At 61.9% G+C, this 342,332-nt stretch carries 291 protein-coding genes, 1 tRNA gene, 1 other RNA gene, 5 pseudogenes and 1 riboswitch; of the genes and pseudogenes, 144 read left to right on the forward strand and 154 right to left on the reverse strand.

Annotated features, from left to right (window positions below):
• Positions 1 to 92 precede the first annotated feature (92 nt).
• The 8 genes from JMY24_RS17720 to JMY24_RS17755 form a co-directional block, all read right to left on the reverse strand.
• Entirely contained in the window at positions 93 to 1,073 is a 981-nt protein-coding gene (locus tag JMY24_RS17720) for a phospholipase D-like domain-containing protein (RefSeq protein ID WP_201702583.1), read from the reverse strand.
• 325 nt (positions 1,074 to 1,398) lie between these two features.
• Positions 1,399 to 1,677: a glutathione S-transferase C-terminal domain-containing protein gene (locus tag JMY24_RS17725; RefSeq protein WP_236597437.1), complete on the reverse strand. Its 279-nt coding sequence runs from the start codon at positions 1,675 to 1,677 to the stop codon at positions 1,399 to 1,401.
• Positions 1,661 to 2,407 carry an SDR family NAD(P)-dependent oxidoreductase gene (locus tag JMY24_RS17730; RefSeq protein ID WP_128591309.1) on the reverse strand — a complete coding sequence of 249 codons (747 nt, stop codon included), beginning with the start codon at positions 2,405 to 2,407 and terminating at the stop codon, positions 1,661 to 1,663. The genes JMY24_RS17725 and JMY24_RS17730 overlap by 17 nt, the downstream gene beginning before the upstream one ends.
• Before the next feature lie 51 nt (positions 2,408 to 2,458).
• Positions 2,459 to 3,325 carry an alpha/beta fold hydrolase gene (locus JMY24_RS17735; protein ID WP_201702584.1) on the reverse strand — a complete coding sequence of 289 codons (867 nt, stop codon included), beginning with the start codon at positions 3,323 to 3,325 and terminating at the stop codon, positions 2,459 to 2,461.
• 207 nt (positions 3,326 to 3,532) lie between these two features.
• A complete protein-coding gene (locus JMY24_RS17740) occupies positions 3,533 to 4,276 on the reverse strand; it encodes an SDR family NAD(P)-dependent oxidoreductase (RefSeq protein ID WP_128596240.1) in 744 nt (247 codons plus the stop codon).
• A 9-nt stretch (positions 4,277 to 4,285) separates the two neighbouring features.
• Positions 4,286 to 4,684, reverse strand: coding sequence for a DUF427 domain-containing protein (locus JMY24_RS17745; protein ID WP_128596241.1), 399 nt, complete (start codon positions 4,682 to 4,684; stop codon positions 4,286 to 4,288).
• Positions 4,685 to 4,699: 15 nt separating this feature from the next.
• Entirely contained in the window at positions 4,700 to 5,197 is a 498-nt protein-coding gene (locus tag JMY24_RS17750) for an oxidoreductase (RefSeq protein ID WP_128592549.1), read from the reverse strand.
• Between the two features lie 55 nt (positions 5,198 to 5,252).
• On the reverse strand, positions 5,253 to 5,999 hold the full coding sequence (locus tag JMY24_RS17755) for an SDR family NAD(P)-dependent oxidoreductase (RefSeq protein WP_201702585.1): 747 nt from the start codon (positions 5,997 to 5,999) through the stop codon (positions 5,253 to 5,255).
• A gap of 204 nt (positions 6,000 to 6,203) precedes the next feature.
• On the opposite strand from JMY24_RS17755, the gene JMY24_RS17760 reads away from it, so the two are divergent.
• The 4 genes from JMY24_RS17760 to JMY24_RS17775 all read left to right on the forward strand — a co-directional run bounded on the left by JMY24_RS17760 (position 6,204) and on the right by JMY24_RS17775 (position 10,441).
• Complete coding sequence (locus JMY24_RS17760) at positions 6,204 to 7,085, forward strand: LysR substrate-binding domain-containing protein (RefSeq protein WP_128588034.1); 882 nt, start codon at positions 6,204 to 6,206, stop codon at positions 7,083 to 7,085.
• 268 nt (positions 7,086 to 7,353) lie between these two features.
• A complete protein-coding gene (locus tag JMY24_RS17765; protein ID WP_128594527.1) occupies positions 7,354 to 8,169 on the forward strand; it encodes an IclR family transcriptional regulator in 816 nt (271 codons plus the stop codon).
• A 165-nt stretch (positions 8,170 to 8,334) separates the two neighbouring features.
• Positions 8,335 to 9,699, forward strand: a complete 1,365-nt coding sequence (locus JMY24_RS17770) for an MFS transporter (protein WP_128588030.1) — start codon at positions 8,335 to 8,337, stop codon at positions 9,697 to 9,699.
• The gene (locus tag JMY24_RS17775; RefSeq protein ID WP_236597438.1) at positions 9,662 to 10,441 is read left to right on the forward strand and encodes a DUF4286 family protein; all 780 of its coding nucleotides are present in this window, start codon (positions 9,662 to 9,664) and stop codon (positions 10,439 to 10,441) included. The genes JMY24_RS17770 and JMY24_RS17775 overlap by 38 nt, the downstream gene beginning before the upstream one ends.
• Positions 10,442 to 10,751: 310 nt before the next feature.
• Here the strand turns inward: JMY24_RS17775 and JMY24_RS17780 are convergent, their stop codons facing one another.
• Complete coding sequence (locus JMY24_RS17780; RefSeq protein WP_128594525.1) at positions 10,752 to 11,813, reverse strand: class I SAM-dependent methyltransferase; 1,062 nt, start codon at positions 11,811 to 11,813, stop codon at positions 10,752 to 10,754.
• A gap of 383 nt (positions 11,814 to 12,196) precedes the next feature.
• On the opposite strand from JMY24_RS17780, the gene JMY24_RS17785 reads away from it, so the two are divergent.
• Positions 12,197 to 13,129, forward strand: a complete 933-nt coding sequence (locus JMY24_RS17785) for a LysR family transcriptional regulator (RefSeq protein WP_128594523.1) — start codon at positions 12,197 to 12,199, stop codon at positions 13,127 to 13,129.
• On the opposite strand, the pseudogene JMY24_RS17790 reads toward JMY24_RS17785, so the two are convergent.
• The 11 genes and pseudogenes from JMY24_RS17790 to hemC all read right to left on the reverse strand — a co-directional run.
• A pseudogene (locus JMY24_RS17790) lies at positions 13,106 to 13,210 on the reverse strand (SDR family oxidoreductase); the annotation flags it as partial. The gene JMY24_RS17785 and the pseudogene JMY24_RS17790 sit on opposite strands and share 24 nt — an antisense overlap.
• 117 nt (positions 13,211 to 13,327) lie before the next feature.
• A complete protein-coding gene (locus JMY24_RS17795) occupies positions 13,328 to 13,999 on the reverse strand; it encodes a peroxiredoxin-like family protein (protein WP_201702586.1) in 672 nt (223 codons plus the stop codon).
• A 54-nt stretch (positions 14,000 to 14,053) separates the two neighbouring features.
• Positions 14,054 to 14,242 carry a hypothetical protein gene (locus JMY24_RS17800; protein ID WP_193424997.1) on the reverse strand — a complete coding sequence of 63 codons (189 nt, stop codon included), beginning with the start codon at positions 14,240 to 14,242 and terminating at the stop codon, positions 14,054 to 14,056.
• A gap of 53 nt (positions 14,243 to 14,295) precedes the next feature.
• The gene (locus JMY24_RS17805) at positions 14,296 to 14,862 is read right to left on the reverse strand and encodes a carboxymuconolactone decarboxylase family protein (protein WP_128594522.1); all 567 of its coding nucleotides are present in this window, start codon (positions 14,860 to 14,862) and stop codon (positions 14,296 to 14,298) included.
• Between the two features lie 237 nt (positions 14,863 to 15,099).
• Complete coding sequence (locus JMY24_RS17810; protein ID WP_128594521.1) at positions 15,100 to 15,816, reverse strand: O-methyltransferase; 717 nt, start codon at positions 15,814 to 15,816, stop codon at positions 15,100 to 15,102.
• A gap of 103 nt (positions 15,817 to 15,919) precedes the next feature.
• On the reverse strand, positions 15,920 to 16,216 hold the full coding sequence (locus JMY24_RS17815; protein WP_128594520.1) for a 4Fe-4S dicluster domain-containing protein: 297 nt from the start codon (positions 16,214 to 16,216) through the stop codon (positions 15,920 to 15,922).
• Between the two features lie 2 nt (positions 16,217 to 16,218).
• A complete protein-coding gene (locus JMY24_RS17820; protein ID WP_128588015.1) occupies positions 16,219 to 16,527 on the reverse strand; it encodes a hypothetical protein in 309 nt (102 codons plus the stop codon).
• A 12-nt stretch (positions 16,528 to 16,539) separates the two neighbouring features.
• Positions 16,540 to 17,121, reverse strand: a complete 582-nt coding sequence (locus tag JMY24_RS17825; protein ID WP_193424994.1) for a sigma-70 family RNA polymerase sigma factor — start codon at positions 17,119 to 17,121, stop codon at positions 16,540 to 16,542.
• A 224-nt stretch (positions 17,122 to 17,345) separates the two neighbouring features.
• Positions 17,346 to 18,536, reverse strand: coding sequence for a heme biosynthesis protein HemY (locus tag JMY24_RS17830; RefSeq protein ID WP_128594518.1), 1,191 nt, complete (start codon positions 18,534 to 18,536; stop codon positions 17,346 to 17,348).
• Between the two features lie 2 nt (positions 18,537 to 18,538).
• Positions 18,539 to 20,557 (reverse strand): fused uroporphyrinogen-III synthase HemD/membrane protein HemX, encoded by a 2,019-nt coding sequence (hemDX, locus tag JMY24_RS17835; RefSeq protein ID WP_128594517.1) that lies wholly within the window; start codon positions 20,555 to 20,557, stop codon positions 18,539 to 18,541.
• Entirely contained in the window at positions 20,557 to 21,582 is a 1,026-nt protein-coding gene (gene hemC / locus JMY24_RS17840) for a hydroxymethylbilane synthase (protein ID WP_201702590.1), read from the reverse strand. Before hemC ends, hemDX begins: the two co-directional genes overlap by 1 nt.
• A gap of 422 nt (positions 21,583 to 22,004) precedes the next feature.
• On the opposite strand from hemC, the gene ppc reads away from it, so the two are divergent.
• Both ppc and JMY24_RS17850 read left to right on the forward strand, forming a co-directional pair.
• Positions 22,005 to 25,208 (forward strand): phosphoenolpyruvate carboxylase, encoded by a 3,204-nt coding sequence (ppc, locus tag JMY24_RS17845; RefSeq protein WP_201702592.1) that lies wholly within the window; start codon positions 22,005 to 22,007, stop codon positions 25,206 to 25,208.
• A 325-nt stretch (positions 25,209 to 25,533) separates the two neighbouring features.
• On the forward strand, positions 25,534 to 26,013 hold the full coding sequence (locus JMY24_RS17850; RefSeq protein WP_128594513.1) for an OmpA family protein: 480 nt from the start codon (positions 25,534 to 25,536) through the stop codon (positions 26,011 to 26,013).
• Between the two features lie 83 nt (positions 26,014 to 26,096).
• Here the strand turns inward: JMY24_RS17850 and JMY24_RS17855 are convergent, their stop codons facing one another.
• Positions 26,097 to 26,849 carry a class I SAM-dependent methyltransferase gene (locus JMY24_RS17855; protein WP_201702594.1) on the reverse strand — a complete coding sequence of 251 codons (753 nt, stop codon included), beginning with the start codon at positions 26,847 to 26,849 and terminating at the stop codon, positions 26,097 to 26,099.
• Between the two features lie 173 nt (positions 26,850 to 27,022).
• On the opposite strand from JMY24_RS17855, the gene JMY24_RS17860 reads away from it, so the two are divergent.
• The 5 genes from JMY24_RS17860 (at position 27,023) to JMY24_RS17880 (ending at position 32,293) form a co-directional block, all read left to right on the forward strand.
• Complete coding sequence (locus tag JMY24_RS17860) at positions 27,023 to 27,847, forward strand: helix-turn-helix transcriptional regulator (RefSeq protein ID WP_201702598.1); 825 nt, start codon at positions 27,023 to 27,025, stop codon at positions 27,845 to 27,847.
• Positions 27,848 to 28,114: 267 nt separating this feature from the next.
• On the forward strand, positions 28,115 to 29,521 hold the full coding sequence (gene argH / locus JMY24_RS17865; RefSeq protein WP_128594512.1) for an argininosuccinate lyase: 1,407 nt from the start codon (positions 28,115 to 28,117) through the stop codon (positions 29,519 to 29,521).
• A gap of 188 nt (positions 29,522 to 29,709) precedes the next feature.
• The gene (locus tag JMY24_RS17870; protein WP_128594511.1) at positions 29,710 to 30,246 is read left to right on the forward strand and encodes an energy transducer TonB family protein; all 537 of its coding nucleotides are present in this window, start codon (positions 29,710 to 29,712) and stop codon (positions 30,244 to 30,246) included.
• A 408-nt stretch (positions 30,247 to 30,654) separates the two neighbouring features.
• Positions 30,655 to 31,962: an MFS transporter gene (locus JMY24_RS17875; protein ID WP_128588480.1), complete on the forward strand. Its 1,308-nt coding sequence runs from the start codon at positions 30,655 to 30,657 to the stop codon at positions 31,960 to 31,962.
• A gap of 151 nt (positions 31,963 to 32,113) precedes the next feature.
• Positions 32,114 to 32,293 (forward strand): hypothetical protein, encoded by a 180-nt coding sequence (locus JMY24_RS17880; RefSeq protein ID WP_020065217.1) that lies wholly within the window; start codon positions 32,114 to 32,116, stop codon positions 32,291 to 32,293.
• A 46-nt stretch (positions 32,294 to 32,339) separates the two neighbouring features.
• On the opposite strand, the gene JMY24_RS17885 is transcribed toward JMY24_RS17880, so the two are convergent.
• Together JMY24_RS17885 and waaC (JMY24_RS17890) are read right to left on the reverse strand one after the other, a co-directional pair.
• A complete protein-coding gene (locus JMY24_RS17885; RefSeq protein ID WP_164701812.1) occupies positions 32,340 to 32,477 on the reverse strand; it encodes a hypothetical protein in 138 nt (45 codons plus the stop codon).
• 550 nt (positions 32,478 to 33,027) lie between these two features.
• The gene (gene waaC, locus JMY24_RS17890) at positions 33,028 to 34,029 is read right to left on the reverse strand and encodes a lipopolysaccharide heptosyltransferase I (RefSeq protein WP_128588478.1); all 1,002 of its coding nucleotides are present in this window, start codon (positions 34,027 to 34,029) and stop codon (positions 33,028 to 33,030) included.
• Positions 34,030 to 34,238: 209 nt separating this feature from the next.
• Between waaC (JMY24_RS17890) and JMY24_RS17895 the strand changes: the two genes are divergently transcribed.
• Positions 34,239 to 35,756, forward strand: coding sequence for a chloride channel protein (locus JMY24_RS17895; RefSeq protein WP_236597440.1), 1,518 nt, complete (start codon positions 34,239 to 34,241; stop codon positions 35,754 to 35,756).
• 74 nt (positions 35,757 to 35,830) lie between these two features.
• Here JMY24_RS17895 and minE read toward each other — a convergent pair whose 3' ends face one another.
• The 10 genes from minE to JMY24_RS17945 all read right to left on the reverse strand — a co-directional run bounded on the left by minE (position 35,831) and on the right by JMY24_RS17945 (position 43,486).
• On the reverse strand, positions 35,831 to 36,088 hold the full coding sequence (gene minE, locus JMY24_RS17900) for a cell division topological specificity factor MinE (protein WP_020065213.1): 258 nt from the start codon (positions 36,086 to 36,088) through the stop codon (positions 35,831 to 35,833).
• Between the two features lie 14 nt (positions 36,089 to 36,102).
• Positions 36,103 to 36,918: a septum site-determining protein MinD gene (gene minD, locus JMY24_RS17905; RefSeq protein WP_027799748.1), complete on the reverse strand. Its 816-nt coding sequence runs from the start codon at positions 36,916 to 36,918 to the stop codon at positions 36,103 to 36,105.
• A 102-nt stretch (positions 36,919 to 37,020) separates the two neighbouring features.
• Entirely contained in the window at positions 37,021 to 37,851 is an 831-nt protein-coding gene (gene minC / locus JMY24_RS17910; protein WP_128594509.1) for a septum site-determining protein MinC, read from the reverse strand.
• Positions 37,852 to 38,079: 228 nt separating this feature from the next.
• Positions 38,080 to 38,613: a GNAT family N-acetyltransferase gene (locus JMY24_RS17915; protein WP_128594508.1), complete on the reverse strand. Its 534-nt coding sequence runs from the start codon at positions 38,611 to 38,613 to the stop codon at positions 38,080 to 38,082.
• Positions 38,614 to 38,793: 180 nt separating this feature from the next.
• Positions 38,794 to 39,579, reverse strand: coding sequence for a type I methionyl aminopeptidase (gene map, locus JMY24_RS17920; protein ID WP_128591960.1), 786 nt, complete (start codon positions 39,577 to 39,579; stop codon positions 38,794 to 38,796).
• Between the two features lie 235 nt (positions 39,580 to 39,814).
• The gene (locus JMY24_RS17925; RefSeq protein WP_128594507.1) at positions 39,815 to 40,219 is read right to left on the reverse strand and encodes a type II toxin-antitoxin system death-on-curing family toxin; all 405 of its coding nucleotides are present in this window, start codon (positions 40,217 to 40,219) and stop codon (positions 39,815 to 39,817) included.
• Positions 40,220 to 40,399, reverse strand: a complete 180-nt coding sequence (locus JMY24_RS17930; protein WP_201702599.1) for a hypothetical protein — start codon at positions 40,397 to 40,399, stop codon at positions 40,220 to 40,222. It abuts the gene before it with no gap.
• Between the two features lie 157 nt (positions 40,400 to 40,556).
• Positions 40,557 to 40,646 (reverse strand) — tRNA-Ser (locus JMY24_RS17935).
• 167 nt (positions 40,647 to 40,813) lie between these two features.
• Positions 40,814 to 42,109, reverse strand: coding sequence for a serine--tRNA ligase (serS, locus tag JMY24_RS17940; protein WP_128594506.1), 1,296 nt, complete (start codon positions 42,107 to 42,109; stop codon positions 40,814 to 40,816).
• Between the two features lie 63 nt (positions 42,110 to 42,172).
• Positions 42,173 to 43,486 carry a replication-associated recombination protein A gene (locus tag JMY24_RS17945; RefSeq protein ID WP_128591958.1) on the reverse strand — a complete coding sequence of 438 codons (1,314 nt, stop codon included), beginning with the start codon at positions 43,484 to 43,486 and terminating at the stop codon, positions 42,173 to 42,175.
• Between the two features lie 265 nt (positions 43,487 to 43,751).
• On the opposite strand from JMY24_RS17945, the gene cytX reads away from it, so the two are divergent.
• Positions 43,752 to 45,068, forward strand: coding sequence for a putative hydroxymethylpyrimidine transporter CytX (cytX, locus tag JMY24_RS17950; RefSeq protein ID WP_201702601.1), 1,317 nt, complete (start codon positions 43,752 to 43,754; stop codon positions 45,066 to 45,068).
• Between the two features lie 97 nt (positions 45,069 to 45,165).
• Here cytX and speB read toward each other — a convergent pair whose 3' ends face one another.
• Positions 45,166 to 46,155: an agmatinase gene (gene speB, locus JMY24_RS17955; protein WP_128594504.1), complete on the reverse strand. Its 990-nt coding sequence runs from the start codon at positions 46,153 to 46,155 to the stop codon at positions 45,166 to 45,168.
• 191 nt (positions 46,156 to 46,346) lie between these two features.
• Between speB and JMY24_RS17960 the strand changes: the two genes are divergently transcribed.
• Positions 46,347 to 47,258 carry a LysR family transcriptional regulator gene (locus tag JMY24_RS17960; RefSeq protein ID WP_128594503.1) on the forward strand — a complete coding sequence of 304 codons (912 nt, stop codon included), beginning with the start codon at positions 46,347 to 46,349 and terminating at the stop codon, positions 47,256 to 47,258.
• 83 nt (positions 47,259 to 47,341) lie between these two features.
• Here JMY24_RS17960 and lolA read toward each other — a convergent pair whose 3' ends face one another.
• From lolA to JMY24_RS17975, 3 genes are all read right to left on the reverse strand, one after another.
• A complete protein-coding gene (gene lolA, locus JMY24_RS17965; protein WP_128594502.1) occupies positions 47,342 to 48,070 on the reverse strand; it encodes an outer membrane lipoprotein chaperone LolA in 729 nt (242 codons plus the stop codon).
• 422 nt (positions 48,071 to 48,492) lie between these two features.
• A complete protein-coding gene (locus JMY24_RS17970) occupies positions 48,493 to 50,808 on the reverse strand; it encodes a DNA translocase FtsK (RefSeq protein WP_128594501.1) in 2,316 nt (771 codons plus the stop codon).
• Positions 50,741 to 51,160: a hypothetical protein gene (locus JMY24_RS17975; RefSeq protein ID WP_128594500.1), complete on the reverse strand. Its 420-nt coding sequence runs from the start codon at positions 51,158 to 51,160 to the stop codon at positions 50,741 to 50,743. Before JMY24_RS17975 ends, JMY24_RS17970 begins: the two co-directional genes overlap by 68 nt.
• On the opposite strand from JMY24_RS17975, the gene trxB reads away from it, so the two are divergent.
• The 5 genes from trxB to JMY24_RS18000 all read left to right on the forward strand — a co-directional run bounded on the left by trxB (position 51,159) and on the right by JMY24_RS18000 (position 55,574).
• The gene (trxB, locus tag JMY24_RS17980; protein ID WP_128590067.1) at positions 51,159 to 52,160 is read left to right on the forward strand and encodes a thioredoxin-disulfide reductase; all 1,002 of its coding nucleotides are present in this window, start codon (positions 51,159 to 51,161) and stop codon (positions 52,158 to 52,160) included. The two genes, JMY24_RS17975 and trxB, sit on opposite strands and share 2 nt — an antisense overlap.
• A 193-nt stretch (positions 52,161 to 52,353) precedes the next feature.
• Positions 52,354 to 53,127 carry a Smr/MutS family protein gene (locus JMY24_RS17985; RefSeq protein ID WP_201702605.1) on the forward strand — a complete coding sequence of 258 codons (774 nt, stop codon included), beginning with the start codon at positions 52,354 to 52,356 and terminating at the stop codon, positions 53,125 to 53,127.
• Entirely contained in the window at positions 53,127 to 53,747 is a 621-nt protein-coding gene (locus JMY24_RS17990; RefSeq protein ID WP_128594499.1) for a trimeric intracellular cation channel family protein, read from the forward strand. Before JMY24_RS17985 ends, JMY24_RS17990 begins: the two co-directional genes overlap by 1 nt.
• A gap of 143 nt (positions 53,748 to 53,890) precedes the next feature.
• The gene (locus JMY24_RS17995; RefSeq protein ID WP_128594497.1) at positions 53,891 to 54,550 is read left to right on the forward strand and encodes a glutathione S-transferase family protein; all 660 of its coding nucleotides are present in this window, start codon (positions 53,891 to 53,893) and stop codon (positions 54,548 to 54,550) included.
• Positions 54,551 to 54,656: 106 nt separating this feature from the next.
• Entirely contained in the window at positions 54,657 to 55,574 is a 918-nt protein-coding gene (locus tag JMY24_RS18000; protein WP_128594496.1) for a LysR family transcriptional regulator, read from the forward strand.
• 88 nt (positions 55,575 to 55,662) lie between these two features.
• On the opposite strand, the gene JMY24_RS18005 is transcribed toward JMY24_RS18000, so the two are convergent.
• The 4 genes from JMY24_RS18005 to JMY24_RS18020 all read right to left on the reverse strand — a co-directional run bounded on the left by JMY24_RS18005 (position 55,663) and on the right by JMY24_RS18020 (position 60,169).
• On the reverse strand, positions 55,663 to 56,778 hold the full coding sequence (locus JMY24_RS18005) for an ABC transporter ATP-binding protein (protein ID WP_020065197.1): 1,116 nt from the start codon (positions 56,776 to 56,778) through the stop codon (positions 55,663 to 55,665).
• Between the two features lie 112 nt (positions 56,779 to 56,890).
• Positions 56,891 to 57,748, reverse strand: coding sequence for a carbohydrate ABC transporter permease (locus JMY24_RS18010; protein ID WP_128594495.1), 858 nt, complete (start codon positions 57,746 to 57,748; stop codon positions 56,891 to 56,893).
• Positions 57,738 to 58,676 carry a carbohydrate ABC transporter permease gene (locus tag JMY24_RS18015; protein ID WP_027775665.1) on the reverse strand — a complete coding sequence of 313 codons (939 nt, stop codon included), beginning with the start codon at positions 58,674 to 58,676 and terminating at the stop codon, positions 57,738 to 57,740. Before JMY24_RS18015 ends, JMY24_RS18010 begins: the two co-directional genes overlap by 11 nt.
• Positions 58,677 to 58,921: 245 nt before the next feature.
• Positions 58,922 to 60,169: an ABC transporter substrate-binding protein gene (locus JMY24_RS18020; RefSeq protein WP_128594494.1), complete on the reverse strand. Its 1,248-nt coding sequence runs from the start codon at positions 60,167 to 60,169 to the stop codon at positions 58,922 to 58,924.
• A gap of 552 nt (positions 60,170 to 60,721) precedes the next feature.
• Between JMY24_RS18020 and zwf the strand changes: the two genes are divergently transcribed.
• From zwf to JMY24_RS18040, 4 genes are all read left to right on the forward strand, one after another.
• Entirely contained in the window at positions 60,722 to 62,185 is a 1,464-nt protein-coding gene (gene zwf / locus JMY24_RS18025) for a glucose-6-phosphate dehydrogenase (RefSeq protein WP_201702607.1), read from the forward strand.
• A gap of 49 nt (positions 62,186 to 62,234) precedes the next feature.
• Complete coding sequence (pgl, locus tag JMY24_RS18030) at positions 62,235 to 62,981, forward strand: 6-phosphogluconolactonase (protein ID WP_201702613.1); 747 nt, start codon at positions 62,235 to 62,237, stop codon at positions 62,979 to 62,981.
• On the forward strand, positions 62,959 to 64,875 hold the full coding sequence (locus JMY24_RS18035; protein ID WP_201702614.1) for a bifunctional transcriptional regulator/glucokinase: 1,917 nt from the start codon (positions 62,959 to 62,961) through the stop codon (positions 64,873 to 64,875). The genes pgl and JMY24_RS18035 overlap by 23 nt, the downstream gene beginning before the upstream one ends.
• A gap of 150 nt (positions 64,876 to 65,025) precedes the next feature.
• On the forward strand, positions 65,026 to 65,952 hold the full coding sequence (locus JMY24_RS18040) for a bestrophin family protein (protein WP_201702616.1): 927 nt from the start codon (positions 65,026 to 65,028) through the stop codon (positions 65,950 to 65,952).
• 36 nt (positions 65,953 to 65,988) lie between these two features.
• Here JMY24_RS18040 and JMY24_RS18045 read toward each other — a convergent pair whose 3' ends face one another.
• The 5 genes from JMY24_RS18045 to apbC all read right to left on the reverse strand — a co-directional run bounded on the left by JMY24_RS18045 (position 65,989) and on the right by apbC (position 71,828).
• A complete protein-coding gene (locus tag JMY24_RS18045) occupies positions 65,989 to 66,669 on the reverse strand; it encodes a lysozyme inhibitor LprI family protein (protein ID WP_201702617.1) in 681 nt (226 codons plus the stop codon).
• A 116-nt stretch (positions 66,670 to 66,785) separates the two neighbouring features.
• Positions 66,786 to 69,071: an arginine/lysine/ornithine decarboxylase gene (locus JMY24_RS18050; protein WP_128594492.1), complete on the reverse strand. Its 2,286-nt coding sequence runs from the start codon at positions 69,069 to 69,071 to the stop codon at positions 66,786 to 66,788.
• Between the two features lie 87 nt (positions 69,072 to 69,158).
• Positions 69,159 to 69,728 (reverse strand): dCTP deaminase, encoded by a 570-nt coding sequence (gene dcd / locus JMY24_RS18055; protein ID WP_006048517.1) that lies wholly within the window; start codon positions 69,726 to 69,728, stop codon positions 69,159 to 69,161.
• A 347-nt stretch (positions 69,729 to 70,075) separates the two neighbouring features.
• Positions 70,076 to 70,609: a superoxide dismutase family protein gene (locus tag JMY24_RS18060; protein ID WP_128591577.1), complete on the reverse strand. Its 534-nt coding sequence runs from the start codon at positions 70,607 to 70,609 to the stop codon at positions 70,076 to 70,078.
• Between the two features lie 130 nt (positions 70,610 to 70,739).
• A complete protein-coding gene (apbC, locus tag JMY24_RS18065; RefSeq protein WP_128594491.1) occupies positions 70,740 to 71,828 on the reverse strand; it encodes an iron-sulfur cluster carrier protein ApbC in 1,089 nt (362 codons plus the stop codon).
• 404 nt (positions 71,829 to 72,232) lie between these two features.
• On the opposite strand from apbC, the gene JMY24_RS18070 reads away from it, so the two are divergent.
• A complete protein-coding gene (locus JMY24_RS18070; RefSeq protein WP_201702618.1) occupies positions 72,233 to 72,886 on the forward strand; it encodes an OmpA family protein in 654 nt (217 codons plus the stop codon).
• 406 nt (positions 72,887 to 73,292) lie between these two features.
• A complete protein-coding gene (gene metG, locus JMY24_RS18075) occupies positions 73,293 to 75,440 on the forward strand; it encodes a methionine--tRNA ligase (RefSeq protein ID WP_128594489.1) in 2,148 nt (715 codons plus the stop codon).
• A gap of 135 nt (positions 75,441 to 75,575) precedes the next feature.
• On the opposite strand, the gene JMY24_RS18080 is transcribed toward metG, so the two are convergent.
• Both JMY24_RS18080 and JMY24_RS18085 read right to left on the reverse strand, forming a co-directional pair.
• Positions 75,576 to 79,919, reverse strand: coding sequence for a translocation/assembly module TamB domain-containing protein (locus JMY24_RS18080; RefSeq protein ID WP_201702620.1), 4,344 nt, complete (start codon positions 79,917 to 79,919; stop codon positions 75,576 to 75,578).
• A 28-nt stretch (positions 79,920 to 79,947) separates the two neighbouring features.
• Entirely contained in the window at positions 79,948 to 81,783 is a 1,836-nt protein-coding gene (locus JMY24_RS18085; RefSeq protein ID WP_201702621.1) for an autotransporter assembly complex protein TamA, read from the reverse strand.
• 360 nt (positions 81,784 to 82,143) lie between these two features.
• On the opposite strand from JMY24_RS18085, the gene JMY24_RS18090 reads away from it, so the two are divergent.
• From JMY24_RS18090 to panD, 4 genes are all read left to right on the forward strand, one after another.
• Positions 82,144 to 82,329 (forward strand): DUF3460 family protein, encoded by a 186-nt coding sequence (locus JMY24_RS18090; protein WP_128592479.1) that lies wholly within the window; start codon positions 82,144 to 82,146, stop codon positions 82,327 to 82,329.
• A 16-nt stretch (positions 82,330 to 82,345) separates the two neighbouring features.
• Positions 82,346 to 83,221 carry a segregation and condensation protein A gene (locus JMY24_RS18095; protein WP_128592480.1) on the forward strand — a complete coding sequence of 292 codons (876 nt, stop codon included), beginning with the start codon at positions 82,346 to 82,348 and terminating at the stop codon, positions 83,219 to 83,221.
• Between the two features lie 205 nt (positions 83,222 to 83,426).
• A complete protein-coding gene (gene panC, locus JMY24_RS18100; protein ID WP_201702622.1) occupies positions 83,427 to 84,260 on the forward strand; it encodes a pantoate--beta-alanine ligase in 834 nt (277 codons plus the stop codon).
• Between the two features lie 53 nt (positions 84,261 to 84,313).
• The gene (gene panD, locus JMY24_RS18105) at positions 84,314 to 84,700 is read left to right on the forward strand and encodes an aspartate 1-decarboxylase (RefSeq protein ID WP_128594487.1); all 387 of its coding nucleotides are present in this window, start codon (positions 84,314 to 84,316) and stop codon (positions 84,698 to 84,700) included.
• Positions 84,701 to 85,095: 395 nt separating this feature from the next.
• Here the strand turns inward: panD and JMY24_RS18110 are convergent, their stop codons facing one another.
• The gene (locus JMY24_RS18110) at positions 85,096 to 85,734 is read right to left on the reverse strand and encodes a ParA family protein (protein WP_128594486.1); all 639 of its coding nucleotides are present in this window, start codon (positions 85,732 to 85,734) and stop codon (positions 85,096 to 85,098) included.
• Between the two features lie 233 nt (positions 85,735 to 85,967).
• Between JMY24_RS18110 and JMY24_RS18115 the strand changes: the two genes are divergently transcribed.
• Positions 85,968 to 86,387, forward strand: a complete 420-nt coding sequence (locus JMY24_RS18115; protein ID WP_128594485.1) for a PaaI family thioesterase — start codon at positions 85,968 to 85,970, stop codon at positions 86,385 to 86,387.
• 96 nt (positions 86,388 to 86,483) lie between these two features.
• Here JMY24_RS18115 and JMY24_RS18120 read toward each other — a convergent pair whose 3' ends face one another.
• Positions 86,484 to 87,944, reverse strand: coding sequence for a cobyric acid synthase (locus tag JMY24_RS18120; protein ID WP_236597452.1), 1,461 nt, complete (start codon positions 87,942 to 87,944; stop codon positions 86,484 to 86,486).
• 145 nt (positions 87,945 to 88,089) lie between these two features.
• Here JMY24_RS18120 and cobU point away from each other — a divergent pair, with 145 nt between their 5' ends.
• From cobU to JMY24_RS18140, 4 genes are all read left to right on the forward strand, one after another.
• Complete coding sequence (cobU, locus tag JMY24_RS18125; protein ID WP_128594483.1) at positions 88,090 to 88,644, forward strand: bifunctional adenosylcobinamide kinase/adenosylcobinamide-phosphate guanylyltransferase; 555 nt, start codon at positions 88,090 to 88,092, stop codon at positions 88,642 to 88,644.
• Positions 88,644 to 89,579 (forward strand): adenosylcobinamide-phosphate synthase CbiB, encoded by a 936-nt coding sequence (gene cbiB, locus JMY24_RS18130; protein ID WP_201702626.1) that lies wholly within the window; start codon positions 88,644 to 88,646, stop codon positions 89,577 to 89,579. The genes cobU and cbiB overlap by 1 nt, the downstream gene beginning before the upstream one ends.
• The gene (cobD, locus tag JMY24_RS18135; RefSeq protein ID WP_236597441.1) at positions 89,572 to 90,675 is read left to right on the forward strand and encodes a threonine-phosphate decarboxylase CobD; all 1,104 of its coding nucleotides are present in this window, start codon (positions 89,572 to 89,574) and stop codon (positions 90,673 to 90,675) included. The genes cbiB and cobD overlap by 8 nt, the downstream gene beginning before the upstream one ends.
• A gap of 90 nt (positions 90,676 to 90,765) precedes the next feature.
• Positions 90,766 to 91,686, forward strand: a complete 921-nt coding sequence (locus JMY24_RS18140) for a cobalamin-binding protein (RefSeq protein ID WP_164853415.1) — start codon at positions 90,766 to 90,768, stop codon at positions 91,684 to 91,686.
• A 26-nt stretch (positions 91,687 to 91,712) separates the two neighbouring features.
• Here JMY24_RS18140 and cobC read toward each other — a convergent pair whose 3' ends face one another.
• The 6 genes from cobC to JMY24_RS18170 are packed head-to-tail and all read right to left on the reverse strand — an operon-like array spanning position 91,713 to position 98,084.
• The gene (gene cobC / locus JMY24_RS18145) at positions 91,713 to 92,303 is read right to left on the reverse strand and encodes an alpha-ribazole phosphatase (protein WP_128594481.1); all 591 of its coding nucleotides are present in this window, start codon (positions 92,301 to 92,303) and stop codon (positions 91,713 to 91,715) included.
• Positions 92,288 to 93,073: an adenosylcobinamide-GDP ribazoletransferase gene (locus tag JMY24_RS18150; RefSeq protein ID WP_128594480.1), complete on the reverse strand. Its 786-nt coding sequence runs from the start codon at positions 93,071 to 93,073 to the stop codon at positions 92,288 to 92,290. The genes cobC and JMY24_RS18150 overlap by 16 nt, the downstream gene beginning before the upstream one ends.
• A gap of 46 nt (positions 93,074 to 93,119) precedes the next feature.
• Positions 93,120 to 94,181: a nicotinate-nucleotide--dimethylbenzimidazole phosphoribosyltransferase gene (gene cobT, locus JMY24_RS18155; protein WP_128594479.1), complete on the reverse strand. Its 1,062-nt coding sequence runs from the start codon at positions 94,179 to 94,181 to the stop codon at positions 93,120 to 93,122.
• A gap of 37 nt (positions 94,182 to 94,218) precedes the next feature.
• The gene (locus tag JMY24_RS18160) at positions 94,219 to 95,058 is read right to left on the reverse strand and encodes an ABC transporter ATP-binding protein (RefSeq protein WP_128594478.1); all 840 of its coding nucleotides are present in this window, start codon (positions 95,056 to 95,058) and stop codon (positions 94,219 to 94,221) included.
• Positions 95,055 to 96,113: a FecCD family ABC transporter permease gene (locus JMY24_RS18165; protein WP_201702631.1), complete on the reverse strand. Its 1,059-nt coding sequence runs from the start codon at positions 96,111 to 96,113 to the stop codon at positions 95,055 to 95,057. Before JMY24_RS18165 ends, JMY24_RS18160 begins: the two co-directional genes overlap by 4 nt.
• 27 nt (positions 96,114 to 96,140) lie before the next feature.
• Positions 96,141 to 98,084 (reverse strand): TonB-dependent receptor domain-containing protein, encoded by a 1,944-nt coding sequence (locus JMY24_RS18170; protein WP_128594477.1) that lies wholly within the window; start codon positions 98,082 to 98,084, stop codon positions 96,141 to 96,143.
• A 95-nt stretch (positions 98,085 to 98,179) separates the two neighbouring features.
• A riboswitch (cobalamin riboswitch) is annotated at positions 98,180 to 98,447 on the reverse strand.
• 217 nt (positions 98,448 to 98,664) lie between these two features.
• Between JMY24_RS18170 and JMY24_RS18175 the strand changes: the two genes are divergently transcribed.
• From JMY24_RS18175 to JMY24_RS18195, 5 genes are all read left to right on the forward strand, one after another.
• Entirely contained in the window at positions 98,665 to 99,021 is a 357-nt protein-coding gene (locus JMY24_RS18175) for an ATPase (protein ID WP_027775693.1), read from the forward strand.
• Positions 99,018 to 99,332 carry a cell division protein ZapA gene (locus tag JMY24_RS18180; protein WP_020065163.1) on the forward strand — a complete coding sequence of 105 codons (315 nt, stop codon included), beginning with the start codon at positions 99,018 to 99,020 and terminating at the stop codon, positions 99,330 to 99,332. Before JMY24_RS18175 ends, JMY24_RS18180 begins: the two co-directional genes overlap by 4 nt.
• Before the next feature lie 152 nt (positions 99,333 to 99,484).
• Positions 99,485 to 99,666: non-coding RNA, 6S RNA (gene ssrS / locus JMY24_RS18185), on the forward strand.
• Positions 99,667 to 99,749: 83 nt separating this feature from the next.
• Positions 99,750 to 100,208 carry an EVE domain-containing protein gene (locus JMY24_RS18190; RefSeq protein ID WP_128588571.1) on the forward strand — a complete coding sequence of 153 codons (459 nt, stop codon included), beginning with the start codon at positions 99,750 to 99,752 and terminating at the stop codon, positions 100,206 to 100,208.
• Between the two features lie 203 nt (positions 100,209 to 100,411).
• A complete protein-coding gene (locus JMY24_RS18195) occupies positions 100,412 to 101,140 on the forward strand; it encodes an SIMPL domain-containing protein (protein WP_128594476.1) in 729 nt (242 codons plus the stop codon).
• 93 nt (positions 101,141 to 101,233) lie between these two features.
• Here JMY24_RS18195 and lgt read toward each other — a convergent pair whose 3' ends face one another.
• The gene (gene lgt / locus JMY24_RS18200; protein ID WP_128588567.1) at positions 101,234 to 102,133 is read right to left on the reverse strand and encodes a prolipoprotein diacylglyceryl transferase; all 900 of its coding nucleotides are present in this window, start codon (positions 102,131 to 102,133) and stop codon (positions 101,234 to 101,236) included.
• Positions 102,134 to 102,242: 109 nt separating this feature from the next.
• Entirely contained in the window at positions 102,243 to 103,247 is a 1,005-nt protein-coding gene (locus JMY24_RS18205; protein WP_201702633.1) for a LysR family transcriptional regulator, read from the reverse strand.
• Positions 103,248 to 103,378: 131 nt separating this feature from the next.
• On the opposite strand from JMY24_RS18205, the gene ilvD reads away from it, so the two are divergent.
• A complete protein-coding gene (ilvD, locus tag JMY24_RS18210) occupies positions 103,379 to 105,052 on the forward strand; it encodes a dihydroxy-acid dehydratase (RefSeq protein ID WP_128594474.1) in 1,674 nt (557 codons plus the stop codon).
• Positions 105,053 to 105,220: 168 nt separating this feature from the next.
• The gene (locus tag JMY24_RS18215; protein WP_128594473.1) at positions 105,221 to 105,562 is read left to right on the forward strand and encodes a c-type cytochrome; all 342 of its coding nucleotides are present in this window, start codon (positions 105,221 to 105,223) and stop codon (positions 105,560 to 105,562) included.
• Between the two features lie 93 nt (positions 105,563 to 105,655).
• Here JMY24_RS18215 and JMY24_RS18220 read toward each other — a convergent pair whose 3' ends face one another.
• The 3 genes from JMY24_RS18220 to JMY24_RS18230 all read right to left on the reverse strand — a co-directional run bounded on the left by JMY24_RS18220 (position 105,656) and on the right by JMY24_RS18230 (position 108,503).
• Positions 105,656 to 106,423, reverse strand: coding sequence for a DUF2486 family protein (locus tag JMY24_RS18220; RefSeq protein WP_128594472.1), 768 nt, complete (start codon positions 106,421 to 106,423; stop codon positions 105,656 to 105,658).
• A 90-nt stretch (positions 106,424 to 106,513) separates the two neighbouring features.
• Positions 106,514 to 106,930, reverse strand: a complete 417-nt coding sequence (locus JMY24_RS18225; protein ID WP_020065155.1) for a DNA polymerase III subunit chi — start codon at positions 106,928 to 106,930, stop codon at positions 106,514 to 106,516.
• Positions 106,931 to 106,991: 61 nt separating this feature from the next.
• The gene (locus JMY24_RS18230; protein ID WP_128594471.1) at positions 106,992 to 108,503 is read right to left on the reverse strand and encodes a leucyl aminopeptidase; all 1,512 of its coding nucleotides are present in this window, start codon (positions 108,501 to 108,503) and stop codon (positions 106,992 to 106,994) included.
• 137 nt (positions 108,504 to 108,640) lie between these two features.
• On the opposite strand from JMY24_RS18230, the gene lptF reads away from it, so the two are divergent.
• The 8 genes from lptF to JMY24_RS18270 all read left to right on the forward strand — a co-directional run bounded on the left by lptF (position 108,641) and on the right by JMY24_RS18270 (position 118,141).
• A complete protein-coding gene (gene lptF / locus JMY24_RS18235) occupies positions 108,641 to 109,738 on the forward strand; it encodes an LPS export ABC transporter permease LptF (RefSeq protein ID WP_128586255.1) in 1,098 nt (365 codons plus the stop codon).
• Positions 109,739 to 109,741: 3 nt separating this feature from the next.
• Positions 109,742 to 110,890, forward strand: coding sequence for an LPS export ABC transporter permease LptG (lptG, locus tag JMY24_RS18240; protein WP_027775703.1), 1,149 nt, complete (start codon positions 109,742 to 109,744; stop codon positions 110,888 to 110,890).
• Positions 110,891 to 110,901: 11 nt separating this feature from the next.
• Positions 110,902 to 111,282 (forward strand): sirohydrochlorin chelatase, encoded by a 381-nt coding sequence (locus JMY24_RS18245; protein WP_128594470.1) that lies wholly within the window; start codon positions 110,902 to 110,904, stop codon positions 111,280 to 111,282.
• A 518-nt stretch (positions 111,283 to 111,800) separates the two neighbouring features.
• Positions 111,801 to 114,443, forward strand: coding sequence for a type VI secretion system Vgr family protein (locus JMY24_RS18250; protein ID WP_236597442.1), 2,643 nt, complete (start codon positions 111,801 to 111,803; stop codon positions 114,441 to 114,443).
• Between the two features lie 32 nt (positions 114,444 to 114,475).
• A complete protein-coding gene (locus JMY24_RS18255; RefSeq protein ID WP_201702635.1) occupies positions 114,476 to 115,387 on the forward strand; it encodes a hypothetical protein in 912 nt (303 codons plus the stop codon).
• Positions 115,388 to 115,393: 6 nt separating this feature from the next.
• Positions 115,394 to 115,912 carry a hypothetical protein gene (locus tag JMY24_RS18260; protein ID WP_164853414.1) on the forward strand — a complete coding sequence of 173 codons (519 nt, stop codon included), beginning with the start codon at positions 115,394 to 115,396 and terminating at the stop codon, positions 115,910 to 115,912.
• 11 nt (positions 115,913 to 115,923) lie between these two features.
• Entirely contained in the window at positions 115,924 to 116,886 is a 963-nt protein-coding gene (locus JMY24_RS18265) for a hypothetical protein (RefSeq protein WP_164853413.1), read from the forward strand.
• 493 nt (positions 116,887 to 117,379) lie between these two features.
• Positions 117,380 to 118,141, forward strand: a complete 762-nt coding sequence (locus JMY24_RS18270) for a hypothetical protein (RefSeq protein WP_201702636.1) — start codon at positions 117,380 to 117,382, stop codon at positions 118,139 to 118,141.
• Between the two features lie 225 nt (positions 118,142 to 118,366).
• On the opposite strand, the gene cobA is transcribed toward JMY24_RS18270, so the two are convergent.
• The 6 genes from cobA to JMY24_RS18300 all read right to left on the reverse strand — a co-directional run bounded on the left by cobA (position 118,367) and on the right by JMY24_RS18300 (position 124,596).
• Complete coding sequence (cobA, locus tag JMY24_RS18275) at positions 118,367 to 119,122, reverse strand: uroporphyrinogen-III C-methyltransferase (protein WP_128594464.1); 756 nt, start codon at positions 119,120 to 119,122, stop codon at positions 118,367 to 118,369.
• A 53-nt stretch (positions 119,123 to 119,175) separates the two neighbouring features.
• Complete coding sequence (locus tag JMY24_RS18280) at positions 119,176 to 120,492, reverse strand: sulfate adenylyltransferase subunit 1 (protein ID WP_128594463.1); 1,317 nt, start codon at positions 120,490 to 120,492, stop codon at positions 119,176 to 119,178.
• A 17-nt stretch (positions 120,493 to 120,509) separates the two neighbouring features.
• On the reverse strand, positions 120,510 to 121,472 hold the full coding sequence (gene cysD, locus JMY24_RS18285) for a sulfate adenylyltransferase subunit CysD (RefSeq protein WP_128586259.1): 963 nt from the start codon (positions 121,470 to 121,472) through the stop codon (positions 120,510 to 120,512).
• Between the two features lie 124 nt (positions 121,473 to 121,596).
• Positions 121,597 to 122,349: a phosphoadenylyl-sulfate reductase gene (locus JMY24_RS18290; protein WP_128594462.1), complete on the reverse strand. Its 753-nt coding sequence runs from the start codon at positions 122,347 to 122,349 to the stop codon at positions 121,597 to 121,599.
• On the reverse strand, positions 122,346 to 122,894 hold the full coding sequence (locus JMY24_RS18295; RefSeq protein ID WP_128594461.1) for a DUF934 domain-containing protein: 549 nt from the start codon (positions 122,892 to 122,894) through the stop codon (positions 122,346 to 122,348). Before JMY24_RS18295 ends, JMY24_RS18290 begins: the two co-directional genes overlap by 4 nt.
• 22 nt (positions 122,895 to 122,916) lie before the next feature.
• Positions 122,917 to 124,596, reverse strand: a complete 1,680-nt coding sequence (locus JMY24_RS18300) for a nitrite/sulfite reductase (RefSeq protein ID WP_128586261.1) — start codon at positions 124,594 to 124,596, stop codon at positions 122,917 to 122,919.
• A 242-nt stretch (positions 124,597 to 124,838) separates the two neighbouring features.
• On the opposite strand from JMY24_RS18300, the gene JMY24_RS18305 reads away from it, so the two are divergent.
• Positions 124,839 to 125,780 (forward strand): CysB family HTH-type transcriptional regulator, encoded by a 942-nt coding sequence (locus tag JMY24_RS18305; RefSeq protein WP_128594460.1) that lies wholly within the window; start codon positions 124,839 to 124,841, stop codon positions 125,778 to 125,780.
• A gap of 42 nt (positions 125,781 to 125,822) precedes the next feature.
• On the forward strand, positions 125,823 to 126,983 hold the full coding sequence (locus JMY24_RS18310; RefSeq protein WP_128594459.1) for an ABC transporter substrate-binding protein: 1,161 nt from the start codon (positions 125,823 to 125,825) through the stop codon (positions 126,981 to 126,983).
• Between the two features lie 111 nt (positions 126,984 to 127,094).
• Here JMY24_RS18310 and JMY24_RS39885 read toward each other — a convergent pair whose 3' ends face one another.
• Positions 127,095 to 127,595, reverse strand: a complete 501-nt coding sequence (locus JMY24_RS39885) for a hypothetical protein (RefSeq protein WP_236597443.1) — start codon at positions 127,593 to 127,595, stop codon at positions 127,095 to 127,097.
• Positions 127,596 to 127,691: 96 nt separating this feature from the next.
• Here JMY24_RS39885 and JMY24_RS39600 point away from each other — a divergent pair.
• Both JMY24_RS39600 and JMY24_RS18325 read left to right on the forward strand, forming a co-directional pair.
• Positions 127,692 to 127,874 (forward strand): annotated as a pseudogene (locus JMY24_RS39600) (efflux RND transporter permease subunit); the annotation flags it as partial.
• A 62-nt stretch (positions 127,875 to 127,936) separates the two neighbouring features.
• Positions 127,937 to 128,197, forward strand: a complete 261-nt coding sequence (locus JMY24_RS18325; RefSeq protein WP_128586262.1) for a hypothetical protein — start codon at positions 127,937 to 127,939, stop codon at positions 128,195 to 128,197.
• A 32-nt stretch (positions 128,198 to 128,229) separates the two neighbouring features.
• Here the strand turns inward: JMY24_RS18325 and JMY24_RS18330 are convergent, their stop codons facing one another.
• The 6 genes from JMY24_RS18330 to JMY24_RS18355 all read right to left on the reverse strand — a co-directional run bounded on the left by JMY24_RS18330 (position 128,230) and on the right by JMY24_RS18355 (position 135,163).
• Positions 128,230 to 129,381 carry a Gfo/Idh/MocA family protein gene (locus JMY24_RS18330; RefSeq protein WP_128594457.1) on the reverse strand — a complete coding sequence of 384 codons (1,152 nt, stop codon included), beginning with the start codon at positions 129,379 to 129,381 and terminating at the stop codon, positions 128,230 to 128,232.
• A gap of 53 nt (positions 129,382 to 129,434) precedes the next feature.
• Positions 129,435 to 130,484: a sugar phosphate isomerase/epimerase family protein gene (locus JMY24_RS18335; protein WP_128586264.1), complete on the reverse strand. Its 1,050-nt coding sequence runs from the start codon at positions 130,482 to 130,484 to the stop codon at positions 129,435 to 129,437.
• Positions 130,485 to 130,552: 68 nt separating this feature from the next.
• Complete coding sequence (locus JMY24_RS18340; RefSeq protein ID WP_128594456.1) at positions 130,553 to 131,515, reverse strand: substrate-binding domain-containing protein; 963 nt, start codon at positions 131,513 to 131,515, stop codon at positions 130,553 to 130,555.
• Positions 131,516 to 131,589: 74 nt separating this feature from the next.
• Positions 131,590 to 132,603 carry an ABC transporter permease gene (locus JMY24_RS18345; protein ID WP_128589514.1) on the reverse strand — a complete coding sequence of 338 codons (1,014 nt, stop codon included), beginning with the start codon at positions 132,601 to 132,603 and terminating at the stop codon, positions 131,590 to 131,592.
• The gene (locus tag JMY24_RS18350; protein ID WP_128594455.1) at positions 132,584 to 134,071 is read right to left on the reverse strand and encodes a sugar ABC transporter ATP-binding protein; all 1,488 of its coding nucleotides are present in this window, start codon (positions 134,069 to 134,071) and stop codon (positions 132,584 to 132,586) included. The genes JMY24_RS18345 and JMY24_RS18350 overlap by 20 nt, the downstream gene beginning before the upstream one ends.
• A gap of 3 nt (positions 134,072 to 134,074) precedes the next feature.
• Positions 134,075 to 135,163, reverse strand: coding sequence for a LacI family DNA-binding transcriptional regulator (locus JMY24_RS18355; protein ID WP_201702639.1), 1,089 nt, complete (start codon positions 135,161 to 135,163; stop codon positions 134,075 to 134,077).
• A 383-nt stretch (positions 135,164 to 135,546) separates the two neighbouring features.
• Between JMY24_RS18355 and JMY24_RS18360 the strand changes: the two genes are divergently transcribed.
• From JMY24_RS18360 to JMY24_RS18370, 3 genes and pseudogenes are all read left to right on the forward strand, one after another.
• Positions 135,547 to 136,200: a protein-L-isoaspartate O-methyltransferase family protein gene (locus tag JMY24_RS18360; protein ID WP_128589520.1), complete on the forward strand. Its 654-nt coding sequence runs from the start codon at positions 135,547 to 135,549 to the stop codon at positions 136,198 to 136,200.
• A gap of 59 nt (positions 136,201 to 136,259) precedes the next feature.
• Positions 136,260 to 136,583, forward strand: coding sequence for a rhodanese-like domain-containing protein (locus JMY24_RS18365; RefSeq protein ID WP_020065131.1), 324 nt, complete (start codon positions 136,260 to 136,262; stop codon positions 136,581 to 136,583).
• 74 nt (positions 136,584 to 136,657) lie between these two features.
• Positions 136,658 to 137,191: pseudogene (locus JMY24_RS18370) on the forward strand (TolC family protein); the annotation flags it as partial.
• Here JMY24_RS18370 and JMY24_RS18375 read toward each other — a convergent pair.
• Positions 137,117 to 137,425: a hypothetical protein gene (locus JMY24_RS18375; protein ID WP_201702701.1), complete on the reverse strand. Its 309-nt coding sequence runs from the start codon at positions 137,423 to 137,425 to the stop codon at positions 137,117 to 137,119. The pseudogene JMY24_RS18370 and the gene JMY24_RS18375 sit on opposite strands and share 75 nt — an antisense overlap.
• Before the next feature lie 98 nt (positions 137,426 to 137,523).
• Here JMY24_RS18375 and JMY24_RS18380 point away from each other — a divergent pair.
• Positions 137,524 to 137,718: pseudogene (locus JMY24_RS18380) on the forward strand (TolC family protein); the annotation flags it as partial.
• A gap of 263 nt (positions 137,719 to 137,981) precedes the next feature.
• The gene (locus JMY24_RS18385) at positions 137,982 to 139,937 is read left to right on the forward strand and encodes an acid phosphatase (protein WP_128594452.1); all 1,956 of its coding nucleotides are present in this window, start codon (positions 137,982 to 137,984) and stop codon (positions 139,935 to 139,937) included.
• 73 nt (positions 139,938 to 140,010) lie between these two features.
• Here JMY24_RS18385 and JMY24_RS18390 read toward each other — a convergent pair whose 3' ends face one another.
• Entirely contained in the window at positions 140,011 to 140,847 is an 837-nt protein-coding gene (locus JMY24_RS18390; protein ID WP_128592563.1) for an alpha/beta fold hydrolase, read from the reverse strand.
• A gap of 314 nt (positions 140,848 to 141,161) precedes the next feature.
• Between JMY24_RS18390 and JMY24_RS18395 the strand changes: the two genes are divergently transcribed.
• The 4 genes from JMY24_RS18395 (at position 141,162) to JMY24_RS18410 (ending at position 145,172) form a co-directional block, all read left to right on the forward strand.
• Positions 141,162 to 141,647: a DUF2844 domain-containing protein gene (locus tag JMY24_RS18395; RefSeq protein WP_201702642.1), complete on the forward strand. Its 486-nt coding sequence runs from the start codon at positions 141,162 to 141,164 to the stop codon at positions 141,645 to 141,647.
• A gap of 27 nt (positions 141,648 to 141,674) precedes the next feature.
• The gene (locus JMY24_RS18400; RefSeq protein ID WP_128594449.1) at positions 141,675 to 142,985 is read left to right on the forward strand and encodes a DUF3443 domain-containing protein; all 1,311 of its coding nucleotides are present in this window, start codon (positions 141,675 to 141,677) and stop codon (positions 142,983 to 142,985) included.
• Positions 142,986 to 143,127: 142 nt separating this feature from the next.
• Positions 143,128 to 143,580: a DUF2844 domain-containing protein gene (locus JMY24_RS18405; protein ID WP_128592376.1), complete on the forward strand. Its 453-nt coding sequence runs from the start codon at positions 143,128 to 143,130 to the stop codon at positions 143,578 to 143,580.
• Between the two features lie 32 nt (positions 143,581 to 143,612).
• A complete protein-coding gene (locus JMY24_RS18410) occupies positions 143,613 to 145,172 on the forward strand; it encodes a DUF3443 domain-containing protein (protein ID WP_201702643.1) in 1,560 nt (519 codons plus the stop codon).
• Positions 145,173 to 145,368: 196 nt separating this feature from the next.
• Here JMY24_RS18410 and aptA read toward each other — a convergent pair whose 3' ends face one another.
• A complete protein-coding gene (aptA, locus tag JMY24_RS18415) occupies positions 145,369 to 146,700 on the reverse strand; it encodes an omega-aminotransferase AptA (RefSeq protein WP_128594435.1) in 1,332 nt (443 codons plus the stop codon).
• A gap of 453 nt (positions 146,701 to 147,153) precedes the next feature.
• On the opposite strand from aptA, the gene urtA reads away from it, so the two are divergent.
• From urtA to ureG, 14 genes are all read left to right on the forward strand, one after another.
• Positions 147,154 to 148,452 (forward strand): urea ABC transporter substrate-binding protein, encoded by a 1,299-nt coding sequence (gene urtA / locus JMY24_RS18420; protein WP_128594434.1) that lies wholly within the window; start codon positions 147,154 to 147,156, stop codon positions 148,450 to 148,452.
• A gap of 324 nt (positions 148,453 to 148,776) precedes the next feature.
• Positions 148,777 to 150,423 carry an urea ABC transporter permease subunit UrtB gene (urtB, locus tag JMY24_RS18425; RefSeq protein ID WP_128594433.1) on the forward strand — a complete coding sequence of 549 codons (1,647 nt, stop codon included), beginning with the start codon at positions 148,777 to 148,779 and terminating at the stop codon, positions 150,421 to 150,423.
• A 1-nt stretch (position 150,424) separates the two neighbouring features.
• Entirely contained in the window at positions 150,425 to 151,630 is a 1,206-nt protein-coding gene (urtC, locus tag JMY24_RS18430) for an urea ABC transporter permease subunit UrtC (RefSeq protein ID WP_128594432.1), read from the forward strand.
• Positions 151,627 to 152,490 (forward strand): urea ABC transporter ATP-binding protein UrtD, encoded by an 864-nt coding sequence (gene urtD / locus JMY24_RS18435; RefSeq protein ID WP_128585060.1) that lies wholly within the window; start codon positions 151,627 to 151,629, stop codon positions 152,488 to 152,490. Before urtC ends, urtD begins: the two co-directional genes overlap by 4 nt.
• Positions 152,491 to 152,519: 29 nt before the next feature.
• Positions 152,520 to 153,212, forward strand: coding sequence for an urea ABC transporter ATP-binding subunit UrtE (urtE, locus tag JMY24_RS18440; protein WP_020065119.1), 693 nt, complete (start codon positions 152,520 to 152,522; stop codon positions 153,210 to 153,212).
• Positions 153,213 to 153,328: 116 nt separating this feature from the next.
• Complete coding sequence (locus JMY24_RS18445) at positions 153,329 to 154,222, forward strand: urease accessory protein UreD (protein ID WP_128594431.1); 894 nt, start codon at positions 153,329 to 153,331, stop codon at positions 154,220 to 154,222.
• Positions 154,223 to 154,722: 500 nt separating this feature from the next.
• On the forward strand, positions 154,723 to 155,025 hold the full coding sequence (locus JMY24_RS18450) for a hypothetical protein (RefSeq protein WP_128594430.1): 303 nt from the start codon (positions 154,723 to 154,725) through the stop codon (positions 155,023 to 155,025).
• A 362-nt stretch (positions 155,026 to 155,387) separates the two neighbouring features.
• Positions 155,388 to 156,191: a transporter substrate-binding domain-containing protein gene (locus JMY24_RS18455; RefSeq protein ID WP_128594429.1), complete on the forward strand. Its 804-nt coding sequence runs from the start codon at positions 155,388 to 155,390 to the stop codon at positions 156,189 to 156,191.
• A gap of 132 nt (positions 156,192 to 156,323) precedes the next feature.
• Positions 156,324 to 156,626, forward strand: coding sequence for an urease subunit gamma (gene ureA, locus JMY24_RS18460; RefSeq protein ID WP_006048588.1), 303 nt, complete (start codon positions 156,324 to 156,326; stop codon positions 156,624 to 156,626).
• A gap of 36 nt (positions 156,627 to 156,662) precedes the next feature.
• A complete protein-coding gene (locus JMY24_RS18465) occupies positions 156,663 to 156,968 on the forward strand; it encodes an urease subunit beta (RefSeq protein WP_020065115.1) in 306 nt (101 codons plus the stop codon).
• 55 nt (positions 156,969 to 157,023) lie between these two features.
• Complete coding sequence (ureC, locus tag JMY24_RS18470) at positions 157,024 to 158,730, forward strand: urease subunit alpha (RefSeq protein WP_128594428.1); 1,707 nt, start codon at positions 157,024 to 157,026, stop codon at positions 158,728 to 158,730.
• Positions 158,731 to 158,732: 2 nt separating this feature from the next.
• Positions 158,733 to 159,383, forward strand: a complete 651-nt coding sequence (gene ureE / locus JMY24_RS18475) for an urease accessory protein UreE (protein WP_128594427.1) — start codon at positions 158,733 to 158,735, stop codon at positions 159,381 to 159,383.
• Positions 159,370 to 160,050: an urease accessory protein UreF gene (locus JMY24_RS18480; protein ID WP_128594440.1), complete on the forward strand. Its 681-nt coding sequence runs from the start codon at positions 159,370 to 159,372 to the stop codon at positions 160,048 to 160,050. Before ureE ends, JMY24_RS18480 begins: the two co-directional genes overlap by 14 nt.
• 11 nt (positions 160,051 to 160,061) lie before the next feature.
• On the forward strand, positions 160,062 to 160,715 hold the full coding sequence (gene ureG / locus JMY24_RS18485) for an urease accessory protein UreG (RefSeq protein ID WP_128594426.1): 654 nt from the start codon (positions 160,062 to 160,064) through the stop codon (positions 160,713 to 160,715).
• Between the two features lie 33 nt (positions 160,716 to 160,748).
• Here the strand turns inward: ureG and waaA are convergent, their stop codons facing one another.
• The 4 genes from waaA to JMY24_RS18505 all read right to left on the reverse strand — a co-directional run bounded on the left by waaA (position 160,749) and on the right by JMY24_RS18505 (position 165,774).
• A complete protein-coding gene (gene waaA, locus JMY24_RS18490; protein ID WP_128585064.1) occupies positions 160,749 to 162,056 on the reverse strand; it encodes a lipid IV(A) 3-deoxy-D-manno-octulosonic acid transferase in 1,308 nt (435 codons plus the stop codon).
• A 139-nt stretch (positions 162,057 to 162,195) separates the two neighbouring features.
• Positions 162,196 to 163,080 (reverse strand): Kdo hydroxylase family protein, encoded by an 885-nt coding sequence (locus tag JMY24_RS18495; RefSeq protein WP_128585065.1) that lies wholly within the window; start codon positions 163,078 to 163,080, stop codon positions 162,196 to 162,198.
• 49 nt (positions 163,081 to 163,129) lie between these two features.
• The gene (waaC, locus tag JMY24_RS18500) at positions 163,130 to 164,131 is read right to left on the reverse strand and encodes a lipopolysaccharide heptosyltransferase I (protein WP_328809224.1); all 1,002 of its coding nucleotides are present in this window, start codon (positions 164,129 to 164,131) and stop codon (positions 163,130 to 163,132) included.
• Positions 164,132 to 164,379: 248 nt separating this feature from the next.
• Positions 164,380 to 165,774: a phosphomannomutase/phosphoglucomutase gene (locus JMY24_RS18505; protein ID WP_128594425.1), complete on the reverse strand. Its 1,395-nt coding sequence runs from the start codon at positions 165,772 to 165,774 to the stop codon at positions 164,380 to 164,382.
• 263 nt (positions 165,775 to 166,037) lie between these two features.
• Between JMY24_RS18505 and JMY24_RS18510 the strand changes: the two genes are divergently transcribed.
• The 9 genes from JMY24_RS18510 (at position 166,038) to JMY24_RS18545 (ending at position 175,856) form a co-directional block, all read left to right on the forward strand.
• Entirely contained in the window at positions 166,038 to 167,300 is a 1,263-nt protein-coding gene (locus tag JMY24_RS18510) for an oligosaccharide flippase family protein (RefSeq protein WP_128594439.1), read from the forward strand.
• Positions 167,297 to 168,130: a glycosyltransferase gene (locus tag JMY24_RS18515; protein WP_128594424.1), complete on the forward strand. Its 834-nt coding sequence runs from the start codon at positions 167,297 to 167,299 to the stop codon at positions 168,128 to 168,130. Before JMY24_RS18510 ends, JMY24_RS18515 begins: the two co-directional genes overlap by 4 nt.
• A 53-nt stretch (positions 168,131 to 168,183) precedes the next feature.
• Positions 168,184 to 169,332, forward strand: a complete 1,149-nt coding sequence (locus tag JMY24_RS18520) for a glycosyltransferase family 4 protein (RefSeq protein ID WP_128594423.1) — start codon at positions 168,184 to 168,186, stop codon at positions 169,330 to 169,332.
• Between the two features lie 12 nt (positions 169,333 to 169,344).
• Positions 169,345 to 170,367: a UDP-glucose 4-epimerase GalE gene (galE, locus tag JMY24_RS18525; RefSeq protein ID WP_128594422.1), complete on the forward strand. Its 1,023-nt coding sequence runs from the start codon at positions 169,345 to 169,347 to the stop codon at positions 170,365 to 170,367.
• A gap of 300 nt (positions 170,368 to 170,667) precedes the next feature.
• Positions 170,668 to 170,793 carry a hypothetical protein gene (locus JMY24_RS39250; RefSeq protein ID WP_268960796.1) on the forward strand — a complete coding sequence of 42 codons (126 nt, stop codon included), beginning with the start codon at positions 170,668 to 170,670 and terminating at the stop codon, positions 170,791 to 170,793.
• Positions 170,794 to 172,545: 1,752 nt separating this feature from the next.
• Positions 172,546 to 173,364, forward strand: coding sequence for an integrase domain-containing protein (locus JMY24_RS18530; RefSeq protein WP_236597444.1), 819 nt, complete (start codon positions 172,546 to 172,548; stop codon positions 173,362 to 173,364).
• A gap of 128 nt (positions 173,365 to 173,492) precedes the next feature.
• A complete protein-coding gene (locus JMY24_RS18535) occupies positions 173,493 to 173,900 on the forward strand; it encodes a hypothetical protein (protein WP_128594421.1) in 408 nt (135 codons plus the stop codon).
• A gap of 261 nt (positions 173,901 to 174,161) precedes the next feature.
• Positions 174,162 to 174,989 carry a hypothetical protein gene (locus tag JMY24_RS18540; protein ID WP_201702649.1) on the forward strand — a complete coding sequence of 276 codons (828 nt, stop codon included), beginning with the start codon at positions 174,162 to 174,164 and terminating at the stop codon, positions 174,987 to 174,989.
• A gap of 177 nt (positions 174,990 to 175,166) precedes the next feature.
• Complete coding sequence (locus JMY24_RS18545) at positions 175,167 to 175,856, forward strand: hypothetical protein (protein WP_201702650.1); 690 nt, start codon at positions 175,167 to 175,169, stop codon at positions 175,854 to 175,856.
• A gap of 739 nt (positions 175,857 to 176,595) precedes the next feature.
• Here the strand turns inward: JMY24_RS18545 and JMY24_RS18550 are convergent.
• The 7 genes from JMY24_RS18550 to JMY24_RS18580 form a co-directional block, all read right to left on the reverse strand.
• A complete protein-coding gene (locus JMY24_RS18550) occupies positions 176,596 to 178,542 on the reverse strand; it encodes an AAA family ATPase (RefSeq protein WP_201702652.1) in 1,947 nt (648 codons plus the stop codon).
• An 84-nt stretch (positions 178,543 to 178,626) separates the two neighbouring features.
• Positions 178,627 to 178,971 (reverse strand): hypothetical protein, encoded by a 345-nt coding sequence (locus JMY24_RS18555; protein ID WP_128594417.1) that lies wholly within the window; start codon positions 178,969 to 178,971, stop codon positions 178,627 to 178,629.
• Between the two features lie 132 nt (positions 178,972 to 179,103).
• Positions 179,104 to 179,391 carry a hypothetical protein gene (locus JMY24_RS18560; RefSeq protein WP_164853410.1) on the reverse strand — a complete coding sequence of 96 codons (288 nt, stop codon included), beginning with the start codon at positions 179,389 to 179,391 and terminating at the stop codon, positions 179,104 to 179,106.
• A 317-nt stretch (positions 179,392 to 179,708) separates the two neighbouring features.
• Positions 179,709 to 180,089 carry a hypothetical protein gene (locus JMY24_RS18565; protein WP_128594416.1) on the reverse strand — a complete coding sequence of 127 codons (381 nt, stop codon included), beginning with the start codon at positions 180,087 to 180,089 and terminating at the stop codon, positions 179,709 to 179,711.
• A gap of 525 nt (positions 180,090 to 180,614) precedes the next feature.
• A complete protein-coding gene (locus JMY24_RS18570; protein ID WP_193424987.1) occupies positions 180,615 to 180,914 on the reverse strand; it encodes a hypothetical protein in 300 nt (99 codons plus the stop codon).
• Positions 180,915 to 182,420: 1,506 nt separating this feature from the next.
• Entirely contained in the window at positions 182,421 to 182,777 is a 357-nt protein-coding gene (locus JMY24_RS18575) for a hypothetical protein (protein ID WP_128594415.1), read from the reverse strand.
• Positions 182,778 to 183,573: 796 nt separating this feature from the next.
• Complete coding sequence (locus JMY24_RS18580) at positions 183,574 to 185,223, reverse strand: methyl-accepting chemotaxis protein (RefSeq protein WP_128594414.1); 1,650 nt, start codon at positions 185,221 to 185,223, stop codon at positions 183,574 to 183,576.
• Positions 185,224 to 185,475: 252 nt separating this feature from the next.
• On the opposite strand from JMY24_RS18580, the gene JMY24_RS18585 reads away from it, so the two are divergent.
• The gene (locus JMY24_RS18585) at positions 185,476 to 186,600 is read left to right on the forward strand and encodes an MraY family glycosyltransferase (protein WP_128594413.1); all 1,125 of its coding nucleotides are present in this window, start codon (positions 185,476 to 185,478) and stop codon (positions 186,598 to 186,600) included.
• Between the two features lie 180 nt (positions 186,601 to 186,780).
• Here the strand turns inward: JMY24_RS18585 and JMY24_RS18590 are convergent, their stop codons facing one another.
• Both JMY24_RS18590 and JMY24_RS18595 read right to left on the reverse strand, forming a co-directional pair.
• The gene (locus JMY24_RS18590; RefSeq protein ID WP_236597445.1) at positions 186,781 to 187,173 is read right to left on the reverse strand and encodes a hypothetical protein; all 393 of its coding nucleotides are present in this window, start codon (positions 187,171 to 187,173) and stop codon (positions 186,781 to 186,783) included.
• A 610-nt stretch (positions 187,174 to 187,783) separates the two neighbouring features.
• A complete protein-coding gene (locus JMY24_RS18595; protein ID WP_128594412.1) occupies positions 187,784 to 188,098 on the reverse strand; it encodes a transposase in 315 nt (104 codons plus the stop codon).
• Between the two features lie 646 nt (positions 188,099 to 188,744).
• On the opposite strand from JMY24_RS18595, the gene JMY24_RS18600 reads away from it, so the two are divergent.
• Positions 188,745 to 189,812: a DMT family transporter gene (locus tag JMY24_RS18600; protein WP_201702653.1), complete on the forward strand. Its 1,068-nt coding sequence runs from the start codon at positions 188,745 to 188,747 to the stop codon at positions 189,810 to 189,812.
• On the opposite strand, the gene JMY24_RS18605 is transcribed toward JMY24_RS18600, so the two are convergent.
• Genes JMY24_RS18605 through JMY24_RS18620 form a run of 4 tightly spaced genes read right to left on the reverse strand, consistent with a single transcriptional unit; the run spans position 189,721 to position 194,438 of the window.
• The gene (locus tag JMY24_RS18605) at positions 189,721 to 191,598 is read right to left on the reverse strand and encodes a polysaccharide biosynthesis protein (RefSeq protein WP_128594411.1); all 1,878 of its coding nucleotides are present in this window, start codon (positions 191,596 to 191,598) and stop codon (positions 189,721 to 189,723) included. The genes JMY24_RS18600 and JMY24_RS18605 overlap by 92 nt on opposite strands.
• A gap of 12 nt (positions 191,599 to 191,610) precedes the next feature.
• The gene (locus JMY24_RS18610) at positions 191,611 to 192,630 is read right to left on the reverse strand and encodes an MraY family glycosyltransferase (protein ID WP_128594410.1); all 1,020 of its coding nucleotides are present in this window, start codon (positions 192,628 to 192,630) and stop codon (positions 191,611 to 191,613) included.
• A gap of 9 nt (positions 192,631 to 192,639) precedes the next feature.
• The gene (locus JMY24_RS18615; RefSeq protein WP_128594409.1) at positions 192,640 to 193,596 is read right to left on the reverse strand and encodes a UDP-glucose 4-epimerase family protein; all 957 of its coding nucleotides are present in this window, start codon (positions 193,594 to 193,596) and stop codon (positions 192,640 to 192,642) included.
• On the reverse strand, positions 193,593 to 194,438 hold the full coding sequence (locus JMY24_RS18620) for a glycosyltransferase family 2 protein (protein ID WP_128594437.1): 846 nt from the start codon (positions 194,436 to 194,438) through the stop codon (positions 193,593 to 193,595). The genes JMY24_RS18615 and JMY24_RS18620 overlap by 4 nt, the downstream gene beginning before the upstream one ends.
• Positions 194,439 to 195,133: 695 nt before the next feature.
• On the opposite strand from JMY24_RS18620, the gene rfbF reads away from it, so the two are divergent.
• From rfbF to JMY24_RS18725, 21 genes are all read left to right on the forward strand, one after another.
• The gene (gene rfbF, locus JMY24_RS18625) at positions 195,134 to 195,904 is read left to right on the forward strand and encodes a glucose-1-phosphate cytidylyltransferase (protein WP_128594408.1); all 771 of its coding nucleotides are present in this window, start codon (positions 195,134 to 195,136) and stop codon (positions 195,902 to 195,904) included.
• The gene (gene rfbG / locus JMY24_RS18630; protein WP_193424982.1) at positions 195,901 to 196,968 is read left to right on the forward strand and encodes a CDP-glucose 4,6-dehydratase; all 1,068 of its coding nucleotides are present in this window, start codon (positions 195,901 to 195,903) and stop codon (positions 196,966 to 196,968) included. Before rfbF ends, rfbG begins: the two co-directional genes overlap by 4 nt.
• Positions 196,965 to 198,287 (forward strand): lipopolysaccharide biosynthesis protein RfbH, encoded by a 1,323-nt coding sequence (gene rfbH / locus JMY24_RS18635; protein ID WP_128594407.1) that lies wholly within the window; start codon positions 196,965 to 196,967, stop codon positions 198,285 to 198,287. The genes rfbG and rfbH overlap by 4 nt, the downstream gene beginning before the upstream one ends.
• Positions 198,288 to 198,335: 48 nt before the next feature.
• Positions 198,336 to 198,767 (forward strand): GtrA family protein, encoded by a 432-nt coding sequence (locus JMY24_RS18640; RefSeq protein ID WP_201702654.1) that lies wholly within the window; start codon positions 198,336 to 198,338, stop codon positions 198,765 to 198,767.
• Positions 198,764 to 199,705, forward strand: coding sequence for a glycosyltransferase family 2 protein (locus JMY24_RS18645; protein WP_201702656.1), 942 nt, complete (start codon positions 198,764 to 198,766; stop codon positions 199,703 to 199,705). Before JMY24_RS18640 ends, JMY24_RS18645 begins: the two co-directional genes overlap by 4 nt.
• Positions 199,706 to 199,712: 7 nt before the next feature.
• Positions 199,713 to 200,792 carry an NAD-dependent epimerase/dehydratase family protein gene (locus tag JMY24_RS18650; RefSeq protein WP_201702659.1) on the forward strand — a complete coding sequence of 360 codons (1,080 nt, stop codon included), beginning with the start codon at positions 199,713 to 199,715 and terminating at the stop codon, positions 200,790 to 200,792.
• 101 nt (positions 200,793 to 200,893) lie between these two features.
• Positions 200,894 to 202,690 (forward strand): thiamine pyrophosphate-binding protein, encoded by a 1,797-nt coding sequence (locus JMY24_RS18655; protein WP_128594404.1) that lies wholly within the window; start codon positions 200,894 to 200,896, stop codon positions 202,688 to 202,690.
• A 230-nt stretch (positions 202,691 to 202,920) separates the two neighbouring features.
• Entirely contained in the window at positions 202,921 to 204,177 is a 1,257-nt protein-coding gene (locus tag JMY24_RS18660; protein WP_201702661.1) for an acyltransferase family protein, read from the forward strand.
• An 81-nt stretch (positions 204,178 to 204,258) separates the two neighbouring features.
• Positions 204,259 to 205,263, forward strand: coding sequence for an NAD-dependent 4,6-dehydratase LegB (locus JMY24_RS18665; RefSeq protein WP_128594402.1), 1,005 nt, complete (start codon positions 204,259 to 204,261; stop codon positions 205,261 to 205,263).
• 16 nt (positions 205,264 to 205,279) lie between these two features.
• Positions 205,280 to 206,434: a LegC family aminotransferase gene (locus JMY24_RS18670; protein ID WP_128594401.1), complete on the forward strand. Its 1,155-nt coding sequence runs from the start codon at positions 205,280 to 205,282 to the stop codon at positions 206,432 to 206,434.
• A gap of 2 nt (positions 206,435 to 206,436) precedes the next feature.
• The gene (locus tag JMY24_RS18675) at positions 206,437 to 207,057 is read left to right on the forward strand and encodes an acetyltransferase (RefSeq protein ID WP_201702663.1); all 621 of its coding nucleotides are present in this window, start codon (positions 206,437 to 206,439) and stop codon (positions 207,055 to 207,057) included.
• Entirely contained in the window at positions 207,054 to 208,058 is a 1,005-nt protein-coding gene (gene neuB, locus JMY24_RS18680) for an N-acetylneuraminate synthase (RefSeq protein ID WP_128594399.1), read from the forward strand. Before JMY24_RS18675 ends, neuB begins: the two co-directional genes overlap by 4 nt.
• A gap of 84 nt (positions 208,059 to 208,142) precedes the next feature.
• Positions 208,143 to 209,057 carry a Gfo/Idh/MocA family protein gene (locus tag JMY24_RS18685; protein WP_128594398.1) on the forward strand — a complete coding sequence of 305 codons (915 nt, stop codon included), beginning with the start codon at positions 208,143 to 208,145 and terminating at the stop codon, positions 209,055 to 209,057.
• Positions 209,058 to 209,079: 22 nt separating this feature from the next.
• Positions 209,080 to 209,883 (forward strand): SDR family oxidoreductase, encoded by an 804-nt coding sequence (locus JMY24_RS18690; protein WP_128594397.1) that lies wholly within the window; start codon positions 209,080 to 209,082, stop codon positions 209,881 to 209,883.
• 57 nt (positions 209,884 to 209,940) lie between these two features.
• Positions 209,941 to 211,998, forward strand: coding sequence for a hypothetical protein (locus JMY24_RS18695; RefSeq protein WP_201702665.1), 2,058 nt, complete (start codon positions 209,941 to 209,943; stop codon positions 211,996 to 211,998).
• A 28-nt stretch (positions 211,999 to 212,026) separates the two neighbouring features.
• Positions 212,027 to 213,229: a UDP-N-acetylglucosamine 2-epimerase gene (gene neuC / locus JMY24_RS18700; protein WP_128594394.1), complete on the forward strand. Its 1,203-nt coding sequence runs from the start codon at positions 212,027 to 212,029 to the stop codon at positions 213,227 to 213,229.
• A 204-nt stretch (positions 213,230 to 213,433) separates the two neighbouring features.
• Positions 213,434 to 214,507: a nucleotidyltransferase family protein gene (locus tag JMY24_RS18705; RefSeq protein ID WP_128594393.1), complete on the forward strand. Its 1,074-nt coding sequence runs from the start codon at positions 213,434 to 213,436 to the stop codon at positions 214,505 to 214,507.
• A 45-nt stretch (positions 214,508 to 214,552) separates the two neighbouring features.
• Complete coding sequence (locus JMY24_RS18710) at positions 214,553 to 215,887, forward strand: hypothetical protein (RefSeq protein ID WP_128594392.1); 1,335 nt, start codon at positions 214,553 to 214,555, stop codon at positions 215,885 to 215,887.
• Positions 215,884 to 216,924: a glycosyltransferase family 2 protein gene (locus tag JMY24_RS18715; protein WP_128594391.1), complete on the forward strand. Its 1,041-nt coding sequence runs from the start codon at positions 215,884 to 215,886 to the stop codon at positions 216,922 to 216,924. The genes JMY24_RS18710 and JMY24_RS18715 overlap by 4 nt, the downstream gene beginning before the upstream one ends.
• A gap of 89 nt (positions 216,925 to 217,013) precedes the next feature.
• A complete protein-coding gene (locus tag JMY24_RS18720; protein ID WP_164853408.1) occupies positions 217,014 to 218,255 on the forward strand; it encodes an acyltransferase family protein in 1,242 nt (413 codons plus the stop codon).
• Positions 218,252 to 219,061 carry an ankyrin repeat domain-containing protein gene (locus JMY24_RS18725; RefSeq protein ID WP_128594389.1) on the forward strand — a complete coding sequence of 270 codons (810 nt, stop codon included), beginning with the start codon at positions 218,252 to 218,254 and terminating at the stop codon, positions 219,059 to 219,061. The genes JMY24_RS18720 and JMY24_RS18725 overlap by 4 nt, the downstream gene beginning before the upstream one ends.
• Positions 219,062 to 219,083: 22 nt before the next feature.
• On the opposite strand, the gene JMY24_RS18730 is transcribed toward JMY24_RS18725, so the two are convergent.
• The 6 genes from JMY24_RS18730 to JMY24_RS18755 all read right to left on the reverse strand — a co-directional run bounded on the left by JMY24_RS18730 (position 219,084) and on the right by JMY24_RS18755 (position 224,213).
• The gene (locus tag JMY24_RS18730) at positions 219,084 to 219,665 is read right to left on the reverse strand and encodes an NUDIX domain-containing protein (RefSeq protein ID WP_128594388.1); all 582 of its coding nucleotides are present in this window, start codon (positions 219,663 to 219,665) and stop codon (positions 219,084 to 219,086) included.
• A gap of 63 nt (positions 219,666 to 219,728) precedes the next feature.
• Entirely contained in the window at positions 219,729 to 220,625 is an 897-nt protein-coding gene (gene rfbD / locus JMY24_RS18735; protein WP_201702667.1) for a dTDP-4-dehydrorhamnose reductase, read from the reverse strand.
• 11 nt (positions 220,626 to 220,636) lie between these two features.
• Complete coding sequence (gene rfbC, locus JMY24_RS18740; RefSeq protein ID WP_128594387.1) at positions 220,637 to 221,188, reverse strand: dTDP-4-dehydrorhamnose 3,5-epimerase; 552 nt, start codon at positions 221,186 to 221,188, stop codon at positions 220,637 to 220,639.
• Complete coding sequence (gene rfbA / locus JMY24_RS18745; protein WP_128594386.1) at positions 221,185 to 222,066, reverse strand: glucose-1-phosphate thymidylyltransferase RfbA; 882 nt, start codon at positions 222,064 to 222,066, stop codon at positions 221,185 to 221,187. Before rfbA ends, rfbC begins: the two co-directional genes overlap by 4 nt.
• A gap of 10 nt (positions 222,067 to 222,076) precedes the next feature.
• Positions 222,077 to 223,138: a dTDP-glucose 4,6-dehydratase gene (rfbB, locus tag JMY24_RS18750; RefSeq protein ID WP_128594385.1), complete on the reverse strand. Its 1,062-nt coding sequence runs from the start codon at positions 223,136 to 223,138 to the stop codon at positions 222,077 to 222,079.
• 163 nt (positions 223,139 to 223,301) lie between these two features.
• Positions 223,302 to 224,213, reverse strand: coding sequence for a GDP-mannose 4,6-dehydratase (locus tag JMY24_RS18755; RefSeq protein ID WP_128594384.1), 912 nt, complete (start codon positions 224,211 to 224,213; stop codon positions 223,302 to 223,304).
• Between the two features lie 203 nt (positions 224,214 to 224,416).
• Between JMY24_RS18755 and JMY24_RS18760 the strand changes: the two genes are divergently transcribed.
• Entirely contained in the window at positions 224,417 to 225,301 is an 885-nt protein-coding gene (locus JMY24_RS18760; protein ID WP_201702669.1) for a symmetrical bis(5'-nucleosyl)-tetraphosphatase, read from the forward strand.
• A 12-nt stretch (positions 225,302 to 225,313) separates the two neighbouring features.
• Here JMY24_RS18760 and JMY24_RS18765 read toward each other — a convergent pair whose 3' ends face one another.
• From JMY24_RS18765 to JMY24_RS18800, 8 genes are all read right to left on the reverse strand, one after another.
• Positions 225,314 to 226,153, reverse strand: a complete 840-nt coding sequence (locus JMY24_RS18765) for a lysophospholipid acyltransferase family protein (protein WP_128594383.1) — start codon at positions 226,151 to 226,153, stop codon at positions 225,314 to 225,316.
• A gap of 69 nt (positions 226,154 to 226,222) precedes the next feature.
• Positions 226,223 to 227,503 (reverse strand): dihydroorotase, encoded by a 1,281-nt coding sequence (locus JMY24_RS18770; RefSeq protein ID WP_201702674.1) that lies wholly within the window; start codon positions 227,501 to 227,503, stop codon positions 226,223 to 226,225.
• Between the two features lie 93 nt (positions 227,504 to 227,596).
• Positions 227,597 to 228,622 (reverse strand): aspartate carbamoyltransferase catalytic subunit, encoded by a 1,026-nt coding sequence (locus JMY24_RS18775; protein ID WP_020069825.1) that lies wholly within the window; start codon positions 228,620 to 228,622, stop codon positions 227,597 to 227,599.
• Between the two features lie 87 nt (positions 228,623 to 228,709).
• A complete protein-coding gene (gene pyrR, locus JMY24_RS18780; protein ID WP_201702675.1) occupies positions 228,710 to 229,249 on the reverse strand; it encodes a bifunctional pyr operon transcriptional regulator/uracil phosphoribosyltransferase PyrR in 540 nt (179 codons plus the stop codon).
• Complete coding sequence (gene ruvX / locus JMY24_RS18785; protein WP_128594376.1) at positions 229,236 to 229,676, reverse strand: Holliday junction resolvase RuvX; 441 nt, start codon at positions 229,674 to 229,676, stop codon at positions 229,236 to 229,238. Before ruvX ends, pyrR begins: the two co-directional genes overlap by 14 nt.
• 10 nt (positions 229,677 to 229,686) lie before the next feature.
• Complete coding sequence (locus tag JMY24_RS18790; RefSeq protein ID WP_020069822.1) at positions 229,687 to 230,265, reverse strand: YqgE/AlgH family protein; 579 nt, start codon at positions 230,263 to 230,265, stop codon at positions 229,687 to 229,689.
• A 228-nt stretch (positions 230,266 to 230,493) separates the two neighbouring features.
• Positions 230,494 to 231,903: a hypothetical protein gene (locus tag JMY24_RS18795; RefSeq protein WP_201702676.1), complete on the reverse strand. Its 1,410-nt coding sequence runs from the start codon at positions 231,901 to 231,903 to the stop codon at positions 230,494 to 230,496.
• A gap of 244 nt (positions 231,904 to 232,147) precedes the next feature.
• Entirely contained in the window at positions 232,148 to 232,318 is a 171-nt protein-coding gene (locus JMY24_RS18800) for a rubredoxin (RefSeq protein WP_006047743.1), read from the reverse strand.
• 285 nt (positions 232,319 to 232,603) lie between these two features.
• On the opposite strand from JMY24_RS18800, the gene JMY24_RS18805 reads away from it, so the two are divergent.
• From JMY24_RS18805 to JMY24_RS18820, 4 genes are all read left to right on the forward strand, one after another.
• Positions 232,604 to 233,464: a hydroxymethylpyrimidine/phosphomethylpyrimidine kinase gene (locus tag JMY24_RS18805; RefSeq protein ID WP_128586236.1), complete on the forward strand. Its 861-nt coding sequence runs from the start codon at positions 232,604 to 232,606 to the stop codon at positions 233,462 to 233,464.
• Between the two features lie 429 nt (positions 233,465 to 233,893).
• On the forward strand, positions 233,894 to 234,505 hold the full coding sequence (gene cysC / locus JMY24_RS18810) for an adenylyl-sulfate kinase (protein WP_128596444.1): 612 nt from the start codon (positions 233,894 to 233,896) through the stop codon (positions 234,503 to 234,505).
• A 1,956-nt stretch (positions 234,506 to 236,461) separates the two neighbouring features.
• Positions 236,462 to 238,027: a hypothetical protein gene (locus JMY24_RS18815; RefSeq protein WP_128596443.1), complete on the forward strand. Its 1,566-nt coding sequence runs from the start codon at positions 236,462 to 236,464 to the stop codon at positions 238,025 to 238,027.
• 754 nt (positions 238,028 to 238,781) lie between these two features.
• On the forward strand, positions 238,782 to 239,729 hold the full coding sequence (locus tag JMY24_RS18820) for an FkbM family methyltransferase (protein WP_128586239.1): 948 nt from the start codon (positions 238,782 to 238,784) through the stop codon (positions 239,727 to 239,729).
• 193 nt (positions 239,730 to 239,922) lie between these two features.
• Here JMY24_RS18820 and groL read toward each other — a convergent pair whose 3' ends face one another.
• The 3 genes from groL to JMY24_RS18835 form a co-directional block, all read right to left on the reverse strand.
• Positions 239,923 to 241,563 (reverse strand): chaperonin GroEL, encoded by a 1,641-nt coding sequence (gene groL, locus JMY24_RS18825; protein WP_027801988.1) that lies wholly within the window; start codon positions 241,561 to 241,563, stop codon positions 239,923 to 239,925.
• Between the two features lie 50 nt (positions 241,564 to 241,613).
• Positions 241,614 to 241,904: a co-chaperone GroES gene (gene groES, locus JMY24_RS18830; protein WP_008923887.1), complete on the reverse strand. Its 291-nt coding sequence runs from the start codon at positions 241,902 to 241,904 to the stop codon at positions 241,614 to 241,616.
• A 918-nt stretch (positions 241,905 to 242,822) separates the two neighbouring features.
• A complete protein-coding gene (locus JMY24_RS18835; RefSeq protein ID WP_128596442.1) occupies positions 242,823 to 244,238 on the reverse strand; it encodes a UbiA family prenyltransferase in 1,416 nt (471 codons plus the stop codon).
• Between the two features lie 780 nt (positions 244,239 to 245,018).
• Between JMY24_RS18835 and JMY24_RS18840 the strand changes: the two genes are divergently transcribed.
• The 3 genes from JMY24_RS18840 (at position 245,019) to JMY24_RS18850 (ending at position 249,352) form a co-directional block, all read left to right on the forward strand.
• Complete coding sequence (locus JMY24_RS18840; RefSeq protein ID WP_128596441.1) at positions 245,019 to 246,629, forward strand: hypothetical protein; 1,611 nt, start codon at positions 245,019 to 245,021, stop codon at positions 246,627 to 246,629.
• Positions 246,630 to 246,824: 195 nt separating this feature from the next.
• The gene (locus JMY24_RS18845) at positions 246,825 to 248,261 is read left to right on the forward strand and encodes a hypothetical protein (RefSeq protein WP_128596440.1); all 1,437 of its coding nucleotides are present in this window, start codon (positions 246,825 to 246,827) and stop codon (positions 248,259 to 248,261) included.
• Between the two features lie 455 nt (positions 248,262 to 248,716).
• Positions 248,717 to 249,352, forward strand: a complete 636-nt coding sequence (locus JMY24_RS18850) for an FMN-binding negative transcriptional regulator (RefSeq protein WP_128596439.1) — start codon at positions 248,717 to 248,719, stop codon at positions 249,350 to 249,352.
• Positions 249,353 to 249,861: 509 nt separating this feature from the next.
• On the opposite strand, the gene JMY24_RS18855 is transcribed toward JMY24_RS18850, so the two are convergent.
• From JMY24_RS18855 to JMY24_RS18870, 4 genes are all read right to left on the reverse strand, one after another.
• The gene (locus JMY24_RS18855) at positions 249,862 to 251,769 is read right to left on the reverse strand and encodes an RICIN domain-containing protein (protein ID WP_236597453.1); all 1,908 of its coding nucleotides are present in this window, start codon (positions 251,767 to 251,769) and stop codon (positions 249,862 to 249,864) included.
• A gap of 76 nt (positions 251,770 to 251,845) precedes the next feature.
• Positions 251,846 to 252,445 (reverse strand): SCO family protein, encoded by a 600-nt coding sequence (locus tag JMY24_RS18860; protein WP_236597447.1) that lies wholly within the window; start codon positions 252,443 to 252,445, stop codon positions 251,846 to 251,848.
• A gap of 388 nt (positions 252,446 to 252,833) precedes the next feature.
• The gene (locus tag JMY24_RS18865; protein ID WP_128596435.1) at positions 252,834 to 254,501 is read right to left on the reverse strand and encodes a right-handed parallel beta-helix repeat-containing protein; all 1,668 of its coding nucleotides are present in this window, start codon (positions 254,499 to 254,501) and stop codon (positions 252,834 to 252,836) included.
• A 238-nt stretch (positions 254,502 to 254,739) separates the two neighbouring features.
• The gene (locus JMY24_RS18870; protein WP_128596434.1) at positions 254,740 to 255,669 is read right to left on the reverse strand and encodes a polysaccharide deacetylase family protein; all 930 of its coding nucleotides are present in this window, start codon (positions 255,667 to 255,669) and stop codon (positions 254,740 to 254,742) included.
• A 604-nt stretch (positions 255,670 to 256,273) separates the two neighbouring features.
• Here JMY24_RS18870 and JMY24_RS18875 point away from each other — a divergent pair.
• The 3 genes from JMY24_RS18875 to JMY24_RS18885 all read left to right on the forward strand — a co-directional run bounded on the left by JMY24_RS18875 (position 256,274) and on the right by JMY24_RS18885 (position 261,025).
• On the forward strand, positions 256,274 to 258,526 hold the full coding sequence (locus JMY24_RS18875) for a polysaccharide biosynthesis tyrosine autokinase (protein WP_128596433.1): 2,253 nt from the start codon (positions 256,274 to 256,276) through the stop codon (positions 258,524 to 258,526).
• 62 nt (positions 258,527 to 258,588) lie between these two features.
• Complete coding sequence (locus JMY24_RS18880; protein WP_236597448.1) at positions 258,589 to 259,860, forward strand: lipopolysaccharide biosynthesis protein; 1,272 nt, start codon at positions 258,589 to 258,591, stop codon at positions 259,858 to 259,860.
• A gap of 10 nt (positions 259,861 to 259,870) precedes the next feature.
• Complete coding sequence (locus tag JMY24_RS18885; RefSeq protein WP_236597449.1) at positions 259,871 to 261,025, forward strand: hypothetical protein; 1,155 nt, start codon at positions 259,871 to 259,873, stop codon at positions 261,023 to 261,025.
• Here the strand turns inward: JMY24_RS18885 and JMY24_RS18890 are convergent.
• The 4 genes from JMY24_RS18890 to JMY24_RS18905 all read right to left on the reverse strand — a co-directional run bounded on the left by JMY24_RS18890 (position 261,019) and on the right by JMY24_RS18905 (position 267,827).
• Positions 261,019 to 261,951, reverse strand: coding sequence for a glycosyltransferase (locus JMY24_RS18890; protein ID WP_128596429.1), 933 nt, complete (start codon positions 261,949 to 261,951; stop codon positions 261,019 to 261,021). The genes JMY24_RS18885 and JMY24_RS18890 overlap by 7 nt on opposite strands.
• A 74-nt stretch (positions 261,952 to 262,025) precedes the next feature.
• Positions 262,026 to 262,967: a glycosyltransferase gene (locus JMY24_RS18895; protein WP_201702677.1), complete on the reverse strand. Its 942-nt coding sequence runs from the start codon at positions 262,965 to 262,967 to the stop codon at positions 262,026 to 262,028.
• Between the two features lie 58 nt (positions 262,968 to 263,025).
• Entirely contained in the window at positions 263,026 to 264,180 is a 1,155-nt protein-coding gene (locus JMY24_RS18900; protein WP_128596427.1) for a glycosyltransferase, read from the reverse strand.
• A gap of 1,289 nt (positions 264,181 to 265,469) precedes the next feature.
• Positions 265,470 to 267,827 (reverse strand): glycoside hydrolase family protein, encoded by a 2,358-nt coding sequence (locus JMY24_RS18905; RefSeq protein WP_201702678.1) that lies wholly within the window; start codon positions 267,825 to 267,827, stop codon positions 265,470 to 265,472.
• Positions 267,828 to 268,772: 945 nt separating this feature from the next.
• Here JMY24_RS18905 and JMY24_RS18910 point away from each other — a divergent pair.
• Both JMY24_RS18910 and JMY24_RS18915 read left to right on the forward strand, forming a co-directional pair.
• Entirely contained in the window at positions 268,773 to 269,417 is a 645-nt protein-coding gene (locus tag JMY24_RS18910; RefSeq protein WP_201702679.1) for a hypothetical protein, read from the forward strand.
• 266 nt (positions 269,418 to 269,683) lie between these two features.
• Positions 269,684 to 270,574, forward strand: a complete 891-nt coding sequence (locus tag JMY24_RS18915; protein ID WP_236597451.1) for a hypothetical protein — start codon at positions 269,684 to 269,686, stop codon at positions 270,572 to 270,574.
• A gap of 19 nt (positions 270,575 to 270,593) precedes the next feature.
• On the opposite strand, the gene JMY24_RS18920 is transcribed toward JMY24_RS18915, so the two are convergent.
• Complete coding sequence (locus tag JMY24_RS18920; RefSeq protein ID WP_128594366.1) at positions 270,594 to 271,667, reverse strand: glycosyltransferase; 1,074 nt, start codon at positions 271,665 to 271,667, stop codon at positions 270,594 to 270,596.
• A complete protein-coding gene (locus JMY24_RS18925; RefSeq protein ID WP_128594364.1) occupies positions 271,667 to 272,920 on the reverse strand; it encodes an oligosaccharide flippase family protein in 1,254 nt (417 codons plus the stop codon). The genes JMY24_RS18920 and JMY24_RS18925 overlap by 1 nt, the downstream gene beginning before the upstream one ends.
• A gap of 371 nt (positions 272,921 to 273,291) precedes the next feature.
• Between JMY24_RS18925 and JMY24_RS18930 the strand changes: the two genes are divergently transcribed.
• Positions 273,292 to 274,494, forward strand: coding sequence for a glycosyltransferase (locus JMY24_RS18930; RefSeq protein WP_201702699.1), 1,203 nt, complete (start codon positions 273,292 to 273,294; stop codon positions 274,492 to 274,494).
• Positions 274,495 to 274,554: 60 nt separating this feature from the next.
• On the opposite strand, the gene JMY24_RS18935 is transcribed toward JMY24_RS18930, so the two are convergent.
• Positions 274,555 to 275,703 (reverse strand): acyltransferase family protein, encoded by a 1,149-nt coding sequence (locus tag JMY24_RS18935; protein ID WP_128594363.1) that lies wholly within the window; start codon positions 275,701 to 275,703, stop codon positions 274,555 to 274,557.
• 278 nt (positions 275,704 to 275,981) lie between these two features.
• On the opposite strand from JMY24_RS18935, the gene JMY24_RS18940 reads away from it, so the two are divergent.
• The gene (locus JMY24_RS18940) at positions 275,982 to 277,424 is read left to right on the forward strand and encodes a hypothetical protein (RefSeq protein ID WP_128594362.1); all 1,443 of its coding nucleotides are present in this window, start codon (positions 275,982 to 275,984) and stop codon (positions 277,422 to 277,424) included.
• Positions 277,421 to 278,638: a glycosyltransferase gene (locus tag JMY24_RS18945; protein WP_128594361.1), complete on the forward strand. Its 1,218-nt coding sequence runs from the start codon at positions 277,421 to 277,423 to the stop codon at positions 278,636 to 278,638. Before JMY24_RS18940 ends, JMY24_RS18945 begins: the two co-directional genes overlap by 4 nt.
• 97 nt (positions 278,639 to 278,735) lie before the next feature.
• Here the strand turns inward: JMY24_RS18945 and JMY24_RS18950 are convergent, their stop codons facing one another.
• A complete protein-coding gene (locus JMY24_RS18950) occupies positions 278,736 to 280,469 on the reverse strand; it encodes an FAD-dependent oxidoreductase (protein WP_201702681.1) in 1,734 nt (577 codons plus the stop codon).
• A 170-nt stretch (positions 280,470 to 280,639) separates the two neighbouring features.
• The gene (locus JMY24_RS18955; protein ID WP_201702683.1) at positions 280,640 to 281,254 is read right to left on the reverse strand and encodes a DapH/DapD/GlmU-related protein; all 615 of its coding nucleotides are present in this window, start codon (positions 281,252 to 281,254) and stop codon (positions 280,640 to 280,642) included.
• Positions 281,255 to 281,438: 184 nt separating this feature from the next.
• Between JMY24_RS18955 and JMY24_RS18960 the strand changes: the two genes are divergently transcribed.
• Positions 281,439 to 281,933, forward strand: coding sequence for a hypothetical protein (locus JMY24_RS18960; protein ID WP_201702684.1), 495 nt, complete (start codon positions 281,439 to 281,441; stop codon positions 281,931 to 281,933).
• 31 nt (positions 281,934 to 281,964) lie between these two features.
• Here the strand turns inward: JMY24_RS18960 and JMY24_RS18965 are convergent, their stop codons facing one another.
• The 9 genes from JMY24_RS18965 to JMY24_RS19005 all read right to left on the reverse strand — a co-directional run bounded on the left by JMY24_RS18965 (position 281,965) and on the right by JMY24_RS19005 (position 294,218).
• A complete protein-coding gene (locus JMY24_RS18965) occupies positions 281,965 to 283,296 on the reverse strand; it encodes a glycosyltransferase WbuB (protein WP_128594358.1) in 1,332 nt (443 codons plus the stop codon).
• Between the two features lie 63 nt (positions 283,297 to 283,359).
• Positions 283,360 to 284,502, reverse strand: coding sequence for a glycosyltransferase family 4 protein (locus tag JMY24_RS18970; protein ID WP_128594357.1), 1,143 nt, complete (start codon positions 284,500 to 284,502; stop codon positions 283,360 to 283,362).
• Between the two features lie 25 nt (positions 284,503 to 284,527).
• Positions 284,528 to 285,484 carry a GDP-L-fucose synthase family protein gene (locus tag JMY24_RS18975; protein ID WP_128594356.1) on the reverse strand — a complete coding sequence of 319 codons (957 nt, stop codon included), beginning with the start codon at positions 285,482 to 285,484 and terminating at the stop codon, positions 284,528 to 284,530.
• Positions 285,485 to 285,489: 5 nt separating this feature from the next.
• Positions 285,490 to 286,608: a GDP-mannose 4,6-dehydratase gene (gene gmd, locus JMY24_RS18980; protein ID WP_110402741.1), complete on the reverse strand. Its 1,119-nt coding sequence runs from the start codon at positions 286,606 to 286,608 to the stop codon at positions 285,490 to 285,492.
• Positions 286,609 to 286,669: 61 nt separating this feature from the next.
• Positions 286,670 to 288,904: a polysaccharide biosynthesis tyrosine autokinase gene (locus JMY24_RS18985; protein WP_128594355.1), complete on the reverse strand. Its 2,235-nt coding sequence runs from the start codon at positions 288,902 to 288,904 to the stop codon at positions 286,670 to 286,672.
• A gap of 49 nt (positions 288,905 to 288,953) precedes the next feature.
• Positions 288,954 to 290,093 (reverse strand): polysaccharide biosynthesis/export family protein, encoded by a 1,140-nt coding sequence (locus JMY24_RS18990; RefSeq protein WP_193424976.1) that lies wholly within the window; start codon positions 290,091 to 290,093, stop codon positions 288,954 to 288,956.
• 68 nt (positions 290,094 to 290,161) lie between these two features.
• The gene (locus tag JMY24_RS18995) at positions 290,162 to 291,547 is read right to left on the reverse strand and encodes an undecaprenyl-phosphate glucose phosphotransferase (RefSeq protein WP_201702685.1); all 1,386 of its coding nucleotides are present in this window, start codon (positions 291,545 to 291,547) and stop codon (positions 290,162 to 290,164) included.
• A gap of 52 nt (positions 291,548 to 291,599) precedes the next feature.
• Positions 291,600 to 293,147 (reverse strand): mannose-1-phosphate guanylyltransferase/mannose-6-phosphate isomerase, encoded by a 1,548-nt coding sequence (locus tag JMY24_RS19000; RefSeq protein ID WP_128594353.1) that lies wholly within the window; start codon positions 293,145 to 293,147, stop codon positions 291,600 to 291,602.
• An 87-nt stretch (positions 293,148 to 293,234) separates the two neighbouring features.
• A complete protein-coding gene (locus tag JMY24_RS19005; protein WP_128594352.1) occupies positions 293,235 to 294,218 on the reverse strand; it encodes a helix-turn-helix domain-containing protein in 984 nt (327 codons plus the stop codon).
• A gap of 856 nt (positions 294,219 to 295,074) precedes the next feature.
• On the opposite strand from JMY24_RS19005, the gene JMY24_RS19010 reads away from it, so the two are divergent.
• From JMY24_RS19010 to JMY24_RS19025, 4 genes are all read left to right on the forward strand, one after another.
• Positions 295,075 to 297,009 (forward strand): hypothetical protein, encoded by a 1,935-nt coding sequence (locus JMY24_RS19010; protein ID WP_413231254.1) that lies wholly within the window; start codon positions 295,075 to 295,077, stop codon positions 297,007 to 297,009.
• A 134-nt stretch (positions 297,010 to 297,143) separates the two neighbouring features.
• On the forward strand, positions 297,144 to 297,305 hold the full coding sequence (locus JMY24_RS19015; protein ID WP_164853405.1) for a hypothetical protein: 162 nt from the start codon (positions 297,144 to 297,146) through the stop codon (positions 297,303 to 297,305).
• A 54-nt stretch (positions 297,306 to 297,359) separates the two neighbouring features.
• Positions 297,360 to 297,812, forward strand: coding sequence for a GDP-mannose mannosyl hydrolase (locus tag JMY24_RS19020; RefSeq protein ID WP_128594350.1), 453 nt, complete (start codon positions 297,360 to 297,362; stop codon positions 297,810 to 297,812).
• A gap of 121 nt (positions 297,813 to 297,933) precedes the next feature.
• Positions 297,934 to 300,330 (forward strand): RICIN domain-containing protein, encoded by a 2,397-nt coding sequence (locus tag JMY24_RS19025; protein ID WP_201702686.1) that lies wholly within the window; start codon positions 297,934 to 297,936, stop codon positions 300,328 to 300,330.
• 35 nt (positions 300,331 to 300,365) lie between these two features.
• On the opposite strand, the gene JMY24_RS19030 is transcribed toward JMY24_RS19025, so the two are convergent.
• From JMY24_RS19030 to JMY24_RS19050, 5 genes are all read right to left on the reverse strand, one after another.
• Entirely contained in the window at positions 300,366 to 301,451 is a 1,086-nt protein-coding gene (locus JMY24_RS19030) for a glycosyltransferase family 4 protein (protein WP_128594348.1), read from the reverse strand.
• A gap of 417 nt (positions 301,452 to 301,868) precedes the next feature.
• Complete coding sequence (locus JMY24_RS19035; RefSeq protein WP_201702687.1) at positions 301,869 to 303,350, reverse strand: MFS transporter; 1,482 nt, start codon at positions 303,348 to 303,350, stop codon at positions 301,869 to 301,871.
• A 62-nt stretch (positions 303,351 to 303,412) separates the two neighbouring features.
• Positions 303,413 to 304,651 carry a CaiB/BaiF CoA transferase family protein gene (locus tag JMY24_RS19040; RefSeq protein ID WP_128594347.1) on the reverse strand — a complete coding sequence of 413 codons (1,239 nt, stop codon included), beginning with the start codon at positions 304,649 to 304,651 and terminating at the stop codon, positions 303,413 to 303,415.
• The gene (locus tag JMY24_RS19045) at positions 304,648 to 305,631 is read right to left on the reverse strand and encodes a hydroxymethylglutaryl-CoA lyase (RefSeq protein WP_128594346.1); all 984 of its coding nucleotides are present in this window, start codon (positions 305,629 to 305,631) and stop codon (positions 304,648 to 304,650) included. The genes JMY24_RS19040 and JMY24_RS19045 overlap by 4 nt, the downstream gene beginning before the upstream one ends.
• Before the next feature lie 295 nt (positions 305,632 to 305,926).
• A complete protein-coding gene (locus JMY24_RS19050; RefSeq protein WP_201702688.1) occupies positions 305,927 to 306,820 on the reverse strand; it encodes a LysR substrate-binding domain-containing protein in 894 nt (297 codons plus the stop codon).
• Positions 306,821 to 307,087: 267 nt separating this feature from the next.
• On the opposite strand from JMY24_RS19050, the gene JMY24_RS19055 reads away from it, so the two are divergent.
• Entirely contained in the window at positions 307,088 to 307,753 is a 666-nt protein-coding gene (locus JMY24_RS19055; RefSeq protein ID WP_128594345.1) for a LysE family translocator, read from the forward strand.
• Between the two features lie 199 nt (positions 307,754 to 307,952).
• Positions 307,953 to 308,741, forward strand: coding sequence for a sulfite exporter TauE/SafE family protein (locus tag JMY24_RS19060; RefSeq protein ID WP_201702689.1), 789 nt, complete (start codon positions 307,953 to 307,955; stop codon positions 308,739 to 308,741).
• Between the two features lie 88 nt (positions 308,742 to 308,829).
• Here JMY24_RS19060 and JMY24_RS19065 read toward each other — a convergent pair whose 3' ends face one another.
• Both JMY24_RS19065 and JMY24_RS19070 read right to left on the reverse strand, forming a co-directional pair.
• On the reverse strand, positions 308,830 to 309,078 hold the full coding sequence (locus tag JMY24_RS19065) for a hypothetical protein (protein ID WP_128584372.1): 249 nt from the start codon (positions 309,076 to 309,078) through the stop codon (positions 308,830 to 308,832).
• 379 nt (positions 309,079 to 309,457) lie between these two features.
• Positions 309,458 to 309,811 carry a BON domain-containing protein gene (locus tag JMY24_RS19070; protein ID WP_128594344.1) on the reverse strand — a complete coding sequence of 118 codons (354 nt, stop codon included), beginning with the start codon at positions 309,809 to 309,811 and terminating at the stop codon, positions 309,458 to 309,460.
• 707 nt (positions 309,812 to 310,518) lie between these two features.
• Here JMY24_RS19070 and JMY24_RS19075 point away from each other — a divergent pair.
• The 3 genes from JMY24_RS19075 to JMY24_RS19085 all read left to right on the forward strand — a co-directional run bounded on the left by JMY24_RS19075 (position 310,519) and on the right by JMY24_RS19085 (position 313,932).
• Positions 310,519 to 312,045: a TAXI family TRAP transporter solute-binding subunit gene (locus JMY24_RS19075; protein ID WP_128594343.1), complete on the forward strand. Its 1,527-nt coding sequence runs from the start codon at positions 310,519 to 310,521 to the stop codon at positions 312,043 to 312,045.
• Between the two features lie 71 nt (positions 312,046 to 312,116).
• Positions 312,117 to 312,761, forward strand: coding sequence for a 2-hydroxychromene-2-carboxylate isomerase (locus JMY24_RS19080; RefSeq protein WP_128584370.1), 645 nt, complete (start codon positions 312,117 to 312,119; stop codon positions 312,759 to 312,761).
• A gap of 205 nt (positions 312,762 to 312,966) precedes the next feature.
• Positions 312,967 to 313,932, forward strand: a complete 966-nt coding sequence (locus JMY24_RS19085) for a LysR substrate-binding domain-containing protein (RefSeq protein ID WP_201702691.1) — start codon at positions 312,967 to 312,969, stop codon at positions 313,930 to 313,932.
• 170 nt (positions 313,933 to 314,102) lie between these two features.
• Here the strand turns inward: JMY24_RS19085 and xdhC are convergent, their stop codons facing one another.
• Genes xdhC through xdhA form a run of 3 tightly spaced genes read right to left on the reverse strand, consistent with a single transcriptional unit; the run spans position 314,103 to position 318,673 of the window.
• Entirely contained in the window at positions 314,103 to 314,693 is a 591-nt protein-coding gene (gene xdhC, locus JMY24_RS19090; RefSeq protein ID WP_128594342.1) for a xanthine dehydrogenase accessory protein XdhC, read from the reverse strand.
• Positions 314,694 to 314,710: 17 nt separating this feature from the next.
• Positions 314,711 to 317,074, reverse strand: coding sequence for a xanthine dehydrogenase molybdopterin binding subunit (gene xdhB / locus JMY24_RS19095; RefSeq protein ID WP_201702693.1), 2,364 nt, complete (start codon positions 317,072 to 317,074; stop codon positions 314,711 to 314,713).
• Between the two features lie 45 nt (positions 317,075 to 317,119).
• The gene (gene xdhA / locus JMY24_RS19100; RefSeq protein WP_201702695.1) at positions 317,120 to 318,673 is read right to left on the reverse strand and encodes a xanthine dehydrogenase small subunit; all 1,554 of its coding nucleotides are present in this window, start codon (positions 318,671 to 318,673) and stop codon (positions 317,120 to 317,122) included.
• 375 nt (positions 318,674 to 319,048) lie between these two features.
• On the opposite strand from xdhA, the gene JMY24_RS19105 reads away from it, so the two are divergent.
• A complete protein-coding gene (locus JMY24_RS19105) occupies positions 319,049 to 320,260 on the forward strand; it encodes an MFS transporter (RefSeq protein ID WP_128594341.1) in 1,212 nt (403 codons plus the stop codon).
• 101 nt (positions 320,261 to 320,361) lie between these two features.
• Here JMY24_RS19105 and JMY24_RS19110 read toward each other — a convergent pair whose 3' ends face one another.
• The 4 genes and pseudogenes from JMY24_RS19110 to aspT (JMY24_RS19125) all read right to left on the reverse strand — a co-directional run bounded on the left by JMY24_RS19110 (position 320,362) and on the right by aspT (JMY24_RS19125) (position 326,966).
• Positions 320,362 to 321,585 (reverse strand): pyridoxal-phosphate-dependent aminotransferase family protein, encoded by a 1,224-nt coding sequence (locus JMY24_RS19110; protein WP_128594340.1) that lies wholly within the window; start codon positions 321,583 to 321,585, stop codon positions 320,362 to 320,364.
• Between the two features lie 191 nt (positions 321,586 to 321,776).
• Entirely contained in the window at positions 321,777 to 323,441 is a 1,665-nt protein-coding gene (locus JMY24_RS19115) for a bifunctional aspartate transaminase/aspartate 4-decarboxylase (RefSeq protein ID WP_128594339.1), read from the reverse strand.
• 92 nt (positions 323,442 to 323,533) lie between these two features.
• Complete coding sequence (gene aspT / locus JMY24_RS19120) at positions 323,534 to 325,216, reverse strand: aspartate-alanine antiporter (RefSeq protein WP_128584363.1); 1,683 nt, start codon at positions 325,214 to 325,216, stop codon at positions 323,534 to 323,536.
• Positions 325,217 to 325,302: 86 nt separating this feature from the next.
• A pseudogene (gene aspT, locus JMY24_RS19125) lies at positions 325,303 to 326,966 on the reverse strand (aspartate-alanine antiporter).
• Positions 326,967 to 327,490: 524 nt separating this feature from the next.
• Between aspT (JMY24_RS19125) and JMY24_RS19130 the strand changes: the two are divergent.
• Positions 327,491 to 328,498, forward strand: a complete 1,008-nt coding sequence (locus JMY24_RS19130) for a 2-hydroxyacid dehydrogenase (protein ID WP_128594338.1) — start codon at positions 327,491 to 327,493, stop codon at positions 328,496 to 328,498.
• On the opposite strand, the gene JMY24_RS19135 is transcribed toward JMY24_RS19130, so the two are convergent.
• A complete protein-coding gene (locus JMY24_RS19135) occupies positions 328,495 to 329,109 on the reverse strand; it encodes a plasmid fertility inhibition factor family protein (RefSeq protein ID WP_128594337.1) in 615 nt (204 codons plus the stop codon). The genes JMY24_RS19130 and JMY24_RS19135 overlap by 4 nt on opposite strands.
• Positions 329,110 to 329,206: 97 nt before the next feature.
• Between JMY24_RS19135 and JMY24_RS19140 the strand changes: the two genes are divergently transcribed.
• Positions 329,207 to 330,031, forward strand: coding sequence for a crotonase/enoyl-CoA hydratase family protein (locus tag JMY24_RS19140; RefSeq protein ID WP_128594336.1), 825 nt, complete (start codon positions 329,207 to 329,209; stop codon positions 330,029 to 330,031).
• 252 nt (positions 330,032 to 330,283) lie between these two features.
• Positions 330,284 to 331,450: an MFS transporter gene (locus tag JMY24_RS19145; RefSeq protein WP_201702700.1), complete on the forward strand. Its 1,167-nt coding sequence runs from the start codon at positions 330,284 to 330,286 to the stop codon at positions 331,448 to 331,450.
• 67 nt (positions 331,451 to 331,517) lie between these two features.
• Here the strand turns inward: JMY24_RS19145 and fahA are convergent, their stop codons facing one another.
• From fahA to JMY24_RS19160, 3 genes are read right to left on the reverse strand one after another with little or no spacing between them, the layout of a single operon-like run.
• Positions 331,518 to 332,819 carry a fumarylacetoacetase gene (fahA, locus tag JMY24_RS19150; protein WP_128594335.1) on the reverse strand — a complete coding sequence of 434 codons (1,302 nt, stop codon included), beginning with the start codon at positions 332,817 to 332,819 and terminating at the stop codon, positions 331,518 to 331,520.
• Positions 332,816 to 334,162 (reverse strand): homogentisate 1,2-dioxygenase, encoded by a 1,347-nt coding sequence (hmgA, locus tag JMY24_RS19155; RefSeq protein WP_128587972.1) that lies wholly within the window; start codon positions 334,160 to 334,162, stop codon positions 332,816 to 332,818. The genes fahA and hmgA overlap by 4 nt, the downstream gene beginning before the upstream one ends.
• 31 nt (positions 334,163 to 334,193) lie before the next feature.
• Positions 334,194 to 335,558, reverse strand: a complete 1,365-nt coding sequence (locus JMY24_RS19160; protein WP_128594334.1) for an MFS transporter — start codon at positions 335,556 to 335,558, stop codon at positions 334,194 to 334,196.
• 317 nt (positions 335,559 to 335,875) lie between these two features.
• On the opposite strand from JMY24_RS19160, the gene JMY24_RS19165 reads away from it, so the two are divergent.
• Positions 335,876 to 336,709, forward strand: coding sequence for an EAL domain-containing protein (locus JMY24_RS19165; protein ID WP_128594333.1), 834 nt, complete (start codon positions 335,876 to 335,878; stop codon positions 336,707 to 336,709).
• 220 nt (positions 336,710 to 336,929) lie between these two features.
• Here JMY24_RS19165 and JMY24_RS19170 read toward each other — a convergent pair whose 3' ends face one another.
• Complete coding sequence (locus JMY24_RS19170) at positions 336,930 to 337,715, reverse strand: IclR family transcriptional regulator (RefSeq protein ID WP_128594332.1); 786 nt, start codon at positions 337,713 to 337,715, stop codon at positions 336,930 to 336,932.
• A 94-nt stretch (positions 337,716 to 337,809) separates the two neighbouring features.
• On the opposite strand from JMY24_RS19170, the gene JMY24_RS19175 reads away from it, so the two are divergent.
• The gene (locus JMY24_RS19175; protein ID WP_128587980.1) at positions 337,810 to 339,000 is read left to right on the forward strand and encodes an acyl-CoA dehydrogenase; all 1,191 of its coding nucleotides are present in this window, start codon (positions 337,810 to 337,812) and stop codon (positions 338,998 to 339,000) included.
• A gap of 155 nt (positions 339,001 to 339,155) precedes the next feature.
• Here the strand turns inward: JMY24_RS19175 and JMY24_RS19180 are convergent, their stop codons facing one another.
• Complete coding sequence (locus JMY24_RS19180; RefSeq protein WP_128587982.1) at positions 339,156 to 339,794, reverse strand: peroxiredoxin; 639 nt, start codon at positions 339,792 to 339,794, stop codon at positions 339,156 to 339,158.
• Between the two features lie 340 nt (positions 339,795 to 340,134).
• Between JMY24_RS19180 and JMY24_RS19185 the strand changes: the two genes are divergently transcribed.
• The 3 genes from JMY24_RS19185 (at position 340,135) to JMY24_RS19195 (ending at position 341,610) form a co-directional block, all read left to right on the forward strand.
• On the forward strand, positions 340,135 to 340,437 hold the full coding sequence (locus JMY24_RS19185) for an ElaB/YgaM/YqjD family protein (protein ID WP_006047848.1): 303 nt from the start codon (positions 340,135 to 340,137) through the stop codon (positions 340,435 to 340,437).
• 138 nt (positions 340,438 to 340,575) lie between these two features.
• Positions 340,576 to 340,962, forward strand: coding sequence for a phage holin family protein (locus JMY24_RS19190; RefSeq protein ID WP_128587984.1), 387 nt, complete (start codon positions 340,576 to 340,578; stop codon positions 340,960 to 340,962).
• A gap of 183 nt (positions 340,963 to 341,145) precedes the next feature.
• The gene (locus tag JMY24_RS19195) at positions 341,146 to 341,610 is read left to right on the forward strand and encodes a DUF3318 domain-containing protein (RefSeq protein WP_128594331.1); all 465 of its coding nucleotides are present in this window, start codon (positions 341,146 to 341,148) and stop codon (positions 341,608 to 341,610) included.
• Positions 341,611 to 341,762: 152 nt separating this feature from the next.
• On the opposite strand, the gene JMY24_RS19200 is transcribed toward JMY24_RS19195, so the two are convergent.
• The gene (locus JMY24_RS19200; protein ID WP_128594330.1) at positions 341,763 to 342,194 is read right to left on the reverse strand and encodes a type IV pilin protein; all 432 of its coding nucleotides are present in this window, start codon (positions 342,192 to 342,194) and stop codon (positions 341,763 to 341,765) included.
• Positions 342,195 to 342,332: the final 138 nt, after the last annotated feature.

Below are 342,332 nucleotides of genomic sequence, written 5' to 3' on the forward strand. Positions count from 1 at the left end.
TTATCACTCCGTTCTCCTGCTTGGCGTCCAAGCAGGCAGTTGAACATGTGGGTCAATTTTCGATGCAAATTTCTAGCGGAAGTGGGTCAGTTCTATGCGCGTATCAACAGTACGACGCTCGTCTCAGACGGCGCCTGGCGCAAAGCTTTCGCCGGGTCGTCGCTGACCATCTGCGTTCTCGCCCATTCCAGCGATAGCGTGCCATCAAGCAGTTGCTGCACGATCGGCGCATCACGCATGGCGTCCAGGTAGGCGGCGGCCGTCGAGTCGCTTTCGATCGTACGGGCTTTCCGGTTCAGTTCATCCGGCTTGTCAGCGCCGGCACGGCGGACGATAAGGTCGACCGGATATGACGACTCACTTGCCCAATAACGGTCGAATTCATCTGCGACATCGATTGAAATTGTGCCTATAGCCAGTACATCGAGATCGGCGAAGACAATCCCGTCGGTGGCGCCGAAGTACTCGTCGCCGATATTGCGTCCACCGACGATTGTTGCGGCGCCGTCGGCGGTGAATGACTTGTTATGCATGCGACGGTTGGTACGCGAAAAATCCGTCAGGAAGCCGATGAACTTCGGACTGCGGATGACGAACGGGTTGAACAACCGGACCTCGACATTCGGATGTGTCTGAAGCGCGGCCAGCGTGTCATCGAGCGATGACGAACCGTAGTCGTCCAGCAACAGGCGCACTCGTACGCCACGATCAGCGGCCGCACGCAGTGCATCGAGCAGGAGCGTGCCCGTGCGATCGTTTCGCCAGATGTAATATTGGACGTCGAGCGTACGCTCAGCCGTGCGGGCCAGCTCCATGCGCGCAGCGAAGGCTGCACGCGGATCCGCCAACGGATAGATACCGGCCATATCGTGGTGAGCCGCCAGGTCGTGAGCGGCCGACCGCCCAAGCGTCGTGGTCCGCGCCTCTGCTGCGCTTATTGCCACCGATGGCGTGCGGCTTTCAAGCGGTGGCAGCGCGCAGCCGGACAGCGCAGCCGCGCAGACCGCAATCGATGCAACGACGATAACCGATCTTTTCAGGAGGTCGGGTGCAACGTATCTCAGCGTTGGCATGGCTTAACCGGGCTCTGCGAACAATCAAAGGGTCGGCCTCAGGTTGCTCTCCAGGATGCTTTCCGCGCCACGCCGTCAGCTGTTTCTCGCAAGCGTGCGTGAAGCGTAGTCTAAGCCGAACCGGTCTCGGCGTGACCGTGTGATGACGCAGCGGGCGGTGGGGATTGCAGCACCGAATAGCGGCGCCCGTGTTCCGCCAGGCGTAAAGTCTCGTCGCGTGCCGCGAAGCCCGGATCGTTCGACTGTTGTCTTTCCGGGTTACATGCGAATTTTTAGCGGAATAGCGATGACCGAACATTGGGAATCGCTCCCAATGTTCGGTCTCTTATGCCTTCGATGAAGCACGGTCCGATACCTTGCCGTACCAGGCTTGTAATGCGTCGAATGCAGTGGGAATGTTCATCTTCATACCGCCCGCCGCGAAGTCGACGGTCACAAATGTCGTAATGTCGGCCACCGAGAACTCGTCCCCTGCCACGAAGGGAACCGTCTTCAGGCGCTCGTTGAAGTCAGCGAAGAAGTTTTTCGTCCACAACATCTGAACGATTACGCACGCCGCTATCCAAGGCGGCGCGAGCGTGAGCGCGTCAGAGCTTCGATCCACCGTCGACACGCAACGTGTCGCCCGTGACCCAGCGTGCGTCATCGGACGCGAGGAACACGGCTGCGCCCGCGATGTCGTCGGGCTGCGCGACACGCTTGAGCGCCTGCATGCCCAGCGTGAAGTCGCGGCCCGCGTCTGTCTTTGCGAAGTTCGACATATCCGTTTCGACCACGCCCGGAGCGATCGCATTGACGCGGATGCCACGCTCGCCGAGTGCGGACGCGAAGTGGCGCACGAGCGTGTCAACGGCGCCCTTGGTCGCCGCGTAGGCGGACAGGTTGTTGACGGACGCCCGCGCGGCCAGCGACGACAGCAACACGACGCTGCTGCCAACGCCCAGCACCGGCAGCAATTGCTGCACGAGGAAGAACGGCGCGCGCACGTTGACGGCGAACAGGTCGTCGAAGTCTTCGACGGTCGTGTCCTCGATTGAAGCGGCCTTCGAGATGCCCGCATTCGCGACGAGAATGTCGAGCCGTTCGCCCGTCAACGATCGCACGCGCTTGGCCAGTTCATGCGGCCCGTTTGCGTCGCGCAGATCGGCCGCGACCTTGTCGGCCCGTCCGCCTGCCGCGCGGATCGTTTCGACGACATCGTCCGCGGCCTGCGCCGCATTGCTGTAGTGAACCAGCACACGCGCGCCCGCTTTCGCCAGCGCGATGGCGGTTGCGCGGCCGATGCCGCGAGATGCGCCCGTCACGAGCGCGGTCTTGCCTGTCAGTGAGGTCATGATGAGATTCCAGTGTGAGAAGTCGTGTGATTAGTCGTGTGAGACTGCGCGTTACGCAGCCGTTGCCTTTGCTTCCGAAAGAAACTGATCGACATGCGCGACAAAGCGCGCGGGGTACTGATACAGCGAGCCGTGATTCGCATCCGGATAGATGATCAGTTGCGAATTCGGGATGTGCTGTTGAAGGGTCCACGAGTTGATCGAATAGATGATCACGTCGTTGTCGCCATTGACCACGAGCGTCGGCTGTTTGAGCGCGGCGAGGTAGTCGTACGGGTTGTCACGCGGCGCGCCCCACTTGGCGAGTGCCGCGAGTTGCGCGGGCGCGACGTTGTCGTTGGCTTCGGGATCTCGGTTATGGGTGCGCAGACGGAAGCGCTCGATGAAGCCGCGGCCCGCCGCCTGGCTCGCTTCGGACGGCGCGAAATGCACGCGCAGCCACAAATGATCGGGATGCGCATACGACGCGCTAAAAATCTCCTGTGCTTCCGGCGTGAGCGTCGTCATGCCTTCGCCGCTGCGCGGGCCTGTGCCGACGAGAATCACTTTGCGCACCAGTTGCGGCTTCGTGATTGCCAGTTCCTGCGCGATCAGTCCGCCCATCGAAAAGCCGAGCACGTCGACCTGCTTCAAGCCGAGCGCTCCGATGAACGCAGCCGCATTGGCGGTCATCTCTTCGATAGACTCCGGCACCTCGCCTGAGCTGCTCGAAATGCCAGCGTTGTTGAACAGAATCACCTCGCGGTGTTGCGCGAGACCGTCGGTGACGGCCGGGTCCCAGTGATCCATCGTGCCGGTGAAGTGAATGTTCATCACGAGCGGCACGCCCGTGGGATTGCCGAAGCGGCGGTAAGCGAAGCGGATGCCGTTGGCCTCGACGAACTGGGTCGGCGCGGTGTGGTGAGTATGGCGTGTCATGGCGGTTGTCCTTTCCGGAAGTCCTTGAGGGTTGTGCGGTGCGCTATAGCTGAAACGTATGGCGAGGCTGGTTGCTGTGTTTCGCCTCGTCTGCTTGCGCTTCGTATGGCGCCATCCTGGAACGTAATTTAGGCGCGGCGCGTCGTGAGCGGAAAGACTTTGTATGTTGTGTGGCATGCCTGGAATGCATGCCCCCGTAAGCAGGCTTCATGAGGCCGTGCGGCCTCCGTTCACGCGCAGCACTTCGCCCGTCATGAAACTGGCGGACGCCACGTACACGATCGCTTCGGCGATTTCATCCGGCGTGCCCGCGCGCTTGAGCGGCACGGTGTCGAGGAACGCCGCCTTGCGTTCGGGCGTCTGCGTGAGCCGGTCGAGCATCGGCGTTTGCACCGGACCCGGTGCGACCGCGTTGACGCGCACGCCGAAAGCAGCGGCTTCGAGCGCCGCCGACTTCGTCAGCCCTTCGACGGCATGCTTGCTGGCGACGTAGAGCGCTGCACCGGCCGCGCCGCGCGCGCCCATCGTCGACGACACATTGACGATGCTGCCGCTGCGTTGCGCCGACATCGCGCGCAATTGATGCTTTATTGCGAGCAGGGTGCCTAGCACGTTGGCATCGAAAACGTCCGCGTAACGTGCGGCTGTCTGATCGACGACGGGAGCCGATTCGCCTTCCGTGCCCGCCGCGTTCACGGCGATATCGAGCCTTCTGAAATGTGCGACGGTGCGCTCGATCAGCGCCTGAACCTCGTCTTCGATGCGCACATCGGCGGGGATGAACTCTGCCTCTGAGCCGAGCGCGCGGAGCGTGTCCGCGAGCGCCAGGCCTTCGTCCATGCGCCTGCCCGAGATCACGACGCGGGCCTTCGCGCGCGCAAAAGCAAGGGCGGCTGCGCGACCGATGCCGCTCAATGCGCCCGTCACGAGCACGACTGTCTGTTCGTTCATGCTGGTTCCTTACTGGTGTTGTTCGATCGAATCGACACGGTCGGTGTAGAACGCGAGGTGGGCGCGGATCGGCTCGACTGCGGGATACGGCGACTCGTAAGTCCAGATCGCATTGACGGCGCGCTCGCCGCCCGAAGGGATCGAGAAGTACGCGGCGTCGCCCTTGTACGGGCAGTAAGTCGAATGACTGGTGCGTTCGAGCAGCGCCATGTCGACATCCTTGCGTGGGATGTAGAAGACAGGCGGATACTGCGCTTCATGAAGTGTCAGTGCATTGCGCGTGTCGGCGACGATGCGGCCCGCGACCTTGACCACGACGCGCGAAGCATTGGGCTCGATCGTGATCGGGTGATCGGGGCCGGGCGTTTTCACGCTGCGCGCCGCGTTGGGAGCATGGCTGGTGGACATGAGTGCATTCCCCGATCAGGCAGGTTGGTCGGCAGACGGTTCGACGGCAACGGTATCGCTGCTCGCGTTGTCGTAGGCGGGAAAGTCGATGTACGCGCGTTCGTCGCCGCCCCAGAACGCGTCGCGTTGGTACGGCGCAAGCGGCAGAGCTCGGCGCAGGCGCTCGGGCAAATCCGGGTTCGACGAAAACCAGCGGCCGAAGGCGACCAGATCGGCGTCGCCTCGTTGCAGGATTTGCTTCGCACCTGCGCGATCGAAACCACCGGCTGCGGCGTCCGTGTAGATGCCGGGCGCGCCGAGATAGCCACGGCTGTCGTACGAAGGATGCGCGCTTTCGGTAATCAGCAGACCGCCTTGCGACGCGCGCTGGCGGTAATACTCGACCATCATCGCGCTCGGGCTGTCGTCGGCAGCGGAGCGCAGGCGCGTCATCGGCGCGTGCACAACGCGGTGCGATAGTTGTAGCGGGCCGATCCGGGTCGAAGAGAATAGTTTGAGGTGCGAGCCTGACATTCTGGATGCCTTATTAATCGATAGAGATGGAATACGCTGCGATTGCGTGTGTCGGTCAGAGCTTCGAGCCGCCGTCGACGAGCAGTGTGTCACCCGTGATCCAGCCGGCGTTGTCGGACGCAAGAAACGTCACCGCGCCGGCGATGTCGTCGGGTTGCGCGACGCGCTTCAACGCCTGCAGGGAGAGCGTGTAGTCGCGGCCTTCGTCGGTTGTCGCGAAGCTCGACATGTCGGTCGCGACGACGCCGGGCGCCACCGCGTTCACGCGCACGCTGCGCTCTCCGAGCGCCGATGCGAAATGCCGCACGAGGGTATCGACGGCGCCTTTCGTCGCGGCATACGCGGCCAGTTCGCCAACCGCGGCGCGTGCCGCCAGCGACGACAGCAGCACGACACTGCTGCCTTTGCAGAGCATCGGCAGAAGCTGCTGGACGAGGAAGAACGGCGCCCGCACGTTGACGGCAAAGAGATCGTCGAAATCATCCACAGTCGTGTCTTCGATGCTCGCGGCCTTGGCGATGCCCGCGTTCGCCACCAGCACGTCGAGCCGTCCGCCGACGACGGCGCGCACGCGCTTAGCGAGCGTGTGCGGGCCGTCGGCCGCGAGCAGATTGGCAGCGATCTTCTGCGCGTGCCCGCCGCTCGCGACGATCGCTGCGACGGTCGAATCGGCCGCTGCTTCGTTGCTGCTGTAGTGCACGAGCACCTGCGCGCCCGCGCGTCCGAGCGCAAGCGCGATGGCGCGGCCGATGCCGCGTGATGCGCCCGTTACGAGCGCGGTTTTTCCAGAAAGGTCGTTCATGGCGAAGCTCCGTTTGTGGTGTGCGGCACCGCTCAGCGATAGCCGCTGGGTATGACTGCGCGACTGTTTCTGCGGCGTCCGCACTGCTCAATGTGACTGTCGGCTCGTAATCTAGCCCTCGCTTGCGCAAAGAAAAAAGACTTTGTAGGCTGGCAGGCATGCCTCGAAAGCATGGGGGAACGACAAGGCCAAACAGGAGAAGACATGGAGCTGCGCCATCTGCGCTATTTCGTTGCGGTAGCGGAAACAGGCAGCCTCACGGTCGCCGCCGAGCAGCGGCTGTTCACGTCCCAGCCGTCGCTCAGCCGGCAGATTCGCGATTTGGAAGACGAAGTGCGCGCGGAACTGTTCAGCCGCAGCGCGCGGGGCGTCGAGCTGACGGCGTCGGGCAAGGCGTTTCTGGACCATGCACGGCTCGCGCTCGCCCAGGTCGATGCTGCCGTCGAGGCCGCGCGCCGCGCCTCGCGTCCTGCCAAACAGGTGTTCGCGCTCGGTTTTTTGACGGGTCAGGAAATGACCTGGTTGCCGCGCGCGATGCAAGTCTTGCGCGACGAGCTGCCGAATATCGACGTGACAGTGTCGAGCGGCTATTCGCCCGATCTCGCCGACGCCGTCGCGCGCGGCAAGCTAGACCTCGCGTTCGTGCGCTGCGAGCCGGGGCTGGATCTCGATTACCGCGTGGTCCATCGCGAGAAACTGATCGTGCTGATGCCCAGCGACCATCGGCTGACAGCGAAAGAAGCGATCTCGCCTTCAGACCTGGAGGGCGAGACGTTTGTCATGGCGTCGAACAAGGCCCGCGTGCTGCACGATGTGGTCGAGCGATATCTGCGGGAGAACGGGCTCGATCCCAAGCCCGAACATGGCGTCGACAACCTGGCGATGGCGATGTCGCTGGTCGCTTCCACGCGCGGGCTGTCGCTGATGCCCGAGTACGCGAACAATCTGCTGCCGTGGTCGGTGGTGAGCCGCCCGCTGGAAGGCGAAGCGCCGACCGTCGATCTCGCGATCGGCTACAGTCGGTCGAATGCATCGCCCGTGCTTAAATTTTTTCTGTCCAGAGCGGATGAACTGATGGCTGCCTGAGTGACGCTGAGCGGCGACGCTGTGCCCGGGTTGGCACAGCGTCCCTAAGAAGGAGGCTTAGCATCGGCCAGGACCCGCCTGTTGAGGCCGTCAATGTCCATTGGGAGATGCGCTCAGACCGGACACCGGCTACTTTCGCGACTGCGTATCCATTAACCCACGGAAGAATTAAGCCCTCCCCTCGATCAATTTTTGAAAAGTGTTTGCATTTTGGAAACGCTTTCCACTATGATGGCACACGTCGAACGACTCAACTTGGGTAGTCATCATGAGCGCTGTCGCCGAACGCATCCTTCGTGTACTGGAAGAGCTCGCCAGTGCGCCAGAAGGCAAAACGCTTTCAGAACTTTCCGCCAAGCTCGATTTGCCAGTTAGCGCTACTCATCGTCTTCTCGCGGATCTGTTCGAGCAGGGTTATGTGCGCAAGGACGAACGGCGCGGCGAATTTTCGCTGACCATGAAACTTCCTTCGCTGGGACTGCGATTTCTCAGCGCAGGTGGGGTCGTTGACGTCGCCCAGCCCATTCTGGAACGACTTGCGGCTACTTCGGGCGAATTGGTTCGGCTTGCGATCGTCGATGGCGAGCAGTTGATTTACGTGGCCAAGGCGCAAGGCGCGCGACAAGGTATCCGCTACGACCCGGAGATGGGCCGGGCGGTGACTCTTTCATGCAGTGCAGCAGGCATGATCTGGCTCGCTGGCAAGAGCGAAGAAGACGCGATCCGGCTTGTGTCGAAACAGGGCTTTGGCATGCCGTCGGACTTTGGTCCGCTTGCGCCGACCACGTTCAAAGCTCTACTGCCAATGATCGAGCACGCGCGCAAGAATGGCTACGCAACGACGCAAGACATGTTTCTGCCCGCCATGAGTTCTATGGCCACGCCTGTGCATATGAGCAATGGCGAAGTGCGCGCAATTCTGATCATCGCGGGACCGATGTCACGGTTGACTGAAGAGAGAATGAAAGAGCTCGCTCCGGCGCTCATGGCGACGGCAACTGAATTGTCCGATGCAAGCGGTGTGTCCCCCATGCTTAAGCAGGCAATGCAAGGCGCCAGCCGCACCGCAGGCGCTGAGCGCTAGGCCAAGGCGTCCGTTGCTGGACGTTATCCGTTCGTGACTTGATGTGGTGACATGGCGAATTGAAATTCGCCACTACTTCAGATCGGATATTTAGCAGTAGAAATTAAAAATAAGCGATTGACGCAAGAGCAGCACAGACTCTTTTAAAGACAGCAGGAGACACGCATGAACCATGTTTCAGAGCAACCTACCTCACATTCCATGGCCAACAGGGCGGTGAGCGCCGCCACGCTTGGCACCGCACTTGAATGGTTTGACTTTACGCTCTACGGATCAGTCGCAGCCACCGTGTTACCAAAGTTGTTCTTCCCGGCGATGGATTCGAGTTCCGCCATGCTTGCCTCGTTGGCAACTTTCAGCGTCGGACTGGCCGCCCGACCACTCGGCGCGATCATCTGCGGATACTTCGGCGACAAGATTGGACGTCGCAATCTCATGCTCGGTACGGTGTCGGTGATGGGTCTCACATCGGTACTGATGGGTTTGCTGCCCACTTATGCGCAGATTGGAATTTATGCGCCTCTGCTGCTTGTCATTCTTCGCATTGTTCAGGGTTTCGCACTTGGCGGCGAATCTACTGGTGGCCAACTGATGGCGCTGGAGCATGCTCCAGCAGACCGGCGAGGCAAATACTCCGGTCTGATCGGCATGTGCGCTCCACTGAGCCAGATCGTTGCTAACGCGGTGCTTCTACTACTTTCCTCTACGATGAGCGCGAATGCCTTCATCAGCTATGGCTGGCGGATTCCGTTCGTGCTGAGCTTCGTGCTGGTGTTCGTCGGCATTTACATCCGACTGCGCGTTGCCGAGACTCCGGCTTTCGTCAAGATGCAGCAGTCCACTGTGGCCAAGGTCGGAAGCCCTCTAAGGGATGCGTTCCGCCTTCACTACAAGACGATCATTCGCATGATGCTGTTCTTCTGCGGACCGACTGCCCTTTTCTATCTCGCCGTCGTATTCACCTTGAGCTATCTGACGAATACGCTCGGCGTGCCCAAGCAGACCGGCTTCATGTTGCTGATGATCGCCAATGCCTGCGCCATCGCAGGTTCGATCCTTGGCGGCCTGCTGAGTGACCGGATTGGCCGTAAGCGCGCATTGCTGCTCGCGTCCGCCGCTACCTTCGTGATCATGCTGTTTTATTTTCCGGTCCTGGCTACTCGAAGCTTCGTACCGATGGCGGTAGCTATGGGGCTTTTCATGGCATTCACGCAGGTCCAAACGGGGATTCAACCGGTCGCGTTCGCTGAGGCGTTTCCAACCAATGTTCGCTATTCCGGTTCGGCCCTCGCATTCACCGGTGCGAGCCTGTTCGCTGGTGGGCCGATTCCGGTGGTCGCCGCCTGGTTATTACACCTCGGCAACGGATCGCCGTGGCCGCTCGTCGCATTGGTTGGAGCACTCAATATCCTGTCGTTCTGCATGATTGCGATCGGACCAGAGACCGCGGGCATCGACATGAACCGCCTCGACTCAGCGGCCGAGATCGCCGGTGAGCATCAACGTGTCTCTGGGCAGGCCACCTATTGATCTCGCGCTGTGCCTTCGTTTTGCACCGGAAGAAGCACAGCCTTTGAGCACTCGAAAGCAGATGGAGCACACACAATTGGACACCGCAAACACTGGCCTTCTCGCGATCTGGAGCACGATCGCGACCGAATCGGAAACTGACTACATGCACTGGCTCACCCGGGAACACATTTTTGAACGGGTAGGCGTACCGGGTTTTCGGTCAGGGCGGGTCTTCAAGCGACGCGACAAGCGGCCCTCGGAGTACATGATGCTGTACGAACTGGACAACGCGGACGTGATGGCGAGTTCTGGCTATCTGGAAAGGTTGAATAACCCGACTGCGTGGACCCGCCGGATCATGCCGACGCTCGAGCAGTTTCGCCGCGGCGGCGGAACTATTCTCGCCCGCGGTGCGAACTCAACCGGATACGGCGGTCACCTCGCCATCGCACGATTTGAAGACGCACTACCGGAATGCCTGACAGCCCAGCAAGGGCAGGCAATCGTCGATGCACTCGCGAAAGGCGACTGGGTTGTGAACGCGCAGATCATGGCCGTGAAAAACGAGGCGACAGCGATTGCCACGCAGGAAAAGTCGATGCGGCGAAGTTCAGAAGGTGAATTCGCGGGATTACTTCTCGTGGAGTCGCTCGATAATGGCTCGCTTGACCGGGCAACGATGCAGGCGAGCAAGGCAGCCGGGATCAATCCTGATTTGTTCGATTCATACGACCTCGTCTTCGTCTGCCATTCCGAATAGGCATTTGATGTCTGGAATAACTTAGAGAGAGGCGGTCCGACCACTTTAGGACGTTTGCCGTCGTGGCCTGAATCGTCGGCACATCTTCAAGGCCAGGTTCAGTGGTTACGTCGTCCGCCACCTTTTGCGGTCACATCTGATGCCGCACGAGTGAGGTCGCCATGACGTGCATCTTGCCATCCCGTGCCGCTATCTCCGCGTGATGTTTGGCGCTCAGTTGGCACGCATCTCTTCCACATTGACGATTGCCGTCCGCGCTCCCGACGACTTTTGTGCGTCGCTCGCGCGGTTTCCGGCAAGAGAACCAGGTTCACGCCTGCGCCTGAAAAACCAGATTGAACGGCGTTTGCGTTGCACGCCTGAAGCGCGTGAAGCCGCCAGCAGTCACGACTTCTCTGAGCCGCGCTTCGCCCGCCTGAGCGCCGAGCGCTCTTCTGCCTTCCTGTGATAACGATGCGCCTGTGCAAATCATCGTCGAGGCAGAATAGAACACCCGTCCGACAGGATTGATATTGTCTTCGAGGCGGTCATTCGCGAACGGTTCTACGATCATCCACGATCCATTGGGTCGCAGCGTTTGCAGGACGTGTGCTGCTGCGCCCGTCGGGTCGCCCATATCGTGCAGGCAATCGAAGAAGGCGACGAGGTCGTAGTCCTTCCCGGGATATTGCTGCGCGGTTGCGACTTCAAACGTGACGCGGTCGCCGAGGCCCGCGCCGTCGGCAAGTTCACGTGCTCTTTGTACGGACGGCTCGTGATAATCGAAGCCGACGAAAGCCGCGTTCGGGTATGCCTGAGCCATCAATATCGTCGATGCGCCGTGGCCACAGCCGACATCCGCGACTTTCGCGCCACGCCCCTTGAGAATCTCTTGTACTCCGTCGAGCGCGGGGATCCATTCATTGACAAGATGCGCTGCATAGCCCGGACGAAAGAATCGTTCAGTACCCCGGAACAGCGATGGATGATGCTGATGCCAACCGACGCCCAAACCCGTGCGAAACGCGGCTTCGAGTTTCGGCAAGCTGCGGAACATCGCTTCAGCGCAGTCACAGAAGCCGGGGATAAAAGTCGGGCTCGTTTCTTCGGCAAAGCACATCGCCATTTCATTGGCGAGCTGATAGCGGGCAGTCGAAGGCTCATAGTCAATGAAACCGGATGCAGCTTGCGCGGCGAGCCATTCGCGCACGTATCGTTCGGCGAGACCGGCACGTTCCGCGACCTGCTCCGAGGTCATCCAGCCCTGCTCGCTCATCGCTTTGTAGAGGCCGAGCCGGTCGCCGAGCGCGATCAGCGGCGCGCACGCCACTGCGCCGAACTCTCCAACCATCCGCCCCATGAAGTCTTCCACTTTCTGTTGGTCGTATTGCATGTGCCACCTCACGCTACGAAGGCAGAATACATCTGACGAAAAAGCGCTGTCGTTCCTTGCAGCAGGCTAACGTTGCCCATGAAGAGTATAGGTAGGCAATAGCAGAATGAAACGACAATGCATGGCGCCATTGCGTCGCCGACGCCAGTGCAGGACGCGCCACCAGTCGTCTTCGGTACCGGCCATTTAAGGGAGGTACCGGCTTGTCGTGAGGCGAACTTTGCGGGGCATTTAACATCCGGTGAAGTCCGGCCGGAAGTGATAAGCGCTATTCCGGCAAGGATGACCAATGACGCTCGACGTGTTCTGACACGCTAGACTTCCGCCTTAACACATCTCAGCCACGATACGGACTTCACGGTCCCTCAAGGAGAAGCAGCGGCATGGACCGGATGGCAGCAATGGAAACGTACGTCAGCGTCGTGGAGGCGGGCTCGTTCTCGGCAGCCGCCAAGCGACTCAAACTCGGGCAACCGGCAGTCTCGAAGTCGATCGCGCAACTCGAAGAGCGACTCGGCGTACGACTCCTTTTGCGCTCGACACGCGGTCTGACGCCCACCGATGCCGGTCAGCGTTTCTATGAGCACGCGAGGCGCGCAATCGAAGAAGTGGAACTTGCCGAACATGTCGCGCGCGACGCGTCTACTGGGCTGTCCGGCGTGCTGCGCATCAGCGCCGCCGTGACCTTCGCGCGGCTGCATATCCTCCCCGCGCTCAAGACGTTTCTCGATCGGCACCCTGATTTGCAGATCGATATCGTGCTGGACGACCGCACCATCGATCTGCTCGAAAAGGGCGTGGACGTTGCCCTGCGCATGGGATCGCTCGACGATTCGACAATGACCGCGCGCCGCATTGCGCAAAGCCGTCGGCTGGTCGTCGGAACGCCTGCATACCTCGCCGAAGCAGGCGTGCCGAAAACGCCTGCGGACCTCAGTCAGCATCAGGTGATCGTGTATTCGTTGCGAGGCGGCGGCGAGTCGTGGGCGTTCAGCCAGCACGGCAAGGAAGTGGCGGTGGTCGTGTCCGGCCGCGTCAGCGTGAGCGCCGCCGAAGGCATGCGTACGACGGTGCTTGGTGGATTGGGCCTTGCGATCGCGTCGGAATGGATGTTCTCGCCGGAACTTGCCGATGGCTCGGTTCAAGCGGTACTGACCGACTGGGAATTGCCCTCGATCGACCTGTGGGCGGTCTTCCCGGCCGGACGCCTGGTAAGTGCGAAGGCGCGAGCGTTCATCGCCTTCGTCGAAGAGGTACTCGGTGCCGCCGGCAGCGCCAACAGCGGCCCGTCCTCAGAAAGCGAGCTTACCGATTGATGCTCCGCCGTCGACGTAAAGCGTCTGACCGGTTATGAAAGCCGCCGCATCAGAAAGCAGAAACTCAATTGGTCGCGCCAGTTACGAGAAATGTACGCTGCGTCATCAAATGTCCTTTACGAACCGGAAGGAATCGAAATGCCGCGACGGGTTCTCCGGCGCGGCGATCTGTGCGCGTTGAGCGTTGAACGGTCAGGCTCAGGCGTTGGCCGTCGCTTTTTCCAGAACCGGGAACATGTCCGACGGGTCCGGACGACGCGTGTAATCGGGGTTGACCTCCGAATAGAGCACGATGCCGTCCTGACCGACGACATAGCGAGCGGGCATCGGCAACGTCCAGCTCGGGTCGTTATTGAACGCCGGCAGATCGTTTTTCAGGTTTTGGTACAGCTCGACCAGATAGTCGGGCAACGCGAAACGCAGTCCGAAGTCGGCACCCGTCTGACCGTTCTCGTCGCTCAGCACCGGAAAGTCCAATTCGTTGGTGCGCACGGACTTGCGGCTATTGACCGGCGTCTGCGGCGAGATCGCCACGACGTTCGCGCCGTAGGCCTGAATCTCAGGCAGCACTTCGTTGATCGCCTGCAATTCGATATTGCAGTATGGGCACCAGACGCCGCGATAAAACGTCACCACCAGCGGGCCCTTCACCAGCAACGCAGCGGAAGACACGTCGTTGCCATCCTGATCTTTCAGTTGGAAATGCGGCGCGCGGTCGCCGGCCTTGATCGCGCGGCCCGCTTGCCCGCTCGCAATCAGTTCTGCCGTGGCGCGTTCCATCACCGGATGAATTTCTGGCGGTGCGTTGAACGGCGGTTTGCCAGCCTTGAAGTCGGCCCGGAATGCGTCGAGTTTGTCTTGCAGTGACATGAGTGTTCTCCTTCGAGAGGAATAGAGGAATGAGGAATCAACGAGTCAGTAGGTTCAGGCTGCGTTTTGCGCTGAGGCAATGCGTGCCGCTTCGGCCGCAGTGACGCCTTGGAGCGCCAGGCCGTAGCCGATGCCTTCGTCGATCACGCGACCCAATCGCTCGGTGATTCCGATGCGGGTGTATTTGGTGGTGAGCGGCGGCTGCTTTGCGATAGTCGCGGCGATGGCATGCGCACGTTCCACCGGGTTTGACGGGAGCCGCGAGGGCTTCCGCAGACGGCTTAAGGAGCGACAGCTTAAGCAGCGACAGCGACCGGCTTAGTCCACTCGTTACCGGTCATGAAGCCGTCGAGTTCGGTGTGAACGATGTGGTTCGTGTAGTTGCTCATCACCTTGGTTGCCACGCCAAGAATCACTTCGAGGACGTTTTGACGGGTGTAGCCAGCGGCGAGAAACGCGTCGACATCGGCGTCCGGGACGAAGCCACGCTCACGCACCACGAGCGTCGTGAAGCGATGCAGCGCTTCGAGCTTTGCATCGGGCAGCGGCGTGCCCGCGCGCAGCGCGGCGATCACGCCCGCGTCCATCTTGAGCATCTTTGCCAGCGTGCTGTGACCGGCCATGCAGTAGTGGCAGTTGTTCTCGAAGTTCGAGGTGAGGTAGACGACCTGCTGCTCGTGCGGCGTCAGTGTGCTTTTCGAGAACAGATCCCACAGCGCCGAGTAGCCGGCCAACAGCGCAGGCGATTCCGCCATATGCGCCTGCAAGTTGGGGACGAAGCCGAAGGCGCGCTTCGTGTCTTCGAGGCTGGCCTTCGACGCGGCCGGTGCGTTATCGATCGTATAGGTTTGGAAGTTGCTCATCGTTTTGCTCCTGTTGGTTGACGGTGAGCAAATGATGAAGGTCAGCGCCCAGCCGAAGAAGGCAGGCGTCGTTGATAACAGTCATTCCTGGCAGGCATAAAGCGACGGCAGTGCCGTTGGCGTGCACGCGCCGCGTGCGCGTTCGCGGGAGCGGGTTTCGCCCTGGCAATCATCCAGCCGCGCAAGTGATGTACTTCGCCTTACCGGACGCGTTTGCTTAGCGCGCTCTTCACCGGCTTAAGAAACGACGACTGTAAATTCGAGCCCTGACTCAAAGTCCAGCGTCGTTGTCGAAAATCGCGGATCGTCGTCAAGATAGTGCTTGTAGGGACGAACGGCGTCCTCGGCCGTGTACATGTTGTCGGCAAGAACGATAGAGCCCGGGCGCAGCAGGCGCTCAGTTTGCTTGAACAGATCCAGGTAGGTGTTGGCCCACACGTCGATAAACACCATATCGAAAGTGCCTTCCAGTTCGGAAACGGTCTGGAATGCATCGCCTTCCCGCAGGTCAACATAAGCATCTACGCCCGCCGCTTTGACGTTGGCCTGAAGATGTGCGCACTTAACCGCGTCGGATTCAGTCGCGACAACCATTCCACTGCCCAACGTGCGCAAGGCCTCGGCGAGATACAGCGTGGACACGCCGCAGGAACTGCCGAGTTCGAGGATTCGAGCCGGTTTGTGCGAAAGCACCATGTTGTGTAAAAACCTTCCCGTTTTCTCTGACACGGCTAACGATAGAGGAGTGCCTTGCGACGATTCGAAATCTTCACTAGATAGTCCGAGCGTTTCGAGAAACCGGCCGCGCAGTCGAGGTGCGAGCGTGTCATATTCCTCCGCGAGAGTCAGAAACTCCTCGCTCGATCCGTCAAACTGCGCCTGTGCGCGGGCGATTACTTCTGTCTGGCTCTGTTCGTGAAGCCGCCGCAAAAGAACTGTGCTTGACGACACCATGTGCTCTCCTTGACGAGATCGGTAGTGTTGATGAAGTCTCCAGCGACTGACCGCTACCTGGCAGCCTGCGATGTCGTAACGCCATCAGCAAAGACGTTTGACGCTATGCCGTTCTGGCCAGCTTGATCGCGCGTTCAGGACACGCGGTCACGCAAAGACCGCATGACCGGCAGGCGTCCGCATTCGGCGTGTAGGCGACTTTCATTCCATGCACGCGTAGCTTAAGGCGATGCATCAAACCGAGACTCAGATAATCGACCTCGTCGATGCGCCGGATCTCAAACACGTTCTCGGGACAAACATCCAGGCAATCGCCCTTACCTTCGCAACGTTTCAGGTCGACGAGTGGCGCAATCACGCCCGGCTTCTGTTTGCAGTCGGCCGTTGATTTCTCGCGCATGTTCAATCTCCCGCGCGCCCGGCGCGGCCCGATCGCCATGCCGACTGGAAATGCTCCCGTTCCTCAGGCGTCATGGCTTCCCATTTGCGCCAATGACGCCGTTCGCGCCAGCCGCCGTGTCCGCGGAATCCGCCAAACAGGATGCGGCTCAAAACCAGCAAGCCCAACGCATGCGCGAAGTCGATCGCACGGGCGCCGACGAATATCGCCGGAATCACCCAGTTCCATAGAGTCATGACCACCCACCCGAGCACGCCTATGCCGACCACCACAAGCAGCACTTTGCCCACACATCTGATTCGATATTTCATCCGTCGACTCCTCTAAATACCCAGTTCGTCATAAATGGCCTGCAGTCGGGCGCGCAGATGCAAGACCGCGTAGCGTTTGCGCGCGAGCAGCGTATTCAGCGCGACGCCGCTTTCCGCCACCATGTCTTTGAAGGGCCGCCCTTCGAGTTCGTGTCCGATAAACACCTCGCGCTGATTCGGCGGCAACTCATCGAGCGCGTCCTGCAAGGCTTTGAGCAATAGAGCACGAGCGTAGAGCGCTTCAGGACCAGCATCGTGCGCCGGTAGGGCGAGGTCGAGGCGATACTCACTGCTGGTGTCATCCTCATCCTCTGACAGATCTGTCAGAGGCTGCTCTCTTTTCTTGCGAAAGCGATCGATGATGCGGTTGCGCGCGGCCCGGAAAAGCCACGCGCTCGCCTGCTCGATCGGAGCGGGCAGCCGGTAGGCCTGCACAAATTCATGGAACACGTCCTGCAGAATGTCCTCGGCATCGTCTGGATCGCGTATTCGTCGCCGAATAAAATTGACGAGCCTCGTGCGCTCACGCACCACGGTCGCGGTGATGTCGTTGTCCCGTTCGGTCATCGTCTGCGAGGTGGGTGGCGGTTCCATGCGTCTGAAGACGTTTCAGGAGCGCAAATATTGTGGCGAGCGTGAAAATTCTTTCCCGTAGCTACTGCAGGTTCGCTTGAGGCAGTGCGTGAAGGGGTTGTGATCATTAAGTCACTGATCAAACCAAGTCGAAAAACAAATGGCCGCAGCGTGAGCTGCGGCCATCAGGCAAAGCAAACAAAGGCGCGTGCAATTCAACGAATCGCCACCACGCCAACAGCAACTCACACGATATTCATCGCCAACGCACTCTCACGATAATGCTGGCTCGCCTTCTCGGTATCCCCCAATTGCTCATGCAGCCGAGCCAATGCACGGTGCGAACGAATCTTCAGCGTCTCATTGTCAGCAAGCTTCAGCGCACGCTCAAGGAACGACTGCGCCTTGCCCCACAACTGCTGATGCAGACACAACCGCCCCAACGCGAACAGCAAGTCCGCATCGTCCGGACGATCCTTCTGCCATGCTTCGGCCTTCTGAATCAGCGGCAACGCATCGCCGCCAGTAGTATCCGGGTAACGACGCAGCAACCGCGCATCCCAATTCTGCGCGAGCGCGTCCTCGACAATTTTCCGCGCCTCCTGCGGACGATTCAGCGCAACCAGCAGTTCCGCGGCAAGATCGGCGAGACGCGGCGAATGACGCTCCGTCGGCGTCAGTGAATTCCACAGTTCGAGCAGCGCATCGGCGTTATGCCGACGATCGCGCAGCAGATTCTCCGCCGCCAGTTGCCGCAAGCGCACCGCCACCGCCGGATGAATCGCCTCGCGCTTTTCCAGCGTCTTGACGAGCTTGAGCACCTCGCCCCAGTTCTTCAATTGCTGCTGCGCGCGCAACATGATCTGCTGCGCGTGAATGCGCCGCGCGCCCTGCGATTGCATTTCGGTGAGCGCGGTAAGCGCGCCATCCGCGTCGCGGCCGTCGGCTCGCATGTCGGCGGTGGCCATGAGACGCGCGTCCTGCCAGTCGGTTTCGTCGATCTGCGCGAGCCATTCGTCGCGCCGCGCATATTCATGCATGCGATGCGCCGCGGTGGCCGCGATCAAGCCGGCCGCGCCCTTGTTGTCGCCGTTCGCAAGTGCGTCTTTCGCAGCCTTTTCCGCGCGCGAAAAGCGTCCGGCGTACAGGTTGCCGATCGCGTCACGCAGCGCGGCGTGCGCCTTCGCGACGCGCGAGCGCGCACGGTAGGCCGCCACACGCTGCGGCATGCGCCAGATATTGCGCACGATGCGCAGGAGCGCATACAGCAGAACAAACAGCACCACGAGCCCGACCACGAACAAATTGAGCGACATGTCGACGCGGTACGGCGGATACACCAACATCACCTGCCCCATGTCGAAGCGTCCGACCACCGCGAGCGCAACCGCCACGGTGAAGAGCAGCGCGAGCCATAGAAGTCCCCGGATCGCCATGATTAACCCCGGCCCCGGTATTGATTGACAGCCTGCAGGCTCGTGTTCAGATTCGGCAATTCGACCGCGGCCGACCCGGCCTCCACCTGCTTGACGAGATCGACTACGTTCTGTGTTTTCTTCGACGACATATCGAAGTAACGCGTCAGCGCCGTTTGCGCGCCCTGCAGATCAGACTTCAGCGTGGTCTGGTTGCGCGAGAGCAGCGCAAGACGCGCCGACAGCAAACGCAGCTTCACGTTCTCACGCACGAAGTAGCCCTGGTCGGGCGCGACCATCATCGCGTCCGCGTTGTCGATGCGGCGCACCTGCACGAGGCTCGTCAACTGCTGGCCGATGCCGCTCGTCAACTGGTTCCACCACACTTTCCAGCGCGGCTCGCCGGTGGCCGCGGATACCTTGGCCGTGTCCGCCCATGTCGCCGCATGCGGCGTGGCATGGGCAATCGGCGCTTCGCCGGAAAGCGGCAAGCTGTCGATCTGATCGACCGCGTTGTCGAGCTTGATCGCGAGACCCGTCAGGTCGGTGGAAGGCGCGGCCTTCAGCTTGTCGATGTCCTGCGCGATGGCCTTGCGCACCGCGACCGCCTGCGGGCTATCCGACGCCGCGAGCCGCGTGTCGGCGCTTTGCAGCGCGAAGAGCGCAAGCTGCGTGTTGCCGGTCAACTGCAATTGCTGGCTCGCGGCAGACAGCATCTGCCCGACTTCTGCGAGCGTCCAGTCGTCGCGGTTGCGCGCGAGATCCGCGTACTGTTGCTGCAGCGCCTGCTGCGCGGCTTGCGCATCGGCGAGCTTGCCCTCAAGTTGCGCGACCTGCGAGTCGGACTGACGCACCGTGGCAAGCGCCTGCTCGGTCTTGATGCGCAGTTCGTTGGTTTGCGTGTCGTTCGCCTGCTGACGTTGCGCGATTTGCTGCTCGGTGCGCTCCACCTTGCGATTGAGCGCATAGCCGCCCACGCCCGCGGCGCAAGCAAGAACCACCACGACAAACCACAGCAGCGGTCCGCTCGCGCTGCGACGCTTTTGCGCTTCGTAGGGCGTGAAGGGTTGATTCGGCGGCAACGCTGCGGTCGCGGCCGGCTGGGGTGAAGCGTTCGTGGATGCGTTCGTTTCAGTCATGCGTGATTTAGCCGGTGAATGAGCCGGATTGGACGGTACCGGTTGAACTACGGTCGGCAGGGCGGCGAGTAAGGCGTGTGCGATGCGCTCGTCGCCCGCGCCGGACACCGTAATCCTATCAAAACCCAATGCCCGCGCGGTCTGAGCAATACGGGGATGAGGCGTGACGAGCGTGGCGCGCTTGAGCTGCGCGAGTTCGTCGGCGGTGAGATGCTCTTGCGCGAGTTCGTGCAGATTGCGCACGCCTTCGGAACTGGTGAGAAGCCAGGCATGCGGTTCGCCCGCAAGCAGTCGATGCACACGAGCCCACGCGCCGATCGACGGTTCTGGCACGAGCCGCCGGTACGCGGCGACCGTCTCCACCTCAGCGCCGGCCTCGCGTAGACGCTCGGCGAGCCACTCGCGGCCGCCGTCGCCGCGCACGATCAGAACACGCTTGCCTTCGAGACTCGCCTCGCCGAGCGCCGAGTCGATCGCGGCGAAGAGGCCTTCGGAGTCGAAGCGTCCGTTGTCGTCGTCCGCGTCGGATGCTGGACTGATGACCCGGTGAGCCGGTGCACTGACGCCGTGGCGCGCGAGCGCCCGCACGCTGCCCGGCCCGACTACGCCGACCGGCAATGCGTGCGGCCAGATCGCGCCGCTCTGCGCAAACGCGTGATCGATTGCGTTCGGCGACACGAATACGACGAGCACATAGCGTTCGAGAGAAGCGAGCGCGGCGCGCAACGGCGCGTCGTCGGCGACAGGCGCAATGTCGATCAGCGGGAAGTCGAGCGTCGCAATGCCGGCCGCGAAAAGGCGTTCTATCAGTTCGCTCGACTGACCGGCCGGTCGCGTAATCACGACAGTGAACGCCGCCTTGCCGGCGGATGGCGATGCGTTGCCGGGAATGTCGGCCGCCATCAGTCGCCGGACACCGCGCTGTCTGCCGCGCCGGAGCCCGCACCCGCTCCCGGCGCCGCGGGACCGCTCGCCGTGCTGAGCGCGCGGACGATGTCCATGGCGCCTTGCTGTTCGAGCGCGCTCGCCACTTCGCTGCCCAAGGCGATTGCGCGTTCGACGGTCGGCGCGGGCGCCGACGCCTGCGCACTCAGAACGCGCTGGCCATCGGGCGTCGCCACGATGCCGCGCAGATGCAGCGCGCCGTCATGCCATGTCGCGTACGCGGCGAGCGGCACTTCGCAACTGCCGCCGAGCGAACGCGACACCATGCGCTCGGCTTCGACGGCTGCCGCGGTATGTTCGTGATGCAGCGGCGCGAGCCATGCCGCGAGGTCCGCGCGATCGGCGCGAATCTCGATGCCGAGCGCGCCCTGCCCCGCAGCAGGCAAGCTGTCCTCCGGATCCAGCAGCGCACGGATACGGTCACCCAGGCCGAGGCGCTTGAGGCCTGCCGCAGCGAGAATGATCGCCGCGTAATCGCCGCGATCGAGTTTGGTGAGGCGCGTATCCAGATTGCCGCGCAGCGGCCGCACTTCGAGATGCGGATAGCGCATGCGCAGCATCGCTTCGCGGCGCAGGCTCGATGTGCCCACCACCGCACCGGCCGGCAGCGCGGCTAGCGAGTCGTAATCGTTCGATACGAGTGCGTCGCGCGGATCTTCGCGCTCCATGATCGTGGAGAGCGCGAAGCCCGCGGGCAGTTCCATCGGCACGTCTTTGAGCGAGTGCACCGCGAGATCGGCGCGGCCATCGGCGAGCGCCGCTTCGAGTTCTTTGACGAACAGCCCCTTACCACCCACCTTCGACAAAGTGCGATCGAGAATTTGATCGCCACGTGTCGTCATTCCGAGGATTTTTACGTCACAAGATGGATATAATTTGTGCAGCGCACATCGCACATGCTCCGCCTGCCACATGGCGAGGCGGCTTTCTCGCGACGCAATCACAAGCGTGTGGGGTGGCGCGGCAAACGTCTCGGTGTTCATTAGCTTGTCGATTGAATGACGGGATGGAATAACAAACAATGTTAGCACGCGCCCTTGCGTTGACTCCCCGGTTCGCCCGCCTGTCGCCCTTACGGGGCAAGGCTCGAATCGAGGCGCGGCGGGGCGCCGTGCCGACGCGGTATCGGCGGAGGAGACGGGCTTCGCGCCATGCGCGGCTGTCCCATTGCGGCCTGTTCACGCACGGTCGTTCGCGCATCGCGCCGCTGCATGCGCGATGATCCAATGCGGCGCAACATGCGCCGCATGCAGAGCTTGTGCGGTCGCGCGGCCTTCCTCCTCGGCGTATCGCCATCGGTGCATACCGCTTCAATGCAGTTCACGTTGCAGTTCCAGTGCAGTTTTGAGTTCCGCAGTAGCAGTTCATCACTTAACAGACCCTGGCTTCCCTGAGGAAACCCATCGTGACGTCTTCCGGATCGGCGCGCCCTGCCCGCCGCAACACTGCATCGCCCAACGCTTCCACTGTCGACGCCGACGCGTCCACAGCTTCCGCATCGTCTAAAGCAAGCACTGCCCAGCCGGGCAAAGCCAAACGGGCGACCACCGGCGCGAAGGCTGCCAACGCCGCGAAAGCCATCAAGGCCGATAGAACCGCCGCGCCGGTCAAGCCGCAAAAAGCCGTAAAGACTTCGAAGGCGGACAAGCCGGCCAAAGCCGCGTCCGCCACGAACAAGGCGAAGACGGAGGCAAAGACGAACTCTAAAGCGCAAGCGAAGAACAAGGCGGAAGACAAAGCGCCGAAGCTGCAAGCCGTCTCCGAAGACACCGTCGTCGCCGCGCCCAAAACCAACGGCCGCACGCGCGACGACAAGGACCATCCGCTCTTCCAGGACATCCGCTATCTGGGGCGGCTCCTCGGCGACGTGCTCCGGGAACAGGAAGGCGACGCGGTGTTCGACGTCGTCGAAACAATCCGTCAGACGGCCGTGCGTTTTCGCCGCGAAGACGACAACGCCGCCGTGCAGACGCTCGACAAAAAGCTGCGCTCGCTGAGTCCCGAACAGACGGTCAGCGTGGTGCGCGCGTTCAGCTACTTCTCGCATCTCGCGAATATCGCCGAAGACCGCCACCGCAATCGCCGTCACCGTATTCACGCGCTCGCAGGCTCCGCCGCGCAGCCGGGCACCATTGCCCATGCGCTGGAGCGGCTCGTCGAAGCGGGCGCCGCCGCCACGCCCGTGTTGCAGCAGTTTTTCAACGACGCGCTCATCGTGCCTGTGCTCACCGCGCACCCAACGGAAGTGCAGCGCAAGAGCATTCTCGACGCGGAGCACGACGTCGCGCACCTGCTCGCCGAACGCGATCAGCAGTTGACCGACCGCGAACGCGCGCATAACGAAGCAATGCTGCGCGCGCGCGTCACGTCGCTGTGGCAAACGCGGATGCTGCGCGACTCGCGGCTCACCGTCGCCGATGAAATCGAAAACGCGCTGTCGTACTACCGCGCTACCTTCCTCGAAGAAATCCCCGCGCTTTACGCCGATATCGAAGAGGCGCTCAAGGAGCACGGCCTCGAAGCGCGTCTGCCACCGTTCTTCCAGATGGGCAGTTGGATCGGCGGCGACCGCGACGGCAATCCGAACGTCACGGCTGAAACGCTCGAACATGCAATCGCGCGCCAGGCCGAGGTGATCTTCGAACACTACCTCGAGCAGGTGCACAAGCTCGGCGCGGAATTGTCCGTGTCGAATCTGCTCGCCGGCGCGAGCGACGAACTCAAAGCGCTCGCGGAAATCTCGCCTGACCGCTCGCCGCATCGTACGGACGAGCCTTATCGCCGTGCGCTGATCGGCATGTACACGCGGCTCGCGGCAAGCGCGCGCGTGCGTCTCGGCGAAGGCAGCGTGCCGCTGCGCAGTGCGGGCCGCGGCGCAGCGCCGATTCGCGCGACCCCCTACGACGACGCCTCCGAATTCGTGCGCGACCTGCATGTGCTGATCGATTCGCTCGCCGCGCATCATGGCGCTCCGCTCGCCGCGCCGCGTCTCGCGCCGCTCGCGCGTGCGGCCGAAGTGTTCGGCTTTCATCTCGCGAGCATCGACTTGCGCCAGAGCTCGGACATCCACGAAGCGGTGATCGCCGAACTGCTGAAGCGCGCGGGCGTTCATGACGACTACGCCGCGCTCGCAGAAAGCGAGAAGCTGGAAGTGCTGCTTGCGGAACTTGCGCAGCCGCGCCCGTTGCGCCTGCCGTATGGCGAGTACTCCGATCTCGTGAAGAGCGAACTCGGCGTGCTGGAAGAAGCGCGTGTCACGCGTGAGAAATTCGGCGCGCGCGCGGTTCGCAACTACATCATTTCGCATACGGAAACGGTCAGCGATCTGGTCGAGGTGATGCTGCTGCAAAAAGAGACCGGCCTTCTACAAGGGCGGCTCGGTGACGCGAATGATCCGGCCAAGGCCGCGCTGATGGTGATCCCGCTCTTCGAGACGATCCCCGACTTGCGCAACGCGCCGCACATCATGCGCGATCTCCTTGCGCTGCCGGGCGTCGACTCGATCATCGAACATCAGGGCAACGAGCAGGAAGTGATGCTCGGCTATTCGGACAGCAACAAGGACGGCGGCTTCCTCACGTCGAACTGGGAGTTGTACCGCGCCGAACTCGCGCTCGTGTCGCTCTTCAACGAACGCGGCATCACGCTGCGCCTTTTCCACGGACGCGGCGGCACCGTCGGCCGTGGAGGCGGCCCGACTTATCAGGCGATTCTGTCGCAGCCGCCCGGCACCGTCGACGGTCAGATCCGTTTGACGGAACAAGGCGAAGTGATCGCGAGCAAGTTCGGCAATCCGGAAATTGGCCGGCGGAATCTGGAAACGGTGGTGGCTGCGACCCTCGAAGCGTCGTTGCTGCCGCATGGCACGGCACCCGCGGAGCTGCCGGTTTTCGAAGCGACGATGCAGCAATTGTCCGACGCGGCCATGGCCTCGTATCGCGCGCTCGTGTATGAAACGCCCGGTTTCAAGGAGTATTTCTTCGAGTCCACGCCGATCTCGGAGATCGCCGAACTGAACATCGGCAGCCGTCCGGCGTCGCGCAAGTTGCAGGATCCGAAGCAACGCAAGATCGAAGATTTGCGCGCGATTCCGTGGGGTTTCTCGTGGGGCCAATGCCGGCTGTTGCTGACCGGCTGGTATGGGTTCGGCAGTGCGGTTGCCGCGTATCTCGACGGCGCGCCGAGCGACGCCGAGCGCGGGCGCCGTCTCGCGCAGCTGAAGAAAATGCACAAGAGCTGGCCATTCTTCTCGACGCTGCTCTCGAACATGGACATGGTGCTGGCGAAGACCGACCTCGCGGTGGCCTCGCGCTACGCGGCGCTCGTCACGGACAAGAAGCTGCGCAAGCATGTGTTCGAGCGGATCGTCGCGGAATGGGAGCGCACGTCCAAAGTGTTGTCGGAGATCACCGGCAAGAGCGAACGGCTCGCGGAAAATCCGTTGCTCGCGCGTTCGATCAAGAACCGCTTCCCTTATCTCGATCCGCTCAATCACCTGCAGGTCGAATTGCTCAAGCGTTACCGCGCGGGCGACACCAACGCGCGCGTGCGGCGCGGGATTCATTTGAGCATCAACGGGATCGCGGCGGGGTTGCGGAATACGGGCTGACGGTGGCGGATGGCAGTGGCGTTTGCAGGCGCCGCTGCCCATGTAGTTGGAGATAAAGCCGGACGTGCATCTATTGGTCGCGTTCGGCTTTATTGTTTGCCGGAACGGTTTCTGGTGCATTGGTGACGCGTTTTGCAAGCTGTGCTTGAGCCGCATTACGTACACGGCAGTATGAGGTCACAGTCAAGGGCTGCAAGGTGTTGACACTGATTCACGAGTGCACCCACATCGGGTTGTCGTTCTGGGCGCAGTCCAACCCGCATCAGGCAATTCGCAATGCTGACAGCTTGGCGTGTTACGTGGGATTCGACGAATAAGGCACAAGATGAAAAGATTTATAACGTCATCCAAGGTGACGTTTTTAGCGCTGTCCATTCTCATTGCGGCGAGTCAGGCTAGTGCGTGCACGGTCTCCGAAAACATGGAAGACAGCTTACCGCTCAACTCTGCCGAGATTCCCAATTCTGACCGGCTGAGAATTACGGAAATGGTAATAGCCGCTCGCCAATGGCCGAACGTTGAGATCAGGGGAATCATATACGCAGGTGGATATGCGATCGAACGCGATCCCCTCGCGCTTGCAGGGCAGAGAGGATCAGCATTACGCGCGTATCTGATCCAACTCGGAATCAAGGAAAGCAATATCTGGATGGATACGCGAGAGATCAAACGCCCGGACATCGACAGCAAGGGAAACAAGGCGTTGAATCAGATTGCCGTGACGCTAGTCCCAATATGCGAAGGCGGCTGCGAACGCCTTTGTAGCGATCCACGGGTAACGCCGACAACGAGGGCGATCCAGTAGCCCAACTGCACAGCCTGGAGCCGCGTGCCCTGAAACAGCAAGCACGGCTCCGGCAGATCGGTTCAAGTTCCGCAGACGCCTTCTCAACCCGCTTCGACCATTAACGCATCCAGCTTGAAAGAGCCGTCTTCCTTCACATCGAAGTATTGCCGCACTTCGTCCGGCGAATTGCGCCACAGCGACTGGATCGCCACCACTCGCGGCTCGGGCGTGCGCATGCGCGCCACCCACGAGCCGAACTCGATGTCGATGCGCCAGCGCTCGCGAATCGAGGCCTTGAAACCCGCAGCTTCGAAGAGCGCGATCCATTCGTCGGCGCGGTAATCGCGAATATGCGAGCCGTCACGTAACAGTTCGATTGCCTGAATATGCGTGTCCAGCAACGGATGGTCGATGCCGGCGATGTCGATGAACAGCACCCGGCCGCCCGGCTTCAGCACGCGCCGAACTTCGGCGAGCGCCGGCGCCACGTCGTGCCAGTGATGCGCGCTCATCCGGCTGATGACCCAGTCGAACGTGTGATCGGCGAACGGCAATTTTTCGGCCGCGCCCTGCCGCGTGCGAATGTTGGCGAAGCCGCGATCCTTTGCGGCGCCTTCAACGGTGGCGAGCATCGGCGCGGCGATGTCATAGGCGATCACTTCTTTCGCGTGCGGCGCGACGGCAAAACTCGCGTGGCCCGCGCCGCAGCCCATGTCGAGCACCGTCGCGTCCGGCGTCGCCGCGATCGACTCAGCCAGCGTCCGCAAATCGGCGCCGGTTGCGTGGGTCGGACTCGTCAAATAGGCGGCGGCCGTCGAGCCGAAGGCGTCGGCGACCTGATCGTGATGCTTCATGATAGCTCCGGTTGTCTGCGTGGACTGTGTCGTGTGGATCCGCGTTTCTGGTGCTGGCAGCGCGGCCTGCCGTTCGAGCCGCTACGCCGCTACAATAGAGCCCGCCGTGTACCAGTACAAGTTAAGCAATTATTCTGGTATCTATACCACCCTCCTCACGCCGCACCAAACGAATGACCACGCGAACGAGCACGCCCTCTTCCGCCGACAACCCGCCGCCGCTCGATGCCACGCCCGCCCGGGCGCTGGGCGACTTCATCCGCGCGCACCGCGAACGGCTGTCGCCGCAAGCTGTCGGCCTGCCGCCGGGCCCGCGCCGCCGCACGCCCGGCTTGCGGCGCGAGGAAGTCGCGCAGCTGTGCGGCGTGAGTCCGACCTGGTACACATGGATCGAGCAAGGGCGTCCGGTTTCCGCTTCCGCCGACGCGCTCGCACGTATCGCCGTCGCGCTGCAACTGTCGCGGGCCGAGCGGGCGTACCTGTTCGAGCTGGCCGCCCAGCGCGATCCGGCCGAACCCGACCCGGCCGCCGCCGACGCGCCCGCCACACTGCTCCAGACCGTGCAACTCGTGAACGCGCCCGCCTATGTGCTCGACCGGCAATGGAATGCGCTCGCCTGGAACCAACGCGCGGCCGATCTTTTCGTCGGCTGGCTCGACGGTTCGCATGACCGCAATCTGCTGCGCTACACGTTCACGGAGCCGGCGGCGCGCGAGTTGATCGTCGACTGGGACACGCGCGCGCGTCGTCTAGCCGCCGAGTTTCGCGCGGATTCGATCCGTCATCTGAACGACGCGCCAACGCGTGCGTTGATCGATTCGCTCACCGCCGCGAGCGACGCGTTTGCGCGCTTCTGGGCTTCGCAAGACGTCGGAGGCCGCGAAGGCGGGCGTCGCGAATTCAATCATCCGCGCGACGGCCGGCTCGTCTACGATCAGATTACGTTCAAGCCCGCGCATCGCGAGGATCTGAAGCTGGTAGTGCTGGTCCGCGAATAAGCAGCTGCACGAGCCGCCATTGCGGGCCGCAAGCCAGCATGCTGTATGAGCGGCCGTGCAAGCCCCGGTTAGCCGACGCGCTCGGCCTCGCCTACGCGGCGCGGTCCGGTCGTCGGCGCGGCGTTGTGCCAGTGTTAAAATCCCTGTCTTTCCATGCTTCGGCAGCGCGCTCGCAGTCATGCCAGGCGCATCCGCGCCGTCAGCTTCTTACCGCTCGCCCGATCGCCACTTAACTGCTGCATAACTGCCGCTTAACTGTCCAAAACCATGACGTCCCAACTGCACAAAAAAGGCGAAGCCTGGTCGGCTCGCTTCTCGGAGCCGATGTCGGAGCTCGTCAAACGCTACACGTCGTCGGTATTCTTCGACAAGCGTCTGGCGCTCGTCGACATTGAAGGGTCGCTCGCGCACGCCTCGATGCTGGGCGCGCAGAAGATCATCGCCGCCGAAGACCTCGCCGCGATCCAACGCGGCATGGCGCAGATCAAGGGCGAAATCGAGCGAGGCGAGTTCGAGTGGCAACTCGACCTGGAAGACGTTCACCTGAACATCGAAGCGCGCCTCACCGCGCTCATCGGCGACGCCGGCAAGCGCCTGCACACGGGCCGCTCGCGTAACGACCAGGTCGCGACCGACATCCGCCTGTGGCTGCGCGGCGAGATCGACCGCATCGGCGCGTTGTTGAAGGAACTGCGCACGGCGCTGCTCGACATGGCGGAGAAGAACGCGTCGACCATCATGCCCGGCTTCACGCATTTGCAGGTCGCGCAGCCGGTCACGTTCGGCCATCACCTGCTCGCCTACGTCGAAATGTTTTCTCGCGACGCCGAGCGCATGCTCGATTGCCGCAAACGCGTGAATCGTCTGCCGCTGGGCGCGGCGGCACTGGCCGGCACGAGCTATCCGATCGACCGCCACGCGGTGGCAAAGACACTCGGCTTCGACGGCATCTGCGCGAACTCGCTCGATGCGGTGTCCGACCGCGACTTCGCGATCGAATTCACGGCGGCGTCGGCGCTCGTCATGACGCACATCTCGCGCTTCTCCGAAGAACTCGTGCTGTGGATGAGCCCGCGCGTCGGCTTCATCGATCTGGCCGACCGCTTCTGCACGGGTTCGTCGATCATGCCGCAGAAAAAGAATCCTGACGTGCCCGAACTCGCGCGCGGCAAGACCGGCCGTGTGAACGGTCATCTGATGGCGCTGCTCACGCTGATGAAAGGCCAGCCGCTCGCGTACAACAAGGACAATCAGGAAGACAAGGAACCGCTGTTTGACACGGTGGACACCGTCGCCGATACACTGCGCATCTTCGCGGAAATGGTCGCGGGCATTTCGGTGAAGCCACAAGCCATGCGCGACGCCGCGTTGCAAGGGTTCTCTACCGCAACCGATCTCGCCGACTACCTCGTCAAGCGCGGACTGGCGTTTCGCGACGCGCACGAAGCCGTTGCGCTGGCTGTGCGCATCTGCGCGGATCGCGGCTGCGATCTCGCGGACCTCGCGCTCGAGGAAATGCGCGCGGAATTGCCGAACGTCGCACATTTGATCGGCGACGACGTGTTCTCGTACCTGACGCTCGAAGGCTCGGTTGCCAGCCGCAATCATCCGGGCGGCACAGCACCCGAGCAGGTGCTGGCCGCGGTCAAAGCGGCACGGCAAGCGTTGAACTGACACGCGTTGAACTTGCGCGAATGCGCCGGCATCGGCGCGTTCATGCATAACGGATTGCGAAGGCGAACTCGTTGGCGAGTTCGCCTTTTTTCTGGCGCCTTCGCCGACATACCTGGGCGAACGCGGATTGAAACGCGGCGGTTTTTGACTACCATCAAAACAGGTTCTGCCCTCGTTAGTGGTTCATCATGCTTACCCGCACGCGCCTCCTTCGCCCCATGACTGAATGCAGCGCTCGCCGCGGCAGCGCATGGTCCCTATCTCTACGCGGCAGCGCAATCATGGCGTTGCTCGCACTCGGCATCGCCGGCTGCACGATCACACCGCCGCCAAAGGCGGTCGTCGCGACGCCGCCCGCCGCAGTCAACAGCGCGACGCTCGATCAGTATCGCGAGGCCGTCGCGCAACGCATCGTCGAGCGCAATCCTTCGTATGTGCTGCGCGGCAAGCCGCAAGCAATGCTGCGCTCGCTCGTCGTCGTGTCGTTCACCGTGGATCGCAACGGGCACGTTGTCGCGTCGTCGGTGTATCGCACGAACGGTGACGACGAAGCGGAAAGTACCGCGCTCGCCACCCTGCGGCGTGCGTCACCGCTGCCATTGCCGCCGGGCAAATTGTTGAACGGCCGCGGCCAGCTCGAACTGTTCGAAGATTGGCTGTTCAACGACGACGGTAAGTTCCAGCTGCGCGAACTGGCCTCGCCGCAATCGCTGACCATCGACTGAGCGCGGCCTGGCCGATCGGCCAGCCGCCTTGCTGCGCAAGCGCCGCGCTCGCTATAATTTTCCGATTCCTCGCCGGAGCCTCCGGCACGGTGCAGGCCGCCCGCTCATCCGCGGGCGCGGCTTGCTGCCACCTATCGCGGCGCCGCGTCATCCACGCGCGCCACGCAAACGCCTTTGCTGCGTCGCGGCGTCAACGCCATGCACGCGCAGAGGGCCGCATTCGCGCGCGAGTCCCTACGGCCGACGTTGTATGCTGCGGGTTCGTCGCCCGTCAGCCGCATCGCCGACGCGAGTTCGACTCAAGCGCACGAACCTGAACAAAGATGCCGATTGACCGCGCCGCTGCGCAGTCTCACTGCGCCGCTATCGAGCGAGGCAACGCGGCATCACGATACATGGAGACCCTGCATGTCCACATCGCCGATTTCCGCGGCCGAGCCCAATGCGGCCGGACACACCAAAAGCGCGCGGATCATCTTCGCGAGCTTCATCGGCACCGCGATCGAGTTCTACGATTTCTACGTCTACGCGACCGCCGCGGCGCTCGTCATCGGCCCAGTGTTTTTTCCGCATGGCTCGGCAACGGCTCAGGCGCTGTCGGCTTTCGTCACGTTCGGCATTGCGTTCGTCGCGCGGCCAATCGGCTCGTTCCTGTTCGGCCATTTCGGCGATCGCATCGGCCGTAAATCGACGCTCGTCGCGTCTTTGCTCGTGATGGGCGTCTCCACCACGCTGATCGGCTTCGTGCCAGGCTACGACTCGATCGGCAGTCTTGCACCGATCCTTCTGTGCATCTTGCGTTTTGGCCAGGGCATTGGCCTGGGCGGTGAATGGGGCGGCGCGGCGCTGCTCGCCACCGAAAATGCGCCTGCCGGCAAGCGCGGCTGGTTCGGCATGTTCCCGCAACTCGGACCGTCTATTGGCTTTCTCGCGTCCAACGGCCTCTTCTTCGCTCTTGCGATGTCGTTGAGCGACGCGCAGTTCCGTAGCTGGGGCTGGCGCGTGCCGTTCCTCGTGAGCGCGGTGCTGGTCGCGCTCGGGCTTTACGTGCGGCTGAAGATCGCGGAGACGCCGGCCTTCCAGGCCGCCATCGAGCGTCAGGAGCGCGTGAAGGTGCCCATCGCGACACTGCTGTCGCGGCATTGGATGCCCACGCTGCTGGGCGCGCTGGCGATGGTGGTCTGCTACACGCTGTTCTATAACGCGACCACGTTCTCGCTGTCCTATGGCGTGTCGGTGCTGCACATTCCGCGGCAGACGTTCCTCGGGCTGCTGTGCATTGCCGTGGTGTTCATGGCGCTCGCCACGCCGCTGTCCGCATGGGCAAGCGACCGCTATGGCCGCAAGCCGGTGCTGATCGTGGGCATCGTCGCAGCGGTCCTGTCGGGCTTCACCATGGCGCCGCTCCTCGGCAGCGGACAAACGCCGCTCGTGCTGCTGTTCCTCATCATTGAACTGTTCCTGATGGGCGTGACGTTCGCGCCGATGGGCGCGCTGCTGCCCGAACTGTTTCCCACCAACGTGCGTTATACCGGCGCGGGCGTGTCGTACAACCTGGGCGGGATTCTCGGCGCATCGGTTGCGCCGTACATCGCGCAAATGCTGGCCGCGCGCGGCGGGCTGCCGTGGGTGGGGGCGTATGTGTCGATCGCAGCGGCCGTCAGCATGATCGGCGTGCTGTGCATGCGCGAGACGCGCGACTCGCGCTTGATGTGACGCGTTGATCCGCAGGCGGGGAACTCCGGCGGGTTTATCGCTGAAGTCCCTGCCTGGCGGGGGTTTCGCTGAGTGAATCCCCCGCCTTGCGCGCCTTTTTGACTTGCCTATACTCGACCTGAATGACCCCATGGCAAGCAGGGAGGCCCGGATGAACCTTCATCTACATAATGCCGACGTCGTGACGATCATCGCGCTCGCGCTGTTGTGTTCGCTGCTGCTGGCGCTGCGTTTTCGTCCCGCCACCTGGAAAGGCATTGTTGTCGAGGCACTGGCGGCGAACGCGGCGGCCATTACGGCTGTCATCGCGTTCGAGATGCTGGTCGCCTGACGCTCGGACCGCGCCTCGCGGGCCGGCTTTGCGCCAGGCCGCCAGCTCAACGATAGTAATAGCCGTGATGGTGGTAGTAGCCTCCACCGCCGTAGTAATAGCCCGGCGCCGGCGCGACAACGCAGCCGCCAAGCAGGGTTGCGAGCACGGTGCCGGCGATCAGAGTCAGGAGCAGGCGTTTCATGTTGTTCTCCGTCGAGTCAGGTTCGTTCGAGAAAATCTCGAATGACTCGATTGAACACGACGCGCGGCTGCCAGAACGTTGCCAGTTGTAAGGGAAGATCACGCGTGTGTTACACACGTTCGCCGACTCGCGCGACTCGACCGGACACATGGCAACGCACGCTCACGCCAGATGAAAACACCGCCTATACTGACTTGAACATGTCGGCCGGTGATGCGCCTTGAGGGTGTTGCCTTGTGGCCCTCCTTAAGACAGGCGCGGCGTCGGTCCAGCGCGGTTTGCGAGCGGCACTCACGCCCACATTCACCAACTACCGGGGCGCGCGCAGCAGGCGCGACCGCTCCGGCAACCAACGAAAAGCGACAGATTTAACAACCGTGTAATGGGCGATTCATGCGTCGCATGGTTGCGCAGCAAGCCGAATCCTCTTCGCCCGACGTTCCCCGACGCGGGCGTTTCCAGGGGCGTCACGTAACAGTGCCGGTTGCATAGGCACTCTGCGCGTGACGCCCTTTTCTTTTGAGCAAACGATTGCCGGCAGAAGCTGCGCTCAAGCCGCAGCGGAGCCCTGCCCAGCGGCGGCGGGCGGCTTGCTGTGCACGTAGTCGATGGCATCGAGCACGGCGCTGATGGGCGGCACCGAAAGGCCGTCGCCGACCGAGATCGAGCGAAACGGTGCTTCCACGCCGCAATGCTCCGGCGACGTCGCCACGAAAACCATCACAGTGCGCTTCAGCAGTGCATGTGCGAGGTGGACGAAACCGGTGTCCGCGCCGACCACCAGCGAGCATGCGTCGATCATTTGCGCGATTTCGGTCACGGTCATCTTCGGCAGAACTTTCGAGCCTGGCACTTGCGCGGCGATCTGCTCGGCCTCGATGCGCTCGCCTTCCGAACCCCAGGGCAAGACCACGCGGAAGCCGCGTTGGGAGAGCTCGGTGCCGACCACCGCCCAGTGCGAGACCGGCCATTTCTTGTCGTCTTTCGACGTCGCATGAAAAAGCGCGGCGACTGGCGCGCGCTCGCCTTCGAACGGCGGTCTTACGGGCTCCGGCAACTTCAGGTCGTAGACAGGCGGGCCCTCTACTTCGTAGCCCAGGGCCTCGCCCGCGCTGATACGCATGCCGTGCCACGCATTGCATTGCGGACGCGGACCGAAGCGCCCCGTGTACGCAAACGCGGCGCCGCGCTCGCCCAGGTCCTGAGACTGATAGCCGATGCAACGCGACGAGCGGGCCAGAAACGCGATGATCGCGCTTTTGTACACGCCGTGAATGTCGATGATGTAATCGTAGCGATACGCACGCAGCTCCGCGATGGACGCCGCGATCGCCTTCAAGTCGGCCCACCGGCGCGCTTTCTTGAAGCGCCGCAGCGGCGCGAACAGCACGCGGTCGATGCCCTTGCACCATTGCGCCACTTCGGCGAATGCTTCGTCTGCGGCCCAATCCACTTGAACGCCAGGAAACGCGCGTTTGATGTCCGCCACGACGGGCAGCGCTTGCACGATATCGCCGAGTGAGGTGACCTTGACGATAAGGACTCGCTTCATTGAGGACCTTTGGTTGTTCAACGTCAAGGTATTTTAGCCGACGAAAGGAATAGTCTTTGCTGAACCGGGCAGTGCGACCGCCGGAAAACAATACGGCGTCTTACATCGTGCGCCTTACAACATGCCTTTTTACTCTATTTCACAAGGCTTTCATACGGTTTTACGTTTTCCGCACGCTTTATACTTCACCCTTTGCACATCCAGATCTCATGTCGCGAGCGCAACCTCTTCTTTCATCCGGGATCGTGCGTCGCGCGAGACGTCTTTGGCGCCAGTACGGCATTTTCTGGCTCGGCGCGATCGCGGTCGGGCTCGTGGCGGTGCTCTATGCGCGGCTCATAGACTGGGGCTACGAGGAATTCCGGGCGGTGCAGCGCGAGCATGTATGGGCGCCGCTCATCATTACACCCGCGGTGGCCGCGCTCGCCGTGTGGCTCACGCGCAAGTTCTTTCGCGGCGCCGAGGGCAGCGGGATTCCTCAGGTGATCGCCACGCTTCATTCCAAACCCGGCGAATATGGCGCGCGGCTGCTGTCGTTCCGCATTCTGGTCGGCAAGATCGCGGTGTCTTTTCTGGCGATTCTCGGCGGATTTACGATCGGCCGCGAAGGGCCGACCGTGCAAGTGGGCGCGGCCCTCATGTTCAATCTGCGCAGGCTTTATCCGCGTTCGAATGCGCTGATCGAGCGGCAACTGGTGCTGGCCGGCGCGGCGGCGGGTTTGTCGGCGGCGTTCAATACGCCGCTCGCCGGTATCGTGTTCGCCATCGAGGAGTTGACGCGCAGTTTCGAAGCCCGCGCGAGCGGCGTGCTGATTACTGCCATCATCATTGCCGGTGTGATTGCGCTCGGACTGAACGGCAACTATACGTACTTCGGCACCATTCAGATCGGCGCGCACTTTCCCAATCTGCTTGCGCTCGCGGTGCTGCTTACGGCCATCATTACGGGTATTGCGGGCGGCGTGTTCTGCTGGCTGCTGCTGAACACCGCGCGCTGGATTCCCGCGCCGCTGCGTCAATTGCACGGCGAGCGGCCTGTCGTGTTCGCCGCGCTGTGCGGCTTCGTGATTGCGGGAGTCGGCTTGGTTTCAGGCGGCACCACGTTCGGCAGCGGCTATGCGGAAGCACGCGGATTGCTCGACGGACACGAACAGCTGTCGGTGTTCTATCCGTTCCTCAAAATGATTTCGATGGTCGGCTCATATCTGCCCGGCATTCCGGGCGGCATCTTCGCGCCATCGCTGTCGATCGGCGCAGGCTTCGGCAATCTGCTGCACATGGTGTTCGGCTCCATGCAACTGCCGATGCTGATCGCCCTCGCCATGGTCGGCTATCTGGCCGCGGTCACGCAATCGCCGATCACGTCTTTTGTGATCGTGATGGAGATGATCAACGGTCACGCGCTCGTGATTTCGCTAATGGCCACCGCGCTCATTGCGAGCCGCGTGTCGCGCTTTTTCGCGCCGCCGCTTTATGAGGCGCTTTCCGAGCGCTACATGGCGCCGCTGCCGGGCCCGGCGCCCGCTCCGGTGCCGGAAGTGCCCGCGGTGGATGCGCCCGAAGTCGACGCATCGGAGCCGGTGGCGGAAGTGATCGACGCGGATCGCTCCAACGAGCCGTCTGCGGACAGTTCTGCTGATACCTCCGCTCGCACTTCAGCTGACAAGCCAACTGATAGACCAGCTGATAGACCAACTGAAGGCGGCTCGCCCACACCTCGTCCCTGACCTGAGCTCGCCGACGTTCGTTCGCGGCGCGCTTCAACACGCGCCGAGCCCACCTCGCCCAGCGAGCAGCGGGCTTATAAGGTCTGCGGAATCTCTATCTTGACCTCGAGAACCTCGAGGTCGTCCTGGCGCTCGAGACTCACGCGGATGTCGTCGTCCGAAATCCGCACGTACTTCGAAATCACGGCTACCAGTTCGCGTTGCAACGCAGGCAGATAATCGGCGGGAGCATGACCGCCGGCGCGCTCGTGCGCGATGATCAACTGCAGGCGTTCCTTCGCTACCGACGCGGATTTCTTCTTCTCGCCCAGCAAAAACGAAAGAATCGACATAACGTGCGCTCCCCTTACTTGGTGCCGAAGAGGCGCTGCAGCAGCCCGGGCTTCTGGTAATCGGTAAAGCGAAGCGATTTCTGCTCGCCGAGAAAACGCGATACGACGTCTTTATAAGCTTCGGCCACGTCGGTGCCGTCGAGATGCACAGCCGGCAGACCCTGATTCGACGCGTGCAGCACCGCTTCGGATTCCGGGATCACGCCGATCAGGTCAATGCGCAGGATTTCCTGGATGTCGGTCAGCGACAGCATCTCGCCTTCGCTCACGCGCTTCGGGTTGTAGCGCGTGATCAGCAGGTGTTCCTTGATCGGCTCCTTGCTTTCGATCGCGCGCTTGGTTTTCGATGACAGGATGCCGAGAATGCGGTCCGAGTCGCGCACCGACGACACTTCCGGGTTCGTCACGATCAGCGCTTCGTCAGCAAAGTGCATGGCGAGGAGCGCGCCCGATTCGATACCGGCCGGCGAGTCGCACACGATGTATTCGAAGTCCATCGCGATCAGGTCGTTGATGACCTTCTCGACGCCTTCCATGGTCAGCGCATCTTTGTCACGCGTTTGCGAGGCCGGCAGGATGAAGAGGTTCTCGCACTTCTTGTCCTTGATCAGCGCCTGGTTCAGATTGGCTTCGCCCTGAATCACGTTGATCAGGTCGTACACGACGCGGCGCTCACAGCCCATGATGAGATCGAGGTTGCGCAGGCCGACGTCGAAGTCGATCACGGCGGTCTTGCTGCCACGCAATGCGAGGGCCGATGCAAAACTCGCGCTCGTGGTCGTCTTGCCCACGCCACCCTTGCCCGATGTCACCACAATGATTTTTGCCATTACCCTTACCTTGTGTTCGTCAAATTCGTCAATTATGTGCGGCCATATTTCGCCCCGGACGCCGCGCGCCGTCAACGTTCAGCGCAGCGGATCCGACAGCGCTTACGTGAGCCGCAATGGTTCGATCATCAACTTTTCTTCTTCGAGCCAGATCTGCACCGCCTTGCCGAGTACGTCGGCCGGCAGCGGGTTCTCGGTCGTCCGATAGATGCCCGCGATCGAGATGAGTTCCGGTTCGAGACACGTGCAGAAAATGCGCGCGTCGTGATTGCCTTGCACGCCCGCGAGCGCACGGCCGCGCAACGGCGCGTAGATATGGATATTGCCTTCAGCGATGACTTCCGCACCGTAGCTCACGAGCCCAAGCACGACGAGATCGCCCTTTGCGTAGATGCGCTGGCCCGAGCGCAGCGGCTTTTCCACCACCATGGTTTGCGAAGACGTGGCAAGGCGCACGGGCTCGGCGGCTGCCGCAGGCGCGGTCTCAACCGATGCGGCTGCGGCCGCCTGATTTGCAGGCGCTGCGCTTGCGCCTGAGTTGGAGTTTGCTGCGTCGGCCATGTCTGCCGCCGATGCACCCGCCGCTTCTTCGTCAGCCGATTTCGCGGACGCGCCGCGGCGGTCGCGCGCTTCGAGCAACGGCAGCGCCGACTCCGCCGCCCATGACTGCTGCGTGTCGGCGACCACGCCGACCGGACGCATGCGCACGCTCTCGAGCAACTGTGCGATCTCGGCGAGCGGCAGGCGTTCGTTGCCGGCGAGCCGGCGCACGTCGATAGCGACGACGTCGTTAGCGAAAAATTCGGGGGTCGCCTCGAAGCGCCGGGTCAGCTCGGCACGCATGGCATCGAGGTCGGTTGTCTTGACCACAAACAGGAGCGTGTCGACGGAACCGCTGCGGAGTTCGAAAAAGGGCGATTTCTTGGGCGACATAACGTTCGGCAAAAATTTTGCGTATTTTACAGGCGTCCGCGCGCGCGGCGAGATTTTTTGCCGGACAACGAGCGGCTGGATATTCACATGCGCTCGCGCGGAAACGATCGGAGCGCGCCGCACATGAACGGGCGAGGCGGGAACGCTGCTGAGGATGCGAAGGGGATACGGATGGAGATGCCGATGGAGATGCAAAACGGGCGGCAGACTGTTGCGCCGCTCGATAGATCACCGGTCAACTGCTGGCGACGTGGACGGCACGTGGCGAACAAGCAGACTTTCGACCTGCTCGGGCGCACGCACGACGCGCCGATGTTCGCCTGTAGGCCCGAAACCGAGCGCTTCGTAAAAGCGCATCGCGTTGCGATTCGAGTCGGCGACCCAGGCGTAGATCTCGTCCGCGCCTTCCTTGGCGAGCCAGCCGCTAGCCGTATCGACCAGTAACTCACCGCCGCGCAGATGCCGGACCGCAGGCGCCACCCACAGTTCGCACACGAATGCGCGGCGCTCCGCCGCTTCTTCGAAGTGCGCTTCGACCAGTCCGGCCGGATGACCCTCGGTGTAGAGAATGAAAGTGCTGATGGCGAGAGAAACCGCGTGTTCTGCGGCGACGACGTCGAAGCTGGCGGCGTCCGCGGACAACGCGTCTTCTAGCGTTGCGCCGAACGCATAGGGCGCCTCACGCAGGGACGCGGTACGGAGTTCGCGAAAAACGGCGCCCTGATCAGCGGCGATACGGCGAACGGTCAGTGACGGACTCATGCAGACGAAAACCCCTTGAAACCTTAAGCCGTAGCTTTAACCGAACCAGCGCGAGAGTCAATTCATTCTTTGCCGGGCGATCTTATCGCGCAAGCTGGTTCACGCAAAGCGCGCAGGGAACCCTGAGCATGTCGCGCGCCCGGCGCCGTGCGCGTCGACGTCATGCGAAGCGTGTTTGCCTCACGGTGCTGCGTAACTGCCGGTGCCGTCCGGCCAGGGCGTGAGGAGTTCGTAGCCGTCTTCGGTGACGGCGATCATGTGTTCCCACTGCGCCGACAGCGAGCGGTCCTTCGTGACCACCGTCCAGCCGTCGCGCAACACCGTGGTGCCGGCGCGGCCCGCGTTGATCATCGGCTCGATCGTGAAGACCATGCCGGGCTTCAGACGCACGCCTTGCCCCGGCTGGCCGTAATGCAAAACCTGCGGGTCTTCGTGATAAACCTTGCCGATGCCGTGGCCACAATAGTCGCGCACGATCGAAAAGCCGTCGCGCTGCGCGACCTTCTGGATCGCGTGGCCGACATCGCCAAGCGTAGCCCCCGGCTTCACTTCGCGGATGCCCGCGAGCATCGCCTCATAGGTCGTGTCGACCAGTTGACGCGCCACCGTGCTCGGCTGGCCGACGCAATACATGCGGCTCGTGTCGCCGAAGTAGCCGTCTTTGATGATCGCCACGTCGATATTGATGATGTCGCCGTCTTTCAGCACTTCGCTGCGGTTCGGAATGCCGTGGCAAACCACCTGATTGACCGATGTGCACACCGTCTTTGGAAAACCCAGATAACCGACGTTGGCCGGAATCGACTTTTGCGTGTTGACGATGTAGTCGTTGCACAGTGCGTCCAACTCGTCGGTGGAGACACCGGCCTTCACGTGCTCGCCGATCATGGCCAGCACGTCGGCCGCGAGGCGGCCCGAGATACGCAGCTTGGCAATGTCGTCAGGAGTCTTGTAGGTAATGGCCATGTATGCGGTCGATGGGTTCGAAGGGAGGTCGATGTTCAATCGAACGGCCAATTGTACAGAGGATCGGCGTGGGGGCCGGGTAAAGCGGGGGGGGGTGGAGAACTCGTCGTGCGAAGACAATCGTATGGCGTGCGAGCAGAGCAAATTAGCAGAGCGTATCGAAGCACTCAAGAAGCACTCAAAGATGGCTGAAGAATTCGCCCCTTGCGCTGGCTCACCGAGCACAATAGCAGCGCTATTCTTCCAGTTGCGGGGAACAACGGTTCGACAAACCCCATATGGAGCTCAGATACGAAGCGAAAATCTCGTAGTCGATAGTGTCGTCTGCGATCGCAACCATGGCTTCCTCGAGCTCTGGCGTCCGAGGAATTTCGAAGCCTTCACGCTCGAGATAGGTCAAGCAGCAGGTAAGTCCAGTGCGTTTGTTTGCGTCGTTGAACACGTGGCCTTTGGCAATTGCCACAGCGTACATGGCGGCGATGCCGAACACGTCGTCGAGACCATTGTAGTGTGCGTGATTCTCGATGCGCTGCAGAGCCGCCTCTACTCCGCCCCGCCCGCCTGCGGCATAACCCGCCAGGCCGCCTAGCTCCGCGAGAATTTCATCGTGAATGGTGATGACGTAATCGAGGTCGAGCACTCACCGATCCTTTAGCGCTATCAGGACCTCGCGGTGCTCCGAGATGACCCTGCGTGCGGAGCGCAGCACGTCCGTTTTTTCCTTTTCAGTGGCGACGCTGACCGATGCTTTCGGACGCACCATTACTCGCGGCGCTAACTGAACGCCGTACAACTCGGTAATATGTTTTTTCTCGGCCATGTTGCACCTCCAGAGCCCATTAATCGGTGCAGCGAATCTCGGAATCGCTAGCTTGGCGTCCGTACTAATGGCGAAAACCGCACTTGGTTTCAGCAGCAAGCTTAGCACTTGCGATATAGAAACGAAAACAGGCCCCGAAGGGCCTGTTTTCTGAATTTGGCGGAAAGGGTGAGATTCGAACTCACGGTACCCCTAAAGGTACACCGGATTTCGAGTCCGGCGCATTCGACCACTCTGCCACCTTTCCGTGTTTTCCGACTTGCCACAACGAGGCGGTTTTGTCAGATCCAAGCGGGTCGCTGCTTGGGAGAGAAAGATTATAGAACAGCTGAATTGGATTTCCAAGTACCTCGCCAAAAAAATTTCGACGAGACCCGGCGATCAAACCATGCTGTTGCGTCCGCCCAAAGCGAATCAGGCCGCCGGGACTTCCAGCCGCTCGACGCCGCCAAGGTACGGCCGCAGTGCCGCCGGCACCGTAACGGAGCCATCGGCGTTCTGGAAGTTCTCGAGCACGGCCACGAGCGTGCGACCCACCGCAAGACCCGAACCGTTCAGCGTATGTACGAGTTCCGGCTTGCCTTGCGCGTTCCGGTAGCGCGCCTGCATCCGGCGAGCCTGGAACGACTCCGTGTTCGAACAACTCGAAATTTCGCGATAGGTGTTCTGCGCCGGCAGCCAGACTTCGAGGTCATAAGTCTTTGTCGCTGAGAAGCCCATGTCACCCGTGCACAGCGTGATCACGCGGTACGGCAATTCGAGCTTTTGCAGAATCGTCTCGGCGTGGCCGACCATCTGTTCCAACGCGTCATACGACGTTTCCGGCGCCACGATTTGCACCATTTCAACCTTGTCGAACTGATGCTGACGGATCATGCCGCGCGTGTCGCGTCCATACGAACCCGCTTCCGAGCGAAAGCACGGCGAATGTGCGGTCAGCTTGATCGGCAACGCGCCGGCTTCGACGATGCTGTCGCGCACCGTGTTGGTCAGCGAAATTTCCGACGTGGAGATCAGATACTGCGTGACCGTGTTTTCGCCGCCGCCCTTCTCGACGCGGAACATGTCGTCCGCGAACTTCGGCAGTTGGCCGGTGCCGTACAGAATTTCCGGATTCACGATATACGGCGTGTAAATCTCCGTATAACCATGCTGCTGCGTGTGCGTGTCGATCATGAACTGCGCGAGCGCGCGATGCAGCCGCGCAATCTGCCCGCGCAGCATCGTAAAGCGCGCGCCCGACAGCTTGGCGCCGGTCTCGAAATCGAGGCCGAGCGGCGTGCCCACATCCACGTGATCCTTCACTTCGAAATCGAACTGACGCGGCGTGCCCCAGCGGCGCACCTCCACATTGTCCGTTTCGTCGCGTCCTGCCGGCACGCTCTCATGCGGCAGATTCGGCACGCCGAGCAGAAGATCTGACAGACGTTTTTGAATGTCGTCCAGCTTCGCCGCCGACGCCTTCATCTCGTCGCCGATGCCGCCAACTTCCGCCATCAGGGCCGAAGTGTCCTCGCCCCGCCCTTTCATCGCGCCGATCTGCTTCGACAGGCTGTTGCGGCGCGCCTGCATTTCTTCGGTGCGGGTCTGGGTGTCGCGGCGTTCCGCTTCGAGCGCGGTGAAGGCCGCCACGTCAAGGGTATAGCCGCGGTCGGCGAGGCGTTTCGCGACGCCGTCGAGGTCTTTGCGCAGCAACTGGATGTCGAGCATGGGATGGGGCGGTATTCGTTGTATGAAGGTGGGATTTTAGCGCACCGGCGGCACCGGCCAGGCTCAACCCTTCTTGGGCTTGTTCTCGTTGCGCCACTGCGCGTCGAGTTCGGCAAGACGCGCCATCTTGTCGCCGATCTTGCCTTCGAGGCCGCGCGGCGTCGGCGTGTACCAATGCGGATCGCGCATGTTCTCGGGCAGATACGTCTCGCCGGCCGCGTATGCATCCGGTTCGTCGTGTGCGTAGCGATACTCGTGGCCGTAGCCGAGTTCCTTCATGAGCTTCGTCGGCGCGTTTCGCAGATGCACCGGCACGCCACGCGACTTGTCCTTGCTCACGAAGCGGCGCGCTTCGTTGTACGCGTTGTAGCCGGCATTCGACTTCGGCGCGACGGCCAGATAGATGATCGCCTGCGCAAGCGCAAGCTCGCCCTCGGGCGTGCCGAGTCGCTCGTAGGTCTCGGCGGCGTCGAGCGCGATACGCGCGGCACGCGGGTCGGCAAGACCAATGTCCTCCCACGCCATCCGGACGATGCGGCGCGCCAGATAGCGCGGGTCCGCGCCGCCGTCGAGCATGCGGCAGAACCAGTAGAGCGCGCCGTCCGGGCTGCTGCCGCGCACCGATTTATGCAACGCGCTGATCTGGTCGTAGAACGCATCGCCACCCTTGTCGAAGCGGCGCAGATTCTCGGCGAGCGCGCTGCCGAGCAACGGGCCGTCGATCTCCGTGGTCTTCTGCTGGGAAGCCGCGCGCGCGACGATTTCCAGGTTGTTCAGCAGCTTGCGGCCGTCGCCGTCGGCGGAACCGATCAGCGCATCGCGCGCTTCGTCGGTAAACGTGAGGCCGCCGAGTTCCTGTTGCGCGCGCTCGAGCAGCTCGCCCAATTCTTCCTCGGTGAGACTTTTGAGCACGTACACCGCGGCGCGCGACAGCAACGCGCTGTTCACCTCGAACGACGGATTCTCCGTGGTCGCGCCTATGAATACGAAGAGCCCCGACTCCACATGCGGCAAGAACGCGTCTTGCTGACTCTTGTTGAAGCGATGCACTTCGTCGACGAACACGAGCGTCTGATGTCCGTTCGCGCGATGAATCTGCGCGGTCTCGACCGCCTCGCGGATATCCTTCACGCCGGACAGCACCGCCGACAACGCGATGAACTCCGCGTGGAACGCGTCGGCCATGAGCCGCGCGAGCGTGGTCTTGCCGACGCCCGGCGGGCCCCAGAGGATCATCGAATGCGCTTCGCCGGATTCGAATGCGACCCGCAGCGGCTTGTTCGGGCCGAGCAGATGCTTCTGGCCGATCACTTCGTCGATATTGCGGGGCCGCAGGCGTTCGGCGAGCGGGACATTGGCACGGGTTTCTTCGAACATGACGTTTTGGGGATAATCTCGGCTTTTCCGGACGCGGTCCGCGCGATGGTCCGTGTGTTGGTCGGCCTGGAGGCGGCATGCTGCCGGACGAGAGCGCAAAACCCGCACGCGCAAGGCGCGAGGCGTGGGAAACGTCCTGCATTATGACAGTGACCGAGCGAGAACGAGCGCGGCGCATCTTGAACACGCACGCGAACTCGCATACAAGAGCAACCGAAACAGCAACAGCAACAGCAACAGCAACACGACTCAGGGACAACACCCGATGGCACAAGATCCACTCGCCGGCGACGCCGGTTCCACCTACGCGCCGCTCACGCCGGTGCCCGACGCGCGCCGCGCCTTCCGTACCGGCGACGCGTTCGCGCTCTGGTTCTCGCTCGGCATCGGCCTGCTGGTCGCGCAAGCCGGCGCGCTGCTAGTGCCGGGACTGTCGCTGCCGCACGCGTTGCTGGCCATCGTGATCGGCAGCGCGATCGGCGTGGTTCTGCTGGCTCTCGCGGGCGTGATCGGCACGGACACCGGGCTCGCGGCGATGTCCTCGCTGCGTCCGACGCTCGGCGTGCGCGGCGCGTCGGTGCCGGCTGTGCTGAACGCCGTGCAACTGGTCGGCTGGGGTTCGTTCGAAGTGATCGTCATGCGCGATTCCGCCGATGCGCTCGCCAAGCAGGCGTTCGGTCTTTCGATGCCGCTCGTCTGGACCGTCGTCTTCGGCTTGCTCGCGACGCTGCTCGCGATCAGCGGTCCGCTGTCGTTCGTGCGGCGCTTTCTGCGCACGTGGGGCATCTGGCTGCTGCTCGCAGGCGCGGCATGGCTCACATGGAGTCTGCTCGCGCAGCACGACCTGAGCGCGATGATGCGCCGCCCCGGCACTGGCGAGATGTCGTTCGGCGGCGCGATCGACCTGGTGGTGGCGATGCCGCTTTCCTGGCTGCCGTTGATCGCGGACTACACGCGCTTCGGCCGCCGCGCCGGCGACACGTTTCGCGGCACGCTACTCGGCTACGGCATTGCGAACATCTGGTTCTATGCATTGGGCGCGATCTACGGTCTGGCCGCCGGTGGCGGCGACGCGCTACTCACAAGCGCGCTCGCGCAAGCCGGCGGCGGGCTCGCATTGCTGCTCATTCTGATCGACGAAGTGGACAACGCATTCGCCGACATTCATTCGGCAGCGGTGTCGACGGGCACCTTCTGGGCGCGCGGCAGTGTGCCGATGCTGTCGGCGGCATTCGGCGCGCTGTGCACGTTGATCGCGCTGCTTATACCGATGGCGAAGTATCAGAACTTCCTTTTGCTGATCGGCTCGGTGTTCGCGCCGCTTTTCGGCGTGGTGCTGGTCGATCACTTCATCGTGCGCAAGCGCCGTATAGAAGCCGCCGTGCTCGCCGACGTGCGCGGCCGTTACGGCTTTTCGGGCGGCTGGCATCTGAGCGCGTTCATTGCGTGGGCGATCGGCATCGCCGCTTACCAGGCGATCAACCAATGGCTGCCGAACCTCGGTGCGACGCTGCCCGCGCTGGTGATCGGCGCGGTGTGCTATCTCGCGTTCGTGTCGACGCGCAAAACCGCTTACGCGTGAGCGGGTCAATTCGCCGTCGTTAAAGAAAAGGCCTGCATTTGCAGGCCTTTTTTGTTGTGGCCGCCGCGCCTCGCATCGCAGCGGATGGCGACAAAGCTCAGCGAGCAGCAGTCCGGTACTCGACGCCCGGCAGCACGCACAACAACTCGAACGCGAGGTTCGCGGCGAGCAGCGCCGTCGTGCCGAACGGATCGTACGGTGGCGCCACTTCCACCAGATCGCATCCGACGATATTCAAGCCGCGCGCGCCGCGAATGATTTCGAGCGCCTGCGGAACAGTCAGCCCGGCGATTTCAGGCGTGCCGGTGCCGGGCGCAAAGGCCGGATCGATACCGTCGATGTCGAACGTGATATAGACCGGGCCGTCGCCCATGCGCTCGCGCACGCGTGCCATCAGCGGCGCAAGCGACTGGTTCCAGCATGCCTCGGCCTGCACGACCTCGAAGCCCTGATCGCGGCACCAGTCGAAATCTTCTGCCGCATAGCCCGTGCCGCGCAGACCGATTTGCACAACGCGCTCGCAGTCGAGCAGCCCCTCTTCCACCGCGCGACGAAACGGCGTGCCGTGTGCGATCTTCTCGCCCATCATCGTGTCGTTGACGTCGGCGTGGGCGTCGACGTGAATCAGGCCGACCTTGCCGTGTTTGCGATGGATCGCCCGCAGAATAGGCAACGCGATGGTGTGATCGCCGCCGAGCGTGACCGGCTTGCAATCGTGCTGAAGTATCTCGTCGTAAGCCGTTTCGATCCGCGCGATCGAATCGTGCAGGTTGTACGGATTGATCGCGACGTCGCCGAGATCGGCCACACGCAGAGAATCGAATGGCGCCGCGCGCGTTGCCATGTTGTAAGGGCGCAGCAGCACCGATTCGCTGCGAATCTGGCGCGGCCCGAAGCGCGCGCCAGTGCGGTTGGACGTGCCCAGATCGAACGGCACGCCGACGAAACATGCGTCGAATCCCTCCGCCGAGCCCACGTTCGGTAGCCGCATCATCGTGGCAATGCCGCCGCAGCGCGGCATTGCATTGCCGGACAGCGGCTGCGGCCGCTCACCGGCTTCAGGAGAAATGAAAGAGGAAGTATTCATCGTGACTCGGCAATGAAAGAAAACGCAGCAGTTGGAAATCTGCAAACCGGCTCGATAGATGCGTTGATGCATTCCGCAGGCACTCGGAACGCCTGCATGCCGGGTGAATCTCCATTCTTGAGCAGTTCTCGTCGACTTAAAATAGCCGCGCAATAACCTTTACATCGATTCACAGCGATGTATCCTGACGCATGTTCTCCCAACTCACCGACCTCGATTTGCGGCTCATCCGCGTGTTTCTGGCCATTGTGGACGCGGGCGGCGTCTCGTCGGCCCAGGCCGCGCTCAACGTCGGCCAGTCGACCATCAGCACGCAACTCGCCACACTCGAAACGCGCCTGGGGTATCGGCTGTGCGAACGCGGCCGCGGCGGGTTTCGACTGAGCGCGCGCGGCGAACAGTTCGCCGAGGCTGCTCGCGCGCTGCTCAGTGCTGTCGACAGTTTCGGCATGCAGGCGCGCAATGTGGGCCGCAAGCTCGTTGGCACGCTCGACATCGGCATGATCGGGCACACGCCCGTATCGGCGAGTGCGCGCATTAGCAACGCAATCGGCCGGTTCCGCTCGCGCGATCAGTCGGTCCGATTTTCAATTCTGGTGCGCTCGCCTGGCGAGCTCGAAGAGTTGCTGCTCAATGGCCGGATTCAGGTGGGCATCGGCTATTTCTGGCATCGCGTGCCGTCGCTCGAATACACCGAAGTGTTTGCCGAAGATCAGTTCGCGTATTGCGCGAAAGGTCATCCGCTGTTTGGTTCAGCCGGCGGCGTGTCGCCGGAGCAAGCTGCGACGCACGAATGGGCGTGGCGCAGCTATCCGTTGCCCGAAGCCGAAAGTTCGACAACGCCGCGCAACGTCACCGCGGTCGCAGACAACATGGAAGCGGTCGCCATGCTCGTGCTGTCCGGGCATCACCTCGGCTATCTGCCGGGACACTTCGCGGCGCCGTTCGTCGAGCAAGGACTGCTCGCCGCGTTGAACCCTGCGCTGATGCGCTATCGCGTCGCGTTTCATATGGTTACGCGGACACGGCAGCATCGAACGGATATCGTCGAAGCGTTCATCGACGACATGAAGGCCGCCCATGCCGTCGAAGCAAAAGCGTAACGCCCGCACCGCGTTGTACCGGCGATAAAAAAGCCGCGCATTCAGCGCGGCTTCTCTCGCAAATATCAATACACGGCAGAGGCTTAGCCGTTGATCACGTCAGCGCCTTTCGGCACGGTGAACTTGAACGCGTCGGCGGGCAGCGGCGGATTCTTCTGGATGTTCGAGAAGGTCAGCAACGTCACGTTGCCGAACACGTCGTGCAGTTCCATTGCTTGCAGATTGCCGTCTTTGAAGCCGATGCCCACGCGCTGAAATTGCGTGTCTTTCGCTTTCGGCGTGAGTTCGAGCCAGTCGATGCCGGCCTTCACTCCCGCATCGCGCAACGTGAAGTTCTTGTCCAGATCGTTACTGCCGAACAGGATTGCCGCCGGGCTCGCGCCGAGCGCGCCGCCGAGGCTTCGCACCGTCACCTGGTTCAGATCCTTGTCGTACACGTAGAGCTTGTCGCCGTCCGCCTGCAGCAATTGCGCGTAGGGTTTTTCGTATTGCCAGATGAACTTGCCGGGACGCGCGAACGTGAATGTTCCGCTCGACGTACCGTTCTTGCCGCCGCCCGTGGTGGACAGCACGCCGCTTGCGCCGCTCGCCGCTTGTGCCTTGCTGGGCGCGCGCACTTCCTGCTGCACGAAGGTGCCGCGCGCCGAGTGAACTTGCGCGACGAACGCCTTCAACTGCTCGGTGCCGCTCGCGAACGCCTGCGAAGCGACGAGCATCGACGCGCCGATCGCTGCTGTGGCGACGCTGCGCGCGATTGCGCGGGCGAACCGGCCGACGCTGCTGGATGCATGCTGCTGCACAAATAGCTGCATATGATTTTTCTCCCTTGATTTGAATTCGTTGAGCGACCGCTATGTTTGCGGCGCATCGACATGAGCGGTGATTGCCGGTGGCCGTGAGCACAGCGTGAGGCTTGCTGTGCGAGGCTCGGGGCGAACGGGTGAGCTTCGATCCTTGCGGTCTGCTGCGCCGGGCCTACTACCGAGCTTAGGCAGGCAGTCTTAAACGAGCCTTAGAAACTGGCATGGAAGCGGACCCTGAACCTGGATCTTCGCAGCGGAGCTTCACGGCGGACCTTTGAAGCGGACGTTAAAGCGGACCTTTGAAGCGGACGTTCAAAGCCAACCGTGAAGCAGGCAGTAGAAGCCGTTGGGAGCAAGCTTTAAAAGCCCCCCCTGAACCACGCCCCGCAAGCGGCAAAGAAACACTCGCCGTTCGCCTCACACCATAACGCCTACTCCGCCTCTCGCGCCGGTGCCAGAATTTCTCGATTGCCGTTCGACGACATCGCCGACACCACGCCGGAATTTTCCATTTGTTCCAGCAGACGCGCCGCGCGGTTGTAACCGATGCGCAAATGCCGCTGCACGAGCGAAATCGACGCGCGCTTGTTTTTCAGCACCACGTCCACTGCCTGATCGTAAAGCGGATCCGACTCGCCATCGCCTGAGCCGCCCGCTCCGGCCCCCGCTGAGCCCTCGTCGCCCTCGCCGGTCACGCCGCCTTCGAGGATGCCTTCGATATAGTTCGGCTCGCCCTGCTCCTTGAGCTTGTCGACGACGCGGTGTACTTCCTCGTCCGACACGAACGCCCCGTGCACGCGCACCGGCAAGCCGCTGCCCGGCGGCAGGTAGAGCATGTCGCCCATGCCGAGCAGCGATTCCGCGCCCTGCTGGTCGAGAATCGTGCGCGAGTCGATTTTGGACGACACCTGGAACGCCATCCGCGTCGGCACGTTAGCCTTGATCAGCCCGGTAATCACGTCGACCGACGGACGCTGCGTGGCGAGAATCAAATGAATGCCGGCCGCGCGCGCCTTCTGCGCGATCCGCGCGATCAGTTCCTCGACCTTCTTGCCTACCACCATCATCAGGTCTGCAAGTTCGTCGATCACGACCACGATGTTCGGCAAACGCGTGAGCGGTTCCGGCTCGTCCGGCGTGAGGCTGAACGGGTTCGGCAGCTTTTCTTCGCGCTTGGCGGCTTCGTCGATCTTGTTGTTGTAGCCGGCGAGGTTACGCACGCCGAGCTTGCTCATCAGCTTGTAGCGCCGCTCCATTTCGGCGACTGCCCAATTCAGCGCATGACCGGCCTGGCGCATGTCCGTCACGACCGGACACAGCAGATGCGGAATGCCTTCGTAGACGCTCATTTCGAGCATCTTGGGATCGATCAGGATCATGCGGACCTGGTCGGCGCTCGCCTTGTAGAGCAGCGACAGGATCATCGCGTTGATACCGACCGACTTGCCCGAACCGGTCGTGCCCGCGACCAGCAGGTGAGGCATCTTCGCGAGATCCGCGCACACCGGTTTGCCGCCGATATCCTTGCCGAGGCCCATGGTGAGCGGCGACGCGGCGTCCGCATACACCGCCGAGCCGAGAATCTCGGACAGGCTCACGGTCTGGCGGCGCTGATTCGGCAGTTCGAGCGCCATGAAATTTTTGCCCGGAATCGTTTCGACGACGCGGATCGACACGAGCGACAGCGAACGCGCGAGGTCTTTTGCCAGATTCACGATCTGGCTGCCCTTTACGCCGGTGGCCGGCTCGATCTCGTAGCGCGTGACGACCGGACCCGGATACGCGGCGACGACGCTCACCTCCACGCCGAAGTCCTTGAGCTTTTTCTCGATCAGACGCGAGGTGAATTCGAGCGTATCCGCCGAGATGGTTTCCTGCGCGGCGGGCGCCGGATCGAGCAGCGAGATAGGCGGCAGTGTGGAATCGCCGGGCAGATCGGTGAAGAGCGGCACTTGCCGTTCTTTCTCGACGCGCTCCGACTTGGCCGGTGTGACGACCGGCGGCACGATCACGACGGGCTCGTGCTCCTCGATGCGCACGCGGCCCTTCTCGACCTTGCCTTCGCGCTTCACCGCCGCGGCTTCGCCCAGTTTGCGGTCGCGGCCCGCCTCGCGGCGCAGCTTCGCAAAGGTCACAGCCGAAATGATCGATTCGCCGACCTTCTCCGACACCGACAGCCACGAAAACCGGAAATACAACGACAGGCCAATGCCGAGCACGATCAGCAACGCGAGCGTGCCGCCCGTGAAACCGAGCGCATGCGACACGCCGCGCGCGATCGCTTCGCCGATCACGCCGCCAGGCGCGCGCGGCAATTGCACCTTGAGCGACCACATGCGCAGCGCCTCGATGCCGTCGCAGGCAAGCAGCACGAGCATGAACGCAAAGGCGTCCGCGAGCCAGCTGGCATCGCGCGGCGCGTCTTCCTGCAAGTCCTCGTGACGGGTGATGCGCTTGTAGTTCGCGGAGATATGGCGGCCGAGCAGCACGATCCACCAGTAGGCGGAGAGGCCGAACAGCAGCAGCAGAATGTCCGAGGTCCACGCGCCCACGCGGCCTGCCCAGTTGGCGATGTGATCCACCTGCGCGGCGTGCGTCCAGCTCGGATCGCGCCGGCTGTAGCTGACGAGCGCCATCAGCAGGAAAACGCCGAGCGCGACCTGCAGAATCCAGCGGATTTCAGTGAAGAGACGCGACATGCGGTGCGGCAATGCCTGCGCGCTCGCGGAATAGGGAGCTTTTGCCATTGATCCTGTTGCTTGTGTGGCCGATCCGGTGTGCCGGGTCGCAGCCGCGCCGGGCGCGGCTGCGGGCGCAACACCGGCAACCCGAAACTTCGATCCGGCCTATTGTAAACGCAGTGCCCCGCGTGAGGCTGTAAATGACGGTAACCTGGCCGACTGGCCACGCGCAGGCGTCGAATCGGAGCGCGATCAGCACGACAGGCACGCGCCATGGGCTATCGCCGCGATCGGAAACCTTCATGGAGCAGCCCGCCGCCCCGCCCTTTATAATGCCCGACTGATACCCATCTACAGTTTCAGCCAAGTCGCGCAGCCTCGCATGGGCGAGCAGCGCGCCGTAAAAGGATTCGATCATGCCCGCAACTTCCACGAAACACGCCAAGGTTCTGATTCTCGGTTCCGGTCCCGCCGGCTACACGGCAGCGGTCTACGCGGCGCGCGCCAACCTCGCGCCGGTGCTCGTCACGGGTCTCGCGCAAGGCGGCCAGCTGATGACCACGACCGACGTGGAGAACTGGCCCGCCGACGCCAACGGCGTGCAAGGCCCGGAACTGATGGCGCGCTTCCTGGAGCACGCTGAGCGCTTCAACACCGAAATCATCTTCGACCACATTCACACGGCGAAGCTGAACGAAAAGCCGATCCGTCTGATCGGCGATTCGGGCGAATACACCTGCGACTCGCTGATCATCTCGACGGGCGCGTCGGCGCAATACCTCGGCCTGCCGTCGGAAGAAGCGTTCATGGGCAAGGGCGTGTCGGCCTGCGCCACCTGCGACGGCTTCTTCTACAAGCAGCAACATGTGGCCGTGATCGGCGGCGGCAATACCGCCGTTGAAGAAGCGCTGTACCTGTCGGGCATCGCGAAGAAGGTCACGGTGATCCATCGCCGCGACAAGTTCCGCGCCGAGCCGATCCTGATCGACCGCCTGCTCGCCAAAGAGAAGGAAGGCGTCGTCGAAATCAAGTGGAACCATACGCTCGACGAAGTCACGGGCGACCAGTCCGGCGTGACCGGTTTGCGCGTCAAGCACACGCAAACCGGCGAGACGACCGACATTGCGTTGCAAGGCCTGTTCGTCGCGATCGGCCACAAACCGAACACGGACATCTTCGAAGGCCAACTGGAGATGAAGAACGGCTACATCATCACGAAGGGCGGCCTGAACGGCTTCGCGACCGCCACCAGCGTGCCGGGCGTGTTCGCCGCCGGCGACGTGCAGGACCACGTGTACCGTCAGGCGATCACGAGCGCGGGCACCGGTTGTATGGCAGCGCTCGACGCGCAGCGCTATCTGGAAACCATCAACGAAATGGCCGGCGAGCACGCGATGAGCCAGGAAGCCGAGCGTTGATCGGCCGCGGCTCTTCACGAACGCAACGGTAAAATAGCGGCTGGGCGTTGCCCGGCCGCTCGCTCGATAAAAGGCCGCGGCTTGCACGCCCGCGGCCTTTTGCATTCAGACGTGCGTCACGGCCACGCAAGGCGCCGCTTGATCGACTCTTGATCGGCTGTTGATCGACTCATTTTCCGCATGTATCACCGCTATGCCCAAGAACCAGCCTCACCCGAACGAGCCCAAGCGTGCCAGCGCCGCCGCGCGACCCGCGCCGGAACCGGCTGCCCCCGCCGCCAGGCCGGCAATCGAGCCGGCTGCGGGTCTGGCGGGCTTGGGCGCGCTGCGCGATGCGTTGAAGGCCGACGGAGAGCGGCGCGAGCGCGAACGCGTAACCGCGGCGGCCGCACAGCGCGAAGCGGCTGCAGACGCCAATCTGTTTCGCCGCGAGATCGGCGAAGTCGCACCGCTCGCGGTGCCGCCGCGCGCATCGTTGCCGCGCAATCCTCCGCCGCCGCTGCCGGTGCAAACGCGGCTCGACGAAGAAGCCGTGCTGCATGAAGCGATCTCCGACGAGTTCGATCCCGAGGTGCTGCTCGACACCGACGAAACGCTCTCCTATTGCCGCCCAGGCGTGAGCCAGGAAGTCGTGCGAAAACTGCGGCGCGGCGACTGGATCGTGCAGGCGCAGATCGACCTGCACGGCATGCGCCGCGAGGAAGCGCGCGAGGCTCTGGCTGAATTCATCCGCGAATCGGTGAAACGCGGCATGCGCTGCCTGCGCGTGATTCACGGCAAGGGTTTGGGGTCCGTCGGCAAGGAACCCGTGCTCAAGGGCAAGGTGCGCGCATGGCTCGTGCAGAAGAGCGAGGTGATCGCGTTTTGCCAGGCACGTCCGCATGACGGCGGCGCGGGCGCTGTCGTCGTGCTGCTGCAGCCGGCCGCAACGCCGGCTCATACGAGAACTTTGGCGGAGCCACGGTGATCCATCCCAGGCTGACGCTCGCGCTGACTTTCATGGAGGCGCTGGCGATTTTCGCGTACGCCATTTCCGGCTTCATCGAGGCCAAGACGCGCCGGCTCGACGCCGTGGGCACCTTTCTCGTTGCAATCGCCACGGCGTTTGGAGGCGGCACGCTGCGCGACGTTCTGCTCGAGCGCCGTCCGTTCTATTGGGTCGAGCATCAGGAATATCTGATCGCGATCTTCGCGATGTCGCTGTTCGCGCCCACACTGCTGAAAGCCACCTCGCGCCTTCTGTCCGAGCGCGTGCTGCTGGTGGCCGACGCAATCGGCCTCGGGCTTTTCAGCATTGCGGGAACCTCGATCGCGCATGACGCGCAGATGCCGTGGTTCACGTCCGTGATGATGGGCGTGGCAACGGGCGTGTTCGGCGGCGTGATCCGTGACGTGCTGTGCAACGAGGTGCCGTTGATCCTGCGCGATTCGCGGCCGTACGCGACCTGCGCTTTCGTCGGCTGCTGGCTGTATGTGCTGCTGGATTACGTGAATTTCGACACCGTGTATAGCGTGCTGATCGCCACCGCCTTCATTCTGCTCGCGCGGCTCGCGACGTTCAGGTTCAACGTACGATTGCCGCATTAGCGGGCTTTGACATCGGGGCGGTCCGCTCGCGCGGACTGGCGGCTTGACTTGTCGATTTGCGGCGCACTCGTTCGTCGTGAGTTAACTGGCTCTGCGGCCCTGCGGGGCCGCTACACCCGCCCCCACCAATCAAGGTGATCACGATGAGTCTGAAGCTATACGCCCACCCCTTCTCCTCATATTGTCAGAAGGCCCTCACGGCGCTCTACGAGAACGGCACGCCATTCGAGTTTCGCCTGCTCGCACACGACGATCCACGGATCATGGCCGAATTCGCGACGCTGTGGCCGATCAAGCGCTTTCCAGTGCTGGTCGACGGCGACCGGACGGTGACGGAGGCGAGCATCATCATCGAATATCTGGGCTTGTATCATCCCGGACCGGTGCCGCTTTTACCGGCCGACGCGCGCGCGGCGCTCGAGGTGCGCAGCATGGATCGATTCTTCGACAACTATATTTCGACGCCGCAGCAAAGAATCGTCGCCGACAGCCTGCGTCCCCCAGCGGAGCGCGACGCGCACGGTGTCCGCGAAGCCCGTGCAATGCTCGACACCGCATACGCGTGGCTCGACAAGACGATGGCGGGGCGCGAATGGGCCGTGGGCGACACCTTCAGCCTCGCCGATTGCGGCGCCGCACCGTTTCTCTTCTACGCCGACTGGACGCACGCGATCGACCCGGCGTTTGCGCATGTGCGCGCTTATCGCGAACGGCTGCTGGCGCGTCCGTCATTCGCACGCGCGGTCGACGAAGCGCGGCCGTATCGGCCGCTGTTCCCGCTCGGCGCGCCCGACCGGGACTGAGCGGGATAAAGCACGGCCGCGCGCCACACCCGATGCGGACAACATCAATTCGAGCCTATACACTTCACGTCGAACCTATTTCCGCCAATCACTCACAAGGCCAAACATGGACCGTTTCGAAGCGATGGAGATATTTACGCGTGTGGTGGAGGCCAACAGCTTCACCAAAGTATCCGAATCGCTCGACCTGCCGCGCGCCAAAGTCAGCCGGACGATTCAGGCGCTGGAAGAACACGTCGGCGTACGGCTGTTGAACCGCTCGACGCGCCAGGTCAGCGTTACCGAAGACGGCGCGCTCTTTTACGACCGCTGTGTGCGCATTCTGGCCGAGGTCGCCGACGCAGAGTCGTCGCTGTCGAACAAGCGCGAAAATCCGGTGGGCACGATTCGCGTCGATACGTCCGGCACGCTCGCCCGCGCGCTGCTGTTGCCCGCGCTCGACGATTTCTACCAGCGCTACCCCGAAATCGACGTGCGGCTCGGTCTCGCCGACCGCAACATCGACCTGATCCAGGACGCGGTGGATTGCGTGATCCGCATGGGCACGCCGGAAGAGTCGAGTCTCGTCGCGCGGCGTATCGGCCAGGCGCGGATCGTCACGTGCGCGTCGCCGGCGTATCTGGAGAAATACGGCACGCCCACCACGCTCGACGAGTTGAGCGGACACCGCGCGGTCAACTATGTGTCGGCGCGAACCGGCAAGACGTTTCCGTTCGAATACGAAGTGAACGGCGAGATCGCAAAGGTCGCGATGAAAAGCGTGCTCGCGGTGAACGACGGCTCCGTCTACATTCGCGCGGGCGCGCTCGGCCACGGCATCATCCAGCCGTCGCGCTTCATGGTCGCGCACCTCATCAAGAGCGGCGTGCTCAAGGAAATCCTCACCGACTACACGAGTCCCAGCACACCGCTGTCCATCCTTTACGCGCATCGCCGCAATCTGAGTTCGCGGCTGCGCGCATTCACCGAATGGGTGACGGAGCTCGTGCGCAACAACCCGGATCTGCGCATACCGGACGCTTGACGCGCTTCAGCGAAAGGAAAAGCCCCTTGCGTCTCGCGACACAAGGGGCTTTTCTTCATTCGGACCAACAGCGGCGGTCGGATCCGGCTCAGGCGATCCGCTCTTCATTCGACGGATCGAACAATACCGCCTTCGACGTATCGAACAGCAGTGTCGTGTTCGTCAACGGCTGCGGGTTCGAAGCCGGGTGCACGCGGCTCACCACGCGCTTGCCGTTGACTTGCGCGAACACGAGCGTGTCCGGGCCGGTCGGCTCGATCACATCGACCTTCACTTCGATCTGTTGCAGCCGGGCGTGGTCGCCGTGCGCGCCGCGCGCATCGGTGATGCGTTCCGGGCGCAAGCCGAGAATCACTTCACGGCCGACGTGCGACTTGACCTTCGCCGAATCGAACGGCAGATTCAGCGCCGTGCGAGTGACGCCGGTATCCAGTTCGATGCCGACGCCCGCGCCCTGCTCGACGAGCTTGCCCTGAATGAAGTTCATTGGCGGTGCGCCGATAAAGCCGGCCACGAACAGGTTCGACGGCGAGTCGTAGATTTCCTGCGGCGCGCCGAACTGCTGCACGATGCCGTCCTTCATCACCGCGATACGATCGCCGAGCGTCATTGCTTCGATCTGATCGTGCGTCACGTAGACGATCGTCGTGCCGAGGCGCTGATGCAGCAGCTTGATTTCCGAACGCATTTCGATACGCAGCTTGGCGTCGAGGTTCGACAACGGTTCGTCGAACAGGAACATCACCGGGTCACGCGCGAGAGCACGGCCCATTGCCACGCGCTGGCGCTGGCCGCCGGACAACTGGCCGGGCTTGCGGTCCAGCAGGTGCGTGATCTGCAGCGTGTTCGACACGCGATCGACGATCTGCGCCTGTTCCTGCTTCGGCACCTTGCGAATGTTCAGGCCGAACGAGATGTTCTCGCGCACCGTCATCGACGGATAGAGCGCGTATGACTGGAACACCATCGCGATGTCGCGATCTTTTGGCGACAGGTTGTTCACCGTCTTGCCGTCGATCTGAATCTCGCCCTTGGTCACGGTTTCGAGACCGGCGATCATGTTGAGCAGCGTCGACTTACCGCAGCCCGAACCGCCGACGAGAATCAGGAACTGGCCGTCTTCGATGTCGATGTTGACACCCTTCAGAACCGGCACCCCGTTCGGGTAAGTCTTGTACACGTCACGGATGGAAAGGCTTGCCATGCTGTGAATCCTCTTGTCTCTGGTACTGCTTGAAAACGTCTTGTCGGTGACGGCGGCGCCTGGTGCTTTCATGCACGAAGCGGCCGCCGCGCTCGGTTGGTCTAGCCTGGGTTCAGCCCTTCACCGCGCCTGCCGTCAGGCCGCGCACGAAATAGCGTCCGGCGACGATGTAGACCAGCAAGGTCGGCAACGCCGCGATGATCGCGCCGGCCATGTCCACGTTGTATTCCTTCACGCCGGTCGAGGTGTTCACGAGGTTGTTCAGCGCCACCGTGATCGGCATCGAATCCACGCCGGAGAACACAATCCCGAACAGGAAGTCATTCCAGATCTGCGTGAATTGCCAGATCAGGCACACCATGAAAATCGGCAGCGACACGGGCAGCAGAATCTTCGTGAAAATCGTGAAGAAACCTGCGCCGTCGATACGCGCCGCCTTCACGAGTTCAGCCGGAATGCTGACGTAGAAGTTGCGGAAGAACATGGTAGTGAACGCGATACCGTAGATCACGTGCACGACCACCAGACCGGTTGTGGTGTTCGAGAGGCCGAGAAAGCCTTCGAAACGCGCCATCGGCAAAAGGATCGCCTGAAACGGAATGAAGCAGCCGACCAGCAGCAACGTGAAGATCGGATCGGCGCCGCGAAAACGCCAGTGCGTGAGCACATAACCGTTGAACGCGCCGACGATCGACGAGATCAGCACGGCCGGAATCACCATGCGCACCGAGTTCATGAAGAACGGTTGCATGCCGTCGCAACGCACGCCGGTACACGCACCGCTCCATGCCTTGATCCACGGATCGACGGTCCAGTGCGAAGGCGGCGTAAGCAGGTTGCCGGTGCGCAACTGGTCGATGTCCTTGAACGACGTCGACAGCATCACGTACAGCGGAAACAGGAAGTACAAAGCAAACAGGACCAGAGCCGCGTAAATGACGGCGCGGCTGATCGTCATCTTAGGCTGCATTGCGGGTGCTCCTCGATTCCAGATACATGAGCGGCACGAGCACGGCCACGACGGTTGCGAGCATCATCATCGACGATGCCGCGCCGACGCCGAGCTGCCCGCGATTGAACGAAAACGTGTACATGAAAATAGCCGGCAGCGACGACGACGTGCCAGGACCGCCCGCCGTCAACGCGACGACCAGGTCGAACGTCTTGATCGTGATATGGCAGAGAATCAGCAGCACGGAGAAAAACACCGGACGCATGCTCGGAATCACAATCTTGCGGTAGATGGTGGGCAGGTTCGCGCCGTCCATCTGCGCGGCCTTGAAGATCTCACCGTCGACACCGCGCAGACCCGCGAGGAAGAGCGCCATGACGAAGCCGGTGGATTGCCACACCGCCGCGATCACGACACAGAAAATCGCCTTGTCCGGATCGCCGAGCCAACTGAACGAGAAGCTCGTCCAGCCCCAGTCGTGGAACACCTTTTCGAGGCCGATGCTCGGCGTCATGATCCATTGCCACGCCGTGCCGGTCACGATGAACGACAGCGCCATCGGATAAAGGAACACGGCGCGCAGCGCGCCTTCATTGCGGATCTGCTGATCGAGCAGGATCGCGAGAAAGAGACCGAGGCCGATACAGATACCGATGAACGGGATGCCGAACCAGCCGAGATTCGCTGCCGACGTCCAGAACACGTCGTTATCGAACAGTTCGCGATAACGGTCGAGACCGACAAATTCATAACGAGGCATCAGTCGCGAATTGGACAGCGACAGATAGCCCGTAATGGCGATGAAACCATAGACGAATACCAGGCTGATCACGACGCTGGGTGCGAGCACCAGCTTCGGAATCCAGCGATCGGCAAGGGCCGCCATGGGCGACACGCGGCGGGCGGCGCTAGCCGTTTTCCCGTTTCCGCTGATAGAAGCAGTCACTACTCGACTCCTGCTGAAACTGTACCGCCCGGCCACTCACGTCGACGCACACGACCAACCGGCAACGTGAGAACGTGACAAACGCGAAGCCGCAACGGCATAGGTGTGACTCTATAAAACCCAGGGTGAAGCCGCTTGCATCGGGGCGTGCGTCGGGCAAAGCGCACATCGCGCGACGCGATCCAGCACCCTCAGCGGCGCGAAGCGGCGCGTCCGATCCCGGACGCGCCGCTTCGCTACTTCACTTACTTGGTCTTCGCTGCCTTCGCGAGCGCCGCAACCGCGCTCTTCGAATCCTGCTGCGAGTTCATGAACTTCGTGACCACGTCGGAGATCGCGCCGGCTGCTGCATCGGGTTGAGCCATGCCGTGTGCGAGCGACGGCACATAGCCGCCCGACTTGATCGCGACCTGTTCATCCGCGTACGACTTCTTCGCGCAGTCGTCGAACTTGGCCATCGACACGCCCAGACGAACCGGAATCGAACCCTTGTTCAGGCTGAACTGCTCCTGGAATTCCGGCGACATGATGGTCTTTGCGAGCGCCAGTTGACCCGGCGTTGCTGCCTTCTGACCTTTCTGCTGGAAGAACACGAACGAGTCCACGTTGAACGTGTAAGCCTTTTCCGTGCCCGGCACCGCGGCACACACGTAGTCCGAGCCCGACTTCTTGCCGGCGTTGGCGAATTCGCCCTTCGCCCAGTCGCCCATGAACTGCATGCCGGCCTTGCCGTTGATGACCATTGCCGTAGCAAGGTTCCAGTCACGGCCCGTGCGGCCCGCGTCGAAGTAACCCTGGATCTTGCGGACGGTGTCGAACACGCCAACCATCTTGTCTGAAGTCAGCGTCTTTTCGTCGAGGTCGACCAGCGCCTTCTTGTAGAAGTCCGAGCCTTGCGACAGAACGACGTCTTCCCACAGCGTCAGGTCTTGCCACGGCTGCCCGCCCATCGCGATCGGCTGGATGCCTGCGGCCTTCATCTTGTCGGCCACCGCGAAGAATTCAGGCCACGTGGTCGGCACCTTGCCGCCTGCCTTGTCGAGCGCTGCCTTGTTGATGTACAGCCAGTTCACGCGATGCACCGAGAACGGCGCCGCGACGTAGTGACCGTCCGCGTGCATGATCTTGTCGATTTCCGGCGGCAGATTCTTCTTCCAGTCGCCGGCGACGGAGTCGATCGGCACCAGCACGCCTTGCGAAGCCCAGTCCTGAATCAGCGGGCCCTTGATCTGCGCAGCGCTCGGTGCGTTGCCCGAGATCACCTGCGTCTTGAGTGCCGTCATGGCAGCCGCGCCCGCGCCACCCGCAACCGCAAAGTCCTTCCACGTGTAACCCTGCTTCGTCATGTCGTCCTTGAGGACGCCGACGGCTTTCGATTCGCCGCCCGAGGTCCACCAGTGCAACACTTCGACCGACTCGGCAGCCTGCACGGCCGAGACGCCACACATCAGACCTGCGGCGCACAAAGCGCCCATGATCGCGCGAAATTTCATTGCTTATCTCCTCCAGACACCTGAACAAAAAACAAATGGCCCCTGATGTCGCCAGGGTGCTGTGGTTGGTTCAAACAGGCAAAACACTGGGCGATCGAGCACGGTCGGGCGCATGCGCGAGGCATGTGCCGGCGGACCGATGTCCGGCCGCTGGAAGCTCAAGAGATGAGTGGTTCGGGATGCAACTGACTGTCTCCTCTTTTGATTTTTGCCTGCCCGCTTCGCGCGGCAGACTCGAGGTGCCTTGCACGTCAACCGAGGCAATCGGCTTGCCGGCCCCGCGCTCCCCCGGCTTTCCGTAACGGCTGCCGGGACAGGCTGGCCTATGCCGGCACGCAATGTCCGTTAACATGCAGGGACGCCTGCCGATTCGCGAAAACGCGCAACTGACCTGACAGCGCACGCTTTTTTCATCGAATTAGCGCTACCTCTTGATTTGGATTGTAGTTAAACTACAATTCAGTGTCAAAAAATATTTTATCGGACTACGGTCGCCCTTTTCACGAGCAGTGAACGGTCAGCGCGGCGGCCCCAGGACATCGACGGAGACTCATGGAAACCGATTCAAGCTTCACCTTCGTTCTCTTCGGCGGAACCGGCGATCTGTCGATGCGCAAGATTCTCCCCGCACTGTTTGAAGCGCACCGTGCGGGCGGCATGCTGGCCGACAGCGGCAAGATCGTCGCGGTGGCGCGCCATGCTGCGGATCGCGGCGAGTACATCCAATGGGTCAACGAGCACGTCAAGCCGCATGTGTCGAAGAACGGTGTCGACGAAACGGCATGGTCGAGCTTTCTCGAACGCATCGAGTTCGTGAAGATCGACCTGGGCAATCCGGAAGACTTCGCCCTGTTGCGCGATGCGGTGAAAGACCTGCCTGGCATCCGCGTGTTTTATCTGGCTACCGGCCCGTCGCTGTTCGTGCCGATCTGCCGCGCGCTCGCGTCGGTGGGCCTTAACGAAAACGCGCGCATCGTGCTGGAAAAGCCGCTCGGCTACGACCTCAAGTCGTCGAATGCGATCAACGACGCGGTCGGCGAAATCTTCGCTGAAGAACAGATCTACCGTATCGACCACTACCTCGGCAAAGAACCCGTGCAGAACCTGCTGGCGCTGCGCTTCGGCAATGCGCTGTTCGAGCCGCTGTGGCGTCGCGAGTGGGTGGAAAGCATTCAGATCACGATCGCCGAGGAACTCGGTGTCGAAGCGCGCGGTGATTTCTACGACAATACCGGCGCGCTGCGCGACATGGTGCAAAACCATTTGCTGCAACTGCTTTCGATCGTCGCAATGGAACCGCCGCATTCAATGGATTCCGACTCGGTGCGCGACGAAAAGCTGCGCGTACTGCGCGCGCTGAAGCCAATCGATCCGCTGAACATCGGCAAGGTCGCGGTGCGCGGTCAGTATCATTCGGGCGTGATTCGCGGCACCGCGGTCCCCGCATATGCGACGGAACCGGGCGTGAAGCCGAACAGCACGACCGAAACCTTCGTTGCGTTGAAAGTCGAGATAGAAAACTGGCGTTGGGCCGGCGTGCCGTTTTTCCTGCGCACGGGCAAACGGCTTGCGGACCGCGTCGCGGAAATCGTCGTGAATTTTCGCGCGGTGCCGCATTCGGCGTTGGGTGTTTCGGCGTTGCGCGCCGGCGCCAATCGTCTGGTGATCCGCTTGCAGCCGAACGAAACCATTCGTCTGTACTGTCTCGCGAAGCAGCCCGGCGAAGGCATGAATCTCGCAAGCGTCCACCTGGATCTCGCGTTCGACCAGTTCTTCCGCGAAGGGCAGATGGAAGCGTACCAACGCCTGCTGCTCGACGTGATCAACGGCCGTCTCGCACTCTTCGTGCGGCGCGACGAACAGGAAGCCGCGTGGCGCTGGGTCGAACCGATTCTGAACGAATGGAAGGCTTCGAACAAACCGCCGAAGCCTTATGCTGCGGGCACATGGGGTCCTGCCGCCGCGAGCGCGATGCTCGCGCAGCACGGCACCTGCTGGCTCGAAGAAGAGAACTGATTCGCGGCGGATTTTCGCAGCTCTAACAAAAAAGCAGCACGGAGGAGAAGTGATCGAGCTACACGCTTTCGACGATCAACGCGCCCAATCCGACGCGTTGGCGAAGGCCGTTGGCGACGCGTTACATGCATCGCTGGCCGCACAGACGGCGACGTCAGACGCCGGTATATCCGGCGCGTCCACAGCCGGTACGTCCACAGCCGGCCCGCCCCCGGCCCTGCTCGCCGTGTCCGGCGGCAGCAGTCCGCGCCCGTTCCTGCAGACGTTATCCACCCAAAGCTTCGACTGGCCGCGCATCGCGGTGACACTCGTCGACGACCGCTGGGTGCCTGAGACGGACAGCGCAAGCAACTCGCAACTCGTGCACGCCACGTTGCTGCAGAACGCCGCGAAGAACGCGACGTTCTGGCCGCTCGTCGACACCACGCAGGATCTGCACTCCCATGTCGCCGCGCTGAACGCCGACCCGCGTTTCGCCAGCGTGCCCGACGTCGCGATTCTCGGCATGGGCGAAGACGGCCACACCGCGTCGATCTTCGCCGATGCGCCCGAATGGGATTACGCCATTAGCACGACTGAGCGCTTCGTCGCCGTTCATCCCGGCAGCGCGCCGCATGCGCGCGTGAGCTGGTCGCTCTCGGCGCTCAAAGAAGTGAAGCACCTGTTTTTGCTGATTGCCGGACCGCGCAAGATGGACGTGCTGAACGCCGCCGCATCTTCGCTACAAAAAAATGCCATCTCGCAGTTGGCGAACGACAAGGGAGTGAGACTCGATGTCTACTGGTGTGCAAACTAAGGCTGCTCCGGGCGCGGGCCAGCACGCCGATGGACCGAGGCTGCTGGCCGACATCGGCGGCACGAATGCGCGCTTTGCGCTGGAAACCGGACCGGGCGAGATCGGCTCGGTGCACGTCTACCCGTGCGCGGATTACCCCGGCGTCGCTGAAGTTATCAAGAAGTATCTGAAGGACACGAAGATCGGCCGCGTGAATCACGCGGCGATTGCGATTGCGAACCCGGTCGACGGCGATCAGGTCAGCATGACGAATCACGACTGGAGCTTTTCAATCGAAGCCACGCGCCGTGCGCTCGGCTTCGACACGCTGCTCGTCGTGAACGACTTCACCGCGCTCGCCATGGCCCTGCCCGGCCTGACGGATGCGCAACGCGTGCAGGTCGGCGGCGGTACGCGCCGCCCGAACAGCGTGATCGGCCTGCTCGGTCCGGGCACCGGTATGGGTGTCTCGGGCCTGATTCCTGCCGACGACCGCTGGATTGCGCTCGGCAGCGAAGGCGGTCACGCCACGTTCGCGCCGGCCGACGAGCGCGAAGACATCGTGCTGCAATACGCGCGCAAGAAATGGTCGCATGTATCGTTCGAACGCGTGGCCGCGGGGCCCGGCATCGAAGTGATCTACCGTGCGCTGGCGGGCCGCGACAAGAAGCGCGTAGCGGCAAACGTCGACACTGTCGAGATCGTCAAACGCGCGTTGGACGGCGAGCCGCTCGCGGCTGAATCCGTCGACGTGTTCTGCGGCATTCTCGGCACCTTCGCGGGCAATATCGCCGTGACGCTCGGCGCGCTCGGCGGCATCTATATCGGCGGCGGCGTCGTACCGCGGCTCGGCGAGTTCTTTGCGCGCTCGTCGTTTCGCAAACGCTTCGAGGCGAAAGGCCGCTTCGAGGCCTATTTGCAGAACGTGCCGACTTACGTGATCACCGCGGAATATCCGGCGTTTCTCGGCGTGTCCGCGATCCTCGCCGAGCAGTTGTCGAATCGCGCGGGCGGCAGTTCGTCGGCGGTATTCGAGCGGATCCGGCAGATGCGCGACGCGCTGACGCCCGCCGAGCGACGCGTCGCCGATCTCGCGCTGAACCATCCGCGCTCGATCATCAACGACCCGATCGTGGACATTGCCCGCAAGGCCGACGTGAGTCAGCCGACCGTGATCCGCTTTTGCCGCTCGCTCGGTTGCCAGGGTTTGTCGGACTTCAAGCTGAAGCTTGCGACCGGTTTGACCGGCACGATTCCGGTGAGCCACAGCCAGGTGCATCTCGGCGATACGGCGACGGACTTCGGCGCGAAGGTGCTCGACAACACCGTGTCGGCCATTCTGCAATTGCGCGAGCATCTGAACTTCGACCAGGTGGAACGCGCGATCGATCTGTTGAACGGCGCACGGCGCATCGAGTTCTACGGACTCGGCAATTCGAACATCGTCGCGCAGGACGCGCACTACAAGTTTTTCCGCTTCGGCATTCCGACCATTGCCTATGGCGATCTATACATGCAGGCCGCTTCGGCTGCGTTGCTCGGCAAGGGCGACGTGATCGTCGCCGTGTCGAAGTCGGGCCGCGCGCCCGAACTGCTGCGCGTGCTCGACGTAGCGATGCAGGCAGGCGCGAAGGTGATCGCGATCACGTCGAGCAACACGCCGCTCGCCAAGCGCGCGACGGTCGCGCTCGAAACCGATCACATCGAAATTCGCGAGTCGCAACTCTCCATGATTTCGCGGATTCTGCATCTGGTGATGATCGACATTCTCGCGGTCGGCGTGGCAATTCGTCGCGCGGTGCCGAGCGCGGACGTCGCGGAGACGGTGGCAAAAGCACGTCAAGGCGCCGACGACGACGCGACCGCGGTGCTCGACTGGCTCAGTCACGGCGCGGCTTCATCGGCGCGCGATTGATGTCTGTACGAAGGCCACGCTACGGCGTGGCCTTCATACATCTCCTGAAAATGCGGACAGAAGCATTGCCTGTGCGAGTACGCGCTTCAATAGCGCGACCCGGACAACAAGCGATAATAGAAACTCCATCGCTCACGGCAAAGCACACCGATGATCATCCGTCCGCATCTCCATTGGTTCCGCATGCTGCTCGCCTGGCGCGGCTCGGTGCTTCCGCAGTTGCTTCCCCGGCTCTTCCTCATTTTCGCGATCTCGGTCATTGCGGTCGCAGCGCACGATCATCTGCTGCCAATCTCGCTGAACCTCAACACGACTGCGCCGTTCTCGCTCATCGGCATCGCTCTCGCGGTATTTCTCGGCTTTCGCAACAACGCCAGTTATGACCGCTGGTGGGAAGCGCGCAAGCTCTGGGGCCAATTGTTGAATGACGCGCGTTCGCTTACTCGCCAGGCGCTGACCTTGCGAACCTCGCAGTTGCCGAAAGAAGAAGTGGCCGAGTTTTGCGCCGCGTTGGGCGCGTTGCCGCACGCGCTGCGCCATCAGCTTCGCAGAAGCGATCCGCGCGACGACCTCGCCGCACGCCTGCCGCCTGCGTTGTTCGAACGCGTTATGGCGTCGCGCTACAAACCGGCGACGCTAATGCTGGTTCTCGGCGAATGGGTGCAGCGCCAGGCGCAAAACGGCTCGATCGATCCGATGGGTGTACTCGCGTTCGACCGGAATCTGAATGGCTTGTCGGATGTGATCGGCGGATGCGAGCGCATCGTGTCGACGCCGTTGCCGTTTGCCTACTCGGTGATGATTCACCGCACGGTGTATTTCTTTTGCGCGTCGCTGCCGTTTGGACTCGTCGACAGCATCGGCATTTTTACGCCGGTGTTCGCGGTGTTCGTTGCGTACACCTTCATGGCGCACGAAGCGATCGCGTCGCAAATCGAGGAGCCGTTCGGCACCGACGACAACGACCTCGCGCTGCACACCATGTCCCTCATCATTGAAGACGCACTGTGCGATCTGCGCGGCGAACCCGCGGTCGCGCTGCCCGACCCGCAAGGCGAAAGCTACGCGCTGACCTGAACCTCTCGATGAGGCAGCGCCTGCCTGCTCGCAGGTCTAGTCGTTGCCGACCGTTTCCGACAAACGCTTGAGCGTCGCCACACGCGCACCGATGATGTCGATGCGGCCGCGCTCGTCGACGAGCGGCGTGGTCGCGTTCAGGTAGGCGGTCCACGCCTTTTGTGCGCGCGTCAGCGTGGGACGCGAGCGCGCCGGCATCTTTGCGTGCAGACGGCGATAGTAGCGATTCAGGTCGAACATCGCGTGTTCGCAGCGCGCGTCCGCACGGCAAGCACGCGGACGGCCCGCAGGATCGCCGCCGCCGGCACTCGCCTTCGCCACCGCGCTGCGCAGCGCGAGCGCCCGGTCACGCACCGGCTGCAATTGCATATCGGCTTCGGCGAGCACATACATCGTGCCGCGCGTGGTGGCGAACACCGCCGCGAGCAGTTGCGTTTCGGCATCACGTGAAGCCTGCCAGCTCGCCTGACTCTTCTGCCACTCCTTGCGCCGCGCCGGCGGCAACTCCGGCTGCAACTGCTGCCATGCGTTGTCCAAAGCGGTCTTCCAGCCGATGCGCGCAGTCTCCATGCACTGCACCTGCCCCGCCGTCGACGACATATCGCTGCGTGCCAGACACGTGCGCATCGCCGCGTCGATCGGATCGGCTGCGGCGACTTCAGCGCGCGCGGCGAGCGGCGCGACACCGATTAGCAGTGCGCACGTGAACGTACGCATCAGCGCGCCTGCAAGTGCACGCACAAGTGCGCTCTGTGCCGCGCGCACCGAAGCCGGCGCGCGCAACCGGCGCCGCAAGCCTCGGTTGCTTCCGAGGAACGTCATGAAGCGCATTGTCAGACGCGCACGCAATCGACGAAATATTCGATGCGTCCGTTGATCATCTCGCCGACGAGACCGTGAATGTCCGTGTGGAAACCCGGGAAACGCTCGTTGAATTCACGCGCGAAACGCAGATAGTTGACGATGGTCTTGTTAAAGCGCTCGCCCGGAATGAGCAGCGGAATGCCCGGCGGATACGGCGTCAACAGAATCGACGTGACGCGGCCTTCGAGTTCGTCGATGGGCACGCGGTCGATCTCACGGTGCGCGAGCTTCGCGAACGCGTCGGACGGCTTCATCGCCGGTTCCATGCTCGACAGGTACATCTCGGTCGTGAGCCGCGCAATGTCGTTCGCGCGGTAGACGCTGTGGATCTGCTGGCACAGGTCGCGCAAACCGACGCGCTCATACGTCGGATGCAGCGCGACGAAGTCCGGCAACACGCGCCACAACGGCTGGTTGTTGTCGTAGTCGTCCTTGAACTGCTGGAGTTCGGTCACCATCGAATTCCAGCGGCCCTTCGTGATGCCGATCGTGAACATGATGAAGAACGAATACAGCCCGGTCTTCTCGACGATGATGCCGTGCTCGGCCAGATACTTGGTCACGATCGCGGCCGGAATGCCCGTCTCGCCGAAACCGCCGTCCATGTCCAGACCCGGCGTGACGATAGTCGCCTTGATCGGATCGAGCATGTTGAAGCCTTCGGCAAGCGGTCCGAAACCGTGCCACGAATCGTTCGGGCGAAGCATCCAGTCTTCGCGCGAACCGATGCCTTCGTCGGCGAACTGGTCCGGGCCCCAGACCTTGAAGAACCAGTCGTCGCCGTATTCCGTATCGACCTTGGTCATAGCACGGCGGAAGTCCAGCGCTTCCGCAATCGACTCTTCGACCAGAGCTGTGCCGCCGGGCGCTTCCATCATGGCCGCGGCCACATCGCACGACGCGATGATCGCGTATTGCGGGCTCGTCGACGTATGCATCAGATACGCCTCGTTGAAGCGGTGCTTGTCGAAGCGGCTGTTCTTCGAATCCTGCACGACGATCTGCGAAGCCTGCGAGATGCCGGCCAGCAGCTTGTGCGTGGAGTGCGTGGCAAAGACCATTGCGCCGATGCGCGGACGGCCCGCGCCGATCGCGTGCATGTCCTGATAGAACTCGTGGAATTCGGCATGCGGCAGCCACGCTTCGTCGAAGTGGAGCGTGTCGAGCCATTCGCCCAACATTTCCTTGATCATCTCGACGTTGTAGATCACGCCGTCGTACGTGCTTTGGGTGATCGTCAGAATGCGCGGCTTCAGGTTCGGGTTCTTCGCGAGCGCTTCGCGGGCGAACGGATTCGCCTCGATCTTCTTGCGGATGTTTTCCGGCTCGAACTCCGAACGCGGAATCGGACCGATGATGCCGAAGTTGTTGCGCGTCGGCGTGAGGAACACCGGAATCGCGCCGGTCATCGTGATCGCGTGCAGGATCGACTTGTGGCAGTTGCGGTCCACCAGCACGATGTCGCCCGGCGCGACCGTGCCGTGCCAGACGATCTTGTTCGAGGTCGACGTGCCGTTGGTCACGAAGAACACATGGTCCGCGCTGAAGATGCGCGCGGCGTTGCGCTCGGAAGCCGCAACGGGGCCGGTGTGATCGAGCAGTTGCCCGAGTTCGTCGACGGCGTTGCAGACGTCCGCGCGCAGCATGTTCTCGCCGAAGAACTGATGGAACATCTGACCGAGCGGGCTCTTCAGGAACGCGACGCCCCCCGAGTGCCCCGGACAGTGCCACGAGTACGAGCCTTCTTCGGCGTACTGCACCAGTTCCTTGAAGAACGGCGGCGCGAGCGAATCCAGATAAACCTTCGTTTCGCGGATGATATGGCGCGCGACGAACTCCGGCGTGTCCTCGAACATGTGGATGAAGCCGTGCAATTCACGCAGGATGTCGTTCGGCAAGTGGCGAGAAGTACGCGTTTCGCCGTACAGGAAGATCGGAATGTCGGCGTTGCGGCGGCGCACTTCCGTCACGAACGCGCGCAGCGCGACGATGGCGGCCGCCAGTTCCGGCGTTTCCCCTTCGACCACGACGTTTTCGACGTAGGGCAGCAGTTCGTCGTCGTCGATCGAAAGGATGAAGCACGACGCGCGGCTCGACTGCTGCGCGAACGAAGTCAGATCGCCGTAGCTCGTCAACCCGAGCACTTCCGCGCCTTCTTTCTCGATTGCTTCGGCCAAAGCCCGAATGCCGGAACCCGAGATGTTCTCGGAGCGGAAATCTTCGTCGATGATGACGACGGGAAAACGGAACTTCATGGGCGATTCTCCAAAAAGAACGACCGCTGCACTGGATAGATTGCAGCGGTCACCCTGTGTACCTGGTGGGTCAATGCACTGCCGACGTCACGTCTTCGGCAACGTGACCCCGTGCTGTCCTTGATATTTGCCGCCGCGATCCGCGTACGACGTTTCACAAATCTCGTCGCTTTCGAAAAACAGCACCTGGGCGACGCCTTCGTTCGCGTAGATTTTCGCAGGCAAAGGTGTCGTATTCGAGAATTCGAGCGTGACGTGACCTTCCCATTCCGGCTCGAACGGCGTGACGTTCACGATGATGCCGCAGCGCGCGTAAGTGGACTTGCCGAGACACACGGTCAGCACCGAGCGCGGAATGCGGAAATACTCGACCGTGCGAGCGAGCGCGAACGAATTAGGCGGGATGATGCAGACGTCGCCCTTGAAGTCCACGAACGATTTCTCGTCGAAATTTTTCGGGTCGACAATGGTCGAGTTGATGTTCGTGAAGATCTTGAATTCGTCGGCGCAGCGAATGTCGTAGCCGTAGCTCGATGTGCCGTAACTGACAATCTTCCGGCCGTCTTCGGAGACGCGAACCTGATCGGGCACGAACGGCTCGATCATTTTGTGCGACTCGGCCATGCGCCGGATCCACTTGTCGGATTTGATGGTCATAGGTGAACGCTGCTCGACGTGAATAACAGGTGTGTGACGGATAACAACCCGGCGCGTGCCGGGCACGTTGCGACCGGTTGTCCCACTTCTTAGGACCGGCTTTTGCCGGTGCGCCCGCAAGAAGCTGCCCGGGGCAGCATTGGCGATGACGCCGGCCGGCCGCCGCCGCGAAAGGCGCTTATTTTACGCGATCACGAGGATGCTGCCGCACATGGGGGCCACTGCTGAGCGCTGGGAAGCCGCTTGGGTCTGCTTTGGTCTGCTTTGGGCTGCTTTCGTCTGCTCCTGGTCCGCTTCTGGCCGCTCGGCCACAGGTAGGAGCAACAGGCCAACCACGCGGTTATTGCTCATTGACGGATCAGACCGCACGCAAGCGCGGGACCCGCACCATGCGGCGGATACGCGTAGGGATCGGTTGCGTCGTGATGCAGCAGCACCGCGCGTTGCAGAACCGAACGGATACCGTCGAGCGAAACGTCCGGAGCGACGATGAAGCCGGTCGCCACGCCGTTCGCGTCCGCATGAATGTTGCCGAGATCGCCTTCGACGCGCGCGCCCGCTTTCAGACGCTCGGCAGCCGGCGAGAACACCTGGCCGGCGCTGGAGCCGTCGGTGGCATTGCAGTCGCCGCGCTCGTGAACTTGCAGCGCGTGATCGCTGTTGGCCGGCAGGCCCGCGAGATTGTAGGTGACCTGCACGCCGTCCGAGCGTTCGATGAACGTAACGAGGCCTCGCGCCTGATTGCCCACGGTGGGCAGCAACTGCGCGTCGGCGCGCTTTTCCTGTGGTCTCAGGAAGGCGCTGCAGCCGCATAACAGCATACTGCTGGCAGTCAGGACGATGAAGGCATGCACCGCCTGCCAGTCGATTCGTTTTCCCATGCGATCCTCGTGCCGGCTGGCAGCCGCCCCTGCGGTCGCCGAGCCGAACCTGTGAAGTCGACATGATACCGCGAGACCAGGCGCGAATAGACGCCTGGGCCCCCCTTCCAACCGTCGTTTGAACGGCTCGTCAGGTGTTCTGCACGACGATGTTGGGAAATTTGGAAGTCATGTCGCGGGCACGCTCGGCGATATGAACCGCCACCTTGCGCGCGATGGTGCGGTAAATCTCCGCGATGCGCCCTTGCGGATCAGCCACTACCGTCGGACGGCCGGAGTCGGCCTGCTCGCGGATCGCAATGTCGAGCGGCAGACTGCCGAGCACGTCGACGCCATATTCCTTGCCCATGCGCTCGCCGCCGCCCGAGCCGAAGATATGCTCTTCGTGGCCGCAGTTCGAGCAGATATGCATCGCCATATTCTCGACGATGCCGAGAATCGGAATGCCGACTTTCTCGAACATTTTCAGGCCCTTGCGGGCGTCGAGCAGCGCAATGTCCTGCGGCGTGGTGACGATCACGGCGCCGGTCACGGGCACGCGTTGTGACAGCGTCAACTGGATGTCCCCGGTGCCCGGCGGCATATCGACGATCAGGTAATCGAGATCGCGCCAGTTGGTCTGCCGCAGCAGCTGTTCGAGCGCCGACGTGGCCATCGGGCCGCGCCACACCATCGGGTTGTCCTGCTCGATCAGAAAGCCGATGGAGTTGGCCTGCAGACCGTGGCCCGTCATCGGGTTCATGGTCTTTTCGTCCGGCGATTCGGGGCGCCCTTCGATGCCCAGCATCAGGGGCAGCGAGGGTCCGTAGATATCGGCGTCGAGTATGCCGACCGACGCACCCTCGCTCGCAAGCGCCAGCGCGAGGTTCACGGCGGTCGTGCTCTTGCCGACGCCACCCTTGCCCGACGCGACGGCCACGATATTTTTAACGTTCGGCAAGAGTTTCACGCCGCGCTGCACCGTGTGCGCGGCGATTTCCTGCGACAACTGGATGTGCGTCTGCACCACGCCTGGCACGGCCTGCAACGCGTCGGCAAACTGCTTGCGGATCGCCTCGAACTGGCGCATGGCCGGATAGCCGAGTACCACCGCGACGCTAACCGTGTCACCCTCCACGGCGACGTTTTTAATGTTCCTGGCAGCGGCATACGGCCGGCCGGTGTTGGGGTCAGTGACGGCTGCGAGGGCAGCGTCGACCAAAGCCCGATCGATACTCATTGACACTCCAAGGGAACACATGCAGCGCAGCGGAATCGAAGTCACGCCACGCGCCGGAATTGCAAGAAATTGTTAGACAGCATTGCGAAAACCAGGCGTGCCGGGCACCCTTTGGGCCGGCGGACCGCCATGGGGCCGCATCGCTGCGTACGCCAGGCTTTATTGTAGTGGCTCACGTCGAGCGCTGCCGGAAGACCCTTCTTCATTGTCGGACCGGGACTGAAGAACGCGTTTGGTCTTTACGCCTCGCTCGCGTGGCCCCCTCGGCTTGTCCGTATTGTCGAGCAGTCTGTTCTGGTGCCGTGACGTTCGCCACGCAGGCTCTAGCGCCACGGACGCTTCACCCGCGCGTGTTATTCGCGCGCTTTATTCGCGTCATTCGCTTTACTCGAAAGGAATCAGAAATGAATGCAAAAATCATGACTCGCCTCGCCGTTCTCGCCGTTTCCGGCTCCTTGCTGGCAGGTTGCGCCAGCCAACAGGGCACTAACACGGCCGTGGGTACGGGCGTAGGCGCCGGCACCGGCGCGGCGCTGGGCGCCATTTTCGGCGGCGGCAAGGGCGCGGCGATTGGCGCCGGTGTCGGCGCAGCGGTGGGCGGCATCACCGGCTACAACTGGCAATCCATTCACAACAAGCTGTCGGGCGCCACCAAGGGCACCGGCACGCAGATCACCGAGCAGCCGGACGGCTCGCTCAAGCTGAACATTCCGAGCTCGGTCACGTTCGACACCAACAGCTATGCGATCAAGCCGTCGTTCGCGCCGGTGCTGGATCAGCTGACGCAAACGCTGCAGCAGAACCCGGAAGTGATCGCGCAAGTAATCGGCTACACGGACAGCACCGGTCAGCCGGCGTATAACCAGACGCTGTCGGTCAATCGCGCGCAAAGCGTGACGGGCTTCCTGGCGCAACGCGGCGTCGCGCCGCAGCGTTTGTCGGCACAAGGCATGGGCCAGAACCAGCCGATCGCCGACAACAACACCGAAGCCGGCCGTGCAGCAAACCGTCGCGTGGAAATCTATCTGCGCGCCACGGCTCAGCACACCACGCAATAACGGTAACCCGCGACCGCAAAGGGAAATTAGGGGCCGGAGGCGCGCAGCACCGGCCTGCCGGGCTGACCGGCGTCGCCGGTTCGCTTATCGCGTGGCCGGCGGCCTGATGCTGATCGAGCCGTAAGAAATGCAGCGCGGGAAATCTTTCACGAGGGCGAAAAAATTTCGAACTCTCCCGAAATTCCGCTGTCTGTCTTTACGGTACGTGGCTGGCGAAGCCGCCGCGTCACCATTCTCCTCTTGTCGTTGTTGCTCCGGGGTTAATCGCCCCGGTTTTTTTTGGGCGCTCGCTTTTCGCAGTGCCCAATGCAGCGCGGCAAGCTGCGCGCCCGCGCGGGCCCGCGCCCGCGGGCGTCTGCCCTGCTAGAATCGACCTTTCGTCCCACCGCAGGCTCCCACCATCCTTATGTCAGCACCCGCAACCGATCTCACTGCAGGCGCGCCGTCGGCCCGCCGCCAGATTCTCGTCACGTCGGCCCTTCCTTATGCGAACGGGCAAATTCATATTGGCCATCTGGTCGAATATATCCAGACGGACATCTGGGTCCGCACGCTGCGAATGCACGGGCACGAGGTCTATTACGTGGGCGCCGACGACACGCACGGCACGCCGGTCATGCTGCGCGCGGAACTGGAAGGTTTGACGCCGAAGCACCTGATCGACCGCGTCTGGCAGGAGCACAAGCGCGACTTCGACAGCTTCGGCATCTCGTTCGACAACTATTATTCGACCGATTCCGAAGAGAACCGCGTCCTGAGCGAGAACGTCTATCTCGCGCTGAAGGAAGCAGGCTTGATCGACGCGCGCGAGATCGAACAGGCGTACGACCCGGTCAAGGAAATGTTCTTGCCGGACCGCTTCATCAAGGGCGAATGCCCGAAGTGCGGCGCGAAAGACCAGTACGGCGACAGCTGCGAAGTGTGCGGCTCGACCTATCAGCCCACCGAACTCGTCAATCCGTACTCGGTGGTGTCGGGCGCCACGCCGATTCGCAAAACATCGACGCATTACTTCTTCCGCCTGTCCGACCCGCGCTGCGAGAACTTCCTGCGCGCGTGGGTGGGCGGCCTCGCCCAGCCGGAAGCGACCAACAAGATGCGCGAGTGGCTGGGCGACGCCGGTGAAGCCAAGCTCGCCGACTGGGATATTTCGCGTGACGCACCGTATTTCGGCTTCGAGATCCCAGGCGCGCCGGGCAAATACTTCTACGTGTGGCTGGATGCGCCGGTCGGCTACTACGCGAGCTTCAAGAACCTCGCCGAAAAGCGCGGGCTCGACTTCGACGCGTGGGTTCGCCCGGGCTCGAAGGCTGAGCAGTATCACTTTATCGGCAAAGACATTCTGTATTTCCACACGTTGTTCTGGCCGGCCATGCTCGAATTTTCGGGCCACCGCACGCCGACCAACGTGTTCGCGCACGGCTTCCTGACCGTGGACGGCGCGAAAATGTCGAAGTCGCGCGGCACTTTCATCACCGCGCAAAGCGTGATCGACACCGGCCTGAACCCGGAATGGCTGCGCTATTACTTCGCGGCCAAGCTGAACAGCACGATGGAAGACCTCGACCTGAATCTCGACGACTTCCAGGCGCGCGTGAACAGTGATCTGGTCGGCAAGTACGTGAACATTGCGAGCCGCGCCGCCGGCTTCCTGATCAAGCGCTTCGACGGCCGCGTGCAGGACAGCGCGATGCAGCACCCGCTGCTCGCGTCGCTGCGCGCCGCCGTGCCGCAAATCGCCGCGAACTACGAAGCGCGCGAGTACAACCGCGCGCTGCGTCACACCATGGATCTGGCCGATGCGGTGAACGCTTACGTCGACACGGCCAAGCCCTGGGATCAGGCGAAGGACCCGGCCAATGCCGTCGCGCTGCACGAAACCTGCAGCGTGAGCATCGAGGCGTTCCGCCTGCTGTCGCTTGCGCTCAAGCCCGTGCTGCCGAAGCTCGCGGAAGCGGTCGAAGCGTTCCTCGGCATCGAGCCGCTCGTATGGGCCGACGCCAACGTACCGCTCAGTTCGGCGCGTCCGATCAACGCGTACAAGCATCTGATGACGCGCGTCGACCCGAAGCAGATCGAAGCCTTGCTGGCGGCCAATCGCGACTCGCTGCAAGCCACGCCGGAAACGGGTGCGCCGGCCGCGGACGCGAAGGCGAAGTCGAAAGCGGCAAAGACCGCCGCCGCGGACAAGGACGACAAGGACGTCACGCCCGAAGTCATCTCGATCGACGACTTCGCGAAGATCGATCTGCGTGTCGCAAAGATCGTCGACTGCAAGGCGGTCGAAGGTTCGGACAAGCTGCTGCAACTCACGCTGGACGTCGGCGAAGGGAAAACGCGCAACGTCTTCTCCGGCATCAAGTCCGCGTATCAGCCGGAGCAACTGATCGGCAAGCTTACGGTGATGGTCGCGAACCTCGCACCGCGCAAAATGAAGTTCGGCCTGTCGGAAGGCATGGTGCTGGCGGCGTCGGCGGCCGACGAGAAAGCCGAACCTGGCCTCTACGTGCTCGAGCCGCACAGCGGCGCCAAGCCGGGCATGCGCGTGAAGTAACGCGCGAGCGCACACGCACGGTTAGCTGCAACAAGCAAAACGGCACGCTGTAAAAGGCGTGCCGTTTTTTTTCGCCTGCTTTTCTATGGGCGAGGCATGGCGTTCTTCAGGACAGCGCGAGCGGCCAGAAGAACATCACCACCACTTGATCCGGTCATAGCGCCGCGTATAAAGCAACTCGATTCCGTCGAACGTGCCGCCATAGGCCGCGACGGACCAGTAGCGCGTCAGGTTGACGGTCGCCTTGACCGCGTTGCTCGCCGACTGCAACCCCTGCTCATAGCCGATCACGAGCCATTCGTTGATCGCCTTCGACACCATCACGACCTGCGGATCGGTCAATCCGACTTCGCTGCGGCCAATCGAGAACTCGTCGAGACCGAAGGTCTGCGCAATCCGCTTGCCGCTCGCGCTACCGAGCAACGCGAGCGCGGTGGTCATCGTGCTCTGCTGGCCAAGGTTGTTGCCCTGATCGGTGCCATGGCCAAAGAGCAGCCACGAGAGCTTTTCGGTATCCGGCACGTTCGGCTCCGACACGAGCTTCGCGACCGGGAAGTTCACGGTGCCCGTAACCGAGACGCCCGCCTCCACCTGCTGATTGCGGCGCATCGCCAGGATATTGATGCCGGGGTTGGCGACCGGTCCGTTAAACGTGAAGAAGCCGTTTTCGATATTGAGCTTGCGGCCGAATGTGGTGTAGGTCGAGCCCTGCGTCACGCGCACGTTGCCGACCGCGCGCAGCGGCAGATTCGGCGCGCTCATCGCCGTAATCGTGCCGGTCAGGCCGAGGTCGGCCCCTTGTCCGCGAAACCGGAAGTTGTTGCCAAGGTTGATGTCGATGTTCGCGCGCGGTGCAAACGGACCGATCGGCTTATTGCTGCCCGGCACCGGCCGCGGCCGCTCGCCCGCCACCGTGCCGTCCGGGCGTACGACCACCACGTCGTCGCCGAGCTTGGGCGCGGATTGCTCCGGCATGTCGAACAGCGCGTGGTCGACGACGAATTTGCCGTTGATCGCCATACCGCCTTGCGCGCCGGCGTTGGCGACGCTGGCGCTGCCCGTGAGCGACAGATTACGATCCGGCGCGGCAAAGAGTTCGAGTTTGTCTGCGACGATGCTCGCAGTCAGGTCCGGTTCCGCGCCGTCCAGACGTACCCGGCCGGTTGCGCGCAAGGTGCCGCTCGCGCCGTGGAACTCGACCTGCTGGAACTCGACGAGGTTGTGCGACAGCGCGACCCGCACGATGCCGTCCTTCAACTGCACACCCTGGTCGACGAGCGTGGCGGAGAGCTCGTCGCCGAGCAGCGAGCCCGTCAGGTTAGGCTTGGCGACGGTGCCGCCGAGCGCGAGCTTCAACGCGATGTGGCCGTCGAGCAGATAGCTCGGCCCGAACAGCCCGCCGGTCGTTTTCAGCGACGGCACATTCGCGTTGACATTGCCGGTGAGCGCACCCTCCTCGTTGACGGTGAGGAAGCCGTCGCGCGCAACCAGCGTGGTGTGCGCATCGGCGTCGATCACGCCGATGCGGCTCGCCTGCGCATGCACCGTCGCGTTCAGGCGATTGCCGCCGCTGAACTCGGCGCGCGCGGAGATATCCGAAATACCCAGCGACGCCAGCCCGCGGCCGATCTCGACCGTGACGTCGCCGCTGCGGCGCTGCAACTGGATATGGCCGCTCGCCGTGCTGCCGAGCGCGAAGTCCCAGTCGCCGTCGAATATGAGATCGGTCTTGACGGCCGGCGGCGTGCCGGTGATCTCGCGCCGCAAGTCCTGCAGACGCGCCACGGAAATGCCGGTCAGGCTGCCCGCCGACTGAGCCTTGCCGTGGTCGAAAGAGAATGACTTCAGGCTCAACACCGCGCCTTCTAGCGTGAGCCGTGTCGCGCCGAGCGTCAGCCGGCGCGGCCCGGCGCTCACGGCAAGCGGCGACTCGAGATTCAAAGCGGGCGTGCCGCGGTTTTGCAGACGCGTCACCGTGCCGTCCCAGCGGGTGCCGTCGCGCGCCTCGGTAAGCTTGCCGTTGGCCGCGAGCGTCAGATCCAGTGGGCGATCCTGCAGCTTGCCGGTAGCCGCGGCTTCGAGCGAATGACTGGCGCGCGTGCCGGTCAGACGCGCGGTGAGCGTGGTGAGATCGACGCCGCCCGCGCTTACGTTGCGTGCGTCCGTCGTGAAGACGAGCGCGCCGTTCGCGCCGTCGCGTAGTTCGGCATGACCTTCCGCATGGCCGATGCGGTTGCTGCTCAACACGACGCTGTCGGCCTTGTAGTTCAGCACCACGTTCGGATGCTCGAATGAGCCGGTCAGGTCGCCGTCGGCGGCGACGAGCCCGGCGAGGCCGAAGCCGAGGCGCTCGAGCGCCGGTGCGTCGATATGAAAGCGCAAGCGGTCGCCGCGTGCGCCGAAGCTGCCCTGCAGATCCACCTGGTTGCCCGCCACCGACAGGTTCGCGCGGCTCGGCAGAATCCGCGAGCCCGCAAGTTGCACGGTGCCGCCGCCGGTCAGCGGCAGGCCGTCGTAGACGCTCGGGCCCAGCTTGAACTCGGCCTTGGTGGTGAAAACGGGTGCCAGCGTGCCGGTCGCGGACAGCGTGCCGTTGACTTTCGCCTCGATCTTGCGCGCTGGCGGCCCGGCGCGTTTCGGCGCGGGTGCCTTGCGCTCGATCACCTCTTTTTTGACGACGGCCTTGCCGGTGTTCTTGACGGCCGCCGCGGCCTTATCCGCAGGGGCTGCGCTTTTGGCGCCGGAGGTGCTGCCCGCTTGCGCCCCGGCCTGCGCCGACAGCCTGCCTTTCGCCTCGCTCTGCGGCACTGCGGGTCCGTTGACTGGCGTGCGTGACGGCATTTGCGAGGTCAGCGTCAACGGATCGAAATCGGTGAGTTGCGCCTTCAGGTTGTAGCTGGAATTCGCGTCGTGCTTGAGCGCGCCGGACAGATCGATGTGGCCTTTGCCCGACGTGATACGCACGTCGTTGAAGCTGAGCCGCGCGGGGTCCATCGTAAGCTTGCCCTGCGCGCGCAGCGCCGCTTTGGGATCGGCCAGATCGAGCGTGACGCTTTGGATATCGTCGTTGAGCCGGATGGCGATCGGCCCGGACAGCTGCGTGGGCCGCACCGTCGCCTGAAGCGCGTTCAGGTCGAGACCGGCAACCTGCAGATCGAACTGGCCGCGCTTGCCGCTCAGCGCGCCGCTGCCCTTCAGCGTGGCGCTCTTCACGAGGCGCACAGCGAGGTTCGAGATGCGCTGCGCGCTGGCGTCGAGGCGCACGTCGGCGTTGGCGTCGATGAGCGGCAGCAGGTTTTGATCGATCGCGCCGGGACGGGCGTTGACAATCGAGATGTGGCCCGCGACTGCGAAGCCGGCGGTAGTCTTGCCGGCCGCGCGCGCCTGGCCGGCGCTTGCGGGAAGTGCTGCAGTTGGGCCTTGTGCAAGGCCCAGCAAAGTGGTGGCGCTAGCCCCACTGGCCGCGCTCGCCCCACCCTCACCCGCCTGCTGTCCCGCCGGCTGCCCCACCGGCTGCAACTCCGCCCTCACGGCCAGATCGGCGAGCGGCGCGCCCGGCGCGAACGCCTGCGGATTGACGTGATCGAAAGTCAACGTCGCGCGCTTGAGCGGCACCTCGCCGAACGGCGTGGCTTCGACCTGCGCGTGGCCGGCCAGCTTCATCCCGCTCGCGTCGAGTTCGGCGACGAGATTTGCCAGCGAACCGCTCAGATGCCCGCCCACCTGCACGGCCTCGTCGTTGACCTTGCCCGAATAACCCACCTCGCCCGTCAGCGGAAACGGCCGCACGCCGTCGAGCTTTGCCGACGCCGTCACCGCGCCGAACGGCGTATCGAGCCGCTCGATCGCGGCCTCGTGGTGACGCCCGTCGCTGCGTCCATGGAAAGCGAAGTGTGAAAATTCGGTTGTCGACGTGCCCTGGCGCAACAACAGCTTGTCCACCTGCACGTCGCGGATTTCCAGCTGCATCGGCAAGCGCAGTTCTTGCGGCAGCTTCAGCGGCTCGCTGCTGCTCGACGACGTGGCACCGATGCGCGCGTCCACGGTACCCACATGCAGATAGTCGATGGTGAAACGCCAAGGCTCGCGCATGAGCGCCCAACGGCCCGACACACGGTCAACCTGGATGTCGGTGCCGCTGCCGTCGAGCGCGCGCCAGCGCACTTCCCGTAGCCGCACGCCGTTCGCGAGCGCTCCGCTTTCCAGCGTGCCGCTCAGCTTGCCGCCGAGCAGCTTGACCGCCGCCTGCCACGCATAGGCGGTGCCGCGTTCGGTGGTGAGCGCGCCGTACAGCAGGCCAAGCGCCAACGCGACGAGCAACACCAGCGCCACGACCGTCCAGCCGAGCGTTTTCAGCAGCAGGCGGCCGGCGCCGCGACGCTTCGCCGGCGGCGGTTCGGGCGTGCCAGGCGGTTCAGCGCCCGGCGGCTGGTTGCCGGGCGGCTGCGCGGGAGGTTGGGCGGAAACGTCCGTCGTCATGCGTGGTTCGTGTACAAGGAGGTTCGCATCAGAAGGCGATACCGAGCGTCAGATAGGGCCGCACGCTTCTGTTGCGGATGCCGTATGCCAGGTCGACATTGACCGGGCCCACCGGGCTGCGCCAGCGCGCGCCGACGCCCGCGCCCGGATAAAAAGTTTTCTCGCCCCAGGTGTCGGTGGCCGTGCCGACGTCGAAGAAGGCCGCCGCGCCCCAGTCGTGCGTAAACCAGTGCTGGTATTCCGCCGATGCCGTCACGAGATATTTTGTCGGCAATACCGAACCCTGAACGTTGTTACCGATGCTCTGGTAGGAATAACCGCGCACCGAATTCGAGCCGCCCGCGCGAAACAGCAGCGAAGCCGGAATGCCGCTTGAACTGCCGCTCGTGAACACGCCGCCGAGTTCCGCGCGAAACACCATGAGGTCCTGCTTGCCGATTGGCAGGTACTGCTGGCCGCGCGCGTAGCCGCGGATGAACGTCTGGTCGGTGAGCACGCCCTTCACCGCGAAACCGGCTTCGACGTGGATCAGGTTGCCCTTGCGCGGGAACAGCGGGTCGTCGGTATTGCGCCGGGTCCACGACCACGACGGCACCAGCGCGCGGCTCGTAGTCGGCTCACCGACGTTCTGGTCGAGCCGGTCCTGATAGAACAGGATCGCATACGTGTAGTCGATGAACTGCGACGTGCGAGTACGCTGCACACCGCCGCGGATGCTATAGATACGCGTGTCGGAAACGTCCGTGGTCGTGTAGGACGCCAACACACTATTGGTCCATCCCCGTCGTCCCGGCGGCATTGCAAGCTGAATCTGGCCGTACTGTTGAACCTGATCGACCCGGCCGTCGATGGTGAACGGCCATGCCTTGCCGAACGTATTCAGATATGAGTACGCGCCCTGCACCAGCGCACCATTGTCGGTCGAGTAGCCGACGCCGCCGCGAATGCTGTTGTACGGATACTCCGACACCTTCACATGCAGCGGCGTTTCGACCGGCTTCTCCGGATCGCTGTTCACATCGATCGCGACGCTCGCGTAGTAGGGCGTGTTCTGCAACTGCCGCTGCAATTCGGTAATGCGCTGCACGTCGTACACGTCGCCCACAGAAATCGGATTCACATTGTGGACGATCTCTTCCGGGTAGCGCCGCGTGCCCGACACGTCCAGCTTGCCCATCGTGAAGGTGGGCCCACTTTCATACGCGACCGACAGCTTGGCCTCGTGCGTGCGTGGATCGACGCGCGCCTCGGCGTGATAGATCTTCGCGCCCAGATAGCGGCGCGCCTGCAACGCCTTCAGCGACGCGTTCTTCGCGTCGTCCCAGGCCGCCTGCGAAAACGCGTCGCCCTCGTGCAGCGAAAATGCAAAACGCGCGGCGTTTTCCTGCGCCGGGTCCTCGGTCAGCACCGGGCCGCGAAACGACAGGGAAACGGACGTGATGAGGGTTTGCGGTCCAGGATCGACGCTCACGGTCACATGCTTCGTGTTCTCGACGGTACGCACGTCCGTGCGCACAATCGGGGTGAAGTAGCCTTGGGTGGCTGCCAGATCGCGCACCTGCTGGGGCGTCGCCGTAATCAGAAATTCGAACTGGTCGTCGCTGATGTCGGGGCGCTTCGCAAACCGCGCAATGTCCAGGTGTTCTTCGAGCAGCTTGCGCAGCGAGCGCGGCGAAGCTTCGACATCGACCTTGTAGCTCGCCGCCGGGCGCGCCGCGTATGCGGGGCCGTTAGCCAGCATCAGCAGCAGGACGCCTAGGGCGAGCCACGCGCGCAGCCAGCGCCGCATTGGCGTGCAAACGCCGCGGCCCCCGCCGGCTTCGCTGCGCCGCCCATGCGGCTTTTCGATCGCACACCCCGCCAAACAGGACCTCCGGCCATCGTTGATGAATTTTGTCGTTCGGGCGCAGTCCCGCCGAAGCTCGCTATTTGACCACATCGGCAGCGCCGCGCTATCTCTAAACGCACCCGCGAACGCACCCGCGAACGCCCGCGCGGCGCATGGCCAGAGGCCCGCGCGCCCGCCTTTGACGCGCGGTGCGACACGCGGGTTCCGGCGATCCGCGCGGAGCGGAATTTAGCCGACGATGCGTCGGGCGCCGACCGGGTTTTTCGACCGCGAGCGGCGCATGCGCTAAAATTACGGAATAGTAGCGGCACCCGCACGAAGACCACGGCTAAGCCGCCATTTGCCCAACCACGCCCCAACCACGGACGTCGAGCCATGTATCAATCGGACATCACCCAGTTCCTGAACCAGCTCAAGCAACAGAAGCCCAACCTCGAAGCCGAGCAACGCCGCGGCCGGGCCTTGCTGTGGGACAAGCAGCCGATCGACCTCGAAGAGCGCGCCGAGCAGAAAGCGTCGCGCGTCGACCAGACGCCTTACTCGTACTACCAGAACTTCTGAGCGCCACCCCCAATCAATGAATCCCGCCGACGAGGCACACGGCGCGCCGCCGGCTCGGTCCGACGCCGCGCTTGCCGCGCCCGCCACCGATTCGACGCCTGACACCGTCGACGGCATTGCTTTCGCACGCCTGTACGGCGAGCCGCTCTTCAAGCTGCCGACCGACCTGTACATCCCGCCGGACGCGCTCGAAGTGTTCCTAGAAACGTTCGAGGGCCCGCTGGATCTGTTGCTGTACCTGATCCGCAAGCAGAACTTCAACGTACTCGACATTCCCATGGCGGATGTCACGGTGCAGTACCTCGGCTATGTCGACCAGTTGCGCCAGACCAATCTCGAACTCGCGTCCGAATATCTGCTGATGGCCGCGATGCTGATCGAGATCAAGTCGCGCATGCTGTTGCCCGTCAAGAAGGCCGACAGCGGCGAGGAAGCCGAAGACCCGCGCGCGGAACTGGTGCGGCGCCTGCTCGAATACGAGCAGATGAAGCTCGCCGCGCAGCGCATCGACCAGTTGCCGCAACTCGGCCGCGACTTCCTGCGCGCCGAGGTCTATATCGAGCAAAGCATCACGCCGCGCTTTCCCGACGTGAACAGCGAGGACCTGCGCGCCGCCTGGGCCGACGTGATCAAGCGCGCGAAACTCGTCCAGCATCACAAGATTTCGCGCGAAGAACTGTCTGTGCGCGAGCATATGAGTTCGATCCTGCGGCAACTTCAGAACGCGCGCTTCGTCGAATTCTCCGACCTGTTCGATACCAGCAAGGGTGTGCCGGTCGTGGTGGTCAACTTCATCGCGATGCTCGAGTTGTGCCGGGAATCGCTCGTCGAAATTACTCAGGCCGAGCCGTTCGCCCCCATCTACGTGCGCCTCGCCTATTTGCCGGCCTGACGCGGAGACCGGTTTCGGCGCAGCGGGCCGGGCTTCATGCTCCAAAAACGGCCGATCAGGCCTCGTTTCGGTGCGTCCGGCGGCCAAATCCACTACAATCCCGCGCTCCGAACCTGTCATTACCAGTGAGGCGGCGGGCCGCGCAATAGCCTGAGGCCTTTGCGTCAACCCAGTCTCGCGCCGCGCGAGGAATCCCTGTCCGATCATGAAAGTCATCAGCTCGATCCATGAATTGCGCGACCAGTTGCGCGGCCAGAATCGCACGGCCTTTGTGCCGACCATGGGCAATCTGCACGAGGGCCATCTGTCGCTGATGCGTCTCGCGCGCCAGCACGGCGATCCGGTGGTGGCGAGCATCTTCGTCAATCGTCTGCAGTTCGGGCCGAACGAGGACTTCGACAAATATCCGCGCACGATGGAAGCCGACATCGAGAAGCTGCAGAAGGAAAACGTCTACGTGCTGTTCGCGCCGACAGAGCGCGACCTCTATCCGGAGCCGCAGGAATACCGGGTGCACCCGCCGCACGATCTCGGCGACATTCTCGAAGGCGAATTCCGGCCGGGCTTTTTCCAGGGCGTGTGCACTGTCGTGATGAAGCTGATGTCGTGCGTGCAGCCGCGTGTGGCGGTGTTCGGCAAGAAGGACTACCAGCAGCTGATGATCGTGCGCCGCATGTGCCAGCAGTTCGCGGTGCCGACCGACATCATCGCGGCTGAGACCGTGCGCGATACCGACGGTCTTGCGCTCAGCTCGCGCAACCGCTACTTGCAGCCGGCCGAGCGCACCGAGGCGCCGATGCTGGCCGCCGAGCTCAATCGCGTGCGCGACGCGGTGCTCGCGGGCGAGCGCGACTTCGCAGCGCTCGAGCGCGCGGCGATGGCGTCGCTCACGGCTCGCGGCTGGCAGCCCGACTACATCGCAGTGCGCAAGCGCTCGAATCTGCTGCCGCCGGGTCCGCAAGACGCGAACGCGGAACTCGTGGTGCTGGCCGCCGCCAAGCTCGGTGCGACCCGTCTTATCGACAACCTCGAAATCTGAAGCCGTCTGGAACAGCGTAGACACGCCCAAGAAGTTACAAGGATTGATTGGTTATGCAACGCAACATGCTGAAGTCGAAGATCCACCGCGTCGCGGTCACGCATTGCGAGCTGCACTACGAAGGCTCGTGCGCGATCGACGAAGACCTGCTCGAAGCGGCGAACATTGTCGAAAACGAACGGATCGACATCTGGAACATCAACAATGGTGAGCGTTTCTCGACCTATGCGATCAAGGGCGAGCGCGGCAGCGGCATGATTTCGCTGAACGGCTCGGCTGCGCGGCGCGCGCAACTGGGCGACCTGGTGATCATCGCGGCCTTCGCGGTGGTCGACGAAGCGGAGTTGAAGGCGGGCTGGAAGCCAGACCTCGTGTTCGTCGATGAAAACAACAAGATCAAGGGCAGCCGCGATCACGTGCCAACGCAGAACTGGAATTGAGCGACGCACTTGGCTGAGCTTTTTGTAACCGGGCTGGGCTCGACTGGGCTTTGCCTCCCCCGGCTCAGCGTCACGCCGCCGATCAAAGCGGCGGCCATGCTGCCTCGCGCGGGTGGCTCGGGTGGCTCGGGTGGCTCGGGTGGCTCGGGTGGCTCGGGTGGCTCGGGTGGCTCGGGTGGCTCGGGTGGCTCGGGTGGCTCGGGTGACTCGGTGGCTCGGTGGCTCGGTGGCTCGGTGGCTCGGTGGCTCGGTGGCTCGGGTGGCTCGGGTGGCTCGGTGGCGCTGGTGGCCCCGGGTTGCTCCAGACAACTACGGGTTGGCTCCCGCCGGCTCCGGTCGGCTCTCTCCAGCGCCACCGCTTTTAAGCCAGCACGAGCCTCACCGAAGCCCTGCCCTCACCCCTTCCTGCCGGCGCCATTCGTCCATTCGATGATCGGCTGCCACTGCTCCAGGTCCTTCTCCACGCGGCTTTTGGCGACGTCCCACAAGGTCAGACCGTGCGCCGCCAGCTGCACGTAGTTCTGCGTGTCGCGCAGATAACCGAGCACCGGCAGCTTCAGCCCCTCGACGAAACGGTGCAACTGCTCCGCCGAACGCGTGCGCGCATCGACGCGCATGCCCACCACGCCGATCTCGATTGCACCTTTCCTGACCGCTTTTTCCTTCGCGAGCCGCTCCAGAAATTCCTGCGTAGCCAGAATATCGAACATCGACGGCTGCAGCGGCACGATCACCTTGTCGGCCAGCTCCAGCGCGATATTCATGCGATTGCCGTGTAAGCCGGCCGGGGTGTCGATAATCGCGTGCTCGAGGCCCTTTGGCGGTTTGGCGGGCGTCTCGGGGCTGACTTCCCACGTTTCGATGGCCGGCAGCGTGTCCGGCCGCAATGACAGCCACGCATGCGCTGACTGCTGCTTGTCGAGATCGGCGAGCGCAACCCACTCGCCGGTTGCGGCGAAATAGCCGGCCAGATTGGTCGACAGCGTGCTTTTGCCCACGCCGCCCTTCGGATTCGCCACCACGATTACCGTCATGAATACTCCCGGAATGAAGGCTGGACGACGCCAGCCGGTTCGCCGCGTTCTGCCCTGAACCTTCTGCTTTTGGCTTGTGCCTATTGTCATATCGGCGCGCCGATTTGCACAGATTCGAGTCCGTGCGCCGATCCAGCCGTTGATAATATCGACAAATGCAGCGAGGCCGAAGCCCCCGAACGGCTAATCGGTCGCCCCGATCACCGATTCAACCTTTCCAGGAAGCCAATCCAATGAGCAAACTCTGGCCGGAATACACCGTCGAACGACTGCACGAACGCCAGAAGGGCAAGCTGCCAGGCTTGCTGGGCGTGCATGTGCTGTCGCTGGACGAAGGCGCGCTGACTGCGGAATTGACCGTGCGGGAAGAACTGCTCGCGCCAAACGGTTTTCTGCACGCGGCCACGGTAATCGGTCTCGCGGACACCGCTTGCGGCTATGCGTGCCTCGCCCACCTGCCGGAAACGGCGCGCAACTTCACGACAGTCGAGCTAAAAAGCAACTTTCTCGGCACGGCGACCGAAGGCACGATCCGCGCGGTGGCTAAGGGCGTACACCTTGGCCGCAGCACGCAGGTTTGGGACGCCACGGTCACCGGTCCGAACGGCAAGACGATCGCCCTGTTCCGCTGCACGCAGATCGTGCTGTATTGACAGAACCGCAGGACATCGCAGAGAGCGCGACCCGAAGTCCGCTTCGCTTTGGCGCTTCTTCGCAGAATGTGATCGCCGCGCTGGCGAGTCCGGCCGTCAAGCCATCGCCGCCATCAATCTGGCCAGATCCAGGTGTTCAGCCAGCGTGTCGGCGAGCCGGTCCAGCGACGCTTCGCGCAACGCGGGGTAGTCGATTGGGTCCGCGTCGCTTAGTCCGGCCCAGGCCAGCAGCGCCGCGCAGGCGGCCGGTGTGTCGAACAGGCCGTGCACGTACGTCGCGAGGATCTGGCCATCCGCGGAAATTGCGCCGTCGGGACGCGCTTCGCCCGGCAGCCCAAGGCGCAGCGCCGGCGATTCCAGCGCCGGTCCTTGCGTCTCGCCCATATGGATCTCGTAACCGCCCACGTCCGGGGAGCCTGGCAACGCGAGGCGGCCAGTCACGTTCTTCAGCGTCTTTTCGCGCGTCAGCACTGTCGAGTAGTCGAGCCAGCCAAGGCCCGCCGACGTTCCCGGCGCACCTTCCACGCCGTGCGGATCGGCGACCTCGCGCCCGAGCATCTGCATCCCGCCGCATATTCCGATCACGCGCCCGCCATAGCGCAAATGCCGTTGCAGCACCGTGTCCCAGCCTTGCGCACGCAGAAACGCCAGATCGCCGGGCACGTTCTTCGAACCCGGCAGGATGATGAGGTCCGCGGGCGGCGGCGGCGTGCCGCTTCGCACGTAATGAAAATCGACCTGCGGATGCGGGCGCAGCGCGTCGAAATCCGTGTGGTTGCTGATGTGCGGCAGCACCGGCACGACCACGCGCAAGGTGCGCGCGGCGTCGCCGCGCTGCGCCGCGCGCAGCTCGGGCGGCAGCATGTCCTCGGCGTCGAGCGTGAGGCCATGCAGATACGGGACGACACCCAGCACCGGCTTGCCGGTCTTCGCCTCGAGCCAGTCGAGACCCGGCTTCAGCAGTCCGATATCGCCTCGAAAACGGTTGATGATGAAACCCCGTACACGCGCCTGCTCGCTTGCCGACAGGCACGCAAGCGTCCCCGTCAGATGCGCGAACACCCCGCCCCGGTCGATGTCCGCCACCAGCACGACCGGACAGTCGACGGCTTCGGCAAAACCCATGTTGGCGATGTCGCGCTCGCGCAGATTGATCTCGGCCGGACTGCCCGCGCCTTCCACGAAAATCGTGTCATACGCCGCTTGCAGCCGCGCGTAGGACGCAAGCACCGCTTCGAAAGCGACGGGTTTGTAATCGTGATACGCGCGGGCGTCGAGATTCATGCGCGCCTTGCCGTGGATGATCACCTGCGCGCCGCGATCGCTCGTGGGCTTGAGCAGCACGGGGTTCAGATCGGTGTGAGCGGCGATGCCGGCGGCCACTGCCTGCAACGCCTGAGCACGACCGATCTCGCCGCCGTCGACGGTGACTGCGCTGTTGAGCGCCATGTTCTGCGGCTTGAACGGCGCGACCCGGACACCGGCGCGCCGCGCGAGCCGGCATAAGCCGGCGACCAGCGTACTCTTGCCCGCATCGGACGTGGTGCCCTGGATCATTAGCGTGCCGCGCGGCACGGATATGGCGTCATGCGAGATCGAATGGATGGTCACGGAAATGTCGGACTCGGCGAAGGAAAAGACTATTAAACCGCGGCATTATCCCATCGCGCCGGCCCGCGCTGCACGCCGGTACAATCACGCGATGATTTCCCGCGACCTTACCTTCGTTCTCGGCGGCGCGCGCTCAGGCAAGAGCGTGCACGCGGAACAGCTTGCCGGCCAAAGCGCGCTGCCCGTGACCTACATCGCCACGGCACGCGTGACCGGCGACGCCGAATTCACCGCGCGCATCGCGCATCATCGTGCGCGGCGCCCTGCACAGTGGCGTTTGCTGGAAGCAGACGTCGATCTCGCCGGCGCTATCTCCCAGGCCGACGCGCCAGGGCGTTGCACGCTGATCGACTGCCTCACGCTATGGCTCGCCAACCTGCTGTGTCCCGCCGATGGCGACGGCCTGCCGCCCGATCAATATCGAGCCCGCATCGAAGAACTGGAGGCCGCGCTTGGCAACGCTCGCGGCAAGGTCATCGTGGTCAGCAACGAAATCGGCCTCGGCGTCGTGCCGCTCGGCGCGGCAACGCGTCTTTACGTCGACGAACTCGGGCGGCTGAATCAGCGCGTCGCGGCGCTCTCCACGCAGGCCACGATGATGGTCGCGGGCCTGCCGCTCACGCTCAAAACCGCGGGCGGCGCGTGATGCTCTCGCTTCCTCTTATCGTGACGCTCGCGACTGCGGGCGTGGCCGTCGACCGCTGGTTCGGCGAGCCGGGCGGCGCTCATCCGCTGGTGGCTTTCGGCAAATGGGCGGCACGTTTCGAAGCGCATTACAACCGCGGACGGCGCTTGCGGCTCAAGGGGCTGCTCGCATGGTCGCTTGCCGTGCTGCCGCCGGTGCTGGTCGCCTGGTGGCTCGTCGCCGTGCTGCCGTTTTTCGCGGCCTGCGCAGTGCACGTTGCATTGCTGTGGTTCGCGCTCGGGGCACGCAGCCTGCACGACCATATCGAGCCGATCGCGCGGGCGCTCGCGCATCGCGATCTCGCTGAAGCGCGCCTGCTGACGGCGCGGATCGTCTCGCGCGAAACGGCCAACGCCGATGAAGCCGCGCTTGCCCGCGCCGCCGTCGAATCGGCACTCGAAAACGGCAATGACGCGATCTTTGGCGCGCTCTTCTGGTTCGCGATCGCGGGCGGTCCGGGCGCGCTCGGATTTCGCCTCGCCAATACGCTCGATGCCATGTGGGGTTACCGCACGCCGCGCTATTTGCGCTTCGGCTGGGCCGCCGCGCGACTCGACGACGTGCTCAACTGGATTCCCGCGCGCCTCACCGCCGCGAGCTATGCGCTGCTCGGCGACACGCGCACCGCGTGGCGTTGCTGGCGCGAACAGGCGCCGCGCTGGGACAGCCCGAACGCAGGGCCGGTCATGGCCTCGGGCGCGGGCAGTCTGAACGTGCTGATCGGCGGTCCCGCCGTTTATAACGGCGCGATCGAACATCGGCCCACGCTCGGCTTCGGGCATCCCGCGAAGGCCGCTCACATCACGGCCGCGCTCATGCTGGTCGAACGTACGGTGATTTTGTGGCTCGCGGTGCTGATCGTGCTGGCCTTGCTGAGCGTGCCCTTGCATGTCTGAACGAATGGACGAGCGGCGCTCACTTCAAAATATAAAGCCAGGGCACGCTGGCGAAGCGCCGGCTGCATGCGCGTCAGCCAGTGCGACGATCCTGCATGGCGGCAATCTGCACGAAGCGGCTGTGCGCTATCGCATTCCCTACGCGCAGTGGCTCGATCTGTCGACGGGAATCAATCCGCACGGCTATCCGGTGCCGCCCGTTCCCGCCGACGCCTGGCGCCGCCTGCCCGACGAAGGCGACGGCCTCGCCGACTGCGCCGCGCGCTACTACGGCGCGCCGGACGCGGCGCATGTGTTGCCGGTTGCCGGAAGCCAGGCGGCGATTCGCGCGTTGCCGGCGTTGCTGCCGCGCGGGGGAGTCGGCATCGCGCCGCTCACCTACAGCGAATATGCGCCTGCATTCGAGCGGGCCGGACATCGCGTGGTGCCGCTTGATCTTTCGTGGAATGTGCTGCCCGATGCGCTCACGCATGTGGCCGTCGTGAATCCGAATAATCCGACCGCCGAGCATCTGTGCGCTGCGAAGCTGCTCGATTGGCACGCGCAGTTGAGCGCACGCGGCGGCACACTCCTCGTCGACGAAGCCTTCGCGGATACGATACCCGCCGCTTCGCTTGCAGGCTGTACGGATCGCGAGGGTTTGATCGTGTTGCGCTCGCCCGGGAAGTTCTTCGGACTTGCGGGCGTACGCGCCGGTTTCGTGCTTGCCGCGCCTGCGCTGCTCGACAGCTTGCGCCGCGTGCTCGGCGCGTGGACCGTCAGCGGTCCCGCGCGTCATGCCGTGAAGGCCGCGTTTTCGGACCGCGCCTGGCAACGGCAGATGCGCACACGGCTCGAAGCGGACAGCGCGCGCCTCGTCGATCTGCTGCAAGTTCATGGCATTCGTACCCGCAGCACCCCGCTCTTCGCGTGGACCGACGATCCACGTGCCGCAGCCCTGCACGAGGCGTTGGCCACGCGCGGCGTGTGGACGCGGCTTTTCGCATCGTCAGGCAGCGTGCGTTTCGGTTTGCCCGCGAGCGAAGACGAATGGGAGCGTCTCGCCAAAAGCTTGCGCGCGGCAGTCGAGACGATTGACGCAACGCGACCGGCCTGATCCGTTGACGACCGCAAAGCTTGCCCGTATCGCCTCACAGCGCAGCGCATCGCATCGATCCGCCCAACGCAAAACTCGACGTTCGATCCAATGAATTCATCCGCACGACTCCCGCGCCTCGCTCTCGCCGTCATGCTGCTCTCCATCGCGTTGCGCGCGCAAGCCGGCATCGCCGTGACCGACGACACGGGCGCTGTGCTCACGCTGGCCGCGCCCGCGCAACGCGTAATCAGCCTTGCGCCGCATGTCACCGAACTGCTGTACGCGGCTGGCGGCAGCTCGAAGATAGTTGGTGCCGTGTCGTACAGCGACTATCCGCCCGACGCACAGCAACTGCCCCGCGTGGGCGACAACAAGTCGCTCGATCTCGAACGCATCGTCGCGTTGAAGCCCGATCTAATCGTGGTGTGGCGGCACGGCAATGCACAGCGCCAGCTCGACCGTCTGCGCGAATTGCACATACCGTTGTTCTTCAGCGAGCCGCATCATCTCGACGACGTCGCTGTCTCGTTGACGAAGCTCGGCGAATTGCTCGGCACCTCGTCTACCGCCGATGCAGCCGCCGCCGCATATCGTCGCGACATTGCGCGCCTGCGTGCGCAGTACGCTAACCGGCCAGCCGTCAGCGTGTTTTATCAGGTGTGGGATCAACCGTTAATGACGCTCAACGGCGAGCATATGGTTAGCGACGTTATCGAGCTATGCGGCGGACGCAACGTGTTCGCGAGATTGCAGCCGTTCGTGCCGACCGTTTCGACCGAAGCCGTGCTCGCGGCGAATCCACAAGCAATCGTCACGGCAGCGCCCGGCGCGACGAAACCCGACACGACCTTGCCGCAACTCGGCGCGTGGCGCGCGTGGCCGCGTCTGTCGGCGGTCGCCAATAACAATCTGTTCGCAATCGACGGCGATCTCATCAACCGGCCCGCGCCGCGCATCGCGCTAGGGGCGAAGCAAATGTGCGAGGACCTCGATCTCGCTCGTTCCCGCGCCAAGCAAAGCGCGCAGTAACGCATGTTCCGTGAAGCGCCTCGGACTCACGCGTTCCACTTCACTAGCGACCACTGCTGACCCTCATCGCCGCGGCGCAGCCAGACGATGTTGGCGGTTTCCAGCGACCACCGTAAGCAACGTTCAAGCGGCACGTCGAGCGCCAAGGAAGCAATCGCGCGCATCACGCCCGCATGCGTGACCACATACGCCGGTGACAGCTCGCGGGTCTGCGCGTACGCATCGAACCATGCGCGCACCCGCATGACAAACTGCGCGACGCTCTCGCCGCCATGCGCGCGTGCGTGTTCGAAGTTGGACGCCCAGTCGTCGAGCAGTTCGCGATCGATCGCGTCCCAGCGTCGCTCTTCCCAATCGCCGAAATCCATTTCCTTCAGGCGATCGTCGTGGCTGAGCACGCAGCCGAAGTCGTTCGCCATTTCGACGGCGAGCGCCGAGCAGCGCGTCAGCGGGCTCGACATCACGACGCGCGGCGCTGGCACCTGCATGCTTGCGAGCCTCAACGCGAGTGCCGCGGACGACACGTCGGCCGCCTCGGCGAGCGCCACGTCGCTGTGGCCATAGCAAACGCCCGCGTCGAGTGCGACGGCGGGATGGCGAATCATGACGATATCCATGCGAGCCCTAGGAGATAGATGCCCAGTTCAAAGATCTGTTGCGCAAAGCCGAGACAATCGCCGGTGTAGCCGCCGATGCGCTTCACGAAGTAGCGGCCCATTGTGAACCGCAACGCGAGCAGCATCGCGAGCGCCGAGCCCGCGAACCGCCAGTCGGCCGCGAGCCACTCGCGAGGTCCGTCCGGCCACAACAGCCACGGCAATCCGAACGCGAGGGCGCATAACAGCGCTGTGCCGCTCAGGCGCTGCGCGACCGGCTTTGCTTTGCCTTCCGCGCGCACATAGTCGAGCGTGGCCAGATAGCTGATCGCGCAGGCACGGCTTGCCGCATGGGCCGCAACCATCAGACTTGCGGCGCGCATCGGCGGCAATGAGGCGAGCGTCTGCCACTTGAGCGCAAGCGCGACGACCAGCGCAATAGCGCCAAAAGCGCCGATGCGCGAATCGTGCATGATGCGCAATGCATCGTCGCGCGTATAGGCGCCACCGAACGCATCGACGCAATCGGCGAGGCCGTCCTCGTGGAATGCGCCCGTTATCAATAGCGATGACGCCATCGACAACAACACCGCAACCCCCGCCGGAAAGACGCGCAGTGCCGCGAGATAGACAAGCGCGCTGATGCCGCCGATCAACACGCCGACGAGCGGAAAATAGCGAGCCGCCGCATTCAGATAGTGCGGCTCGTAGCCGACCCAGCGCGGCACGGGTACGCGTGTGAAATAACCAAGCGCCGTGAAAAAGTAGCGCAATTCCGCCAGCGGTTTCATATTTGGCTTGCGTGCTCGTTGACTGAAAAGCGAAGTACGGCGCGGCTCACGCTTCGCGGTTCGCGACACCGGCCGATTCGAAGCTCGCCATCTCGTTGATGAACGCGCAGGCCGCGCGCAGCAACGGCACCGCGAGCGCCGCACCGGTGCCCTCGCCGAGCCGCATGTCGAGCGACAACAGCGGCTGTGCGCCGAAATAGTCGAGCATGCGCCGATGTCCCGCCTCGTTCGACGCATGCGCGAACACGCAGTACTCACGCACATCAGGCGCAATCGCGTCCGCGATCAACAGCGCCGAACTGGCGATGAAGCCGTCGACGAGAATCGTCATTCGCGCTTGCGCCGCGGCGAGATACGCGCCGGCCATCATCGCGATTTCGAAACCGCCGAAGGTTGCGAGCACATCGAGAGGAGCGGTGGATGCGTCGTGTCGCGCGAGCGCCGCTGCAAGCACGCTGCGCTTTTTAGCGAGCCCGGCGTCGTCGAGACCGGTGCCGCGGCCCACGCATTCGTCAATCGCGACGCCGCACATGCGGCTCATCAGGCACGCCGCCGCCGATGTGTTGGCGATGCCCATTTCGCCGAAGCCGATCACGTTGCTGCCGAGCGCAGCGTGATGCCGCACGCGCGCGGCGCCGGCTTGCATCGCGGTGAGCGCCTGCTCGTGCGTCATCGCAGGTTCGTGCGCGAAGTTGCGCGTGCCCGCGCCAACCGGAATGTCGACGAGGCCATCGGTGCGCGGTAACGGCGTCGCAATGCCCGCATTGACGACTTCCAGTTCGATGCCCGCAACGCGGCTCAATGCATTGACTGCCGCGCCGCCCGCCAGAAAATTCGCAACCATCTGCGCGGTCACCGCTTGCGGATAGGGGCTGACGCCTTCGGCCGCAATGCCGTGGTCGCCGGCGAACACGATCAACGCGGGGCGCTCCACCGTTGGATGCGTAGTGCGCTGAATCAGGCCCATCTGACGCGCGAGCGTTTCGAGCCGGCCGAGACTGCCGGGCGGCTTCGTCTTCGTGTCGATGACGTGCTGAAGCTCGCTGCGTAACGTCTGATCGAGCGGTTCTACCTGGGGCAATCCGGACAAGCGTGGCGAGGAGGTCATGAGTTTTATGAAGATGAAGGATGTTCCGTTCTGAGCGTCAGCTTGCCGACGTGTCATGGCTCGAAGCGAATTCGTGACGTGAACGCGGCGCGGGAATGAGCGCCTCGTGCTCGCCATCGCGAATCAGAATCAACGGATAGCCGAATACGCGGCTCGTCAACGCAGGCGTCAGTACCTCGTGCGCGCGCCCCGCGTAGGCTGCGCCCGCACCGTCGAGCAGCAGCGCGTGCGTCGCGAACCGGCGTGCGAGGTTCAGGTCGTGACAGGAAAACAGCACGGTCCGCGCTGGCTCACGCGCCCATTCGCTGAGCGCTTCCAGGCACTCGATCTGATGATGCAGGTCCAGATGCGATAAAGGTTCGTCGAGCAGTAGAAGCGGCGCTTGCTGACACAGCACGGCCGCGAGCGCCACGCGCTGACGTTCGCCGCCGGAAAGCGACAGCACGTCTCGCGCAGCCAGTGCGGTGAGACCCAGCAAGTCCAGCGCGGCACGCGCGGCCTCGCGATCGTCCTCGCCCTCCCAACCCCAGCCGGACAAATGCGGAAAGCGGTTCAGCATTACGATGTCGAGCACGCTCGCGCTGAATGCATCGGGCGCGCTTTGCGGCATCAACGCGCGGCGCTGCGCAAGTTGCCGCGCGTGCCAGCCGGCCATACGCACGCCGTCGAGTTCCACGTGCCCCGCCGACGGTTCACGCAAACCCGCGAGCGTGGACAAAAGCGTCGTCTTGCCCGCGCCGTTCGGACCGGCCACGCACCAGATCTCGCCCGGATAGAACGTATGCGTGAACGCGTCGAGCAACGTGCGCGCGCCCGCATGCAAGCTCACGCGCTGTGCGCTAAGAGTGGGCTGCGCGAGGTTGTTAATGGGCATCATCGGCGAGCGCGCAGCAGCATCCAGAGAAACACCGGCACGCCGATGATCGACGTGATCACGCCGACCGGCAGTTGCGCCGGCGCGATCACGAGGCGCGCGATCAGGTCGGCGCCCATTACCGCGACACCGCCCCCGAGCGCCGCGGCGGGCAGCAGCATACGTTGGTCGTTGCCGAACGCGAGCCGCAACATGTGCGGCACCACGAGCCCGACAAAGCCGATGGTGCCCGCCGTCGTCACGGCAGCGGCCGCGGCGAGCGAGGCCGCGAGATACACGCGAAGCCGCAACGGCATTACCGCAACGCCCAATGCCTGCGCGGCAGCGTCGCCTCGCAACAGCACATTCAGGCGCGGTGCAACGGGCACGATTGCAATCAGCACGACGGCCAGCGCGACGAGCGCGGTCCATGGCAGCGCATTGCCATTGAGGTCGCCGGTAAGCCAGAACAACATGCCGCGCAAACGATTGTCGGGCGCGAGATTGAGCAGCAAGGTAATCAACGCGCCCCAGCCTGCCGCGATTACGGCGCCAGTCAACAGCAGGCGCGGCGACGTGTCCTGCGGTTCGCCGCGCCACAACTCTCGACGCGCAAGGCCGAGCACGAGAAGAATGGATACGAATGCGCCCGCAAATGCCGACGCATCGACGAGCCACCACGCGCAACCGGCGATCATCGCGATGAGCGCGAAAGTTGCGGCGCCGCCCGATACGCCTAATACGTAGGGCTCAGCGAGTGGATTGCGCAACAACACCTGCAGCAGCGCGCCAGCCAATGCGAGCAATGCGCCGCAAGCAAAACCGGCCAACGCGCGGGGCAAACGCAGCGTGCGCACGATCTCGCCGGCGAGATCGGCAGAGTTTGCGTCGGACGCGCCCGCATGCAGCGGCGAAAGCGCCTCGATCACGCTCGCGGGCGCAAGCGCCACGCTGCCCAATGCGAGCGACGCCATCAGCACGGCAAGCGCGGCGGCAGCAAGCACGAGCCAGATCGCGGCGGCGCGCTTCGCAGTCATCGCATGAAGCGTGGCGGGCATTGAACCCGCGTGACGGCTCATCGGCGCGCTCTCAGCATGGCGCCGGCATCACTGCTGCTGCCAGCCGACCGTGACATATGCACCGCGCCGCGGCGAGTTATACGAGTAGGCCGTTTCATAGTCCTTGTTGAACAGATTCTGGATTTGCGCGGCCACGTACCATGCCTTCGTGACGTTGTAGCGCGCGGCCAGATTCACAACACCGTAGCCGCCGAGCTTGCCGCTGCTGTCTTCGCGCGGACCGCTCACGATCCACTCACCGCCCACGCGCCACCCTGCAATACTGCGATTCACCGTCAGCGACGCGAAACGCCGCGCGCGCCGCACGAGGTCGGTATCGTTGTCCAGGTCGACCGGATTTTGCAGCGTCACCGACGCGCGAACGTCGGTCTTGCCTACATGTCCGCTCCACGATCCTTCGAGTCCCTGCACTTTTGCATGACCCACGTTTTCGGCCAGATAGATCCCGGGCGTCACCTGCTCATAGTCGATCAGATTCGAATAGCGCGTCTGGAACGCACTCAAACGCATCACGCCGAGCGCATTGGACGCGTACTGCAACGCTGCTTCGATCGAATGACTGCGCTCCGGTTGGATCGACGGATTGCCGCTCACCGGATAGTACAGATCGTCGAAGCTCGGCGCGCGAAACGAATCGGAATAGCTTGCGCTTAGCTTCCAACGCGACGTGATGTCGAAGCCATAGCCGAGATAGTAACTGTTCGCTCCGCCGAAATCGGAGTACTGGTCGCGCCGCACGTTGGCCTGGATCTGGTTGCGCCCGAAGCGCGCCGTATAACCGGCGAAGCCCGAGTCGACATGGCGAGTGGGCGCGGCAAACGTATCCGACTCGAGGCTCTGGTCCAGATGCTCGTAGCCAACTTGCAGTTTCTGCTGCGCGGCCAGCGCAAAATCGTTCTGCCAGGTGTACTGGCGATTGTCGGTGTCGAAGCGGCCGTTATACAGACCGTTGGTGTTCGACACGCTGCGGTCGTCGCCTTGCGCAACGATGAAGTGCGTGGTCCACCAGTCGGTTAGCTTGCCGTTCGCGAATGCGGACAACTGACGCACTTTCGTGTACAGATTGTTCAGATCGGTCGGCTCGCCGTATGCATTGTCGTAGCTGTTGTTGCCGTTCGACTGGAGATAGCGGACGCCCGCGTCCCACTTGTCGGTGAACTTATGGCGCAGCGAAGCCGAAATGCTCTCGTTCAGATAGCCGTTCGCATTGGGGTTCGCATTCGGCGCCTGTTGAGGATTGAGCGCGGAAAAGCCGTCGTCTTTCGAACGCGCGAGCGAGATATTGAAGGTCGTGCGGCCGTCCTTATCCAATGCGCCGTTCGCGCCGACCTGTTGCGTCTGCGTGTGGTAGCTGCCGTAGCCCACGGAGAAATTGAAACGCGGCGGATGATCGCCGCCGTCTTTTGTGAACACCTGGACCACGCCTCCGATCGCCCCCGAGCCATATAACGCGGACACATTGCCGTTCACTACTTCGACATGGTCGACCTGATCGAGCGGAATCTGCGCGATTTGCGCGGCGCCGAGACTCACGGAATCGACGCGCACACCGTCGATGAGAACCAGCGATTGCGTCGACGATGCGCCGCGCAAGTACAGGCTCGCGGTCGAACCAGGGCCACCTGTGCGCGAGATTTGCGCGCCGGGCGCGAGTTGCAGCAGACCGGGCAGATCCGTTGCGGTGGTGTCGGCAATGTCCTGCTGATCGAATAGCGACGTTTGCGGGATCGTATCGGCGAGCGCTTGAGGTCCGCGCTCGGCGGTGACGACGACGGGCGACAAAACAGCAGGCGAAGAATCGGCGATTGCGGTGGATGCGGGGCTGGGAGCGTTTATTGCGCTTGTAGCGGCTGGTGCGATCGGTGCGACTGCATGCGACGGCGCGGACGAACTGTCGGCGGCTTGCGCATGCGCGAGCTGCGGCAGCCCTGCAAATGCGAGCAACGCCGCGCGGGCGATAGGGGACAGCATGAAATGAGATTTCCCGTGGATGGCGTGCGCGGCCCGCTTCCCCGCAGGCCGTCGCGTAACGAGGCGCGAGCGCTTTTGACATGACATTTCGCGGGCGCGCGCCTCTCCCTCTGGCCGGTATCCGGGCTGACGACGCTCGATCCCGCCTTCCCACGCGTGACGCGCAGTGGCACACTCGCATGTTGAACCGGAACACGCGATGGGGATCGAACTGCAAAGCACGAAGTGCAAAGCGAATGCGGTCGCTTACCGTTGCGGGGGCAGCGCAGGTTCGCGCGTTCTGGTGAACGGCGCGCCCTGCTTCCCGTTTAACTGCGCGCGCAATGAAATGCGCGCGCGGGCACCAGAGTGCGGCAAGTTTATGAGCGGCCTCGGGGCCAGTCAAGAATGCGGGTCACACAGCGATTGATTCGGACAGGGGCGGAGTATTGTCCGACGCGATCTGTGACACACGAGTACTTTTTCTTCTTCAGTCGAAAAAAGCCTGCATAAAGCGGTGTTGTTACGTCTCGAAACGAGACAAATGTCGGAACGTGCGGCATTCCGCGCTAAAATGCGAGGTCTTTAGAGGACGCAGCACATGCTCACCGAACTCGAAACACTTTCACAGAATATCGGCAAGCTGATTGCCATCAGCCAGCGCCACAACGAAGCGCGCGTCGCGCTCGAAGAGCAGCTCGCGCAGTCGCGCGCCGAGGCAGAAGCCACGCGCACGGAACTTGCCATGGTGCGCGAGGAACGCGATGCACTGCAAGCGGAGCGCGACGCGCTGTCGGCCAAGATCGACGACGCTCAAGTGCGGCTCAATGCGATCCTCGAAAAATTGCCGCGTGCTCGCGGGCACAACGAGCCGGACAACCAGCTCGATCTGCTCGAGCCCGCTCAGCATGAAGTCGAAGCGGAGAGCGACGCCACTCGCCACGGAGAAAATGCATGACCACCAAGCAGATCGAAGTATCGATTCTCGGCGTGCCCTATCGTCTCGCCTGCTCGCCGGAAACGGAAGGCGCGCTGCTTGAAGCAGTCGCGCGAGTCGACGCCGAAATGTCGAAGATCCGCAATAACAGCAACGTGCGCGGCACGGATCGTATTGCTGTCATGGCCGCGCTGTCGCTGGCATCGGAACTGCTTAAGCTGCAATCGAGCGTGCGTCACGGAGAAGCATTTCCCGCTGAAGAAATCCGGCGTACAATGCATCAAATGAACGAACAACTGGGTACTGTGATCGAGCAGTACACCATGCAGTAAGCAGCAAGTTTGCAAGTAAAGGTGGCCGGTCTTCGGGTCGGCTGCGGATTCAACCAGGTGGCTCACGAAGTAGCTGAGCAAAGCGCGTGAGAAGGTGCACGAGCAACACTCGGCAAACGTTTCACCTGAATGGTTTTAGCTTCATCGGTTTAGCTTCCCTGCCTGGTTCGCCAAGGTCATATATTCCTTGAACCAATGCCATGTGCACGGTTGCGGAAATTTGTAGCACGGGCGTGCGCGTCACTCTGTCTGATGTACCCGAAGTGCTGCTAACTGCGACCAATTCTGAACCCCCGGTTCAGGATGCCGGCCTAGCGGCCAAGGCGGGGACCTTTTTTGGAACGGCATCGGACTACGGTCCGGTGCCGTTTTTGTTTGTGCTCCCTGCTTTTCCAACCTTAACGTTCCCTTCGATTCATGCGCTACTGGCTAATGAAGTCCGAACCGGACGAAGCAAGCATCGACCATCTTGCCAACGCACCGCACCGTACGTTGCCGTGGACCGGTGTGCGCAACTATCAGGCGCGCAACTTCATGCGCGACGCGATGCAGGTCGGCGACGGCGTGCTGTTCTATCACTCGAGTTGTCCCGAACCTGGCATCGCCGGGATTGCTGAGGTGGCGTCCACCGCTTACCCGGACCCGACACAGTTCGACAAGAAGAGTCCTTACTACGATCCCAAGTCGTCGCAGGAAACGCCGCGCTGGCTGCTCGTCGATGTCGTCTTCAAGAAGAAGATTCCGTTGATTCCGCTCGCCGCATTGCGCGAGCACGAAGAGCTGAAAGACATGCGCGTGCTTGCGAGAGGCAACCGTCTGTCCATCACGCCGGTCACCGAAGCCGAGTGGCGCTTCATTACGAAGCAACTCGTTTGAGTTCGCCAGTGCTCGCTCCAACAGCATCACGAGCGATGTGGCCAACCGATGCTCATAGCACGGTTAAATTGGGGAACCAAGCTCAGGTTACAAGCGCCTAACGCACTTGCAAACGGACTACCAACGGCGCACGAAGCGCCGTGCCGTTGCATCGCGCCTGTCCGATCGTGCGCAACCCTGTTCAAGCAAGGAGTTCCACACAGATGAAAAACACCGCACGTGCACTCGCTTTCGCGCTTGTCTGCGCCGCGCCTGCAGCCCTCGTGCTCACGCCCGCTATCGCACGCGCGCAGAGCGTCGCGCCCTATCAACCGGCGGGCGTGTTATCGCTCAACGCGCAGGCCAGCGCGGAAGTGCCTCAAGACGTTGTCGAGATCACGCTCTTTTACGAGCAGGAAGCGAGCGATCCGTCGGCGCTTACCTCAACGTTGAACCAGCGCGCCGATTCGGCGTTGCAAAAAGCCAAAGGCGTGAGCGGCGTGACCGCACGCACCGGTTCGTTCTCGATTTATCCGTCCACCGATCGCGATGGCCGCATCTCCGCATGGCGCGGCCGCACGGAGGTCGTGCTCGAGTCGCACGACTTCGCCGCGGCGTCGAAGCTCGCGGGGCAAATGGCGCCCATCATGCAGGTCGGCAACGTGCAGTTCTCGCTGTCGCCTGCGGCGCAGCGAGCCGCTGAACAAAAGCTTACCGGCGATGCGATCAAGTCGTTCCGTGAGCAGGCTGCTTCGTCCGCGCAGGCGTTCGGCTACAGCGGCTATTCGATTCGCGAGGTCAACGTCGGACATAACGGCGCAATGCCGCGGCCCGTCATGATGATGAGCGCGCGCGCCATGGGCGCCGACGCCAAGATGTCGGCACCCGTGCCAATTGAAGGCGGCACGTCGACGGTAACGGTGAATGTATCGGGCTCAGTGCAGATGAAGTAACGCGCGGTCAACGCGCTGCCCGTGCGGCGGCACACGAACAAACGCCACGGCATGCCGTTGCGTTTTTTTATCCGGCGAACACAACGTACCGTGTTATGGCAGCGCGTGCGCCGGCTCGCCGCGGCTGCGACGATACGACCACACGAGCATGGCGATGCCCACGAGAATCATCGGCAATGAGAGCCATTGGCCCATGGAGAGTCCCATGGCGAGCAGACCGAGAAAGTCGTCGGGCTCCCGTGCGAATTCCACAATGAAGCGCGCGAGCCCATAACCGATCAGGAACACCGCCGAAATAGCGCCGAGCGGCTTCGGCTTGCGCGAGAAGAAGAACATCACGAAGAAGAGCGCGACGCCCTCGAGCGCGATCTCGTACAGCTCTGACGGGTGACGCGGCAGCATGTGATATTGCGCGAACACTTCGTTCAGCTTCCATTGCGCGGCCAGTTGCGGATGGGCGGCGAGCCACGCGGCGTCGTCGGGCGCGGCGCCTGGGAAGAGCATCGCCCACGGCGCCGAGGGATCCGTCACGCGCCCCCACAACTCGCCGTTGATGAAGTTGCCGAGACGCCCTGCCGCGAGTCCCGTCGGCACCATCGGCGCGACGAAGTCGGTGACTTGCAGCCACGAGCGTTTGCGCTGATAGGCGAACAGCACCATTGCGAGCGTCACGCCGAGGAAGCCGCCGTGAAACGACATGCCGCCTTCCCACACCTTGAAGATGTCGAGCGGATGCGCGAAATAGAAGCTCGCTTTATAGAACAGCACATAGCCGAGCCGGCCTCCGAGAATCGTGCCGAGCACGCCGTAAAACAGCATGTCGTCGATATCTTTGGGGGTCCAGCCTTGCGCCGCGACGAACGGCAAACGCAGCCGCAGCCGGCCGACGACGATCGCCGCGATGAACGCGACGAGGTACATCAGTCCATACCAGCGCACGGCGAGCGGCCCCAGATGAATGGCAACGGGGTCGAAATTCGGGTGAATGAGCATCGTGTTGTTATGGGCAGTTCGGGTTCAGAAGCTAGTTTGTATTGATAATGCGCGGCTTGCGCCGCCTGCGTTGGACGGCTGCGCATGCAATGCGTTCGCCGCCGTCGCGTTAAATGTGAGGCGCGGAGGCCTGCGCATCGGCACGCGCCGCATGCGTCCGCACGATTTCGATGAAGCCCGCCAGCACCGGACTCACCTCCGCGGTTCGCCACACGAGCCCTGTTTCGATAGCGGGCACCGACTCGGACAACGGCCGGTACACGACGCCGGTTCGGCGCAGGTTACGCAACGATTGCGGCACGAGTGCGACACCCATGCCGGCCGACACGAGGCTCACGATGGTCTGCATCTGGATCGCCTCCTGCCCGACCCGCGGTTGAAGCCCCGCCACGCCGTAGCAATCCATAATGATGTCATAAAAGCCTGGCGCCAGACGTCTTGGGAAGATGACGAGCGGCGCATCGGCAAGCTCACGCAAGCTGACCGGCGTGTCGAGCCATTCGGCATGCGGGTCGCCGGCAGCGCCGCCGCCACCGCCGTCACCGCCGGAACTGCCCGCCAGGCGCGCCGCCGTCTCGGTCGACATTGCGATCACGAGCGGCTCGCGTGCGATCGGCAGCCACGACAGCTGCGCGGCATGGCGCGTCGGCACAGGGGCAATGACAAGGCCCGCGTCGATGCGCCCGGCGACCAGTTCGTCCACCTGCACGTCGCTGGTTGCCTCGGTCAGCTCGAGCCGCACGCGCGGATGACGCGCGCCGAAGTCGCGCAGCAAAAGCGGCAACAAGCCGTAGTCCGCCGTCGAAACGAACGCGAGCGACAGCACGCCCGCCTCGCCGCGCGCAAGGCTTTGTGCAAGCGGCCGCAAGCCCTCCGCGCCCGCCAGCAGGCGCTGCACTTCCGGCAGCAGATCCGCGCCCACAGGCGTCAATTCGACGGACCGCTTGGTACGCGCGAACAGTTCGACCCCGAGCGTCTCCTCCAGAGCACGGATTGCCTGTGACAGAGGCGGTTGGGTCATCGAAAGGCGCGCGGCCGCGCGGCCGAAGTGCTTTTCTTCGGCGACGGTCACGAAATAGCGCAATTGACGCAGGTCGGGAACGGCAGGGAGCATGATTAATACATTTTACGACCTATTCGGCGCTCAATAATATATTGGACACGCACATCGCAAAATTGCATTCTTGCTCGACGGGTCCGAACTACACTGGACCGACCAGCAAAACAAACAGACCGGAGATCCCCATGCCCTACAACCGTCGTTCGAAGAACATCACGCAAGGCGTGGCCCGTTCGCCGAACCGCTCGATGTACTACGCACTCGGCTACCAGAAAGAAGATTTCGACAAGCCGATGATCGGCATCGCCAACGGCCATTCGACCATCACGCCGTGCAACGCCGGTCTCCAGCGCCTTGCCGATGCCGCCGTCGCCGCCGTCAAGGGCGCGGACGCCAATCCGCAGATCTTCGGCACGCCGACTATTTCTGACGGCATGTCCATGGGCACCGAGGGCATGAAGTACTCGCTCGTGTCACGCGAAGTCATCGCGGACTGTATCGAGACATGCGTGCAGGGCCAATGGATGGACGGCGTGGTCGTGATCGGCGGCTGCGACAAGAACATGCCGGGCGGCATGATCGGCCTCGCGCGCATGAATGTGCCGGGCATTTACGTGTATGGCGGCACGATCCGTCCGGGCAACTGGAAGGGCACGGATTTGACCATCGTCTCGTCGTTCGAAGCTGTCGGCGAATTCACGGCGGGCCGGATGTCGCAGGAAGATTTCGAGGGCGTCGAACGCAATGCGTGCCCGTCAACGGGTTCGTGCGGCGGCATGTACACCGCCAACACAATGAGCTCCTCGTTCGAGGCGCTCGGCATGTCGCTGCTGTATTCATCGACGATGGCAAACCCCGACCAGGAAAAGGTCGACTCGGCCGCTGAATCGGCGCGTGTGCTCGTTGAAGCGGTCAAGAAAGATCTCAAGCCGCGCGACATCATCACGAAGAGGTCGATTGAAAACGCCGTGGCGGTGATCATGGCGACCGGCGGCTCGACCAATGCCGTGCTGCACTTTCTGGCAATCGCGCACGCGGCGGAAGTGGAGTGGACCATCGAGGACTTCGAGCGCATGCGCAAGAAAGTGCCGGTGATCTGCAACCTGAAGCCGTCGGGCCAGTACGTCGCGACCGACCTGCACAAAGCCGGCGGCATACCGCAAGTCATGAAGATCCTGCTCGACGCGGGTCTCTTGCATGGCGACTGCATCACCATCACCGGCAAGACACTCGCTGAAGAACTGAAGGACGTGCCGGCCAAGCCGCGCGCCGATCAGCAGGTGATCTTCCCGATCGATCAGGCGTTGTACAAGGAAGGCCACCTCGCGATCCTGAAGGGCAACCTGGCCGAAGACGGAGCGGTCGCGAAGATCACGGGCCTGAAGAACCCGGTGATCACCGGTCCGGCTCGCGTATTCGACGACGAGCAAAGCGCGCTCGAAGCGATTCTCGCCGACAGGATAGTCGCCGGCGACGTCGTCGTGTTGCGCTACCTCGGCCCCAAGGGCGGCCCGGGCATGCCGGAAATGCTCGCGCCGACTTCGGCGATCATCGGCAAGGGTCTCGGCGAGACCGTCGGCCTCATCACCGACGGACGCTTTTCAGGCGGCACGTGGGGCATGGTGGTCGGTCACGTCGCACCCGAAGCGTTCGTGGGCGGCACGATCGGCCTCGTGCAGGAAGGCGACTCGATCACGATCGACGCGCACAAGCTGCTCTTGCAGTTGAATGTCGACGACGCTGAACTTCAGCGCCGCCGCGCCGCATGGCAGCAGCCGCAACCGCGTTATACGCGTGGCGTGCTGGCGAAATACTCGGCTCTTGCGCTGCCGGCCAATAAGGGCGCCATTACGGGCTAAAACAACCGGCTAAAGCAGCGGACTAAAGCCGCACGCGCTGTGACCGGCGGCCTGGAGTCCCGCTAAAGCCCTACGTAAAAGCGAAAGGGGCGCACGAAATACCGTGCGCCCCTTTCCTTTTATAATGTTCGGACCACAAGCCGGACAACTGCACCGGCGGAGACCAGAATGAAATCAATGTCGTGTACGGTGCTTGCAGCGGCTGCTGTGTTGGCGGCCATGTCGATCGGCATCAGCCCGGCTGCGCATGCCGAAGTGGCCGTGGGACTCGCGCTTGCGCAACAGCAGAACTGCATGAGCTGCCACTCGGTCGCGCGTCCGTTCATGGGGCCGGCGCTGCACGATGTCGCCGCGAAATATGCCGGCCGCGAAGACGCCGCTGTCTACCTGAAGCACAAGATCCTGGATGGCAGCACCGGCGTATGGGGCCCGGTGCCAATGCCCGCGAATACGCAGCTCACGCCCGAGCAGGCGGCTGCCCTGGCGGGCTGGGTGCTCACGCTCAAATAATTCCGGCTGATGGAAATCCGGGTGATTGATTAGCCCGGGCGTTAGCGCGGCTCGATGGGTCGCGCCACGCTCGGAGCACCGGTGCGTCGACTCTCACGCGCCGCCCGATCGCCGGGCAATCTCCGCTTCAACCGCTTCGCGTACCCAGCCGGTCATCTGGTTTTCAAGAGTCGAGACGACTTCGCGCGCGATCTGATCGACGAGCCGTGTCGCATGCTCCTCCACGGCGCTACGGCAGCGTGCTTCGATAGCACCGCGCCCGTCGCCGGCGAGAAATCCCGCGAACCGCTCGCGCAGATGCTCGGCGATGCGTTCGGCATCGACACCGGATTGTCCGTGTGTGTCCACTTCCTGAGCGATGTCCGGCGGCACCGTGGCGGCTGCTTCAAACGGCGGCGGCGGTTCGGTCCGATCAAACATGGCTGCGGACGCCGCCAGCGCGTCGTCATGCGCGTGGTCGGCTTTGGCTGCAAGATGCGGCCGCGGTTTCTTCATGGCATGAGCATGATGGGCGGGATGCGCTTGATCAGCCGGACGCCCATGATCCGCGGAATGCGCATGCCCGGCCGTCGAACGCGCTTCACCTGTAGCCGCCGCGGTAGCCCCAGTCCCCACAGGCTGCGGCGCAAGCACCGGCTCCGGCGCAAGCGTTTCTTCCGGGCTGAGAACCGGCTGCGGCGCAAGTTCGGGCTCCGTTGTGACGTCCGGCTGGAGAAGCGCCTCTGCTTCACGCAGCGGCGTTTCGGCCGGAGCAGCAGCCGGCGCGGCGGCGCCAGCCTGCGGCTCGCGCCGTTGGGGCACATGGCCCGGAACCAGCACCTCGTTCAGAACCGGGATCGAGTTATCGTTGGGATCGGACACCTGCGCCCTCCGTGTTTGAGTCGTAGCGAAAGCAGGCCGCGTATGCGCCGAATCGCCTCGACAGGGCACAACGCGACGCGGGGCGAAAACCTAACCGCCCTGCTTGTAGTTGTTCAAAGCATAGCCGCGATCGCGATAGAAGCGGTAGCGTTCGCGGCCCGCAGCAAGCTCGTCGTGTGCGTTACCGACCACTTCCAGCAATCTTTCGAAGCGCGCGAATTGCGCGGGCACGCTCGCACCCAGATTGAGCAGCACCTGATGATGAGGGACGTCGTCGAGGTTCGTGGCCAGCACGATCGGCGTTTGCGCGGCGAGCGGCGTGCCGGCCATGCAGTGCGGCACGAAGTCGAGCGCGGAAAAGGTCCACAGCTGTTCGTCGAAAGCGCGCAGGCGCTCGGGCTCGGCCACCACGATGGTGGGCTGTCCCGCCTGATACGCCTTGCGCACCAGGCGGCATGCATACAGCAGCGAGTCGCCGACGTTCGAGTGAAAGTCGATTCTCGTCATCGGCGACTCCGCTTGGCGCCGCGTGCAATCGCTCGCACACGTGCAACGTTACTGCGATGCGTCATTGCGCGGCGCGGTCGATCAGGAACTGCGCGAGGAGCGGCACCGGACGACCCGTCGCCCCCTTCGCCGCGCCGCTCTTCCATGCGGTACCGGCGATGTCGAGGTGCGCCCACGGATACGCGTCGGTGAAGCGCGACAGAAAGCACGCCGCCGTGACGCTGCCCGCCGGACGGCCGCCGATGTTGGCAAGATCGGCGAAATTCGACTTCAGCTGTTCCTGATACTCATCGTCGAGCGGCAGGCGCCAGGCCGGGTCGGATGCCTCACGCGATGCGTCGAGCAACTCACCCGCAAGCGCGTCGTCTTTGGAGAAGAGGCCGCTGTTGTGATGGCCGAGCGCGATGATGCAAGCACCCGTGAGCGTGGCGATGTCGATCACCGCGGCCGGCTTGAAGCGCTCCGCATAAGTGAGCGCGTCACACAGAATCAGGCGCCCTTCGGCGTCGGTGTTCAGCACTTCGATCGTCAAACCCTTCATGCTGGTGACGATGTCGCCCGGCTTGGTGGCAGTGGCCGAGGGCATGTTCTCGACCGCGGGAATGATGCCGACCACGTTGATGTTCAGGCCCAGCTCGGCGACGGCGCGCAGCGTGCCCAGCACCGAACCGGCGCCGCACATGTCGTACTTCATCTCGTCCATGCCTTCGCCAGGCTTCAGCGAAATGCCGCCCGTGTCGAACGTCACGCCCTTGCCGACCAGCACCACCGGCGCGGCCTTCGCGGCGCCGCCCTGATACTGCAGCACGATGAACTGCGCGGGTTCGACCGAGCCGGCCGTGACCGACAGGAACGAGCCCATCTTCAACGCTTCGCACTGTTTTTCGCCGAGCACTTCGACCTTCAGCTTCCAGTCTTTGGCGAGCTTCTTCGCGGTGTTCGCGAGATAGGTCGGCGTGCAGACGTTGCTCGGCAAATTGCCGAGGTCGCGTGTGAGGTCCATGCCGTTGGCAAGAGCCGCGCCCTGCTTCGCCGCGAGCTTGGCGGCTTTCTCGTCGCCGGTATTCACGCTGAATACGATGCGCTTGAGTGCGCGCGCCGAATTGTCCGGCTTGCTCTTCATTTGCGTGAACTTATAGGTCAGTTCGCGCAGCGCGAGGATCGCGGCGCGCACGCCCCAGTCGGCCGAACGCTCGAGGATAGGCAGTTGGGCCAGCGTGAAGGTGACCTGCACGATCTTCGTGGCGAGCAGCGCGCGCCAGGCCGCTCGCACGGCTTCGCCATAGGCTTTCTGACTGAAAGCGTCCTGTTTGCCGAGACCCACGAGCAGCACGCGCGACGCGCCGATACCCGAGACTTCATGCAGGAACAGCGTGGTGCCCGCTTTGCCGTCCATGTCGCCCGCCTTGATGATGCGGGTCAGGAGGCCCTTGGTGAGCGCGTCGATTTCAAGTGCCGCGCCCGAGAGCGTTTGCGACTCGAACACGCCGATTACGATGCAATCGGATTTCCCGGTGAGGAAACCGTTTGACGAGCCTTTGGTCCAATCACAGGCTTTTATGCTAAAGTCCATCGCGCTTGTCCTCGGATAAAATCTGGGCTTAGGATGAAAGCCGCAATTATCCGCTATTTTTCCCGCGGCGGCTGCACCGGAGGCGTGACGGGAAGCAACCCGCGCGTCGCTGAGAGCGCCCCCTCTCGTCATCAATAATGATCTTCGAACGCTCCCTCCAGCGCGAACTCGCGTACACGGCTGGTGCCGTGTTCATGGTTCTCCTCACGCTCGTGCTGACCACGATGATGATCCGCATCGTCGGCTTCGCGGCGCAGGGCGAAATCGACCCGCGCGACGTGCTGGTCCTGATCGGGCTGACCGTGATCGGTTATCTGGCCATCATGCTCGTCGCCACGCTGTTCGTGTCGATCCTGTTCGTGCTGACGCGCTGGTACAAAGACTCCGAGATGGTCGTGTGGCTGTCTTCGGGCGTCAGTCTCACGCAATTCATCAAGCCGATTGGCATCTTCGCCACGCCGATCATCATTCTCATCATGTTCTTCGTGTTCGTCGGCTGGCCGTGGTCCAATCAGCAAAGCAAACTGATCCGCGCGCGTTTTCAGCAGCGCGACGAAGTTTCGCTGCTCGCGCCCGGTCAGTTCCGCGAATCGGCGAGCACTCACCGCGTGTTCTTCATCGAGAAGATGTCGCCCGACCAGGGCCATGTGGAGAACGTGTTCGTGACGAGCACGGAAAACGGCAAGGTCAACGTGGTCGTGTCCAAGAACGGCCACACCGAAACGCATAAGAACGGCGACCGCTTCGTCGTTCTGGAAAACGGCCGCCGCTATGAGGGCGAACCGGGACACCCGGATTTCCGCATCATGGAGTTCGAGCGTTACGGCGTCAAAATCGAGAGCCAGCCGGTCGTCAATACGACGAGCACCACCGGCACGCCCACGCTCACGCTGTTGCGCAATCCGACCAGGGACAATCTCGCGGAGTTCGCCTGGCGCGCCGGCCTGCCGCTCATCGCGATCAATCTGATGCTGCTCGCCATTCCGCTCGCGCATCAGAACCCGCGGCGCAGCCGCACGATCAATCTCGTCATGGCCGTGCTGATCTATCTGACGTATTCGAATCTGTTGAACGTGGTGCAGTCGTGGATCGAGCAAGGCAAGATTTCGTTCGGGGTTGGACTCGTGAGTCTGCATGTGATCGTGGCAGCGATTGTCGCGTTCATCTTCTGGCTGCGCGTGCGCAACCGGCCGCTGTTCACGCGGGCCATGTTCACCCGTTCGCAGGGAGCGTGACCGATGCGCATCTATGAAAGGTACTTCGCGCGTCAGATCTATCTCACGTTCATCTTCATTCTGTTCGCGTTTTCGGGCTTGTTCTTCTTCTTCGACCTGATCAACGAACTGAACTCGGTCGGCCACGGCAACTATAAATTTCAGTACGCGGTACTGCGCGTCGCGCTGCAAACGCCGTCGCGCTTCTACGAAATCATTCCAGTTGCCGCGCTGATCAGCGCGATTTACGTGTTCGCGCAAATGGCGGCGAACTCCGAGTACACGATTTTCCGCGTGTCCGGGCTTGCCACCAATCAGGCATTGCGCTCTTTGCTGAAGATCGGCATTCCGCTCGTGTTTCTCACGTATCTGATCGGCGAAGTGGTCGGTCCGTACACCGATCAGTTGTCGGAACGTGTGCGGCTGGAGGCTCTGGGGTCGTCGGTATCGAGCAACTTCCAGTCGGGCGTGTGGGTGAAAGATACGCTCACGGCGCGCGCGGACGGCGAGCAGGTCACGCGCTTCGTGAATGTCGGCGAACTGAAGCCGGACGCGACAATCAGTAACGTACGGATTTACGAGTTCGATTCGAAGTTCCGGCTCTCGAATGTGCGCATTGCGAAGACCGGTGTTTATCAGCCGCCGGGGCATTGGCAATTGACCGGCGTGACCGATACACAATTGATCGACGTGCCGCCGCCTCCGGGCACGCCGGCCGACGCGCTCAATCCCGTGTATCGTGCAAAGCAGGTTGCACTGCCTGAATATTCGTTGCGCTCGGAGCTTACGCCGCAGATTCTGTCGGTGCTGCTCGTGTCGCCGGATCGCATGTCGATGTTCAATCTGTTCCGCTACATCCAGCATCTGACCGAGAATCATCAGGACACGCAGCGTTACGAGATCGCGCTGTGGCGCAAGGTGCTGTATCCGTTTGCCGTGTTCGTTATGCTGGTGCTGTCGCTGCCCTTCGCGTATCTGCATACGCGGGCCGGCGTGGTCGGCATGAAGGTGTTCGGCGGGATCATGCTCGGCATGAGCTTCCAGTTGTTCAACACGCTGTTCTCGCATATCGGCACGCTCAACACCTGGCCCGCGCCGCTGACGGCGGCGACTCCGGGGCTCGTGTATCTCGTGCTGGGTCTCGTCGGGCTGAAGTGGGTTGACCGGCATTAGGAGCCTTTGTCATGGCTACGCATGGATTGGTGTTGTTCGGGCATGGCGCGAGAGATGCGCGCTGGCGCGAGCCGTTCGAGAGGCTGGCGGAGAAATTGCGCGCGGCGCGAGCTTCTGGTGGCGATGACGGGTTCGTCCGGTTAGCTTTTCTTGAGTTGATGGAGCCGGATTTGCTCACGGCAGTGGGCGAGCTTGTCGCCGACGGCTGTGATGTGGTCACCGTTGTGCCCGTGTTCTTCGGGCAAGGCGGGCATATCAGGAAGGATTTGCCGGAATTGATTCAGCGCTGTCGGGACGCGCAGCCTTCTGTTGAAATCCGATGCGCGATTGCTGTCGGCGAGGATGATGCTGTGCTTGATGCTGTCGCGATTTATTGTCTGCGGCAGGTTTGAGTTTTTTGCCTTTGACTGCGGAACGGGTGGTTTCCGTGCGTCCGGCAGTTCCCTCTTTTTCTCTGCCTGAGCCGCACGTTCGTTGTGCGGTCAGCGCGTCGTAGGTCTCTCTTGTTCTGTTGGTGCTGACCTTGTGGCGTTGCGCGTGAGCGCAATTTCGCCCGCAATGTTCACGCATTCGTGGCATGCGTCCTTGGGAACTCGCATGCGTCGCGCATAGCTCACGTTGATTCAGATTTTCCCAATACATCGTTGAGCACTTTCCCCTTTGCTGCGAGCGGAAATCCGATTTCGCTTGCACTTCTCATCCCCTAATCTGAACGACGAGCTTGCTGGTGTGCGCGAACAGCATCTTGCTAGATGCAATGCTTCGTTATCCTGCCCGATCGAGTTCAGAGGCACTCAAAAACGACGACACAGGACGGGAAGCAGAACACGATCTCGCGCGGCGCGTGTCGATGTCCAGCGCGGCCTGATGGCCGGCAACCGCATCAATTCATTCTGGATGAAGGAGACCCATGCTGAAGTTTTCGACCAGACGCACGATCACCGTTAGCGGCGCGGCGCTGCCGGAGTCGCCCTCGGGCGAGCCCGCACTGGTGCTCCGATCAATCCGTGGCGAGGAAACCCTGTCGGAAATCTACACCTACACGCTGGACATGGTGACGCCGCATGACCTCGACATGTTCAGCGACGACGCGGCGAACCTCGACCTGCGCGCCATGATCGGCAGGCCGCTGACCGTGGCTATCCAGCTTGAAGGAATGAGCCGGTTTTCCGGTCCTTCGTGGATGTCGAACATCGGCAGCGGCATGCGCGAGATCAGCGGCATCGTGACCAGCGCGCGCTTTGTCGAACAGCTGGACCGGCAAAGCCACTACCGGCTCACGCTGCAACCCGGTCTGTGGCTGGCCGGGCAGCGTTCGGACTACCGGATATTCCAGCGCAGGAATGTCATCGACATCATTCGCGAAGTGGTGCGGATCTATCCGTTTTCCTGCGCCTGGCGCACCAGCCGGATTTATCCGCCACTGGACTACCAGGTCCAGTACGGTGAGACGGATTTCGACTTCGTGCAGCGTCTGATGGCTGAGAACGGCATCTACTGGTTTTTCGAGCACTCGAAGGGCTATCACCGGATGGTGTTCGTGGACCATGTAGGCGCGCACAGGCCGGTGGAGAGCGAGGCGTATCACACGCTGGCGTACTACCCGCCGGGGCATAAGATCGACGCGGAGTATATCGACGGGTTCGATATCGCCCAGACGTTGCAGTCAGGCGTGTGGACGACGGACGACTATGACTTCAAGCAGCCCGAAGCCAGTCTCGGGGTGCGCAAGGTCCAGCCGCAGAAGACGATTCACAACGATCTGACGCGTTACGAGTGGCCGGGCGACTACACCAGCACGGCCGAGGGCGAGAAGTTCGCGCAGATCCGCATCGAGGAACTGTTCGCGCGCGGCGAGCGGGCCGAAGGCCGTGGCGCGCTGCGCAATGTGGTGTGCGGGACGACCTTCCATCTGGAGAACCATCCGTACCGCAAGGCGAACCAGGAATACATGGTGATCCGCGCGAAGCTCGATGCGGAGGAGACGATGGACGCCTCCGGCCCGGGCGTCTACCGGTTCGACACTGACTTTACCGTGCAACCGGCGACCAATGTGTTCCGCCCGGCGCGCACGGTCCCGAAGCCGCGCACGACCGGCCCGCAGACTGCGGTGGTGACAGGCTTCGATAGAAACGTCGTGTCCACCGAGCCGTATGGGCGGGTGACGCTCAAGTTCCGCTGGGACAGGTCACCGAACCGGGACGAGAATTCGTCGTGCTGGGTGCGGGTCATGTCGTCGTGGGCGGGTAATGGTCACGGGAGCATCGGCGTGCCGCGTGTGGGCACGGAAGTGATCGTGGACTTCATCAACGGTGACCCGGACCGGCCGTTCGTCATCGGGCAGGCCTACAACGCGAACAACATGCCGCCGTGGCCGTTGCAGGACAGCCACGCCCTGTCAGGCATGCTCAGTCGCAATCTGGAAGGGGGAGGGTCCAACCAGTTTGTTGCGGACGACACACCGGACCGGTTACAGGCGCAGGTCACGAGCGACCAGGCGAATTCGCGGCTGGTGGTGGGCTACAACACGCGCATCGTGCCCGGCGAGGGACGCAAGCAGGCGCGCGGCATCGGCTGGGAACTCGCCACTGATTCATGGGGCGTGCTACGTGCGAACCACGGCATGCTGGTGACTACCGAGACGCGCAGCGGTGCGCAGTCGCCCGAGAAGGACATGGGCGAAACGGTACAGCGGCTGACGCAGGCGCGTGAACAGCATGAGGACATGGCGCAGCTCGCGCAGCGGCACAACGCGCAGTCACCCGAGGCGAGCCAGCATGACGCCGCGAAAGCCATCAAGGCGCAGAACGACGCGATCCGGGGCGGCGAGGTTCGTCCACGTGAGAATCCGTTCCCCGAAATGACGCGGCCCGATCTTGTCCTTGCGAGCGCGGCGGGGATCGGCATGAGCGCCACACAGGGCACGCACATCGTGAGTGGACAGGATCATGCGGTGACGGCAGGCCGCGACGTGAGCGTGTCGTCCGGGCGCTCACTGTTCGCGTCGGTGCGCGGCGCTATCTCGATGTTTGCGTACCAGCTCGGGCTGAAACTGATCGCCGCGAAAGGCAGGGTCGATATCCAGGCGCAGAGCGATGTGATGGCGCTTGCGGCCTTGAAGGACATCACGGTCACCAGCACGGATGGGCGGGTCGTGATCACCGCGTCGAAGGAAGTCTGGATCGGCGCGGGCGGCTCGTATATCCAGATCAACGGCAGCGGAATTATCAACGGCTCGCCGGGAGCGATTCTGGAGAAAGGGGCGAGCTGGGATGTGCCGGGACCGGCGTCGATGCGCATGCCGTTGCCGGATCTGCCCGGCGAGAAAAGTTTCAGTGCGCAGTTTGTACTTCAGGACCGCAGCGGCGCCGTTCTCCGCAACTACCCGTACCGGCTCGATGCGGAAAACGGGCCGACCTGGTACGGCATCACTGACGAAAACGGCCTGACGCAGCGCGTCTGGACGGCCAGTGAGCAGAGTCTCAGGGCGCATCCGCACGAGGCGCCGCAGCCGGATGAGGCTGCGCCTGAGGACGATCCGCACGATTGCTGAGCATTCCCTTACTTCGAAAAAAAGGTCAATAAATGACTGGCCCGAATCAAGCCCCGATCGGCACCATGATGTGCGGACCGAACATGCCGACCCAGGTTGCGCAATGTATGACGCGGAAGGTGAGCTTTACTTTTTATTGCGCACCCCGAGATGATCTGGACGACAATCAGATCTACCACGGTGCGTATGACACCGACGTGACACATAGAGGTGTCACCGACTCCGCGCCGTATCTGACGGGTATGCCGTATGTGCTCGTCGATGCCGATACGCATGCGGTGATCTATCCGTACAACAGTGCAGAGGGCAGGACCGCGACGTTTCCGGCCAACGTATCAATGAACACCCTGCAAGACGGACAGCGCTTCAGGCATTCACTGCCCCCTATCAACATTCCCGATCATGTCACCCGCATCGCGCTGCACATGGCCAACGATGCCTACCTGTCGCACCGGAACTTTCAGCTTTTTGCCTGGACGGTGCCCGATGCCGCCCATAGCAAGGTGCATGTGTATGAAGTCAGGTCTGACTTGCAGGGCCGGTTTGCAGAGCGGAATCAGTTGGGCACACCGCCCGCCGAAAACACCCTGGCGGTCAAACCAGGAACAGCGGACGAATATCATGGCTACCTGAATGGTGACGTGTGGCTGAGCATCAGTCATGAATTCACCGATGATGAAATTACCCGGCTTTGCCCACCGGAAACGCTGTCACGCGCCCTTCTGCCCGGACAACATCCGGTGGCCCCGCAGGACACTGCTGGAAACGCCATTGCGCCCGTGCCCCCGGCAGCCGCGCCAGGAATGCAGGCGGTGCAACTGAACCAGCAGACCTACGCCGGACCCATCACCGGCGTAGCTCATCCCCCGCTGCCGGTACCGCAGCCGCATCCACAAACGCCGCCGCAAGCAGCGGGCAACACCCAGTCACTGCCGGTTGACTGAAGAGAGGTGCTTCAGCCCATCTATGGCGCGGGGGCGGATTCCCGCTCGATGGCCCCGTTCAGCGTCAGGGTGGATGCACTGGGCATCACCGTGACGTTCACCGCGCGGGCCGTTGCCAATGCGGTGAACACCAGTAGTCGCACGACCGTCCAGCAGGCGCTGCGCCGGACCTCGCCGCGCGCATTTGCCGCCGTCCTGAAAGCCGCATGGCGCCTTCATATCAGTTCGGTGGATTTCTCCAGTTCATGGCGCCCGATGCTCGGTTCCCGACTGCATCGAATGGGCGTGGCCCTGGACGTCACGCATTTCGATGATGCCGATGAGAACATTCATTTTACGATTCACAATCATGGATCCCAAGATAGAAATCATCCATTTCCCCAAAATTCCGGAGGCCGAAAACTGGCCGCTCTTTATACCGAATTGACGGGAAATAGTGAGGTCGAGACGGGGATGGTATATACGCCTTGGGTTCACTGGGTTTTGCCGCATGATTCGCATATGCACGTCACGGTTAAAAAATAAATTTCATTGAGATGAACATTCAGAACATGAGAATTATTTCATTTCTTTCGCTTATCACGTGCGGTTTGATCGGCGTTGTCGACTGTGGGTCGGCGCATGAAACCTTGCACTATGGCAACGTAAAAATATACTACGACGCTCTGCTGCATCCGCGGTGTGACTTATTTCTGCGGCATCAAGTTGGAGATATGGAGGAGGGATATCGCCTGGGGGACAAATTGGCTGAGGAGAATCAAGCGGATAACTTTCCACAAGGGTATAAATATGCTCCTCCATCGCTTTGCACCAAGTTCAGAAGTTCACCCGACAGTGCAATAATATATAGAACGAAAAAATCCAAAGAAAACATTTACAAGAAGGATCTAATTTCTCTCGATGAAATGACTCCATGGAACGGCCACCCTCCATTTCGTGTAAGATTTGAAATAACACCGGCAAATGGCGTACTCGACGAGGATGTTGATCGGCCATACTTTCCCTATAATCCCGTCAACAAGATCTCTAATTACATTCTTATTAACAGTCAGAGCCAGGAATTAAGTATAAAGAGTGGGAAAAAGACCGGGTACCGCTTTTTTAAATTTACGGATAGATGCTATTTGGCAACAGAAAAAAAACCCCGTGTATATAAATATGAAACTTTATGTGTGCATGCTGGCGGTCCGGCTTACGCCTTGCCCTCAACGGTCAACACAACGAGTCGCCCATGGATCAATATCACGAGCCAGAATACCGTTGGGCAAGACTGGTTAATGCCCGCCTCAAATGTCGAGATCGACGGCTCCTCCCCCGTCAAGCCATTTATCTACTCGGATTTTCCGATTAATGATAATGGCCGGGTCACCCAGGGGCATGCGATGTGCATGGCCGACTGCGCGCCCGGCATGCTGTTTCGGGTACTTCACAAAGACGAAAGCATCTGGGGCGCTTCGGGCAAACCGCCTGCGCCTGGCGCGAAGGTCAAACCGTTTTGAATGAGCGGCAGAGCTGGACATGGTGATTCATGTTCATGGCGCCCGATGCTGGGTTCCCGACTGCACAGAATGGGCGTGGCGCTGGACGTCACGCACTTCGATGATGCCGATGAGAACATTCATTTTACGATTCATAATCATGACCACCACGATAGAAATAATCCGTTTCCGGTTAATCCTGGCGGCCAGAAACTCTCGGCCCTATACCGTGAGTTGAGAGCGGACCAGCAAACGATGCCGGCAGGGGTCTATACACCATAGCTTAACAGGGTGATACCGCATGACACGCATATGCATGTCACGGTCAAAGAGTAAATTCCGTTTCCTGACGGCACATGAATGGATTGGCTATGATTATTAAAAAGTCTGCTATTTTTATTCTTGCAGGATGTGTCCTGCTAGGAATTTCGAGAATCGGTACTGCCAATGAAAAAGTGGTGAATTTTAATGGAAAAAAGTTTATTATAATGAACTTTTGCAACCACGGTGTTCATTGTTTCTTCGGCATCCACTTGATGAATTTAAGAGTGGATTCGGCGCAACCTCCGATGAAGTGTGCCAAAGATATCGCTCTTCGAAAGAGAATGACATTCTTTATTCATTCGTTGCACAGGGGAAGCCGCCCATTATTGGAAGGAAAAAAGACTTCGTTTCTTTGGATGAGATGTTCCCATGGGAAGGGCCACCTCCATTTCGGGCAAGATTTGACATCGGCTTTGCAAGCGACGATCCCGATCCCGATATTAACCCTTCCTATCTACCCTATGTCGAAACAAACAGAATCAACAATTATGTCATGATAGACAATTCTGGCTATGAAATAGGTCTCGCCACCGGAAAGCGAACGGGTTATCGGTTTTATCAATTCCAGGATATGTGTTATCTAGCCTCAGAAAAAAAGCCTCGGGCATACAAATATCTTACCCCATGTGTGCTTACGAAAAATCCCGATAACGGATTCCCGAAAGCCGTTGATACGGTCAGCCATCCATGGATCAACATCATGGAACGCAATACGATCGCACTGGATGAGCAAATGCCGAGTAGTGTCGAGATCGACGGCTCCTCCCCCGTCAAGCCGCTGATCTACTCGGATTTTCCGATTAACGACAATGGCCGGGTCACCCAGGGGCGTGCGATGTGCATGGCCGACTGCGCGCCCGGCATGCTGTTAAAGCTGCTTCATAAAGGTCAGAGCATCTGGGGAGCCTCAGGAAAACCGCCTGCACCGGCCCAGAAGGTCAAACCGTTCTGAACGAGCGGAGGATTAGTTTAATCGTTAAGCAGACAAAAACATGATCGATCTCATCCGACCTGTTGGCACCGCGGACGATGGCGGCACAATCATCCCCGTCTCGATACCATGCGCCACGGCAGCGTCTTCGCGGCCCGCCAAGCCGACCAAGTGACGCGCCCATGGCACTCGGACGTGCGGCGCAACCTTGCTCCTTCAAGGTGAGAGCTACCCACCAACCGCCCCCTACGCCGCCGCGAGAACCCCATCCACAAACCGCACCACTTCCCGCTGCCGCTCAGCAAACGCCTCCCCAATCATCACCAAACTCGGCTGCGAAGCATCGACCCACCTTTGCGCTTCGCCAGCAGCAAGCTTTTCGAGCGTCAGCGTCAACATCCGCTCACGCTCGGTACTGCAAGCCTCGACAATCGCGACAGGCGTGGAAACGGGCTTGCCTGCATCGATCAATTGCTGCGCAATTTCAACGCCGCTATCACGGCCCATGTAAAACACGAGCGAATCGGCGTTCACCTGCTCGCGAATTTCATCTGAGCCGGGCGCGCGGCTAAACGTCGCCAGCGCGACACTGCGCGATACGCCGCGCAACGTCAACGAGCGCTTCAGCGAAGCCGCGCTAGCCAACGCCGCCGTAATGCCAGGCACCACCTCATAGTCGATGCCGGCCGCCTCGAGAGCGCGCATCTCTTCATCGGCGCGGCCGAATAGCATCGGATCGCCGCCCTTCAGGCGCACCACCACCCCGTGCTCCAAAGCGGCGTCCACGATCTGCTTGTTGATGAACTGCTGCGCCGTCGATAGCTGTCCGCAGCGCTTGCCCACCGCAATCCGGCGCGCGGTGGACGGCGCGTAGTCGAGCATCGCGGGCTCGACGAGCGCGTCGTGCAGAACCACATCGGCGGTCGCGAGCAGCCGCGCGCCGCGCACCGTAATCAGGTCCGCAGCGCCCGGTCCAGCACCGATCAGATAAACCTTACCCATTTGCCTCAGCCTGTTCGTCAGGGGCGTTCGCGGTGCGCGGCTGCGCCAATCATTTACGCGGAAAACGCCCGGATCATTCCGGCCGCGACGGTGTGATGCGTCGCTTCGTCGATCAGCACGAAGGCGCCCGTGCCCTGATGCGAGTCATACACGTCGCACACCAACGGCTTTTGCAACGTCAACGCCACGCGGCCGATGTCGTTCATCGCCAATTCGCGACGATCGGTCGACTGCGACAGCGTATGCACGTCGAGCACTTCCTTGATCGAACCGATGCGCGCGAACACCGTATTGGTGGTCTGCTTCAGCAGATACTTGCGTTGCGTGGAAAGCGGCGTGTCGTCGAACCAGCACAGGTCGGCTTCGAGTTTCTTCGCCGGCTCCGGGGCCGCTTCGCGCAACACGAACGTGTCGCCGCGCGACACGTCCACGTCTTCCGCGAGGCGGAGCGTCACCGTTTGACCGGCGAACGCGCGATCCACCTGCGCCGTGCCGCCGACCACCGGCGCGATGATCTCGGCAACCGTCGCTTCGCGGTTGGCCGGCAACACGACGATCGTGTCGCCCACCTTGACCTCGCCCGCTTCCACACGGCCCATGTAGCCGCGAAAATCGTCTGCCTGGCTGCCGTCCTGGCGCGCCACCCATTGCACCGGGAAACGCAGCGCCTGGCCCGTCGGCACTTCGACCGGCAGCGCTTCGAGCAGATCGAGCAGCGGCTCGCCCGCATACCACGGCATGCTTTCGCTGGCCGTCACGATGTTGTCGCCCTTCAGCGCCGACACCGGCACGAAGCGCACATTGCTCAAGCCGAGCTGACGTGCGAGATCGACATACGCGTCGCGAATCTCGTCGAAACGCGCTTCGCTATATTCGACCAGATCCATCTTGTTGATCGCAACGATCACATGCTGCAAACCGAGCAGCTTCACGATTGCGCTATGACGCTTGGTTTGCGGCAGCAGTTGTGCGACGCCGTCGACAAACGTCACGCGCGTTGCGTCGACGAGAATGATCGCCGCGTGCGCGGTCGACGCGCCGGTCACCATGTTGCGCGTGTACTGCTCGTGGCCCGGCGTATCGGCGATGATGAACTTGCGCTTCGCGGTCGCGAAGTAGCGATATGCGACGTCGATCGTGATGCCCTGCTCGCGTTCCGCTTCGAGACCGTCTGTCAGCAGCGACAGATCGATTTCGTCGCCCACAGTGCGCTTATTCTTCGCGCGCGACAGTGCGGAAAGCTGATCGCTCAAAACGGCCTTGCTGTCGTACAGCAGGCGGCCGATCAACGTGCTCTTGCCGTCGTCCACGCTGCCAGCGGTGATGAAGCGAAGCACGCCGAGGTCTTCCGGTTGATGAATATTCATAATTACATTGCCTCGTGTGCTTAGAAATAACCCTGCTTCTTACGCTGTTCCATCGCGGCTTCGGAGACCTGATCGTCCATCCGCGTCGCGCCGCGTTCCGTGATTTCGGTCACGGCCGTTTCGGCGATGATCTTCTCCAGATCGTCCGCGTCGCTCTCAACCGGGCACGTGCAGCTAATGTCACCGACCGTGCGGAAACGCACCTGCGCCGTTTCGCTGACTTCGCCTTCGCGCATCGGCGTGAGCGGCGTGACCGGCACGAGCAGGCCATTGCGTCGCACGATCTCGCGTTGATGCGCGTAGTAGATCGACGGCAGTTCGAGCTTTTCGCGGGCGATGTATTGCCACACGTCGAGTTCGGTCCAGTTCGAGATCGGGAACACGCGCAGATGCTCGCCGTTGTGCAGACGCGCGTTGAACAGGCTCCACAGTTCCGGGCGTTGCGCTTTCGGATCCCACTGGCCGAACTCATCGCGGAACGAGAAAATGCGCTCTTTCGCACGGGCTTTTTCTTCGTCACGGCGCGCGCCGCCGATCAGCGCGGTGTAACCGTGCTGTTCGATGGTTTCGAGCAACGTCACAGCTTGCGCCGCGTTGCGCGAATCCGTTTCACGGCGCAAACGCACCGTACCGCGCTTGATCGAATCTTCAACGTGGCCGACCACCAGTTCCGCGCCGATCTCTTTCGCGCGACGGTCGCGGAAGTCGATCACTTCGTCGTAGTTATGACCGGTGTCGATATGCACGAGCGGGAACGGCAGCACGGTCTTGCGATTTGCGCCGATGCCGAAGGCCTTCAGCGCGAGCGCGAGCACGACGACCGAATCCTTGCCGCCCGAAAACAGCAGCGCCGGCTTGCTGCATTCGGCAACCAGTTCGCGCAGGATGTGAATCGACTCGGCTTCGAGCCAATCGAGGTGATCCATCCGGTTCGCCGTGTTGGCAAGCGGAGCGTTGACAGTGGAATCGAGCGTGGTGCTCATGTTTGGGTCCTTCGTTGAGTCGCTTGTCGAGCGGTTGCCCGTGAAAGCGCTGATATTCAATTCGGTATGTGCGGCGCGAAGCGGCAAAGCCAAGCCCTCGACGCCACACAAATCAGGCAATGCGTCAGGCCGGAGCGTTCTCGCCGCGGTCGACCGCAATCGGCGTAATCGTCGTGATATGGAGTCCGCATTCCTTCGTATCGCGCGATTCCCACCACCAGCGTCCCGCCCGGCTATCTTCGCCCGGACGCACCGCACGCGTGCAAGGCTCGCAGCCAATGCTCGGATAACCGCGCGCATGCAGCGGATTCACCGGCACGTCGAAGGCTTTCAGATAGTCCCAGACCTCGGCTTCGGTCCAGTCGGTCAGCGGATTGAACTTCGCGATGTTGCGCGCGGCGTCGTGTTCTTCCTCGTGCAATTCGGCACGCGTCACCGACTGCTCGCGACGCTGGCCCGTCACCCATGCGCTGACGTCCGACAGCGCGCGGTTCAGCGGCTCGACCTTGCGAATTTCGCAGCAGCGCTTGCGCAGATCGACGCTCTCATAGAAAGCGTTCAGACCATGCGAGCCGACGTATTCGTCAATCGCGGCAGCCTGCGGATGAAACTGCTCGATGTCGTAGCCGTAGCGCTCTTTCACACGGTCGATCATGCCGAGCGTCTCAGCATGCAAGCGGCCCGTGTTCAACGAGAAGACGCCGATCTTCACGCCGCGCGACAGAATCGCGTGCGTGAGCAACATGTCTTCGGCGGCGAGACTGCTTGCGAGCTTCACGTTGGCGTGACGAGCGGCGATCGAATCGAGCAGCGCATCAAGGCGTTCGACCTTCGCGGCGAGTTCCGGTGTGAGCGACTGCAACGAGGCGGCGCTCATGCCGGGACCTTTTCCGAAGCAGAGGCCGAAGCAGCGCGGCGACGGAACAACGGCGATGGCTCGTCGAACGCGCCCTGGTATTGCACGGTGAAGTCGTCGAATGCTTTCAGCGCGTCGCTGATGTCCTTGTCCGCGCGCACTGCGAAAGCGTCGAAGCCGCAACGGAACATCAAACGCACCTGGTCGCGCAGCACGTCGCCGATCGCGCGCAGCTCGCCCTTGTAGCCATAGCGCTCACGCAGCAGGCGACCGATGCTATAGCCGCGGCCGTCACGGAACACCGGGAAGTCCACGGCGATCACCGCGACCTTGTCGAAGTCGCCGGCAATGTCCGCCGGCTCGCTGTCCGGCGCGAGCCACACGCCGAGTTCGGCGGCACTGCGCGAAGCGCTCAATGCATCGTGCTCCGCCTGCCACAACGCGAGCGGCACCAGCACGCGGCCAGCCGGCAGTTCGTTCACCGCGGGCAGCGAGCCGTCTTCCGCCGGGCGCACGAGCGCCCAGTCATCGTTGACGATCGCGCGGTTCTTGATGATAGAAGCCATCTGTTCTGTATCCTTTGCGCGGTTACGCGTGAGCCGGTTGACGCGACGCGTACACGCGTTCCTTGAACGGGGCCATGCCGATGCGGGTGTACGTGTCGATGAAACGCTCGCCTTCATGGCGGTTTTCAACGAACGTGTCGATCACCTTCGTCATCACGTCCGGCATTTCTTCCGCCGAGAACGACGGGCCGATCACGCGGCCCAGGTGAGCGCCGGTCGCGCCCGTGCCCTGCTCGCCGCCGAGCGTCACCTGATACCACTCAGAGCCGTCTTTATCGACGCCCAGAATGCCGATATTGCCGACGTGGTGATGACCGCAAGCGTTGATGCAACCCGAGATGTTCAGCGATACGTCGCCCAGGTCGTACACGTAGTCGAGATCGTTGAAACGTTCCTGAATGGCGAGTGCAATCGGAATCGACTTCGCATTCGCAAGCGAGCAGAAATCGCCGCCCGGGCACGCGATGATGTCGGTGAGCAAACCAATGTTCGGCGTCGCGAAACCTTGTGCCTTGGCCTTTTCCCACAACGCGAAAAGGTCGCGCTTTTTGACGTTCGCGAGAATCAGGTTCTGTTCGTGCGACACGCGGATCTCGCCCAGCGAGTACTCGTCGGCCCAATCGGCAACCGCTTCCATTTGCGCGTCGGTGGCGTCGCCCGGCGCGACTACGCCGTTCTTCAGCGACAGCGTGACCGCCGCATAGCCCGAGACCTTATGCGGACGCACGTTGCGCTCGACCCAGCGGGCGAACGCGCGGTTTTCCAGCAGATGCTTTTCGAACGAGGCGTCTGTGTCGGCCAGCTTCTCGTACACCGGCGGCTGGAAGTATTGCGACACGCGATCCAACTCGGCCTGCGTGAGCGTCGAAGGGCCGTCCTTCAGGTGCTGCCATTCTTCCTCGACCTGCGCGGCGAACTTCTCCGGGGAGAGCGCCTTCACGAGGATCTTGATGCGCGCCTTGTACATGTTGTCGCGGCGGCCGTAGCGGTTGTACACACGCAGCACGGCTTCGCTGTAGGTCAGCAGGTGCTGCCACGGCAAGTCTTTGCGGATCACCGCGCCGACGATCGGCGTGCGGCCCAGACCGCCGCCCGCCAGAATGTCGACCACGAGCTCGCCCTGAGCATTGCGCTTCACATACACGCCCATGTCATGAATCTGCACGGCGGCACGGTCTTCCTGCGAACCGGACACGGCAATCTTGAACTTGCGCGGCAGCCACGCGAACTCGGGGTGGAACGTCGACCACTGACGCAGAATTTCCGCCCAGGGACGCGGATCGACGAATTCGTCCGGAGCCACGCCTGCGAACTGATCGGCGGTGATGTTGCGGATGCAATTGCCCGAGGTCTGAATGCCGTGCATCTGCACCGACGCAAGCTTGCGCAAAATCTCCGGCGTTTCCTCGAGCTTGATCCAGTTGTACTGGATGTTCGAACGCGTGGAGAAATGGCCGTAGCCCCGGTCGTGCTCGCGCGCGATCTTCCCGAGCATGCGCAGCTGGTCGCTGCGCAGATTGCCGTACGGAATCGCGATGCGGTGCATGTACGCGTGGCGCTGGTAGTACAGACCGTTCTGCAGACGCAGCGGACGGAACTCCTCTTCGCTCAATTCGCCCGACAAACGGCGGCGAACCTGATCGGCGTACTGCGCAACCCGTTCATCGACGATGGTCTGGTCGTACTGATCGTATTGGTACATTCGGGGACCCCAATTTTTTGCGTTACCGCGTGACACGAGGCGATCCGCAGGCCAGCACTCCGGTTTCGCCGCGCTCTGAACATCTGTGTTTGTCAGCTGGATCGAGTCAGGGTTTAGACCTATCTCTCATTTGCTTATAACAAATACAGATATCCATATTGAAAAAGATGGACAGATCGTAATAAACTCGCCTTATATTTCAAACGACTAAAAAATTCTTTTGATATGCGGAGAGGTTATATATGAACCTGCATCAGTTCCGCTTCGTCCGCGAGGCTGTGCGGCAGAACTTCAACCTGACCGAAGCGGCCAAGGCGCTGTATACAAGCCAGCCAGGCGTTTCGAAGGCAATCATCGAGCTCGAGGACGAGCTGGGCGTCGAAATCTTCACACGCCACGGCAAGCGCGTTCGCTCGCTAACCGAGCCGGGCCGGATCATTCTTCAGTCGGTTGAGCGGATCTTGCAGGAAGTCGAGAGTCTGAAGCGCGTCGGTAAGGACTACGCGGCGCAGGACCAGGGCAACCTCGTGATCGCCGCCACGCACACCCAGGCGCGCTACTCGCTGCCCGCCGCCATCGCCGAATTCAAAAAACGCTTTCCCAAAGTCCACCTTTCGATACTGCAAGGAAGCCCGACGCAGGTCGCCGAGATGGTGCTGCACGACCAGGCGGACCTCGCCATCGCCACCGAGGCGATCGCCAACTATAAGGAACTGGTCTCGCTGCCGTGTTTCCAGTGGCATCACGTGGCGGTGATGCAGCCGGACCATCCTCTGCTCGACCGCAAACTTTTGTCGCTGGATGATCTGACCCAATATCCGCTGATCACTTACGACAACGCGTTCGCCGGCCGCACCAAGATCAACGAGGCGTTCCGGCTGCGCGGGCTGCATCCGGACATCGTGCTGGAGGCCATCGACGCCGACGTGATCAAAACCTACGTGGAACTGGGTCTCGGCGTCGGCATCATGGCGGACATTGCGTTCAACGCCGAGCGCGACCGCCATTTGCGGGCAATGCCGGTCGGCCACCTGTTCGGCAGCAATGTGACGCGAGTCGCGCTCAAACACGGCGCGTACCTGCGCAGCTATGTGTACACGCTCGTCGAACTGCTGTCGCCGAGCATGAACCGCAAGCTGATCGAACAGGCGCTCAAGGGCGAACACGAAACCTACGAACTTTGAACTCACAACCGCTTCCTGCTATCCCGCTACGGAGACCCATCGATGACGTCGCATAACAACAGACTTCGCGGCCTCGCCGCCCTCGGCGCTCTTTTGTTCGCCACCGCAGCACACGCCGACATCAAGGTCGGCATCGATCTGTCGAGCACCGGCCCCGCAGCGGTGATCGGCATTACGAGCAAGAACGCAATGCTGATGTGGCCGGCCACCGTCGCCGGCCAGAAAGCCGACTACATTTTTCTCGACGACGCCTCCGACCCCGGCGTCGCCGTGCGCAACATCCGCAAGCTGATCAACGAAGATCACGTCGACGTGATCGTCGGCCCGAACATCACGCCGGCGGCGATGGCCGCGCTCGATCCGGTTGCCGAAAGCCAGACGCCGATGATCACGCTGATCGGCTCGGCGAGCGTCGTCGAGCCGCAGGAAGGCAAGAAGGTGTGGGCCTACAAGATGGCGCAGACCGACAGCGCGATGGCCGACGTGATGACTCGCTACATGTCGAACCACAACGTGAAGACAGTGGGCTTCATTGGTTTCGCGGACGGCTACGGCGAAAGCTGGCTCAACGAGTTCAGCAAGTTCGCCGCGCTGCGCCATATTCAACTGGTCGCGACCGAGCGCTATAACCGCACGGACGCGAGCGTAACCGGCCAGATTCTCAAGCTGATGGCCGCGAAGCCCGACGCGATTCTGATCGCAGGCGCGGGCACGCCGACCGTGTTGCCGCAGCGCACGCTGATCGAGCGCGGTTTCAAAGGCCCTATCTATCAGACGCATGGCATCGCAACGCCGGAGTTCATCAAGCTCGGCGGCAAGGACGTGGAAGGCACGCTGTTCCCGACGCAGCCGGTCGTGGTCGCGCGCACGCTGCCGGCCGAACATCCGGCGAAAAAGGCGGCGCTCGCGTTCGCGAACGAGTACGAGGCGAAGTACGGGCCGGGCAGCGTCACGCAATTCGCGGGCGACGCAGCCGGCGTCTATCCGCGTTTGCAGGACGCGGTGGCGCGCGCGCTCAAGACCGCGCAGCCGGGCACGGAGGCTTTCCGCGTCGCGTTGCGCAACGAACTGGAACACGCGCATGAGCTCGTGGTGCCGAACGGCGTCGTCAATACGAGTGCGAAGGACCACGTGGGGCTGGACCAGCGCGCGAGCGTGATGGGCACCATCAAAAACGGCAAGTTCGTTTATTTGAGTCAGTAAGCCTTTTTTGTGGGCGTTCGCGCGCTCAGGCGGCGCTGCAGGCTCGGCCTCGCGCGCCGCAACCTCCGTGTACCATGCTGACGGCTAGCTTGCGGTGAGCGCGGGCTCAGGCTAATTTGCCGATTGCGCAACGAGCGTGCGGCGCGCCCGCTCCTCAGGCCACCGCCGAATCCGCGTGTATCGCCAATCCGTGAAGTCCGTCCGATCGCGCAAGCTAAAGACCAGAAAACGCATCATCATCACCTCTGTGGTTGCCGTCGTGATTCTCGCCATCGCGATAGCCCAGGCGATCCGAAAGCGCGAGCCGCCCGCCGCCACGACGGACACGGCATCTTCCGTCATCGAATTCTCTCCCGACGATCTCACCACGGTCAGCCGCCGCACGCTCTCGTCCAGACGCTGCCGCTGACCGGCTCGCTGCGCGCCGTCACGCAAGCCGCCGTCAAATCGAAAGTAGCGGGTTCGGTACTCGAAGTCGGCGTGCGCGAAGGCGACGCTGTGCAGAGCGGCCAGATTCTCGCGAAGATCGATGCGCGCGACTTCGCGGCCCGCGCCGAGTAGAGCCGCGGTCAGATGGCCGCGATGACGGGCCAGTTGGACATCGCGAGGCAAACGCTCGAAAACAATCGCGTGCTGGTGGAGAAAGGCTTAATTTCGAAGAACGCGTTCGATACCGCGCAAAGCCAGTATGAGATCGCGCGCGCGAATCTCCTGCCGCTCGCCGCCGCGCTCGGCGAAGGCGGCGAGCAACGCGGGCCGCTCGGGCAGACAGTGATTGGCGGTGTGATTACGTCGTCGCTATTGACGCTCGTCGTCGTGCCTGTCGTGTACACCATGCTGGAAGATTGGGCGGACTGGGTGCGACGGAAGTTACGGCGCCGCGCGGGGTGAGCCGCGCGGCGTCGGCGAAATTGTTAAAGTAATAGTTTTTCCCCGATCAGCAGTCCCACACCATGCGCACCACGCGAGCCATCCACGCTGTCGAGCGGCTGAAAACGCGCAGCGGCAATCCGCAATTCGCCGCGATCAGCCTTTCCGGCGGCCTCTTCTATCTCGTCGACAAATCGGGCGGCACGGACAAGAAAGTCTCCGATCCCCTCACGCTCGACGACTTCGTCAAGTTTGTCGATGCATACGGTCCGCCGAAACCGCGCAAGGCGAGCAAGCTCGACATTGCGTTCGAAGCCCAGATCAAGAAAAGCAAAGGCGGATGAAGCGTCAAGCCACGTGGCGCGACTGCGTGGCTCTATAACTTCTCGATCTCACGCCATTGCCCATCTGCAGCGCTACTCGCGAGCACTGCATCGATAAAGCGCAGACCCGCCACGCCGTCCTCCACTGTCGTGAGCAGCAGGCTTTCGGCCGGCAACGCGCGGCCCTCGTCCAACGCTTCGATCTGCAACGCGGCGTCCTTATACAACTGCGCGAACGCTTCGAGATAACCTTCGGGATGACCCGGCGGCACGCGCGTCGCGTGGGCCGCGCTCGCGCCGCTTACGCGTCCACGCGTCAGGCGCTCGGCTGCCCCGCCGAGCGGCGTAAACCACAATTCGTTGGGATTCTCCTGGTCGAACGAAATGCCCGCTTTGGTCCCATAGACGCGCAGACGCAAAGCGTTTTCCGCGCCGCTCGCGACCTGGCTCGCCCATAGCATGCCGCGCGCGCCATTCGCATAGCGCAGCATCGCCTGCACATGATCGTCGATGCGGCGCCCCGGCACGAACGTGTGCAACTCGGCGCAAAGCGCGGCGGGCGTCATGCCCGTGACGAAAGCGGCGAGGTGATACGCATGCGTGCCGATATCGCCGAGACAGCCCGCCGGGCCCGCTAACGCGGGGTCCGTGCGCCAACCGGCCTGCTTGTTCAAGCCGCCGGTTTCGATCGGCTCGGCCAGCCAGTCTTGCGCGTATTCGACCTGCACGACGCGTATCTGCCCCAGTTCGCCTGCTTCGATCATCTCGCGCGCATGACGCACCAGCGGATAGCCGGAATACGTATGCGTCAGCGCGAAGAGCTTGTTCTTCTCGTGCGCGAGTTTGGCGAGCGCTTCGCCTTCGGCAAGTGAGATGGCAAGCGGCTTGTCGCACACCACATGAATGCCGGCGTCGAGAAAGGCGGTGGCAACCGGCGCATGCAGATGGTTCGGCGTCACTATCGCGACGGCGTCGATACCGTCGTCGAGCGCTGCTTCCGCTCGCGCCATTTCTTGCCAGTCGGCGTAGCTACGCGCAATGCCCGCCTCCGCGGCGCTCGCACGCGCGCGTTCGGGATCGGACGACAACGCGCCCGCGACCAGTTCGAAACGATCGTCGAGGCGCGCCGCGATCCGATGCACCGCGCCGATGAACGCGCCCTGTCCACCGCCGACCATGCCCAACCTGAGTCTTCTGGATGGCATCTTGTCCGCTCCTTTCGCTCACTGCTTACTGCTTACTGTTGCAATCGGCGCCCTCAGATGCCGAGCACGCGCTTCAACTGCGCTGCATCGACGCCGCTGCCCGCGAAATCGTCGAATGCATGCTCGGCCACGCGAATGATGTGCTCGCGGATAAACTCCGCACCTTCGCGCGCGCCGTCGTGCGGATGCTTGAGCGCGCATTCCCATTCGAGCACCGCCCAGCCGGGGAAATCGTATTGCGCCATTTTGGAAAAGATCGCGCGAAAATCGATCTGGCCGTCGCCGAGCGAGCGGAAGCGCCCCGCGCGCTCCACCCAGCCGCTATATCCGCCATACACGCCCTGCCTGCCGTTCGGCCGGAACTCCGCGTCCTTCACATGAAACGCCTTGATGCGCTCGTGATAGATGTCGATGAACGCGAGGTAGTCGAGTTGCTGCAGAACGAAATGGCTCGGATCGAAGAGGATATTCGCGCGCGGATGCTGGTTCACTGCATTCAGGAAGCGCTCGAAGGTCACCCCGTCGTGCAGATCCTCGCCGGGATGCAGTTCGTAGCACACGTCCACACCCGCTGCTTCGAACGCATCCAGAATCGGCGTCCAGCGGCGCGCGAGTTCGTCGAACGCGGCGTCGATCAAACCGGCTGGACGCTGCGGCCACGGGTAAACATACGGCCACGCGAGCGCGCCGGAAAACGACACATGCGTGGTCAGCCCCAAGCGCTGCGACGCCTTCGCGGCCAGCTTCAATTGCTCGATGGCCCACTGCGTGCGCGCTGCCGGGTCGCCACGCACATGCGGCGCCGCGAAGCCGTCGAACAATGCATCGTAAGCGGGGTGCACCGCCACAAGCTGCCCTTGCAGGTGCGTCGACAACTCGGTAATCGTGACGCCCGCGTTGTCGACCGTCTCGCGCAGTTCGTCGCAGTACGCCTGACTCGACGCCGCCTGTTCGAGGTCGATCAACCGCGCGTCGCACGGCACCTGAATGCCCTTGAAGCCGAGCCCCGCGGCCCAGCCAGCCAGATGCGCAAGATTGTCGAACGGCACTTCGTCGCCCATGAATTGAGCGAGAAAGATTGCCGGACCTTTGATGGTTCTCATCGTATGGTTCCTTTAGCGGGGTGCGCCTTCTGCCTACGCGCCCCGCTGCCAATGGACGGTGCACAAGATCAGAATGGCGAGTCCGGGAAATAGAACTGCTGCGCGTTCTCCTTCGTGATCAGCACCGACGGAATGATCGTGGTGGCCGGCAGCTTCTCGCCCTTCAGGCGTGCTTCGGCCGTAAGCTTGATTGCGTCGTAAATGAATTTCGGCGAGTACGACACGTCCGCCTGGATGCGCGGTGCGCCGTCCATCACGTTCTTCACCATGCCTTTCGAACCCGCGCCGCCGAACACGATCTTGACGTCGCTGCGCTTCGCCTGGTCGATGGCCTTGAGCACGCCGACCGCCATGTCGTCGTCGGCGGCCCACACGGCGTCGATGTGCTTGAAGCGCGTCAGATAGTCCTGCATGACCTTGAACGCGTCGTCGCGATTCCAGTTCGCGTATTTCGCGTCGAGAATCTTGATGTTCGGATAGCCCTTCAGCACGTTGGTAAACGCGGTCCATCGTTCGTTGTCGAGCGTCGTCGGAATGCCGCGCAGCGCGACGATGTCGCCCTTGCCGTCGAGCGCTTTCGCCAGAAATTCGGCGGGAATCCTGCCGAACGCGGTGTTGTCGCCGGCCACGTAGGCATCCTGCGCGCTGGTGTCCGTCAAGCCGCGATCCACCACCGTTACGTACACGCCCTTCTTCTTCACCTGCGCGACCGGCTGCGTGAGCGATGCCGATTCGAACGGGAAAATCACGAGCGCATTGATCTTGTTCACCGTGACCAGATCCTGCAACTGGTTCGCCTGTTCTGGCGCTCCGGCCGCTGTCTTCACGATGACTTTCAGATTCGGATGTTCTTTCTCGAGATCGGCCTTCGCCTTGTTCGCCCACCAGACGATGCCGCCCGTGAAGCCGTGGTCGGCTGTCGGAATCGCGACGCCCAGCGTGACCTTGTCGTCGGCTTGTGCAGCGCCTGCGGTGCCCAGTATCCCCAACGCCAGCATGCCGGCGCCGATCGCTCGAATGACCTGCTTCATGGTTGTGTCTCCAATTTGTGCTGTTGTGAGGCGTTCGTGCGCCCCTGCCATTGTGTCGCTTTGCAGCGCTACACCTACCGCCGTCCACGTTGAACGAACGCGACGAAGATAATCACCACGCCCTGCACCGCCGCGTTCAGATACACGCTGATGATGCTGGTCAGATTCAGAATATTGGCAATGACCGACAGCAGAATTGCGCCGATCACCGTGCCGATCACGCGTCCTTCTCCGCCCTTGAGCGCGGTGCCGCCCACCACGACCGAGGCAATCGCTTCGAGCTCCCATAGCAAACCGGTGGTCGGCGTCGCCGAGCCGAGGCGCGGCACATACAGCACGGTGGCCACGCCAACGCAAATGCCGAGCAGCACATATGTGACGATCTTCACGGTATCGACACGTATGGCCGCATAGCGCGCGACCTGTTCATTCGATCCGATCGCCTGCACATGACGCCCGAACGCAGTGCGATTCAGAATCAGCGCACCGCCCGCGGCCGTCACGAGAAATACCCAGATCGGCACGGGCACGCCGAAGAGACTCGCGTAATAGACGGGACCATATAGATCGGATAACGAATTATCCAGCGTCAGCGCGCCGCCGTCGGCGAGCCATGTCAGCACTGCGCGAAAAATACCCAGCGTGCCGAGCGTGACGATGAACGGCTCGATGCGCCCCTTGGTGATCAGCAGCCCGTGCGCGCAGCCGAAGAGTCCACCCAGCACGAACGCGAATGCGATGCCGAGCGTCACGATGACGAGCGGCGCGAACGTATGGCCGCCGACGCCCGCCGCAAGTCCGTTCATCAGCCAGATCATGCTCCCCGCGATCAGCGCCGCCATCGAGCCGACCGACAGATCGATGCCGCCCGAAATGATCACGAAGGTCATGCCCACCGCGATGATGCCGATGAACGACGTGCGCGTAAGCACGTTCATCATGTTGTCGAGCGTCGCGAAATCGCGATTCAGCAGCGTGCCGACGATACACAGCGCAATCAGACCGACGAGCGGTCCAAGCGCATACAGCCGATGCGCGAAGCGCAACGCGCGGCCGGATTGCACGGCTTCAGTGGGTGCCGGTCGCATGGGCGATCAACTCCTCTTCGGTCAGGTGTTCGAGCGTGAGCGTGGCTTGCAGGCGTCCCGCGCGCATCACGGCGACGCGATGGCACAAGCCGATCAACTCGATCAGTTCGGATGAAATGACGATCACCGCGCGGCCCTGCGCGGCGAGACGATGAATCAGAAAATAGATGTCGCGTTTCGCGCCGACGTCGACGCCGCGCGTCGGCTCGTCGAGCACGATCACGTCCGGCTCCGGCTGCAGAAACTTGGCAAGCGCAAGCTTCTGCTGGTTGCCGCCGGAGAGCATGCGCGCGCGGCTCGACAGGTCGCCCGTGCGAATGCCGAATTCGCTCACGGCGCTTTTCAACGCGTCGCGGCCCGCTTTCATGTCGAGCAGCGGATGCGCGTAGCGTTCCAGTGTCATGAGCGTCACGTTGTCCTGCAGGCTTAGGTTCACGTGCAGGCCCTTGCCTTTGCGGTCTTCGCTGAGATACGTGAGGCCGTGGCGCATTGCTTCGCGCGGACTTTTCAGATCGACGGGACGCCCCGCGATTTCGATTTGTCCGGCCGTGCGCTTGCGCAAGCCGATGATCGCTTCGAACGCTTCCGTGCGTCCCGCGCCGACGAGTCCCGCGAAGCCGAGCACTTCGCCGGCGCGCACGTCGAAGCTCAGATCGTCGACCCATTCGGGCACGGCGAGCCCTTGCACCTTCAGCGCGACCGGCGCGGCTGCGGATACGGTGATCTTCTCGGGGAACATGTCGGACACGTCGCGCCCGACCATCAGGTTCGCCATCTGTTGCCGCGCGAGCGCCGCCGTTTCATTGCGCGCGACGAAGCGGCCGTCGCGCATCACGATGACTTCGTCGGTAATGCGCTCGACTTCATCGAGCTTGTGCGAGATGTAGACGATGGTCACGCCATCGGCCTTCAACTTTGCCATCAGCGTGAAGAGGCGCTCGGTTTCGGACGGCGTGAGGGTTGCCGTCGGCTCGTCCATGATGAGCAGGCGGGCGCGGCGCGACAGCGCCTTCGCGATTTCCGCCATCTGCTTTTCCGCGACGATCAGTTCGCGCACCTTCGTGTCCGGAGCCTTGTCCAGTCCGACTTGCGCAAGATAACGCGCGGCCTCGGCGCGCATTGCCGTGTCGTCGACGAACCAGCCGCGCCGCTTCTCGTGGCCGAGATACATGTTTTGCGCGATCGTCAGATGCTCGGCGAGATTGAACTCCTGGTGAATCAGCACGATGCCTTGCGCTTCGGCGTCGCGCGAACCGGCAAAGTGGCAGGCATGGCCGTCGACATGCAACGTGCCCGACGTCGCGGTTTCATAGCCGGCGAGGATTTTCATCAGCGTGGACTTGCCCGCGCCGTTCTCCCCGAGCAAACCGTAGATGCGCCCCGGCGCGAGATCGAAGCTCACGCCATGCAGCACGCGCACCGGGCCGAAGTCTTTGCGGATGTCGTCGAAGCGGATAGCGAGGCTCATGCTTCACGTACTCCCGCGAATCACGAGCCGGTGCGGCAGCAGCACGCCCGGCACGTTTGCCAGCGGATTGGCGAGCCGCTGCAACAGGAGGCGGGCGGCGGTCTCGCCCAGTTCGCGCATGGGCTGCGCGATCGTGGTGAGCGGCGGATCGATTTGCGCGGCAATGGAGATATCGTCGAACCCGACCACGGCGACGTCGTCGGGTACGCGTTTGCCGACGCTGCGCAAGCCGTGAAGCACGCCCGTCGCGAGCGTGTCGGACACGGCGAAGATCGCGGTCGGCGCGTCGGGCGGCAGCATCAGCGTGGCCGCCGCCGAAGCGCCCGCCTCGTAGTCGAGGCTGTTCAGATTCATGCGCCAGCCGTCGAGCGGCGTGATGCCCGCGTCGGTCAGCGCATCGAGATAGCCTTGCTGACGCTGCCGCGCGTACAGATAGTCGGTGTCGGAATTGATGAGGCCGATGCGCCGATGCCCGCGCGAAAGAAGATGCCGCACGGCGTCGCCCGCGGCGCGGTAGTTGTCGATGCCCACATACGGCACGCCCACCGCCGGATCGAACTCACAGCATGCGACCCACGGCAACGCGCCGGATGTATCGGCCTGTGCCTGCTGGATCGTCGCCGGGTCCAGACAGATCGCGCCGTCCGCACGGCGGCGGCGCAGCAGATCGAAGTAGCTGCGCTCACGGCCGGGATCCGCGCCCGTATCGCAGAGCAGCATGAAGTAACCGTGCTGGCGCGCGACGCTGTCGATGCCGCGCACGATCTCCGCGTAAAACGGATTGCCGAAGTCGGGGACCATCGTGAGTAAGAGGCGGCTTTCGGCGGTGCGCAGATTGCGCGCGAGTTCGTTGACGCGGTAGCCGCTCGCGTCGACGGCGGCGAGCACTTTGTCGCGAGTCGCGGGCCGGACGTTCTCGTGGCCATTCAGCACGCGCGACACGGTCGCCACGGAAACGCCCGCCTGCCTCGCCACGCCCGCGATGGAGAGCCCTTCCGCCGAGCGCGACGCACGCGAAAGCGGTTGCACTCGCGGCTCGTCGCCGGTCGCGGACACCGCTGCGGGCTTCGCTTTTGATGTCGATCTGGACAAGGCAGCGGCTTCCGGAAATGTAATCGATTACATTTTTTAGCGAACGCGGGCAGAAGTGCAAGGCCGGAATGCTAGGGATTTACACGGGGGCAACCGCGAAAAAGCGCGCGGGAGCGTCGGGACGAAAGCGCGAACCCCAGCTGCGCCGGCGAAAGGCCGCTTGGCGCGATGCCCGCCTTGGCCCGAACCGCCGGCGCCATTTGGTACAATCCCGCAGTTACCCTGCCGTGGCTTGCGCATCGAGTGACAGCCTGAGTGTCAGCCTGTGTGTGAGCGCTAACGTCGGCGCGAATGTCAGCACGATCGTCAGCGGGCTATCCGCCGAAGCCGCCGCGCAGTGGGAAAATCGCAAAACTCGCCAAACCAGAACCGCCAAATCCACCATGAACATCGAGCAAGCGCGTTTCAACATGATCGAACAGCAGATCCGCCCCTGGGAAGTGCTCGACCAGGACGTGCTGAATCTGCTGTCGATCGTCAAGCGTGAAAACTTCGTCCCGGCCGCATACCGCGATCTGGCTTTCGCCGACTTTGAAGTGCCGCTGCCGGCCGGTCAGCACATGCTCGCGCCGCGCGTCGAAGCGCGCACGCTGCAGGAACTGGCGGTGAAGAAACATGAAAGCGTGCTGGAAATCGGCGCCGGTTCCGGCTACATGGCGGCGCTGCTCGCGCACCGCGCGCAACACGTGCTGACGGTCGAGATCGAGCCGGAACTCGCGCAACTGGCAAAGAACAACCTGATCGCGAACGGCGTGCTGAATGCCGAAGTCGCGACCGGCGACGCGGCGCGCGGCTGGGCCGCCGCCGCTCCGTACGACGTGATCTGCGTGTCGGGCGGTCTGCCCGTGCTGCCGCAGGAAATTCTCGAACACCTGAAGATCGGCGGCCGTCTGGCGGCGTTTGTCGGCACCGCGCCGGTCATGAAGGCGCAGATCATCACGCGTATCGACGAAAAGCAGTACCGCATTGCCGACGTGTTCGAGACGTACGTCGAACCGCTCGTCAACGCCGTGCAACCGCCGCGCTTCAAGTTCTGATTCGCCTGTTTTTCACGGACGTCCGGCGCGCCGCCGTCCTCTGAACGGAAGTCTCGCTGATGCAAAACCTCACCGCTCCCGCGCTCGCCGAATGGCTCGCCGACACGTCGCGCCCCGCACCCGTCCTGCTCGACGTGCGCGAGCCATGGGAAATCCAGACGGCGTCGATGGCCGGCATCGTGTCGATTCCCATGCGTGAGATTCCCGCGCGCAGCGAAGAACTCGACGACGACGCGCAGATCGTCTGCATCTGCCATCACGGCGCCCGCAGCGCGCAGGTCGCGATGTTCCTCGAATCGCGCGGCCACGCGAACGTCTTCAATCTGCAAGGCGGGATCGACGCATGGTCGCGCCAGGTCGACCCGTCGGTGCCCACCTACTAAGCGCCCACGCGCAATGAAGCGTTAGCACGCGCCGCTCCTGGCGTCTGCTCTGGCGCTCGCTTGCGGATTTGTGCGTGTTGCACGCGCCGCCCGCGCAAGCCGTCGACCTCTCCCAACTCTACGACGAAGCGCTCTCCAACGACGCGCCACTGCAAAGCGCGCGCGCCGCGCTTGCCGCCAACAGCGAAGAACTGCCGCTCGCACGCGCGAAGCTGCTGCCGCAAGTCTCGGCATCGCTCAATGGCAGCCGTCAGAGCACGGACTTTGGCGGCGGCTTTCCGGCATCGTATGGCAACACCTACGGCTATGTGGTCTCGCTTACGCAACCGCTGATTCATGTGGACAGCAGGTACGGCTATGCGCAGGGCAAACTCGCGGTCGCGTCTGCGCAGGCGTCGTTCGCGCAGGCGCGCCAGGATCTGATCGTGCGCCTTGGCGAGGCATACTTCGACGCGCTCGCCGCGCAAGACAGCGTTGCCATTGCGCGGTCGTAGAAGGCGTCGATCGCGCAGCAACTCGAATCGGCGAAGCGTTCATTCGAAGTGGGCAACACGACGATCACCGACACGAACGAAGCGCAGGCCAAATACGATCAGGCGGTCTCGCAGGAAATCGCCGCGCAGAACGATCTCGCCGTAAAGCTGACGGCGTTGCAGCAGATCGTCGGGCATCCGGTCGAGCATATCGACGGGCTCGCGGCCGGCGCTCCGCTGCCGCCGCCCGTGCCCGCGGACATCAACCAATGGGTCGATGCGGCGAGCGACGCCAACTATCAGGTCGTACTCAGACAGATCGCGCTCGATAACGCGCAGCGCGAAACGTCGAAGGCGAAAGCCGGCCATCTGCCGACGGTCGACCTGGTCGCGAGCCGCTCGCGTAGCAGCGTGGCGCGGCGGGAGCCGGCAACTTCGGTGGAAATTTCGGCGGCGGCTTCGGCAGCGGCGCGAATACGCCGTCGCCCGGCCCGCCTGCGCTTGCAGCGGAACTGGGCAACCTCGGCTCCTCGTACACGAACAGCACCATTGGCGTGCAGGTCACGATTCCGCTTTTTGCCGGCGGCGCGACGCAAAGCCGCGTGCGCCAGACGCTCGCGCTGGAAGATCAGGCCGCCGCCGATCTGGCGACGGGACAGTAGGCGCTGTTGCGGTTGAAGGCCGTGCCGCACTGGCCGCACCAGGCCGCACTGTTAACCACACATAAATCGCACGCTCTTCAACGGCGATTTTCCAGGCAGCTTCCTGAAGAACGGGACGCAACCGCGTGCTCCCACTTTCGCACCTATCCGCGCGTGCGGGCGCTTTGAATCGACTCCCATCTTTCTGAATGTCATCGGGGCTTAACTTGAGTTACTCAAGATCCGTTCCCATTCGAACTTTAACAACCGACATCAGGAAGCCTATGTTGTTTCAATCACCCGCACGCCGCCCGTTATCGACTTTCGTTGCCCTCTGTACTCTGCTGACGCTGGGTGCGTGCGGCAGCAACGACGAGCTCCAAAGCAGTGCGGCCGTCGCGCCCGCCCCGCCGGCGGATCCTGGATTTGTGGATAGCGCATCCATTCCGCCCGTGCCGGCGTTCGTCGACAATGCCGCTTCCAATCAAAGAAACGACGCGCACTTCGCGACACTCGATACGAATGCCGGCGTACGCGTTGTCACCCGTTTCCTCGACTTGTGGCAGCCGTCGACCATGATTGTCGACGCGGGAGCGTCCGCGCCGGCAGTCGACGGCTTCCCCGCCGTAGTTGCCTCCACATGCTCGGGTCTCGTCAACTCAGGCACGGCTTGCGGCACGATCCTCAATGCGGCCGTGCTGAGTCAGAACACGCAGTTCGTCGTCAACGAGACGGTCGCGCGCACCCAGGCGCAAGCGGATGCAGCGTATTTCGACGACCGTCGCAACAAGGGTTACAGCGTGACCGACGGTATGGGACCGTTGACCGGCGCATGGCTAGGTCTGACGCAGCAAACCACGACTATCACCTCGATTCCGGCGAACGCGACCACCACGCTGTACAACGACGCAGGCAACAACACGGGCGTTGGCCGCCCGGCCAATGCGGCGTTCGGCACCGTCGTCGACTTTGTCAACGCAATGAGCACGAACGGTTCGACTGAACCGGCGAAGCGCTTCTACAAATACGCCAGGCCGTACCGCTGGAGCAGTTCGGTGGTGGTCGCGCCGACACTCGTGCCGGCCGAAAGCGCCACGCCCGCCACCGACGGCGGCTTCATCAGCGGCCATACGGCGGAGGCAATGCGCGACTCGATGGCCATGGCTTACGTGGTTCCGCAGCGCTTCCAGGAAATGATGAGTCGTGCGATGGAACTGGGCGAAAACCGGATCGTCGCAGGGATGCATTCGCCGCTCGACGTGACGGGTGGACGGATGCAGGGCCTCGCGGTAGTGGCCGCCAATCTCTATAACCCGGCTAACGCGTCCCTGAAGGCCGCGGCATATGCGCAGGCCCAAAATGCTTTGATGGCGCAAACCAGTACGACGAGCAGCACGTTCAACACGTTCGCGCATTCGGGCACAGCCACGACGGACCGTTTCGCCGTCTATACGGCCAACCGGTCGAACTACTTGCGTCGGATGACATTCGGCTTCTCGCAAATCGAAGCGACCGACGCAGCGCCAGTGGTTCCGAAGGGAGCAGAACTGCTGCTGGAAACCCGCTTTCCTTACCTCAGCGCGGATCAACGCCGCGTCGTGCTGAAGACGACGGAACTTCCGTCCGGCTATCCCGTCATGGACGATGCCGAAGGCTGGGGGCGCTTGAACATGTTCGCAGCCGCGGACGGCTACGGCGCGTTCAACGGCAATGTCGTCGTTTCGATGGACGCGACACAAGGTGGCTTCAACGCGCTCGACACCTGGCGCAACCCGATCTCGGGCGCGGGCAAGCTGACCGTGCAGGGCACAGGCACGCTGAGACTGGCCGGAGCCAACACGTTCTCGGGTGGCTCGCAGATTGCCGGGGGCACGCTCGAAGCCGACTCCGCGTCCGCGCTCGGAACGGGTGACGTCTATCTCGATGCGGGCTCGCTGGTCGTCAATGCGCCCGGTGTGGTTTCCGTCGTTGGCAAATTCACGCAACTCGCGAATACGACGTTGGAACTGAATATCGGTGCCAACGGACAAGGCTCGATGAAGGTCGGCGCTCAGACCACGGTTCTCGGGGGAACGCTGCATGTGAAGTTCGTCGACGGCTTCAAACCGAAGGCGGGCGATACGATCACTGTGATCAGCGGCAATGGTTCGAACGTGAAGTTCTCCGCTGTTTCCGTTGACGGCTTCAAAGCCACGCCTGTCTACACATCGAGCGGCGTTCAGGTACATCTCGATTCTTAACCAAGGCAGAAAGGCTCCCGCCCTTCGCCACATCAACTGCGAGTCCGCTCGGCGCGGACTCGCAGCCTCACTCCTAGCCCTGCACGAAAGCCAGCAAATCAGCGTTGAGCACATCCGCGTTCAACGTCAACATGCCGTGCCCGAAGCCGGGATACGTCTTCAATGTTCCGTTCTTCAACAGCTTGATCGACTTCAGCGCCGCATCCGCAAACGGCACGATCTGGTCGTCTTCGCCGTGCAGCACGAGAGTCGGCACGCTGATCGCGCGAAGGTCTTCGGTCTGGTCGGTTTCCGAGAAGGCCTTGATGCCTTCGTAGTGCGCCTTCGCGCTGCCCATCATGCCCTGACGCCACCAGTTCTGGATCACGCCTTGATGAGCCGTCGCGCCGGGACGGTTGAAGCCGTAGAACGGCCCCGCCGGAACGTCGACGAAGAACTGCGCGCGGTTGTCGGCAAGCGCCTTGCGAAAGCCGTCGAAAACCTCGAGCGGCAGGCCTTCCGGATTCGCCTCGGTCTTGAGCATCAGCGGCGGCACGGCGCTCACCAGCACGGCCTTCGCAACGCGGCCAGCCGGTTCGCCGTGCTTCGCCACATAACGAGCCACCTCGCCGCCGCCGGTCGAATGTCCGATATGCACGGCATTGCGCAGATCGAGCGCTTCCACCACCGCGAAAGCGTCGGCGGCATAGTGGTCCATGTCGTGTCCGTCAGAGACTTGCGACGAACGGCCGTGGCCGCGCCGGTCGTGAGCGATCACGCGGAAGCCCTTCTGAACGAAGAACAGCATCTGCGTATCCCAGTCGTCGGAAGACAACGGCCAGCCGTGGTGGAACACGATCGGTTGCGCGTCCTTCGGACCCCAGTCTTTGTAGAAAATTTCGACATTGTCCTTCGTTGTCACGTACGGCATGGTCGTTTCTCCTGTTTCACGTTTCGGGCGATAGCCGACTAGATGATCCGGCGCGAGTGTTACGAAAGCCACCATGGTGGCAACAAACTGTAGAGCGAACTGCGCAACACGCTGAAGGGAGAATACTGACACGCGCCTCGTTATGGAAGGTCGCCGTAAAAAACTGATCGTTGCGCCTGTGCCATCAATCGCTCCTGGGCACGCTGTTCGCGTCGCAATTTATTGAGCCGTTTCGTCCATCCGATTAGGAAATTTCGCAGAGTTTTCCGAATACCACACGGGCACCATGCTCGGTCCATTTCGGGAGCCGTGTGATGAGACTCATGAAGATAGCGATGCTGGCCGCAACCGTGTTGCCGCTGTCGTCGTATGCCGCGCTGGGCGGCTCGGCGGTCGCGGGCGCGTCCGTGCCGCTCGTGCTGCGCGCCGCCACGCCACAGTCCGCCCCGGCGTCCGCAAGCAGCCAGCCGGCCAGCGGGCCCTTGAGCGCGGCGCCCTACTCGGTGCGCCAGTCGGTCGACGCGAACGGCGTCACGATCCGCGAATACATGCTGCCCTCCAATGTCGTGTTCGCCGTCACCTGGGACGGACCAGTGCGCCCGAATATGCGCGCGCTGCTCGGCAGTTACTTCGCAAATTACGTTGCAGCCGGGCAAAGCGGCGTGCGCGGCTCCGGTCCTCTGATAGAAGGCAACGACGACTTCCGCATCGAATCCGCAGGCCGCCTCGGGCGCTTCTTCGGCATGGCCTGGTTGCCGCGTCTGATGCCCACGGGCGTGCGGCCGGGCGATCTCGAATAACAGGCGTTCCGCTTCCTGAGAAAACACATGAATACATTGAAGAAGACGCTTTCGCTCGCGGCGGCCATCGGCGTTCTGGCGCTTTCCGCTTGCGGCGGCGGGGGCGGCGGCACCGGCACTCAGGGCGATAATTCGGCCGGCTGGAACGCCACGCCGCAATGGACACCGCACGGGTCCGGCACCTCCAGCGGTTCGGGGAACTCATCGCTGCCCGCTACCGGCGACAACACGGTCACGATCCGCGTCGACAATACGATGGGAGGCGCCAACCTGCTCAAGGCCTCGATCAGGGTATGCGTGCCGGGCACCGGGAGTGCGCCGCAATGCGTGACCGTCGACAACATGCTGGTCGATACCGGCTCCACCGGCGTGCGCCTCGCGGCGCGCGCCATTCCCACGCTGGCCCCGCTGCTGCTGACGCAAGTCGGCGCAGTCGACGACACGAGCGGCTCCGCGCCCATCGTCGAATGCATGCCGTTCGGCTCGGGCTATACGTGGGGCTCGGTCAAACGCGCCGACATTACGATCGGCAGCAAGACAGCAAGCAACCTTCCGATCCAGGTGTACGCGGACGGCGCATTTCCCACGCCCGACGACTGCACGAACTACGGTGCCGACATGGGCGGCGGCGCCTTCGCCGGCATAAACGGTATTCTCGGCGTCGACAATTTCGCGATCGACTCGGGCGACGCGGTCACTACCGCCATTCCTGGCAATTACTACTATTGCCCATCGCAGAACTCGTGCATTAGCACACGCATGCTGGCGGGCAAGGAAGTGAAGAACCCCGTGGCCGCATTTGCCACGGACAACAACGGCACGATCATCCGCCTGCCCGCCGTGCCGGCCGGCGGCCAGACGAGCGTCACGGGGCAACTGGTGTTCGGCATCGGTACGCAGCAGAACAACGCGTTGCCGTCTGGCGCGACCGTGCTTGCCATCGACAAATACGGCGCTTTCACGACGCAGTATCACGGCAAGGTCTTCACCCGCAGCGTGATAGACAGCGGCACCAATGCGTATGCTTTCCCCGACGACACCATCGCGACGAGCGCGGACAGCTGGTACACGCCTGCTGCGCCGCTGAATCTGAGCGCAACGATGGAGGCCACGAACGGCACGGGCAAACCGCTCGATATGCCGTTCTCCATTGCCGATACGAGCAACCTGCGGTCATCCGGCTACTACGCTCTCAGCAACGCGGGCGCGAACTTCGCGTATGGTGGGAAAAACAGCACGTTCTTGTGGGGGTTGCCATTTTTCTATGGCCGGGACGTCTACACGGTAATGGGAAACGCGAAGGTCGGTAACCAGACAGGACCGTTCGTCGCGTTCTGACGATCAACTGAGGTCGTACTCGAGGCGCGGCGTTATCGCAGCGCCTCCTTAAGCCGTTTCCTACCACCCATTCAGCCTCATCTGCACATTCCGATATAGCCGCGCTGGCAACATGCTCCGACCTGTTTCGTGGAGCGATCCGATGATTCTTACTAAGGCCGCACTGGCCGTTGCGGCCATGTTGCCGCTGGCTTCTTTTGCGGCATTGGGCGGCGCGCCGAGCCTCGGTACAACGTCGCACTCGTTGCTCCGGTCGGCAGCGGCCGTTGCCACGCCCGCCGCGACGGCGCCGTACACGGTGCGCGAATCAAGCGATAACGACGGCGTCAGGATTCGCGAATATGTATCGCCTGGCAACGTCGTGTTCGCCGTCGCATGGCAAGGCCCGGTGCGTCCGGACATGAACGCGCTGCTCGGCAACTACTTTCAACGCGCCGCGTCGGCGGGTGCCGGCCATCCGCGCGGCACCGGCCCATTGATCGACCGTAGCGGCGACTTTCAGATCGAGTCGGTCGGCCGCCCCGGCAACTTCTTCGGCAAGGCCCTGTTGCCGCGCCTGCTGCCGGCGCATGTACGCGCCGAAGACATCCAGTAACGCCGTGCGCGGACTCACAGAACAAGAAAACGATGAACACTTTCAGCAAGACCCTTTGCTTCGCGTTGCTAACGACCAGCGTCGGGCTGTCCGCCTGTGGCGGTGGCGGCAGTAGCGACGACGGGGGCTCGAAGCCGGCGCAGAGTAACGATAAGGCGGGTTCGTCGGAACCGGCTTCAGGGGTCGCTGGGGGGCAAGGGCCGGCGCCTGCGTCCACGTCTGCACCGAGTCCAACTCCCAGTCCGGCGCCACCTCCGGCTCCGCGTCCTACGCCTACGCCGTCGCCAACGCCGTCACCGAGCCCGAAGCCGACACCAGCACCGTCGCCAACGCCAAGCCCGAAGCCGGCGCCTACACCGGCACCGACACCGGCACCCACACCAACGCCAAGTCCAACTCCAACTCCAGCACCAGCACCAGCACCCACACCAACGCCCACACCCACACCAACGCCCACACCAACACCTACCCCCACCACGAACACCGCTCCCATCATCGTTGAACGATGGACAGGCGGCTATGCCAACACGCCCTACGTCACCGTCACGTTCTGCATCCCGGGCGTGCAAGGCGCGAATCAGTGCGCGACGATCGATCACATGCTGCTCGACACGGGCTCGGCAGGCGTGCGTGTGTTGGCAAGTGCGCTGGGCCCGGCGCTGGCAGGCAGCTTGCCCGCGCAGACCGGCGCGACCGACGACCCCACCCGCGGCGCGCCCATCTCCCAATGCGCGATCTTCGCGTCGGGCTATACGTGGGGCTCGGTGAAGCGTGCGGACGTGACCATTGGCGGAAAGCTGGCGGGCAATCTGCCAGTCCAGGTTATCGGCGACGGCGCGAACGCCACGCCGCCGGATTGCGCGTCGCGCGGCGTCTCCGACATCGGCAGTGTTGCGCAGCTCGGAGCGAACGGCGTGGTCGGCATCGGCTCGGCGGTACGCGACTTTCCGCTCGCCGCACAATATGTGTTGCCGGCGACGTACTACTATTGCCCGTCCACCGGGTCGTGCACGAGCACGCGCGTGCCGCTCGACACACAGATCATGAATCCGGTTGCCGACTTCACTACCGACAACAACGGCACGATCATCCGCCTGCCCGCGTTGCAGCCCGGCGGTCAGGCGAGCGCGGCGGGTGAACTCGTGTTCGGCATCGGGACGCAGCAGAACAATGGGTTGCCGACGAGCGCGAATATCATCCCGCTCGACAGCAACGGCTTTTTCGCGACCGCGTATAAGGGCAGCACGTTCGGCAACGGCGTTATCGACAGCGGCTCGAACACGACCATCTTCCGCGATCCGGCCATTCCGTTCGACGCGTGGGGTCGCTACACGCCTTCCACCACGCTAAGCCTGTCCGCTGTGCTGAAGCCGACGGGCAGCGCGGCCACGTCCGGTACCGTGCCGTTCCAGGTAGCCAACACGGCGAGCCTGCTCTCCGGCACCTATGCGGCGCTCGATAACATTGCGTCGTACACGTCCGTCTCCAGTTACTTCATCTGGGGCTTGCCGTTCTTCTTTGGCCGCAGTCTGTACACCGCGCTGAATGGATCGCAAGCCGGATCGCAAAGTGGACCGTTCGTCGCGTTCTAGCGCGCCGACGCAAAACCCGCGCAATGCATGAGGCCGGCGCGGCACGCGCTGGCCTCATGCAAACGCCTGATGCGAACACCTCATGCAAACGCCCGATGCAGCCGCCTTGAGGCAAACTTATAAAGCCTCAGCGCATAAAGCAAACGCCTAAAGCGAACACGCAAAGCCAACGCCTCCGGCCATCCACTCCAAACGTTCAATCCGTCTCCCTCAACACCTGGGCTACCGTCGCAAAGATCTCGTCGATCTGCTCCTCTTCGATAATGAGCGGCGGCGAGAACGCGAGAATGTCGCCGGTATAGCGCGTCAATAGGCCCTTCTGGAAACATCGCACGAACACGTCGTAAGCGCGTGCGCCAGGCGCTCCGTCGCGCGGCGCAAGCTCGACGCCGCCCACAAGCCCGAGATTGCGGACGTCGATCACGTGCCGTTCCCCGCGCAGCTTGTGAATCGCGCGCTCGAAAAGCGGCGCCATCCGCGCGGCCCGGTCGAATAACTGCTCGCGCTCGTAGAGGTCGATCGTCGCGCATGCCGCGGCGGCCGCAATCGGATGTCCCGAGTATGTGTAGCCATGAAAGAGTTCGATGCCGCCCGGCGCGCCGTTCACGATCGAGTCGTGAATCTGGCCGCTTGCAGCCACCGCGCCCATCGGAGCGGCTGCGTTGTTGGTGCCCTTCGCCATCGTCAGCAGGTCAGGCGTGATGCCGAAGTACCGCGCGGCGAACGGCGCGCCGAGGCGGCCCCAACCGGTGATGACTTCGTCGAAGATCAGCAGAATGCCGTGCTTGTCGCAGATCTCGCGCAGCCGTTGAAGATACCCTTGCGGCGGAATCAGCACGCCTGTCGATCCGGCCACCGGCTCGACGATCACCGCGGCAACCGTCGACGCATCGTGCAGCGTGACGATCCGCTCGAGTTCGTCGGCGAGATGCGCGCCCCACGCCGGTTGGCCTTTCGAATAAGCGGCCTCCTTGATGTTCAGCGTATGCGGCAAATGATCGACCGACGGCAGCAGCGCGCCCGAAAACGCCTTGCGGTTGGGCGCAATGCCGCCCACGGAAATACCGCCGAAGCCCACGCCGTGATAGCCGCGTTCGCGTCCAATGAAGCGCGTGCGTTGGCCCTCGCCGCGCGAGCGGTGATAGGCCAGCGCGATCTTCAGCGCGGTATCGACTGCTTCCGAGCCTGAGTTCACGAAGAAAATGTGCTTCAGATCGCCTGGCGTGTGCCGCGCGATCTTCGTCGCGGCCTCGAATGCTTTCGGGTGACCCATCTGGAAAGTGGGCGCGAAATCCATCTCAGCGGCCTGAGCCTGCACGGCGGCCACGATTTCATCGCGGCAATGCCCGGCGTTCACGCACCACAGTCCCGCGGTGCCGTCGAGAATGCGCCGGCCATCATGCGATGTGTAGTACATGCCTTTCGCGCTCGCGAGCAGACGGGGCGCACTCTTGAACTGGCGATTGGCGGTGAAGGGCATCCAGAACGCGGACATATCTGGTTGATTGGCGCCGGCGGACTCAGTCATCTCATATCTCCATGCAAAGCTGTCGACCGGAGTTGGCGCTTTAGCGCTTACTCCGGTCCCATGCAGAGCTGTCGACCAGAGTTAGCGCTTCAGCGCTTACCCCGATCCCATGCAGCGCGAACTAAACGGTCTTTCAGTGTAGGCACAACACAGCGCATGCACAAAGCGGCGGCGCACGTGCACCTCCAAAGCCCGCTGGCCGATCGTCACGCTTCGTCGCGGCGCGGCACGCACCTGAACGAGGCGCATCGAACGCATGTGCACCAGATTCGTACGCCAAGCCGCATAAGCCGGCTCGCGTGGAGGCGCGCCGCAGCGCGCGAAGCCGCAGCAGGCCCCGCATCCCTCACATGGCATGTGCCTTGCAGTACACGAGCGGCAATCATGCGGCGCAAGCCCCGTGGCTGAAATCGACGCCCATAAACATTCATCATCAATGGCAAGGGGATACACATGAAACGTCGCAGTCTGTTGAAGTTCGGCTCCATGTCCGGCGCGCTCGCGCTTGCAGGTCGCGCGCCGTTCGCGCACGCACAGTCCGCGAGCGGTCCGATCAAGGTGGGCATCCTGCATTCCCTGTCCGGCACGATGGCGATCTCCGAGACATCGCTGAAAGACACCGCGCTCATGACGATCGCGGACATCAACAAGAACGGTGGCGTAATGGGCCGTCAGCTCCAGCCCGTAGTGGTCGACCCCGCTTCGAACTGGCCGCTCTTCGCCGAAAAAGCGCGTCAGCTGATCACGCAGGAAAAGTGCGCCGTGGTGTTCGGCTGCTGGACTTCGGTGTCGCGCAAGTCGGTGCTGCCGGTGTTCGAGGAGCTCAACGGCCTGCTCTTCTACCCGGTCCAATACGAAGGCGAAGAGATGTCGCGCAACGTGTTCTACACGGGCGCCGCGCCGAACCAGCAGGCGATCCCCGCAACCGAATATCTGATGAGCGCCGAAGGCGGCGGCGCTAAGCGCTTCTTCCTGCTCGGCACCGACTATGTGTATCCGCGCACGACCAACAAGATCCTGCGCGCGTTCCTGAAGTCGAAAGGCGTGCAGGAGGCCGACATCCAGGAGGTCTATACGCCGTTCGGTCATAGCGATTACCAGACCATCGTCGCGAACATCAAGACCTTCTCGCAAGGCGGCAAGACGGCCGTGATCTCGACGGTGAACGGCGACTCCAACGTGCCGTTCTATAAGGAACTCGGCAACCAGGGGCTGAAGGCTTCGGATGTGCCGGTCGTCGCCTTCTCGGTCGGCGAGGAAGAACTGCGCGGCATCGACACGAAGCCGCTGGTGGGCAACCTCGCGGCATGGAACTACTTCATGTCGGTACGCAACCCGGCCAACGAAAAGTTCAAGAAGCAATGGGCCGCGTGGGTCAAGGAGAACAATCTGCCTGGCGGCACCAAGCGCGTGACGAACGACCCGATGGAAGCCACTTTCGTCGGCATCCACATGTGGAAGCAGGCTGTCGAGAAGGCGAAGAGCACCGAAGTCGACAAGGTGCGCGTGGCGATGATCGGTCAGCAGTTCCCGGCGCCGTCGGGCTTCACGCTCGAAATGGACGGCAACCACCATCTGCACAAGCCGGTGATGATCGGCGAAGTACGCGCTGACGGTCAGTTCAACGTGGTGTGGCGCACCAAGACCGCGGTTCGCGCGCAGCCGTGGAGTCCGTTCATCGCAGGCAATGCAGGCAAGCCGGATGTGGTCAGCTCGATCCCCGCGTTTCTGAAGCGCTCGCGGATCGCTTAACGGCACCACGCATGACAGCGGCTCGAGTGGCCGCCGTCATGCGTCGAGGCGAACTCGCGGCGACCGTATTGGTGTTCGGCCTCGCGCAGTGAGTTCGCTGCGGATCCGGCATGCGCAGCAATCGCAGCAATCGCGACCGAACTGCGCGAGTGCCAGGCGAGCGATGACGGTCGTGATGCTTGCGACGCGTTCGGCTCGACACTGCCCCATGCAATCCGGCGGCCAAACGAAGCCGTGCAGCGTGCGGCGCAACATCGGCTCGCATTCAACCGGCGCGAAGCGCGCTTTGCAAAGCGCGTCGCCGGTAATTCCTCAAAGGCCATCATGGCGTTTTCATTCCTCACTTTTGCACAGCGGTTCGCGCGACGCAGCGTCAGCAGCGCCGCTTTTGCGTTGGTTACGTTGGGCGCGCTCGCGCCGCATGGCGCGTTCGCTCTGACTGCGGCCGATGTCGCGCCGCTCGCCGCCGACGACTTCGACGCGAAGTCCGCCGCCATCGACAAACTCATCGCCAATCACGACAAGGAGTCGGTCGCGGTGCTGAAGGCGTTGTCCGAAGACGGCGTGCTCGCCACCGACTCAGGCGCCGTCCTGCTGCAGGACGGCGACGCGACGCGCGACGCCGTCACCGGCAAGACCGTCGCCGCAAGCGACGCCCAGCCCGTCACGTTGAATAATCTGCTGCGCTCGAAAGTGGCGGGCGCGCTCTCGGGCATACAACTTGACTCGCCGGATCAAGCGACGCGACAGCAAGCCATCGACTCGCTGCTGAAAAACCCCGACCCGTCGATCAAACCGCTCGTCGATGCGGCCCGCGCGAAAGAAACCGACCCGGCGCTGAAGAAGCGCCTCGACACGCTGTGGGCGATGACCGCGCTGCATGACGCCGACGCGGCAAAACGTCTCGAAGCGGTGAAGCTCGTTGCCGAGCGACACGATCTAGATATGAACGAACTGCTGCGACCACTCGTGGCGAAGAAGCCCGACGGCACCTTCGCGGAAGCCGACGCTCGGGTGCGCGCCGCCGCACAAAGCGGCATCGACGAACTCGACGCAATCCAGCGCCGCGGCGAAATCGCCGGCACGCTGTTCGCGGGTCTGTCGCTCGGCAGCGTGCTGCTGCTCGCGGCACTCGGCCTCGCAATCACGTATGGCCTGATCGGCGTCATCAACATGGCGCACGGCGAATTTCTCATGATCGGCGCGTACGCCACGTATGTCGTGCAGAACCTCTTTCAGCGTTTCGCCCCCGGCGCGTTCGACTGGTATCCGCTCGTCGCGGTGCCCGCGTCGTTCGTGGCGGCGGCGCTCGTCGGCATCGTAATCGAGCGGCTCGTGCTCAAGCATCTGTATGGCCGTCCGCTCGAAACGCTGCTGACCACCTTCGGCATCAGCCTGATCCTGATTCAGGCAACGCGCATGCTGTTCGGCGCGCAGAACGTGCAGGTGGTCAATCCTTCGTGGATGAGCGGCGGCGTGACCGTGCTGGCGAACCTGATCCTGCCGTACAACCGCCTCGCGATTCTCGCGTTTTCGCTGATCGTCGTCGGCATTGCATGGGCCGTGTTGACGAAGACGCGCCTCGGACTCTTCGTGCGCGCCGTCACTCAAAACCGCCGCATGGCTGCATGCGTCGGCGTGAAGACCGCGCGGGTCGACTCGTATGCGTTCGCGTTCGGCGCGGGCATCGCTGGACTCGGCGGCTGCGCGCTGTCGCAGATCGGCAATGTCGGGCCGGACCTCGGGCAAAGCTACATCATCGATTCGTTCATGGCGGTCGTGCTCGGTGGCGTGGGTCAACTGGCGGGCACCGTGATCGGCGGCTTCGGACTCGGACTCGTAAGCAAGGCGATTGAGCCGTTCTGGGGCGCCGTGCTCGCGAAGATCGCGGTGCTCGTGCTGATCGTGCTGTTCATCCAGAAGCGTCCGCAGGGCATGTTTGCCCTCAAGGGCCGCAGCGCGGAGGCATGAGATGACATCTGCAACTTCCTCTTCGAGCGCGTCGGGTCATGTCGCTGCAACGGGCGGCAACTCGGCCGGCAGCTCAACCGACCGCGTCGCGCAGTCGGGCTTCGCCCTCGGCTTGCCGCCGCGTCCCGCACTGCTGTCGCGCCGCGCATGGCTTGCGCTAATCGCGCTGATCGTCGTGTTCGGCCTCGGCGTGCCGTTCGCTACGCTGGTGGTGCCGGAAGCGAGTCCGCTGCATCTGTCCGCTTACGCGACGACGATCACCGGCAAGTTCATGTGCTACGCGATCGCGGCGCTCGCGCTCGATCTGGTGTGGGGTTACTGCGGCATTCTGAGTCTCGGACATGCGCTCTTCTTCGCACTCGGCGGCTACGCGATCGGCATGTACCTGATGCGCGCAATTGGCCACGACGGCAAGTACGGCAGCGATCTGCCCGACTTCATGGTGTTCCTCGACTGGCATCAACTGCCGTGGTACTGGCAAGGCACGCAGCATCTGGGCTATGCGCTGCTGCTCGTCGTGCTGGTGCCCGCAGTGGTGGCCTGGGTGTTCGGCTTCTTCACGTTCCGCTCGCGCGTGAAGGGCGTGTATCTGTCGATCATCACGCAGGCGATGACGTTCGCTGCAATGCTGCTCTTCTATCGCAACGAGACGGGCTTCGGCGGCAATAACGGCTTCACCGATTTCAAGCGCATCGGCGGCTTTCCGATCACGCATCCCGGCACGCGCACTGCCCTGCTGCTCATCACGTTTGCCGTACTGATCGTCGCGTTCCTCGGCGCGCGTGCGATCGTCACCTCGAAGCTCGGCCGCGTCGTCACCGCCGTGCGCGACGGCGAGACGCGCCTGATGTTCCTCGGCTACAGTCCACTCGCGTACAAACTCTTCGTGTGGACCGTGTCCGCCGTCTTGTGCGGCATTGCGGGCGCGTTGTACGTGCCACAAGTCGGCATTATCAATCCGGGTGAGATGTCGCCTGGCAATTCGATCGAAATGGCCATCTGGGTGGCCGTGGGCGGACGCGGCACGTTGATTGGGCCGATTGTCGGCGCGTTCGCGGTGAACGGCGCGAAGAGCTTCTTCACGGCAAACTTCCCTGAATACTGGCTGTTCTTTCTCGGTCTGATTTTCGTGCTGGTCCCGCTGTTTCTGCCGAACGGCATCATGGGATTGGTCGAACTCGTGACGCGCAAGAGGAACCGCTCATGAACGAAAACCCGATGGTTCCCGATCTGGCTTTGCCCGAACACCCTTCTGAACACGCGTTGAGCGGCGTCGCGAGCATGGGGCACGTCGTTGTGCCCGGCGAGATCGACATTTCCCACGGCACGATCCTGTATCTCGAAGATGTGACCGTGAGCTTCGACGGCTTCCGCGCGTTGAATGCGCTGACGCTTTCTATCGACGCCGGCGAATTGCGTTGCATCATCGGACCGAACGGCGCGGGCAAGACGACGATGATGGACGTGATCACCGGCAAGACCGGGCCTGATTCGGGCAAGGTGTTTCTCGGCCAGTCGATCGACCTCACGCGAATGAACGAGCCGTCCATTGCGCGTGCCGGCATTGGACGCAAGTTCCAGAAGCCGACCGTTTTCGAGCAGCATCCCGTGTGGGAAAACCTCGAGCTCGCCATGAAGACCGACAAGGGATGGCTTGCGTCGTTGCGCGCGCGGCTCGATCGCGAAGCGCAAGCACGCATCGAAGAAACGCTCGTCCTCATCGGTCTGGAAACCGAGGCGCGGCGCCTTGCCGGCGAACTCTCGCATGGACAGAAGCAGCGGCTGGAAATCGGTATGTTGCTGATGCAGCAACCTGCGCTGCTGCTACTCGACGAACCCGCCGCCGGCATGACCGACGACGAGACGATGCAGTTGGCCGACCTCCTCAATCACCTGCGCGGCACGTGCTCGATGATGGTCGTCGAACACGACATGGAGTTCGTGAAGGCTCTGTCGGGCGATACCGGCAAGGTCACGGTGATGGCCGAAGGGCGCGTGCTCGCGCACGGCACGCTCGACGAAGTGAAACGCGACGAGACGGTGATCGAATCATATCTCGGTCGATGAGTGGGCCGTGAATCAAAGGGTCGAACGACATGCTTGAAGTAGAAAACCTGAACCAGTACTACGGCGGCAGCCACATTCTTCGCGACGTGAAGCTGACCGTGCCTGACGGCAAGCTCACCGTGCTGCTCGGCCGCAACGGCGTGGGAAAGACAACGCTGCTGCGCTGCCTGATGGGCGTCGTGCAGACGAAGAGCGGTTCCATCGCCTGGCGCGGCGCGCCGATCACGAAGCTGCCGACTTATTCGCGCGTCGAGAAAGGGCTCGCGTATGTGCCGCAGGGACGCGATATCTTTCCGCGGCTGACCGTCGAAGAAAATCTGCTGGTGGGCGCGGCTAGCAAGAAAGCGCCGAAGAAAATCCCCGATCGTATCTACGAGTTGTTTCCGGTACTGAAGGACATGCGCAGCCGGCGCGGCGGCGATCTGTCGGGCGGTCAGCAACAGCAACTCGCGATTGGCCGCGCGCTGATGAGCGATCCGCAACTTCTGATTCTCGATGAACCCACCGAAGGCATTCAGCCGTCGATCATTCAGGACATTGGGCGCACGCTGCGTCAACTGGTCGAAGAGATGGGCATGACCGTGTTGCTCGTCGAGCAGTACTACGACTTCGCAAAGGACATTGCCGATCGCTATTGGGTGATGAGCCGCGGCGAGATCGTCGCGGGCGGCGAAGGCGCCAATATGGACGCCGACGGCGTGCGTGCGCTGATCGCCGTGTGAGTCTTGAGCGCTGGTAGGCGTGCTATGCTCGGCGCGTCTTGTGGCGCATGTTCTGTGACGCAAGTCCTGTCTTGCTGCACGCTCTGTCCTGACAACTCGATCGCACGTTTATTCGCATGTCGCTTCACGAAAATCACGTCACGCTCGCTACTGTGCAACCCCAGGCGCAGAGCGGTGCGCATGCGCAATGGCGAGCGCGTCTCGAACTTGGGTTCGTCAGGCATGGCGAGCGCACTGCCCTGCAGCATCGGCTGCACGATGGGCCGCTGCGTGTGCAACGGCCGTTATATCCGGAAGGTCAGAGCGTTTGTCATGCAGTGATCGTGCATCCGCCCGGCGGCGTCGCGGGCGGCGATCAACTCGATATCAACGTGAATGTCGGTGCTCATGCGCATGCGGTGATCACGACGCCTGGCGCGACCAAGTGGTACAAATCGAATGGACGCGCCGCGCGGCAGACTATCGCCGTGCACGTTGCCGGGAATGCGAAGCTCGACTGGCTGCCGCAAAACAATATCGTGTTCGACCATGCGAATGCGATGCTCGATTTTTCCCTGACGCTCGACGAAGGCGCTACCGCGATTGGCTGGGATGCGACGCAGCTTGGGCGGCAGGCGGCGGGCGAGCGGTGGTCGGCGGGGAGCTTGCGGGCCGTGTCGCGGATCGTGCGCGCTAACGGCGAGTTGTTATGGCTCGAACGTGCGGCTCTTCGCGCCGAGGATCCGCTGCGCGATGCGGCGCAAGGGCTCGGTGGATTTCCTGCTTATGGGACGCTTTGGGCGGTTGGCGCGGCTTGCGACGACGCGCTCGCGGAAGCGCTGACCGCACAGCTTCCATTCGATGATTCGCTGCGCGCGGCCGCTTCTTGCGTGACTGGCGGCGTATTGCTTGTACGGGCTGTTTCGCGATCAATGGAGACGTTGCAGCGCGCTTTGACGCAATGCTGGTTGCAGTTGCGGCCTGTCGTGCATGGGGTTGAGGCGGTGCCTTTGAGGATTTGGGCGACGTAGGTTTCCGCTCTGTGCTTTTTCACCGACCTTCCATGCAATAGCGTGGCATGCCAGACGTGCCCCTCTGCCCGGCGCCATTACAGTGTTGCTCCTGCGCCCAGCCTTAGAGGCACAGACCTCCTTGATCTTTCGTCGCAGTCTCAGCAACGCACACGGCCGATCCGTCGATTGGCGCGGCGCAGGACGATCAATACTGAGACGACCGGCGACCGACTGTTTTCCATCTTCCCCCGCTGACATTGACGCCCGCCGTGGGCGTTTTTTTACGCCCGCTATCAGACAAATCTTGACGAATTATCACAAGGCGGGCGTCTTTTTCGGATTGTCCTGATACCCAGATCGTCTGGGATTCTTCGGAATGGATTGCGGATGTGTGCACCGTTTGAGCATAAGCCTCTGACACCGCACGTCCCATTCCCATCACTTTGGAGTCCCCCTATGGCACAGGACATTTTCATCAAGATCAACGGCATTGACGGCGAATCGCAGGATGCGGTGAAATGAGAAAAAGCCTCGTGGCCAAGCTATTACGATACGTCGTCTGGATGGCAATATCCCTCACCGGCGGATGGCGGCTGACGTACCACATCGATGACATGTTTCCGGGCAACATGCCCGATTCCGTCGATATGTTCATCCGCTTCTGTCTGGAGGTCGTAGGGCGCAGTGATCTGGCGAACCCGGACGATATGGAAGTGCTCGCCTTGCTTCTCTACTGGGCAGTAGCTGCCCTACTCGTCGGCGCGCTTCTCTTTCTTTGCTACATCGGAGCACGCGCGTTATTGCTTAAAAGAAGGCCGTAGTTATTGCCAGGCGAAGAGCGCACGCGTCGGAACAGACTCGACCAGAGGAGCACCCACCTGACCGGGTGCTCTATCAGTCAACCGGAACGCCCTCGTCGTTCAACGACTCGTTGCTCGTTCAACGTTCACCCGAATCCGCGCGGCAATGCGATGCAACGGAAACTGGTCATCATACTTTCACCGCGTAAGACACGCCCGCACCAACTCGGCGCTTACGCGAGCCCTCGCATGGTGCACTGGCCCGCAAACCTCCCCACCAGCCCCCGCCGCACCACGATGGCACACACCTTGCGTTGCTAGCGGCCGATGCTGCCGCTTCCTCGACGCCAGCCGCCTGCCCGCCACCACCACAGCTACTACAAATGAACCGACCAACGCTCCGTTCCGCGCGCCGTACCGTCCTCGCCGCACTGCTCGTCTCGCCCCTGCTCGCGATCACCGCACCCGCGGCTCACGCGGACACACTCGATAACATCGCGAAGGCAGGCGTGCTCAAGGTCGCCGTGCCGGAAGACTATCCGCCGTTCGGTTCCGTCGGCCCCGACATGAAGCCGCAGGGCTATGACATCGACACCGCCGCGCTGCTCGCGAAGTCGATGAACGTGAAGCTCGAACTGGTGCCCGTCAACAGCGCGAACCGCATTCCCTATCTGCAAACGAACAAGGTCGATCTGGTGATTTCGTCGCTCGGCAAGACGCCCGACCGCGAAAAAGTGATCGACTTCTCCAACGCCTACGCGCCGTACTATCAGGGCGTGTTCGGTCCCGCCGACATCAAGGTCAGCGGCCCCGCCGATCTGACCGGCAAAACGGTCGGCGCGACGCGCGGCGCGCTCGAGGAACTCGGTCTCACACAAATGGCGCCCAACGCCACGATCAAACGCTTCGAGGACAACAACGCGACCATCGCCGCGTTCCTGTCTGGTCAGGTTCAGTTGATCGCCGCGGGCAACATCGTCGCGGCCGCGATCCTCGCGAAGAATCCGCCGCGCCGTCCGGAGCCGAAGTTCGTCATCAAGAACTCGCCGTGTTTCGTCGGCATGAACAGGAACGAACCGCGCCTGCAGCAGAAGGTGAACGCCGCCATCGCGCAAGCAAAGCAGGACGGCACGCTCAACACGATGTCGAAGAAGTGGTTCGGCGCAGCGTTGCCTGCGGATCTGTAAGCGCGTCGTTAGCCGGGCTTGATAGCGTCGCTGTTCTGTCCGGCATTGCATGGGTCGCATCCGCGGCCCGCAACGCATATCATTGTCGCAGCCTGATCCTTTCGGATCGGGCGCAACCACCGCACTCATTCGATGAAGCTGACACCTCGCGAGAAGGACAAGCTGCTGATCTTCACCGCCGCGCTGCTTGCCGAACGGCGCCGCGCACGCGGCCTCAAACTGAATTATCCGGAAGCGGTCGCCTTCATCACCGCCGCGCTGATGGAAGCGGCGCGCGACGGCAAGACCGTCGCCGAGGTCATGCACTACGGCACGACGCTGCTCACTCGCGACGACGTCATGGAAGGCGTGCCCGAGATGATCCCCGACATCCAGGTCGAAGCCACCTTCCCCGACGGCACGAAGCTCGTCACCGTTCATCATCCGATTCCCTGATCCGCTGAATCCCGCTAAACCTATCAAGGCACGCCCATGATTCCCGGCGAACTCATCACCGACGACGGCGAACACGAACTCAACGCGGGCCGCGCCACCGTCACGGTGCTCGTGTCGAATACCGGCGACCGGCCGGTGCAGATCGGCTCGCATTACCACTTCTACGAAGTGAACGACGCACTCGCCTTCGACCGCGAAGCCGCACGCGGCTTCAGGCTGAACATCGCTGCGGGCACCGCCGTGCGTTTCGAGCCCGGCCAGGAGCGCACCGTCGAACTCGTCGAACTGGCGGGCGAACGCATTGTGTACGGCTTCAACGGCAAGGTGATGGGCAAGCTGTGACGTGCCGCGTGCGCTCATCGGCTTGAACCGCCCTGCTCATTTCCGGACTGACATCATGACCTTACGCATTGGCCGCCGCGCATACGCGGAAATGTTCGGCCCCACCACCGGCGACCGCGTGCGTCTCGCCGACACCGAGTTGCTGATCGAAGTGGAGCGCGACTTCACCACGTATGGCGAAGAAGTGAAATTCGGCGGCGGCAAGGTGATTCGCGACGGCATGGGCCAGTCGCAGCGCGTGCATGCCGACGTCGTCGATACGGTTGTGACCAACGCGGTGATTCTCGATCACTGGGGCATCGTGAAGGCCGACATCGGCATCAAGAACGGCCGCATCGCCGCTATCGGCAAGGCGGGCAATCCCGACATTCAGCCGAACGTCACGATCGCAATCGGTGCATCCACGGAGGTGATCGCGGGCGAAGGGCTGATCGTCACGGCGGGCGGCATCGACACGCATATTCACTTCATCAGTCCGCAGCAGATCGAAGAAGCGCTCGCCAGCGGCGTGACGACGATGCTCGGCGGCGGCACCGGTCCGGCAACGGGCACCAATGCCACGACCTGCACGCCGGGTCCGTGGCATCTCGAACGCATGTTGCAAGCGGCCGACGGCTATCCGATGAACCTCGGCTTCCTCGGCAAGGGCAACGTGAGCCAGCCGCAGCCCGCGCTCGAACAGATCGCGGCGGGCGCAATCGGCCTGAAGCTGCACGAGGACTGGGGCACGACGCCGGCCGCGATCGACAACTGCCTGTCCGTCGCCGACGATACCGACACCCAGGTCGCCATTCACACGGATACGCTGAACGAAGCGGGTTTCGTCGAAGCGACCGTGGCTGCGTTCAAGGGCCGCACGATCCATACGTATCACACGGAAGGCGCGGGCGGCGGCCATGCGCCCGACATCATCAAGGTATGCGGCGAAGCGAACGTGCTGCCTTCTTCGACGAATCCGACGCGGCCCTACACCGTCAACACGCTCGAAGAGCATCTCGACATGCTGATGGTGTGCCACCACCTGGACCCGTCGATTGCGGAAGACATTGCGTTCGCCGAATCGCGCATTCGCCGCGAGACCATCGCCGCGGAAGACATCCTGCACGATCTCGGCGCTCTCTCGATGCTCTCGTCGGATTCGCAGGCGATGGGGCGCGTGGGCGAAGTGATCATCCGCACGTGGCAGACCGCGCACAAGATGAAAGTGCAACGCGGCGCGCTGCCCGAGGACACCGCACGTCACGACAATTTCCGCGCGAAGCGTTATGTCGCCAAGTACACGATCAACCCGGCAATCACGCACGGCATTGCGCATGAAGTCGGTTCCATCGAGCCCGGCAAGTGGGCCGATCTCGTGTTTTGGGAGCCGGCGTTTTTCGGCATCAAACCGTCGTTGATCCTCAAAGGCGGCATGATCGCAATGGCGCAGATGGGCGACCCGAACGCGTCGATTCCAACGCCGCAGCCGGTGCATTATCGCGAGATGTTCGCCACGCGCGGCGGTGCGCTCGGACGCACGTCGCTGACTTTCGTTTCGCAACTCGCCGCCGATGCAGGCGTCGCCGAGCGCTATGGCCTGAACAAGCGTATCGTGGCCGTGAAGAACTGCCGCAACATCACGAAGGCGGACATGATCCACAACGCGTGGCGCCCGTCGATCAGCGTCGATCCGGAAACCTATCAGGTGATCGCCGACGGTCAACTGCTGACCTGCGAACCGGCAACTATCTTGCCGATGGCGCAACGCTATTTTCTGTTCTGACCATGCGCACACTCGACAAACTGGTTGCACCGCATCTCAAACTCGCGCCGGTGCTTGTAAAGCGCGCGCCGACGCTGACGCTCGCTTTCGACGAGCGTCGCAAGAGCCGCCTTGCGGCCACGCTCGATAGCGGCGAAGAAGTCGCCGTGCTGCTGCCGCGCGGCACCGTGCTGCGCGATGGCGATGTGCTGGTCGCAGACGATGGCGGTCTCGTGCGAGTAGTCGCCGCGCCGGAAGCGGTGCTGGTGGTCCGTGCGAAAGACACGTTGACGCTCACACGTGCGGCGTACCACCTGGGCAATCGCCATACGCCGGTGGAAGTCGGCGCGGATTACCTGAAGCTCGAATACGATCCGGTGCTGGCCGATATGCTGAAGCGTATCGGCGCGACGGTCGATCAGGTTTCGATGCCGTTTCAGCCGGAGTCCGGCGCGTACGGCGGCGGCCATAAGCATGGCCATGACGAGACGTTCGCCGAAGACTACGCGTTGGCGCAGCAGGTGTTCGGCGAGCATCATGGGCATGAGCATTCGCATGATCATGAGCACGGGCATGAGCACGGGCATGGCCACGGGCACGGGCAAGAGCAGGAAGGCCACGTCCACGACGAATCTTGCGGCCACGCGCATCACCATCACCATGCGCATCGCTGAACTCACCGCGCTTTTGCACCTTGCGTCGCCGGCGCTGCCCATCGGCGCCTTCAGCTACTCCCAAGGTCTCGAAGCGGCGATCGAAGCGCAACTGATCACCGACGCCGATTCGGCGCGCGCCTGGATCGCGAGCGGCTTGACCGACGTGCTCGCGCATGGCGAACTGCCTTTTCTCGCGCATCAGATTGAGCGCTGGCGCACGCACGACGCTACTGGGCTCGCGCAAGCGAATAGCGAGTTCCTCGCGAGCCGCGAGTCGGCCGAATTGCGGCGTGAAACCGAACAGATGGGCTGGTCGCTGCGACAACTGTGCGCATCGCTCGAATGGGGCGATGCGGCACGGCGCGCGACGCTGGCTTCGATGACGCCGCTCGCGCAACCCACGGCGTTCGCCTTCGCAGCGTATGCGCACGATGCCGCCGTCGACGCTGCTCTTGCCGCGTACGCATTTAGCTGGGTCGAGAACCAGGCCGCCGCCGCATTAAAAGCCGTGCCATTGGGGCAACTGGCGGGGCAACGCATCATCGTCGCGTTGCGCGAGCCGATCGATGCTGCGGTCAAGCGCGCTTTAGCCACGTCGCCGGAAAACATCAATACCTTCGCGCCGCAACTCGGCATTCTGTCGGCGCGTCACGAGTCGCAGTATTCGCGGCTTTTTCGCTCATAAAACGATCCATCATGAACGCACCTCATCATCCTGCTCACTCGTCCGTCCGTACGAAGAAACTGCCGCCGCTGCGCGTGGGCGTCGGTGGCCCGGTCGGCTCGGGCAAGACAACGTTGCTCGAAATGCTCTGCAAGGCGATGCGCGAACGGTACGACCTGGTCGCGATCACCAACGACATCTATACGAAAGAAGATCAGCGCCTGTTGACGGTGGCGGGCGCGTTGCCGGCCGAGCGGATCATGGGTGTCGAGACGGGCGGCTGTCCGCATACCGCGATTCGCGAGGACGCATCGATCAACCTCGAAGCTGTCGACCGCATGCTCACGCGTTTTCCGGACGCGGACATTGTCTTTATCGAATCGGGCGGCGATAACCTCGCGGCGACCTTCAGCCCGGAACTGTCGGATCTGACGATTTACGTGATCGACGTGGCAGGCGGCGAGAAAATTCCGCGCAAGGGCGGCCCGGGCATTACGAAGTCCGATCTGCTCGTGATCAACAAGACGGACCTCGCGCCGATGGTCGGCGCGAACCTCGACGTGATGGCTTCCGACGCGAAGAAAATGCGCGGCGAGCGGCCTTTTGTGATGAGTAATCTGAAGGCGCTCGACGGGTTGGACGACGTGGTGCGGTTTATCGAGCGAAAGGGGTTGTTGAAGGTTTGAGGGCTGACGCGCTGAGTCTGCCCAGCACTGCCCTCACTCCGGCAATATCGCCATCAATACATCCACGGTACGCGCGGTCGCCCCGCGATGACGCGCGGCAAACGCCGAGGCCGCGCCGCCCATCATGAGCCGCCGCGCCTTGTCGTTGAAGAGTTCGCGCAGCGCTCGCGCCAGATCGGCCGGATCCTGCACCTGCACCGCCGCGCCCGCGGCGACTGCATCGGCCGTGGCCTGCGTGAAGTTGAACACGTGCGGCCCGATTAGCACGGGCACGCCCACCGCGCAGGCTTCGATCAGATTCTGTCCGCCGAGCGGCAACAGACTGCCGCCGATAAACGCGAGGTCCGAGGCCGCATAATAAGCGCCCAGTTCGCCCATCGAATCGCCGAGCAGCACATTCACGTCCGCCGGCAATGCGGGCACACCGCTGCTCGAAGCCGCTGACGCAACTTTCGCATCGGGCGCCCACGTCGAACGTCGCGCGAGTCGCAGCCCGGCTTTCTCGACGAGCGCCGCAACTTCGTTAAAGCGCTGTGGATGGCGCGGCACGAGAATCAACAGCGCACCTTCAACGCCGAGGGCCGCGAACGCTTGCAACACGAGTTCCTCTTCGCCTTCGCGTGTACTTGCCGCCACCCACACCGGGCGCGCGCCGATTGCCGCGCGCCACGCATGACCGCGCGCCGCCAGTTCCGGCGGCGTGCTCATGTCGAACTTGAGATTGCCCAGTACCGCGACGTTGCGCGCGCCCAGCGCGGTCAACCGTTCCGCGTCCGATGGACTCTGCGCCAGCACGCGCGCAAAGCCGCCGAACACGTCCTTCGTCGCGCCGCCGAATTTCGCCGCGCGCTTATATGAGCGCGCTGACATCCGCGCGTTGGTCAACACCAGTTGCACGTCGGCGCGCCGGCATTCGTCGATCAGCGTGGGCCACACCTCGGTTTCCATTACCAGACCGAGCGACGGCCGCCACGCGCGCAAAAAGCGCCGCACCGCGTGCGGCATGTCGTACGGCAGATAGCTGCGCAACACGCGGTCGCCGAAAATCTGCTCGCCGGTCGCGCGCCCGCTCGGCGTCATGTGAGTCAACAGAATGCGTGCGTCCGGACGCGCTTTGATGAGCGCCTCGATCAGCGGTTGCGCGGCACGCGTCTCACCTACCGACACCGCGTGCACCCAGATCAACGGCGCGTTGTCTTCGGGCAAACGTCCGCGAACATAGCCGAAGCGCTCGCCGATATGTTGACGATAACCGCGCTCCTTGCGTGAACGAATCAGCAGACGCAGCACGGCGACCGGCGCGATGATCCACCAGAGCGCGTTATAGATTGCCCTCAGCATCGGCGCTCCGCATGATGCAACCGCACAGCGTGCAGCTCGCGAATACAGTGCCGATGCAATTGACCTTGCATGACCGCATAGTCGGGCACCGGCGCGCGACGGTGCACAAAGTCCCGTGAGCCGGAACGAACGGCGGCGCTCAAACCAGCGCCCTGCCCTTCAGGCGTTCAAGTATGCCGAGCGGCGCACATTCGGGTTGCACCATTGCCTTGACCGGCAGGAAGAAAGTCTGCTCGAGCATGAACTGACCGGACATCACAGCGTGCGAAGTCTGATCGGAGAAGCACACCCACACGCTGCCCGGCGGAAACGGCAGGGTCTCCTGCGGGCTTGTCTTCTGATATTCGAGGTCAGCCTTCATGCCGTCGTGCAGATGGAGCATCAAATGGTCGTACTCGCTGCGCGGCGATTTGGTTACGTGCAACAGATTCAGCAACCACGCTGCGCCAGGCATTTGCGGCTTGATGTGCGGCAGAAAGCGTTTGGCCATGTCCTCGAACGGTTCGCCGACTCGCCACACGCGCGGCACGCCATTCGGATTGACGTTGGTGAACACACGCAGAATGCGTTCGCCGTAATTGGGCCGCGACGGAAACGCGTCCACATGCAAGCGGCTATCGTCCTTGCGCCATGACGTTTGCCGTGTTTCCACCTGATGCAGCCGCAAACTCGTGGGCGCCACGCGCAGCTTGCCGTTGTATTCGGGAAAGAGCCCGTCGACGAGCGTGCGCGCATTCGCCTGGTAACGCGCGATCAACGCGCGCACCGCGGACTGCGTGACGGCGTTGCCTGCCACGCCGTGCAATGCGCCGCCATTCGGTTCGAGGCTGATGTTCTTGCGGTTCGGATCGGCCAGCGCGGGATCGAGCAGCGCCTGCTCGCCGCCTTCAATCGCGAAACGCAGGTTCGGGAAATACAGCACCTTGCCGCGTTCGACGCCGGCGAGCAGCGTCTCACGCGGCACGGACAGGTTGCGCGCGTGCCAGTCGGCATTCGCTACTTCGATGATCTGGGTTTCGTTCATGATCGCCCTTGGAAACGGATGATGCGTGAGGCGAAGCACACCGGACGAATCACAACAGTCCGAAGCCGGCAAGCGCGGACTTCACCTGTTGCAGCGTGGGCGGTTGCCCTGCCGTGCCGAGATTGACGACGTTGGGGGACCAGTAGCCGCCGGTGCGCCACGCGGTCGCGAAATTGTACAACTCGACCGTGGGCCGCTTAAGCGCCGCTGCAATGTGAACTAGACCTGTGTCAACGCCGACTGTCGCGGCCGCGCCTTCAAGCAGGCCGACCACCGCGGGCAACGACAGCTTGGGCGGCACGATGGCCGCCGCGCCGAACTCTTTCGCAAGACGCTCGCTCGTCGCGCGCTCGGCCTCGCTGCCCCACGGCAAGACGATCGACGCGCCGCGCCGCACGAGCGACTGCCCCAACTCGATCCACGCGGTATCGGGCCATTGCTTGTCGGCGCGCGAGGTCGCGTGCACGAACACCACGTAAGGCACAGGAAGATTGAGATTCGCCGCCGACAACGCCAACGCGGCGCGCCGCGTGTCGATGCCAAAATCGATTTCGTCGGTAGGTTGCGGCTGCGGGTCGTTCAGCGCCGCGGCCACCAGCTGCCGCGTGCGCTCGACCACATGCGTGCGCGGCTCGATCGGCACGCGCTTGTCGTAAAAGAAGCGCACCGGCCATTCGAAGCCCGCGCCGTCAGTGCGATTTGCGAGGCCGACGAGCGGTCCGCGCGCCATGCTCGCGACCCACGCGGTCTTGATGAGCCCCTGGCAGTCGATCACCAGATCGTAGTTCTCGGCCGCGAGCGCGCGGCGGAATGCGCCGATCTCGCGCCAGTTGCCGACCGACAGAATGCGCTTGCGCCAGCGTCGCAGCGAGACGGGGATCGCGCGCCGCACGCCGGTCACGAGTTCGACAAGCCCCACGAAACTTTCCTCGACGAGCCAGTCGATCTGCGCCTCGGGATGACGGCGCCGGATATCGGCGATCACCGGCATGTTGTGAACGACGTCGCCCAATGACGACACCCTCACGATCAATATCTTTTGCACGCTCAAGAGTGGGAAAACCGGTTATCCGGCCCGAAGATGCATTGAAAGAAGCCCAACGAAACCTAAGGCTTCGCGTGAGACTTCCAGCGAGAGATGACAGAACGCAGACGTTATGTCACCAGGACGGCAATTCTAGCGCGACCCGGCTGGCTGGCATGAAAAAACGCGGCGCGGTAAGTGAAACCCGCGCCGCGTTCTGGCCGATGGCCGCGGCTCGCCGACAACTTCAGCGAACCGCCCCGCCGTTCGAACGTTTAGAACGGCAGCTTTGCGTCGGCTTTCTCCGCGAGAATCACGCGGCGGAAGTCTTCCTGAATGCGCTTGAGTGCCGCGTCGTTATCGGCTTCAAAACGCATGACCACGACCGGCGTGGTGTTCGAGGAACGCGCGAGGCCGAAGCCGTCCGGGTACTCGACACGCAGGCCGTCGATCTTCACGACCTCGTCGGCGCCGGTGAATTGCGCGTTCTGCTGCAAGCGTGCGATGAGTTCGAAGTTCTCGCCTTCCTCGAGTTTCAGTTGCAGTTCGGGCGTGGAGTTCGAGTTGGGCAGCGAGTTGAGCAGCTTGCTCGGGTCTTCCACACGCGTGAGGATTTCCAGCAGACGCGCGCCGGTGTACAGGCCGTCGTCGAAACCGTACCAGCGGTCCTTGAAGAACACATGGCCGCTCATTTCGCCCGCGAGCGGCGCGCCGGTTTCGCGCAGCTTCGCCTTCACGAGCGAGTGGCCGGTCTTCCACATGAGCGGCTCGCCGCCCTTGTCCTTCACCCACTTCGCGAGATTGCGGGTGCACTTCACGTCGTAGATGATCTGCGCGCCCTTGTTGCGCGACAGCACTTCTTCGGCGAACAGCATCAGTTGGCGGTCCGGATAAATGATCTGGCCGTCTTTGGTGACGACGCCGAGGCGGTCGCCGTCGCCGTCGAAGGCAAAGCCGATTTCCGCGTCCGTTTCCTTCAGCGCGCGAATCACGTCCTGAAGGTTTTCCGGATGCGCCGGGTCCGGGTGATGGTTCGGGAAGTTGCCGTCGATTTCCGTAAAGAGTTCGACGAGTTCGCAACCGAGCTTCTTGAAGAGCTTGGGCGCGAGGCCGCCGGCGACGCCGTTGCCGGTGTCCACCACGATCTTGATCGGGCGCGAGAGCTTGACGTCGCTCGTAATGCGCTCGAGGTACGCATCGGCAATGTCGTACTCGGCGTAGGTGCCGCTGCCTTCGGAGAAGTTTTCGTCGACGATGCGCTGATGCAGCGCGAGAATCTGCTCGCCATAAATCGCGGAGCCGCGCAGCACCATCTTGAAGCCGTTGTAGTCCGGCGGATTGTGACTACCCGTCACGACGATGCACGAATCGACGCGCCGTTCGCCGCCCTCGAGTTGCAACGGCACGCTCGCAGCGAAGTAGCCGACCGGGGTAGGCACCATGCCGACATTGACCACGTCGACGCCGGCCGCACGCAGCCCGTCGGACAATGTCTGGATCAATTCCGGACCCGACAGGCGACCGTCACGCGCGACCACCACGGCGTCGCCGCCTTGTGCACGCACTTCGCTGCCGAACGCACGGCCGATCGAACGCGCTGCATCCGCGTCGAGCGTCTTGCCGATTACGCCGCGAATGTCATATGCCTTGAAAATAGATTTGGAGATCATGTTGGCTCACTTGCGTGCAATGGGAAAATTTTGACCGGCGCAGTCATGCTTGATCGGTAAATCATAGCGACTGGACATGATGCTGCGCCCTTGCCGGAGGCAATCCGGTTCCAACTCTTATAATTGCGCTTTTCGGACCAGCCTAGTAACGCCATTCTAATGCTTAGACGCCCTCCATTTGTAAAGTTGCCAAGGCCGCCCATGCCTCGACGGCCGGCCAGGTGGGCAGACTCGCGCCAAACGCATTGGCGGGCACTTACCGGATGCTGACGCTCAAGCGCTTCGCCAATCCCGACGTCACGCGCGCCTTCACGAATATTGTCTGGCTCGGTCTCGAACGGCTCACGCAAATCGGCGTGGCCATTGCGATCAGCGGCATGCTCGCGCGTTACTTCGGGCCGGACACATTCGGCAAATGGCAATACGCCAATACGCTGCTGCTGGTGCTTTCGCCTATCACCTGGGTATGCGGCGCGGAGATTCTCGTGCCCACCATTGTCGAGCGGCCGCCCGCGCAGCTCGGCACCGTGCTCGGCAGCGCATTCGCGCTGCGCTTTTCTGTGTCGGTCGCAGCACTGCTGCTGACGTGGCTCGGCATTGCGCTCAATCTGTTCGATCCGCTCGTCGGCGCGATGCTCGCGGGGCTCGCCGTCACGATGCTGTTTCGCGAACCGTTCGTCGGCGTGATCAATGCGTGGCTGCAGAGCATGACGTACAGCAAGCCGCAATTGCTCACGAGCATGAGCACCGCGGTGATCAAGGCGGGCTTCGTCTATCTGCTCGTGCGCGCCGCTGCACAACCCGCGCGCTTCGGCTGGCTGTGGGCGCTCGAGTCTGCGGCCATCGGCAGTGTACTGGTGGTCTATTACATTCGTCGGCATGGCGGCAAGCTGGGGTTGCATTTCGACCGCTCGCTCTTCAAACACTTCGCGAGCGCAGGCACGGTGTTCTGGCTCGGCCTGATCTGTATGTATCTGTTCCTGAAACTGGATCGGCTCATGTTGGAGCGAGCCATTTCGTTCGCCGATCTCGGGCGCTATTCCGCCGCGCAGCAGTTGAACGAAAACTGGATTACGCTCGCGCTGATGCTCGCGCAGACCATCGCGCCCGCGTTCGTCTACCGGGTGCAGCAAGCCGCGCAGTTACGCCGTAACGTGTGGCGCCTTACCGCGATGACCGCCGCGTTGATGATCGCGGGCGCCGTGGTGCTCGATCTGCTCGCCGGCTTTATCATTCGCCGCGTGTTCGGGCCGGGCTTCGAAGGCGCGATCGATATCTTCCGCTGGGCCGTGTGGCTCTCCGTGCCCGCCGGCATCGAGGCAATCGGCAATCTGGTCGTTCTCAAATATCAGGCGAAGTTCGTGTTGCTGTTCAAATGGCTGCTCGCGCTGGCCGTTGCGTTCGTCGTGAACCTGCTGGCGATTCCGCGGCTCGGCGCTTATGGTGCCCTCGTGGGCCTTGCATGCGGTTATCTTGCGGCGGCGTCGGTTAATCTTTATTACATTCGTTTCAAATTGCGCCCATGACGCTTACCGCCGTCGACACGCCGCCGCACTGCCTCGAAGATGTCGCGGTGCTGATTCCCGCCTACAACGGCCAGGCCGACGTCGATCTTACGCTCGCGTCGTTCAATGAAAGTGCGCTGGTGCACGTTCTGATCGTCGATGACGGCAGCACGCCGCCCATCGTCGCGCCAACGCTTTCCAACCTGCAAATCGAAGTGTTGCGCATGCCGCAGAACGGCGGCATCGAGCGTGCGTTGCAAACCGGTATCGACGCGCTTGCACAACGCGGCTTTCGCTATGCCGCTCGTATAGACGCGGGCGACCGCAGCGTGCCGCAACGGCTTGCGAAGCAGCGTGCGTACATGGAAGCGCATCCGCAAGTGGCCGGGCTTGGCATGTGGACGCAGGTGGTCACGCGTGCCGGCGCGCCGCTTTTCATGCTGACACCGCCCGCCGAACCGGCAGCGATCCGCCGACTGCGGTTCTTCCGCTTATGCCTCGCGCATCCTTCCATGATGCTGCGTATCGACGCCGTGCGCGCCGTCGGCAACTACCGCGCGACGTATCCGTCGGCGGAAGACCTGGATCTGTTCGTGCGTCTGATGGAGCGTTACGACTGCGCGAACCTGCCGGAACTGGGCCTCTACTACGAACTGAACGAAGGCGGCATCAGCGCGACCAGGCGCCGCCGCCAGGTCCTCTCGACGCTGCGGCTGCAACTGCGCTACTTCGACGTCGCGAATCCCTATGACTGGTTCGGCCTCGCCAAGAATCTGCTGCATCTCGTGACACCGTATCGCGCATTGCAGCGGGTCAAACGCAGCCTGCTCGCGCCGCGCGCGAGTCATTGATCCGCATTGTCACGTCGGTTCGCCCTTTCATTCACCGCCGAGCACTTTCCCGCATGAAGCCAGCCCTGAAGTCGACGCCCGCGTTGCGAATTACACTCGTGTGTAACACCGCCTGGGCAATCTATACGTATCGGCAAGGGCTGATTCGCATGCTGGTGGGACGCGGCGTCGACGTGACGGTGCTCGCGCCGCGCGACCGCACGTTCGAACTACTTACGGCAATGGGCTGCCGCTGCATCGAATTGCCGGTCGCCTCCAAAGGCACCAATCCGCGCGACGACCTGCGCACGTTGTACTCGCTGTACCGGCGCTACCGCGCGATCCGCCCGCACGCCGTGTTCCACTATACGATCAAGCCGAATATCTACGGCTCGATCGCCGCGAAACTCGCGGGCGTGCAGTCGGTGGCGGTGACGACGGGCCTCGGCTATGTGTTCATCCAGCGAAGCCGCGCCGCGCAGGTGGCCAAAAAGCTGTATCGTTTCGCGTTCCGTTTCCCACGCGAAATATGGTTTTTGAATCGCGACGATCAGACAGCGTTTGTCGAACAGAATTTGTTAGTGCATCCTGAACGCGCCCGGCTGTTACACGGTGAAGGCGTCGATCTCGAACAGTTCGGTTTTACGCCTCTGCCCGAGCGCGCGGAATTCAAGTTCGTTCTGATTGGCCGTTTGCTGTGGGACAAGGGCGTCGGCGAATACGTGGAAGCTGCGCGGCAACTCCGCCAACGTTACCCGCAAGCGCGTTTTCAGCTGCTCGGTCCGGTCGGCGTCGACAACCCGAGCGCGATCACACGCGACGAAGTGGCGGCCTGGGAACGGGAAGGCATCATCGACTATCTCGGCGAGGCGCATGACGTGCGGCCTTTTATCGCCGATGCGGATTGCGTCGTCTTGCCGTCGTATCGCGAAGGCGTGCCGCGCACGCTGATGGAAGCGTCGGCGATGGGCCGGCCGATTGTCACGACCGACGTGCCCGGGTGCCGCGAAGTGGTGGCGCACGGGGTCAATGGACTGCTTTGCGAAGCGCACAGCGCGGAGAGCCTCGCCGCGGCGCTCGCCAGAATGCTCGATATGAGCGGCGCCGAGCGCCGCGCCATGGCAGAACGCGGCCGGCAGAAAGTCGCGCAGGAGTTCGACGAACGCGTCGTCGTCGAAACGTATAAGGACCTGGTGCAAAAAATGACAGGCGTTTTACTTTAACGGAGCAACAGCATGACCACGAAGGGCACGATTCTGGTAACGGGCGGCGCGGGCTTCATCGGTTCGCACACCTGCGTCGAACTGCTGAACGGTGGCTACGACGTCGTGGTGATCGACAATCTCGTGAACAGCAACCGCGAGTCGCTGCGGCGCGTGGAGCGAATCGCAGGCCGCGCCGTCGCGTTCTACGAAGCGGACGCGCGCGACGAGGCCGCGCTCAACCGTGTTTTCGACGCGCACCCGATTACCGGCGCAATCCACTTTGCCGCGCTGAAAGCGGTGGGCGAGTCGGTTGCGAAGCCGATCGAGTACTACAGCAACAACGTGGGCAGCCTGCTCGCGCTGCTTGGCGTGATGCGCGATCGCAACGTGAAGCAGTTCGTGTTCAGTTCGTCGGCGACGGTGTACGGCGTGCCGAAAAGCTCGCCCATCGACGAATCGTTTCCGCTGTCGGCCACGAACCCGTATGGTCAGTCGAAGCTGATTGCCGAACAGGTGTTGCGCGATCTCGAAGTGGCCGATCCCTCGTGGCGCATTGCCACGCTGCGCTATTTCAATCCGGTCGGCGCGCATGAGAGCGGGCTGATCGGCGAAGATCCGGCGGGCGTTCCGAACAACCTGATGCCGTATGTCGCGCAGGTCGCGGTCGGCAAGCTCGACAGGCTGCGCGTGTTCGGCGGCGACTATGAAACGCCGGACGGCACCGGCGTGCGTGACTATATTCACGTGGTGGATCTCGCGCGCGGGCATCTGGCCGCGCTCGATGCGCTCGTCAAACGCGACGCGAGCTTCGTTGTCAATCTCGGGACAGGCCAGGGCTACAGCGTGATCGACGTGGTGAAGGCGTTCGAAAAGGCGTCGGGGCGGCCGGTGCCGTATGAGATCGTGGCGCGCCGTCCGGGCGATGTGGCGTCATGCTTTGCCGATCCGCGCGCCGCATTGGAACTGCTCGGCTGGCGCGCGGAGTTCGGCATCGAAAGAATGTGTGCGGATCACTGGCGGTGGCAGTCGGCAAATCCGGACGGCTTTCGCTGATCCCTGTCGCGGCGAGGTTGCACGGATGCCACTAAACGCGGCATCCGTGCATTTCTGCCCGCTGTCTCCCGCCCCCTGCTTCCGTCTGACTCCCTTTCCCGGTACCGCCACGACGTTTTGCTGAGTATGCAGCCCGATGTCTGATTCGCGACAGGGATACGGGCGCTTTACTTCACTCAGGCTGCCAAGCCTGACACGCTGCCAGCGCTGCCGCAGACGGATGGTGCTGCCACGCCATTGCGCAGCGTTGAGGCAGCCCCCCCCGTTTGCCGCACCCCATGCTATCGATCAGGACGGGCCATGAGCCATCCACAAGGCGGCGACGACGAAAGCGCCACTCAGTATCGCAGCGAGAACGGCGAGCATCAGAACGCCCCTACCATCGTCTCTCGTGATAAGGAAATGGCCTACGAGCTTGCGCACTGATTTCATCAGAACTCCGTTTGAGTGACTCGTCTGGATGCGATATCTTGTGGCGCCCGCGAGCGCCTGCGCCGCAAAAGTACCGCAACCAGTATCGATGCCGATCGACAGGACGCAAAATTCATCGGGATGGACTGAGATGATCACAGGAAGCCACGAGCCTGCCGGGCCATCGCGGACATCACGATGACCGTCTGACTGCACAACGGGGCCGTTCGAACCTGTTTTTGCCCGGCTGCTCTTTCTGCTCAACGCTCCTTTCATTCCTGGGTAGTTCGCCGCTGCCCTGTGCGGCAGCGTGCGCAGATTTCGCGGAGCCAGGCCACTCTCCAGCTCCGACCTGGCTCGCGCGCAGGCAGGATGCCGCACGGCAAAAGCTCAGGGGTCAACAGATATCCATGCAGCTCGGCGCCCGGGCCAGTTGATCCGCCTTGCTGGCGGCCGAATGCCAGTTCCACCCCAGACGCGCTCAACGTTCCGGGCGTAGCGCGAATGCCAGCCGGGGCTCATCCCGCCGGAGGGACCCAGTGAACTGGCGGGCGCGTCACGGGCTCTGTGGGCGTCTGACATGTGGCCGCGTCGCGCCGTTCGGCGCAAACCGTTCGCGAGCGGCTGGTCGATTCAGGTCAGTGCATCAACACGGTGCAAGCGAGGAGTCAGGCAGGGCAGTTGGGCAGCGAATCAAATACTTCTTGCAGGCAGCGGAACGTTATGGTTCAATTCGTGGAATGCTATGTTCTTGGCCGCTCCTGCGGCATTACCGAGAATTGGGTCCCCAGGACCTGAATTAATAGAAATTGCAGTTGCATCAATAGAAATTGCAGTTGCATCAATAGAAATTGCAGTTGCATCAATAGAAATTGCAGTTGCATCAATTGAAATTGCAGTGGCGCCTGGGATTTCCCATGGCGAAGTCCGTCAACACCGATGTGGGATCTGTCACTCGTGTTCTATGGGGTTCCCTCATAGTTGGACCGCGTTGTACACGCGGAACTTGACGACTTTTCACGGTCTGCTGCGCGCCTTGCTGGCGCGGTTCACCTCTCTGCCTCCCCTCTGCGAAACTGAACTGTGGAACCAGGTTGCGCCTTTTGCGCATTTTCCTGATCGCACAGTTGATCAATCATGCCGGCCTTTCCGGCATTCAATTACCCCAACGGCGCGCGAAAGCGCAGCCGCGGTCTCTGCCTATGCGCCCGCGCAAGCGTCGCATTACGCAGCTCCACGCGGGTGTCCTCCCCAAGACTAGCAGGCCTCCTATCCAGCACACCGGATCTCAAACTCAACACTGCCCTCTGGCCAGCTACTCAAGTCCTATAAACCAGCAAGCCGTCCGGCAACGCAGCTGACTTCCCGCCCCCTGTCAGCGCGTCATGAAGGCCTTGAGCCAATCAAAACCGGCGCGACAGATTCGCGTCCATGGGCCTGTTCGCGCATACCGCCCGCGCGCACAGTCAGCTATGGCGGCCACCTTCAACAACCTGAGGTTACAGATATGGGTATGCTCGCAGATGCAGCGCACGAGATTGTGATCGCCAACACGAGGCTCGGCGGTAGTCTGAGGCATCAGGAGCACCGGCGCGTGCTCGTGACGTCCTTTTTGCGATACGCCCGGCAGCAGCGCGCGCTGACCCGGTCACTGGCAGACGTCCCAGCCTGGCTTGTACATATGTATGCGGGCCACTGCATCACACAGGGCATGGGGCCGGGACCCTGGCCAATGTCTTTTCTGCTATCCGTGTGGTTCTCGGCGCGATGGGAAACGACCTTGCACGCGAATGCAGCAACCGTCAGCTTGGCCTGCCATGTCGGGTCAGAGTCGGCACACGGCGTGCCCAGACACCGACCGAAATTGCCGCGGTGTGCGACCGCGCCCGCCGGGTTGATGAGGGGCTGATGCACATGGTCCGGCTTGCTGAACTGTTCGGACTGCGCAGGAACGAGGCGCTGATGTGCGGCAGGGATCTCCCCATGTGGCTCGCTGCACTCATAGCCGGGAAGAGCGAGCTGGCCGTGATGCGCGGTGCGAAGAATGGACGCGCCCGTTGTGTGGAAGTCCTGGAACACAGGCGCACAGAGGCTATCCACGCCATCGACGCCGCGCTTGCCTACTGCAAGGAACGTGATTTTCGGTTCATCGTTGGACGGGGCGAAAATCTGAAATCGACGATCCACCGGTTCAACGCCCTGGCGCGCCGCATCGGCATGACCGGTGAGGTGTCTTTCCATTCATGCCGATACTCCTATGCGCTTGCACTTGCCAACAAACTGCTGGATGAGGGCGTGCAACCGTACGAAGCCCTCGTGCGGTTGAGTGCAAGTCTGGGGCACGGCCCCGGACGGGCAGTAATGATATATCGAACCTATTGTCAGCCGATTTCAGATCGTTTCAAAGGCTGCCTTGCCCTCAAGCGCAATGAAGCACACCGACGCAGCCCGCCAAAAAAGTTGCCGCGCGCAGCCGCACGCCATCAGGCGAAGCTTCAGCACGCCATGTTGAGCGGGTTCCCGGTCGGCCGCACCAGTCAGCCCGACGGTATTCAGGGACGCGCCCGCGATACGAGAAAGCGTTGATGCGAATCTGCGAAACGACCGGTCGCCCGGGCGCGCTCCGCGCACACCTGGCAAAAGCGTCAGAAAAACAGCATGTCACTAGCCGATAGTTTGCCTGCCTCTAACTCTACCGACATATGGATAACTACATGCCGAACAGAAACAGCGCCGACTCGCCGTCGAATCCAAGCCATGGTCCGCGGCCTTTCGCGAGCAATGAGCAGATAGACCGTGTCATCACCGCGTTGGGTGTCAACGCAAAAACGGCCGAGGATCTGCGTTGCGCCTGGGACGAACTCGCTGCATTCCTCGAGCAACGCGGCGCGCTTCCCGAGCGCGTAGAAGATATCGGAAAGGATTTGCTGGCGATGTACGCCTCACATTTCTGCTCAAGCGGGCCAGGGGACAACAGGCTGGCCGCACTGAGCACGCTTCTGAGGCGTGCAGGACATTCCACGTCAACGCTTGCTGCACTCGTCGTGAAAACGCGAAGGGTACGACTGAGCAACGGGCCAAACGGAAGATACCGCTTCGAGCGACAACGAATAGATGATTGACCTCCTCACGGTCAGCACTGAAAGGCAATGTCCCATCGCTCACCGCCGGGTAGCACACGCCTGACACTGCCCGACATGTAAGGATTAGCCAAAGGCTTCATACAGATGATCCGGCGCAATCGATATGCCTTTACAGAGGACACCTATTTTTTTAAGGGTCGGCACATTGACCAGATTCAGACCTGCATCCAGCCACGACCGGTTGCAGACTTTGCAGCGCCACCCACGTACCACCGTTTTTCCACAAGAAGGAGTTTCGACATGCACCACGCTACGATTGTTTTCAACAGCAGCTCCGACGCAGCCGAGCGCTGCACGGGCGAAGTCATTCAGGCCAAGGTTGGCGGCAAGCTGAACGTCGTCGACGTCCGCAAGACATTGATGCCTGTCGCATCCAATCCCATCATTCGCGTTCGCCCGGAAAAGCTTGAGGACCTGTATTGTGACATCGCGTCCACGCAGGCTGCCTGCACCGTACAGGTCACAGCCGACTGCACCGAAGCCTTTCTGCATTTCATGGAACAGTACCCCGGAACCGCAGCAGAATTCGGCGCGGTTGTCCTGAGTACGACACGCAATGAAGAATCTCAGAAAAAGCTGATTGATACCTTTGCGGCCATGGTACACCTAGGCATGAAACCGACCGCGGCACGCTTTCTTCTTGTTCAGGCACCTCGCGAGCAGCCTCTTGAAATCGCCTTTTCAACGCTGTTCGAGTACCTGAAAAGCCCGGACGCCCAGGCAGTCGTGCCCCCCGCGGTCCTGTATGAATCGGTGGCATTCGCAAAGATCTATGACCAAGCGCTCTCAGTTTCAGCGATGCTCAACGGCGAAATAAATTTCCAGACGCTGCTGGATACAGCGCGCCAGCGCAACGAGAACGAGGAGGTCTTACGTGATCTCTCAAAAAAGCTGCTCGTGCAGCGCGCATTGCTCGCATGTCGCAACGACATTGAGAAGGCGACCGATGCCCTGCAGCTTCCCGGCGACGCGGCACCGATGCAGCGGCCCTTGCCACGTGAGCGCCTCGCAGTACCTGGAGAAGACGAGGCGGTCTGCGCCGCCCCGGATGTAGTCCCTGTGTATTGACATCAACGACGACAGGCGATGTGGAGTCCGGTAGCTGCTTCGCTGCCGGCTCGCGCCACCCAATTTCGCTACTGCGGGGACGCCCCCCGTTCTCCCAGAAATGTCCCGCGTGGCCTATGCGGCGGAAAGCCCGCTGACGCCACCGGACGAACGCCAACTGCACAATGGAGCAAAGTCATGCTGAGAATTGTTCTGCCTCACCACACGAGTGTCGAGTCGTGGATGACGATCCTCGCCCTTGCGGATCATCTTCACGCAAAGGACGATCTAGGCCGCCTGCCGGATCATTACTGGCAAGCCGTATTGTCGGCTCCGACCATGCATCTCGTTGAACACCACCTGCCACAGGGCGAATCCCCGCTTCTGCGTGCGTTCAGTTGTTATTCCGGCTCTGACGTCGATTCCGTCCACCGTACTCAATGCATCCCGTGGGGGGAATCGGGCGAGGTACTCTTCTGGGCGCAGCATGAATCCTGGGAGTCCCCCACGGAAACGATCAATGGCCTGCGCATTGACATAGTTGCAAAGATTGCGTTTGATCATCCGGAGCTTTCCATCAGCAAGCCGCGATGCCCCTCTCTCGGCGAAAGCCTGGTTACCGAATTTCGCACGCTTGCCGCGGACATCGCTGTTGAGCATCCTGCTTTCGGCTTTTATCCGGGCGTCGCTCCGCTCAGTGCGCTCAGTCTGTTCATCGGCGGCGCAGGAGCGCTGGATGTCGAGAAGCTATGCTCATTCGTGCACGCGGTGTTTGTAGAAAAAGGCGGCGCGGGGGTCCTTTCTGAAACAATCAAACGCACGTGCGAGGCACGAGGATTTGCCCTCGCATCGACGACAGACCTGACAATCGGGCCGGCCGCGATATAAGGCTTGAAGTCGGCGCCCATTCGCATGCGAAAGCGCCGACTAACGCGGGACCCGGCCGCGTGCGGGAGCCGCGAATATTTGCGGCTCTGGCAAGCACGCATGCCGCACCCATCGCGACGGGAAGGGAGAAGACCGGGACCCGCAACGCAAGCGCCAACGTCGCGCAATCCTCGGGGGGTGTCGAAACAGGATCGCCTCGCGAACCTATGTACCGGGAGTAACACCGCTGCTAGGCTGGTTGTCCAGCTCAGCGCTGCGACTTCGACAAATAACGAATGGAGCGCTTGGACCTTAGGGCGCGTCACCGGCGTAAGAACGTTTGCAACCTGGGGATCCCTTCAGCGAGGACGTCCATTACTGCGTCTCGACGACAGGAGTCGGCTCCATTCTTCAAGCACTGAAGGCCGAGGTTCGCGGCATAGCACGCAGATCGCTTGCTATGCCGCGGTACCCGGTCGGTGAACGAATTCGTCCGTATCTCGCGCTTCTCGTTGCAGTCAGAGCTGCCGTACCGCTCGCCGACCATCTGGGTCAATTGCCGTCGTGTTGACATGCTAAGCGGCGTAGTCAATGTCGCTCTGGGCTGCCGTCTCACAGGTAGCAAAACACTTGGGGCAAGGAGTACGGCACCGCAAAAAAGACCCAAATCAATGCGCAAGCCAACATGTTTTTCGTTGTCTACTCGAGACGCTGATGGGCCCACGACGGACAGCGATAACAGTATGGTTGCAGAGCCGATTCAGGCATTGGAGACAACGAGCGTCGAGAGTGCCGCGCGCACGTCGGCCGCAGTGATGGTGGCGGACCCATCGTCAATATGTCGCGCTACCGCTTCATCGATGACGCGCTGAAGAGCCGTGTCCGTGTCGGCGATCGAACAGCCCTCGAGGCCTGCAATCAGACATTCCACTGTGTGCCGCGAGATGGCAAAGGTTTCGCCCGCTCTGTGCTTCACCTGAATCCGGATATACGCGGCGAGCACTTCCCGTGAAGGAACCCCGAAGCGGATCTTTTGCTCCAGACGCCCACCGCGCAACGCAGCGCGATCCAGTGCATCCGGATGATTGGTTGCAGCAATGACCAGCACGTCTGTCACCCGGCCATCCGCGCCGTCGATCGAAGCAAGGATCCGGTTGGTAAGCGGTGCAACACTGGAGAGGCGCCGATCACCCAGTACGTCGTCCGCTTCGTCGATTAGCAGAATGCATGGGCGCAGGTCTTTTGCCTTGCGATAGAGTTCATCCCAGGCCGCATGACTGCCGAGCAGCTCCGCGCCGGTGGTCTTGAGGAATGCCCAGTCACTTGCCTTCGCAAGAGCCATTGCTGCGTGAGTCTTACCCGTGCCAGCCGGACCGTAGAACAGGACCCCGCGCGGCAGTGCACCACCCAACTGCTCCATTCGGTGAACGTTCTTGAGCCGTCGCGTGAGGCGCTTCAGGTCATCACGTGATCCGTCGGGCATGATGATCTCGTCGATTGCCTTGACTCCTTCCGGCAGGTGTCCCTTCGAGCCCTGGATACGACGCATGGCCTGCATGGCAATATCGAACGAGACCGGACCTTTCCCGAAAAGTCCCTCCCGCCGCATATCGGCAAGCTGCGGTCCGACAGCCATCAGGCGTGCTGCACTGAATCCACCCCAGCGCGCCGCGAGGCTACGGAGAGCGGACTGGTCAAGCGCATCAGCACCAAGCGCCTTGCCGAACGAACGCTTCAGGAGCGCTTCACGCGCTGGCAGATCCGGCGGCGGCACCTCGACCTTGAAGTCAAAGCGTCCCTCCCGGATGGCGGCCGCATCGAGCCAGGCGATGTCGTTCGTGGCGGCGACCAGCACGATCCCTGTGCCACGCAGGCGCACGATCTCCGTGAGCATTGTGTTGGTGAGGTCGCGATCCATCGAATGGGTCTGGTCGCCGCGTGACTTGATGAAACCATCCATTTCATCGATTAGAAAAACTGCCTGTCGCAAGCGCACTGCCTGAGCAAAGGCAGCCTTCACGCGTTCTGGCGTTTCATTGATCCATTTCGACGCAATATCCTGGTAGGAGATCGACAAAAAGGGGATGCCCAATTCGCCAGCGAGCGCTTCGGCAAACATCGTCTTGCCGGTGCCTGGCCCCCCCCATAGCAGGATCCCGTTTCTGGCCTGCTCCGGGTTGGTGAGGATATCGCGTGCCACGTTGAGCAGTCGTGCCTTGACCTCAGCCATGCCTGTGATAGCGTCAAAGCCGAATCTCGCATGAAGTACGCGGTCATCCAACGAATATGCGTGCTGGGCCGACACCTGCTCCGTATCACGCTGGGCTGTTGAACCCTGCGGCGTCGAGGGCTCTCTCCCCGGAAGCGCGGCCGGGCGCTCCCGGCGCTCCCGGCGCTCCTGGCGATACCGTCGGTATCCGGGAGCCAGAATCATCCAGAGCGCAGTGCCGACTCCTAGCATGGCAGTGGTGTGCAACGATGCGTGGACGAGAACGGCAACCAGCAGCACGACACTGGCCATTGTCATCAGTCGGCGAGCGAGAGGGATGCGGTAATGAAGCATGAGCGCCACGCAAACACAGACGACTACGGTGACAATCAGCCGAATATTATCGAAATGCAGCGCGAACCCGAGGCCGAAGCCTACGCCACATCCAATCAGGAGCGGCGGGCAGTCACGGGCAGTGGAAAGAATGGCGTCCTTCATGGACAGTTCTCCGTGGAAGGGATCTCAGTGAAGGTGGGCGAACAAGAAGGGGCACGGTCAATGGCTCGCCTCGCGAAACATCGGCTATTCGAGGTCTTCAAGCGTCTCGTAGATGTCGTCGCGGATGAGTTGAGCCAGTTCATGACGCTCGAAAAACGCCCCAGTGACAAACAGCGCAGCGAAAGCGATAGCACCATCCCTCAACAGCTCGATGACGCCGAGGGGCAAACCGTGCGTCAGCGGGGGCCACGCGGCCTGCAGTTGGTTAAGGCCCAGCACGACACCAAGGCAGGACGTAAAGGCCATCGTATAGGGCGAGATGAACAACAGGACGGCGGCACTGTTCCAGAACGTTCGCACAGGGAGGGGCAGGCTTGCGTGATCCGGATGGATAAAATTGAAGAACGACTGCTGCTGATCGTTATGCATGACAAACTCCAGAAGTGTTGGAAGGGATTGACGTGTTGGAAAAGGATTTGCCCGGCCCGGTGAAATGAAAGCGTCTGGGCGGGACAAAGCCAGGTTCGCATTGGTTCGCCCAGACGCAAGTGCACATGCGAGTTATCGAAGCGCAAGAAGGGGACGGCCGCAGCGGCGTAGTCGGATGCGCACCATTAATCCTCGCTGGCGTGTCCGTTGACGTACCGGCTCGAACACCCGGCGCTGACTCGCACGCAGCAGACGTCGCTGCCGGGCGATTGGGCGCCCGAGGGCCGCACGGAGGCGGCGATGCCAAGCCTCGATCACTTCCGGCGGGATGCTGCTGTCGATGTAGCCGGTCGCCCCCGAGTCGGTGACAATCCTGACGACCTCGCGCCCGTTTTGCGCCGTAAAGCGTGTGGTTTCCATTTGAGACTCCGTACTATCGACGTGTTTATTTCCGCGTGTGACGCCGTATCCATCGTGCGGCGACGAACAGCGGCATGAAGACGTCTGCAAGGCACTGGCGGCATTCCTCGACAAATACCTGCCATAGCCGGTTTCCTGAGTTACTCATTGCGATGTCCTTGCGGGTGGTTGTGGTAAGGCGTCTACACGTCCCTTTTGGTCATGGATGTCTGTCGGCCAGAGGGCTGACAGATCTGACAAAGGCAGTGAGGGCAAGAGGCAGACAGGACTGGCCGGAATGCAGAAAGGCGCCCCCCGCCTGCCTGTCCCTGCGAACTTCACTGCAGGGACAGGCTCAGGATCGCACGGGCTTTTGCCAACGCAAGTCGGCTGTGGGCAATGGCCGGAGGGCGCACAAGCCTCAGGAACATTTCGATCCAATGAAGTGCAGTTAGCGGAACACGCCGCTCAACGAACGGCGACTCTTTTTCGCGGCGATCGATATAGCGCTGGCGCCCACTTCTCGGGCGAATGAACAGGAAGGACGACCAATCGGGAGATGCGATAGCGCCGGCACGTCGCAGATGCGGGCAGCCCTGGCGTCCGGTGTCGATCTGGCGAGGTGCACGAAGCCGCTTTGCTGCGGCTCCTGGCGGCCGAAACGGGTGCCACTGAAATTGATCGTCGTGATCCGCACAGCCCGGGGATCCGTTGATCATGACGACGCATTGGCCGAAGCGTATGACCCAGCCGGCGCACTTGTGCCGTGGCGGCCACCATGGGCGGGTCGGAGCAATGCTGCGGCCGCTTAGCGGTATAGTGGACGCGTCGTGGTTGGGTCACTACTCACAACTCTGATGCTAGAGCGAAGGCTGACGAGAATAGCCCTCACACCGATGACGAGCGCCGCCTCGCGGAGCTCATGTAGCTCGCCGTCGTTGCCAGACAGCCGGTGATGACGGTTTTCGCTAGTTGCCAGACCCACGCCCCTCATAGACCTTTCTTGCGGGAAGGTCGATGAGAACCCGGTGCGACAAATACGGATCACTCGCCAACAACGACTCCCAACGGCCGATGTAGTGGCGCGCTCATTCGAGTATCTTCGCAACACTGTCCTGTGAGAGCTTTGCCACCGTCACGCTCCGCGTAGAACGCGAGCTCACCGCCGACGATATCGAGCGAGCGGATATAAAACGGCTGGTCGGCACAACGTGGCGGTCGGAGCGTGGCACCGCCGCGACACCTCACTCCCGCGCGTTATACGTATCGCATACGCGATCTTCTGCGCCCTGTCCTGGGCTGCGGGCTGGGATGCAGTCGTGACGCACGCCGCTCCCCGCGACTTCGATGATGCGGTTGAGAATGACGTCGAGCGCCGTGAGAAGGTCCGTGCGCTGGGGCTGCGTCGACTCCTCTGCGAGAAAGTACACCACTGTCCGCAAGAGGCGGGAATTCTTGGTCAGCACGATGCGGTATCGCGTGGCCCGTGGCGCCCGGTTTTGCGCCGGATAGATAATGTTCCTGAACGCGCTTTTGTCGATCATGGCTGCAGCCTCGATGATGCGGCCGTACCCGGCACGGTTCACTGGCCACGCTACGCGGCGCTGCTCCCCTGAAGGCTTTCAGATCACCTTTGGATATTCGTCAACCCTCGTAGGACTGTGTGCAAAGCAGAGCGCCTGCGGCCTCCTCGAGTCAGCTGGCCGAGCCTCGCGAACGTACGTTCAGAGCCGGCAGTACGCGTCTTGCCGTTCCCGGGCTCGAGCCCCGGTACCCCAGGCGCCTATGCATTGGAGGCGGCAGATCTTCCAGCTACAAGTCGACCGTCACCGTACGATGCTGGAGAAAGGTCAGCTCCGGACGGAACAGCAGAAGAGCGCTTCGACTAAGCACTATCGGTTGACGTCCGATTTTGGGTCGCAGGCGGGGGCTTGGCCGGAGTCGTCGGGTGATTCATTCTTGCGTATCCGAATCCTCAACGGACCAGCCAGCACGCTAACGTTTTCCGGGAAGGGAACTGTGACCGGTTGCATGGCCTCTTCCCGCGTAGCCAGCGCGAATCGTCTCAACCGCGCACGAAGCTGCTCAGACGTCTCATTAGGAAGAGGCTTGCATCGTTTTTGTTTTCTCATTCAGGCTCCTAAGAGGGATATTGCGCGTGCTCCACGTTGCGTGGCCTCGGGGCATTCCGGTGGCGCTTGCGCTGCTGTGCGCGGAGGTTGCTTCCCATACTAGCTAAAGTCACTTATCAAGCAAGCTGACTTGAGGATGAGATTCCGCGTTGTTTGCGTGCCCAGTGAGGGGCGCATCGGGAGCGCAATGTGGGTCAAATAAACTATTCTGCCGGCGAGGATGGATCTGTGGCCTGAGTTTCAATGGTCGCGTGGGCCGGATGGGGTCCCGCAGGTGTCGCCGAAGCATCTCCCCAAATAAAGCGACGGGCCAGGCAGTGCAGCGGGACGATCTCCGCTTCGAAGATCTCTGCCAGGAGCCGCGGGTGCCGCCGCTCGCACGGCGCTTTTTTGCTCGACGGCAAACTGCAGATCCTGTTCTATGCGATAGGCCGTGGCAACGCTGAATCCAGCGCGTGCGGCCGCCGTGGGCGGCCTTCGTTGCGTTGGTACATCATGTAAAGCCTCATCTGTGGTCGTTGACGTGTCGTCCGCGCACGGCGGCCTCCCTTGCAAGACAGACTCGTTCATATCCGATCTACCGCGACCGCCGGCAAGGCTTTGTGCTAAATGCGAGCGCTTCCGGCGCGACGCAGCGTCGCCGGTTCGGGGCTCCGCCCGTCACCGGCTTCATTTCTTTGGGTGCTTCAAGATTCGCTTACGAACGGTATGTCCACGTATACGAGGCCTTCCTGTCGCTCGTGCGTGCGCTGATCGCTGAAGCACGTTCGAGTGGTTCAATTGCCAATTTTGCATCGCTCGTCGGACGCGTAAGGAGCGTCTGATAGGTCCCGCGATGGCAAAGTCTTGCACTTACCGTCCACTCCGTCGCAGCCTCTGACGGCTTTTGCACGATGAACACCGCTACCGGGTCGTCGATCAGCGCCCGCGAATATATTCCGGCCAGCGGACGTAGGTAGACTCGCCGGATACCTTCCGGGTCACAGATTGAATGTCCTCGACCTGCATCCAGTGCGCACCACTCTCCAGTTGCGAGACGACATCCCAATATTCGTTCTCGATCGCGAGACATTGGGCAGCGCGCGCGCCCTCCCTGATCGCATAGAGTCGCCATTGGGCCGGCCACTGCGTCTCGCTTTCCAAACGGAAGCGCAGCTGCCCATCGATAAGGATGTCGAAAGAGTTTGGACCGTCCGCAACTGCTTGGACGCGGTCCGTGTATCGCTGGCGAGCTGTGCGCCTAGGTGACGTGACAGGGCGATTGGTCAGTGACATGGAGATCTCTTTAGATTGAAGAGGTATCCTCAGTTTCCTATACACCTTTCGTCATGCAACCTGAAAAATTGGTCGAATTATTGTCTGTTTGTCTGGCGCTCTGTCATTTCCAAAGATAAGTTGTGCGCCAGGTTTGTTGTTGCGGGGCGAAGGTCGTTGCCGGATGTTTGCTTCGCGTCATAACGCAGGCGAAGAAATGACGAGGCGGCGCTCCCACAAACGGGCAGTCAGACGCGAACCACTTACAGTGACTTAGGGTTCCCTGTTCGCGTCGCCATGTACATTCATTCGGGATGGGGCTATCTCGACGTACCGCACAACGATGTCCGCATACACAACTCTGACAGCCCAGCGGGGCATTATCGCGACAGCTTGCGTAATGCGAAGGCGGAAGAGATTGCGCCGTGCGATGCCCGCGGACGGCCCGCCTGTGGCTGACGCAACATCGTCAAGGAGAAGGACCTTATTGAATGGGGAGCCACCGGCGCCTGCCAACTCTGCGACTTTGGCTCCCGGGACAGCTTCCTCGACAGGTGCCTCATTTCGCGCTGCGTGACTTTGGTGATCTGTCAAGCGGCCTGTCCCCGGCTCCCTTGCCCGGTGCCAACTCGGACGCCGTAATCCCGTTCATCGCGACGGTACCTTGATCGGCTACATTATGGCTTCATGGAGCGCCCTGAGCGCTCCGGCAGGAGCGATGCGGCATTTCCCTCACCGCCGTGCTCGACCGCAGCAGGCACCGATCCCGGTTCGCATTAGATGCGAAGATACCGGCCGCACACAGACGCGACAGGACTTAGATAACCTGAACAGATGATGTTTCTTTTCGTGGCGATGCAGCACTGTGACTGCCGTAATTCAATGCCGCCCGATCACGGACAGTCAATGTTGACACATTGGCATCAAGCCGGAACACCGCTACAGCGTCGCGCAACACACCCGCCTGTTCTTCCAGCGATTTCGCCGCCGCAGCCGCTTCCTCTACGAGTGCCGCATTGTGCTGCGTGACTTCGTCGATCTGCGAGACCGCCTTGTTGACCTGCTCGATGCCGTCGCTTTGCTCCAGCGCGGCGGCCTCGATTTCTCCCATGATGCCGGTCACGCGCTCGACCGACTGCATCGCCTCGTTCATCGTGCGGCTCGCCTCGGCTACGAGTGACGCGCCCTGCTCGACCTGAGCCGCCGAATCGCCGATCAGTTCCTTGATCTCCTTCGCCGCCGCGCCCGAGCGCTGCGCGAGGCTGCGCACTTCCGACGCCACGACTGCAAAGCCGCGCCCCTGCTCGCCGGCACGCGCCGCTTCCACGGCCGCGTTCAACGCGAGAATGTTGGTCTGAAACGCGATGCCCTCGATCATGCCGATGATCTCTGTCACTTTGCGCGACGACTCGCTGATGCCGTCCATCGTCTCCGTGACACGCGAGACCACTTTGCCGCCGCGCGTGACCGTGTCGAGCGCGCCGTGCGCGAGCCGGTTGGCCTGCTTCGCGTTGTCCGCGTTCTGCTTCACGGTCGCCGATAGCTGCTCCATGCTTGCTGCCGTCTGCTGAAGCGCCGCGGCTTGCTGCTCGGTGCGCGCGGACAGGTCTGCGTTGCCGGACGCAATTTCATTTGCGCCCTGCGTAATGGCCGTTGTGCTGCCGCGCACTTGTGACACCGTGTCGACGAGGCCGTCGCGCATCTTCGTCAACGCGCTCAGCAACTGGCCCATTTCATTGCGCGACTGGCTCTTGATCGCCACGGTCAGATCGCCTCCTGCCATCCGCTCGAAGTGCTTGACGGTGGCATTGACCGGCTTGATGAGCGCCGCCGACAACGCGACGCGCGCCGCCACGCCGATCACGATGGCGAGAGCGCCGATTGCCGCAAAGAGAAGCGTCGCAATCTGGAAGCGTTGAGCGGCGGTCGCGGCCTGGCGGTGCTGGTTCTCGGTCTGCGCATGTTCCAGCGCGTCGATCGCCTTCGAATACGTGGAGTAAAACCCGTTCGCCGTCTCGCCCTGAATGTTGCGGAACGTATTGAAGTCGAAGTCGGTGAGCGCTTTGAACTCCGGTTCGATTGCCTTGTCGACCAGCGCGTTACGGGCCTGCTCGACGTTCTGCGCGAGCTTCTGCTCGGCGTCGCTCGAAAACGGTCCTGCCATGTAATTGCGAAAGTCCTTGTTCGATTCGACCAGCACCTTGTGCGCGGCGGGCAGCAGATCGTCGGTTTGCTTGCCGACACTGAAGAGCGTTTGATAAGAGCCCAGCGCGAGTTGCACTTGCAGCAGCTTCTCAGAGCTCGCCTTCAGATGCGAGAGTGCCTCTGCGCTGCGCTGCGTGTCGTCGAGGCTATTGTTGGCAAGCTTCAGTGCGCCATATCCAACGCCGATTACGGTCAGCAGAAAGGCAACGAATACGCTGATCACCAGCGTCAGGCCGCCACGAATTGAAATGTTATTTAGCATTGGGTCTCCGGAACCGTCTTGTCGATCCGCGGCGAGTGTGCTGTCCGCCCGCATTGCGCACACGTCGCCGCATCCAGGTTAACGACGCCGCGCGACCCTTGCTACATAGGTGAAATCCATGACTGGCGCGGGTTCGCGCGTGATTTGCGCGTCACTATCTGGGATTCGTTGCGGCTATCTCGAGCCCGGCGCTTTTCCGGGCATCTCGCGTTTCGTTTGTATAATTCGGCGTCTTCGCTCAGGCCCACTTTCATGCTTAGTTTTGCGCTCGGCTTTATCGTTTCACTGCTGATCACGCTGTTGATCGTGCGCTATGCGCATCTGCATGAAAGATTTTCGACCGACACCGATTTGGCCGGCGTACAGAAATTTCATGTGCGCCCGGTGCCGCGCATCGGCGGAACCGGAATTCTCGTCGGGCTGATCGTTTCGGCGGTGCAACTGCGCTATGCCTATCCGGCGGTATCGGGCGGCATCCTCGGCCTCATTGCGTGCGGCATGCCGGCCTTCGGCTCGGGTCTCGTCGAGGATCTGACCAAGCGTGTGCCGCCGCTCGCGCGCCTCGTCTGCACGATGGCGGCAGCGGCGCTTGCGTATTTCCTGCTGGATATCGCGGTCACGCGCATCAGCGTGCCGCCGCTCGACTTCCTGCTCTCATATGCTGTGATCTCGTGCGCGGTCACGGTGCTCGCGGTGGCAGCGCTTGCGAACGCGATCAATATCATCGACGGCTTCAACGGCCTTGCGTCGATGGTGGCGTGCATGATGTTTGCGTCGCTCGCTTATGTCGCTTTCCAGGTGCACGATCCGATCGTGCTGTCGGCGTCGTTCATGATGATGGGCGCGGTGCTCGGCTTCTTCATCTGGAACTTTCCGGCGGGGCTGATTTTTCTCGGCGACGGCGGCGCGTACTTCATCGGCTTCATGCTTGCCGAACTGTCGATCATGCTGGTCATGCGCAACCGCGACGTGTCCGCGTGGTATCCGGTACTGCTGTTCATGTACCCGATCTTCGAGACGTGTTTCTCGATTTATCGAAAGAAGTTTGTTCGCGGCATGTCGCCCGGCATTCCGGATGGCGTGCATCTGCACATGCTGGTCTATAAGCGGCTAATGCGTTGGGCGGTCGGCGCGCGTACCGCACGCGAACTGACGCGGCGAAATTCGCTGACGTCGCCCTATCTGTGGCTGCTATGTCTGATCGCGGTCGTGCCGGCCACGTTGTTCTGGCGGCATACGCTGCATCTGTTCTGCTTTGTGGTGGTGTTCGCGGCGACCTATGTGTGGCTGTATGTGAGCATTGTGCGATTCAAGTCGCCGCGGTGGATGGTGGTGAGGAAGGGAAGCGGTGAGCGAGGTCCACGCCCTCCGCTATAAGCGGTGTTATCCGGCCCAAACGCGGCCGCGCGCGCGCCCCTAGATGCGCCGGTATTCAACGAGAACCCGGGGGCGCGCGTCTGCATACCGCAGAATGGCGTCCGCGATCGTGCGAAGGCGCAGGCGCCCTATCCCCGTACGCGCAAACTGCTGCTGGCGCACCCGCAGATGCCGGTAAAGTCAGCTACGCTCAAGCAACACCACAGGAAGTGCGGGGGGCCACCATGACCGCTTCATGCGAAATGACACCGAGTCCTTCAACGATCTACAGCCGCGGAGGTAGCAGGTTGCGCAGGAACCGCACTTTTGCCGCATTCTGCTTGCTGGCGAGGCGCGCGGCAACCGCTGCCCGTCAACCGCCGTCAAGATCAACGTGTCGTCGGTCTCACCGTGTGTGACTACCCCGGCCCAATGCATTGTTTCCACCAGGAAGACTCCGAAGAGCGCAATCGCCACATAATTAATTTCAGCATTCGGAAGGCGTCCCGGCGCGTGAATCACAACGAGGCCATCCAATACCAGCCGGTCATCACAGCACAAGCGGGTGAGGTGCCAGCGCGGCTCGGCTGACACCTTCCTTTCTCCCTCTTTCCCTCGCTCGTGGGCAGAGACTGCCCCTTCGTCGCGAGCTTCATGGTCGAGCTTCGGTTGCGCAGTGGAAGGCGGGACTGGTTGCCAGAAGACCTAAGCCGTCGAAACTGGTGGCTAACCCACAGTTGCGCCACTACCTGCAAGACCGTCTGAAGGGGCAAGGTTCGCGACGCTGCATCAGTTCCGTGACAGATGGTTGGACATCGCCCAGCCCACGATGCGCCGGCTCAACACGCCGAGCACTACGGCCAAATACAGAAACTCCTCATCAGTCAGGATGTAGGTTGCATCTGCAACCCACAGCACGTTCATCGTGTCAGGGCTGAAGTGCCGGCGTACCAGGTGGGGGGCGCGCCGTGCCCCCGCACGTTGCCGCGTGGTACGTCGCCAGCACCGCCGGCTGGCCCTACACAATCCCGCCCAATACACATGAGCCACACCACCCGCTTGCGTCCCACTTGCATGCCTTCGCGCGCGGGCTGCGCGTGGATACGGGTGCCCAATACGTCCCCCGCGAGCTCGCATGCAGCGTACGGACGCGTGGCTAGCAGCAGCGCCATCCTGGCAACAGGCCAGCGGGCCCGGTTCGCTGTCATGATTGCGTACCCTTCGGCGGCACGGCTCCCGTCTCTCTTGCGAACCAGGCCGCAGCGTGCGAAAGAATGTCGCGCTCCATTTTCAACTGGCGATTCTCACGGCGCAGACGCGTTAGTACCTGCCGTTCGGCCGTGGTCACCCCGTCATGCCGTACGCCAACATCACGCTCGGCCTGCGCGCACCAGTTGACGATGGTCTGCGCCGTCGGCTCGAACTCGCGCGCAAGTTCCTGTGGTGTACGCCCGGCGTTGACCAGTTCCACCATATGCGCCCCGAACTTCGCAGGGTAAGGTGTACGAGTCTTGCCCATTTCGGCACCTCCTCTTCGGAAAGAATAGGTGTCCGTTTTCGCGGGTCAACCTCAGGTACACGTTATACTTTGCGCTGATGGCAATCTTCTCTGCGCCATCCTGCGGCCGCTCGATGCTTGCTACCAAGAACCTTCGCACACGGCCAGGTCGCGAACTGCTCACGCTTGCGACGAGCCTTTCCCAACTTGGAGCTCTGCACATTTTGCCGATGACAGAGACAAGACGGCCTAGCGTTCATGTCGCCCTTGATTGCGACAATATTGGGCGGCCCTTGGCTGGGTGAACCGGTGGTCGTCTCGGCTAGTGCGCAACCTTGGTAAGAGCGTTAGGCGCGACGCTCATCTCACGGCCGACTAGCCACCTACCATTAGAAGGATGGTACTTGTACTGGCATCCGCCGTCTAATTGAGTTGTACCAGATACTCACAGTTAATTGAGTCAGACCGAGGACATCGTGACAATGTTTCTTTGCACTTGCCTCAATACCGTGGCGTCTCGACTGCTGGGGGAGTTGTCGTATCGCATGGTCAAAAAGCCGTTTATTGGAATGGGACGCGTATTTCTCGGTTCCACCCGGCTTCCGGATACCAGCGCCGGCGTCGCGAACTCCGAAGCGACTTGACCACCGATTAAAGCCGCCCGACCGTGCCTACGACCATTTCATCAAAGACGGCTTTGCCCGCCCCGCACCCACTGCGTGGCATCGGCATGCTGCTGATCTCGCAGTTGTTGCTCGTCTCGATGGACGCCACCGCCAAGAAGCTATCGCTGACCCTTGCGGTGCCGCTGCTGGTATGGGCGCGCTACGCGGTACATCTGGTGCTCATGTTGATTTTCTTCGCGCCGTCGCGCGGTCGTTCGATACTAGCCACAAAGAATCTCTCCGCCCAATTGTGCCGCGGCTTGCTGCTATTGGGCACCAGCATTTCCGGACTGGTCGCCCTGCGCATTTTGCCGATGGCGGAGACCGCCGGCCTCGCGTTCATGTCACCGCTGATTGCCACGATATTGGCGGGGCCGCTGCTGGGTGAGAAGGTGGGGCGTCTCGGCTGGAGCGCCATTCTCGCGGGGGCGGCCGGCGCCGTGCTGATTTCACGGCCGAGCAGCCACTTGCCGCTCGAAGGTGTGCTGCTTGTGCTTGCGTCCGCAGTCTCTTTCAGCATTTATCAGATCCTGACGCGCAAGCTCAGTCACACCGAGGACAGCGTGACCATGCTGTTCTACACCGCGCTGGTGGGAACCGTTTGCCTCAGCGTCGTGTTGCCGTGGATCCCGTCAGGCGCAGCACCGACGTTACCGCAGACCATCGGCGTCCTGTCGCTCGGCGTATATGCGGGGATCGGCCACTTCTGCGTGATCCACGCGTTTCGCCACGCGCCGGTATCCAAGCTGACACCGTTCATGTACGTGCAACTGGTGTGGGCCGCGCTGCTCGGATGGTTAGTCTTCGGGCATTTCCCGGACGGCCTGAGCATCGTCGGCATGCTGATTATCGTGGGCGGCGGGCTGCTGCTCTCGTTTGCTCGCAGCAGACGGAGCGCGGCGAATGCCGAGCCGGTCAGCAAGTCGGGGGCGCGCGCTTTCTCAAACAAATTGACGAACGCCGCGACACGTGAAAACTTCAAGACGCACGCGGCACCGCCGTCACGCTGCTCAGCGAAGCCGCAACGGCCGGCTGATATTCAGGCACCCAGCGACGCAGATCGCGCCTGACTTCCTGGTCGCTCGGCACACGATGTTGCATCAGCCACGGCAGCAGTTCGTCGAGCAGATTGTCCGGGGTTGCGCGCGCCTGGGCGATGCGCAGCTTCGGATGCGGAGTGCGAGTCGTCGCCTCGTCGTCGGCGAGCAGTTCTTCGTAGAGCTTCTCGCCGGGCCGCAAACCTGTGAACGCGATGCGGATATGGTCTTCGCTGAAACCGTAAAGACGGATGAGATCGCGCGCGAGATCGACGATTTTCACTGGCTCGCCCATATCGAGGATGAAAATCTCGCCGCCCTGTCCCATGCTCGACGCCTGCAACACCAGTTGCGACGCTTCCGGAATGGTCATGAAGAAGCGTGTGATCTCCGGATGAGTGACCGTGACCGGGCCGCCCTTCGCGATCTGCTGCTGGAACTTCGGAATCACGCTGCCGGCGCTGCCCAGCACATTGCCGAACCGGACGGTCTCGAACTGCGTGCGTGTGCTCGTTTGCTGTAACGCCTGGCAGGCCATTTCGGCGAGACGTTTGCTTGCGCCCATCACATTGGTCGGGTTAACTGCCTTATCCGTCGAGATCAACACGAAGTGCTTGACGTCGTGCCGGATCGCCGCCCGCGCCACCCGATAGGTGCCGAGCACATTGTTGCGCACCGCCTGCCACGCGTTGAGTTCTTCCATCAACGGCACGTGCTTGTACGCGGCAGCATGGAACAGGATATGGGGGGTGAAGCGGGACAACACCTGATCAAGCAGCAGCGAGTCCTTCGCGTCACCGATCACCGGAATCACCGAAAGCCCCGGGAAGCGCTCGTGCAGCTCTTCGGTCAGGCGATACATTGCGTACTCGGACAGATCGAACGCAACCAACTGCGCGGGCTCGAAGCGCAATATCTGACGGCACAGTTCGGAGCCGATCGAGCCGCCTGCGCCCGTCACCATGACGACACGACCGCGCAAAAGCGCTTCGACGTCCGGCATGTCGATCTTGATCGGCTGGCGCCCGAGCAAGTCTTCGAGGTCGATCTGCCGCACGCGTGACAGGAACGCCTGGCCCTGCGTCAACGCGGTCAATTCCGGCAACACCAGGGCCCGCACGCCGGCGCGCACGCACAAGGTGGCGACTCGCCGCTGCGTGTCGACCGAGGCCGATGGAATCGCGATGATCGCGTCTTCGACCTTCAATTCCGCAGCCCAACGCGGCAAATCGGAAATCGGACCGAATACCTTGTAGCCGTAGATTTCACGGCCTTGCTTGGCAAGGTCGTCGTCTAGCAAACCGACCAGCCGCCATTCGCCCGAACGCGACAACTCGCGTGCAAGGCTCGCGCCGGCGCCGCCCGCGCCGAGCACGATGACCGGCTTGCCCTGCCCGATCAGTCCGCCATAAAGATAGAACTCCTTCGACGCACGATACAAAGCGCGCGAGCCGCCCATCAAGAGGAACAGGAACAACGGCGAAACCAGCAGAACCGAGCGCGGGACGATCGGATACGGCTGGACCATGACCGCAACCATCATCATCGCGAAAGCCCCGGCCATCACGGCCTTGGCGATCCGCATCAGGTCAGGCAAGCTAGCAAATACCCACATGCCGCGGTATAGGCCAAATATGCGAAACATAATGCCGTAGACCGGCAGCGTCCACACCAGCGCTCTGACAGCACCGCTCCAGAACAGAGGCGGTACAGCCCCATTGAAGCGGATCAAATACGCAGCAAGCCAAGTCCCGGCAACCGCAAGCAGGTCAAACAGAAAGGCCCCAAAAGATCGCCATGATGCTTTGTGCTGAGCCATCGGCATCACACCTCACCTGAAAGTTGCCGAATTGAAGCGACGCCATCTGAAATCGATGCAACACCCGATCAATGCCAGCACGAGCCCCCATGCGCCGACGCAACACCATTGGAACGTTGAGGGCCAGCCAAGAGCCACTACGGCAAGGATTATGCCACCTACCATAACGATGTACCAGATGGAGGCGGTTTTCGCGTGCCCCAGCCCGTACTGGACCATACGCTGATAGTAGTGCTCACGGTGCGCCTGCCAGACCTTCTCGCCACGCAGCAGGCGTCGCATCAGCGTGACGGATGCGTCGCAGATGAAGGGCGCAAAGATCAGGGCGGGAAACCAGATTGGCCACACGCCACCGCGCCATCCCCAATATCCGAACGCGCCGGCAAGGAATCCAAGCGAAATCGAACCTGCGTCGCCGAGAAAGATTCTGGCGGGGTGAAAATTGAAGATCAGGAAGCCCGCGGCGGCTCCGGCCACGGCGGCTGACGCCACGGCCAGTTCTGGCGACGGATGCTCGCTAAGCAGCGCGCCGATGCCGTAGCCCGCGAAGCCGAACAGCGTCATGCCGCCCGCGAGACCGTCGGCGCCATCCATGAAGTTGTACAGATTAATCAGCCAGACCAGCAGAAACGCGACTATCGCGAGACCCCATACCGGCACCGCGGCAGGATAGACGCTCACTACAGCGATCACGACGACGAGGTGCGCGGCAAACCGCACTCGAGCCGGCAGACCCCGACGGTCGTCGATTTGCGAGACCGCCGCGACGAACACCATCAGAATTCCGATCAGCCACAGCGACGGCGCGAACAGCCAGATGCCCAGCGCCGCCACCGGTACGATGCCCCAGCCGCCGACGCGCGGCGTCGGCCGGGTATGCAGGGAACGGTCGTTCGGGACGTCGGTGGCGAGCCACCATGCGACCCCGGATACCAGCAGGAGCCCGAGGATCGCCGCGCACGCGAGCGTCGCACCGACGCCGATCAGCGCCCCGGACGACCAGGATGAAAGCGAATGAAGTTGTATTGACATCCTTCTGCCTCAATGCGTGGAACGATACCACTCGGCCGTCGCGGCCAAGCCTTCGTCGGTCGACCAGGCCGGCTGCCAGCCCAGCACGCTCTCGATGCGCGACGTGTCGAGCCGAAGATCGCTAACGAGCCGGTCGATTGCGGCAGTACGGTCCGTCAGTCGGCCCGCAAGACGCAGCCAGCTGACGGGCACAGGCACCAGACGGCTCGGCTTGCCCAGATGCCGGCCGATCGCGCGCACTAGCCCGGCGACCATGGGTGCGTCGCGATCGGCGACATGGAAACAATGGCCCGCCGCGCGTGGATCGGTCGCGCATTGCGCGAGCGCCTGCGCGAGATTGCCGACGTACACGACGCTGCGCCGCGCCTCGATCGAGCCGAGGGGCAACGGCACGCCGCGCGCGACGGCCGTCATCAGACGGAGGAAATTCGCCCGCACCTGCGGCCCGTAAACGAGCGGCGGACGGACGATCACGACCTCAAAGCCGGTTTCCGAGCCGAACGCCGTCAACGCCTGCTCGGCCTCCAGCTTCGAATGGCCGTACGCGTCTTGCGGGGCAGCCGGATCGTCCTCGCGCAACGGCTGGCCACCGTCGACCTCCGCGATGGCCTTGATGCTGCTGACGAACACCATGCGCCGCACGCCATGGCGTTGAGCCGCTACGGCCACGCGCAGCGAGCCATTCACATTAGTCGCACGAAATTCGGCGAGCGGGTCAGCCGCCTCATCGCGCATAACGTGCACGCGAGCCGCCATGTGCACCGCGCAGTCGAACGAAAGCCCCGATGGCCAGTGGGCGTCGAGCCCCTCGAAGTCCTTGCCAGTGTGCACCCACTCTTGCACGCCGTCGACGCTGCTGCCGCGCTGCCTGACGAGCCCCGTGACTGCATGCCCACTTTGAAGCAAAGTCCGGCAAAGCACCCGACCGACGAAACCGCTTGCTCCTGTGACAAGAATTCTGCTCACAACAATTTCCAGCCGAAGCGGTTGAAGAACTTAAACGCCGACGCGGTGAACATCTTGAGATGCACCCAGCCCTTGCGCGACGCGCCTCCGCCGAAATGCAGCACACGCACAGCGGGTACATACGCGACGCGCCCGACGTCATGCGCGCGCAGGCTCAGGTCGTAGTCCTCGAAATACAGGAAGTAGCGAGGATCGAAGCCTGCCAGACGCCTCAGCCGGTCCGTGCGGAACAACATGAAGCAGCCGCTCACGATGGGCGGATCCCAGATCACGTCGTGCTCGTTAATCACATCGCGCATCTCGTAGCACGCGAGTCGCCGCTGGAAATGCCGCCGCATGCCACCCGGCAGAAAGCCTCGCACAAACAGATCGAGCAGCGTAGGGTAGCGGCGGCACAGATACTGGAGGCCGCCACGTTCATCGACTATGCGCGGCGTCAGCAAAGCGGCGTCCGGATGCTGTTCGAAAAAGGCAAGCGCCTCGACGAATACCGACGGGTCCAAGTCGACGTCGGGATTCAGAATGAGATGGTACTTGCTCGCAGCCCGCTCGATCGCCAGGTTGTGACCGCGCCCATACCCGACATTGCCGTGACCGCTGATGACGCTATATGAGACGTCCGGCTGTTCGCCCACATCAAGCTTGGCCTGCGCCTCCGCCAATCCCCCATTGTCGACAAGACAGACGGTGAACGTCAATTCAGGCCGCTGGCGTTGCAGTTCGGCGCTGGCAACGGCCAAGCTCGCCAAGGTGCGCGCCAGCAATTTCGCATCAGGACGATAGATCACGATTGACACGGAGAATCCAACAATGCCGTGCGGCGGGGGATTTGGAACAGTCATATGAAAGAGTAACTTTCGCGCGTTTCCCGCGTTCTTCGATAAAAACCGATGATGGCCTCGGCGGCTCGCAAGTGTGCGCAAGTTTGACCCTCGTGGCAAGCTATTCGCGCCGCACCGTCCTTTCGGCATCGTTGGCATGACATCCCTGGCTCTAATTGCTTCGTTGCCGTCGAGAAGTGCAGCTGACGTGGGAATTAAGCTCCGTCCGTTCGGATACATTGACTGGATCGAAAAGTCACTGTGTATAATCTTCACTTTCCTCGCTTGAACTACCGGCCACGCATGGGCCCACTTGATAAACCGCGTACCGACAGCGTCACGGTCATTGAAGACATGAAGCGTCAAAGGGCTGCAAGGTTAGGAATACAGGCGACCGACCGGCAGTGGAGGTACAGGCTCTTTACTGGACTTTTAGAGCGAATCTTGCTTGCATCCGCTCACGATAATGGGCCAGGAAGATTTTACCCGAGCCACGAGACCTGCCGCCGCAGGCTTTCCGCGGCATGCTCATCGTGCCGCAAGCGGTCACGCAGACCTATACCAATTTGTCGAGCCGGCGTGCAAGCTACTTCCGCCACAGGTGCTAACGCGCTCCGAGTAGCCTTACCTCTGCTCTGGGCAGCGAGTTCTGCGGTTAATTTTACAGATTTTGTCACACACCGACTCTCGACCCGGTAAAAGAGGATGCAATTGAAATGAAAGCAGTGTTGCTTGCTGGTGGTCTGGGCACCCGTATTTCTGAGGAAACGTATCTGAAGCCGAAGCCGATGATCGAAATCGGCGGCCGCCCCATCCTCTGGCACATCATGAAGACGTATTCCGCCCACGGGGTGAACGATTTTGTCGTCTGCTGCGGGTATAAAGGCTACGTGATCAAGGAATACTTCGCGAACTACTTTCTGCACATGTCCGACGTCACGTTCAATATGCGCGACAACGAGATGAAAGTTCACCAGAACAACGCGGAATCGTGGCGGGTGACGCTGGTCGACACCGGCGAACAGACGATGACCGGCGGGCGCCTGAAGCGTGTCGCGCAATATCTGGACGGCGAGGACTTCTGCTTTACGTATGGCGACGGCGTGGGCAATGTCGACATCACAAAGCTAATCGAATTTCACAGGGCGGGCGGCAAGCTCGCTACGCTGACCGCCACGCAGCCGCCAGGTCGTTTTGGCGCGCTCGACGTGCAGGGCAACCTCATTCGCAGCTTCCAGGAAAAACCCCACGGCGACGGCGCGTGGATCAACGGTGGCTTCTTCGTGCTGTCGCCGAAGGTCCTCGGATATATCGATGGCGACGACACGATCTGGGAACGCGGCCCGATGGAACGACTTGCGGCCGAAGGGCAGATGCAGGCGTGGTTCCATGAAGGCTTCTGGCAGCCGATGGACACCTTGCGCGACAAGAATCACCTCGAAGATCTTTGGAATTCGAACCAGGCGCCATGGAAAGTGTGGGCATGAACGAGCAATTCTGGCGAGGTAAACGCGTTCTGGTAACCGGCCATACCGGCTTCAAAGGAGGCTGGCTGTGCTTGTGGCTGCAACAACTTGGCGCCGAGGTCACCGGCTACGCGCTGGCCGCACCCACCGAGCCGAGCCTGTTCAAGGCGGCGCGGGTGAGCGACGGCATGAAATCGATCATCGGCGACATTCGCGATCTCGATCATCTGACGCGCGTTTTTGCCCAAGCCCAGCCGCAGATCGTCATCCACATGGCGGCGCAGCCGCTCGTGCGTCTGTCGTACAAGGAACCGGTCGAAACCTATTCCACCAACGTGATGGGCACGGTTCATCTGCTTGAAGCGGTACGCCACACGCCATCGGTGCGCGCGGTCGTCAATGTCACGAGCGACAAGTGTTACGAGAACCGCGAGTGGGTGTGGGGTTACCGGGAAACCGAGCCGATGGGCGGCTTCGATCCGTACAGCAACAGCAAAGGCTGCGCTGAACTCGTCACCGATGCGTTCCGCAACTCGTACTTCAACCCGAATGCGTACGCCCAGCATCGTGTGGCGCTCGGCAGCGGTCGCGCCGGCAACGTGATCGGCGGCGGCGACTGGGCCGGCGACCGTCTGATTCCCGACATGATGCGCGCGGTCAGCAGCGGTACGCCCGTGCAAATCCGCAATCCACATGCGATCCGTCCGTGGCAGCACGTGCTCGAACCGTTGAGCGGCTATCTGCACCTCGCCGAGAAGCTATATGCGGAAGGTCCGAAGTTCATCGGCGGTTGGAATTTCGGCCCTAACGATTCGGACACGCAACCCGTCCAGTGGATCGTCGAGCGCCTCGTTGCCCGTTGGGGCGAGGGCGCCGTCTGGCTACGCGATGCAGCGCAGCAACCTCACGAGGCGACCTATCTGAAGCTCGATTGCTCGAAGGCCAAAAGTCTGCTCGGCTGGTCGCCGCGTTGGACACTTTCCGAGGCGATCGACCGCATCGTCGAGTGGCATCAGGCTTTCCTGCATAACGCCGACATGCGCGCGCTGTCCCTTTCACAAATTAACGCTTACCAAATCAAATGACGACCCCCAGTAAAGAACAGATCCGCGAGCAAATCATCCAATTGGTCAGGCAGTTCGGCGAACTCGCGACGCGTGCCCCCGATTTCGAAGCCGGCGTCACGGTAATCCCACCCTCGGGCAAGGTGATTGGCGCGCGCGAGCTAGAACTGATGGTGGACGCGTCGCTCGACGGCTGGCTCACCACCGGGCGCTTCAACGACCAGTTCGAACAGCGTCTCGCGAAGTTCATCGGCGTGCAGCACCTAATTACGGTCAATTCGGGTTCGTCGGCAAACCTGGTCGCGTTTTCCACGCTGACCTCGCCGAAGCTCGGCGACCGCGCGATCAAGCCGGGCGACGAAGTGATCGGCGTGGCTGCCGGCTTCCCGACCACCGTCAACCCGATTCTGCAATTCGGCGCTGTGCCGGTGTTCGTTGACGTCGAACTGGGCACGTACAACATCGACGCTTCGAAGATCGAAGCCGCGGTCAGCCCTAGGACCAAGGCGATCATGCTGGCCCACACACTGGGCAACCCGTACAACCTCGACGTGATCGTCGCGCTGTGCAAGAAGTACAACCTGTGGCTGATCGAAGACTGCTGTGACGCGCTCGGCTCGACCTACGACGGCAAGATGGTCGGCACGTTCGGCGACATCGGCACGCTGAGCTTCTACCCCGCTCACCACATCACCATGGGTGAAGGCGGCGCCGTGTTCACGAACAATCCTGACCTGCGCCTGATCGCTGAATCGTTCCGCGACTGGGGGCGCGATTGCTACTGCCCGCCGGGTAAAGACAATACCTGCGGCAAGCGTTTTTGCTGGAAGCTCGGCAATCTGCCGGAAGGTTACGATCACAAGTACACGTACTCGCACCTCGGCTACAACCTGAAGATCACCGACATGCAGGCTGCCTGCGGCCTGGCGCAGCTCGACCGCGCGGCCGAGTTCGTCGAAGCGCGCCGCCGCAATTTCGCCTATCTGAAGACCCGCCTCGCCAGCTGCGCCGAATTTGTGATCTTGCCGGAAGCGACGCCGAATTCTGACCCGTCGTGGTTCGGCTTCCCGATCACGCTGAAGCCGGAAGCGAGCCTGCGCCGCGTCGACCTACTGACCTATCTCGACCAGAACAAGATCGGCACGCGCCTGCTCTTCGCGGGCAATCTGACGCGTCAGCCTTACATGATTGGTCGCAACTATCGCGTGAGCGGCGAGCTCACCAACACCGATGTGATCATGAACGACACGTTCTGGGTCGGCACCTTCCCGGGTCTGAAAGAGCCGCAGCTCGACTACGTCGCCGAGAAGATCGAAACCTTCCTCGGCGTCAACTTCTGAACCCTCGACCCATGAACGGAACCACTCTTTGAAAGGCAGCAAGCCACCATGTTGAACAGGCTGAAAGCGGCATTCACCGGCGACAGGGAAACGCGCAAAAAAATGTTGCGCTACCTGCTCGTGGGCGGTATCAATACCGCCTTCGGCTACTTCGCCACGGTCGGTTTGTACTACGCGTTGCGGCCGCACCTGCACATCATCGTGATCGGTCTGATCGCCAACGTGATCTGCATCACGGAGTCGTTCATTACGTACAAGCTAGTCGTATTCAACTCGCGCGAGCCGTGGTTGCGCGAATATTTGCGCTGCTATGTCGTCTACGGCAGTAGCGCGCTCATCGGCATCGCCGGGTTATGGCTGCTCGTGAACGTCCTTGGGATTCCGTTCTGGCTTGCTCAAGGGCTGCTCATGGGCATCAGCGTGGCCATTTCGTATGCGGGCCACGACCGATTCACATTCAAAAAAGTACAGCGCGGATGAGCGAAAAGAAACTGGTCAGTATCGTTGCCGGGTGCTTCAACGAGCGGGATAACATCGCCGAACTTCATCAGCGCATTACGGCCGTGATGGCGCAAGTGCCCCATCTCGACTACGAGATCCTGCTGATCGACAACGCATCGACCGACGGCACAGTTGAAGTCATCCGGGAAATCGCGGCACAGGACAAACACCTGAAGGCGATCGTCAACGTCCGCAACTTCGGCCACATCCGCTCCCCCTACCATGCGCTGCTGCTCGCACAGGGCGACGCGGTGATCGGCATGGCCTCGGACCTCGAAGACCCGCCCGAACTGATCCTGGATTTCATCCGCAAATGGGAAGAAGGCTTCAAGGTCGCGATCGGCGTGCGCCGCAAGCACGAAGAGCGCGGTTTGATGCCATTGATGCGCAAGGCCTACTACAACCTGATCACGCGCATTTCGGAAGTTGAGCAGGTGCAGAACTTCACCGGCTTTGGTCTGTACGACAAGGCGGTGATGAACATCCTGCGCCAGATAGAGGACCCGTACCCGTATTTCCGCGGCCTGATCTGCGAAATCGGCTACGCCCGTGCAGAGATCCCGTTTGACAAGCCGGTTCGCAAGCGCGGCATTTCGAAGGGAACGTTCCTCGTCTATCTCGACAGCGCGCTCCTCGGCATCGTCAACCATTCAAAGGCGCCGCTGCGCCTGGCGACGATGATCGGCATCACCATGAGCGGCCTCAGTTTCCTGACGGGCATTTACTATCTCGTGCGCAAGCTGTTGGAGTGGAACGAATTTCAGATGGGCATCGCGCCGCTCGCGGTCGGCCTGTTCTTCTTCATGGGCATGCTGTTCCTGCTGATGGGGCTTCTTGGCGAATACGTCGGCCTGCTGGTGACGCACACGGTGAAGCGGCCGATGGTGGTCGAGCGCGAACGCATCAACTTTGACTGAGGGTTTCATGGGACACACGATTCCGAGCGGCCACACGCTGTTTCAGCGCGATCTGGAACACATCGCCGCGCTACTCGAAGGTGATTTCCCGCAGTTGCGCGGAGCACACTTGTTCATCACGGGCGGCACGGGTTTTTTCGGCATCTGGCTGCTCGAAACCCTGCTGTGGGCGAACGAGAAGCACGCGCTGAATCTGCGCATCACGGTGCTGAGCCGCTCGCCGGGGAAATTCCTCGAACAGCGCGCGCCGCACCTGCGGGGCCGCCCGGGGCTGAGTTTCGTCGCCGGCAACCTGACCGATTTCGAGTTCCCCGCCGAAGCCTGCAGCCACATTCTGCATGCGGCGTCGGAAACCAATCTCGAACGGTCCGCCGACTGGGCGCAGCGCCATCTTACCGGGGCGCTCGACGGCACGCGCCGTCTGCTCGACATGGCCGCCGTGCATCGATCGGAAGCGGTGGTGATCACCACGTCCGGCGCGGTTTATTCGCCGATGGACTCCGTCGTCGATAATCTGTGCGTGGAAGGGCCGGCCGGCATCGCCGACTATGCGTCCGAGCGGATCGTCTACGGCCAGTCCAAGCGCATGATGGAAATACTGACGTCTGTCGCCGCGCAACAGCACGGCTATCGCGCGCTGATCGCGCGCTGCTTCGCGTTTGTCGGCCCGTATCTTGCGCTCGACAGCAACTACGCCATCGGCAACTTCATCCGCGACGCGCTCGCGAACCGAGATATCGTGGTAGGCGGCGACGGCACGCCGCTGCGCTCGTACCTGTACGCGGCGGACCTCGTCGTGTGGCTGATCCGCGTGCTGATGCGCGGCCGCTCGGGCGTGCCGTACAACGTCGGCGGCGACGAGATCGTATCGATCGGCGAATTGGCGCGCACAGTCGCGAAAGTCGCGGGCCGGCCGGATACGGTGGTCATAAAAGGCACACCGGTGCCGGGCGCGAAGCCGTCGGCGTATCTGCCGTCGCTTGAGCGCGCTAAAACCGAACTCGATTTGCAGGTCTCGATTCCGCTTGAAGAAGCGATCCGGCGCACGATGGAGTGGCATCGTGCGCGAAGCGGCAAGGTAGTGTGACGAGCGGTGAAACGACGGCGTCCAGACGCCGCCTGTCGATAGATCGTGGAGAAGGCTTCGTCACTTCGAAGCTTTGTAATTACATTTTTGGGCAAAATCGAATGGCAATCAGTGTCTCGGATTATGTGTTCCAGCGAGTCGCAGAAGCTGGAGTCAAGGACGTGTTCATGGTGTCGGGCGGCGGCATCATGTACCTGACGGATGCGCTGAACCGGTCGAAAGATCTGCGCTACTGGTGCAACTACCACGAACAGGCATGCGCGATCGCCGCGGAAGGCTACGCACGCACCACGGAAAACCTCGGCGTTTGCCTCGTTACCACGGGTCCGGGCAGCACCAATGCGCTGAGTGGCGTCGCGGGCGCGTTCGTCGACTCCATCCCAGTGCTGGTGATTTCCGGCCAGGTGCGCACCGCCATCATGGCCGACTACAGCTACCAGCGTCAGGTCGGTCCGCAGGAAATCAACATCACGCCAATGGCCGAGCCGGTCACGAAGCACAGCGTGACGGTGACCAATCCGGAAGACCTGCGCTACGAACTGGAAAAGTGCCTGTACCTGGCGCGTGCTGGACGCCCCGGCCCGGTCTGGCTGAATCTGCCGCTCGATATCCAGTCGGCGATGATCGAACCGGAACAGCAGCGCGCGTTCGTTCCGGAGGGAAAAGCCACGCCGGAACTCGACCCGGCCAAGCTCGATCAGGTCGCCGAACTGCTGCTCGCCTCGAAGCGCCCAGTCATCATCGGCGGTAACGGCATCGTGCTCGGCCATGCCCGCGAGGCGTTTCGCGAACTCGTCGCGAAATTGCGAATTCCGGCGCTGTCGACGATCAGTGGCATGGACATCCTCGCAGAAGAAAACCCGTTGTTCCAGGGCCGCATAGGGCCGGGTGGACAGCGCCGTGCGAACTTCGCTCTGCAGAATTCCGACCTCGTGCTCGCGCTCGGCACGAGCCTCTCGATCTCGGCCATCGGCTTCAGCGACAAGTTCGCGCCGAAGGCAAAGAAGGTGCTCGTCAATATCGACGCCGGCGACCTGGAAAAGAAAAATATCACGATCGAATACCCGGTCCTCGCGGACGTGAAGGAATTCATCGAAGGCCTGCTGAAACGCGTCGAAGCGCACACCTACCAGCCGACGCAGCGTTGGCTCGACGCCTGCGCGATGTGGAAGCGCGAATACCCGCCGATGCCGGCGCCGGAGCTTCTGCAAAAAACTCACGTCGACATCTACGCGGCGTACGACGAACTGTCTCGCCAACTCGACAATACCGACGTCGTGGTCAGCGGCAATTCGCTCGACGGCTGCATCATCGCGTATCAGAACCATCGCGTGAAGGACGGCCAGGTCGCGTTCACGAGCGCGTGCATGGGCGCCATGGGCTGGGATCTTCCAGCGCTCGTCGGCGCATGCATCGCAGACGACCAGAAGCGCCGCGGCGTGCTAGTGACGGGCGACGGCAGTGTGCTGTTCAACATCCAGGAACTGATGTTCCTAGCGCAGAACCGCCTGAACGCCAAGCTCTTCATCAGCAACAACGATGGCTATCAAAGCATGCGCAACACGCAACGCCGCTTCTTCGACGGCCGTGAAATTGGTACCGATAAACTGTCCGGCGTGGGCAACCCGAACTTCAAGAAGCTAGCGGAAGCCTTCGGTCTGAAGTACATGCTGATCGAAACGAACGACCAGTTGCAGGACGCGATCAAGACCGTGTTCGCCGACAAGGAGCCGTGGATCGTCGAAATGCTGGTCTCGCAGGCACAGCAACGCTTCCGCGCCAATTCGTACCGTAAGCCGGACGGCACGATCGCATCGCGTCCAATGGAAGACATGGACCCGCTGCTGCCGCGTGAAGAGTTGGAACGCAACATGACTATGTTCGACAACGACGACTGAGTGCGCAGCCGCCGTCCGTTTCGCCCGGACAGCGGCTTTCCCACGCCATTCGACGATTGTTCGGATCGTTCGAGTTGTTCGGATCGACGCTCGAGCCTGACACCCGAGCGTGCCGATTGTGGCCCCCCTTGTAGGGTGCCCTCCATTTTTGCCGCTCCGTGAATCCGCTACCTCACGCCGCGGAATTCGATCTTGTTCGTCCGTCCTTCATCTTCGGCCCGATCTTTCTAATGTCCAATGTACGCAACCGCCCGCCGATCGGCGCGCTCACCAGTTTGAGAGGCGCCGCCGCGTTGCTGGTTGTCGTGCATCACATGGGGCTGCTGATGTTGCCGCTCAAGGACACGAGCTTCGCGCCCGCGCTGCAAGCGTCCGGCGTGCTCGGTATGACGACGTTTTTTGTGTTAAGCGGCTTCGTCATACATTACAACTACGCCGACCGCCTGACCGCCGATCGCGAGCGCGGCATCCTCGCTTTTTTGTTCGCCCGCTTCGCCCGCCTGTATCCGCTGTATCTCCCGGTGATCCTAATCAATTGCGCGGCGAACCTCGGTCGCGCGGCGTATCACGGCAACCAGCTGGCGGCGAACGTCTATTCCGCGTCGCTTCCGGTCTATCTGACTGGAATGCAGTCGTGGTTTTACTCCACGGTCAACGGCTTCAATCTGTCGATCTCGCAGGAACTCGCGAACAACTCCTGGTCGATTAGTGTCGAATTTTTCCTCTATCTACTGTTCATTCCACTCGCGCTGTACGGCGGTTTCAAGCGCCACTCGTTGTGGCACGGAATCGTCCTGACGGTCGCGGCGATGGTCTTGCGCACCGCGTTCATCCGAATGGCGTCCAGCGAGGAAGTAGTGAACAGCATGTCGCAGATCTGGGGTGCGTCGCAAAGCGTCGACCCGACGCATTGGCTTGTCTATTACTCACCGTACGGGCGAGTTTTCGAATTCCTCGCCGGCGTCGGTATCGCCGAGATCTGGCTGTCCGCGCCCGGTCACGCGCATTCGGCCCGGGCGCGATTGATCTCTCGACTGCTCGGCGTCGTCGCCATTGCGTACATCGGCGGTTCGTTGCTCGACTCCACGCTGTTCAGCGCACCGCGCCTGTACGGCGGCTATCGCATGTACAGCGGCTATTCGATCGCCGTCCCCGGCGCAATCTATGCGGCCTGTCAGAGCCGCAACTGGCTCGGCAAACTGGCGTGCGCGGCGCCCTTGATGTTCGTCGGTGAAATCAGCTACTCGCTCTACCTGCTGCACGGAAACCTGTACGCGTTTTTCATGGTAAAGCCCGGGGGCGACTTGGCCCGGCAAGCCCCCGAGATGATCTGGAAATCCGCAGCATTTCTTGCAATCCTGTTCGTGACGGCTTGGCTCGCCTACCGGTTCATCGAGATGCCCGCACGCCGCTGGATCATGAACTTTTATAAAAACGGCATGATGCTGCCCGCATTGACGCCAGCATCGAAAACTCCGGAAGGATGACGCCAGCGTCCGTCCCCGCTTCGCTCCGCTTGATTGGCAATGTAAAGTAACAGTCGCCGCAACACATAGGAAAGGAACACAATGTCCACCAAAAAACGAATCCTCGTCACCGGTGCCGACGGTTTTATTGGCTCGCACCTGACGGAATACTTGGTAAGGGCCGGTTACGACGTACGCGCCTTTGTTCTGTATAACTCCTTTAATTCGTGGGGCTGGCTCGATCGCGCGCCAGCGGACATCAAGTCGTCGCTGGACGTTTTTGCCGGCGACATCCGCGACCCGCACGGCGTGCGCAGCGCCGTGGAAGGCTGCGATACCGTGCTCCACCTCGCCGCGCTGATCGCGATTCCGTACTCGTATCACTCGCCCGACACCTACGTCGACACGAACGTCAAAGGCACGTTGAACATCGTGCAGGCGGCGCGCGATCTTGGCGCCCGCGTGGTCCACACGTCGACTAGCGAGGTTTACGGAACGGCGCGCACCGTGCCGATCGCCGAAACGCATCCGCTGCAAGGCCAATCGCCGTATTCGGCGTCCAAGATCGGCGCCGATCAGATCGCGTTGTCGTTCTACATGTCGTTCGAAACACCCGTCGCCGTGTTGCGTCCGTTCAACACGTACGGACCGCGCCAGTCGGCGCGCGCGGTGATTCCGAGCATCATCACGCAGATCGCCAACGGGCAACGCAACCTAAAACTCGGTTCGCTGCATCCTACGCGCGACTTCAACTTCGTGAGCGATACGGTGCGCGCGTTCGAAGCCGTGATGAAGAGCGATGAGGCGCTGGGCCAGGTGCTCAACGCGGGTAGCGGCTTCGAAGTGAGCATCGGCGATACGGTGCGGATGATCGCCGAGACGATGGGCGCCGAAGTGACGATCGCAACCGACGAACAGCGTCTGCGTCCGGAAAAGAGCGAAGTCGAACGACTGCTTGCCGACAATTCCCGCCTGCGAGAGTTGACGGGCTGGGCGCCGGAATTTGGGAGTGTGGAAGGCTTCCGCAAGGGCCTCGCCAAAACGGTCGAGTGGTTCACGGACCCCGCCAACCTCGCTGCCTACAAGGCCGATCGTTATAACGTCTGATCAACTCTATCGAACCATGAGCCGAGCCACGACCATTGTGCAGATTGTTCGGGACGCTTATCGCGCCGAAGGTTTCCTGCCACTGCACGCCCCTGTCTTCCAAGGCAACGAAAGCGCCTATGTGCAGGCGACGATCGAGTCCACGTTCGTGTCGTCCGTCGGCGCCTATGTCGACCAGTTCGAAGCGATGCTGCGCGAGATTACCGGCGCGTCGCACGTGATCGCGACGACCAACGGCACGACCGCGCTGCACATGTCGTTACTGCTCGCCGGCGTGGGCCGCGACGATCTGGTGATCACGCAATCGCTCAGCTTTGTCGCGACCGCGAATTCGATCGCCCACGCCGGCGCGACGCCCGCGTTCGTCGACGTCGACGCTGACTCGTACGGCCTCTCTCATACCGCGCTGAAAGCGTTTCTCGAAAGCGAATGCGTGCTGACCAACGCGGGCTGTATCCATCGCGCCACGGGCCGCCGTGTGGCCGCCTGCGTGCCAATGCATTCGTTTGGCCTACCCGCGCGAATCGAAGAGATTGTCGAGATCGCCACCGCATGGCGCATTTCGGTTATCGAAGACGCTGCTGAAGCGCTCGGCAGCAAGATCGGCTCGCGCCATTGCGGCACATTCGGCAAGCTAGGCACGCTGAGCTTCAACGGCAACAAGATCGTCACCACCGGCGGCGGCGGCGCGATCATGACCAACGACCCGGAACTTGGCAAGCGCGCGAAGCATCTGACCACCACCGCCAAGGTCCCGCACCGCTGGCGTTTCGAGCACGATGCAATCGGCTTCAATTTCCGCCTGCCCAATCTGAACGCGGCGCTCGGCTGCGCGCAACTGGAACAACTCGATGCGTTCATCGCGTACAAGCGCGATCTCGCGCAACGCTACAGCGAGGCATTCGCGAAAGCCGACATTCCGTTCGTCACGGAGCGTCCGGGCACTACGTCGAACTACTGGCTGTGCGCGATCTTGCTGAAAGATCTCGCCGAGCGCGACGAATGCCTTGAAATCACTAACGAAGCCGGTGTGATGACGCGCCCGATCTGGGAACCGCTGCACACGCTGCCGATGTTCTCGTCGGCGCCGCGTGGCCCGCTCGAAGTCACGCAGGAGATCGCCAGCCGCCTGATCAATATCCCGAGCGGCGTGTTGCGCCAGCCGGCCTGAGCATGGACATCCTGTTATTCGGCGGCGGCGGCCATTGCAAGGCCGTCATCGACGTGATCGAGGCGGAAGGCAGCTGGCGAATCGCCGGCATCGTCGAGGCGCAGGGCAGTACGACGCGCGACGTGCTCGGCTATCCGGTCGTCGGCCACGACGATCAGCTCGAGGATCTGTTGCGGCTATGTCCGAACGCCTTGGTCACCGTCGGACAGATCAAGTCGCCGTCGATCCGGCAGCGCATCTTCACCCGACTCACCGCAACCGGCTTCATGCTGCCGACTATCGTTTCGCCGCTCGCGCGGGTCGCGCGCGGCGTGCGCCTCGGCGCCGGTACGGTCGTCATGCACTACGCGCAAGTCGGCCCCGACGCGACCGTCGGCGCGAATTCCATCATCAACACGCGTGCGCTCGTCGAGCATGACGCCGCTGTCGGCAGCCATTGCCACGTCGCGACCACCGCCGTGCTAAACGGCCAGGTCGTGGTGGGCGACGGCACGCTGATCGGTAGCGGCGCGATCTGCCGCGAAGGCATCACGATTGGCGCGAACTGCCTCGTGGCGATGGGCTCGCGCGTACGCAAGCCGGTAACGGACGGCACTTTGTACTTGGGAGACAAATCCAGATGACCCAGCATTGCACGGTAATCGCCGAAGCCGGCGTCAATCACAATGGCTCTCTCGATCTGGCCTATCAGCTGATCGACGCGGCGGCAGCGGCCGGCGCAGACTACGTAAAATTTCAGACGTTTAGAGCCGAATCGCTCGTCACACGCGCCGCACCCAAGGCCGAGTATCAAAAAGCTACCACCGACAACGCCGAGTCGCAATTCGACATGCTCAAGCGCCTCGAACTGCCTCAGGAAGCGTTCGCGGAGCTCGCAAAATATTGCGCGCAAAAGAACATCGGATTCATGTCGACGCCGTTCGACCTTGAGGCAGCGCGCATGCTGGCGAATCTCGGCATGAGTACGTTCAAGGTATCGTCAGGCGACCTGACCAATGTGCCGTTCCTGCGCGAGATCGGCAAGCTGGGCCGGCCGGTCATCCTGTCGTCCGGGATGGCGACGCTCGGCGAAATCGAAGACGCGGTTGCGGCGTTGCAGGGCGTCGGCACGCCGATCGAGCAGATCACGTTGCTGCATTGCACGACCGAGTATCCTGCCCCCGCGGAGGAAGTCAACCTGCTGGCAATGAACACGATCCGGGCGGCGTTTCCGGGCGCGACGATCGGCTATTCGGACCACACTCGAGGCATCGACATTCCGATTGCGGCTACCGCGCTCGGCGCGCAGGTGATCGAAAAGCATTTCACGCTCGATCGCACAATGACGGGCCCGGATCACAAAGCGAGTCTCGAACCGGCGGAACTGGATGCAATGGTGAAGGCGATCCGGCGCGTGAGCCTTGCGCTCGGCACTGGACGCAAACAGCCCACCGCCTCGGAAATTCCGAACCGCCTGATCGCGCGCAAGAGCATCGTCGCGGCGCGGCCGATTGCGCGAGGCGAAACGCTGTCAGAACAGAATCTTGCAGTGCGACGCCCAGGCAATGGCTTGTCGCCCGCGCGCTGGGATGAGGTCGTCGGCAAATCGGCCGCGCGCGACTACGCGCAAGACGAGCCGATTTGAGCCGTCTGTTCGGACGAGGCCGGGCATTTGATCGAGGCGGCGCGTCCGACCGCGTCGTCTAACAACACGTTTGCGAGAGTATTCATGCGTATTTTGATAGTCGGATATGGTTCGATCGGTGCGCGCCATAGCCGGATCGCCGCGGCGCTGGGCATGCAAGTGGCATGCGTGTCCGCCAACACCGATTGCCCTTTCCAGCGCTTTGAGAGCACGGCGGACGCAATTGTGAGATTTGCGCCCGATCGCATCGTGGTCGCAAACGCTACCGCGCGTCATGCGGACACCGTCAGGGAAATCGCGCGCGCCGGCTTCGATGGCGGCTTGCTGATCGAGAAGCCGGTGTACGGCTTTCCCGACGAAACGCCGGAGGTCGGCAATATGCGCGCGTATGTCGCTTACAACCTGCGGTTCCATCCGCTCGTGCAGGCGCTGCGCGAACATGTCGCGCGTCTGCCGGTGCTGTACTCGGCGTCCTTCCACGCCGGCCAGCACCTGCCGCAATGGCGCGCGGGCACCGACTACCGGCGCTCGTATTCGGCCAGCGTCGAACAGGGCGGCGGCGTGCTGCGAGATCTATCGCACGAGATCGATCTCGCGCTATGGCTATGCGGGCCTGCTGACCGCGTGGCTGCTCTCGGCGGTCATTTCAGCGACCTCGAAATCCGTAGCGACGACGTCTTTACGACGCTGTCGGCGAATCGGCGCTGCCCCGCGGTGTCGATCGGCATCAACTATCTCGACCGCATGCCGCAGCGTTCGATCTCGTTGAACGGCCCCGGCCTGACCGCGGTGCTCGATCTCGTGAACGGATCGTTGACCGTCAACGGTGAACTCACGCGTATGGAAACGGAACGAGACGCTACCTATACCGCCCAGCTCGAGGCCTTTGTTCGCGACGACACATCGACGTTGTGCACGCTCGCCGAGGGCGTCGACGTGGTCCGCTTCATCGGCGCGGCGGAGAATGCTGCTGCCCGCAGTACCTGGATCTCACTCTAACCCTATTTTGTGACCATCGATCATGCGTCGAATCGAAGAACTCATGTCGCTTGCGGGCAAGACCGCGGTTATCACAGGTGGCGCTGGACACCTCGGCGCAGCGATGGCCGAAGCTCTGGCGGAAGCTCACGCGACGGTCGTGCTCGCCGACCGGCAAATCCAGCAGCTGGACGAAACCGCGAAGGCAATCCGCTCGCGGACCTCGGCGCGCGTCGAAACGTTCCAGCTCGAACTTGGGGACGAGACCGCCGTGCGCGCGCTGCCGGAACAGATCGCACAGTTGTGCGGCGGCCTCGACGTGCTGGTCAATTGCGCGGCATTCGTCGGCACGTCACAACTGGAAGGCTGGGCAGTACCGTTCGAACAGCAGAAAACGCCGGCGTGGCGCGCGGCATTCGAAGTCAACGTGACGTCCGTGTTCGAGCTGGTGCAAGCTGCGTTGCCATACCTCAAGCAATCCGGCAAGGGGTCGGTGATCAACATCGCGTCGCTGTACGGCATCGTCGGTCCGGACTGGCGGCTCTACGAGGGCACCGCGATGGGCAACCCCGCGGCATACGGCGCGAGCAAAGGCGCACTGATCCAGCTGACCAACTGGCTCTCGACCACCCTCGCGCCACACGTGCGCGTCAACACGATCAGCCCCGGCGGCGTTTGGCGCAACCAGCCGGAAGAGTTCACGAAACGCTACGTCGAGCGCACGCCGCTCGGCCGGATGGCCATCGAAGAGGATTTCAAGGGGGCAGCGCTTTTCCTCGCCAGCGACCTCTCCGCCTACGTGACCGGACAGAATCTCGTCGTCGACGGCGGCTGGTGCGCCTGGTAACTAGTCTTGCCGTATCAAACCACCGCACAATCGAATAACTAGACGGAACACCGCTGGATGAAGAAGTTAATCCTTTGGGCAAGACACGTACCCATCTTCTTGGTGGCAATATTCGGCGGCACTGCGCTCATCGCATGCAACCCTGGGTACTTCTGGGACGACTGGGTCTGGCTTTTCCAGGATTCGGCGAGCAGCATCCAGATCGGCAGAGAGCTCGGTGTGTGGTGGGCCGGCTACCTGACCAACGCGATCAATCAGCTAGCCGCGCCTTCGTTGACTTTGCGCGCGGTCGCGCTGGTCTCGTGGGTCGTCACCGCGATCGCCATTACGTACGTGCTGCGCCAGCGCGGCCAGATTTCGGCGCGTGAAGCCGTGCAGCTGTTCCTGATCTACTGCGCGACGCACATCGTGCCGGTGCGCTTCCTGACCAGCGTCGCGATGTACAACGTGTATATCGCGTCGTTCTGGATCGGTTGTGCGCTGCTGATCGCACGCCCGCGCTCGTTCAAGCTGCGCTTTGCCAGTCTGCTGTGCTTCTTCTTGTCGTTCTACCTGAATTCGCTATTGTTTCTGTACGCGCTGCTGATGGCGCTCCTCGCGCTCGAAGAATTAAGCCGCGACGCGGGCGTCAAAATACCGCCAAGCATCAAAGCGCTCGGGAACTTCGGTACGTTGCGCGCTGAACTCGCCGCGTTTGGCAAAAACCTGCTAGCGCCGTTGCGAGCGTTCGTGCTGCGGCACATTGCGTTTCTCGCGCTACCCGTGCTGTTCCTCGCGATCAAGAAGTTCACGACTGCCCCTTCGCCGCTCTACAACACCTATAACGACGTCGACCGTCACCTTGTCGTCCGCGCGATCTCGGATTCGTTTACGCTGATCCGGCCGGTGCTCCGCGACTTCTTCGCGACGGCGTCGCGAACCGTGGCGCCTCTCGCGCTCGTCATCGCGGGCGTCGTCTGCTTCCTGCTGTTGCGCCTGTTGCCGCGCAACCCGTCTCGCACCTCGACTCGCAACGCGCTCGCCCAGCTTGTCCTCGGTCTTCTGATCTTCGCTGCAGCGGTCTATCCGTACATCGTCGTGGCGAAGACACCGGATCTGATGAGTTTCTATGATGCTCGCAACATCCTGCCTGCAGTGGCGGGGATCGACCTAGTCCTACTCGCACTTTTGAACGTGCTCGATCGCGGCTTTGCGTATGTGCCGTTCCTGCGCTCCTACGGCCGGGACCTGGTGCTCGGCTACATTCTCGGCGCGTCGATCTGCGCGGGCTTCATGAGCGGCGTGGGTCTCTGGCGCGACTGGATGAGACAAAGCGCCGGCATGCACTACCTCGCGATGCACCGCCACCAGATCGGCGACGCGCGCACCTTCGTATTCGACGACTCGTCGACGGACAGCCGCTATCGCGATCGCACTGTGCTGAACTACGAATACACCGGCAACTTGATCACGGTGTTCGGCGCACGCAGCCGTTTCGGGATTTCGGTAAGCGAGTATTTCAGCCTGCCGCCCGCCGTTCCGCTTCTGTCGAACTCGTATCTAAGGCAACGCTTCAATATCGCCGACTACGACTTCACGAAGCCTCATGTGATTGTCACCATCCACGACGGCGTGCTGAAGCTGAACACGAAGCGTACGCTCGATGTGCTGTGGTCTTACCTGAACGGGCAGAACTGGCAAGCAAGCCTCGACAACTACTTCTCTATCGATTTCGCGCGTGAATTCACCGAAACGGATCAGCGCGTCGACGAGATGTATAAGATCGCCGATGCGTTGAAAGCCTATCGGCTGGAGCATAGCGTCTATCCGACGAGCGTGCCCATGGCGCCGGATCAGTTGCCCGTCCACCAGATTTCGGCCACCGGCCGGGTCATTCCGGCCGTGCTGACCGGCGACATTCCCGGCTTGTTTCCCGCGTATGCGCCCCGCCCGGCGGACATGGTGCCGCACCCCGCCAATGAAGCGAACTACCTGTACATCTCGGACGGCGTAGATTACAAGCTGGTCTATGCCAATGCGCAGGACCAAGCTTATGCGAAACAGACGCACCCTGCGCTGTTCGATCCGGTGCGCGGCGGCTATGGCGTATGGACGTCCAACGCGCGCTTTTGGTAACCAGCGCCCGCATGAAACTGGAGGGAATATGAATAGAACGATCTGCTTTTTTACCGGCACTCGCGCCGAGTACGGCCTGCTCAGACCGCTGATGAAAGCGATAGCGTCGACACCGGGTGCGACGTTGAAAACGCTTGTGACCGGCTCGCATCTGGCAGAGTCGGCTGGCGCCACGTGGCGCGAAATCGCGGCCGACGGGTTGCCCATCGACGAACGCGTGGAAGTGCTGCTCGACAGCGGCACCGACGAGGGCGTCGCCGCGTCGATCGGCCTCGGCGTAATGCGTTATGCCGAGGCGCTCAAGCGCCTCGCGCCCGACATGCTCGTGATTTTGGGCGACCGTTTTGAAGCTATCGCGGCGGCCATCGCGGCAACCGTCTGTAAAACTCCAATCGTGCATATCCACGGCGGCGAGTTGACGCTCGGCGCGATGGACGACGCATTCCGGCACGCAATCACGAAGATGAGCCACCTGCATTTCACGAGCACGGAAGCTTATCGGCATCGCGTGATCCAACTTGGTGAAGATCCTGCGCGTGTACATAACGTCGGCGCCCTCGGCGTCGAGAATGCTCGCACGCTGCCGTTGCTGGAGCGTTCCGAGGTCGAGCGCCGCTTGAACCTCACGGCGGGACAACCGTATTTCCTCGTAACTTTTCATCCGGCGACACTCGACCGGCAAGTACCCGACGAGCAATTGCGAGCACTGCTGGATGCTCTCGAGACTTTCCCGGATCGCGCGATCGTGTTCACCGGTGCGAACGCAGATGCGGGTGGCGCCGGACTCAACCGGCTGCTCGCCGAATATGCACAGAAGCACGCCGACCGTTATCGCTTTTCGATGTCGCTCGGCGCAACGCTGTATCTGTCCGCTGCACGCGCGGCTGACGTCGTGATCGGCAATTCGTCGAGCGGAATCATCGAGGTGCCGAGCTTCGGTACGCCCACGGTCGATATCGGCATCCGCCAGCAGGGCCGAATTCGTAGCGAAAGCGTATTGACGTGCGCCGCCGAAATCGAAGCAATTAAGGGCGCCATTTCGAAAGCGCTGACGCCGGCATTTCGCGCCCGCGCTGCGACGGCCGCCAACCCCTATGAGCAGTCCGCGACCACCGCGAGGATGGTTGAAACACTAATGACGTGGGATAACGCGACTGCGTTGCACAAAAACTTCCACGACACGCTGCCGAATTCGTTGGCGCGCGCGCCAAGCGACGGGGTAGCGACGTGATATCATAAAGTAATAGTGGCTTGTCGAGGGAGTCATAACAGCGCGCGGCGGATACGTTGTTGTGTTGCGTTACTCCATGCTTCGTAGCGGCCACGCCCGCCTGACTCCCTCCCTTAAAGCCCCCACCGTTAGTGACTGGAACGTCCTATGCCTTTCCAGTTATTTGTTTCAAAGTCAATTTGAACTTCTTTGCTGTGTACTAATATGACGGCTCTCGACGAACTCGCTCATTTGAAAGTAACGCTCGATTCGAAAATATCGGATGTCATCGCACGTATTCAGGAAAGCGGTCCGGTTGCGTGCGCGTTGCTCTACGATCATACGGGCCAATTCATCAACATCATCACCGACGGCGATGTCCGGCGTGCCTTCCTCGAAGGCCACAAGCTTGACGACCTCGCTATCAAGATTCAGTCAATCAAGTCGCGCAGTGCGCGGCCGGCTCCCATAACCGCGAAAGTAACCGCGAGTGCCGACGAACGCGAACTGCTCTTCCGGAGGTACTCGCTGCGTCAACTCGTGCTGGTGGACGCCAAGGGATTGCCGGTTTCGATCATCGACCATCACGCGGTCAATCACGCGCCCAACTACATCGACCGCAAGTTTACCGCGGTGGTGATGGCCGGCGGTTTTGGCACACGTTTGCGTCCGTTCACCGCGGACACGCCCAAGCCAATGCTGCAGGTCAACGGTCGGCCGATGCTCGAAATCAGCATCGAGAAACTAGTCAGTCACGGCGCGAATCGCATCTTCATTTCCACGCACTATCTGCCCGAAAAGATTACCGACCACTTCGGCAATGGGGAAAAATTCGGCGTGGACATTCAGTACGTGCACGAGACCACGCCGCTCGGCACTGGCGGCGCACTCTCGCTGGTGCCGTTCCATGACGAGAACACGCTTGTCTTCAACGGCGACATCCTCACGAATCTCGACATCGGGATGTTCCTCGCGTTTCACCTGCGCAGCAATTCGGCAATGACTATTGCTGCAACGCAATACAGCTTCCAAGTCCCGTTCGGCGTCATCACGGAAAGCGATTCACTGGTCACGCATATCGAAGAAAAGCCGAACTTCAGCTTCCTCGTGAATAGCGGCATCTACTTTTTGTCGAAACGCGTGTTCGAGACGCTGCCGGCCTCGGGGCACTACAACATGACCGACGTGGCCAGCAATCTCATCAAGGCGTCGTTGCCGGTATCGTGCTTCCCGATCTTCGAACATTGGCTCGACGTCGGCCGCCCGAGTGACTACGATCTCGCTTCCAAAATTTTCTGAGCGACGGCCCTGTATGACCTTGGTGATCGACGTCGAACAGCGAGCATGGCGCCGGTGATCAGCGTGCCCTTGCGCCCGCCGTTTATTTCGAGCGACCTCGCCCTCGTTCTGTCGCTCCGGCTATGGCAAGCGGGCGCAGGCCTACTGACTACGGTTCTCGCCGTGCATTTCCTGTCGCCGGAAATTCAGGGGTGGTATTACAGCTTTATAAGCGTCGCCGCGCTCTACTCATTGTTCGATCTCGGCCTTTCCATGGTACTGGTGCAAGTGTCCGCTCATGCGTTCACCGGCCTCACTTGGAAGTCTGACGGCAGTGTCGAAGGAGAGGCGACCGCTTACTTTCACGCGCTCGCGCATAGCGCGTTGCGCTGGTACGGTGTGACGGCGCTGGTGTTCGTGGTCGCGATTGTGCCAGGCGGCATGTTGTTCTTCGGCTCGAAACACTCGGCCACCATTCATTGGATCGCGCCTTGGCTCGTGCTGTGCACGTTGACCGCGGCAAGCCTGATCGTCACGCCGTTCCTGTCGATTCTCGAAGGCACCGGGCAGATAGGCCGCGTGTATGCTTTACGCCTTTCTTTGGCGGTTTGCGGATCCATTGCCTGCTGGGCGACGCTCGCCGACGGCGGGGGACTCTGGGCAACGGTGATGGTGCCGGCCGCGACGCTGCTGATCCCGCTGGTGTGGCTCGTCCGTTACCGGCGCGGTCTGTTGCGGATCGCCTCGCACAGCGCCGGCCACGGCTTCGGCTGGCGGCATGAAGTGTGGCCGCTGCAATGGCGGCTCGGCGTGAACCTGCTATGCGGCTATTTGCTTACGCAGATCAATATTCCCATCCTGTTCCATACCCAGGGCGCGGTGATCGCCGGCCAACTCGGATTGTCGCTCGCGATCGTGAACACGCTCGGACTCGTCGCACAATCCTGGATCACGCGGCGCGTGCCGTTGATGGCCCGCGCCGCCGCCATGCGCGACTGGCACACGCTCGATCACATGTTCAAGCGAGACTTCGCGATGTCGTCGGCGATCTTTCTCACGATGGCGATCGGCGTGGTGGCGGCGGATCTGATATTCGCCGATACGAAATACGCGCGCCGTGTACTGCCGTTCTGGCAACTGGCTGGCCTGCTCGTATTCGTGTTCAGCAACCAGTTGATCGGCGTCCTCGCCGCGCACTTGCGCAGCTTTCGTCGCGAGCCGTTCATGGCCGCGCTCGCCACGTCGACAATCCTGACGCTCCCGCTCATCGTATGGGCTGCGGCGCATTATTCGTCGGCCGGGCTGGTGACCGTCCTGGCATCGGTCAACTTGCTACTAAATCTACCTATTGCTTTCTTCATCTGGTATCGGTGCAACCGGGCCTGGAGACATGATTCGTGAACGTTGAAACCGCCCCTCTACTGACCATCGCGATTCCCACTTTTTCTCGGGCTGGTTATCTTGAATTAAATTTGCGGAGTCTCGTCAAAGAATCGCGTTCGCTCCCCCAAGGCGTGCTCGAAGTGATCGTCTCCGACAATCATTCGACCGACGCGACGCCCGCGGTCGTGGCGAACGCGATCGCGCAAGGTCTGCCGATCCGTTATATCCGCAACACGGTCGACGTCGGCTCCGACGCGAACATCGCTCAATGCTTCAACGAAGCACAAGGCCACTACGTACAGATCATGGGCGACGACGACCTCTATGTGGCCGGTACGCTGTCGTATCTGATAGACCACTTGCGCAAGGCCGAATACGGCGTGGTGTGTCTGCGCCCGTACGGCTACGAAGTGGACCCCGTTGCGGAACATCCGGGCGGCGGTTCGCGCGTCGAACTGTTTGACGACATCGGCGATTTTCTTGCCGAGATCGGTTCGTACATTACGTTCATCTCGTCGTGCGTTATCAACCGGCGCGTTCAGCAGGAAATCGATGCGCGCCAGTTCTGCGGCAGCAACCTGGTGCAGGTGCATCTAGTCGTCAACGCGGCGTTGCAGGTGGGTCATAACGCATATCTGAAGCGCTACATTTTGGCGTGCAAGCGCGCAAACTCCGGGGGTTACGATTTCTCCGAGGTGTTCGTCGAGCGGCTTGGTCGCATTCTCGACTCTTACCGTGCCGCCGGCCTCAGCGCGCACGCGATCGATCAGTTCGAAACGCGGATGCTGAAGTCGTATCACCCGTTCAATCTGGTGCGTCAACGGCTCGCGCGGCAAGGCGATTTGCGGGAAACGTACCGGCGCTTTTCGGCGCGCTTCGGCAAGCGACCGCTGTTCCGCTTCTGGGTCGCGCCGATCATCCGCTGGCCGCGCCCGTTCGCGCTCGCTTGGGGAATGATGGCGACGCTGGTCGGCCGCGTTGCCAACGGCGATTTCCGGCGTGGCATGCACTTCATGTTGAACAAGCTGCGCCGATGCAGTCAGCCGGCGTCGTGACAGCAGCAAACGCGAGATAACGCGATATGCCGCATCAGGAAGAAATACGACGCACTCCGTGCTTCAGGTCTCGGTCGAAGGCAAATGATATGAGCCATAAAAACCTCGAAATAGAACGGTTGCGCGCCGTCGCAGTATTGCTCACGATCATGGTTCACGCGCCGTTCAAGCAACTGTTCAGTCCGTATCTCTATTCGTCCTTCACCGGCGTCGATCTCTTCTTCGTGATCTCCGGGTTCGTCGTTTCGCGTTCGTTCCTCGCGACGCTGCCGGACGCGCTCGGTGCGTCGCCGGTCGAGCGCCTTGAACGCAGTAAGCAGTCGATCATTGCGTTCTACCTGCGGCGCGTGTTCCGGATCGCGCCGTCCGCATTCTTCTATATCTTCCTGTACTGGATCCTAGCGCTCGTGATGAAGGCGACCGGCAGCGTCGCGCTGTTCGCACGGCCCGCCGATGTCTTCCGCGAAGGCATCGCTTTCGCGGGCGGCATCTACAACTACGCGATGGCTTACCACAGCATTCCGACAAACATGGCGCACTACTACAGCTTGTCGATCGAAGAACATTTCTATTTGCTCGCACCGCTGCTGCTGGTACTGTGCGGCCGTACGTCATACAGGCTAGCGGCGAGCGCGGTCGGAGTAGGTCTGGTGCTTTTCGTCGCGCGGCCAATGACGTCGATTAGCATCGCCGACCTGTCGCATACCCGCTTCGACGAACTGCTGTACGGCGTGATCATCGCGCTGCTGGTCCACAAGTATCGGCATCTTTCCGTGTGGCGTTTCCAAAGTATCGCCGATGGCGGCACTGTTCATTCGTCGGCGCTGGTCAACATGCTGCGTCACCCGTGCACGCGTTCGGTGCTCAAGGCACTGATCGGGTTCGCGTTATGCGCACTACTCGCGCTGCTACCTGGGGTCCTGAACACTGATATCCTCGGCGGCTCGTCGACCCAGTTCTACTTCTCAAGCGCGGCGTTTTGCGGCTATGCGCTGGTATCAGTCGCACTCGTCACCCTGGCATCTTTAGAGCGTGGTTGGATCCTAAACATCCGCGGCCTGACCCGTCTGCTCGAATACATCGGCGGCCGTTCGTATTCGATTTATCTCGGCCACGTGTTGCTACTCCTCGTGTACAACGATCTCTATTTCCGTTACTACGAGAATATCCCCGACTTTATCAAGCTGACCCGCGCTGGCTACGTGTTGCAGTTCGCGCTGTTTCTCGCTGTTGTGCTCGCGCTTGCGGAGAGCACGTACCGTCTCGTCGAGAAGCCGTGTATTGGCGTCGGCAAACGGGTTATCGGTTCAGTCACGGAGGCGCGAGCATGAGACGCCACTTCCGACTCGCCGCCACGGGGCTGCTGCTCGCATCAATTCCGGCGTTCGCGCAATACGACTATAACGACGACTTCACCAGAGCCGTCGCCGCTCATTATCCACCGCTGGTACGGCTGTTGATTACGAAAGGCGGCAAACAGAATGTTCAGGACGATAGTGGCGATACACCGATGATGCAGGCGATCCGCTCGCACGACCGCGAAATCGCCGAGCTGCTGACGCACTATCAGCCCGATCTCTTACTGTTGAACAGCCGCAATCACTCGGCCGCCACCGAAGCCGTGCTGGCGGACGACGCCGACAGCCTGCCCGAAGTGCTCGCACGCGAAGATTCGCTGCAAGTCGCACAAGCGTTGGGGCTCGCGATAAAGCTAACCAAACGGCGCGTGCTGAACCGTTTCGTCGAGCTGTTTGGTGCGCCAACGACCAACGATATAGGGCAAGGCTTCCTGAGCAACCCACGGTCGTTTTTCGGCCTCGGCAACCGCGTTGCCTATGCGTTCTCATCGACGGAAGAACGCCCCGACGTCTGCGCGAAGCCGGCGACCACACTGTTGCTGCAAGGGAAGATCTGCAAGATCGATGGTGACATGCTCAGCGTCGAATGGCAATCTGTGTCGAACCTCGACAACGAAGACTCGCACTGCTCGCCGCAAAAACGCCTGCGATTCGTGCGTAAGACCAACCCCGTGTGGAGCGAGAAATTCCTCGGCTCGTGCGGCGTACCGCCGAGTTACTTCTCGAATCTGCCGGCGTCGTTCAACTACCGTCAGTTCATCGTGCCGGAACTGCGCTGACGCGCGGCGCGCGCTCCAATCGCTAGCGAAACAGGTGAAGCGCCGCGTGTTGAAGCAACATGATCGTCTTTGCGTCGATGATCTCGCCGCTGACGATCATGTCAAGCGCGCGATCGATCGTCAGTTCGACGACCGTGATGTCCTCGCCCTCTTCAATAAGGCCGCCGCCCGCATGGATCCGATCGGCTTCGGTGTAAGGCGAGACATAACCGTACACCACGTGCGTCACGCAGCCGGGAATCATCAGCGCTTTGAACACCTTGTGCATTTCGCCGACGCGATACCCGGCTTCCTCGGCCACTTCGTCGCGTGCGCGCGCTTGCGGCTCGGAACCGTCCAGAAAACCGGCGGGTGCCTCCAATAGCCAACCGCTCTCGCCACGTAAATACGCAGGCAATCTGAACTGCTTCACGAGAATAACCGTACGCCGCGCGAGATCGTACAGCAGCGCGGTCGCGCCGTCCGCGACGTGATAGATCTCGCGGCTCAGCACCTGCTTGCTGCCGTCGTCGCGCTCATACTCGAAGGTTTGAAAATCGAGCCGCTGTTGTTTCTCCGACAAAGCATTTACCGACAGCATCCGGATACGCTCCCGCTTTGACATCGTCGCTCTCCTTTCGGCGAAACGGAATCAGACTCGCTGTGTCACTGCGCCCCGCCGTGCACCTCAGCGGCCATCGAGGCACAACCGCAACGCATCGCGCCAATCTGGCGCGCAAACTCCGAATGCCGCATTGAATTTGTCGTTTGACAGTTGTGAGTTGGCCGGCCGCGCGGCGGGCGTCGGATAGGACGAGGCGGCAATTGGCTTCACAAGGGGACGCTTGTCGCCGCCCGCGAGCTCGAAAATCGCTTCGGCGAAACCGTGCCACGACGTCGCGCCGGCTGCGGTCAAATGATAGACGCCCGAATGCGCGCGCCACCAGTCGCGAACCTCGTCCGCCGTGCCGGCGACGGATTGCGCAAGCACGTTCGACGTCAGCGACGCGATCGTATTGGCCCAGGTCGGCGCGCCGTGCTGATCGGCGACCACATCGAGTTCATCCCGCTCCAACCCCAGCCGCAGCATCGTAAGCAAAAAATTTCTGCCGCGCATACCGTACACCCAACTCGTACGCAGAATCAGATGATCGCAACCGGTGTCCGCGATCGCTTCCTCGCCTGCGAGCTTGGTGCGACCGTACACGTTCTGCGGACCGGTCGGATCGCTCTCGACATACGCGGTTTGTTTCGTGCCGTCGAACACATAGTCGGTTGAGTAATGCACGAGCGCCGCGCCCACGCGTTTGGCTTCCTCGGCAAACACGCGCGGCGCGTCCACGTTGACCTGGGTGGCGGCCGCCACGTCGGACTCCGCGGCATCGACCGCGGTGTAAGCAGACGGGTTGACGATCAATACCGGCTTCGTTTCGCGCACGACATCGCGAATCTGCTGCGGGTCGCGCAGATCCAGCCGGTTGCGCGCAAGCGACACGATCTGTCCCAGCCCTTGCAAACTGCGCTGCAATTCGAAACCAACCTGACCGTGGATGCCGGTCAGCAACACGACGCGTGGCTGTGTCATCGCCCGTCTCCTCAATCCGCCAGGTCGGCGTCGGCCAGCGGCGGCGCGTTGGCGTCTTTCGCTGCCAGCAGCGGCTCGCCGTCGAGCGGCCATCCTATGCCGATCTGCGAATCGTTCCATAGCGTGCATCGTTCGTGTTCGGCAAACCAGTAGTCGGTGGTCTTGTACAGGACCTCGGCTTGTTCGGACAACACCGCAAAGCCGTGCGCGAACCCCGCCGGAATCCATATCTGCCGCTTGTTCTCGGCGCTCAGCCGCTCGCCCGCCCATTGACCGAAGGTCGGCGAGCCTCTGCGGATGTCCACCGCGACGTCGAACACTTCGCCGGAGACGACACGCACGAGCTTCCCCTGCGGCCGCACAAGCTGATAGTGCAAACCACGCAGTACGTTCTTCACCGAAAACGAATGATTATCCTGCACAAATTCGACATGCTGGCCGAGCGCGTCGGCGAACTCCTGCGCATTGAAACTTTCGAAGAAGAACCCGCGGGTATCCGAAAATACTTTCGGTTCGATGATTTTCACTTCCGGCAACGAGGTCGGAATGACGATGAGCTTCATGCGAGGGGATCTGAAACGAGCTTGAGCAGATATTTACCGTAGGCATTTTTCGCCAGCGGCCCGGCTAGCCGCTCGACTTGTTCCGCGCCGATCCAGCGCTGGCGGAACGCCACTTCTTCGGGACAGGCGACCACGAGGCCCTGACGCTTCTGCAACGTGGCGATAAAGGTTGCGGCGTCGATCAGCGAGTCGTGCGTGCCAGTGTCCAGCCACGCATAGCCGCGACCCATCACCTCGACGCTCAACTTGCCGGCGCTCAGGTAAATCGAATTAACGTCGGTGATTTCGAGTTCACCGCGCGCGGACGGTTTGATTTCAGCGGCAATGTCGCAGACGTCCCGGTCATAGAAATAGAGCCCGGTAACGGCGTAGTTCGAACGTGGCACGAGCGGCTTTTCGTCGATCGACAGCGCGCGAAACATCTTGTCGAACTCGACCACGCCATACCGCTCCGGATCCTGCACGTGATAAGCGAATACGGTCGCTCCTTCGGTGCGCTCGTTCGCTTGGCCGAGTTGCCGCGCGAGATCGTGGCCGTAAAAAATGTTGTCACCAAGGATCAGCGCGGACGGCTCGTTGCCGACGAACTCGCGACCGATGACGAACGCCTGCGCGAGTCCATCCGGCGACGGTTGCACCGCGTACTGCAAGTTCATGCCCCACTGACTGCCGTCGCCCAGCATCGCCGTGAAGCGCGGCGTGTCCTCCCGCGTCGAGATGATCAGCACGTCGCGAATGCCGGCGATCATCAGGGTCGACAGCGGATAGTAGATCATCGGCTTGTCGTACACCGGCAGCAGTTGCTTCGATACCACTTGAGTGACCGGGTACAGCCGCGTGCCGGACCCGCCCGCGAGAATGATGCCCTTACGTGCCATCTCGATCCCCTTATGCTCGTTGTGAGTAATTCGTCTCGACCCACTTCCGGTACTCGCCGGAAGAGACTTCGTCCACCCAGTCCTGATGGCCGAGATACCAGCGGACCGTCTTCGCAAGCCCGGTCTCGAAGGTTTCCGCCGGCTTCCAGCCGAGTTCGCGTTCGAGCTTGCGCGCGTCGATCGCGTAACGGCGATCGTGGCCGGGGCGATCACTGACGTAGGTGATCTGCTCGCGGTAGCTACCGGCCGCTTTCGGCCTTAGGGTATCGAGCACATCGCACAGGGTCTGCACGACATCGAGGTTCTTTTTCTCGTTCCAGCCGCCGACGTTGTACGTCTCGCCCGGTACGCCGCGCGCAAGCACTTCGCGGATCGCACTGCAATGGTCGACCACGTAAAGCCAGTCGCGCACGTTCTGGCCGTCGCCGTACACGGGCAACGGCTTGCCGCCGAGTGCGTTCGCGATCATCAGCGGGATCAGTTTTTCCGGAAACTGGTACGGCCCATAGTTGTTCGAGCAGTTCGTGGTCAGCGTCGGCAGGCGGTACGTGTGCTGGTACGCCCGCACGAGATGATCGGAACCCGCTTTCGTCGCGGAGTACGGGCTGTTCGGTGCGAACGTCGAAGTTTCAGAAAACGGCGCATCAGCGGCGTCCAGCGAGCCGAACACTTCGTCGGTCGACACTTGCAGGAAACGGAACGACACCTTATCGGCGTCGCTGAGCGCGCTCCAGTAGCTGCGGGCAGCTTCGAGAAGCGTGAAAGTGCCGACAACATTGGTCTGCACGAAATCCGCCGGCCCGTGAATCGAACGGTCTACGTGACTCTCGGCCGCAAAGTTGAGCACTGCGCGGGGTTTGTGCTCAGCAAACAGCGCATCCAGTGCGACGCGGTCGCAGATATCGGCTCGCACGAACAAGTGTCGCGGATCGTCCCGCAGGGACTTCAGCGTACCCAGATTGCCGGCGTAGGTAAGTTTGTCGACGTTCACAATCGCTTCGTCGGACGCGTTCAGCCAATCAAGAACGAAATTGGCTCCGATAAAACCGGCTCCGCCCGTTACCAAGATCATGGACTTTCCTTCCAAATATGCGCGGCGCTATCGCGTTCCTCGCCGCACCTACGCTAAAAATTTCTCACATTGAAATGTCGGGCCGGCGCATCGCTCACGCCTTTTTGCCAAACGGACGCCAATCTCTGACGAAGCCCCGTTAGCAAACCCACCGTTCCGTAGCTTATGCCGCCAACATCCAACGCAGCGTATCCATAAATGGAATAACCTGCACTTCAGGCACCAGCGACCGCAGCTTCGCCGGTGATCCGGCCAGCACCTTCACATCCGTTTGTCGGACGAAAGCCGGATTGACGTGGACTTGCAACTCATGGCCGGTCAGATCGCTTGCTGCCGACAGAATCTCCCGGAGCGTATAAGGTGTACCCGTGCAGACGTTCACCGTCTCCGCGGCGGCCTCGGAATCGAGCAGGGCCTCGTAAGCGCTCGCCACGTAGCGCACGTCAGAAAAATCCCGTGCAACATCGATATTGCCCAGTTCGATAGACGGCTCGCGCCGCGCGAAGTGCTCGACGATCTTCGGTACGAGGAAGTTCGACGCCTGTCCGCGGCCCGTGTAGTTGAACGGACGCACGATCAGGATAGGCAACCGGTCGAACCAGGTGTGCACCATCGTTTCCATGGCCGCCTTGCTGGCCGCGTAGTGATTGACCGGCGTAAGCGGAAAGCTTTCGTCGATCGCATCGCTCGTCACGTTGCCATACACATTCGCGCTGCTCGCAATCAGCACCTTGCGCGGCGAATGGCCGGTCGCCGCACACGCCTCCAGCAGGTTCAGCGTGCCGATCACGTTGACTCGGTAAAAGTCGAGCGGATCGTCATGGCCGACAAAGCTGATCGCAGCGAGATGAACGATATAGTCGGGCCGCGCCGTTTCGATCACGCGCCGGCAGTTTTCCGGCGAGGTGATATCGAGCCTCAAACGCGTGGGCGTTTCCCGCTCGTCGCGGCCGGCGAACGTTTCGATCACGTTATGGCCGCGACCAAGCAGGTTATCGACCAGATAACGGCCAGTGAAGCCGCTCGCCCCGGTGACGAGCGTGCGGACCGGTTGCTTCGCATGGGAAGACGACATGCTTTCTCCGTTCACGAGAGTCATCCTGTTGTGATGCAATATCGCGCTGGTCGTTCAGTGCGTGCCACGACAACAGCGGCAGTGCAAGCGTGGCGCGATACCGGCGCTTCAAACGGGCTATTATGTCACGCTCGCTTGCTGCATTGCCCAACGCGGCACGCTCCGTGCGCCGCCGCGTGTATCGAACCGCAAACATTCCCTCGATGACACCCTCCACCGCGCCTTCATCCCCTTCGTCAATTTCGCAGCAGCAACCCGTGCCTCTTGCCTTCGGCGATCTGCAAGGATGCCGCACGCCTTTCCAGCGACTGCTCGCGAAGGCCGCGCCGCCAGCCGGCACGCCGCTATGGTTCGCGGGCGATCTGATCAACCGCGGCGCCGAATCGCTTGCCACGCTGCGCGACATCATCGCGCTCGGCGATCGCGCGGTGCCGGTGCTGGGCAATCACGATCTGCATCTGCTGTCGGTATCGGCGGGAATTCGCAAGTCGAAAAAGGGCGACACGATCGACGAAATTCTCTCCGCGCCCGATGCCGCCGACCTGCTCGAATGGGTCCGTCACCGACCCATCGCGCATTACGAGAACGGCATGCTGATGGTGCATGCGGGCGTGGTGCCGCAATGGGACGTGAGCCTCACGCTCGAACTCGCCGACGAATTGCAGCGGGCGCTGCGCGCGCCGAACTGGAAGGAGACGCTCGCAGGCCTGTATGGCAACGAGCCGAGCCTATGGACGCCGAACCTGAAGGGCATCGAACGGCTGCGCGTCACGTGCAGCGCGTTGACGCGCGTGCGCTTCTGCAATGCGGAAGGCGCGATGGACTTCAGCAGCAGCGGCGGCCTGAACGCCGCGCCGCCCGGCTGCATGCCCTGGTTCGACGTGCCGTGGCGCAAGACTGCGAACGTGACCGTGGTGTTCGGCCATTGGGCCGCGCTGGGGCTGATGTTGCGCGACAACCTGATCGGACTCGACTCTGGCTGCGTGTGGGGCGAAAAGCTGTCAGCGGTGCGGCTCGCGCAGAATCCGGCTGAGCGCACACTCACTCAGGTCCAATGCGACAACTGCCGGTCGAGCGGGGGCAATTAGGCGGTCCGGGATCTAGACGCCTGATGAGCGGGCCGAGCTGTCGGCGGGTTCAATCATTGTTTCGGCGGATGTGGACGATTCCGCCTGCTCCACGACGAGCGCGCCGCTGGTTGCCGTGCCGCCTCGCATCTCCTGCAACGCGGCTTGAATGACGCCTTGCGCTTGCGCCGCCAACGCACGGCGGTCCGCGCCCGCCGCAAGCGGCGCACACACGTACACATGTGCGGTCAACGGCCCGCCGCGCAGCAGCAAATTAAGCGAGTCCGCGAGCGAGAGATCGTCGATATAGGCAGGCGCCGTGGACTGCCGGCCGTGCGCGTCTTCGTACATGATGCATAGCGGCTGCACCGGCGCTGCGGCCGACACCGCCGCCTGAAACATATTCGCGTGAAACGGCAGCAGCGCGAGGCCGTTGGACGTCGTGCCTTCCGGGAACACGCACATCAGCTCGCCCGCGCTCAAACGGTCGGACAGCTCATGCATGATCCGCTTTGCGTCGCTGCGCTTCTCGCGCTGAATGAACACCGTGTCCAGTTGCTGCGCGAGCCAGCCGACCAACGGCCATTGGCGGATCTCAGCCTTCGACACGAACGGAGTGGGCCGCCACGCATTGATCACATAGATATCGATCCATGAGATGTGATTGGCCACGACCAGTGCACCGCGATCGAGCCGTGCGCCGTCGTTATGCACGACGAGCCGCATGCCGCACATCCGCAGCATCTTGAGCGACCATTCGCGGTTGAGCGCGTGACGTCGGTCCGCGTCAGCTTTCGGAAAGCGCGTCGCCACGATCCACATGCCGTGCAGCAGATGCGCGATGAGACGAGCCTTGCGTAACGCGAGCTTCATAGTCGGAGCTTTCCGTTGCGGGTCAATGCGAAATCCAGACTGGCCAATGCGTGAGCCATGCCGCGCACGTTAGCGCTGCTCGAATGCGACGCGGCCGGCCACGATGGTCGCCCGAACGCGAGCCGGCAATTCGTAACCGAGGAACGGCGTGTTATGCCCCTGACTCTTCAGCGCACGCGGCTCGACGCGCCAATGCGCGTGACGGTCGAACACGCAGAGATCGGCCACGCTGCCTATCGCGACGCTGCCGGCCGCTTGCAGATCGAGCACGGCGGCCGGCGCCGCGGTGATGCGGTTGAGCGCCTTCGCAAGCGGCACGCCGGCTTCGTCGGCCCACTTCACCGTCAGCGACAGAAACAGCTCGAGGCCGGTAGCGCCCGGCGTGGCTTCGCCAAACGGCAGCAGCTTTTCGTCGTCGTCGACCGGTGTGTGATCGGAGCAGATCGCGTCGATGGTGCCGTCGACGAGACCCGCGCGGATCGCTTCGCGATCGCGCTGCTGACGCAGCGGCGGGTCGAGCCGGAACTGCGCGTCGAAGTAGCCGATGTCGAGGTCGATCAGATGCACGTGGTTCACGGTCACGTCGCACGAAACCGGCAAGCCCTCGACTTTCGCCTCGCGCATGAGCGCGATGCCCGCCGCCGACGACACATGCGACAGATGCACCCGCGCGCCCGTCACACGCACGAGTTCGAAGATCGTATGCAGCGCGATGGTTTCCGCCGCGACGGGCACGCCGGAGAGGCCGAGCCGCGACGCGAGCGCACCGCTCGCGGCCACGCCGCCCTTGCCGAGATACGCGTCGACAGGACGCAGCCAGACCGTGTAGCCATAGGTTTTCGCGTATTGCAGCGCGCGCATCAGCACTTGCGTATCCACCACCGGCGAGTCGGCCTGCGAAAAGCCGATGCAGCCGGCTTCCGTGAGTTCGACCATTTCGGTGATGACCTGGCCTTTCAGACCGACCGTCAACGCGCCGAGCGGATAGACATGCGCCTGGTCAAGATTACGCGCGCGAAACTTCAGCATTTCGACGAGGCCGGGTTCGTCGAGCGTCGGATCGGTGTCCGGCGGACAAACGAGACTCGTGACGCCGCCAGCAAGCGCCGCGGACATTTCCGATTCGAGCGTGGCCTTGTGTTCATAGCCCGGCTCGCGCAGACGCGCCGACAGGTCGACGAGACCGGGTGCGATATGCAGACCGCGCGCGTCGATGGTTTGTGTCGCCTCGAAATTGGCGGGCGCGTTGCCGAGCGCGACGATCTTGCCCGCCTCGATGAAAACGTCCTGCTGCTGTTCCGTGCCTGCTGCCGGATCGATCAGCGTGCCGCCTTGAATATGAATCGTCATGCGCTGCCTTAATGTTTCAGCCGGATTCGGCCAGGTTCTGCGTTGTCTGCCGCGCGTGCGTCGTTCTGCGTCCGCACGCATGCGTTTGCCGGATCAATCGTTATTGCCGGCGACGATCCCCATCACCGCCATGCGCACTGCAATGCCGAACGTCACCTGATTCAGAATCACGGATTGCGGACCGTCGGCCACCTGCGAATCGATTTCGACGCCGCGATTCATCGGGCCTGGGTGCATCACGATTGCATCGGGCTTGGCGAGCGCGAGCCGCTCCGGCGTCAGGCCCCAGCTCTTGAAATACTCCTGCGCCGACGGCAACAGCGCGCCGCTCATTCGCTCGTTCTGCAGACGCAGCATGATGATCACGTCGACGTCCTTCAGCCCTTCGTCGAGGTTGTGGAACACGCGCACGCCCATCTGTTCGAGGCCGCCCGGCAGCAGCGTGCGCGGGCCGATGGCGCGCACTTCCGGCACGCCGAGCGTGGTCAGCGCGTGAATGTCCGAGCGCGCGACTCGCGAATGCAGAATGTCGCCGACAATCGCCACACGCAGATTCGTGAAGTCTTTCTTGTAGTGGCGGATCGTGTACATGTCGAGCAGACCCTGAGTGGGGTGCGCATGACGGCCGTCGCCGGCATTGATCACATGCACGTGCGGTGCGCAGTGCTGGGCGATCAGATACGGCGCGCCGCTCGACGCATGACGCACGACGAACATGTCGGCGTGCATCGCCGACAGATTGTTGATCGTGTCGAGCAGCGATTCGCCCTTGCTCGTGGACGAAGCGTTGATGTTCAGATTCAGCACGTCGGCCGACAAACGTGTCGCGGCAATTTCAAACGTGGTGCGTGTGCGCGTCGAATTCTCGAAGAACAGATTGAAGACCGACTTGCCGCGCAGGAGCGGGACCTTCTTGACCTCGCGATCCGTCACGCTGACGAACTGGCTCGCCGTGTCGAGGATGTGATTGACGATCGCCTTCGGCAAACCTTCAATCGACAACAGATGCTTGAGCTCGCCGTTTTTCGTGAGCTGCGGGTTGCCCTTCAGGAAGCCGTAGCGGAAGCGCTCGGTGGCGCTGTCGGCTTGGTCGTGAGAGGCCTGGTTCGCGGTGTTCATGAGTTACCTGCTGGAGATACGGACTTCAACGTGTGTGCGGCGGGCTGCGACTGGCGGTGCGTGCGCACTCGCACCCGGATGCCGCGCTCAATCGGCGCGGGCTTCGGTGTGAAAAGTGAAACGCGGCTGGCCTGCGCTGCTCTCCTCGCGCGCGAGCACCAGCGTCGCGTCCGCGGGCACATCCACCACGCCGCCGACGAAGCGCGCCGCCACCGGCAACTCGCGGCCTCCGCGATCGGCGAGCACCGCCAGTTCGACCGCCGCCGGGCGGCCGTAGTCGTAGAGCTCATTGAGCGCTGCGCGGATCGTGCGGCCGGTGTACAGCACGTCGTCGACCAGCACGATGCGGCGGCCGTCGACGGAAAAAGGCAGCGAGGTCGGGCTCGCCTGCGAGTGCAGACCTTTCTTCGCGTAGTCGTCCCGATGCAGTGCGACATTCACTACGCCGAAACTCGCCAGCTTCAGATCATGCGCGAGCCGTTCGGCGAGCCACGCGCCGCCGCTGTAAATGCCGGCGAGCACGGCGCCCTCGGCACCGTTTTGTGCCGCACCGAACTCGTCGCCATAGGCGGCGCGAATCTGGTCGAGCAGCGCGCGATAAAGCGCTTCGGCGTCAATGGAACTCATGATGGTCGGAAAGTCCGTCTAGATATTGCTGAAGGATGATGCTGGCGGCTTCGGCGTCGAGCATGTCGGCACGGCCCTTGCCCTCGCGGATACCCGACTTTGCCTCAACCGACGAATAACGCTCGTCGATCCACGTGACGGGCAAATTGAAGCGGCCGTTCAATTGATTGCCGAACCGTTTGGCGAGTCGCGTCATTTCGTGCGGCGTGCCGTCCGGATGCATCGGCAAGCCGACGACGAGCGCGTCCGGCTTCCATTCGGCGATCAGTTTGCCGACCTCTGCGAAGCGATATTCGCGGCTGCGATTCTGCACGATCACGAGCGGCCGCGCGCTCTTCGTAAGCGAATTGCCGACCGCCACGCCGATGCGCTTTTCACCGTAGTCGAACGCAAGCAGCGTCGCCTCACGTCCGGCCGGCAGGCTCATGCGGCGCCTCTCATGCGTGCCCGGCCTCGCCCGACAGCATGGACAGCGAAATGCCGAGCAGCGCGAGCGCGGCTTCGAGGCGCTCTTCGGCGGGCACGTCGAACACGATCTTCGGATCGGCCTCGACCGTCAGCCAGCCGTTTTTCGAAATCTCTTCTTCAAGCTGACCCGCGCCCCAGCCGGCGTGACCGAGCGTGAGCAGGAAACGCTCGGGACCCGTGCCGCTTGCAACCGCCTCGAGCACGTCTTTCGACGTGGTCATTTCGAGACCGCCCGGCACCGACATGGACGACGTATAAGTGTTGCCGTCTTTCGGGTCGTGCAGCACGAAGCCGCGCTCGGTTTGCACCGGGCCGCCGAAATACACGGGAACATGAAGGAGAGGCTCGATTTCGAGCTTGAGGTCGATGCGACTGAAGAGCGCTTCCAGATCGATATCGGTCGGCCGGTTGATCACGAGGCCGAGCGCGCCGCGCTCACTGTGATCGCAAAGGTAGACCACCGTTCCTGAAAACGTCGGATCCGCCATGTTGGGCATGGCGATCAGGAACTGGTTGGTCAGATTGATGCGATCGGTACTCTTGGACATAGTTCGGATTTTAGCAAAGACGGTGCAGGATGGCGGGCTTCGAGCGTGGAACGGCGACGCGAGTCATGGAGCGTGCCGCGAGCCATCGACGGCGATTCATGTTGCACTCTATCACGCACGCGGGCCTTGCCACGGTGCAGTTTGGGCCTGCGCGCCTGCTTGCGGGCTCGCCTGCGTAGTTGCCTACCTGATGCGCTTCTTGCGCGGCCCTGGCGCTCCTGACGCGCGTTACGCGCCGCCCTGCTCGATCGACCGCGTAAGCGCGCTCAGCGCTGCGCCGCTGGCCGGCGGCGCCACGCCCGCCGCCACCTTGTGCAGCGTGGCGCGCAATGCCTCGGCCGCGCCTTCCAGCGCACTGGCCGCAGGTGCGTCGACGATCACGTGAGCACGCACCGCAGGCGTCGACACGCCGGCATGAGCGCGACGGCGCCACGCGAGTCCCAGCGCATCGGCTAGGAGCGCGACATGGCCGAGGCCGAGCGCGCAAGCTGCGGACCCGAGCCGGTACGCGGCGTCGCCAGCCTGCAGCGCTTCGCTCGGATCGGCCTTCTCAGGCTGGTCCGCGGCCCGCGCGTGTTCGGCAAGCGCGGAGATCGCGGCGTCGGCCGTTTGTAGAAAATCCTCGTACGCATGCGCGTTGACGCTCAGCACACCAAGTTCGCGTGTCAGTGAAGTGTGCGCGCCGAACGACTGCGCCTCCACCGCTCCGGCTTCCCAAAGCATTTCCGATGCCTGCGTGCCCGCGACGTGCCAATCGACGGTCAAGCCGTAGTCGTGCAGCACCTCGACCTGATCGGCGTCTTCTGCGGCGGCGCCGAACAGTGCGTAATCGCGCCACAGCAGCGCGAGGGTAGCTCGCACCAGCGAGCGCTGCGCGCGCTCGATGCCGCGCGCATGATCGGCTAGCGCGAGATTGCAACGCGCGTAAAAACGCCGCGCGTCGGGCTCACCCGCCGCGCGTCCGCTGACCCGCAATGCACGGGCGCAGGCCTTGGCAAGACGCCAGAAGTCATAGGGATCTGGACCGGCGAGCTCGGTGAACACCGCGTCGAGTTCGTCGAGCGCGGCGTTGGTGGCCGCGCGCGCCGCCACGCTGCCGGTATCCGGCTGCGAGCGCAGCACCGGGAGCAGCGCGCGTTCGTAGCGCGCACGCAGATGAGCCAACTGCTCGGCCGACTGTGCATGAAACGAAACGGGCGGCACGGGCCGCGCGGTCAGCGCGAGGTCTTCGAAAGCCACCGGAGAAGCAGTTGTGTGTTCGCCGAGATCGGCACACAACTCGCGGTAATGACTAAAGAGCGTGGGCGAGCAGGCGAGCTCGCGCAGATTGTGACGCTCGAGCGCCGCACGAAAGTCGCGTAGCGCGGCGCCAAACGCCGGCCGCACGTTCTCGGCCTCGGCCGGATCGCCTGCGGCCAGCGGCGAAAGGCGCACGAGCGCGTCGGCGAAACGCGTGGCACTCAGCCAGCCCGCGCTGCGCAGTGCGTGCGAGGCGCGCACAAGCGCGGTGGTGCAGCCGGTGTGCTGCTCGAACGCCAGCAGCGCTTCGGCCAGCGCAAGTTCCGCCGGGCGAACAGCGCCGCCGCGCGGGTTGGGCAATGCGTCGAAGGAAACAGGTGCTGCGGATCGAAGAGTCATGAGTTGGCGACGGAAAGTCGGCGGGCCGCCGTTGGGCGCCGCGCGCAGACTGAGCGCCTAACGCGCGGACCGGCAACTGAACAATGACAAATGCGCGATGACAGCTGCACAGGGACAAATGCAGAACGACCAATGCGCCATGACAGACTACGCAACGTCAACCTGCGGTTGGGACACGGCCAGCACGAGGACGTTCCGGCGCGATGCCACACCTCGGCGGGGCGACGCCGGCCGCCGTTCGACTTCAGATCTGGACCATCTCGAAGTCTTCCTTGCGCGCGCCGCACTCGGGGCACGTCCAGTTGATGGGAACGTCTTCCCAGCGCGTGCCCGGCGCAATGCCCTCGTCCGGCAAACCGGCTTCTTCGTCGTAAATCCAGCCGCAAATCAGGCACATCCAGCTTTGATATTCCATTCTTGTATCGCGTCGTGAAGTCCGGGGAAACAGGAGCCATGATGGTACCGTGTTGCCGCCCCAATGCCTAGCAATGGCAAAAGCCCTGTCCCTTTGTGCAACGACCTTCGGCAATGCTGGATGGGAAAAGTGCCGCTGCGTGCGGCGTCGCGCCACGGGTTAGCCCAGAAGCCGGGAGCGAAGCCACCCGCGATGCGAAAAAACGCCCCTGCGCCGTTTTAGGACGCATAATTGAGCCGCTTGCGCACTCACCGCGCCAAAAATACCGCTCCTTTGTAAATCTTCATGCCCAGCGACACGCCCCCGATCGTCCTCACCTTCGGCCTCTCCGATCCTACCGGCGGCTCTGGCCTGCAAGCCGACCTGATGACACTTGCCAGCATGGGCTGTCATGGCGTCTCCGTGCTTACCGGCTATACAGTGCGCGACTCGGCGAGCTGCGACGAAGTCAACGGGCTCGACCCAGAGGTTGTAGCGACCCAGGCGCGCATGCTGCTCGAGGACATGCCGATTGCAGCGTTCAAGGTGGGCGCCTGCACGCGCGCGGAAGTAGTGAGCGCGATCGCCGAAGTAGTAGCCGATTACGACGATATTCCGCTGATTCTCGCCCCCGACTTCACACTCGACGACGAGCACGTGCTCGCCGCCGACGAACTGCGCGAAGCCATTGCCGACCTGCTCGCGCCGCAAACCACCTTGCTGGTCGCCGACTCGGCCACACTGCTCGCCCTCGCTCAGCCAGACGGCGACGCCGAAGCGCCGAGCCTCGACGCGGCGATCTCACATCTGCTGTCGCAGGGCTGCGAATACATTTTGTCGACGGAAACCGGCACGCACCGGCTGGTCAATACGCTTTTCAGCGAAGACGGCCAGTTGCGCCAGGACATGTGGGACCGCGGCAGCCATCGCATCATGGGCTTGACGGATACGCTCGGCTCGGCCATCGCGGCACTCCTCGCCAATGGTCAGGAACCGGCGGAGGCCGTTCGCGAGGCTCAGGAGTATCTGTACCAGGCGGTGCGCGCCGCGTTCCGACCGGGCATGGGCGCGTATATGCCGGACCGGTTCTTCTGGGCTCGTAGCAGCGACGACGACACGCCGCCCACTGCCGGCAAGGACGCGGCGCCTGGGGAAGCGAGGCACTGAGGTACGTCGGGGTGACTGTGCGCGGATGTGGCGCGTGTGGCGCGTGTGGCGCGTGTGGCGCGTGTGGCGCGTGTGGCGCGTGTGGCGCGTGTGGCGCGTGTGGCGCGTGTGGCGCGTGTGGCGCGTGTGGCGCGTGTGGTGCGTGTGGTGCGTGTGGTGCGTTGGCGCGCCTCGTGCAAACCAGGCGCCTGCAATCGCTATGTCGCTCGTAGCAGGCTTCTTGAGCAAATTCCGAGGAACACGGAGGTGCTCCCGCCGAATCATCCCTCCATGCCCCATCTAGTCATTGCATAGCGCTCCCGCGTAACGCCGCCTGGCGCGCCCGACGGCTTCCACGTCGCACTCGCCCACTCCGCCGAGGCATTGCCACGACGCGTGGCGTATGTCGTCAACGCTGACACTGCGTTTAAGTCCTTCTGGAACATGACCATGGAACTGCCCCGCGGCCTTGTGCAGCCCATCCACGGCGCGAGCACGCTTGCGGACAGGATGCGACTCCTCCGTCAGAAGCCTCTCACGATCTGGCTGACCGGCCTGCCGGGAGCAGGCAAGTCGACCATTGCGTCCGAACTCGAACGGCAACTCGTTTCGCAAGGCCTGGCCTGCTACGTACTCGACGGCGACAGCATTCGCCACGGCTTGGGCAGCGACCTCGACTTCAGCCAGCAGGGCCGCCACGAAAACATCCGTCGCGTCGCACATGTCGCCCAGTTGATGAACGACGCAGGCCTCATCGTTATTACCGCACTCATCTCGCCGATGCAGGCCGACCGGGCGATGGCGCGCGATATCGTGGGCGCCGGCAATTTCATTGAGACTTACCTGTCGGCACCATTCGCAATATGTGCGCGCCGCGACCCCAAAGGTCTCTACGCAAAGGCTCTGGCCGGCGAGATTGCGTCGTTCACCGGCGTATCAGCGCCCTATGAAGTACCGCTCGATCCGGATCTCGTGATCGACACTGCAACGTTGACGCCGAGTGAGAGCGTTGCAGACATCGTCGCGTACTTGCGTGAGAACTGTCTTGCGCTTCTCGCATAAATGTTTTGCCAATCGCTGTGTTGGCGACATCGGCAGTACTAACGTTGGCTTACGCCCGAACGGCAGATGGTGGCTCTCCGAGCTTAAAGTGAGCATTGATCCTATATCGTCATGACACTTGCAGCTCTGAGGTGGTGACGATGCGCTCTGCCTATGCCGCCCCATTCTCTGCTCGCCGAGACGCCGGGTTCAGCCGATATATCGGCCGACGCTTGCAACTCACGCGATGCGGCTCATTTGTGGGGATTCCAGCCTCTCGATGCTTCTAAAGCATTAAGGCGTCACCTGCCCGCATGTCAGATCGTCTTACGGCTTGCCGTTCAAATCTATCATTGGGCCCGGCACACTGAATGCACAGAGAGGCTCACGTGTTGCGAGATGGCGCGAGGTCGGGCATTACAAACCGACGGTCGCGCGATGGCGCAATTTTAAATTGACTTCGGCGGTGCAGAAAAAATCTGATATTGATCGATCTCCGCCTTCTTTCCGACCATCTCGGACATTATCTTGTCGGAATAAAGCGCTCAACCGACAAGCTTCGGCTAGTTTGATTTAGTGATTGAACGGCGACAACGCCGCAGAAACGCGCTTTGTCGGCCCGGTCAAAGGGTGAGAGAAGCGGAATAGGTTTGGCGTATCGTAGAATCGGTTAGCAGTCCATTCAATAATAAGCGTTCGTCACATACACGTTGCGCCGGCCATTTCCACATTAATGCATCGATGAAACCAGGGTTTAAAACCATCGATTGTTTTCTCCTGAATTGATTCGGTAAAAATTGCGAACTCCTAAGCGCTCGCGCCGAAGCTTCAGTTCACGATAAAAAATAACCGGCCCACAAATGACCGTCGCGTCGCGTGAGATTGGAATGATCACGGCCTCCGCGAAGATCAGCATCGTCCTCTTAGAGGTGCATTGCGCGGCAACGGTGAACGACACAGATCGATGTCCGTTCAGGACGAGGCGCGGGCGTCCTTGCTGTCCGACAAAGTCGAAAACCGTCGTTGCGGGGAGGCCAGGGGCGACGGCTATTCTCGTGGCCGCACATTTAAGCAGTACTATAAAAGGGTCGAGTCCCGAAAAGATCAGCAGGGATATCCCGTAATTAACCGAAGAAAGCATAAGACGTTCGCGAGTCGCGAAATTGGCCGAAAAGATCTTGCTATGTGGCCGAGGTCGGCGAAATTTACTATAGATTTCCGCGCCTTACGGGTATTATTTACCCCGGTCGCCCAGCAAGTATGGATTTTTTGCCGATCGCTGCCGTGCGCGTCTCGGGTGAAACGTTTGCGAGCACCGGCGGTAAGGGGTCCTGGATGCTTGGGGCCGCTAAAAAGGGTGGAAGACACACCGTGGGCAGATCATTCGACCCCTGATGCTGAATTGGAATCAACGTCTACACCGTGCAGGAATATGTCGTTCGGAATTTTTTAGGCGTCCTAACGGATGACTTCCCCCTGCTGCCGTTCAACCGTTAAACGCGCCAAGTAATTCCTGTTTGGACTTTATTAGGGCTACGCAGGCTTTTCGGCGTAGTCGAACTGCTCGTAACGCATTCGACCGCCAAGCCGGGTGCCCACTACCGTAGTTGCAAGAAATCGCTGTACAAGTTACCGAATCGAGCGGGCTGCTCACGCTTGTAGCGAACGTTTGCTTTAAACACGACAGGGTCTTCGACCATCTTCGGGTCGGCGTCCGTTCGCCTGTAATTAATGGCGCGCTAGTGAGTGCTTCATTAGTCGCGGATCTATCCGCTCTAAGGATATTCGCGTCAGCAAACGTTTCACTTGAGCTTACCGAACGGCACTGCTCCATTCAAAAGAAGCAAAATAATTTGCTCGTCCGTCAGTAGACCTAACTAGCGCGTGCCCTGATTGGCGCGCATCTATTTACTCGAAGCGCCATAAACATTTGGGGTTTCTTATCGAGATTTTTTCTCGACAGCGGAATTATTTACCATGCTAAAACGACGTCAATTTATTAGCGGCCTTGCGGCTATCGGTGGAAGCTACCTGTTGAGCGCGTGTGGTGGCGGCGGCGCAGACGGTGGCGACAACAGCAGTGGATCGGCCGCTACGGAGGCCAAAGCGCATGCCGCCGCTTCTGCAAACGGCACCGCCATTCCTCCGGCAAGCTCAATCACAGACAGCACCGGCGCGGTCTGGACTCTATCAGGCGGCGTGGTGTACAGGAACGGCGCGAAAGCCGGCAATACCTACAACGTAACGCTGATCAGTTACTACGGCAACACCATCTATTCTTGCGGCACCGGCGGCCAGTACTACGCGTGGAACGGGTCCGGATGGGTAGCGTCCCTCGACCCCCGCATGGGAGGCACGTCGGCTGAAGGCACCACGCTGCCCGCTTCGCCCTACATCATCGACAGAGCGAACGACGTATGGACGCTTGTGAATGGCGTGGTCTACCGCAACGGCGCAACCGTGGGTAACACGTACAACGTGTCCTTGGTCCTCTGGTACGGCGGCAAGATCTGGCTTTGCGGCACGGGTGGTCAGTTCTATGTGAACGTAGACCAGCGGAACCTGAAAGCGCAATGGCTGCCCTCGTCCGACCCGCGCATTGCTGCGGCGCCTGCTGCCGGCATGTTCTACGGTGTCAACGGACACTTTGACTACACCTACACCCCAGCCCAGCTCGTATCGCTCGTCAAGGGCATGGGCTGCACGACATATCGCGTAGGTTGCACGGCCCAACCGAATCAGATCTACGCAGTGACCAAGATCGCGCAGGCTTTCCAAAGTGCCGGCCTCAAGCTGTTCGTGCTGATCAACCAAGGCGTCACGGATGCCAACGGTAGGCTCTACGCGAACGAAGTTGCGGCTTACCTGGACAACATGGCAGGTGCGAAGACGATCGCCACAGCACTGGCGCCGTATGGCGTGACGATGTACGAATGCGGCAACGAACTGACGCGCCAGGACGCCACCGTAGTTGACTTCTCGTACGCCGGCGCGTTGGCCGTGGACTTCAATAACACCAACTGGCCGATCATGCGCGGTGCAATGCGCGGCATGATCGACGGTGTGAAGTCGATCCAGCCAACGGCCAAATGCGGTATCAACTTCTGCGTGGCGGACATCGGCGCGGCAGACGCGCTGTGGGAAGGAATGCAACCCGACGGCACCAGCGGCCACCAGCCGTTGCGCTGGGACATTACCACGTGGCACAACTACGCTGCGTATGGCGACATTTTCGCCATTGGCAGCGACGGTAAGGGTCCGGCGTTCGACTTGCCGACGTATTGCAAGGCTCGCTATGGCGTGCCGTTCATGATCACCGAATGGAACACGGGTCCGGAAGAGACGGAAAGCTCCCGTGCGAGCTACATCACGTCGCAGCTGACCGAGTTCTATGCGGCGCGCAAAACGCACAACATCCAGTCGGTGATGTATTACGTGCTCGATAGTGGCAATAACACCTACGGCATCATGATCAACGGTACGCCGATCAGTCAGCCCTACAATGCTTTCACTGCGTTCACGTCCGCCCACCCGGACAATTAAGTGCAGAGCGCTTAGCATTCGAATCTGCTTGATCCAGCTGTAAAACGAACGTCGCCTCTTCGCCTAACGAAGAGGCGACGTTCGCATTTCTACGCTACCCCTTAGAGCGCGTTATTCCGCAGCGCCGTGAGTCGCACATTTCCCTACTTTGCCGGAACGGCCGTTGCGATCGCCGGCGACCGTGGCAAGAGCCCGATGTTTTGTACATGAGCGCGCTAACCGTCGGACTCGCCCCTTCGATTACGCCTATTTGCCCGGTCGCGCCAACGCTCCGGGCACAATCCCGGACCCCGCGCCGTGTACTGAAAGAAAGACACAACAACAGCAGCGATCGCGGTCGCATACGGCACCACGATTCTTGCCTCCAACAACCTGACTTCGACGCGGACGGCGTCTTCGTCACTCGTCGACGACAATTCCGGCCGCGCTGGCATATCGTCGATGCCCGGCCGAGGCAACGCATCCGTGCTGAGCAGGCAGCGCGCACCAGCCAACAGACGCAGATCGGATCAAGCGCCTGAGGCGAAATCCGCTGTTATTCAGCATTTTGCGACTGTATCGCCCGACTTTGCGCCGCACTGGCCTTTTTCGCCGAACTGCCACCTAACATCCTCCGAAAAGGGCCATTAGCGAATGACGTGTGACGAGGCGTGTCCGAACACGGTCGACGCACAGGCGGCTACTACGGCAAAGCGAGTGTTACATACAGTCTGCGGGCAACGCAGACGCCCTGGCATCTATATTTGGAGTCACAATGGATATCGATTCGCAAACCGTGCCTGCTTCGCAGCCCTTCCTTCCAAAGAAAGTGTTGGCGAAGCGCGTTAGCGCCAGGAATTTCAGTTATGTAGTCGACCGGCTATCGTTTCATAGGCTCAACGGGCTTGCGGAGAAGCATCTACGCGCGAGAGGTCACAAGATGGCCGTATTCGCGAATGAACATATTGGCGGATTTATCCATGTTTTCGGGGTCTATGAGCAGGAAGAGCTCGACGTGCTGTTCAGCTTCCTCGAACCTTTGCACGACGTTTTCCGTGCGGGCATCGGGTTAGATATCGGCGCCAATATTGGCAACCATAGCCTTTATTTCTCGAACATATTCGACGAGGTGTATTGCTTCGAGCCAAATCCGTCGATTTTCTATTTGCTCGAATTCAATGTGAGTTTCCGGAAGAAGATCAAAGCATTCAACATCGGTCTTGGGGACAAGAAAGGAACATTCAGGTTGTCAGAGGTGCCCGATAACATGGGCGAATCGGCCATCGTCACGGACCAGCTTGGGGCCGATGCCGACGCAAACTGCGTCGATGTGCAGATTGACAGGCTGGATAATCTCGACTATCGCGACAAAGGGCTTTGCTTTATAAAAATGGATGTCGAGGGTTTCGAACCCAAGGTACTGCAGGGCGGCTTGCGCACTATAACGAAGCACTGGCCACTGATCGTATTGGAGCAGCACGAAAGTGACTTCAAAGAAGGAGATTCGGAGTCAATTTCAATATTGCGAGACCTGGGATACAAATTCTGCTGGCATCAGAGCGGGACAGGGTCACGAAACACTTTTATCCGGCGCATTTTCAACTTCACGGAAATGTTTGCGGGACGTACGCACAAAGTGGTGACCGCCGAGGACGTTCCACCGGGACATTATTCGATGCTTATAGCGGTTCCTCCGCGGTTTCAAGCTGCCCTTCACATGTGACGATGTGTTTGAGTAACCTTGACGTGAGCGTAGACGATCCAGAATTCTAACTTTTGAGCTTGTGAACGTCCCGACCATAATAAAACCCGCATTTCTGCGGGTTTTTTCTTTGGCAAACGCACCTCGCGGCGCGCTTTTCCATGGGCTCCCGATCGAACCTCTGTGCGAGGCGCAACGGGGAGCGGACATGAAATTACATGTCCATGCCCATGCCGCCCATGCCGCCGGGCATGCCGCCAGGCATCGGTGCGTCTTCCTTCGGCAGTTCGCAAACAGCTGCGTCGGTCGTCAGCAGGAGACCTGCCACCGATGCTGCGTTTTGCAGCGCCGTGCGCGTGACCTTCGTCGGGTCCACGACACCAGCGTCAACCAGGTCGACGTACTCGCCGGTTGCTGCGTTGTAGCCGTAGTTGCCTTGGCCAGCAGCAACTGCCGCCACCACGACGCTGGCTTCTTCGCCGCCGTTCGTGACGATCTGGCGCAGCGGCTCTTCCATTGCGCGCAGGACGATTTTGATACCTGCGTCCTGATCGGCGTTAGCGCCCTTCAGGCCGGCGATCGCCGTACGTGCGCGGATCAGCGCAACGCCGCCGCCAGCAACGATGCCTTCTTCCACAGCTGCGCGCGTTGCGTGCAGTGCGTCTTCGACACGTGCCTTCTTTTCCTTCATTTCGACTTCGGTCGCAGCGCCGACCTTGATCACTGCAACGCCGCCTGCCAGCTTGGCAACGCGTTCTTGCAGCTTTTCACGGTCGTAGTCCGACGTAGCTTCTTCGATTTGCGTGCGGACCTGCTTCACACGCGCTTCGATGTTCGCAGCTTCGCCAGCGCCGTCGATGATCGTCGTGTTTTCCTTGCCCACTTCGATGCGCTTCGCCTGGCCCAGTTCGGCCAGCGTTGCCTTTTCGAGCGTCAGGCCGGTTTCTTCAGCGATGACCTGGCCGCCGGTCAGGATCGCGATGTCTTCCAGCATGGCCTTACGGCGATCGCCGAAGCCCGGAGCCTTCACGGCAACCGTCTTCAGAATGCCGCGGATGTTGTTCACCACCAGCGTTGCCAGTGCTTCGCCTTCGACGTCTTCTGCGATGATCAGCAGCGGACGGCCAGCCTTGGCGACTTGCTCCAGAACCGGCAGCAGATCGCGGATGTTCGAAACCTTCTTGTCGTGCAGCAGCACGAACGGGTTCTCGAGCACGGCAACTTGCTTGTCCGGGTTGTTGATGAAGTACGGCGACAGGTAGCCGCGGTCGAATTGCATACCTTCGACAACGTCCAGCTCGTCTTGCAGCGACTTGCCGTCTTCGACGGTGATGACGCCTTCCTTGCCGACCTTGTCCATTGCTTCAGCGATACGATCGCCGATCGACGAGTCGCTGTTTGCCGAAATCGCGCCAACTTGAGCGATTTCCTTGTTCGTCGTGCACGGCTTGCTGATCTTGCGCAGTTCTTCGATCGCGGCCGTCACAGCCTTGTCGATACCGCGCTTCAGGTCCATCGGGTTCATGCCCGATGCAACGTACTTCATGCCTTCGCGGACGATCGACTGAGCCAGAACCGTTGCGGTCGTGGTGCCGTCACCTGCGTTGTCGCTGGTCTTGGAAGCCACTTCCTTGACCATTTGCGCGCCCATGTTCTGGAGCTTGTCTTTGAGTTCGATCTCTTTTGCGACCGACACACCGTCCTTGGTGACCGTCGGGCCGCCGAAGCTGCGTTCCAGGACAACGTTGCGGCCCTTCGGACCCAGCGTGACCTTCACAGCGTTCGCGAGGATGTTCACGCCTTCGACCATCTTGGCACGGGCGGAATCACCGAATACGACGTCTTTAGCTGCCATCTTCTAACTCCTTGAATTCTTGGGATATAACCGGAAGTAGCGGCTTGCGCTTACTTCTGCACCACGGCCATGATGTCTTCTTCGCGCATCACGAGCAGTTCGTTGCCGTCGACCTTGACGGTCTGGCCTGCGTACTTGCCGAACAGGACACGGTCACCAACCTTCACGTCGAGCGCGATTGCGGCGCCCTTGTCGTCACGCTTGCCCGGGCCGACCGCCAGGATTTCGCCCTGATCCGGCTTTTCTGCTGCGGCTTCGGGGATCACGATGCCCGACGCGGTCTTGGTTTCTTGATCCAGACGCTTGACGATCACGCGATCATGCAAAGGACGAAGGTTCATACATACTCCTCTCTTGATTGAGACTGAAGAACGCTTGGAAAACCCGGCTGGCCGAGCCAACCGGCGAAGTTGTTAGCACTCTCGTGCAGCGAGTGCTAATTATATGGACGGGTGGTGACAAATTCAAGAAGGGATGTGGGGCGGCGTCGAGATTCGCTGAACTTCGAAAATCGCTCACTCAGGTTCGAGGTGGCGACTCATATTGGGACGCCGCGACGGCACGCAGTTCCCTGTTAAAACAATGACTTAGAAGAAGGTCCGTCGTACCGCTCGGGCGAACGCTCTGCACTGACTGTCGGCCGCTTCTCGGCCCACCCTCCGCAAAAATTAGCAATCGCCGTTGGATCAAGGGTAAACGCTGTGGTTGATCATGCTCGGCGACCTGTGAAGACGACACCCCGCCATCGCTCCTGATCACCGACAGTTTTGGCTGGCCGGTCGGTTCCGCTCACTGCGCGGACGGTTGCATGTAAGGCAGTTGCGTTTGCGCTCGCGAAGAAGCCGCGCGGGCGCCCGGGGACATTTCGCCGAATACGGCACGCCTGTTGTCGTGCCCGCCCGACTCACGTGTACCGATTGCTGCCGTACCGAAACTTACCCAGGTGGTTTTTACGGCTGCTGAAATCCGGCGGCGCGGGAAAATCAGATCGTGATCGGCGACGTGGCGTCTTTTTGCAGAGCGCCTGCTCCGTCGCTACGCCCACTGCGCTTCGCGCTTTCTTGCAGCCCGAAGACTGGCACAGCGATTGACGTGAGCCGCGATGTCTCTTGTTTATTCTCCGCGAGCGAATTGATAACAACCGAGTGGTCGCCTGCCTCTATGAGGGAACCCGGACAAGGATCGAGATCCCGTGCAAGGCACTTGTTCCTGACCACACCGGTCAGAAGAAAGAACCTTGCAACATGCTTGCGCGTATTTCAGATCGCAATAACGACTGCTACCACGCAGAGCAGGATGATCGATAGGCTCCCGCGGTTCTTGATGGAGAACACTATCGGGTCGTCATGCATTTGACCGCGGAACGCGACCATCCAGACGCGGCTGATCCAGAAGAGCAGCAGGCAAAACAGGATCCACAGCCTGTGCGGATGGCTATACAGCACGTTCACGTCAGCTGAATTCATGTAAAGAGCAAGTATGAGTACCGCGACGTAGCCTGCTGCCGTTCCCATCGAGCGCACCATGCTCATGTCCGCAGTGTAGTAGCCCCGGCCCGCGGCACAGTCCTTGCCTTCACGTTGCAGCTTGTCGAGTTCCGTGTAGCGCTTCACCATGGCCAGACTGAGAAAGATCATCACCGAAAACATGACCAACCAGTCCGACAGCACGACGTCCACGGCCGCCCCGCCGGCCACAATGCGGGCGGTGTACAGCGCAGCCAGCACGAAAACGTCTACCAGCATCACGCGCTTGAGACGCAACGAATAGGCGAGCGTCACCGCGACATACGCGGCTAGCGCAAGCTGGAATCGCGTCGGCAGCATGATGGCCAAGCTCGCCGACGCCGCCAGCAGGACGAACATCAGGCCAATGCCAGCCAAAAGCGGCAATTCTCCAGAAGCGAACGGGCGCCGGCGCTTGCGGCTGTGGCGCCTGTCCGCATCCAGATCGAGCATGTCGTTCAGCAGGTACACCGATGACGCGCAGAAGCAGAAAGAAAGAAACGCAATCCCGTCAGCGACGAGTACATCGACATTCATGAAGCGATGCGACGCAAGTAGCGGGACGAAGATCAACAGGTTCTTCACCCACTGATAGACACGCATCTCCTTAAGAGACGACCGGATGAATGACCGCTTGCTGTCGAAAATTACGGTTGCCTGATTCACTCGTTGCGCGGCGGCCTGAATGCTCTTACCCCCGACAACTATCGCTTTGCGAGACTGCTTCCACACGGGTACGTCGGCGCGCGCATTACCGCAATAGTCGAAACCATGCGCACCAAACTCCGCCGTCAAGGTTCCGGCCTTGTTAGTGCCGGACAGATTGTGCGTTTCATTGCTTGCCATCACACCTTTGAAGAAACCAAAGTGCGACGCAATCTGCTCAGCGAACCGTTGATCGCTGGCAGTGCAAAGATAAAGATCACGGCCGCTAGAGCGCTCCTGTTTCAGAAACTCGACGAGGCGTGCGTTGTACGGAAGGAGCGATACGTCGATGGTGACACGCGCAGCTATCTGAGCCTTCAGATAGCCTTTGCCGCGCAGCAGCCATGCGATGCAATGAAACAGATATAACGGGTTTTGCTTTATGAGCGCAAGGAACGACTCAATAAGCAGGTCGCTGTCGGTCAAAGTGCCGTCCAGATCAACGCATAGAGGAACAGCGATCATAGTCACCTCGATCGTTATCAATATCTGATCAACACCAGATCAGGCAAGAAAAGCGACGAACGTTCGCCGTTGATATCCGGCTATTGTCGGCGTCCTCCGACAGGTAGATAGGCGAACGCACCATCGCACGATCACCATGAAAGATCGCCCGCCAAAGACGCCTTTTTGACGATCAGCGTCGACGGTATTCAGTTGGCGGCCATCACACTCATAACGCGACTTCGTTTAGCTCGAGGGTGCATCGGAGATGGATAATCACTTTTATCGAACGGCGAAGGTGCGTCACGCTCACGCAGGCTCATTCTCAACGCGTCAAGCGTAGCATTGGCTGGGTCGTCTCCGCCAAGCGGCGGCATGAACTGTGGTGATAATGGCCGATATCGTGGAAGGCGCGTTTAACGGACGTGTTTGCGCAGATGTGCACCACATGTATCTCCATAGAATGCGACTTGCGCCTTGTCCCCTAAAGTAAAAATCCTGATAATCAACAACTGGTTCCAGCGGCCGTTAGCAACTTGATGCCGACGACGAAAATCGATCTGGATACCTAATTCCATCGCCCGGCACCAGCCAGAGTTGTTTCGCCACTGCCGTATCTGTCGATAGACACCATCAGGGACGCGCACGACAAGCGTCACGCTTAATCGCCAGCACTGAACTGGCATGTCATATCGTCTTTGTAGCGCGGACCGTCAGCCCCGTAGATCGAGTTGCTCGAGACTCTGGCAGGCGTGCGTCGATCATTGCACGATTCTTTCAATCCCGGAAGAAGGCCATTCTATGTCTACGACAATGAAACGCACCTTTGAGCATATACGTTGGACCCAATTGAGCGACCAGATTGTTGTCTTTGTATTCGCTTCGTCACTGTACGCAGCGATCTTGTATAACACTGGTACCGACAGCACACTCATGGCCGGCATCGTCGGATTCTCTGTTGTGGCTGGCGCAATCCTATGGGGCTATCTGTCGAAGGCCCAGTGGCGCACGACAATCCTGTCGGCTCTATTCATCGCGGTCGTGTTGTGGGCATTTGGTCACTTGCGAGAGTTCAGTTACGACGGCCTGAATTACCACCTCGCCACGCCCTTGATGCTTGACCACGCGTTGAATGGCGTCATCGGAGCGCGAGAACCGGGAGGCGTTTTCTGGGCTCTGCATTATCCGAAGTCTTTCGGATACTTTGCATACACCGCAAAACTCCTGACGGGGCACTTCAACAGCGGGAAGTCGTTCACTCTATTGCTTAGCGTTCCTGCGCTTTATTCTCTGATGCAGTTGTTTCGGACCGCAGGCATATCGAGCAGGCTCGCACTGGTGGGAGCCGCTACCTGCATCTACAATCCTGTTGCGATCGGACAAGTTACTACGTTTTACGTCGACGCGTCCCATTTCTACTGCTGGACCATTTTCTCCGTCAATCTACTCTTTGCCATCAAGCGCTTGCCTTACTCGAAGGCACAACTCGGCGGCGCGCTCGTGCTCCTGATAGCATCAAAGCTGACGGGACCTGTCTTCGCATCGATATCCATATTCGTATTCATTGTGGTGGCAATCGTGACCGGAGAAAGATCGAGCTTCTTTCGGCGGTACAAAGGCATATTCGGACAATTGGTTATCTGGTCTTTCGTTGCGGTCGCAATCGTCGGCTACTCACCGTACGTTGAAAACGTCGTTGCCGGCAAGCACATCTTCTATCCCGTTCTAGGGAAGGATAAGGTCGACGTGATGGAAGAGAAGGCATCGCCGCATTTTCTTGCCATGAACCCGCTGCACAGGCTGCTTCTATCATATTTCTCCGTACCGTATAACTGCAGTTCTTGCCGCGAAGCGGAGCCCATCTTCGCGCCCACAAAGGCCCAAATGCGCGATGCATTCATCGCGATGCATACGGCCGATATGCGTTTTGCAGGCTTCGGTCCGCTCTTCGGAATTATGCTGATCGCCTGTCTGGCTTCCTTCTTCTGGCGAAGGAAGAACGCCGATGTCGTAAAGATATATCTGCTTGCAACTCTGGTACTTGTTCTCAGTCATCCGCAATCGTGGTGGGCGCGCTACGTGCCAATGTTCTATGTCGTTCCGTTTCTGGTGGTTGCGGGCTTCTCATCAAACCGTAGGTTATTCAGAGTAGTAATTGCTTTGGGCATCATGAACTCGACCCTCGCTCTCGTCAGTGTCGGGGGCTACCTCGCCCTGAAGGGCGCTCACTACAACAACGCAGTCGCCTCGGTACGCGCGACGTGCGGCAAGCGCCAGATCGCATTGCCGTCTTCTGAAATGAATTGGGAACCGGACCTGCGTGACGACCATCTCGTCGTTATGACGGGAAGCTCTCCGACGGAGCCCGGGTGCATGGTAAATTTTGACGAATTAATGGTTATGAAAAAGTAGCGTCGATATCGCTTCTGCTCGAACTCGCACGGACCTCCGGATCAGTCGAACTTTATTCGGCCAATTAGGCCATTAGAGCGCCAGTTTTGGCCCGTTTAGATAGGATTCGCAGGCAGCACGGTATCCTCACAATCGCAAAAGAATGTCGGCCAATAGTGCCGACGCAACTCCAAGCTTTGACCTCAGGTGACGCTTATGCACGACAAGACGAACGATGGCAGACGACTCGCACTTCGGACTTTGGCGGCGCTTGGTTGCACGTCGTTGGAGGGGCTATGGCCGGCAGTCGCATCCGCGGCGACACGGCGCGCTTCCGAAACGCCGTTTGCCGGGCCAAGAATCACTGACATGATGGGTTCTAATGGCTGGGCCGGCTCGCCTATCGATACGGCTATGTGGAAGAAGATGGGCCTCACCTTTGGACGCGGACCCGTTGGACCGGGCCAGCCGAATGGCCCCTCGGACATAATGCGTGTCGACAAGACGGAGAATGACAACAACGTCGACCTTGGGCCCCTTATCCTCCATAACAACCGGAATGGAATCCGCACGCTGCTGCTACTCGCCTATACGGCGCTCTGGAATGCGAGCGTGCGGGGCGACAGCAAATCGGCGCCAGTCGACGTGAAACCATGGGAACGCTATGTGGAAGCCGTGGTCAGCAAATACTCCAAGCCGCCGTACAACGTCCGGTTTTTCCAGATATGGAATGAAGCGGCGGGGAAACTTTCGGGCGGCTCGCCGCAGGCATCGTTCTGGCACGGAGTGACTAAAACGGGTATCAGGGACCCGGACAAAGGTCCGTATGAGCAGGCGATGCAGGACTATGTCGAGAAGATCCACATTCCCGCGGCGCGGATTATCCGCCGCCACGGTGCGTACGTCGTGTACGGCGGCTGGCCGGACCAGGGCGGCCTGGAAACTTACATTCAGTGGCTCGAGTACAAGAGTCCGAAGTACAACGAGCGGATGCTCGATTGCGTCGACTATCTCGACACGCACTATCTTTGGATCAATGCTTTCGACGAACTCTACGACCGTTATATAAAGCGGGGGCCGGCGCGTGGCTTGTGGCAGACCGAGATCGGCGACCGTTACATGATCGACACTCACTACTTGCCGACTTACTTCTTTCAGTTTGCCGTGTGGGCGCTCGACCGGAACTGGGACAACCGCGACAAGTACGTCTCGATGGTGTATCACTGGGAAGGCGTAGAGTCCTTCCGGCTTACACGCCGAGGGCCGCCACAAGCCTTCAACGTGTCGGGCCAAAGTCTGATCGTGTTGAATCAGACCGTTGGTGGCGTGCTGTCACGCTTTCCGCAAAAGCTGGACTTCAGTCCGGATGCGTCGGGTACCGCCTTGCGCTCGGACGACCAGATCGTCATACAGGTGGAGGCACTGCCAGGCTGGCACACGGTGAACGTGCCTGGCCTGGCAGCGCCTGCGTCGGGAAAACCGTCTGTTCAGGTTATCGATGCAATTTCGGGTTCCATTCAGCGCGCCGCGGACGTGACAATGAAATGGGACAGTAACGCGCTGAACGTCCGATTCAATGTTCCGACTCGTGTGAACGGCCAAGGTGGCAAAGGAACGCCGAAACACCTCGCCTATATTGTCGTGCGACCGTAGGCAACCGCCGACTGTGCCGATCGCTGCGCACCGGCGCGACCGGCGCAGGTGCGCAGCGATTGCCTCGCGCAACGGCCTCGCACCCTTCGGGCCGTCATAACCGGCGGGAATGCCGCCACGCGCGCACAAGCCCGCTTGCCGAGCCGCCGCCAGATGTCGACGGGCACCATGGGGGCAATCGGCACCGAGATGGCGAAGCGCGCCTTGGCAAAGGATCGCCCTCCCGTTCACACCGAACGACGCGCAATTTGTTGGGACGCACTGCGTCTCAGAGCAACACCGGCATCCAGTTGTGCCGGGAGTTCCGCGCGCTGCGGTAGCGCAGGCCAGTCGGAAGGCCGTCCGACGAACGCCGTTCACGCTCCGGCTCTGGCCTGATGAAAATGATCGAAGCTGGCTCTACAGGCCAAACGAGTTTCGGCGCACACTGCGCACAGAAACTCAACGGAGCAGCCATGTACGTACCAGCCCATTTCAACGAAGCGCGCAAAGACGTGCTCCATGCGCTCATCGCGCACAACCCCTTCGGCACGCTGATCACCCACGGCACGAGCGGCCTGGACGCGAATCACATTCCGTTCGAAGTTGCGCCGGAAGAAGGCGAATTCGGCGTCCTGCACGCGCACGTCGCGCGGAACAATCCGCTGTGGCAGGACGTGGCCAACGGCGAAGAAGTGCTCGTCGTCTTTCAGGCAGGCGATGCCTATATTTCGCCGACCTGGTATCCGAGCAAGCACGAAACGCACAGACAGGTGCCCACCTGGAACTACGTGGTGGTGCACGCGCATGGCCGCATCACGATTCGCGACGACGAAAAATACGTGCGCGGCGTCGTGGCGCGCCTGACTCGCACACACGAGGCGGGGCAGCCTCGCCCGTGGAAAATGGGAGATGCGCCGAGCGAATATATCGACACCATGCTCAAAGCGATTGTCGGCCTGGAGATCGAGATCACCCGTCTCGTGGGCAAGAGCAAGCTAAGCCAGAACAAGGACGCTCGCGACATTGAGGGCGCGGCTGAAGCGCTGAAGGAAAACGGCAATGATCGAATCGCCGATGCGATGCTCGAGCACGCGCCGCATAAGCAATAAAGCCACGTTTGCACCGCTGCGCTCCGCAAGTCGGGCAATGGTCGGAGCGCACGCAATGTGCCGAATGCACTACTGGTTGGTGACAAAGCGCCAAAGCGCTGTGCACTCGGCACTCGATAGCTCGAAATGGGGCATGGACTTGCGCAACACCACGCTTGCCGGATCTATGCCGTCCTTGACCGCCCGACAGAACGCAACGGGATCGTACCGACTGGGCGGACCGCCTCGACGGCTTCTTGCATCGAGCAAATAGCCACGTGTAAGCGGCGGCGCAAAGCCGGGCGATGGATCCGTCCGTGTGTGGCAGTTGACGCATCGCGTAGTCCACTCCGGCAGCGGTTGATTGTCGTCGCGCAGGTGCGCCGCTGCGGCACGTTGTCCGCTGAAAATCGCACAGCCCATATCGCCCGGCGCGCAGCTCTGGTCGGCATACGCCAGATACGGAATGTTTAGTAGCGCCAGGCAGACCGTCAAGCGAGCCGCCAGGCGCGAGGTTGTCGACGTAATCATCAGTGCAGCCGCAGCGTGCGTGACACGCTCGGCACGCCGTTGGTGTTCAACGCAAAAAGCATGTAGTAGCCCGGCACGACAACACCGGGATCGGCCGGAATCTTCAGAATGAATTCGCCAGCCGTGCCTACCGTGAAACTCAACGGCACGCGTCGCTGCTCGTTGTTTACAGCATGCGTGTTGGACGACAAACGCATCAGCGCGAACGCCTTGACACCAGTGCTGGCTTTCACGGCGATGGAAGTACCGAGCTGTGCATCGGCCGGCACGTTACTGAGCGTCGGCCGTGTGGCAGCCGATCCATCCGCATTGAGCAGGTACGGCGGTGTGAGGATCTCAATGTCTGTGTGGTTAGTCGCGCAGCCGCCACACAATCCACCGCCGCCGCTCAGCACGCGGCCATCCGCCAGCAGCAGCGCAACGCTGTGATACGTCCGCGGCACGGCTTGCGGCGCGAGCTGCGAGAAGACCTTCGTCGTCGGGTCCCACAACTCCGGAGTCAGCACAGCAGTGTCGTCCGAGAAAGGCTGCGCAAACGCCTGTCCGCCCACCACGACGACCTGCCCGTTCGGCAACACAACGCTGCTGCTGAATGCCCGCGTATAGCTCATCGGAGGCAGCGCGGTGGCGGTCGCCGTGCCGGTACTGATATCGATGAGCGTGGCATTCGAAGTCGCATTCGACTGCTCATAACTTGGAGCACCGCCGACAGCGAGAATCTTGCCGATGTCATACATGACGGCGTTGCCATTCATCGCATCGGTATCGTTCGCGCGCTTGCCGGCATCGGTCACGTTGCCGTTACCCGCAGTGTCGAACCAGTGCATGGCCTGGCTCGGTCCGGCGTGGAAAACCCGCCCATTGGACACCGCGAACAACCACGCGTGGTTATCAGCGCGGAATATGCCTGCCGCGTCCTGGGTCAATATGTAGTCGGCGAGTATCGCTCCGTTGAGTTGCCAACCCGAACCCGATGTCCACGTTTCGCCGTTTTTGCCACCCTCGCCGCCATTCCATGAACCACCAAGAGTGAACACGCTCCCATTGCTCAACGTGACGGTACCCTGGTAGCCTCGAGGGATCTTCATCAGGTTGCTCGACGACCATTGACCGGTCGACGGCGTGTAGATGCTCGTCTTCGAACTGCTCGATCCGCCGTTCACCAGCAAGCGGCCGTCAGGCAGATTCGCGATACCTGGGCAGAACATATCGTGCCCGGTATTGCTGACCAGCACCTGCTTGTTGGTTCCTGTGGTCGGGTTGAAGACCGCGGTGTACGTCTTGCCCGGGGTGATTTCACCAGAGGTGAAGTCGAGAAGCATATCCGACGACCACACCAGCACGTTGCCATCGGGAAGATTGGCCGCCGCTGCGGGAACCATTGGCACCCCGACAGGCGCCGACCACTTCGACGGCAATGTCTTCACATTCAGACCGCTCAACTGCCAGGTTTGCAGAGCGCTTCCATTGCATACCTGCTGTCGGACTTGCTGCCCCCATCCAGTCAGGCTCTGCGCCGCCAGACACAGGCCGCTGTGCGCAGCAACGATCGCGTAGCCGTTGCCTTGCGGCTTCGCGGTGAATGTCTGGTTCGTCTGACCGTTGCACGCCCACTGAATGATCGCGGCGCCAGCGGTCAAGCTCTCTCCTGTCACGTCCATGCACAGGCCGCTGTTTTGATTGACGAAGTGAAACTGGGATCCGGTAGGTACGGGCCGCCACTGCTGATTTGCACCGCCCGAGCACCCCCAGGAGATGACCGAGGCGCCACCCGTGGTGGATGCAGAGTCAACGTCCGCGCACAAATTCATACCGCTGAGCGTAATTGGGCCCACCGTTTGGGCCTCCACGCGTGTCGCGAACGTGGCGAGGGTCCACGCTAGTGCAGCGACGAAAAGTGCATTCATGCACTTGCCCCCATAGAGCGAGAAGAATCTGATAAACGGAATTGGCGCCATGGTCTCTGCTCCAGTTAAGGTTGAACTACGCGCGCCCCAATGCGCCCAGCGCATTGCAAATTTCGTCTGCACTTGGAAGATCCGCGCTGCGCCAGCGCAACCGCGCGCTCGCATCGAAGCAGTAGATCTGGGTTGCGTGATCTGCAATGTTGCCAAGCGGTAAGCGGCTGCCTGCAAGTGCCATGCGCATGCCGTCAACTTCGCGCAATGTGGGGGTTGCCGCCGTCCATGCAGGGCCAGCCTGAAAGCGCTTGAGCCAGTCATGCAACGCAGATGGCGAATCGGAAAGCGGATCGATTCCGATCGAGAGCAATCGAACCGGATAACGCCCACGAATTTGTGGCAACCGTTGCTGCACCGCGCTGAATAGCGCTCCTTGCAGAGGACATACGGAACTACATCCGGTGTAAATGGTTTGAAGCGCCGTCACGCCGTCCAGCAGTAAGCTGTTCAGCAATCGCTCTGCGCCGGTCTGATCGACCAGCCGCGTATCTTCCAGACGAACTGGCGGAGTGACGAGCCCCGATGTTCCATGCTGTGCATATACCGGCAAAGGCGCTGCCGCCATTGCAAGCAATGCGACATCGCGCAAGAAGACGCGGCGCGACGATCTTTCAACCGGCATGGACTCGCCAGGTTCAGCGCGCATGAGAGCTTTGGGATGAAACAAGGCGTCGTCCTCCGCAAAAGCCCATAGAACTGCGCACTCGCCTCCGCAACGGCGTTTGGCGCGGCAGTCAATGAACACGTCGGGTGAGTCGGCGATCGCTACGTTGCTTCGGTTCCGGGGGCGGCAAACCGGTTACGTATTAGAGGCAGCGATTAACGTCGACGGCATCCGATCGTATGCGAAGAAGGCGACTGGGTTTGTTTAGTACCCCACACTTCCCAGCGCTTCGTGACGTGAAGCGTGTCGGCGCGCGGCGGCTCGGCACGTGGGCCAAATGAAAGAATCCGGAGATGCGAGGCGTTGCGGCAATCCATGTCGATTCGCGTGCCGCGATGGTCTTTCCTCAACCCGCGCTGACGTTGCTCGCGAGGACCATTCCGGCACCGCGTGCCTGCGAATAGCTGGTGCCACAGCTCATCGCACTGTTTCCGGTGACCGACATGTCAGTACAGCCGTACAGATTCATGCCCGTCTCGCACCGTCGCACGAGATTGGCCGACACCACACCGCCAATGCGATTTGCCGCCGCAATTCCGCTTCCCCCGGGCCCGCTGAAACCTTCAACTACATTGCCGACTACCACGGCCCCCGTCGCGCTCGACTCCAGATAGATACCGTGCTTCGGACTCTGCTGACCGAGTACCGTATTGCCGTTGATTACCGGGTCGGACACGTCCAGACAATGGATTCCGTGCGCACCCATGTAGCGCAGGTTATTGCCCAGAATCGACGGCGAATCCTGATACAACGCGAGAATGCCAATTGCGCCATCCGCAGCATTGCAAAGCACACTGTTATTGGTGACGGCGGTGCCCTGTCCGCGCTCATGCCACTTGAAAGTCAATAGCGGCGAGCCGGCGCCTATCGGGTTGCTTGCGACCAACGCAGTCTCAGCAACACTCACAACGAAGGTTGCTGACGGCACGCCAGGTCCAGTAATGAGTTGCCCGAGTTGAACGGCCGGATTTGCGGACGCCAGCGTGACGTGAGCCGTGCCGTTTGTCGCCGCCCGCTGCTCCACCGAGACCGCGTTATCGGTGTCCGAGCCCAGCAAGCAGATTGCGGCTTTCGCGTGACCGCGCGTGAGATCGATTGTATTGCCCGATATGACGGACTGCACCGCTCCGCCGTACACGGCAATGCCCGCGTGAATCGGGTCCCATGCCGACCCGGTGCCGTCGGTTGCGGCGCGGTCGAATATCACCGTGTTACCCGTGACCGAGCACGCCAGCGATCGGACGATAGCTATGCCCCACCACTTCGCGCCCTCGCAAGTGTTGCCCGTGATGGTCGAGTTATTGACGTTTTCTGTCACTATGCTGCGCCGGAACGAACCTCGCACGACATTGCCCACCACCGTACACATGTTGTCCTGCAGCGGGAAGGAGTCGGCATGGTAGTTCGCCAGCCCTTCCATGTGTATGCCGATGCGGCAGTCCTGACCGGCCTTGGCCGTCACGAGATTGCCGGTGATCGTCGCTGCGCAACCCCAGACGGTGATACCGTCGCCGCGATCCTCGCCATAAGTGGACTTTTGCGTGGGTCCGCCGCCCGCGCCGATACAGTCAATAACCCTGTTATTGGCGATGATGAAGTCGTGATACTCGCCAGTCGATTCAACCTGGATGCCGTTCTGAAAATAGCGAATGGTCGAGCGCGTCACCGAACCAAGACTTGCGCGAAACATGATGCCGACGTTTCGTGCGCCGCTATTCGACTGAAGCATGTTCCAGTTCGTGAGATAGATTCCATCGAATTCGCAGCCTTGAGCAGTCACCGTGATCGCCGCCGCATTGGCGATGCCCGCGGTAAACCGCAACTCGCCGCCGCCAACTATACGAACCGTCTTCTCAATCTTGAGCGGCCTCGTCACCTTGAACACGTGCCCGCCGGGCACATGCACTACTGCGGCTCCGCTGCTGAAGGCCGCCTGTATCGCAGCGCTGTGATCGAGCGACGGCGCGCCTGACCGTGCGTCAGCGCGTGCCTCGGGTGACATGAAGTCGAGCACGCTTACTTCGCCATTCTGCCCGCGTGTATTTGCTGCATTCGATGCAGTTGCCGGATCAGCCGAAAAGTACCCCGCCACTGCCGCGCCCGCGGTCGTAGTTACCTTCGTAAGAAAGTTTCGCCTCTGTTCGCTCACAATTTTTTCCCGCAGATTCGAGCACAAATGGTTTGCCGCGGAGAAGACTCAATCCTCTCCTGCAATGCGTTGGCAACATCACCCGCTGCAACTTACCGGTTAATTAACCGGCATTCGTCTGCGGCTTGCCGCTGCGAGCGAAGTTGAGCGTCCTGACCAATATCGACTTAACCGCGCCCAAAGGTAACTTTCGCCACGCGAGCGGTACACCGGTCATTTGCGCGGCAAACCACGGCAATGACGAATCGTCTTCAATATCGAATGCGCTCAGGCGAAACGGATCACTTCTTTCGTCGTTCCAGCCAACCGCTGTAGTGCGTCCGCTCTTGTATCCGGTCGCCTTGAGCATTGCCACCTCACGCGATCCATACCGGCCATAGGGATATGCGAAGTGTTCGCAAGGTGCCCCGGTCAGCTGTTCAACCTCACGCTTCGATTGCGCGAGTTCCTCGATGCACTCCTGATCGTCGAGGCGCGTGAGCGTCGGATGAAAGCGCGTGTGCGATTGAAAATCCACATACGGCAGCATGGCTTCTATCTGTTCTCCGCTCAGCCCGCTCACCGGTGCTACGTCGCTGCGCACGTTCTGCTGAAACCCGTACCGCGCCAGCTCCTCGAGTCTTTGCGCATTGGGAAGCTTGATCAGACGCTTGACGCCCGCATGCTGCGCGCCGGGCGTGAGCCACCAGTGAGTGCGCTCATGCGCCACGATGCTGCTACAGATATAAATAGTAGGACGAACGCCATGCTTGATGAAAATCGGCAACAGCGTCGCGTTTCCGACATGGCCATCGTCGAATGTGAGCGCCGCGCGCCGGCGACCCTTTCCGGGCTTGTTCACTTCGGACATCGGAACAAACTCGCAATACTGCTTCAGATACGCAAGGTGTGAATCGAGCGTGGCCGGATCGGGATCGTGATAAAGAAGCACCGCAACCCGGTCTCGCCATAGCAGAAAGCGTGTGAGCGCCGGTAAGCCGCTGAGAAGAATGGCGTGCGTAAAGATCGTGCGCATTAGTAGCTTCGGTTTCATGTCACCTCTTCAGGTCACGAAATACAGCACGGGTTGTGCGCTTCCTTATACCGTTCTCAATAAGGCCCGAACGTACGGTTAACCACAAAGATGCTGCGTGCCTCCATTTACCTCTCACGGTTTTACTTTTCGCGAATGCCGTCGCCTGCAAAGTGCCTCATTGATATGTTATGCACAGAAGTGCAATGCCTACGCAGCGTAAATGATCCCATTCAGGTTGTGCGCTCGCGAACATACGCGTCAAAAATGGCACCGCAGACTCTGGCAGTGCTGACTGGTGCGCATCATGTGGCGCGCCGCCTTCACACCGTTCTACATGCGACCCAGTTTCATTCAGGCACGAACCGAGTCTGACGAGTCGCAGCATTCCGACAATGTATGAGCCTTGTTTGCCGGCCTCCTCCATCGAGGCGATGGAGCGATCTCTCTTCGGCATTTCGAGGGGTTCGAAAGACGCTCCTAACTCGAGCGGAAAGTAATGAGCCGCGGCGCTTACGACGGTAAGCAGACGAATAGCGTGCGGCAACGGAACTTCGCTGGCATCAGCGCCTGTACATCCATGTGTGCGGGTGGTCGGTTAAACTTCTTCGATGATGGGCTCCTTATGAACGAGTATTCTCCAAAATCGCAGGCTGCCGGCTCCCGCCAGAATGACGTGGATCTGGTCCGTTACCTCGACGTGGTTCTCGCAAATCGGTGGTTTGTCCTGGCCATCGCGAGCATGGTGCTGGCAATGGGTGTCGCCTACAGTCTTCTCGCACCGCCCGTTTACCAATCCGATATTCTCCTGCAGGTAGAACAGGAGAGCCCTACCAATACCAAGAGTCTGTTAGGCGACGTGTCGAGCCTCTTCGACGTTAAAACAGAAACCACCGCCCAGATTGAAGTACTGCGCTCACGCATGGTGGTAGGAAATGCGGTCGACAATCTCAAACTCTACATAAGCGCCGAGCCGAAACGCTTTCCATTGATTGGCAATTGGATCGCTCGCTGGAACAAAAGCTTGTCGCAGCCCGGCCTGCTCGGAGTTGGCGGCTATGCGTGGGGCAATGAGTCGATCAATGTGGGGACGTTCGATGTCCCAGAAGAACTGGAAGGCGACGACTTCAAGCTGACCTCGCTCGGCGGAGGCCGCTATGTTGTCGAGCAGAAGCAGCTTGACGCGCCCATCTACGGACGTGTCGGCGAGACGATCGTTTCCAACGAGAGCACCGGAAAGATAACGCTGCGCGTGCAAGCACTCAACGCGAATCCCGGCACCGAATTCCAACTCGTACGGAACTCCCGACTCAAGACGCTGGAAAACCTGCAAGACAAGCTGTTCATTGTTGAAAAAGGCAAGCAGAGCGGCATTATCGGGGCGTCACTGACAGGCACGGACCGGCAACTGACCGCGAAGATCCTGAACAATATCGGCGACGAGTACGTCGCGGCAAACATCGCGCGCAAGGCTGCCGAGGCCGAGAAGTCGCTCGCGTTTCTCAGCGATTTACTCCCCCAACTGAAAAGCGAACTTGAAGGTTCCGAGCGTAGCTATAACGCGTTGCGAATGAAGCGCGGCACATTCGACATCAGCGAAGAAGGCAAGACCTATCTGCGCGAAAGCGTCGAATTGCAGGCGAGTACGCTTGCCCTGAAACAGAAACGCTCCGAACTCACTGCACTTTTCACGAGCGAGCATCCGTCGGTTCGTGCCGTCGACCAGCAGCTTGCCGCCCTGAGCGCCAAAGAGGCCGCGGTCTCGCAGCGAATGACTTCGCTGCCTGAACTGGAACAGGAGTCGTTGCGCCTGATGCGCGATGTGCGCGTCAATAACGATCTCTACGTCGGCATGCTCAACAACATGCAGCAGTTGAAACTCGTGCGGGCCGGCAAGGTCGGCACCGTGCGACTGCTTGACCGCTCGGTCGTACCGAAGGAGCCCATCAAGCCGAATAAGCCGCTGCTGATCGCCGGATCCGCGGTACTCGGCCTCATTCTGGGGATAGTGGCGACCTTCGTGCGCCACATACTGCGCGGCGGCGTGACGGACCCTCACGACATCGAGCAGGAGACCGGTCTCACTGTATATGCGACCGTTCCAGTTTCGCGCACGCAGGCAGCGCTCCAGCATGAATCGCCAGGACGCAATGAGGGCTTGCTGTTGCTGGCCTCGCATTCTCCGGGAGACCCATCGGTCGAGAGTCTGCGCAGTTTGCGCATAGTGCTGCAGCTTTCAATGCGGGAAGCGGGAAACAACCGCGTGCTGCTCACCGGTCCGAGCGAACAGATCGGCAAATCGTTTCTATGCGCGAATCTCGCGGCCGTGATGACGGGATCCGGCAAGCGTGTGCTGCTGATCGACGCCGATTTGCGCAGAGGCCATCTGAACGAGTATTTCGGCAAGGAATCGCAACCAGGGCTCGCGGACGTTCTGACGTCGAGTGCCACGCTAGACGAGGCACTGCAGCGTAACGTGGCGCCCGGACTCGACCTCCTCCCCAACGGCACTACGCCGTCCGACCCCGCCGAGCTTCTGATGGGCGACGCAATGTCGCGTCTTCTGGAATCGGTAGGCGACAGTTACGACATGGTGTTGATCGATACTCCGCCCGTCCTCGCGGTGTCCGACGCTGCGGTACTCGCGCACCGTTGCGGCACCGTGTTCCTCGCAACGCGCTTCGGCACGACTTCGGTCGACGAAGTACGCGAGTCTGTCAAGCAACTCAGGCATGCGAACGTGGAAGTGAAAGGCGTGATCTTCAATGCTTTCCATCCGGCCGCCTATCGCTACAGCCTGGGTTCTCACGCGGGACGTAACCGATATCTGTCGTATCAGTACACGACTGCCTCGAGCGACTCGAAATCCGCCAGTTGACCCGTGTCTAACCGTATGCCGCAGAAAGCCCGTGTGGCCGATGCGGCATAACCGGTACGGCTTTGTCAAAACCGAACTCCGAAGAGAAGATGATCGTCAATGTAAAGCATTCGGTCGTTAGCATCGCGGGCGTTGTCCTCAGTCAGGCCGCAAACTTCATTGCGGTCATATTGATTGGCAAGTTCTGCGGGCCGAGCGAGCTCGGTTACTTCAGTCAGTTGAATGCGATTGGCCTTTTCGCCGGCTCTGTGCTGGGCTTGCGCCTCGAAGTGGCTTGTATGGCTGCGGATAAGACGCTCGCCGTTCGGGCGCTGGTGAGTTCGAGCTGCGTCGCCATGGGGATCGCACTGCTCCTCGCCGTCGTCGCGGTGATCAGTGGTCAGCAGAAGTATTTGACCGTAGTGGTGCTGGCGAGCGGCGTATTCCTCCAGCAGGCACTGTCGTCCGCATTAGCGAGCGAACGAAAGTACGTGAGTATCGCCGTGCAACGCGCATTCCCGAATGTCGCATTCGCAGTGGCGTTCGTTGCGCTGATGATGATAGCCAGCCACCCGTGGAGCGGCCCGGATATTTTCGCTGTGTATAGCTTCGTGTTTCTTGCTTCGGCTGTCGTCCCGCTGGTCGGATATCTTTTCGCTTCCCGGCCGATGCTTTCGCCGGAGTGCCTGAAGTTCTCCCGGCTGCAACTCGATTACGCCAAGTTCTCGCTGCCGACGACGTCGCTTAATTCGGTCGTGATCTATTCAATCGCGATCCTCATGCCGCTCGCTTTTGCACCCCACGACGCGGGCGTGTTTGCTCTCGCCTATCGCGTCGGCTATTTCCCCGCGTCCCTCCTGTCACAGAGTCTCGGCGCGGTATTCCGTCGGGATCTGATCGATCTGGTGGAAAGAGGAACAGACGTGCGCGGCGCGAGGAATCCTGCAACATCGTTCTCTCTGGTTCTGATGCCACTGAGCGTAGTGCTCATTGCCGCCGGCTACCTCGGTCTCGCGCTCATCATCAACTTCAAGATGGGAGACCTCTGGCAACAGTCGATGCATGTTTACATGCTGTTTTCGCCGTACTTCCTGACGATGGCCGTGTTCGGTTCGCTTGCACAGGTATTTATCGTCTTCAAGCAGCAGAAGTTCGATCTGGTGATTCAACTGATGAGCGCCGCCAGCATATTCATCATTTTCACTTTTACCACCCTCTTCAGGCTTGACTTCATGTCGGTCGTGCTGCTTCTCAGTCTTTCGGGAACGCTCGTGGCATGCGTCGGCATCTATTATTCAGTGAACGTGGCGAAAGGCGGCATGAGCATCAAGCCGCGGGATTCGGTCGCAATTTAAGGGGGTGAACGTGCGTATTGTCAAAGTACCCGGGCTGATCGGGCGAAGCGCGAGTCCCGGTGTGTCGGCGACAATCTGGCTGCTTCTGCTCGCCCTTCTTTGCTTTATTTCCATCGCCCATGAAACAGTGCTCCCGGCCAAGTTCCTGCTCGACGAGCAAGTTATCCTCGAACGAATGATGACGGTTAGTCGCTTTGAAGCCTTTGGCGACTCCTTCGACAACCTTGCATGGACTTTCCGCTCGCTCGGCATTAGCACGCCGGGAATATCGCTGCTCGGATTCTTCGCCTCCACAGTCGGACTCATGCTCGCCATATGGCGCTCGGGAGTGGGGTCCCTGACGTATACGGAATTCCTGCTCGCCTGCTTCTGGCTCTTTGCGCAGACGGTCTACATTGGTATGCCTTCAAAGGAGATCGTCATATCGCTGGCGGTTCTCTTCATTCTGCAGTGCAAGGATTCGCGGTTCATCGTTGTCGTATTTACAGCTTGCGTCGCACTGATCGCCATCTTTTTTCGGACCTACTGGGCTATCACGTTAGTGCCGGCGCTGTTGCTGTACTTCGGGCCCGCCGTTCTGCGCAAGCCGCCGTCTCTCGCATTGCTGGCTGTGATCCTGTTCGCATGCGTAGCCGCTAACTTCCGTATGCAATACGGCGAAACGCTGGACTTTGCACGGCAAATGGTTAACGAGTCGAGAGATCCGAGCGAGGTCGGGTCGCTTATCGTACAGATCATCCCCGGCGGCAATATGGTCTCGGACGTGACTAACGCCATGCTCATTCTGGGCACGTTTCTGCTGCCTTTACCGCTGGTTCTCTCAGGGGTGGCGACTCAGACCATCGGCGGAATATGCACATTCTTTACTCTCGCCTCTATGTTCTCGCGGTATCAGAGAAGAGGTGCAGTCGCAGCGCCAGATCGCTTCGAGAAGCTGTGCTTCTGTTTCATTGTCAGTTTTCTTGCGACTCAGGCGATCTTTGAGCCTGACTATGGGTCGTTTCTCCGCCACCTATCGCCGATCTCGCCGCTCTTGATGTATCTGCTGCTTTCATCGCGATCGGAGCGCGAGTCGGACGCGGCTCATGTCACTCCGATCCGGCGCGTCCGCTTACATTTCGGCCAGCCGGAGCGCAGATGGCTCAGATCCCACGATGGTCAATGAACGCGCAGCGCGGCGTTCAGGCAGCGGTCAATTCCCGATGACGCGATCACGTTATTCCAACGCAGATGTTCGAGGCTCGATGGGTCGTTGGCTGGCACCGTCTCATCCGACAGACGACCTATTCCTGCAAAGATGTCGGGCCCCGTTACCTTGCAGAGAATGCCGAACGCGGCCGCTGCAGTGAGGTTCGACGGCGAGTCGTTACAAATGATCCTTTTGCCCAAGGCGGCATATTCCAGGAGCTTCGTCGGAGTCTGGACGTTGTACGGGCGCGAGTAGGGAATTGTGGAAATGGCGTACTCGCAATTCTTCACCACATCGAGCGCGTCCCGCTGCGGCAGTTTCCCCGTGAATATCAGGCCGGGTGCCCCCTGGTAAGCGTCGGCGATTTCCTTTTCCACGGCACCGACAAGTACCAGGGTCTCGGACCCGCGCCTCGCGGAGGCAAAACCCGCCAGGAATTCATCGACGCCCCTCTCACGGGTAATTTCTCCCATATAGCAGAACGTTCCCGCGGGCAGCGACCCGTTGCGCGAGCCCTTGCACGAGAAGATCCAGTCAGGCACGCCCATGGGCAACAGGATGGTTTCCACGCTGTCGTCGAAGTCCATCAGCTTCTGCATGGATTCGTTCTGAAAAATCCTGAGGTTTGGACGCGGCTGCAGCAGCTTCTTCGCAGCGTCTTTTAGCTTTATATAGCTACCCACCGACAACGAACGATAGTCGTGAATCACATAGCGCGACGGCAATCTCTTTGGATAGAAACCCATGATGCACCAGAGCACATAGTTGTACGGGTCCGCTATCTTCCGGTACTCAGCCAGCGTGCCTGAGTCGACGAAGTAGCCGTTCTTTTCAAAATACTCCGTGTATGCGGCCACCTCGGGATAGTTCGCCTTGCCCGTATGCAAAATAAACAGTTTCACTTTTTCCTACCTCCGTTGCTCGCACTCGGCACCCATGTGGTCGACGAGCTCTTTGCTTGCGAGGGCGTTACGTCTTATTGGCTGAAGTTTATTTTTTGCGAAATATAGCTATTGATGTTCGACTTCTCGATGACGTTGTCCCACGCAAGCTGCGTGAAATTCGCCCTTTGATTCGGCTTCGCCGTTTCGATGGTGGCGGCGGTCATACCGGTGAAAATGGAGGAACTGGTGATGATGCTGTTGATCCGCAAATCCTCGCAGCACGCGACGTTCGAAGGCGAGTCATTGCACAAGATCTTTTTTCCAAGCGCCGCGTATTCGAGTAGTTTGGTCGGTGTCTGATAGCAATGCGGACGGTGGTACGGAAAGTACGACACCGCAATCGACGACCTGGCGACAAGGCCAAGTGCCTCGCGCTGCGGCAACGCGCCCGCGAACACCAATCCGCGCTTGCCGGCGTATCGCTCGTAAAGGCGCGGCTCGGGCTTGCCTACGAGCAGCAGCGAAGCATCCACCTCGCGGAAGTTCTCGAGAAATGCCTCGATGACGAGATGGAAGCCCCGCTCGAAACTCATGTCGCCGATATAGCAAAAGTCGGCGATATCCTCGGCATCAGGCGGTTGTTGCGGCACCTCGAAGATCCATTTTGGAACGCCCATTGGAAGGATCACCGAGGGCACGTCGTCATTGAACTTCATAATGTTCTGCTGCCGCGTGTTCTGGAAGATCCGCAAATTGGGCCGCGCGTTCAGATAGCGCTTTGCGATGTCTTTTAGCCCAGCCGAGCCGCCCACGGAGAGCGACCTGTAGTCGTGAATGACGAAGTCCGACGCCAGTTGCTTCGGATAGAAGCCCATGATCGCCCACACCAGGAAATCTGCCTTGTTCTCCAGCGCTTTGTAGTCGCTTAGTGTGCCGGCTACTACATCGACACCGCGTGCGGCGTAGTAGTCCTGATAGGCCACGAGTTCGGGGTAATTAGCCCGACCGGGATGTAGCAAGAAGATTTTGTACACAGTTGGTCCCTGTAAATCGTTGGTGCGTTCAACTAGTCGTTCAGATCGGGCGTCGGAACTACAATGACTTGTCCGGGTTGGGCTGGATATCGCAAGGGCCGATAGAATGAGTGTCCACTACTTCCTTGGCGTGTTTTTCTACGGTGGACTCGTACGTGTTCAGCCATCTGTGAAAGATCGTGTCCATCGAAAACTTTGCCACCGCGAGCTCCCGTGCGGCCGCGCCCATCTCTTCCCTCAGTTTCCGGTCGCCGCGAAGCTGCTCCAGGTAACCCAGTATCTCTTCATCCGACCCAACGAATCCCGTGACGCCGTGAACGACCACGTCGCGATTGCCGACCACGTCCGTCACGACCGCCGGAATGCCCGCGACCTGGGCTTCGATTAGCGCTACGGGCATGCCTTCCCAGCGCGAGGTCTGCACGTAGATGTCGAGCTCAGACATCAACCCGAGAGCGCGCGAACGCGTTAGCCAACCGGTGCACGTGAGCGCAGACGCCTGACTCGCGTCGGGCAGCTCTTCGCTATTGCCGCCAATCCAGACAAACCTGGTAGTCGAGTCGTGCAACGTGTTCGCGAGAGAGATAAAGAGCTCGTGATGTTTCTGAAACGACGCGCGACCATTCATTCCGACGACCACATCTCCGTCGTCGCGAGTTTTACGCAGTGGGATGCTGCTAATGTCGACGCCGTTCTCTATCAGCTTTGCGTCCTTCACTCGTACCTTCCCTTCAATTTCCCGCAGTTCTCCCGGCGAGCACGCGACGACCGTTCCCCCCATCAGGTCGGCCATACGCTCGAACATCAGATAGGCAAGCTGCTTTGCGCGAGAGACGTCGCGGCGCAAGAACGCAAGGCCGTGCGGCGAGTAGAGAACCTTCGCGTTTTGCGTCGCAATTTTGGCGGCCGCTCGTCCTAATACCCCAGCCTTCGACGAGTGCAGATGGATCACTGTCGGGTCGCAGCGCCGCATATGTCTGGCTAGTTCCCACACGCTCGACCAATCCTTGCGAACATGTACGTCCCTGCACATTGCCACGTGCACGAGGTCAACCTTGGGATGAAACAGTTCGTTGAAATTCGTCGGGGTTTCCGGCCGTGTCGAATAAAGCACCGTGACATGCGCGCCGATTGCCGCTGCGCGATTGCAAAGCTCCGTGAGCATCGACAGAACCCCTCCTCCGAATGCCTCGGTAACGTGAACGATTCTCATGGGGCTCCCGCGCCAATTAACGATTTGCCAAGTTATCCATCGTGCTCGCCGCCCAGGCATGTGCCGATTAATCAGATGGCCTGGAGACTGCGTCCGTTTTTTAAACGCAAAATGCGAAAATAATCTGCATAACTGAAAATCACACGCGAAACATCGTGAAATCACCGATTTTTCATGACGCCGCATTCATACCTGTACCGAACAGCGATGGAGCCGCAAAGCGAGGAGCAATACAAGGGATTGCTACCAGATAACGCGAACACGCAAATCCGACTCACTAATCAGTGCGAGACTTAGCTTTCTTCGGAGTCGTGCGAGTCGACCAACAAGCAACAAGGAAGGCTTACTGCTCCTGCAAGCAGCGAATTGCGCAAAGCGGGAAGATCAAAGCGGGAAAGCAGGCCTGCCGCAATCTTTCAAGTCGCAAACAGTAGAATGCGGAAACCTTGCGTGACGATAAAAGCCTAAAAACTAACGCTCCGTGCGGAAGGACACATCGCGCGGTAAGTTTTGCAGACAGCAGTAACAAGTACTGTCAAATAATATTATTACCTTAGCCGCACCGTTTCGTTTAATCCTTGGTCCGCCACTTGCTTTCTCAAAATGCAGGTTGTGGTGAGAGCGATGTGGATCGTTCAATTGACGGCAAGGTCGTCGGATTGCCCTAGACAACGGCAGGCGACGGCTGAAAGGGCAGCGTATGCTTAGGTGAAAACACTCTGGACCCGCATACGACGCTTCTCGATCGGCCACCCCGCTCCTGCTGTTGCCAGGCACACGCGAGTAGACTCAACCGCGTTCAACGGTTCGCTGATTGCAGCGATAAGGAGGCGACGCACTTATAGCAAGCGAGGCCGCAGGCGGGCCTCAAATGTTCTACAACCAAAGACGATGTTCTTACCGCCGTCTTGTCATTTTTCTCGAGTTCGCTTGGCTTTTTCTATGGAGTACGGCATTGACAACGATTCCGATGACCCTGAAGATCAAGCACGCGTTCTCCGTTGTACGGGTGCTGTGCATCTTTCTTGCACTCAGTGTGTCCATGCAAGCGTTCCAGACCGTGGAACGTTTTACCGGCCGGCGAAAAGAGCGCAGGGACAACAAATAGGTTCAGCGTCGCCACGCTGACGGTGGAGCCGCTGCGCGTGCCGGTCCACCGTCGGTAGAAATGGACTAGCGTTACATTCAGTACTTTTCCGCAAATCGCCGTGGGTCCCACCAAATGCGAATCGACGCGCCACCATGGTTGAATGGCGCGCGTCGAAATTGACTAAGCATCTGTAATGCGATTACTGGCCGGTATAACCGAGCGGGACCGTTGAATTGTTCTTCGCCACCGTCGCGTTATTCGACACGATGTATTGCGGCATTTCGCTAAGCGTCAGCGTAACTGAACCGTTGTTATACGCAAGCGTGCTGACATTGCCGTATGCATCGATCTTCGTCACATTGCCCGACGTGCCCGCATTGTCGACCTGCAATGCATAACTGCTCGAGTACGTCTGGCTGTACACGCCGTTGCTCGCAGGCCATTGCGCGTTGCTATGCGCCCATGCCGCCGTCACCACTTTGCCGTTGCCGAGTTGCTGGAACCCATACACGAATGTGCCCGACGGCGTGCCTTTCACTCGACCGAGCGTATTGGTGCCGTCGAGTACGCGCGTCATCGTAGCGAAAGCCATTGCCTCCGGCTTTGGCGACAGGTTAGTCGCGCCAAATGCGCCCTGCGCGTTGTTCAGATCGAAGAACGAGCCGTAGCCGACTTCGCCCGGATAGTCGGGGCCATAGAAAAGTGTGGTGACCTGCGCGCCGCCACCGAGCACGATGATGTGTGCACGCACGCCGACTGCCGCGTGAGCGAACAACTGGTTCTGCGACGGCACCGTCGGACCATAGCTGAGGCCCGGATCGTAGCTCGTGCCCGCTTCGGTGAAGAAGAGCTTCATATTCGGCTTGCCCGCCTGCATCACCGAACGCAATTGCGTCATCTGGTTGTCGAGCGCGTTCGCCTGGTTCGCCGGATTGGGATCGGCGTCCTGCAATTCCGGCGGATGTGCCGGATAAGTGCCTGCATTCCAGTAGCCGTGAGTTGAAACGGCGTCGATGTAATTCCACAGCCCCAGCGCGCCAAACTTCTTCAAATAGCCAGTCGTGCAGGTGTCGCAATTCGCAGCGAACGGATTGCCTGTGCCCATCACGATAGCGTTCGGATCTGTCGAGTGGATGCCTTCGTATGCGGCCTTGTACATGGCGACGAAATTCGCGTCACTGTCTGCCCAGCCGAGGCTCGGCTCCCACGTTACCTGATAGTAGTTCTTCTGCTGGTTCGGATAATTCGCGGCGCGAATTGCGTTGGTATCGGTGCCGACTCTTGCCATGAAGTTCTGGAATTCGGGCATGTTCGACGGCGCGTAATAGCTGTCGTTGAACTGACCCGTCTTCGAGTCCCACGCAGGCAGACCGTCGAGACGCACAATGCGCATCTGATCAGGATTAGCCTTATAGAACGGATCCAGGTCGTTCGCGCTCGGCGTGTAGGTGTTCGGACCGTTGGGTTCCATCGCCGAGACCTGGCGGTCGTCGATCGTCCACGAGATACCGAGCGCATGCAGTGCCGCGATATTGCCGTTGAAGCCCTGCATGCCGAAGCGGTGCTGATCCTGATGCGCATAGGCGACGGTCCCGATTGCGGAACTCAGGTCGGGCAGAACGCCGAACGTTGCAATGCCCACCGGCCGCGTTCCGCTTCTCGGCAGTGTGCCGCCGCCGGAGCGCAGCGTCGCAGTCAGTGCGCCATAGCCGGCCCACGTCGACTTGCATGACAGCGTGTTGGTCTGCGCGCCCGGACTCACCGCGAAATTGCCCTGCGTCTTGATTGCGCCATTCGAGTCCGCCACGGACCAGACGACGGTGTCGGCGTTCGATGCATTTGTCGTAATGGCGATCTTGAACGCTGCGTTGTTCGGAAACACGCGCAGACCGTCGGTGGTCGGCGTATCGGCGCTGATCACGCCGTTAGCGGTGCCGCCTGCGGTTTGCGTCGGGTTGCCGCACGAAATGGTGGCGCTGGTGGTTGCCGATGCGGGCGAAGACGGTGTAGGGCTTGGTGTCGGTGTTGGTGCCGGCGCGGGAGCGGGCGTTGGTGCGGGCGCAGGTGCAGGTGCAGGTGCAGGTGCAGGTGCAGGTGCGGGCGCGGGTGCGGGTGCGGGTGCAGGTGCAGGCGCAGGTGCGGGTGCAGGCGCAGGTGCAGGTGCAGGTGCAGGTGCAGGTGCAGGTGCAGGTGCAGGTGCAGGCGCAGGTGCAGGCGCAGGGGCAGGTGCAGGCGTCGCTGCCGCCGCCCTCATCCAGCACGCCTTGTTGTACCCGAACGCGGGATCGGCTTGCGAAACGGAGCCGACATAACAACCGACACCGTTACTGAACGTACGGGGACTCGTCAGCATTGTCGAGGGTGCATCGGGCGGGACCGCGCCGAATACCACCGAAGCCGTGCCGAGGAACGAGCATTTGCCGTTCTCTTGCGCGCACAGCTTGAATTGCTGGCCCGCAACCGTAATGGTACTTGCCTGCGCTTGCGCGCTTTGAGCACCCAGGGATGTCAGCGCCGTCGTCGCCGCGATTCCTACCAACCTCGAATATCTAACCATTGTCCCTGTCTTTGAGAAGAGAAGTTATCCCCGAAAAGTGAGCAGGATCGGCAGAGCCGTCGCGCTTTTGTCTTATTGGATGTGAGAGAAAAGCTGTCCCCCGGACGCAATGCGGTCCGTCTTGAGACATCAAACGCTGGACGATCGAAGACCGGCGCGGCTGTGCACTGCGCGCGGTGGGAAACAAAAGCACCACTGTGCGAACGCCGCTATCTCCCCGGCGTTCAATCCATTAGGATGGCTAACTGACTATCTGAGCCAGTTTGCTTTTCATCATCGATCAATGGCAGTCGTTGAATGCAACGTTTGTCGCGCGCGTTACAGACTGGCGACAGACACAAAGCAAGCGGCAAAGGTGCGGCGCCGACAGGGAAGCAACGAGGGAAAACTTACCTAGAGCTCATTTCGAACGGGACGCTGTGGCATTAGTTACTGAACGTCTCGGCGGGAGAATTATAAACGTTTCAAAACTGCAACCAAGAGGGGCGTGGTTCGATAAGTAACAATGGCACCCGTACCGTCCGCGCGGAGCCCGCGGCTTTCGCGAATCGACTGCCCTTCGAAAAGCACGCCTCGCGAGTGCCTGGAAAACGTAAAAGCTTTATTCGTCGGCGGATAAAGCGATTGCGGCGGCCGGTAGAATTATCTGATCGCCACTTTCGGCCGCAGCGCCAGTGAGATTTGGCGCGACCCAAAACCTTGGTACGCATATTGCGTAGTCGCCAAGGGGAGTTGCGGACCTCATGCAACTGTCCTGATTCAACTGCACCATGTCGTTTTCCCGTGTTACACAACGCACTGACCTTACACACCAGAGTGGTACGCTGAAGAAAGCAGCCTTCGCGGCAGTGAGTCGCCGCCTTGCGGCGAGATCCAAGCGACTAGAACGCACCGCGAAGTGCAATTGCCGGCTAACGGCTCAACATCGCTGCGGGAGCCACTGCGATGGGATACAAATCCTATACCCTGATGACCTTACTGGCGGTTAGCAACGCAGCCCTCGCGTGGCAGCCGCTCATCTACCCGATTCGAAGTCAAACCGCGTATCAGCGCAGCGTCGACAGTGCGTTGTGCTATGCGTCTGCGAATAAGGAAACCAAAGTCAACACTGTGCGCGAGGCGCAAATTCCGCCGCCAAAGTCTGCGGCAACCAAGACGTCTTCTACTGGCGCGCCATCGCGTCCGCCGCTTCCTCCGAGTACGTTCTCCGCCGCGCCTGGTGGTCCTGCGCTGCCCGACGGCATGGCGCCGGCCGCGCCCAACGCGGCTTCGGCGACGCAACCCGGCGCCGCCACAGCCAGCAATGCCGCGTCGGCGGCAATCGCGGACAAGCCCGCGAGTGGAGCGGCAACGGCAACGGCAACGGGGACCGCCAATGCGGGGCACGCGGCATCTGGGGCACTGCCTCCCTCCGCGGCAATCGCCGACAAGCCCGCCTCTGAGCCAGCGACCACAGCAAGCGCTGCCGGCGCGTCACAACCAGGCACCGCCGCACTGCCGCCACTTCCGGCACCCGAGCCACCCATGACGCGCTACTGGGCCGCTTACGGCGCATGCATGCAGGCACGCGGCTATGTCGTTGCGCAGTAAGCCTTGGTTGCAGGCCTGCTTGCGGCGTCCAGTACGCCGGCTACGGTGAGCACGTCGCACGCCGCCGGCAACATCGCGAATATAACGACATGAATACAGACCAGAACGATTCTCCGGAATGCGAACATTGTGGCGCACCGCTCGTGAGCCGCAACGTTCCCTGTCCTTCATGCCGTGCGCGCAGTGTCCCTGCGTATGCCGCGATGGTGCCGACGCTGACCGTGCGACTCACCGACGCGCGGCCGCCGAAAGCGAGGCGCCTACCGATGCAAAGAGTGTGGGACCCCTCGCGTGCGCTCGCCAATCCCTATGCGGTGGTCGAAGACGCAGCCATCGTCCAGAGCACTTATCAGCGGATGCGCGAACCGCTCGCTCTTGCCGCCTCCGCTCTGATCGTAGCCTCGGCGGTCTATGTCGGCTTCATACAGAGCAAAGACAGCGATGAAGACGTGGAACCGCTTACTGTATCCGGTGCGATCAGCAGGCAGAAGAGCGTGACGCCGGTCCTGGCGGTGCAGCGCCCTGAGACTGCTGCTCCTGCGCGGTCAACAGCGGTCACCGCCGCTCCTCGCTCCGATACGGCACCCACGTTGCCCACGGCATTGACCGCGGAGTTACCCGCTTCGTCGTCGTTGTCCGCGCGCCGCACCGCACCGGCCGTTTCCGCTGCCGCAGCCATCTCCGCTGCGCCGGCCGCCTCCGGTGTCGCAATCGCAATCGCGCAAGCAAAACGCAATCCCGGCGCCACACCGCCCATCACCGCAGAAGAAAAAGCACGCGCCGACCTGTCGCGGCATCTGCGTGCCGCGCGTGCAAGTCTTCAGGAGAACAATTTATCTGCGACGAAGGCGCGCGTCGCCGCGGCGATCGCGGTGCAACCTCAAAGCCGTGACGCGCAGAACCTGCGCGCGGCCGTCAATACACGTGAACAGCAGCGTGACGCACTGTTGAGTCTTGCGCGAGGCTGCGGCTACATTGCCCGCTGGGATTGCGTGTCGCTCAACGCAGGCAGCGCGCTCGGTATCGATTCGAGCAGCAAGGAAGCGCGGCATCTCATGACACTTGCGGTGCAGGAGTCGGCGCTCGCAAGCGCCCGGACGATCGAGCCCGCACCCGAAGCTGCGCCCGATACGCGCGACATCAACCTGCATCATTGAGGCGCGCCCGGTTCGACGTTCAGCGCGCCGACACTGCCGGACACACTTGCCGCGCAATCGCGCGGTATCGCTCGGCCGTGTCCCTAAGAGTGAGTCCCGCTAGCGATCTTTGCACGCGCTTCTCGCTCAACGCCTTCACGATGGCGTCGGCGTAACCGTCCACGTTGTCGGTATCGACCAATTGCACGCAGGGGAAACCATTGGCGAATGCGAACGCCGGTATCCTGCTCGCGACGATCGGCACGCCCGAAGCCAACGCCTCCAGAAACGCCACGCTGTGCCCTTCTGAACGCGAAGGCATGACGAAAACGCTCGACTCGGAAAGCACGGTCGCCACATCGCTGCGCGGCCCGGCGACCACGACGCGCTCCGCAACGCCCAGCTCCGTTGCGAGCGCAACGACCGCACGCTGGTAATCGGGGTCCTCGACCACGCCGTAGAGCACGAGCCGTGCGTCGCCAACCTGCTTGAGCACTTCGCTGAAAGCGCGCACCGTGAGCAGTTGATTTTTGACAGACGCATATCGGCCGATCTGAACGATCTGCGGAACACTCGCGGCTCGCTGCGCCCCGTCGGTAAATGCGAAGCGCGCAAGATCGACGCCGTTCGGCACCACCGTCATCGACGGATGCACGCCGATTGCCTGTATGTAGTCCGTGACGCCTTGCTGCGATACGCCGATCACGACGCTCGCGCGCCCCGACAGAAGACGTTCGATGCGCCGGAACAGCGGGCGCTCGAAATCGTTAGTCGCGGAGTGCATCACGTAGACGACAGGCACGCCCAGCGGCAACGCGCGCGCATAAAACGACGGAATCGTGGCATGCGCGAAGATCACATCCGGGCGAAACCGCCGCACTGCGACGAACAGATTCCACAGCTTGCGCGCCGCGTGGTGCCGTTTTTGCGGAAACCAGCACTGCACGCCATGCGTCTGCAACTCGCTCGCCAACGACGTGAAGTCGTCATGCGCAGGCAGGAGCGAGCCAACGCATACCGCCATGCCCCCGGCGCACTGATCGAGCGCGAGATCTTTCGCGAGCACTTCCGCGCCGGACAAACGCGGCGCCAGTACGAGATGGAAGACGCGCATCATGCAGTCCTTGCTCTCAGGGTTCTGTACAGCATCCACGCCGCGGCGCAGCCGAGGCCCAGCGTCATCGACCACGCGATACCCGTCACGCCCCACCAGCGAACCGCGAGCGGCGCACTGATCAGCAGCACCACCACCTGAATCGCCGAAGCATGCACAGTCGCTTTCGCGTCGCCGATTGCGCGCAAATACGAAACGAGCACCGCGATCAAAGCGCCTATTGCCATGTTGATGACGAGTATCCTGAAGAGCGGCACGGCGGGCAGCCAGGCCGCGCCGAGAATCAGCGAGAACATCGGCTCCGCGATCAGCCGCAGCACCTCGACGAAAGCGGCGAGCCCGATTGCGGCCGCCAGCAGATAAACCCTGATGAGGCGCGACGCCGCCTTGGGATCGCGGCGATGATGCGCGGCAAAAGTCGGAAACAGGTATTGCGACATCGCGATCGCCGCATCGGCAAGCAGCATCTGCGCGAGACGCGACGACATCTGATAGCCGCCGAGTTGCGTGGGGCCCAGCAGCTTGCCGACCACCACCTTGTCGAACTGGTTGAGCAGCAGGTTGATCACACTGCTCGCCCAGATCCATCGACTGAAACCGACATACTGGCCGATGCCCGACCAAACCGCGCGCACCGGCGGCCTGGGTTTCATGGTCCCCCACGTCAGCGCGCTTTTAAGCGATTCACCGGCGACGAGGCCGATCAGTACCGAAGCCGCGCCCGCGCCGAGATAAGCGAGCGCGAGGCCGACCGAGCAATCGACGAAGGCAGCGGCCACCTCGACACCCGCGATATGTTGGAAGCGCCGCTCACGCTGGACCACGTAGTAGGTCGGCGACGCGAGCCCGCGCAACAGCGGCAGCAACGCGGCGAGCTGGATCAGCACGAGCGATCCATCGAGATGAAACTGGCTGCTCAGCAACGGTGCGAGCGCAACCAGCAACAGCGAAATCAATACGCCACGCGCCGTGAGAGTGGTCCACACCGCGCCGAGCTGCGAGCGCGTTGGTGCGTGCTCGCCTTGAATCACTGCCTGCGCGAGCCCGGTATCGGATAGCGCCTCTGCAATTGCGACCGCGAGCAAAGCCACGCTCACACTGCCGATCGCCGCCGGCCCGAGCATGCGGCCGATCGCAAGAAATTTGATGGCCACCAGTCCACGCACCGCGAACTGTTGCAATAACACCCATGTCGCCGCGCTCGCGCCGAAACTGCTGGCTATCGAGAGCGCGGGAAGCCTGATCGCCCGCAAGCTCATTCTCCGTCGAATTGCAGCGCCGTGCAGCGGTTTGATCAGCGTGTCGTGACTCGCTGTGAACGCCGCGGCGCCTGATTGGAATTGGGTCCCGCCAGCAAGCTGGCGACGGTTTATCTATAACCGTAAGCAGGACCTTACCGCGAGATATTCGCCGTCAACCGCCATCAACCAGGCGGCTTCGGCCCGAGCCCTTGTCTGGTAGTACGTTTACCCACACAAACCGAGAGATACGCGGTTTTCATGCTGCGAGGGGTGCTACCGTTATTCATCTGACGCCACGGCAGAGCCCGCGGCTCGGGCCATTTCCGCTCGCGGCGGAGAACCCGCTGATGCAATTCGTCAACCCATGCACGCTATTTCCGCCTATGCCTACCGACGTGATCGAACCTGACTTTGTCCTGATCGTGGAGCCCAATCTCACCGGCCACCGCTGGCGGTATGTCGAGTGGACGATGCAGGCCTGCGCGGAGGCCGGCTATCCGTGCATTCTGGTCACTGAATGCGCAAACGAAGATCACCGGCTCGCGAAACAGATCACTGCAGCCAACCGCCCCGATCAGCAGATCGCTTTTGTCGATCCGGAGGAAAGCCGCACTCACCGTTTGCGCGAGCGCAATCAGTATTGGCGCTTTCATAACTACTTTCAGCGTGCATACCGCATCCTCAGCCGCACGCAGTCGATCCGGCTGGTCGTCGTGCCGTATGCCGATTATTTTTTCAATGGACTACCGTTTCTTGGCGCTCCGTTCGGCAAGACGCCGTGGATCGGCATTACGATGCGCTCGACGTTTCATCATCACAAGGTAGGCATCAAGGCGCCCGATCGTCCGCTCGTCAACACGATCAAGGCACAGCTGTTCAAACGCGCGGTTCGCACGCCGGGGCTGCGCACCTTGCTGAGCATCGATCCCACCTTGCCGGAATGGGCAGCGCTCAATACATCGAAAGACAGTGCAAATGTCGCCTATGTAGCCGACCCCTTCCCGGACGAACGCGCGGAAGACCCTGCGCTCGCGCGCGAGCGGCTCGGGCTCGATCCCACGCAACGCTACCTGCTCGTGTACGGCGCAATCACCGAACGCAAAGGCATCTACGAACTGGTTCATGCGATGACGCGTCTCGAGCGCGCGCCCACGCTGATCGTCGCAGGCGAACAGGATGCAAGCACGCGGCACTTCATGCGCAATCACATTCGCAGCCTCACGCCCGCGCCGCTCGTGCTGGATTCGTTCATCTCCAACGACATGGAACGCGATCTGTTCTCCGCATGCGACGCGGTATGGCTCGGCTACAAAGGCCATTACGGCATGAGCGGCGTGCTCGTGCAGGCGTACCGCTTCGGCAAGCCGGTAATCGCAACGGAAGACGGTCTGATCGGCTGGTTCAGCAGGCGTTGCGAATTGGGACCGATACTGAACGACCTGAGCTCGGCGTCGATCGGCAAGGCCATTGCCGAAACAATGACTTCATGGCCGCACGAACATGCAACGGCATCGTCGCGCGACAACCTACTGTCGCGGCATACGCTCGGCGAATTCAAGCAAACCTTGCTGCAACAGATGGCGTGATTCAACCGCCGTCCGCATGACGTGCGCCGGCCACACCCCCCGCGCACGTCATGCGTTCTCTCACGACAGCTGCCCACTGGCGACAGGCACTTCCTCGCGCACCGAGCTGCTGCGCTTTTCAGGAAACAACGCATTGCGCATTAGCAGGAACGGGTATTCGATTGCGCGCGTCGTCACATAGCCGATCACGATTGCGATGACGAACTGCGCCGCGAGCGCAACGATCCAGATGACGCTCGGCGCGAGGCCAAGCGCGGTGGCCTTGCGAATCACCATATCGCCGGGAGCGAGCGCGAGCGAGTGCCACAAGTAGATTCCGTATGAATAGAGACCCACCCAGGCGACCCCGCGATAAACCCATGTCGTGCGCAGCGAGCCCGAGTACTCCAGCACCAGCACGATAAGCGCGGCAAAACCGAGTGCCTGGATCGTGTATCCAATGCTTTCGTCGAGTGCGATGTTGCTCGTCGCCAACACAAGCCATGCACATAACAGCGCGACGCTGCCGATCAGCAGCCACTTGCGCTTCGCGATCTGGTGATAGATGCCCGGCTTCATCCAGTAGATCGCGGAGAGGATCACGCCGATCAGCAAGCTGTCGATGCGGTACTGGGTATAAGCAAATGCCCCTTGCAGATCGCCGCCCGCCACCGCAAAGCAACGCGCTGTGAGCGTTACCGCACAGATTGCCGAAAGTACGCCGATAATCGTCCATGCACCGAGTCGCAAGCGCGAGAAAAGTAAAAGCAGCGCCGGCAGCACGAGATAAAAATGTTCTTCGACCGCGAGACTCCATGTCTGCGTGATCGAGGTGCCGAGATAATTCTGCAGATGCGTCATGTTCTGAAACAGGAACGTATTCCACGGATGCCGGCCGGCCAGCACATGAAAAATGACCAGAACGTAATACGCGGGCCAGATACGGAACATCCGCCGCACGATGAAACGGCGTGCGTCGACATGCCCCGTTTCGGCGTATTGCCGAAGCAGCAGGCCGCCGACCAGAAAGCCGCTCAATGTGAAGAAGAGATTGACGCCCTCTCGCCCGAAGTTCTTGAGTGGGTACTCGATAATCTGAAGGAGTACATTGTCGGTATGAACAGCGTGAAAGTGAAAGCCCATCACCGCAATGATTGCGATGCCGCGAACGAAGTCCAGCTCGATCGCCCGACCGGCTTTCGCGGGTCCCGTCCCGCCAAATAGCTTCATTTTGTTTTCCCCTTTCTGTTTTCTCGGGCGCATCCCCCTTCTTTGCATCTTCGGTGTCAGCAGGTACAAGCGACCGCCAAGATCAAGGCATTCACCGACAATAAAGGAGAGCTCGCGTGCGTCTTGCAGGCATAGCCCTTTCCACTGTCGCCAGAATCCAGGCAGGCGGAGACGAACAGCAATTAGCGATATCCGCAAGCACAAAGTTGCGCTCACAATGACCCGACGCGAGACCGTCCGCTTAGACGACGGCAAACGGCGACGGGGAGGAAATAAGAATGCGCCATCAGTATGCAGCACCCTGGATATCGATTTTTCTATTACCGCTTGCTCTGGACTACAAGGCCACCAACGCGACCACGGGCCACTTCGCCCAATTCATATTCGTCGTTCCAGCAGTGGCAGCGGGGCTCGCCCTTCTGCTCATCGCACCGCGCTTTCACGAGCGTTCCCGGCTTCGCACAATCGTTACCACGAGCCTGCTGCTGTGCGTATTCGGTAGTGTCGTCGCGCAACTGATCCAGGATAACGACAGCGGCAACTATTTGCGCGTGCTGCTGCCGTTCATGCTTTTCCTGCTCGGCTATCTCGTCGCGTGCCGGCCGTGGAGCGAGCAAAGAATCGCGCAGTTCGAAAAAGCGCTATTCGCGGCGAACGTAGTCAGCCTCGTGTTCACCTTCGTCTACGGCCTCGCGACGAGCGGCGGCCTCGACGACGCGCGCTTTCGCATCATCTCTGTGACGCTGCTCGGATTGCAAGGCGTGCTGCTCCACGAATTCGTGGTCGCCAAGCGCTATTCGTCGTTCACGGTCGCCGTGTTTATCGGCACCGTGATTGTCGAACTGCTAAGCGTGACTCGCAGCCTGCTGGTCGGTACGGTGCTGCTGTTCGTGATCGCGATGGCACTCAGCGCGCCGTCGATGCGGCAGATCTGGCGCGCCGTCGCGCGCGGCCTCATGGTTGTCGTGGTGTTGGCGGGCGTGGCGGGTATCGCGATACTGACCGTTCCCAATGTCGCGGAACACTGGACGCAGCGCATTTTCGTGGCGGAAGCAACCATCTCCGGCAAGGATCCGACCACCATCACGCGTCTCGCGGAAATGCGCGACCAGTATGACCAGGTCACCGCCTCGCCGGAAACGCTGTTGTTCGGCGCGGGCTACGGGCACTACTACCGTTATTCGCCGGATTATCTGCCGGACCTTGCAGGCCAGTTCAGCAAGCAGGATTTCTACGCGATCAACGAATGGGCCGCGGGCCACAACTTCTGGGTCTACCAGTTGTTCGCGGGCGGGCTCGTGTTCGGTATCGCGATGCCACTCGCCACACTCGGCGCGCTCGCGCTATGTTTCTTCGCCTATCGCTACTGGCGCTCGGTTGTGCCCGATGCGCCGATGCTGCCGATACTCGGGCGCGCGATCATGCTGTTCGCCGCGTTGCCGGCCACCTCTATCGGCGGCAATCCGCTTGGACCTCGCTTTTCCGGGCTCGTATTCGGCATTGGTCTCGGTTTGATGATTGCCACCTACACGCGTTTGCAGCGCGCACTGCCCGCACGCGCGAACCGTATGGGCGCCGCGCGCCGCATGCGGGCCACCGCTTCGCCGGACTTGCCCCGCCGCATTCAACCGGGCATGGGCCGCGCGGATCTCGCCAGTACGCTGGGCATGTCGCAGACGACACGACTGCCGGGTTCCAACCGACCGGACATCGCGCGATGAAAATCCTACACGTGCTTGCAAGCGTGGATCCACGCGCCGGCGGTCCCGTCGAGGGCGTTCGCCGCAGCGGCGTGGCCATGCAGGATGCTGGACATGAGATCGAAGTCGCTACCTGCGATGCCCCGGACGATCCATACCTTGCGGCTTTTCCGTTCCCGGTTCATGCGTTCGGCCCCACACCCAACCGCTACAGCTATAGCGCCTATCTCGCGCCGTGGCTTGCGAATCACGCGAAGCGCTTCGACGCCGTCGTCGTGCACGGCCTGTGGCAATACCATGGCTTTGCGACATGGAAAGCGCTGCACGACAGCGGCGTGCCGTACTACGTGTACACGCACGGCATGCTGGACCCGTGGTTCAAAGAGGCATATCCGCTCAAGCATCTAAAGAAATGGCTCTACTGGCCATGGGCTGAGTACCGTGTGCTGCGTGACGCGCGCGCTGTGATCTTCACGACCGAAGAAGAGCGCACCAGGGCCCGCCAATCGTTCTGGCTCTATCGCGCTCGCGAGCGCATCGTGCCGTTCGGAACAACGGTTCCTAAGGTCGACGTAGCGTCGGTGCGCGAAGCGTTTTTACAGGCAGTACCCAGCGCACGCGGCAAACGCGTCGTGCTGTTTCTCGGCAGAGTGCATGCGAAAAAGGGCTGCGATCTGCTGATCGACGCATTCGCGCGCGTGGCCAAACGTGACGAGGCGCTGCATCTCGTGATCGCCGGTCCCGATGAAACCGGCTGGGCCGCGAGTCTGCGCGCTCAGGCGCAAGCTGCTGGCATCGCGCATCGCATGAGCCTGCCTGGCATGCTGCAAGGCGATTTGAAGTGGGGCGCGTTTCATGCAAGCGACGTGTTCGCGCTGCCGTCGCATCAGGAGAATTTCGGTGTCGCGGTGGCCGAGGCGCTCGGCTGCGGCCTGCCCGCGTTGATCTCCGATAAGGTCAACGTGTGGCGCGAAATCGAAGAAGGCGGCGCGGGGCTGGTTGGGTCCGACACCGTCGAGGGCACCGAAAAGAGCCTCGTTCGCTGGCTGGAACTCGACGACGCCGCTCGTGAAGCGATGCGTGCGCAAGCCGCGCGCACATTCAACGCCCGCTTCAGGATCGAAACGATGGTGAGCGCGTTAACCACCCTGCTTGAAACGAGAGGCGGTCACCACGACCAGGCAGAGAAGAACACACTCCCCGCTTTTCGCAAAGCCACTCAGCAGGCTCGCTGACTTCCATAAAGAATGACGGCGCTCATATGAGCGCCGTCCTTGTGCCGGGCGACGCCGCGTTCACTGCGACGTCGCCTTCGTTTATTTCACTACCGGTTCACTGCTCCTTCATCAACGGCGTCAACGTCGAGGCCGCGATCGGCAGCGTCTCTACCGGCGACTGCGCCGGCGTAACACCGCTATTCGCCGCTTCCGCGCGCGTGTTGCCGACGATGTTCGGAACGTCGAGTTGCCGCGCCAGATGTCCGGCGAGCCGCAACGACAATGCGGCGATTGTGATGGTCGGGAAATTCGCGCCGACAGTCGGGAACACCGAACTGCCGCCGATATAAAGGTTGCTGATGCCGTGTACCTTGCAATCGCGGTCGACCACGCCCTCGCGCGGCGAGTCATGCATGCGCGTCGTGCCCATGTGATGCCACGTCCCTTCCAGTTTCTGCGGCCACGGCCTGCCTTCGAGCGGCGCGTCCAGTTGGACTTCGGCGACGCGCGCCAGCCGCAGCTCCTTCGCGAGAGCCTCGAACGTTTTGTCGAATGTGCGCTTCACCTGGTCGCCAAGGCGCCAGTCGACCTTCACGCGCGGCATGCCGAAACGATCGTGCTTGTCGACGGACAATGTGACGCGGCTGTCCGGATCGGGCACCGCTTCGACGATTGCCTGCAACGTGACGTCGGTGATCAGCGCAGGCCACTGCAACAGCCGCGTCAAGCCATATCCCACCGTATCCAGAGGGTGCGCCGCCATCGTCGCAATGTCCGCCTTCAGGCTGCGCCCCGGCTGGTCCTTGTGCATCAGCGCTTCCTTGCAGCGGATCAGCGCCTCGGAGCCCGCGCTGCCTTCGCCGTACCACCGCGAATAGAGCCACACGCGAGAATTGAGCAGCTTTTCGCGCTCCATCATCTCCTGTCGCGGCGCGAACTGAGATGAGATCTTCGTACCGTGCGCCGAGACGGCTGCATTCTGGTAGTGGTACTTGATGTCATACAGCTTGTTGCGCGCAACGCCCGGCAGGAAACGCACTTTCCCCGACATCATGCGCGGGTGGTCCATGAAGTAGCGGCCCACCAGATCGTTAGCGTTGCCAAGTCCTGCTGCCTGAACATTGTTCGAAGCAAGCAGTAACCGCGCGTTCTCGATTCCGCCCGTGGCAAGCACGAAAATGCGCGCCTTCACGGACATTCTGCGGCCGCTGATCGTGCCGACCTGCACTCGCGTAATCGTCGTGCCTTGCGCATCTGCGTCGATATTGAGGACGTTCGCGTGCAGAAACACGCGCACGCGCGTAGAGTTCGACAGTTCCTCGCGGTACACCTTGCCGAAGCGCACCGGCGGACTGAATTGAGCAACGGTGTCGCGCATATCGCCGGTGCCCAGCGGAATGCGGCGCACGTCTGAGCGGCCGATCTCGCGCTCCCAGTAGGCGGGGTCGAAGGTTTGAGGTCCGAGCTTCAGCAGATCGTGCGTGCGCGCATAGTACGGCGCGAGTTCGTCGAGACCAAACGGCCAGCCGCTATGTGCAATCCAGTCACGCTTCTCGAAGTCCCACGGATCGAGCGGGCGGCACCAGCCGCCCCAGCAATTGCTGCTGCCGCCGAAATAGCGGCTGCGCGAGCCGTCCGCAAAACGGTACGGCAGGCCGGCATTCTCGCCGCGATAGAGGTCGCGTGTTTCCTCGTCGGGCGCGAAGCCGCCGCTTTCAAGCATGCAGGTATCCACGCCGATGCGCGACATTTCACGTGCGAGCGTAATGCCCGCGACCCCTCCCCCGATAATGCAAACCGTCGTTTCAATGACCGTGTTTTGCTCGACATTGCGAGTATCGATGAACATCCGCAGCTCCCGTATTCTTTCATAATGTTGTGGGGCGTCGCTGGCTCGCAGGCGAGTGGCCTCGCGAGCAACGCGCCCATATGCCTTGACCGGATGCGCCTTTTTTCCGGTTGCCACCACGTCGGTCTCCTCAGCGTATAAACGCTGCGGCTTTACTTCTGTGCTTCAGGTCACGGAACAAACCGCTTCCGTAAAAAACGACACGGATTTCCGCCATACACGCCCTCAGCTTCGAGCGAACGATGCACGACAGACAACGGCGTGACGACTGCCGAGCGGCCAATCGTCACGCCCATCTGCACGACGCATTTCGACGTGATCCACACGCCGTCTTCGATCACGATAGGCGCCACACGCAGGTCCATCGTCGTGCTCATGTCATGCGAGCCGGCCGTGAGGAAGGTCCCCTGAGAGATGCACACGTTCGAGCCAATGTGAATCGGCGCCTGGTTGTAGATCCATACGTCGACGCCGAACCAGCACTTGTCGCCGACCTCGAGATTCCATGGCGCCTTCACGCGCAGTGGATGCACGAAACGACACCCCGTGCCGATCTTCGCGCCGAAGAGGCGCAGCAAAGCGACTCGCACGAATGAGAACGGCAGCAGCTTGTTGTTGATCACGCAGGCTTCCACGAAGAACCATATAAGCTCTATCAGCGCACTGCGCCGCGCGCTGTAATTCCCCTTGCCGGCCAGACTCAGGTCGATGACGCGACGCTCGGCGGCGGCGCCCTCTGCTTGCGGCGAGCATGCGAGCCGCGGATCGTCTGCAATGTTGCCCATCACCTTCCTCCATACCCTGCTTTCCCGTGCCAATACACAGGGATGCTAATCATCTTTGTGCGGGTGGCTTTGACCGCCATGTCGCTTTGAAACGTGTCCGTCCAGGCAAGCGTTTTGGCGGCTACGCGCATGGATTTTGGCGCACGATATCTTCATCACGACTGTATCAACCCCGGGGACCACAATGACCACTTCGCTTCAGCGCACCGCCACCTGCATGCTTGTCCTTGCCACCGCGTGCGCAGGACCGGCGCTCGCCCAGAACGCCGCGCCTGCCCGAGCACCGGCAATGACCGCCACCGCGCCGACCGGCTATGGCGCGCCCCAGCAGGCTCCCGTCGATCGCCGCGCCGTGCAGCGCAAGCGGGAGCAGAAGCTGCTCGGCGCACCCGACGGATACGGCGCCGCCAATGCACAAGACGGCAATATCGACGACGCACGCCGCGCGGCGTTGATGGACGAGCAACGCATGACCGTCATCGGTGCCGAGCAAGCCGGCCAGCAGGGCGCTGCGGGCAAGCGCAAGGCGCCTGCCGCTGCCAACGGCCAGTTGCGCGTGGCCGACGCGGCTCCGCGCCAGCGCGCAGCGGACACGCTGCTGCCCCAAGGCGCGGCGAAGGCCGCTTACACCGATCCGTACACAACCGGTAAGCGCTCCGTCTACCGGTCGCCGTGGTGATCGCGCGTTCATGAGAGGGCCGCATGCCGGTTCAATCCGGCGCGGCTTCCTCCGTGGTCGCAGGCTTTACGTGCGGCACCGCTACCGCTGAAGGCCTTGGATCGAAATACGTCTTGCTGGCTTCCGCACGCCTTCTTCCTGCCGCGCGGCACAGCATTCCAACGCGTTCTTCAAACGTACTGATCGTCGAATCGGGCGACAGCGTGCTTTCCGCATAGTCACGCGCCGCACGGCCGAGCGCTGCGCGCCGCTCCGAGTCGTTTGCAAGTGCAGTGATAGCGCCCACCAGCGCCTTCACGTTATCCGGCGGCACGACCACGCCGCGCGAATGCACCGCCTCGTGAAGCGCCGTGCCACGCCGTGCCATCGCAATCGTCGCGCGACCGCTGGCAAGCATGCCTGTCAGCTTCGACGGCATCATCAGATCGGCGGCATCGGCGCGTTGCGGCAGCACGTGAATGTCGGCGAGATTAAGCAGTTCGTTCAGGCGCTCCACCGGCTGCAGCGGAAGAAAGACGCAGTTCGGCAAGGCGGCGCACCGCTTGACGAGATTCTCTCTTGCCGCGCCGCTACCGCAGAACACGAACGTGATGTCCGGGCGAAACGCGAGCGACGCCGCGGCTTCCGCAAGCGTTTCGATGCCCTGCTTCGCGCCCATGTTGCCCGAGTACAAAACGACCTTTTGCTCATCGGATATGTTGAGCTGGCTTCGATACTCGCTCGGCCGCGGCAGCGGAAACACCGCCGAAACGTCGACCCAGTTGGGCAGGCACACCACCTTTGAAGGCTCGACGCCTTTTGTCGACGCACGCGCGCTCATTTGCCGCGTGATCGACGACACTGCATCGAAGCGCCGCAATAACTGACTCTCGATCCAGCGCGCGATCCGCGCGGCACGCGAGCCTTTAAGCAGGCCGAGTTCAAAAGCGGCGTCGACCTCATAGTCCTGAATGTGCAACCACGCACTCGCACGGGCGACTCGGGCGAGCGCGATCGTCGCGGGTGCGCACATCAAGGTCGGTGCGATCAACAGTACTGCATCGGGGCGCCAGAAGGCCTGCAACGCGAGCAACGGCAGAGAGGTTGCCGCGAAGCTGGCCAGGTGGATCATCCGCTTCACGCCGCTCGGGCGCGACGGCACCCATAGCGGCGCGCGCCATACAGAGACACCGTCGCGCTCTTCGCGACGATAGCGCCAGGATGTATACCCCGAGGAAACTCGCCAATCCGGGTAGTAAGGCGGAGCGCATACCACCCGGACGTCGTGCCCCCGGCTCGCAAGCAGCGCGGCCATTTCAGCCGTGTACTTGCCAGTCCCCGTGAGTTCGGGCGCGTAATTGAGGCCGTAGATCAGGATCTTCATTGTGCGTGTCTGAACGTGTTTAAGGCTTCTATGCCCGACCTCGCGGCGACGCCGCGACGCCCGTCAATCGCTCAGCATCAGCGCACAGCCCCGGGCAATATTGGCGGCTGCAGAAGGCGGATCGAAACGGCGAATGACATCCATGCACCGGTGAGCGGTGCCGCTCGCATCGGCGAAGGCCTCCATAGCCTTCAGAAGCGTGCGCTGCAATCCGGCAACATCGCCCGCAGTGAACGAATAGCCGCTCACTCCGTCGATGACGAGTTCCGGCACGCAGCCGCAGCTTTCGCTGACTACTGCCGGACAACCGTGCGCGAGCGCCTCGTTCACCACGAGGCCCCACGGCTCGCTATAGCTCGGCAACACCATGCAGGTCGCGCGGTAGTACTCCCGCGTGAGCGGCTCGTCTTGCAAACTGCCCGCAAAAGTCACCGCACCGCCCAGTTGCAGTTCGGCGACCTTCGCGTGCAATGCGTCGGCCATCGGCCCCGTGCCGACTATGCGCAACTGCGCTGCTGGAACGCGCTTTCTCAGGCCGGCGAACGCTTCGATCAGCGTGCCGATGCCCTTCTCTTCCGAGAGACGTCCCACGTACAGAAACACCGGCGGATTGCCGGCGCGCGCGGCGACACGCTCCACTAACGCGCGCTCCGGAGAAAACGAGCCCGGCAGCGCGGCCGCCTGGCACGGCACGAAAATCTTCTCCCGCTTCGCGCCGAGCGACAGCAAATACTCACGGCTGCGCTCGCCGAACCCGAAATAGCCGTCGCACAGCGAAAAGAACACGCGCTTGGGAATCGACGTAAGCAGCTTCTTTGGACGGTCTCGCGCAGTCGAATCGCAAAACACCGCGCGCCGCTTGCCGGTCACGATGCACGCGGCGAGCATCGCCCAATATTCCGGGCGGTGATAACCGGGAAGCACGATCAGGTCGGACTTGGCCTTGAGCACTTCCCATGTGAGCCGGCCGATCATCTTGAGCGTCGGCACGTCTTCGTAGCAGCCGTTGAACAGCTTCTGCATCGGATAACGATGGTACGAATAATCGACGTCGGAGAAACCGATGCGGTCGTGCTCGGTATCGGCGATCTGAACCATCGAATAGCGAATTGCTCCGGATGCCGAAATATTATGCAGCGCAGAAAAGACGACACCTTTGTGACGCGACCATACGACGTTGTGGAAGATGGTGACTGATGCGGACATTTTTATGCAACTCCTCGACAAGGCGTCATTGCATGGCAGCCGTAGTCGCCGACGCGGAATAGGATTCGACGAAATCCCGATACGTCGACGCGATTCCCTGCTCGAGTCCGATCGTTGAGCGCCAGCCCATCTTCGCAAGACGCGAGACGTCGAGCAGTTTGCGCGGCGTGCCATCCGGTTTCGACGCGTCGAACACCAGTTCGCCCTCGAAACCCACCACCTTGCAAATGCACTCCGCCAGTTCGCGAATCGACAGATCTTCGCCGACGCCCACGTTGAAAAGACCTTCCGTCACGTTGTTTTCAAGTACGAACAACGTGGCGGCAGCCAGGTCGTCGACATGCAGGAACTCGCGGCGCGGTGTGCCCGAGCCCCACACCGTCAACGTGTCCGCGCCATTCAGCTTCGCTTCGTGCGCTTTGCGTAAAAGCGCGGGCAACACATGGCTGCTGTTCAGGTCGTAGTTGTCGTTCGGGCCGTACAGATTGGTCGGCATCAACGACACGTATTGCGTGTTGTACTCGCAGTTGTACGCCTCGCACAACTTCACGCCGGCGATCTTCGCAATCGCGTACGCGTCGTTGGTCGGCTCGAGCGACGAGGTCAACAGATATTCCTCGCGGATCGGCTGCGGACACTGCTTCGGGTAGATGCACGACGATCCGAAGAAGACGAGCCGTTCCACTTGTGCGCGATACGCAGCGTGAATCACGTTGGTTTCGATCACCAGGTTTTCATAGATGAATTCGCCCGGCCGCGACGCGTTGGCAAGAATGCCGCCCACGCGCGCCGCCGCCAGCAGCACGACGTCGATCTTCTCCGCCTCGAAGAAACGGTTCACGGCCGCCTGATCCGTGAGATCGAGTTCGACGCGCGAGCGCGTTATTACGTTCGTATAGCCCGCGGCAGCGAGCCGTCTGACCAGCGCAGAGCCGACCATGCCGCGGTGCCCCGCGACGAAAATGCGTGAATGTTTGTCCATCGCAGTCACTCGTGATGTTCGAGCGCCGTGAAACCGGCGAGCGTGACGAGCGCGTCACGACGTGCAATCTGAAAGTCGGAGCGAACCATCTCCTTGACGAGCGAGGCGAACGGCGTAGTCGGCTGCCAACCGAGCTGCGCATGCGCCTTCGAAGGATCGCCGAGCAGTGTCTCCACTTCCGCTGGACGGAAGTAGCGCGGATCGACCCGCACGATCACGTCGCCCGGCGACATTCTCGTTTCGCGCCCTTCCACCTTTTCGACGATGCCGATTTCGTCGACACCGCTGCCTTCGAAACGCACGGTGACGCCCAGTTCGGCCGCAGCGTGCTGAACGAACTGACGCACGCTGTACTGCACACCGGTGGCGATGACGTAATCCTCAGGCTGTTCCTGTTGCAGCATGCGCCATTGCATCTCGACGTAGTCGCGCGCATGGCCCCAATCGCGCAACGCGGACAGATTGCCGAGATACAGCGTCTTTTGCATGCCGACCGCGATACGCGCAATGGCACGCGTGATCTTGCGCGTCACGAAAGTCTCGCCGCGTACGGGCGATTCGTGATTAAACAGGATCCCGTTACATGCATAAAGGCCATAGGCTTCGCGATAATTGACCGTGGTCCAGTACGCGAACATCTTCGCTACGGCATAAGGGCTGCGCGGATAGAACGGCGTGGTCTCGGATTGCGGCACTTGCTGCACGAGACCATACAGTTCCGAAGTCGACGCCTGATAAAAGCGCGTCTTGTTCTGAAGGCCCAGAATACGGATTGCCTCGAGAATGCGCAGTGTGCCGAGACCGTCCGCGTTAGCCGTGTATTCCGGCTCTTCGAACGATACTGCGACGTGACTTTGCGCCGCCAGGTTGTATATCTCGTCTGGCTCCACGCGTTGAATCACGCGCAGAATGCTGGTGGAATCGGTCAAATCCGCATGATGCAGAAAGAGCCGCTGTTCCGGATCGTGTGGATCGCGATACAGGTGATCGATACGATCTGTGTTGAATAGAGACGACCGGCGTTTGATGCCGTGCACTTCGTAGTCCTTAGCGAGCAGTAGCTCGGCAAGATACGACCCGTCCTGCCCCGTGATCCCCGTGATCAGCGCGACCTTGCGTTTCATGAAGCTTCCCCTTTTTGAACTTTTTAGTACTTGTGGCGAGAAAACTCAGCCCCGATTTTTTTCAACCCGCGATACTGTCGTACCCGTAATAGCCGCCCTGATAACCCGAACCGAGGAATGCCCCTTCCTGCGGCACGTCAGTGAGCAATACGCCTCTGAGTCCGACGCCTCCATTACGAAGACGCTTGGCGGTCTCCGCAATTTCATTCACCGGATGACGGCCATGGCGCACCACCAGCAGCGTCGTGCCCGCATGCTTGCCGATCAGCGTCGAGTCGGTCACTGCGAGAACCGGCGGCGTGTCGATGATCACCAGGTCGTAACGCGCCTTCAGTTCTTCGAGCATCGACTCGAAGCGCGAACTCATCAGCAGTTCGGAAGGATGCGACGGCAGCGTGCCCTTCGCCAGCACGTCCAGACCCGGCAGCACGTCGCGCTGGATCATCGACGTCAGATCGCCGCCGCTCAGCACATCCGACAAACCCGGTTGATGCGCAATGCCGAAGTGCGAGTGCACGTCACCGCGCCGCATGTCGCCGTCGATAACCAGCACCCGTTTGTTCGCCGACGCCACCAGTGCCGCGAGATTCACCGACAGGAACGACTTGCCCGCGTCGGGCCGCGAACCCGTGATCATCACCACATTATTTGGAGCGTGGTCGAGTGAAAGCTGCAGCGAGGTGCGCAGATTACGCACGCCTTCGACGGCGATATCTTCCGGCGCCTGCTGGGCGAGAACATGCAAGCCGCGACGGCGCAACATGACATTTTCCTGCAACCGCAACTGCGTCTGGCTGCGCGGCACCACGGCGAACACCGGCACGCCCAGCACCGCTTCGAGCTCGTCGGGACGCTCCACGCCGCCGTACATCGCGCGCTTGAAGAAGGTCAGCATGATGCCGAGCACGAGGCCGCCGCCAAGCGCGATCAGGATTGCGATCACGCGCTTCGGACGCACCGGCTCATCCGGCGCCTCGGCGAAATCGACCACCCGCACGTTGCCGACCTGACCTGCCTTCGCCACGCGCAGCTGCTGCGCGCTATTGAGCAGGTTCGTGTAAAGCTCGGTATCGACATGCACATCGCGCAACAGACGCAACGCGGTCTGCTCCGTGTCCGGCATCACCGACACGCTGCGGTTCATATTGGTCTGCGCGCCTTGCAACGCCGCGATTTGCGCATCCAGCGAGGCGACCGCCGGGTGGTTCGCAGTAAAGCGCTGCGACATCTCCGCACGTTGCGTTTGCAGGTCCAGCAGCTTGGTCTTGTTATCGACGATCTGCTGAAGCAGCAAGCGGCTCTCTTCGCCGAGATCCACCGTGCCGTGCGTATTGCGGAACTTGTTGTAGCGCTGTTCGGCGTCGTCCAGCTCCTTGCGCAAGCCCGGCAGTTGCTGATCGAGGAACGCGAGCATGTGCTCCGCTTCCGTCGAACGGCTCGCCACGTCCTGGCGCACGAATTCACGCGCCATGCTGTTGACGATCGCCGCGGTCAACGCGCTGTCGCCGCCTTCGAGACTCGCGCGGATCACGCCGGATTGCAGCGTGGTTTCTTGCACGACGAGCGCTTTTTGCAACCGATCAACCGTGCTCAACGTCGATGCCCGCGACAACTCGAACGGCGAGCCCGGCGCGCCGGTCAGCGCATCCACACGCAAGGAGATCGGACCGTCCGCCGTGTCGGTTTCCACCGTTTCGCCAACGTGGCCCGACAGAATTGCAATGCCGTTCTTGTCGCGCAGCACGTACGAACGGTCGTTGCCAGCGATGAGCGTGAACGTCGTGTCGTACATCTCCTTCGTTGTGTCGAACCGCGACACCGAGATGCTTTCATTGCCCCACGCGTAGCCGGACAGATTGATGAACTGCGGCAGCTTGAAGCCCCACTGCCCGTTCACAAGCCCGGCAATCAGGCTGCCGATAACCGGCATATAGCGCGGCGTAGCGGTGATGTCGAGGTGCAGCTTCTTGACGGTCTCCTCCGTCACGAGACGCGACTTCAGCAGCTCGATTTCGGCCGCGGTCGACGGCTTGGTATCGAACATCCCCGTGAGCGGCGGCAACGAGTCCTTGCCGTTCGCATTGGCATTCGCCGTCTTGTCCTCGACGTGGAACAACACATCCGCTCGATACGTAGGCGGAGCAAGGAAAGCGTACGCGCACCCCAGCGCGAGCGCTATCAGCGTCACCATTGCAATGGTGCGCCAGCCCCGCACGATAGTGCGGAGATAGTCCGACAGATGAAGCTCGTCCGGTCCGGACACGTCGGTGTAGCGGTTTTCGAAGTTGATTGCCATTTTGGTCACCCAGCGGAACCCGGCGGTTCTGATTTACGTTATAGGGTCGTTATTTTGCGAGCACGGCACCGGTCACAGCCGCATTGATTGCCGGCAGCAGCAGGTTCAACACACGGTTAAAGCGAACCAGTCCGCCCTGACCGACATACACCACGTCCTTCGGTTGCAGCTCGAACTGATTGGCGAGAATCATCGAGACCGGCGAGGTCGCGTCGAGGTGATAGACCTGCGGCGATTCGCTCGTCGAATTGCGGATCACGAACAGTTGCCGTGTGGCGGCTGTGTTCGAGTCGAAGCTGCCGCTATCCGAAATCGCCTGCGAAAGCGTCAGCGAACCGTTGCGCATCGGCGTGATGGTCGCAGGCTTGTTCACTTCGCCCATCACATAGACACCGCTGTCTTCGCGCGAGGCCACGCGCACAGCGTCGCCCGGTTGAAGGTAGATGTTCGACGGGTTGTGCCCGCGCTTGAGCAGTTCGTCCATGTTCAGCTGATACGTGACGCCATTGCGGATCAGCTCGACGCGGCTGCGATCGGCATTCGGACTAAAGCCGCCGCCCTGATTGATCGCGCTCGCGAGCGACATCGAAATGTCGTTGATCGACTGCGTGCCAGGCGTGCGCACTTCGCCGTCTATGTAGATCTGCGCAGCACGGAAAGACGCTACACGCACGGTCACTTCCGGCTTCTGATAGACCTTGCTCAGGCGGCTATACAGTTCCTTCTGGATCGTGCTGACGTCCTTGCCGGCCACGTGCACCGTGCCTGCGTACGGGAATTGCACATCGCCTCTTTCGTCGATGAGAAAGCCCGACGTCGCATCCGTCGTCTTCCCGCTCGGCGCCGGTTGGCCCAGGGCCGCCGCGAGTTCGGGGTGATCCCACACGACGATTTGCAGTACGTCGCCGGGACCCACGCGATAGGGAGTCGGCTTGCCGAAAAGCGCCAGAGTCGCGGGCGGCAATGGGGCAGTGCTTTGCTCGGTGCGCATCTTGCGCACCAGCGACAGATTGATATCGGTAATCGGTATCGTCTGTTGCTGCGCGGGTTCGGTGCTGAAATCGCCACCTGTTTCCTGAAGCATGGCCGGTGTGTCCATCCGCTGACCAGGCGCGGCGGCACAGCCCGCGAGCAATGCAGCGATGGCAAAAACCGTAAGACTTCCCGTGCGTGTACCAAGCGAGCTCATAACATTTCCTCCTTGCGCGAGAGCGGTGGTCCTCAGATGAGGCGACGCCCCGCGTGCTTTGTTAACAACTAGTAAGCGTTTCGATGCACCAGTCCGGCGACAATCGTCGCGCCGATGATCCGCATGTCGAGTGCGAACGACCAATGCCCCAGGTAGTAGAGGTCATGTTCGACGCGACGTTCCATCTTTTCGATGCGGTCGGTCTCGCCACGAAAGCCGTTGATTTGCGCCCAACCTGTAATACCCGGCTTGATCCGATAGCGATTGATGTAGCCCGCGACCACTTTCTGATAGAGGTCGTCGTGCTCGAGCGCATGAGGACGCGGTCCCACGACCGACATGTCACCACGCAAAACGTTAAAAAACTGCGGCAGTTCGTCGAGGCTCGTGCGGCGCAGAAACGCACCAACCTTCGTCACGCGCGGATCGTCGCGCGTGGCCTGTTTGACGGTGCCTTTTTCCTCGGTGTGCAGGCGCATCGAACGGAACTTGTAGATGGTGAATACACGTCCGTCCGCACCCTTGCGCTTCTGCCTGAAAAACACCGGCCCACGCGACGAAAGCTTCACCGCAACGGCAATAGCAAGCAGAACCGGAGCGAGACAAAGGAGCGCGGTGGCCGCGAACAGGCGGTCGAAGATCTCCTTCTTCAGCATCGAGTTCGCCGACAGAGGCGACGCAACCAAGTTGATTGCCGGCACGCCGAGAACGTCGATCACGCCGCTGCCCTCAAAGAGCGCCAGGCTGCGCACGTCGGGCATGAAACGGATGTTCACCAGATCGTCGCGAAACTCGCCGACGAGCGAACAGATCAGCGGCTCTTCGGAGAGCGACAACATCAGCCACAACTCGTGAACGTCGTTCGTGCGGATGTATTCAGCGAGCGCATCCACACTGTCGAACACCGTCACACGCGTACTCGTCAACGGCGACTTCTCCGGGCTCGTGTTGTAGACCGCCGTCGCGCGAAAGCCCGTGGTGGGTGCGGATTCGATACGGCGAATGATCGCGTCGCATTGCGAGCCGCTTCCTACTATCGCCACCTGATGCAGATTCATGCCCGCACTGCGTGCTCGCGCAAGCACCGCATGCGTGATGAGCCGGTACGAGATCAGCAAGCCGCCCGTGATGGCAGTCCAGTACGAGAACCACAAACGCGACACGAGGTCGATGCGATGCAACGAATACATGAGTACGAGCGCGCTGCCCTGCACGATCAGCCATGCGAGCGACACCTGACCCGCGAGCATCAACTTGGAGCGGCCGCGCCACGATTCGTACACGCCGAACGCGGGAAAGATCGCCAGCGCGAAGGCAGCGGCAAACATCACCAGCGCCCAATAGAAACCGGATTGAGCGAGGTAATCGAAGCGAATCTGCGACGCTACCGCCGCACCCGCCAGCACCAACGCGACATCGAACATTCGCGCGAGTAAATCCTGAAACTTGCGCATTTTGCTTACCTCGTACTGGCCGTTCCTGTCCGCAACCCGTCGGGCACGCTGCCTATGAGCAGCGGCCGTAGTTGTCGTTGAATCTCACGATGTCGTCTTCGCCCAGATAAGTACCCGACTGGATTTCGATGATTTCGAGCGGCACCTTGCCCGGGTTTTCAAGCCGGTGCCGCGTGCCGAGCGGGATGTAAGTCGACTCGTTTTCGCTCAGCAGGAATTGCTCTTCGCCTCGCGTGACGAGCGCTGTGCCGCGCACCACGACCCAGTGTTCGGCGCGGTGGTGATGCAGTTGGAGCGAAAGCTGCGCGCCGGGCGTCACGACGATGCGCTTCACCTGAAAGCGCTCGCCGTGGTCGATCGAATCGTAAAAGCCCCACGGGCGGTGCACCTTGCGATGCGCATCGGCTTCCGGTGCGTGCTGCGCCTTGATGCGCGCCACGAGACCCTTGACGTCCTGCACATGCGAGCGGTCCACCACGAGCACCGCGTCGGCGGTTTCGACGACCACCACATTCGTGGTGCCGACGCACGCAACAAGGCGTCCTTCGGAATGCGCGTAGCTAGACACCGCGCCCTCGAAAGTCACTCGGCCACGCCCTGCGTTTCCGTTGGCGTCCTTTTCCATCGCGGCCCACACCGCGTCCCACGAACCGAGATCGGACCAGCCTGCTTCCAGCCTGACGACCACGCCCGCCGGCGACGTGCCGTCTGCACGAGCGGGCTCTGCCGCATTCGCGTCCGGCGCTTCGGTCAGACGCTCCATCACCGCATAGTCGATCGAATCGGCCGGCGCGCTGAGGAACGCGTCGACGAGCGGCCGGAAATACGCGCCTTCGCTGCGCCCACCACTGAACGCGCGCTCGCACGCGGCGTGCATCTCGGGTTGCAGACGCGCGAGCGTATCGAGCCACACGCTCGCGCGCACGATGAAGATGCCGCTATTCCACCAATACGTTCCCGCGGCAACGTACTTCGCAGCGAGTTCCTCCGCGGGCTTCTCCACGAAGGCGTCGATCGCATGTCCACCGTCGGGCAGCGCGGCACCGATACGGATATAGCCGAAGCCAGTATCGGGCCGCGTGGGCGGCACGCCCAGCGTCGCGATCGCGCCTCGTTCCGCGTAAAGAGCCGCGCTTTCCAGCGCGGCCTGCAACGCACCGAGGTCAGCGATCGAATGATCGGCCGGCATCACCACGAGAATGCCGTCCTTACCGTCCGCGCACGCAAGTGATGCCGCGAGCGTAAGCGCGGGCGCCGTATCGCGACGCGCGGGCTCGACGATCAGGCGCGCCTCCACGCCGTTTTCGTGCAACTGTTCAGCAATCACGAAGCGGTGCTCTTCTCCGCATACGATGATGGGCGAAGCGTCGACCTGCCAGTTCGCCGGAAAACCGTTCATGCGCCGCGCGGTGGCTTGCAGCAGAGAATCCGAACCCACCACGTCGATGAGCTGCTTCGGATAGTTCTCGCGCGACACCGGCCACAGCCGTGTGCCCGATCCGCCCGCAAGGATGACGGGGACGATGCGCGTGCAACGCGCGCCGGTTGCCTCGCCACTCGCATTGGACGACTCGCCGTTTTCAGCTCCCTGAGTCAACATATTCGTAATCCTTATGATTCTTCAATAACATCAAACCAGACGCCGGAGACCGCGTGTATCAGGCGACCCCAGCTCGCGCCTTAGAGGCTATTGGCCCACCATGCGGCGGCTTTGAATCCTGAACTCCGTGGGCGAAATTCTCATTCGCTTGCGAAATACCTTCGCGAGCCTGTCACCGTTGCCCATACCGGTGCGGCGCGCAATTTTGTCGACCGGCAATTCGGACTCGGTCAACAGACTGCATGTCACCGCAAGACGCTCGTGCAGCAGAAAACTCGAAGGCGTAATGCCCATTTCCATCTTGAAGCGGCGCAGGAAGTTGCGCTCGCTCATCGCGGCGAACTGCGCAGCGTCTGCAATCGAAATCGACTGCTGACAGTTTTCCTGCAGCCAGCGGGCCGCCGCGCGAACCTTGTCACCCGGCGTGAGCGCGCCGTCTTCGCTCAGCAGCGGCCCGAGGTTCGAGCACGAATCGGCCAGCAGGCGCTCCGCCACGGTGCGCGCGGTCGCGGCGCCCAGATCGCGCTTGATCATCGCGAGCGCGCTTCGCATGGACTCGAGACGATCGCCTGCGTCGGCGGTCTGCTCGGTCTGGCGCGGCAGTGTCGACGGCTCGCGCGAGTCGCTGCCACCCATTGCGTCGGGCGTGTACGCCGCGTCGAGCAGTGCGCGTCCTTCCGCGATGGGCCGGATCATCCCCGTGTTGTGACGCACACGGCGCAACCAGGCGATCAGGCGTTCGTCCTTTGCAGCAGCCACGGCACCCTTGCCGCCGGCCACGTACAACGCGTCGAAGCCGCCGTAATGTCTCGCGTCGAGTCCATCGGTCCACACTCGCAGAGCCGACGAGGACGTCACCATGCCGCCGTCTGCCGACAGGAAACACACGTCGTAAGAGCAGCCGCCGGAGCCCGTGGACGCGAGATCGTTCGCCGCCTGAAACACTTCGGCTACGACGCCGGCGCCTTGCAGCGAGCAGTCGTTGAACATCAAAATCGCGATGCGACGCATCCCTTTGTTCGGTGCGTGCACCCAGCGCAGCATTGCTGACTCGAGACTCGCGCAGGTCATAGCTATCCTCACCAGAAAACGGCTTACTTCACCGTCAACGGCCACGGCGGGCCGACTCCGAGCAGTGCATCATAGCCACCCTAAATCAAGTATTTAGCCGCCATGACCGATAGTGTTGACATGTTGGCGCATTGACAGGGGTGGCTCGCCGGTGAATTTCGGCAATATTCTTGCCAACACCGAATTGCACCGAATTAATTGCCGATTCCGCATATCATTGAATTGGCGTTGTGCGAATGTTAGTGCAAAGCAGGAGCGCATTTCGTTCGCCACCGCACACTGGATCACGACTCAAAAAAGGGCGGTTACAATCCAATCCGCGCGGCCCGGTCGCTGTTATAAAGCTGTTTTTGCCGATTTCTGCGGGACGCGCAGATGATTTCTCCTCCACGCCTGGGCTCGCCGCCGAACTTGCTGCGCAGCATTGCGCGTCCGATGGACAGCACTCACATCAATAGCGCAAAGAAGTGTCTAATATAGGCGCGTTACAGCGCACTTAAATTATTTAATTTGTTCTTATTGGGCGTCTTGAATATAAACATAGCGATTAATGTTTCAGACGTGAAACATGGAAATAACATTCGATAACGCGGCGGCGCAATCGACGGACCAGAAGCGAATGGCGCGAGGCCGGAGACCGGCGGAAACCGCCATAAAATTGCGGAATTGCACTATGCGGTTTCCGCAACGCGCGGCAACGGACACTACACCGAGGCGGCTCTGACCTGGTGGATTAGCAAATTGACGACGTTCGCGCGTCTACATACGCCGCGAACCGCACGGGGAACATATGTCGAATCGAAGCAAGCATGACGCAGTGCGAAGCGTGAGCGGTCCCTCATCAGCGCGCGCGCCAATGCGGTCCGCCGCCCTCTTTTTCGCTGTCGTCACCATAGTGTGGTGCTCCCCGGTTCAATGCGGCGCAGCATCCGCGGCCGCGGCTGCATCCGCGGCGCCGGTCGATATCAAAGCCCTGTCAGGCCAGGGCCTTCGGTGCTCCGCGCCGTCATCGCAGACACGCGCGGCATCCGCCGGCGATCTGATCGAAGCCGACACGCCCAGCGACGGCACGCGCCTCTTCGCCGCGTCGAAACCGTTCGCGCTTGTCATCACCACGCGCGCACCGCAAAACGACACGCTCAACTGGCAGATACGCGACGCCTGGAACGTCGTGCGTGCAAGTGGGAGCTTCGGCGTCGCGGCGGGCGCAACGTCAGCGACGCTCAGTTGCGCATCCACGGTGGCGGGCTACTTTGCGGTGTCGGCCTCGCTCGAACGCGCGCGAGGCCAGCTCGAATCGCGCGGCACGCGTCCCGCAGGTATCGCGACCTTCGGCGTGCTGCCCGATACCGCGCCGGCCTTGCCCGCCGTGCGGTTTCCATACGAGGACCTGCACCGGTTCGGCGGCCAGGGCACAGCCTATCTCGCGCCCGGCCAGCATTGCTGCGACGGTGACGGCTACCGCCCGGTCTATACCGCGCTCGGCCTGACCTGGGCCAACGACAATCGCAACTGGTATATGGAGGAGCCGGATAAAACGGGCACCTTCAATCCCACGACGAAGCAGCTCACGCCGTACTTCCAGCGCGGCGACATCATGCGTCTGATCCAGCTCGACGGCATTCCCAAGTGGGCAAGCCCGACGGGCAAGCAGACTCATAGCTACGCGCCTACTTCACTCGCGCAGATGAAGGACTATATGGCGAAGGTCGGCGCGGAATCGAACCGGGTCCGCACGGCATATTTTCCGAAGCAGCGCGACAATTACTATCAGGTGACCTGGGAGCCGGACGCGGATGGCGGATTGCCGTGGCGCGACAGCGACGCCAATTTCGTCGCGATGTACAAGGCAGTGTGGGAAGGCATCCATCAGACGGACCCGCATGCGGTGGTCATGGGGCTCACGTATTCATCGGTGCAGGGCAATGTGACGTGGATGCGCCGTCTGGGTCCGCTTGGCATCGGCCGCTATATGGACGGCATGACCGTGCACGGTTATTACGACATCGGCACCACGCCATCGCATCCGCCGGAGCGTGTCGCCGACACGCGCAATGAGGGCACCGTGTCGGGTGCGCTGGCTGCTTCGATGCGCGCGTTGCGCCACGAAATGCGGCAATACCTGAAGCCGGGCGCGCCGCTCTTCGTCACCGAGACGGGCATCAGTTACGACATCGGCGAATCGTATGGCAAGAACTATCCTGGCGCGGACGTGCTGTATGCACAAGCCGCGGTCGTCGCGCGCACTCATTTGATTCTGCTCGGCGAGGGTGCCGACATGACCTACGTGTTCTATCTCGCGGACATGCCGGATGCCGCACCAGGCTATGGCATTTTCTTCGAGCTCGAACACGCGAAAGGCGCGTATGGTCCTACGCGGATCAGCCCAAAACCCGCGGCGCTCGCGGTTGCGGCGATGACACGCATCATCGACGGAACGAATACGCTTGGGGCGCTGAAGGGCCTGCCAGCAGGTGTCCATGCATACGCGTTCAGGAGGCTCGGCGGCGGCAAGATCGTGACTGCGCTCTGGACTCACGACAACGACAGATGGAGCGCGAAGACCGGCTTCAACGCGGGACAAAGCGTCGATTACCGCTTGCGCGTCGACGCACCCGGAACGAGCGGCGAGGTCACCGCGCTCGACATGATGGGCAACGCAACGGCCGTACCGTATCGCGACGGCGTGGCGAACCTGAAACTGTCGCCCGCGCCTCTCTATGTGCTGTCCGGCAACGCCGACGTGTTCAAGGACGCGGTGACTGCGCCGGAAGGCTACGTTGCCCGATAGAGCTTCGAATGGATGGCGCGATCGGTGCGCTACATCGAGCGGCGAAACCGCCGCGATAGCTACGTAGGCTAGGTAGCGCACAAAAAATCCGGGCCGGGAAAGCTAGCATTCCTATCGACGCGCTGGAGCCGCCAATGAACGGCGCTGCATGGATCATGCCGGTACTCGCCGCGGTGGCCGCCGTGGTAGCCGGCGCGTTTATGTTTACGGCGGCGGGCGCACTCGTGCTCCTGTTGCTGTTCGCCTATGTAGCGGAAAAGCTGACCCGCGACGATGACAACCGCGGCGATTACTAGCGCTTGCAACAGCAAGGTCGCGCTAGACATGGCGCCCTCGCCCAAGGAACTGAAATGCTGACGGAGATCGACTTCCTCGACGTTGTTCGTCTAACGCCACTTGTCGCGATCGATCTGATCGTTAGCGACGCAGACGGACGAATCCTGATCGGCCATCGCCGCAACCGGCCCGCACGCGGCACGTGGTTTGTGCCCGGTGGCCGTATTCTGAAAGATGAGAAGCTCGACGCCGCGTTCGCGCGCATTGTGGACGCGGAACTGGGCATCGCGAAACTCGCGCGTTCGTCCGCGCGCTTCGAAGGCGTATTCGAGCATCATTACAGCGACAATTTCGCGGCAGAGCCCGGCGTTTCGACGCACTACATCGTGCTTGCCTATGCGCTGTCACTCGGAAATACACAGCAGATCGGGCGGCCCGATCAGCACAGCGACTATCTTTGGCTCACACCCGCCGAGCTGCTCGCTCACGCGGACGTCCACGAGAACACCAAGGCGTATTTCCGCTAACCACCCCGACATACGCGGATCGCCGAAACGTTGGGTCATCTCCCGCGCAGTGTTATCCCGGCAACGTGGAACGTCAGACTATTGCCGTATGATCGAGCCCACTATAACGGCTCGAATCGACATGCGATCAGCGGTAGCCAGTTCTGTTCGGGGGTCATGCATTGCACTCGTCGCGGTACTCGCAGTGCTCGTGCTCGCCATGTTTCCAGCGGCAGCGCGCGCGGCCGGTTGCAAGGCGGGCACACTCGTCACGGTCGTCGCGCATCTCGACGACGATCTGCTCTTTGTCGATCCCGCGATCAGCGAGCGTCTGGATGCCGGATGGTGCATCACTACGGTGCATCTGATCGGCGGCGCAAACGGTGCGAACTTCTCTTACGTGCTCACGCGCGAACGGGCCTCGCGGCTCGCGTATGCACGCATGGCGGGCGTGCCCGACGCGTGGAGCGAGTCGAACATCGGGATTGCCGGCAAGCTCGTCCACCAAATGGTGCTGAAAGCAAAGCCCCAGGTTCGCCTGCTCGAATTGCGGCTGCCGGGCGGAGGCGTGCGCGGCGGTCGCCAGCCGCTCGGCTTGCTATGGGAGCAGAGCGCAACGCTTTCCTCGTATCCGATGAGCACGGACGGCTCCGGGCGCATGAAATACGACCGCGACACACTGTCGGCCACATTGAAGGCAATTCTGGCTCAGGCCACGCAGATCTATACGCTTAATCCGGACACCGTACCATTTGTGGAACATCCGGATCACATCCTTGCCGCACGCATTACGCGTCATGTTGCGCAGACCCTCGCCAGGAGCGTGCCGATCGTCTATCACGTGACTTACCCGACGGGCGGCTGGCCGGCCAACCTTCCCGCTACCGAAGTGCAGCGCAAGCGAGACGTTGTCGCGAGCTACTTCTCGATCGACGGAAGCGAGTCGTCGCATGTGTTCGGCGAGTTTCAGTGGGACGGCAACTGGATCGCGCGGCGCTATGCATCTGCGGATCGCAGCGATCGCCGCGTGCCGGACTTCCTGGCACGTCCAATACAGCTATTCAACGTCGCGACGAATCGCTGCGTAACTGCAAACGGACCAGGCCGCGCGCCCACGCTCTCCGCATGCAATGGATCGGCCGCACAGCAATGGCGATGGGAACCGGTAACGGTCTATCCCGGCAACGCCCGCAATGCGGCGCTTGTCAGCGCGGCGACGTCGCAATGCATCGCCGAGCGCGACGGTTATCTTCGCTCGGAAAGCTGCGATCAGTGGGACCTTGCGCAACGCTGGACGCCATGGGACTTCGGCCTCGTCTATACACCGATGCGCCATTGCCTCGGCGAAAACGACGGCAAGCTGACAATGCGCGGCTGCACCGCGCTCACCACACGTTACCGTTGGGCCACGACGCAACGCATTCAGGCAAACGATCTGCGGCTTGCCACGGCAATGTACGCAGACGTGACGGGCACGGGTGCACAATCCGCAGTCTATGTGCAGCGGCAGCACGATGGTCCCGGCTTCAATGTCTACGCGGCGTCGCTCGAAAAAAACGCGCCGCCGGCACTCTGGTATGCAGCCGCTGTCCCGTTCGATCCAGACGCCACCGCGCCGAGCTGCGCGGGCGACAAACTGTGCTTCGACAGCGCGCGCTTCCTGCTCGGCGACTTCGACGGCGATGGCAAGGCTGACCTGATGGTCGTCACCGCGCGAGAAAACGGTACCGCCTTCTGGCTGCTGCGCAGCGCGGGCGATCGTTTCGACGCGCCGCGCCTCTGGCTGCAAACCAGCACGGCATTCAAACCCGACCTGACACAGCAGTACGTGGCTGCGGATTTCACCGGCACGCGTAAAGCCAGCGTGCTCATTGCACAAAAGCGCGCAGATAGCGGGCTCGACTTGTGGATCGCGTCCTCTAGCGGCGCCGCAGACGTTGGCAACGCGCCTACGCTCGTCGCGCAAGCCCGAGGCCTCGCGCAGAACGCTGCCTTGCTGCCGATCGGCAACGCGGGCTCGCGCTCGTCGCTCGTCGCCGTGGAAATGACGCAAGCACGCGTGTCGCTCACGATCATCTCCAACGACGGCGCGCGCATGAGCATCGGCGAACGCAGAATGTTGCCTGCTAACTTCGTACCGGGCTTCGTAAAGACGACGGTCGCGTCGACGCGCGGCGACGATCGCGACACGCTGATGCTGGTAACGCCGCGTGTAAATGGCACCGACGCCGACACGCTGATCGACATCGCCACGCTCGACCTCGCCGAATCGGCTGGCGCGCCGGTACACGTGGCTTCGTTGCGCGGCATGTCGTGGTCGGATGTATTCCCTGGATACGTGCGCGACACGCACGGCGCGGCACTCGTGCTTTATCGCAGAACCGACGCGACGCTCGCCGACTTTTACTTCACTGGCGGCGCACCCGCGCTATCGCGCTATCCGCTGGAAAACGGCTTTGCCCTGGGCGCGCCGCACGATCTCGGCGAACTGCCAGGGCTCTTTTCGGAGACGGTGAGAATCGACCGGCTCGCGCAATAACGGGTGGCGCGCCGGTCGATAAACGCAGAATAGACTCAGGCCGATACCTGCATCGGCTGAGCGAACTTGCGCACAATCGACATATAGCGGTCCGCAGTGTCGTGCAGCGTATAACCCGCGAGTTGCCGGTGCGCGCGCGGCGTTTCCAATGCCTTGACGAGCGCGTGAGCATAGGCGTCGACGTCGGTCGTGTCGACGAGACTGACGCCGGCCAGATTGCTCGCGAAACCGAACGAAGGAATGCGGTTCGCCACGACCGGAATTCCCGATGCGAGCGCCTCCAGAAATCCTATGCTTTGGGCTTCGAAGCGCGATGGCATTGCAAACACGCGCGAGGAGCGCAGCACTGCGGCGACGTCGGAGCGCGGTCCGCATACGCTGACCTTGCTCTCCAGACCGAACTGCCTCACGAGCGACACCACCGCGCGGTGATAGTCGAGTTCCTCGACCACGCCGCACAGCAGCAGACGCGCTTCGGGTTCGACCTGCAGCACACGCTCGAATGCGCGAACCGTGTCCAGTTGACTCTTTCCTTCTATGTATCGGCCAAGCTGAACGATCTGCTTGGACGGCACAGCACTGTCAGGTGCGGGCGAACCGTCGTGTCCGGCGAATAGCGACGCGTCGACGCCATTAGGAATGACCACCATCGAAGGATGCCGGCCAATCTCGCGCATATAGTCGTCGATATTCTGCTGCGAGACGCCGATGATGGCTCTCGCCCGGCGCGATAGCAGGCGTTCGGCGCGCTTGAGCGCACCGTTCTCGAAGTCGTTGACGCCCGAGTGCATCACCCATGCGATAGGCGTATGCACCGGCAACAAACGCACGTACAGCGCAGCAAGCGTGGCATGGGCAATGATGAAATCCGGGCGAAACTCGCGCACCACGCGGTACAGGTGCAACAGTTTGCCGAACCTGCCATGCCGTACATCGGGGAAGCGGCACATGACACCCGCCGCTTCCAGTTCGGCTCGAATAGCGATGAAGTCGTCCTGCTGCGGCAACAGCGAAGTCATACAGACTTCGTGTCCGGCACGCTGGTGGTGAATCGCAAGACCTTTTACGAGTACTTCTGCCCCGGACAATCGTGGTGCGTGAACCAGTTGAAGAATCCTCACGATTTATCTCTCTGATGACCGCCCGTTTTGCAGCGGATAGATGAGTCGGCCCAGCGAGCAACGGCTCACTGAACGCTCTCATCCGATAGTTGGTATGTGGCGCACGCCTTTGCTAAGCGCACCGTTTATGAAACACGCGACCGGCCAATGCACCGGTTCTCGTCGCGAGAAAACGTTACACCCAAGATCCAGCAAGTTTGCGCCAAGTCCAAGACTTCTTCGGCTTCGGTATGAGCGGTATCGCCCACTTGGGTGGTGAATTTCTTCTGGAGACCGAATAGGTCGGCCGATCCATTACACCATTTCGCGAAGTCGGTGACGAGCGTTAATGAGCGCTACCGCACATTGGACAAGAGTGATGAAAGCGGCGGGGGTCTCGCCGTCTATGTACCAGGGCAGGTCACGCAAACAGCGACACTACTTCGAGATATCTTCCAACGCGACATCGCGCGTCTTCGGTCCCAGCGTGCCGATAGCGAGCATCACAATCGCCATTGCACCTGAAATAAACACGAACACGCCGTTTACGCCGAAGCGGCTCAGGCATCCAGCGATCACGAATGCGGAGAACATTGCCGACAGCCGGCTCCACGAATAAACGAAGCCTACTGCGCGTGCGCGGATACTCGTTGGAAAGAGCTCTGCCTGGTACGCGTGATAGCTGTAGGAAATGATGTTGCCCGCGAGCACGAGACACACACCGAGGCTGACCAGCAGCACCGTCTCGCGAACCTGGCTAAACAGCAAGCCGCACACCACGTTCACCGCCGCCATGAAGATGATCACCGTCTTGCGCTCGAAACGGTCGGCAATCAGCAAGCCGAGCAACGGTCCGAGCGGCGCCGCCACCGCGATGATGCTTGCGTACATCAGGCTCGTCGTCACCGTAATGCCCTGCTTGATCAGCAGCGTCGGAATCCAGTTGGCGAAGCCGTAGTAGCCCATCGTCTGGAACACATGAAAGATGATGAGCATCAGCGTGCGCTTGCGATAGGGCGGCACCAGCAGATCGCGGAACGCCGCGCGGGCACGAACCGGCTCGGGCAATGCGGGTTCCGGCAGCGCTCGTCCGTATTCGCGTTCGACTCGCGCTTCGAGCCGCGTCATGATCGCGTCCGCTTCGTCGATCCGGCCTTTTTGCGCGAGCCACCGCGGGCTCTCCGGCAAACCGAGGCGGATCCACCACACGACGAGCGCGCCCACCACACCCGTCAACACGACGAGACGCCAGCCGTCGAGACCAAAGTACTGATGAGGCACCAGCAGATACGAGAGAAACGCGACGATCGGCACCGCGCAAAAGCCGACTGCCTGCGAACACGCGGACGCACGCCCTCGCACATGCTTGGGCACGAGTTCGGAGATGTACGTGCCGATCGTCACGATCTCCACGCCTATGCCGATACCCGCAATGAAACGCCACAGATTGAGCCCGAGCGCCGTGTCCTGAAACGCCATGATGACGTTCGCCGCCGTGTACCAGAGCAACGACCACGTAAAAATCGCGCGCCGCCCGAAGCGGTCGGCTAGAAAGCCGCACGCCGCGGTGCCGATGAAGAGCCCCGCGAACAACGCGGCAATGAAGCTCGCCACGCCGCTCGTGCCAAAGAGGCCGTGCGTCGTCGCGGTCAGAATGCCGCTGCGCACGAGTCCCGGCGCGATATACCCCGAGAACATGAGGTCGTACAGTTCGAAGAAGAGCCCGAGGCTCAACAACATCACCAGCTTCCAGATGGAACGCGTGGCCGGCAAGCGGTCGAGCCGCGCCGAAATGCGCGCGCCGCCCAGCGCTATTTCTTCGGCACGGCTGCCCGCCGACGCACCGGCGCCCGAAGGCAAGCCGAGGGCGCCGGCATCGCCGACCGCTGTCGCATACACCGCCTGATTCGACGACTTCATCGTCTGTCTCCTTGAATGCCGGTCTGCGCCGGATAAGCTTGATTGGTTATGTGCGCTGCTGATCACGCGGCCACGCGTGGCGCCTGATTCGAGTCGCTGTTCAACAGCGCGATCTGCGCATCGTCATAGCCCAGCTCGCGCAATACCGCTACCGTGTGCTCGCCGATCTTCGCGATGGGCTGACGCGGCTGCAAACGCGCGCCGTCGATCGAAATGGGCAGCAGAGGCATTGCGGTTTCGCTGCCGTCCTCGAGCGTGAGGCGAGCAAGGCCGCCGCTTTCTTTCAGGTGCGGATCGTCGAATAGCTCTTCGGGCTTTGCAATCGACGCGAACGGAATGTGGTCGCGCTCGAACAGCGGCACGAGCGCCGCGCCTTCGAAACGGCTCAAGGTGGCGCCGAGCGTTTGCAGCAGCCATGAGCGCGCAAGCACGCGGTCGTTGTTCGTCGCGAGGCGCGGGTCGGCGAGCAGGTCGCCGCGGCCGAGAATCGCGCACAATGCGCGCCATTGGCCGTCGCCGGTCGCGGCAATGAACATCTGCTCATTGTTCGCGAGCGCGAAGACGTCGTAGACGGCCCATGCACTGATGCGCTCAGGCATCGGCGCGGGCGGCACACCGGTCGCGGCGTACTGTTGCATGTGCTGCGCGGACAGCAGCACACAGTTTTCGAAGAGCGCGCTTTGCACTTCCTTGCCGCGCCCGCTCGCATGCCGTTCGTGCAATGCGGCGAGCACGCCGATCGCGCCGAACATGCCGCCCATGATGTCGTTGACCGAACTGCCGGCGCGCAGCGGACGGCCCACCGGGCCTGTCATATACGCGAGGCCGGCCATCATCTGCACGACTTCGTCGAGCGCGAGGCGGTGCTCATATGGGCCATTGAGAAAGCCCTTGTGCGAAACGTAGATCAGTTTCGGGTTGCGCTCGCGCAGCGACGCATAGTCGAGACCGAGCTTCGCCATGCGGCCCGGCTTGAAGTTTTCGACGAACACGTCGGCGGTATCGACAAGCTTGTGCAGTGCAGCCAGTCCGGCTTCGCTATCGAGATCGAGCGCGACGCTCTTCTTGTTGCGATTGAAAGTGCGAAAGAAACCCGCGCCGGTGCCGAGCAAACGGCGCGTGCCGTCGCCGCGCGGCGGCTCGACCTTGATGACTTCTGCGCCCAGGTCGCCGAGAATCATCCCGCAGGTTGGGCCCATCACCATATGCGACAACTCGATCACGCGGATGCCGGCAAGCGGCAATGCGCGCTCCTGTGGCGCTTCAGTGGAGGAACTGGCGATAGCGGAATGGGCGTTCATTGCAGCACCTGTGAGCAGGAAGATGGTGAAGATTCGATTTGTCTCGAAGCGGCGAACTGCTTGGGCAAACCGGCGCGCGCGAGATAGCCGTAAAGCGGCTCACCAGGCAATGCATCGGCGAGGACTGCACGCGACGCGATCAAACGTGTGAGATCAATGCCGGTTTCATAGCCCATGCTTTCGAGCATGAAGACGAGATCTTCGGTGTTGACGTTGCCGGTCGCGCCAGGCGCGTGCGGGCAACCGCCAAGTCCGGCGAGCGACGCGTCGAATTCGCGGATGCCGTGTTGCAGTCCGATCAGCGTATTCGCGAGAGCAAGGCCGCGTGTGTCGTGCAGATGCAGCGAGCGCAGTTTGTCGCCCGCCGCGCCGCGCACGATTTCGATAATCTCGCCGACCTGGCGTGGCGTCGCTTCGCCGGTCGTATCGCCGAGCGCGATTACATCGGCGCCTGCATGCAGGGCGTCGCGTGCAATCGCGGCGATATCCTCATAGGGGACCGCGCCTTGCAGCGTGCAGCCGAATACCGTCGACAAACCGGCGATCAACTCCACACGCCGCGTGCTTGAGCCCGGCGCGCTGTCGATCGCCTCGCGCATTGCCGCGAACGCGTCGATCATTTCCGCTGGCGTCTTGCGCACGTTCGCGAGGCTGTGCGCGGTGCTCACCGAGATCGGCGCGACGATCCGATGCACGCCACATTCGAGCGCACGTTGCGCGCCTTTCAGGTTCGGCACGAGTGCGGTCACGATCAGATCGCGATAACCGAGCGCGTGGGCAATGACCTCGTCGGCGTCGGCCATTTGCGGCAGCAGCCTGGCCGGCACAAAAGAAGCCACTTCCATGTGCCGCATGCCGGCGGCATAGGCGGCATCGATCCAGCGGCGTTTGGATTCGGTGGGCATCGTTCGCGCGATGCTTTGCAGACCGTCGCGCATGCCGACCTCGGTCACGACGACGCGCTCCCTCATATCACTCATGTTTTTAATCCTGCGGAAAATGCGGGGAAAAGAAGCACGGATCACAGCGTGCCTGCGCGAAGCCGGGTCGCAAAGTCTGCGTTGACGAAGCACTCCATCGCCGTTGACGATGGCCGGCGGCACAAGCGGGACGGGCATGCGCCGTCGCAAAGGGGAAACCCTTAAGGGCCTTTCAGAGGGTGCGAAGTGCAGACCTGCACGACCATGCGCGACGCTTGAATCGCATATTGAAGAGCGGTTGAGCGATCCGATCTCGCGTCGGACCGGAAGTCGGGACGCTACGTCTGCGCATGCCTTAAACCGTGCGCAGCAAATGCTCCAACAAATGCGACGCGGCGAGCGTCAGCGCATTGCGGTCGCGCACGCAGATCACGAAGCGCCGCTCGGCCCACGCATCGCGCAACGGCACGGCGACGATGCCGTATTCGTCGGCGGCATGACGGGGCAGCGCCTCGCCCGGCAGAATGGCTACCGCGAGGCCGGCCTGGATAAAACGATAGGCGGCGTCGAACGTCGACACGTAGGTGCGATAGTTGAGCTCGCGCCCTTTCTCAGCCGCGATCCGCTGCATCAACGCATTGACCGACGCGTTCGACGAGAGCCCGAGGTGGTCGAACGCGAGCGTCTGCTCGAAGCCGATGTCTGCCTCGCCGGCAAGTGGATGATCGCGCGGCACGATCAGCGCGAGGTGATCGGCGCGATACGGCAGCGCGTCGAGACTACCCATCGGCACCACGTCGCGGCAGATGCCGAGATCGGCCACGCCTTCCTCGAGGCCACGAACGATTTCGGTGCTCACGCGCTCTTCCACATCCACGCGAATCTGCGGGTTGGCCTTTAAGAACTCTGATAACGCCTCGGGCAAAAACTCGACCATCGACGACACGTTTGCCAGCACCCGAACATGGCCGCGCGCGCCGGCCGCATATTGGCTCAGCTCGGCCTGCATGCGTTCATGGCCGCGCATGATGAGCCGTGCATGGCGCAACAGCGCCTCGCCCGCGGCAGTGGCGCGCACACCGCGCTGACTGCGCGAAAGCAGCGCGACGTCGACGAGCACCTCGAGATCGGCGAGCCGCTTGCTGACCGCCGACGGCGCGATGAACTCGCGTTCCGCGGCGCGCGCGATCGTGCCTTCCTCGCAAACGGCAATGAACAAGCGCAACGTCACCTGATCGATCTGCCACATGCCGGACGGCTCCCAGATTAGAGTGGGGAAAATTATGCCCGAGTAAAGCGGCGTCCGACTTCATTCCCAGGGTATCCACGGTTGATTCATAAGCAGTGCTTGCGCGTTGGCTTCCCTGCTGACACGCTGACCCGCTTGCTCGCGGCTTGCAGGCTCGCTATGCTGAGCGTTGCTCGCGGGCGCCGTCCCTTCTATTAACGTATTGCGCGGCACGCGGCGCTCCAGCGGCTGTCTCGCTATCGACCATAAAAACTCACGGAAATCTCCATGTCCATGACCAGTCTCTTCATTACCGCCGCCGGCGTCGGCCTTGCGATTGCCGCGCCGGTCGGGCCCATGGGCATGCTTTGCATCCGCCGCACGCTGACGGGCGGCCCGAGGGCCGGGCTCGCGATCGGCCTGGGCATCGCGAGCGGCGACGCGTTCTACGGTCTGATCGCGGCGCTCGGGCTCGTCGGCATTTCGCAGTTCATGCTGGCATACGACCGGCCATTGCATCTGCTTGCCGGATTGTTTTTGCTGTATCTCGGCGTGCGCACGCTGCTGCAAAAACCTCCCGCCGACGCGGCCAACGGCGAACCGAACGGCAACGGCAATGGCCATGGCAATGGCAAGCTCGCGCAAGTGGGCCGTGCCGGGGCGCTGCGCGCCTACGCGAGTTCCTTGCTGCTCACGCTGACCAATCCGCAGACGGTCATCATGTTCGCCGCATTGTTCACGACGCTGGCACCGCGCGGCGCATTTTCGTCGACGATTGCGCTCACGACGGTCGGCGGCGTGTTCTGCGGCTCGATCGCGTGGTGGTGCTTTCTCGTGACGGTGGTATCGCTCGCGCGGCATGCGATCGGCAGCAAATTGCGGCTCGCGATCGACCGGTTCGTCGGGATCATGCTCGCGGCCTTCGGCGTCGTCGAAATTCGCCGCGCGCTTTGAGCGCTTGGCCGCGCGCGGACGACCGCGGCATTGGCGTTTCCCCGCGTTCGTACGCTGACGCGTCAGTTTTGCGACAATAGCGGCTTTCGCTGCGCCGAGCGTTGCTGATGCCCGATTTGCCGACTTGCGTCGGCGGTGGGGCACACGCGCGCCGCCCGTGCCCTAACTGTCAATCCACCGACCGCCAGCGGTCTCATCAATGGCTCTTCCCCATATCGATTTGCTGTACTCCGCCTCCGGCCTGTTCGTCGGCTTTCTGGTCGGGCTAACGGGCGTTGGCGGCGGCTCGCTGATGACGCCGATCCTGGTCCTGCTGTTCAACGTCCACCCGGCGACCGCAGTCGGCACCGACCTTTTGTACGCGTCCGCCACCAAGGCGACCGGAACACTGGTCCACGGCCTGAAAGGTTCCGTCGACTGGCAGGTGACGCTGCGGCTCGCCGCCGGCAGCGTGCCGGCCGCGACGGTCACGCTGGTGCTGTTGCACCGCTATGGGATGGACACGCCGGGCGCGAGCCGGCTGATCCAGATCGTGCTCGGCGCCGCGCTGCTGGTGACGGCGGTCGCGCTCGTGTTCCGTCCGCAACTCGCGGCGCTCGGCGCGCACCGCCGCCGCACGCCCAGCCAGGGACGCACGCTCGGCCTCACCATGCTGACGGGCGCGGTGCTCGGCGTGCTGGTGTCGCTGACTTCAGTGGGCGCGGGCGCAATCGGCGTGACCATCTTGCTGCTGCTTTATCCGATGCTGCCGACAATGCGCATCATCGGCTCCGACATCGCGCACGCGGTACCGCTCACGCTGCTGGCGGGCGCGGGCCACTGGCTGCTCGGCTCGGTCGACTGGTCGATGCTGCTGTCGCTGCTCGTGGGCTCGCTGCCGGGCATCGCGCTGGGCAGCATGCTCTCCGCGCGCGCGCCGGATGCGTTGCTGCGCAATCTACTCGCCGCGACGCTCACGCTGGTGGGCGTGCGCCTGGTGCTGGCCTGAAGCTGGCCTGAAGCCGGTGAGGCGCCAGCCCGATGTTCGTCCTATGTCGGGCTGACGCACATCAGATGCCGGGCTCGCGCCGTCGCCCTCACCTGAAAAAGCGGCAGGTCAGATCGGCCTCGAACTGTCTGACCCATTGGCCGTGGCGGTCGTAATACGATTGGGCCCAGCCGCCACGCCGCACGGTGACGAGGCGCTCATGGGCAGCATCGGCGGGATCGGCACAAACGCTGATGTCGAAATGCGCGGGCGCGAAGCCGCGCCGCGCGCACACCAGTTCGAATGCGGCCCGGTCGGTGATGGGCAGATCGGTATAGCGCAGGAGCGTAGGTTGCATGGCGTTGACTCCGGTTCTTCATGCATACGGTACGCTTTGCGCGGCGTCGGAAATGTGTCATCGCACACAGTTGGACGACGGCGCCTTGTTTGCCGCGCACCATCTGATGAAACCGTCATTGCCGTATCGTCATTGCCGTATCGTCAGCGCCGTTTCACTAATGGCGTGGCAGAAAACAAAAAAGCCCCGGCATGGCTGCCGGAGCTTTTTTTTCGCGCGTATCGAAGTGGCGCATTGCGTCGGAAAATGCCCGACGCGGCGCCTCGCGACGCCGCCACTTGCTAAGCCGCGCCGTGTGAGGCGCGCTGATTGCTGCGCCGCTAAGCGCCTGATCAGTGCGCCGTCACAGCGGGCTTACCGATGCGCCCGCTCGCCGCGCTTACTGCTGCATCACGTTCAGCTTGTTCGACACCGACGTCACGCCGGCGACACCCTTCGCTGCCTCGCCGGCCGCGTCGATCTGACCTTGATCGGGCACCGAGCCCGTGAGCGTCACGGCGCCGCCGCGGGCGCGCACGGCGATGTTGGACACGTCGATGCCCTGCGTCTTCGCGAGCGCGGCGCGCACCTTGCGGCCCAGCTGGCTATTGGCCTTCTTGCTCGCCTTCGCGCTGGCGGCGGGGGCGGCTGTCGTGCCCGTTGCCGTTGCATCGCTTGCCTGAGCATAGACGTTGCATGCCACCACCATTGCCACCACCGAGCCCAGCGTCTTCAGAAAACCGACCGATTTCATATTGCTTCTCTCCTTAGCATCACATTGGACCGCTTGAATAAGCGGCTTCGTTACGACTACCTGCGGCCATGCCCGAGGCGCGACGAGGCGCACGGCGAGGCAATGGCCGGCTATGGCTGCGACACGAGATGCGAGAGGCGAAGGGAGGCCGGCTGCCATATTCCGCACGCGATGGCGAAGACGCTCATGCGATGCGGTACGGAGACCGGCAAGCCGCGATATTCGCAGACGCGCCCGGTTCTTGTGTGTCGTGCCGGGTCGCGCCGCGCGAAACGTGTGTTCGCGGCAGCGATGCACAATTTAATCTAGCCGCGCCAGAAGCGCAAAGGGTTTAGTCATGCGCGATGCGAGCGAGTCGGGTTGAAGCGCATGTTTGCACGCATTCAGATGCGCTTCATGTGCGCTTCATGTGCTTCCGATACGCGCTTCGCATGCTGAGGCGCTCGTCGCCGAGGCGCTTTTTATTGGCCGCCTGCTCCCCGCTCGCTGCCGAAGCACTCGCCGCTCACTGCGCTTTCATTGCGTGCTCACTGCCCGCTCCTCGCCAGGCGCTCGCCGCTCCGCCACTCCGTAGTCACTTTTTGTTACGGGTTTCTCCGCGCCCGGCCCAGCCGTCCATTCCGCCGCCGCGGCAATCTCAGGTACCATCGGCGCCACGCGCAGCCCGCCATCCAGTCCACTCCCGATCGTAGCCGTCCTGTCATCCGATGAAGCCAGCCACCGGCCGCAAACGCCCTCCCCACCTCGTTGCCCGTTTCGTCGCGATCTCGTGGCGCGATCTGGCTGTGTCGTTCGGGCCGATCGTGCTGGTCGCCCTCGTCGCGATCTGGCTCGCCGTGCGTCTGATCCAACCCGCGCCGCCCAGCACGCTCACCATTAGCGCCGGCCCGCAAGGCAGCAGCTTCTGGACGGCGGCCCAGAAGTACAAGGAGATTCTGGCGCGCAACCGCATTACGTTGAACGTGCTGCCGTCGGAAGGCTCGCTGCAAAACCTCAAGCGGCTGTCGGACCCGAACTCGAACGTCGACGTGGGCTTCGTGCAGGACGGCGTCGCGCCCGGCGCGGCAAGCAGCGGCCTGATGTCGCTCGGCAGCGTGTCGTATGTGCCGCTCGCGATCTTCTATCACGGGCCGACGGTCGCGCGGCTCTCCGAATTCAAGGGCGAGCGGCTCGCGGTCGGCGCCGAAGGCAGCGGCACTCGCGAACTGGCGCTTGCGCTCCTGAAGGCCAACGGCATCGAGCCGGGCGGCGCGACGAAACTGCTGCCGCTTTCCGGCGACGACGCGGCGCAGGCGCTCATTTCCGGCAAGGTCGACGCGGCTTTCCTCGCCGGCGATTCCGCGCAACCCGCGGTCATGGGCAAGCTTTACCGCACGCCGAACGTGCAGTTCTACGATTTCTCGCAGGCCGACGCATACACGCGCCGCTTTCCCTACCTGACGCAACTCGAATTGCCCATGGGCGCGTTCGACCTCGGCAAGAACCTGCCGTCCGCGCCTATCCACATGGTCGCGCCGACCGCCGAACTGGTGGCGCGCGACTCGCTGCACCCTGCGCTGTCGGACCTGCTGATCGAGGCAGCCCGCGAAGTGCACGGCAAGGCGAACATCATGCAGCGCGCGGGTGAATTCCCTGCACCGCTCGCCCATGACTTCACGATCAGCGACGACGCCGCGCGCTACTACAAGTCGGGCAAGGGCTTTCTGTACCGCGTGTTGCCGTTCTGGCTCGCGAGCCTTGCGGACCGGCTGCTGGTGGTGGTCGTGCCGCTCGTGGTGCTGCTGATCCCGGCGCTGCGCCTCGTGCCGTCGCTGTATGCATGGCGCGTGAAGTCACGCATCTATCGCTGGTATGGCGCATTGATCGCTATCGAGCGCAGCGCGCTCAGCGACCATTCGCCGGCCGAGCGGGCGTCGCTTCTGCAACGGCTCGATGCGATCGAAGACTCGGTGAATGGTCTGAAGATGCCGCTCGCCTATGCCGATCAGTTCTACGTGCTGCGCGAGCACATCGGCTTTGTGCGGGCAAGGCTCACGCAAAGCCGCGAAGCGCAGCGCGAAATGTACGGAGAAGAGCCGGACGAAGGTGCCGACCAGGACTCTGTCATAGCAACCGAAGCACGCGACGCCGGCGCCGCGCCGGGCACTCCGAACGAAGCCGCGGAGATCGGCGAAACACGCGCCGACGAGCGCCGCAAACCAATTGACGGTGCAAGCCGCCGCCGCACCGCGTAAGATCGTTACAATTCCGACGATCTGGCAGACGCATCCGCCGATCTGTCGGACAGGCAATCCGGGAGACATATATGACCGTTGGCATCGACGCCGCGCAGCCGCTGTGGTTTTACGATTTCGTCTCGCCGTTCACGTATCTGCTGCTCGAACAACACGACAAATGGCCGGGCTTCGACTTCGCATTCACGCCTGTGGTGCTGAACGACCTGTATCGTCACTGGGGGCAACGGCCGGCTTACAGCGTGCCGGCCAAGCGCACCTTCCTGTACCGGCACGCGCTCTTTCGCGCGGAGCAACTCGGCATACCGTACAAGATGCCGCCGGCTCATCCTTTCGACTCCATGAAGCCCCTGCTGCTCGCCACCGCCGCTCAGGCAGACGTGTTCTGTGTGCGCGAGATCTTCCGCTTCATCTGGCGTGAAGGCCGCGATCCGTCGAGCGAGGCGGCATTCGCCGAATTGTGCGAACGGGTAGGCATGCCCGACGGCCCCGAACTCATCAAGAGCGAAGAAGTGAAGGCGCAATTGCAGCGCAATACCGCCGACGCCATCGGCCTCGGCGTGTACGGCGTGCCGACGTTCCGGCTGAACGACCAGTTGTTTTGGGGTGAGGATGCGTTGCCGATGGTGTTGTACTGCGCACGCACGCCCAACTGGCTGGAATCGAGCGAAGTGAAGCGGATCAGTGCGCTGCCGTCGGGCTTGGCCGATATTTGAGCGTTCGGTGCAGTGGCGTGCGCGTGCCGCACCGAGCGGTGCTGATGCCGGTCATACCGCGCCCGCTATGGCGGCCGCAACGCAATCGGGCCTAAGGTTATAACCTTTGCGCCATGCATTGTCCGCGCGCTGATCGCCTCTCGCGCGGGGCGGTCTCTCGGGCGGATTCGTACGACGCCCGCTCGACTTCGCTTGCCTCTTTTCCATGGACGACACCGCCGCCTCCCTCGATATCTGGCTCGTGCGCGTGCTGCGCACGCTGCTCGTCGAGCGCAGCGTCACGCAAACCGCGCTGCGTCTGAATCAGACGCAGCCTGCAATCAGTACGGCGTTGCGCAAGCTGCGAGAGACGCTGAACGACCCTATCCTCGTGCGCGGCAAGTCGGGCATGGTGCCGACCGAATATGGCGAGTCGCTGCTCACTTCCGCGCAACGGGTGTTGCGCGAGGTGGATTTCGTGGCCACGCCGCACGGCGACTTCGATCCCGGCCGTTCGCGCCGCACTTTTCGGGTAGCCGCGCCGGATTATCTGAACGACTTCTTCATGCCGACCGTGATCGCGCAGTTCCGCGAGGCGGCGCCGCACGCGCGGCTCGAAATCGATTCGCTGAGCCCGATGCTCGACCACACTGCCTCGCTCGATGCGGGCGCGCTCGACCTCGTGATCGGCAACTGGCCGAAACCCGATCCGCGTTTCGAGCGCAGCGACCTGTTTTCGGACACGGTTGTGTGCCTGATGCGGGAGGACCATCCGTTGGCGCGCGCGCCGCTCACGCGCGACGCGTATCTCGCGGCGCCGCATCTCGCGCCGACTCCCTACAGCGGCGCGCGCGGTGGCGCCATCGACATCGGGTTTGCGCGCGCACGCGCCGAGCGGCGCATCGTCGCCACGCTGCCGTATTTCGGCCTCGTGCCGCAGACGCTGCTGCAATCCGATCTGATCTTCACGACGACGCGGCGCTTCGCGACGCACTACGCGAGCATTCTGCCGCTCGCAGTTGTCGAGGCGCCCATTCCGTTTCCGCGTATCAAGTGCTACCAGATGTGGCATCCGCAGCCGGATCGCCCGAGTGATCTTGGCTGGCTGCGTGCGTTGATGTCACAGGTGTCGGACGGGTTGGTCGCGCAGAAGGTTCGGCGCACCAAGCGGCCACGGCAAGGGCCAGCCTGAGGGCGGGGCGGACGCTGCTAATGGAGCGATGACGCGTCCATGCGGCTGAGACGGTTAAGGAGTATTCGGCGACTGATGCGCCTGCGGCTGTGGACGGGTTGCGGCGACCGATGCGGTTGACGTGGTTGACCCGGTCGCCCCGGTTTTATGCGGCCAAGGCGCCAGGCATTTCAGACGTTTGTCGCCATAGGTTGAAGCGCCGCTTGCGTTCCGTTCCCCGCCGCAGCCTGAGCCGCGGTTCGCCGCCCGCGGACTTGCAGCAACTCGGCGCATACCGCCACTGCGATCATCGCGGGCGCCTTATCGACGATGCCAGGCACGCCGATCGGACACGTCATCTGCTCCAGCCGTTCGAGCTCGACGCCACGCGCGAGGAGGCGCCGTTCGAACTTCACGCGTTTTGTCTTCGAACCGATCATGCCGAAGTAGCTGAAATCGCGCCGCCGCATGATACGTTCGGCGAGCGAAAAATCGAGCGCATGGTTATGCGTCATCACCAGAAACCAGGCGCCGGGCGGTGCCGTATCGACGATCGCGTCGGGCGTATCGGTGGCTTCGATCTGCACATTCGCGGGGGTTTCGTCGGGGAACAGTTCGTCGCGCTCGTCGACCCACTGAACTACGCACGGCAGGTTGCCGAGCAACTGGACAAGCGCATGACCCACATGGCCCGCGCCGAACAGCACGATATGCATGGGCGCGGGACGGGGTTCGTCGACCGCGCTGCGCCGGCCGATCCGAATCGAAGAGCACTGGTTCATCGCATTCATTTCTCTCATCACCTCGCGGCCGACGTGGCGGCTCGCACCGCGCCGATCGCCCTGAGGATTTCCTCGCTCGTGGCAGGTGCATTGAGCGGCGGATTCACCCGATGACCGCCCACTGCCGACACCGCATCGCGAATCGCAAAGAACACCGAGAACGGCAACAGCAACGGCGGCTCGCCGGTCGCTTTCGAGCGATGGATGCTGTCCTCCGCATTGCGGTTCTTGAACAGACGCACGTTGAAAACCGGCGGCGTATCGTTGACGGTAGGGATCTTGTAGGTGGACGGCGCGTGCGTCATCAGCTTGCCGCCTGCGTTCCACCACAACTCCTCGGTGGTGAGCCAGCCCATGCCCTGAATGAACGCGCCTTCCACCTGGCCGATGTCGAGCGCCGGATTCAGCGACGCGCCCACGTCGTGCAGCGCGTCCGCGCGCAGCACGCGCATTTCGCCGGTCAGCGTGTCGATCACCACTTCTGACACGGCCGCGCCATACGAGTAGTAGTAAAACGGCCGGCCTTGCAACTTCGCCTGATCCCAGTAGAGCTTCGGCGTTGCGTAGAAACCGTCGGACCACAGCTGGATTCGCGCAAGATAAGCCTTTGCGATGACTTCTTCAAACGGCACCACGGCCTCGCCGACAATCACGCGATCGTGCGCGAAGCGCACGTCGGAAGCATTGACCTCGCCGGCGCCGAAACGCTCGGCGGCAAACGCGGCAAGCCGTTCGCGCAACTGGCGCGCCGCGTCCTGTGCAGCCTTGCCGTTCAGATCGGAACCCGTCGAAGCCGCCGTCGCCGATGTATTCGCGACCTTGCTCGTATCGGTCGCCGTCACGCGAATTCGATTGAAGCCGACGCCCAGTTCATGCGCGACGACCTGTGCGACTTTCGTGTTCAAGCCCTGGCCCATTTCGGTGCCGCCGTGATTCACGAGCACCGAACCGTCGGTGTAGATATGCACGAGCGCGCCGGCCTGATTGAAGTGCGTGACGTTGAACGCAATGCCGAACTTGACTGGCGTGAGCGCGAGGCCTTTCTTCAGCACCTCGTTGTTAGCGTTGAATTCGTTGATCGCCGCGCGGCGCGCGCGATATTCGCTGGTCGTTTCCAGTTCGTCGATCAGTTCGTGAATCACGTTGTCTTCGACGATCTGGCCATACGGCGTCTGATTACGCTCGGTCTTGCCATACAGATTGCGGTGGCGCACGTCGAGCGAATCCTCGCCGATCGAGCGGGCCACGTTGTCCATGATGTATTCGATCGCAAACGCGCCTTGCGGACCGCCGAAGCCCCGAAACGCGGTGTTCGATTGCGTGTTGGTCTTGCCGCAAAAGCCGTCGATAGTCACATCGGACAGCCAGTACGCGTTGTCGAAGTGGCACAGCGCGCGCGTCATCACCGGGCCGGACAGGTCGGCCGAGAAACCGCAGCGCGAGGTCATGTCGACGGCGACGCCTTCGATCACGCCCTTGTCGTCGTAGCCGACTTCATACGTGTAGTGGAAGTCGTGCCGCTTGCCCGTCACCATCATGTCGTCGTCGCGATCCGGGCGCAGCTTCACGGGGCACAGCAGCTTCCATGCAGCAAGCGCCGCGCAACACGCGAAGAGGCCCGACTGCGATTCCTTGCCGCCGAAGCCGCCACCCATTCTGCGACATTCGATCAGCACGTTATGGGAGGCAATGCCCAACGCGTGAGCGACAAGGTGCTGCATTTCAGTCGGATGCTGCGTCGAGCAATACACGTGCATGCCGTCGTCGTCCTTCGGCACCGCGTACGAAATCTGCCCTTCCAGATAGAACTGCTCCTGGCCGCCGAGCAGCATTTCGCCTGCCTCGCGATGCGAGGCGCGCGCGATCTTCGTGCCGGCCTCGCCGCGCACGAGCTTCATTGGCGGCAAGACATGTTGATTGGCGGCACGCGCCTGCTGCGCGGTCAGGATTGCAGGCAATTCCTCATAGACGATCTCCGCGCGGCGCGCGGCGAGCCGCGCAGTCTCGTGCGATGTCGCGACCACGATGAACACCGGCTGGCCGACGTACTGCACGATCCCGTCGGCGAGAATCGGATCGTCGCCGTGGACGATCGGCGCGACGTCGTTGGCGCCGGGAATATCGTCCGCGGTAAAGATAGCGACCACGCCGGGCGTCGCGCGCACCTTATCGAGCGACATGGACACGATCTTTGCGTGCGCTTTGTTCGACAGGCCAAGCGCGGCGTGCAGCGTGCCCGCGACCGTCGGGATGTCGTCGGTGTAAGTCGCGCGACCGCTCACGTGCAGATGCGCCGATTCATGTGGACGCGACACGTGAACCTGCGTGAAGTCGTCGAGCGCCTGAGCGTCCTTCAGAAATGGTTCGGCATGCTGATTCATTGTTGTGTTCTCCGTATTCTTCGTGCGCTTCGCAGGTCTCGCGCGTCAGGCATTTGCTTCGACATTGCCGCTGATACCGACTTGCGCAGGCGCGCAGGCCGCGACCACCGCGCGCACATCGAGCGAGCTTTTCGGTAACGGATTGTTGGGGCGCGTTTCGAGCCAGAAGCGATACAACGTGTTCTTTGCAGCTTCGAGACGATAATTGCTGGTCGCGCGCATATCGGAAAGCGGCGCATAGTCGTTGCCGAGGGCGAGCATCGCGGCTTGCGCGGTGGCTTCATGCCATTCGGCGTCGCGCAGCACGGCTTCTGCGTGCGTTGCGCGCTTCGGCGTCGCGGCCATGCCGCCGAACGCGATGCGCGGCTCACGAATCAAGTCGCCGTCGGCGATAAACGAGAATGCGGCGCACACCGCGGAGATGTCAGAGTCGAAGCGCTTTGACAGCTTGTAGGTGCGGAATTGCAGCTTTTCGCGCGCGCCCGTGCGAGTCGGCACCTTTACGCCGACGACGAACTCGTGCTCCGCCATATCCTTCTTCTGATACGCGAGGTACAGGTCTTCGAGCGGCATTTCGCGTTCAACGCCGCCACCGCGGACAATCACGCGCGCACCGAGCGCGATCAGGCCAGGCATCGAATCGCCGATCGGCGAGCCGTTGGCGATATTGCCGCCGAGTGTGCCCGCGTTGCGAATGGGCAGCGAAGCAAAGCGTTGCCACATTTCGGTCAGCTCGGGATACTGCTTCGCGATCTCCGCGTAGGCGTTTTCGACCGTCACGCCCGCGCCAATTTCGATCCAGTCGGCACGCGTTTCGAGCTTCTGCAATTCGGCGATCTGTCCCACGTACACGACATTGCCGAGTTCGCGCATCTGCTTGGTGACCCACAGTCCGATGTCCGTGCTGCCCGCGAGAATGCGCGTGGCCGGCTCGGCTTGCTTGATCTGCGCGAGCGCTTCGACCGTGCGTGGCGCGTCGAAGCGCTGGCCGGCATGCTCGTAATGAAACGTGTCGTCGCGTTGCAGCGTCGCAAGCGTGCCTGCGAGTGCCTCGACATTCACCGGTGCCTTAGGCGCGGGGGCTTCGAACATGCGCACGGCCGCATCGACGATCGGGCGATAGCCGGTGCAGCGGCACAGATTGCCCGTGAGCGCGTTGCCGATCGCTTCGCGCGAGGGCACTGTCCTGTTCGCGCAGCCATGCTCGTGACCGTGCTTTTCGTAGAGCGACCACATCGACATGACGAAGCCCGGCGTGCAAAAACCGCACTGCGAGCCGTGGCAGTCGACCATCGCCTGCTGTACCGGATGCAGCGAGCCGTCGGGCTGACGCAGATCTTCGACGGTGAAGAGCGCCTTGCCGTCGAGCGTCGGCATGAACTGGATGCAGGCATTGACCGCCTTGAAGTCAACGCCGCCCACTTCGTTGCGCTCGCCAATCACGACCGTGCACGCGCCGCAATCGCCTTCGGCACAACCTTCCTTGGTGCCGGTGCAATGCGCGTCCTCACGCAGATACTGCAGGACCGTACGGGTGACGGGCGCGTCCTTGATCTCGCGGATCGCGTTGCGATGGTAAAAGCGAATTGGCTCAGTCATGGCTTATTGCTCTCGAATGTTCTTTGTGCAGCAGGGATGGTTCGAAAACTATCACCGTCAATAAATACAACCCATAGCTCGGGTCGCATGCGGGACATATTCTCAAACCGATATTGAGATGGAATCGGAGCGCTTTCCGCTTATGTTGGGCTGGCTGGATCGAGACGTTTATGTGTGAGATACCTCGGTTCGGCCAGTTTCCCTAACGCTCGCGAAGCAATTACGCGCGTCGGCGAGGCCGGGTCGAGCATCTGGCTCCCACTATCTGTGGCTGCGCGGCGTTTAAGTCTGATCAATTATTAAGCAAATCCTGCAAGAGAATCGGTTACATGGGAGAATCACGTCTTTCCGCCGTTTTCAAGTCTCGTTTTCCCCATGTCCACCGACACAGCGACACCCCGCAGCGAATTTGCGACGACCATGCAGATCATCCCGGTCGTCTTTTTCACGTTTCTTTGCTATCTGACGATCGGCATTCCGCTCGCGGTGCTGCCGGGCTACGTGCACGACGATCTCGGCTACAGCGCGGTGCTCGCGGGCGCGGCGATCAGCGTGCAGTACCTGGCGACGCTGGCGTCGCGACCGCTGGCAGGACGTTCGGCGGACACGCTGGGCCCGAAGCGCACGGTCACGATCGGCTTGCTCGGATGCGGCGCGAGCGGCGTTCTTTTGCTGCTGGCGGTTTTGTGCGGACGCTGGCCCGTGCTGAGCCTCGGCCTGCTCGTGTGCAGCCGGCTCGTGCTCGGATTCGGCGAGAGCCTGTGCGGCACCGGCGCGATACTGTGGGGAATCGGCCGCGTGGGCACGAGCAACAACGCGCGGGTGATCTCGTGGAACGGCATCGCCACATATGGCGCACTCGCAATCGGCGCACCGCTCGGCGTTGCGATCGAGCGGACGGTCGGCTTTGCGGCGCTCGGCATTCTGGTGATCCTGCTGGCGGCGCTCGGCTTCTATCTCGCCCGGCCGATCGCACCTGTGCCGATCGTGCACGGGGAACGGATGTCATACCGAAGCGTGTTCACGCGAGTCCTGCCGCACGGCATCGGCCTTGCGCTCGGCTCGGCCGGTTTTGGATCGATTGCTACGTTCATCACATTGTTCTATGCGGCGAAGCAGTGGCCGAACGCGGCGTTGTCGCTGACGGTGTTTGGCACGCTGTTCATCGGCGCGCGGCTGCTGTTCGCCAACACGATCAAGACCTACGGAGGATTCCGGGTCGCGATTGTTTCGTTTTCGTTTGAATGTGTCGGTTTGCTGATGCTGTGGCTTGCGCCTGAGCCGCATATTGCGCTCGCGGGGGCGGCGTTGACCGGATTCGGCTTTGCGTTGGTGTTTCCGGCGCTTGGAGTCGAGGCAGTCGGACTCGTGCCGCCCGCGAGCCGTGGTGCGGCTTTGTCGGCTTATTCGGTGTTTCTGGATCTGTCGTTGGGAATTACAGGGCCGTTGGCGGGGTATATTGCCGGCGAGTTCGGGTATGGGTCAGTGTTTCTGTTTGCGGCAATTGCCGCTGCCGCGGCTGTGGGGCTCTCCAGTTTTCTTTATCTTCGGGATGTGAAGGTTGGCAAGATGCCTGCGGCGCTTTGAGCGGTTTTCGGCTCAACGCACCAACTCATAAGTGAGTTCCGTGGCTCCGGCCAGGCAGCGGTGTAATTAGAAATGACGTAGGGAGAGGCCGGAAACCGACCCTACTTGGCCCCCGACAATCCTCTCTCCAACGCCGCGACCCCGGCGGGCAAATCGACCTTAACCCCCAGATCGACCATCGTCCGCCCCAAAGCGTGCACAGTGCGAAACAGATTGTGCTCGCGGCATTGCTCGCCCATCTGCCCGATCCGAACAATCGGCAATCCAAACGACCCTGAGATTTCGACCTGATGCTGCCGCGAAATATGCGCGCACACGTCGCCTGGACTCAGCCCGGCGGGCACCTCGATCCCCACCACCGAATTCAACCGGCAAGCAACCGGCGCATACAACTGCAAGCCGAGCGCGGTCACGCCTTCCTGCAATGCCACCGAACACTTGAGGTGCCGCGCAAAACGCTTCTCCAGCGTCTCGGCGCACACGAGCCGCAGCGCCTCATGTAAGGCCAGCACGCCCGATACCGGCGCCGTGTAGTGATACCCCGCGTTATGCCAGAAGTTCTCCGCGAGCGACGCGTCCAGACACCAATGCGCGTTCGGCGCGGTACGTCCTTTCACGCGCTCCCAGGCCGCATCGGAAAACGCGATCAGCGAGACTCCCGGAATAGACGACAAGCCCTTCTGCCCGCCCGTGATTACCGCGTCGATACCCCATGCGTCCATGGCGAGCGGCATGGTGCTCAATGTGCACACCGCGTCGACGATCACCAGCGCGCCCGCCGCCTTCGCCAATGCGGCGATGTCCTTCAGTTGGTAATTCCAGACCGTATTCGAGGTCTCGCCCTGCACCACCGTGACAATCTCCGGACGCTCGCGGCGGATTGCCTCTGCGATCTCGTCGAGACTCGCCACCGTGCGGTCGGCCACTTCCAGTTCGCTCACCCGCGCGCCGACGCGGCGGCCCATCTCGGCCATGCGCCCGCTGAAGAAGCCGTTCTTGATGCTCAGCACGCGCGTGCCTTCCCACGCGAGATTCGAGATCGCCATTTCCATCGCGGCGGAACCGGGTCCCGCGACGCCCAGCACCCATTTCGAATTGGTCTGGAACACGTAGCGCGCCATCGTCTTTACCTGACCGATCACCTTAACCATGGTGGCGCCCAGATGATTGATCACGATCGTGTTGGCCTTGGCGACCGCTGCGGGAATCGGCACGGGGCCGGCGCCCATCATCAGTAACGGCTCTTCGGGAAGAATGGCGTCGAGCGATTCGACGACCGGACACGGCACAGCAGTAGACGCAACGTTAGATGATGAAGTCGGCATGATCGGTACTTGAAGGAAAGCGCAAAGATGGAATGCACAGGAGCCAACGGCCTCGCCAGCTGTCACACTGGCGAGGCCGTCGTCCGATCATTCACCGATCCGCGCAATTGCGCAAGTTTTTTGACCATGCGTGACCAAGCGGCGCTGCATACGCGCGTCGGCGACGCGCTCTGCCGCATCGAGGTAAAACCTCACTTCACCTTCGTCTTGTCGAGCTTCTTGCCGGTCTCCGCGTTGAAACGCTCAACGTATTCTTCGATCAGCCGCCGCATTGCGCGTCCGATCTGCCGGTAGTCCGACTCGTTGAGATTGGCCAGCGACACACGCCCCGACGCATGCTGCGTGCCGAAGCCGAGTCCCGGCAACAGCACCACCCGAGCCTCGCGCGCAAGACGGAACAGCAATTCGGTAGGCTGCGTGTTCTTCAACTGCCAGTCGACGAACTCGCGCCCGAACATCCGCTCGCCAAGGAACTCAGCGTCGATAATCGTGTAGTAGTCGACCTGGTTCGGATCGCTGTCGTCGAATGAAATGCCGACCTCTTCATAAAGCGCCTGCTTGCGCTTGCGGATCAGGCGCTTTAGCGCGCTCTTGTATGCGTCGGGCGTATCCATCAGCGAGAACAGCGAGAACAGCACCATCTGCACCTGCTGCGGCGTCGACAGCCCTGCCGTGTGATTCAGCGCGACCGTGCGGCTGTCGGCCACCAGACGGTCGATGAATTTGAGCTTCTCAGGCTCTGTCGTGATCGACTCATAACGTTCGTGCAACTGCTTCTTCACGTCTTTCGGCAGTTCCGCAATCAGCCTGTCGAGCACGTTGTCGCGATGCGTCGCGATCGTGCCGAGACGCCAGCCGGTCGCACCGAAATATTTGGAGTATGAGTACACGAGGATGGTGTTCTTCGGCGCAAGCGCGAATAGCGACACGAAGTTGTCCGCGAACGTTCCGTACACGTCGTCGGTGAGAAGAATCAGATCGGGCCGTTCCTTGACGATGTCGGCAATGTACTGGAGGCTCTCGTCGTCCATTTTCACCGAAGGCGGATTGCTCGGGTTGACGAGAAAGAACGCCTTCACTTTCGGATCGCGCAGCTTGTCGAGCTCCTCTTTGGTGTACTGCCAGCCGTTCTCAACGCCGGCGTGCAGATTCACCACGTTCAACCGGTAGTCGTTCAGCCGTGGAATTTCGATGTACGGCGTGAAGATCGGCATGCCGAGCGCGATGGTGTCCCCGGGCTTGATAAGGTGATTCTCGCGCATCGTGTTGAAGATGTACGTCATGGCCGCCGTGCCGCCCTCCACCGCGAACACGTCGAATTCGCCGACGAACGGATGCTGGCCGATCATCTCCCGGCGCAGATATTGCCCGACGATTATTTCGGATAGCTTGAGCATCCGGTCGGGCACCGGATAGTTCGATGCGAGAATCCCCTCGCACATTTCATACAGGAAGTCGCCGGCGGAAAGCCCCAACTGATCGCGCACATACGATACCGCACCGCGCAGAAAGTCGATCCCCGCCACGCCTTTGTTTTCGCGCAGGAACAGGTCGAAACGCTCTTCGAGGCCGTCGCGCCGCGGGAAGCCGCCCACACCTTCGGGCATGTACGCGAACGAGCGCTCCGACTCGCGCATTGCAAAGAGCCCGAGTTGCCAGAAGCCGTGGCGCGGGATCGTCGCGAGAAAATTCGGGTTTCCACGGCCGGCGTTCAGCATCGATGCGTTGGCCGGCCGCTCGACGGCGCCGCCGCCCGCGGCCTTGATGAGTTCGTCCTTGAGCTCGAACGGGCTCAGTGCGGCAAGACCCGGCTGTGCCATGTCCCCATGTTTCCTGTCGTCCTTCTCTTTTGCCATGATGCGTTCTCCTGAGCCAGGTGAAAGACGCCGCCGGGCATTGATCAACGCGATGCCGCGGCCGGCGCGAAGAGATCGATACAACGCGTTTGCTACACGAGTCCCACCACTAGCGGACCCAGCAAGGTCAACGCGACGTTCGCAATTGCATAGGTGATGGCGAACGGCACGGTCGGCACCGCGCTTTCCGCCTTGTCCAGCACGCCGCCGAAAGCCGGATTCGCACTGCGCGAGCCCGACAGCGCACCTGCCAGAATGGCCGCGTTGTTGTAGCGAAGCACGTAGCGGCCGAACAGCATCGTGAGCAGGAGGGGGAACAACGTGACGAACACCCCGAGCAGGAAGATCGTCAAGCCGCTCTGCTTGACCGTGACCACGGCCTGCAGGCCGGAATTCAGACCGACCACGGCGACGAAGGCCGCGAGCCCGAAGTCCTTCAGCAATTGCGAGGCTGCCGTGGGCATCACACCGTACATGGGATGCTTGCCGCGCATCCAGCCGAACAGCAGGCCGGCTAGCAGACAGCCGCCGCCCGAACCGAGCGTTAGCGGAATTCCGCCGACATTCACAACGATGAGCCCAATCAGCAAGCCAAGTACGAGACCGACGCCCATGTAGATGAAGTCGGTCTTGTTGCTGTACGGCAGCTCGTAACCCGCGGCTTCCACGGCGCGCTTGGTGTCTTTCGGCGAGCCATAAAACGTGAGCACGTCGCCATGTTCCAGATGGGTTTCGGGCAGCAGCGGCAGCGGCTGGCCGGCGCGCGTCACGCCCTGCAGATAGACGCCATGGCGCATGTCGCGATCCACCATCTCCCGCGCGACCGCAATCGTCGTGTGGTTCATGCCTTTGCGCGTGAATACGCCTTCGCGCGTTTGCATGACGACGCCGACATCGCCAATGTCGGCAACTTCGCTGCCGTTCGCGCCAAACTCGACGACGGCTTCGCGACGGCCCACGACCAGCACGACATCGTCGAGGTCCAATACCAGGTCGGGTGTCGGGTCGAGCGTATGGCCGCCTCGCTTGACCCGCTCGATTGTCAGCATGTCGCGATGCAGCGTCTCGACCTGCTTCACCGTCTTGCCCGCGCTGACGTCGATCCGGTACGCCCGCCCCACTAGTTCCGGCAATGCCAGAAGCTGTCCTGGTCCGCGCGCCGGCGCGCCCGAGGTGAGCTCGCGTTCTGCTTCGATGGACGCGTCGCGCAGACTCTGCCCCATGAACTTGGGCAAAATATTCACGCATACGATGATCGCGCCGAGCGAGCCGAACACGTAGGTCACCGCATAGGCGATCGCAACGTCGGATTGCAGCGATTTCACCTCTTCCGCGGGCAGCCCGAGGCGCGCGATCGCGTCGCCCGCTGTACCGATGATCGCGGACTGCGTAAGCGCGCCGCCGGCGAGCCCGGCCGCGAGCCCCTTGTTCAGGTGGAACAGCTTCGCGCAGACCACAACGGTGATCAGCGCCGTGACCGCGAGGAAAACAGCCATCGCAATTTCCCGCAGCGTTTTGCGATTCAACGAATTGAAGAACCCCGGACCGGAGTCGTAACCGACCGCGTAGATGAATACGGCGAACATCACCGACTTCACGCCGTTGTCGATCGTCACGCCCGCCTGACTGATCACCACCGCCGCCAGCAGCGATCCGCCGACGCCGCCCAGCTGGAACTTGCCGAAGTTGATCTGGCCAATGAAGTAGCCGGCCGCGAGCGACAAAAACAGCGCAATTTCAGGTGATTTCTGGAATATGTGATGTAGCCAGTCCATCATGCCCTCGCTGGATAGTTTGCGATGCTAATTACCCGACACTGCCCACCGCGCGTGTTCGACACCCGCGCGATAAATCCGACCGGCTAGCTGAGCTTGCCGGCCAGGCCGACCACGACCGGTCCCATCAACGGCAAAAAGATGTTGGAGAGCGCGTAGGTGATCGTGTAGCCGATCACCGGCGTGGAGTTGCCAGTCACACCGACGAGCGCGCTGATCGCCGGCGTGCTGCATTGCTGACCGGCGATCGCGCCGAGCAGCATTGGCGCTTCGAGCTTGAGGAACATGCGGCCAATCCATAACGACAGCAGCCCAGGCACGAGCACCATCAGAATGCCGGCTGCGGGCAGCGCGAGGCCGTAGTCGCGCACGAGCTTGATGGCGTCCGGTCCCGCCGACAATCCCACCGCGGCGATGAAGGTGGCGAGCCCGAAGTCCTTGAGGATTTGCGCGGCCGCCGGGGGCAGCGAGCCGACGAGCGGATGGCGCGAGCGGATCCAGCCGAACAGCAGCCCGGACAACAAACACCCGCCGCCGGTGCCCAATGCGAGCGACACGCCGCCGATGCGCCCGCCCAGGTGGCCGATCGCCATGCCGACCAGCACGCCGAGGCCCAGATAGACGAAGTCGGTCTTCTGGGTCGCGACAAGCACATAGCCGAGACGCCGCGCGCCGCGCTCCACATCGGCCTTGGCGCCGACCAGCGTCAGCACGTCGCCGCGATTCAGTTCGGTGCCGGGCAACGCGGGTATCGTCGTCTCCAGTCGCGTGACGGCCGCAATGTAGACTCCACGCGCCTCGTCCGGCGGTGCCCGCTCGCGAACCTGAGCAACCGTGAGACCGTGCGCGTCGCGCCGTGTCAACACGACGTCGAGCTTTTCGGCGAGCACCTGGCCGAAGCCCGCGCCGTCGACTTCATCGCCGAGATCCGGCGCCGCCGCGACAATCGCTTCGCGGCGGCCCACGACGAGCACGACGTCGCCCGAGGCCAGCGCGAGATGCGGATCTACCGGCACATTCGCGCCGTTGCGCCGCACCTGCTCGATGGTGAGATTGAAGCCGTGCTGCTGCTCAATGGTGAGAACTGTCGCTCCATGCGCCGCGCCGATGCGAAATACGCGGCCCACCAGCGCCGGTGCGGCGGCATGCTGGCCCTCGCCCAACGCTCCGTCGCCACCCAGCGTGCGCCACACGCGCGCCGCCTCGTCGCGCAAGTTGATGCGCAATAGCAAAGGCGCAAACTGGCTTGTGAAGAGGACGATGGTGATGAGCCCGAACAGATAACTCACGCTGTACGCGGTCACGATGTTGGCTTGCAGACGCAGCGTCTGCGCTTCGTCGAAGCCGAGCCTGGCGATCGCTTCGGAGGCCGTGCCGATGACGGCCGATTCGGTCGCCGCGCCAGCCAGCAAACCAGCCGCATGACCGTCACCGCGATGACGATCAGCAGGAGCACCGACACGACCTCGACCACTGACAGCAGCCCATAGCGCCACCCCCGACCGATATTGGCAAAGAATTGCGGCCCACCGGTAAATCCCAGTGCAAAGATAAACAGTGCGAAGGCGATGTTCTTGAGGTCGGGCGCGAGGCGCGCGCCCGTCTGACCCAGTAACAACGCAACGATCAACGTGCCGCAAACACCGCCCAACTGGATAGGACCAATACGGAAAGAGCCAATCAAATAGCCGATTGCGAGGCTCGTGAACAAAGCGATCTGCGGTTGAGTCCTCAGCAATTCACCGATCATGTTGGTTGGCCAAATTTATAGATTTATTCGCAAATTGCTAAATAGATACGTAAGAGAAATTAAGCCTGCTGCCGCCTCCGATAGTTGACTTAAATCAGCTAACCCGACGGGAAAGATGAAATGGCGCCGAAGGGCGCGAAAAGACGCGCGCAGCAAATCACGAATGCCGCGCTGGACCACTGCGTCATTTAATGGAAAACATTTATGACCGGACGTCGCCCGGTGCTCCCGGCGAGGCGAAACGCCGCACGTGCGGCTCTGTGCGAAGCGTCTTCACTCATAAATGGAGCGGGGCATTCACAAGCTTTTTTAAATTATGAAAGTTTAGTACCTCTGTCAATGCTATTTTTTTGTCATCGACACTTGACTTCACAGAGTGCGGACCTAAGCAAACCCCATACACATACGTTTGAGCGCATTGCTTATTGCGATGGCTCCCCTATACTCATTCGCTCTACGCAGCCTGACTCGTTGACATTAGCCGGGAATTCGCGAGCGCCGCGAAACGTTTATGGGAGTACGCGATGCGCATCATTCTCTTCAGCAGCCGTCAATATGACATCGAAACTTTCGCCGAAGCGAACAGCCGGCATCGCTATGAGCTGCATTTCCAGGAATCGCATCTGGACAGCGAAACCGCAGTTCTGGCGCAGGGCTACGAGGTGGTGTGCCCGTTCGTCAACGACCGGGTCGACGCGGCCGTGCTGGAGCGGCTATATGCAGGCGGCACGCGGATGATTGCGTTGCGTTCGGCGGGTTTCAACCATGTGGACCTCGCAACGGCCGAAAGCCTGGGCATCGCGGTCGCCCGGGTGCCCGCCTATTCGCCGCACGCGGTGGCCGAGCATGCGGTCGGCCTGATCCTCGCGCTGAACCGGCGCATTCCGCGCGCCGTCGCCCGCACACGGGAAGGCGATTTCTCGCTGCATGGACTGCTCGGTTTCGATTTGCACGGCAAGGCGGTGGGCGTGATCGGCACCGGCATGATCGGCCGCGTGTTCGGCCGCATCATGGCGGGCTTCGGCATGCGTGTGCTCGCGCACGATCCAGGCACGCCCGCGAGCGACCTGCTCGCGCTCGGCGTGCGCTACGTCGCGCTCGACACGCTTCTGGGGGAATCGGACATCGTGAGCCTGCATTGTCCGTTGGTGCCGTCGACCTATCATCTGATCGACGCCGCCGCGCTCGCCAAGATGAAGCGCGGCGCGATGCTGATCAACACGGGGCGCGGCGGACTCGTCGAAAGCAATGCGCTGGTCGGCGCGCTGAAGGACGGCCAGCTCGGCCATCTCGGCCTCGACGTCTACGAGGAGGAAGGCGGTCTCTTCTTCGAGGACCATTCGAATCTGCCGCTGCAAGACGATGTACTCGCGCGCCTGCTGATGTTCCCGAACGTGATCGTGACCGCCCACCAGGCGTTTTTCACGCGCGAGGCGATGAACGAGATCGCGCAGACCACGCTCGATAACGTCGCTGCGTGGCAAACCGGCGTGCCTCGCAACGCGGTCCGCGCGGCGGGCACAGCGGGCTAGACGCCGCCGGAATTCAGCGAGACCGGGCGAATCGCCGTGCGCGCGTCGTCCGGCGCGCCGCACATCTCGCGCAGCAAGGTCGCCTCGCGCTCGTGAACTTCCACCGGGAACCAGCGCGCGCCGGCATCGGCGAGATAGCGTGCGCGATGCTGGCCATTGCGAAACGCCACCACACCCTCGCGCTCGAAACCGAGCCAGCCGAGTAGACCGGACGCGCGGCGCGTGCAAATCGTCACGTAGGGCATCTGCGGAATACGAGGATTGTCCGGATCGAGGAATTCGCGAATGCCGCGCACTTTCCCCGCATGCCATTCGGCGATGGGCTTCAGAACGTAGTCGGTGTTGTCGCGATCCGCGCAGGCGAGCAGCTTGCGCACGTCGACCAGCACGACCTGATGCCGGGTGCCGTCGGCGACGAACACGCGTTTCAGGCGCACATGGTCGTACCATGAATGCTGGTGAAGCGGCACGATCCAGACCGTCTCCGCGCAGGCCGGCGCAGCGGCGGACGATGAATTGGTCAGAGGCAAAGGCAGGCTCGCTGAGCCGGCGAAGATTCGCCAGCGCGTTAAGAGAGCGCTAACGCTACGAGTCGATTGTGAAAGAAGCATGTCAAGCCACGGTATTAACTGCTCTGCATGAGCGCCCGATGAGCGCGGCACAAGCGCCCGGACGGACGGGCGAACGCGGACCTTCAAGGACACGACGATGATAAGCACCCAAAATTTCAATCAATATGTGCGCATCGAAGCTAACCAGGATAACGGCACAGCAACCATCGTGCTTGAGCGCCCGGAGCGCCGGAATGCCGTCGACCGCGCTGTCGCCGATGCGTTGAGCGCCGCGTTCCAATGCTTCGAAGCAGAACCGGCGTGGCGCGCCGCAGTTTTGTTCGGCGCGGGCGGCACCTTTTGCGCGGGTGCGGATCTCAGCGCGCTCGCCGACGAAAACCGCCGCAACGAGCTACACGCGGACGGCAGCGGACCTGGGCCGATGGGACCGACACGGATGAGCTTCACGAAGCCCGTCATCGCGGCAATCGCAGGCTATGCGGTGGCGGGCGGCCTGGAACTGGCTGCGATGTGCGACCTGCGTGTCGTCGAGGACGATGCGGTGCTCGGTGTGTTCTGCCGGCGCGTAGGCATTCCGTTGATCGACGGCGGCACGATCCGCTTGCCGCGGCTGATCGGCATGTCGCGCGCGCTCGATCTGATCCTGACGGGACGTGCCGTGAGCGCCCAGGAAGCGCTCAGCTTTGGCCTCGCCAACCGCGTGGTCGCGAGGGGCGAAGCGCGTGCCGCGGCAGAGCAACTGGCCGCCGAACTCGCGGCGTTTCCGCAGGCGGCGCTTCTGGCCGACCGCCGTTCAGTGCTGGAAAACAGCATGCTCGGCGACCTGGCCGAGGCACTTCGGCGCGAAGGCGCCGGCGGATATCGCGCTGTATTCGACGAAGGCATTGCCGGCGCCGCACGTTTTGCGAGAGGCGCTGGACGTCACGGCACAACGCCGGATTCACACGAAGGAAGCGGCTAGCGGGGCGGCGAAACGGGGCGGCGAAACGGAGCGGCTCCAACCATCGGCACGGCGGGTTGCATGCACTCCGGCGGCGTGATGTCCCGCGGCGTTCAGCGAAAAACAACATCTGCATCGGCGCTCAGCGCTATCGTTTCGACTTAGGTAGAATCCCTGACTGTTTTGCATCCCGCACGGCGCATGCGCTCTCGTCCCGAAAACGCGCGCCGGCCGCGCGACGCTTCGCGCCGCGCCGATCCACAGTCTGCCGCCATGCCTTTGCCCCTGCTTGCTCTCGCCGTTGCCGCCTTTGGCATCGGCACCACCGAATTTGTCATCATGGGGCTGTTGCCCGATGTCGCCCGCGATCTGTCCGTCTCCATTCCGGCGGCGGGCATGCTGGTGTCGGCATACGCGCTTGGCGTGACCATCGGCGCACCGATCGTGGCAATCGCGGTCGCCAACATGCCGCGCAAGAAAGCGTTGATGAGCCTGATCGGCGTATTCATCGTCGGCAACCTGCTGTGCGCGGTCGCGCCCGGCTATGCGGTGTTGATGGCCGCGCGGATCGTCACGGCGTTCTGCCATGGCGCGTTCTTCGGTATCGGCTCGGTGGTCGCCGCGGGTCTCGTCGCGCCGAACCGCCGCGCGCAGGCCATCGCGCTGATGTTCACCGGCCTCACACTCGCGAATGTGTTGGGCGTGCCGCTTGGCACGGCGCTCGGCCAGGCTGTCGGCTGGCGCGCGACTTTCTGGGCCGTAACGGGCATCGGCATTGCAGCGGCCGCCGCGCTCGCGGTGTGCCTGCCGGCGCAGATCGAGATGCAGAAGGCGAGCCTCGTGCGCGAATTCAGCGTGCTGAAAAATCCGCAGGTGCTGATGGTGCTCGGCATCAGCGTGCTCGCGTCGGCAAGCCTCTTCTCCACGTTCACGTACATCACGCCGATTCTCGAAGACGTGACCGGCTTCACACCGCACGCGGTCACACTCGTTCTGCTGCTGTTCGGGCTCGGCCTGACGGTTGGCAGCACGCTTGGCGGCAAGCTCGCCGACTGGCGCCTGATGCCGTCGCTGGTGGCCTTTCTGCTCGCCATCGTGGTGATTCTCACGATTTTTGCCGGCACCATGCACGCCGAAATTCCGGCGATGATCACCATCTTCGCGTGGGGCGTTCTGGCATTTGCAATCGTGCCGCCGTTGCAAATGCTGATCGTGGATCGGGCGAGCCACGCGCCGAATCTAGCGTCGACGTTGAACCAGGGCGCGTTCAACCTCGGCAACGCAACGGGCGCATGGCTCGGCGGCATGGCGATCGGCGCGGGCGCGCCGTTGACCACGCTGCCGTGGGTCGGCGTGGCGACCTCGATCGGGGCGCTCCTGCTCACGCTGTGGTCGGTGTCCATCGACCGGCGCGCGCAGCGGGTGGCGGTGGCGGGCTGACAGCGGCATGCGCGGGCTCGCGCCGGTTCGTGCCGGCGCGCTTCGCGCGAGCGCCTGCGTTTCTACCTCACCCCCTCGCCACCAGAATCTCGCCGACGCACGTTCCAAAACCCACGCGATAACCGTCTGCCTGGCACCAACCCGCCAGCGTCAACTCATCGCCGTCTTCGATAAAACTGCGCGAGCCGCCCTCCTTCAGTTCCAGCGGCTTCTTGCCGTTCCACGTGAGTTCGAGCAGGCTGCCGTACGAGCCTTCCGTCGGCCCGCTGATCGTGCCCGAGCCCATCAGGTCGCCCACTCGCGTGTTGCAGCCCGACACCGTGTGATGCGCGAGTTGCTGAGCCATCGTCCAGTACATGTGCTTGAAGTTGGTTCGCGCAATAGTCGTTGCTTCTTTCGCGCCTTGCGGACGTAGCTTGACTTCCAGCTCTATGTCGAACGCATGCTCGCCGTCGTGCCGCAGATACGCAAGCGGCTGCGGCTCCTGCACGGGCTGTGCGACGCGGAAAGGCTCGAGCGCATCCAGCGTGACGATCCACGGCGAAATGGTGGTCGCGAATGTTTTTGAATTGAACGGGCCGAGCGGCACGTATTCCCATTGCTGAAGGTCGCGCGCGCTCCAGTCGTTCAACAGCACCATGCCGAAGATGTGCGCTTCCGCATCGGCACAGGCGATCGGCTCGCCCAATGCGTTGCCGCCGCCGATCACGAAGCCGGTTTCCAGTTCGATATCCAGCTTACGGCACGCGCCGAACACGGGACGCTCCTGATCGGGCAACTTCAATTGACCGTTCGGCCGACGCACCGGCGTGCCGCTCACCACGACCGACGACGCGCGTCCGTTATAGCCTATCGGCATCTCGGACCAGTTCGGCAGCAGCGCATTCTTCGGATCGCGGAACATGGAGCCGACATTCGTTGCGTGCTCCTTCGATGAATAGAAATCCGTGTAGCCGGGAATTTGCAAGGGCAGATGGAGCCGCGCGTCGGCCTGACGCACCAGCGCCTTCGCGCGCAGGGTAGCGTCGTCGCGCAAAGTTGCGGTGTCGCGTAAAAGCAGATTACTCAGCTGGATGCGCACGCTGCGCCATGCGCCGCGGCCAAGCGCGATGAACTCGTTCAAAGTATCGCGCGCGAAAACGTCGGCCTTCGAGGGCACCGTGAGTAATCCCGCCGCCTGCAGCGCGGCCAGATCGACAATCTCATTGCCAATCGCGACGCCCACGCGCCGCGCATCGTCGTTGCTATCGCTGAAAATGCCGAACGGCAAGTTCTGGATCGAGAAATCGTTGCTTGGTTCGTTGGCCGACTGGACCCAACTTTTGCGCGACGGATCGAGCGTCGCCTGAAGATCGCTCAATGCGCTCATCGTTGCTCCGGATTGAAGTGTTTCTTAAGACCTTGCCAGCACTCGTAGTAATGCGCCTGAAGTTGCGCGGTTTCGAGCGCAAAGCGGGTCGGCTTGATCAGCGTCCTGGTTTCGAACATGAACGCCATCGTGTCGCCCACCTTGGCCGGCTTCGACGTATCGCTGTGCGACGCCTTCTCGAAGGTGTCCGCGTCGGGACCGTGGCCCGACATGCAGTTATGCAGGCTCGCGCCGCCCGGTACGAAACCTTCGGCCTTCGCGTCGTAGACGCCGTGCACGAGTCCCATGAACTCACTCGCGACGTTGCGATGAAACCATGGCGGGCGAAACGTATCTTCAGCGGCAAGCCAGCGCGGCGGGAAGATCACGAAGTCAATTGAATCCACGCCCGGTGTGTCGCTTTGCGATTGCAACACCAGAAAGATCGACGGGTCCGGATGGTCGAAGCTAATCGAGCCGATGGTGTTGAAGCGCCGCAAGTCGTATTTATACGGCGCGTAATTGCCGTGCCACGCGACCACGTCGAGCGGCGAATGTCCAATGTCCGCGCGCCACAGATTGCCGTTCATCTTCGCGACGAGCTCGAAGTCGCCTTCGCGGTCCTCGTAAGCGGCATGCGGCGTGAGGAAGTCGCGCGGGTTGGCAAGACCGTTCGAGCCGATCGGCCCGAGGTCCGGCAAGCGAAGCAACGCGCCGAAGTTTTCGCAGATGTAGCCGCGCGCCGTGCCGTCCGGCAAGCTCACCGCGAAGCGCACGCCGCGCGGAATCACTGCGATCTCGAACGGCCCGACTTCGAGCCGGCCGAGTTCCGTCGCGATTTCGAGGCGGCCTTCCTGCGGCACGATCAGCAACTCGCCGTCGGCGCTGTAGAAGAAACGGTCCGTCATCGAGCGATTCGCCGCGTACAGGTGGATCGCGCAGCCGCTCATCGATTCGGCGGCGCCGTTGCCCGCCATCGTGACCCAGCCGTCGACGAAATCCGTCGGCTCGCCCGGCATCGGCAACGCGTCCCAGCGCAACTGATTCGGCGGCGTCGGCGGCACTTCGGCGAAATTCGCGACGAGCCGCTCCGAAGGCAGCGGCGTGAACGGCTTATGCACTGCCGCGGGACGAATGCGGTACAGCCAGGTGCGCCGATTGTGCCCGCGCGGTGCGGTGAAAGCGGTGCCGGACAACTGTTCGGCATACAAACCATAAGCCGCGCGCTGCGGCGAATTGCGCCCTTCAGGCAGCGCGCCCGGTAGAGCCTCGGTCGCGAATTCGTTGCCGAAGCCCGACTGATAGCCGGGTTCGATCTCAAGCCGCGACCTGACGGTATTCGGCTGACGTGTTGAGGTATCCATGCAAGATTCTCCGTTGACCTTAGACTTCACTTCACGCGGTTTGCGGTTCGGACGGACGGCTGCGTTGCCGCGTCGCCGCGGCGAGCCCGATCACCAGCAACGCGGAACACAGCACCGGCAGCGCGGCCGCATGAAACAGCGATTCGTTCGACCAGTTCAGCGCAATCAATTGACCGCCGACCAGCGGCCCGATCACCGAGCCGATACGCCCGATTCCGAGGCTCCAGCCGATCCCCGTCGATCGCAGTGTGGTCGGATAAAAGTGGCCCGCAAGCGCGTTCACCGCCGGCTGCCCGCCGACCACACAGAAGCCGCCCGCGAACACGACGATCAGGAGCCACGGCAAAGCATGCGCCACGCTGCCAATGGTGCCGACAGCGAGCGCCGCGCCCGCGAAGCACACGAACAGCACGCGCACGAAACCAAAGCGTTCGATGAACCAGCCGAGCAGTAACGTGCCCACCACGCCGCCCGTCTGCAACACCGTGCCGACGATCACCGCCGTGCCCGGCGAATAGCCGGCGTCGCGCATGACGGTCGGCAGCCAGTTCGACAGAAAGTACAGATCGATCAGGTTCATGAAGCTGATCGCCCACAGAATCAAGGTGACCGGAGCACGGCCCGCGCGGAACAGCTCCGCGACCGGTGCACCGGCATTGCCCTTCTCGCGTACGACGACGCGTGTGTTCGCATCGATCGGCAGGTCCGGATTGAATTTCGCAAGCCAGCGCAACGCGCGGTCGCTGCGGCCCTTCAGCACGAGAAATTGCAACGACTCGGGCAACGCGGCGAGCATGGCGACCGCGAGCACCAGCGGCACCGCGCCGCCGACCCAGAACACTGCGCGCCAACCATAGGCCGGAATCAGCGCAGCGCTGATGAAGCCGCCCAGCGCCGCGCCCAACGTGAAGCCGCACGACACCAGCATCATGCGCTTGACGCGATGGGCGGGCGTCGAAAATTCGCCTACGAGCGCCATCGCGTTCGGCATGATGCAGCCGAGGCCGAGGCCCGTGATGAAGCGCAGCGCGATCAATGCGGGAATCGTCGAGACGAAGGGCGTAGCCAGCATCGACAGCGCAAAGAAAAACGTGGCGCCGATCAGTACCGGACGACGGCCGATGCGGTCCGCCAGCACCGACAGCCCCAATGCCCCGAGCAGCATGCCGAACAGGCTTGCGCTGAACACTGGGCCGAGCGCCGCCTTCGACACATGCCATTCGCCGATCACGCTCGGCGCGACGTAACCCATGGCCTGCGCGTCGAAGCCGTCGATCACGAGGCATAGTCCGCACAACGCGAGCAGCATGAACTGGAATGCCGGGTGATGCGTCTCGCCGAGCACCCGCTCGACTTCGATCACGTTCGGGGCGGCTGATGCCGGGTTGGCGCTCATTGGTAGGGTCTCCACATCTGATGGTTCGAACGTCTGCGGCGGCGGGCCGATGCGAAGCACGCGGCACGGCGTAAGTCGGCTCTCGTCAGTCGCACGACGATTTACGCATGGTAAAACTAATTACGTTAAGTGAAATTAACGTATACCCTGGACGCACGACGGCAAACGCGCGGCACCACCGCCGGGCAAGGGTTGGCGGATATCGTTAGCAGCATTTTGTTCATGTGAGCGCGATGTGGACTGCTACCATCGAAGATGCGGCGCACATGCTCTGTTTTGAGGCGCGAACGCACCACTCATCCGATCCATTCGCTTAAATGATCCCGCCGACCATTCCCAATCTCGTTGCCCGCGCCTCTGAGCATCCGTTCCTCGCCAAACATCTGGCGATGGGTCACGGCACGAGCGGCGATATTGCGCTCGCGCGGTTCCACGACCTCGAGCTCACGAGCGCCTATGAACCGATCTTCGACATCAGCGTGCACGCGTTGGCGCAGTCGATGTCGTCCGATGTCGAAAACGTCGACCGTTTCGGCGATGAGTTGGGTTTCCAGGCGGTCACGCAGCGGCTCGACGCCGCGCCGTTCGATATGTTCGACGCGTTCGACCGCATCGCCGACGATCAGGAGGTCGTCGCGCTCGACCGCACGTCGCGCGCGCTGCACGCGATCAACTTCTTCGGTGCCCAGCGGCACGGACTGCTGTTCCTGCGCGTGCACGAGCGGCTTCTGAAGAGCGTGAAATACGATCATGGGCGGCACTTTTCGAGCGTGCTCACGTCGTTCGGGTTGAACCCGTCGAGGATAGTGATCGAGCTGCCGGCAGCCGCGGTCGCGCATAAGACGTTTCTCGGCTATTTGACCAAGAGCTATCAGCACTACGGCTTCAAGGTGGCAGGCAACCTGTCCAACGCAGGACAGATTCTGTCGGTGTCGGACACCGCTCGGCTCGACTTCATCAAGATGGATGCGGCGACCGCGTTGCGCGACGCGACGGTCAAGCCGTTAGTGGGATACGCAAGCCGGCTGCGGATTCCGCTGATCTTCAATCGGGTGATGGACGAACCGCAATTCGAAGCGTTGCAGCAATACGATGTGCGCTTCGTGCAAGGGCCGCTGTTCAATGCGCATTATCACGACCGCGCGGCTTGATTTACGGGCTTGGCTTGATTTACGGGATTGGCTTGATTTGCGGGCTTGGCTTGATTTGCGGGCTTGGCTTAATTTGCGGGCTTGGCTTAATTTGCTCCGGGCGATTGTCTTAGCTTGATCCAGTCTGCTCGGGCTGATTCTCCCGGCTTGATTCGCTTGATGCATTTCACTCGGCCCACTTAGCTCTGCCGGACTCGCTTCGCCTAGCCGATGCGAAGCCTCAGCCAGCGTCGCCGAGGCGCCGCGCAAGCGCCTTCAGCCGCGGCGCAACCTTGTCCCGAAACACGTCTTCTCCCATCGACGAAGCCGGTCCGCTGCAACTCAGCGCAAGCCAGCGCCCTTCGCGCGGCTCGCGAAACGGCACGGCAACCGCGTTGACATCGTCGTGCCAGGCCCGAAACGAATAGCAGCAACGCTCCTTTTCGAACGCGGCGATTTCCTTCACAGCGTCGGCCACTAGCGCCGCGCCGCCCTTCCCCGCCGCTTTCCTGAGTTCCGCAAGCAGCGCGGCACGCACGTCGACAGGCTGCACAGCGAGATAAGCGCGGCCCATTGAGCTCGTCAGCATGGACAGTTTCGAGCCGGGCGCGAGGCCGAGCGTCAACGCGGTCTCGCTGCGTATGGTGTCGAGGTAGATCATGTCGAGGCCGTCACGACAGCCGAGCGAAACAGCAGCGCCCACCTCGCGCGCGAACCCGCGCATGTGAGGGCGGGCAAGTTCGAGCGTGTCGGTGCCCGAGAGCAGCGCAAACCCGAGCGACAGCACGCCTGCATCAAGCGCGTATTTGCCCAACGCTTCATCGAACCGAAGATAGCCGAGCACGGTCAGCGTGTAGGCGAGGCGGTTGACAGTCGCCTTCGGCAAGCCGGTGCGTTCGACGAAGTCGCGGTTGCCGAGCATCGTCTCCCCCGGCTTGAACGCGCGCAGCAGCTCAAGCCCGCGTGCGAGGGCGACGACGAATTTGCGCTCGTCGAGCGGATCGGACAAAGTGGATGCGGGCGTCATCGGGTGATACACTCAGGCGTGGTTTGCAAAACATTGTTCCGCATAGCGGAACCATAGTCAAGCTTCATTCAAGCAAGGAATCAGGAGATACGTCATGGCCGAGGCCGCGCAGTTTCACTGGGAAGACCCGTTGCTGCTGGATCAGCAGCTCACCGAAGACGAACGCATGGTGCGCGACGCCGCCGCCGCGTACGCGCAGGACAAACTGCAGCCGCGCGTGCTCGAAGCGTTCCGTCACGAGAAGACCGACATCGAAATCTTCCGCGAGATGGGCGAACTGGGCCTGCTCGGTCCGACAATTCCCGAGCAATACGGCGGGCCGGGGCTGAACTACGTGGCGTATGGCTTGATCGCACGTGAAGTGGAGCGCGTCGACTCTGGCTACCGGTCGATGATGTCGGTGCAGTCTTCGCTGGTCATGGTGCCGATCTACGAGTTCGGCTCCGAGGCGCAGAAGCAGAAATACCTGCCGAAGCTCGCCACCGGCGAATGGATCGGCTGCTTCGGACTAACCGAGCCGAATCACGGCTCCGATCCGGGCAGCATGGTGACGCGCGCAAAGAAGGTCGACGGCGGCTACTCGCTGTCCGGCTCGAAAATGTGGATCACCAATTCGCCAATCGCCGACGTCTTCGTGGTGTGGGCCAAGCTCGAGGAAAACGGCAAGGACGCGATTCGCGGCTTCATCCTGGAGAAGGGCTGGAAGGGACTGTCGGCACCGACCATCCATAGCAAGGTAGGCTTGCGGGCGTCGATCACCGGCGAAATCGTGCTCGACGAAGTGTTCGTGCCGGAAGAAAACCGCTTTCCGGAAGTGAGCGGCTTGCGCGGTCCGTTCACGTGCCTGAACTCAGCGCGTTACGGCATTGCGTGGGGCGCGCTCGGCGCGGCGGAAGACTGTTGGCACACCGCGCGTCAGTACGTGCTCGATCGCAAGCAGTTCGGCCGGCCGCTCGCGGCAAACCAGTTGATTCAGAAAAAACTCGCCGATATGCAAACAGAGATCACGCTCGGCCTGCAAGGCGTGCTACGCCTTGGACGTATGAAAGACGAAGGCACGGCGGCCGTGGAGATCACGTCGATCATGAAACGCAATTCATGCGGCAAGGCGCTCGACATTGCGCGGCTCGCGCGGGACATGCTGGGCGGGAACGGCATCTCGGACGAGTTCGGCATCGCCCGGCATCTGGTGAATCTTGAAGTGGTCAACACCTATGAAGGCACGCACGACATCCACGCGCTGATTCTCGGACGCGCGCAAACGGGCATCCAGGCGTTTTTCTGAAGCCTTTCTGAAGGCAGACCACGGTTTGTCGCAGCGCGGTTTGTTCATGCGTCGAAAGTAAAAGGCCGGTTCGCGATGAACCGGCCTTTGTCGTGTATGACGCAGCTTTTGGCTTTCTGCTTCCGAAAGTCCTCAGCCTTGCGCCGAGCGCGGGCTTACTTATTCGGCTGCGGCGTCATGCGCAGATACGGACGCAGCGCCTTGTAACCCTTCGGGAATTTCTGTTTGATCACCTCTTCGTCCTTCAGCGATGGCACGATCACGACGTCGTCGCCCTGCTTCCAGTTGCCGGGCGTTGCAACTGAGTGGCTGTCCGTGAGCTGAAGCGAATCGATTACGCGCAGCACTTCGTCGAAGTTGCGCCCTGTGCTTGCCGGATAGGTAATGATCAGACGCACTTTCTTCTTCGGATCGATGACGAAGAGCGAGCGGACCGTGAGTGTTTCATTGGCGTTCGGGTGAATCATGTCGTACAACTCGGACACTTTGCGGTCGCCATCGGCCAGAATCGGAAACCCGACGTTGGCGGCCTGCGTCTCGTTGATGTCCTTGATCCATTCCTTGTGCGACTCGGCGCTGTCGACCGACAACGCGATGGTCTTCACGTTGCGCTTCTCGAATTCCTCGGCGAGCTTGGCGGTCAGGCCGAGTTCCGTGGTGCAGACCGGCGTAAAGTCGGCCGGGTGCGAGAACAGCACGCCCCAGCTGTCGCCGAGCCATTCATGAAACTTGATGCGGCCGATACTCGACTCCTGCTCGAAATCCGGTGCGGTATCGCCAAGACGTAGACTCATGTGCATCTCCTTAAGTATTCGGACACCAGCGCGAGCACGTGCCCGCAGCGCCTGAAAAAGATAAAGCATACGGCAGCGATCGTACATGCCGAACGAACATCGGCTCACTACTTTATGCCTTTTTGTAATTTTCGCCGATTTAGTGGAAACTTTGCGGGACAGATCAACTCCATCATGCACTAACATCATCTGTAAGCGGTCATGCAGGTGCTGTCCGGTAGGGTTTCGCCTCGCCAGGAACGGTTCGTGCGTTCGGCTCCACAAACCGGGCAGTGCGCTCGCCAGCCGCCGTTTCTTTGTTTAGGATTCACGCGTGGCGTGAGACGAAGGGGAGCTGTCAATGTCGGAAGTCAACAAGGAGAGATTGATGTCGGATATCAAAACCGTCCTCGCGGACGCTGAAGACCTGCTGAAACAGGCCGCAAGCGCAACTGGCGAGCGCGCTTCGGAACTGCGCGAAACGGCGCTGTCACGTCTGAAGCAAGCCAGGGAAAAAGCGGCCGACGTGCAAGTCGTCGTGGTCGAGAAAGGCAAGAAGGCTGCTCGCGCAACCGACGACTACGTTCACGAGCATCCGTGGGCATCCATCGGCATTGCCGCGGGCGCCGGCGTGCTGCTGGGTCTGCTGATCAACCGCAAGTAACACGACGCACGTTGCCGGACAAGCTATGTCCGGCTTGCCAGCGAATCAAGCGGACCGGCGCATGTCCGGCCGGTCCGCTTATCTTGGCGCGCACGTTTGCACGCGCCGCTTAGGCCAACACGCGCAACGCCCACAGCCATGACGACCGACACACATTCGCAGCGCGAACAACATAGCCCGTTACGCCGCATCATCGGCTCGGTGTCCGCCATTCTGCAAACACGCCTTGAACTGGTCGGCATTGAATTGGCCGAGGAAAAAGACCGCCTTCTCGGCGTGCTCTTTCTTGGCCTTGCCGCGATGATGCTGACCACCATGGCCCTGATCGCTCTTACCGCGCTGGTCGCCATCGCGTTCTGGGACACATACCGGTGGCAGGCGCTTGCCGGAATCACACTTGTCTATGCGATCGCCGGACTGACCTGCGCGCTAAAAGCGCGCAGTAATCTGCGTAATGCGCCGATGGTTTTCGAGTCCACCATCGCCGAATTCGAAAAAGACCGCGACGTATTTCGTAGACCGTAGCACTGCGAGCGCACGGAGCGGGAGCCGTCCTTCGCTGATTGGCAAGTTCGTGAGCCGGTTGTTAAGCGTATCTGAAGCCGACCGGTTGCGGCGACGCTTGCTGTGCCGTTCTTTGCCGTTCTTTGCACCGCGCGTTGTGCCGTTCCGTGCGCTGTTCCTAGCCCTCCATACTGCCGATACGCCATGAGCCAGAGCCATACAAGTTCCGCATTCCGCAACAAGCGCCAGCCGGCGAGAGACCTTAGCGCGCCGCACCTGCGAGCGCTACGCAAGGAATTGCTGCTCGTGCGCGCGGACGTCGAGCGCATGGAGTTGGCCCAGGCGACGATCGAATTGCGCGAAGCCGTTACCCACTTCAGTTGGCTCAAGTTCGTCGTACCGGGTTTCGGCGGGTTGCGCATGGGCACAGGGTCCAAAGCGAATTTCCTCAACGCCGGGACCATTGGCGCTCTCCTCAAACAGTATCCGCTAGTCAGTTCGATCGCCTCGATCGTCCTCGCGAAGCCGCTGCGCGCGACGGTTGCAGCCGGCGCTAAGCCCGCGCTGAAATGGGGCGGCCTGGCGCTTGCCGCGTGGGAAGCGTACCGCGTGTGGCAGCAGATCAAAGGGGAGTCGCGAGCATCGTATGGTTCGCGCGACGAGGGGTGAGGTGCTGGGCAGGGTTGAGTGCTTCGGTGCTCGGTGCTTCGGTGACTCAGTGCTGCCGTGCTTCAGTGCTCCAGTGCTTCATCGCTTCATGGGTTCGTGCCTTTTTTGTCAGTCAACGAGCGCACCTCGGCGCACGCTGGCTTCGCGGTTTGCTAGCTAGTGCCCCAACACTGCCCGGTGGGCGGCGCCGACCCAATCGCGACATTCTTATTACTTCGCATCCCTGTCGCGTCGAGCGTGAAAACACCGCACGGGTCATCGCGCATCGGGCCCGATTCGTCCGGAGCCGCTTCAATTGAATAGCCGCCGTTAGCATCATCCGCCGGCAGCACATGCAGCCGATAGACCGCAGTGCCGAATTGCGGAGCCTGATCGAGACCCGGCGGCAGAGCAGCATTGTTGTCACTTGCCGCACCCTCGACGAATTGCGCCGCCCGAAACAGCGCCGATGCCGCGTCGACCCGATGCGTTCGCACGACCTGACTGCGATACGACGGCACAGCAAAGACGGCCAGGACCGCGACTATCGCGAGAGTGATAATCAGTTCGAGCAAGGTGAATGCGGATAAGTACGCCCTTCTCATCTATGCCTCACTAAGAACCCTTAACAAAATGAACGAAGGGGCTGTTAACCATCGATGAATGCTGTTAACCTTTTCATTGTTTCGACGACGAAAAGGACATGGCCAAGCCAATACTCGACGACGAACTGTGGGCACTCA

Source organism: Paraburkholderia kirstenboschensis (assembly GCF_904848585.1).
Classification (GTDB): Bacteria; Pseudomonadota; Gammaproteobacteria; order Burkholderiales; family Burkholderiaceae; genus Paraburkholderia; species Paraburkholderia kirstenboschensis.

Bases quoted from the DNA above. Each gene is read 5' to 3' on its own strand.
- JMY24_RS18300 (WP_128586261.1), bottom strand. From the start codon at position 124,596: ATGTACCAATACGATCAGTACGACCAGACCATCGTCGATGAACGGGTT.
- minD (WP_027799748.1), bottom strand. From the start codon at position 36,918: ATGGCAAAAATCATTGTGGTGACATCGGGCAAGGGTGGCGTGGGCAAG.
- JMY24_RS18190 (WP_128588571.1), top strand. From the start codon at position 99,750: ATGCGCTACTGGCTAATGAAGTCCGAACCGGACGAAGCAAGCATCGAC.
- JMY24_RS18705 (WP_128594393.1), top strand. From the start codon at position 213,434: ATGACGGCTCTCGACGAACTCGCTCATTTGAAAGTAACGCTCGATTCG.
- panC (WP_201702622.1), top strand. From the start codon at position 83,427: ATGAAAGTCATCAGCTCGATCCATGAATTGCGCGACCAGTTGCGCGGC.
- JMY24_RS17740 (WP_128596240.1), bottom strand. From the start codon at position 4,276: ATGAACGAACAGACAGTCGTGCTCGTGACGGGCGCATTGAGCGGCATC.
- JMY24_RS18310 (WP_128594459.1), top strand. From the start codon at position 125,823: ATGACGTCGCATAACAACAGACTTCGCGGCCTCGCCGCCCTCGGCGCT.
- JMY24_RS18720 (WP_164853408.1), top strand. From the start codon at position 217,014: ATGAGCCATAAAAACCTCGAAATAGAACGGTTGCGCGCCGTCGCAGTA.
- JMY24_RS18710 (WP_128594392.1), top strand. From the start codon at position 214,553: ATGGCGCCGGTGATCAGCGTGCCCTTGCGCCCGCCGTTTATTTCGAGC.
- JMY24_RS18160 (WP_128594478.1), bottom strand. From the start codon at position 95,058: ATGATGCCCATTAACAACCTCGCGCAGCCCACTCTTAGCGCACAGCGC.
- gmd (WP_110402741.1), bottom strand. From the start codon at position 286,608: ATGAAACGCAAGGTCGCGCTGATCACGGGGATCACGGGGCAGGACGGG.
- JMY24_RS18805 (WP_128586236.1), top strand. From the start codon at position 232,604: ATGCCCAGCGACACGCCCCCGATCGTCCTCACCTTCGGCCTCTCCGAT.
- JMY24_RS18350 (WP_128594455.1), bottom strand. From the start codon at position 134,071: ATGAGCCTCGCTATCCGCTTCGACGACATCCGCAAAGACTTCGGCCCG.
- JMY24_RS18920 (WP_128594366.1), bottom strand. From the start codon at position 271,667: ATGCGCGTCTTCCATCTCGTACTGGCGCCGCGTTTGTCCGGCGCGGAA.
- JMY24_RS19005 (WP_128594352.1), bottom strand. From the start codon at position 294,218: ATGACCTGCGCGAGTCTCGAGTCAGCAATGCTGCGCTGGGTGCACGCA.
- JMY24_RS18875 (WP_128596433.1), top strand. From the start codon at position 256,274: ATGAACGAGTATTCTCCAAAATCGCAGGCTGCCGGCTCCCGCCAGAAT.
- JMY24_RS19160 (WP_128594334.1), bottom strand. From the start codon at position 335,558: ATGAGCGCCAACCCGGCATCAGCCGCCCCGAACGTGATCGAAGTCGAG.
- rfbB (WP_128594385.1), bottom strand. From the start codon at position 223,138: ATGATCTTGGTAACGGGCGGAGCCGGTTTTATCGGAGCCAATTTCGTT.
- JMY24_RS17870 (WP_128594511.1), top strand. From the start codon at position 29,710: ATGCTTACCCGCACGCGCCTCCTTCGCCCCATGACTGAATGCAGCGCT.
- hemDX (WP_128594517.1), bottom strand. From the start codon at position 20,557: ATGGCGGCCGACATTCCCGGCAACGCATCGCCATCCGCCGGCAAGGCG.
- urtD (WP_128585060.1), top strand. From the start codon at position 151,627: ATGAACGAAAACCCGATGGTTCCCGATCTGGCTTTGCCCGAACACCCT.
- ureC (WP_128594428.1), top strand. From the start codon at position 157,024: ATGACCTTACGCATTGGCCGCCGCGCATACGCGGAAATGTTCGGCCCC.
- JMY24_RS17760 (WP_128588034.1), top strand. From the start codon at position 6,204: ATGGAGCTGCGCCATCTGCGCTATTTCGTTGCGGTAGCGGAAACAGGC.
- groL (WP_027801988.1), bottom strand. From the start codon at position 241,563: ATGGCAGCTAAAGACGTCGTATTCGGTGATTCCGCCCGTGCCAAGATG.
- JMY24_RS18910 (WP_201702679.1), top strand. From the start codon at position 268,773: ATGGGATACAAATCCTATACCCTGATGACCTTACTGGCGGTTAGCAAC.
- JMY24_RS18560 (WP_164853410.1), bottom strand. From the start codon at position 179,391: ATGGAAACCACACGCTTTACGGCGCAAAACGGGCGCGAGGTCGTCAGG.
- JMY24_RS17960 (WP_128594503.1), top strand. From the start codon at position 46,347: ATGTTCTCCCAACTCACCGACCTCGATTTGCGGCTCATCCGCGTGTTT.
- JMY24_RS18205 (WP_201702633.1), bottom strand. From the start codon at position 103,247: ATGCTCCCTGCCGTTCCCGACCTGCGTCAATTGCGCTATTTCGTGACC.
- galE (WP_128594422.1), top strand. From the start codon at position 169,345: ATGACCACGAAGGGCACGATTCTGGTAACGGGCGGCGCGGGCTTCATC.
- JMY24_RS17750 (WP_128592549.1), bottom strand. From the start codon at position 5,197: ATGTCAGGCTCGCACCTCAAACTATTCTCTTCGACCCGGATCGGCCCG.
- JMY24_RS19000 (WP_128594353.1), bottom strand. From the start codon at position 293,147: ATGTTGACTCAGGGAGCTGAAAACGGCGAGTCGTCCAATGCGAGTGGC.
- JMY24_RS18540 (WP_201702649.1), top strand. From the start codon at position 174,162: ATGCACCACGCTACGATTGTTTTCAACAGCAGCTCCGACGCAGCCGAG.
- JMY24_RS19070 (WP_128594344.1), bottom strand. From the start codon at position 309,811: ATGAAATCGGTCGGTTTTCTGAAGACGCTGGGCTCGGTGGTGGCAATG.
- map (WP_128591960.1), bottom strand. From the start codon at position 39,579: ATGGCCATTACCTACAAGACTCCTGACGACATTGCCAAGCTGCGTATC.
- JMY24_RS18070 (WP_201702618.1), top strand. From the start codon at position 72,233: ATGAATGCAAAAATCATGACTCGCCTCGCCGTTCTCGCCGTTTCCGGC.
- neuC (WP_128594394.1), top strand. From the start codon at position 212,027: ATGAATAGAACGATCTGCTTTTTTACCGGCACTCGCGCCGAGTACGGC.
- JMY24_RS18770 (WP_201702674.1), bottom strand. From the start codon at position 227,503: ATGACGATTCATATTCAAGGCGGCACGCTGATCGATCCGGCAGCAGGC.
- JMY24_RS18480 (WP_128594440.1), top strand. From the start codon at position 159,370: ATGCGCATCGCTGAACTCACCGCGCTTTTGCACCTTGCGTCGCCGGCG.
- JMY24_RS18335 (WP_128586264.1), bottom strand. From the start codon at position 130,484: ATGAGAACCATCAAAGGTCCGGCAATCTTTCTCGCTCAATTCATGGGC.
- JMY24_RS18520 (WP_128594423.1), top strand. From the start codon at position 168,184: ATGAAGCCAGCCCTGAAGTCGACGCCCGCGTTGCGAATTACACTCGTG.
- JMY24_RS18390 (WP_128592563.1), bottom strand. From the start codon at position 140,847: ATGCCGTACGTGACAACGAAGGACAATGTCGAAATTTTCTACAAAGAC.
- JMY24_RS17915 (WP_128594508.1), bottom strand. From the start codon at position 38,613: ATGAGTCCGTCACTGACCGTTCGCCGTATCGCCGCTGATCAGGGCGCC.
- JMY24_RS19055 (WP_128594345.1), top strand. From the start codon at position 307,088: ATGTCCATGACCAGTCTCTTCATTACCGCCGCCGGCGTCGGCCTTGCG.
- JMY24_RS19130 (WP_128594338.1), top strand. From the start codon at position 327,491: ATGCGCATCATTCTCTTCAGCAGCCGTCAATATGACATCGAAACTTTC.
- JMY24_RS18555 (WP_128594417.1), bottom strand. From the start codon at position 178,971: ATGCATAACGATCAGCAGCAGTCGTTCTTCAATTTTATCCATCCGGAT.
- JMY24_RS18090 (WP_128592479.1), top strand. From the start codon at position 82,144: ATGTATCAATCGGACATCACCCAGTTCCTGAACCAGCTCAAGCAACAG.
- JMY24_RS17785 (WP_128594523.1), top strand. From the start codon at position 12,197: ATGGACCGGATGGCAGCAATGGAAACGTACGTCAGCGTCGTGGAGGCG.
- JMY24_RS19015 (WP_164853405.1), top strand. From the start codon at position 297,144: ATGAACGGCGCTGCATGGATCATGCCGGTACTCGCCGCGGTGGCCGCC.
- JMY24_RS17770 (WP_128588030.1), top strand. From the start codon at position 8,335: ATGAACCATGTTTCAGAGCAACCTACCTCACATTCCATGGCCAACAGG.
- waaA (WP_128585064.1), bottom strand. From the start codon at position 162,056: ATGCTGAGGGCAATCTATAACGCGCTCTGGTGGATCATCGCGCCGGTC.
- JMY24_RS18340 (WP_128594456.1), bottom strand. From the start codon at position 131,515: ATGAAGCAGGTCATTCGAGCGATCGGCGCCGGCATGCTGGCGTTGGGG.
- JMY24_RS17975 (WP_128594500.1), bottom strand. From the start codon at position 51,160: ATGATCGAATCCTTTTACGGCGCGCTGCTCGCCCATGCGAGGCTGCGC.
- JMY24_RS18790 (WP_020069822.1), bottom strand. From the start codon at position 230,265: ATGTCCAAGAGTACCGATCGCATCAATCTGACCAACCAGTTCCTGATC.
- JMY24_RS18245 (WP_128594470.1), top strand. From the start codon at position 110,902: ATGGCTACGCATGGATTGGTGTTGTTCGGGCATGGCGCGAGAGATGCG.
- JMY24_RS18010 (WP_128594495.1), bottom strand. From the start codon at position 57,748: ATGCAGCCTAAGATGACGATCAGCCGCGCCGTCATTTACGCGGCTCTG.
- fahA (WP_128594335.1), bottom strand. From the start codon at position 332,819: ATGAGCGCATTGAGCGATCTTCAGGCGACGCTCGATCCGTCGCGCAAA.
- JMY24_RS39250 (WP_268960796.1), top strand. From the start codon at position 170,668: ATGAGCCATCCACAAGGCGGCGACGACGAAAGCGCCACTCAGTATCGC.
- JMY24_RS18195 (WP_128594476.1), top strand. From the start codon at position 100,412: ATGAAAAACACCGCACGTGCACTCGCTTTCGCGCTTGTCTGCGCCGCG.
- JMY24_RS19060 (WP_201702689.1), top strand. From the start codon at position 307,953: ATGGCTCTTCCCCATATCGATTTGCTGTACTCCGCCTCCGGCCTGTTC.
- lptF (WP_128586255.1), top strand. From the start codon at position 108,641: ATGATCTTCGAACGCTCCCTCCAGCGCGAACTCGCGTACACGGCTGGT.
- serS (WP_128594506.1), bottom strand. From the start codon at position 42,109: ATGCTCGACATCCAGTTGCTGCGCAAAGACCTCGACGGCGTCGCGAAA.
- JMY24_RS18545 (WP_201702650.1), top strand. From the start codon at position 175,167: ATGCTGAGAATTGTTCTGCCTCACCACACGAGTGTCGAGTCGTGGATG.
- minE (WP_020065213.1), bottom strand. From the start codon at position 36,088: ATGTCGATTCTTTCGTTTTTGCTGGGCGAGAAGAAGAAATCCGCGTCG.
- JMY24_RS17830 (WP_128594518.1), bottom strand. From the start codon at position 18,536: ATGGCGATCCGGGGACTTCTATGGCTCGCGCTGCTCTTCACCGTGGCG.
- JMY24_RS18215 (WP_128594473.1), top strand. From the start codon at position 105,221: ATGAAATCAATGTCGTGTACGGTGCTTGCAGCGGCTGCTGTGTTGGCG.
- JMY24_RS17875 (WP_128588480.1), top strand. From the start codon at position 30,655: ATGTCCACATCGCCGATTTCCGCGGCCGAGCCCAATGCGGCCGGACAC.
- JMY24_RS17825 (WP_193424994.1), bottom strand. From the start codon at position 17,121: ATGGAACCGCCACCCACCTCGCAGACGATGACCGAACGGGACAACGAC.
- rfbD (WP_201702667.1), bottom strand. From the start codon at position 220,625: ATGACACAGCCACGCGTCGTGTTGCTGACCGGCATCCACGGTCAGGTT.
- JMY24_RS18660 (WP_201702661.1), top strand. From the start codon at position 202,921: ATGTCCAATGTACGCAACCGCCCGCCGATCGGCGCGCTCACCAGTTTG.
- JMY24_RS18550 (WP_201702652.1), bottom strand. From the start codon at position 178,542: ATGAAGGACGCCATTCTTTCCACTGCCCGTGACTGCCCGCCGCTCCTG.
- JMY24_RS18375 (WP_201702701.1), bottom strand. From the start codon at position 137,425: ATGGCCGGCTTTCGCCTTCGACGTTTCGCGCTGCGCGTTATCGAGCGC.
- JMY24_RS18405 (WP_128592376.1), top strand. From the start codon at position 143,128: ATGATTCTTACTAAGGCCGCACTGGCCGTTGCGGCCATGTTGCCGCTG.
- JMY24_RS18170 (WP_128594477.1), bottom strand. From the start codon at position 98,084: ATGCTGTCCCCTATCGCCCGCGCGGCGTTGCTCGCATTTGCAGGGCTG.
- cysC (WP_128596444.1), top strand. From the start codon at position 233,894: ATGGAACTGCCCCGCGGCCTTGTGCAGCCCATCCACGGCGCGAGCACG.
- JMY24_RS18140 (WP_164853415.1), top strand. From the start codon at position 90,766: ATGAATTCATCCGCACGACTCCCGCGCCTCGCTCTCGCCGTCATGCTG.
- JMY24_RS18605 (WP_128594411.1), bottom strand. From the start codon at position 191,598: ATGGCTCAGCACAAAGCATCATGGCGATCTTTTGGGGCCTTTCTGTTT.
- JMY24_RS18510 (WP_128594439.1), top strand. From the start codon at position 166,038: ATGCTGACGCTCAAGCGCTTCGCCAATCCCGACGTCACGCGCGCCTTC.
- hmgA (WP_128587972.1), bottom strand. From the start codon at position 334,162: ATGGATACCTCAACACGTCAGCCGAATACCGTCAGGTCGCGGCTTGAG.
- JMY24_RS18655 (WP_128594404.1), top strand. From the start codon at position 200,894: ATGGCAATCAGTGTCTCGGATTATGTGTTCCAGCGAGTCGCAGAAGCT.
- urtE (WP_020065119.1), top strand. From the start codon at position 152,520: ATGCTTGAAGTAGAAAACCTGAACCAGTACTACGGCGGCAGCCACATT.
- ureG (WP_128594426.1), top strand. From the start codon at position 160,062: ATGAACGCACCTCATCATCCTGCTCACTCGTCCGTCCGTACGAAGAAA.
- JMY24_RS19190 (WP_128587984.1), top strand. From the start codon at position 340,576: ATGACGACCGACACACATTCGCAGCGCGAACAACATAGCCCGTTACGC.
- JMY24_RS18455 (WP_128594429.1), top strand. From the start codon at position 155,388: ATGAACCGACCAACGCTCCGTTCCGCGCGCCGTACCGTCCTCGCCGCA.
- JMY24_RS17780 (WP_128594525.1), bottom strand. From the start codon at position 11,813: ATGCAATACGACCAACAGAAAGTGGAAGACTTCATGGGGCGGATGGTT.
- JMY24_RS18580 (WP_128594414.1), bottom strand. From the start codon at position 185,223: ATGCTAAATAACATTTCAATTCGTGGCGGCCTGACGCTGGTGATCAGC.
- JMY24_RS17765 (WP_128594527.1), top strand. From the start codon at position 7,354: ATGAGCGCTGTCGCCGAACGCATCCTTCGTGTACTGGAAGAGCTCGCC.
- JMY24_RS18665 (WP_128594402.1), top strand. From the start codon at position 204,259: ATGTCCACCAAAAAACGAATCCTCGTCACCGGTGCCGACGGTTTTATT.
- JMY24_RS18230 (WP_128594471.1), bottom strand. From the start codon at position 108,503: ATGGACTTTAGCATAAAAGCCTGTGATTGGACCAAAGGCTCGTCAAAC.
- JMY24_RS18515 (WP_128594424.1), top strand. From the start codon at position 167,297: ATGACGCTTACCGCCGTCGACACGCCGCCGCACTGCCTCGAAGATGTC.
- JMY24_RS18645 (WP_201702656.1), top strand. From the start codon at position 198,764: ATGAGCGAAAAGAAACTGGTCAGTATCGTTGCCGGGTGCTTCAACGAG.
- JMY24_RS18945 (WP_128594361.1), top strand. From the start codon at position 277,421: ATGAAAATCCTACACGTGCTTGCAAGCGTGGATCCACGCGCCGGCGGT.
- JMY24_RS18330 (WP_128594457.1), bottom strand. From the start codon at position 129,381: ATGCCATCCAGAAGACTCAGGTTGGGCATGGTCGGCGGTGGACAGGGC.
- JMY24_RS19080 (WP_128584370.1), top strand. From the start codon at position 312,117: ATGACCGTTGGCATCGACGCCGCGCAGCCGCTGTGGTTTTACGATTTC.
- JMY24_RS18730 (WP_128594388.1), bottom strand. From the start codon at position 219,665: ATGTCAAAGCGGGAGCGTATCCGGATGCTGTCGGTAAATGCTTTGTCG.
- JMY24_RS19110 (WP_128594340.1), bottom strand. From the start codon at position 321,585: ATGCCGACTTCATCATCTAACGTTGCGTCTACTGCTGTGCCGTGTCCG.
- JMY24_RS19020 (WP_128594350.1), top strand. From the start codon at position 297,360: ATGCTGACGGAGATCGACTTCCTCGACGTTGTTCGTCTAACGCCACTT.
- JMY24_RS19025 (WP_201702686.1), top strand. From the start codon at position 297,934: ATGCGATCAGCGGTAGCCAGTTCTGTTCGGGGGTCATGCATTGCACTC.
- rfbF (WP_128594408.1), top strand. From the start codon at position 195,134: ATGAAAGCAGTGTTGCTTGCTGGTGGTCTGGGCACCCGTATTTCTGAG.
- JMY24_RS18180 (WP_020065163.1), top strand. From the start codon at position 99,018: ATGACCACCAAGCAGATCGAAGTATCGATTCTCGGCGTGCCCTATCGT.
- JMY24_RS19050 (WP_201702688.1), bottom strand. From the start codon at position 306,820: ATGTGGCAGATCGATCAGGTGACGTTGCGCTTGTTCATTGCCGTTTGC.
- JMY24_RS17815 (WP_128594520.1), bottom strand. From the start codon at position 16,216: ATGCGCGAGAAATCAACGGCCGACTGCAAACAGAAGCCGGGCGTGATT.
- JMY24_RS18970 (WP_128594357.1), bottom strand. From the start codon at position 284,502: ATGTCCGCATCAGTCACCATCTTCCACAACGTCGTATGGTCGCGTCAC.
- JMY24_RS18870 (WP_128596434.1), bottom strand. From the start codon at position 255,669: ATGAAACCGAAGCTACTAATGCGCACGATCTTTACGCACGCCATTCTT.
- lgt (WP_128588567.1), bottom strand. From the start codon at position 102,133: ATGCTCATTCACCCGAATTTCGACCCCGTTGCCATTCATCTGGGGCCG.
- JMY24_RS18150 (WP_128594480.1), bottom strand. From the start codon at position 93,073: ATGAAACCGCTGGCGGAATTGCGCTACTTTTTCACGGCGCTTGGTTAT.
- JMY24_RS17850 (WP_128594513.1), top strand. From the start codon at position 25,534: ATGAAAAGATTTATAACGTCATCCAAGGTGACGTTTTTAGCGCTGTCC.
- JMY24_RS18975 (WP_128594356.1), bottom strand. From the start codon at position 285,484: ATGGACAAACATTCACGCATTTTCGTCGCGGGGCACCGCGGCATGGTC.
- cytX (WP_201702601.1), top strand. From the start codon at position 43,752: ATGGCACAAGATCCACTCGCCGGCGACGCCGGTTCCACCTACGCGCCG.
- JMY24_RS17880 (WP_020065217.1), top strand. From the start codon at position 32,114: ATGAACCTTCATCTACATAATGCCGACGTCGTGACGATCATCGCGCTC.
- JMY24_RS17805 (WP_128594522.1), bottom strand. From the start codon at position 14,862: ATGAGCAACTTCCAAACCTATACGATCGATAACGCACCGGCCGCGTCG.
- JMY24_RS17995 (WP_128594497.1), top strand. From the start codon at position 53,891: ATGAGTCTGAAGCTATACGCCCACCCCTTCTCCTCATATTGTCAGAAG.
- JMY24_RS18800 (WP_006047743.1), bottom strand. From the start codon at position 232,318: ATGGAATATCAAAGCTGGATGTGCCTGATTTGCGGCTGGATTTACGAC.
- JMY24_RS17795 (WP_201702586.1), bottom strand. From the start codon at position 13,999: ATGTCACTGCAAGACAAACTCGACGCATTCCGGGCCGACTTCAAGGCT.
- hemC (WP_201702590.1), bottom strand. From the start codon at position 21,582: ATGAACACCGAGACGTTTGCCGCGCCACCCCACACGCTTGTGATTGCG.
- waaC (WP_128588478.1), bottom strand. From the start codon at position 34,029: ATGAAGCGAGTCCTTATCGTCAAGGTCACCTCACTCGGCGATATCGTG.
- JMY24_RS19085 (WP_201702691.1), top strand. From the start codon at position 312,967: ATGGACGACACCGCCGCCTCCCTCGATATCTGGCTCGTGCGCGTGCTG.
- JMY24_RS17755 (WP_201702585.1), bottom strand. From the start codon at position 5,999: ATGAACGACCTTTCTGGAAAAACCGCGCTCGTAACGGGCGCATCACGC.
- JMY24_RS18960 (WP_201702684.1), top strand. From the start codon at position 281,439: ATGACCACTTCGCTTCAGCGCACCGCCACCTGCATGCTTGTCCTTGCC.
- JMY24_RS18040 (WP_201702616.1), top strand. From the start codon at position 65,026: ATGATCATCCGTCCGCATCTCCATTGGTTCCGCATGCTGCTCGCCTGG.
- panD (WP_128594487.1), top strand. From the start codon at position 84,314: ATGCAACGCAACATGCTGAAGTCGAAGATCCACCGCGTCGCGGTCACG.
- JMY24_RS18345 (WP_128589514.1), bottom strand. From the start codon at position 132,603: ATGCGACCGGCACCCACTGAAGCCGTGCAATCCGGCCGCGCGTTGCGC.
- JMY24_RS18385 (WP_128594452.1), top strand. From the start codon at position 137,982: ATGTTGTTTCAATCACCCGCACGCCGCCCGTTATCGACTTTCGTTGCC.
- JMY24_RS18110 (WP_128594486.1), bottom strand. From the start codon at position 85,734: ATGACGGTAATCGTGGTGGCGAATCCGAAGGGCGGCGTGGGCAAAAGC.
- JMY24_RS18250 (WP_236597442.1), top strand. From the start codon at position 111,801: ATGCTGAAGTTTTCGACCAGACGCACGATCACCGTTAGCGGCGCGGCG.
- rfbG (WP_193424982.1), top strand. From the start codon at position 195,901: ATGAACGAGCAATTCTGGCGAGGTAAACGCGTTCTGGTAACCGGCCAT.
- rfbA (WP_128594386.1), bottom strand. From the start codon at position 222,066: ATGGCACGTAAGGGCATCATTCTCGCGGGCGGGTCCGGCACGCGGCTG.
- minC (WP_128594509.1), bottom strand. From the start codon at position 37,851: ATGTCGCCCAAGAAATCGCCCTTTTTCGAACTCCGCAGCGGTTCCGTC.
- JMY24_RS18080 (WP_201702620.1), bottom strand. From the start codon at position 79,919: ATGACGACGGACGTTTCCGCCCAACCTCCCGCGCAGCCGCCCGGCAAC.
- JMY24_RS18915 (WP_236597451.1), top strand. From the start codon at position 269,684: ATGCAAAGAGTGTGGGACCCCTCGCGTGCGCTCGCCAATCCCTATGCG.
- groES (WP_008923887.1), bottom strand. From the start codon at position 241,904: ATGAACCTTCGTCCTTTGCATGATCGCGTGATCGTCAAGCGTCTGGAT.
- JMY24_RS17735 (WP_201702584.1), bottom strand. From the start codon at position 3,325: ATGACACGCCATACTCACCACACCGCGCCGACCCAGTTCGTCGAGGCC.
- xdhB (WP_201702693.1), bottom strand. From the start codon at position 317,074: ATGAATCAGCATGCCGAACCATTTCTGAAGGACGCTCAGGCGCTCGAC.
- JMY24_RS17945 (WP_128591958.1), bottom strand. From the start codon at position 43,486: ATGTTCGAAGAAACCCGTGCCAATGTCCCGCTCGCCGAACGCCTGCGG.
- JMY24_RS18445 (WP_128594431.1), top strand. From the start codon at position 153,329: ATGTCGCTTCACGAAAATCACGTCACGCTCGCTACTGTGCAACCCCAG.
- JMY24_RS18930 (WP_201702699.1), top strand. From the start codon at position 273,292: ATGCCTACCGACGTGATCGAACCTGACTTTGTCCTGATCGTGGAGCCC.
- JMY24_RS19195 (WP_128594331.1), top strand. From the start codon at position 341,146: ATGAGCCAGAGCCATACAAGTTCCGCATTCCGCAACAAGCGCCAGCCG.
- JMY24_RS18940 (WP_128594362.1), top strand. From the start codon at position 275,982: ATGCGCCATCAGTATGCAGCACCCTGGATATCGATTTTTCTATTACCG.
- JMY24_RS17885 (WP_164701812.1), bottom strand. From the start codon at position 32,477: ATGAAACGCCTGCTCCTGACTCTGATCGCCGGCACCGTGCTCGCAACC.
- JMY24_RS17930 (WP_201702599.1), bottom strand. From the start codon at position 40,399: ATGGCCGAGAAAAAACATATTACCGAGTTGTACGGCGTTCAGTTAGCG.
- JMY24_RS17730 (WP_128591309.1), bottom strand. From the start codon at position 2,407: ATGACCTCACTGACAGGCAAGACCGCGCTCGTGACGGGCGCATCTCGC.
- aspT (WP_128584363.1), bottom strand. From the start codon at position 325,216: ATGGACTGGCTACATCACATATTCCAGAAATCACCTGAAATTGCGCTG.
- ureA (WP_006048588.1), top strand. From the start codon at position 156,324: ATGAAGCTGACACCTCGCGAGAAGGACAAGCTGCTGATCTTCACCGCC.
- xdhA (WP_201702695.1), bottom strand. From the start codon at position 318,673: ATGACTGAGCCAATTCGCTTTTACCATCGCAACGCGATCCGCGAGATC.
- JMY24_RS18165 (WP_201702631.1), bottom strand. From the start codon at position 96,113: ATGAGCCGTCACGCGGGTTCAATGCCCGCCACGCTTCATGCGATGACT.
- JMY24_RS18565 (WP_128594416.1), bottom strand. From the start codon at position 180,089: ATGATCAACGGATCCCCGGGCTGTGCGGATCACGACGATCAATTTCAG.
- JMY24_RS18855 (WP_236597453.1), bottom strand. From the start codon at position 251,769: ATGAATGCACTTTTCGTCGCTGCACTAGCGTGGACCCTCGCCACGTTC.
- aptA (WP_128594435.1), bottom strand. From the start codon at position 146,700: ATGACTGAGTCCGCCGGCGCCAATCAACCAGATATGTCCGCGTTCTGG.
- JMY24_RS18450 (WP_128594430.1), top strand. From the start codon at position 154,723: ATGAGAAAAAGCCTCGTGGCCAAGCTATTACGATACGTCGTCTGGATG.
- cobC (WP_128594481.1), bottom strand. From the start codon at position 92,303: ATGGATATCGTCATGATTCGCCATCCCGCCGTCGCACTCGACGCGGGC.
- JMY24_RS18305 (WP_128594460.1), top strand. From the start codon at position 124,839: ATGAACCTGCATCAGTTCCGCTTCGTCCGCGAGGCTGTGCGGCAGAAC.
- JMY24_RS18325 (WP_128586262.1), top strand. From the start codon at position 127,937: ATGCGCACCACGCGAGCCATCCACGCTGTCGAGCGGCTGAAAACGCGC.
- JMY24_RS18610 (WP_128594410.1), bottom strand. From the start codon at position 192,630: ATGTCAATACAACTTCATTCGCTTTCATCCTGGTCGTCCGGGGCGCTG.
- JMY24_RS18595 (WP_128594412.1), bottom strand. From the start codon at position 188,098: ATGGGCAAGACTCGTACACCTTACCCTGCGAAGTTCGGGGCGCATATG.
- JMY24_RS18935 (WP_128594363.1), bottom strand. From the start codon at position 275,703: ATGAAGCTATTTGGCGGGACGGGACCCGCGAAAGCCGGTCGGGCGATC.
- JMY24_RS18990 (WP_193424976.1), bottom strand. From the start codon at position 290,093: ATGAGCTCGCTTGGTACACGCACGGGAAGTCTTACGGTTTTTGCCATC.
- speB (WP_128594504.1), bottom strand. From the start codon at position 46,155: ATGAATACTTCCTCTTTCATTTCTCCTGAAGCCGGTGAGCGGCCGCAG.
- JMY24_RS18585 (WP_128594413.1), top strand. From the start codon at position 185,476: ATGCTTAGTTTTGCGCTCGGCTTTATCGTTTCACTGCTGATCACGCTG.
- JMY24_RS17970 (WP_128594501.1), bottom strand. From the start codon at position 50,808: ATGGCAAAAGCTCCCTATTCCGCGAGCGCGCAGGCATTGCCGCACCGC.
- JMY24_RS18725 (WP_128594389.1), top strand. From the start codon at position 218,252: ATGAGACGCCACTTCCGACTCGCCGCCACGGGGCTGCTGCTCGCATCA.
- JMY24_RS18290 (WP_128594462.1), bottom strand. From the start codon at position 122,349: ATGAGCGCCGCCTCGTTGCAGTCGCTCACACCGGAACTCGCCGCGAAG.
- JMY24_RS19145 (WP_201702700.1), top strand. From the start codon at position 330,284: ATGCCTTTGCCCCTGCTTGCTCTCGCCGTTGCCGCCTTTGGCATCGGC.
- JMY24_RS18860 (WP_236597447.1), bottom strand. From the start codon at position 252,445: ATGCCGGTTGAAAGATCGTCGCGCCGCGTCTTCTTGCGCGATGTCGCA.
- JMY24_RS19045 (WP_128594346.1), bottom strand. From the start codon at position 305,631: ATGAGTGATATGAGGGAGCGCGTCGTCGTGACCGAGGTCGGCATGCGC.
- JMY24_RS19075 (WP_128594343.1), top strand. From the start codon at position 310,519: ATGAAGCCAGCCACCGGCCGCAAACGCCCTCCCCACCTCGTTGCCCGT.
- urtB (WP_128594433.1), top strand. From the start codon at position 148,777: ATGGCGTTTTCATTCCTCACTTTTGCACAGCGGTTCGCGCGACGCAGC.
- JMY24_RS18985 (WP_128594355.1), bottom strand. From the start codon at position 288,904: ATGGCAATCAACTTCGAAAACCGCTACACCGACGTGTCCGGACCGGAC.
- JMY24_RS18905 (WP_201702678.1), bottom strand. From the start codon at position 267,827: ATGGTTAGATATTCGAGGTTGGTAGGAATCGCGGCGACGACGGCGCTG.
- JMY24_RS19185 (WP_006047848.1), top strand. From the start codon at position 340,135: ATGTCGGAAGTCAACAAGGAGAGATTGATGTCGGATATCAAAACCGTC.
- JMY24_RS18845 (WP_128596440.1), top strand. From the start codon at position 246,825: ATGCACGACAAGACGAACGATGGCAGACGACTCGCACTTCGGACTTTG.
- JMY24_RS18400 (WP_128594449.1), top strand. From the start codon at position 141,675: ATGAATACATTGAAGAAGACGCTTTCGCTCGCGGCGGCCATCGGCGTT.
- ilvD (WP_128594474.1), top strand. From the start codon at position 103,379: ATGCCCTACAACCGTCGTTCGAAGAACATCACGCAAGGCGTGGCCCGT.
- metG (WP_128594489.1), top strand. From the start codon at position 73,293: ATGTCAGCACCCGCAACCGATCTCACTGCAGGCGCGCCGTCGGCCCGC.
- cobT (WP_128594479.1), bottom strand. From the start codon at position 94,181: ATGACCTCCTCGCCACGCTTGTCCGGATTGCCCCAGGTAGAACCGCTC.
- JMY24_RS19010 (WP_413231254.1), top strand. From the start codon at position 295,075: ATGCGGTCCGCCGCCCTCTTTTTCGCTGTCGTCACCATAGTGTGGTGC.
- JMY24_RS17820 (WP_128588015.1), bottom strand. From the start codon at position 16,527: ATGAAATATCGAATCAGATGTGTGGGCAAAGTGCTGCTTGTGGTGGTC.
- JMY24_RS19180 (WP_128587982.1), bottom strand. From the start codon at position 339,794: ATGAGTCTACGTCTTGGCGATACCGCACCGGATTTCGAGCAGGAGTCG.
- JMY24_RS18650 (WP_201702659.1), top strand. From the start codon at position 199,713: ATGGGACACACGATTCCGAGCGGCCACACGCTGTTTCAGCGCGATCTG.
- zwf (WP_201702607.1), top strand. From the start codon at position 60,722: ATGGAAACCGATTCAAGCTTCACCTTCGTTCTCTTCGGCGGAACCGGC.
- JMY24_RS18995 (WP_201702685.1), bottom strand. From the start codon at position 291,547: ATGCGCAAGTTTCAGGATTTACTCGCGCGAATGTTCGATGTCGCGTTG.
- JMY24_RS19105 (WP_128594341.1), top strand. From the start codon at position 319,049: ATGTCCACCGACACAGCGACACCCCGCAGCGAATTTGCGACGACCATG.
- JMY24_RS18465 (WP_020065115.1), top strand. From the start codon at position 156,663: ATGATTCCCGGCGAACTCATCACCGACGACGGCGAACACGAACTCAAC.
- JMY24_RS18495 (WP_128585065.1), bottom strand. From the start codon at position 163,080: ATGAACGAAACCCAGATCATCGAAGTAGCGAATGCCGACTGGCACGCG.
- cobU (WP_128594483.1), top strand. From the start codon at position 88,090: ATGATTTCCCGCGACCTTACCTTCGTTCTCGGCGGCGCGCGCTCAGGC.
- urtA (WP_128594434.1), top strand. From the start codon at position 147,154: ATGAAACGTCGCAGTCTGTTGAAGTTCGGCTCCATGTCCGGCGCGCTC.
- JMY24_RS18115 (WP_128594485.1), top strand. From the start codon at position 85,968: ATGAGCAAACTCTGGCCGGAATACACCGTCGAACGACTGCACGAACGC.
- JMY24_RS18360 (WP_128589520.1), top strand. From the start codon at position 135,547: ATGAACATCGAGCAAGCGCGTTTCAACATGATCGAACAGCAGATCCGC.
- cobD (WP_236597441.1), top strand. From the start codon at position 89,572: ATGTCTGAACGAATGGACGAGCGGCGCTCACTTCAAAATATAAAGCCA.
- lolA (WP_128594502.1), bottom strand. From the start codon at position 48,070: ATGCAGCTATTTGTGCAGCAGCATGCATCCAGCAGCGTCGGCCGGTTC.
- JMY24_RS19170 (WP_128594332.1), bottom strand. From the start codon at position 337,715: ATGACGCCCGCATCCACTTTGTCCGATCCGCTCGACGAGCGCAAATTC.
- JMY24_RS18265 (WP_164853413.1), top strand. From the start codon at position 115,924: ATGAACATTCAGAACATGAGAATTATTTCATTTCTTTCGCTTATCACG.
- JMY24_RS18050 (WP_128594492.1), bottom strand. From the start codon at position 69,071: ATGAAGTTCCGTTTTCCCGTCGTCATCATCGACGAAGATTTCCGCTCC.
- JMY24_RS19200 (WP_128594330.1), bottom strand. From the start codon at position 342,194: ATGAGAAGGGCGTACTTATCCGCATTCACCTTGCTCGAACTGATTATC.
- JMY24_RS18755 (WP_128594384.1), bottom strand. From the start codon at position 224,213: ATGTCGTCTTCCCATGCGAAGCAACCGGTCCGCACGCTCGTCACCGGG.
- JMY24_RS18045 (WP_201702617.1), bottom strand. From the start codon at position 66,669: ATGCGTACGTTCACGTGCGCACTGCTAATCGGTGTCGCGCCGCTCGCC.
- JMY24_RS18760 (WP_201702669.1), top strand. From the start codon at position 224,417: ATGACACCCTCCACCGCGCCTTCATCCCCTTCGTCAATTTCGCAGCAG.
- JMY24_RS18695 (WP_201702665.1), top strand. From the start codon at position 209,941: ATGAAGAAGTTAATCCTTTGGGCAAGACACGTACCCATCTTCTTGGTG.
- JMY24_RS18670 (WP_128594401.1), top strand. From the start codon at position 205,280: ATGAGCCGAGCCACGACCATTGTGCAGATTGTTCGGGACGCTTATCGC.
- JMY24_RS18690 (WP_128594397.1), top strand. From the start codon at position 209,080: ATGCGTCGAATCGAAGAACTCATGTCGCTTGCGGGCAAGACCGCGGTT.
- JMY24_RS18950 (WP_201702681.1), bottom strand. From the start codon at position 280,469: ATGTTCATCGATACTCGCAATGTCGAGCAAAACACGGTCATTGAAACG.
- JMY24_RS18835 (WP_128596442.1), bottom strand. From the start codon at position 244,238: ATGATCGCTGTTCCTCTATGCGTTGATCTGGACGGCACTTTGACCGAC.
- JMY24_RS18850 (WP_128596439.1), top strand. From the start codon at position 248,717: ATGTACGTACCAGCCCATTTCAACGAAGCGCGCAAAGACGTGCTCCAT.
- xdhC (WP_128594342.1), bottom strand. From the start codon at position 314,693: ATGAACCAGTGCTCTTCGATTCGGATCGGCCGGCGCAGCGCGGTCGAC.
- JMY24_RS18095 (WP_128592480.1), top strand. From the start codon at position 82,346: ATGAATCCCGCCGACGAGGCACACGGCGCGCCGCCGGCTCGGTCCGAC.
- JMY24_RS18675 (WP_201702663.1), top strand. From the start codon at position 206,437: ATGGACATCCTGTTATTCGGCGGCGGCGGCCATTGCAAGGCCGTCATC.
- JMY24_RS18795 (WP_201702676.1), bottom strand. From the start codon at position 231,903: ATGACTCTTCGATCCGCAGCACCTGTTTCCTTCGACGCATTGCCCAAC.
- rfbH (WP_128594407.1), top strand. From the start codon at position 196,965: ATGACGACCCCCAGTAAAGAACAGATCCGCGAGCAAATCATCCAATTG.
- JMY24_RS18255 (WP_201702635.1), top strand. From the start codon at position 114,476: ATGACTGGCCCGAATCAAGCCCCGATCGGCACCATGATGTGCGGACCG.
- JMY24_RS18765 (WP_128594383.1), bottom strand. From the start codon at position 226,153: ATGAAGCTCGCGTTACGCAAGGCTCGTCTCATCGCGCATCTGCTGCAC.
- JMY24_RS18295 (WP_128594461.1), bottom strand. From the start codon at position 122,894: ATGGCTTCTATCATCAAGAACCGCGCGATCGTCAACGATGACTGGGCG.
- JMY24_RS18955 (WP_201702683.1), bottom strand. From the start codon at position 281,254: ATGGGCAACATTGCAGACGATCCGCGGCTCGCATGCTCGCCGCAAGCA.
- JMY24_RS18000 (WP_128594496.1), top strand. From the start codon at position 54,657: ATGGACCGTTTCGAAGCGATGGAGATATTTACGCGTGTGGTGGAGGCC.
- neuB (WP_128594399.1), top strand. From the start codon at position 207,054: ATGACCCAGCATTGCACGGTAATCGCCGAAGCCGGCGTCAATCACAAT.
- JMY24_RS17860 (WP_201702598.1), top strand. From the start codon at position 27,023: ATGACCACGCGAACGAGCACGCCCTCTTCCGCCGACAACCCGCCGCCG.
- JMY24_RS18775 (WP_020069825.1), bottom strand. From the start codon at position 228,622: ATGAACACCGCGAACCAGGCCTCTCACGACCAAGCCGACAGCGCCACC.
- ruvX (WP_128594376.1), bottom strand. From the start codon at position 229,676: ATGAGCCTGCCGGCCGGACGTGAGGCGACGCTGCTTGCGTTCGACTAC.
- JMY24_RS18020 (WP_128594494.1), bottom strand. From the start codon at position 60,169: ATGAAATTTCGCGCGATCATGGGCGCTTTGTGCGCCGCAGGTCTGATG.
- JMY24_RS18410 (WP_201702643.1), top strand. From the start codon at position 143,613: ATGAACACTTTCAGCAAGACCCTTTGCTTCGCGTTGCTAACGACCAGC.
- JMY24_RS18120 (WP_236597452.1), bottom strand. From the start codon at position 87,944: ATGATCCAGGGCACCACGTCCGATGCGGGCAAGAGTACGCTGGTCGCC.
- JMY24_RS19140 (WP_128594336.1), top strand. From the start codon at position 329,207: ATGATAAGCACCCAAAATTTCAATCAATATGTGCGCATCGAAGCTAAC.
- pyrR (WP_201702675.1), bottom strand. From the start codon at position 229,249: ATGAGTTCCATTGACGCCGAAGCGCTTTATCGCGCGCTGCTCGACCAG.
- urtC (WP_128594432.1), top strand. From the start codon at position 150,425: ATGACATCTGCAACTTCCTCTTCGAGCGCGTCGGGTCATGTCGCTGCA.
- JMY24_RS17720 (WP_201702583.1), bottom strand. From the start codon at position 1,073: ATGCCAACGCTGAGATACGTTGCACCCGACCTCCTGAAAAGATCGGTT.
- JMY24_RS18530 (WP_236597444.1), top strand. From the start codon at position 172,546: ATGGGAAACGACCTTGCACGCGAATGCAGCAACCGTCAGCTTGGCCTG.
- JMY24_RS18035 (WP_201702614.1), top strand. From the start codon at position 62,959: ATGTCTACTGGTGTGCAAACTAAGGCTGCTCCGGGCGCGGGCCAGCAC.
- JMY24_RS17810 (WP_128594521.1), bottom strand. From the start codon at position 15,816: ATGGTGTCGTCAAGCACAGTTCTTTTGCGGCGGCTTCACGAACAGAGC.
- JMY24_RS18840 (WP_128596441.1), top strand. From the start codon at position 245,019: ATGTCTACGACAATGAAACGCACCTTTGAGCATATACGTTGGACCCAA.
- JMY24_RS17985 (WP_201702605.1), top strand. From the start codon at position 52,354: ATGCCCAAGAACCAGCCTCACCCGAACGAGCCCAAGCGTGCCAGCGCC.
- trxB (WP_128590067.1), top strand. From the start codon at position 51,159: ATGCCCGCAACTTCCACGAAACACGCCAAGGTTCTGATTCTCGGTTCC.
- JMY24_RS19135 (WP_128594337.1), bottom strand. From the start codon at position 329,109: ATGCTTCTTTCACAATCGACTCGTAGCGTTAGCGCTCTCTTAACGCGC.
- JMY24_RS18535 (WP_128594421.1), top strand. From the start codon at position 173,493: ATGCCGAACAGAAACAGCGCCGACTCGCCGTCGAATCCAAGCCATGGT.
- rfbC (WP_128594387.1), bottom strand. From the start codon at position 221,188: ATGAAGCTCATCGTCATTCCGACCTCGTTGCCGGAAGTGAAAATCATC.
- JMY24_RS18575 (WP_128594415.1), bottom strand. From the start codon at position 182,777: ATGTCACTGACCAATCGCCCTGTCACGTCACCTAGGCGCACAGCTCGC.
- ureE (WP_128594427.1), top strand. From the start codon at position 158,733: ATGCGCACACTCGACAAACTGGTTGCACCGCATCTCAAACTCGCGCCG.
- JMY24_RS18900 (WP_128596427.1), bottom strand. From the start codon at position 264,180: ATGAGAATCGTTCACGTTACCGAGGCATTCGGAGGAGGGGTTCTGTCG.
- JMY24_RS18815 (WP_128596443.1), top strand. From the start codon at position 236,462: ATGCTAAAACGACGTCAATTTATTAGCGGCCTTGCGGCTATCGGTGGA.
- JMY24_RS18175 (WP_027775693.1), top strand. From the start codon at position 98,665: ATGCTCACCGAACTCGAAACACTTTCACAGAATATCGGCAAGCTGATT.
- JMY24_RS18060 (WP_128591577.1), bottom strand. From the start codon at position 70,609: ATGGGAAAACGAATCGACTGGCAGGCGGTGCATGCCTTCATCGTCCTG.
- cobA (WP_128594464.1), bottom strand. From the start codon at position 119,122: ATGGGTAAGGTTTATCTGATCGGTGCTGGACCGGGCGCTGCGGACCTG.
- JMY24_RS19175 (WP_128587980.1), top strand. From the start codon at position 337,810: ATGGCCGAGGCCGCGCAGTTTCACTGGGAAGACCCGTTGCTGCTGGAT.
- JMY24_RS18685 (WP_128594398.1), top strand. From the start codon at position 208,143: ATGCGTATTTTGATAGTCGGATATGGTTCGATCGGTGCGCGCCATAGC.
- argH (WP_128594512.1), top strand. From the start codon at position 28,115: ATGACGTCCCAACTGCACAAAAAAGGCGAAGCCTGGTCGGCTCGCTTC.
- JMY24_RS19115 (WP_128594339.1), bottom strand. From the start codon at position 323,441: ATGGCAAAAGAGAAGGACGACAGGAAACATGGGGACATGGCACAGCCG.
- JMY24_RS18225 (WP_020065155.1), bottom strand. From the start codon at position 106,930: ATGACGAGAATCGACTTTCACTCGAACGTCGGCGACTCGCTGCTGTAT.
- dcd (WP_006048517.1), bottom strand. From the start codon at position 69,728: ATGACCATCAAATCCGACAAGTGGATCCGGCGCATGGCCGAGTCGCAC.
- JMY24_RS18820 (WP_128586239.1), top strand. From the start codon at position 238,782: ATGGATATCGATTCGCAAACCGTGCCTGCTTCGCAGCCCTTCCTTCCA.
- cbiB (WP_201702626.1), top strand. From the start codon at position 88,644: ATGCTCTCGCTTCCTCTTATCGTGACGCTCGCGACTGCGGGCGTGGCC.
- JMY24_RS19035 (WP_201702687.1), bottom strand. From the start codon at position 303,350: ATGAAGTCGTCGAATCAGGCGGTGTATGCGACAGCGGTCGGCGATGCC.
- JMY24_RS18965 (WP_128594358.1), bottom strand. From the start codon at position 283,296: ATGAAGATCCTGATCTACGGCCTCAATTACGCGCCCGAACTCACGGGG.
- JMY24_RS18005 (WP_020065197.1), bottom strand. From the start codon at position 56,778: ATGGCAAGCCTTTCCATCCGTGACGTGTACAAGACTTACCCGAACGGG.
- JMY24_RS19165 (WP_128594333.1), top strand. From the start codon at position 335,876: ATGATCCCGCCGACCATTCCCAATCTCGTTGCCCGCGCCTCTGAGCAT.
- JMY24_RS18620 (WP_128594437.1), bottom strand. From the start codon at position 194,438: ATGACTGTTCCAAATCCCCCGCCGCACGGCATTGTTGGATTCTCCGTG.
- JMY24_RS18365 (WP_020065131.1), top strand. From the start codon at position 136,260: ATGCAAAACCTCACCGCTCCCGCGCTCGCCGAATGGCTCGCCGACACG.
- apbC (WP_128594491.1), bottom strand. From the start codon at position 71,828: ATGAGTATCGATCGGGCTTTGGTCGACGCTGCCCTCGCAGCCGTCACT.
- JMY24_RS19065 (WP_128584372.1), bottom strand. From the start codon at position 309,078: ATGCAACCTACGCTCCTGCGCTATACCGATCTGCCCATCACCGACCGG.
- cysD (WP_128586259.1), bottom strand. From the start codon at position 121,472: ATGAGCACCACGCTCGATTCCACTGTCAACGCTCCGCTTGCCAACACG.
- JMY24_RS17855 (WP_201702594.1), bottom strand. From the start codon at position 26,849: ATGAAGCATCACGATCAGGTCGCCGACGCCTTCGGCTCGACGGCCGCC.
- lptG (WP_027775703.1), top strand. From the start codon at position 109,742: ATGCGCATCTATGAAAGGTACTTCGCGCGTCAGATCTATCTCACGTTC.
- JMY24_RS18570 (WP_193424987.1), bottom strand. From the start codon at position 180,914: ATGATCGACAAAAGCGCGTTCAGGAACATTATCTATCCGGCGCAAAAC.
- JMY24_RS17745 (WP_128596241.1), bottom strand. From the start codon at position 4,684: ATGTCCACCAGCCATGCTCCCAACGCGGCGCGCAGCGTGAAAACGCCC.
- JMY24_RS18505 (WP_128594425.1), bottom strand. From the start codon at position 165,774: ATGATCTCCAAATCTATTTTCAAGGCATATGACATTCGCGGCGTAATC.
- JMY24_RS18395 (WP_201702642.1), top strand. From the start codon at position 141,162: ATGAGACTCATGAAGATAGCGATGCTGGCCGCAACCGTGTTGCCGCTG.
- JMY24_RS19040 (WP_128594347.1), bottom strand. From the start codon at position 304,651: ATGAACGCCCATTCCGCTATCGCCAGTTCCTCCACTGAAGCGCCACAG.
- JMY24_RS17895 (WP_236597440.1), top strand. From the start codon at position 34,239: ATGTCGCGAGCGCAACCTCTTCTTTCATCCGGGATCGTGCGTCGCGCG.
- JMY24_RS18640 (WP_201702654.1), top strand. From the start codon at position 198,336: ATGTTGAACAGGCTGAAAGCGGCATTCACCGGCGACAGGGAAACGCGC.